Annotated in this window: 302 protein-coding genes, 2 rRNA genes and 16 pseudogenes (2 of these 320 cut by a window edge); 186 read left to right on the forward strand and 134 right to left on the reverse strand. The window is 50.6% G+C overall.

All coding sequences use genetic code 11. The annotated features are described in order from the left end of the window. A protein-coding gene (locus KDW_RS20680) for a hypothetical protein (RefSeq protein ID WP_151757854.1) crosses the window boundary here: on the reverse strand, positions 1-452 show its beginning. It extends 463 nt beyond the left edge of the window; the window shows 452 of its 915 coding nt (coding positions 1-452); its start codon is at positions 450-452; the stop codon falls past the left edge of the window. Positions 453-1,065: 613 nt separating this feature from the next. Here KDW_RS20680 and KDW_RS20685 point away from each other — a divergent pair. From KDW_RS20685 to KDW_RS20695, 3 genes are all read left to right on the forward strand, one after another. Continuing rightward, on the forward strand, positions 1,066-3,012 hold the full coding sequence (locus tag KDW_RS20685) for an AfsR/SARP family transcriptional regulator (RefSeq protein ID WP_151757855.1): 1,947 nt from the start codon (positions 1,066-1,068) through the stop codon (positions 3,010-3,012). Further along, a complete protein-coding gene (locus KDW_RS20690) occupies positions 3,009-4,136 on the forward strand; it encodes a hypothetical protein (protein WP_162005455.1) in 1,128 nt (375 codons plus the stop codon). The genes KDW_RS20685 and KDW_RS20690 overlap by 4 nt, the downstream gene beginning before the upstream one ends. 182 nt (positions 4,137-4,318) lie before the next feature. Further along, positions 4,319-4,549: a hypothetical protein gene (locus KDW_RS20695; protein WP_151757857.1), complete on the forward strand. Its 231-nt coding sequence runs from the start codon at positions 4,319-4,321 to the stop codon at positions 4,547-4,549. Positions 4,550-4,560: 11 nt separating this feature from the next. Here the strand turns inward: KDW_RS20695 and KDW_RS20700 are convergent, their stop codons facing one another. The 4 genes from KDW_RS20700 to KDW_RS20715 all read right to left on the reverse strand — a co-directional run bounded on the left by KDW_RS20700 (position 4,561) and on the right by KDW_RS20715 (position 7,331). Further along, positions 4,561-5,091, reverse strand: a complete 531-nt coding sequence (locus tag KDW_RS20700; RefSeq protein WP_151757858.1) for a P-loop nucleotide/nucleoside kinase family protein — start codon at positions 5,089-5,091, stop codon at positions 4,561-4,563. A gap of 53 nt (positions 5,092-5,144) precedes the next feature. After that, positions 5,145-5,783, reverse strand: coding sequence for a hypothetical protein (locus KDW_RS20705; protein ID WP_151757859.1), 639 nt, complete (start codon positions 5,781-5,783; stop codon positions 5,145-5,147). Positions 5,784-5,858: 75 nt separating this feature from the next. Continuing rightward, positions 5,859-6,779 (reverse strand): hypothetical protein, encoded by a 921-nt coding sequence (locus tag KDW_RS20710; protein WP_151757860.1) that lies wholly within the window; start codon positions 6,777-6,779, stop codon positions 5,859-5,861. A gap of 282 nt (positions 6,780-7,061) precedes the next feature. Continuing rightward, positions 7,062-7,331: a hypothetical protein gene (locus KDW_RS20715; protein ID WP_151757861.1), complete on the reverse strand. Its 270-nt coding sequence runs from the start codon at positions 7,329-7,331 to the stop codon at positions 7,062-7,064. 29 nt (positions 7,332-7,360) lie between these two features. Here KDW_RS20715 and tnpA (KDW_RS20720) point away from each other — a divergent pair, with 29 nt between their 5' ends. Further along, complete coding sequence (gene tnpA, locus KDW_RS20720; protein WP_151755659.1) at positions 7,361-7,771, forward strand: IS200/IS605 family transposase; 411 nt, start codon at positions 7,361-7,363, stop codon at positions 7,769-7,771. Between the two features lie 26 nt (positions 7,772-7,797). After that, positions 7,798-9,311 (forward strand): annotated as a pseudogene (locus tag KDW_RS20725) (zinc ribbon domain-containing protein). Between the two features lie 57 nt (positions 9,312-9,368). Here KDW_RS20725 and KDW_RS20730 read toward each other — a convergent pair. Continuing rightward, positions 9,369-9,968: a YccF domain-containing protein gene (locus KDW_RS20730; RefSeq protein ID WP_151757862.1), complete on the reverse strand. Its 600-nt coding sequence runs from the start codon at positions 9,966-9,968 to the stop codon at positions 9,369-9,371. 233 nt (positions 9,969-10,201) lie between these two features. Continuing rightward, on the reverse strand, positions 10,202-11,029 hold the full coding sequence (locus tag KDW_RS20735; protein ID WP_162005456.1) for an LLM class flavin-dependent oxidoreductase: 828 nt from the start codon (positions 11,027-11,029) through the stop codon (positions 10,202-10,204). A 548-nt stretch (positions 11,030-11,577) separates the two neighbouring features. On the opposite strand from KDW_RS20735, the gene KDW_RS20740 reads away from it, so the two are divergent. Continuing rightward, entirely contained in the window at positions 11,578-12,252 is a 675-nt protein-coding gene (locus tag KDW_RS20740) for a TetR/AcrR family transcriptional regulator (RefSeq protein ID WP_151757864.1), read from the forward strand. A gap of 102 nt (positions 12,253-12,354) precedes the next feature. Here KDW_RS20740 and KDW_RS20745 read toward each other — a convergent pair whose 3' ends face one another. Next, positions 12,355-14,295 (reverse strand): pectate lyase-like domain-containing protein, encoded by a 1,941-nt coding sequence (locus KDW_RS20745; RefSeq protein WP_151757865.1) that lies wholly within the window; start codon positions 14,293-14,295, stop codon positions 12,355-12,357. A gap of 258 nt (positions 14,296-14,553) precedes the next feature. Then, positions 14,554-15,180, reverse strand: a complete 627-nt coding sequence (locus KDW_RS20750) for a hypothetical protein (RefSeq protein ID WP_151757866.1) — start codon at positions 15,178-15,180, stop codon at positions 14,554-14,556. A 708-nt stretch (positions 15,181-15,888) separates the two neighbouring features. On the opposite strand from KDW_RS20750, the gene KDW_RS20755 reads away from it, so the two are divergent. The 8 genes from KDW_RS20755 (at position 15,889) to KDW_RS20790 (ending at position 25,144) form a co-directional block, all read left to right on the forward strand. Continuing rightward, positions 15,889-16,719 carry an MFS transporter gene (locus KDW_RS20755; RefSeq protein ID WP_151757867.1) on the forward strand — a complete coding sequence of 277 codons (831 nt, stop codon included), beginning with the start codon at positions 15,889-15,891 and terminating at the stop codon, positions 16,717-16,719. Between the two features lie 15 nt (positions 16,720-16,734). Next, positions 16,735-17,160 (forward strand): MFS transporter, encoded by a 426-nt coding sequence (locus tag KDW_RS20760; protein WP_151757868.1) that lies wholly within the window; start codon positions 16,735-16,737, stop codon positions 17,158-17,160. A gap of 152 nt (positions 17,161-17,312) precedes the next feature. Beyond that, a complete protein-coding gene (locus tag KDW_RS20765; RefSeq protein WP_151757869.1) occupies positions 17,313-18,041 on the forward strand; it encodes a TetR/AcrR family transcriptional regulator in 729 nt (242 codons plus the stop codon). A 155-nt stretch (positions 18,042-18,196) separates the two neighbouring features. Next, a complete protein-coding gene (locus KDW_RS20770) occupies positions 18,197-18,952 on the forward strand; it encodes a DUF2071 domain-containing protein (protein ID WP_151757870.1) in 756 nt (251 codons plus the stop codon). Positions 18,953-18,954: 2 nt separating this feature from the next. Then, a complete protein-coding gene (locus KDW_RS20775; protein WP_151757871.1) occupies positions 18,955-19,410 on the forward strand; it encodes a hypothetical protein in 456 nt (151 codons plus the stop codon). A 605-nt stretch (positions 19,411-20,015) separates the two neighbouring features. Further along, positions 20,016-21,248, forward strand: coding sequence for an ROK family protein (locus KDW_RS20780; protein WP_151757872.1), 1,233 nt, complete (start codon positions 20,016-20,018; stop codon positions 21,246-21,248). Positions 21,249-21,361: 113 nt separating this feature from the next. Continuing rightward, on the forward strand, positions 21,362-22,993 hold the full coding sequence (locus KDW_RS20785) for an AAA family ATPase (RefSeq protein ID WP_151757873.1): 1,632 nt from the start codon (positions 21,362-21,364) through the stop codon (positions 22,991-22,993). A gap of 234 nt (positions 22,994-23,227) precedes the next feature. Beyond that, a complete protein-coding gene (locus KDW_RS20790) occupies positions 23,228-25,144 on the forward strand; it encodes a glycoside hydrolase family 30 beta sandwich domain-containing protein (protein ID WP_151757874.1) in 1,917 nt (638 codons plus the stop codon). 171 nt (positions 25,145-25,315) lie between these two features. Here the strand turns inward: KDW_RS20790 and KDW_RS20795 are convergent, their stop codons facing one another. Beyond that, positions 25,316-26,005, reverse strand: coding sequence for a hypothetical protein (locus tag KDW_RS20795; protein WP_151757875.1), 690 nt, complete (start codon positions 26,003-26,005; stop codon positions 25,316-25,318). A 157-nt stretch (positions 26,006-26,162) separates the two neighbouring features. Continuing rightward, a complete protein-coding gene (locus KDW_RS20800; protein WP_151757876.1) occupies positions 26,163-27,914 on the reverse strand; it encodes an ArnT family glycosyltransferase in 1,752 nt (583 codons plus the stop codon). Positions 27,915-28,457: 543 nt separating this feature from the next. On the opposite strand from KDW_RS20800, the gene KDW_RS20805 reads away from it, so the two are divergent. Together KDW_RS20805 and KDW_RS20810 are read left to right on the forward strand one after the other, a co-directional pair. After that, a complete protein-coding gene (locus tag KDW_RS20805; RefSeq protein ID WP_151757877.1) occupies positions 28,458-28,673 on the forward strand; it encodes a hypothetical protein in 216 nt (71 codons plus the stop codon). Positions 28,674-29,035: 362 nt separating this feature from the next. Next, positions 29,036-30,532 (forward strand): helix-turn-helix domain-containing protein, encoded by a 1,497-nt coding sequence (locus KDW_RS20810; RefSeq protein WP_151757878.1) that lies wholly within the window; start codon positions 29,036-29,038, stop codon positions 30,530-30,532. Here the strand turns inward: KDW_RS20810 and KDW_RS20815 are convergent. Together KDW_RS20815 and KDW_RS20820 are read right to left on the reverse strand one after the other, a co-directional pair. Beyond that, the gene (locus tag KDW_RS20815) at positions 30,529-31,026 is read right to left on the reverse strand and encodes a hypothetical protein (protein WP_151757879.1); all 498 of its coding nucleotides are present in this window, start codon (positions 31,024-31,026) and stop codon (positions 30,529-30,531) included. The genes KDW_RS20810 and KDW_RS20815 overlap by 4 nt on opposite strands. Positions 31,027-31,353: 327 nt before the next feature. Further along, on the reverse strand, positions 31,354-32,268 hold the full coding sequence (locus KDW_RS20820; RefSeq protein ID WP_151757880.1) for a glycosyltransferase family 2 protein: 915 nt from the start codon (positions 32,266-32,268) through the stop codon (positions 31,354-31,356). A 290-nt stretch (positions 32,269-32,558) separates the two neighbouring features. Here KDW_RS20820 and KDW_RS20825 point away from each other — a divergent pair, with 290 nt between their 5' ends. Then, positions 32,559-32,951 (forward strand): response regulator, encoded by a 393-nt coding sequence (locus tag KDW_RS20825; RefSeq protein ID WP_151757881.1) that lies wholly within the window; start codon positions 32,559-32,561, stop codon positions 32,949-32,951. A 67-nt stretch (positions 32,952-33,018) separates the two neighbouring features. Here KDW_RS20825 and KDW_RS34095 read toward each other — a convergent pair whose 3' ends face one another. After that, positions 33,019-34,020, reverse strand: a complete 1,002-nt coding sequence (locus KDW_RS34095) for an alpha/beta hydrolase family protein (protein WP_151757882.1) — start codon at positions 34,018-34,020, stop codon at positions 33,019-33,021. Positions 34,021-34,166: 146 nt separating this feature from the next. Beyond that, a complete protein-coding gene (locus tag KDW_RS20835; RefSeq protein WP_151757883.1) occupies positions 34,167-34,991 on the reverse strand; it encodes a TolB family protein in 825 nt (274 codons plus the stop codon). 513 nt (positions 34,992-35,504) lie between these two features. On the opposite strand from KDW_RS20835, the gene thiO reads away from it, so the two are divergent. From thiO to KDW_RS20850, 3 genes are all read left to right on the forward strand, one after another. Beyond that, a complete protein-coding gene (gene thiO / locus KDW_RS20840) occupies positions 35,505-37,154 on the forward strand; it encodes a glycine oxidase ThiO (RefSeq protein WP_162005458.1) in 1,650 nt (549 codons plus the stop codon). Positions 37,155-37,806: 652 nt separating this feature from the next. Beyond that, a 16S ribosomal RNA gene (locus KDW_RS20845) occupies positions 37,807-39,285 on the forward strand. A 305-nt stretch (positions 39,286-39,590) separates the two neighbouring features. Then, a 23S ribosomal RNA gene (locus KDW_RS20850) occupies positions 39,591-42,550 on the forward strand. The 16S and 23S rRNA genes sit together here, the layout of an rRNA operon. Before the next feature lie 167 nt (positions 42,551-42,717). Here the strand turns inward: KDW_RS20850 and KDW_RS20855 are convergent. From KDW_RS20855 to ureC, 3 genes are read right to left on the reverse strand one after another with little or no spacing between them, the layout of a single operon-like run. Next, on the reverse strand, positions 42,718-43,215 hold the full coding sequence (locus KDW_RS20855; RefSeq protein ID WP_151757885.1) for a hypothetical protein: 498 nt from the start codon (positions 43,213-43,215) through the stop codon (positions 42,718-42,720). 52 nt (positions 43,216-43,267) lie between these two features. Next, on the reverse strand, positions 43,268-43,975 hold the full coding sequence (gene ureG / locus KDW_RS20860) for an urease accessory protein UreG (RefSeq protein ID WP_151757886.1): 708 nt from the start codon (positions 43,973-43,975) through the stop codon (positions 43,268-43,270). Between the two features lie 43 nt (positions 43,976-44,018). Further along, positions 44,019-45,743, reverse strand: coding sequence for an urease subunit alpha (gene ureC / locus KDW_RS20865; RefSeq protein WP_151757887.1), 1,725 nt, complete (start codon positions 45,741-45,743; stop codon positions 44,019-44,021). A gap of 339 nt (positions 45,744-46,082) precedes the next feature. Here ureC and KDW_RS20870 point away from each other — a divergent pair, with 339 nt between their 5' ends. The 3 genes from KDW_RS20870 (at position 46,083) to KDW_RS20880 (ending at position 50,901) form a co-directional block, all read left to right on the forward strand. Further along, positions 46,083-47,195, forward strand: a complete 1,113-nt coding sequence (locus KDW_RS20870; protein WP_151757888.1) for a LacI family DNA-binding transcriptional regulator — start codon at positions 46,083-46,085, stop codon at positions 47,193-47,195. Positions 47,196-47,735: 540 nt separating this feature from the next. Next, positions 47,736-49,595, forward strand: a complete 1,860-nt coding sequence (locus tag KDW_RS20875) for a GH39 family glycosyl hydrolase (protein ID WP_151757889.1) — start codon at positions 47,736-47,738, stop codon at positions 49,593-49,595. A gap of 487 nt (positions 49,596-50,082) precedes the next feature. Then, complete coding sequence (locus KDW_RS20880) at positions 50,083-50,901, forward strand: alpha/beta fold hydrolase (protein ID WP_151757890.1); 819 nt, start codon at positions 50,083-50,085, stop codon at positions 50,899-50,901. A gap of 78 nt (positions 50,902-50,979) precedes the next feature. Here the strand turns inward: KDW_RS20880 and KDW_RS20885 are convergent, their stop codons facing one another. The 4 genes from KDW_RS20885 to KDW_RS20900 form a co-directional block, all read right to left on the reverse strand. Further along, on the reverse strand, positions 50,980-51,312 hold the full coding sequence (locus KDW_RS20885) for an urease subunit beta (RefSeq protein ID WP_151757891.1): 333 nt from the start codon (positions 51,310-51,312) through the stop codon (positions 50,980-50,982). A gap of 20 nt (positions 51,313-51,332) precedes the next feature. After that, complete coding sequence (locus KDW_RS20890; protein ID WP_151757892.1) at positions 51,333-51,635, reverse strand: urease subunit gamma; 303 nt, start codon at positions 51,633-51,635, stop codon at positions 51,333-51,335. A gap of 31 nt (positions 51,636-51,666) precedes the next feature. Next, on the reverse strand, positions 51,667-52,515 hold the full coding sequence (locus KDW_RS20895; RefSeq protein WP_151757893.1) for an urease accessory protein UreD: 849 nt from the start codon (positions 52,513-52,515) through the stop codon (positions 51,667-51,669). Between the two features lie 242 nt (positions 52,516-52,757). Then, a complete protein-coding gene (locus tag KDW_RS20900; protein ID WP_162005459.1) occupies positions 52,758-53,429 on the reverse strand; it encodes an urease accessory protein UreF in 672 nt (223 codons plus the stop codon). A gap of 363 nt (positions 53,430-53,792) precedes the next feature. Between KDW_RS20900 and KDW_RS20905 the strand changes: the two genes are divergently transcribed. Next, positions 53,793-54,362 (forward strand): TetR/AcrR family transcriptional regulator, encoded by a 570-nt coding sequence (locus tag KDW_RS20905; RefSeq protein WP_151757895.1) that lies wholly within the window; start codon positions 53,793-53,795, stop codon positions 54,360-54,362. 208 nt (positions 54,363-54,570) lie between these two features. Then, positions 54,571-55,263 (forward strand): class I SAM-dependent methyltransferase, encoded by a 693-nt coding sequence (locus KDW_RS20910; protein ID WP_151758491.1) that lies wholly within the window; start codon positions 54,571-54,573, stop codon positions 55,261-55,263. A gap of 152 nt (positions 55,264-55,415) precedes the next feature. Here the strand turns inward: KDW_RS20910 and KDW_RS20915 are convergent, their stop codons facing one another. Both KDW_RS20915 and KDW_RS20920 read right to left on the reverse strand, forming a co-directional pair. Then, the gene (locus KDW_RS20915) at positions 55,416-55,679 is read right to left on the reverse strand and encodes a 4Fe-4S dicluster domain-containing protein (RefSeq protein WP_151757896.1); all 264 of its coding nucleotides are present in this window, start codon (positions 55,677-55,679) and stop codon (positions 55,416-55,418) included. Positions 55,680-55,851: 172 nt separating this feature from the next. After that, positions 55,852-57,114 (reverse strand): MFS transporter, encoded by a 1,263-nt coding sequence (locus KDW_RS20920; RefSeq protein WP_151757897.1) that lies wholly within the window; start codon positions 57,112-57,114, stop codon positions 55,852-55,854. Between the two features lie 953 nt (positions 57,115-58,067). Between KDW_RS20920 and KDW_RS20930 the strand changes: the two genes are divergently transcribed. The 4 genes from KDW_RS20930 to KDW_RS20950 all read left to right on the forward strand — a co-directional run bounded on the left by KDW_RS20930 (position 58,068) and on the right by KDW_RS20950 (position 63,239). Next, a complete protein-coding gene (locus KDW_RS20930) occupies positions 58,068-59,000 on the forward strand; it encodes an ABC transporter ATP-binding protein (RefSeq protein WP_151757899.1) in 933 nt (310 codons plus the stop codon). 20 nt (positions 59,001-59,020) lie between these two features. Continuing rightward, positions 59,021-60,451 (forward strand): ABC transporter permease, encoded by a 1,431-nt coding sequence (locus tag KDW_RS20935; RefSeq protein WP_151757900.1) that lies wholly within the window; start codon positions 59,021-59,023, stop codon positions 60,449-60,451. Positions 60,452-60,937: 486 nt separating this feature from the next. After that, positions 60,938-61,888: an aldo/keto reductase gene (locus KDW_RS20945; RefSeq protein WP_151757902.1), complete on the forward strand. Its 951-nt coding sequence runs from the start codon at positions 60,938-60,940 to the stop codon at positions 61,886-61,888. A 229-nt stretch (positions 61,889-62,117) separates the two neighbouring features. Beyond that, entirely contained in the window at positions 62,118-63,239 is a 1,122-nt protein-coding gene (locus tag KDW_RS20950) for a dipeptidase (RefSeq protein ID WP_151757903.1), read from the forward strand. A gap of 70 nt (positions 63,240-63,309) precedes the next feature. Here KDW_RS20950 and KDW_RS20955 read toward each other — a convergent pair whose 3' ends face one another. Further along, positions 63,310-63,954 carry a DUF4388 domain-containing protein gene (locus tag KDW_RS20955; protein WP_151757904.1) on the reverse strand — a complete coding sequence of 215 codons (645 nt, stop codon included), beginning with the start codon at positions 63,952-63,954 and terminating at the stop codon, positions 63,310-63,312. 631 nt (positions 63,955-64,585) lie between these two features. On the opposite strand from KDW_RS20955, the gene KDW_RS20960 reads away from it, so the two are divergent. Then, the gene (locus tag KDW_RS20960) at positions 64,586-64,876 is read left to right on the forward strand and encodes a hypothetical protein (protein ID WP_151757905.1); all 291 of its coding nucleotides are present in this window, start codon (positions 64,586-64,588) and stop codon (positions 64,874-64,876) included. On the opposite strand, the gene KDW_RS20965 is transcribed toward KDW_RS20960, so the two are convergent. The 4 genes from KDW_RS20965 to KDW_RS20980 all read right to left on the reverse strand — a co-directional run bounded on the left by KDW_RS20965 (position 64,859) and on the right by KDW_RS20980 (position 73,581). Further along, on the reverse strand, positions 64,859-65,845 hold the full coding sequence (locus tag KDW_RS20965; protein ID WP_151757906.1) for an NAD-dependent epimerase/dehydratase family protein: 987 nt from the start codon (positions 65,843-65,845) through the stop codon (positions 64,859-64,861). The genes KDW_RS20960 and KDW_RS20965 overlap by 18 nt on opposite strands. Before the next feature lie 66 nt (positions 65,846-65,911). Then, positions 65,912-66,562, reverse strand: a complete 651-nt coding sequence (locus tag KDW_RS20970; protein ID WP_162005460.1) for a TetR/AcrR family transcriptional regulator — start codon at positions 66,560-66,562, stop codon at positions 65,912-65,914. A gap of 286 nt (positions 66,563-66,848) precedes the next feature. Then, entirely contained in the window at positions 66,849-70,148 is a 3,300-nt protein-coding gene (locus KDW_RS20975) for a non-ribosomal peptide synthetase (protein ID WP_151757908.1), read from the reverse strand. Positions 70,149-70,221: 73 nt separating this feature from the next. Then, positions 70,222-73,581, reverse strand: coding sequence for a non-ribosomal peptide synthetase (locus tag KDW_RS20980; RefSeq protein ID WP_151757909.1), 3,360 nt, complete (start codon positions 73,579-73,581; stop codon positions 70,222-70,224). Between the two features lie 554 nt (positions 73,582-74,135). On the opposite strand from KDW_RS20980, the gene KDW_RS20985 reads away from it, so the two are divergent. Beyond that, positions 74,136-76,781: a lantibiotic dehydratase gene (locus tag KDW_RS20985; protein ID WP_151757910.1), complete on the forward strand. Its 2,646-nt coding sequence runs from the start codon at positions 74,136-74,138 to the stop codon at positions 76,779-76,781. 34 nt (positions 76,782-76,815) lie between these two features. Here the strand turns inward: KDW_RS20985 and KDW_RS20990 are convergent, their stop codons facing one another. Further along, positions 76,816-85,173, reverse strand: coding sequence for a non-ribosomal peptide synthetase (locus KDW_RS20990; protein WP_151757911.1), 8,358 nt, complete (start codon positions 85,171-85,173; stop codon positions 76,816-76,818). Positions 85,174-85,752: 579 nt separating this feature from the next. Between KDW_RS20990 and KDW_RS20995 the strand changes: the two genes are divergently transcribed. The 5 genes from KDW_RS20995 (at position 85,753) to KDW_RS21015 (ending at position 104,714) form a co-directional block, all read left to right on the forward strand. Next, positions 85,753-86,487: a GNAT family N-acetyltransferase gene (locus KDW_RS20995; RefSeq protein ID WP_151757912.1), complete on the forward strand. Its 735-nt coding sequence runs from the start codon at positions 85,753-85,755 to the stop codon at positions 86,485-86,487. Positions 86,488-86,542: 55 nt separating this feature from the next. Beyond that, a complete protein-coding gene (locus KDW_RS21000; protein WP_162005461.1) occupies positions 86,543-88,738 on the forward strand; it encodes an MFS transporter in 2,196 nt (731 codons plus the stop codon). 330 nt (positions 88,739-89,068) lie between these two features. Next, entirely contained in the window at positions 89,069-95,635 is a 6,567-nt protein-coding gene (locus tag KDW_RS21005) for a non-ribosomal peptide synthetase (protein WP_151757914.1), read from the forward strand. Beyond that, positions 95,616-98,795 carry a non-ribosomal peptide synthetase gene (locus KDW_RS21010; RefSeq protein WP_162005462.1) on the forward strand — a complete coding sequence of 1,060 codons (3,180 nt, stop codon included), beginning with the start codon at positions 95,616-95,618 and terminating at the stop codon, positions 98,793-98,795. Before KDW_RS21005 ends, KDW_RS21010 begins: the two co-directional genes overlap by 20 nt. Before the next feature lie 48 nt (positions 98,796-98,843). Continuing rightward, on the forward strand, positions 98,844-104,714 hold the full coding sequence (locus tag KDW_RS21015; protein WP_151757916.1) for a non-ribosomal peptide synthetase: 5,871 nt from the start codon (positions 98,844-98,846) through the stop codon (positions 104,712-104,714). A 20-nt stretch (positions 104,715-104,734) separates the two neighbouring features. Here KDW_RS21015 and KDW_RS21020 read toward each other — a convergent pair whose 3' ends face one another. Next, complete coding sequence (locus tag KDW_RS21020; protein WP_162005463.1) at positions 104,735-105,757, reverse strand: CE1 family esterase; 1,023 nt, start codon at positions 105,755-105,757, stop codon at positions 104,735-104,737. A gap of 639 nt (positions 105,758-106,396) precedes the next feature. On the opposite strand from KDW_RS21020, the gene KDW_RS21025 reads away from it, so the two are divergent. Then, positions 106,397-109,714: a non-ribosomal peptide synthetase gene (locus tag KDW_RS21025; RefSeq protein WP_151757918.1), complete on the forward strand. Its 3,318-nt coding sequence runs from the start codon at positions 106,397-106,399 to the stop codon at positions 109,712-109,714. Positions 109,715-109,739: 25 nt separating this feature from the next. Then, positions 109,740-109,949, forward strand: a complete 210-nt coding sequence (locus tag KDW_RS21030; RefSeq protein WP_151757919.1) for a hypothetical protein — start codon at positions 109,740-109,742, stop codon at positions 109,947-109,949. 19 nt (positions 109,950-109,968) lie between these two features. Here the strand turns inward: KDW_RS21030 and KDW_RS21035 are convergent, their stop codons facing one another. Beyond that, positions 109,969-110,544: a P-loop nucleotide/nucleoside kinase family protein gene (locus KDW_RS21035; RefSeq protein WP_151757920.1), complete on the reverse strand. Its 576-nt coding sequence runs from the start codon at positions 110,542-110,544 to the stop codon at positions 109,969-109,971. A 77-nt stretch (positions 110,545-110,621) separates the two neighbouring features. Beyond that, the gene (locus KDW_RS21040) at positions 110,622-111,479 is read right to left on the reverse strand and encodes an AlkZ-related protein (protein ID WP_151757921.1); all 858 of its coding nucleotides are present in this window, start codon (positions 111,477-111,479) and stop codon (positions 110,622-110,624) included. Positions 111,480-112,114: 635 nt separating this feature from the next. Between KDW_RS21040 and KDW_RS21045 the strand changes: the two genes are divergently transcribed. From KDW_RS21045 to yqeK, 7 genes are all read left to right on the forward strand, one after another. After that, entirely contained in the window at positions 112,115-112,921 is an 807-nt protein-coding gene (locus tag KDW_RS21045) for an ABC transporter ATP-binding protein (protein WP_269822514.1), read from the forward strand. Between the two features lie 12 nt (positions 112,922-112,933). After that, positions 112,934-114,496, forward strand: coding sequence for a hypothetical protein (locus KDW_RS21050; protein ID WP_151757923.1), 1,563 nt, complete (start codon positions 112,934-112,936; stop codon positions 114,494-114,496). 99 nt (positions 114,497-114,595) lie between these two features. Further along, positions 114,596-115,531 (forward strand): FtsX-like permease family protein, encoded by a 936-nt coding sequence (locus KDW_RS21055; protein WP_151757924.1) that lies wholly within the window; start codon positions 114,596-114,598, stop codon positions 115,529-115,531. Between the two features lie 198 nt (positions 115,532-115,729). Beyond that, the gene (locus tag KDW_RS21060; protein ID WP_198925389.1) at positions 115,730-116,434 is read left to right on the forward strand and encodes an ABC transporter ATP-binding protein; all 705 of its coding nucleotides are present in this window, start codon (positions 115,730-115,732) and stop codon (positions 116,432-116,434) included. A 205-nt stretch (positions 116,435-116,639) separates the two neighbouring features. Next, a complete protein-coding gene (locus tag KDW_RS21065) occupies positions 116,640-117,434 on the forward strand; it encodes an SDR family NAD(P)-dependent oxidoreductase (RefSeq protein ID WP_151757926.1) in 795 nt (264 codons plus the stop codon). 989 nt (positions 117,435-118,423) lie between these two features. Next, complete coding sequence (locus tag KDW_RS35160) at positions 118,424-118,558, forward strand: hypothetical protein (protein ID WP_269822494.1); 135 nt, start codon at positions 118,424-118,426, stop codon at positions 118,556-118,558. A gap of 28 nt (positions 118,559-118,586) precedes the next feature. Next, positions 118,587-119,195, forward strand: coding sequence for a bis(5'-nucleosyl)-tetraphosphatase (symmetrical) YqeK (yqeK, locus tag KDW_RS21070; protein ID WP_198925391.1), 609 nt, complete (start codon positions 118,587-118,589; stop codon positions 119,193-119,195). A 4-nt stretch (positions 119,196-119,199) separates the two neighbouring features. Here the strand turns inward: yqeK and KDW_RS21075 are convergent, their stop codons facing one another. After that, a complete protein-coding gene (locus KDW_RS21075; protein ID WP_151757927.1) occupies positions 119,200-119,748 on the reverse strand; it encodes a non-canonical purine NTP pyrophosphatase in 549 nt (182 codons plus the stop codon). Between the two features lie 32 nt (positions 119,749-119,780). Beyond that, positions 119,781-120,347, reverse strand: coding sequence for a DUF1003 domain-containing protein (locus KDW_RS21080; RefSeq protein WP_151757928.1), 567 nt, complete (start codon positions 120,345-120,347; stop codon positions 119,781-119,783). A 297-nt stretch (positions 120,348-120,644) separates the two neighbouring features. Here KDW_RS21080 and KDW_RS31910 point away from each other — a divergent pair, with 297 nt between their 5' ends. From KDW_RS31910 to KDW_RS33020, 9 genes and pseudogenes are all read left to right on the forward strand, one after another. Continuing rightward, entirely contained in the window at positions 120,645-120,791 is a 147-nt protein-coding gene (locus KDW_RS31910) for a hypothetical protein (RefSeq protein ID WP_162005465.1), read from the forward strand. 9 nt (positions 120,792-120,800) lie between these two features. Next, a complete protein-coding gene (locus tag KDW_RS21085) occupies positions 120,801-121,097 on the forward strand; it encodes a phosphopantetheine-binding protein (protein ID WP_151757929.1) in 297 nt (98 codons plus the stop codon). Positions 121,098-121,352: 255 nt separating this feature from the next. Further along, positions 121,353-122,074 (forward strand): annotated as a pseudogene (gene aroF / locus KDW_RS21090) (3-deoxy-7-phosphoheptulonate synthase). A 723-nt stretch (positions 122,075-122,797) separates the two neighbouring features. Further along, positions 122,798-123,010 carry a hypothetical protein gene (locus tag KDW_RS21095; RefSeq protein ID WP_151757930.1) on the forward strand — a complete coding sequence of 71 codons (213 nt, stop codon included), beginning with the start codon at positions 122,798-122,800 and terminating at the stop codon, positions 123,008-123,010. A gap of 220 nt (positions 123,011-123,230) precedes the next feature. After that, positions 123,231-123,965 (forward strand): response regulator transcription factor, encoded by a 735-nt coding sequence (locus KDW_RS21100; RefSeq protein WP_151757931.1) that lies wholly within the window; start codon positions 123,231-123,233, stop codon positions 123,963-123,965. Positions 123,966-124,059: 94 nt separating this feature from the next. Beyond that, complete coding sequence (locus tag KDW_RS21105; protein WP_151757932.1) at positions 124,060-124,284, forward strand: MbtH family protein; 225 nt, start codon at positions 124,060-124,062, stop codon at positions 124,282-124,284. Between the two features lie 45 nt (positions 124,285-124,329). After that, complete coding sequence (gene menB, locus KDW_RS21110) at positions 124,330-125,172, forward strand: 1,4-dihydroxy-2-naphthoyl-CoA synthase (protein ID WP_151757933.1); 843 nt, start codon at positions 124,330-124,332, stop codon at positions 125,170-125,172. Between the two features lie 479 nt (positions 125,173-125,651). Further along, positions 125,652-127,700 (forward strand): alpha-mannosidase, encoded by a 2,049-nt coding sequence (locus KDW_RS33015; protein WP_198925399.1) that lies wholly within the window; start codon positions 125,652-125,654, stop codon positions 127,698-127,700. After that, positions 127,640-128,809: an alpha-mannosidase gene (locus tag KDW_RS33020; RefSeq protein ID WP_198925401.1), complete on the forward strand. Its 1,170-nt coding sequence runs from the start codon at positions 127,640-127,642 to the stop codon at positions 128,807-128,809. Before KDW_RS33015 ends, KDW_RS33020 begins: the two co-directional genes overlap by 61 nt. A gap of 128 nt (positions 128,810-128,937) precedes the next feature. Here the strand turns inward: KDW_RS33020 and KDW_RS21120 are convergent, their stop codons facing one another. The 8 genes and pseudogenes from KDW_RS21120 to KDW_RS35170 all read right to left on the reverse strand — a co-directional run bounded on the left by KDW_RS21120 (position 128,938) and on the right by KDW_RS35170 (position 136,495). Further along, the gene (locus tag KDW_RS21120; RefSeq protein WP_151757934.1) at positions 128,938-129,348 is read right to left on the reverse strand and encodes a cupredoxin domain-containing protein; all 411 of its coding nucleotides are present in this window, start codon (positions 129,346-129,348) and stop codon (positions 128,938-128,940) included. Between the two features lie 530 nt (positions 129,349-129,878). Next, complete coding sequence (locus KDW_RS33025; RefSeq protein WP_198925403.1) at positions 129,879-130,385, reverse strand: thiamine pyrophosphate-dependent enzyme; 507 nt, start codon at positions 130,383-130,385, stop codon at positions 129,879-129,881. Beyond that, positions 130,295-131,752: a 2-succinyl-5-enolpyruvyl-6-hydroxy-3-cyclohexene-1-carboxylic-acid synthase gene (gene menD / locus KDW_RS21125; RefSeq protein ID WP_371876264.1), complete on the reverse strand. Its 1,458-nt coding sequence runs from the start codon at positions 131,750-131,752 to the stop codon at positions 130,295-130,297. Before menD ends, KDW_RS33025 begins: the two co-directional genes overlap by 91 nt. A 45-nt stretch (positions 131,753-131,797) precedes the next feature. Further along, a pseudogene (locus KDW_RS35590) lies at positions 131,798-133,191 on the reverse strand (isochorismate synthase); the annotation flags it as partial. Positions 133,192-133,193: 2 nt separating this feature from the next. Continuing rightward, positions 133,194-134,618 (reverse strand): ABC transporter permease, encoded by a 1,425-nt coding sequence (locus KDW_RS21140; RefSeq protein ID WP_151757936.1) that lies wholly within the window; start codon positions 134,616-134,618, stop codon positions 133,194-133,196. A gap of 143 nt (positions 134,619-134,761) precedes the next feature. Then, positions 134,762-135,694: an ABC transporter ATP-binding protein gene (locus KDW_RS21145; RefSeq protein ID WP_151757937.1), complete on the reverse strand. Its 933-nt coding sequence runs from the start codon at positions 135,692-135,694 to the stop codon at positions 134,762-134,764. Further along, positions 135,684-136,076 carry a thioesterase II family protein gene (locus tag KDW_RS35165; protein ID WP_269822495.1) on the reverse strand — a complete coding sequence of 131 codons (393 nt, stop codon included), beginning with the start codon at positions 136,074-136,076 and terminating at the stop codon, positions 135,684-135,686. Before KDW_RS35165 ends, KDW_RS21145 begins: the two co-directional genes overlap by 11 nt. Beyond that, positions 136,073-136,495: a thioesterase II family protein gene (locus KDW_RS35170; protein ID WP_269822496.1), complete on the reverse strand. Its 423-nt coding sequence runs from the start codon at positions 136,493-136,495 to the stop codon at positions 136,073-136,075. Before KDW_RS35170 ends, KDW_RS35165 begins: the two co-directional genes overlap by 4 nt. A 1,130-nt stretch (positions 136,496-137,625) precedes the next feature. On the opposite strand from KDW_RS35170, the gene KDW_RS31915 reads away from it, so the two are divergent. The 31 genes and pseudogenes from KDW_RS31915 (at position 137,626) to KDW_RS21305 (ending at position 260,837) form a co-directional block, all read left to right on the forward strand. Further along, on the forward strand, positions 137,626-138,093 hold the full coding sequence (locus KDW_RS31915) for a response regulator transcription factor (protein WP_162005467.1): 468 nt from the start codon (positions 137,626-137,628) through the stop codon (positions 138,091-138,093). 730 nt (positions 138,094-138,823) lie between these two features. Beyond that, positions 138,824-139,318: a YceI family protein gene (locus KDW_RS21160; RefSeq protein ID WP_151757939.1), complete on the forward strand. Its 495-nt coding sequence runs from the start codon at positions 138,824-138,826 to the stop codon at positions 139,316-139,318. A gap of 124 nt (positions 139,319-139,442) precedes the next feature. Next, on the forward strand, positions 139,443-143,870 hold the full coding sequence (locus KDW_RS21165) for a condensation domain-containing protein (RefSeq protein WP_151757940.1): 4,428 nt from the start codon (positions 139,443-139,445) through the stop codon (positions 143,868-143,870). A 335-nt stretch (positions 143,871-144,205) separates the two neighbouring features. Next, positions 144,206-148,893: pseudogene (locus KDW_RS21170) on the forward strand (SDR family NAD(P)-dependent oxidoreductase); the annotation flags it as partial. A gap of 60 nt (positions 148,894-148,953) precedes the next feature. After that, on the forward strand, positions 148,954-159,981 hold the full coding sequence (locus tag KDW_RS21175) for a non-ribosomal peptide synthetase (RefSeq protein WP_371876265.1): 11,028 nt from the start codon (positions 148,954-148,956) through the stop codon (positions 159,979-159,981). A gap of 211 nt (positions 159,982-160,192) precedes the next feature. Further along, complete coding sequence (locus KDW_RS33030; protein ID WP_162005468.1) at positions 160,193-174,997, forward strand: non-ribosomal peptide synthetase; 14,805 nt, start codon at positions 160,193-160,195, stop codon at positions 174,995-174,997. A gap of 65 nt (positions 174,998-175,062) precedes the next feature. Continuing rightward, a complete protein-coding gene (locus KDW_RS21185; RefSeq protein ID WP_233097880.1) occupies positions 175,063-178,950 on the forward strand; it encodes a type I polyketide synthase in 3,888 nt (1,295 codons plus the stop codon). Between the two features lie 252 nt (positions 178,951-179,202). Beyond that, a complete protein-coding gene (locus KDW_RS21190; RefSeq protein WP_151757945.1) occupies positions 179,203-180,732 on the forward strand; it encodes a condensation domain-containing protein in 1,530 nt (509 codons plus the stop codon). Continuing rightward, a pseudogene (locus tag KDW_RS36470) lies at positions 180,666-185,210 on the forward strand (amino acid adenylation domain-containing protein); the annotation flags it as partial. The gene KDW_RS21190 and the pseudogene KDW_RS36470, both read left to right, overlap by 67 nt. Positions 185,211-185,263: 53 nt before the next feature. Then, positions 185,264-194,329: pseudogene (locus KDW_RS36475) on the forward strand (condensation domain-containing protein). Between the two features lie 448 nt (positions 194,330-194,777). Further along, positions 194,778-194,993, forward strand: coding sequence for a hypothetical protein (locus tag KDW_RS21205; protein ID WP_151757948.1), 216 nt, complete (start codon positions 194,778-194,780; stop codon positions 194,991-194,993). Between the two features lie 1,004 nt (positions 194,994-195,997). Further along, on the forward strand, positions 195,998-196,153 hold the full coding sequence (locus KDW_RS31920; RefSeq protein WP_162005470.1) for a hypothetical protein: 156 nt from the start codon (positions 195,998-196,000) through the stop codon (positions 196,151-196,153). A gap of 1,566 nt (positions 196,154-197,719) precedes the next feature. After that, positions 197,720-198,094 (forward strand): condensation domain-containing protein, encoded by a 375-nt coding sequence (locus KDW_RS21215; RefSeq protein WP_151757950.1) that lies wholly within the window; start codon positions 197,720-197,722, stop codon positions 198,092-198,094. 294 nt (positions 198,095-198,388) lie between these two features. Continuing rightward, positions 198,389-199,773: pseudogene (locus tag KDW_RS36070) on the forward strand (condensation domain-containing protein); the annotation flags it as partial. A gap of 27 nt (positions 199,774-199,800) precedes the next feature. Beyond that, on the forward strand, positions 199,801-200,319 hold the full coding sequence (locus KDW_RS35180) for an AMP-binding protein (protein WP_269822516.1): 519 nt from the start codon (positions 199,801-199,803) through the stop codon (positions 200,317-200,319). Beyond that, positions 200,307-201,323: an amino acid adenylation domain-containing protein gene (locus KDW_RS21230; protein WP_269822517.1), complete on the forward strand. Its 1,017-nt coding sequence runs from the start codon at positions 200,307-200,309 to the stop codon at positions 201,321-201,323. Before KDW_RS35180 ends, KDW_RS21230 begins: the two co-directional genes overlap by 13 nt. Continuing rightward, positions 201,320-201,724, forward strand: coding sequence for a phosphopantetheine-binding protein (locus KDW_RS21235; RefSeq protein WP_162005471.1), 405 nt, complete (start codon positions 201,320-201,322; stop codon positions 201,722-201,724). Before KDW_RS21230 ends, KDW_RS21235 begins: the two co-directional genes overlap by 4 nt. An 84-nt stretch (positions 201,725-201,808) precedes the next feature. Continuing rightward, a pseudogene (locus KDW_RS35185) lies at positions 201,809-202,849 on the forward strand (condensation domain-containing protein). Beyond that, positions 202,774-203,430, forward strand: coding sequence for a condensation domain-containing protein (locus KDW_RS35190; RefSeq protein ID WP_162005474.1), 657 nt, complete (start codon positions 202,774-202,776; stop codon positions 203,428-203,430). Before KDW_RS35185 ends, KDW_RS35190 begins: the two are co-directional and overlap by 76 nt. After that, the gene (locus tag KDW_RS21255; RefSeq protein ID WP_162005475.1) at positions 203,355-204,713 is read left to right on the forward strand and encodes a non-ribosomal peptide synthetase; all 1,359 of its coding nucleotides are present in this window, start codon (positions 203,355-203,357) and stop codon (positions 204,711-204,713) included. Before KDW_RS35190 ends, KDW_RS21255 begins: the two co-directional genes overlap by 76 nt. Continuing rightward, positions 204,710-205,387: a condensation domain-containing protein gene (locus tag KDW_RS35195; RefSeq protein WP_151757959.1), complete on the forward strand. Its 678-nt coding sequence runs from the start codon at positions 204,710-204,712 to the stop codon at positions 205,385-205,387. Before KDW_RS21255 ends, KDW_RS35195 begins: the two co-directional genes overlap by 4 nt. A 2-nt stretch (positions 205,388-205,389) precedes the next feature. Continuing rightward, the gene (locus tag KDW_RS35200; RefSeq protein WP_269822518.1) at positions 205,390-207,879 is read left to right on the forward strand and encodes a condensation domain-containing protein; all 2,490 of its coding nucleotides are present in this window, start codon (positions 205,390-205,392) and stop codon (positions 207,877-207,879) included. After that, a pseudogene (locus KDW_RS35205) lies at positions 207,876-209,485 on the forward strand (non-ribosomal peptide synthetase); the annotation flags it as partial. The gene KDW_RS35200 and the pseudogene KDW_RS35205, both read left to right, overlap by 4 nt. 21 nt (positions 209,486-209,506) lie before the next feature. Beyond that, positions 209,507-211,699: a condensation domain-containing protein gene (locus tag KDW_RS35210; RefSeq protein ID WP_269822519.1), complete on the forward strand. Its 2,193-nt coding sequence runs from the start codon at positions 209,507-209,509 to the stop codon at positions 211,697-211,699. Then, positions 211,678-214,194, forward strand: a complete 2,517-nt coding sequence (locus KDW_RS35215) for a non-ribosomal peptide synthetase (RefSeq protein WP_151757963.1) — start codon at positions 211,678-211,680, stop codon at positions 214,192-214,194. Before KDW_RS35210 ends, KDW_RS35215 begins: the two co-directional genes overlap by 22 nt. Before the next feature lie 265 nt (positions 214,195-214,459). Further along, positions 214,460-217,897: a non-ribosomal peptide synthetase gene (locus KDW_RS34140; protein WP_151757964.1), complete on the forward strand. Its 3,438-nt coding sequence runs from the start codon at positions 214,460-214,462 to the stop codon at positions 217,895-217,897. Then, the gene (locus KDW_RS21290) at positions 217,822-232,911 is read left to right on the forward strand and encodes a non-ribosomal peptide synthase/polyketide synthase (protein WP_233097884.1); all 15,090 of its coding nucleotides are present in this window, start codon (positions 217,822-217,824) and stop codon (positions 232,909-232,911) included. Before KDW_RS34140 ends, KDW_RS21290 begins: the two co-directional genes overlap by 76 nt. A 55-nt stretch (positions 232,912-232,966) precedes the next feature. Then, a pseudogene (locus KDW_RS36480) lies at positions 232,967-253,302 on the forward strand (condensation domain-containing protein); the annotation flags it as partial. 57 nt (positions 253,303-253,359) lie between these two features. Then, positions 253,360-258,672, forward strand: a pseudogene (locus KDW_RS36485) (amino acid adenylation domain-containing protein); the annotation flags it as partial. Further along, positions 258,667-259,518, forward strand: a complete 852-nt coding sequence (locus KDW_RS36490; RefSeq protein ID WP_443092589.1) for a thioesterase domain-containing protein — start codon at positions 258,667-258,669, stop codon at positions 259,516-259,518. The pseudogene KDW_RS36485 and the gene KDW_RS36490, both read left to right, overlap by 6 nt. Positions 259,519-259,607: 89 nt before the next feature. Beyond that, positions 259,608-260,837, forward strand: coding sequence for a YidC/Oxa1 family membrane protein insertase (locus tag KDW_RS21305; RefSeq protein ID WP_151757968.1), 1,230 nt, complete (start codon positions 259,608-259,610; stop codon positions 260,835-260,837). A gap of 213 nt (positions 260,838-261,050) precedes the next feature. On the opposite strand, the gene KDW_RS21310 is transcribed toward KDW_RS21305, so the two are convergent. Then, a complete protein-coding gene (locus KDW_RS21310; protein ID WP_151757969.1) occupies positions 261,051-261,971 on the reverse strand; it encodes an NADP-dependent oxidoreductase in 921 nt (306 codons plus the stop codon). Between the two features lie 646 nt (positions 261,972-262,617). Here KDW_RS21310 and KDW_RS21315 point away from each other — a divergent pair. Both KDW_RS21315 and KDW_RS21320 read left to right on the forward strand, forming a co-directional pair. Continuing rightward, entirely contained in the window at positions 262,618-262,812 is a 195-nt protein-coding gene (locus tag KDW_RS21315; RefSeq protein ID WP_151757970.1) for a hypothetical protein, read from the forward strand. A gap of 240 nt (positions 262,813-263,052) precedes the next feature. Next, on the forward strand, positions 263,053-263,472 hold the full coding sequence (locus KDW_RS21320; protein WP_151757971.1) for a winged helix-turn-helix transcriptional regulator: 420 nt from the start codon (positions 263,053-263,055) through the stop codon (positions 263,470-263,472). A 190-nt stretch (positions 263,473-263,662) separates the two neighbouring features. Here the strand turns inward: KDW_RS21320 and KDW_RS32380 are convergent, their stop codons facing one another. After that, the gene (locus KDW_RS32380) at positions 263,663-265,798 is read right to left on the reverse strand and encodes a tetratricopeptide repeat protein (RefSeq protein ID WP_151757972.1); all 2,136 of its coding nucleotides are present in this window, start codon (positions 265,796-265,798) and stop codon (positions 263,663-263,665) included. Between the two features lie 699 nt (positions 265,799-266,497). Here KDW_RS32380 and KDW_RS21330 point away from each other — a divergent pair. Then, complete coding sequence (locus tag KDW_RS21330; RefSeq protein ID WP_151757973.1) at positions 266,498-267,502, forward strand: hypothetical protein; 1,005 nt, start codon at positions 266,498-266,500, stop codon at positions 267,500-267,502. A 15-nt stretch (positions 267,503-267,517) separates the two neighbouring features. On the opposite strand, the gene KDW_RS21335 is transcribed toward KDW_RS21330, so the two are convergent. Further along, positions 267,518-269,194, reverse strand: coding sequence for an MDR family MFS transporter (locus KDW_RS21335; RefSeq protein ID WP_151757974.1), 1,677 nt, complete (start codon positions 269,192-269,194; stop codon positions 267,518-267,520). A 218-nt stretch (positions 269,195-269,412) separates the two neighbouring features. On the opposite strand from KDW_RS21335, the gene KDW_RS35230 reads away from it, so the two are divergent. Then, positions 269,413-269,538, forward strand: a complete 126-nt coding sequence (locus tag KDW_RS35230) for a hypothetical protein (protein ID WP_269822497.1) — start codon at positions 269,413-269,415, stop codon at positions 269,536-269,538. Continuing rightward, entirely contained in the window at positions 269,529-270,350 is an 822-nt protein-coding gene (locus KDW_RS21340; protein ID WP_162005477.1) for an MBL fold metallo-hydrolase, read from the forward strand. The genes KDW_RS35230 and KDW_RS21340 overlap by 10 nt, the downstream gene beginning before the upstream one ends. 54 nt (positions 270,351-270,404) lie before the next feature. Here the strand turns inward: KDW_RS21340 and KDW_RS21345 are convergent, their stop codons facing one another. Both KDW_RS21345 and KDW_RS21350 read right to left on the reverse strand, forming a co-directional pair. Then, entirely contained in the window at positions 270,405-270,830 is a 426-nt protein-coding gene (locus KDW_RS21345) for an ACT domain-containing protein (protein ID WP_151757976.1), read from the reverse strand. 180 nt (positions 270,831-271,010) lie between these two features. Continuing rightward, positions 271,011-272,006 carry a helix-turn-helix transcriptional regulator gene (locus KDW_RS21350; RefSeq protein ID WP_151757977.1) on the reverse strand — a complete coding sequence of 332 codons (996 nt, stop codon included), beginning with the start codon at positions 272,004-272,006 and terminating at the stop codon, positions 271,011-271,013. 578 nt (positions 272,007-272,584) lie between these two features. On the opposite strand from KDW_RS21350, the gene KDW_RS21355 reads away from it, so the two are divergent. The 9 genes from KDW_RS21355 (at position 272,585) to KDW_RS21395 (ending at position 285,257) form a co-directional block, all read left to right on the forward strand. Beyond that, a complete protein-coding gene (locus KDW_RS21355) occupies positions 272,585-274,438 on the forward strand; it encodes an ABC transporter ATP-binding protein (protein ID WP_151757978.1) in 1,854 nt (617 codons plus the stop codon). Next, a complete protein-coding gene (locus tag KDW_RS21360; RefSeq protein ID WP_151757979.1) occupies positions 274,435-275,991 on the forward strand; it encodes an ABC transporter ATP-binding protein in 1,557 nt (518 codons plus the stop codon). The genes KDW_RS21355 and KDW_RS21360 overlap by 4 nt, the downstream gene beginning before the upstream one ends. Positions 275,992-276,092: 101 nt before the next feature. Beyond that, the gene (locus KDW_RS21365; RefSeq protein WP_233097832.1) at positions 276,093-276,293 is read left to right on the forward strand and encodes a hypothetical protein; all 201 of its coding nucleotides are present in this window, start codon (positions 276,093-276,095) and stop codon (positions 276,291-276,293) included. Between the two features lie 373 nt (positions 276,294-276,666). Next, entirely contained in the window at positions 276,667-278,400 is a 1,734-nt protein-coding gene (locus KDW_RS21370; protein ID WP_151757980.1) for a peptide ABC transporter substrate-binding protein, read from the forward strand. 117 nt (positions 278,401-278,517) lie between these two features. Then, positions 278,518-279,480: an ABC transporter permease gene (locus tag KDW_RS21375; protein WP_151757981.1), complete on the forward strand. Its 963-nt coding sequence runs from the start codon at positions 278,518-278,520 to the stop codon at positions 279,478-279,480. Positions 279,481-279,492: 12 nt separating this feature from the next. Continuing rightward, positions 279,493-280,629 (forward strand): ABC transporter permease, encoded by a 1,137-nt coding sequence (locus KDW_RS21380; protein WP_233097833.1) that lies wholly within the window; start codon positions 279,493-279,495, stop codon positions 280,627-280,629. A 295-nt stretch (positions 280,630-280,924) separates the two neighbouring features. Further along, complete coding sequence (locus KDW_RS21385; protein WP_162005479.1) at positions 280,925-283,468, forward strand: AAA family ATPase; 2,544 nt, start codon at positions 280,925-280,927, stop codon at positions 283,466-283,468. A 464-nt stretch (positions 283,469-283,932) separates the two neighbouring features. Beyond that, positions 283,933-284,787, forward strand: coding sequence for a sensor histidine kinase (locus KDW_RS21390; protein ID WP_151757983.1), 855 nt, complete (start codon positions 283,933-283,935; stop codon positions 284,785-284,787). Further along, on the forward strand, positions 284,784-285,257 hold the full coding sequence (locus tag KDW_RS21395; protein ID WP_151757984.1) for an SRPBCC family protein: 474 nt from the start codon (positions 284,784-284,786) through the stop codon (positions 285,255-285,257). The genes KDW_RS21390 and KDW_RS21395 overlap by 4 nt, the downstream gene beginning before the upstream one ends. A gap of 8 nt (positions 285,258-285,265) precedes the next feature. On the opposite strand, the pseudogene KDW_RS21400 reads toward KDW_RS21395, so the two are convergent. After that, positions 285,266-285,747: pseudogene (locus tag KDW_RS21400) on the reverse strand (NUDIX hydrolase). Positions 285,748-286,192: 445 nt separating this feature from the next. Here KDW_RS21400 and KDW_RS21405 point away from each other — a divergent pair. The 3 genes from KDW_RS21405 to KDW_RS21415 all read left to right on the forward strand — a co-directional run bounded on the left by KDW_RS21405 (position 286,193) and on the right by KDW_RS21415 (position 288,767). Further along, positions 286,193-287,005, forward strand: a complete 813-nt coding sequence (locus tag KDW_RS21405; protein WP_151757985.1) for a PP2C family protein-serine/threonine phosphatase — start codon at positions 286,193-286,195, stop codon at positions 287,003-287,005. A 182-nt stretch (positions 287,006-287,187) separates the two neighbouring features. Further along, complete coding sequence (locus KDW_RS21410) at positions 287,188-288,258, forward strand: phosphotransferase enzyme family protein (protein WP_162005480.1); 1,071 nt, start codon at positions 287,188-287,190, stop codon at positions 288,256-288,258. A gap of 35 nt (positions 288,259-288,293) precedes the next feature. Then, the gene (locus KDW_RS21415) at positions 288,294-288,767 is read left to right on the forward strand and encodes a HEAT repeat domain-containing protein (protein WP_162005481.1); all 474 of its coding nucleotides are present in this window, start codon (positions 288,294-288,296) and stop codon (positions 288,765-288,767) included. Positions 288,768-288,950: 183 nt separating this feature from the next. Here the strand turns inward: KDW_RS21415 and KDW_RS21420 are convergent, their stop codons facing one another. The 4 genes from KDW_RS21420 to KDW_RS21430 are packed head-to-tail and all read right to left on the reverse strand — an operon-like array spanning position 288,951 to position 291,730. After that, positions 288,951-289,931: a hypothetical protein gene (locus KDW_RS21420; protein WP_151757988.1), complete on the reverse strand. Its 981-nt coding sequence runs from the start codon at positions 289,929-289,931 to the stop codon at positions 288,951-288,953. Positions 289,932-289,965: 34 nt separating this feature from the next. After that, positions 289,966-290,577 (reverse strand): hypothetical protein, encoded by a 612-nt coding sequence (locus KDW_RS21425; protein ID WP_151757989.1) that lies wholly within the window; start codon positions 290,575-290,577, stop codon positions 289,966-289,968. A gap of 14 nt (positions 290,578-290,591) precedes the next feature. Further along, positions 290,592-290,744, reverse strand: a complete 153-nt coding sequence (locus tag KDW_RS31925; RefSeq protein WP_162005482.1) for a hypothetical protein — start codon at positions 290,742-290,744, stop codon at positions 290,592-290,594. A gap of 17 nt (positions 290,745-290,761) precedes the next feature. After that, positions 290,762-291,730: a GAF domain-containing protein gene (locus KDW_RS21430; protein WP_151757990.1), complete on the reverse strand. Its 969-nt coding sequence runs from the start codon at positions 291,728-291,730 to the stop codon at positions 290,762-290,764. A gap of 495 nt (positions 291,731-292,225) precedes the next feature. Here KDW_RS21430 and KDW_RS21435 point away from each other — a divergent pair, with 495 nt between their 5' ends. After that, entirely contained in the window at positions 292,226-293,062 is an 837-nt protein-coding gene (locus tag KDW_RS21435; protein WP_151757991.1) for an SDR family oxidoreductase, read from the forward strand. 88 nt (positions 293,063-293,150) lie between these two features. Here KDW_RS21435 and KDW_RS21440 read toward each other — a convergent pair whose 3' ends face one another. Beyond that, positions 293,151-293,627: a GNAT family N-acetyltransferase gene (locus KDW_RS21440; RefSeq protein WP_151757992.1), complete on the reverse strand. Its 477-nt coding sequence runs from the start codon at positions 293,625-293,627 to the stop codon at positions 293,151-293,153. Positions 293,628-293,809: 182 nt separating this feature from the next. Further along, positions 293,810-294,166 carry a sugar phosphate isomerase/epimerase family protein gene (locus KDW_RS21445; protein ID WP_151757993.1) on the reverse strand — a complete coding sequence of 119 codons (357 nt, stop codon included), beginning with the start codon at positions 294,164-294,166 and terminating at the stop codon, positions 293,810-293,812. A 2,712-nt stretch (positions 294,167-296,878) separates the two neighbouring features. Between KDW_RS21445 and KDW_RS21450 the strand changes: the two genes are divergently transcribed. The 3 genes from KDW_RS21450 to KDW_RS21460 all read left to right on the forward strand — a co-directional run bounded on the left by KDW_RS21450 (position 296,879) and on the right by KDW_RS21460 (position 298,847). Next, complete coding sequence (locus KDW_RS21450; RefSeq protein WP_151757994.1) at positions 296,879-297,436, forward strand: ferredoxin reductase domain-containing protein; 558 nt, start codon at positions 296,879-296,881, stop codon at positions 297,434-297,436. Positions 297,437-297,604: 168 nt separating this feature from the next. After that, positions 297,605-298,183 carry an NUDIX domain-containing protein gene (locus tag KDW_RS21455; RefSeq protein ID WP_151757995.1) on the forward strand — a complete coding sequence of 193 codons (579 nt, stop codon included), beginning with the start codon at positions 297,605-297,607 and terminating at the stop codon, positions 298,181-298,183. Between the two features lie 319 nt (positions 298,184-298,502). Further along, complete coding sequence (locus KDW_RS21460; protein ID WP_151757996.1) at positions 298,503-298,847, forward strand: hypothetical protein; 345 nt, start codon at positions 298,503-298,505, stop codon at positions 298,845-298,847. A gap of 86 nt (positions 298,848-298,933) precedes the next feature. Here KDW_RS21460 and KDW_RS21465 read toward each other — a convergent pair whose 3' ends face one another. Further along, on the reverse strand, positions 298,934-300,208 hold the full coding sequence (locus tag KDW_RS21465) for an adenylosuccinate synthase (RefSeq protein ID WP_151757997.1): 1,275 nt from the start codon (positions 300,206-300,208) through the stop codon (positions 298,934-298,936). Between the two features lie 5 nt (positions 300,209-300,213). Next, complete coding sequence (locus KDW_RS21470) at positions 300,214-301,104, reverse strand: TrmB family transcriptional regulator (RefSeq protein WP_162005483.1); 891 nt, start codon at positions 301,102-301,104, stop codon at positions 300,214-300,216. Positions 301,105-301,285: 181 nt separating this feature from the next. Between KDW_RS21470 and KDW_RS21475 the strand changes: the two genes are divergently transcribed. Beyond that, a complete protein-coding gene (locus KDW_RS21475; RefSeq protein WP_151757999.1) occupies positions 301,286-302,092 on the forward strand; it encodes an AAC(3) family N-acetyltransferase in 807 nt (268 codons plus the stop codon). A 111-nt stretch (positions 302,093-302,203) separates the two neighbouring features. Here KDW_RS21475 and tnpC read toward each other — a convergent pair whose 3' ends face one another. From tnpC to atpD, 4 genes are all read right to left on the reverse strand, one after another. After that, positions 302,204-303,595: an IS66 family transposase gene (tnpC, locus tag KDW_RS21480; protein ID WP_233097834.1), complete on the reverse strand. Its 1,392-nt coding sequence runs from the start codon at positions 303,593-303,595 to the stop codon at positions 302,204-302,206. A 239-nt stretch (positions 303,596-303,834) separates the two neighbouring features. Then, positions 303,835-305,484 carry an efflux permease Rv1217c-related protein gene (locus KDW_RS21485; RefSeq protein ID WP_162005484.1) on the reverse strand — a complete coding sequence of 550 codons (1,650 nt, stop codon included), beginning with the start codon at positions 305,482-305,484 and terminating at the stop codon, positions 303,835-303,837. Then, positions 305,471-306,400, reverse strand: coding sequence for an ABC transporter ATP-binding protein (locus KDW_RS21490; RefSeq protein ID WP_151758001.1), 930 nt, complete (start codon positions 306,398-306,400; stop codon positions 305,471-305,473). The genes KDW_RS21485 and KDW_RS21490 overlap by 14 nt, the downstream gene beginning before the upstream one ends. A gap of 288 nt (positions 306,401-306,688) precedes the next feature. After that, entirely contained in the window at positions 306,689-308,104 is a 1,416-nt protein-coding gene (gene atpD, locus KDW_RS21495) for a F0F1 ATP synthase subunit beta (protein ID WP_151758002.1), read from the reverse strand. Positions 308,105-308,824: 720 nt separating this feature from the next. Between atpD and KDW_RS21500 the strand changes: the two genes are divergently transcribed. Both KDW_RS21500 and KDW_RS21505 read left to right on the forward strand, forming a co-directional pair. Next, entirely contained in the window at positions 308,825-309,169 is a 345-nt protein-coding gene (locus tag KDW_RS21500) for a hypothetical protein (protein WP_151758003.1), read from the forward strand. A gap of 63 nt (positions 309,170-309,232) precedes the next feature. Next, entirely contained in the window at positions 309,233-309,703 is a 471-nt protein-coding gene (locus KDW_RS21505) for a GNAT family N-acetyltransferase (RefSeq protein ID WP_151758004.1), read from the forward strand. Between the two features lie 43 nt (positions 309,704-309,746). Here the strand turns inward: KDW_RS21505 and KDW_RS34150 are convergent, their stop codons facing one another. The 4 genes from KDW_RS34150 to KDW_RS21525 all read right to left on the reverse strand — a co-directional run bounded on the left by KDW_RS34150 (position 309,747) and on the right by KDW_RS21525 (position 314,127). Then, the gene (locus tag KDW_RS34150) at positions 309,747-309,932 is read right to left on the reverse strand and encodes a response regulator transcription factor (protein ID WP_233097835.1); all 186 of its coding nucleotides are present in this window, start codon (positions 309,930-309,932) and stop codon (positions 309,747-309,749) included. Positions 309,933-309,985: 53 nt separating this feature from the next. After that, the gene (locus KDW_RS21515; RefSeq protein WP_151758006.1) at positions 309,986-312,571 is read right to left on the reverse strand and encodes an ATP-binding protein; all 2,586 of its coding nucleotides are present in this window, start codon (positions 312,569-312,571) and stop codon (positions 309,986-309,988) included. A 597-nt stretch (positions 312,572-313,168) separates the two neighbouring features. Next, the gene (locus KDW_RS21520) at positions 313,169-313,735 is read right to left on the reverse strand and encodes a GNAT family N-acetyltransferase (RefSeq protein WP_151758007.1); all 567 of its coding nucleotides are present in this window, start codon (positions 313,733-313,735) and stop codon (positions 313,169-313,171) included. Between the two features lie 206 nt (positions 313,736-313,941). After that, positions 313,942-314,127, reverse strand: a complete 186-nt coding sequence (locus KDW_RS21525; RefSeq protein WP_151758008.1) for a hypothetical protein — start codon at positions 314,125-314,127, stop codon at positions 313,942-313,944. A 775-nt stretch (positions 314,128-314,902) separates the two neighbouring features. Here KDW_RS21525 and KDW_RS21530 point away from each other — a divergent pair. Beyond that, positions 314,903-316,057: a sensor histidine kinase gene (locus KDW_RS21530; protein ID WP_151758009.1), complete on the forward strand. Its 1,155-nt coding sequence runs from the start codon at positions 314,903-314,905 to the stop codon at positions 316,055-316,057. A gap of 174 nt (positions 316,058-316,231) precedes the next feature. Here KDW_RS21530 and KDW_RS21535 read toward each other — a convergent pair whose 3' ends face one another. Further along, the gene (locus KDW_RS21535) at positions 316,232-316,426 is read right to left on the reverse strand and encodes a winged helix-turn-helix transcriptional regulator (RefSeq protein WP_151758010.1); all 195 of its coding nucleotides are present in this window, start codon (positions 316,424-316,426) and stop codon (positions 316,232-316,234) included. A 383-nt stretch (positions 316,427-316,809) separates the two neighbouring features. After that, complete coding sequence (locus tag KDW_RS21540; RefSeq protein WP_151758011.1) at positions 316,810-317,541, reverse strand: HAD family hydrolase; 732 nt, start codon at positions 317,539-317,541, stop codon at positions 316,810-316,812. A 453-nt stretch (positions 317,542-317,994) separates the two neighbouring features. On the opposite strand from KDW_RS21540, the gene KDW_RS21545 reads away from it, so the two are divergent. The 10 genes from KDW_RS21545 (at position 317,995) to KDW_RS21590 (ending at position 324,282) form a co-directional block, all read left to right on the forward strand. Next, entirely contained in the window at positions 317,995-318,231 is a 237-nt protein-coding gene (locus tag KDW_RS21545) for a hypothetical protein (RefSeq protein ID WP_151758012.1), read from the forward strand. 336 nt (positions 318,232-318,567) lie between these two features. Beyond that, positions 318,568-318,807 (forward strand): hypothetical protein, encoded by a 240-nt coding sequence (locus KDW_RS21550; RefSeq protein ID WP_151758013.1) that lies wholly within the window; start codon positions 318,568-318,570, stop codon positions 318,805-318,807. A 196-nt stretch (positions 318,808-319,003) separates the two neighbouring features. Then, complete coding sequence (locus tag KDW_RS21555) at positions 319,004-319,333, forward strand: hypothetical protein (RefSeq protein WP_162005485.1); 330 nt, start codon at positions 319,004-319,006, stop codon at positions 319,331-319,333. 43 nt (positions 319,334-319,376) lie between these two features. Next, a complete protein-coding gene (locus tag KDW_RS21560; protein WP_162005486.1) occupies positions 319,377-319,841 on the forward strand; it encodes an ABC transporter substrate-binding protein in 465 nt (154 codons plus the stop codon). Then, positions 319,838-320,299: an extracellular solute-binding protein gene (locus KDW_RS21565; RefSeq protein ID WP_151758016.1), complete on the forward strand. Its 462-nt coding sequence runs from the start codon at positions 319,838-319,840 to the stop codon at positions 320,297-320,299. The genes KDW_RS21560 and KDW_RS21565 overlap by 4 nt, the downstream gene beginning before the upstream one ends. Before the next feature lie 15 nt (positions 320,300-320,314). Beyond that, positions 320,315-321,277, forward strand: coding sequence for a carbohydrate ABC transporter permease (locus KDW_RS21570; RefSeq protein ID WP_151758017.1), 963 nt, complete (start codon positions 320,315-320,317; stop codon positions 321,275-321,277). A gap of 60 nt (positions 321,278-321,337) precedes the next feature. Next, entirely contained in the window at positions 321,338-322,156 is an 819-nt protein-coding gene (locus KDW_RS21575; RefSeq protein WP_151758495.1) for a carbohydrate ABC transporter permease, read from the forward strand. Between the two features lie 41 nt (positions 322,157-322,197). Next, entirely contained in the window at positions 322,198-322,716 is a 519-nt protein-coding gene (locus tag KDW_RS21580) for a GNAT family N-acetyltransferase (protein WP_151758018.1), read from the forward strand. A 229-nt stretch (positions 322,717-322,945) separates the two neighbouring features. Continuing rightward, positions 322,946-323,158 (forward strand): hypothetical protein, encoded by a 213-nt coding sequence (locus KDW_RS21585; RefSeq protein WP_151758019.1) that lies wholly within the window; start codon positions 322,946-322,948, stop codon positions 323,156-323,158. A gap of 290 nt (positions 323,159-323,448) precedes the next feature. Further along, positions 323,449-324,282, forward strand: a complete 834-nt coding sequence (locus KDW_RS21590) for a hypothetical protein (RefSeq protein ID WP_151758020.1) — start codon at positions 323,449-323,451, stop codon at positions 324,280-324,282. Between the two features lie 59 nt (positions 324,283-324,341). On the opposite strand, the gene KDW_RS21595 is transcribed toward KDW_RS21590, so the two are convergent. The 8 genes from KDW_RS21595 to KDW_RS21630 form a co-directional block, all read right to left on the reverse strand. Beyond that, a complete protein-coding gene (locus KDW_RS21595; protein WP_151758021.1) occupies positions 324,342-325,928 on the reverse strand; it encodes a hybrid sensor histidine kinase/response regulator in 1,587 nt (528 codons plus the stop codon). Positions 325,929-325,930: 2 nt separating this feature from the next. Further along, a complete protein-coding gene (locus KDW_RS21600) occupies positions 325,931-326,980 on the reverse strand; it encodes a sensor histidine kinase (RefSeq protein ID WP_151758022.1) in 1,050 nt (349 codons plus the stop codon). A 6-nt stretch (positions 326,981-326,986) separates the two neighbouring features. Beyond that, positions 326,987-327,355 (reverse strand): PleD family two-component system response regulator, encoded by a 369-nt coding sequence (locus KDW_RS21605; protein WP_151758023.1) that lies wholly within the window; start codon positions 327,353-327,355, stop codon positions 326,987-326,989. A gap of 2 nt (positions 327,356-327,357) precedes the next feature. Next, positions 327,358-328,782: an ATPase domain-containing protein gene (locus KDW_RS21610; protein WP_371876267.1), complete on the reverse strand. Its 1,425-nt coding sequence runs from the start codon at positions 328,780-328,782 to the stop codon at positions 327,358-327,360. A gap of 164 nt (positions 328,783-328,946) precedes the next feature. Further along, the gene (locus tag KDW_RS21615) at positions 328,947-329,345 is read right to left on the reverse strand and encodes a hypothetical protein (RefSeq protein WP_151758025.1); all 399 of its coding nucleotides are present in this window, start codon (positions 329,343-329,345) and stop codon (positions 328,947-328,949) included. A gap of 246 nt (positions 329,346-329,591) precedes the next feature. Beyond that, entirely contained in the window at positions 329,592-330,104 is a 513-nt protein-coding gene (locus KDW_RS21620) for a universal stress protein (protein WP_162005487.1), read from the reverse strand. Positions 330,105-330,284: 180 nt separating this feature from the next. After that, positions 330,285-331,592 carry an SLC13 family permease gene (locus KDW_RS21625; RefSeq protein WP_151758027.1) on the reverse strand — a complete coding sequence of 436 codons (1,308 nt, stop codon included), beginning with the start codon at positions 331,590-331,592 and terminating at the stop codon, positions 330,285-330,287. A 318-nt stretch (positions 331,593-331,910) separates the two neighbouring features. After that, a complete protein-coding gene (locus KDW_RS21630) occupies positions 331,911-332,837 on the reverse strand; it encodes a TIGR03621 family F420-dependent LLM class oxidoreductase (protein ID WP_151758028.1) in 927 nt (308 codons plus the stop codon). Positions 332,838-333,344: 507 nt separating this feature from the next. Between KDW_RS21630 and KDW_RS21635 the strand changes: the two genes are divergently transcribed. After that, positions 333,345-333,806, forward strand: coding sequence for a pentapeptide repeat-containing protein (locus KDW_RS21635; RefSeq protein WP_162005488.1), 462 nt, complete (start codon positions 333,345-333,347; stop codon positions 333,804-333,806). A 137-nt stretch (positions 333,807-333,943) separates the two neighbouring features. Here the strand turns inward: KDW_RS21635 and KDW_RS21640 are convergent, their stop codons facing one another. Together KDW_RS21640 and KDW_RS21645 are read right to left on the reverse strand one after the other, a co-directional pair. Then, positions 333,944-335,074, reverse strand: coding sequence for a hypothetical protein (locus KDW_RS21640; protein ID WP_151758030.1), 1,131 nt, complete (start codon positions 335,072-335,074; stop codon positions 333,944-333,946). A gap of 625 nt (positions 335,075-335,699) precedes the next feature. Beyond that, positions 335,700-335,936: a hypothetical protein gene (locus KDW_RS21645; protein WP_151758031.1), complete on the reverse strand. Its 237-nt coding sequence runs from the start codon at positions 335,934-335,936 to the stop codon at positions 335,700-335,702. A gap of 88 nt (positions 335,937-336,024) precedes the next feature. Between KDW_RS21645 and KDW_RS21650 the strand changes: the two genes are divergently transcribed. From KDW_RS21650 to thiD, 11 genes are all read left to right on the forward strand, one after another. After that, a complete protein-coding gene (locus KDW_RS21650; RefSeq protein ID WP_151758032.1) occupies positions 336,025-337,062 on the forward strand; it encodes a class I SAM-dependent methyltransferase in 1,038 nt (345 codons plus the stop codon). Further along, positions 337,062-338,339, forward strand: coding sequence for a beta-ketoacyl-[acyl-carrier-protein] synthase family protein (locus tag KDW_RS21655; protein WP_151758033.1), 1,278 nt, complete (start codon positions 337,062-337,064; stop codon positions 338,337-338,339). The genes KDW_RS21650 and KDW_RS21655 overlap by 1 nt, the downstream gene beginning before the upstream one ends. Then, positions 338,339-339,214: a beta-ketoacyl-[acyl-carrier-protein] synthase family protein gene (locus tag KDW_RS21660; protein WP_151758034.1), complete on the forward strand. Its 876-nt coding sequence runs from the start codon at positions 338,339-338,341 to the stop codon at positions 339,212-339,214. Before KDW_RS21655 ends, KDW_RS21660 begins: the two co-directional genes overlap by 1 nt. Beyond that, positions 339,211-339,603: a beta-ketoacyl-[acyl-carrier-protein] synthase family protein gene (locus KDW_RS21665; RefSeq protein WP_151758035.1), complete on the forward strand. Its 393-nt coding sequence runs from the start codon at positions 339,211-339,213 to the stop codon at positions 339,601-339,603. The genes KDW_RS21660 and KDW_RS21665 overlap by 4 nt, the downstream gene beginning before the upstream one ends. Before the next feature lie 87 nt (positions 339,604-339,690). After that, positions 339,691-339,963 (forward strand): acyl carrier protein, encoded by a 273-nt coding sequence (locus tag KDW_RS21670; RefSeq protein ID WP_151758036.1) that lies wholly within the window; start codon positions 339,691-339,693, stop codon positions 339,961-339,963. Beyond that, positions 339,960-340,835 carry an MBL fold metallo-hydrolase gene (locus KDW_RS21675; RefSeq protein WP_151758037.1) on the forward strand — a complete coding sequence of 292 codons (876 nt, stop codon included), beginning with the start codon at positions 339,960-339,962 and terminating at the stop codon, positions 340,833-340,835. Before KDW_RS21670 ends, KDW_RS21675 begins: the two co-directional genes overlap by 4 nt. Before the next feature lie 111 nt (positions 340,836-340,946). After that, on the forward strand, positions 340,947-341,405 hold the full coding sequence (locus KDW_RS21680) for an SRPBCC family protein (protein ID WP_233097837.1): 459 nt from the start codon (positions 340,947-340,949) through the stop codon (positions 341,403-341,405). Between the two features lie 85 nt (positions 341,406-341,490). Then, positions 341,491-341,865, forward strand: a complete 375-nt coding sequence (locus KDW_RS21685) for an antibiotic biosynthesis monooxygenase family protein (RefSeq protein ID WP_198925409.1) — start codon at positions 341,491-341,493, stop codon at positions 341,863-341,865. 365 nt (positions 341,866-342,230) lie between these two features. Next, entirely contained in the window at positions 342,231-344,042 is a 1,812-nt protein-coding gene (locus KDW_RS21690; protein ID WP_151758038.1) for a CocE/NonD family hydrolase, read from the forward strand. Positions 344,043-344,168: 126 nt separating this feature from the next. Continuing rightward, positions 344,169-344,372: a hypothetical protein gene (locus tag KDW_RS21695; protein WP_151758039.1), complete on the forward strand. Its 204-nt coding sequence runs from the start codon at positions 344,169-344,171 to the stop codon at positions 344,370-344,372. A 123-nt stretch (positions 344,373-344,495) separates the two neighbouring features. After that, on the forward strand, positions 344,496-345,350 hold the full coding sequence (gene thiD / locus KDW_RS21700; RefSeq protein ID WP_151758040.1) for a bifunctional hydroxymethylpyrimidine kinase/phosphomethylpyrimidine kinase: 855 nt from the start codon (positions 344,496-344,498) through the stop codon (positions 345,348-345,350). Positions 345,351-345,460: 110 nt separating this feature from the next. On the opposite strand, the gene KDW_RS21705 is transcribed toward thiD, so the two are convergent. The 3 genes from KDW_RS21705 to tnpA (KDW_RS21715) all read right to left on the reverse strand — a co-directional run bounded on the left by KDW_RS21705 (position 345,461) and on the right by tnpA (KDW_RS21715) (position 347,981). Then, a complete protein-coding gene (locus KDW_RS21705; protein WP_151758041.1) occupies positions 345,461-345,931 on the reverse strand; it encodes a hypothetical protein in 471 nt (156 codons plus the stop codon). 116 nt (positions 345,932-346,047) lie between these two features. Further along, entirely contained in the window at positions 346,048-347,562 is a 1,515-nt protein-coding gene (locus KDW_RS21710; RefSeq protein ID WP_233097838.1) for a zinc ribbon domain-containing protein, read from the reverse strand. 26 nt (positions 347,563-347,588) lie between these two features. Continuing rightward, a complete protein-coding gene (gene tnpA / locus KDW_RS21715) occupies positions 347,589-347,981 on the reverse strand; it encodes an IS200/IS605 family transposase (protein ID WP_233097839.1) in 393 nt (130 codons plus the stop codon). Positions 347,982-348,401: 420 nt separating this feature from the next. Between tnpA (KDW_RS21715) and KDW_RS21720 the strand changes: the two genes are divergently transcribed. From KDW_RS21720 to KDW_RS21730, 3 genes are all read left to right on the forward strand, one after another. Then, positions 348,402-349,067 (forward strand): RNA polymerase sigma factor, encoded by a 666-nt coding sequence (locus KDW_RS21720; RefSeq protein WP_233097840.1) that lies wholly within the window; start codon positions 348,402-348,404, stop codon positions 349,065-349,067. A 116-nt stretch (positions 349,068-349,183) separates the two neighbouring features. Next, on the forward strand, positions 349,184-349,402 hold the full coding sequence (locus KDW_RS21725) for a hypothetical protein (protein ID WP_151758043.1): 219 nt from the start codon (positions 349,184-349,186) through the stop codon (positions 349,400-349,402). Positions 349,403-350,310: 908 nt separating this feature from the next. Next, on the forward strand, positions 350,311-351,591 hold the full coding sequence (locus KDW_RS21730; RefSeq protein ID WP_151758044.1) for a lipid II:glycine glycyltransferase FemX: 1,281 nt from the start codon (positions 350,311-350,313) through the stop codon (positions 351,589-351,591). Positions 351,592-351,760: 169 nt separating this feature from the next. On the opposite strand, the gene KDW_RS33045 is transcribed toward KDW_RS21730, so the two are convergent. The 3 genes from KDW_RS33045 to KDW_RS21745 form a co-directional block, all read right to left on the reverse strand. Beyond that, complete coding sequence (locus tag KDW_RS33045; protein ID WP_151758045.1) at positions 351,761-352,576, reverse strand: LysM peptidoglycan-binding domain-containing protein; 816 nt, start codon at positions 352,574-352,576, stop codon at positions 351,761-351,763. A gap of 296 nt (positions 352,577-352,872) precedes the next feature. Beyond that, complete coding sequence (locus KDW_RS21740) at positions 352,873-353,739, reverse strand: alpha/beta hydrolase family protein (RefSeq protein WP_162005490.1); 867 nt, start codon at positions 353,737-353,739, stop codon at positions 352,873-352,875. A 279-nt stretch (positions 353,740-354,018) separates the two neighbouring features. Further along, complete coding sequence (locus tag KDW_RS21745; protein ID WP_151758047.1) at positions 354,019-354,624, reverse strand: PadR family transcriptional regulator; 606 nt, start codon at positions 354,622-354,624, stop codon at positions 354,019-354,021. A gap of 386 nt (positions 354,625-355,010) precedes the next feature. Between KDW_RS21745 and KDW_RS21750 the strand changes: the two genes are divergently transcribed. The 4 genes from KDW_RS21750 (at position 355,011) to KDW_RS21765 (ending at position 358,452) form a co-directional block, all read left to right on the forward strand. Next, on the forward strand, positions 355,011-355,406 hold the full coding sequence (locus KDW_RS21750) for a hypothetical protein (protein ID WP_198925412.1): 396 nt from the start codon (positions 355,011-355,013) through the stop codon (positions 355,404-355,406). 150 nt (positions 355,407-355,556) lie between these two features. Beyond that, entirely contained in the window at positions 355,557-355,961 is a 405-nt protein-coding gene (locus tag KDW_RS21755) for a response regulator (protein WP_151758048.1), read from the forward strand. Between the two features lie 350 nt (positions 355,962-356,311). Next, positions 356,312-356,950 (forward strand): uridine kinase family protein, encoded by a 639-nt coding sequence (locus tag KDW_RS21760; RefSeq protein ID WP_162005491.1) that lies wholly within the window; start codon positions 356,312-356,314, stop codon positions 356,948-356,950. A gap of 221 nt (positions 356,951-357,171) precedes the next feature. Beyond that, positions 357,172-358,452, forward strand: coding sequence for an MFS transporter (locus KDW_RS21765; RefSeq protein WP_151758050.1), 1,281 nt, complete (start codon positions 357,172-357,174; stop codon positions 358,450-358,452). Positions 358,453-359,014: 562 nt separating this feature from the next. On the opposite strand, the gene KDW_RS21780 is transcribed toward KDW_RS21765, so the two are convergent. Together KDW_RS21780 and KDW_RS21785 are read right to left on the reverse strand one after the other, a co-directional pair. Further along, positions 359,015-359,569 (reverse strand): cupin domain-containing protein, encoded by a 555-nt coding sequence (locus KDW_RS21780; RefSeq protein WP_198925414.1) that lies wholly within the window; start codon positions 359,567-359,569, stop codon positions 359,015-359,017. Between the two features lie 67 nt (positions 359,570-359,636). Beyond that, positions 359,637-360,890 (reverse strand): Tm-1-like ATP-binding domain-containing protein, encoded by a 1,254-nt coding sequence (locus KDW_RS21785; RefSeq protein ID WP_151758053.1) that lies wholly within the window; start codon positions 360,888-360,890, stop codon positions 359,637-359,639. Positions 360,891-361,178: 288 nt separating this feature from the next. Here KDW_RS21785 and KDW_RS21790 point away from each other — a divergent pair, with 288 nt between their 5' ends. The 4 genes from KDW_RS21790 to KDW_RS21805 all read left to right on the forward strand — a co-directional run bounded on the left by KDW_RS21790 (position 361,179) and on the right by KDW_RS21805 (position 364,289). Then, positions 361,179-361,625: a response regulator gene (locus tag KDW_RS21790; protein WP_162005492.1), complete on the forward strand. Its 447-nt coding sequence runs from the start codon at positions 361,179-361,181 to the stop codon at positions 361,623-361,625. Positions 361,626-362,021: 396 nt separating this feature from the next. Further along, positions 362,022-363,368, forward strand: a complete 1,347-nt coding sequence (locus KDW_RS21795) for an FUSC family membrane protein (protein WP_151758055.1) — start codon at positions 362,022-362,024, stop codon at positions 363,366-363,368. A 196-nt stretch (positions 363,369-363,564) separates the two neighbouring features. After that, entirely contained in the window at positions 363,565-363,696 is a 132-nt protein-coding gene (locus tag KDW_RS35235; protein ID WP_269822498.1) for a hypothetical protein, read from the forward strand. Between the two features lie 395 nt (positions 363,697-364,091). Further along, positions 364,092-364,289: a hypothetical protein gene (locus tag KDW_RS21805; protein WP_151758057.1), complete on the forward strand. Its 198-nt coding sequence runs from the start codon at positions 364,092-364,094 to the stop codon at positions 364,287-364,289. Positions 364,290-364,425: 136 nt separating this feature from the next. Here the strand turns inward: KDW_RS21805 and KDW_RS35595 are convergent, their stop codons facing one another. The 5 genes from KDW_RS35595 to KDW_RS21830 all read right to left on the reverse strand — a co-directional run bounded on the left by KDW_RS35595 (position 364,426) and on the right by KDW_RS21830 (position 368,513). After that, positions 364,426-364,812, reverse strand: coding sequence for a DUF6585 family protein (locus tag KDW_RS35595; protein ID WP_307767761.1), 387 nt, complete (start codon positions 364,810-364,812; stop codon positions 364,426-364,428). After that, positions 364,799-365,077, reverse strand: a complete 279-nt coding sequence (locus tag KDW_RS21815) for a hypothetical protein (RefSeq protein WP_151758059.1) — start codon at positions 365,075-365,077, stop codon at positions 364,799-364,801. The genes KDW_RS35595 and KDW_RS21815 overlap by 14 nt, the downstream gene beginning before the upstream one ends. 309 nt (positions 365,078-365,386) lie before the next feature. Beyond that, the gene (locus tag KDW_RS34155) at positions 365,387-366,097 is read right to left on the reverse strand and encodes an alpha/beta hydrolase (RefSeq protein ID WP_233097841.1); all 711 of its coding nucleotides are present in this window, start codon (positions 366,095-366,097) and stop codon (positions 365,387-365,389) included. 110 nt (positions 366,098-366,207) lie between these two features. Next, entirely contained in the window at positions 366,208-366,633 is a 426-nt protein-coding gene (locus tag KDW_RS34160) for an enterochelin esterase domain-containing protein (RefSeq protein ID WP_233097842.1), read from the reverse strand. A 581-nt stretch (positions 366,634-367,214) separates the two neighbouring features. After that, on the reverse strand, positions 367,215-368,513 hold the full coding sequence (locus KDW_RS21830; RefSeq protein ID WP_151758061.1) for an NCS2 family permease: 1,299 nt from the start codon (positions 368,511-368,513) through the stop codon (positions 367,215-367,217). 1,076 nt (positions 368,514-369,589) lie between these two features. On the opposite strand from KDW_RS21830, the gene KDW_RS21835 reads away from it, so the two are divergent. The 3 genes from KDW_RS21835 to ybiA all read left to right on the forward strand — a co-directional run bounded on the left by KDW_RS21835 (position 369,590) and on the right by ybiA (position 373,125). Further along, positions 369,590-370,174 carry a hypothetical protein gene (locus KDW_RS21835; protein WP_162005493.1) on the forward strand — a complete coding sequence of 195 codons (585 nt, stop codon included), beginning with the start codon at positions 369,590-369,592 and terminating at the stop codon, positions 370,172-370,174. Further along, positions 370,175-372,496: a peptidase domain-containing ABC transporter gene (locus KDW_RS21840; RefSeq protein ID WP_151758063.1), complete on the forward strand. Its 2,322-nt coding sequence runs from the start codon at positions 370,175-370,177 to the stop codon at positions 372,494-372,496. 185 nt (positions 372,497-372,681) lie between these two features. Beyond that, positions 372,682-373,125 carry a riboflavin biosynthesis intermediates N-glycosidase gene (ybiA, locus tag KDW_RS21845; RefSeq protein ID WP_151758500.1) on the forward strand — a complete coding sequence of 148 codons (444 nt, stop codon included), beginning with the start codon at positions 372,682-372,684 and terminating at the stop codon, positions 373,123-373,125. 77 nt (positions 373,126-373,202) lie between these two features. Here ybiA and KDW_RS21850 read toward each other — a convergent pair whose 3' ends face one another. After that, positions 373,203-376,496, reverse strand: coding sequence for an efflux RND transporter permease subunit (locus KDW_RS21850; protein ID WP_151758064.1), 3,294 nt, complete (start codon positions 376,494-376,496; stop codon positions 373,203-373,205). A 137-nt stretch (positions 376,497-376,633) separates the two neighbouring features. Continuing rightward, complete coding sequence (locus tag KDW_RS21855) at positions 376,634-377,281, reverse strand: TetR/AcrR family transcriptional regulator (protein ID WP_151758065.1); 648 nt, start codon at positions 377,279-377,281, stop codon at positions 376,634-376,636. A 388-nt stretch (positions 377,282-377,669) separates the two neighbouring features. On the opposite strand from KDW_RS21855, the gene KDW_RS21860 reads away from it, so the two are divergent. Together KDW_RS21860 and KDW_RS31930 are read left to right on the forward strand one after the other, a co-directional pair. After that, on the forward strand, positions 377,670-377,924 hold the full coding sequence (locus tag KDW_RS21860; protein ID WP_151758066.1) for a hypothetical protein: 255 nt from the start codon (positions 377,670-377,672) through the stop codon (positions 377,922-377,924). Positions 377,925-378,703: 779 nt separating this feature from the next. Further along, the gene (locus KDW_RS31930; protein WP_162005494.1) at positions 378,704-378,865 is read left to right on the forward strand and encodes a hypothetical protein; all 162 of its coding nucleotides are present in this window, start codon (positions 378,704-378,706) and stop codon (positions 378,863-378,865) included. A gap of 22 nt (positions 378,866-378,887) precedes the next feature. Here the strand turns inward: KDW_RS31930 and KDW_RS21865 are convergent, their stop codons facing one another. Further along, entirely contained in the window at positions 378,888-379,367 is a 480-nt protein-coding gene (locus tag KDW_RS21865; RefSeq protein ID WP_162005495.1) for a GNAT family N-acetyltransferase, read from the reverse strand. Between the two features lie 119 nt (positions 379,368-379,486). Further along, positions 379,487-380,500 (reverse strand): glucose-6-phosphate dehydrogenase (coenzyme-F420), encoded by a 1,014-nt coding sequence (gene fgd, locus KDW_RS21870; RefSeq protein ID WP_151758068.1) that lies wholly within the window; start codon positions 380,498-380,500, stop codon positions 379,487-379,489. A 448-nt stretch (positions 380,501-380,948) separates the two neighbouring features. On the opposite strand from fgd, the gene KDW_RS21875 reads away from it, so the two are divergent. Together KDW_RS21875 and KDW_RS31935 are read left to right on the forward strand one after the other, a co-directional pair. Continuing rightward, positions 380,949-381,830, forward strand: a complete 882-nt coding sequence (locus KDW_RS21875) for an aquaporin (protein WP_151758069.1) — start codon at positions 380,949-380,951, stop codon at positions 381,828-381,830. 35 nt (positions 381,831-381,865) lie between these two features. Continuing rightward, positions 381,866-382,003: a hypothetical protein gene (locus tag KDW_RS31935; RefSeq protein ID WP_162005496.1), complete on the forward strand. Its 138-nt coding sequence runs from the start codon at positions 381,866-381,868 to the stop codon at positions 382,001-382,003. Here the strand turns inward: KDW_RS31935 and KDW_RS21880 are convergent. Then, on the reverse strand, positions 382,000-382,221 hold the full coding sequence (locus KDW_RS21880; RefSeq protein ID WP_151758070.1) for an ATP synthase F0 subunit C: 222 nt from the start codon (positions 382,219-382,221) through the stop codon (positions 382,000-382,002). The two genes, KDW_RS31935 and KDW_RS21880, sit on opposite strands and share 4 nt — an antisense overlap. 278 nt (positions 382,222-382,499) lie before the next feature. On the opposite strand from KDW_RS21880, the gene KDW_RS21885 reads away from it, so the two are divergent. The 3 genes from KDW_RS21885 to KDW_RS21895 all read left to right on the forward strand — a co-directional run bounded on the left by KDW_RS21885 (position 382,500) and on the right by KDW_RS21895 (position 383,589). Beyond that, positions 382,500-382,790: a response regulator gene (locus KDW_RS21885; RefSeq protein WP_151758071.1), complete on the forward strand. Its 291-nt coding sequence runs from the start codon at positions 382,500-382,502 to the stop codon at positions 382,788-382,790. A gap of 20 nt (positions 382,791-382,810) precedes the next feature. Continuing rightward, a complete protein-coding gene (locus KDW_RS21890) occupies positions 382,811-383,206 on the forward strand; it encodes a response regulator transcription factor (RefSeq protein WP_162005497.1) in 396 nt (131 codons plus the stop codon). A gap of 116 nt (positions 383,207-383,322) precedes the next feature. Further along, the gene (locus KDW_RS21895) at positions 383,323-383,589 is read left to right on the forward strand and encodes a hypothetical protein (protein WP_151758073.1); all 267 of its coding nucleotides are present in this window, start codon (positions 383,323-383,325) and stop codon (positions 383,587-383,589) included. 256 nt (positions 383,590-383,845) lie between these two features. Here the strand turns inward: KDW_RS21895 and KDW_RS21900 are convergent, their stop codons facing one another. Continuing rightward, on the reverse strand, positions 383,846-384,910 hold the full coding sequence (locus tag KDW_RS21900; protein WP_151758074.1) for a lactonase family protein: 1,065 nt from the start codon (positions 384,908-384,910) through the stop codon (positions 383,846-383,848). A gap of 274 nt (positions 384,911-385,184) precedes the next feature. On the opposite strand from KDW_RS21900, the gene KDW_RS21905 reads away from it, so the two are divergent. From KDW_RS21905 to KDW_RS21920, 4 genes are all read left to right on the forward strand, one after another. Next, on the forward strand, positions 385,185-386,456 hold the full coding sequence (locus tag KDW_RS21905) for an ArgE/DapE family deacylase (protein WP_151758075.1): 1,272 nt from the start codon (positions 385,185-385,187) through the stop codon (positions 386,454-386,456). A gap of 200 nt (positions 386,457-386,656) precedes the next feature. Further along, positions 386,657-387,901, forward strand: coding sequence for an acyl-CoA dehydrogenase family protein (locus KDW_RS21910; protein WP_151758501.1), 1,245 nt, complete (start codon positions 386,657-386,659; stop codon positions 387,899-387,901). A 1-nt stretch (position 387,902) separates the two neighbouring features. Further along, the gene (locus tag KDW_RS21915; RefSeq protein ID WP_151758076.1) at positions 387,903-388,964 is read left to right on the forward strand and encodes a phosphotransferase family protein; all 1,062 of its coding nucleotides are present in this window, start codon (positions 387,903-387,905) and stop codon (positions 388,962-388,964) included. A 110-nt stretch (positions 388,965-389,074) separates the two neighbouring features. After that, a complete protein-coding gene (locus KDW_RS21920; protein WP_151758077.1) occupies positions 389,075-389,788 on the forward strand; it encodes a hypothetical protein in 714 nt (237 codons plus the stop codon). Positions 389,789-389,843: 55 nt separating this feature from the next. On the opposite strand, the pseudogene KDW_RS21925 reads toward KDW_RS21920, so the two are convergent. After that, positions 389,844-390,814: pseudogene (locus KDW_RS21925) on the reverse strand (aldo/keto reductase). Positions 390,815-391,047: 233 nt separating this feature from the next. Here KDW_RS21925 and KDW_RS21930 point away from each other — a divergent pair. Beyond that, entirely contained in the window at positions 391,048-391,959 is a 912-nt protein-coding gene (locus KDW_RS21930; RefSeq protein WP_162005498.1) for an LLM class flavin-dependent oxidoreductase, read from the forward strand. A 42-nt stretch (positions 391,960-392,001) separates the two neighbouring features. Here KDW_RS21930 and KDW_RS35600 read toward each other — a convergent pair whose 3' ends face one another. Then, positions 392,002-392,430, reverse strand: a complete 429-nt coding sequence (locus tag KDW_RS35600; protein ID WP_307767762.1) for a Chromate resistance protein ChrB — start codon at positions 392,428-392,430, stop codon at positions 392,002-392,004. A 172-nt stretch (positions 392,431-392,602) separates the two neighbouring features. Further along, positions 392,603-393,985, reverse strand: a complete 1,383-nt coding sequence (locus KDW_RS21945) for an amidohydrolase (protein ID WP_151758081.1) — start codon at positions 393,983-393,985, stop codon at positions 392,603-392,605. Positions 393,986-394,402: 417 nt separating this feature from the next. Here KDW_RS21945 and uraD point away from each other — a divergent pair, with 417 nt between their 5' ends. The 8 genes from uraD (at position 394,403) to KDW_RS21985 (ending at position 403,129) form a co-directional block, all read left to right on the forward strand. Beyond that, positions 394,403-394,927 carry a 2-oxo-4-hydroxy-4-carboxy-5-ureidoimidazoline decarboxylase gene (gene uraD / locus KDW_RS21950; protein WP_233097845.1) on the forward strand — a complete coding sequence of 175 codons (525 nt, stop codon included), beginning with the start codon at positions 394,403-394,405 and terminating at the stop codon, positions 394,925-394,927. 66 nt (positions 394,928-394,993) lie between these two features. Beyond that, positions 394,994-395,938, forward strand: coding sequence for a factor-independent urate hydroxylase (gene pucL / locus KDW_RS21955; protein ID WP_151758082.1), 945 nt, complete (start codon positions 394,994-394,996; stop codon positions 395,936-395,938). A gap of 19 nt (positions 395,939-395,957) precedes the next feature. Then, positions 395,958-396,320, forward strand: a complete 363-nt coding sequence (uraH, locus tag KDW_RS21960) for a hydroxyisourate hydrolase (protein WP_151758083.1) — start codon at positions 395,958-395,960, stop codon at positions 396,318-396,320. 2 nt (positions 396,321-396,322) lie between these two features. Continuing rightward, positions 396,323-397,570 (forward strand): allantoate amidohydrolase, encoded by a 1,248-nt coding sequence (locus KDW_RS21965; RefSeq protein ID WP_151758084.1) that lies wholly within the window; start codon positions 396,323-396,325, stop codon positions 397,568-397,570. Between the two features lie 5 nt (positions 397,571-397,575). After that, positions 397,576-398,955: an allantoinase gene (locus tag KDW_RS21970; protein WP_198925418.1), complete on the forward strand. Its 1,380-nt coding sequence runs from the start codon at positions 397,576-397,578 to the stop codon at positions 398,953-398,955. A 52-nt stretch (positions 398,956-399,007) separates the two neighbouring features. Then, on the forward strand, positions 399,008-400,423 hold the full coding sequence (locus tag KDW_RS21975) for an FAD binding domain-containing protein (RefSeq protein ID WP_151758085.1): 1,416 nt from the start codon (positions 399,008-399,010) through the stop codon (positions 400,421-400,423). After that, positions 400,420-402,600 (forward strand): xanthine dehydrogenase family protein molybdopterin-binding subunit, encoded by a 2,181-nt coding sequence (locus KDW_RS21980; RefSeq protein ID WP_151758086.1) that lies wholly within the window; start codon positions 400,420-400,422, stop codon positions 402,598-402,600. Before KDW_RS21975 ends, KDW_RS21980 begins: the two co-directional genes overlap by 4 nt. Before the next feature lie 70 nt (positions 402,601-402,670). Continuing rightward, positions 402,671-403,129, forward strand: a complete 459-nt coding sequence (locus KDW_RS21985) for a DUF3830 family protein (RefSeq protein ID WP_151758087.1) — start codon at positions 402,671-402,673, stop codon at positions 403,127-403,129. A 2-nt stretch (positions 403,130-403,131) separates the two neighbouring features. Here KDW_RS21985 and KDW_RS21990 read toward each other — a convergent pair whose 3' ends face one another. The 9 genes from KDW_RS21990 to KDW_RS22030 form a co-directional block, all read right to left on the reverse strand. Beyond that, complete coding sequence (locus KDW_RS21990) at positions 403,132-403,986, reverse strand: ATP-grasp domain-containing protein (RefSeq protein ID WP_151758088.1); 855 nt, start codon at positions 403,984-403,986, stop codon at positions 403,132-403,134. A 255-nt stretch (positions 403,987-404,241) separates the two neighbouring features. Then, on the reverse strand, positions 404,242-405,918 hold the full coding sequence (locus tag KDW_RS21995) for an FAD-dependent monooxygenase (RefSeq protein WP_151758089.1): 1,677 nt from the start codon (positions 405,916-405,918) through the stop codon (positions 404,242-404,244). Continuing rightward, positions 405,915-406,583 carry a TetR/AcrR family transcriptional regulator gene (locus KDW_RS22000; RefSeq protein ID WP_151758090.1) on the reverse strand — a complete coding sequence of 223 codons (669 nt, stop codon included), beginning with the start codon at positions 406,581-406,583 and terminating at the stop codon, positions 405,915-405,917. The genes KDW_RS21995 and KDW_RS22000 overlap by 4 nt, the downstream gene beginning before the upstream one ends. Before the next feature lie 218 nt (positions 406,584-406,801). Next, positions 406,802-407,401: a DeoR/GlpR family DNA-binding transcription regulator gene (locus tag KDW_RS22005; protein ID WP_151758091.1), complete on the reverse strand. Its 600-nt coding sequence runs from the start codon at positions 407,399-407,401 to the stop codon at positions 406,802-406,804. Between the two features lie 49 nt (positions 407,402-407,450). Continuing rightward, the gene (locus KDW_RS22010) at positions 407,451-408,803 is read right to left on the reverse strand and encodes a transposase (RefSeq protein WP_151756115.1); all 1,353 of its coding nucleotides are present in this window, start codon (positions 408,801-408,803) and stop codon (positions 407,451-407,453) included. Between the two features lie 78 nt (positions 408,804-408,881). Continuing rightward, positions 408,882-409,088 carry a DeoR family transcriptional regulator gene (locus tag KDW_RS22015; RefSeq protein WP_151758092.1) on the reverse strand — a complete coding sequence of 69 codons (207 nt, stop codon included), beginning with the start codon at positions 409,086-409,088 and terminating at the stop codon, positions 408,882-408,884. 127 nt (positions 409,089-409,215) lie between these two features. After that, positions 409,216-410,025 carry a gamma-glutamyltransferase family protein gene (locus KDW_RS36535; RefSeq protein ID WP_151758093.1) on the reverse strand — a complete coding sequence of 270 codons (810 nt, stop codon included), beginning with the start codon at positions 410,023-410,025 and terminating at the stop codon, positions 409,216-409,218. Further along, the gene (locus tag KDW_RS36540; protein WP_162005499.1) at positions 409,911-410,831 is read right to left on the reverse strand and encodes a gamma-glutamyltransferase; all 921 of its coding nucleotides are present in this window, start codon (positions 410,829-410,831) and stop codon (positions 409,911-409,913) included. Before KDW_RS36540 ends, KDW_RS36535 begins: the two co-directional genes overlap by 115 nt. 99 nt (positions 410,832-410,930) lie before the next feature. Continuing rightward, the gene (locus KDW_RS22030; protein WP_151758095.1) at positions 410,931-412,268 is read right to left on the reverse strand and encodes an ATP-binding cassette domain-containing protein; all 1,338 of its coding nucleotides are present in this window, start codon (positions 412,266-412,268) and stop codon (positions 410,931-410,933) included. 457 nt (positions 412,269-412,725) lie between these two features. Here KDW_RS22030 and KDW_RS22035 point away from each other — a divergent pair, with 457 nt between their 5' ends. From KDW_RS22035 to KDW_RS22060, 6 genes are all read left to right on the forward strand, one after another. Next, positions 412,726-413,868, forward strand: coding sequence for an aspartyl protease family protein (locus tag KDW_RS22035; RefSeq protein WP_151758096.1), 1,143 nt, complete (start codon positions 412,726-412,728; stop codon positions 413,866-413,868). 180 nt (positions 413,869-414,048) lie between these two features. Next, the gene (locus KDW_RS22040; protein WP_151758097.1) at positions 414,049-414,936 is read left to right on the forward strand and encodes an RDD family protein; all 888 of its coding nucleotides are present in this window, start codon (positions 414,049-414,051) and stop codon (positions 414,934-414,936) included. 139 nt (positions 414,937-415,075) lie between these two features. Then, complete coding sequence (locus KDW_RS22045) at positions 415,076-415,618, forward strand: TetR/AcrR family transcriptional regulator (protein ID WP_162005500.1); 543 nt, start codon at positions 415,076-415,078, stop codon at positions 415,616-415,618. 76 nt (positions 415,619-415,694) lie between these two features. Then, complete coding sequence (locus KDW_RS22050) at positions 415,695-416,246, forward strand: DUF6036 family nucleotidyltransferase (protein WP_151758099.1); 552 nt, start codon at positions 415,695-415,697, stop codon at positions 416,244-416,246. Between the two features lie 128 nt (positions 416,247-416,374). Beyond that, positions 416,375-416,824: a hypothetical protein gene (locus KDW_RS22055; RefSeq protein WP_151758100.1), complete on the forward strand. Its 450-nt coding sequence runs from the start codon at positions 416,375-416,377 to the stop codon at positions 416,822-416,824. Positions 416,825-417,113: 289 nt separating this feature from the next. Beyond that, complete coding sequence (locus tag KDW_RS22060) at positions 417,114-418,508, forward strand: glycosyltransferase family protein (RefSeq protein WP_151758101.1); 1,395 nt, start codon at positions 417,114-417,116, stop codon at positions 418,506-418,508. A gap of 507 nt (positions 418,509-419,015) precedes the next feature. On the opposite strand, the gene KDW_RS22065 is transcribed toward KDW_RS22060, so the two are convergent. The 5 genes and pseudogenes from KDW_RS22065 to KDW_RS22090 all read right to left on the reverse strand — a co-directional run bounded on the left by KDW_RS22065 (position 419,016) and on the right by KDW_RS22090 (position 424,289). Beyond that, positions 419,016-419,819 carry an alpha/beta hydrolase family protein gene (locus KDW_RS22065; protein WP_151758102.1) on the reverse strand — a complete coding sequence of 268 codons (804 nt, stop codon included), beginning with the start codon at positions 419,817-419,819 and terminating at the stop codon, positions 419,016-419,018. Positions 419,820-420,000: 181 nt separating this feature from the next. After that, the gene (locus KDW_RS22070; protein WP_151758103.1) at positions 420,001-420,885 is read right to left on the reverse strand and encodes a glucoamylase family protein; all 885 of its coding nucleotides are present in this window, start codon (positions 420,883-420,885) and stop codon (positions 420,001-420,003) included. A gap of 5 nt (positions 420,886-420,890) precedes the next feature. Continuing rightward, the gene (locus tag KDW_RS22075) at positions 420,891-421,238 is read right to left on the reverse strand and encodes a hypothetical protein (RefSeq protein ID WP_233097846.1); all 348 of its coding nucleotides are present in this window, start codon (positions 421,236-421,238) and stop codon (positions 420,891-420,893) included. A gap of 433 nt (positions 421,239-421,671) precedes the next feature. Further along, a pseudogene (locus tag KDW_RS36085) lies at positions 421,672-422,193 on the reverse strand (DUF4385 domain-containing protein). A 458-nt stretch (positions 422,194-422,651) separates the two neighbouring features. Further along, on the reverse strand, positions 422,652-424,289 hold the full coding sequence (locus tag KDW_RS22090; protein WP_151758106.1) for an FAD-binding oxidoreductase: 1,638 nt from the start codon (positions 424,287-424,289) through the stop codon (positions 422,652-422,654). A gap of 402 nt (positions 424,290-424,691) precedes the next feature. Here KDW_RS22090 and KDW_RS22095 point away from each other — a divergent pair, with 402 nt between their 5' ends. Together KDW_RS22095 and KDW_RS22100 are read left to right on the forward strand one after the other, a co-directional pair. Continuing rightward, entirely contained in the window at positions 424,692-425,021 is a 330-nt protein-coding gene (locus KDW_RS22095) for a hypothetical protein (RefSeq protein WP_151758107.1), read from the forward strand. Between the two features lie 227 nt (positions 425,022-425,248). Then, positions 425,249-426,196: a zinc-dependent alcohol dehydrogenase family protein gene (locus tag KDW_RS22100; protein ID WP_151758108.1), complete on the forward strand. Its 948-nt coding sequence runs from the start codon at positions 425,249-425,251 to the stop codon at positions 426,194-426,196. Positions 426,197-426,255: 59 nt separating this feature from the next. Here the strand turns inward: KDW_RS22100 and KDW_RS22105 are convergent, their stop codons facing one another. Further along, complete coding sequence (locus tag KDW_RS22105) at positions 426,256-426,465, reverse strand: hypothetical protein (protein WP_151758109.1); 210 nt, start codon at positions 426,463-426,465, stop codon at positions 426,256-426,258. Positions 426,466-426,667: 202 nt separating this feature from the next. Here KDW_RS22105 and KDW_RS22110 point away from each other — a divergent pair, with 202 nt between their 5' ends. Together KDW_RS22110 and KDW_RS22115 are read left to right on the forward strand one after the other, a co-directional pair. Then, positions 426,668-428,578 carry a type 1 periplasmic-binding domain-containing protein gene (locus KDW_RS22110; RefSeq protein WP_151758110.1) on the forward strand — a complete coding sequence of 637 codons (1,911 nt, stop codon included), beginning with the start codon at positions 426,668-426,670 and terminating at the stop codon, positions 428,576-428,578. A gap of 63 nt (positions 428,579-428,641) precedes the next feature. Then, positions 428,642-430,567 (forward strand): glycoside hydrolase family 127 protein, encoded by a 1,926-nt coding sequence (locus tag KDW_RS22115; protein WP_151758111.1) that lies wholly within the window; start codon positions 428,642-428,644, stop codon positions 430,565-430,567. 192 nt (positions 430,568-430,759) lie between these two features. Here KDW_RS22115 and KDW_RS22120 read toward each other — a convergent pair whose 3' ends face one another. Continuing rightward, a complete protein-coding gene (locus KDW_RS22120) occupies positions 430,760-431,617 on the reverse strand; it encodes a helix-turn-helix transcriptional regulator (RefSeq protein WP_151758112.1) in 858 nt (285 codons plus the stop codon). 141 nt (positions 431,618-431,758) lie between these two features. On the opposite strand from KDW_RS22120, the gene KDW_RS22125 reads away from it, so the two are divergent. After that, positions 431,759-432,652: an aldo/keto reductase family oxidoreductase gene (locus KDW_RS22125; RefSeq protein ID WP_151758113.1), complete on the forward strand. Its 894-nt coding sequence runs from the start codon at positions 431,759-431,761 to the stop codon at positions 432,650-432,652. A gap of 236 nt (positions 432,653-432,888) precedes the next feature. Continuing rightward, the gene (locus KDW_RS22130) at positions 432,889-433,224 is read left to right on the forward strand and encodes a hypothetical protein (protein WP_151758114.1); all 336 of its coding nucleotides are present in this window, start codon (positions 432,889-432,891) and stop codon (positions 433,222-433,224) included. Here KDW_RS22130 and KDW_RS34170 read toward each other — a convergent pair. After that, positions 433,189-434,190: a L,D-transpeptidase family protein gene (locus tag KDW_RS34170; RefSeq protein ID WP_233097848.1), complete on the reverse strand. Its 1,002-nt coding sequence runs from the start codon at positions 434,188-434,190 to the stop codon at positions 433,189-433,191. The genes KDW_RS22130 and KDW_RS34170 overlap by 36 nt on opposite strands. A gap of 609 nt (positions 434,191-434,799) precedes the next feature. On the opposite strand from KDW_RS34170, the pseudogene KDW_RS22140 reads away from it, so the two are divergent. Next, positions 434,800-435,608: pseudogene (locus KDW_RS22140) on the forward strand (cytochrome P450); the annotation flags it as partial. Between the two features lie 455 nt (positions 435,609-436,063). Then, positions 436,064-436,786, forward strand: a complete 723-nt coding sequence (locus KDW_RS22150; protein ID WP_151758117.1) for a phosphotransferase enzyme family protein — start codon at positions 436,064-436,066, stop codon at positions 436,784-436,786. Between the two features lie 346 nt (positions 436,787-437,132). Here KDW_RS22150 and KDW_RS22155 read toward each other — a convergent pair whose 3' ends face one another. Next, positions 437,133-437,696, reverse strand: a complete 564-nt coding sequence (locus KDW_RS22155) for a DnaJ family domain-containing protein (protein ID WP_151758118.1) — start codon at positions 437,694-437,696, stop codon at positions 437,133-437,135. A 141-nt stretch (positions 437,697-437,837) separates the two neighbouring features. On the opposite strand from KDW_RS22155, the gene KDW_RS22160 reads away from it, so the two are divergent. Together KDW_RS22160 and KDW_RS22165 are read left to right on the forward strand one after the other, a co-directional pair. Continuing rightward, positions 437,838-438,812: a GNAT family N-acetyltransferase gene (locus tag KDW_RS22160; RefSeq protein ID WP_151758119.1), complete on the forward strand. Its 975-nt coding sequence runs from the start codon at positions 437,838-437,840 to the stop codon at positions 438,810-438,812. A gap of 60 nt (positions 438,813-438,872) precedes the next feature. Continuing rightward, positions 438,873-439,844, forward strand: a complete 972-nt coding sequence (locus tag KDW_RS22165) for a GNAT family N-acetyltransferase (protein WP_151758120.1) — start codon at positions 438,873-438,875, stop codon at positions 439,842-439,844. Between the two features lie 203 nt (positions 439,845-440,047). On the opposite strand, the gene KDW_RS22170 is transcribed toward KDW_RS22165, so the two are convergent. The 5 genes from KDW_RS22170 to KDW_RS22190 form a co-directional block, all read right to left on the reverse strand. Beyond that, positions 440,048-440,683 carry an NADPH-dependent F420 reductase gene (locus tag KDW_RS22170; RefSeq protein ID WP_151758121.1) on the reverse strand — a complete coding sequence of 212 codons (636 nt, stop codon included), beginning with the start codon at positions 440,681-440,683 and terminating at the stop codon, positions 440,048-440,050. 304 nt (positions 440,684-440,987) lie between these two features. Continuing rightward, positions 440,988-441,983 (reverse strand): small ribosomal subunit Rsm22 family protein, encoded by a 996-nt coding sequence (locus tag KDW_RS22175; RefSeq protein WP_151758122.1) that lies wholly within the window; start codon positions 441,981-441,983, stop codon positions 440,988-440,990. 280 nt (positions 441,984-442,263) lie between these two features. Next, positions 442,264-443,109, reverse strand: coding sequence for an MBL fold metallo-hydrolase (locus tag KDW_RS22180; RefSeq protein ID WP_151758123.1), 846 nt, complete (start codon positions 443,107-443,109; stop codon positions 442,264-442,266). A gap of 386 nt (positions 443,110-443,495) precedes the next feature. Continuing rightward, entirely contained in the window at positions 443,496-444,044 is a 549-nt protein-coding gene (locus KDW_RS22185) for a hypothetical protein (protein WP_162005502.1), read from the reverse strand. Positions 444,045-444,245: 201 nt separating this feature from the next. After that, on the reverse strand, positions 444,246-445,289 hold the full coding sequence (locus tag KDW_RS22190; protein WP_151758125.1) for a class I SAM-dependent methyltransferase: 1,044 nt from the start codon (positions 445,287-445,289) through the stop codon (positions 444,246-444,248). A 297-nt stretch (positions 445,290-445,586) separates the two neighbouring features. Here KDW_RS22190 and KDW_RS22195 point away from each other — a divergent pair, with 297 nt between their 5' ends. The 3 genes and pseudogenes from KDW_RS22195 to KDW_RS22205 all read left to right on the forward strand — a co-directional run bounded on the left by KDW_RS22195 (position 445,587) and on the right by KDW_RS22205 (position 448,558). Then, positions 445,587-445,901 (forward strand): GIY-YIG nuclease family protein, encoded by a 315-nt coding sequence (locus KDW_RS22195; RefSeq protein ID WP_151758126.1) that lies wholly within the window; start codon positions 445,587-445,589, stop codon positions 445,899-445,901. Positions 445,902-446,105: 204 nt separating this feature from the next. Next, positions 446,106-447,320 (forward strand): cytochrome P450, encoded by a 1,215-nt coding sequence (locus tag KDW_RS22200; RefSeq protein ID WP_151758127.1) that lies wholly within the window; start codon positions 446,106-446,108, stop codon positions 447,318-447,320. Between the two features lie 27 nt (positions 447,321-447,347). Beyond that, positions 447,348-448,558, forward strand: a pseudogene (locus KDW_RS22205) (threonine synthase). A 103-nt stretch (positions 448,559-448,661) separates the two neighbouring features. Here KDW_RS22205 and KDW_RS22210 read toward each other — a convergent pair. From KDW_RS22210 to KDW_RS22255, 10 genes are all read right to left on the reverse strand, one after another. Further along, positions 448,662-449,624, reverse strand: coding sequence for a carbohydrate kinase family protein (locus tag KDW_RS22210; protein ID WP_151758128.1), 963 nt, complete (start codon positions 449,622-449,624; stop codon positions 448,662-448,664). A gap of 196 nt (positions 449,625-449,820) precedes the next feature. Then, entirely contained in the window at positions 449,821-451,209 is a 1,389-nt protein-coding gene (locus KDW_RS22215) for an aminoglycoside phosphotransferase family protein (RefSeq protein WP_151758129.1), read from the reverse strand. Between the two features lie 162 nt (positions 451,210-451,371). Beyond that, on the reverse strand, positions 451,372-452,460 hold the full coding sequence (locus KDW_RS22220) for a beta-sandwich domain-containing protein (protein WP_151758130.1): 1,089 nt from the start codon (positions 452,458-452,460) through the stop codon (positions 451,372-451,374). Between the two features lie 20 nt (positions 452,461-452,480). Next, complete coding sequence (locus tag KDW_RS22225) at positions 452,481-453,092, reverse strand: hypothetical protein (protein WP_162005503.1); 612 nt, start codon at positions 453,090-453,092, stop codon at positions 452,481-452,483. 2 nt (positions 453,093-453,094) lie between these two features. Further along, a complete protein-coding gene (locus KDW_RS22230; protein WP_151758132.1) occupies positions 453,095-453,847 on the reverse strand; it encodes a hypothetical protein in 753 nt (250 codons plus the stop codon). A gap of 161 nt (positions 453,848-454,008) precedes the next feature. Continuing rightward, entirely contained in the window at positions 454,009-455,454 is a 1,446-nt protein-coding gene (locus tag KDW_RS22235; protein WP_151758133.1) for a hypothetical protein, read from the reverse strand. A gap of 120 nt (positions 455,455-455,574) precedes the next feature. Continuing rightward, entirely contained in the window at positions 455,575-456,540 is a 966-nt protein-coding gene (locus KDW_RS22240; RefSeq protein ID WP_162005504.1) for a nucleoside hydrolase, read from the reverse strand. Positions 456,541-456,837: 297 nt separating this feature from the next. After that, on the reverse strand, positions 456,838-457,812 hold the full coding sequence (locus KDW_RS22245; protein ID WP_151758135.1) for a tetratricopeptide repeat protein: 975 nt from the start codon (positions 457,810-457,812) through the stop codon (positions 456,838-456,840). An 11-nt stretch (positions 457,813-457,823) separates the two neighbouring features. Next, the gene (locus tag KDW_RS22250) at positions 457,824-458,075 is read right to left on the reverse strand and encodes a hypothetical protein (protein WP_151758136.1); all 252 of its coding nucleotides are present in this window, start codon (positions 458,073-458,075) and stop codon (positions 457,824-457,826) included. Between the two features lie 179 nt (positions 458,076-458,254). Then, positions 458,255-460,408 carry a serine/threonine protein kinase gene (locus KDW_RS22255; protein WP_151758137.1) on the reverse strand — a complete coding sequence of 718 codons (2,154 nt, stop codon included), beginning with the start codon at positions 460,406-460,408 and terminating at the stop codon, positions 458,255-458,257. Between the two features lie 271 nt (positions 460,409-460,679). On the opposite strand from KDW_RS22255, the gene KDW_RS22260 reads away from it, so the two are divergent. Then, on the forward strand, positions 460,680-460,934 hold the full coding sequence (locus KDW_RS22260; RefSeq protein WP_151758505.1) for a YkgJ family cysteine cluster protein: 255 nt from the start codon (positions 460,680-460,682) through the stop codon (positions 460,932-460,934). A gap of 38 nt (positions 460,935-460,972) precedes the next feature. On the opposite strand, the gene KDW_RS22265 is transcribed toward KDW_RS22260, so the two are convergent. Further along, positions 460,973-461,242, reverse strand: coding sequence for a ubiquitin carboxyl-terminal hydrolase 14 (locus KDW_RS22265; protein WP_198925512.1), 270 nt, complete (start codon positions 461,240-461,242; stop codon positions 460,973-460,975). A 103-nt stretch (positions 461,243-461,345) separates the two neighbouring features. Next, positions 461,346-461,373: the end of a macrolide family glycosyltransferase gene (locus KDW_RS22270; RefSeq protein WP_151758139.1), read on the reverse strand. The gene runs 1,241 nt beyond the window's last position; only the last 28 of its 1,269 coding nucleotides appear in the window; its start codon lies off the right edge, out of view; the stop codon is at positions 461,346-461,348.

Below are 461,373 nucleotides of genomic sequence, written 5' to 3' on the forward strand. Positions count from 1 at the left end.
TTCTGGATATCGCTATCCAGCAACGGGCTTTCAGGATACGGACTGTTGTCAGTCCAGGAACCCGCGAACTGGGTGTTGCTGGGTACATTACCCGATGAGTCAGTATACTGGGTGTTGATGTTGTACAACCCTGTCCCACCGACATCACCGAAATAGCGCTGGATCAGTCCGTGGTAGGTGGAAGAGACGTTGCCGGTGGGCTCCCAGAAAATAGCGTAGACATTGGTAGTTCCCCCCATGACGGGACCCCCACCATAGTTCAGATCGTTGCTTCCGGCAAGTTGGCTCGCTCCCTTGTGCTGACTGCCGTGTTTAAAGAAATGCACCCTGTGATGTTTTGTCAGTTGGGATGTGCTTGAAGTTGTTGCTGCAGATGCGCTCAGTGGCGCGGCGGCCAGGAATGCTAATAGAAGCATTGGCAATACGAGGATCGGAAGAACTCGTTTCTTCATACAAAAACTCCTTTGTGTGACTGAACGAAGGGTTCCAACGGTTCTTTGAGCGGATTATCTCTCAATATTCTCTTTCCGTTGTTGAGGAGAGTATAGTCCACGAAGCTTGTAACTTACTTATTCCGTGCTTCATTTCGCATAACTGATAGAAGGAGTGCTTCGATATCCCGGGCTAGCATATATAAATAGCCTTGTAGCTTGACTTGATCGTGCTGAGAGCAGGGAAGCGGTAGTAAGTGTTTATTACATAAGATATTTAATTTTGTTATATAAGCTATAGCATTTTATAGAAGAAAACATAAAAAATGTAAATAACTACCTGGCCAAGAATGGTAAAGTTGTGGGCGAAGTTCAAATACATTCTGAGGTCGCAAGTGGAAAAATGGCACCGTTGCCTCAGCCTGGTTAAACAATGGCGCTTTGTATGTTTATGAGCATATGACGGAGGAGCAAGGGAGGAGTGCGTCCGCTATTTTCCTGGATTGAGAGGAGTGGTGGAGGAAAAGAGAAGAGTAGTATTTCTGGATAGGATATATCCCTGCAGAGCTTCTAAACTGCTATAATACGGGAGAAACGCTTTAGAGCGAAATATATCTTTCTGAGGGAGAAGGCCATGGATGATGGAAGAAGTGGGGGACATGAGTGGAGTGAGCCACGCTCTCCAATAGCTCGTATCTGGTTATGTGGTGCCTTTGTGGTCGAATGGATTGATCCTGGGACGGGTCAGGCCTGTTCGACGCTTGAGATGTCTGGTGCTGGAAGAGATTATACATCCGCGCTCTCGTTGCTCAAGCTCTTGCTGTCTCAGCCGCAGCGACGAGCCCATCGAGACTGGATTATGGAACAGTTCTGGCCCGCGAGTGGACGACATACCGCTGCTCATCGATTAGAAAATATTTTTTCGGTGTTGCGCAAGTTGATGTGTCATCCGCTGACTGGTGAATGTTTGTTGCGTTCTTTTCGGGCGGGCAAAGAGAATGGCATGATGTATCAACTAGAAGCTTCTCCACTGGTGTGGCTGGATGTCGATGCACAGGTGTGGAATGTGGAGCAGGCTGCTCGTATGGAACGCTTTGGAGATGACGCGCAGCCATTCTGGGAACGTGCCTACGAACTTGGCAAACGTGGTCCTTTTCTGAGTGATGAGCGCTATGTTGATTGGGCTACACAGCGACGAAACGAGGTCGAGGGGTATTATCGTCAGACGATCCATGCCCTGGCGAGCCTTTACCTTGCCCGCTATGGTTCAGCAGGGGCTTCTGAAGCGCTCCTGCTGCTGCGCACATACTGGCAGCAATATCCAAAGGATGAAGATGCGCTACGCTTATTAATGGACGTGCTCAGTGCGCAAGAACGCTACCAGGAAGCGCTAGAGTATTATGATCACCTTTGCCAACTCTTACAAGAGGAACAGACGCAGCCAGATGAACGCACAAAAGATAGTGCAGAATATTGCAAGGCCAAACAGATCCAGCGCAGTCGCCCAGGCGCGCTGTGGCTCACTCCGAGAGACCGTGAGCCAGAATGCACATTACTAGAAGGACCGTCTCAGAATATGGATAACACACGTCGAGAAACGATTGCGGGGTTAATTGGACTCGTAGGCATGAGTGCTCTTTCCACTCAAAGGAAAGAAGTCCTGACCCAGGCACATGCTGCATCCCTTAAGCAAGAGGATTTAGCATATTTTCATGAGCTTATCGAAGGTGGATGGGAACTTTGTAACGTTGGTGAATGGCAGGTGGCAGAACATGTACTCGATAGTTTCTTGAGTGATGCGATCAGACGTGCTCCTAAACAGCGTGATTTTGCATACCTGGCTACTAAAGGACTTGTCCTGAAAAGTATTCTACAGGCTCATCAGCTGAATATCACGGTGATGCCCGCTCTCTGCAGGCAAGCAGTTCTGTATGCCAGGCAGACCAGAGACCACACGGCATTAGGGATGGCATTGAATGGATTGGCGGTGGCCTTTAAATATAATCATGATTATAAAGCATCTCTGAACACCTACCAGGAAGCCCTGTCTTTTTGTGACGAGCAGGCGTCCCCGCTGATACGATCCCGGATCTATGCCGGTGCAGCCGCGGCTTTTGCCCGTATAGGAAAGGGACAGGAGGCGGATCGCTGTATCAATCAGGCTTATGAGTGTTTTCCGAATGATCCAATGCAGGAGGCCTATCCTTTATCTGCAGATCATGGAAGATACATGCTCTCCTACTATCATGGATTGATGTATCTCGCACTTCAGCAGCCAGCGAAAGCATATCCTGTGTTTGAGCAATATCAATATGTGCGGTCCTCATCTGTCGTTCCTGGCAGGAATCGGCTGGAAATTCTCAATCAACAGGGAAAAGCGGCCGTCCTTTCCAACCATCTTGATGAGTATGTGGTATGTTTGCAGCAGGGCATCGAAGGAGCACAACAGTTAGGAAGCAAAAAACGGCTTGACGAAGTCGTGGAAATTTACCAGAAAGAGGTCCCTGGTGCATGGAAGCAACATCAGAAAATCAAACAGATTACCGAACAGCATCCCTTTCTGCTCGTAGGGGCAAAGTGAGTTCAAAGCGCATCTTGTTTATCGGTCTGGGCGACCTTGGTTCTCATATCCTGGATGTGCTTGTGCGTACACCTGGACAGCATACGTTTCTGGTGGGAGGAAGGCATCCCGGCTATCTGCAGCAAAGAGCGAATCTCTCGCTCTTTGCTGCTGTACAATTGGGATATATGCCAGATGTGACCTGTGTGAGGCTTGACCTGGAGCAGGTAGAGCAGACCGCGGCAACGATTGCAGCTTTTCAACCCGATGTCATTGTGTGTGCTGCAACCCTGCAGAAAAAAGATGCGTTCCGTGATCTCCCACTCTCTCTTGCTGAACGCTTACTATCAGCCCAACTGGGTCCTCGACTCCCCTGGCATCTTGCGTTGACCTATAAACTGATGCAAGCAGTGAAACTGTCCGGGCAGAAGGTACAGGTGCTCAATGCCATTTATCCCGATGTCGTCAATCCCATTCTAGCCAGGGCCGGTCTGGCACCGACAACAGGAATTGGTGATCTGGCGAACAATGTGCCAGCCCTCCGGCACGCCGCGGCAACCATCTGCAATGTATCACGGGACCGGGTAGACGTGCGCCTGATTATGGCACGCTATGTCAGTTATTGGATGTCACGTATCCCCCTGAAAAATGTCCCGTTTTCATTCTCCGTTTTCATCGACGGTATTGATCAAACCTCCACCATTGATCCGGAAAGAGTGTTCCAATGCCTGTCATCAACACTCAAACGGATGGGTGGGAGCATTGGAAATATTATGACCGCAGCCTCAGCCGGCGTTGTGTTTGATGGCATCATCAATGACACTGGTACCATCACGCATGCACCTGGTCCTGGTGGCTTGCCGGGTGGCTATCCAGTTCGTGTGGATGCGCAAGGCGTCACTGTTGTTCTCCCGGAGAAGATCTCACTGCAATCCGCCATCCACATCAACGAAGCCGGACTTGCCCTTGATGGTATTGAACGTATTGAAGCGGATGGAACAGCTGTGTTCACAGAGCAGGCAATGTCCATTTTTCGTGAGATTCTGGGATATGACTGTCGACGGATGCCACTCGGTGAGGTCGATGATTGGGCCAAAGAGCTACAAAGCAGATATCAGATGTTGCTGGATAATTATCAATCATAAGACAGGGTTGGTTTCTTTCACTCAATATTCACATGGTAGGAGTTACTCAGGAGCATACAGGGCAAATTATATGTGTGTGATGGAGTCTGGTAGGAGTTCTATTTGTTATGCTCAAGATAGAAGTGAGTTATTTGTAATGCGCCTGATATTGTGTGTAGCCCTGAGTGTAGAGAGGAAACAAGATGAGTGCATTTCCCGCTTCTGGAAGTGAAGTAGCAAGGATACTTGATCAAATTAAAGTCGAATATGAAGCTGCCCAGAGTGGCTTGTATGGTCTGTCTTCTGGGACTTCACAGCATGCTTTTATTACGGCCAAAATGGAGCATATGAGCCTGCTTCATTCAGAACTTCAATCACTGGTTGGAGATTCCGCCACTGCTTTAGTCGTCGAGCAATTGAATGCATCTCCGTAACAGTGTTGATTTCAGACTGCTTGTTCCTTGAGCTGGATATACGCTAACGCCTGTTGCATATTTTGTTCGTGAGGATTCGTGGTATCTAACACGAATCTCTCTTCTTTCCATGGGGCATATTCTTTACGGCGGTTTTCGACGTCTTCCCAGGTCACTTCAGGAATGCCATGCATATTTCTGACGCGGGCTTCGAGCCTTTCCCGATGAAGCTCTCTGTCTATCACACACTCAATAATAATCAGTGGCACAGTCTGTTTACGAGCCAGATTATTCCACATATCCCTGGCTTCTTGCACTGGATTGACGGCGTCAATAATGACAGACAGGCCGCACTTGAGTTGTTCACTGGCAAGAGCTTCAGCCACTTCATAGGCGGCTAAGCCCGTTTCAAAGCTTCTCTTGATACCGCTCAGGAGGATCGCTGATTCAATTGGATCAACTGAAAGTACTGGGATGGATAGATTTTTTGCGAGACCTTCTGCAACAGTACTTTTACCCGAACCTGGTAAGCCAGAAACAATAATTAACTTTGGTGTATTCATTTGTCTATTATATCATGCTCAATCTATATTGTCGACATTAAAGTATTTATGGTTTATTTTCGTTCTCGATGACGAATATCCCTGAGCTGTTGTTCGATACATTTTTTGTGTGCCTCGGCTAATTGATAGCTTGAACTCCCGGGATTCAGTTCTCTGAGCGCTTTTTCTGCTTGAGCTAAAGCCATCAGCAATTGTAACAATTCCCTGGATTGAGGAGCCACGCGGCTCTCGGGCCAGTGTTCGGTGTATCTCCATCGTCCCAGACCGACCATCATAAATTCGTCCAGGATATCCGGGTTGTTTGCCTGAACGCCAAAACAGCGCAAGGCCTGATTGATGGCTCCGAAATCGTACATCGTTGTGGCCAGAATAACCTTGCCTTCTTGCCAGACAATGGCCTGCTGGCTACCGATACCACCCAGGAAACCAGCCTCTACATAGGCCACATAGTCCTGTTTGGAGAGCTGTTGTGCGAGCTCGACAATGCATGTACTAATGCTGATTGCTCCTATGTGCTCATAACGACGAGGTGATCCTGCGTCGTGGCGGTCACCCAGTTCATTCCAGAAGGCAATCGTGAGCGGTATCATCTGTAAATTATGCCTGAGCGGAATCACGCAAGCGTTAGAATATTCAAGGGGGACAGATGCAAGGTTCTCTCTTCCAATCAAAGCCGTCAATTCGTAACCCATAACTCCTCCACTCTGTTGATTTATACTCTTTATAACTATAAGTGATCCTTTTAGCTGTATATGTAAGTATGCTGCTTAGTGTGTATCTTGAATGATGCTAAGGATGTGATTGCTGAGGGAACCACGATGGGAATTGGGGTGGATCCATTGGTGTTTTTGTTCGTCATACTGAAGCTGTTTCTTCAGAGTGTATGCGAGTTTTTGCTTCTGGATGTCGTTCAGGTGATGGGCGTTGTCGCGCATAAAGGTGAGTGCCTGATTTTGTTCAAATGCAGATTTTGGATCGTCTATCATGGGTTGAAGTTCTTCGAAAAAAGGTGGCCGGACGGTTGTTCTGATAATGGAGAGCCCAAGGATGCGTTGTCCTCCATTCTCGGAACGAAGGTAGTTACTGACTTCATTATCTTTGAAGTCAGCAAAAGGTGCCAGTGTGCGCATACGACCAAAAATGGAGCGAAATTGGAGTGTGCGTTCGTCCCCTGAAGGCATTTCTTCACGAATAGTATTGTATTCCTGGACTAAACTGATAAGTTCCTGCCGTGCTTCTTGAGGTGAGAAGCGTGAACTATAGGTTTCCTGGGCCTCATTTTTAATGTATGTGAGTTCTGCCTTGTTGGTGCTCGAAGAATCTTCTCCGGCGGTTTCTGCATCATCAATGATGAGACCTAATGTATCAGAGTTAAGCGTTTTCAGAAACTCTCCGATACCAGGACTGGAAAGTTCTCCCGCTGGAGTTTTGAGTCCTCCACCTAAGAGGGTAAAGATTCTGAGAAGCGCGGGTAACCAGAGTAATGCAAAAAAGAGGGCCGTGGTACTGGTGATCTGGAACGTCACAGCCAATACTCTGGACGTATTATTCCAGGTGATATTGAACATACTGGCTATGATAACCAGGACAGTGATAACGCACCAGATAACGGGCAGGCGTAAGGCGGTTCTTAGTAGTTCATCGAGTTGCTGCTTATCTATCTTTTGACTTGTAGGTGTTTCTTCCATACATTTCCTCAGTAATATTTTTCTCGTCTTTAATTGAAACGTTTGAATGTATGAAAAGTAGCATATGAAATTGCTATATTTAACGTATTTCTTGTGTGATTTTTGATTGGGGATTAGGGCATGGTTCACATCCATGTGAGCTTTCTATGAACCACGCCTAACTTCCCATACAGAAACTATGATTGCTACTGGCGGGAACGATGAAGCTGTTTATATCTGGGGTGTGCGTTAGTTATTGAACCGCCTGTACCCAACTCGAACAGGCGGTTCTTTGCCTGTAGGCTAATTCTTACGCAGCGTTAGCACTGCTGGCAGGCGGTTGAGCATCATCAGGCCAATTGGCATCAATATAATAGAGCAGACCAGACCATAGCCAACACAAGCCCAGAAGTAACCTGCCCACCAGCCAATCGCACAAAAGTAAAGTACGCGAACGAGAAAATTGGTTTGATTATTGGTATTGACATAAGCGTAACCCGCCGCAAGCCGCTGTGGTTTGAACCCAGGCGGATAGGCGGGTTTCTCGTGGGCTTTAGCCCTCGCTTGTTGCAATATCGTCTTTTCTCCTGTATACTGCAACAATGGAAAAGACGAGTACATTGCAGTATCAGCGTGACGAGCACCGCGTCCATCTTATTGTGTATCATCTCATCTGGTGTCCTCGTCGTCGCAAAGCCATTCTTACGGGTCCCATCAAAGAACGGTGTCAACAGATACTCGAAGAGAAATGTCTGGAAAAAGGGTGGAGTATTCTCACCCTGGCGATTCAACCTGACCATATTCATCTTTTTATCCGCGTCTGGCCTTCTGAAAGTGCCGCTGATGTGGTGAAAGAACTTAAGGGCATCACGTCCTTTCATTTACGAAGGGAGTTCGCCCCTATCATGAAGAAAATGCCTTCGACCTGGACCCGTTCCTATTTTGCCAGCACGGCTGGTGCAGTGAGTGCTGAGACCATTCAACACTATATCAATGCGCAAAAAGGAATCTAGCGGGGAGGAAGGGAGGGAGTCATCGCATGGCAAAGGCAACGAAAACCATCACACAAGCAATGCAGTATCCATCCCGGTATGCTGCCTGGTTTACGACCACCCAGGCATTGTTCAACACAGTGGCTTCCTTCTACTTTGAGGTCATCACAGCTCACGAGCAGGTGCTGTTGCTTTCCTCACACAAAGCCTTGCATGCCCTTGAGACATTGACCCATGCGACGGAAGAAACCCCGATCCGGTGATGCCGCTCGGTGCCATTGCTCCTCAGGTTCCTGCCCTCTTTCGCCGTGCCGCTATTCACGCAGCTCTTGGCTCCGCCCACGCCTTTGAGACGAGCTTGCAGAAGTGGCGTGCGCGCAAAGAGAAAGCGGCCCTCAAAAAGAAGCGTTTCACCGAGCACCCACCGGTTCCCCCGCGGACCTGGAATCGGTCGCCGACGTTCTACAAGGGCCAGTGGAAAGGGCGAACTGCGTCCTCCATTCTTCTCAAGCTCTGGACAGGGGCGAGGTGGATCTGGGTCAACGTTCGGCTCTTGAGCCGTGACCTGCCCGATGGCTATGAGCCGGGGAGTCCGTCGCTGGTTCGCCATGGCTCACATTGGCGGTTGCATACCCCGGTCGAAAAGACCTTCACCAGTCCGGGGAAGGTGGCTGTGCAACTGGCTCATGCCCAGACACGCATCTGTGCCATTGATCTCAATCTCGACCATCATCTGGCGGTCTGTACCATCCAAACAGCCGACGGCTCGACCGTTGCCACCACCTTTCTCAGTGGCGGCAAACGCGTAAATGGCCGTAGGAAATGGCTGCTTGGTCGTATCGCCCGCAACCGTCGTAAGACGGGTATCCTGGCCGAAAACGAACCCGATAATGTGGCATTATGGGAGAAAATCCGTCATGTGGATGAGCAGGTGGCACACCTGATCAGTGCGCGCATTGTGCACTTTGCTCGTCAGCATCAGGCGAGTGTGCTGGTATTTGAACACCTGGGCAACCTGAAACCCCAAAAAGGCCGCTACAGTCGCCGAGGGAACAGCAAACGAGCCTTCTGGATGAAGGGGCGTATATTCACCAATGCCAAATATAAAGCGTGGAACGAGGGCATGATCACGAGTCGGGTGAACCCGCGCAACACGAGCCGCGAATGCGCCCGTTGTCATGGCCTGATTGTACGTTACCATGCCAAGCAGGGGCCCGAGCCAGCAGGCTACACACCTGGGGCACCGTTGGCCTGGTGTCCTGCGTGTGGCATGAAGGGTCATGCCGATCGCAATGCGAGCCTGGTCATTGGTCAGCGCTTGCGTACACGTGCTCACCATCAGGAAAAGCCTCGCGCTCCTCTCCTGGGTCCAGGAGAGAGGGATGAGAAATCATCAGGTGTTGTCCGTTCCCAAGACGCCAACAGCAAAGGTGGCCCATCGCGCCGCCGAGCACGGAGGCACGGAACGGGCAAGGGGCATGGCACCGCCCATGAGGATCACGCCAGGATGGTGGCGCCCTCAGCTATTCCTCGCCCATTACCTCTGTTCAGTGAGTCATAGCAACGCTATCTATCTCGAACAGTGGCGTACGCAGGAGTGGAAGAAGCCGCCGCCCCTTCAGGGCGTGCGGAGTGTCACATTAATATTAATTGAATTTTGCATAACACCAGGAGCACCCATACCTGGTTGTACCATGGTTGTCGAAACATTGATATTCGTGCTCGTTCCGGACGATGAACGCAAGGTCATCACCTGTGGTAAGCGATTCAACATAACCAGGCCAAGGGGAAGCAAGACCACTGAGAGCACACAGAAATAGCCGACATTGAGCCATGCAAAGCCCAACCACCAGCCAATAAAACAAAAGTACAAGGCACGTATAAAAAAGCCGTGCTGTTTCCCATTATTAATCGTGACATTCACATTTTGAGCCATCCTTGGAGGCTGCTGGAACATAGGTTGAGGTGCATACGGTTGGGGATAAGGTTGCTGAGGCATCATGTGCTGTTGGGGATAAGGTTGCTGAGGCATCATGTGCTGTTGAGGTATCATTGGTAGCTGCGCATAAGGTTGCTGAGACATCATTTGCTGTTGAGGATAAGGTTGTTCTGGAATATACGATCCCTGTTCCTGTGATGGATGGGGCGGATAGATTGCTTGAGGTTGATAGGGGTGATTATAATTTTGATTATAAGGCTGATCAGGTGATTGCTGCATTACGGTACGTCCCTTTCCTTCCATAAACCACACACATATTTTTATGCTCTTCAAGAATAAAGCATAGGAATGTACAAATGCAATAGCCAATTAATCATGTTTGTGTAACATAGCATCATTAATGGACATATAAAAGGATATAGAAATGTTACATGATGTATCAAGGTGCTTCATCATAAGCAAAAAAATCATATAATATATGGAATTGAATCAGGGGAAGATTGACGCAACAGTTATCGGCATGGTGGTCCATGGTGGATACGATCGCGAAATTCTTCTAAGGGCCAGCCAAGCCCTTCTTCAACCCACCACGTGGCTCCTGCCTCTTGAAATGGCGTCACAATATCGATTCCCTGTTGGCGGTCAGAGGGTGTCTCACCGCTCATGATGACTTCAAACGGAGTATTTAGTGAGCGATGAGCATGTACATATGCAAGGCAGGCGCGAAAATCCTCTGGTGAGAGCCACTGCTTTTGCTCAACATTGATAGATTTGAGACTGACGCCATCCCATTGGGCAGCACGCCGGAATGGCGCACGACGGGGCCAGCCACCAGCCACCCAAAGAGGAATGCGGGGCGATTGTACCGGTTTGGGTTGCAAGCTTACCTGATGCAAGTGGTAATGCTCACCAGTAAAGGAAAACTGATCCTCGGTCCACAATCCTGCAAGAATGGCTAATCCTTCATCCAGTTGGCTGGCTCGAACTGCCGGATTTCTCTCCTCACCAAAGGCGGCGAACGTTTCGTCAGAGTCACCTAACCCTACGGTACAGATGACCCGACCTCCAGAAAGTTGATCCAGGTTAGCGAGTCGTTGAGCCACGAGATAGGGACGATGACGGGCCAGTGGAGACACAAGTAAGCCAATCTTGATGTGTGATGTTTGAAGAGCAATCGCGGTCAGAGCAATCCAGGGATCAATGACAGAAGAGTTTTTTGATAGCACATCCCAGATAAAGAACCCATCCCATCCAGCGGCCTCAGCTTCCAGCGCAAGTTGTGCCAGGACACGAGCATCTGCATAGGCTTCTGTCGTGGGAACATCCAGTCCAAATCGCATGTTCTTCTCCATAATGTAGATATTTAGTGTAAAATAAAGTCTGGCTTGTCGTAATATACCACCGTATTCCTGTCATCTCCTGTCATATTGAATGCTTATGACGCAATTTTACAAAGATTATCTGTATCGCTTACTCGCCATAAGACCATTGGCAGCCGGACCCACGGTGATCACTTTATCTGGTGTAAAGAGCATCCAGCTATCCATCGCTTTGGCAGAGGCGCTGAAAAGGTGGAGTATGATGTCGCCATCAAAGGAGATAACAGCATCCAGTGCAGGTGTCATCAGATCAAAAGATTGAATAGTGTGTGTCCTTTTATAAATGCTTCATGCAAGATCTGCTTTGAATACTCGCTTCCAGTCTACCATTGATCAGCTTGCTCGTCGAGAGGCATAAAAATCTGATTACAGCAATACTTCTTATAGTTTTTTATGTGAATGGTTACCGTTGTACTTGTGAAGAAGGTTGCTTGAAACTGGCGCGTTTTTGAGCTATAGTTCGCTGTATCATAAACCGGCAGTTGGTATTGAATAGAGGAGGAATTCTAATGGTACGCACGGTCAACGAGCAAGAATATGCGGAGAGGCGTAATGCGATCCTGGATGTGACGCAACAGTTGGTGGATACTAAAGGGTATGAGCAGATGGCGATCCAGGATATTCTGGATACGCTTCAGATTTCCAAAGGCGCTTTCTACCACTATTTTAATTCTAAAGCGGATCTGCTCTTTGCGCTGGTCGAACGCTGGGGAGATCGAATTGAACAGATTGTGCTCCCCATTGTCCAGGATCCCAATCTTTCAGCGCTGGACAAATTCGCGCGTTACTTTAGTCAGGTCAACCAGTTCAAACTCGAGCATAAGCAGATGGCGTTTGCTCTCATGCGTGTCTGGTATGCTGATGAGAATGCTATTGTCCGCCACAAAATTTACATGATCCAGGTTAAGCGCCTTGTTCCCTTGCTTACACAGATCATCAGCCAGGGTGTCGAAGAAGGCATCTTCAAAACTCCTTATCCTGAGCAGGCTGCCAGAATGATGATCACGTTGATGAATGATCTTGGGTATGCCTTTGCCGCGTTCCACTTTGAGGAAGGTATGATCTCTGAATCACCCCAGATTGCTCGGATTGCTGCGGCAACCGTGGATGGGCTGGAGCGGGTACTGGGAGCGCAATCTGGCTGCTTACAGGAAAGCTGGCGTGAAGCGCTCTCGCAATGGTAGGTTCTATTCACATAAATATTTTGAAAAAGAGGAAAGGGCCATCAAACTCCATTCATATGAACGCTGTTTGATGGCCCTTGATTTATCGATTACCAGATAAGGTTACGGGTAGCTGACCACGGTCACCGGGGTATCCGGATTGGCGATGGTTGCCGAGCCGCCGGTGTTGTTGATGACATGCTGGGTACCACCTGATCCGCTGGTGGACAGGAAGATCGTGAGCAGATCGTGGAAGCTTGAAGCTGGCAAGGTCTCAGGCGCTTCAAACGCGTGTGCGGCATAGATATCCACACCCTGGTTAAAGAAGTTATAGCTGCCCATGCCATAACCACTGAAGCTGGTTACATGGTTGCCAACTTTGAAGGCAGCCCAACCATCGACACCAGGAGCTTCCATCCAGGCGGCCTGAGTGGGTGGATCGTAAGGCATCTCGTTTTGGAAGAAAATGTTGGTGCCGGCATTTCCATTCCAGATCACCTCATACTTCTGGTAATGCTCGACGAAAAGACCATAGGCAGTCACGTTGTTACCATTGACGATAACACCGGTATCAGCAGTATTGCTGGTCCAGCCCACGCCGTTACCATGGTCCGCGCGCCATGCCCAGATATCATCCAGGATGACGTTGTTGCTATTAACGATCAGACTGTTCGTAGCACTGCCAGCCTGTGCTCCGCCGATCCGGAAGAACACATCCGAGAGAGTTGTTGGATCAGAGGCAATCTGGTCACCGCTCTCATGATCATCCCGCTCATGCTCGTGATCGCTTCCGACTTGCAACAGTACTCGAGAGTTTTTCGCACCTGCGTCAATGATCATTCCCGAGAGGATAACACCCTTAGCGCTCTCAACGGTCATGGCTGTATTACCCTTGTCAGGGATCAAAGTTGGGAAACCGAGGCCAAGTACCACGCTATCTGGACGTGTGACTTTGATGCTTTGCTTCAGGTGATAGACACCTGGCGTCAGAATGAGGCTGCGACCGGACTCCAAAGCATCATTGATCCTCTCTACCGAGTCGGTTGGACTGGCAATAAAGAACTTGTTGATTGAGATGGAGGTTCCGGGTGTTGCGCCGTTGGACCAGGTTGTGCCTGATGAATTGTGCTGTACTGAAGGCACAAACACATTGTAGTGCTTATTGGCATCCATATACATATATGGAGCCTCGCGAGTCACCGGACTGGTCGCGACGGTGGTGTAGGGTCCACCACAGGATGATTGCGCAGGAAAACACTGAGCAGGTGCATTCACAACACCTGAAAACACCTGGTTCCAGACGCCGTTAGTCCAGCCATCGAGATTGCTGTTCCTGACCATCCACTGCTGCTGCGAGCCATTGATGACGGTGCCGCCTTCAAACGCTGAATCAGAGATGAAGCCGCCACTGGCATACGATGGGCCAGAACAGTAGTCCATCAGGGTGGTGTTTCCATTGATGTGGACGCGACGCATCGGGGCCGCCTGTGATACAGCCCAGAATTCACCAGCATAGCAGCCAGCATTCGGGGTGGTCACGTTGATGCTCAGGTTCGACAACGAGCGCCAGAAGTTGTCGAGCGCGATACAGTTGTTGGAACCGAAACACTGGTTACGGACATCGACTGACCCGTTGATAACGACATCATTCGGAGAGAGACCGAGGCCCGCCACCGAGGTATAGTAGCCGACCTGAAAATTGAGGGGAGTAGTACTGGATCCGTAGGTACCAGGTTCGAACAGGAGCGCATAGCGCTGCGTGCCAAACTGGTTGGAGATTTGTTGGTTGGCGATTGAGTCGACCGTTGCCTGAATCTGGCTCAGCGGCATGCTAGGATTAAATATGTAGACGTTTGAGCCAAAGTTTGGTTGGCTTGGTGACACTGTCGACGCAGCCTGGGCGGTACCAACGCCACTGGTAGTCATCACGCATGCAAAGGCCACGAGGGCACATGCGGCGAGAATTGAATGACGACGCAATCGTGCGCCGCCGGTCTGGACGCGCTGTGACTTCCATGCATCTGGCTGCCAGTGCCAGCGGGAAAGGAATGTGCGTAAGCTCATCTCCTCATCTCCTCGTTTGTAGTGTGCCGCATCTATGCGGCTCCCATATCTGGTCATCCGATCGTGTTACCATGCCGGACGCATGCGCCTACCTCATCGTAGCACTATCCGGATGTGCACTCTGAATCCCGTAAAAATACATCGGAATTCTTCGATCAAAAAAGGTTTTTTGAACTATTTGTTCTACATAACTCATAGTGTAACATGAGAAACCGGTTTATTCAATAAGCGTCTGTACGAAGAGAAATAGTAATAGGACTATGATTGGATTGGCTGGGGCCATGGCACATGAGGATATCCTAATTGCAAGGTACAAAATGGGTTAATTGGATTTGGATCTGTGTTCGAGACTACCACAAACATGCCCCATTGAATGCCCATTGAGGCACCTTGCCAATCATCCGAAAAAGCCTGATGTGAAAATACTTTTGCCAGGGTATCACTTTGATAAACAGAACCCCCAACATTCTCCGGGTTTATTTCTTCGCCTGTACTGTTTCGCTGATAGGGGCCCAAACCTTGAGCATCTTGAGGGAAAAATTTATGGCAGATGGACTGTATATCTGGCCTCTCTGCGGTTGAAGAACTGGTCATCAGAATGGTAATGGCAGCGATCCGTTGTTCGCGTATTTTTATCTGGTATTGGATAGTGGAATTAGCATGGCTTGTATCATTAAACACATATACCCCATAGTTTTGTTCATGAACATTACTAGCAAAGTCCGCCAGGCCGATAGATTGTTCAAAATCAGCAAGTGTACTCCCTAATGGAATTGGTTGTGTTTGCAGGTGTTGTTGATAGATATTCCAACCTAACCAACTTCCCCCAAATAATAAGATCGATAAAACAATCATCGTAATATATAAATAATGTTTGGGTTTCACACATCTATCCTTTCCTGGATACATCATGATCAATATATCTTATTTTGAGTACGATTATACTTAAATCGCTTCATTATGCCAACTATGCATTTTTAGTACTACTAAGGCGAGCAATTTTTATGCCTGGCGTATGCTTTTCTTCGCACATCTTTCGGACAGGCTCAAAGATGCAATTTGACAGGGAAAAGCTGCTTCTGTATACTTTATTATAATGTTGATTCTCTTGAGTAAGGAATGAGATTGCTTGAATATGAAGCATAGCAGCAAGGGCCCAAAGGCAATTTAGCAAACACCACTGTTTTTGGGCTGCTTCTCTGGTAACACCATGAATAGCTGACCGCTTACTCTGCTCTACTACATTGTCAAACTTCGTGTGATGAGTTGTGCGCCCGCTACGCGGGCGGGATGGGGGAGATGCCGGGGGCACAGCCCCCGAGCCCCCAGTCAAGGGGCTCGCTGCTTGATCATGCCCCCGGCATGCTCGCTTGCATCCCCGCCTCCCCATCACATGATGTCTGACAGAGTACTACTTACAGCAGAGCGTATCTCTGCGTTTGTTCATTGTGACAAACGTGCTGAAACCCTTTTGACAGTGTGTATTGCTGTCAGAGGGTTCTTTTTTTGCTGTGGATTTCATTTTCCCTGGTGGAACTCCTTCTGACAGCATGCATACATGTATTTGATGTAGTGTATGAAGGAGTTAAAATTTTGAGTACCATCAGACATCTACGTTTGACACGAGCCCTGCAATCGAGAGCCTTTGCGATGCTGTGGTTGGGGCAGACCATCTCTGCGCTGGGGAATGCTGTTTTTCTGCTGGCGATTGGTTGGCAGACGTTGCAGTTAACCCACTCGGCCATGGCTACTGCCATTGTCGAGACGGCTGGTATGTTGCCTGGAGTTGTCCTGCTCCTCCTGGGTGGTGTGGCGGCAGATCGTTTACCGCGTCGCCTGATCATGTTTCTCTCAGATATGGGGCGTGGGCTGGCTGTGCTGTTCGTCGCCTTCCTGACCTGGACGCACAATTTGCAGTACTGGCACCTGGTTGTACTGGTAGGTTTCTTTGGCATCACCAGCTCTTTTTTTGGTCCCGCCTATGCCTCTATCAGTCCACAATTAGTAGAGAAGGAAGCCCTGACTTCCGCGAATGCATTACGCGGACTGAGTCGCCAGGTGAGTGGATTATTCGGGCCGTTATTGAGCGTGAGTATGATTGCCTTCGGTGGCTTCGCCAGTGTCTATGCATTTGACAGTTTTACTTTTCTTATCTCGGCTGCCTGTCTGTATCTGATGCAACTACCACTTGCTGATCCGCATGCGATCGATAAGCGGACATCGAAGATGAGTCTACGGTTTATACGAGAGCATGCGCCGGGCGCGATCATTGCTGACGTGCGTGAAGGCTTGCAGTATATGTTGCAGGTGCGCTGGTTGTGGATCTCTATCGTCGTTTTTAATGTCGCGAGTATGGGGATAGCCGCGCCTGTGATTGTGGCTTTACCCAAATTGATGGCGAATCATTATCATGCAGATATCTGACTGCTGGGAGCGTATGTGACTGCCCAGGCAATTGGTTCGATGCTTGCTATGCTCTTGATCGGCCAGGCTACGCATATACGTCATCGAGGTATGCTGGTCTATCTAACCTCTATCTTGAGTAGTATGGGTGTAGTGGGATTGGGGATTTTCAGTGTTCCTCTGGCTGCTATTCTCATCGGTGTATTCATGGGCTTCTCTGGTGGGCTCGCTGATACCTGGTGGCCGGTGCTGCTCCAGGAGTATGTTCCGGCGGATAAACTGGGACGTGTCAGTAGCATTGATCAGATCGGTGAAGCATTGCTCTGGCCGTTAAGTTTTGTGCTGGTGGGTAAACTCTCGGATACGCTTGGTCCCGCCTGGATATTCATTGTGGCCGGCCTCTTTAGCGCGTTTTTGCGTATCTGGGCTTTAAGCGTAAAGGATATTCGCGACCTCGATTAACCACGTAACCTCACGCTTTATCAGCGCTGGCAGTCGTCAATGCAAAGGTCATGCCAGCGCATCCATTGACAGGTCAGGTTTGATAGATTATACTTGAAAAGTAAACATGTTTACTTTTATGTGCTGAAACGAGGAAGCAGAAGAGAGTCATCATGAGTGAAGAATTAGATAGTAAGAGGACGCCGAAAGGAGAGCAAACACGTCAGCGTATTCTACAGTGTGCTTTGGGTTTGTTTAGTTCCAGAGGATATGAAGAAACGACGATGCGTGAGATTGCGGCTGAGGCTGGATATTCGCCGGGACTGACCTACAAGTACTTTGCCAGCAAAGAAGAATTGGTGCTGGAACTTTATCAAACGCTCTGTAAGGACCTGGATGCGTTTAGTCGTGGCTTACCTTCTGGTCCGCTGGCTGAACGCTTTCATCTCAATGTCGCCACAGGTCTGGAGATGATGGCTCCCTATCGTGAAGCCCTCAGTGCGCTGTTTCGGACGGCGCTCAATCCTCGTTCGCGTGTCGGTGTATTTAGTAAGGAGACGGCTGATATTCGTCTGCATGCCAGAGAAACCTATCTGCGTGTCGTGCGAGGTGCTAAAGATGCTCCAAAGGAATCTCAGAGCGAGGATCTCGCTACTATACTCTATGGTGTTCATCTGGCCATGGTGCTCTTCTGGCTTATCGATGAGAGCCCTCAAACGTGGCGTGCCGGACTATTGCTCGCTTTTCTGCGCGATATGCTGAAACTGCTGCAACCAATTCTCTGGCTTCCGCCCGTCGCACAGGCGCTGAGTAAACTGGCAGCCATCCTGGGTCCATTACTTGGGGATGAGAGAAAGACAGCACTTTCTCAAAAACCAGATCAAGATGATAAGCCCATGTAGTGTGTTCTATAAAGAGAAAAAAAGAATGAGTGATTCCTTCACTATTCCAATTGTGGAATAGCTAATTTTCTGCTGGACTGCAAGATGAGTAAAAGTAGAAAAAAACTAGCCAGACGTGAAGGAAACCATTAGATTGCATTGGAGGATCCATCGCTATGCTCATTCCCCGTTCAGTTCATGCTCACCTGGTTGAGCGCTTCATCTTTAATTTTCGGATGCGACCCGAAGTACTCAAATCACATCTGCCCGTTTGTTCTTTGCAGCCTCAAGTTATTCAGGGGTGGAGTGTCGTCTCATTTTGTCTCTTGAAGCTTGACCATGTAATGCTCTCACCACTACCAGCATGGCCTGGCTTAAAAACCATCTCCTGTGCGTACCGTTGTGGGGTTATTGATACTTCTGGCGCAGTACCAGAGCCAGCCGTCTATGTCCTTGAGCGATATACAGATTGTATGTTGATCTCTCATCTCGATCCGTGGATCTTTTTAGATTCTATGCCCCAGGTTCGCTCAACGCTCAGACTGGAAGGCGCTGCCAGGACCATGCACGTCTATCACCGAGAGCTTGGACCTGTGTTTGCGGCGTCCGTTGAGCCATCCGTGAATCCTCAGAAACTGGATTCCCAGGTCTTTGATTCGCTCGCCGCTTTTACGCATTTTATGCAGCAAGGCGTGATAAGCTATACTCCCGCGACCTCGGAAAACAGGTTGTCTCGGGTTGATCTACAGAAAAAAGATACCCACTATGAAGTACTAAATGCTACTGTATTGCATAATTCCCTGAATGCTTGCTGGCCCGAAGCCGGACTGATTTTTGACAGTGCCATCCGGGCAACAGGAGGAGTGTACAAGTGGACATACCGAGGTCTGGTTGAAAGAGGTTGCAGCCATGTCTGGGCAGGAGAAAAATGATCATGAAAACAAGCGAAATGTTTACAGCCGAGGAGTTACTTATACGGCGTATCTGGTTGCTGATCGTCGGACTCGTGGGATTACTGCTTGCGACCCCAGTGACACTGCTGATTCCCTTTCATGGATGGTTTGAAATTTTTCTACTGAGTTTATTCTTATTAGGAAGTCCCACCAGCGCACTTTTATCCTGGTGGTTGATTGTGCATAGGACAAAGGATCTTGATGTCGTTCATGGCTTAAAGGCAGGTCTGCTAGCCAGTTTGATCGGCTTTGTTATAGTAATTGTTGGACTGACTCTGATCTTACCAGTGCTTATTATAGTTGTATTCTTCTACGCGTTGGCTATCTGCATTTTTGTAGTTGCTCCTGTTGGATTAGCGCTCGGGGCTACTTTCGTTGCATTGGAGAAATGGTCATTGGCTCGTCTTGAGCGGAAGAAGGTGGGCACTACTGACTGATAAGGGTGATATCGGTCGGGACGTGATTTGCGTTGCCTGGTTCGACGCGGAGAGGTTGCAGTGGCGAGCGCCAATACGTTTCGCTTAAGCCCAGGGACGGTTTGATCCTTAGAGGAGATGAACGAAAGTAGGTTCGACCCTTTGGGTCGATTGGTTCCCTGCATACTATCCTTGCTTGACCATAAGCAAGCTATGACATGTGAGGCAATGCATTCGTGTGGGGGGAGACAATCGACCCAAAGGGTCGAACCTACCATTTGTATCTCTCTTGATCATTTTTGCATGCGTTGCTTCATGATCATGCCACCATTGTAGCCATTCCATCCATAACCGAAATGTATTGGCGGCAAGTGCTGCCGGTACAGTTGGTCATACGCGAACAGGTTGCAGAGACGAGCGCTGCCGGTACGATGGGATTTTACCTTGACAGGACTTATTTTACTCCTTATAATAAGGGTAAGATTATCCCGTCAGGGTATTTGATTATCCTCTATTTGTCTCATTACTTATGATGATTGTAAGGCAAGATCTCTTTTTATCAGCTGTAAAGTGGTAACCGGTTTCACGTGTATTTCACTTCGGATCAGGATGAGGAGTAAGAAAACTTGCTGACTACTACTCTTACCTCGCGTGATGTCAGACGCATCAATCGTTCCACTGTTTTGCAGGCTATCTATCGCGCTGGTGCGATTAGCCGTTTGCAGTTGAGTCAATGTTGCGGTTTAAGTGTGGCTACAATTACGAATGTGGTGGCGGAACTTCTGGCCGAAGGTATTCTACTGGAGGCGGGGCTTGAAGCTTCGGATGGTGGTAGACCACGCAGGCTGCTAGAACTCAATCGCGAGTATGGCTACTTCTTTGGTGTGGAGATTGGTGAGACGGATATTGCGGTTGAGCTTTTTGATCTTACTCTCCAGAATATACAAACCGCTCACTATAGTTTGCATGGTGAAGAGAATCATCCTATGAAGGCCGTGCAATGCGTTATTGAAGGCGTTACTACTCTGCTTGCCGCTCTCAATATTCCCCGTGAAAAAATCTTAGGTATGGGACTGGGCGTACTGGGTCTGGTCGATCATACTGACAATGATGCCGTGCTGGCACCATCCTGGCAATGGCAACGGGTACCGCTCAAGGAACTGATCAACCAATCTCTGCACATACCATTGTATCTGGATAATGGGGCCAAAACCATGGCCTTAGTCGAATTGCATATGAGGAAGACAAGCGCGACAAATGAAACAATGATCGTGGCTAATCTGGGGACTGGCGTTGGTGCAGGTATCGTCTACGAGGGTAAACTGTATTGCGGTAAAACCAATAGCGCTGGTGAGTGGGGACATACAGTGATGGCTCTGGATGGTGCCCTCTGCCGCTGTGGACGTCGAGGTTGTCTTGAAGCATATGTTGGTGCTCCCGCTATTATTACGCGCTTCCGTCAACGAGTATCTGATCGATCGGAAGCTTGTGATGAGGACGAGACACATGCCCTGATAGCTATCCTCGAAGCAGCGCAGCACAATGATGAAGTCGCTATCCAGGTCCTGCAGGAGACTGCCCATTATCTTGGAGCAGGTCTGGCAAACCTGGTCAACCTGTTCAATCCACAATCCATCATGCTTGGTGGCTGGGTTGGTACTTTACTTGGCCCATATCTTTTGCCAGAGGTGCGGAGATTCGTTGAGCGGTATGCCCTCAAACTACCATTTGATGCCACGCAAATACTTGTCAGCCAATCAGGGAAGGATGCTGGCAGCATTGGTGCGGCTCTACTCGCTCGCGAAAACTTCTTACAGAAAATATGGCGAGAAAGCCCCGTCCATTCATGGCGGGGATGAATCGCCACATCGGCTGACGATAGGGAACACACGGTGTAAGAACTTGCGTTCCTCCTTTCTTTCTGCTAGAATAGCACCGTGTAGATTGAAAACACGTAGAGGGAGCGAGCAGCGTGAAGCAGACGAAGAAACAGCAGGAACCTCGAAAGCCGCGAAAAGGGCCAGCAACGCCGACCTTTCTGCTTGAACTGCCATTGATGGTCGATGCCGGGCAAGCCGTCCGCTTGCGTGCCCACCTGGAAGCCGCCCGTCAGCTCTACAATGCCATCCTCTCCGAGGGCCAAAAACGTCTGCGACGTCTGCGGACAGACCCTGCGTGGCAGCACGCTCGTGTCCTGCCTCCTTCCCATACGAGCGAGCGAGCCGCCGCCTTTGCGGCGTTGCGCAAGGCACATGGTTTCACGGAGGCTGGTCTGCATGAGGCGGTCAAAGGGCTGCGCGTGGGCTGGATTGCCGAGCACATCGAGGCCGTGCTGGCTCAAACGCTGGCCACCCGCGCCTACCGCGCCCTCAACCGTGTCTGCCTGGGTCAGGCCAGGCGGGTGCGCTTCAAGAGCCGGGGACGTGGTTTCTCCAGCATCGAGAACAAGCGCAATGATACCGGCCTGCGCTTTGTCCTGCAGCCGCCCGAGGAGGGCAATGGCGGGCTGCTGCTCTGGAACGGGGACCAGGTGCCTGCTCGCATCGATTGGCAGGATGCGGTGGTGGCGCATGGGCTCAGGCACCGCATCAAGTACGCCCGCCTCGTCCAACGTGCCGCCAGTAGCCCCCGAGCAGCCGGAGCCGATGCGTACGGGAACCGCTATGTGGTCCAACTGGCCCTGGAGGGGACGCCGCTCCACAAGCCAAAGCACGCCATAGGGCAGGGCATCGTGGGAGGAGACCTGGGACCCTCGACCCTGGCGCTGGTTCCGCAGCAGGGAGAGGCAAGCGTGCAGGTCTTCTGTGCCGAACTGGTCCCCGATGGCCGTGGCCTCCGTCGTCTGCAGCGGCAGATGGAGCGGCAACGGCGTGCGGGCAATCCCGAGCACTATGACGAGCAGGGACGCATCAAGAAGCAAGGCAGCAGGAAACGGCAATGGAAGCAAAGTCACCGGTACCAGGCCACGCGTCGGCGCAAAGCAACGAGAGAACGGAAGCTAGCGGCCCACCGCAAGAGCCTGCACGGGTGCCTGGTGCACCAGGTGTGCGCGCAGGGCAGCACCATCATCATCGAAAAAATCTCGTACAAAGCGTGGCAACGTCAGTATGGTAAGAGCGTGGGACTGCGAGCCCCGGGGATGTTTGTGGATCAGCTGAGACGCACCGTTGCAAGCACGGGCGGCATCCTTGTTGAGGTTCCCACACGCAGCACCGCGCTGAGCCAATGGTGCCACGGCTGCGGTCGTAAGGTCAAGAAGCCCCTCTCGCAGCGCTGGCATCACTGTGCCTGCGGGGTGGGACCGGTCCAACGCGACCTGTATTCGGCCTTTCTGGCCGCCTATCTCGATCCAGCAGATCCCACTCCCTCGTGTGCCCACTACCAACCGTATTGGGAGGGTGCGGAAGCGCGCCTACGGGCAGCACACGAGCGTCTCATTCAACGTGCGAAAGAGGGGCAGGATCTGCCCCGAAGCTTGGGCATCACCCGAGCCAGAGCGCGTCTGCCCGAAAGTCCAGAGGAACCCCTACAAGAGTCAGCCCTGTCTGCCGCAGCAACAGGGCTGAAAGCGTGGGACGAACCTCTGGAACCCCCACCGCTTTAGCGCGGGAGCTTCAGTTCAGGTATACGTACAACTACTACGCGCCATATACCTGTGTCACTGGCACCTTTGTAAGGCAACAGGCACAGCTTTCTGTGTGTTTTTTGTAGACTCTGCTGTCTGCATACCCTTATAACAGGTTGTCCAGTTATCTATAGGATGGCTATTCATGATAGCCATGGACCATCTTTTATTCCATATTTGTGTACGGCCGACATTCGTTTCAAGGAGGATTCTATGTATTGGTCGACCCCTGTTCGCGCGAGATCTTTGCGCGCACTCAACATCGCAGTAATTTGTACGGTCCTGTTGTATAGCATTGTCGCTCTCTTCTTTAGTTCCCCTCAGGTACATGCGGCTGGCGAGACCGTCAATGTCTGGCTGACGAGCGGTGATCTGAGCACCCATCTGGCTCCCCAGGCCAACCTTACCTTTGCTAATGGCAATGGTAGCGGCAACGTGATTAACGTCAATGAGAACCAGACCTATCAGCAGATGGATGGTTTTGGGGCTTCTCTGACTGACTCCAGTGCATGGTTGGTGTATAACAAAATGAGTAGTAGCCAGCGCTCGACCTTGATGAACAATCTTTTTAATTCCAGTAGTGGTATTGGTCTGAATTTCCTGCGACAGCCAATTGGTGCTTCAGATCTAACCCGACCAGCCCCGGCCGTTGGTGAGTATTCCTATGATGATATGCCCGCCGGACAGACTGATCCCTCGCTGGCTAATTTTTCGATCAGTCATGATAACGCCTACATTATTCCTGTACTCAAGCAGGCATTACAGATTAATCCCTCCATTAAGATTATGGGTACGCCCTGGAGTCCCCCTGGTTGGATGAAATCGAGTGGTTCTATGGAAGGTGGTACCCTGAACGCCAGCGCCTATAGTGCTTATGCCAACTACTTTGTGAAGTATGTGCAAGCTTATCAAGCACAGGGCTTGCCTATCTATGCCATCACACCGCAGAATGAGCCGCTATATGTACCTAATGGCTACCCTGGTATGTCTTTTCCGGCGGATCAGCAGACCAACTTTATCAAAAACAATCTGGGGCCTGCTTTTGCCCAGAATGGCATTACGACCAAAATTCTGGGTTATGACCACAACTGGGATCAGACAGGCTATCCCACAACGATCCTGAGTGACTCGACGGCTAATTCTTATACTGCCGGGACGGCCTGGCATTGCTATGGTGGTAGTGTTGATGCCCAGACAACGGTCCATAACTCATACCCCAACAAAGATACCTGGGAAACTGAATGTTCAGGAGGAGCGTGGGAAAACAGCAACGGCTTCCCCAATACCATGTCCCTTCTTATCGGTGTCGTCCGCAACTGGGGAAAATCGGTTGTTCGCTGGGGCATGGTGCTTGATCCTAATGGTCAGCCTAATCTCGGGACCGGTGCAGCCTGTTCTACCTGCCGTGGTGTGGTGAGCGTGGATCAAAACAACGGTAACGTCACCTATAACGGAGACTATTATGGTCTGGGTCAGGCCAGCAAGTTTGTTACTCCAGGTGCATACCATATCGACTCCAGCGCTGGCAGCAATGGTATTCAGGATGTCGCATTTAAGAATCCTGATGGTACGAAAGTGCTTGTCGCCTACAATTCCGGGTCCAGCAGCCAGAGCTTTAGCGTGCAATGGGGTGGAGAATCTTTTGCCTATACGCTGCCAGCAGGAGCGGCCGCAACCTTTAAATGGAGTGGCACCCAATCTGGTGGTGGTTCTGGCGCACCTGTTGGCAAGACTATCTGGCTGCGAGCCACCAATAATAATAACTATGTGAGTACCAGAATCGACCAGACCAACTCTCCTCTGAACGCCAGTGCGACACAGGTCCAGGCCTGGGAAGAGTTTGATGTGATTGACGCTGGTAATGGACAGATCGCCTTACTTGCGCATGCGAATAACGATTACGTCAGTGCGCGTACGGATCAGAGTAATACTCCCCTGGATGCAATGGTGAATCAGCTACAAGGCTGGGAGAAATTCACCTGGCTTCCTCAAAGCGATGGCACGGTCGCGCTCCAGTCGCAGGCCAATGGCAATTATGTCAGTGCGCGCACCGACCAGAGTAATACCCCGCTCGATGCCAATGTAACCCAGATCCAGGGCTGGGAGAAATTTACCTGGGGACAGGTGTAGTATGTTCCAATAAGGCGCCAACAACCAATAAGGCGCCAACAACCAATAAGGCGCCAACAACCAATAAGGCGAAAACAACTAACCGAAAAAGCTGACCCGATGTATCTATACAATACATCGGGTCGGTTTGTATTTATGGTGAGCGATATCAGATGCGCCCCGTGCCGTGGTTTAGCTGTGTGGATGGTGGACGTCACCTGTGTAAGGATGATGCTGTACATCATTCGTCGGTTGGTGATGCTGAACGTGATCAGGGTGAGGATGCTGAACGTGACCGGCTTGCGGATAATATGCATCATTCGTCTGTGGATAACCAGGCTGTTGATAAGGCTCATTGTTTGTCTGAGGACGGTACATATTATCAGGCTGCGATTGCTGCAAGTTACTTGCCTGTGGCGAATATATATTACCGCCCTGATGAGCAGAGAAATGTTTCACGCTCATGCTTGCTCCCACGAGAGAGACAAGGATACCAATCCCGTAGAGCCAGAAGCCGGTGGAATAAAAAGAAGCAGTTGAACCGAATATACTTTGCTCCTGGGATTGGGATATGTAAGTAAAGAGTATGATCAAGAGCGTAATGGCACTGATTGGAATGACAAGCAACAAACACAATCTGGCTTTAAGGGGAGCAAGAATAGCACCGGCGGCCAGGGCCAGAATAAGGAAACCCACCAGAGCCTCTAGCCATAATGCCGGTTTAGCAGAAGAAGATCCAAGGAGTCCGCCTGCAACTTGTGGCGCAGTATAAGTCCCTAAAAAGCCAAGCGAGATATATGGGACAGCAAAAAAAGCTAGAAGAGCAACGGCAGCACCAATGATAACAGTAATGATTTCAACACGTGCTGTTTTTAAGTTCATGGGTGTTTTTCGATCCTTCCATGATAATAAATCTCTAACAGGAACGATATTTGTTTATACAGTATATATTATCATGTCGGGCTGAATACTTCTATAGTATCTCTAATAAGTTAAGTAAGAATAATGTTCTTTGACTTATTAGAGATGCACATTTCGCTCATGTTTTTGGTTCGGCTCGGTACATGACATAGCCATCTAGATCATGTCGTACGAAATATGGCCCTATTTTATGGTTTGTTGCCTTTGCCAGCGCTTCTATGGTGGGGAGACAGTTATAGACATCTCTGGTGGTCAGGCTAAGGTCTTTTGCGCACATCAGAGGAGGTCTTTTGGATGTATCTACCGCTTTTTGATAGCTCTTGATACGATTATGTCTGTTACTTAGTTTATCGTCAATGACGGCACAGATAATTGGATGTTGCGTATTCATGGTGGCAACGATCAGGTTATAACATGTCCAGTAATCTGTATAGAGATAGGACACATGGAGCGCGGTCAATTGTTCAATCAGGTGTTGCCGACGACTACTGGCTGCCCGGGCTCCAGGAACTTCCGTAAAAGCTATGTATGTGCCAGCAATCAAGCTTATGGTGATAGCTGCAAGGATGATACGGCTCCCATACAATCGTGTCCTGGCCCAGGAGAGTTCAGGGCGCAGGCGTCGGGCGGCATACCATAGAGGGGCCAGAATAACTGGTGTAATCGCGACCAGACTGACAATATAGCGTGCGTGATAGCCTGGCTGATTGATTGGACCCGAACTGTTGATATACACGATAATTGCCAGTAGTGCGGCACCAGACATGCACAGTCTTGTGATGAAAATCACGCGTAGTTTATGCTGTTCGCTCACCGTGCTTTCCGTTTTATTCCTGCCAAGTTGTTTGAGTGCCAGGATCGTAATGGTTATGGAGGTAATCATCAAGAGCAGGTAGCCGATACTCCAACTGGATTGGATGATGCCACAACTCAAAGAGCGACGCGTATTATCGCCCATAAAAGGATACTCGATGACCGGACAAAAAGGAGAACTGGTGGCGGTCGGCAGACTTACCTGAAATGTTTCAACAATCTTATGCCAGAGACTTAATTGCTCAGGGGGCGCATTCATTGGTGTACTTGCAGCCATCCCAAACAAAATACCCAGTGGATTTTTTCCCTCAGGAATATTGGTTGTCGCCGCATAGATAATGGTTGGCAATAGACCAATGGCACCTCCCAGCAAACCTGCAAACCATCCACCCCAGATCAAAATATCCCGCCAGCAGTTGATCAGTAACAGCAGGGTTGCCATCGCATAAAGAGGGAGTCCGACCATATCACTCCAGAGGCCAAGCCCCACCACAATCCCAAAACAGGCATATCCCAGCATGCGCAACAGTTTACTGCGCACGCTGGCCTGACGATCATATGAGAGTGAGAGCAGCATTGCAATGAGAAACGCGAGCGAACCAAACAATAATGTCTCCGTGGAACCGCCAGTAGCCAGTGTCTGACGACTCAGATAAGGGATGGAACCGATACTCATCATGGCGAGTGTGAACAATGCCATTCCCTTTGAATAGATAATGCTGGTGAGCCGATACATCACAAAAAAGAAAAGTCCGATCAGTACAATTACCCCGAGTCTCAATGCCACAATAGATGGACCGCCAGTGAGATGATAAAAAAGAGCACCCAGATAGCCTTCCAGGATACCCATATAATGTTGACCATAAAACATCAGGGGAAATTTTCCATGGTACGCAATATCATCGGCAATAATAGCCATGATGCCTTCATCGCTATTGGTCGGAGGCCATTGTAATAGCACAAGGACCGTACGTATACCTACCGCAAATGCGATCAACACGGCTGCCATCAGGCCATAGGATTTGAATTCTCTCTGTTTAACAGCACCACCTGGCAATTGTGCCTCCCCTGATCCATATCTCTATGAACACAACTAAAAATATTTATTCATCATTATTATACGTAGCATGAATCTCAAACAGCCAAAAAACAAGCTATGCTAAATAGACGCACAATCCCTGAATTATCTTTCCCCACTTTTTTATAGCTCTGAACCTGCGGACTAATTGGAGGTCTTAGCTGCGTTATATAGAAGGATATTAGTTTAGAGAATTGGCTTGTACGTTGTATAAGATATCAGTGAAAACCATCATGAATGCCGCTTACTTGCGGCTCTTGCAAGCACCGCTGCTCAGCACCTGTATGCTGATCCTTTATGTGTAACGGTGGCAGCTTATCAGACGCTTTTGCTTACACGATTGAATGGCATATCAATAAGCCTATTCTGCCAGGTGCTATATCAGATGTAGGGTTTTTGATCAAGCCAGCAAACACATTGAGTTGTTGCTAACGAGTACACAAAATAAACCCCGATCGACAATGATCACAAAAGACATAATCGGTGGGCTGGAGCCTTATTTCCAGCAAAGGATGGTAGCCAATGAAACTTTTCCATACATGCCAGAATGAAAAAGCATCAGATGAAGTATATGAAGGTAAAAATGAAGATTACCAGGCGAATCTGGAAGCGGATATTATGCACATTCATCGACACCGTGGTAATGTCGATATTCGTCAGTTGCATCCTGAAATGACCGAGCAGGAGGCAGTTGATTATCTCTCCAACTTGATTAACAACCATATGCGCCGCGATTAGGTGGTATCCCTGGCGGACAATCACAACGCCTGGCGGATTTTGACCTGAAAGGAAAATCAACCGGGCATTGTCGCATGCGATTGAATAGTAATCGTGAATACCGCTGTATTGTTAGAGGATAAAGTGGTGCATTGTAGTTGAGATCACCTGCGTCTTATACCAATCTTGTATTTCACTTTGTAAGACATTGCATGAAGAATTTTATATAAATTTTATGTGTTTTGGGATGGACAGGGTATACAAAATGTGCTAAGCTGAGAATGATTTCAACTTCCATTTATAGAATATTGCTATCTGATAACTTTGTAAAAAAACATAAGTACCTATAAAATGTTGCGTGTAGAAGAAATGGAAGCGCCGCAATGAAGATGCATAGTCTGGCACAAGAAGAGATTTTTGAAACTCTCCCTTTTATAAACACAGCTCATACGCTGGTTCCACAACGTGCTTCTGTAACCACTGAGAAGAAGCAACCAGACTTGCATGAGGTACTTTTTCAGCTTGTTAATACGATTACCTTACCCCTACGTTTGCCAGAAATGCTCCATCTTTTAACAGAAATGGTTGTGCAGTCATTACATGTCGATCTCTGTCTGATTATGCTCCAGGGGCAAGCCAATGACATGCTGCGGCCATGTGCAAGCCATCCTGATATCCTTAATAGTGATACTCAGTTACAAAATCTCCACATTAGTCCTGCATTGTGGGAACATCTGCGTACATTTACATTGCAAGGACAACTACCAATGCTGACGACAAAGGAAATATCCCTGCTAAATCCTTTGCACGAAAATGCATATCAGACCTTTATCAGTATTCCTTTATGCGTAGGGAATGAATGCCTGGGTTTACTGAATTGTTACGCTCAAAGAGAACTCTATTACGATCGCGATGAGCAGCTTCTTCTGAATACTATTGCCAACCAGACCGCCTTAGCAATCAAACATCGGCGCTATGTTGAAGAAGATATGATTAGCCAGAATAACCTGATCAGCTCATTTGTAGAAGATCTGCTAGCTGGTAAGGCCGAAGCAGAAACCATCCTGCAAAGGCATGCCTATATCTTAGGATTTGATCTGGCGAAATCCCATGTGGTGGCATTAGTTGAATTGTCAGAGGCCACAGAAGCGCTTGACGATAGCAACGCGGCAACCGCCCATCGACAGGACAGAGCGCTACGCCATGCTACTGCGCTCACACGCATCAAGCAGAGTCTACAAACCCTCTATCCAGGTGTCTTAATAGATGAGCGGGAGACCGGGCTTGTCTGTTTGTTACCATGTGATAGTGATCTTACTATCGAGTATTTAGATAAGCAGTTGGAGCCATTGCTTAAAAATAGTCGACAAGAAAGCCATGTTTCTATCTCAATAGGTATTGGCACATGTTGTCAGGCAATCCATGATTATCCCCGTAGCTATGCTGAAGCCAGCGAAGCTTTACAGATCGGCTCCTGTTTCAAGACCGACCTTCATTGCACCCACTTTACCGAACTAGGTGCCTATCGCTATCTCTATCCATTTACCCAGACGCATACCCTGAGTGACCAGTATCAAGAGTGTATACTCGCCTTAGCCAGACACGATCTGCGCAAAAAAACAAATCTGCTAGACACACTAGAGATCTATCTGGAATGTGGCGGAAATATTGCTAAAACCGCCTGTACTTTAGATGTGCACCGTAATACGCTACTCCAACGTATTGGTCGGATTCAGAAGCTTTGTCCATTGGATATAGACCACATGCCATCCAGGCTACCGCTCCTGATGGCACTAAAAGTCTATCGCCTGCGCGCCCATCAACTACACAGCGACGAAATCACTGAGACGAATAGTTCCCATCTAATGGATCACGGTTAAACCTCTGGATGTTTATGCCGGGGCAATTGCATCAAGATATAGCCAGTCTCTAGAATTGAAGAAATCTCAATACCAAAGGAGCGAGTCTTCAAGCGTGCCCTGGAGAGGACATTGCGGACCGGACGCATCTCTTGATCCCACACACCAGCTTCCTGGGCCTCCTGTAAGCGTTTGCGGCTCCGGGCAACAGCGGTATCATTTACACGACCACTATTGAAACTCGCCAGCAAGACTTCGTAAGGACAATAATAGGGATATGCATCGAGAAGAGGGAGGAGTACACAAATTTCACTCGTGGTAAACTGCTGTTCCATGAGCATATGTGGACGATCATCCTTACAAACAAGATGCGAAAGCGTACCAAGTGTGGTATTAAGGGCAAGGGTATGGCCTGAAGGTAGTAAGCCTTGCAAAGAAAAATGTAAGACTTCCTCACTGTTTTCCTGCAAAAAACTAACAGGTGTTTTCACCTTCCGCAGGGAAACTTTTTGCATAGTGGCGCTCCTTGTCTGGTTAACGCAATAGCTGTGGATGGATTAAAATACACGCTAAGAGAACCTTATTTTCCTTTTGCCATCGTCTGGCATTGGAACGATCACAAGCGTTACTAAAAAATAAGCTTACCGCATATTGAACGTGACCTGATAAGGATTTTCTCCTAAAAAATCTGGCATTTGTAGATCCACAAAATACTTTATATGATAAACATACACGGAATATATATAAAAATCAATGCTTTATCAGAGATGTTTTGCTGGAGCCACTCAAGAGTAAGAAAGGCTCAAAGATAGGAATAATTTGTTTTTCTTTTAATGGCTTTTTTACTTGGTCGTTTCAACACGCCGCCAGATATCTTGATGAGAGCGATGCTTTAAATGGAGCTCTACCCAGACACAGAGCCAGAGATGAATACGAGCCATAAACAGGCACCAGGTCCACCATTGTTCATGGCTGGATTGAGCATAGGCCAGGGATGAGCGAAAACCATTCACTGCCTCACGTTTTAACGAACGCATCTGTTCGGGTGGACGCACATAGTTTTTATCCCCGGGAGAGAGTGGCTGAGGAGTCTGCGCCGCCCCGGCGCTGCTACGCACTTTTTGTAATAACCAGTCCCGATACGTGGTTGGATAGCGTACCGCCACGCGCGCCCCGGGGGCATAGGCGATGGTATAACCCTGTTGCCAGATCAATTGTGAAATGTAGGCATCATCCGCCAGACTCTCCACTGGAAGCGGCTTCAGGAGCGTGCTGAGGGTCGCATATAAATAGCCTGAACAATCAAGGTAGCGCTGTTGCTGTGCGTAGCGTGAACGAATATAATGGGCACCTGCATCGGTAAGCAAATGTGACCAATAATCCAGCATTGAAGTGCGTGTGTTGGCTGAAACAGGGCGGCCCGTAACCGCGCCGCACAGAGGATTGGCAAAGGGGGTCAGCAGTTCTGCAATCGTCTCCTCCTGAACCACAACATCACCATCGGTAAAGACACAGATACGCCCTTTGATTTGCGTCAAGGCCAGATTGAGTGCCGCAGGTTTTCCTTCGCCCCGGTCAACCAGATGCTGTACCTGAGGGTAGCATTCAGTAAAAATGCGTACAACCCTGGCCGTTTCTTGATCCGGACATACCACCAGAATCTCATATTCCTCGGGCCAATCCTGTTCTATTAATGCTTTAATAGCAACCCCAACAGTCCTTGGTTCTTTGTAAGCGGTGATGATACAACTAATCATGATTCCCCCAGACGATGTGGCATAGCTAGAACAGAGATAGGCGAATAACTAAATACGCGCTTTACTCTACTTGAGTCTTTTGACACGGTCAAGGCAATAGGACTTCCTTCCGCTCACGCATCTTTTTAGGACGTTGGTCATATCTATGCTTGAAATGTATTTACGTAGAATCACTCTGTGTGTTACGATAAGCATATTCTATATCAGTGTTTTTCAAGCTTTTCGAGTTATATAAGCGGATTGACTCTAGTGTATTCCTGTATTTTTACTAAGGGGGGGGAATTACAACAATGAACATTGGAGTTCTGGATGATAACCCTGCCATTCTTGCCTTTTTATCAACTACGTTAAAGCTGGATGGGCATACCGTTACTACGCATAGCAGTGGCTTAGCTATACTAGAAGCTATCTTTCCACCTACCGCATCTCCTCAACAGGCACAGCCCTATGATCTGGTCGTCTTAGATCTCCTCCTTCCAGGCACAATGACAGGAGCTGACGTTTTTTTCGCGATCCGGAAAGAATTCGCGTCCTGGCAACTACCTGTCATTATCATTACCGCAGTCAGCGGACCCACCCTGGAGCAGTTTCGCTATATCCTGCCCGATGACGTGCCCCTGCTACGCAAGCCGTTTGCACCACGTGCACTGCGGCATTTAATTAGCGAGCTTACCACTAAATAAACTGGCAGAACTTCGTCGATATCACAAACGTGGCACATACATTACTGATGAGATATACACTTATAGTTCAGGACAGGAAGCGATTGAACCAGTTAAGCGTTCTCTGCATATAATCGAGCGTATGTTTTCTTTCCGTGAGCCCATGTCCTTCACGAGGGTACGTAATCAGTTCTACTGGTATGCCCTGTTCCAGCAAGGCGCGATAGAAAGCCCAGGCTTGATTGACCGGGACACAGAGATCTTTTTCCCCATGGACAATCAGGGTTGGCGTGGTGGCCTGGCTGGCATAGGTAAGCGGTGAATGATCGCGATAGATCGCGATATCGGTAAGTGGGTTGGCTGGCTCGTTGACTGTACCCAGAAAGCGCATGTCCCAATCCTGGATATTGGTCTGGGCATGAAAACTATGGAAGTCACTGATACCGGCCCCCATAATCGCCGCTTTGAAACGGTTCGTTTGCGTTACCGCCCAGGCCGTCATAAAGCCACCATAGCTCCAACCCATGATACCAACGCGCTCACCATCGACCAGTTTGCGTTCAACCAGATAGTCAACCCCTTTGAGGACATCCTGTAAATCCTTGCCACCCATATCTCCAATGACGGCATCCGCAAAGGCGACACCACGGCCTATACTACCGCGAATATTAGGACATAAAACCGCATATCCGGCCGCAGCCAGAGTCTGAGTGCGATAGAAGTCCCAATCATCCTGCCAGGCTCCCGAGGGACCGCCATGAACGTTAACAATCAGCGGAGGTGGAGAAGCAGTCGCTGATTTTTTCGGCCAGGTAATCAGAGCCTCAATATTCCAGCCATCAACACTTTCATAGCGGATACGCTCAGTGGAGGCCAGGGACAGCGTTTCTTCTGCCAGGGGATTGAGGTGGGTACAGCGGTGCCAGGTAATTGTTGCAGGCTGATTGTCCTGGTTGGTGAGCTCTCCTAACCAGACATCATAAGGATGCTGCTCAGAGTGTGTGACAGCAATCTGGCTTAGATCGGAAGTTGCGGAAAAATGTGCCCAGCCGCGATCACCCAGTAGGAAGTTATCGGAGAGCGTTGTCATATTTCCCGTTGGCTCATCCAGCAACGCAATACGTGTGCTGAGGCCATGCCAGCCAGCACATAAGATCTGTTGATTATCAGGACTCCACTGCAGCCAGGAAGGGCTCCACTCAATCCTGGGTGTTACATTGCGGGTTTGTCCATCCGTCAGTGAGTGTATATAGATATCGCTACCGCCGCGATCGGGATCGCTCCACTCACCTGAAACATACGCCAGTCGTGTTCCATCTGGCGCCCAGGCAAGCGCGAACGCCTGACGCGTAAGTTGACTGATCTGATGAATCGCCCCCCATGAGCCGCCACCAATCCAATCTGACCACGATACCAATCTGTTTCCTCCGGACCGGTCGTATAATAGACCGCAAAGCGGCTACTATCGGGCGACCAGGTATAATGCCAGACCGTCAGTCCATTGGGAGTAACGGGTTCAGCAATATCATAATCCCGTCGCACTGTCCAGAGACGTGTATGGCGTCCTATGCCATAATATTGAACCTGTGGATCCTGGAGTGGAGGTTCACCTTCTACAGAGCAAAACGCAATTCGCTTGCCATCTGGTGACCATGAGACATTGCTAATACCATTTGGTAAAGTACAGATTAGATGTTCATCGCCAGTTTGTACGTCTTTCACAAAGAGTTGAAAATGACTACCGCCCTTTTCTCCCTCAAGCTTGGATGCGAAGGCAATCGTGTGACCATCTGGCGACCAGGCCGCGACACCATCCTGTCGTATGCCTCTGGTGAATGGTTCCGGTTCATTACTGCTGGCATCCGTAATCCACAGACGCTTACGATATTTCTCCTCACCAGGTAGCCATTCACCAACCTGAAACGCAATTTTTTTGCCATCAGGAGATATCCTGGCATTAGAGGCTGTGCGCACACTAAAAACTGTCTCAGGTGTAATGGCCTGTGTTTGAAGTGATGTATGCATACCAGATTGAGCGTGATTGCGGGAAAATATACTCAAGTTTCTACTCTTTTCTAGCCCTCGGATAATTCAACTTACGCCGGCCAGGGCTTGTGAAACTACGCAAAAAGGGTTACCAGATATAGCAGGCCTTTCCATAGATAGTGTCCATATCCTCTAGTATATCTTTTTCTGGCGCGCATTGTGGATTTTTAGTGGCAGTTGTGAAAATATTTTATAGTTTTTTGATCTTTCCCTGACAAATTCCACATAACTATACCCTATACTAGAGTTAATACTGCAGAGGAATTTGATAATACCAATAAGGGTAGATTACAGATTGGTGAATAGCTGTATGATACTCTGCTCTCTGCCAGAGTATGGCATCCGTATAGCAGAACCTGCATGAATTTTTCCTTATTGGTATATTGTATTCTCTTGTTCTGTAAACCTGACTCTCTGCCATCCCTGCAGTATTCCTCTTTTCTCCTCGCATTTCTACCTTGCTAAGTGCATTCTTTCTACGCTATAATGGTACGCAACTTATAGTGTATGATTTTTGAGAATTGGAAGATGATGCTCAGTACACAAACCACGGATGTGCTTATTATTGGTGGTGGGGTCATTGGCTGCTCCTGTGCTTATTTTTTAAGTAAAGCAGGCATGAATGTGACGATCCTGGAGCAAGGTGAGTTGGGTGGACAGGCCTCAGGAGCTGCGGCAGGATTGCTGGCTCCGCTTGGTCCTATTCCCGCGCCGGGAACATTCGCTGATCTCATCCTCGCTAGCTTTCGTCAATTTCCAGCATTTGTAGCAGAGCTTGAAGCGAGCAGTGGGATCGATGTGGGCTATGAGCGGACGGGCGCTTTACGTGTGGTACGGAGCGGTAAACGCCTCACTCGCCTCAAACAACGTTTTGAGCTATGGCAATCGTTGGGAGTACGTGTGGAGTGGATGGAGGGTACCGAGGCTTTAAAACGAGAGCCTCTCCTGGCTTCTGATGTATGTGGAGCAGTATATTCGCCTGAAGAGTCGCAGGTCAACGCAGTACAACTTGTACGAGCGCTGGCATTATCTGCTCAGCAAGCAGGTGCGCATATTTATCCACATGCTGCCGTGAATGAGATTATGTATAGCGGGACAAACGTCACGGGTGTACGGACAACAGCGGGAGATCTCTATGCCTGTAAGCAACTCATTGTTACTGCTGGTGCCTGGTCTGCCAGGTTACTCCATCCCCTCAATGATATTCTGCTCCCTCTGCGTCCTATCGTTGGTCAAATGCTGGCCTTATCCCAGCCGGAACCAGCGTTACAGCATATTATCTTTGGCGACACAAAGTATCTGCTTCCAAGAAAGAGGGAAGTGTTGGTAGGTGCCACTAAAGAAGATAACGGTTTTGCGATCCAGGTCACTCCGCAAGGTATTGATAAGCTCCATACCACAGCCCTGCGCCTTATGCCATCGCTATCCTCTCAATCTATCATTCGCAGCTGGGCTGGCGTACGTCCGGGCACACCGGATAAACGCCCGATTATCGGACCAATCCCGGGTTGGGAAAATCTGCTCGTGGCAACTGGACATAATAGTTCGGGCATTATCTTAAGTCCCATAACTGGCCAGGGCATTACAGAGTATGTGACCACCGGCCATCTGCCTGATGTTCTGCAAACATTTGGGTACGAGCGCTTTAATACGCCTGAGTTTCTTTCGCCATCGACACCGCGCCCTCAATTACTCATGCCAGACCTTCAGTTGATTCGCCTCGACCACGCGCCCGCCCTGCTTGCGTTCGAGCTGGAGAATCGAGCCTACTTTGCGGCGTCGGTTCCCGATCGTGGGGATGAGTTTTTCGCCGAGTTCGACACGCGGTATGCGCAATTGCTTAAGTATCAGGCTGCCGGAACGGATTTCCTCCATGTACTGGTGGCCGAGCGCGGCGAGGTGGTGGGACGGGTGAACTTGATCGAAGTGGCAGACGGGTCGGCAGAGCTAGGGTACCGGATCGCGCAGAAGGCCGCCGGGCAGGGACTGGCCACAGCGGCGGTGCGCAAGGTGTGTGAGCTAGCCGCTACAGAGTACGGACTCACCAGGCTGCGCGCGAGGGTCAAGCGGGACAATCCGGCCTCGCGCAAGGTGCTTGAACACAACGGATTTGTCGCCGTCGGTGAGCTAACGCTCAACGGCAAGCCAGCCATGTCCTACATCTGCGAACTCCGGTGACGCTCGGAGGCGAGCTCTGAACCTACGATGACGTACTTTTGGGTTGGTGGTGGAAAATGCTTGACAGGATCGTGAGGCTATGGCATAATCATCGAGCTGCAGAAAGACGACAATCACCAGGCTCGACGAGCCGGGGTGCTCCTGTCCCTTCGCATCCGTTGTGCCACGCTAAGGTGGCTCTCCCCGAGATCGCTGATCTCCTGCGTCTTCCCAATGAAGTATTGAGAAAAGGAAGGCTGTGCCCTTTTTCGCAGGATAGTGCATGTCTTCTGACTCTGACGAGTCAGAAACACGAGATTTCGGCGGACCTGAAAAAGTGGTCCGGAAAACGCTTGACAAAACACAACAGATCTGCGATACTACAGCTACACGAGACAAGCAAACGAAAAAGACACAGACGCTTGTTGAATGACGAAACACACGTTTCGTCTGGTACCTTGACAACTGAAGAGTGGAAAGCAGAACAGTAACTGGAACAACATGAATCGTTTCTAGTTTCCTGTCAATTCGATCCCGGACTCTTAGGGGTTCGGTGATCACAACAATAATCTGCGAACAATGACAGCCAATGTTGTAAGACTTGGCCTTGATCGCAATTCACATGCAATTGACATATACTTGTTTGAGTATATGTTTGTATAAACGCAACAATTGGATGGCGAGTTTGATCCTGGCTCAGGATAAACGCTGGCGGCGTGCCTAACACATGCAAGTCGAACGCTCTGCGCAAGCAGGGAGTGGCGGACGGGTGAGTAACACGTGGGCAATCTACCATCAGGTGAGGAATACCGGCGAGAAATCGCCGACAATACCGCATAGGCTCGCAAGAGCAAAGCTCGCAAGGGCGCCTGAGGATGAGCCTGCGCTCGATTAGTTAGTTGGTGAGGTAATGGCTTACCAAGACGACGATCGATAGCTGGTCTGAGAGGACGATCAGCCACACTGGGATTGAGAACGGCCCAGACTCCTACGGGGGGCAGCAGTGAGGAATTTTCGTCAATGGGGGCAACCCTGAACGAGCAACGCCGCGTGCAGGATGAAGGTTTTCGGATCGTAAACTGCTTTTCTCTGGGACGAGAACGGACGGTACCAGAGGAATCAGCCCCGGCTAACTACGTGCCAGCAGCCGCGGTAATACGTAGGGGGCAAGCGTTGTCCGGATTTATTGGGCGTAAAGCGCACGCAGGCGGTCAGATCAGTCTGGAGTGACAGTCGTTGGCTCAACCAACGAAGTACTTCGGATACTGTCTGACTTGAGGGCTTCAGAGGGACACGGAATTCCGGGTGGAGTGGTGAAATGCGTAGATATCCGGAGGAACACCGATGGCGAAGGCAGTGTCCTGGGAAGCATCTGACGCTCAGGTGCGAAAGCTAGGGGAGCGAACAGGATTAGATACCCTGGTAGTCCTAGCCGTAAACGATGACCACTAGACGTTGGGGGTATCGACCCCCTCAGTGTCGCAGTTAACACAAGAAGTGGTCCGCCTGGGGAGTACGGTCGCAAGATTAAAACTCAAAGGAATTGACGGGGACCCGCACAAGCAGCGGAGCGTGTGGTTTAATTCGATGCAACGCGAAGAACCTTACCAAGGCTTGACATGGATTTGCACCAGCCGTAACTGGCTGTCCCTTCGGGGCGGATCCACAGGTGCTGCATGGCTGTCGTCAGCTCGTGTCGTGAGATGTTGGGTTAAGTCCCGCAACGAGCGCAACCCCTGTCGTTAGTTGAATTTCTCTAGCGAAACTGCCATTTTAAAATGGAGGAAGGCGGGGATGACGTCAAGTCAGCACGGCCCTTACGCTTTGGGCGACACACACGCTACAATGGTCAGGACAAAGAGTCGCGAACCCGCGAGGGGGAGCCAATCTCGTCAAACCTGGCCTCAGTTCAGATTGGAGGCTGCAACCCGCCTCCATGAAGTTGGAGTTGCTAGTAACCGTAGGTCAGCACACTACGGTGAATACGTTCCCGGGTCTTGTACACACCGCCCGTCACACCACGAAAGTTGGCAACACTTGAAGCCGCTGGGCTAACTCGCAAGAGAGGCAAGCGTCGAGGGTGGGGTCAGTGATTGGGGTGAAGTCGTAACAAGGTAGCCGTACCGGAAGGTGCGGCTGGATCACCTCCTTTCTAGGGAGCTTGGATATCCGTCAGGAGATTTTCTGACACATATGATATCCCACTTCCAGGTCGAACAGGACAAGAATGTATTTGTGCCAGCCGTTGGACTGGTTTCCACTCTCCAGATGTTGGGGTGAACAGACACACGCTCCGGTGTGTGGCCTGCCAGCATCGCACCTTGACAACTGAATACTGTTTATCTTCAATTTTGCTGAGCGATTTATGTCAGCCAGAGTTGAAGCAGAGGATCGCAATTTTTTGCGAAAAAAATCAAGAGATCAAGCATTCACAGACACACATGATGAAGAATCAGAGAACAAGCTACACAGAGTACGAGGTGGATGCCTTGGCGCTAAAGACCGAAGAAGGACGCGGAGACCGGCGAAACGTTCGGGGGAGCTGCATGCAAGCGATGAACCCCGAGATTCCGAATGAGGCAACTCCTCCAGAGTGATGTCTGGAGACCGCCTGCTGAACACATAGGCAGTGACGGGGGCAGCGGGTGAACTGAAACATCTCAGTAACTCGACGAAAAGAAATCAACCGAGATTCCCGTAGTAGTGGCGAGCGAACCGGGAGGAGCCCAAACCGATGATCTTTCGAGATGATCGGGGTTGTAGGACCGACAACAAACAATGACGAACTACTTGAATGCGTTGGAAAGCGCAACCAGAGCGGGTGACAGTCCCGTAGAGGACGGTTTGTTAACGTGGGTCGGTATCCTGAGTACCACGAGGCACGTGAAACCTTGTGGGAAGCTGGGGGACCACCCTCCAAGGCTACACATCTTTAGCGACCGATAGCGAACAAGTACCGTGAGGGAAAGGTGAAAAGCACCCCGAGAGGGGGATGAAAGAGACCCTGAAACCACGTACTCACCAGCAGTCAGAGGCCACTGTTCCGTTGCGGAACTAAGGGCTGATGGCGTGCCTTTTGTAGAATGATCCGGCGAGTGCATCGTCGTAGCCTGGTTAACCAGTGGTAAAGCTGGGGAGCCCCAGGGCAACCGAGTCTGAACAAGGCGAGCGGTTGCGGCGATGCGACCCGAAACCGTGTGAGCTATCCATGAGCAGAGTGAAGCGGATGTGACAGTCCGTCGAGGCTCGAACCCACCAGTGTTGCAAAACTGGGGGATGACTTGTGGATAGGGGAGAAATTCCAATCGAACACGGAGATAGCTGGTTCTCCCCGAAATGTATTGAGGTACAGCTGTATGAAACACTATCCTGGAGGTAGAGCACTGAATGAGCTAGGGGCCACGTGCTGGTTACCAAACTCAACCAAACTCCGAATGCCAGGACAGCATGCATGCAAGTGAGACGGCGGGGGCTAAGCTTCGTCGTCAAAAGGGAAACAGCCCAGACCATCGGCTAAGGTCTCCAAATTGATGCTTAGTGTAAAAGGGAGTCAGTACGCCCAAACAGCCAGGATGTTGGCTTAGAAGCAGCCATCATTTAAAGAGTGCGTAATAGCTCACTGGTCGAGTGTAGTGGCACCGACAACGTACCGAGGCTCAAGCATCATACCGAAGCCATGGAATCCTGTTTTTACAGGATTGGTAGGGGAGCGTTCTCAAGCAGAGAAGCCAGACCGTGAGGACTGGTGGAGCGAAGAGAAGTGAGAATGCCGGAATGAGTAGCGTCATGTCTGTGATAACCAGACACACCGAATGCCTGAGGGTTCCTGGGCACCGTCAATCGTCCCAGGGTGAGTCGGGTCCTAAGCCGAGGACGTTATAGTCGTAGGCGATGGCAAGCAGGTTGGACATTCCTGCACCGGAGACATTTGTTATGAGCAATGGGGGGACGCGGTAAGGAAGGTGAGCCCATCGATTGGACAGGATGGGTCTGTACGGCGAAGTGCGAAACCGAGGAAAATCCCGGTTTCCTGTGCATGACACGTGCAGCGAGCGGACGTCAGTTCGCGGAAGTCATTGGCCCCTACGCCGCCGAGAAAAGCCTCTCGCCAGAATGCTTCTCCGCCCGTACCGCAAACCGACACTGGTAGGCAGGGGGAAATCTCCCCAGGTGATCGAGCGACCCTCTGTTAAGGAACTCGGCAAATTAACCCCGTACCTTCGGAAGAAGGGGTGCCCTAGTAGCGAGGCTCTTCGGAGCGGCGTGAGGGGGTTGCAAGAAATTGGCTCAACCGACTGTTTACCAAAAACACAGGTCTCTGCGAACGCGAAAGCGGAAGTATAGGGGCTGACTCCTGCCCAGTGCCGGAAGGTTACGAGGAGCGGTGATCGTAGCTGCGAATCTAAGCCCCGGTGAACGGCGGCCGTAACTATAACGGTCCTAAGGTAGCGAAATTCCTTGTCGGGTAAGTTCCGACCCGCACGAAAGGAGTAACGAGTTGAGCGCTGTCTCGACAGAGGACTCGGCGAAATTGAAGTACCCGTGAAGATACGGGTTACCCACGACAGGACAAAAAGACCCCGTGGAGCTTTACTACACCTTGACCTGGAAACGAGTTGAAGCGTGCGTAGCATAGGTGGGAGTCGGAGAACCTATCCCTGTGGGGGTAGGGGAGACAACAGTGAAATACCACTCTCGTTGCGGTTTGTTTCTCATACGTCACCGTGAGCCGGGACGTAGACAAGATCAGGCGGGTAGTTTGACTGGGGCGGTCGCCTCCCAAAGAGTAACGGAGGCGCCCAAAGGTTCCCTCAGGGTGGATGGACATCACCCGTAAGAGTGCAAAGGCAGAAGGGAGCTTGACTGCAAGACGGACAGGTCGAGCAGGGACGAAAGTCGGGCTTAGTGATCCCACATTCCCGAGTGGAAGGAGTGTGGCTCAACGGATAAAAGCTACCCCGGGGATAACAGGCTTATCTTGCCCAAGAGTTCATATCGACGGCAAGGTTTGGCACCTCGATGTCGGCTCGTCGCATCCTGGGGCTGGAGTAGGTCCCAAGGGTTGGGCTGTTCGCCCATGAAAGCGGCACGCGAGCTGGGTTCAGAACGTCGCGAGACAGTTCGGTCTCTATCCGTCGTGGGCGTAGGAAAATTGAGGGGCGTCATCTCCAGTACGAGAGGACCGAGATGGCTCGACCGCTGGTGTGCCAGTTGGCCTGCCCGGGCCAGAGCTGGATAGCTATGTCGAGAAAGGATAAGCGCTGAAGGCATCTAAGCGCGAAGCCGCACCCAAGACGAGTTTTCCCATCACTTCGTGTGATCAAGATCCCAGGAAGACGACCTGGTAAATAGACGACACGTGGACACCTGGTAACAGGCGCAGCGAAGTCGCCCTAATGATCGTACGGCTTGTTTCACATCAGTATCTTCATCGTGGACACTCGCGTGAGTGCACTCGGCTTCAGCTCATCGGCTGGCAGAGGCGCTCGGCAAAATTGAGGATATACGTTATTGCAGTTGTTGAAAAACATTATGAGGCTTTCCCTTTGCGGGGAAGGTCTTTTTTGTTTGTGCGCTTCTCGACTTATTTACCGGAACCACTGCGCGTAATACCCTGGCGATAGCGCTGTTGTAACACTTTTGATTTTATTTGACCCCTTGGAATACAGCCCGGACAATTAAAGAAGGATTTACCATGGGCGAAAGGCATATAGCGCCAGCCAATGATTTGTGACAATGCCCGTACCTTTACGATCTCTTTTTTGGTAATTGTTCTGGATATAATAATTTCATACCCCTGCGCATCATCGATATTTCGAATAATTTCGATTGCTTTGCCCAGCGGCACCTGTTGATGCTGCTGATTATAATGACCCACTGACACAATTTCCTCGGCACTCACACGAAAATAGACTGCCATATAGGTGCGTTGTCCCCGACGCTTGAGTTCACGTAGCCATTGGTGCGAAATATAATGATTCTGTAGCATTGGCATACTATACACTCCACATGAACTTTTAATACCTCCTCGTAAGATTGGCTTAACATTTTTTTCGGCGGTCAGGTGAACAAGCATTGGCATTGAAATCACTCCTGATCAGCCGCCCACCTGGGGGCGAGCGGTAGTTACATTTTTAATGTTTATGACTATGATCATGCTCATGGCTATGAGGATGTCCCACATAGGGTGCATGAGCGTCAATGATATTGCGGCGCTCCCTGGCTGGTACTGTAAGATGTTGTTCAAGCCAGGCAATAACAGCTTCCAATCCTACCTCATCTTTAAGATTGGTGAAGACAAATGGGCGCTCACCACGTTTGATTCGTGCATCGTGCTCCATTACTTCTAACGAAGCACCGACATAAGGTGCCAGATCAATTTTATTGATGATCAGTAGATCTGAGCGCATGATGCCCGGACCGCCCTTACGAGGAATCTTGTCGCCGCCTGAAACATCAATGACATAGATCGCGACATCAACAAGCTCTGGACTAAAAGCGGCGGCCAGATTATCACCGCCGCTTTCGACAAAGATTAACTCCAATCCAGGCAAACTCTCCTCCAGGTCAGCGATCGCTTCGAGATTCATGGAAGCATCTTCACGAATCGCCGCATGAGGACAACCACCGGTTTCCACGCCGCGCACACGTTCCTGTGGGAGCGTGCCCTGACGGAGCAGGAACTCTGCATCCTCTTTCGTATAGATATCATTAGTAACGACCGCCAGATTATAGCGCGGCCATAGTTTTTTGCTCAAGCGATCTACCAGCGCTGTCTTGCCACATCCGACTGGACCAGCAATACCAACGCGGAAAGCGCGTGTAAAGCCTGTATCTGTCATATAGTTTTTCCCTTTTTGAAACGTTATCTTGAAACGCTATCTATTAGAATAAGAAATAGCGTTGTGCCATTGGTAGAACTTCGGCAGGTTCACACGTCAGCAGTTCACCATCGGCACGTACTTCGTAGGTTTCTGGATCAACTTCTATCCCGGGGGTAGCAGTATTATGGATCATATTTTCTTTTCCTATAGATCGGCAATTTTCTACTGCCACCACCTGTTTACGCAATCCAATCTGTTCAGGCAACTGAGCTTCCAGAGCTGCCTTAGATACAAATGTTAAACTGGTAGCCGCTGTAGCGCCACCGAAAGAACCAAACATCGGCCGGTAGAGTACTGGTTGCGGCGTTGGAATGGAAGCATTTGCATCGCCCATCGCGCTCCACGAGATGAATCCGCCCTTCACAATCATTTCTGGCTTGACTCCAAAGAGTGCAGGTTTCCAGAGTACAATGTCTGCTAGTTTTCCCGCTTCGATGGAACCAACATGTTGACCAATTCCATGAGTGATAGCAGGATTAATCGTATACTTGGCAATATAACGCTTGACTCGGAAATTATCATTGCGACTAGAATCCGGCTTCAATGGTCCGCGTTGGACTTTCATTTTATGTGCAGTTTGCCAGGTGCGTGTAACCACTTCACCTACACGCCCCATCGCCTGTGAGTCGCTAGAGAGCATACTGAAGACACCCAGATCGTGCAAGATGTCTTCAGCAGCAATTGTCTCAGGCCGAATACGACTTTCGGCAAAAGCTACATCCTCTGGAACCTGGGGATTAAGGTGGTGACAAACCATTAACATGTCTAAGTGTTCGGCAATGGTATTAATTGTAAAAGGCCGTGTAGGATTTGTAGATGAAGGGAGAATATTTGGGTATGAAGCAATACGGATAATGTCTGGCGCATGGCCACCACCTGCACCTTCGGTATGGTAGGTGTGGATCGTGCGGTTGCCAATCGCGGCAATGGTATCCTCTACAAACCCTGCCTCATTGATGGTATCTGTGTGGATCGCGACCTGCACATCATATTTGTCCGCCACTTGCAAACACATATCGATCGCCGCTGGTGTGGTTCCCCAGTCCTCATGGAGTTTGAGACCGCAGGCGCCCGCACGCAACTGTTCTTCCAGCGGCTCCTTCGTTGAGGTATTGCCCTTACCCAGCAAGCCAAAATTAACGGGCCAGTGCTCTACAGCCTGTAACATACGTGCGAGGTTCCAGGCGCCTGGTGTACAGGTCGTCGCATTCGTTCCCGTAGCAGGTCCGGTGCCCCCTCCAAGCATCGTCGTGATGCCGTTGGACATAGCCTCATAGATCTGCTGGGGTGAAATAAAGTGAATGTGCGAATCGACCCCACCAGCTGTGACAATCATGTTCTCGCCAGCGATTACCTCGGTGCCCGAACCAACGACGAGATCGGGATCAACGCCGTCCATGGTATCAGGATTGCCTGCCTTGCCCACTTTGACGATACGTCCATCGCGAATGCCGATATCACCTTTAACGATACCCCAGTGATCGATAATGATGGCGTTCGTGATCACCAGATCCAGCGTGCCATGAGCGCTTTCCCGGGTGGCGCGGCTGCTCTGGCCCATGCCATCGCGAATCACTTTACCGCCGCCAAAGGTGATCTCATCGCCATAAACGGTATAATCCTTCTCAATCTCAATCATGAGCTCAGTATCAGCCAGCCGTACACGGTCACCTGTAGTCGGACCATAGAGATCCGCGTACATCTGGCGAGGGATGCGTAAACTCATACGTGTTGCCCTCTCGTCACTATCTGTAGACAAAGGATGTCTCTGTTGTCATGCTCATCTTGTGTCGTAGAAACCTCTCTCTAGTATACCGTGAAAACGGAATGCCTGGTATCTGGCAGGAGGCAGCACATGGTTGTTTTATACATATGTAAGCATCTCTCTCAATTAGGATTTCTTCTCTTCAGGGGACCCTTTGGGGGAAATTTAAATAGCCCCGAGCTCCATCTATGTACCTTGACAAAAACACAAGCAGGCAATTATAATGAAAACACTGCTTCTGGGAACGGTCCCGGGAACGGGGCCGGAACATCTAACCATCTATAGCGAGGAGGGGCATTGATGCCCAGGAAGCTCACGATACGAGACATCGCGGAACTGGCCGGCGTCTCAAAGTCTACTGTTTCACGAGTCTTGAACGCGAAACAGGATGTTGATCCAGCAACGCGTGCGCACATCCTGAAAGTGATTGAAGAGCATACCTTCGTGCTCGATATGGCGGCTTCGAGGCTGGCAGGAGGGCGCAGTCGGCTGATTGGATCGCTCATTCCGTCACTGGCATGGCCTTTAATGCCAGAGATCATGCGCGGTATATCTGAAGTGGTTGCCCAATCTCCATACGAACTTATCCTCTATAGTATTACCCATGAACAGGTCCACAATGACAGGGAGCAACGTGATGTTATCTCACGTATCCTGCATTCGAATCTGGCTTCGGGTGTACTCGCTGTTTTCCCAGGCCCTTCAATACCCTATCTGACCAAACTCTATGAGGAAGGCTTTCCAGTGGTTATCATCGATGACCGCTCCGAGCCGACCAGCGTACCCTGGGTCAGCGCGGATAATCGGGTAGGAGCACATGCAGCCACAAAGTACCTGTTACAACTGAGTCATTGCCGTATTGCGCACATTCAAGGGCCAGCTGACTATAAAGCCTCGCAGGAACGCTATCTTGGGTATTGCGATGCTTTACAAGAAGTTGGTCTGGTACCAGATCCTGATCTGGTACGTCAGGGTGGTTTCACACCTACAGATGGGCGTTCAGCGGCCAACCATTTTATGACCATGCCTGATCGTCCAACTGCCATCTTTGCCAGTAACGATCATGTTGCCTATGACGTATTGGTCGCTGCCGATGAGCATGGTATCTGCGTACCTGAACAACTCTCAGTCGTAGGTTTCGATGATATTGCACCATCGTCTTATTCACGGCCACCGTTGACAACGGTACGACAACCATTCTATGAAATGGGAAAACAAGCCACTGAAACGTTACTCGCTCTGTTAGAAAAGTCCTCTACACAGAAGAGAGTTCAGACCGCAGATTCACTCTATGCGTCGGAAATCCATCACAAAATGTCGCTCCAAAACCAGATTAATAACCCTGTCCGGGTAAGACTGGCTACTAATCTGGTAGAGCGCTCGTCATGCAGTCCTTATAAAAACTACATGTAATGTGACACTCCGCACGCCCTGAAGGGCGGCGGCTTCTTGTACTCCTACGTAGTCGGCCCCCTGAGTCGGTGCCTCGTTGAGGCAACTCGTTGAAGACCGTAGTGGGTGAGGAATACACTCAAGCACAGATCCACACATCTGCTCGCTTGAAGGGCGGTGCCATGCCTGTTCACCGTTTCATGCCGTACCCGACGGGTGTGCAGCCAACGTCGGGTGTTTGGCGACCTGGAAAGGGTGAACACCTTTCTCTTTCGAAAACTGATGCATGCATCAGTGGGAGGCTTTTCTTGAACGATTTTGCCTGGCAACACTTCCTAAGGCCGTACAGCCTGTGCTGTCGTGCCTTCGTTGCACCTATGCAGTATAATCCAACAATGCATTATATGCAACAAGCAAGGGCTAAAGCCCAGGAGAAACCCGCCTATCCGCCTGACGCAGGGTATTGCGGTGACTGGCTTAAAGGGTTGATATAGAGACGAAAAAAGATCTCATACAAATTAATGGATATGTTAGATATAGAAATGTATTTGAGGATTAAAGATGGAAAAAGATTTACCACAAAACATAGATGCGCGTGAAGATTGGGAAACACGTATTGGGCAGCGTAACGATGATGATGCCCAGATTATAGAGCCCCAAATACAGGAACCGCAAACATTACCCGCACCATCGGGACTAGTCGCTGAATCGGGTGCGGGCCAGGTGACGCTACGCTGGCAGCCGGTAGCGGGGGCAGTTGGTTATCTGGTGCATCGTGCGGATGGACCAGAGGGGCCATTCACGCCGATTGATCATGGTGGACGTGATGTGCTGGTAACTCCTGGTCCCAGCTATGCGGATACCACTGGCAAACCAGGCACAACCTACTGGTATGCTATCACGGCTCTCCCCGATCCTAAATATGCTTCCAGCGCATTGACATCACCAGTTGAGGGAACCCTTCTCGACACAACGGCTAAACCAGTTCAGGTAACCGTGAAGACCCAGACCAGCGCAGGTACCCTTAACCGCGTCTGGCATATGATGGGTTCTGAGCATTTATCACAACTCTTTTATGGAGAAGGCTCTGGTGGCAGTAACATTGGCGAAGAGTTCGCACAAGCATTACAAAACACACGTGATGAACTGGGCGCTACCCATATTCGTGCACACGCTATCTTGCATGATGAGAACCATGTCTATACCGAAGTCAATGGTGAGGCTCACTATGATTTCTCGACTGTGGATCGCATCTATGATCGTCTGCTTGAGTTAAAATTACGTCCAATTGTCGAGCTGTCATTCATGCCGCACGACCTTGCGCGTGATCCTGAGACATCGGTTTTTATGTATCGCGCTCTGAACTCGCCGCCTAAAGACTGGGACCGCTGGGCTGAGCTCTGCCAGCGCCTCGCCGCGCATCTCGTCGAGCGCTATGGGCTGGAAGAGGTTTTACAATGGGGCTTTGAGGTCTGGAACGAGCCGAACCTGCAAGTCTTCTGGACTGGTACCCAGGAAGAATATTTTCAGCTCTATGACATAACTGCCCGAGCGATTAAAGCGGTTGATAAGCGCCTGCTCGTTGGTGGTCCCGCGACGGCCGCCGCAGAGTGGATTGCGGACTTCTTGCAGTATGTTCGCGAGCATAATTCACCCCTCGATTTTATCGCCACACATACGTATGGTAACCTGCCACTGGATTTCACGCAGGCCCTGTCTACCTATGGTTTCCCTGAAGTCAAAATCTGGTGGACTGAATGGGGTGTCACACCAACCCACTTCTATCCAGTGAACGATACGGTCTTCTCCGCCACCTTTACCTTGCATGGCATGAAGAGCGTGCAGGGACGCGTGGATGCTCTGGCTTATTGGGTACTAAGTGACCACTTTGAAGAACTGGGTCGAGCGCCACGCCTGCTCCATGGCGGCTTTGGTCTACAAACCATTGGCAACCTGCGCAAACCACGGTACTGGGCTCTGGCACTGGCTGAAAGTCTGGGCTCGAACCTGGTGCAGCTTGAACTGCGCGGTGATGGTGCCGGATCCCTGCTCGACGGCTGGGCTGCACGCAAGGAAGATGGTACTATCGATCTGCTCGTCTGGAATGGCACGCTAGATCAATCCAAACTGGATGGCAGCGCCCTTCTTAATCGTCAGCTCGACATCCATCTTGAGCAACTGCCACAGCAGCACTACACGGTTAGTATCGCACGCGTTGATGGCACGCATTCAAATATCGCCCAATACTGGCAGGGTGAACAGGACTGGCCAACTGCTGATCAATGGAGCATGTTACGCAATGCCGACAAGCTGCATGAGACCATACAACCCGTTCTGGTAACAGAAGAAGGCAATGCGTCCCTCACGCTAGATCTTCCTATGCCTGGCATCGTCCGCGTCAGACTGGTACCACAAAAATAGGTAGATTGACATCCTGGTAGAGGTTCCCTGATGCAGTATATATAAAAAAATACAAAAGCCTTCTAACGTCTCAACTGCTTCTTGATTTTTCATGAGCTATGAATACTCTCACTGGATAAAGAGTAGTTGTTAGAGAGATTACTAATTTTATAGCGGTATAGTTTTGATGCTATATCGCTATTTACTTTTTTTTCTCAATAGCGTATACTCATCAGGTAACCGTCGTTATCCTCTAGTAATAGAAAGGAGCACTCCAATGGATCAGAGAATTATTACATGTGGGGCAGTCTTTCTTAATAGCATCACTCTGCCTCATTTATAGAACCTCACCACACGCTTATACAGAGAAAATGTTTTCATAAAACACCACCTCTATGCTACTTTATGCCTCTGTGGGTGCAGGTTCTCCTCATTCTCCTTTTGTGAGAATAGATGCTTTATATGTTCATAACAGATAGCTATCTGTATACTGTGCTGGAGATTTTTTGTGAAAACATTACAGAAAGAAACTGGTTTCCTCGGTAACGAGGGAGAGCGTTTATATTACGAAGTGGCCGGACATGGCCATCCTCTGCTTTTGATTCATGCTGGCATCGCTGACAGCCGGATGTGGGACGCGCAATTTGCTGCTTTTGCTCAGCAGTATCGGGTGATTAGCTATGATTTGCGCGGTTATGGCAGGACAGAAGTGCCCGCGGGCCAGATCTCTTATCCTGCTGATGCAGCTAACTTGTTGCGACATCTGGGTGTTGATAAGGCCTATGTGCTGGGTATTTCGTTTGGTGGCCAGGTGGCACTGGATTTTACGCTGACCTATCCAGAAATGGTGTCTGCGCTGGTTCTGGGTGCTCCCAGTGTCAGTGGTCATCAACCTTCGGAAGCGGTGCAGCAATTTGGGGCTGAAGAGAATGCTTATCTTGGACGTGGTGATCTGGCAGGAGCAACCGAGCTCAACTTGCGGATGTGGGTTGATGGTCCATACCGCACGCCTGAACAGGTTTCTCCTGAGGTCAGAGAACTCGTCGGTCAGATGCAATTGCATGCCTTCACTATTGAGGTTCCAGAGGGGGCTGAAATAGCTCCTCTGACGCCACCCGCACTTCACAGGCTTGATGAGATTCACGTTCCCACTCTGTTGCTGGTTGGCGACTTAGATCTGCCTGATCGGCTGACGCTGGTCGATCAACTGACCGCCGCTATTGCAGGAGCACAACAGGTAATCATTCCACAGGTTGCTCATATGCTCAGTCTGGAGAAACCGACTGAATTTAATCAACTCGTGCTCGATTTTCTACGTCAGCACTAATTGATAACCTCCTGAAAAGAGTATTCATCACTCTTTTCAGGAGGTTTGTTTCGGTGAAGGTGGAGCATGTTGCGTTGTTCAGGACTTATTGTTTTTTGCGTCTAGTTTGCCATTGACGTGTCCTCGATGGCCATGCACGATGCGATCACCGCCCAGGGCGACCAGGGACACTTCTTTTTCTTCTCCTGGTTCAAAACGCACTGCGGTTCCGGCGGCAATATTTAAGCGCATGCCATAAGCTTGCTGCCGCTCAAAATCCAGTGCTTTGTTGACTTCAAAAAAGTGATAGTGGCTGCCTACTTGAACCGGGCGATCGCCCAGATTGCGTACGAGTAGGGTGGTGGTTGCTCGACCAGCATTGAGTTCGATATCGCCTGCTGCGTCGTCAAGCAGGTATTCGCCTGGTTTCATGGCTTTCCTCCTGCGTTTTGCTAATGAATTGGATCATGGATGGTGACGAGCTTGGTACCATCGGGGAACGTCGCTTCAACCTGGACCTCTGGAATCATTTCAGCAATACCATCCATGACGTCTTCACGCTTCAGGATGGTTGTCCCGAAGGTCATAACTTCGGCCACGCTTTTGCCATCGCGGGCCGCTTCCATAATCTCTGCACTGATAATGGCGATTGCTTCTGGATAGTTCAACTTTAACCCTCTGGCCTGTCGCTTGCGGGCCAGTTCGGCGGCGACAAAAATCAGCAATTTCTCTTGTTCACGCTGTGTAAGTAACACTACTCTCTGCTCCTTTTCTTATCCTGCACTCCTAGTAAATCTTTCGTGGTAGGATGGTGTCCCGCCCGTAGAGCGCTTGCGTGGCCATGCGCCAGAAGGCGAACAGGTCTGCTGTAATGGTGGTTCCGCGTTTACTCAGTCCGCGGATCACTATTCCATGTGCTGTGAGTGTGCTGACGCCCCAGCGAGTTTCGTCAGGACGCGTTAGTTGTTGGGCGAGAATGCTCAGCTCATGTTCGAGCTGTAACCAGCGCTGAGCATCCAGGCCGACCTTGCAAATATAGCAGCTACAAAAATAGGCATAAGGCCCGAGTCTGGCCAGGGAAGAAAAATCGTGTTGCCGTGGCTCCAGTTTGATCTGTTCGATGGCGATGGGACGGTTAGCGGCCGAGATACGACTGCTGATGTGCAACAGATCATAGTCAAATAGTTCACCGCGGGCAGTCCGACCCGGAGCCACGGTTTCCCACCAGAAGAGTCCTGCCCCTGGTGCTAACTTGATGAGCGTTTGTTGCTGATAGCTGGAACCAGCAAAAGGAATCAGTGGATCGGGAACGTACTCCAGGAGTCCGTTTTCGGCGATCTGGATCTGTGTTTTCTGTCGGGCCGGAGGGACATCTGGCTGGCTGCGATAGAGGCGGGTGGCGCTGGTCGTGGTGAGTTGGGCATAAGCGCCAGTACCAATCTCTACTTTTAGTTCTAGCTGATCCCCACCCAGCACACCCCCAGAGATATTGTGGAGATGGACCAGTGCGCCACCCGCAGGCAGTGGAAACGCGCGAACCACTTTGAGCGGTGGACTCTGCTCAAGTACCTGTAGCCGGGTGGGATTACAGGTAAAGTTGAGATGTAATTTCCCCTGGACAGATTTTTTTGTCATGAGCGTTGTTTGAATTTTGCTGCACTCAACTTTCTAGCTGCAGAGAACACGAGAGTAATACTACTAATCAAATTGTATCAGTGGCTTACATAGAGCTATAGCACGGCTTGCTATAGTTGCATGTCTGTTGAGCGTTGGCTGAAATCTGCAGGCGCGGCATAGCGTTTGCACACGTATTTATAGTGGCAGGTCATTCTGATCCGGGGGCTCGGCAGTGAGCAGTGTTTGTGCCTCTATCTTATTTAACTGATAAAGAGGCGGGTGGTAACCAATGGATGGCGCATACTTCCTATATCCATGAGCGGCGTAAAAATAGTGAGCTCCTCAAGGTCTGCGGACATGCTTTTATGGGCGACCTCGATCAATATAGGTTTTAAGCGCCATAAGATACTGCTGGCTTGACTTTGCCCCAGGGGGAGAAGGCGTTGGCAGGCTGAGACGAAGCCGGTCAGAGTTTGCTGTAGATAGGCCAGGACAGTGGTGGTTTCATCAAGATCTGAAGTTGCTCCCACCAGACCAAAGGCCGTACTATAATGAACATCTACCTGTTGGGCTCTGGCTGCTTGCAGGGCCTGGCGTAAGAGTGAATTCTCTTCCAGTGACAGTAGCAGTTGTAAGAAACGCCGTCCTAAGGTCGCACTGGCAACCCTGCTTTCACGGGCAGTTTTAAATGCGCTCAACTGCATGTTGAGCATACACCATTGGTGCTCTACCTGTTCAGGATCAGGTAGGTGCGCCAGTCGATGACTGAGTCGACAAAAACAGCTTTCTAACTGACCGGTTTCCAACAAAAAGTGTTGAAAAAAAGCTTCCAGCTGATCAACACGTAAATTATCTTCAACAGTTAAGGTTTCCAGGCCAAATGAATGGGCAGTTGAACCGATAGGTAGCGCACTATCAGCCAGTTGTAACAACTTTAGAAATGCTAACGTGTCAATATGCCTACTCCTTCATTGAAGTGGTGATGAATTCTTTTGTTTTATACTGAAATCTTACAGACGATTGAACCGTGAGTAGTGTACCTCAGAGCAGCAAAAAAAACAATTTATCAGCGTAAATTATTTATAAGATCTGATATTCTTCTACCTGGTAGTTGAGATCGATGAATTACAGTTACCTCAGCCTCCAGACAAAAAAATAGCGAGGAAAAAGTTGCATATGGCGTTGAATATATTAGCCTGCCATTGTTGTGTTGTGGTGACTTCGCGAGCCGCGAGTGAGCGGCGTTCACGATTGCTTTTTTATAACATGCAATAATAATAGAAGGAGCATAAGATATGGCATCTACCCGAGAGCGTATTCTTCAAACCACTTGTAGCCTGCTTGAAGCACAGGGTTATCATGCCACAGGTTTAAATCAGATTCTGATTAAAAGTTGCACTCCCAAAGGTTCGCTGTATTACTATTTTCCGAATGGGAAGGAAGAACTGGCATCAGAAGCTATTCGCACTACTTCTCGGACGGTTGCGGAGCACATTGAATGCCAGCTGGCCGTGAGTCCTGATCCTGTGGAGGCTATCAGGCTCTTTATCCAGCATATTGCTCAGTATATTGAGTTATCTGGTTTTCAAGCTGGTGGCCCGCTGATGATGGTGGCATTAGAGACGGTGAATTCGAGCGAGCCATTGAATGCGGTCTGTCGGGAAGCCTATCAATTATTGCAGGCAGCTTTTGCCCGCAAGTTGATTTCCAGTGGCTATTCTCTTGAAAAAGCTACCAGCCTGGCCGAGTTTACGGTGGCTTCGATTGAAGGTGGGACGATTTTAAGTCGTATCCAGCATTCAAGCGCGCCTCTACATCGTATCTCCGAAGAATTAGGCGTGCTTCTACGTGCAGCAACCGAGTAAGCCAAAATTCTCCTTAGCCATTGGGCTTGAGGATAATTTTGATACCATTCTCTTCTTTGTGTTTAAAGATGTCATACACATGGGAAGCTTCAAGATAACAGTGATGCTATCAAGGCATCATCGTGATCTTGAAGAGATATTGGACAGGATAGCAATCGTGGTTTAGACTTTTAGTAGTAAATTTGGTGCAAAGGATTGGATGAAAACTATGAAGGATCAGGCTCGTGCTAAAGCACGTCAGCTTGCGCAAGATTTTTTGCAGCGGGATGATAGAACAGGGTGGTTTGAGTTGCTGTATGCTGATGCTGAGGAAAACGAGGAGCATATACCCTGGGGGGATATGATGAGTAATCCTGGCCTGGTTGACTGGCTGGAACAAAAAAATATGCAGGGCAATGGTCGGCGAGCACTGGTGGTTGGATGTGGGCTTGGAGATGATGCTGAGGAGTTGTCACGCCGGGGTTTTTCTGTACTAGCGTTTGATATTGCTCCTTCTGCCGTTGCCTGGTGTAAGCAGCGCTTTCCAACTTCGTCAGTTGAGTATGTGGTCGCGGATGTCTTGCAAACGCCTGTGGAGTGGCAGCATAGTTTTGATTTCATTTTTGAAGCCTATACATTGCAGGTTTTACCGCCCGGCCTGCGCGCTAAAGCCATGGCAAATATTGCCAATTTACTGGGTGCGGACGGCACACTCCTTGTTATTTGCCGTGGCCGTGCTCCCGAGGATCATCCTGGACTGATGCCGTGGCCGCTGACCAGGGATGAGCTGAATACATTTTTAGCGACGGGATTGCACCAGATCCAATTTGAAGATTATCAGGATCAAGAGCAGCCACCAACCCGTCGATTCCGCATTCAGTATACACGTCATTCAGACCAACATACTGAAGCGCCTTTGTAATCAACAGACGCTAGCAAAAAAAATGATATCTCTTGCATCCCGGTTTTGACAATCCTGTTTTCCCGGAAGAGGCCTTGCAAGAGATATCACTCTATTTAATACCCTATTTTTCGCGAATCCTCAACTTTTGGTTGAGGTACTAAATAGCGTAGTTATGCGCCCTGGAAGAAATCCGCATTGATTTTGATCCATTGCTTCCACTCAGCAGGTACCGCAGACTCTTCAAAAATTGCGGTTACCGGACAGGCTGGCTCGCATGCACCGCAGTCGATGCATTCATCCGGATTTATGTAGAGCTGCTCATGCTCATCATAACCCGCTTCGCCAGGTCCGGGATGGATGCAGTCAACTGGACAAACATCCACGCATGAAGCATCTTTCGTGCCGATACAAGGCTGGGTGATTACGTAGGCCATAGTCAAAAATCCTTTCAAGATTAACAATTAGGGAACAATGAACCCTTCCCCATATTATTGTACAATTCATGGCTGGTGTAAATGTTATTGGCGGTTTTTTTTAGCAACCTCCATTTTGTCTACTATTTAAAGTATAAGTCTTGCGACTGGTTGTTTTCCATGTTTAATAAACCTACTTTTTTTGTAGTGTAATAGGATGCTTTGCCGCCCGTATTTGTGGCGCCAGACTGAATACTGTTGCAACCAGCATGAGCCCTAACCACCCGATAATGATGGCTGGTCTGACCCCATACTTTTCCAGTAATAATCCCATCAAGAGTTGTCCGATTGGATTGCTAGCTGCTGTATACATGCGACAGGCGCTGATGACGCGTCCACGTAATTCGTCTGGAATGATGGCCAGCCGGTAGCTAAAATAGGCGACATCTTCAAATGGATCCACGAAGTTCAGGCTGGCTTCTATCAAGCCTAAAAAGAAAGGATTGCCAGCCAGCAGATAGCAGGGCCAGATTATGGCAAAGAGACAGCGTACCAGGATCATTAACTGCCCCACTTTGAGGAATTTTTGTCCCAATGGCGCTAACAGCGAGCCTGTAATCGCGCCTATCCCGCCAATCACAAAAATGGTACTGATCATTGTATCTGAGACATGCTGTTGTTTGGCCAGTACAATAACAATCAAGGCACTACTAGGATTGACCATCGCTGACAGCATATTCATAGTATTGGCGATACGTAACACTGGCTGTCGCCACGTCCACAGCAATCCTTCCTGTATCTCGCGCAGCAGATGGCGCCGTGCTTTGGTGCGCTGTGCCTGAAATGGTGTGCGAATCGCACATAGCGTGCCAATAGAAATGAAGTAAGAAAGCGCATCAGCAATAAAAGGCAAGACGGGTCTCAGCGCAAACAGTGGTCCAGCAATGGCTGGACCCAGCAAGATCGTGGTGCCTTCGACTACTTCTTGTTGCGCCATTGCCGCTGATAGCTGCTCCTCGGACGCTACCTGACTTAAACTGGATGCCTGTGCCATCCCGAAAAAGGTCAGCAGGGTACCTTCAATAAAGGCGGTAATATAGAGTTGCCAGATTGTCAGGCTATGGAAATACAAAGCGATAGGAATGCTGATCAAGCTACAGGCGCGACCAATGTCGCAGAAAATCATCACATATTTGCGGTTATAACGATCCACCCAGGCACCTGCCAGCAGGGAAAAAAGCAGGCGGGGTAATGCGCGCAAGGTACCCGCGGTGGCCGCCGCCAGTGGTGAGTGTGTCATATAAAGCACAAGTAACGGAAAGGCCAGCTGAGAAACACCCCCTCCAATTTCTGAGATCGTTTGGCCGCTCCAGAGCAAGAGATAATCCCTGTTCCTCCAGAGCGAACGAGGCTTTTGCGCTGGCGGGCGTGTTGCTTCAGTTCTGGTTGCAGACATATCTTTGTCCCTTTCATGTCCCGGTCAGCAAGCATACTTACTGAAGGGAAAGGCTTGTCTGGGACATATGAAAAGCGTTGCGCCTGCTGCTACCGCATTGCATATAGCACTATTCCTGGCTGAAAACAGCCTTATGAATAAGAGCTATCGCCATGGTGGAATCTCTGTGAACCGGTTGCATAAAAAGATTGCGCGATCACAATCATATGCCCGGCTACAAGCGGCATTACTATAAAGAAGTGAAGTTGTTGGTGGAAAAGGCAGGGGAGTATGACTATAAAGCCTGAGCAGGCCTTATAGTAGCGCAATAGGAATCTCGCACCTCCCCTGACGGCCACGTAAACCAGGTGCCGGGCTTACGTGGCGGAGGTGCTTGTTGCGCGATTCCTATTGCGATGGATGAGCCATCCCAGAGTATGCATACTCTGGTTCAGGGAGTAGATAAAAGAGTTGCTCATCTGCACATAATACCAGATAGCAATGAGATAAGTCAATCTAATACTTGCTAATGTTTTTATTTTTATTTTTTATATTCTCTTCCCTAAAGATTTTTTACAGCATCTGCATCAATTTTATTAGAGTGTGTCTGAGGTTCACACTGATTGGATGCGTCGCGCCTGGGCGCACGCGGGCACTAAAGTGCCCATGCTTCTTTTCTGTGGTGGTGGAAAATGATGCGCATTGCGCATCATTTTCCACCACCACAGAACCAATGTGTTCGCGCCGCAGGCGCGAAAGCGCAACGGGACTGATCCTGGAACTCATAGTGATCAGGCACACTCTTAGTGGTAAATATTTAACAAGAAAAAATAGCAGGATAATTTAGCGATGTATTATAGGCTTTATTTTATGGTTCTGCTTACGTCTATATGTGATGTATACATTGTCTCTGCTGTTTGAGCATGCTAGACTAGATCTGGCAAGAATCTGTGACAAGGTATGAGGAGTAATATATGGCACTTGTAGTAGATGCTATTAATAAATCATTTGGGCAATTTCAGGCTGTGAAGAATTTGTCCATGGAAGTCAAAGAAGGCTCGCTGTTTGGCTTACTTGGTTCAAATGGTGCGGGTAAGACGACCACAATGCGTATGATCCTGGATATCTTTCGTCCTGATAGTGGACACATCAGTTGGAATGGCAAAGATGTGCGCGAGATCCCCCGGCGCGAACTGGGCTATCTTCCCGAGGAACGTGGTCTTTATTCCAAGATGGTCGTTGAGGAGCAGTTACTTTTCCTGGCCCAACTCAATGGCCTGTCCAAACATGATGCAAAAATCGAATTAGATGAATGGCTTGACCGTTTTCAAATAAACGCGAATCGTAAAAAAAAGATCGAGGATCTGTCAAAAGGTAATCAGCAAAAAGTGCAATTCCTGGCCACCATCCTGCATAATCCTTCTATTCTTATTATGGATGAGCCTTTTAGCGGACTGGATCCTGTGAATGCGATTGTCTTGAAAGATGCTTTTCTGGAGATGCACCGCAGAGGGAAGACGATTATTTTTTCGACCCACCAATTGGATCAGGTTGAAGAGATGTGTGAAGATATTGTGATTATTAATAAAGGCGAAGCCATCGTAAAGGGTAGCGTGCGTGATGTCCGCAGGCAGCATGGACGTAATGTGGTGCGCCTGAAACTAGAAAATGATTCCGAGGTGCTCTGGCTGGATACACTGGATGGCGTCCAGGTTACGAAGAGACGCCAGGATTATATCGAGATGCAGATGCGCTCAGATCTCAATCCTAATGTGATTATTGCGGAAGCTTTACGTCACAATGGCATTATTAATCGTTTTGAGCTAGCCGAGCCTTCACTTACGGACATCTTTATCGAGACTGTGGGAAAAATTGCTCTACCGGATGCTCCTGCTACTGTTTCCTGATCAGGTAAAAAAGAGGATTTATGTCAAACAAGACTGAGTTAAAACCTACGACAGAGGTTGCATCATCTCATCACAATGCTGAAGCTGTCAGATCCAGTGGCGATACGCGCAGTAATACGATTCGCAATATCGGTCTTATTTTGCGCCGCGAGTATAAAAATCGTGTTTTTCAGCGCAGCTATATTATTACGACCATTTTATTTGTTGTGTTTGCCTTATTGGGATCCTGTGTGCCAACCGTGATCCAGTTTTTCGCTGCCCGTTCAAACTCTCAATCCCATGTCACACTGGTGAATAATGCCGGAACGGTTGCAGGCCTGAATGATGAGGCTTTAACAACATACTTTAGCCAGCGTCTCAATGGAAACAGCAATCAAAGCACGGCGTCTGGACAGTCCAATACAAAGTCTCACTTTGTTCTTAACACAAGTACTGTGGATCAAGTAAAGCCGTTGCAAAAAAATATTACTGATGGCAAGCTTGAAGTGCTGCTGGTTTTGGATCGTGCTGCTGGCAACGATGTGCATTTTACGTACTACACGGCTGCCGCAAGCCTCGCTGACACTGATCTGACCCAGATCCAAACGGTGGCTGGACAGTTGAGCGTACTGGACAAATCTTCTCATCTTGGTCTTACTGCGGCCCAGACCCAGCATCTGCTAACGCCTCCGGACTTTAAGGTGGTGTATACGCAACCGGGTAAAGGTGGCGACTCTGCGTTGACGCTGGCTGGTGGTTACTTCCTGGGTGTGATTGGTACGGTCTTGATCTTTATGTCTGTGTATCTCTATGGCATGTGGGTTGCCAGTGGGGTGGCCGATGAAAAGGGTAGCCGGGTGATGGAGATCCTGGTCAATGCGGCGACGCCTTTTCAGTTGCTGTGGGGAAAAATTATCGGTATCGGGGCGGCGGGTCTGACGCAGATGCTCTGTCTGATCGTTACCGGTCTGGTTGGTTTGTGGCTGCAAAAGCCATTGAGTATGGCCTTAAACACGAATAGTTCAGGTTTCGATTTCAGTTATATCAATACTTCGACCAACCTGCTGATTCTCTTATTAATTTACTTCATTTTAGGCTTTTTACTCTACTCAACCCTGTTTGCTGCCCTGGGTGCCCTGGTCAAACGCCAGGATGAGGTACAGAATGCCGTTGGACCCCTGACCGCTGTCTGTATGGTTGGCTATATGGCTAGCTTTATTGGCGGCTCGCTTGGTGCGGGTGCAACCTGGTTTAAAGTGATGTCATTTGTGCCTTTCTGGACACCGATGATGATGTTGATGCGTGTTGCCACTGGAAGCGTTAGCGGACTGGAAATCGGAGTAAGTATCGTTATTCTGATCGTCTCCATTTTGATCTGTAGCTGGATTTCGTCCCGCATCTACCGAATGGGCATTTTGATGTATGGACAAAAACCTGGACTTGGCCAACTGGTGAAAATCTTACGTCAATAAGTAACCACGTAACATTTTCCTGCTCACCTGTCTGGTGGCGATTGCTGAATAATCGCCACCAGACAGGTTTTTTTAACTGACTTTATGTATATTTTCAGCCTTCTCGTGTCCGCTAGCTTCAAGTTCACTGTATGTCTCGAAGCCGCACTTGGAACAGCGGTAAGGCCGCCTATCCAGGGGACCACTTAGAAGTAGATAGAGACAGTACACCAACACCATAAAGCCAATTGTATAGATAGTAACCTGTTCCACGATCAACTCCTTATGCATGTTGCAATATTGATGGATCCGGGCAATGGATGCGCTGTATTTTTATTGTATGCCGGGCTAAAAATAAGCTTTCTCTACTCTTTTATTACCAGTATTAAGCGTTATTTTGAGCTATAGTTCCAAAAATGGAATTTAAATATTTGTGATGATAATTATTTTCTTATGTCGTATAATGGATAAAATAAGATAGTATAGTGCGCAAACAAGGAGTGCTTTATGATAAATCGTCAACCTACCTCGGCCTTGCCTGTTCGAACATTAGGGAAATCAGGCTTAGAAGTTGCAAATCTCTGTATTGGTTGTGCACCACTGGGAGATATGCCCGATACATTTGCCTACTCTGTTCCAGAAGAGCGCGCCTTGGAGACTATCCGCGCGGTTTTTAGTAGTCCAATTACTTTTATTGATACGGCGGCTTCTTATGGAGATGGTGAGAGCGAACGTCGCATTGGGATGGTGCTCAAAGAATTAGGTGGTGTGCCGGCTGGTTATACGCTGGCTACAAAAGCGGATCGGGATTTAAAGACCAATGAGTTTAGCGGTGATCAGATGCGCCGCAGTGTTGAGCGCAGCCTGAAGTTGTTGGGGTTAAGCAAGCTTCCGCTGCTCTATTTGCATGATCCTGAGCATATTACCTTTGAGGAAGCCATGGCACCCCGTGGACCAGTAGAGGTGCTGCTGCGTTGTCAGGAAGAGGGTCTGATTGAACATCTGGGTGTCGCTGGCGGCCCGATTGATCTGATGACACGCTTTGTCGAGACCGATATGTTTGAGGTAGCCATTTCACATAATCGCTATACCCTGCTCAATATTGAGGCAGATCCTTTCTGGGATGTTTGTCAGCGCCATGGAGTCGGGACTGTTAATGCGGCTCCTTATGGCAGTGGTATCCTGGCTAAAGGCCCACGCTCCTATCCCCGTTATCAATATGCGGACGCCTCCAAAATATATCTGTACAATGCCTTTCAATTCGAAACGCTCGCCTGGCGCTATGGTGTTCCTCTGGCTGCTATCGCCCTACAATTCTCGTTACGGGACCCACGTATTCACTCCACCATCGTCGGCATGTCGCGACCAGAGCGGCTAGAGGAAACCCTTAAACTGGCCTCCACCGAAATACCCGCTGAAGTATGGACCGAGATCGACGCCATCCGCCGCGGACAATAGCGACCTTGCCTGTTTTATCTCCCCAGCAGAGCAGACAGGGATACAGCGGGGTGCAGGGGTGGCAACCCCTGACTGGGGTTTGGGGCTGTGCCCCAATTCCTCCTTCCCCTACCCCGCCGCCCCAGGAAGCAAAGACGCATATCCCTCATCCAGGCTCACTGCTGGATGAGGGATACATGGTATAATGCTAGAGATATTTACGTCTTTTGCTCTAGAAAGAAAAAATAGCATGACCTCCACATCATCCAGCTATCCAACCCTGATTGGCCATATGGATACCCTGCTGCGTTTTTATGAAATGAAGCAAGGACAGCAGCCAGGCGTCGCAATCCCTGCTGAAGAGCTTGAATTTGTGCAGACTTTTTTCTCAGGTAGCGCTGAAGGAGATATTGATTATCCGCGGGCGCAAGAAGGAGGAATGCTTGGAGCATTCTTCGCGGTCTACGTGCCGACGCCAAAAAATGTTGACTGTTGCACCACGCGGACCGTGACCGATACAACTGATGAGCGCTGGTTCGAGCGCTATATCCGACCCGCGATCGAGTTTGAATATGCGCAACAGGTAGCCATGCAGGTCATCTCTTCTCTATTTCGTCTGGAAGCAGGTTCGCAGGGCCGATTGAAGATTGTCCGCACTGTTGCTGATCTTGAAGCCTGTCAACATCAGGACACCATGGCCGCCATCCTGCATATTGAAGGGGCCGAGATGATCGACGCGCAACTCAATATGCTCGATGTTCTCTATCAGGCAGGCCTGCGCTCCCTCGGTCCTGTCTGGAGTCGCCCCAATATTTTCGGCTCGGGTGTACCACTGGTGGTGGGCCATGGACCTGATACAGGACCTGGCTTGACCGATGCTGGTAAGGCGCTGGTCAAGGCCTGTAACCGCCTGGGCATCATGCTAGACTTATCGCATTTAAACGAACAAGGCTTCTGGGATGTCACCCGGCTTTCCAATGCTCCTCTGGTTGCTACCCATTCAAATGCGTACGCTATCTGCCCTTCGGCGCGTAATCTGACAGACAGGCAATTAGCGGCAATCAAGGAATCAGATGGCCTGGTCGGCCTGAATTTCAATGTTTATGATATTCGTCCTGATGGAAAAGGGAATGTCGAGACGCCTCTGGAGGATTTGATCAGGCATATCGATTATCTGGTAGAGCACCTGGGTATCGAGCGTGTGGCGATTGGTACCGACTATGATGGTGCCACCATGCCGCAAGAGCTCAGTGATATAACCGGATTGCCCCGCTTGTATGCAGCCCTGGCTGCCCGTGGTTATGATCAGCAATCCTTACGCTTCATTGCTATCGAAAACTGGTTGCGAGTCTTGCGCAAAACCTGGCACTAAAACAGGCAATCCAGGAGTGATCAGGGTTTGGTGGGATGCTCTTCTCCTGATCACTCTTTGAATAGATTACCTATCGATAGTCTATCAACCTTGTTCTCTCCAGGTTGGATAAAAGCTCTAATATTTTATCTGGACCTTTTCCCATCAAGTTGATCAGTTCATGGGTTGAGCGTTGACCGTCGACCAACATATATAAACGTCGATGTTCTCGTGTCAATCCTACCTGTTCCATATAAGCAAGGACGTTGCCATTGGTTTGTGTGCGATAGGGGATCTGCAAAATCGATGGAGAGCTCGCGTTAGGTGAGAGCATATTCGCTCTGGGTATAGGCGTATTGCCTCTGGGTATAGGCGTATTGCCTGGAGGTGGAAAATTGCCTGTGTCAGCAGGATAGGTCGGATATGAAGGCGAACTCGGACGACTGGTCCTGGGAGTTGGTAACTGCGGTCCAGTCCCCTGTGTTTGTGGGTTATCTCCCACGATGAATGAGAAGCGGCAGGTAGTCCAGGAGGATAACCAACGTAGAGCATTTGATCCAGTCTGAGCGCTCGCTTGCGCCTCTGTAACCTGCCCATTCACAAAGACAATCAGGCCTTCCTCAAACGCTCTACCTTCCCCACGCTCTACCGATAGAACCCCACTCCTGTGCCCCATTTTGATAAGCTCGATAATATCGGAGAGATTATTTGTTGCTGTCTCACGCTGTTGGGCCATAGCTGCACCACTCTACTCGTCAATGAGTTTTTTTATTTTTAGTACGCGACATAGAAATTGCCGAAATTTTGTACCCATCATTGCTGTGCGCACCGAATGAAAGGCTGCGAAAATAATAGCAGAATTATTATACCTATATTCTCATCTTTTTACAATACATTTATATAGAATGTTTTTTTGTTACACTTGCCCTCATAGTATTTTTTTAATGCCAATATAATGGCTTGCCTTTTGCCTTTGGTTGGCGGATTAATATTAAGCAATAACACATAATAAAATACTCTGGTATATAATGTGCTATGTGCAAAGGATAGGTGTTTATGAACTATTTGTTTTATATGTATGTATATTTAGTCGTCGTGTTTATCAATAAAGCACACAGATTATATTCCACTCGTATCGTATCGTGGCTGCGGCCCTCGTCCATGGACGTGAACTGGCCGCAGCCACGAGGCCCAATATTTTTCGTTTAACGAGTTTTGTGGCGGCGAAAGACGTTGTGGAGAAAAGCAGCGAATCGTACGTGGAGAGGGCGCCACACGCGGAGGCCGGCATGCGGCGTTCTCGTGGAGCGAGGGACTCAAAGAGCATCGCATGCCTGTGGCGCCTACACCGAGACGGATCCTGTTTCGTGATCCTCTTCGAGAAGGTACGGGGAGGATCCACGCGCTCACCCACCACGTTGCTGTGCGAGCAGGCCACGGCCACGGCACACACGATCCCTGTAGGCGCCACAGCACTGCGCGTCGTGCTTGCACGCTGGCCTGCGCAAACGCAGCAGTGCGGCCTCCGCGTGTGGCGCCCTCTCGACGTACACAGTGCTTGCTGGTCACGTCGAACCATCTCTCAACGTAGCGCTAAACGAAAAGTATTAGCCACGAGGCCTGCCGCTACGGTGTGTTGCTTATTTCATTCCCAATAACTGCATCTCATGCTTGAGTGTCTGGGTCAATCCTTCTTTGAGGGGGCGTGGCTCGTAGCCAAGTTCGCGTCTGGCTCTGGCATTGCTACCAATGTAGGTTGTTCCAGCATTGACACGTAGATATTCGGCGCTGTATTCATCGGGTACAGAAACGATCTTTGCGACGGCACCCATGACCACGGCGAGAGCTTTCATGACCCCGGCCGGAACAATCATTCGGGGCGTAGGAACGCCGGTGATTTCTTTGGCGACCTGCATAGCTTCGACCAGCGAGTGGGTTGGTCCGGCGATAATATAGCTCTCGCCAACTTTCCCTTTTTCCATGGCGAGAATATGGCCACGGGCGATATCTTCAACATGTGCCCAGGAAAAAGTTGTTCCACCTGGCAGCATGGGTAGCTTGCGTTGTAGGTACTGGATAAAGGTTGTGCGCACGCTACTGGTATCTTCTGGACCATAGATGACGCCGGGCATCACGATGACCAGTGGTAATCCGGCGGCAATCATCGGATCAGCAACTTCGTAGTGCGCTACCCACTTGGTACGGTCGTACTCGCTCAGGTGTTTGCCGGTAAAATGGTAGTTTTCGTCGACCTCTTTGCCATTGGTATCTGAATTAACGGCCAGCGTGCTGGTGTAGACACCCTTTGGGATACCGAGCTCCTTCATCAGCTCCAGGACATTGCGCGTACCCTGGATGTTGATTTTCTCGCCACCACTCTTGTCCTTGACGCCAACTTTATACCAGCCGGCGATATGAAAAACACCATCCGTATTGCGCATAGGTTCGCGCATACTTTCTTTATCGGTGACATCGCCTTGAAAAAAAATGGTGACCCCCAGCTTCACCAGGTCCTGGGCTCTGGCTGGATTGCGTACCACTGCAACGACCTGATGCCCACCCTCTATCAGCTGGCGTGCAATGTGACTGCCCACAAAACCGGTTGCTCCGGTGATAAAGTATCTCATATGTTTTCTCCTTGCGTGAAATGTTTTTTTATAAAAATCTATATGATTACAACTAATGCCCATACTTTACGGCTGAGACGGAAGCTGCGCGCTCTTTTCCAGTCCGTATAGTAATGCTTGCATGGCTATGGATAATTCGGTGACAAAATGGATCTCAAATAGATGCAGCTCGGGTTGCTGGAAAGCCTGTTGGACAACGGGAGCCGTATCGGAGAGATGCCAGAAACCAATGACCAGAGCATCACACTGCAATAGTGCGTGTGCTCCTTGTCCTGACTTCAGAAAAGGTAGGCATCGCTCGAGCAAGTGACCTGTCTGTTCAAAATGCTCTTTAAGTAGATACTTGAAACGTATTGCCTCATCCAGATGAATGTTACGTTCTAAAATTGTGTGCAGGATGGCGAGAAGGCGCGTCAGGCCTGGACGTGACGCGAGTTGCTCGCATAGTAATGTGGTGATTTTTAGAATATCACCTGTACCTTCCAGCGCAAGTAAGCCAGCGTCAATCGAGGCAAACCAGGATCCAAGTTGCTGTTCTAACAACGCCAGGAAGAGCGCTTCTTTCGTCTTGAAATAGAGAAAAATGGTGCCCTTTGCCAATCCAGCAGCTTCGGCTACGCCGGCAATGGTTACCGTTTCATAGGATGTGGTCTGAAACAATTGCCAGACAGTCGTAAGAATATCTTGCCTGCGCTCTTCTTTCTGCTGATCATGCACCGCACGCTTTCCTATGTTCTGCTTTTTCATCCCTCGTACTTTCATCAATCAAAATCTATGACTTTTATGCTTAATGACCATGGGTCAATTATAAAATGACCATGGGTCATTTGTCAAGGGTTGTGATGAGATCTTTTCAATTTTTGAAATCAGGAGGAGGAAAGAAGGAAGAGAAGTGATTTGACCGGGTAAGTTACTCGGTCAAATCACTTCTCTTAGAAAGAGAGGGAATTACCCCAACTGCATATTTAGTGGCGCATGCTCATGCGTGAAGAGGCAGCCGCCGCTACGGTTTTTTCTTGTTGATTGAGCCCAGGCGTTGCGCTGTGCGTGTCAGGCGTACGGGACTGGCTTTTTTCTGTTTGCTTTCTTGTCCAATCTGTTGCTCGATTGCTTGAGCGAGACCGCTAATGGTGGGATCTTCAAAAAGCGCCCGCAGTGGGAGCTCAACTTTCAGGGCTTCGGTGATACGGATCATGAGTTGGGTTCCTAGCAAGGAATGTCCACCGAGCTGAAAGAAGTTCCAATTGGTACTTACCTGTTCCAGTCCGAGAAGTTGGGCCCACAGTTTTACCAGTACTTCTTCGACCTGGTTGACGGGTAAAACAATTTCGGGTTGGTCATCCTGTTCGATTTCAGGAGCAGGCAGGGCGCGGCGATCAATTTTGCCATTAGGCGTGAGTGGCCAGGCATCCAGGATCACAAAGGCTGAGGGTATCATGTAGGCTGGCAGGTCTTTTTGGAGATAGCTTCTGATCTCAGCTGTACTCAGGGTGGCTGTCGTTCGTAGATAGGCAACAATGCGCTGGTCGTTGCTTTGATCTTCGCGGACAGTCACAATGGCCTGTTTAATCTCGGAATGACGTTCTAAGCAGGCTTCGATCTCGCCCAACTCGATCCGATGGCCTCTGACCTTTACCTGAAAATCTGAGCGTCCCAGATACTCTAACACCTGGTCGTTGCTATAGCGCACGATATCGCCAGTCTTATAGATACGCGCTCCTGGTTGCTTACTAAAGGGATCCGGGCGGAAGGTGGTGGCGGTGAGGTCTGGACGATTGAGATAGCCATGCGCGAGCCCTTCACCTCCAATATAGAGTTCTCCCGGTATGCCAGCAGGCACGAGTTGTAATTGCTTGTCCAGGATATAGATTTGTACGTTGTCCATGGGCTGGCCTAACGAGATATGGCGTGCATCTTTCTTGACGTGATAGAGCGTTGCCCATACGGTTGCCTCAGTTGGACCATACACGTTCCATAGCGCTTTTCCACGTGCAGTAAGTTTTTGGGCTAAATCCAGGGGCAGCGCTTCGCCACCACACAGTAAGGTTGCGTTCGGTTTGCCTTGCCAGCCAGACGAGATGAGCATCTGCCAGGTTGAGGCGGTGGCCTGGATAAGCGTAATGTTATTTTGCTTGAGCACTTTGATCAGTAAGCGTCCATCTGTGGCTTCCTGGCGTCCAACCAGTTCAATACACGCGCCTGAGATGAGTGGCAGGAAAAGTTCCAGTGCGGAGATATCAAAAGAGAGACTACTGATCGCCAGGACTGAATCCTGTTCCGTGATCTGGAATGTAGCCTGCATGTAGTGGAGAAAATTGTTCAAGGCTGCATGTGGAACAGATACACCTTTGGGGTTGCCTGTTGAGCCGGAGGTATAGATGAGATAGGCGGGCTGTTCAGCGGCGATGCTGGTATTGAGATTAGCACTGGACTCCTGTTCGATTGCTGTCTGCTCGGTATCCAGACGTAGGTGGTGTGTTTCCTTCAATTGCAAACGTTCCAGTATACTCTGCTGGGTAATTAACAGCGCGATGTTTGAGTCCTGGATGATAAACTCCAGGCGGTGCACCGGATAGTCTGGATCGAGCGGAACATAGGCTCCTCCTATTTTGAGGATGGCGAGTATACTGACCAGCATCTCAGCCGAACGTTCGACGCAGATACCAACAAATGCTCCTGCCCCGATCCCCTCACGCTGTAGTCGGTGCGCAACCTGATTGGCCCGTTGATTTAGTTCCTGATAGGTGATGCGTTTCTCGCCATGATGAATAGCCAGCGATTGAGGGACGCGTTCAGCCTGCTCCTCAAAGCGTTGATGCATATGTTTTTCACGTGGATACGCGACGGTTGGAGCGGTAAAGGTAGCGATCAACTGTTGCTGCTCTTCGAGACTCAATAGTGCCAGGCGTGAGATTGGCACCTGATCATCGGAGACAATACTCTCAAGCAGGGTCTGTAGTTGCTGGGCCATGCGCTGGATGGTGCTTTCGTCAAACAGATCGGTGTTGTATTCCAGAGACGCTTGCAAGTTATCATTCTCCTGCCAGCAGGTCAGGGTCAGATCAAACTTGGCTGTGTCTGACGGCAGTTTTACTACTGTCAGTGTAAGATCTGCTAGCTTGAAAGCATCAGATGGCGTGTTTTGCAGAATAAACATGACCTGAAACAGAGGATTATAGCTCAGATTGCGTTCGGGCTGCAGCTCTTCGACCAGACGCTCAAGAGGAATTTCCTGATTACTATAAGCGTCCAGTGTGCTTTGCCGTACGCGGGCAAGTAACTCCTGAAAGGTTGGATCGCCTGACAGGTCGCCACGGAGCGCCAGTGTATTCGTGAAGAGACCAATAATTCCTTCCAGATCCATGCGTGTTCGACCAGCAATCGGGGTACCTATTACCATATCATCTTGCCCGCTATAGCGGAATAACAAGACCTGAAAGGCGGCCATGAGTGTCATGTAGAGGGTGGTACGATTGCGATGACCCAACGCCTCGATCTTTTTTGTTAACTCACGTGGCAGCGAGAACCGGTAGCTGTTTCCATGAAAGGTCTGGCTGGCCGGACGTAGACGATCTGTCGGTAATTGCAGGAGCGCAGGGGAGCCGGCCAGTGTTTCCTTCCAATAGCTTAACTGTTCGTCAAGCTCACCACTGGCTAGCCATTCTCGTTGCCAGACGGCATAGTCTGCATATTGGATGGTCAATTCGGGCAGATTATCCGGTTGGCCTGTGACTATAGCATTATAATACGCACTTAATTCCTGGAATATGATTGGCAGTGACCAGCCATCGGCGATACTATGATGAATGGCCAGGAAAAAAACTGCGCTGGTCGGCTGGAATTGGAGGAGCGTGGCGTGAAAGAGTGGCCCCTGATCAAGCTTAAACTTTCTGTTGCTGATTTTCTTGATCCAGCGTTGCATTTCTGCATCGCGTTGCTCTGCGGCGATAGATTGTCGATCTATCTGCTCGATTGGGACAGCTAGTTCAGCGGCAATCGATTGCATCAATTGTCCATCCTGCATGACCAGCGAGGTACGTAAGGTTTCATGACGCTGCACCAATGCATTCAGACTTTGATTGAGTGCTGAAATATCTAAAGGACCCTTTAATTTGAGCGTTACCAGCAGATTATAGGCCGTGTTTTCCGGTTCCAGTTGATTCAGTAACCAGAGCCGTTCCTGACCAAAGGATGCCGGGAAAAGATAGGTCTGTTCCTCATTGTCTGACTGTTCTAGTTGCTCATCTTCCATTGCCATATCCTGTTCTAATGTAGCCTTCGGATCATTTTGTGCATTCAACATGGTTCTATCCTTGCCAAATAGTAGAGAACTTTTTATATTTAAAGATGTGAAAAATTATGACTTGACATCTTTCTTACGACTCTGGGCGACACGAGCTAAAGGTTTTAATACCCGGAATTGCTGAAGTGATCTTTTTTTGCTGTGCCTGTTCAATGGCACGAGCCAGGCCAGCGAGGGTGGGTGTTTCAAACAGCGTGCGCAGAGTCACCGTGACCTGGAAGTTTCTTTGTACTCTTGCTAGCAGCCGGGTTGCCAGGATCGAATGGCCGCCAAGCTCGAAAAAATTTGCGTCTCGATCGATCTGTGGAATATGCAGAATCTCTAACCAGAGTGGGGCGAGCTCTTTTTCAAGGGCCGTTTGTGGCTCCTGTTCAGGTGCTGCGTCTGGCCGGTCGGGTACCGGTAGGGCATGCAGATCAATTTTCGCATTTGGCGTACGTGGCAGGCGTGCGAGCAGTACAAATGCTGAGGGAACCATATAGGTGGGTAGGTGTTGAGCCAGGAATGCACGTAGTTCTGCGTGAGAAATATATCCATCTTCAACGCCTGTACCCAGATAGGCAACGAGTTGTTTATGGTCAGGTGTATCTTCGCGTAGCAGGACTTTGACCTCAGTGATTGCAGGAAATTGTAGTAGTGTGGCCTCGATTTCTCCTGGCTCAATTCTGAAGCCTCGTAACTTGATTTGCTCATCCCGGCGACCAGCAAATTCTACATTCCCGTCAGGAAGATAGCGACCGAGATCACCACTGCGATAACTGCGACCACTATTTGTGCCTGTGACAATATCCTGCTGGAAGCGTTGTTCTGTCAGCTCTGGCTGATCAAGATAGCCTGCGGCAAGGTGGGGACTCTGAAAGACGATTTCGCTCAATTCACCGATACCCGCCAGTTGATTGACTCGATTCAGCAGTAGGAGCTGGACATCGGGTATGCCTTTTCCCAGTGGTATCACTTCTTTCCCTGAGACGGTCAGTGGATCTGCCTGGTCTGACTGAACGGCCGGGATAGTGAAATATCCCAGGGACCGCTGTGTCTCCGTTGAGCCATAGAAATTTACCACTGTAGCGGCCGGTGCAAAGGCGCGCAGTTGTGCAACGTGGCGTTTGCTGAGCACGTCCCCGACAAAGAAGGTATAGCGTACTACCGCTGGTTCTTCAGTGTGTCCGGTTTCCTGTTCGCTGTCAGCCGTCGGGACCAGTAGTTGTAATGTTGATGGCGTCAGACTGGTAATGGTGATGTGTTGCGTTTTCATCCAGTTTGCCAACCAACCTGGTTCGCCAACGCGCTCCGGAGCGGCGATATATAAAGTTGCGCCTGTTCCCAGGGCGGTAAAAATTTCTCGTTGCAAGGGATCATGTGCCACACCCGAGAGCATACTATGGTGATCATCTTGACTGAGCCCAAAGTGTTGTTGTTGCCAGGGAAGAAAATGTGAGAGTGGTCCATGGCGTTGCATGACTCCCTTGGGTTGACCGGTTGATCCCGAGGTGAAGGTAATAAAAGCGATATCATCGGCGGTAATTGCTGTTGTGGATTGCCAACCGAGCGACTCTTCGGCCGCCAGCCAGTCTTGATCCAGTTGCGGTGATAGACGCTGCTGCTGCACTCCTGCTGGCAAGGTCAGGAGATTTTCCTCCTCATCGTCACGCTCGGTAATGGAGATTGCATAGCGTATATGCGCAAGTTGTGCATAGAGCGCCAGGCGTTCGGCAGGATAGGCAGGATCCAGCAGGAGTACTGTTGCGCCGGCTTTTAAGATACCCAACAGCGCGCAGACAAGGGCTGCGCTACGTGTGCCCATCAGTCCAACCACGTCTCCCTGGACAATTTTTTGTCGCTGTAAATAATAACCCAGGCGATTGCTATATGTTTCCAGTTCCTGGTAGCTTACCTGCTGCGTTTCATCCACGAGCGCGAGCTGTACAGGATGGGATTGGGCGTGGCGCGAGATCAACTGATATATTGGACCTTCCCAGTGTGATGAGAGTGGCGTGGCTGGATCTGGCAATAGGGAGCGTGCATGCTCGGTCACGAGTGAGTAGGAGTAGATATTCTCATCACGCTGCATGACTTGCCAGGCGAGTCGCTCATATTGCCGCAAGAACTCTTGCATGCGCTCGCGCTCAAACAGATCCATATTATAAACAAGATCGAGCTGGATGGTATCAGTTGTATCATTGACGAACAGCGTCAGGTCAAATTTTGAACCTATATCCTGCGGCCAGGCTGTACTTACCTTCAGGCCTGACCAGGAGTTTTCCTGGGTTGGCAGGTTGGTCATATTAAATAAGACTTGAAACAGTGGTGAATAGCTCAGACTCCGCTGGGGATTCAGCTCTTCGAGTAGCCGATCAAAGGATATATCCTGATGGGTATATGCGCCCAGGAGGGTTTCGCGTACCTGTTGCAGAAACTCGCTGAATGTGGGTTGCCGGGAGAGATCAGCGCGGATCACCAGGGTATTCACAAAAAATCCAATCAAGGACTCTAGCTCGGCCCGGTTACGATTCGCGATGGGGGTGCCGATGGCCAGCTTTTCCTGTCCCGCATAACGTGCAAGGATGATCTGGAACAAGGCCAGCAATGTCATAAATAACGTGACGCCTTCTTGCTGGCTACGCTGACGCAGTTGTTGCGAGAGCTCTCTGGATAGATGAGTGTGAATGTTTGCGCCTCGATAGCTCTGGATCGCTGGTCGTGGTCGATCGGTTGGTAGTTCGAGCAAGGTCGGAATATCGTGTAACGTGCGTTTCCAATACGCGAGTTGGTCCTGGCCAGCTTGTTCTGCCAGCCATTTACGTTGCCAGACGGCATAATCAGCATATTGAAGCGGCAATTGCGGTAAGGATACGGCGGTTCCTGCCATGTGGGCTGTATAAAATTGAGCGAGCTCGGTCATAAAAATATTGAGTGACCAGCCATCAAAAACAATATGGTGGACATTGAGCAGGAGTACAAACTCTTGTTGGGAGACACAGAGGAGGGTGCAGCGGATCAATGGACCCTGGCTCAGGTCAAAAGAATAATTGGCCTCTGCATTCGCCAGATGCTGGCTAATGTGCATGCGTTCAGCTTCTGGTAGATGGCGTAGATCAACTAATGGTAGCGTCAGGTGCAGGTTGGGTATAATGACCTGCACAGGTTCGTCGCGTATTACTCTAAATGTTGTACGGAGATCTTCATGTCGCGAGACGATGAATTGTAGACCTTCGCGCAATGTCGCTAAGTGTAATGCCCCCTGGAAAGAAATACTGGCGACAATATTATAGCTGGGATTCCCCGGTTCCAGTTGATCCAGTAACCAGAGTCTTTGTTGAGCAAAAGAAAGGGGGAACGTATGAATGTGTTTCCCTTTTTCTTTCAGTTGCCGGGTCAATAAAGCGCGTTTTTCCGGTGAGAGTCCTGCCAGTCGTTGAGAAAGATCTGTCATCGATTATTCCAACCTTCTCTCCATCCTGGTAGCCCGGAAAGATAAACCATCTGCATACAGTGAAGATAGCATGAAACGGGCTTCATAGATAAAAATAACCTTTCGTCATGTATTTTCCTGGCATCATTGCCCAGGAAAAACTGAATATCAAGTGACACTATGCGTAGAGGAACGAAACGATTTGTAAGAGGAGTGATCGCTTTCATCTGCAAGGCATAGTGTTTCCTTGTATTATATACATAAAATGAAAATAATGTACTCCTTTTCTGAAGAGGATATCGGCTTTGTTTGAAAGGTGTATATATAAGTATAGCAGTGATATATATAAAACGCAAGTATAGTTATAGACTTTATAGATCGTGAAAAATTTATCTACTGCTTATGATCTAAATAATAACTTTTTAAGATAAATGATTACAGTTTGTTATTGCTGATTTTTTACCATAATTGTAAGGTTATAGTCAAGATAGATATATGTTACAATGTGATTTCGTTGTTAAATTTGCAAAAAATGTAAATAACTTACTTTCAAAGAAGGAGAAATATTACAATACATGGATCAGCAACACTCTTCTGATATACTTGTCTCCAATGAAGCTGTAACAAGGGCAGGTAGTAGTTGCGGGAAAAATTCTACCAATGACACTGGTGATCCCTTATCATTATCTCCATATCTTGTGCCACTGGCTGACAATCAATGGGCCTTCTGGCGTTGGTCCTGTTTGCGCGGAGCGGGTTTTCCTGTTTCCCAGGTGTTGCAACTGGCGGACCTTGATTGTGTGGCTGGCATCGAGTTGTTTTTTCAGTGTGAGGAGGAACTTGATCAGATCGAGCAAACTCTCCAGGCCCAGTATGACGACCTCAGAAAAGAGGCGGACCGCGAGCAGCGCAACTATTTGTATGCCTGCTGGAATTTGCTGAGTAAGTATCGGTTTGAGCAGATCGCGCAAGAGCAATTGCCTGTAACCTTTCGAGCGCTGATCCAGCGTTATCAGGCGAGCTATGAACGTCTGATAGCACAATGGACGCAGGTGCAGCAGCTTTTCGAGGCTGCTCTGGCACGTAGTCTTGCTGCTCTCAGTCAGGCTGCTCGTGATCCACGCTTGCGAGAAGCGGTGCTGTGGCAAAATGCTGATGCTGTTGTTAATAGCTTTGAGCCTTTTCTGCGGAATTATCCGGCCAAACCTTTTAATAATCGCCAGCGTAAAAATGCTTATTTAATTACCAAATATCTCACGCGTTACTGTACCAAAAACGATTCGATCGGTTTCTTTGGTCCCGTTGGCTGGGCGCAGTGGCAGGCAGATGCTTCAACTCCTATCAGTGTCGAGCCTGGACCACAACTCCTGTCTCAACGCAATGTATTTTTTGAAACCTGGGGCATCGATATGCTGGGTGAGCTACTGGCACGTGATCCTGCATTGCGTCCCTGGGCCAGACCACGGCCAATGCCTGCTCTTTGTCTGGATGGAAACAACTTGTTGTTGCCCTTTGGCAGCCCGGTGACTTTATCTCCACTTGAAGCGACCGTTTTTGCGGCCTGTAACGGTCAGCGGAGCGCGCGTGAGATTGTACAGCAGGTCGTAGAGGCGGATAGTCAGGTTACCCCGGACGCTATTTATACGATCTTAGAAACTTTCCATAACCAGCAACGTCTTTGCTGGTCTTTTGAAGTATCGATGGAAGGTCGTTATCCTGAACAGGCATTGCGCCATCTGCTCCAGGATGTTCAACCGGTAGAACTCCGGCAACGAGCTTGTGAGAGCCTGGACCTCTTAGAGCAGAAGCGTGCGGCAGTGAGTGCTGCTGCGGGCAATCAAGAACTGCTCGCTGTGGCACTGGCTGACCTCAATCAAGCTTTTTCTGCCTGCACGCAGCAGTCCGCGACTCGTCTGGCTGGTGAAATGTATGCGGCTCGCACGCTTGCCTATGAGGATTGTCAGCGGGATATTCAGGTGACGCTAGGACCATCGCTACAGCACGAGCTTGAGCAGCCGCTCCTGTTATTGGTCAAAAGTGCGCGCTGGTTCACCGCAGAGGCGGCCAGAAGATATGCCCATGCGTATTTCGCCATCTACCGTGATCTGGTGCAGAAGACTGGTTCCGCGCGGGTCAATTTCGTGGCGTTCTGGTCATGGATGCAGCCTTTGATGGATGCAAGCTCTCCTCAAGCTCCAATTCATGAAGTTATCCTGGAATTTCAGCAACGCTGGGCGCATATTTTGCAACTTCCAGATGGACAGAGCCATGTGAATTATAGCTGTGCTGAATTACGATCGCGTGTCGAACAGGCTTTTGCCGCTTCCGCTCCTGGTTGGCGAGGCGCTTGCTATCATAGTCCAGATATTTTGATTTCGGCCAGTGATCCGGCCGCGATTGCCAATGGAGAATATTCGCTGGTGCTGGGCGAATTTCATCAGGCGATCAATACGATGGATGGGAGCGCCCTGGTTGGACAACATCCTGATCCGGATGCGCTGATCCAGGCGTTTTGTCATGATCTCCCAGATCCATTGATTATACCGCTGGCTCCCAGACATTTTATGCGTGGCAATCGTACCCAACAGGTCTTCATGTCGGAGAAAGACTGGCGTTTTGTGTATGGAACTGATACTGCTGGCTATGATCCACAAAAAACGCTGCTCTATGGCAATCTTGTACTGGAGGAGCAGGCGGGAGAGTTAGTGGTGAGTACGCGGGATGGGCAGCAGCAGTTTCCCCTTTTGCATGTGCTGGAAGGTTTTCTCTCGCCACTGGTGTGTGATCACTGGCAACTATTGCCGGTGGCACAGCATACACCGCGAATTTCGTTTGATCGCCTGGTGATTTGCCGCGAAGCATGGCGTTTCTTGCCAGAAGAACTCCCATTTCTTTCCAGTCAAAATCTGCTTGAGGAATATACAGAGCTAAGAAGATGGATCAGGGAGAATTCCCTGCCACGCTTCCTGTTTGTGCGTATTTCAGGAGAGCGTAAACCATTTTATGTGGATACGGCCAGTCCGATCAGTGTTCAGATCCTGATTAAGGCTCTGCGTCAGGTTCAGACAGGGTACAAGCAGGAGCACCCGGTCGTGTTTTCTGAGATGCTTCCAGATCCTGAGCATGCATGGCTTATGGATGCGCAGAACAATCACTATACATCAGAGTTGCGCGTAGTGATTGTCGATCGGGCTGGCAGGACACCGACCGACAATCTATAGCGCTCGCTTTGCTGAAACGCTACCTGTCGGAAGATTACTCCTCTATCTCGGAGTCTTCTTCCGATAGGAATTGTTCTAGCTCCTCTGGTGAGAGACCTTCTAAGAGCGCGAGGAGGTCTTGCGTGTCGTCGGTTTCACGTGGCTGGATAGGAATCTCCGCCACCTGTGGGGCTATGTCTGTCTGCTCTTGCTGCATCTTTTGTTCTATCTCCCGAGCAAGCTCTGCCAGCGTTGCATACTCAAAGAGTACGCGTATCGGAATATCAACCTGGAAGGTGGTACGGATGCGGGAAACCATCTGCATCAGCAGGAGCGAATGGCCACCGGAGGCAAAGAAATTAGCCTGTGCGCTGACATGCTGGATATGCAAAAGCTCTTGCCAGATGATGGCCAGTTGCTGTTCGATGACTGTTTCTGGTTCTCTTTCAGTTTGCTCGGACTGCCCCCATTCTGGTAGTGGTAGTTGTGTACGATCAATTTTGCCATTTTTGTTGGCGACAAACGCAGGTACCAGAATCAGCAGTGGTAGCATATAGTCAGGTAAACGGGCCTGCATCCATTCATGTACTGTCTGGGTTGAAAGGCTATTTTGTGTCTGAGGCACAATATAGGCAACCAGACGTATGTTGCCACCAGGATCCTTATGTGTGATTACCAGCGACTTTTGGACGCCTGGATGTTGCTGGAGCACGGCCTCAATTTCTTGTAGCTCAATGCGGAAACCACGGATTTTTACCTGTTCATCGGTTCGCCCGACAAAATCTAGCTCCCCATGTTCAAGCCAGCGGACCAGATCGCCTGATTTATATAATCTGGCTCCAGGTTTCTGGCTGAAAGGATGTGGTAAGAAACTGGCGGCAGTAATGTCCGCACGCTGCACATACCCTCGCGCCAGGCCCGCGCCGCCCAGGTATAACTCACCTACACAACCTGGTGGTACTGGCTGCATGTTGTTATCCAGTACATACACAGTTGTATTTGTGATAGGTGGGCCGATAGGGATATTCCGGGCTGGATCGCTGAGGGTTTCTATGTGATACACGGTTGAAAAGGTCGCGTTTTCGGTTGGCCCATACACATTGATCAGGTGCTCCGGTTTATGCTCAAACATACTCTGGATTGCATGTGGATCTGCGCGCTCACCACCGAAGAGGACGACACGCATATGTTCATAGATGTCTGGATGGAGATATGCCAGTTGATTAAAGAACATTGTGGTTGCGAGCATGATAGTTGCTCTATGCTCAGAGAGACGCTGATAGAAATTTTTGGGTACCAGCATAAGCTCACGGGGCATGACGACCAGTTTGGCTCCGTTCAGCAAAGCTCCCCAGATTTCAAAGGTGGCAGCATCAAATGAAACGTTGGAGAGATGGAGCATGACATCCGCTGTCTTGATTTGAATATAGTCTGTCTCTCTCACCAGTCGAATAATGCCCTGGTGGGTAACTGCTACACCTTTCGGTTGGCCTGTGGAACCAGAGGTGTACAGCACATAGGCAAGATTCTGGCCGCAGGTTTCACGCTGCGGATTTGTGCTTGCATACTGAAGCAGATTACTTTCATCCCGATCAAGGCAATGGACTGGCCCGCTCCACTCAGCGACCTTCTCCAGGAATTGTTGCTGGACCAATAGTAGTTGAATGCTGGCATCTTTGAGTAGAAAATTCAGGCGCGCTGGTGGGAGTTTCGGATCGATTGGCACGTAGACTTCTCCTGCTTTGAGCACCGCCAGAATTCCAATAATCAGGTTGAGCGAACGTTCAGCACACAGGCCAACACAGATTTCTGGTCCGATGCCCTGTGCCTGGAGATAATGGGCGAGCTGATTGGCCCGTTGATTTAATGCAGCATAGCTCAGGACTTCGTCTGTCTCACTGACGATGGCCAGTGCATCTGGATCCCGTGTTACCTGCTCTTCAAAGAGCGCCGCTACCTCTGTCGGGCCTGGGATAGAGCGCTGTTGTGTTTCATTCAACTGATACAGCAGCTTGTCTTCTTCCTGTGGCGAGAGCAATGCCAGCCGTGCTAGCGGGCGCTGAGGATGCTCCACCATCTGCTCAAGGATAGTCTCCAGCGTACGGGCGAATTGTTTAATGCTATGGGGAGCAAACAGGTCGGTGGCATATTCAAAAGTCGCTTGCAGACTGCTTGATGTATCTTCCCAGGTCAGACTCAGATCAAACTTGGAGGTTGCGGTATGGCTGGGAAGTTTTCCTACGAGCAGATCCCCGAGTTGTACCTGTACCGGTTCCTGCTCGATGACGCAGGTGGCCTGGATGATGGGTTGATAGCTTGAATTGCGTTCCGGTTGAAGTGCTTCGACGATACGATCAAATGGCACATCTTGATGGGCATAGGCATCCAGTGCGACCTGCTGAACGTGTTGAAGTAACTCACTGCACGATAGCGAGCCTGAGACCTTGTAGCGCAAAGGCAATGTATTTACGAAGAAGCCAACGATCTCTTCTAATTCGATCTGTGTGCGACCTGCAACTGGCAAGCCAAGCACCAGGTCCGTTTGTCCTGTATAGCGTGATAAGAGAATCAGGTAGGCACTGACCAATGTCACAAATAATGTCACGCCCTGTTGCTGACTGGTTGCGCGCAGGCGTGCCGAAAGCTCGGCTGACAGACCGAACTGATAGGCATCGCCACGATAGCTTAGCAGTGCAGGCCGAGGATAATCGGTCGGTAGTTCAAGCAGGTTGGGGGCCCCATCCAGATGCTGTTTCCAATATTGAAGTTGTTGCTGGAACTGCTCATGCTGTAACCATTGTCTTTGCCAGACGGCGTAATCAGCATACTGAAATGTACGTTCAGGCAATGTCGGGGCTGTGCCCTGTGAATAAGCATTATAGAAAGCATGGAGATCATCGAGCAAGACACCCATTGACCAGCCATCGGTCGCCATATGATGGATGGTGAATAGGAAGATATGTGCTTGATCCTGTATTTTGAGCAGTGTGCAGCGTAACAGTGGTCCGTTGCTCAGATCAAATGGAGCTTCGGCGTCCTGCCTGCGTAAGCGTTGTTGTTCTCTCTGCCGTACCACTGGCGGTAGCGAACTTACATCTACCAGTGGAAATTGTTCTTCTGCCGAGTCGTTAATATGTTGCCAGGAGACACGTGGCTGCCCATCGGTGATGTGTAGCGTTGTGCGCAGGGCTTCGTGGCGCTGTACCAGGTCCTTCAGGCTGCGTTGCAACGCCCGGACCTGAAGGTCACCCTGTATCTGAAAGTGTAGCGCGACATTATAGAGCGCACTGTTAGTATCCAGTTGATAAAGGAACCAGAGCCGCTCTTGTGCCAGGGAGAGAGGAAAATCTGTTTGCTCCGGTTGGTGGGCGACGATTTTGTGCTCGGTGGCTAATGATGCCTGTGGGGATCCAGATTGTGAAGCTGTAATGACCTCAGCTATCTCTGCAATGGTTGGCATACTGAAGAGTACACGTAGTGGAACGTTTACGTTGAACGCTTTATTGGTGCGGGCGATCAGCCGCGTTGCCAGTAATGAATGGCCGCCCAGGGCAAAAAAGTTATCGTAAATGCCCACGTGTTCCAATTGCAGAACATCCATCCAGATGTGCGCCAGCGTTTCCTCCGTGGGAGTTCGGGGTCCCGTTAATTGTGATGGACTGGAGAGCCCATAGTCGGGATGTGGTAAGCGCTTCCGATCGATCTTACCATTTGGTGTCAGTGGTAATGCTGGCAAGAATAGATAGCTGGCTGGTAGCATATAGGCAGGCAGGCGTTCTTGCAAATAGCTCTGTAACTGGTTTTCGCTCAGGGTTGTATCGGACACAGGAACCAGATACGCCACCAATCGTTGGATAGCAGGTTGCTCTGCCTGGAGGAGCACGACACATTCCGCAACATCAGGATGATGCTGTAAGAGCGCCTCAATCTCACCAATCTCAATGCGGAAGCCGCGAATCTTAACCTGTTGATCGCGACGACCAATGAACTCGAGCGAGTGATCAGTCCGATAGCGCACCAGATCGCCGGTCCTGTACAATCGACTTCCCTCACTGCTACCAAAAGGATCCGGGATAAAGCGCTCGGCTGTCATTGCGGGCTGATTGATGTAGCCATACCCGACACTTGCGCCACCGATACACAACTCCCCGATGGCTCCCTGCGGCGTGAGTTGCAGAAATTCATCCAGGATATAGAGTTGGACTCCGCTGATTGGATACCCAATGTCGGGAAGTTGTCCAGCGGTAGTTGTGCTCACCTGACCAGAGGTGGCGACGATTGTGCATTCAGTAGGACCATAGTTGTTGATGACCTGAAAAGGAAGTCCTGCTGTCGAGAAGGAATGTAGTACGTCACCACCAACCAATAACAGGCGCAACGCGCACGTTTTCGGCCACTCAAGGATGAGGAGTTGTTCGGCCAGCGGGGTTGGCGCAAAGCAGATGGTGATCTGTTGCTGGATCAAGAATTGTTGGAGCTTGAGCGCATCCATACGAACATCGTCCGCAACCAGAAAGATCCGCGATCCCATTAATACATAGGGCCATAATTCCCAGACGCTGGCATCAAAGCCGAGTCCTGCCAGATGGGTGCTGCGCTCATGCGAGGAGAGCGCAAACGCCTGCTGGTGCCACTGGACCATATTGTGGAGATTGCGATGGGTAATCCCCACACCCTTGGGCCGTCCGGTCGAACCTGATGTATAAATACTATAAGCTAATTGTTCTGGCGAAGACGGGACTGCAATCCTGTGCGTGGGATATGTGCTGAGTATTTCCTGGCTGTGTTCCAGGCACAGCAACTGCGCTTCTGCCTGGATATGGACAAGATGATTCACCAATGTCTGTTGCGTAATCACCAATGCGCAGTGTGCATCCTGGATGATAAAGGCCACGCGTTCGGGTGGTGTTGAAGGATCAAGTGGGACATACACGCCGCCGACTTTCAGGATTGCCAGCATGGCGACCACCATCCATGGCGTACGTTCCAGACAGATGGCTACACTCGTTCCTGTGGTTACATTCAGGCTGTGGAGATAATGTGCCAGTTGATTGGCCTGTTGCTCTAATTGTTGATAGGTTATATCTGTATCGGCTTGCGTGAGCGCGATATTTGTCGGCACCCGTTGCGCCTGACGTTCAAAGTATTCATGGATACACAGTATCGTTGATGCCGGGGTAGCAGGTGGATTATATGTAGAGATAAGATCATACTGTTCTTTGCGGCTCAACAAGGATAGCTGATGGATATTGCGGTCCGGAGTAGCCACGCAGGCTTCTAGCAGAGTGTGAAAATTGCTGGCCCAACGCGCCATGGTCTCGGCCTCAAAAAGATCTGTATTGTACTCAAAATAGCCTGCTAGCTGTGCATCTTCCTCCCAGAGATACAGGGTCAGGTCGAATTTTGCCATGCCTGTATCAAAGTGCACCTGCTCAATATCGCGTTGCGTACTGCTATTTTCGCTAAAGAGCACATTTTCCCAGGCAAAGGAGGTCTGGAATAATGAATGATAGCTCAGACTGCGTTCAGGCTGCACTATTTCGACGACCCGCTCAAAAGGTGCTTCTTGATGGGTATATGCTAGCTGCATCGTCTTTTTGGTGCGTTGCAACACTTCTTTGAATGATGGTTGGCCGCCCAGGTGAATCCGAATTGCCAGGGTGTTGGCAAAAAAACCGATTAATTGTTCGACACTGCTATGGTTGCGGCCCGCGACCGGCGTACCCAGCACAATATCATCCTGACCACTATAGCGGGCCAGTAAGACCTGAAAGGCCGCCAGGAGCGTCATATACAGTGTTACATTTTCCTGACGGCTTACCTGCTGGAGTTGTGTGCGCAGGAGCGATGGCAGCTTGAAGAAGTGTTGGGCTCCTCGATAGCTTAGCACTGGTGGTCGGGGATGATCATAGGGGAGTTCCAGTAAAGCTGGCGCGTCAGCTAACTCCTGTTGCCAGTAGGCCAGATGCGACTCCAGGTAGGCCTCATTAAGATAACCACGTTCCCAGAGCGCGAAATCTTTATATTGCAAGGTCAGTGCAGGTAGGACTGGTGTCTGACCTGCCAGGAGCGCTTCATAGGTATTCAACAGTTCGTGGATAAAGATAGCCATTGACCAGCCATCAGCCACAATGTGATGGATGGCAAGTGCCAGCACAAAGTCGTCATTGGCTTGCTGAAAGAGTACGGCTCGCAGGAGTGGGGGCTGCGTGAGCTGGAATGGTAACTGGATCAATTCCAGGCAGCATTGTTGAAAGGCCTTTTCAGGATCCTTTAGATGACGTATATCAATCAGGGGAAGCGGCAGATTGAGCATGGGTGCGATGACTTGCCGTGGCTGACCATTCAGTGCCTGAAAGGAGGTGCGTAATATTTCATGGCGTTCTATGATGGCCTGGAAACTCTGATAGAACAATGGGAGATTGAGTATGCGCCGCAAGCGTACCGCCAGGGGTATGGTGTAAAAATCACTTCCCTCCGCCAACTGATCCAAAAACCAGAGCCGTTCCTGGGCGAAGGATAAGGGGAGATGGGTCTGATCTCCCACAGGAAGCGCGACAATCTCGGTCGTCTGCGACGCAACAGGTGTCTGGTCGATCCTTGCCGCCAGCGTGGCGATGGTGGGATATTCAAAAAGTGTCTGTAAGGGAAGATCAATCTGAAACGCTTCACGGATCCTGGTCAGGACGCGAATGGTCAGCAGCGAGTGTCCACCAATGGCAAAGAAATCATCATTGATACCGATTGGTTGTGTCTGCAGTACATCACTCCAGATTGTTGCTACCCGTTCCTGAACCTGTGTCTGGGGCGCGACATACGGGTTTGTGCTACGAAGATCAGCACTGGAAGGCACTGGTAAAGCCGCACGATCAATTTTGCCATTATGGTTTAAGGGTAAATGCTCCAGGTGTATAAACGTTGCTGGCAGCATATACTCTGGCAAGCGTTGCTGTAGATAGTGACGTAGCGCGATCGTGCTTAACGATTCACCAGGTGCTGCGACCACATAGGCTGCCAGTTGTTGCTCGTCGCGTTGATTGCGAAAGACTTTGACCACGCCCTGCTGGACCGCTGGATGACTCTGGAGGTGCGCTTCAATTTCTCCAGGTTCGATCCGGTGACCACGAATCTTCACCTGGTCATCGCTACGCCCGATGTATTCAAGCTCACCATTTGCATAGCGGCGCACAATATCTCCGGTGCGATAGATGCGGCGACCCGGTTGGTCACTAAAAGGATCTGGCAGGAAGCGTTCCGCGGTCAGGTCTGGACGGTTCTTGTAGCCCCAGGCCAGGCATTCTCCACCAATATACAGTTCTCCCTGTACACCCGTCGGCACCTGTTGTTGCTGTTGATCGAGCAGATACACATAGGTATTAGTGATAGGATCTCCCAGTGGAATAAACGTGCGCTGCTCGCCAGGCTGGATAAGCGAAGAGGTCATACTGATCGCGGCCTCAGTGGGACCATACAATTGCTGGACCGCTATCGGCAGTATGCGCGCGAAGCGTTGGAGTAACTGGGCACTGACGGCTTCACCACCGCTCATCACGCAGCGCAGGCTTGTGCACTGAGCCAGTGTTGGTTCCTGGACAAGAAGAGAGAGGAGCGAAGGTACCACATGGATGACTGTGATCTGTTCACTTTGTAGTGCAGCGATGAATTGGCGAGGATCAAGTACACGTTCAACCGGAAAAATAACAGTGCTTGCACCCACCAGCCAGGGGGCGCATATTTCCCATACCGCAATATCAAAGCTCCAACTGGCTACCTGTGCTAAACGATCACCGGCCTGCAAGTCACAATCCTCAATACCCCACCAGAGCCGATTGAGGATGGCTCGATGCGATATCATAACACCTTTAGGCATGCCAGTTGAACCGGAGGTATAAAAAATATAGGCCACATCATCCGCTATCAGCGTGGAGACTGGCCGTGTGATGGGTTGTTGCTGAATCTGCTCCCATTGCTGATCCAGGCAAAGGACCTGTAATCCTGTTGACGTCACCGTCTCTTCGAGTGCAGCCACAGTCACAATCAATTGTATATTTGCCTGTGTGGCGAGCCATGCCAGACGTTCCCGGGGAAGCCGCGAGTCTAACGGAACATAGATACAGCCAGCTTTCAAGATACCGAGCAGTCCGAGGGAGGCAATCAGGGAGGGGGGGACACAGAGTCCCACCGGTTGTCGAGGAGTTTGGCCAAGCGCATGGAGCATATGTGCAATTTGATTGGCCTGCTGATCCATATCTCTATAGTTCAGTGTACCTTCAGGAGCTACTAACGCCAGGCCGTCTGGGGTTCGATCAACCTGAGCTTCAATCATTTGAGCCAATGTATGCTGATTCGGAGAGTTATGATATCGTCCCCATCTTGACTGGAATATATGAGTCTGTGCCTCTTCTTCGAGCATGTTTATTCCATCCTCTATAACTCAGGTGTCATATTTCAGTGTGGAAAGATCGTGGAAAGCATAGGAAGCAAACATTCATGCAGGACAGGATTTTTCAGGGAAAATACAGACATCTTACCTCTTATATAGTTAAATAGTATTGTGCTTTTCTATCTAAGTGGTGAGCTGATAAATATTTTTACATGCGTGCACACATGAAGATTGCAGCATTACTTACAATCAGATCTATGCTAATAAATTGTGGCATCCAACTATATTCTGTAAGTAAATATACTGCTGCTCGCACTCCTACGCTAAGAGTATAGCAGTGAGTATTATGAATTGCAATAGCGGCATAATGCCTCTAGCTATCATCATTAATAAAAGAAGTTACTTGCTAAATCAAATCTCTGGTGCTATATTAATAGCCACGTACGTTACTTGTTATAACTACGTATTTAAGGCATAGCTAATTATTTTACCTCTTTAAATGATGCAATTTTTATTTGTGTCTGATAAAGAGGCGTCTATCATTTACCCTTGTGTTTACTCTATAGTCACTTCAAACTAAGCTGTTTGCCTGTAAAGGAACGTAAGCAAATGGGGTACACTGTCGTGACGCTTGCCGAGCGTCCTGAATTGGAAGCGGATTTGCCGCGTCTTCACAGCGCGAACTGGCCAGAGTTTGTGATGGAAGATGCGATAGCTCTACAATACTGGGGATCGTTATTCTCAACATTTCCAGAATTCCAATATTTCCTCTGCGACGAAGAGGATGAAGTATGTGCAGCCGGCCATGCTATTCCATTGGCCTGGGATGGAACGACTACTGGACTATTAGCTGGTTGGGATGAGGCGTTAGAATATGGTGTGTTGCACCGTGAGCAGGCGCCGAACGCGCTCTGTGGTTTATCCATCGTGGTGGATCCAGAGATTAAAAGCCAGGGACTCAGCACACGCATGGTGCAGGCTATGAAAGATATTGCGCTCCAACATGCTTTGCATACTTTAATTATTCCTCTACGCCCTGCTCAAAAACATCAATATCCTTTAATTCCCATGGAAGATTATATCCAATGGACCCGTGCCGATGGCGCGCCCTTTGATGGTTGGTTACGTACCCACCTGCGTCAGGGGGCACGCATATTGTCTGTTGTACCACGATCAATGGTGACCCGTGGTTCTGTCTCGCAATGGGAAACCTGGACAGGACAGACTTTTCCTGGAAGTGGTCTCTATGTGGTCGAAGGGGCGCTATCCCCTATTGCCATCGATCGTGTCCAGGATCAAGGGCTCTATGAAGAGCCAAACGTGTGGATTAGCTACACGTTCTAACTGTTATCATGTCTCACCTCCTAAATATTTGCAGCCCATTAAAGAAAGGACTCTAATGAGCGTAACTGTTGCAGTTGACTCACCGAAGAAGCCCCCTACGTTGCCTCAGCGCCTGCTTATCAATAGAAATTATGCTTTTATGTGGGTTGGTATGGCGACTTCGCGTCTGGGTAACGTTGTTTTTGATATCGCTTTGCTGCTCTGGGTCGCGACGACCCTGGCGCGTAATGCTCCCTGGGCCGCCTTTGCGGTTGGTGCCTTAACCTTTATCCCACAGGTCGTGGCTTTACTGATGGGAACCGTTGCCGGTGTCTTTGTTGATCGCTGGGATAAACGTCGCACCCTCCTCTGGATGGACGGGATTCGTATTTTTATTGTCCTGGCGCTGGTCTTCGCGTCTGGTATTTTTCCCTTACCCTTTCCATCTGGGAGTGATGCTGCCACCTTTTTTCAATTAGGCTGTGCCTTCCTGATCCTGGTGTTCCTGAGTTGCTGTGATCCTTTTGTCAATCCCGCCCTCCTGATTCTTTTGTATGATATTGTGGCTGAAACAGAGCTCCCACGGGCGTTTGGACGCGGCCAGGTGCTGAATAACCTGGGTGTTATCGTTGGACCCCCGCTGGCTGCGGGCATCTTTTTCACCCTGGGTATCCAGTGGTGTATCCTGATCAATGCCGTTTCCTTCCTTATTTCATTCATTTGTTTCTATATGATTCGACCAGAAAAAAGCGAGCAGGAGCAAAAAGAGGAGAAGGCTCAAGAGAAGACCAAAGAAAAGTCGGCTGGCTTTTTGCGCGAGATGATTGATGGACTCCGCTTTGTTGGAGGCAACGGCGTTTTGATCGCTGTTGGTGTTTCGCTCTCATTCATCGCTCTGGGTGCCGGTGGCCTGAATGCGCTTAACCTCTTTTTTGCCACCAATAACTTGCATGTCGTACCGAATATCTACGTGTATATCGATGTACTCTATGGCGTAGGCGCGATCCTTGGAGCGCTCTTTGTTGGTCCCTGGATCCAAAAGCGGCTGGGCATTTTGCGTGGCTTCTGGCTTCCTGGTATTGTCACCGGTACCCTGTTGCTGATCTATTCACGCCTGGATAATGTCTATGCGGCCTTTGTGGTCCTCTTCTTTGTCGGTATGTCGCAGGCCACCTTTTATATTTCCTTTGGACCCTTACTACTGAAAGTGACGCCGCGCAAATTGATCGGTCGTGCCAACGCCGTCATCGGACAGTTATCAACCTTCTCAGGCATGATCTCGATTGGTTTAGCTTCTCTGCTGGTCACGGCACCTCTGCATAACAAACACCTTGAGGTGCTCGGAACCACCTTTGGACCAATCGACACCATCTTCCTGATTGTCGGTCTCCTGGCGCTCACCAGCGGCCTTCAGGCCATGGTCACGCTTAATGATTATAAGCTGGTTGAACAGAAATCCGCCGAGCCTGTCGCTACGGAAGCTACCGAGACAAAGATAGAAGAGCCGATTGCCCTGAATGTAGAGCAAGAGGCCGAGGAGCTAGCCGCGTTAGCTATTGTCGAGGAAGAGAAAGCCACGGAAAAGCCCGCGACTGAGCAAACAGAAGAAGCCAATCAACCGCTGGTAGAGCATATCGGAGGGACCGGCTGGTTTAGTTCTGGTCGTAAGCAAGCCCTTGTCTGTGTCCTTGGCCTGCTGGTCTGTCTCCTCTTCCTGGTGCCAGTAGCCATCTGGGCACCAAGCTCAACTGCTGCCTCGGTCACCATCACCGGTGGTCAGCCAGCGAATGGACAGCCAATCAGCAACATGAAATGTGCTCCCGACGTAGCAACGAAGCAGCAAATACGTACCCATCTGACCCTCTATGTGGATGGTAAGCTAGCGGCTATACCGCGTGGTATCGGCATCGTCTCACCCAGCCAACCAGGCGTATCCGCCCTCGCCAGCAATGGAAAGCTCTACTGCTTATATCCGTTGCACGTCTTTGAAGATGACAACATCATCCATGCCGACCTGCCAGACACCCGAACCTATACGCTTGGCCAGTTCTTTAGTGTCTGGGGCCAACCCTTAAGCCAGACCCAGGTCACCAGCTACCATGCAGACACCAATCGTCCGATAAGCTTCGTCATCTTTGATGGCAACGGCCAGAAAAGCACCTATACTGGTGACCCTGCAACCATACCCTTAAAAGAACACCAAACCATTGTCATCCTATACAACAGCCCTGACATTCACCCAACCGCCTTCACCGACTGGAACGGACTCTAAACCAGGCAATCGAGTGCAAACCTCGAACCCACGGGGTACGTATCGCGAGGTCCGGGGCCAATCGAGTGCAAACCTCGAGCCCACGGGTACGTATCGCGAGGCCCGGGGCCAATCGAGTGCAAACCTCGAACCCACGGGGCGCGACCCTGTGCATTGTCGTAAGGCCGGGCGGGATTGTTAAGGGCAGCCGCCCTTAACCTGGGGTCCGGGGCTGCGCCCCGGTTCTCCCCCCTCCCTCCCCGCCGCCGGCGGCGGCGGGGAGGGAGCAACCATTAACTATAGCGTATTAGAGATATTCATAACCAAAAGCGCAGGCTAGGAGACACCGGGATGATCGCTGAATCAATCGATGACATCTACGAACTTTCACCAATGCAACGAGGCATGCTTTTTCATACCCTTTACACTCCTCATTCTGGCGTCTATATAGAACAAGCCATCTATCACTTGCAGGGAGCTTTACAGCCGGATCTGCTGCGACAGGCGTGGCAGTCTATCCAACAACGCCATCCAGTATTGCGTACACTATTTATCTGGGAAGGTATCGATGAACCGGTACAGGTGGTACAACAAATAGCCGAACTGCCCTGGCAAGAATTAGACTGGCGTGGCTATTCAACCTCCGTCCAACAGAGTAGCCTGGATGAATTGCTGGCGAACGACCGCCAGCGTGGCTTCGATATGAAGCAGGCTCCTTTGCTGCGTATTTCGCTATTACGGCTTGCACATCAGGAATATTATTTGCTATTTACCTATCATCATCTACTACTGGATGGCTGGTCGCTGGCCGAGACATTGCGCGAAGTGCTGATCACATATGAGGCGTATGTGCAGGGGAAAGAGCCCGCCTTGCAGATCACGCGGCGACCATATCATGATTATTTGCTCTGGTTGCAAGAGCAGGATCAGAGTGCCGCCGAGCAGTTCTGGCGTACGTATCTGGCTGGCTTTGTGGCGCCAACTCCACTTGTACTGCAATCAGCAGCGGAGACGGCTGATACGACGAGTGTCGCTCCCCAATTGCTTGATCAGGACGCTGCAGCGAATGCTGAACAGACTTCGGCGCATGCACGCTTGCATCTCAGCGGTGGCCGCTCGGTAACCTTACAGGGTCTGGCGCTCTCGATGGAGAAAACAGAGGCGTTACGGCAATTCGCCAGACAACACCGCCTGACCATCAATACGCTGGTACAAGGTGCCTGGTCGCTGCTCCTGAGCCGCTATAGCGGACAGGATGATATTCTCTTTGGCGCGACGGTCAATGGTCGGCCATTAAGTCTTCCCGGCGCGGAGGATATGATTGGTCTCTTTATCAATACCTTGCCTGTACGTGTCCCCATACCAGCACAGGAATCGCTCCTGACCTGGCTGACCCAACTTCAGATGCAGCAGGCCGACATGCGCCAGTATGATTATAGCCCGCTGGTGCAGATTCAAGGCTGGAGCGATGTGCCGCGTGAGTTGCCGCTGTTCGAAAGTCTGATGGTGTTTGAGAATTATCCCCTTAATAGCGCCGAGGAGCCGGGAACCGTGAGCACGCTTGAAGTGCGTGCAGTACAGATGTTGGAACAAACGAATTATCCACTGGTCCTGGCGGTGGGAGCCTGGCGACGGCTCGAATTACATCTGGGATATGCAACGACACAGTTCGCGGGATCCGCGATTGCTCGCATGCTTGAACATCTGGCTATGTTGTTAGATGAATTTCTGGCGCATCCTGAGCAGCGGCTCCTGAACTATTCTTTGCTTACGGAGCGCGAAAAACAGTCTATCCTGACGACCTGGAATCAGACGGCTGAACCCTATCCGTCTTATCACAACTGGACCGAGCTGTTTGCGCAGCAGGTGCAACGTACACCCGAGTCGTCTGCGCTTTGTTATGGATCTGAAGTCTACAGTTATCAGGACCTGGAGCAGCGGGCGAATCAGCTTGCGCATTATCTCCAGCAGCAAGGAGCTGGACCCGAGGTACGGATTGCCGTTTGTCTGGAACGTTCTCCCGATCTCTGTGTAAGCCTGTTAAGTTGTCTGAAGGCAGGCGCAGCCTATTTTCCCATCGATCCCCATTATCCACCTGAGCGCATTGAATTTCTGCTGGCAGATGCTGGTGTAGCAATTGTGCTCACCAGAAGCGACTTTCAAGCTGCCTGTAGCTATCCAGCCGCCAGAACGATAGTGCTTGATAAGGAGCAGGCAGTCATTGCGGAGCAGTCAATAGAGTCTCCGGCAACCTCAATCTATCCAGACAATGCCGCTTATCTTATCTATACCTCTGGTTCTACCGGTACCCCCAAGGGCGTCATCGGTACCCATCGCGCCCTGGTCAACCATAGCCAGGCTACTATTCAGCGTTATCAACTGGATTCCAATGATCGTGTGTTGCAGTTTGCTTCGTTGAACTTTGATGTCTTTCTGGAAGAATGCTTGCCCACCTGGTCAATAGGTGCGGCCGTGGTCATGTGGCCCGAGGCTTATCCAGCAGCACCGTCTGACTTTAATCGCTATCTTGAGCAAGAACGACTGACTATCATTAATATTCCTTCGTCCTACTGGCACGCATGGGTGGCGGAAATGATGCACGCGCAGGCGCATCCGTCACAGATGCTGAAAGCGGTGATTATTGGAAGCGAGCGAGCATTGCCAGCTCAGCTACAGAACTGGTATCGCTGTGCCACCGAGAAGGTCGCTCTGTATAATGCCTATGGATTGACCGAGACCACGATTACCGCTCTGACCTATCAGGCCCATGCAGAAGAGGCTGTAGGACAACTGGTTCCGGTTGGACAGGCGATCGGGAACGTACAGGCGTATATTCTGGATCCACAATTGCAGCTGGTGGCGATTGGCTTGCCGGGCGAACTGTATATTGGTGGTCTGGCTCTGGCGCGTGGTTATTTCCAGCGTCCCGAGCTGACTGCCGAACGTTTTGTCCCGCATCCTTTCAGCCAGCAGGAGGGCGCACGACTCTATCGGACTGGTGATCTGGCGCGCTATCTGCCGAGCGGGGCGATCGAAGTGATGGGACGCCTGGATACGCAGATTAAGATCCGTGGCTTCCGCATTGAGCCGGGCGAAATCGAGTCAGTTCTCGCGCAGGATCCGGCGGTACAGGAATGCGTGGTGGTTGTGCGTGAAGATGTTCCTGGTGAGTCGCGGCTGGTAGCCTATGTGGTGGCCAGAACCCAGATCCAGGCGCTGGCGGCCAGACTCCAATTGCGCATCCAGGAAAAGCTGCCACCCTATATGCTTCCCACTATCTGTATCCTGTCTGACCAGTTGCCCCGGACCAGTACCGGCAAAATAGATCCGCGTCAGTTGCCAGCGCCCGAGCAGCAGGGGACCACCAATAAAAAGAATTATGCCGCGCCCGAGACGCCACTTGAAGAGATACTGGCCAGTATCTGGGCCTCTGTTTTACAGGTAGAGAGTGTCGGACGGACCGAGCATTTTTTTCGGTTGGGTGGACATTCGTTGCAGGCTACTCAGGTTGTGGCGCGGCTACGCGATATCCTGCAGCTTGAGTTACCAGTGCGCGCGATTTATGATAAACCGACTATCGCTAAGCTTGCCACGCATATCGAAGCGCTACGCAAGCCAGAAAAGGGCCTGTCGATTCCAGCTATCACGCGTATGGAACGCCATGGACAGGTTCCCTTGTCGTTTGCGCAGGAGCGCTTCTGGTTTCTGAATCAATGGCAGCCAGATAATCCTTTCTATAATATTTCGCTGGCCCTGCAACTACATGGACTGCTTGACCAGCAGGCCCTGGAGCGCGCCTGGAAGTTGATGGTTGCGCGTCACGAGCCGTTGCGCACGACCATTCTCTCCCAGGATGGCGTGGCAAGCCAGCATATCAGCGCTGAGGATCCGAGTGCTCTGACGACAGTGGATCTGACTGGCAGGCCAGCCTCTGAGCGTGCTCAGGTGGTTCGCAGTTTGATCCAGCAAGAGGCGCAGCGACCCTTTCAATTGGATCAGGAGTTAGTCAGGCTGATCCTGTTTCAGCTTGATCCCAATGAACATGTGTTACTGCTAATCTTTCATCATATCATTGTCGATGGCTGGTCAATTGATCTCTTGCTGAACGAACTTCAGACGTTCTATCGTCAGCAGCAAGTGGAACCGGCGGCGACCGAGCCAGAACCATTGCCTTTGCAATATGCTGATTATGCGCTCTGGCAGCGTACCTGGTTGCAGGGAGAGATCCTGGAGACCCAGTTGAGCTACTGGCAGGAGCAATTAGCTGGCGCGCCTCCGACCCTGGATCTGCCGACCGATCGGCCGCGTCCAGCGGTCCAGACTTTTCGCGGTGCGATCTATCCTTTCAGCTTGAATCCAGCCGTCAGCCAGGGGCTGCAGGCGGTCAATCGTGAAGAAGGCGTGACCAATTTTATGGCCTTGCTGGCTGGCTTCTATCTGGTCTTTGTGCGTTACGCCGGTCAGTATGATCTGGTGGTAGGTACTCCGACCGCCGGTAGAACGCAGCGCGAGACCGAGCAGATGGTCGGACTCTTCCTGAATACCTTGCCTTTGCGTATTCATGGTGATGCGACCTTAACCTGGCGCGAATTGCTGGGCGTGGTGCGGGACGTGGCTTTAGATGCCTATACCCATCAAGATCTGCCTTTTGAGAAACTCGTTGAGGCGTTGCAGCCCGAACGCAGCCAGAGCCATTCACCGCTCTTCCAGGTACTCTTTGTCTTCCAGAATACGCCGCACAAAGAACTGTCCTGGCCAGGTTTGCAGGCTGAATTAATTGAGATTGGCAGTCGCACAGCCAAGCAAGATCTGACAATTGAGCTGCGCGAAACGGCTGAAGGTATACGCGGCGTGGTGGAATACAACATTGATCTGTTTGATGAAAACACGATCATACGCATGATCACGCATTTTCAGACCTTGTTGGGCAACGCCATCGAAGAACCTGATCTCCCGATTGGCGATCTGCCATTGCTGACGGCTGGCGAGCGTCAGCAGATGCTTGGTGAATGGAATGCGACCGCCCATGATTCCCTGCCTGATCTCTGCCTGCATACGTTGTTTGAGCAACAGGTCCAGCGCACCCCCACGGCTGTCGCTGTCCTGACCGAAGCGGGACAGCTGACCTATCAGGAACTTGATGAGCGGGCCAATCAACTGGCGCATTATCTGCGCTCACGTGGCGTCAGGCCAGAGCAGCGAGTTGGAGTATGCCTGGAACGCAAGCCGGAATTGATTATGAGTCTGCTGGCGATCCTGAAAGCTGGCGCGGCGTATGTACCATTTGATGTGCGCCTGCCACAGGAGCGCATCCGCTTCTGTCTTGAGGATGCTGATATCCAGTTAATGCTCACCCACACCGCGCTTGTACAGCAACTCGAATTATCCGAGGAGCAGGCTGTATGTCTGGATGCGTTGCAGGAACAGATTGCACAGCAGCCCAGGAGTGCCGTCCAGAGCAATGTCAGCGTGGCGAATCTGGCGTACCTGATCTATACTTCGGGCTCTACCGGAACCCCCAAAGCGGTGGCTATTACCCATCAAAGTCCGGCGGTGCTGGTCAAATGGGCGCAGAGCGTATTCGCGCCCGAGGATCTGGCGGGTGTGCTGGCGGCCACTTCAATCACCTTTGATCTCTCTATCTTCGAGATCTTTGTGCCCTTGAGTAGTGGTGGCACGGTCATCCTTGCCAATGATGCCTTGCATCTACCAACTCTGAAAACGGTGCAGCAGGTTACCCTGATCAATACTGTTCCCTCTGCGGCGGTCGAATTAGCGAATTTGCAGGCCATCCCGGAGACGGTGCGCGTGATAAATCTGGCCGGTGAACCACTGACCCTGCCGCTGGTGCAACAACTGTATCAGCAGACCATGGTCCAGCGTGTCTTCAATCTGTATGGACCTTCAGAGGATACAACCTACTCAACCTTTGGTCTTCAGACGCGTGACATCAGTGCTGCGCCGACGATTGGCCGGCCGCTGGCGCATACGCAGGTCTATCTGCTCGATGCCGCCTATCAACCTGTACCGGTCGGTGTGATTGGTGAAGTCTATCTGGGTGGCGCTGGACTGGCCCGTGGCTATCTGCATCGGCCGGAGCTTACCGCCGAGCGTTTTATTCCAGATCTCTTTAGCACTGAGCCGGGGATGCGCCTGTATCGAACTGGCGATCTGGCGCGCTATCGTCCGAATGGTGAGATTGAGTTTATTGGCCGTAATGATAATCAGGTCAAGATCCGTGGGTATCGTATTGAGTTGGGCGAGATTGAGCAGGCGCTACTCCAGCATCCAGATATTCAGCAATGCGTCGTGGTGGTCCGCGAGGATGCCGCCGGCGAGAAGTATCTGGTGGCCTATAGTGAGCTGAAAGCTGCTGTATCTTCCTCGGTTAGTAGTGAGTTTGAGCTACGACACTTTTTACGCGCACGCCTGCCCGAATATATGTTGCCCACTCGTTTTGAGGTGCTGGATGCCCTGCCGTTAAACGCCAATGGTAAAGTTGATCGGCGTGCGCTCCCAGAGCCGACGGAACGTGTAAGCAGTTTATTTGAGACGGCCATTATTACCGATGCCGCGCTATCTCAGGTAGAGGAATTGATCCAGAGCATCTGGTCGCAGTTGCTGCAGCGTGAGTCGATTGGCTTGCACGATAACTTTTTTGAACTTGGTGGCCACTCCTTATTGGCCATCCGCATTATCTCACGCATCCGGGAGCTGTTTCAGCTGGATGTGAAATTGCGGCTCCTGTTTGAAGCTCCGACTATTGCTGAACTTGCGCGCCATATTGAAGAATTGTTGCAGGTGAGCAGCCTGGAAACCAGCAGTGTGCCTGCGCTTCGTCCGCAGGAACGTCCCGCAGTCATTCCACTCTCGTTTGCGCAAGAAGCGGCTCTGGTTCTTGAGTCAGCTGGAGCCTGAAAGTCCGGCGTATACGTTACCATTTGCGCTGAAATTATCCGGTCACCTGCAAGTGGATCACCTGGAAAAATGCTTGAATGCGCTGATCCAGCGCCATGAAAGCTTACGTACAGCACTACTGATGCAGGATGATCGCTTGCAGCAAGTGATTATTCCCGAGCTTTCCATCAGCCTGCCAGACATACAGGTGATCGCCGCTACTGCCGAGGCGCAATCGCAAGAAATCCAGACTCTGGTGATGGAAGAAGCGATGACACCCTTCGATTTCGCGCAGCCATCATTGCTGCGACTCAAATTGCTGAAGGTCACCGCTGATGAACATATCCTCCTGCTCTCACTGCATCACTGTATCGCGGATGCCTGGTCAATTGGTATCCTGGTGAACGAGCTCAGCCTGCTCTATACTGCTTCGCTCTTACATGAAGAGGCACAATTGCCAGACCTGCCCATCCAGTACGCGGACTATGCGCTCTGGCAGCGGGAATGGTTGCAGGGTGCTGTGCTGGAGCAACAGCTGGGCTACTGGCGTACAGCCTTACGGGGAGCCCCCGAGGTGTTAGCGCTGCCACTTGATTATACGCGTCCCGCTGTTCAGATGCAGGAAGGTAAAGGCCATTCTCTGCATATTTCCCAGCACCTGACAGAGCAACTACACGCTTTGAGTCTGCAGGAAGGTGTGACCCTGTTTATGACCTTGCTGGCAGCTTTCCAGGTGCTGCTGCTACGCTACACGGGTCAGGATGATCTGGTCATTGGCACGCCGGTAGCGGGCAGGACGCAGAGTGAAACTGAAGGCTTGATTGGTTGTTTTATTAATACGCTGCCCCTGCGCACGCAGTTGTCCGGCAATCCTACATTCCAGGAACTGTTGGTGCGGGTCCGCGAAAGCTGTCTGGAAGCCTTCCGCCATCAGGAGTTGCCGTTTGAGCGCATCGTGGATGCCGTCCAGCCCGAACGCAGCTTGAGCCACCATCCATTGTTCCAGGTTATGTTCATCTTGCAGAACGCGCCGCAAGGTGATCTGAATCTGCCCGGCCTGGAATTAGAATCCTTGCCGATCAATAATCCGACCACTAAATTTGATATCACCCTGGCCTTGACGGAATTGCCAGAAGGTATCAGTGTCTTGTTTGAATATAATATTCATCTCTTTGATGCATCGACTATCATCGATCTTGCGCACCATTTTATGTCTCTGCTGGAAGAGATCGTGCGGGCTCCTGAGAAACAGTTGTTGAGCTATGAGTTGATGACGAGTGAGGAGCGGCAACGTTTCCTGACCATCACCAGTGGACCACTCGTCCCAGACTACCGTACCCGGACCGTGCTGCACATGATTGCCGAGCAAGCCACGCGTACTCCTCAGGTGGTGGCGATTGTAGCGGGTGAGCAACAGTTGACCTATGCCGAGCTGGATGCGCAATCCAATCAACTGGCCCGACTGCTGCGTCAACATGGCATCCACACCGAGACACGGGTCGGTATCTGTCTGGAACGCTCATTAGTGCTGCCGCTGGCCCTATTGAGTGTGCTCAAGGCCGGAGGAGTCTACGTTCCTCTGGATCCTAAGAGTCCACTTGAGCGGCTGGCCTTCCAACTGCGGAATGCGCAGATAGAGCTACTACTTACCCAGAGTCAGTTATTACAAACGCTGGATGCACTACCGTGCGCGTCGCTGTGCCTGGATCAGTTAGAGCAATCCTGGCAGCCCCTGCCTGCTGATCCTTTAGAAGAGACGGTCGTGCCTGAGCAACTGGCATATATCATCTATACTTCAGGCTCGACTGGTGAGCCAAAGGGCGTGATGGTGACCCATGAAGGCTTGAGCAACTATCTGGCCTGGGCCGTAGCTACCTATCCCATGCATGAAGGAAAAGGTGCGCCAGTCCACTCTGCGATCAATTTTGATCTGACGGTGACCAGCTTATTTGCTCCCTTGCTGACCGGCCAGGCCGTGGTGCTGTTGCCGGAGAAGCAGGCCGAGGAGCAGAGTCTTGAGGTATTACAGGCTGCCTTCTCCTCTGGACAGGAGTGGAGCTTTATCAAGTTGACCCCGGCCCATCTGGCTGGCTTGAGCCATCTGCTCGTCGAGGAACAGGTTGTGCAAGCCAGTAAGGCTTTGATTATTGGTGGTGAAGCGTTGGGCATGGAGCAGGTTAAATTCTGGCAAAAAGCCGCTCCTGAACTGCGCCTCTTCAATGAGTATGGTCCAACCGAAACGGTGGTTGGCTGTTGTGTGTATGAGCTTCAGTCGCAGGATACCCACACTGGCGCTATTCCCATCGGTCGCCCCATTGCTAATACACAGCTCTATATCCTGGATACGCAGATGAATCTGGTGCCGGCTGGTGGTATCGGTGAACTCTATATTGGTGGCGCGGGTGTGGCCCGTGGCTATCAGGGCAGAGCTGACCTGACGGCCGAGCGTTTTGTGCCTGATCCATTCAGTCAGATTCCAGGTAGCCGCCTGTATAAAACCGGGGATCTGGCGCACATGTTGCCCGGCGGCGATCTGGTCTATCGCGGCCGCAATGACCAGCAGATAAAGATCCATGGTTTCAGAATTGAGCCGGAGGAAATCGCGGTTGTGCTGTTGCGTCATTCGGCTATCCGTGATGCTTTGATCATGGCGCGTGCGAACCAGGCTGGCATGCCACAACTGGTCGCATATCTGCTCGCTGAGCCGGATCAGGCGGTGACCCGTGAGGAGATCCAGCGCTATCTACAGAAAGCTCTGCCTGCCTATCTGGTCCCCTCTGTTTATATATTCCTGGATGCCTTCCCGCTGGCGGCTACCGGTAAAGTGGACCGGCAGGCCTTGCCTGATCCAGAGTTCACGTTACCGGACGCAACCTATGAGGCTCCTTTGACCCCTATCGAAGAGACGCTGGCGACGATCTGGATGCACGTCCTGCATGTTGAACGCGTTGGACGGCACGATAACTTTTTCGCTTTAGGTGGTCAATCGCTGCTGGCGACCCAGATTATCTTCCACGTGCGCCGTGATCTACAGACTGAAATGCCTCTGCGTACCCTGTTTGCCGCACCGACTATTGCCAGTTTTGCGGAAGCGATTATTCAGCAGGAACTGGCTGAAGCTGAAAATGAGGACCTGCTGCAGATCCTGGCCCAACTCGGCGAGTTGCCGCATGAGAACTGATCGTTACCTGCTTATTTTCACTGTTCAAGGATAAAGGAAGGATACAACGTGAGTATTGATCCACGCAAGAAGCAACTCGCAGACCTGACTCCGCAGCAGCGTGCGCTTCTTTTTCAGCGTTTGAAAGAAAAACAACAACAGGAACAAAAAGGAGCGCGGGAAACGATTCCTCTGCGTGCGCCTGGCGAAAAGACGTTTCCACTTTCCTTTGCTCAGCAGCGGCTCTGGTTTTTAGATCTTTTTGAACCCGGGAGCCCACTCTATAATATTCCGCTGGCTCTGTGGCTGGATGGTCAATTTTCACTTGCCAGTTTGCAAAAAGCGCTGAATGCCCTTGTCATGCGCCATGAAACGCTGCGTACGATCTTTCTCTCACGTGAGGGCGAACCACGGCAAGTCGTGGCGGCCCAGAGTACCGTGCCGCTGACAGTGATTGATTTCGCATCTTTCTCAGGAAGAGAGCGAGACAAAGAAGTATACACCCTCATCAAGCAGGAGGCCCATCTGGCCTTCAATCTGACGATTGGTCCACTGCTGCGTGTGCGCCTGTTGCGCCTGAGCGAGCAGGAAGCGATCCTGCTGTTAACCACGCACCACATTATCTCTGATGGCTGGTCTGGCAGTATTCTCCAGCGTGAATTTTTTCAGTTCCTCAATGCTTTCCACAACCAGACAACCCCAGACCTACCAGCGTTGCCCATACAGTACATCGATTTCGCCCTCTGGCAACGGGAATGGTTACAGTCTACGCGGCTGGATACCCTGCTGAACTACTGGCAGAAGCAGCTAAGCGACCTACCGGTGTTACAATTGCCTTTTGATCGTGCGCGTGGGGTAGAGCAGACCTTTGCTGGCACCGCCCTTTCCGCGATGCTCTCTGAACAGAGTGTGGCAGCGCTTCAAGCCCTGGCCCAGCAAGAAGGCGCGACGCTTTTCATGGTCTTGCTGGCCGCCTTCTATGTCTTGCTTTTTGCCTATACCAGGCAAGAGAGCATCCCGATAGGCTCGTTAATTGCTAACCGCACGCGTGAAGAGACCGAGAATCTGATTGGCTTTTTTGTGAATACGCTGGTCTTACGGGGCGATGTGAGCGGTGAACCGACGTTCCGCGAGCTTGTCAGGCGGGTGCGCGAAATGTGCTTCGATGCGTATGCCCACCAGGATCTACCGTTCGAGAAACTGGTCGAGGTCCTGCATCCAGAACGGAACCTGAGTCATTCACCACTCTTTCAGGTTTTATTTACCTTACAAAATACCGGGGGGACGACGTTAGCGAAGACAGACCTGCAAGTGCATGCGCTGGAAACCGGGACCACGACCTCCAAGTTTGATCTGGCTCTCTTTATTTCTGAGCAAGCCCAGGGACTGAGAGCAGAGTTTGAATATAATACCGATCTCTTCGATGCAGCAACTGTGCAGAGTATGCTGGACCATTTTCAATCCCTGCTTGACAGTATCGCGGCCAATCCTGAGCTCTCGGTGAAAACGCTGCAATTGCTGACGGCAAAAGAACGTCAGCAGATCCTGGCCTGGAATCGTACGCAGCAGGATTATCCAGCAACTGCCACACTGCATCTGCTTTTCGAGGAGCGCGTGGTCCGAACTCCGACCGCGGTCGCCGTATGTTTCGAGGATCAGCGTTTAACTTATCAGCAACTGGATACGCGTGCCAATCAACTGGCACACTACTTACATAAGCAGCCAGGTATCCAGGCTGAAAGCTGCGTGGGCCTATGTGTCGAGCGTTCGCTGGATATGGTGATTGGACTGCTGGCGATCCTGAAAGCGGGCTGTGCCTATATTCCGCTTGATCCCAATTATCCCCAGGCGCGCATCGCCTATGTGCTTGAACATGCCCAGATCTCTGTTTTGTTGACACAGGAACCCCTGCTTGCACGCTTGCCAGCGTTTGCGGGTACTGCGTTGTGTGTGGATCAACTGGCGGCCAGCATTGAGGCCGAACCGGCGACGGCTCTGAATCTGCCGGTGCTGGCGGATAGTCTGGCCTATGTCATCTATACCTCTGGCTCGACCGGACTTCCCAAAGGTGTGCAGATTGTGCATCAGAATGTGGTGAACTTTTTGCATGCGATGCGCCAGCAGCCGGGACTCACGGACCAGGATGTACTGCTGGCGGTGACCAGTCTCTCATTTGATATTGCGGGCCTGGAAATGTTTCTGCCTTTGACGACAGGTGCGCGCCTGGTGATTGCCAGCCAGAGCGCCACGCGTGATGCCGAGGAACTGATGGCGCTGCTGAGCCGGGAAACGGTGACGGTGATGCAGGCCACGCCCTCGACCTGGCGTTTATTGATTGATAGTGGCTGGCAGGGTGATGCTGGACTAAAGATACTTTGTGGTGGTGAGGCCTTGCCACAGGATCTGGCGAGTCAGCTCCTTGAGCGTTGCCAGAGTCTGTGGAACATGTATGGTCCAACTGAAACAACGATCTGGTCCGCGCTGCAGCCGGTTGAAGCTGTCCATGGAGCAATTCCGATCGGGCAGCCAATTGCCAATACCCAGATATATATCCTCAACGAGCAACTGGAGCTGGTTCCCCTGGATATGCCTGGTGAACTGTATATTGGTGGTGATGGATTGAGTCGGGGCTATCTTGGTAAACCAGAGCTGACCGCCGAGCGTTTTTTGCCGGATGCCTTGAGTTCTGAGCCAGGACGACGCATCTACCGGACTGGAGATGTGGCGCGTTATCAGCGCGATGGAACACTGGTGTTCCTGGGACGTGTCGATCAGCAGGTCAAGGTGCGCGGGTATCGCATCGAGTTGCATGAAATTGAAGCGGTGCTGGCGCAACATCCTGGCGTCAAAGAAAATGTTGTGATTGTTCGTGAGGATATACCCGGTGAGAGCCAGTTAGTAGCTTACATGGTGGCGCAAGAAGATTATCAGGGGGAGAATGTCGGCGGTGGCTGGCAGGCGGAACAGGTTTCGCAGTGGCAGGAGGTCTGGGATAGTACCTATCATGAAGATGAGAGCAATTTTGATCCTGATTTGAATCTCAGTGGCTGGAAGAGCAGCTATACGCAGGAAGCTATTCCTGTGGCTGAGATGCAGGCCTGGGTCACTGCTACTGTGCGGCGCATCCTGGCTTTGAATCCTCAGCGTGTACTGGAGATCGGCTGTGGAACAGGTTTGTTGCTCTATCGGGTTGCTCCTCATTGTGACTACTACTGTGGTGTCGATTTTTCTCCGAGTGCGCTGGCCAGCATTCAGCGCCAGCTGGATAAATGGGGCTGGTCGCAGGTCAAATTGCTCCAGCGTGCGGCCGATCAACTGATGGATCTGGAAACGGGCTCATTTGATACCATTATCCTGAACTCGGTGGCCCAGTATTTTCCAGGGGCCGCGTACTTTGTGCAGGTCCTGGAAGAGCTGACACGACTGGTCTCAACTGATGGACGCATCTTCCTGGGTGATCTGCGCAGCCTGCCCTTATTAGAAACATTCCAGACCGCCATCCAGCTCTATCAAGCCGATGAGAGCATGACACGCAGCGAATTACAGCGCCTGATTACCACGCATCTGGAGCAGGAAGAGGAACTCCTGTTTGATCCTACTATCTTCAGTTTGTTACAGCGCGCTCTTCCAGGTATCAGCTCGATCGAGATTCACTTGAAACGTGGTGAGGCTGTGAATGAAATTACGCAGTTCCGTTACGATGTGATTATCCAGATGGGCGAGCCGCAAGCCGATACCGTACCCATACAGTATATTAACTGGCCAGAGCGTAATCTTATGCCTGAAGAACTGCCAGCTTATCTGGCCGAGACAGATATTCCAGCGCTGGCTCTGCTGGATGTGCCCAATACGCGCTTACAGCAGGCCGTTCAGTCTGTCGCTCGTTTGCACACTGGGGATGATGCTGCGACGGTACAGGATGTGCGGACGGAGCTCCTGGCTCCGCTTGCTCCAGAGCACACATCTATTGATCCTGAACGCTTCTGGATTTTAGCGGATACACATCCTTACCAGGTAGACCTGACCTGGGCGCAGTCTGGCAGGCTGGATGCCTACGATGTGTTGATCCAGAAAAAACAGTTGGGAACAGCGCTGGCATGGCCCAGACCAGTCCAACGGTCAGGGCACGAAACGATGAACTGGCAGGCTTATACAAATAATCCTTTGCAAAAGTCCAGATCGCGCAAGCTTATTCCAGAGGTACGCAGCCATCTGAAAGGACACCTGCCTGATTATATGCTGCCGGCCGCGTATGTCTTGCTGCCAGCGCTGCCCCTGACCCCGAATGGCAAGATTGATCGCCGAGCTTTACCGGTTCCCGGCCAGGATCGCCCGGAACTGACTGCCAGCTATACAGCTCCCCGGACGGTGGTAGAGCAGGAACTGGCGCTGATCTGGCAACAGGTGCTTGGTCTTGAGCGTGTTGGTATCCATGATAATTTCTTTGAACTTGGCGGTAACTCGTTGCTGATTATTCGTATCGTTGCCAGAGCCAATAAAGCGCATTTACCCATGACCGCCAAACAGGTCTTCAAGCATCAGACTATTGCCGAACTGGCGGCTACCGTCGGTTCGACGCAGATTATCGCGGAGCAAGGAGCCGTAACTGGTCCGACTCTGGCCGCGCCCGGACAACGCTATGTGCTGGATCCAGCCGTCTATCATCCCGAATATTATACGCTGGCCTATGCGATCTCTACTGAGAAACCGATGCAGGCGGACTATGTTCAAGAGGTGGTGCGCACGCTCTATGCCTATCATGATGCGCTACGCCTGCGCCGCTCATTCACCGATGTGCGCTTCGCCTTAGAGAGCATGGAAAGTACAGGGAATACACCATTCTGGCATATAGACCTTGCAGGTCTGTCCGAAGAAGAAGTCCAGACGCAGCAGCGTGCCCACTTGCAGGAGCAGCAATTGTCCTTTGATCTGGAGCATGGACCGCTCTTCAAAGTATTGCACTTTGATCGCGGGGACCAACAGGAAAGTATGGTCCTGTTGCTGGCCCATTACCTTGTCGCTGATATTGAGTCCTGGCAGGTGTTGATTGGTGATTTTCTGGCTGGCTATCAACTGGCCTCGCAGGACCAACCGATTCAATATCCACCTAAGCCGACCTCTTTTCAGCAATGGACGCAGCGTTTACAGACCTATGCTCAGAGCGAGGAGGCGGAGAAAGAATATCCGTACTGGCTGGCTGCCCAGAGTCGCCAGGTGGCTCGTCTGCCCCGTGACTATCCAGCCGGAGAGAATACGATAGCTTCTTCGCGGATCCTGGAGGTTCAGCTTTCAGCCGCCGAGACCGCTATCCTGTTGCACGAAGTTGTCCCGACCTATACCGCGCAGATGGACGCTATTTTGATGACGGCTCTGGCCTGGGCCTGCCAACAATGGACGGATCAGGATGCGATTATGGTTCGTCTGTTCAGCCATGGCCGGGAAGCCTTTTTTGATGATATGGATGTCTCACGGACAGTTGGAGCTTTCGGCACGGATTTTCCGGTGGCAATCAGTCTGACAGGCACAGCGACGATAGAGACGGTGTTGCAACATGTTAAAACACAGTTGCAGTCGATCCCCAGACACGGCGTGGGCTATGGTATTTTACGCACCTATGGGCAGAGTCCAGATGCAGAGGTTCTGCGGAATTTACCTGGACCTGAAATAGTGGTGAATTATATCGGCAGCAACTTTTCCGATCCATCCCAACCCACCTTTCAGGTGCAGGGTCCCTTATCCGGACACTACCGGGATAGCCAGTCTGATCGCACGTATACCTTCCAGGTTACTGGCCGGGTTACCGCGGATCAGTTGATTATGCAATGGGACTATAGTGAAAACCTGCATGCCCGTGAGACTGTGGAGCGGGTTGCTCAGGCGACCATGGATGTCTTGGCGTTTCTGATCGCGTCGTGTGAGCGCTACCATAAAAAGAAATAGTGTGGGCATGCCTGATAACGCTATTTCGGGCCAGCTAAAGTATGGAGCTTAAAGAAGTTCCAGATGACCTGTTCTGTGGGCAGATTGCCAATCTTTGCCGGGACCGTATGTCCCTCGCCTTCCATGCGATAGTGCATGATGGTTGCATTCTGATGGCAATCAGTCCAGCGGAATCCGGTGGCGTTCTTATCCTGGAAAAATTGTTCCGGCCCTTTGGTACAACCATTGCGTTTGGCCCACTCGCCAAGCCAGTCCTGTACCGCTGGTAATGGCCATTGGGGATTGACTTTGGCCGAGATGCCATTATATGGCACGATCGGATCAGCGCTCCCATGGATTTCCAGCATCGGGACCGCCCTTTGTGGATGGCAGCCCGCCTGCAAGGGATAATAATTACCGGAGATAGGGGCGACCGCGGCGATGCGGGTGGAGAGCTGGCAGGCAACAAAGCCGCTCATGCCACCTCCATTGGAAAAGCCGGTAGCATAGATACGCTGTGTGTCGACACAGAAATCTTTAGTGAGCTTGTCCAGCATATCGTTCATAAATACTGTTTCGTCGATATTGTAATCCAGGGGGCCGATGCTGGCCCACATTGGCATCTGACCATCATCTGGTAAACCCTGTGGATAGACCGCGATGAACTGTTCTTTATCGGCCAATTGCGAGAAGCCGGTGTCCTGTTCGGCTTCCTGTGCCGTGCCGCCATGGCCGTGAAAGATGATCACCATCGGGACAGCTGTTTTGGCGCTATATTGTGCTGGCACATGGACCAGATAGGTGCGTGTATGTTGTCCACGTGAGGCGGCTGGATGGGCTGCTACGGCCTGATTCTCGGTTGTCCCAGCCTTGATCGGTGAAGGTTTTGCGCAGGTGTTTTTGTTGGATTGAGAAGCAGGTGTCGCTGTCATATTTGCTGTATCCTGTGAATTATTGTTTGTTGAAGGTTGCGTAACCTGTGTGGTACCTCCCGTGCAAGCCGTTGCCAGCAGACAACACAGACAAAGCGCGGCAACGAGCCAGGAGGATTGGTTTTTTTGCATCCAAAGCATAAAAATCCTTTTCTTGTATACATCATTGCAATAAAACATCTTTGTGTATCCAGAGCTTCTAAAGCTTATTGATATTATAGCATGGAACTTTACAGAAATAATATCCTGAACTATAAAGATATATATTTTTAAGATATAGCACTTTCTAAAAATTTTGCTTACTATCATATTTGAAATATAATTAACACATAGCTAGAATTATCTATGTTGATATCATAAATGGATACTCGGTTGTAAAATTTTTTAGCGCTAAAAAGTAAAAATATTGTTAGCTGCTAAATATCGTGCTATTCTTAGCATGAAAAGTATTTTCGGGTCAGGTGTATGTATTTCATGCTATGTGCAGCTTATGTTTCTGGATTCTCGTGCCAGGAGAGCTCTAAGCCTTTGTCGAGTTGGCTAGTACATTGTCAAATTTCGTTTGGTGGGTTGTGCGCCCGCTACGCGAGCGGATGGGGGGAGATGTCGGGGGCACGGCCCCCGATCCCCCATTCAAGGGATTTTCCGTCCCTTGCATTCCCGCCTCGCCATCAAATGATATCTGACAGACTTATTAATCCACACGCAGGCACTGAGAAAAAAGCTTGTATATAATGTTGTCTAGCAGCAGAGTAAAGGGTATGTGTACGCATGCAAGGTCAAATAGAGGATAAACCAACAGAGATGGTCGAGGATGCTGAGCAATATTTTTTTCCGCCCTCCTTTATGCAGGAAAGTCTCTGGGTTCTGAATCAGGTTGATGAAGCTAAATCAACCTATCATATATTAGGTGGATTCATTCTGCGTGGACCTGTAGATATGCAGGCCCTGCACCAGACGCTGGCGTTGATTGTTGAGCGCCATGAAATCTTGCGTACTTCATTCGTAGTTGCCGATGATCAACTTATGCAGGCAATTGCACTTGAGCTGTCGATCCCGTTGCCGTTGATTGATATCTCTAGACTGAGCGAGCAAGCACAACAACAAGAAATACAGCAGTTGCAACAGGATTTATCACAGGAAATACTGGAACTTGATCAGGCTCCCTTGTTTAAAATGATTGTGCTTAACATACGTGATGACGAGCATCTCTTCCTTTTTGTGATCCACCATATTATTATTGATGGTGTCTCTTATCAGGTTTTCTATGATGAATTTATGGAGATTTATGCTGCTCTGCGCTCGGGCCGAGAGCCAGTGCTTCCAACGTTAACGTTGCAATATGCTGACTATGCCGTCTGGCAGCGCGAAATGCTCCAGGGTGAGGATGCGCAATCCTTGCTCGATTACTGGCAACAACAACTGGCCGCTATGCCAGCCTTATTAGAGTTACCAACCGACTATCCCCGGCCTGCTGTCCAGACGCATAAAGGAGCAGAGCAAACCTTCCAGGTGTCTGATGAATTGCTTGGGCGCCTACAAGAACTTGCGCGCATAACAGGTACGACCCTGTTCATGGTACTCCTGAGTGGCTTTGCTGTTCTGCTCAACTATTACAGTGGGCAGGACGATATTGTGATTGGGACCCCGGCTTCGCTGCGTACCCGCAGCGAATTTGAAGCCTTAATTGGACCCTTTCTAACGACCTTGCTCTTACGGGCGGATCTCGCGCAAGATCCAACTTTTCATGATCTGCTCATGCGGATGCGCACCGTCTGTATTGAGGCCTATAGTCATCAGGATATGCCATTTGAATACCTGATAGAGGCTTTAAAACCTGAAAGAAGCACGAGTTATAATCCCCTTTTCCAGGTCTTTTTCGCCTTTAACAATTTTATTCATACTTCCCCATCTACCGGACATTCTACTCATAAATATACAGATATTGGGTCTCAGACGGCTCGTTTTGATCTTTCCTGTGATTTTGTGTTGTTTGCTCAGAAACTCAGCTATATCCTGGAATATAATACCAGCCTCTTTAGCAACGAAACTATTCTGCGCATCGGCCAGCATTTCCTGAACTTACTCACATGCATTGCGACTGATCATGAGCAGCGACTCTCACAGCTTGTACTCCTCAGTGAGCAGGAACGTAGCACGCTGATGGTAGATTTCAATTCAACGTATGCGGTTTATGATCAGAATATCTGCTTGCATGAACTGTTTGAAGCTCAGGTAGCTCGTGTCCCACATGTCAAAGCGCTAAGTTGCGATGGTCGATCCCTTACCTATGCCGAGCTTGATGAGCGTGCGAACCGCGTGGCGGCATACTTACGCCGCCAGGACATCAAGCCGGAAGCGTTGATTGGCGTCTGTCTGGCGCGTTCAGAAGCGTTTGTGATTAGTATCCTGGGTATCCTGAAAGCCGGAGCTGCGTATATTCCGCTTGATCCAGAGTATCCTGCTGAACGGCTTGGTTTTATCATTCAGGATGCACACGTGCAGGCACTATTGACCGGTGCTGATGAGCAGCAGGTTTTGCCGACTTTTGCAGGACCAGTCTTTCTGCTGGCAGATGTGCTGGCTGGACTTGATTATGATCCAATGGCAGCCCGCCAACGTGTCTCTGCCGATAATCTGGCCTATGTGCTGTATACTTCTGGTTCCACGGGCCGTCCAAAGGGGATTCAGATCAGCCATCGGGCTGTGAGCAACTTTATCATGTCTATGCAGAGGCAACCTGGCTATACCGAGCAGGATATCTTGCTTGCCGTGACCAGTTTTTCTTTTGATATTTCGGGACTCGAACTATTCCTGCCGTTGCTGACAGGTGGGCGGTTGGAATTGGCTACCCGTGAAGTGATACTGGATAGCCAGTTACTGTGGCAACTACTTCAGCAGAGCGGCGCGACCGTCATGCAGGCCACCCCGGTTACCTGGCGCATGTTGCTCTTGAATGAAGAGGTACAGCTTTCCGGCTTAAAGGTGCTGTGTGGAGGAGAAGCTCTCTCGCTTGATCTGGCTCAGTCTCTTCTGGCTCGCGGTGCCGATCTCTGGAATATGTATGGACCAACCGAAACCACCATCTGGTCCCTGCTCCAACATGTGCAACTCCCACTTGACGACCGTGCGGTTGTCTCTATCGGTGCGCCGATCGCCAATACGCAGATCTATATCCTGGATGCCCATGATCACATGTTGCCAGTAGGAATTTCAGGTGAACTCGTGATCGGAGGGGATGGCCTGGCGCGTGGCTACTTCCAACGTCCAGATCTGACCTCCGAACGTTTTATCCCGGATCCCTTTAGTCAGCGGCCCGGTGCGCGCCTCTATCGGACCGGTGATCGTGCCCGCTGGCTCAATAACGGTACTATCGAGTTTCTTGGACGCCTGGATACCCAGATCAAATTGCGTGGCTTCCGGATCGAGTTAGGTGAGATCGAAGCCCTTCTGGATCAGCATGCCGCCATACGTTCCAGCATTGTCCTTTTACGGGAGAACAAACAAGGCCAGCCACAACTGGTTGCATATGTGATACCACACCAGGAGCCGCCTCGTGTAGAAGAACTCAGAGTGTATCTACAGACCTCTTTACCTGACTACATGGTTCCAACAATATTTACATTCATCGATACATTTCCCTTAACCCCGAATGGTAAAATAGATCGCAAGCAACTTCCGCTTCCTGAAGATGTAGTCAATACGCAGCGCGAGATCGTAGCGCCAACCACTGACTTCGAGAAAGCCCTGGCTGCCATCTGGTCCGATGTATTAGGACAGGAGCAGATCGGCATCCAGGATAATTTCTTTACCCTTGGCGGTGATTCGATCCAGGTCGTGCAGGTCTGTACCCGTGCCAGGCAGGTACAGATGCCCTTAATGCCCGGACAACTCTTCCGCTATCAAACCATTGCCGCGCTCGCGCAAGTGCTTGATCAGCCGCAGCCGCAGCCCCAACCCGTTGAGACTTCCCAGCCAACGCAGCCCGAGCAAAAAAACAAGTCAACCGACCATTCATCAACATCCCTGACACCAAACAAACTCAATAAAATCATGGCCCAGATCCAAAAAGGCAAGAAAAAGAAGTAGCGGCAGCCTTCACGGCTGCGACCTGTTGGCGTACCGACAAGCAACCGCCACGCAACGGCATGCGCTTGCCGCTGCCCCCGTTGCACGTACGGACAAGCCACGTCATCACCCACGTGACCGGGGCCATCGCCATGATGTGCGGCGTGTGCCGATCGGACGTCGAGAAGGGGCAGCGGCAAGCGCATGCCGTTGCGAACAGGGAGTTGTTTATACGCAGAACAGATCGCAGCCGTGAAGGCTGCCGCTACATCAGTTTATTTAATTGTAGGTGTGAGCGCGGTTTGAACGTGTTGGAGCAGGTTGGGATAGTCAAGGCTTTGTGGTGTGGTGGTATCGATTTCGATGAGCTGTCCATCTAGAGGGAGCGGCGTGAGTTTTCCCTTTAAGAGGCGCTCTTTATTTTCTTCGATCCATGCCTGATCGCTGTGCCCGGAATGGCGCTCTATTGATTGCATGCGTGCCATGAAGCGTTCCAGCAAGACTGTTCCGTCTGCCTGGCAGAGAATCTGGAATGGTTCAAAGTTGTGCTGTTGTTGCAGTTGGCGAAACTCGGCGCCACGCAGGTCGGGGCGACCAAAGAAGCCTTCAACCACCAGTGGCTTGCCGACCGCCAATAAAGAGCCAGCAATAGAGTAGAGAAGTTTAAATGAGATGAGACCCAGTAAAGGTGGCTCGCCATTACTTGTACATTCAAGCGCATCATGGAGGAATTCATATAAGCCATCTCGAGCGAAAACGGGCAGTTGTAGGTCGGTGGCAAGTCGTCTGGCCAGCGTTGTCTTGCCTGAACCAGGTAAACCATTCACAATAATCAGTAGCGGTTTTTCCATAATGAACCGTTTCACCTTCCTATTGAATGCTTTTCACGATCAGAACTATATTATTGCATACCTACTCAATGTCCATCCTACCTGGATGCTATATGTTGCGTAGTTGTGCTGGCAGAATCACTCCAGTCATAGCCACTGGTATTTCCGCTTAGTGGGATCTTGTTCACCTGGTGTGTATCCAGCAAGCGCTCAAACGCGGCTGTTAACGCGGCAACGGGAATTTTCAGATCTTTGGCCAGTCGCGTAGGATTGGCATAGACAGCCTGGGGAAGATAGGCCTGCAAGAATTGATCGAGGGCGGCCTCAAATGATAGTGTTTCGGCTATGGCCACCAGGTCAGGATACCGGGTGCTTATCAATGTATGATGCATCGTATCGCCATCCGCGAGAAAGACTTTGGCTAACAGCAGATGGGTTTCCAGTTCTTCAACCCCTTTCAAATAAGCTGAACGGGCACCAGAGCCGCGTGGAAATCCTGCCTGCTCGCGTAATTCCGGGGTTGCCAGCGCTCCAGATGAGGCTTCCAAAGTTTGATAGATACGGTGGGCATCGGTAGAAAGATGTCCAGACTGATAAAGCTCTTCCGCTGATTGCTGCGTACCACAGAGCCGCAGGACTGCTGGCAGTAGTGACCAGCGGATCCACGTAGGGCGTTTGCGAATGAGGGTAGTATAGAATGCAGTGGATTGTCGGCCTAGCGTCCACCGCCAGGTATACACTTCTCCGCTGGGCGTCTTCCAGCCAGAATCCGTTTTCGCATCCGGATCTCCCACATAGGCTGAATAAAGATTCGGGAACTCCGGGGAAGCAGGATAAAGGGTCGCGATCCCCACACGCTCGATAAAGGCAGGCGCTTCATTCACACCATCCAGATGCGTCTCTGGAGTCTGTCCCCAACGCTGTAGCCGCTGCTGTACTAATAATGCATCAAACATAGTGTAATCCCCCTTTTTAGATAGAAATGTTATAGATGAACTGAACGATCCAGTTTATTACCCCCAGTATAAAGCAGGAATAGTGACAACACTATGTCACTATTCCTGTTCAATTCATGACGTTTTTTTCTTCAAGCGTGATAAACATTCAGCCAATGAGATTATTTCCTTATAAATCTTTATCTGTATGGATAATAAGAAAATGTTGGTCCAGTTGCTCTGGGGTTAATCGTGACTATTTGCTATATATATGAGCTCAAATAAGTAGAACATATATGCTGAATTGTAGTATTTACTGCTGTAAAGATGATATTCAGCAGCATTCAATTCTCGATACAGTCGTAAGTATCGTACTTTTATCGTATCTAGTTATTATTCTTTATGGATTTATATACATTATTATCCATTATTAGCCTTGAATAAATCATTAAATTTACGTTATTCTCTATATTGTAAATCCAATAATTTGAATCTGTTGCAGGATGTATTTGAAATAATACAGCATGCCTATATCATAAAAAGAATAGGTGTGAAGAATCGTATTCATGAGAATCAGGTAACGGTGGTAAACATGTTTTTAGGGACAGTTGCACCATATTTGCTAGCTTTTTGCAGAGTTGTAGTTGGTCTTGTATTTGCGTTCTCTGCCATTAGTAAAGTCCGGCAGATTCGATCTTTCATTCCGTTATAGCGACCAACACCCATGGGTCTTACGGCATATCAACTTATTTATTCCAGCTGGAAAATGTTTGGCCCTGGTAGGACTCAATGGCGCTGGCAAGACAACGCTTGTGAAATTGTTGACGCGCTTATACAATCCAACAGAAGGGCAGATTTTATGGGATGGCATTGATATAAGCGAGTTTGATCCACGTGAGCTTCGGCAACATATGGGAACTATTTTTCAGGACTTCGCTCACTACGATCTTACTGTCTACCAAAATATTGGGCTTGGGAACGTTGCTCATATTGAACATCCTGATAGTATTCAACAAGCTGCTATTCAAGCAGGTATCCATGAACATATCACAAAGTTACCTCATAGCTACCAAACCTTTCTCGGACGATGGTTAGCCGATGATGCTGTTGGGGTTGACTTATCCGGGGGCGAATGGCAAAAGATTGCCCTGGCTCGTATGTTTATGCGTAAGGTTGATATGCTGATACTGGATGAACCTACTGCAGCTCTCGATGCCCAGGCTGAATACGATTTGTACCACCAGTTCCATACATTCATTCAAGGACGTACAAGCCTCCTGATTACCCATCGTTTTAGCACTGTCTCTATGGCAGATAAAATTGCTGTACTCGAAGAGGGCCAGATTATAGCTTGTGGAAGCCATCAAGAACTGCTGGCCCAGGGTGGTACTTATGCAACACTGTATAGGATGCAGGCCGCTAATTATCTCAAGAATGAACATGGTTCTCTTGAAACATGCTGAAAGGATTAAGCAATGTGGCGTTTTGCCTTATATCGTTCCTGGCGTCAGCCGCTAAAAAGTCTGTTTGCTATCAGTGGCTTTCTGCTGGCTTCGTGTGCGCTCGTTCTCTTGAGCGCAACGACGCAAACAGCGGCTGTGCAAGCAAACCAGAGTATTGATCAGAACTGGCGACCCGCCTACGACCTGGTGGTGCTTCCGCCCGGAACCAAGCTTCCTACCAATCAGCCAATTCCTCCGGACTACATGGAGCGTTTTGCCGGGGGGATCTCGTTTGCCCAGTATGAAACTATCAAACGGATCAGTGGTATTGATGTTGCGGCTCCTGTTGCCTATGTTGGTTATATGTCTCTGCCCCAACCCAATATCTATTTTGGTCAGCAAGATCCTCGACCCGGGTACTATCAACTGGATTGGACAACGACTGCATCCAATGGACAACACACTATTGTCGAGGCTCAGCAGCATCAGGTCATCTTTCTGGGACCAGAACTGTGTGAAGCAGAGCAAAAAGTGGTGGATCAATTACGCCAGAGTGGTGTGATTGGCATGGCGTGTCTTCATGCGGGTGATGTTGTTTATTTCTATCCACCACAAACAGGACATTATTTGCTGGCGGCGATAGATCCGGATGCTGAAGATCGTTTGATGCACCTGGGCAAAAGCATTACCCAGGGTCGTATGTTTACTGCACAGGATACATTACAGGATGACCAACGGCTCAAACAATGGAAAAATTATAGTCGTGACGGAACCTATTTACCAACCCAGGCGATCCCGTTGCTCGTGCATGAGCAACTTCCAGGTCAGATTCAGATCCAGGCTCATTTTACCTATCTTGCCTCGGATGATCTTTCCTTCCAGCAGGTGCTTAAGCATGGTGGGGCTCACTATCTACAACAGCAGCCCCACCAGAAAACGGAGTATGTAGGCCTGGTTCCCGCCATCTACAATAACCCACAGAATCTGGCTGGCGCTAGCATGCGATGGGATGGTCAGCACTGGCAAACAGCACTTGCTGACCCAAAGAACCCCTATCAGATGGGTCAACTCATGGTCAATTTTTCTCAACCACTCGCACCCGGCAATCTCTCTTATCAACCTACAACAGGTCCCAATGGTCAAGCAGCCTATTCGCTGGTTCCGACTGGCACGTTGGGACCAGAAGCCACCTTTCGCAAACTGCAACCACTCAAGACCACACATACCCAGATGACAGATATTCTGTATTCATACAATGTTGTAGGGGCTTTTAGCGATAGCGCGGTGACGCCGCAGTTCAGTAACCCCCTCAACTGGTTGCCGGAAAACACCTATACCGTTGCTCCGACGACTGTGCGCTATGATGCACATGGTCGCCCGGTTGCTCCAACCAAACTTATTCCCACCACCAATAGCCTGGGCAGCCTTATCCAACCTCCACTCGCCTTAACCACGCTGGATGCTGCCCGACAGCTGCGTCCGGGCAATACCATCAGCGCGATACGGATTCGTGTGGCTGGAGTTGAGAATGCATCGGACGCCAGCTGGCAACGTGTGCAACAGGTGGCAACGCAGATCCAACAACGCACGCACTGACCGATTCTGGTCACGCTGGGTTCCTCACCAAAGCCGACGCTAGTCTCGATTCCAGGCATCAAGCAAGGTCAATTTGGTGCTACTCAGGATATTGCTCCTGTGGGTTGGGTTGAGGAACGTTGGATCACCACCGGGGCTTCACTGCGCTATCTGCATCAATCACGGCAAACACAAACCCTACTTCTCTGGTCCGTCCTGGTGGTCTCACTCGGATACCTGCTAGTGACGCTCAGCTCTCTGGCCTCCTCTCAAAAACGCGATTTTGCCATTTTGAGCGCAGTTGGGTGGCGTCCCTGGCATCCTTCACTCATGTTCATCCAACAAGTATTCGTCTATGCCCTGGTGGGAGGATTTGTAGGTATTGGCTCTGCATTGCTTATTGTGCGCATGATTGGAGCCTTTCCGGATTGGCCAATTGTTTTTTTGACGTTGCCTGGCATACTTCTGCTCGCCCTGCTTTGTACCCTCGCGCCGTTGTGGATGATCTGGCGTCTCCAGCCAGCGAATTTGCTAAAAGGGGGCATGACTCTCTCTCGCTCTCTACCCTCGTCGCGTCGCGTCTGGCTTGCACGTCATCTCTTGTTCATATCGGAGGACACACTGTTCACGCTGCGCACTGTATTGCGCTCATGGGGTCGCACCAGCATCGCCCTGGGGAGCCTTTTTCTTTCGGCATGTTTACTTATTCTTATGATTGATGCTATTCTGGTCTTCCAGCAGAGTTTGCAAGGTACCTTATTAGGTACGTATTTGCTTGCTCAAACAGCTGTCCCTCTGCTGGCAGGGGTGATTTTTGCCATCCTTTTTACCTTTTTAAATGTGACCGACCTTTTCTTGCTCCAAATGAGGGAACGATGGCAAGAAATCGGGTTGCTACAAGCCATCGGGTGGCGGCCCTGGCTCGTACAACGCCGGTTTATCCGAGAAGGACTCCTGCTGGCGTGTATGGGAACCATTCCAGGTGTGCTGTTTGCTCGCTGGATACTGATGCAGCAACACGAGACGCAACACGTGCTGCCTCTTTCCTGGCTATGAGCTGGAGCTGTGCTTATCCTGATGGTTGTGGTTGGCCTGGCCACCATCCCCGCGATGCGAGCCACCAGCCGCATGCACTTAAGCGAACTACTAAAAGCAGAATGATCCTGCTCCTACCGTAACACGAGTAGCAAGAGCACATGTCTGCTCGTGTGCGGAAGGAGATTCAAAAATGAGCACATGAAAGGGAATTTATTGGTGCATAAGCAGCAAAATAGTGTGAGCGAAGCAGCGCAGCAGAGGGCTTTCCTTCAAGTGACGAACCTGAGAAAAGCGTATGCGCTCCCCCATGGAAAGATTGATATACTGGATGATATCAATCTCCAGGTACAGCAAGGCGAATTCATTACGATCCTTGGACCATCAGGATCTGGTAAAACGACTTTGTTGGCGTTATTAGGAGCGCTAGACACGCCCGATGGCGGAGAGATCTGGTTGGATACCACACCTGTTCATCAATTGAAAGCCGTGGCAGCAGCCGATTTCAGAAGGCGGCAGATAGGATTTGTCTTTCAGATGTTTTACCTGCTCCCGAACCTGACTGCGCTAGAGAATGTAATGTCTCCTTTGCTACCCTATCGCCGCGAAATTGATTTTAATCTTCGCGAGCGGGCCAATAACTTACTAGAGAGGGTTGGATTAGGACATCGCACCGGGCATACACCTGGACGGCTTTCTGGCGGGGAGCAGCAGCGCGTAGCAATTGCGCGGGCGTTGATCAATCAACCTCGGGTAATCCTTGCTGATGAACCAACTGGCAACCTGGACCCAACCACCGGAGAAGCGGTGCTTGATATCCTACGCGAATTACAACAAACAGGCAAACAAACCTTGATTATGGTTACCCATAATCCCCAGCTGGCGTCAGGCTCTGATCAACAGATTCACCTGGGCAAACAATAATTCAGGGATTTTTTGCTGTTTGGCAGTGTATCAAAAATAATTGATTTGGAACTTTACTTGATCAGGCCGCCCGCCGCAAGGTTGGGGGGCCTTTCTTAGCATTGTCATAAGTTCTTCTTTCTGACCAATTTTCAAAAAGCCTGGATAAACTCTTGACCTGGAGCACTCCAGGTATTGCATAATGCTGCTATGGCAAATGAGATTGATGCAAAAAAATCTGCTTACTTTACGCTTCAGGAAGTGGTTCAAAGGAGTGGCTTGTATTACTGGTGGCAGCCGAGGGCTTGGGAGGTCCATGGCGCTGAGTATCGCCGCTAACGGACAGGATGTGATTCTGACCTACAATAGCAAAAAAGCAGAGGCCGCAGAGGTGGTGGCGTTGATCGAGAAGCAAGGCCGTAAAGCCGTCGCTTTGCAACTCGATGCATCTGATACGAAGTCTTTCGCCGCTTTTGCAGAAACGGTCAAGCAGACACTCAAACAAACGTGGAACAGGGATAACTTTGACTTCCTGGTCAATAATGCAGGCTTTGGTATTTACGCACCATTTACCGAGACGACCGAAGAGCAATTTGATCAACTGGTCAACGTTCATCTCAAAGGGGTCTTCTTCCTGACGCAGACACTGCTTCCCTTGATGGCTGATGGCGGACGTATCATCAACGTGTCATCAGGACTTGCCCGTTTCTCGCTGCCAGGCTATATGGCCTATGGTGCGATGAAAGGTGCCGTCGAAGTACTGACTCGCTATATGGCCGTCGAACTGGGTTCGCGCCGCATTTCCGTCAATGCGGTCGCTCCCGGTGCCATCGCCACGGACTTTGGTGGTGGTGTGGTGCGTGATAACAAAGCCATCAACCAGCAAACAGTCTCACAGACGGCCCTGGGTCGCGTTGGCGAGGCCGATGATATTGGTGGAGTCGTCGCATCTTTACTTTCTGATGAGACCCGTTGGATCAATGGACAGAGGATCGAAGTTTCCGGCGGTATTCACCTTTAGCCGTAGCATATAAGCAATAGAAAAGAGAGATTCTTGTATCAATAGATACCAAGAATCTCTCTTTTCTATGCCTGCTATATTGCGGTCCAGCCAACAATTTGTGTTAGCATGCTGTCTGAGATTGCAGTGGTTGTGGGTGATCCTCCAGCCATATTGCCAATAACGAGTGAATTTGCGTTGTTTGTACTCTCAATAATCGCATACTGCTGACCGTCGTGAGACACATTTTTCCATGGTAAGTAACTATTGTATCCAGTGCCTCCGTAACTATCAAAGGAATATTTTACATTTTTTGCGCTCGCGAGCAGTTTTAGCGCTGTGCCATTTGTATTGATGCGATAGAGTTGTGCAACCTGAGTCTGAACATTGTTGACGGTGAACAGGAGCGACTGGTCCTGGGGTGCGCGGGCAAGTACCTGACTGTTGAATGGCGCAGTGTAGATAGTATGTAATACCCCTCCACTAACCGGTGCTACCTTGACGGAAGTCCCTGTGCCGGACAGTTTTGTTGTATTGGTATCTGAGTAACATGTAGCCTTGCTACAGGCGTTGGCTGATAATCACAGGCGGTTACCAGTAGAGACGTAAGGATCAGTAAAAAGCTGAAAAAAGATACCTGCCCAACTTTAGCGTGCATAATTTCTTCCTTTTTAGTTACCTGTTTGGGCATCCGTCCAGGTGTTTCTGCTAGACCTTCAGGTACGTCCATTTAACGGATTATCACAGGTAACATGGAGCAGCAGTGACACTCATAAGGAAACATAAATGTATATGCCTTGAGTATGAACTATCCAGTGCGCTATTTCTACACCATCTACGCATCATTTGCTCATCATCTACTGGCCGTCTGCGGTGGCGAGTTGGGAGTTTTCTATTACTGACATTGACCATGACAATAGATTTATGCTATTCTCTACATTGCATTATAATAATTTTAATACTATTACAAGTGATGTTTCTTATAAAATTTATTGTAAAAGGGAAGCTAGATGAAGGATCATCTGGAGCATGTCGGACAGGTTATAGGTGACTATCGTCTGTTGCGCTGGCTAGGTGGTGGTGGCTTTGGCAATGTCTATCTGGCCGAGGATATGCGTGATGGCCAGCGTCACCAGGCCCTTTGATTATAACCTTGCAAGAAAGCGGGCAGGCATGTCAGTTCTATCCTATGAACTTCTGGGCAATTTCTTGTTGACCGGTGAGATAGCGCAGGATATGCCGGCCTTTTTACAGCGTCACAATCATGCCATGACTGCTCATCATTGTCAGCAAGTAGCGGCTGAATGTCGGCAGGTTGCTGCATCCACTGGCGTGAGTCTTGTCCAGGCTGAGATAGCGGGCTGGCTCCATGATGTGAGCGCGATCTTTCCCGCGTCCGAACGAGCACAGATTGCTCATGCGCTTGGACTGGAGGTACTGGCCGAAGAAGAACGCTGTCCGATGATTGTTCACCAGAAACTTTCTCGTCTCATGGCTCAGGAGATCTTTGGTGTCACTGACCTCTTGATCCTGGACGCCATTGGCTGTCACACGACGCTGCGTGCGCAAGCTACTCTACTCGATAAAGTTCTCTTCGTGGCTGACAAACTGGCCTGGGATCAGCCTGGTATTCCTCCCTATGACCGGGAATTGCGGGCAGCATTGGCGCAGTCGCTGGACGCTGCCACCAGTTTTTTTGTCAGATATCTCTGGGATCGCCGTGAGGCTTTACTGGTAATTCATCCCTGGCTGCGCGCTGCCGCACTTGAAAGAGGCTACTGAGCAATTAACCAGTCTTTAGATATGCTTCAAGTTTTTTCAGTGCGATGATCCGCATCGATGTTGCTCGTGCTTCATCCGCGTCCATCTCAGCCCACGTCTGGTCATATCCGGTGGGAATAAAAACGGAATCCCAGCCAAAGCCATTCTTTCCTCGTGGACTGAGCGCAATAGAGCCTTCTCTTGTTCCAGTAAAGATTCGGAAGAATTGACCATCATACAGACCAAATTGGACCGTAGCCAGAGCCGATCGGTCCATGGCTTCGTCGAGGAGTTCACACAGACCATCGGTACCTAACTCTGTGAAAAACCATTTAATGAAAGGACCAGGTAATTTTCCCAGGGCCAGGAATTGCAGTGAGGCATCCTCTACGAGTACTGGTGATTGAACATGCGTATATGCTTCTCTGGCTTTATACTCTATGATGGCCTCTAAATCCAGCGATTGGATCTCGATGAGATCAAGGTTTTTATAGCGCACTGGAAAATCTAAGAAATGACCGAGCTGCTCCGCTTTTCCAGGATTACTGGTAACAAATGTTAAAGATTCAAGCATAGGTGTCCTTTGTGGTGAATTTCTTTGCTGTTTCAGGCTTTGTTAGACGGTATCGCGTTCGTTGTAACGGTCTCTTTTTGGGGAACGAGCGTAGATAAGTGCTCGGATGACATGCCAGAAGCCCGGCAGAGTTCAACAATCAGGCGCGTCTGACGCAGGATTTCCTCATCCTGGGCGGACATATGCGCCATGATCTGCTCAATATCGTGATAGGTGTTCATTGTTGTTTTATATTGCTCTTCTGCCTGTATCTCTTGTTTCCTGCCTAACAATCCCTGTCCAACCATAATGACGATCATCAATGGGAGTTGTGGTACTGAGGCGAGGCAGAGCAGTAAAGGCCAGGGGAGGGGATCGAAATGGGCGATGGTCGCATTGGCCAATATCCAGAGAATAATCCAGGCGGCAATGAGCCAGAAGGTAGGCATGGCTGAGAATAATTTTGTCATTCTCACGGCGACCCGCTGGTTAAAGTTGGCGGCGGCTTTTTCAGCTTCGAAGATCACATTGGCATTTTGTATCCGATGCGGATGTGGCTCATGTTTAAACAGAGCATTTGACGGATGCTGTGGTGCGAGTGCAGTTTTTTCTTCTGACATTGTATTTCTCCACGTGCATTCACTGATGGGATTGTTGAAAACGATTACACTATACGCTCATTCCCACCTTTTGGCTAGCGTGTGTCGGATTCTCATGCTTTCCATGGTCTTTCTTCTCCTGAACGTTCGTGCCTACTGCGCTTAAATCCTCCAATGGTATCCAGGCTCCCATGATTGGGAGCCAATGGTCATACTGAAAAAACAGTACATATCCTCCAAAGAAATACTCTTTGCTTTCATTGTACCGGGTGGGTGATTGGGGTATATTGGATCTGTCTTATCAGGTGCCAGCAATGTATGTGTAGCTGGACAAGTATTCCATTGCCTGTGAACGGAAAAATCGATTATCGATCTTTGCCGCAACCCGAAAAATCGCGTGATATGCTCAAACACCGACTGATCCTGCCGTGCGATCCACTGGAGAGCCAGCTGATCAGAATCTGAGAAGAAGTCATGGATGTGGGTATTATGGATAACTTCTTTGAACTGGGAGGTCACTCACTCCTGGCTGTCCGACTGATGAACCGCATACAGGATCTGGCATTGACACTCCTCTTCCAGAAACCCATCATTGAACAACTGACCAACATGCTTCGCCAGCAATCCATGCCAGCTCGTTACTCCTCTCGGACGAGAATACGGCCCAATGGTACTAAACGTCCACTATTCTGTGTGCATCAGGCTGGAGGCTATGTCTTCTGTGGTATACCCCTGTGTTGCCGGGTGACAATCTGGGTATTGGTCGCATGACCGCGGGTACAAACCTTAGTTGCGAATGTAAAGGTGATTCTCAATGAAGAGAATTCAAACGCGTAACTCAAATATTGGTGATTAATTGATTGTTTTTTCGTTGATTTGGCGTCTGAATAAATAGGGGGTAACAACATGGCAAATATTATCATAAAAACGAACCATCCATATATGTTAGCGAGTAGGACATATCGAGCAGAGAATACCGTTGTTGAGATTGGAAATGTTCAGATAGGCGGTAACAAAGTCGTAGTGATGGCCGGCCCATGCTCAGTTGAGTCATCACAACAAATTCTCAATATCGCCGAAGAAGTGAAAAAGGCCCGCGCTACTGTCTTGCGTGGGGTGTTTTTAAGCCGCGTAGCTCGCCATATAGTTTCCGTGGTTTGGGTGAGGATGGTTTGAAGTTGCTGGCGGCAGCCCGTGAAATGACTGGTTTGCCCATTGTGACCGAAATAATGAGCATTGACCAGTTACCAATTATGGCGGCCTATGCAGATATACTGCAAATCGGTGCACGTAATATGCAAAATTTCTCTTTACTGACAGCGGTTAGTAGCTTGCAAAAACCAATTCTTTTGAAAAGAGGTATGGGGAATAAAATCGATGAATTGTTGATGGCCGCAGAATATATTCTTGATGGAGGAAATCAGAATGTGATTTTGTGTGAACGTGGAATCAGAACATTTGAGACGGCTGCGCGCAATACATTTGATCTGAATGCCATTCCCATTTTAAAAGATCTTACCCATTTACCCGTGATTGCTGATCCCAGCCATGCGATCGGTAACGCAAAGTACGTACCAGCTATCGCTCGGAGCGCGATTGCAGCCGGTAGTGATGGATTGCTGGTGGAAGTACACGATGATCCGCAGCATGCCTTGTCTGATGGTGACCAATCAATTACGCCTGCCGTATTCACAGAATTGATGCAACACATCACTGCGATCGCTCTTTGTTTAGGCAGATATGTATAGCATGTTTGTTTCAGCATGCATGCATAGAGAAACATGATCTTTCCTCATGGGGATTATGCTTCAGCATTCTATAAACGTATGAGTCATGAATAAAGATATAGATAGTAATCACTATCTATATGTAAGTGACTAATATATTTGCTGTAATTGTTGTGGATGATGTATCCTATAGCTATAATGTGTATGATTCAATAATAAAGTTTGACATGATATATCTTTTGTGATTATAATAAAAATAGTTATTTAATCTACGTGTATGAGCTTATTGTATTAAGAGATGCACACATGGTTTATAGCTAAAAATTTTTAACATTTTGTTAAAAAACGCATATTTTTGTATTTAATGCGCTCAGGAACAAATAGCACTATTTTTCGATACTCATCAAGCTCATGTCGGTCAGATGACAGGATCAGAGCGAACCTGACCGGGTAGTGAATGATATGTGCAATCTATATTGATTATTTTGCACATATATGGGCTATTGTTCCTATTTGTAGATATTTCATCTGGAAGATGGGAGAACATTACCGACAGAGATCCAATTATTTTTTTCTATCCATACTGCGTAAGAGTGGTTGAACGGTCATTCGGTGAACTGTACTGCTGTACTGGTTTATGTGTGGATAGACACCAGAAACGGTTACTGTACAAACGTTGTCTGGTTGTTATGATTAACGAACTCCAGCCAGCCCGTGTACAAATTTTGCCAGGGGAGGGCTTTTATGAAAGATTCAGGTTTATTGCTTGCTGAAGAGAATGGTACCCGTGTGCTACTGCGAAAAGTATCACGATGTGGTCATATTTGCTATCATGGACAACTTTATTTTGTCACAAAAGCTCTTGCAGGGCAGCACCTGCAAATTCATGTGACTTCTCAACAGCTTGTTATCAAAGCTGAAATTCCGGTTTACAAGGCATATCCATTGAGAAAGTGAATGAGATCTGATCGCTAGAAGCTTCCTTGAGACATGATTATCCATTTAGCTATGTGACTGCTCATTACACGAAGCGTTGTATCAATGGAGATTATTCGTACAGGACCATCAGGAAAACTCTGTAGAATATCATGGAAGATGAAGATCCAAGTTGTATGGCGTCGTTGCATAGTACATCTTACGTACTTCATCGTACATTGCGCCTTTTAGGAGGATTTGTATGGCCGTCAAGAGAAACAGTCAACCTGATATGCATCAGTCGCCTTTTTCCTCGCGATTTAATTCCGATCCTATTTATTTTTCGCAGGAGACAGTTCAATGGAGTTTTGTGCGATCCTTGCTGCACCTGTTCTGGATTGGTCAAAATTTATGCAAGCAACAGGGTGATGTCGTAGAGAGTTTATGTCGTGAAGTAGCCGATATCACGCAGCAAAAAGCGCAACTCGTATTGAAGCATCGAGATAACCTCGAGGCTACGCAAGAGATAGAGCCGTTTGTTGATCGAGCGCTCATCAGTTTTTCAGTGCAATTTTGTGAAGTAAATTACGGCATATTGTACATTGCGCCAGATGACGAACGGTCTACTATCCCTGCGATGCCCTTTGTGGCGGCCCAATTATTGGCGCAAGTATGTAGCTGGCTGTTATATACCTTTGAGCAGGCTCTTTTTTTGCAGGGCCAGTGCCAGCGTCTTGATAGCCAGGTCGGTGGTTCGCTGACGAAAAGGGAGCGAGAAGTATTAACGCTCATGTGCCGTGGTTATACGCAACACTGTATTGCTGAAAAGCTCAGCATCTCGCCGACGACCGTTGGAAAACATCGGCAGCATATTTATGAGCAGTTGGGAGTACATTGTGAGCGTGACGCCTTATTTGCAGCCTATCAATCTGGTCTCTTTTCGATACTGGATTTCATCGGCACCGAGGCACCGACTCCTCAAATGTGTCATAAATGATATTTTCCCTATTTTTGTCGTAATTTTAATGTTGGAAGTTATGTCAGTAACTATCCTTAGTTACATTTACTCGTTACAGTGAAAGGGGACAGTGATGAATACAGACGATAGAGAAGACACAACCATGTACAAAGTCGTGGTGAACCATGAAGAACAATATTCTATTTTTCCAATGTATCTGGAGAATCCACTGGGTTGGAGAGACGCAGGTAAAAGTGGTCCTAAGCCCGAATGTCTGGCCTTTGTGAAGGAAGTCTGGACGGATATGCGTCCTCTGAGTTTACGCAAGAAGATGGAAGAGTCCGCTGCCCAAAAGTAAGATAAGGTAGCGAAAGAAAGAATAGCTATAAAAGGAAGAGGAAAAATGACGACTCAAGAAGAGCGCAAGGCAGTCTTGCAATGGCAAAATGTCGGTGACTATCAGGATATTATTTTTGAAAAAGCTGACGGGATCGCAAAGGTCACCATTAATCGGCCCGAGGTGCGTAATGCCTTCCGACCACAAACGGTCGATGAACTGATAAAAGCCTTCACCATCTGTCGGGATGATGCCGAGGTAGGAGTCGTGATTCTCACAGGCATGGGCGATAAAGCCTTTTGTTCTGGTGGTGATCAGCGTATTCGTGGTGAAGGTGGTTATGTTGGTAGCGACGGCGTTCCCCGGCTCAATGTCCTTGAATTGCAGAAATTGATCAAATATATTCCCAAGCCAGTAATTGCCATGGTTGCGGGCTATGCTATTGGTGGTGGTCATGTGTTGCATTTGATTTGTGATCTGACGATTGCGGCAGAGAATGCACGCTTCGGGCAAACCGGGCCGCGTGTGGGAAGCTTTGACGCTGGCTGGGGAGCGACCTACCTGGCACGCGTGGTGGGCCACAAAAAAGCTCGTGAAATCTGGTATCTCTGCCGTCAATACGACGCGCAGGAGGCACTGGATATGGGACTGGTCAATACGGTGGTACCTCTGGAGCTCTTAGAGGAAGAAACCGTTCGGTGGTGTCAGGAAATACTTGAAAAGAGTCCGATCGCTCTCCGCTTCCTGAAAGCCGCCTTCAATGCAGATACTGATGGTCTGGCAGGCATTCAAGCGCTGGCAGGCGATGCTACGATGCTTTATTACATGACTGAAGAAGGCAAAGAAGGAAAAAATGCCTTCTTAGAGAAACGGAAACCAGACTTCTCCAAATTCCCGCGCCTTCCCTAAGGGAAAGTCATACCAACCAGATTCCCCGTATTTCATATGTAAAGTGTGGCTGAAGCTCACATCTCAAGATTAGAAGCTTCAGCCACACTTGGGCACTAAAGCGCCCATGCTTCTTCTATCCTGCCACGTTCACAGTTGATGAGTGGCTTGCCACCAGCCTGTTTGCCCCCACGCTCATCGGAGGTGTGTTGCTTGCCGCACTCGGGCGCTAAAGCACCCTACTTCTTTTATTATGTGGTATCAAAAAATGTGCTTTGCGCATTTTTTGATACCACATAATAAAACCTTTGTCCGCACCGCAGGTGCGAAAAATCATGTAGAGAAATGATGGAGTATACGAGAATCAAACACTATACAAACACTATATAAGAACGGCATTGATGGTTAACGTTGAAGAATGTCATGAAATTGGATAGCAACAGTATCTTGCTATGTTACAATGAGGATCATATCTGGCTAGTTCCACAAAGGAGTGTTTTGTGTCACATCAGATTCGTTGGACTATTCAAAAAATCGCACAGCGCTTGAATTTAATTGAGCCGCTTGTCTATCGTCGCCGTCAGACTATTCCATCTTTCCGCTTTTTGCCTCTGATCGGTCCACGGGAGCAGCCACCAGTCGGGGTTGATGTGGATGATAGCGCCTGGACCGTGATCGAGCCCTATGACTACTGGGGCGAGTGGCGCCAGAATTTTGTTCTACGGAGTAGCTTCCAGATTCCTGATGAGTGGGAAAAAGGACTTCCTTTCGCGCTTTCGTTGCCTATCGGTACGACGGGCGATTTTAGCCATCCTGAGGCTTTAGCCTATATTGATGGTGTTTCCTATGCGGCCTGTGACCGTCATCACCATGAGTTTGCTTTGCGCGCGGACTGGCAGGATGCTCAGGTGCATACGCTGGCTTTGCATGGCTGGACTGCCGCCCATGGCGAACATGGCGCGCAGTTGTTGATGAAGCCCTGTGAGGTGGTGCAGATCGATCAACCGACCCGTGATTTTATCGCTACTGCCCGGGTGGCTCTTGGTGCGGCCGAGTCACTCGCCGAAGCGGTTCCCGCGCGTGGTAAATTACTCTATGCTCTTGATCGTGCCTTTATTTTGCTGGATACTCGTGAGCCGTTTGGCGAGGACTTCTATGCCAGTGTGGCCGAGGCTCATTCCGTCTTGAAGGAAGGTATCGCTCAGGCTGGCGCTCCATTGGATGTTGAAGTTGTAGCGACCGGCCATGCACATATTGATGTGGCCTGGCTCTGGACGCTGGGCCAGACACGGCGCAAAGCCTCGCGTACCTTCCATACCGTCGACCGCCTGATGGAGCAGTTCCCTGATTATCACTTTACCCAGAGCCAGCCGCAACTCTATGAGTTTATGCGCCAGGATCATCCTGATCTCTTTGAGGCGATCAAACAGCGTGTGGCCGAGGGGCGTTGGGAACTCACTGGCGGCATGTGGGTTGAGGCCGATTGTAATCTGAGTGGACCCGAGTCGCTGGCGCGTCAGTTCCTGTTGGGACGTTCCTTTTTTGCCGAGCACTTTGGCAAGGATATTGAGACGCCTGTTCTCTGGCTGCCGGATGTCTTTGGCTATGCCTGGGCTTTACCGCAATTGATCAAGCAGGCTGGCCTGGAGTATTTCTTCACTATTAAGATCGGTTGGAGCCAGTATAATCGCCTGCCGTTCGATAGCTTCTGGTGGCAGGGAATTGATGGAACACGTGTGCTGACCCACTTCAGTCCCACGCCCGAGAAGGGCAGCGCCTATGCCAGTACCTATAATGCCATGGCCACCCCGGATGATATTCTTGGCACCTGGACCAATTTCCGGCAGAAAGATCTGGGCCATGACAATGTGGTGCCACCGGTCCTGACCGCCTTTGGCTTTGGCGATGGTGGTGGTGGTCCGACCCGCGAGATGCTGGAAAACCTGCGCGAGATGAAGGAATTTCCGGCCTTCCCGCGCACGCGTCAGGGCGACGTGGGTTCCTTCTTCCGTCAGCTTGAGGAGACATCTGGTTCCCAACTTCCAACCTGGAATGGTGAACTCTATCTGGAATACCACCGTGGTACCTATACCACACAGAGTCGCAACAAGCGTTGGAACCGCAAGAGCGAGTTCTTGCTCCACGATGCTGAGTTCCTGGCCGCCCAGGCAAGCCTGCTGAATAATGACTATCGCTATCCCGACAAAGAGATCACGCAGGCGTGGCAGCTCATTTGTCTGAACCAGTTCCACGATATCATTCCTGGCAGCAGTATCCATGATGTCTATGTAGAATCGGAGCAGCAATATGCTGAGATTGCTAAACTGGGAAACAGTGTTCGTGAGGGGGCGTTGCAGGCGATTGCCAGACAGGTTGCGGGTGATGTCCTGATCGCCAATCCGATCTCCTTTGAGCGTAACGACCTGGCTTTCTGGCCTGAGTCACTGCCTGCTGGACGGCACCTGCAGAACAGTCATACCGGGAGCCCGTGTATGTACAGAGCACAAACAGCGGCACCTGGATCGATGCCGGGGCACTGCATCAATTGAGCATTACTGGCTTGCAGATCGTCGAGGGTGAGCAGAAGCAGCCGAGCACCGAGCTGATCGTTACCCCGGAGCTCCTGGAGAACACCTCTACCCGCATCGAGCTCAATAGTGCCGGCGATATCGTGCGTATCTATGACAAAGTACGCGAGCGTGAAGTCCTGCCAGAGGGAGCCATCGCCAACCAGTTCCAGGCCTTCGAGGATCGTCCGATGAACTGGGATGCCTGGGATGTCGATATCTTCTATGATGACAAACAGTGGCTGGCTGATCCTGCCACTTCCATCCGCGTGGTTGAAAGTGGTCCCTTGCGTGCAACTATTGAAGTCCAGCGTCAGATCTTGCATAGCAAGTATACCCAGCTGATCTCATTAAACTATAATAGTCCGCAGTTAGATATTACGACTGATATCGACTGGCGCGAACGCCACATTCTGCTCAAAGTCGCCTTCCCGGTTGATATCTTGAGTCCCGTGGCGACCTATGAAATCCAGTGGGGGAATGTGCAACGTCCAACCCACCGCAACACCTCGTGGGATTGGGCCAGATTTGAAACGTGCGCGCAAAAATTCGTGGATTTGAGCGAAGGTGACTATGGCGTCAGTGTACTCAACGACTGTAAATATGGCCATGACATCAAGGAGAATGTGATCCGTATCAGCCTCTTGCGCAGTCCAACCATGCCGGATCCTGAGGCGGACCAGGGGGCACAGCGTTTTACTTATAGTCTTTTACCGCACGCTGGTAATTGGGGTGAGGAGACCATTCGCGCTGCCTATGCGCTCAATGATCCTTTGATTGTCTATACTCCAGAGCAGAAAGCAGACACAGCTGCAGAACAGCAGTTGCCGGCTTTTGTGCGTGTGGACAAGCCGAATGTGATCATTGAAACGATCAAGCGTGCTGAAGATGGCAATGGGATTATCGTGCGTCTGTACGAGAGCCAGCGCCGTCGCGGGCGGGTGACGCTGACCACGGGCTTCAATCTGGCCGAAGTCTGGCATACTAATCTGCTTGAAGAAAATGGCGAACAGGTACAGTGCCAGGGTAATGAGCTCACCTTCTCGATCAAGCCCTACGAGATTGTTACCCTGCGATTGGTGCAGGCATAAATCTCGTCTGACCTTGTTCACGCGAAACGCTACGACGGCGCTCCTCCCAGTTTATAGGAGGAGTGCCGTCGTAGCGTTTCACCCTCTACTCAAAATCTTTCTTTGCTCAAAGAAGGATCAATCTGCAATTATTGCACGACGATCGTCATCTCTAATTCCGGATGTTCTTTGCTTTTGATTGTCCATGTGCCAGTTCTTGTGAACTGGAAGGAGGTCTGACCTTTCGCACCGACCTTTCCACCATCGGGTGGGCCCCCGGCAGGCGTGGTCACAAAAGTAAACGTTTGATCGGTGGAATTACTGATTGTAACCGTATCATTCATAACGATAGTCAGATTATGCTGATTCACAAAATTGGTTTGATCAAAGGTATAGGTGCCAGCAGATGCTGGTTTAATTGTGATGGTATAGGTTTTTCCCTGATAAGTGATAGAGCTCGAACTGCAGGCAACCAGTACAATGCTTAAAAGGATGCCAACTATGAGCGTCAGTCCCGGGAAGAGGATCTTTGTATTCTCTGGTGGTGTATGTAGATTCATCAGTGTTTTACCCCTTTTCATTTTTTACACTTCTTGCTTAAGTATATAGTATGATATATCTGTTAAGTTTGTCAAAATTTGTGATATATCATTGTGGTTATTTCATTTTTTTCTCTCTCTGATGCTTGATGATCTTTTGCATTTTGGATAGTGTTTGTTTCCCGAGCGTCCAACCAGCCACACTCTATGAGTTATCCCGAACTTTTGAAAAAGTTCCCAAAACTGGGGGGTGCAGGGTCCTCCCTGCCGGGGTGCGGGGTGTCCCCGCCATTCTTTCTTCCTCTCGCGCCGCCTGCGGCGGCGCGTAAAAAGAGAAAAAGAGGTTTGGCGGGGACACCCCGCACCCCGGCAGGAGGGCTGGCCGCCCTCCTGCACCTCCCGCATTGGGAGCGCGGGACCCATTTTTCGGATTTTTCAAAAATCCGGGATGACTCACAATACCTTTAAAACCTTTGAAGCGCCAGAGTTAAGAAAACAAATCATGCATAAAACGTATTTCATGGAAAACAAGCACTATCTTATATAAGAGATTAGTAAGCAGGAACAAAAATCTGCTTGTGTATTTCCTGATCTAACAAATTCCAGAGGCGTCGATGCATGTGTACATTGCTTGAGCGTTCTGTTCGTACCTGTACAATGTGCAGTCCACCGTTATGGATGCTCTGGAGTACATCAGCTCGAAACAGTTCCCAGCTATCTACGCTATGAAACTGCCCACCATACAGTTGACTTGCATGCTGAAAGTCCAGTCCAATCGGCACCCCAAAGAGTTGTTCAAAGTGTTCCGGATACTGAGCCTGTGGTAGGAATGAGAAAATGCCGCCACCATCATTATTGATGAGCACGATGGTCAGGTTTAAATGATGTAATGAGGCGGCCAGCAAACCATTGAGATCATGATACAATGACAGGTCACCAATCACCAGAACCGTTGGTTTTCCTGCTGCTACTGCACTTGCGCCCAGAGCACTGGAGACCAGGCCATCAATGCCATTGGCCCCCGATTGGCAAGAATATGTATGTCCCGATCCCGGCACCAGAAAAAAGTATCCATATCTCGAATGGGCATACTATTGCCGACAAAGAGCGTGGTAGCCTCAGGGAGCAGGGAGGATAACTCCGTGAAGACACGTCCCTCGAAGGGTTCTGTGAAATCCGCTATCGCGGTCTCTAGCGTCTTTTGCGTGCATTGATCCAGCCGTTGCCAGAGCGTGGGCCAGGCTGTCTCTGAGGATGTCTGATTGACGTTCAGGCTTTCCAGACAGGATTGTAGTTGTTGGCAGAAAGCTGTTGGGTCGGTGTGGATAAGTTCGGAGACCAGTTGCGTTGGCTCTTCCCAGCCCATTTGCCCATCAATAACTATCTGTGGACAGGCAGCATAGTGTTGCAGATACAGTAACACTGGCTTGGATACAGGCATCGCCCCAATACGTAGAATGAAATCTGGTTCGGTGGCATGGACTACCTGTGGGAAGCGCAGGAATGCATCATAGCTGGAAAGAATCCACTCATTTTTGCTACCGCGCAATTGAGATAAAGGATCTGCCAGAATAGGAAAATTGAGCCTTTGGGCCAGCGCAAGTAGCGGACCAATCAGCGTAGACTGGTTCTGTGGACCAACAATAATCAGACCACGTCTGGCCTGACACATCATCTGCAGTAATTGTAGTATTCTGGCAGGAGATGGGAGGCCGGGCAATGGATCACTGATGGCGACATATGGTTGATTATTGGCTCGTCCCTGCCATGCCTGTGCGTTGCGCGCTTCAGGAGCGGGAAAGGCGTGCTCTGTAGAGGGTTGTGGTACCAATGGTTCACGGAATGGCATATTGAGATGAACAGGACCAGCAGGAACCGCCTGCGCCATCCCTACAGCCCTCTGTGCGATCGTACGTACATACCGGAGCATAGCGTCAGTTGCTTCTGGAAGCGCAAGTTCGCTGAACCATTTGACAAAGCTCCCATAGAGGCGGTTCTGGTCAATGGCCTGTGGGGCACCGCAATCACGTAACTCGGGTGGCCGATCCGCGGTGATAACCAGCAGTGGAATGTGCGAGAGCCTGGCCTCGACAATGGCGGGAAGAAAATTGGCGGCCGCTGTACCTGACGTACAGATGAGCGCGACAGGCTGCTGCAGTTTTTTGGCTATGCCTAGCGCGAAGAAGGCGGCTGAACGCTCATCTACATGCATCCAACTATGGATAGTGGTGACAGATGCAAATGCAATTGCCAGTGGTGTCGAGCGTGAACCGGGACAAATCACCACATTATGGACATTCGCACGTTGCAGTTCATCGACAAAGGCTTGCACATACGCATAGGTGGCATTAACTGGATTTTTCACTACCGGTGATACATCATGTATTTCCATCAATGTGTTATTTTTGCTTAGACTGCGTTGCATAACTTCCAATTTTAAGCAGGACTCTTTATATTCAGCCTGTGGATCAGAGTCAGCGACAATGCCACAACCCGCAAAAAGGGTCGCTTCACGCTTCTGCACAAGTGCGGAACGTAGCGCCACCACAAATTCCCCATTGCCCTGAGCATCGATCCAGCCGATCGGGCCTGCGTACCAGCCACGATCTAATTGTTCTTGATCTCGGATAACCTGCAGTGCTGGTTGGTGCGGTAGACCGCCGACAGCGGGCGTGGGATGGAGACTGGCAACAATATCCAGTACATGATGATCAGGGAGGAGTTCGCCAGTGATAGGTGTGATTAGATGTTGGACATTCTTGAGTTTAAGGAGATGTGGCTCCTCAGAAATCCAAATATTCCGGCAGAGCTTATTGAGGACCTGTTTGAGGCTGGCAACGACGATATGGTGTTCACCCTGATTTTTTCTACTCTCCAGCAGTTCATGCCCGATGTTGAAATCTTCCTCTTCATTGGCCCCCGTGGCGCTGAACCTGCCAGCGCCATGGTCTGAAACCTACCACCCTGAATACTGACCAGTTGCTCTGGTGTGGCACCGACAAAGCAACGTTCGCCTCTTTGCAGGGCAAAGATAGAAGCGTTTGCATAATTCTGCTTTAACTGTGTGAGAACATTGCTGACATCGATCGTGCCATTTTTTACTGTCGCATTGACTGCTCGTGCAAGAACCACCTTTTCATAGACGCCATGCTGTATCTGTCGCGTTGTACGGGCGATCAGCGCCTTCCAATCATCTGCTGGGCGTACATTCTGAAAGGTCAGTTGCGTAGATGTCGTGTCCTCAATGTGTCTATTCTCGACAGGTTCCTGTTCCAACAACACATAGAGCTGCTGCAAACGCCTGGTCATCGTTTTCGCACAGCGTTTCACATCATCTTCAGGTTTAATAATGGCATTGATGCTGCAAATCGCATGATGGACATCTTGCCGGAGAAGAAGTTGTGGCAAGATGAGCAAGCCATCCGGGAAACCCTCCCAGAGGGACGTATGTGGCGTATGGGTATCAAAGGAAAACCCGCCAAAGAGGAGAGGGGAGGAGAGCTCATCGTTGGGCTCATCAGGAGGCGTCACCATGATTGCATGTTCTTGCAACCGCCGCCAGATGACATGTGCGGAAGTGAAGCGTTCCTCGCCCTGCGTTTGAATACTCTCTGTTATACCACTGCCAACGATCGCTGTATGTTTGGCTGGTTGTTCCCAGAAGAAATATTCTTCAGTCCTATAGTGCTGAAGAGTACGCAAGATATGAATAGCATCAAATGGTTTGACGCGTTGAGAGAAACTTACCAGAATGCCTCGGCCAAGTTGTGACGCCTTTTTCGAAGCTTCAGAGACAGCCTCCAACAAAGATTTTTCGATAGAGAGAATGGAGAGATCGCTTGCCTGTGTGTTGATCGTGACCATGTTTATGCGGCTCCTTTGGGTCGTGAACGCATATATTGAAAGAAGGCACTAAAACCAGGCTTTTGTCCATACATCAAAATACCTATGCGATAGATTCGCGCGGCCCCCCAGGTACAGACGAAAATAGCAACAATCATCACAACGGTGCTAATCGTGATTTCCCACCAGGGGAGCGGTGTCACTCCTTCGCGGGCCAGCATCATCATAGGCGTAAAGAATGGGATGTATGAAACAGGAATGACCCAATCCGCGCTTGGATTTAGTGATGCATAGAAACTGATCAGGTAGCCTGCCATCACCAGAAACGTTAAGGGACCTGTTGAATTCGCTACCTCTTCCTGGCGGCTCACCAGAGCGCCAGCGGCGGCATAAAGTGCAGCATAGAGTAAGAATCCAAGCACAAAGTAGAGCACGAGCAGCCCCAGCATTCCCAGTGACACTGACGTAATGTCCAGATTGAAGCTGCTATTATGACTACCCAGTAAGGCATTTTTGAGCGGATTCTGGGCCAGGACTGCCGCACCTCCAATGAGGGTGACGATACCAAGCTGAGTGATACCAACCAGGCCTACACCGACGATTTTTCCCAGTAGAAGCTGGAATGGCGTGGTGGCATTCACCAGGATTTCCATAATGCGGGAACCCTTTTCCTCCGCCACTCCTGTCGCGATCATCGTACTGTATTGTTGAATAAACATGAGCAGCAGCACAATCGCCAGTAACGCGATGATGGCGGCAGCCGCATTTTCCTCATTGGTACGTCCGCTTTGCTCATTAATTGAACTTTTCGCTGTAAATTGCGGGGGAGTAAGCACCGAACCGGTCTGGGTTTGGGAGAGACCGAGGCCAGCTAGCTTATCCTGTATATTGAGTTGTGTTGTAAGGGCCTGTACTTGAGCTAGATTATTATTTTGTGCCAGTGATTCATTGGTATAGAAGTCAAAGGTGAGATCTTTCGTTGCTGTACGCGCTATCGTCAGTACAATAGCAATTTTTTTATCACGTACCTGTTGCTGGCTGGCTGCACTATCGCCTGCCGTGAGTAGTTTGACCGCGAACGGAGGCGTTTTTCTGTCCGATGTACTGGCAGTTGTGTTATAAGAAGCATTCAAATGAGTATCAACATACTTGAGCAACGCTTGATCATCTAAGTTTGAGATGGTGCCTGCCGTATTGATAATAGCTATCTGGGTTTGTGACCTGGAATTGAGGGCACTGAGTATGGTTGGAAAGGTAGCTCCAATCACGACAATAAGTGTCAAAATCAATGTGATGATCTTAAAACTGCGCTGCTGAACACGTGTGATATATTCGCGTTCGATAATCAATGGCCAGTTACTATATTGTGTGGTTGCTTCCATCGATTCAGTATTTTCACTGTCCGGCATGGTTGGTTCAGCAATTTCTGTAATGTTCGTGGGTGACATATACTCTTTACACTCCTTTAGCCATCTGCACCTGCTAGGTAATGGACGTTTTTTCGCTCACCAACGAGCATATTTCATCCCAGTGGATGAGCGTAGAAGCTGTCTTTTGTATTTGTGTCTGGTCATCTGGATGCCAGGACGTATTAGCTAACAGGGACAGGAGTATCTGGCATGGCAATATCGGAGACCTGTGCTACAAAGATATCATTCAACGAGGGTTCAACCAGTTCAAAACGCGTAACATGTCCTCCCTTGTTGAGCGCCGCCTGGAGAATATCATCTGGATTGACATGTGTTTGTATGCGTAACTCGATATAATCTTGCCGCCGATGCACGTCACTGATACCAGGCATCGCATCCAGCCAATCGGTCTGCGTATCATCCGCAACGGTGAGACGCACCAGTTGCCGTCCACTCTGACGCTTGATATCTTTCACATTGCCCTGGATCACAATCTGACCTTTATTCATGATGACAATGTTCTCACAAAGCTCTTCAACCTGATGCATCTGGTGTGTTGAAAATATAATCGTTTTGTGGCGTCGATGCATCTCGAGAAACGCATCCTTCAGCATCAACATATTGACAGGATCCAGGCCGCTGAATGGTTCGTCCATAATCAGAATATCTGGATTATGCAAAATCGTCGCAATAAATTGAATTTTTTGTTGATTGCCTTTTGATAAGGTGCTAACAACTTTTTTGCGATACGATGTAATCTGGAAGCGTTCCAGCCATTCATCTAACTCGGTCTGGATCTGTTTGCGGGGCAGGCCATACATGCGAGCAAGAAAGAGCAACTGATCTTCCACGGTCATTTTGGGATAGAGTCCACGTTCCTCAGGGAGATAGCCCCAGTAGCGGCGTGGGACGGCCCGGACACTACGACCATTCCAGGTGATCGTACCATTATCTGGACGTGTAATATCCAGAATCATGCGCATCGTCGTTGTTTTGCCGGCACCATTGGGTCCGAGGAAACCAAAGATGCTGCCCTGCTGAACATCCATCGAGAGATTACGTATGATGGGTATGTTGGAGTAAGATTTATTAACATTGCTGACTTTAAGACCCAATGCGACCTCCTCTTTTCTGATATAAATACGGTACTCGACTAAGATGATTGAGGATAGGGGTCAGATCTTGCGCGATATGCTGTAGGAGTGCATCGCGTTGAGTATGTAAGTAGAAATGATCACCCTCAAACATGGTTCGTTTAAATAGCCTGCGCGTCTGTTGTTTCCAGCCCTGCAACTGTTCCTGACTGATATCTGGATCCTGTAAGCCTCCAAAGGCAGATATCGGGCATTGCAGAGGTGGCTCGTCCTGATAGGAATAGGTTTCGCACACACTGAAATCCGCACGTACAATCGGCTCCATGAGGTGCATTAGCTCAGTATTTTCCAGTACCGATGAAGGTGTTCCATTCAGTCTATGTAGCTCTTCTCTAAACTTCAAGCTGGGAAGATCGTGTATGGGGGATCTGGATCAGGAAGTTGGGGGGCTCGATGGGCTGATACAAAGAGATGGAGTGGGAGTTCCGCTTGCTCTCTGCGTAATTGTCGGGTGAGCTCAAAGCTAACCAGTGCACCCATGCTATGTCCGAAAAAGACAAATGGTATATCAAGATACGGGCGAATCGCGCTGGCCAGACTCGTTATCAATGGCGTCATATGTGTGAACAACGGATCCATCAAGCGATTTTCTCGGCCGGGAAGTTGTACTGCACATATCTCTATCTCGGCAGGAAATTTACCCTGCCAGACACGATAGTTTGACGCGGCCCCTCCTGCATAGGAAAAGCAAAATAGCCGTAGCCGGGCCTGGTGGTTGGGTTGAGTCATAATTATCCACGGATTATGTGCTGTAGAGGTCATATCTTTTATCCTCTGGCTTTTTTCATATGCCCTTTTTCGATCGACAGTCACGCTGAAAAGAGCGCGTGCATTATCGTCAGCTCATGCAATCTGTATTTTCCAGCTAGAGCTCAGTCAAAGTTGATGAGAAAGGCAGGGGTGCAGGGGATGCAATCCCCTGACTGGGTTCCAGGGCTGTGCCCTGGTCTTCCCTCCCCTCTCCCGCCCGCTACGCGGGCGAACCTTTCCCATGGAGCCTGACAGAGTACTAGAAAAATACGTCAACTTTTCATAGTGCAAAACGAGCTATCCATACGTTAGTCACATAGCTAAAGTGATAAGAATACAAAAAATAGCTGCGAAATGATGCGAATTCATGTGATCGCTAACCCATCGCTAAAATGAAATATCTATCAGTATGATTGTACTTTGACGAAAACAGATAAAAGTTCTCAATTCTGGGGCGAGGAACCTGATTCAATGAATTTTTGATGAATCATCCTAAATTGCCAGTATAGAGCGTCAATCTTTATAGCAGGTAAATGCGATAATAAAAATGTTCACTTATTGTGAAGGAGGACTTTTATGAAGGGTTCAAGTCTCTGTTTTGCCGAAGAAAATGGCACACGTGTTTTGCTACGAAAAGTATCACGATGTGGCCATATTTGTTATCATGGGCAACTCTATTTTGTTACCAAGGCTCTTGCAGGTCAGCATCTTCAGATTCAGGTCTCTTCTCAACAGCTGGTTGTGAAAGCTGTGATACCTGTATACAAAGCATACGAATTGAGAAAATAATTTTCTGTGATATGTATGCAGAGAATATGCCCTTGTGCATCTGAAGCAAAACGTTGTGCCCAGAGAGATGATCTCATAAGCTTTTTCGGAGGATTTGTATGGCCGTCAAGAGAAACCGTCAACCTGATATGCACCCGTCGTCCTTCTCCTCACGCTTTCACACCGATTCTATGTATTTTCCGCAGGAGACAGTGCAATGGAGTTTTGTACGCTCTCTTCTGCATCTGCTATGGATCGGCCAAAACCTATGTAAGCAACAGGTTGGAGTGGCAGAGTGTTTATGCCGGGAAGTAACAGATATTACGCAGGGAAAAGCTCGGCTTGTCTTGAAGAGTCGAGAGAACACGGAGAACATGCAAAAAATAAATCCTTTTATCGAGCGCTCGCTGATTAGTTTTTCGGTTCAATTTTGTGAGGTGAGCTACGGAACCTTATGTATTGCTCCTGATGATGAACGGTCAACTATTCCTGCCATGCCCTTTGTGGCTGCCCAATTATTAGCACAGGTATGTAGCTGGCTTTTATATACCTTTGAGCAGGCTATATTTTTGCAGGGACAGTGTCAGCGCCTCGATAGTCAGTTATGTGGTTCGCTAACAAAAAGGGAGCGTGAAGTGTTGACACTTATGTGCCTTGGTTATACGCAACACTGTATTGCTGAAAAGCTCAGTATCTCGCCAACCACCGTTGGAAAACATCGCCAGCATATTTACGAGCAGCTCGGCGTTCACTGTGAGCGGGACGCCTTGTTTGCGGCCTATCAGTCTGGCATCTTTTCTATTCTGGATTTCATTGAGACAGAGACGATGTGTCAGAAGTGATGCGCATGCACTACTAAGGCAGGTGTACACGCTCAATTTTTAGGGATGGACTTATTGACATATATTTTGAACGGCCCGATGTTTTCAGCCTCCTCTGTGGATGATACTGAAGACATGCGACATTATTGTTCCATTTCGTTATTCCTGCGCCTTCTCTGATCAGCTCCAGGTAGTCAAAAAGGGATGTATTTTATTGCTGATCAATGGATAGTACAGGTCGTACGCCTGAAAAACATTCTGTAGCAGCAGGCGTACGACTCCTGGCTAATGATCATCTATCTTGCGAGAGTCTGGCAGCATCCTCTAATCCTGAGAGGCGTGAACTTTAGTCACGCTCTTGAGAAGAGCAAAAAAAACGCCCCATCTACTGACAAATGAGGCTATAGAACCGGATAGACTACTAAAAAAAGAGTAGAAAAAATACGTGCTGGTACGTACAAAAAGTTCCTTGTACCAGGGTATAATCTGATTATGCTATGACAAGTGTTATGAAAGCGCTGTATTGCATGTTTTCATAGCGTGAAACGGTTTGACCCGATAACTCACAGTTCATCCAGACGCTGCCAGAGTCCACAAAGATGTCCAGGGAGCCCTTACACCGCAGCAATTCCAAACGTTGATACCCACAAGGTGGACAATGCAACGTTCTCTCGCCGGAGCCTATCTGCAAGTAGCCCAATCCCGCTAGCCCGGACTGATTTAAGGAAGCAAGGAAAGGTGATAAAGATAGATGAAATTGAATATAGATAGTGCAAGTTCCAGTGTTGAATTTGCCATAAAAAATCTGTTTGTCTCGACCGTAAAAGGACATTTCGCGGATGTGAGTGGCCTGCTGGATTTAGATCATGGGCAGCCAGAGAAATCAAGTATACATGCAGAGATTCGCACTGCAAGCGTTGATACCCATGATAAGAAACGCAATGCGCATTTAAGAAACGCAGACTTCTTCGATGTTGATACATATCCCATTGCGGTTTTTGACAGCAAACACATCAAGCAAATCAACGAGCAAGCCTACCAGGTCACTGGGGACTTAACGTTGCATGGAATCACGAAAGAAGTAGCTTTAGATGTAAAAAAATTGTCTGCTCAGAATGGCAACAGTAAACAGACATTTGAAGCCAATACGGTGCTTGATCGCAATGAATTTGGGATCAAGTGGGGTTCGATTATGATCGGACGAGATGCAAACCTCAAAATCATCATCAACGCTATCCCGCAATAAGGGTCTGCCGACGAAACACCTGCAAGTTTTACCTGGATAACCATGGTAAAACTTTATTTCTATTTGCAGAAGAAGGCATTAGAGCACAATAGTACGCATGGTTCTAATTAAAGAGGAATAAGCAATGAGTCTGAAAAATCTGTCATCCGAGCAGAAGCGAGCGATGTTATCCCAACTCTTGAAAAAGAAAGCGAGTGAAAAGAAGAAAACTTTTCCGTTGTCATTCGCCCAGCAGCGGCTCTGGTTTTTAGATCAATTGGAACCTGGCAATGCCTTCTATAATGTTCCGGCAGTCTTGAGCATGGTCGGTTCAGTAGATAGAGAGGCGCTGGAAAAGAGCTTGAACGCCATTGTTGAGCGCCATGAAGTGTTGCGGTCAATTATTACCATGGTGGATGATCAACCGATTCAACGTATTGAAGACAGTGTGCATGTTCCCTTACCGCTGATTGATTTAGGTGACCAGCCTTATGAGCAGCGCAAGGCGGCGGCTATACGTCAGGCACATGAAGAAGTGTTGCGGCCTTTTGATCTCTCCAGTGGACAACTGCTTCGTGCCAAACTCTTAAAACTGCAGGAGCAAGAACATGTGCTCCTGCTCACGATGCATCATATTGTCTCTGATGGCTGGTCAATGGACGTGTTCCTCCGTGAATTGACGGTCCTGTATCAGGCGTTTGTGCAGGGCGAACCATCGCCCTTGCCTGAATTACCTGTTCAGTACGTCGACTTTGCGGTCTGGCAACGTGATGACCAACGCAAGGAAGATCAGAAGAAAGACCTCGACTATTGGCGGCAGCAACTGGCCGACCTTCCGGACCTGGAACTGCCAACGGATCATGTTCGTCCCGCCGTGCAAAGTTATCGTGGAGCAACTCAACGTTTTACTATTTCCAGGGAGATAACAGAGCAGCTTAAAGCATTGAGCCAGCAAGAAGGCGTCTCCATGTTTATGACGCTGCTGACTGTGTTTAACATCCTGCTTTATCGCTATACCGGGCAAAAAGATATTGGTATTGGCTCAGCCATTGCCAATCGTAATCGCAAAGAGCTTGAAGACCTGATTGGTTTTTTTGTGAATACGCTTGTGCTACGAACAAAGCTAGAGGGCGATCCAGCGTTTCGGCAACTGTTGCAAGATGTACGTGAAACGGTTCTGGCCGCCTATGCTCATCCGGATTTACCCTTTGAGAAGCTCGTAGAAGAGATCCAACCGGAGCGCAGCCTGAGCCGCCAACCCCTGTTTCAAGTGATGTTTATTTTTCACAACTTTCCTCCACCGAGCCTCAAACTGCCCGACCTGACCTTAGATCCGATTAATATCGAAACCGGCACAGCCAAATTTGATCTTCAACTCGCCATCATTGATGTCGAAGATGGACTGAGTTGCTGGTTAGAATACAGCACTGACCTTTTTGAGCCCGCTATGATTCAACAGATGCAAGATCATCTGGTGAATCTATTGACTGCGGTCGTGCGTAATCCAGAGCAATCTATCAATCAGTTGCCCCTGCTCTCTCAGACAGAAAGTGAACAACTCGCTCGGGCAACTGCTCTTCCTGTCCAGCCTGCTGACCAACCGGAAGACTTTTTTCAGCAGTTCATCCAACATTGTACTGACCAGCCATCCGCACCTGCGCTTGTCTCATCTGCGGGGCAACTCAGTGCCGAGCAACTTTTGCAGCATACAAATCAGGTCACCCATTACTTGCACGGACAGGGCATCACGGCTGGCATGCCTGTCGCTCTGGCTATGCCACGGTCGATGGACCGGGTGGTGGCTCAGTTAGCGTTGCTACAACTTGGTGCGACATGTCTGGTACTGCCCCCAGATGCGCCAGAGGCATATATCAGCAGACAGTTGGCCGCCGGGAACGCACAGTATATTCTGACCTATCCAGGCGCCAGCACTCATTTTTCCACCGCCGCCATCCCAATGCTGGTGATAGATTTGAGTAACGCACAGATTACCGCCCGGGCTACTACCTCCTGGCAAGAGGAGACTCATCCTGGTGATTGTGTTGCGCTCCTGCCTTCGGCCGGGAGTCTGGTCGCGCTTGAGCGAAGCACCCTCAACCGTCAGGTGCATTGGCTGCAGCAGCAATTCCCACTGACTGCTACCGACACGGTGTTACATACAGCTTTACCAGAAGCCGAGCATGATTTGTGGACCCTCTGCTGGTCATTAGCACATGGTGCGTCGGTCGTCATACCAACCGACGCAGAGTTGCACTCCCCGGAACAACTTCAACAGATACTGCCAGTCCAGCACGTAAGTATTGTTGTGGGCACCCCTACGATTTTAGCGACACTCAGCACCCACTCGCTCTTAGAGCCTCAAGTGGTACGCTTCTTGCTCTCAAGTGGTGGCATTCTCCCACCGCCCGTCATCCAGACCTGCCTGGAGCAGTTTCCGAGCAGACTCTACTCCCTCTATAATCTTCCTGCTACCGGTACCTTTTTCTGTGCCCGCATGGATGCTGCAGGGGGTCCCGAACATATGCAAGGATCCGCAACTCATGCTGCATTATATTTACTGGATGAATATCAACACATGGTACCGGCAGGCGTGTATGCGGACCTCTATGTACAATCCAGTGGGAATGGTCAAGAACACTTACAGCGAACAGGATATCGTGGACGTTACCGCCATCAGTCTGGCTATACCTTGCTGGCACAACCTGAGCGTATCCTTCAGCGAGAAGGTCAGGCGATCGCCTTAGATGAAGTACAAGCGGCTTTGCTTGCTCATCCTGCCATTGACGACGCTATTGTACTGCCTCGTGAGCGCCGTGACCAGCGTTATGAGTTGTGCGCTTATCTTGTGCCCACGGGTCCTTTCATCGAGAAGCGCATTCAAGATGACCTGGCCCAAAGTCTAACCGCCAACATGCTTCCAGATCATTTGATCCCTTTGATGGCATTCCCACTGACAAAAGCTGGCAAGATTGATCACGCACGCTTACTGAACCTGGACTCCACTGATCCTCTTGTTCTGACCGACTGGCAGGAGCGCATCACGGCCTTAGATATCGTTGAACGGGCCGCAATAGTGCCACAGGAATACGCGGAGCCGCTACCAGTCCAGCATCTCTCAGACCTGATTCATGGATGGAAAGCCACGATGCACAATGAGCAATTGCTCTCGTTGGATGTCTCATCTGCGGCTGAAGTAAAGGAAGATGAGGATGAACATGAGGTTATTGCCCAGGCCTGGAGTGATGGCGGTCCACTGATCATATCTGAATTTGCCCCCAAAACGCTCACTGAAGCCCTCTTCCGTACCGCTACCTTTTTCAAGGATAAAGGTATTACATATATTCAGCCTGATGGCTCGATCCTTTTTCAATCCTATGGTGTGCTCTTAGAGGAGGCCAGATGTATCCTGACTGGTCTGCACAAACTTGGCTTCAAACAGGGCGACACCGCAATCCTGCAAAGTGATAATTTGCGCTATCACTTCTCAACCTTCTGGGCCTGTGTGCTGGCTGGTATTACCCCGGTGACAGTGGCGGTTGCCCAGACCTATGCTGAAAAAAATAGTGTCGTCAACAAACTCTATAATATCTGGGAACTGCTCGACCATCCACCAATTATCTCTAACGAACATCTGGTAACTCCACTGAAAGGCTTGAAGCAGTTCTGGCCAATGGAGGGACTAGAGGTGCTTGCCGTTGAGTCCTTACTCAAGAACGAGCCCAGTGATGATATCTATCAATGTCAGCCTGAAGACCGCGTATTCTTTCAATTAACTTCAGGTAGTACCGGTGTCCCCAAGTGTATTCAGGAAACGCATCGTGGTATCATTGCCCATATTCACGGCTCGCAACAATTCAATGCCTATAGTTCAGAAGATATCACTCTGAACTGGTTGCCAATGGATCACGTTGTGCCGATCCTGACCTGTCACCTTAAAGATATCTACCTGGGTATTTCGCAGATCGAAGTAAAGACAGACATCATTCTGATGGATCCCTTACGCTGGCTCGATTTGCTTGAAGAATATAAGGTGACATTGACCTGGGCACCAAACTTTGGCTTTAAACTTGTTAGCGACTGGCTCACCAAAAATGTCCAGGATCGAAGCTGGGATCTTTCTTCACTCCGCTATTGTATGAATGCTGGTGAGCAAGTCACGCTACCAGTTGTCAGCGACTTTTTACGCTTAACAGCCCCTTTTGGTCTGCGTCCTCAGGTGATGCAGCCGTCCTTTGGTATGGCCGAGGCCTGCACCTGTATGACCTATCAAAATGACTTTACAGTGGAGACAGGCACCTATCGCTTTGAAAAGAGCTCACTCTCCAGGCGTTTGAAGTTTGCTCAGCGTGAAGACGCCAGGGCGGTAAACTTTATTGATCTGGGTCCTCCTGTCCCGGGAGTTGAGATTCGTATCACGAACGAACATAACCAGCTGGTACCAGAAGGTGTTATTGGCCGCTTCCAGATCAAAGGAGCCGTTATTACCCCGGGTATTACAAGAATCCTGCCGCTAATGCGGAAGCTTTTGTCGGTGATGGTTGGTTTAATAGTGGCGACCTTGGTTTCATTTTAAACGGACGTTTGACCCTGACCGGACGTGAAAAAGAAGTCATCATCATTAATGGAGCCAACTACTACTGCTATGAGATTGAAGATGTCGTCAATACTATTCCGGGGGTTGAACCAACCTTTGCTGGAGCTAGCTCGATTGAAGACTCAACCACAGGGACTGGCGGGCTCGCCGTCTTCTTTACTCCCATCTCCCAGGATCTGGCAGATATTGTACCGCTACTGAGCACGATCCGGTCTGAGGTTGTCACAAATATTGGTATTAATCCAGCCTATATCATTCCCCTTGCCCGATCCGCCTTTGCCAAGACCACCAGTGGAAAAATCCAGCGTACACAAATGAAGAAATCACTGCTGGCCGGCGAATATGATCATATTTTAAAGCAGCTAGATCTTCACCTCAGGAATCAGAACACACTGCCAGATTGGTTTTTCTACAAGCGCTGGCAGCCGCGTCAGATTGAATATCAGGTGCCTGTCCAGACAGGTGGAACTACCATTATTTTCATGGATACAACTGGATTGGGGGCCCAACTGGCAAACGCTCTGCGGCAGCAGGACCAGGAAGTCGTTTGTGTTGAAGCCGCTACAAGCTATCGCCGTCTGGCTCCTGACCATTACAGCCTTGACGTGCAAACGCGGCAGCACTACCACGACCTCTTTAGCGAGCTCCAGAGCACAGGTAAGGCCGTGAGGTGTATGGTCCACCTCTGGAATTATGGTTTTGTTCCGGATGTGATTGAAAGTAGCGCACAACTGGAGGCCGCGCACCACGCCAGCCTGTATAGCCTGTTGCTCTTGACGCAAGCCTTTACTGAAATTTATGGGAAGCAGCCAGCAGGACTTTCTGTTGTCGCGAGCCAGAGTCAATATGTCCAGGCCGATGATGAACTGGCCTTTATACGCGGGACGGTTGCGGGTTTCCTGAAGACGGTCGCCCAGGAAATGCCGTGGTTGCATTGCCAGCATCTCGATCTACCTGCATTCCAACATGCGCAAAATGTGCGCCATCTCATCCAGGAATTGAGTGTCGCGCAGGGAGATAGTGAAGTCGCGTACCGCGATGGTAGGCGGCTGGTGCCGCGTTTAGCCATGCTGGATTGGGCCCATGAGCCGAACCAGCCATTGCCATTTGTACAGGGTGGGTGTTATATCCTGAGCGGTGGATTGGGTGGCGCTGGCATCGAAATTGCGCGCTATCTGTTACAGAACTATCAGGCGCGTATCCTCCTGCTGGGCCGTTCAGTCCTGCCAGAGAGAAGCCTCTGGACTACTCATATCGCCCTCAATGATGAATATGCACAGCGCCTGAAGGCTCTGCGTATGTTGGAACAACTCGAGGGTGAGATCTCGTATGTGACGCTGGACATTGGACATCAAGCGGACCTTAATGCGGCTGTAGCGCAAGCTGAGCAGCGTTGGCAGCAGGCAGTTGATGGCATTTTCCACCTGGCAGGTGTCTATAAGGAGAATTTGCTTGAAGCGGAGAGTGCTACTACACTGGCTGAGGAAATTCGTGCCAAGGTTTCGGGTGCCTGGAGCCTGCATCGCCTGGTCCTGCAACGCCCACATTGTCTCTTTGTTTCATTCTCCTCGGTGAATGGTTTCTTCGGGGGCGTCAGTGTCGGAGCCTATGCCGCCGCCAATAGTTTCCTGGATAGTTTTGTTCACTATCAACGCAGTCAGGGCGTCAATAGCTATTGTTTTGCCTGGAGCACCTGGGATGAGACTGGTATGAGTGCAGGCTCACAGATCAAAGAACTCTCGCAGGCCCGTGGCTACTATGCCTTGAAACCGCGTCAGGCCCTGGAAGCCCTACAAGTAGGGCTGACCCATACGCAGCCGTACGTTTTGATCGGCCTGGATGCGACCAACCAGAATATTCGGCGCTATAGCCAGCGTGAAGGCACCATCGCTTTACAGCAAGCCAGCGTTTTTGTACAACTGCAAACAGGGCAAAAATTTCAGGAGCAGTTGATCCCGGCGAATTATCACCTCGTACAACTGCAGGAGCTACCGGTCACCCCTGCCGGAGAGATTGATCTGGCGCGCCTGATGCAGATCGATGGAAGCGTGGTTACAGAACGGGTAGCGGCTCGTACTGAAATGGAAGTGCAGCTCACAAAGATCTGGCAAGCGGTCTTAGGTGTGGCTGACATTAGCATTCATGATAATTTCTTTGCGCTCGGTGGTGATTCTATCCTGAGCCTCCAGATTGTCTCACGCGCCAACCAGGCCGGACTCGCTATTACGCCACGCATGCTTTTCCAGTATCAGACCATCGCGCATTTAGCCGCTGCTATGCAGCAATCCGCTCCAGGAACACAGATCAACGCCCAGCAGGAGCCCGTCACTGGTCTGATTCCACTCACACCTATTCAACACTGGTTTTTTGAGCAGCAATTTGCAGAAGCGCAGCACTGGAATCAATCCTTCTTGCTTAAAGCGCAACGTCCTCTTGATCCGGCCTTACTCAAACAGGCGTTGGCCCAGCTTCTCATTCAGCATGATGCACTGCGTATGCGTTTTATGCAAGAAGAAGGTAGCTGGCAGCAGTTCAATCAGGAGCCAGCCGAGCTCTTCCATTTCCGCAGCATTGATCTGGCCCACCTTGACGTAACAGCACAAGCAACTGCCATCGAGCAAGAGGCCGCACAGGAGCAAGCAAGCTTAGATCTGGTGAAAGGACCACTGGTGCGGGCCACCTATTTTGATCCTGGTCAGCAGCAGCCAGCCCGTTTCCTGCTGGTTATCCATCATCTGATCGTGGATGGGCTTTCCTGGCGTATCCTCTTAGAAGACTTACAGACAGTATATGAGCAATTGGAGAAGCAGCAGCCAATCGTGCTGCCTGCGAAAACGACCTCCTTCCAGTACTGGTCACGAGAACTCTACAAATATGCTCAGAGTGACGTATGTCGAGCAGAGCTGTCGTACTGGTTGCAGCAGTTGCACGTGCCACAGGTCGCACTTCCTGTTGATTATCGCTCTGGTGCGAATAATGTTGGTTCCACCAGGACCATTACTCTTTCATTAACTGAAGCCGAGACACGCGCCCTTTTAACTGATGTTCCGGCCATCTATCATACGCAGATGGATGATATCCTGCTTACCGCGCTGGCGCAAGCAATGAGAGAATGGACTGGTGAGAACCATCTGCTCGTAAATCTGGAAGGCCATGGTCGAGAGGATATCATTGATAGTGCTGATATTTCGCGGACCATTGGTTGGTTTACCAGCCTCTACCCAGTGCAACTGGACCTGAAGAATGTATCGCGTCCTGGTCCGATGCTCAAGCAGATCAAAGAGCAGCTCCGCAGTATTCCCCAGCACGGTATTGGTTATGGACTGTTGCGTTACCTGACTGAGGATAGTCAGATCGCCGCACAGCTGCGCCAGCTTCCTCAGCCTGAAGTCAGCTTTAATTATCTTGGTCAGTTTGATCAAGCCTTTTCCCAGACCGCCCTCTTTGGTCCAGCGCCTGAATCAGGTGGTGCCCTGACCAGTCCAGCGGGCCAGCGTCCACATTTGCTGGACATCTTTGGCCTCATCGGTGCCGGTCAGCTGCATATGAGCTGGACCTATAGCCAGCATATTCATCAGGCTTCCACGATCGAGCGTTTCGCCTCTGCCTATATGCAGGCGTTACGGAGCTTGATTGCGCATTGCCAGCAAGCCAGACCTGATAGTTATACCCTCTCTGACTTCCCATTGGCCAGGCTGAGCGAGGAGCAACTTGATAGCTTGACCGAGCGCAACCCAGGCATCGAGTCTCTATATCCGCTCTCACCTTTACAACAAGGTCTCTTGTTCCACACGCTCTATGAATCTCATACTGGCGATTATGTGAACCAGATTTATTGTACGCTTCAAGGCTCTTTCGACAAAACAGCCTTCGTGCAAGCCTGGCAAATTGTCGTCAACCATCATCCGGCATTACGTACAGCATTAATCTGGGAAGACCTGGCCGATGCCCATCAGATTGTCTATCGAAATATCCAGGTTCAGTTCAACGAGTATGATTGGCGTTACCGCTCGGGGAGGAGCAAGAGGAGCAATTTGAACGCCATCTCCATGAAGACAGTATCCAGGGTTTTGATCTGACGCAGGCACCACTGATGCGCTTCTATTTATTCAGATTACAGGATAATGTCTATCGTTTCCTCTGGAGTCATCATCATATTATTCTGGATGGTTGGAGTGTGCCGATCATCTTCCGTGATGTCTTTGCAAGTTATGAGTCACTCTACCATCAGCAACCGGTCCAGATAGTGCCGGCGCGTCCCTATCAAGAATATATCCAGTGGTTGCAGCAGCAGGATCCACACAAGGCAGAAATCTTCTGGCGTCGTACCCTCAATGCATTTACGCAACCAGTTGTACCTGGCCTTGAGCGTCCAGCAGATCCGCAGCCACAACAAGGTGAAGTGGTGCTGCAGCTCTCAGAAGAACTCACACAAGAGCTCCAGCATGTGGCGCGTCAGTTGCAAGTGACCCTGAACACCATTGTGCAAGGCATGTGGGGTGTGCTTTTGAGCCGTTACAGTGGTCAGGATGATATTGTCTTTGGCATCACTGTCGCGGGACGTCCGGCAACCGTACCTGGTATTGAAGCGATTGTGGGCATGTTTATCAATACCATTCCACTGCGTATGCGTTTGCAAAGCGATCTATCGGTCCACAACTGGCTCAAGAGCTTGCAAGATCAGCAGAGCGACCTGTTGCAGTACGAGCATAGCTCGCTGGCACAGATCCAAAACTGGAGCGATATTCCGCGTGGAACAGCACTGTTCAATAGCATCTTTGTCTTTGAAAACTATCCATTTAGTCGTGAGGAACTGGCATCATCGACGGGCCTGAGCGTCAACTCGGTGCGTTCACACGAGCAAACGCACTATCCATTGTCCATCATCGTTATTCCTGAACACGCCCTGACCTTAAAGATCATTTATAACCAGGACACCTATACCCAGGCCCAGATGGAACAGGTGCTTGCTCACATGCAAGTGGCCCTGACCAATGTCATTCATGATCCTGAGCAGCGCCTGGATCAGTTATCGCTCTTAACGACGCATGAGCAGGATCTCATGCAAACCTGGAACGCGACCGAGGTTGCCTATCCAGCACACCTGCCTCTCTATCAGTTCTTTGCAGAGCAGGCGCAGCGAACACCGGACGTGTGTGCGGTGATCTCTGGCAGTGAAGAGATCAGTTATGCGCAACTCGACCAGCGCACGAACGTGCTGGCTGCATATCTCCAGGAGCGCGGTATTGGTCCTGATGTGCTGGTTGGTCTCTGTATGGAGCGTTCGCTAGAGATGATCATTGCCATTCTGGGCATCCTTAAAGCCGGCGGAGCCTATGTGCCACTGGATCCGGATTATCCACAAGAGCGCCTGACCTTTATCCTGCGAGATGCGCAGGTGGCATTACTACTGACACAAGAAAGCTGTCAGCAGCCATTTGTGGAGAGTGGCGTTGAGATCCTGTGCCTGGATACCGTCTGGCCGACATTGACACAGCAGCGTGTGCTGCGTGAGGTTACGCTTCATGAGGATAATCTGGCCTATGTGATCTACACGTCGGGTTCAACTGGCCGACCCAAAGGTGTTTGTATCACACATCGTAGCGCCGCCGCCTTTGTGCAGTGGGCCCGACAACGTTTCACACCTGAACAGTTAGCAGGCGTTCTGGCATCAACCTCTATCTGTTTTGACCTCTCGATTTTTGAAATTTTTGTACCCTTGAGTTGTGGTGGATCCGTGATTCTGGCGCAAAACGCCCTGCATCTGCCAGAACTGCCCGCCGCCCATCACGTTACGTTAATCAACACCGTTCCCTCTGCCATTGCTGCCCTCTACCGTTCAGATGGTATTCCAGCCTCTGTCAGGTGTATTAACCTGGCTGGCGAACCACTGCAACATAGTCTGGTGCAGCAGCTTTATACGCTGGAGCACATCGAGCAGATTTATAACCTCTATGGTCCAACCGAAGACACCACCTATTCAACCTGGGCATTGATTGAGAGAGGGCAGACCGGGGCGGTGCCCATTGGTCGTCCGATCGCGAATACACAGGCCTATCTGCTTGATCAGCATCTGCGTCCGGTACCGTTAGGCGTTCCTGGTGAGCTCTATCTGGGTGGGGCAGGACTGGCCCAGGGCTATTTCCAACGTCCCGATCTCACTGCTGAACGTTTCATGCCGAATCCGTTTGGCGCCGCTGGCACGCATCTCTACCGTACCGGTGACCTGGCGCGCTATACCGAGGCTGGAATGATCGAGTACCTGGGACGTATTGACCAGCAGATCAAGTTGCGTGGTTTCCGGATTGAGTTAGGTGAAATCGAGCATGTATTGATGCAGCATAGTGCGGTCCAGGAGGCTGTGGTGATCATGCACCAGAGCGCATCTGAGACACAGCAACTGGTTGCGTATGTTGTGCTCGCGGAAAAGCTCTCTCCTGACGAACTGCGGGAACATGTCCAGCAACGCGTGCCCGAATATATGGTACCAACCTTGCTGATCTTCCTGGATGCCCTACCACTCACACCAAACGGGAAGCTTGATCGTCAGGCTTTACACGTACCTGAGCACCATCGGGATGGCCGCCTTATTGCGGCCGAGCCCGTATCGCCAATGGAAAAGCGCCTGTTGGAAATATGGCAGCGGGTATTAGGTGAGCAGGATATACGGCTCCATGATAACTTCTTTGCGCTGGGTGGAGACTCCATCGTAAGTATTCACATTGTTACGCAAGCGAAACGCGTTGGCATACAGTTTACACCAAAGCAACTCTTTAGTTTCCCAACTATAGCAGAGCTGGCAAAAGTGATCGTCGAGCAAAACCTGAGTACGGTGATTGAGACTGAGCAAGGCCTGGTTTCTGGTCCAGTTGCCTTAACGCCAATTCAGCACTGGTTCTTCGATCTGCAGTTGCAGCAGCAGCAACACTGGAATCAAGCTATTCTGCTGACCGTTCAGCAGCCACTGGACACACTCCTCTTGAAACAGGCAGTGTCATCCTTGCTTAAGCAGCATGATGTTTTACGTATGACCTTTCAGCAGACCGAGCATGGTTGGTTGCAAACCAGTTCAGACACTGTATCAACGGCAGTTTTTACCGTCGTAGATTATTCCAGGATGGATAAAGGGGAGCAGCAAGCCAGACTTGACGCCATCATTGGGGAAGTACAAAGCGGCCTGGATCTATTGACTGGCCCGCTTCTACGCATTGTCTATATCGATTCAGGCGCAGAGCAGACAGCCCGTCTACTCCTGGTGGCACACCATCTGGTCGTAGACGCATTCTCATGGAGTATTTTGCTGGAAGATCTTCAGCAAGCCTATCAACAACTTGCTGCCGGTCAGACGGTCGCGTTATCCAGCAAAACAACCTCCTTCCAATCCTGGGCAGCCAGACTGGGGGCTTATAGTCAGAGCGAACAGGTACGACAAGAGCTATCCTACTGGTTAGAGATGCTGGCCTCTCATGATGCGCTTTCAACGCAGGATACATTACCGACAGATCTTGTGGCTGGTCCAGATAGTGTTGAGTATGCCAGAACAGTGACCATTGTACTGAGTGCGGAAGAGACACAGGCGCTCTTATCTGCGGTTCCCTCTGCATACCATACCCACATTGATGATGTCTTACTCACAGCACTCGCACAGGCGTTGACGGATTGGACAGGAGCATCATCTATCCTGATTAACCGCGAAGGTCATGGTCGGGAAGAACTCTTTGCTGACGTTGATCTCTCACGGACCGTGGGCTGGTTTACCAGCTTGATGCCAGTGCGTTTGCAGATACCTGAAACCGGCGATGTGATCGCGATCCTCAAAGCTGTGAAAGAACAACTACACCAGATGCCGCAGCACGGCATTGGCTACGGGCTGTTACGCTATCTATGCCAGGATTCAAGTGTGCGTGAGCGGTTACAAGCATTACCCGTTCCAGAAATGGTCTTTAACTACCTTGGTCAACTGGACCAGACCCTGCCTGGCGGCTCATTGTTTGCTCCGGCACCAGAAACACCAGGCTCCATGCTGAGTCCACAGGGACAGCGCCCACATCTGTTAGAGCTCAATAGCTATATTGCCGACAAGCGCCTGCACATGAGCTGGACCTATAGCCAGAAGCGCCACTTTGAAAGCACTATTGAGGCCCTGGGGACGGCCATGCTCCAGGCATTACAGAGCATTATTCAGCATTGTCAATTGCCGGATTCAGGTGGCTATACGCCCTCCGATTTTGCGCTGGTGCATATTACGCAGGAGCAGATTGATACCCAGTTGAGCCAGTATGGTGAGATCGATGCCGCTTATCCACTCTCACCATTACAGCAAGGTATGCTTTTCCACACCATGTTTGCCCCTGAAGATGGCAATTATGTCACGCAGATTGGCTCGACATTACAGGGAGCGCTGAACATCGAGGCATTTATCCAGGCCTGGCAACAGGTATTCCAGCGGCATCCAGTTTTGCGTACCGCCTTTATCTGGTTTGGACTCGACGATCCGATACAAATTGTGCAAGCGCATGTTCAGGTTCCATGTGTGCAGCTCGATTGGAGTGATCTCTCTGAATATGAGCAGCAAGAGCGCCTGACGAGCCAGCTCGAAGAAGATCGCTTACAGAACTTTGACCTTACCCGGGCACCATTGATGCGTTTATACCTGGTCAAGCTCAGTGAGGACCGTTACCAGTTTTTATGGAGCCATCATCATCTGCTGCTGGACGGCTGGAGTATCCCTATCGTCTTGAAAGATGTTTTCATGACCTATGAGGCGCTGTGTCAGGGACAGACATTGAAAGCAGCGCAACCGGTTCAGTCCTATCAACAGTATATTCGCTGGCTACAGACGCAAAAACTGGCAAGCGCTGAAAATTTCTGGCGGCAAGCATTGCAGGGTATTTATGAGCCAACACCATTGCAGATTGGTGGACCCGTCAGCAAGAGTAGCGGCAGCAGTCATCGCTATGCGGAACACGAGCTGCAATTTTCGCGTGACCTGACACACAATATGCAAAGCCTGGTTCGTCAGGAGCGTATCACCTTGAATACCCTCCTGCAGGGCGTCTGGGCATTGGCGTTGAGTCGTTATAGCGGGCAGGACGCGATTATCTTTGGCAACGTTGTTTCTGGCCGCGCAGCCGATGTCAAAGATATCGAAGAGATGGTCGGACTCTTCATCAACACCCTTCCGGTACCGGTACGACTGAAGCCCGCACAAGATATCCGTTCCTGGTTGCTGGCTTTACAGCAGCAGCAAACTGAGATGCGGCAGTATGAATATAGTCCACTGGCACACGTTCAGAACTGGAGTGAATTTTCGAACTCGACCCCCATGTTTGAGAGCTTATTCGCCTTTGAGAACTATCCGTTGAGCGATGCTGCACGTGAGACCGAAGCCAGCCTTGCGGTGCGGGATGTGTATTCAGTTGAACAAACAAACTATCCATTAAATATTGTTGTACTGCCCGGTGAGCAGTTGACGCTTAAAGTGATCTACGAACAGAATCGCTTTGAGGCGGCAGCGATCACCCGACTACTGGCACATTTGGAACTGTTATGTGCGGGAATCGTTGCTGATCCGACCCAAAAGATTGCCAGTGTCTCTATGCTCACCAGTGAGGAACAACAGCTCATCCTCAATGAATGGACGGACACGAAGCGTCCTTACGCGGTTCATACATGTGTGTATCAGTTGTTTGAAGAGCAAGCACATAATCACGGCAGGTCCCTGGCACTTGCCACGAATACGCAAGAAATCAGTTATGCGGAACTCAATCAGCGCACAAATCAGCTGGCGCATTATCTGGTTGCCGCAGGTGTAGGACCGGATAGCCTGGTTGGCATCTGTATGGAACGCTCTATCGAGATGATTATTGCGATGGTAGCTGTGCATAAAGCCGGCGGTGCCTATGTGCCGCTGGACCCTGCCTATCCGACTGAACGTCTGGCCTATATGCTTGAAGATTCACAGGTGGAGATCTTGCTGACCCAGCAGCAATTTGCGAGCATCCTGCCGGAATGCCAGATACCGTATCTTTTCCTCAATCGTGAGTGGGAGCGCCTGGCCGCCTATCCAACCGAGAATCTTGACCGCGAGCTTGATAGTCAGAATCTGGCATATATGATCTATACCTCCGGGTCAACCGGATTGCCCAAAGGGGTCCAGATTACGCATGCTGGATTACTCAATCTTGTTTTCTGGCACGTGCAGACCTATGCGCTGTCCGCGCAAGATCGCGCAACCCAACTGGCTGGCGTGGCCTTTGATGCCAGTGTCTGGGAAATCTGGCCCTATCTCGCGGCAGGAGCAAGCCTGCATATACCGGATGAGAAGACGCGTCTCTCACCGCAGGAGTTGCGTGATTGGATGTTGAAAAAGGCCATCACCATCAGTTTCTTACCGACCCCGCTGGCCGAACGCATCCTGACGCTTCCGTGGCCCCAGGAATGTGCGTTACGAGCCATGTTGACAGGTGGCGATAAACTGCATAGCGCGCCTGAAGCCGCTTTGCCATTCCGCCTGATCAATCATTATGGTCCGACAGAATCGACCGTGGTAGCGACTGCCGGTGACGTAGGAACTGGTTTCATTGAGCGAGCGCCAGCAATTGGTAAGGCGATCAGTAACACCCGGATATATATCTTAAACAGTCATTTACAGCCCGTTCCACTTGGAACTCCTGGGGAGCTCTACATCGGTGGAGTAAGCCTGGCTCGTGGCTACTGGCAGCAGCCAGACCTGACGGCCGAGCGCTTCATTGCCGATCCATTTAGTCAGGAGGAAGGTGCACGGCTCTACCGCACTGGTGACCTGGTCAATTATCTTCCCAATGGCTCGATTGACTTTTTGAGTCGTCTGGATGATCAGGTAAAGGTACTGGGATATCGGATCGAGCTGGGCGAGATCGAAAGTGTCTTGAGCCTGCATGCCACGATCCATGAATGTGTCGTCATCGCTCATGAGGAAGCCGGTGTGAAGTATCTGGTTGCCTATGTGGTCGCCGCGCCGCAGCAACAACTGATCATTGAGAATCTGCGTCATTATCTTGAAGCACGTTTGCTGAATTATATGGTTCCGTCTACCTTTATTGAGTTAGAAGCGTTGCCATTGACGGCAAATGGCAAAGTTGATCGTCGAGCGCTCCAGGCTTTGGCGTCCACGGCTGAGCAGAAAGAGCGTACACTGGTCAAACCGCGTACAGATGTAGAGGCGAAACTGGCAGCGTTATGGCAACAAGTTCTCGGTGTAGAAGTGCCCGGTATTCACGATAACTTCTTTGCACTCGGTGGAGATTCGATTGTCAGCATTCAGATTGTGGCCCGTGCCAGCCAGATTGGCCTGCAGATTACGCCGAAGATGCTCTTCCAGCATCCAACCATTGCTGAATTAGCCATGGTCGTGATAAGCACAACCCATGAAACCATCATTGAAGCTGACCAGGGTATTGTGACGGGCGAGGTGCCATTGACGCCGATTCAACACTGGTTCTTTGAGCAACAGCAGCCTGAGTCCTGGCACTGGAATCAGGCATTGCTATTAGAAGTCTCTCCGGACACGGATACGCAGTTGCTGAAAGAGGTTGCCGCGTGTATCTTGCAGCAACATGATGCTCTGCGTTTACGCTATGCACAGACTGAGCATGGGTGGCAACAATACCTGGCGCCGGACGACGCACCTGTCCCATTTTTTGTCGTTGATCTTTCAACCAGCGCAACCGAAGAACAGCCAGCCGCCATTGAACGCGTCGCGAATGAAGTCCAGGCCAGCCTGGATTTGCAGCGCGGACCAATCGTGCGTTTTGTCTATCTTGATCTTGGTACCAACGTACCTGCTCGCCTGCTTATTGTCGTACACCATCTCGCCATTGATGGCGTCTCCTGGCGTATTCTCTTAGAAGATGTGCGCAACATCTATGATCGGTTGAGCAAGCGGTTAGCGGTACAGTTGCCCGAGAAGACAACTTCAGTACAGCAGTGGGCCCAGAAACTGGTCACCTACGCGCAAAGTGCAGCGTTACGCGCCGAACTGGCCTACTGGACGAAACTGGAGCATCTCTCTAATAGCGCGCTCCCGGTTGATTATGAGCGCACAGAGAATAGCGTGGCTTCCGCCCGGCATGTGGAAGTGGCCCTGTCTGTCGACGAAACACGTGCTCTGTTACATGAGGTGCCGCAATCCTATCGCACACACATAAATGATGTCCTGCTCACTGCTCTTGCTCAGACGATTTCCGGCTGGACACAACAAAGCACGCTGCTGTTGGATCTGGAAGGTCATGGCCGTGAAGAGATTGTCGAGCATACCGATCTTTCAAGGACCATTGGTTGGTTTACCAGCATGTATCCCGTACAACTTGAACTTACAGCCAATGAGCAACCCGGTGCGGCAGTGAAACATATTAAAGAGCAATTGCGCGGCATTCCTCACAATGGTATTGGTTATGGGCTCCTGCGGTACCTGTGCGCGGATGAAGAAGTGCGCGTGCGCATGCGCCATGTGCCTGAAGCTGATCTTAGCTTTAACTACCTTGGTCAGTTTGATCAATCGCGTGCGAGCGAGACACACTTTGCGCTTGCGCATGAAGCCAGTGGGCAGCCACTGAGTCCTGCCGGCAAGCGTCAGCATTTGATTGATATTGTTAGTAGTATTCGCGGTGGGCAGTTACAAATCGACTGGTCCTATAGCATGAACATTCATGCCGAAGAGACAATCAGGCAACTGGCGCAGAACTATGTACAGGCACTCAGAGACTTGATCGCCCATTGTCAGTTACCGGAGGTGGGTGGCTATACATCATCTGACTTCCCATTGACGAAGCTAACCCAGGAACAGATTGATACGTTGCTGGGGACAGATCGCCAGGTTGAGGCCGTCTATCCATTATCCCCCTTACAGCAAGGTCTGCTCTTCCACACTCTCTATGTTCCCGATGGTGGCGACTATGTTGTGCAGGCTCGCTATACCTTCAAAGGTACGATCCAGGTCAAGAACTTTATGCGTGCCTGGCAACAAGCCATCCAGCATCACCCGGTCCTACGCACTCATTTTCTGTGGGAAGGGCTCGACCAGCCTTTACAGGTCGTGCGTCAGCATGCGGAGATGCCACTGCTACAACACGATTGGCGTCACCTCTCAACTGAGCAGCGGCAAAAGAAGCTGAGCGAATACATGCAAGCGGACCGTCGCCAGGGCTTTGACCTGAGCAGGAGTCCTTTGATGCGTGTGGCACTCCTGCAAACGCACAACGACCAATACGAATGTATCTGGTCACATCACCACCTGTTACTGGATGGCTGGAGTTTGCCATTAGTTCTCAAAGATGTCTTTGATAGTTATGAAGCATTCCAGCAAGGCAGAGAGATCCAGTTACAGCGGTCACGTGCATACCAGGATTATATTGCCTGGGTGAGTGCGCAACCACTACAGCAGGCAGAAAGCTTCTGGAAGCACCTTCTGGCTGACTTTATTGAACCCACACACTTGAGCTTTTCGCACCGTGTAAGCCCGACAAATGAAGAAAAGAACGCCAGCTATGCTGTGCAGACATTGGAACTCTCAACGGATGTCACGCAGGCGTTACAACGGTTGGTACGCGAGCAAGGTCTGACGCTGAACACCCTGGTCCAGGGAGCCTGGGTCATGCTCCTGAGCCATTTCAGCGGTCAGCAAGATGTGGTCTTTGGCTCGGTTGTCTCGGGTCGCCCATCCGAGATAGCCTCGGTAGAATCCATGGTTGGCCTCTTCATTAATACTCTTCCTGTACGTGTACGAATCAGGCCAGAGCAAACATTGCTGAACTGGCTGCAAGCCATCCAGGCGCAAGTAACGGAGATGCGCCAATATGAATATACGCCACTTGTGCATATCCAGGGATGGAGTGAGATCGAGCGGGGCATGAACCTTTTTGAGAGTCTCTTCATTTTTGAGAACTATCCCTTGGAAACCAGTGAGCAGCAACAGAGTACCGATTTGCAGATACTTGATGTCCAGGCATACGAGCAGACGAATTATCCTTTAACCGTCTTTGTCTTACCAGGTGAAAGCCTCAAATTCAAGCTTGTGTTTGAGCAGCAGCAATTTGCAGTAGAGCAGGTACAGCATCTACTCCAGCATCTGCAGCAGGTGTTGGAACAGATGCTGGCCAGACCTGACCAACACCTGGGCCAGCTACCTCTGCTGTCAGCGTCCGAGCAGCAACACATTGTGCGGGAATGGAACACCACCCGGGCTCCATATGCAGTGTCATGTATTCATCAGCTGATTGAGGCACAAGTTGAGCGTACACCGACTGCACAAGCCATCCTTTTTGAGGAGCAGGCATTAACCTATCGAGAGTTGAATGAGCGTGCCAACCAGTTTGCGCATCATCTTCAGTCACTTGGTGTGGGACCTGACATACGTGTGGGCCTGTATCTGGAACGCTCACTGGAGATGATGGTTGCAGTCCTTGGTGTGTTGAAGGTTGGCGGGGCCTATGTGCCGCTAGACCTGGCCTATCCTCAAGAGCGTATTGCCTACATGATGGTGGATAGTGGCATGAAAGTAATCGTCACGCAAGAGCATTTGCGTACAGTGTTGCCGACATCCACGATCCACATGTGTTGTCTTGATACTGAATGGGAGACCATCGCACAGAACCCTGTCACTTTGATAGACACGGTGCTGGATCCGCAGAATGCAGCCTATGCCATTTATACCTCTGGTTCAACGGGTCAACCAAAGGGTGTGCTGGTCCCTCATCAGACGGTTGCCAACTTTGCCGCAGCCATGCTTCAGCAACCTGGTATAAGCGACCAGGATGTTTGTCTGGCGATGACGACCTTATCCTTTGACATCTCTGTACTAGAGTTGCTCGTGCCGCTGATGGTAGGCGCAAAAGTTATTGTGACTGCTCAGGGGGCGGCCGTGGATGGTGACTATATCGCTGAAATCCTTGAGACTGCGCATGTCACGCTGATGCAAGCGACGCCAGCTACCTGGCGTGTCTTGCAGAATAGCAACTGGACAGGCAAAAAGGATGTGAAACTCCTCAGCGGTGGTGAAGGCTTACCACAAGACCTGGCCAATTTCTTATTGGAGCGTAGTGCGGAGCTATGGAACATGTATGGTCCAACCGAGACCACTATCTGGTCCAGTATCTGCAAGGTAGAGAAGGCAGCCAACAATGCACTTGTGTCGATTGGACGCCCGATTAGTAATACACAGCTCTATGTGCTGGATAGTGCCCTTCGGCCTGTGCCGATTGGCGTTGCCGGTGAATTGTATATTGCCGGTGATGGTGTTGTTGATGGTTACATTGATCGTCCTGAACTAACGGCTGAACGCTTTATCGCCAATCCCTTTGGCGAGCAGGGCACACGTATGTATCGTACTGGTGATGTGGCCAGCTATCAGCCGAATGGCTCGCTGCTCTTTCTGGGTCGTAGCGATTATCAGGTGAAAGTGCGTGGCCGACGTATTGAACTGGGTGAGATTGAGAGCGCCCTGAAGCGCTATCCAATGATACGCGAGAGTGTCGTCATTGTGCGCGAGGATCTACCCGGGAACCAGCGACTCGTGGCCTATATCGTGTGTGATGGTGCTCACCCAACCCTGGATGCGTTACGTCAGCACCTGGTCAGCTCGCTACCCGAGTATATGCTTCCGGCTAGCTTTATGTTTATGGATGCCCTGCCCCTGACTGCCAATGGAAAATTAAATCGTCGTGCCTTGCCTATTCCTGATGTCAGTCGCCCTGAGTTAGGTGAAGCCTTTGTCGCTCCTCGTAATGCATTGGAGAAAGTTTTGGTTCAGCAGTGGAGCGAGATCCTGCAAGTTGAGCATATCGGCATCCATGACAACTTCTTTGCCCTGGGTGGTCACTCATTGCTGGCAACCCAGTTAACCTCACGGCTCTCAAAAATATTCCAGATGAAACTGCCCCTGCGCAGTATCTTTGAAGCCGCCACGATTGCTGAGATGGCAACGGTGCTTGTTAAACACGAGAAAGTACCGGGTCAGGTCATGCGCGTGGCTGAATTCCGCCAGAAGATTGCGAGTATGTCACCTGAAGAAGTGCGAGCCGCTTTGCAATCTCAAGGCCGGAAAAGAAAATAATATTGGCGCCTTGCTACTGAAAAAACAGTAGATATTCTGCCCGGAAATACTATCTGCTTTCATTGTACCTGTTAGCTAACTGAGTTATATTCATCAGAGCAATAGAGTATGAGCGCTACGGCAAGATAGCATCCGGGTAGCTATTGTTTACTGCTTTCTATTTTTCATGCATTACATCGGAGATACAGCTGCGGAAAAACGAGGTATCATTTTGTTAAAACGATTGTTAAAGCAGGCCTTAGAAAACTACTCTGAGCACACAGCTCTAATTTATAATGAGACGCGTGTAAGTTATCAAGAATTATACGCGCAGATACATGGTTTCAGTCATGGTTTACGCTCCCTTGGCGTAGAGGCTGGTAGCCGTGTTGTGCTGGTTCTTCCTAACATGCCTGAGTTTGTGATTAGCTATTATGCTGCGGCAAACTTGCAGGCGATATTTGTGCCGCTTAGCCCATCGTTGCAAGATGATGAGTTGAATTTTTACCTTGAAGACAGCCAACCGCAGATTATTATTACCGATCTACGCCATGCTGAAACGTGCCAGCGCGTGATCGCGCACCTGGGTCGCGACATCAAATTGGTGGTGGTCGATGGCGTGTATGAGAGTAGTCTAACCTTTCAGGAACTCATCCAGGAGAATGCCCCTGAATGGGAGACCACGGATGATGTCTTCGCAGGCGACATGGTCTACCATTACTCCTCAGGTTCGACTGGTAGACCGAAGCGTGTTGGTCGCACCCAGAAAAACCTGGTGCTTGACGCCGACAACATGGCTGAAATCCTGCAGGTGCAGAGCTCTGATGTCATACTTTGTACCGTGCCGCTTTTCCACTCTTACGGACAATTGCTCTTTGTCTTAACCCCTATATGTGCCGGTGCGACGCTGGTTTTATTGGAGCAGGTCTACCAGGATGGTATGATCGTCGATGTTCCGATTGTTGCGCGCGTTGAGCGTATTCTGGAGTTGATCAAAAAAGAGCATGTCACGCTTTTCCCGGCGGTTCCCTATGTATTTGGTGCTCTTGCCGAAACCCCTCTTGAAACAGCTACTGATCTGACCAGTGTGCGAGCCTGTTTTTCGGCTGGCAGTTTCCTGGCGCGTGAAGTTTTCGATCGTTTTCTGGCGCGTTTTCAACTCCCCATTCGTCAGACCTATGGTACGACCGAGGGTGGTTTGATTGCTGCGAATGTCGAGCCCGGTCCCACGATTCGTTATGATTCACTGGGCACAACTCCGGCGAATGTAGAAGTCAAGATTCTCAATGAAGATCTCAGTGAAGTCGCGCCTGGTGAGATCGGTGAGGTGGTTGTTCGCAGCCCAACCTTGACCAGCGGTTATGCAAATATGCCAGCCTTAAACCGCGAAGCTTTCCAGGATGGCTATTATTTTACCGGCGACCTGGGACGTAAAGATGAGGATGGCAATCTGTATTTAACGGGCCGCAAGAAACTCTTGATCGAGACAGGGGGCTATAAAGTTGATCCCCTGGAAGTTGAGGATGTGCTGGCGGCTCATCCAAAGGTAGCGGAAGTCGCAATTGTTGGTCTGGATGGACAGCACGAAGAAAAGACTATCGCGGCCTTTATCATTCCGCGTGAGGCATGCAGCGCTGATGAGCTGATTGCCTATGCGCAGGAACATGTCGCGCACTATAAAGTGCCACGTGAGATCTTCTTTCGTGAATCTCTCCCTAAGAGTTCCCTCGGCAAAATTATGCGTGGTGAACTCACACAATCAATAAGCCGAGAGAGGCGTGCAGCCGAACTACAAGCTGAAGCGCAGCAACTGCCGCTCCGTCAGGCGATCACCAGCGCGAATGCCAGTGAGCGACAACGCCTGATGGAAGATTTTCTCTGCCAGCAGATGGCACAACTCCTGCATATACCAGCCACTGAGATCAATACCACCGAGCACATGACCGTACTCGGTATTGATTCAATTATGGTTGTGGAGTTACGCCACCGGTTGGAAATGGCCTTTGGGTTAAATGTCTCGCTGGTAAAGTTGCTACAAGGCTTTACCATTAAGCAGATCGCGGCCCTCTTAATTGAGCAATTGGCGGCTAACGATGCCTCGCCGCTGGACCTGGTTGCGTATACAAAACAACGCGCTGGTGAGTATGCTCTCTCCTATGGGCAGCAAGCATTATGGTATATGTATCAACTGGCCCCTGAGAGTTCTGCCTATAATACGTTTTTTGCGATGCGCATTACCTCAGAGGTAGACATTGCTATCCTGCGCAACTCTTTCCAGCGCATTGTTGATCGACATGCTTCTTTGCGCACACTCTATACAACTCGTGATGGCAAGCCTGTGCAGGTCGTTTTAGCATCCATTCCGGTGAACCTGTCAATACAGGAAGCGGCTGGATTAGATATCGCGGATCTTAATAATCTACTCGTCAACTTATCGCACCAACCCTTTGATCTGGCCCACGAGTCCGCATTACGGGTCAACCTGTTAACAGACACCGTCCAGGGCAATATTTTGTTGCTAACGGCCCATCATATAGCGACCGATTTCTGGTCCATGGTCGTGTTGATGGACGAGTTCCGCGTGCTGTACAAAGCCGCACTGGCTGGTGAGGAAGCAGACTTACCACCGCTGGCATTGCAGTATACCGATTATGCGGCCTGGGAAGCGCAACTCCTGGAGAGTCCTGCTGGTCAGCGTTCCCAGGCATACTGGCAGAAACTCTTATCAGACGAACTGCCAGTCCTGAATTTACCGATAGATCGCCCGCGTCCACTCTTTCCGGCCTACCGGGGCACACGGCGCTTCTTTGATTTAGGTGCAGAGTTGACGCAGCGGGTGCGCCAGTTATCACGCGCTGAAGGTGTTACCCTCTACACCACTATGCTGTCGGCGTTCTACCTCCTGTTGCAGCGTTATACCGGTCAGGATGATTTGCTGGTCGGCTCACCGATGACGAATCGCAGCAAAGCCGAATTGCAGAATATGGTCGGTTATCTGGTGAACCCGGCCGTCCTGCGCGCGAAAATAAGCGGCAACCCACGCTTTAGTGATTTCTTGCAGCAGACCTCAGCTACCGTTCTTGAAGCGCTAAGTAATCAAGAATACTCATTCATGCAACTCGTAGAGCGCATCCAGCCAGATCGAGATGCCAGCCGCTCACCCATTTTTGATGTGATGTTTGTGCTTGATCGCCCACATCGCCTGGAAATGCAGCAAATGCCGGAAGTTGCTATCGGCAAGCCAGGATCCAGTCTTGACCTGGGTGGCCTCAGTGTAGAATCCTTTCCGCTCCAACAGCAGGCAGCGCAATTTGATATCACCTTGCTGGTCATCGATGCAGAAAAATCGATTTCTTTAATCTGGGAATACAATACGGATTTATTTGACGAAGCCACCATCATGCGGATGGTCAACCATTTCCAGTTACTGCTGACCAGCATTGTTGAGCATCCTGAGCAGCGTTTCTCACAACTCCCGGCTATGCTACCTGATGAGCAAGAGAAGATCTTAACTCACTGGTATACCACCAGAACCAGTTATCCTGCCCAGACTATTCATGAACTCTTTGAAGAGCAGGTGGCCAAAACTCCGCTGGCTCCGGCTGTGAGTATGGGTAAACTCAGCCTGACCTATCATGAACTGAATCAACGCGCCAACCACCTGGCCCGATACTTGCGAGCAGCAGGCGTGGATGCTGATTCGCTGGTGGCTATTTGCCTTGAGCGTTCTTTTGATCTGATCATCAGTATCCTGGCCATCTTGAAGGCTGGCGGGGCCTATGTGCCGCTGGATGCCTCCTATCCCAAAGAGCGCTTGAGCTTTATGTTACAGGATACGCGGCTTTCTCTTTTGCTGACCCAGCAACGCATAGCTGAAAGTTTGCCCACGCACGACATACAGATGGTGTGTATAGATACTGAATGGGTCTATACCCCACAGGGAGACGTGGTGCTGGCTGGTCCCGCTAACCATACGGTGCAGGATAACCTGGCGTATGTGATGTATACCTCGGGCTCGACCGGAACCCCCAAGGGCGTCAGTGTCAGTCATAAGAACGTGGTGCGACTGGTGAAAGAGACGACCTTTGCGCAGATGGATGAGCACGATACCTTCTTGCAACTGGCTCCGGTCTCCTTTGACGCCTCAACCCTGGAAATCTGGGGGAGCCTGCTCAACGGTGGCCACCTGGTCCTCTTTCCCACCGCACGTCCTTCCCTGGAGGAACTGGGACGGGTCCTGCGCGAGCAGCAGATTAGCGTCCTGTGGCTGACCGCTGGCCTCTTCCATCAAATGGTCGAGCAACAACTGGATGCGCTGGGAGGTGTACGACAATTGCTGGCCGGCGGTGATGCTCTGGATCCCGGCCATGTCCAGCGTGTCCTGAGCACCTGTCCAGACGCCACCCTGATCAACGGCTATGGTCCGACCGAGAATACCACCTTTACCTGCTGCTATCCCATGCATGCCGGACAGGAACTGAACAGCTCGGTGCCGATCGGCTTCCCGATTGCCAATACCAGTGTCTATCTGCTGGACCAGCGTATGCAGCCGGTGCCGGTGGGTGTTCCTGGTGAGCTATATACCGGCGGGGATGGACTGGCACGTGGCTATGCCAACCGCCCTGGCCTAACGGCCGAGCGCTTTGTGCCTGACCCCTTCAGTCAGGAGCCAGGAGCTCGCCTCTATCGCACCGGTGACCTGGCCCGCTATCGTGCCGATGGCGCGCTGGAGTTCTTAGGCCGTGTGGATACACAGGTCAAAGTACGCGGCTATCGCATTGAACTGGGCGAGATCGAGAGTGTGTTGCGTCAGTATGCCGGCGTACGCGAGGCGGTGGTGCAGGCGCGGGAAGATGTGCCGGGTGATAAGCGGCTGGTGGCCTATGTGGTGGCTGATCCAGAGCAGCAAGTCAGCGCGCAGGAGAGTGCGCAGCAGCAACAAGAATATATCGAGAGCTGGCACACGCTCTACGAACAGACCTATGAGCAGGATGATCCGCAGGCTAACGATACAATGTTTAACATTGTTGGCTGGAATAGTAGCTATACCGGCGCTCCCATTGCCGCCGAGGAGATGCGCGAACAGGTCGATCAGACCGTCGAGCGTATCCTGGCCCTCAAGCCCCGGCGGGTGCTGGAGATTGGTTGTGGTACCGGCCTGCTGCTCTTCCGCATCGCCCCACAGACCGAATACTATCTGGGCACCGACTTTTCCGAGACGGTCCTGGCTGGAGTGCAGGTGGAGATTGAGCAGCAAGGTCTCACCCAGGTCAAACTCTTGCAGCGGCTGGGCCATGATTTTCGTGGCATCTCCGAGCAACGCTTTGACTGTGTGGTCATTAACTCGACCGCCCAGTACTTCCCCGGTATGAACTACCTGGTCGAGGTTCTGGAGCAAGCGGTACGTGTGGTCGAGCCTGGTGGCACGATTATCCTGGGTGACCTGCGTAACGCGGCCCTCTTGCATGCCTACCATAGTTCAGTGCAATTGTTCCAGGCGTCCGAGCAACTGAGTAGCCAGCAGGCGCGCCAGCGCATCGAGCGACAGCAACGCAAAGAGGAAGAGCTGCTGATTGATCCTGCCTTCTTCGTGGCCTTTGCGCAACAGGTGCCCGCGATCGGTGTGGTAAGAAACCAGCTGCGACGTGGACAGGCGCAGAATGAATTGACGCGCTTTCGCTATGATGTCTGGTTGCGCATTGGTGAGCGTGAAGAGACGCTGGTTGCCGAGCAGTGGAACTGGGAAGAGGAGCAGTTAAGCCTGGCGCAGGTACGAGCGCGGTTGGAGCAGGGCGAGCCCGAACTGGTCGAGATCACACGCGTGCCCAATGCGCGTATCCAGGACGAGGTGGTGAGTATCGCTCTGTTACAGGAAGAGGCTGGACCCGCCACGGTGGGTGAGCTACGAGCGCGGGTGGCCGAGCGTCGGGTGGCTGGTGTCGATCCCGAAGCGCTCTGGTGTTTAGGGGAAGAGCTGGGCTACGCGGTCGAGGTCAGTTGGTCGGTTGACGCATCGGGGGCCGACGGCTACTGTCAGGTCCGCTTGCAGCGTCATGTGGGTCGCTATGTTGCGCTTGGGCAGGAGCCAGTGGCGCAACGTGCGCAACGTGAGGAGCCAAACTGGTCGCGTTACGGCAATAATCCTTTACTGAGTAAAATGGTGCGCAGTCTGGTGCCGCAGTTACGCCGTTATATGGAACAGTTGTTGCCGGAGTATATGTTACCGTCCGCGTATATGGTGCTGGAGGAACTGCCACTGACCGTCAATGGGAAACTGGACCGCAAAGCCCTGCCAGCGCCTGATCATCAGCGTCCAGAGCTCCTGGGAGCCTTTGTCCCGCCTCGCACCCCGGTCGAAGAAGTACTCTGTAGCGTCTGGGCTGAGATCGTTGGTGTGGATCAAGTGGGTATCTTTGACAACTTTTTCGAGATTGGCGGGCATTCGTTGCTGGCGACACAGGTCGTCTCGCGGATTCGCACGCTCTTCGAGGTCGAAGTGCCGCTGTATGCCTTCTTTGAAAGCCCAACCATTGCCGGAGTCGCAGAACGCATCGAGCGTGAGCGTCGTGGTGGACAGAATCGGGATGAGATTCCGCTGGAGCGCGTCGAGCGTGACGGAGCCCTTCCCGTTTCCTTTGCGCAGGAGCGGCTCTGGTTCTTAGACCAGCTGGCACCGGGAAATCCTTTCTACAATCTGCCCCTGGTCATGAAATTGCAGGGGCAGCTGGATCCAACCATATTAGCCCGGAGCTTACAGAAGATCGTCAGGCGACACGAGGCGCTGCGCACAAATTTTACCATCGTTAATGGGCAACCTGTGCAGATCATCACGCCTGTGCGCGAGTTAGTCCTGGAGACGATGGACCTGCACATGCTACCAGTCGAAGAACGCAGCAGTGCAATCCAGACACAGGCCTTTGAAGAGATGCAACATCCTTTTAATCTGACCTCGGACCTCTTGATACGCGCCAAACTATTGCGGCTCGCCAGAGAAGAACACGTCCTGCTGCTGATTATCCACCATATTGTCTCTGATGGCTGGTCTACCGGTATCATTATTCGCGAGCTAGCGGCTCTCTACGATGCCTATAGCAGTGGTCGTCCTTCACCCCTGCCTGAGCTACCAATCCAATACGTCGATTTCTCACAGTGGCAGCGCCAATGGTTACAGGGTGAAACCTTAGAGAAACAATTTGATTACTGGCATCAGCAACTTATTGATCTGCCCGTGCTGCAATTGCCAACTGATTATCTGCGTCCGGCGCAACAAAGCTATCGGGGTATTCACTATCCTTTCCGCTTTTCGCGCTCGGTAACAGAGAAACTCAAGGCGCTCAGCCAGCGCGAAGGCGTCACGCTCTTCATGACCTTGCTGGCCGCGTTCCAGATCTTGCTCTATCGCTATACCGGGCAAGAAGATATTGGTATCGGTTCAGGTATCGCCAATCGTAATCGGCGTGAGATCGAAGATTTGATTGGTTTCTTTGTCAACACTCTGGTCCTGCGCACCGACCTCTCTGGCAATCCGAGTGTGCGTGAAGTCATCCAGCGAGTGCGCAAGATTACCCTTGGCGCCTACGCCCACCAGGATCTGCCCTTTGAAAAGGTCGTGGGTGAGTTACAGCCTGAACGTGATCTGAGTCGTCAGCCACTATTCCAGATCCTCTTTGTCTTCCAGAACTTTCCGATGCCCGCATTGGAATTAGCCGACCTTAGCCTGAGCTCAGTGATGATTGAGAGCGGTACCGCGAAATTTGACCTGACCCTGTCTTTAGAGGATACCGCACAGGGCATTCAAGGCTGGTTCGAGTATGCAACGGACCTGTTTAGCGAAACCACCATCGAGCGCATGTATCAGCATTTGCAGCTCTTATTAGAAGATATAGTCGAGCATCCCGACCGAACTATTGAGGAATTGTCGATTATGTCAGATTCTGAGCGTACGCTGGTGCTAGAAAAATGGCATACCATCTGGACTGGCTTTCCACATCTCACCATACAAGAGCTTTTTGAGCGGCAAGTGGAACAGACTCCGCACGCGACTGCCCTCATTTTTAACCAGGAGCGTATGACCTACCAGGAACTGAATGCGCGCGCGAACCAGTTTGCGCACCATTTACGCCAGCTTGGCGTCGTGCCAGAAGTGCATGTGGGATTATGTGTAGAGCGATCGTTTGAGATGGTGATCAGTATCTTAGGTATTCTCAAGGCCGGTGGTGTGTATGTTCCGCTTGACTGGAGCTATCCGAAAGATCGTCTGAGTTTTATGCTCCAGGATGCACAAGTAGCAGTCCTGGTGACGCAAGAACGTTTACTGGCAGACTTACCGGTAGATACAGACAACGTTGCGCTGGTGCGTATCGAGAGTGACCGAGCCAGCATCGCGCAACAGAGTGAAGAGAACCTTGCCCATACTGCGCGTACCGACAATCTGGCGTATGTGATGTATACCTCGGGCTCGACTGGAACCCCCAAGGGCGTCAGTGTCAGTCATAAGAACGTGGTGCGACTGGTGAAAGAGACGACCTTTGCACAGATGGATGAGCGTGATACCTTCTTGCAACTGGCTCCGGTCTCCTTTGACGCCTCAACCCTGGAAATCTGGGGGAGCCTGCTCAACGGTGCCCGCCTGGTTCTCTTTCCCACCGCACGTCCTTCCCTGGAAGAACTGGGACGCGTACTGCGTGAGCAGCAGATCAGCGTCCTGTGGCTGACGGCTGGCCTCTTCCATCAAATGGTCGAGCAACAACTGGATGCGCTGGGAGGTGTGCGACAACTGCTGGCCGGTGGTGATGCCCTTGATCCCGGCCATGTCCAGCGTGTCCTGAGCCACTGTCCAGATACCACACTGATCAATGGCTATGGTCCGACCGAGAATACCACCTTTACCTGTTGCTATCCCATGCATGCCGGACAGGAACTGAACAGCTCGGTGCCGATCGGTTTCCCGATTGCCAATACCAGTGTCTATCTGCTGGACCAGCGTATGCAGCCGGTGCCGGTGGGTGTTCCTGGTGAGCTGTATACCGGCGGGGATGGACTGGCACGTGGCTATGCCAACCGCCCTGGCTTGACGGCCGAGCGCTTTGTGCCCAATCCCTTCAGTCAGGAAGCGGGAGCACGCCTCTATCGCACCGGCGACCTGGCCCGCTACCGCGCCGATGGTGCGCTGGAGTTCTTAGGCCGTGTGGATACCCAGGTCAAAGTACGCGGCTATCGGATTGAACTGGGCGAGATCGAGAGCGTGTTGCGTCAGTATGCCGGCGTCCGCGAGGTGGTGGTGCAGGCGCGGGAAGATGTGCCGGGCGATAAGCGGCTGGTGGCCTATGTGGTGGCTGATCCAGAGCAGCAAGTCAGCGCGCAGGAGAGTGCGCAGCAGCAGCAGGAATACATCGAGAGCTGGCACACGCTCTACGAACAGACCTATGAGCAGGATGATCCGCAGGCCAACGATACAATGTTTAACATTGTTGGCTGGAATAGTAGCTATACCGGCGCTCCCATTGCCGCCGAGGAGATGCGCGAACAGGTCGATCAGACCGTCGAGCGCATCCTGGCCCTCAAGCCCCGGCGGGTGCTGGAGATTGGTTGTGGTACTGGCCTGCTACTCTTCCGTATCGCTCCACAGACCGAGTACTATCTGGGCACCGACTTTTCCGAGACGGTCCTGGCTGGAGTGCAGGTGGAGATTGAGCAGCAAGGTCTCACCCAGGTCAAACTCTTGCAGCGGCTGGGTCATGATTTCCGTGGCATCTCCGAGCAACGCTTTGACTGTGTGGTCATTAACTCGACCGCCCAGTACTTCCCCGGTATGAACTACCTGGTCGAGGTTCTGGAGCAAGCGGTACGCGTGGTCGAGCCTGGTGGCACGATTATCCTGGGTGACCTGCGTAACGCGGCCCTCTTGCATGCCTACCATAGTTCAGTGCAATTGTTCCAGGCGTCCGAGCAACTGAGTAGCCAGCAGGCGCGCCAGCGCATCGAGCGGCAGCAACGGAAAGAGGAAGAGCTGCTGATTGATCCCGCCTTCTTCGTGGCCTTTGCACAGCAGGAGCCAGCGATCGGCGTGGTGAGAAACCAGTTGCGACGTGGACAGGCGCAGAACGAGTTGACGCGCTTCCGTTATGATGTCTGGTTGCGCATTGGCGAGCGCGAAGAGACGCTGCTCGCCGAGCAGTGGAACTGGGAAGAGGAGCAGTTGAGCCTGGAGCAGGTGCGAGCGCGGTTGGAGCAGGGAGAGCCCGAACTGGTTGAGATCACACGCGTGCCCAATGCGCGTATCCAGGACGAGGTGGTGAGCATTGCTCTGTTACAGGAAGAGGCTGGACCCGCCACGGTGGATGAGCTACGAGCGCGGGTGGCCGAGCGTCGGGTGGCCGGTGTCGATCCCGAAGCACTCTGGCGTTTAGGGGAAGAGCTGGGCTACGCAGTCGAGGTCAGTTGGTCGGTTGACGCATCGGGTGCCGATGGCTACTGTCAGGTCCGCTTGCAGCACCATGCGGGCCGCTATGTTGCGCTCGATCCAGTGCCGGAGCAACTGGATGGACACACACGACCGAACTGGCTGCGCTACGGCAATAATCCTGTGCAGAGTAAACTGGTGCGCAGTCTGGTGCCGCAGTTACGCCGTTATATGGAACAGCTGTTGCCGGAGTATATGTTACCGTCCGCGTATATGGTGCTGGAGGAATTGCCACTCACCGTCAATGGGAAACTGGACCGCAAAGCCCTGCCAGCGCCTGATCACCTGCGACCAGAGCTGCTGGGAGCCTTTGTCCCGCCTCGTACCCCGGTTGAAGAAGTACTCTGTAGCGTCTGGGCTGAGATCATCGGTGTGGATCAAGTAGGTATCTTCGACAACTTTTTCGAGATTGGCGGACATTCGTTGCTGGCGACACAGGTCGTCTCGCGGATTCGCACGCTTTTCGAGGTCGAAGTACCGCTGTACGCCTTCTTTGAAAGCCCAACCATTGCCGGCGTCGCCGAACGCATCGAGCGCGAGCGCCGTGGTGGGCAGAACCGGGACGAGATTCCTCTGGAGCGCGTCGAGCGCGACGGAGCCCTGCCCGTTTCCTTTGCGCAGGAGCGGCTCTGGTTCTTAGACCAGCTGGCACCGGGAAATCCTTTCTACAATCTGCCCCTGGTCATGAAATTGCAAGGGCAACTGGATCAAAGCGCCTTAACGCAGAGTTTACAGGAGATCGTCAAGCGTCACGAAGCATTGCGTACGACCTTCAGGATCATCAATGACCAACTCGTCCAGGTCATTGACCCGGATCTCCAGCTCACCATAGAAAGCCTTGATTTGCGCGACTTGCCGGTTGAGGCGCGCCAGCAAGAGGCTGATCGTTTGATCTTACAGGGTGTACAGCATCAATTTGATCTGGCCCATGGTCCGCTTGTCTGGGCTAACCTGCTCCGGGTCAGTAAAACAGAATATATACTCATCTTTATCCTCCATCACGTCGTTTCAGATGGTTGGTCCACCGGCATCATTATCCGCGAGCTAGCGGTGCTCTATGATGCCTATAGCAGTGGTCGACCTTCGCCCCTGCCTGAGCTAGCAATTCAATATGCGGACTTCTCACAATGGCAGCGCCGCTGGTTGAGTGGTGAAGTCTTTGACAAGCAGCTTGAATACTGGCGCCAGCAGTTGGCTGGATTGCCGGTGCTCCAATTGCCAACCGATCGACCACGACCGGTGTTACAAAGCTTTAGCGGCTCCATGTATCCAGTGGTCTTACCGCGAAAACTGAGCGAGGCCCTCAAAACTGTCAGCCAGCGCGAAGGCGTCACGCTCTTCATGACCCTGCTGGCCGCCTTCCAGATCTTGCTCTATCGCTATACCGGGCAAGAAGATATCGGCATCGGTTCAGGTATCGCCAATCGTAATCGGCGTGAGATCGAAGATTTGATCGGCTTCTTCGTCAACACCCTGGTCCTGCGCACCGACCTCTCCGGCAATCCAAGTGTGCGTGAAGTCATCCATCGGGTGCGTAAGATTACCCTTGGCGCCTACGCCCACCAGGATCTGCCATTTGAGAAGATCGTTGAAAAATTACAGCCCGAACGTGATCTGAGCCGTCAACCATTATTCCAGGTGATGTTTATCTTCCAGAACTTTCCGATGCCCGCCCTGGAACTTTCCGACATCAGCCTCAGCCCGATGTTGATGGAGAACGGCACCGCGAAATTCGACCTGACCCTTTCGTTAGAGGATACCGCACAAGGTTTGAATGGTTGGTTTGAGTATAATACCGACCTCTTCGATCGTGCGACGATTGAGCGCATGTATCAGCACTGGATCTTGTTACTTGAGCACATAGCTTTGAATGTAGAGGAACAGATTGCCAATGTTCCTCTGCTGCCAGCGGCAGAACGGCATGAACTGCTCGTCCAATGGAACGCAACGCAGGCCGATTATCCACAGCTTTGTGCTCACGAACTCTTTGAGCAACAGGTCGAGCGAACGCCCGATCTGCCAGCAGTGGTGTTCGGCCCTGAGCAATTAAGCTATCGCCAGCTTAACCAGCGTGCGAATCGGTTGGCGCGCCGTTTATGCGCCCAGGGGGTTGGACCTGATAGCCTGGTTGGCCTCTGTGTCGAGCGCTCACCAGAGATGATCATTGGCTTACTGGGTATCCTCAAAGCCGGAGCCGCGTATGTCCCATTGGATCAGAGCTATCCACAGGAACGTCTGGCCTTTATGTTGCAGGATGCCAGGGTCACTGTCTTACTGACCCAAACCAGCCTGTTAGACGCTCTGCCGGTGAGCGATAACGTACTGGTAATGTGTCTGGATACGATCAGGGAATCCCTGGCCCAGGAGGACAGTGAAGGGAATCTGGCCCATAGAGCCGAGCCTGATAACCTGGCGTATGTGATTTACACCTCAGGATCGACCGGCCAGCCAAAGGGCGTCGCTATGGCGCATCGGCCATTAGTGAACCTGCTCAACTGGCAAAGCCAGACATCATCCCTGGGTGTAGGATCACGAGCGTTGCAATTTACATCATTGAGCTTTGATGTGGCCTTCCAGGAGATCTTCTCCACCTTAAATGGCGGTGGCACATTATACCTGGTGACCGAGCAGCAGAGACGCAATGTGTTGCAACTGGCCCAACTGATCCGTGAACACAACATCGAACGCCTGTTTTTACCGTTTGTGGCCCTGGAGCAACTGGCAGAAGTTTTTGCCGCAGATATGCAGGGAGCAGCATTACATCTCAAGGAAATCAATACCGCCGGTGAGCAATTACGGGTCACCCCGAGCCTGACAACATTCTTTGAGCACATGCCCAACTGTGTCCTGCAAAACCAGTATGGTCCTGCAGAGTGTCATGTGGTCACGGCCTATACCCTATCTGAGACGCCAGAACAGTGGATGGCATTACCACCAATCGGGACACCAATCGCCAATGCGCATATGTACATTCTGGAGCGTAGCCTGCAAGCCGCCCCTATCGGTGTCGTTGGCGAGCTCTATATTGGTGGTTTAAGCGTGGCCCGTGGGTACTTAGAGCGTCCTGATATGACGGCGGACAAGTTCATACCGGATCCATACAGCACCGAACCGGGCGCACGTATGTATCGGACAGGAGATCTGGCCCGCTACCTGGCCGATGGAAACATCGAGTTCCTGGGACGTGCGGATACACAGGTAAAAATACGTGGCTTCCGCATTGAAGTTGGCGAAGTTGAAAACACGCTTTCACAGCATCCAGAGGTGAGTGCCTGCGCAGTCGTGGTCAAGGAGAGTGCGGCTGGCGACAAACGCCTGGTCGCATATATTGTAAGCAATAACCAGACACCAGAGATAGCGACCCTGCGGACATTTTTACAGCAAAAGCTACCAGATTATATGGTCCCGACGCTGTTCGTTTTCCTTGAGCAACTGCCGCTCACACCAAGTGGCAAAATCGACCGTCGCCTGTTACCGGCACCAGAGCAACTGCACAGCAACTCAGGAGAGGCCGAGGCGATGCCATCAACAGAGATTGAGCGCATCATTGCCGCGATCTGGAAAGATCTGTTGCAAGTAACGAACGTCGGCTTACACGATAACTTCTTTGATCTTGGTGGTCACTCACTCTTAGTGGCTCGCGTCTTCAATCGCCTGCAAGAGGCACTGAAGCGCGAGATCACCATGATAGACCTGTTCAAGTATCCAACCGTAAGCTCCCTGGCCCACTATCTCAGTCCAGAAGCCTATGTGGAGGCGGCGCATAAGCCACTGCCCGATACCGCCGATCGCGTCCGACAGCGTGCAGATACCAGCAACGAGGCCATCGCCATTATTGGTATGGCAGGCCGTTTCCCCGGTGCCAGAGATATCGATGAATTCTGGGAAAACCTGCGCGCAGGCAAAGAGACCATCACCCATTTTTCACGCGAGGAACTATTAGCAGCAGGCATCCCGGCAGAAATGCTCGATAATCCCAATTACGTCAAAGCAGGATCGATCCTGGATGACATTGAGATGTTTGATGCCCAGTTCTTTGGCTACAATCCGCGTGAAGCAGAAGTGATTGATCCACAGCAGCGCCTCTTCCTCGAAACTGCCTGGCAGTCATTAGAGCATGCAGGCTATGATCCTCAGTCCTACCAGGGATCGATTGGTGTCTATGCTGGCATGAGCCAGAACAGCTATATGCTGTCGAATATCTACACTAACGCCGACTATCGCGAGAACCTGGACGACTTCCAGGTGCTGATTAGCAACGATAAAGACTTCTTAACCACGCGCGTGGCCTATAAGCTCAATCTGCGCGGACCAAGTTTCAGCGTGCAGACAGCCTGTTCGACCTCACTGGTCGCTGTACATCTGGCCTGTGAGAGCCTGCTAAATAACAACGCCGATATCGTCCTGGCTGGTGGTGTCGCGGTACGTGTGCCACAGAAGACCGGCTACATGTATCAGCAAGGCGGTATCCTCTCACCGGATGGGCACTGCCGCACATTTGATACAGACGCCCAGGGAACCGTAGGCGGCAACGGTGTCGGGGTCGTCGTCTTGAAACGTCTCTCCAGGCCTTAGCCGACGGGGATACTATTCACGCCGTCATTCGTGGATCGGCCATCAATAACGATGGCTCATTAAAAATCGGCTATACCGCACCGAGCATTCAGGGTCAGGCCGAAGTGATTAACACAGCCTTGAAAAACGCCGGCTTGAGCGCAGAGGAAATAAGCTATGTAGAAGCCCATGGCACCGCAACCCCGCTGGGCGATCCGATTGAGATAACCGCCTTGACGCAGGTCTATAGCACCTATACCGACAAGAAAAATTATTGCGCCATCGGCTCTGTTAAATCCAATCTTGGCCATCTCGATGCAGCGGCCGGAGTCGCTGGCTTGATCAAAACTGTCCAGGCTCTGAAGCATAGAGAACTGCCACCAACGCTACATTTTGTCGCAGCAAACGCAAAGATCGATTTTGCGCAGAGCCCATTCCATGTCAATACACAGCTAACTCCCTGGGAAACGCAGAGTGGCTTGCGCCGTGCTGGTGTCAGCTCGTTTGGTATCGGCGGTACCAACGCCCATGTCATTGTTGAGGAAGCGCCAGTGGTCACAGCTGCAGTCACCGAGACGGTTGAACCTTCCTTGCAAGCGCTGATCCTCTCAGCCCGGACCGCAAGCGCCCTGGAGACAGCGACAGAAAATATGAGTACCTATCTGCAACAACATGCAGAATTAAGCCTGGCCGACGTCGCCTATACTCTGCAGGTAGGACGACGAGCCTTTAAAAATCGCCGGGTGATTATCTGTCAGGACTTGCCAGATGCCCTGGAAGTTTTGCGCACGAGAGATGCCGCACGCATCTTCAACATGGAAGCAGGCGTAAGCAATCGTCCGGTAGCCTTTATGTTCCCGGGCCAGGGGACCCAGTATATAAACATGGCGGCGGAACTCTATCAACATGAGCCAGTATTCCGAGCACAGCTTGACGAGTGTGCCGAAATACTCAAGCCATTGCTCGACTTAGACCTGCGCTCTATCCTGTATCCGCAGGAGCAGCAGGAGCAAGAGGCGACGACGCAATTAGCGCAGACACGCTTCACACAGCCGGCCCTGTTTGTCATCGAATATGCCCTGGCGCAGTTATGGATAGCGCGGGGCGTGCAGCCCACGGCAATGATCGGGCATAGTATTGGTGAATATGTCGCGGCATGTCTGGCTGGTGTCTTCTCGCTGCAGGATGCATTAGCCCTGGTCGCCACTCGTGGACGCTTGATGCAACTGCTACCAGCGGGCGCTATGTTAGCGGTATCGCTGGCAGAGCTTGAACTACGTCCATTGCTGGGTGCATCGCTCTCGCTAGCCGCGATCAATGCACCGGAACAATGTGTGGTTTCTGGTACGAAAGCAGATATCGAGCAACTCATAGAACAACTCAACGCCAGAGGCATTGATAACCGCCGCCTGCACACCTCACACGCCTTCCATTCACAGATGATGGATCCGATTCTCGGTGTGTTTGGTTCAGAAGTAGCGCGCATCCAACTGCATGCGCCTCAAATACGCTACATCTCGAACCTGAGTGGAACCTGGATCAGCGCCGCACAGGCCACCGATCCTGGTTACTGGGTCCAGCACCTGCGGCAAGCGGTCCGCTTTGCGGATGGCATACAGGCATTATTGCAAGAAGCCGACCTGGGCTTCCTGGAAGTTGGTCCTGGTCAGACCTTAAGTCGGCTATTGAAGCAGCAAGCAGTCACACCGCCGGCTCGACCAGTCATTGCCACACTGCGTGCCGCCAACGAGTCGCAGTCGGATCGTCAGATGTTACTGCAAGCCTCTAGCCGCCTGTGGTTGAGTGGAGTTTCCATTGATTGGTCCGCCACCCATCATACAAACCAGTTTTCGCGCATACCATTGCCCACCTATCCATTTGAGCGTCAGCGTTTCTGGATCGAGGCAGGAGCAAACTCGCTACTGCACTTCAATCCTATCCAGCGTCCAGTCGAGAGCCGCAAAGGACTTGATGACTGGTACTATGTACTGCTCTGGAAGCAGACCGTGCTGCCAACAGTACCAGCAGCCACTGTCTTAAGCGGACAAAAATCTAACTGGTTACTCTTTGTTGATACCTTTGGCGTTGGAACGGGCCTGGTTGCTCGTCTGAAGCAGGTTGAGCAGGAAGTCGTCAGCGTGACGTTTGGCACTGACTTCACCCAGATCAGCGCCTATGAATATGTCATCAACCCACAACGCAGCGAAGATTTCGACGCATTACTGACAGCCCTGTGGACCCACAATCTTCTGCCTGACCAGATAATTCATACGGGCCTGATCACCGTGGATGAGCAGACCTTGCCGCTGGAAAAAAGGCTAGAGAGCAGCCTGGATACAGGACTCTACAGCTTATTATTCCTGGCCCAGGCTCTGGAGCGACAGAACACCACGAAGCCGCTGCGTTTGTATGTCGTCACCAATAACGTGTGTAGCGTGAGTGGAACCGAAGAACTGGCACCCGAAAAAGTGACCGTGTTAGGTCCCTGTAAAGTCATGCCGCTGGAATACGCTTTTATCACCTGCCAGCATATTGACCTGGTGCTCACCGAAACATGGAAACATCAAAGAAAGAACGCGCTGGAACTGCTCTTTAACGAAATCGTGCAGCCGATCCAGGAGAAGAACACAAGTATCGCCTATCGAGGCGCACGGCGTTGGATCCAAAGCTTTGAGGCAGCAGACCTCAAAGCATATAGAGAGAGCTCACCATTACGTCCTGACGGCGTCTACTTGATTACCGGAGGTATGGGCGGTATTGGTTTAAGTCTGGCCGAATATCTGGCGCAAGAAGTGCAGGCGCGCCTGATCCTGGTTGGGCGCAGCACCTTCCCCGCCCGTCAGGAATGGGCCGGCTGGCTCAGCGAGCACGAAGAGCATGATGCCACCAGCCAGAAGATCCATACCTTGCAGTCGATTGAAGCAGCAGGCGGGCAGGTACAGATCTACCAGGCAGATATTACCGATCAACAGCAAATGCAAGCTGTGATCGAGCAAGCCACAGCCCACTTTGGAACCATCAATGGCGTGCTGCATGCCGCTGGTGTTCCTGCCGGTGGATTAATGCAACTCAAGACGCGGGAAGCCGTTGAAGAGATTCTGGCCCCGAAAGTGAAAGGCGCCCTGGTCCTCAATGAGCTCTTTAAAGCAGGGGACCTCGACTTCCTGGCACTCTTCTCCTCGCTAACCGCTATTCTGGGAAGCCTGGGTCAGGTCGACTACTGTGCCGCCAATGCATTCATGGATGCACTGGCCTACCACAACAATAAATATACAGCGATAAAAACCATCGCCCTGAACTGGGATGTCTGGCAAGAAGTCGGTATGGCCGTCAACAGCGCAAAGGCAGCCATCGTCGACGAACGCGCTGAAGAGCGACTGAGCCAGGGCATTCGACCGACGGAAGGATACCAGGCGCTACGCCAGGCTCTCTGTACAGGATTTGAGCAGATCTTAATCTCCACGCGCGAGATTGCAGCGCAGTTTGAGCGTGTGCAAGCGTATACAGCTGACAACCTGCTCACGCAGGAGTCAGCCAGTACAGGCCTCTCGCTCCACCTGCGACCAGATCTGGTCACAAGCTATGTCGCGCCGCAGACAGAAAGCGAACAAAAATTAGCGGCAATCTGGCAAAACCTGTTAGGTATTGACGCGATCGGAATACATGACAACTTCTTCGACCTGGGAGGACATTCACTGCTCGCGACAAAAGTGATGTCACGGGTAAGAGAAACCTTCAACGTCGAATTGACAGTACGCGCCTTATTTGGAGCCTCTACCATCGCCGAACTGGCGCAAACCATTGTACAAAGCCAGAGTGAAGCATTGGAGCCAGCGGTCTCAGCTATTCGCAAAGTTGAGCGTGTGCAAGAGAATGAATATGACCACATGTTAACCGATATGGACCAGCTTTCAGACGCAGAAATTGAAGCCATGCTCAACATGGTCCTGACCGAAGATGACGCAAGCGAGTGAGCATGAATCGCGCAGCATGCCATGTTCCAGACACCCTATTAGTCTGTCAGACACCATTTGATGGGAAGGCGGGATGCTAGCGAGCATGCCGGGGGCATGATCAAGCGGCCAGCCCCTTGACTGGGGATCGGGGGCTGTGCCCCCGGCATCTCCCCCATACCGCCCGCGTAGCGGGCGAAAAACCCATCAAACGAAGTTTGACAAAGTAATATATATGTCGAGCACTATAAAGAGAGATGAGTACTGTTGACTATGAAGCGAGACGAGATAGCTTTTTCAGATGATCAAGAGGAACTGTTACAACTCTTGCTTGAGCAAGAGGAGCTTCTCTTTCCTGAGGAATCAACCATTGTCCCCAGGAAGGAAAGCGAAAATGTAGCTCTTTCTTTTGCTCAACAGAGACTATGGTTTCTTGATCAACTTGAGCCAGGCAACGCCTCCTACAATATTGCTAGCGCCTTAAAACTAGTTGGAGTTCTTCACGTAGAGGCATTAAAGCAAAGCATTCAAGAAATCGCCAATCGTCACGAGCTTTTGCGCACTCACTTTCATGTATTCAATGGAGAAGTCACCCATAGTATTGAGCCCGCGTGGCAGGCGCCAGTCAATGAGCAGGACCTGCAACATCTAGCGGCCGCTGAGAAGGAGGCTGAGGCGCTACGCCTGGTAACGCTCGAAGCGCAGCAGCCGTTCAACTTGCTCACCGGACCCCTGCTACGCGTGACTTTACTGAAATTGAGCTCGGAAGAGCATATATTGGTGCTCGTGCTCCACCATATTATCGCTGATGGCTGGTCGCTTGGTGTTTTCACACACGAGTTAACCCAACTCTATGCGGCGTTTGTCGAGAACAAGCCAGCGCCACTGCCGGAACTGCCGGTACAATATTTAGACTATGTGCTCTGGCAACGTGAGCAACTTCAGGGAGAGCATCTGGATAGCTTGCTGGCCTATTGGCATGAGCAGTTGAAAGGTTCGCCTGGCAGTATCGACCTGCCGACTGACCATCCGCGTCCACCCGTTCAGACCTTCAATGGTGATGCAGAGAAATTTGCTTTCTCAGCCGAATTGACGCACCGTATCAAGCAGTTTTGTCAGCAAGAAGACGCAACGCTCTTTATGGTCCTGCTGGCAGCTTTCCAGGCATTGCTGTTCCGCTATAGTGCCCAGGACGACATCGCAGTTGGAACGCCAATTGCTAACCGTGAGCTACCCGAGATTGAAGGTTTAATCGGGCTCTTTATCAATACGCTGGTGATGCGCACAGATTTAGCGGGCGATCCCAGTTTTAGTCTACTGGTCAAACGTGTGCGTGAAGTTGCCTTGAATGCCTACGCTGCGCAGGATTTACCATTTGAGCAGATCGTAGACAACCTGCAGGCAGAGCGTGATCCTAGTCGCACCCCGATCTTTCAAGTCATGTTCGTCTTACAAAACATGCCCATGCCCAGGATGGATCTGGCCAATCTCACGCTCTATCCCCTACAGCTTGAGAATAAAAGCGCCAAATTTGATCTGACGTTAGTGATGATAGAATCCGAACAGGGATTGAGCGGTGTCCTGGAGTATAATACTGATTTATATGAGCAGGCAACTATCCAGCGTATGCTCACGCATTTTCAGTTGTTACTGGAAAATATGCTGGCCCGGCCGCATGAGCCAATTGCAGCGCTAGCGATGACGACCCGGGCTGAGCAGGACCTGTTACTGACGCAATGGAATGCGACCTGGACCCCCTATCCCGGCAAGCTACTATTCATGAGCTTTTTGCGGAACAGGTAACGCGGGACCCGCAGGCGACGGCGCTGGTTTTTGACGCTCAAAGCTTAAGCTACGCCGAATTAAACCGTCGCGCTAACCAGGTTGCGCACTATCTACGCAGCCTTGGGGTAGGTCCTGACACACTGGTGGCCCTATGTATCGAGCGCTCGCTAGAGATGGTGGTGAGCTTACTGGGTATCCTCAAAGCCGGCGGAGCCTACGTGCCCCTTGATCCTACATATCCTAAAGACCGGCTGGCCTTTATGCTGCAGGACGCCGATGTAGCAGTCCTGCTGACATTGCGGCCTTTTGTCCAGGAGCTACCAGCATATAGTGGGCAGCTACTCTGCCTTGACGAACTGACAGAGACGCTGGCAACGCAAAGTGAGCAGAATCCAGACAATCTAACGGCAGCCGGAAACCTGGCATACGTCATGTATACATCCGGTTCGACTGGTATCCCCAAAGGCACGAGTGTACCCCATCGTGCCGTTGTGCGACTGGTCAAAGAAACAAACTTTGCCGAATTTAGCGACCAGGACATCTTTCTACAATTCGCACCAATCTCCTTTGACGCCTCAACGCTGGAACTATGGGGCAGCTTGTTAAATGGAGCGCAGCTGGTCATCTTTCCACCCTATATCCCATCCCTGGAAGAACTGGGCCAGGTCTTACAGCAGCACCAGGTCAGCATACTCTGGTTGACCGCCGGCCTGTTTCACCAGATGGTTGAGCATCAGCTAACAGCTCTTCAGAGTGTACGCCAGTTGTTAGCAGGCGGTGATGTGCTGGCAGTGCAGCAGGTACGCAAGTTATTGGAGCAAGGTTGGCAAACCTGCTTGATCAATGGCTATGGACCAACCGAGAACACGACCTTTACCTGCTGCTATCGCATGCATACGGTTGAGCAAGTACAGGGAACCGTGCCGATAGGCGTACCGATTAACAATAGTAGTGTCTATATCCTCGATGCCTATTTGCAACCAGTGCCGATAGGTGTCGCCGGCACCCTCTATACCGGTGGCGCCGGCCTGGCGCGTGGCTATCTCAAGCGTCCAGAGCTGACGGCAGAATATTTTATCCCCCATCCGTTCAGTGATCAGCCTGGTGAGCGGCTCTATAATACAGGTGACCTGGTCCGCTATTTGCCAGACGGGAACATTGAATTCATTGGGCGCCGTGATCAACAGGTAAAAGTGCGTGGTTTCCGTATCGAACTGAGCGAAATAGAAAACGTCCTCCTACAACATCCTGCTATTCAGGACGCGACTGTGGTCCTGAATGAAGAACAAAGCAGTAAACGGCTGGTGGCTTATCTGGTAGCCAGCGCTGACGAGCAGGTCGCTGCCAGTGCCTTACGCCAATTTTTGCAAGAGCGACTACCGGATTACATGCTCCCAGCAGCATTTGTCTACCTGGCAGCATTGCCGTTAACGCCAAACGGCAAAGTTGATCGCCGAGCGCTGCCATCACCAGACTACACCCAATCTGAGCAAGAGTATATCGCGCCGCGCACACCGACAGAGCGTATTTTATCTGACATCTGGTGTCAGGTATTAGGCCTGGAAAAAGTCAGCGTGCATGATAATTTCTTTGCTCTGGGTGGTGACTCGATTTTAAGCCTGCAAATCATTGCCCGAGCCAATCAAGCCGGTTTGCGGCTCGCGCCACGGCAACTCTTCCAGTATCCTACCGTTGCTGGCTTAGCCGCGATTGTCGAGATTAGCGACACAGGAACTGGCCTGGACGTGGAGCAGCGCACCATACTTGGCGACGTTGTCTTAACCCCGGTGCAACGCTGGTTCTTTGACCAGAAGATTATGTCTCCTCACCATTGGAACCAGGCCCTGCTGCTAAGTACCACGCAGGCGTTAAAGCCTGAAATTTTGCAAGCCGCAGTGGATGCGCTCTGCGTACATCACGATGCTCTGCGTCTCCGTTTTGTCTATGAAAAAGCAGGCTGGCGTCAATATAACGCTGATAGCGAGGAGAGCACCACGATTACAGTGGTTCATCTTGCGCATATGCCGGTTGCTGAACGTACAGCCGCGATTGAAGAGTTAGCGCAGGAAGCTCAGGCCTCGCTGGATTTGACCGCAGGGCCATTGTTGCGTGTGCTGTATTTTGATCAGGGTGAAGATGAGGAAGGCCGATTACTGCTCATCCTGCATCACCTGATCGTTGACGGCGTTTCCTGGCGTATCTTGCTTACCGACCTGAATACCCTCTACGAGCAGTTGTCTCAGGGGCGGGATATACAATTGCCATTGAAGACCACCTCTTTTCAAGAGTGGGCGCAGCGCCTGGCGGCCTATGCGCAAACCGCTGAATTACAGGCCGAGGTGCCTTTCTGGCTGGCTCAGCTAGAGCAAAATAATGCAAAAATGCCGCTGGATTATGCGGGTGGAGAGAATAGCGTTATTTCCAGCCATACGCATACCGTTACACTGGATGCCGAGGCTACCACCGCGCTGCTCCACGACGTGCCATCGGCATACCGTACACAGATCAATGATGTCCTCCTGGCGGCGCTGGCACAGGTACTAACAGCATGGTGTGGAACTGACTCAATCTTGCTTGATCTTGAAGGCCATGGCCGTGAAGATATTCTGGCAGGAGTAGACCTCTCGCGGACCGTGGGCTGGTTTACCAGCATTTATCCAGTCGCATTAAGCGTGAATGGGCAGTGGGGAGCGGAGCACTTACTGAAGAGTATTAAAGAGCAGTTGCGGCAGGTACCGCAGCGCGGCATTGGTTATGGCCTGTTACGCTATCTGTGTGAAGACGAGACGGTGGCCGAACAGATGCGTAGCGTGCCAACCCCCGAAATTAGCTTCAATTACCTGGGTCAGTTTGACAGCGCAGCCAGAGAGAGTGGCCTGTTTGGACCAGCCTCAGAAGCCAGTGGCAACCCGCATCATCCGCTTGGAGCACGCGCGCACCTGCTAGGAATCAACGGCAGCATTGCAGGTGGACAGCTACAGATGAGTTGGTCCTATAGTGAAAATTTCCACGCCAGTGAAACAGTCATTGCGCTGGCCAATAATTACATCAAGGTGTTAAGCGAACTGATCAACCATTGTCGTCGAGCCGATAGTGGTGGCTACACACCCTCAGACTTTGCACTGGCCCACCTGACCCAGAGCCAGATTGATCATATGCTGGGCAGCGATCGACGCGTAGAAAACATCTATCCCCTTGTCCCGATGCAGCAAGGCCTGCTCTTCCAATCAATCTATGCAGGCGGGCAGGGCGATTATATTGTGCAGATCGGCTATAGCTTTAAAGGTCAGCTAGACATAGCAGCCTTACTGCAGTCCTGGCAGCATGTCGTCAATCAACATCCAATCCTGCGTACAGCGTTTCTATGGGATGGACTGGATGAACCTGTGCAGATGGTGCGTCAGCAGATAAGCTTACCAGTCACGCAGCTTGATTGGCATAACCTTTCCAGCGCGGAGCAGCAAGAGCGCTTAAAGACCCTGCTACAAGAGGATCGATTGCAAGGCTTTGATCCCTCACAAGCCCCGTTGATGCGCTTTACAGTCATTCAACTGGCTGAGGACCGCTATGAATTTTTCTGGACACATCACCATATTCTGCTGGATGGCTGGAGCCTACCACTGATCCTGAAGCAAGTCTTTGACAGTTACAGAGCCCTGAGCCAGAAGCGTACGCCACAACTGGAGCGGGTGCGAGCATACGAGGATTATATTTCGTGGTGGCTGCGCCAGGATATGCAGCAAGCCGAGGCTTTCTGGCGGCAGTTGTTGCACGGCTTTAGTACGCCAACCCTGCTTGGATCTGCTCTGGTCAAAAAAGAGCAGGCCGAGCAGAGCCAGCAAGCCGAGCAACAAGTAGCGCTCTCAGAAGAGATGACGCACACGCTGCAACAAGTGGCACGCCAGCACGAATTGACGCTGAACACACTGGTACAAGGCGCCTGGGCGATCCTGTTGAGTCGCTATACCGGGCAAGATGACATTGTCTTCGGCACCACCGTCTCCGGTCGACCGGCAGAAATCATCGGCATCGAAGCGATGATTGGTCTGTTCATCAACACCTTACCCGTGCGCATACAGGTGTCACCCGAAAAGACACTGTTTTCCTGGCTACAGAGTCTACAGGAACTACAGAGTAAGATGCGCCAGTATGAGTATAGCTCACTGGCAAAGATCCAAAACTGGAGTGAGCTTGCCGGTGGTACCGCGCTTTTCGACACCTTATTCGTCTTTGAGAACTATCCACTGAGCGCCAGTGAGCAGAGCTCAGAGCAGCAAGAATTGAGCATCGAAGCGGTGCAGTCCAAAGAGCAGACCGAGTATCCACTCACACTCTACGCCCTACCCGGTCAAGCATTGACCTTCGACGCCCACTACGATCCAGCGATCTTTGATGCCGCGTCCATTAACCGCCTGCTCAAGCACTTTGTCACATTGCTGACAGGCATCGCCAATAACATTGAGCAAACCATCGTGTCGCTCCCCATGCTGTCAGCACTTGAGCTTCAACAGTCTATGGAGTCAGGGCCGGTTAGCCAGAACAGTGCGTTATGTATCCACGACCTTTTCGCGGCACAGGCGCAGCGCACACCACTGGCGACGGCCTTAATTGTGGGGACCGAGCGCGTAAGCTATGAGCAGCTTAATCGTCGAGCCAATCAAGTCGCGCAGTATCTATGCAAGCAAGGCGTTGGACCCGATGTATTGGTCGGCGTGTGTATGGAGCGCTCAGTTGACATGATCGTGGGTATACTGGGTATCCTCAAAGCCGGCGGAGCCTATGTTCCGCTTGATCCAAACTATCCGCAGGAGCGCCTGACCTTCTCGCTGCAGGATACTCAGGCACCGATACTGTTGACGCAGGCCGCGCTGACGCAGCGTCTACCAGCCTATGGCGGACACATCATCTGTCTGGATACGGATTGGCCGACGATTGAGCAGGAACGCATTGAGGCACCCACGACCACGGTGAGCGCAGAGCACCTGGCCTATGTGATCTATACCTCGGGCTCGACAGGAGTTCCCAAAGGCGTCGCGATCGCGCATCGCAGTACCCTCGGCTTACTGTACTGGGCACGTGACCAATACACAGCCACGGACCTGGCCGGGGTCTTAGCGGCGACCTCGATCTGTTTTGACTTATCGATCTATGAAATATTTGTGCCCCTAAGCTGGGGCGGAACGGTGATTGTCGCGGATAACGCCCTGCAATTGCCGCAGCTGGCAGCCGCGCAGGAAGTCACCCTGATCAATACCGTGCCCTCGGCTATGAATGAGCTGGTGCGGGTCGGACAGGTGCCGAGCTCAGTGCGTGTCGTCAACCTGGCCGGTGAGCCACTGCCACGGCGACTGGTGCAGCAACTCTACGCATTAGAGCACATTCAGCATGTCTATAACCTGTATGGTCCGACCGAAGACACCACCTATTCAACGGGCATCAGGTTAGCGTCAGCCGAGGGTGCGATTGTACCGATTGGCTATCCACTCCCCAACAAGCAAGCGTATGTACTGGATCAGCATCTGCGGCTGGTCCCGTTGGGCGTGGCCGGTGAATTATATCTGGCAGGTCCAGGATTGGCCCGTGGCTATTTGCAGCGTGGAGACCTGGTCGCGGAACGCTTTATTGCGCATCCTTTTAGCACCGAGCCAGGGGCACGCCTCTACAAGACCGGAGACCTGGTACGCTACCAGGAAGATGGTGTCCTGGAGTACATAGGGCGCATCGATCATCAGGTCAAAGTGCGCGGTTTCCGGATCGAACTGGGTGAAGTCGAACACAAACTATTGAGCCATCCAGCGCTGCAAGAGACCGTTGTGGTCGTACGTGAGGATACGCCAGGCATCAAGCAACTGGTAGCCTATATCGTAGCGGCACACAAAGACCTGACGGCGGCCGAGCTACGCAGCTATCTGCAGGAGCACCTGCCAGAGCATATGATCCCGGTCGTCTTTGTGTTCATGGCAGCCTTGCCGCTCACGCCAAATGGGAAAGTTGACCGTAAGGCACTACCTGCGCCCAATACCGTGTTAGCAGAGCGTAAAGATGTAGCGAGCGGACCACGTACAGAGACCGAACGCTTACTCACAGCAATCTGGGAGCAAGTGTTAGGTGTTCAGCCGATAGGACTGCACGATAACTTTTTCACCCTTGGCGGCGACTCTATTCTCAGTTTACAGATCGTTTCACGGGCCAGGCAGGCAGGTATGCAGCTTTCACCACGGCATATCTTCCAACATCCAACGCTGGCCGAGCAAGCAAGTGTCGTAGCGATTGACACCACATCCACAGTGATCGATGCGGAACAAGAAATGGTCAGCGGCCAGGTGCCGTTAACCCCCATCCAGCACTGGTTCTTCGAGCAAGAAATTGCTGAGAACCATCATTGGAACCAGGCCGTACTGCTGAGTGTAGCAGAGAACCTGAGTCCGAGCGTGCTTGAAAACACGGTCGCACAGCTCTTGCAGCATCATGACGCTTTACGCATGCGCTTTACACTTGAAGAGACAGGTTGGCATCAAGACAATGCGGCCTGGGATAGCAGCGTGCCATTTGCTTTTATTGATCTGGCGGCCAACACGGAAGATGAGCAGCGGGCGGCAATTGAGAAGCAGGCACGTGAGGTACAGGCCAGCCTTAAGCTCGCGACTGGACCCCTGCTACGGGTCGTCTATTTTGATCTGGGTGCCGGTAAAGCTGGACGTTTGCTGATCGTCATTCATCATCTGGTCGTCGACGGAGTTTCCTGGCGCATCTTACTGGCAGACCTGCAGGCCAGCTATCAACAATTGTTTGCCGGCCAGGTGGCCAGCCTGTCTGCTAAAACAACCTCATTTCAGCATTGGTCATACCTGCTACAGGAATACGCCCAATCAGAAGAGCCGCGCGCAGAGATCGCCTACTGGCAGAGCCTGGCCGACAAACCACAGGCGCAGATGCCAGTTGACGATCTAGCGGGCGAGAACACAGTAGCCTCGGCCAGACTGGTTACCCTGGCACTGAGCGCAGAAGAGACACAGGCGTTACTCCACGTAGTTCCACAGGCCTATCGTACCCAGATCAACGACCTCCTATTGGCGGCCGTCCTACTTGGCTATGCTAGTTGGAGCGGTCAGAATACACTGCTGATAAACCTGGAAGGGCATGGACGTGAAGACCTGTTTGCTGATGTTGACCTATCGCGCAGCGTTGGTTGGTTTACCACGCTCTTCCCACTCTTTTTACAGCTAGAGCAGCCGAGCAGACTGGATGAGATGCTGAAAGCCGTGAAAGAACAACTGCGGCAGGTGCCACAGCATGGTATTGGCTATGGACTCTTGCGCTATCTGCACCTGGATCCAGAGGTTGTTGAGAGTATGCGTGCTCTGCCTACCGCCCAGATCAGCTTCAACTACCTGGGACAATTTGACCAGGACAGCAATGAGAGCACCTTCTTTGCTCCGGCCTCTGAAGCGAGTGGCGCGGTCATAAGTGCGCAGGCAAAGCGAGCACACCTGCTAGATATTAATGGCAGCGTGAGTGGTGGCCAGCTACAAATGACCTGGACCTATAGCCAGAATGTGCATAAAGTCGAGAGCATGCAGGCATTGGCGGAAAACGTCATGCAGGCACTGAGAGACCTGATCGCCCATTGTCAATTACCAGAGGTTGGTGGCTACACGCCATCTGACTTCCCATTGGCGCCCCTCTCGCAAGAGCAGCTTGATACACTGCTTGGGACAGATCGCCTGGTCGAGAGCCTCTATCCACTCTCACCATTACAAAAAGGACTGCTTTTTCATACGCTGTACGCTCCTGATAGTGGTGACTACATCGTGCAAAGCGAGTTTACCTTCAAAGGCCACTGTGATGTAGCCGCGCTGGAACAGGCCTGGCAACTGGTCGTCAACCATCATCCCATCTTACGCACAGCCTTCTTAATGGACAACGTGGCCGAGCCATTACAAGTCGTGCGTCGCCAGGTCAGGGTGCCATTTGTCGAGCTTGATTGGTGTGATGTCGCGCCAGGCGAACAAGAGGAGCGGCTCAGCGCCTATCTGCAGACTGATCGTAGCACAGGCTTTGTACTCTCGCAGGCTCCCCTGCTCCGTCTGGCCTTGATCCGTTTCAGCGACGACAGCTACAAATTCATCTGGAGCTATCATCACATCCTGTTGGATGGCTGGAGCTTACCGATCGTGCTCAAAGACGTATTTGAGAGCTATGAAGCCCTCTGTCAGAAGAACGCACCGCGTCTGGCCTCCATCCGTCCATATGAAGAGTACATAAAGTGGTGGTTGCAACAAGATATGCAGCAGGCCGAGACCTGCTGGCGCAAGACATTACAGGGCTTCAGCACACCGACACAACTGGGCATTGATCGGGTGGCCGTCTCAGAGCAGCCACGGATGTATCGTGAGCGAGCCAGAGAGGTTGGCGCAGAAACCGTCCACCTGCTCAACACGCTGGCTCGCCAACATCAACTCACGCTCAATACCCTCATTCAAGGAGCCTGGGCCCTGGTCTTAAGCCAGTATAGCGGTCAGGACGATATCGTCTTTGGCGCCACCGTTTCCGGACGCCCGGCGGATGTCCAGAATATCGAGACGATGGTCGGCCTGTTTATCAATACCTTACCAGTACGTATGCAGATCGCCCCGGATGTTTCGTTGTTGAACTGGATGCAGGCCATTCAGGAACAGCAGAGCGAACTGCGCCAGTATGAGTATACTCCTCTGGCTCAGGTGCAGGCGTGGAGCGATATTCCACAAGGGACCGCGCTGTTTGACAGTTTGCTGGTCTTTGAGAATTATCCGATTGATGCCAGTACCCGGAGTACTGAGAGTAGCCTGCAACTGGCAGGGCTCAAATCACATGAGCAGACCAACTATCCACTGACGTTGCTGGCCCAACCAGGACAAACCCTATCACTGCGGATCCTCTTTGATCAAAGCCGCTTCGAGGCCAGCGCCATCGAACACCTGCTCCAGCATTTGCATACGCTGTTAGAGCAGATGGTAACGAAGGTAAACATGCCCCTGGCGCGTATGAGTATGTTGCATGAGGCCGAGCAACACGAACTCATCGTGAACTGGAATGATACACAACGTGATTATCCAGCTGAGAGCAGCATACAGCAATTGTTTGAGGCACAAGTAAAGCAGCAACCCGCCCGGACCGCCCTGGTTTTTGAGCAGCAGCGTCTGAGCTATGCAGAATTGAATAGTCGAGCCAATCAGGTTGCCCACTATCTCAAAAAGCTTGGTGTCGGGCCAGAAACACTGGTGGGCCTGTGCATGGAGCGCTGCGTTGAAATGATCGTGGGCATGCTGGGTATCCTCAAAGCCGGTGGAGCCTACATCCCACTTGATCCGAACTATCCTCAGGAGCGCTTACTGTTCTCCTTAGAGGATACGCAGGCGCCGGTGGTACTCACGCAGGCCCACCTGATCGAGCCTATGCAGGAGCATCCAGCCACCTTTGTCTGCCTGGATACCGACTGGTCGCAGATCGCGCAAGAAAGCCCGCACAATCTGCCGGTGAGCGCCTGTGCCGATAATCTGGCCTATGTGATCTATACTTCAGGCTCGACCGGCAAACCCAAAGGCGTGGGTATCGCGCATCGCAGTGCCCTGACATTGTTGCACTGGGCCCATGAGCACTTTGATCAGCAGGCGCTGGCAGGTGTGCTGGCCTCAACCTCCATTTGCTTTGACCTCTCAGTGTTTGAGATCTTTGTGCCGCTCAGTTGGGGGGCAGCGTGATCCTGGCCGCCAACGCGCTGCAATTGTCAGAGCTTGACGCCAGAGAAGAAGTGACCCTGATCAATACCGTGCCTTCTGCGATAGCCGAACTGGTGCGTAGCAATGGCTTACCCGCCTCGATCCAGATCGTGAATCTGGCCGGTGAGCCACTGCAACGGCACCTTGTCCAGCAGATCTACCAGCAGGAAACGGTCAAGCAGGTACGCAATCTGTATGGTCCGACCGAAGATACCACCTACTCGACCTGGACTACGGTCGCGCAAGATGATCCCACCGTCGTCACCATTGGGCGGCCAGTCGCCAATACCCAGGTCTATCTCTTGAATCGCTATCTGCAACCAGTCCCACAGGGGATCGCCGGAGAACTATATCTGAGTGGGAGCGGACTGGCGCGTGGCTACTTGCAGCGGCCAGAGCTGACCGCCGAGCGCTTTGTGGCCGATCCTTTCAGTAGCGAGCCTGGTGCGCGTATGTATCGCACCGGTGACCTGGCCCGCTACCGTCCGGATCGCAGCATCGAATACCTTGGGCGTATTGACCAGCAGGTCAAGGTTCGTGGCTTCCGCATTGAACTCGGTGAGATTGAAAGTGTCTTGCAGCAACACGCCGCCATCCAACATGCCGTGGTTATGGTGCACGAAGCAGAAAGCCTGAAAAGACTGCTGGTCTATCTCGTCGTAGCGCCAGGACATGAGCTACCCGATGTGCAAGTCCTGCGTGAATATATGCTCACACACGTGCCTGAATATATGGTGCCAGCACTCTTTGTGACCATTGACGCACTGCCATTAACACCAAACGGAAAAATTGACCGCAAGGCATTGCCAACGCCAGAGCAGCAGATGCTGCGGAGCCATAAGAGCTTTGTCGAGCCACAGACAGCGCTTGAGCATACATTGGCCGCGATCTGGAGGCAGGTATTGCGCGTGGAACAGGTGAGTATCCACGACAACTTCTTTGCCCTGGGTGGCGACTCGATTGTGAGTTTGCAAATCGTGGCCCGTGCCAAACAGGCCGGTCTGCATGTAACGCCAAAACAACTCTTCCAATATCCAACTATTGCCGGGTTGGCAATGGTCGTACGTGCTGAAACCGCAGCACCACTGGTTGATGCAGATGCAGACGCCCTGGTTGGTCCAGTCATGTTGTTACCGATCCAGCACTGGTTCTTTGAACAACAGCTAGAGCGGCCAGAGCACTGGAATCAAGCTGTACTGTTAAACGTTAAGCGCACGTTAGAACCAGCGCTGCTCAAAGAGGCCATTGCTCATTTGTTCTCCCACCACGCGACCCTGCGTCTACGTTTCATTCAAGAAGCTGTGGGCTGGCAACAGCAAGTGGCTGAACTGGACGAGAGCCAGCTTTTGACGGTGGTTGACTGTTCAACGACGGCAGTCACTGAACTGAGCACTACTATCGAGCGTACCGCAGCCGAAGTGCAGGCGAGCCTGGATCTCAGTAATGGTCCACTGGTACGGATGGTATATTTTGACCCGGGTCAGGAACAGCCAGCGCGTTTATTGATCGTCATTCACCACCTCGTCATTGACGGAGTCTCCTGGCGCATCCTGTTGGAGCAACTACAGCTCATCTGTGAGCAGTTGATGACAGGCGTACCCGTAAGCTTGCCAGCTAAAACAACTGCATACCAGACCTGGACAAAGTTATTGAGCGAGTATGCGCGACGCCCGCAAGTGCTGGAACAAGCAGCATACTGGCTTGCCGAGGAGCGTCAGGGACTCAAAGCCTTGCCGCGTGATAAAGCAACAGGAGAAAATACCGTTGCCTCCACGCGGAATATAGAGGTGAGCTTAAGCCGTGAAGAAACGCAGTCCTTACTCTACGCAGTCCCGCAAGCGTATCACACCCAGATCAACGATGTCCTGTTGACAGCGCTGGCACAGACACTGGCTGCCTGGAGCCATGAAAGCGCGGTCCTGATCAACCTTGAAGGTCATGGTCGTGAAGATATTCTGGAGGGCGTCGATCTTTCAGCAACCGTTGGCTGGTTCACCAGTATGTACCCGGTACTCCTGCAGGTTGCAGATGCTGAGCGACCAGATACCCTGCTCAAAAGCGTGAAAGAACAACTGTTTAAGCTTCCACAGCGTGGCATCGGCTATGGTCTCTTGCGCTACCTGAGTGATGACGTATCCCTGATGACACAGATGCAAGCCTTGCCGCACGCAGAGATCAGCTTCAACTACCTGGGACAATTTGAGCAGCCCCGGCTAGAAGACGCCCTGTTCTGGCCTGCATCCGAGTCCAGCGGACCTAATTCCAGTGCACTCAATAGCCGGCAGCATCTCTTAGATATCAATGGTGGCATCACCAACGGACAACTAAACTTGAGTTGGACCTATAGCCAGAACATCCATGAAGACGCAACCATCCAACGGCTGGCCCAGGAATTTATTCAGCAGCTACGGACGCTCATTGCCTACTGTACCTCGGATGAGGCTGGTGGCTATACACCTTCAGACTTTCCGCTGGCCCACCTGACACAGGAGCAGATTGACCGTGTGCTGGTTGATCAGCAGCAGATTGCCGCCGTCTATCCACTGACACCTTTGCAGCAAGGCATGCTTTTCCATGCACTCTACGCACCCAATAGTGGTGACTATATTGTACAGATTGGCTACCGCTTCAAAGGCAACCTGAATGTAGCAGCCTTCACCGCCGCCTGGCAACAGATCATCAAGCGCCATGACATTCTGAGGACAGTGTTAGTCTGGGATGGCCTGGACGAGCCTATGCAGGTGGTCCATAAACAAGTTGCCTTGCCATTCACCTTGCTCGATTGGCGGGATACGCCTGCGGTCGTCCAGCAAGCGCAACTCGCCGCCTTGCAGGCATCTGATCGCGCGCAAGGCTTTGATCTTGCGCACGGGCCGCTGATGCGCCTGACGCTGATACGCTGTGAGGATGACTGCTATGAATTTTTATGGAGCCACCATCACACATTATTAGATGGCTGGAGCCTGCCACTCGTGCTCAAAGAAGTTTTTGACTGCTACGAAGCATATATACATCAGCAGGACATACAGCTACCAGCCTTACGTCCCTATCAGGATTACATCCAGTGGTTGCAACAGCAAGACACGGGAAAGGTAGAGGCCTACTGGCGTCAAGCGCTGCAGGGGTTCAGTACGCCAACACAGTTAAGTATTGATGCTGGCAGCAACGCGGCCACGAACCACTATGCGGACCAGATCCATGAAGTAGCGCCAGAAATGACCCGGGCTCTCCAGGATCTGGCCAGACAACAGCAACTGACCCTGAATAATCTTTTGCAAGGAGCCTGGGCACTCCTACTCGCCAGCTATAGCCGACAGCAAGATGTTGTTTTCGGCATCACAGCCTCTGGTCGCTCTGCAGACGTAGCAGGAATTGAGTCCATGGTGGGACTCTTCATTAATACCTTACCCGCGCGTTTCAAGATCGAGCCAGAACAGGACGTTGCCACATGGCTACGCACCCAGCGCGACCAGCAAACCGAACTCCTGCAATATGAATATAGTCCGCTGTCCCAGGTACAGAATTGGAGCGAGTTACCTCGTGGGACAGCCCTGTTTGAGCACCTGTTCGTCTTTGAGAACTATCCCATTACTGGCAGTGGCAATAGCGGAGAGGCCAGCCTGGAAATACAAGCCGCTACCTCGCGTGAGCAGACCACGTATCCACTGACATTGATTGCCTATCCAGGTCAGCGTCTCGCCTTGAAAGTACTGTATGATCAAGGGCGTTTTAGCGCCCATGCAATAGCGCACATGCTCAAGCACCTGCAGGTCTTGTTAGAGAACATCGTAGCCGCTCCGCAGCGTAAAATCGCGGAGTTAGCATACTCAGGAGAGGCCAGCCTGGAAATCAGCTAGGCTGGCTACGGGGTGTTTGGTGTTGCGTTGAGAGACCGGTATCCACTAATTGATGCTTATCGGCGGGTGCAGCGTTCGCCTTGAAGAGGCTACTGTATGAGGGTCAGAGGGGTTTTATGCGGGCCCATGGGAGTGCAATAGGGCGCAATATTGCTGGGAAGTCGACCCTGGGGTCCCCTTTTTTGTTGAGAGGGAAAGTGCTGTATGCCTTGCTCCGCAGCGTAAAATCGCGGAGTTAGCGAAGTATTTCTTTTTGGCCGGGACGTTAGTCAGCAGTCTTGTGGCTGCATTGGAACTGTCATCGGATAGGGATCGCCTCTATGGCGGAGGAAGATTCCTTGTTTATCGTCGACGCGGCTTTTGATATGCTTGGCAAGTGGGTTTGTCAGCGACGTCGAATAGGCGGCCATCGTCGCGCGGGTCTCTGGGACAGTGGATGTGCCGTCCTATGAGTGAATTAAATCGTGAGCCATCGAGGGCTTGCTGCGTACGTTTGCGAACACTGTGTGACGTCGGGGGTGCCAGAAGTGAACTTGGTTGGACCTGTTTGTCGAACGTCCTCACCGGTTGGGATGATCAGGGCATGCCTGGCGGCGAATTCGGTGGAAAGCGGTGGGGGGGCTTGGCTGTATATGCCTCGGGGGCTTTTGAGGTTGAAGGCTAGATTCCAACTGGGATCGCTCGATACAGCGTAGAACGTGATCGGAGGATTGGTCGGCGGTCGTTTTGCTGGTGGAATTTAAGCAGAGTTCATTTGGGTCGGCAATTGCCGCGCAATAGCGTCTGGCGGTGGTCAATGCTGGTTTGATTATCGATGCGGAATTTTGGGATGCGGTTTGTTAGCAAGGGCATACAGTGGTAGTGTGGTATGACATGCTGTTAGAACCTTGGCCATCCGTGATTGGTTTACTCTGATCCACGGTCGTCCAATGGGGTGTAAGTGACCTCAAGTCTGGTAAGGGTATGGTTTTTTATCTGCCGCTGGTCCGTGTCGACGGTACACAGACTTTGTGGCAGATCCGGCCGCCCGATGACGTATTCCTGCCATTCTGGCCCCGGTATTCGGTCTTTGAGTGCTTTTCAACCTTTGATATATATGTGTGCAGCCTGCTCAATGGGGTGGAGCGGCGCCTGAGTCCGTTTTCGAGTCACTCGACGCCAGCCTTGGAGAAGATATCGCCGATGGTGGTCGGTTTTGTTGCGGTGAGCTAAGGCAGAGTAAGGTATTCTGTGGGTCTGGGCTGAGCATGGTTTGTTTTCACACAGGTTGTCTTTTTTGCTGTGGGATTGGTCGATTTGCTGTCAACTCGGCATGGTCGCTGGTATCAGGTACCGTTTCATTTGGCTGCTTCTGGTGTGAGTGCTCTGGCGGGTTTCCTGATGTTGGTGAATGGTACTACGGAGAAATTGTGTACTATTAGCAGTATGCCCGGATGATTACGCTATGGTCCCCATCCGAAATATACTTACTCACCTGTTGTTATTACTGTACATGCAATTGGCTCGGGCTGTGGCAAGTAGGGTGTAACGTGTGGTGTCTTGGGATTCTGGATCTGCCCGGAATCGCGCGAACGCTGAGCGACTTGCCGGTATCTCCGTGGCGATGAGCCACTGCGACCGTGTTACCCGTAGCTTTGGGGCTATGGGTAGAGAATCGTAGTTCCAGCTGTGATTGGACTGGCCGGGTTGGTTATCTCCGAGAGGGCACGCTGGAACTCGCTCGAGCCGCTTCGTGCCGCAGTTCCAGTTGATCCAGTGCCTGGAGCGACGCTCTATCGTACCGGTGCACATGGCTTCCGCTTATCGACTCTGGGATTGGTCTGATTGATGTTTTGTCGAGTCGTCATGTTATTTCCAGGTGTAAATTGAGGGCTGGTTACCGTATTCGTTAGGATCTGAGCGGAGGGATGTCATGTCTCGGCCAGTATGCTCGAGGGCATCGCACCGTGTGTGGTGACAGTGGCGGGGCGGCATGGACTTGTTGGGGCACGACAAGATACGGGCTTTGATCGTGTGCTTCCGTTTGTCAGCGATACGGGACAACTGATGGCATCGCGAGGTCCGCCAGCATATAGCACATACGCGGCAACCGCACGTACCGGACTATATGCTGCCCGGTGTTTGTTTCCGCTGGGAGCATAGGGGTTCTTGTTGCGACTTGGATAGTATGTGGCTTTGTATGAATTGCAATTGCGTTTAAGATGAGGGCGCTAAGGCACTGCCCTGGCTGCCCCGAGTGTGCTAGCTAACGCGCAACAGAGGATAGCTATAGGTTCCCTCGGGAGATGAGTGAATTGAAGCCCAACTGCGAGCGATCTGGTCACACGGTATTTGTGTGGAATTGCATGGTTTGGTGATTATTTGGGCTGGGACTAACTTTCTTTATGCTACGGCGGCGACTCGATTTAAGCATCCAGATCGTCTCGCGGGCCAGACGGCGGATTGCACTAGGTCACACTGTTGCGCGGGGTCGGCTCTTTCCCAGGTCGAGCTGTTGTCGCTGAATATGCAGCTGTGGTTGTACTTACAGAACAGCGAAAGTGCATTTGCTCGGTATAATGCATTGCTGAGTAGGGCATCGGTGGCGAGCGGAGTAGTTCCGGTCTTTGACACATGGTGATGCGTGATAGCTTGGCTGGTGTTTTGCGAGAAGCGCGGCTCAAGGGAGCTGATTACTTTTGAAAGCCATTTTTCGTTTTGCTCAATTGGACTGTGTATTGTCGGCTGTGTATTTCGGATTGCTTGTAGGTTCTGCATCACGACAATTTGCAGCACCATGCTTCAAGACACGAGTTTATTTGCGTCCTGGGCTTTCGGTCGACGGTTTGAACAACATGGCACATCGCCGATGTTGCAGTCCGTGGTTCCGATCTGATGAGTGTGGCGCACGTAGGCGATATTGATTGTGCCGCACCTGATGCGGACGAGCAGCGCGAGACCATCGAGAGGACGCGCAAGAGTATCAGCAGGGGCTGAACCTGCCAGCATGGTCATTGTGGGTTGTCGAGCCGTCTAATTTTCGATGTGGGTGTCCATGATAAAGCGCGGACGCTCTTGCTGATGAGTGGGATCACCTCTGGCGTCGAGGCGGGTATTTGGCGCGCGGCTATTCCGCTCACAGCTGATCGGAGGAGCTAGCTATCGGCCGATTATGGGCGACAGCACAGCATAGTGTCAGTACTTACCCGAGAAAGAAACCTCATTCAGGGGTCAGGTCACGGGCGTTCTGATGGCATGCGACGCTACCGAGGTTGGGTGTGCGAACAGGAAGCAGACAGTACGGTGGGGGTCTGTTCAAGTGAAGCGGTCGTCGGAGGTTAGCCTCTTAGCCAATAACTCCAGGGATACGGTGGGCGCAAATAGCGTCGGGGCGACCGTCGCAGGGTTTCTTTGTTAGTTATTACTAAAGGTCTGAAGGGACGACTGGCGACGGTTAATGTGGCAGAGGAATTTTTACAGGGATGTGCCGACAGGGCCTATGGGGACACGAAATTAAATGATTTTGCTCGCGCGCTGGTCCAGAGCTTGGCCGACTGGTCAGGTGAGCGAACATCGCTGATCAAACTCGAAGGTCACGGTCGCGAAGAAATGAGCGAGCAGATTGACCTGTCACGGACCGTAGGTTGGTTTACCAGTCTGTATCCAGTGCTGCTCCAACTTGATGAGGGTGCAGCATTAGATGGAGTACTCAAGGCTGTGAAAGAGCAGTTGCGAGCGATCCCTGACAAAGGTATGGGGCTATGGACTGCTGCGCTATCTCTGTAAAGACGAGCAGATGGCACAGCAACTGCGAGCCATGCCGCAGCCCAGATTAGCTTCAACTACCTGGGACGCTTCGACCAGATCCTGGCAGAGGACACCTTATTCAGTCAGGCCTCTGAGGCGAGCGCTCACCGGTCAGTCCACAAAGCAAGCGCGCCCATTTAATTGACGTCAATGGCAGTATCAGCAACGGGCAACTGCATCTGATATGGACCTATAGCAGAATCATTACCGCGAGGAAACGCTGCAAGCCCTGGGTGAGAACTTTATCCAGACGCTACGGAACCTGATCATCCATTGTCAGGCACCAGACAGCAGAGGCTATACGCCATCAGATTTTCCATTAGCGCGGCTAACGCAAGAGCAATTGGATCACCTGTTTGGGTCGGGACCACGCATCGAGGATGTCTATCCTCTTTCTCCCATGCAGGAAGGCCTGCTATTCCAGACGCTCTATGCACCCGAAAAGGCGACTACATTGTACAGAGCGGCTATCGATTCACCGGTGAATTTAATCCGATCGTCTTTATGCAAGCCTGGCAGCAAACAGTCAACCACCATCCTATTTTGCGCACAGGCCTGGTCTGGGAAGATGTAGAAGAGCCCTTGCAGATTGTCTATCGGCAGGTCGATATTCCCTGTGAGCACCTGGACTGGCGTGGCTGTTCAGTGGAAGAGCAACAGACAAAGCTACGGGCCTATTTACAGCAGGACCGTATGCAAGGTTTTGACCTATCACAGATACCATTGATGCGCTTTGCCATTATCCGCATGTCCGATGACAGCTATGAATTTTTATGGACCTATCACCATATATTGTTAGATGGTTGGAGCCTGCCGATCCTCCTCAAGGACGTGTTTATCTGTTACGATGCCCTGAGTCGAAAAACGGCGGTCCAACTGGAGCACATCGGCCATTCCAGGACTACATTCGCTGGTTAGCCCGGCAGGATAAAGCGCAGGCAGAAACATTCTGGCGCGACCTGCTCAAGGATTTTACTGCGCCAACCACCTTCGCCGTTGATCAGCAAACGGTAGGCGATGTCAGCGGCGAACGTAAATATGCCGAAAACTCGCTGACACTATCAAGCGCATTCACCGAGCAGTTGCAGCACTTTACACGCAGCCAGCAATTGACCATGAATACCCTGATTCAAGGAGCCTGGTCACTGCTGCTGAGCCATTATAGTGGTCAGCCAGACGTGATCTTTGGCAACATCGTCTCCGGTCGTCCGGCAGACGTGCAAGGGATAGAGTCAATGGTCGGACTCTTTATTAACACCCTGCCCGTACGCATCCATGTAGCAGCGCACGAGCGTGTGCAGGATTGGCTACAGGCTTTACAGTCCCAGCAGAGCGAAATTCGCCAGTATGAATATAGTTCGCTGGCTCAGGTACAAAGTTGGAGCGAGGTGCCCACTGGTCAATCGCTTTTTGAAAGCCTGTTTGTCTTTGAAAACTATCCAGTGTCACTGGATGTGAAGGACACAGACGACATGCCACCGCTCGCGGTGCATGCGACACGTTCCGTAGAGCAGACCAACTATCCACTCACCATTGCCGCGCTACCCGGACAACAATTAAGCCTGAAATTACTCTACGACTGCTCACGCTTCGATGAGGAAACGATTGTGCGTATGCTGGGACACCTGCAAACACTGCTGGAAAGTTTCCTGCAGGATCCTGAGCAGCCAGTTGCCAGCGTGGCCATGCTGACAGCACAAGAATATCAGCAGATAGTCTATGAGTGGAATACAACGGCGACCGAATATCCAGATCAGGCCAACATTCCCGGCCTATTTGAGGAACAGGTTGCCCGTACACCAGAAGCAACCGCGATCATCTATGCTGACGAGCGTATCAGCTATGCGGAACTGAATCGTCGAGCCAATCAGATCGCGCACTATCTGCAGCAGCAAGGCGTGCAACCAGACACGCTGGTGGCGCTCTGCCTGGAGCGCTCAGTCGCAATGCTGGTAGCGATTCTAGGCATCCTGAAAGCCGGGGCCGCTTATCTGCCACTGGATCCCACCTATCCAAAGGAGCGCCTGGCCCTCATCCTGGAGAATTCGCAGGCCCAGATTTTACTGGCTCAGGCGGCCTTGAGTGAGAGCCTACCGGCATTTTCCGGACACTGCTCTACCTTGAAAATGAGACCGAGACCATTGCAAAGCAGTCGCCCGAGAATCCGTCGCGTCGCGTCCGCAGCGATAACCTGCTCTATGTGATGTACACATCCGGTTCAACCGGTGTACCCAAAGGAGTCGCCATTACCCATCAAGCGGTCGCCCGTCTGGTACGTAACAGCAATTATATCCAGTTTGAGCCGGAAGACCGGATCGTCCAGGCGGCTAATGTGGCCTTTGATGCCTCAACCTTTGAGATCTGGGGAGCCTGGCTCAACGGTGCCAGCGTGGTGATGATGATGAAAGAAGACGTCCTGTCCCTGCAGCGCTTCGCCCGGGTCTTGCAGGAACAGAAGATCACGACCCTGTTTTTGACGACCGCCTTATTCAACCAGATCACCCGTGAGATTCCAGATGCGTTTCGCTCATTGCGGCACCTGCTCTTTGGTGGAGAAGCCGTCGATGTGCGCCGGGTACGTGAGGTCCTCAAACATGGAGCGCCTGAGCGATTACTGCATGTCTATGGTCCCACGGAAAGTACCACCTATGCCACCTGGCACCTGGTGAAGGAGATCGAAGAAGACGCCACGAATCTACCAATCGGCCAGGCGCTGTCCAACACCACGCTTTATGCGCTGGACGCATATCACCAACCGAGCCCGATTGGCGTGCCAGGTGAATTATACATCGGCGGTGATGGTCTGGCGCGCGGCTATCTGCATCATCTAGATTTAACCGCCGAGCGTTTTGTGCCACATCCTTTCACTAGCAAAGCAGGGGAAAGGCTCTATAAGACCGGTGACGTCGTTAAACGCAATGCGGATGGCTCGATCCTCTTTATTGGTCGTGTGGACCACCAGGTCAAGGTACGTGGTCACCGCATTGAACTGGGAGAAATTGAGAACAAGTTAGAGCAGCATCCACAAATCTCCGATGCGTTGGTGCTGGTGCACGAAGACAAGTCAGGCGATAAACGCCTGGCCGCCTATATAGAAGCAGCCGACGCGGCAGGTTTGAATAACCAGACATTGCGTGAATATCTGCAAGCAGGCCTCCCGGATTATATGATCCGACGATCTTTATCCAACTGGCCGCCTTCCCGGTGACGCCAAATGGCAAGATCGATCGCAAAGCCCTGCCTGCGGTCGAAGAGGCCAATCTGGTGCTTGGAACCACATATGTTGCGCCCGAGACCGATACTGAGCAAAAAGTAGCGGAGATCTGGAAGCAGGTATTAGGAACTGAACAGGTCAGCATCCATGACAATTTCTTTGCGCTGGGTGGGCATTCGCTCCTGGCGACGCAGGTAGTTTCGCAACTGCGTGTGATCTTTCAGATCGAACTGCCGCTACGCAAATTTTTTGAAACACCAACAATCCATGAACTGGCGAAATATCTAGAGGAGCAATCCCAGATGGCGCCAACGTCATCTCAGGCACCGGCAATGAAACGAGTCTCGCGAGACAAGCATCGCGTCAAAGGCAAAAACATCACGAAAGGGAACTAACCCTTCCCAACGTCAATGATAGAAGGAAATGTGCTATGTCGACATATTCTACTGATCAAATGGACTCTATGGAAGAAGAGGTCTATGCATTTGCTGCCTCATTCGCGCAGCAACGCCTCTGGGTTTTTGGATCAGTTGGAACCGGGCAAACCATTTTATACTATTCCAACGGCTGTACGTTTTCGTGGGCCTCTGCATATTGCTGCGTTGGAAGCGGGCTTGAATGAGATCGTGCAGCGTCACGAGACGTTGCGCACAACATTCGCCATGCTGGACGGCGAACTCATGCAGATGGTAACGGACGCCAGCCAGGCAGAGCACTTTGTCCTGAAACGCGTTGATTTGCGGGCTTGCATACCGGCCGAACTGGATGCAACCATCAGGCAGTATGCGGAGTCAGAGGCATTGCAGCCATTTGACCTGGCACGGGGTCCATTGGTTACGTGGCACCTTGCTGGATCTCGGTGAAAATGATCATGTCTTGCTGTTAACCATGCACCATATTATTTAGATGGCTGGTCGATGGCGTGCTGGTAAAGAACTTGCATCCTCTATCAGAGGGGCGTGCGCGAATTATCGGGCTTTCTGCACGATCAACCATCTCCATTACCCGAGTTGACCTTTCAATATGCCGACTACGCGCTCTGGCAACGTGAGTGGCTACAGGGTGAGGAGCTAGAGCGGCAGTTGAGCTATTGGAAGCAGCAACTGCAAGGGGCACCTGAGACCGTGGCATTATTTACGGACCACCCGCGTACGCCTGTACAGACATTCAATGGTGCATATCAAGTCCGTGTTTTACCAGCAGCATTATGCAGGCAGCTAAAAGAGTTGACCCGGCAGGAAGATAGCACCTTATTTATGACCCTGCTGGCAGCCTTTAAGATCTTGATTGCGCGCTATAGTGGTCAAGATGACATTGTGCTGGGTACCCCCATCGCCAACCGTAATCGCGCCGAGATCGAGCAGATTATCGGTTTTTTCGTCAACACGCTGGTCTTGCGCACCGACCTCTCGGGTAATCCTCGTTCCGCCAGGTCCTGCAGCGCGTGCGTGATGTTTCCCTGGGAGCCTATACACACCAGGACCTGCCATTTGAGCAGATTGTGGAAGCGCTGCAAATAAGCCGAGATCTCAGCCGCTCGCCCCTATTCCAGATCATGTTTGCTTTACAAAACACACCAACAGCGGCCGTTGAATTTCCAGAGCTGAGTGTGCAGCCTATCGCGGTTGACAGTAAGAGTGCCAAGTTTGATTTGACGTTGCAGGTCGTTGATGCGGACGAGAGTACCGCGATCTCGCTTGAGTATAATACAGACCTTTATGAATCACAGACGATCACACGGATGCTCGAACATTTCCAGACCCTCCTCGAAAGCATCGTGCTGGCGCCAGAGCAACCCATAGCTACGCTGAACATAATGACGCCAGCGGAGCGGAAACACCTGCTGACACTCTCAAGTCCCGCGACCAATGCCTATCCGAGTGGGGTCTATGTGCATCAACTCTTCGAGCAATGGGCCGCGAGCCAGCCAAGCTTAGAGGCAGTCGTGTATAAGGATGTGCGCTGGTCGTATGGAGAAGTAAACAGTCGCGCAAACCGACTGGCCACTATCTGCGTCAGCTACAAGTGGGACCGGATACGCTGGTCGGCGTCTGTGTTGAGCGCTCAGCGGAGATTCTCGTGGCCCTCCTGGCTATATTGAAGGCAGGCGGAGCCTATGTGCCATTGGATCCGGACTATCCAACTGATCGACTGGCCTATATGCTCGCAGATGCCCGGGTCACCACGCTATTAACGCAGAGCAGCCTGCTTGAACGCCTACCCGCAGCAAAGACCTCCCATTTCTGTCTGGATAGCGACTGGTCCAGGCTTGAGGCATATGCCGACGACAATCTGGAGCTAGAGATCCAGGCAGAGAATCTGGCCTACATGATCTATACCTCCGGCTCAACTGGCAGGCCAAAAGGTGTACAGATCTCGCATGCCAATCTGCTAAATCTGGTGTACTGGCACCGACGAACATACAACGTGCAGCCAGAGGATCGCGCCACCCAACTGGCAGGCATCGCCTTCGACGCCTGCGTCTGGGAAATCTGGCCCTACCTGACCGCCGGCGCCAGCCTGTATCTTCCCGATGCCAGTACGCGCCTGGATCCAGAGCAGTTGCGTGACTGGCTTGTCAATGAACACATTACCTTGAGTTTTATGCCGACCCCCATGGCCGAAGGCGTATTAACCTTAGCATGGCCCGAGACGACCGCCTTACGAGCCTTATTGACCGGTGGCGATAAACTGCACTACTATCCAAGCGACAAATTGCCATTTCGCTTAATTAACCATTATGGTCCGACCGAATTCACAGTCGTTACAAGTGCCGGTGACGTGCCAGTGGGGGCGCAGGAAGAGCGAGCACCCTCGATCGGCAAGCCCATCGCCAATACCCAGATCTATGTGCTTGACAAGCATCTGCAACTTGTGCCCCAGGGAGTACCTGGAGAACTCTTTGTGGGCGGAGCCAGTCTGGCGCGTGGCTATTTGCAGCGTGCGGATCTGACAGCAGAGCTTTTTGTCACCCACCCTTTTAGTACCGAGCCAGGAGCACGGCTTTACCGTACCGGTGACCTGGTACGCTATTTGCCTGATGGGTCGCTAGAATTTCTGGGCCGTATCGATGCTCAAGTCAAGATTCGTGGTTATCGGATTGAGCCAGGAGAGATAGAAGCAATATTGTTGCAACACCAGGCGATACGTGACTGTAGCGTCATTTTACATGAAGATAAAGTTGGCAATCGACGACTGGTGGCCTATCTCGTCGCGCAAGAAAACGCGAGCCTCGACCGGGAAGACATTCGAGCTTATCTGCAAGAGCAGGTTCCTGATTATATGGTGCCAGCTGTAATGGTCATTCTTGAAGCATTACCATTAACCCGAATGGCAAAGTTGATCGGCGCGCACTACCGGAGCCAGAGCTGCAGCACCTGGTGAGCAACGCTACCTATAGCGCCCCGCGGACACCATTTGAGCAGCAACTATCCGAGATCTGGTCGCAGGTGTTAGGCCTGCCCCAGGTCGGCATCCATGAGAATTTTTTCGCGCTGGGCGGCGATTCTATTCTTAGTATTCAGATTGTGGCACGTGCCAATCAGACAGGCTTGAATCTCACCCCCAAAATGCTGTTTCAGCACCAGACGATTGCCGACCTGGCACGCGTGATGGCCAAAGAGGAAGCTGAGAGCGCGATTGAAGCGGAGCAAGGCATTATATCCGGACCAGTCGTATTGACTCCCATCGGACACTGGTTTATTGAGCAGCAACAGCCGCAACCCAATCATTGGAATCAAGCCATCCTGGTCAGTGTACGCCAGCGTTTAGAGCAGACCCTGCTAGAGCAGGTCGTGAAGCAGATGTTGGAGCACCACGATGCCTTACGCTTACGCCTACTCCAAACAGAAGCTAATAGCTGGCAACTGACACAGGCGCTGCCCGATGAAGAGGTACCATTAACTGTATTGGATCTGTCAGAGATGCCCATGGCTGAACAGCAAACAGTCTTTGAAGAGGCCGTCAATACAGTACAAACACAGCTAGATATTGTTAACGGACCCCTCCTGCGTATCGTGTACTTTGATCTGGGGCACAGCAGGCTGGCCGTTTGCTGATTGTGGTCCATCACCTGGCGATTGATGGTGTTTCCTGGCGTATCCTATTGGAAGATATGCAGACAGCCTATGCGCAACTGGCGGCTGATAAAGCGCTGGCGCTACCACGCAAAACAACGTCTTTCCAGCAGTGGACCGCGAAACTCCAGGCCTATGCCCAGCAGCCAGAGGTACAGAACGAAGTAGCATACTGGTTGAAGCAATCTCAAGCACATATCCAGCCACTACCGATCGATCAAAACAATGGAGAAAACAGCATTGCGTCGGCGCACACCGTAACGGTTTCACTGAGTGTAGAAGAGACCCAGGCATTACTGCACGCTGTGCCGCCGGTTTACCATACACAGATGAACGACGTCTTATTGACGGCTCTGGTGCAGACCATCACGCAATGGACAGGGCAGGACGCCGTTTTGCTGCATATGGAAGGCCACGGCCGCGAAGAACTGTTTGATGGCGTCGATATCTCGCGAACCGTTGGTTGGTTTACCAGCATGTATCCGACCTTGCTTGAAGCCACGACGCCCTCTCAACCTGGTCCCCTGCTTAAAGCAATTAAAGAGCAGTTGCGAGCCTTACCCTATCACGGTATCCACTATGGATTGTTACGCTACTTGAGTAATGATGAGCAGGTAAGAGAGCAATTGCGAGCCTTACCACAGGCCGAACTCAGCTTTAACTACCTGGGTCAATTTGACCAGATGCTCGCCACTGAAGGACTGTTTGGACCCGCTGGAGAATCAACGGGCCTGCCAATGAGTCCACAGAGTAAGCGTGCGCACCTGTTAGATATAACCTGCAGTATTAGTGGTGGTCAACTAAGCATCAGCTTGATGTATAGTCGCAACTTTCACCGTGTCCAGACCATCAATATGCTGGTGCAGGATTTTGCGCGCAACCTGCGTGAATTGATCGCACACTGCGCCACTGAGGATGCGGGCGGCTATACGCCTTCAGACTTTTCGCTGGCAACGTTAACGCAAGAACAAATCGACCAGTTAGCAGGCAACAATCGTGAGATCGAGGCTATCTATCCACTCTCATCACTGCAGCAAGGTCTCCTGTTCCATACGCTCTACTCACCAGGTGATGGTGACTATGTGGTGCAGATTGGAGCAACCCTGCAAGGCACATTGCACTGCGCAGCCTTCAAAGCAGCCTGGCAGCAAGTCATGGATCACCACAGCATATTACGAACCGCATTCGAACTGAATATAGTAGAAGAACCGCAGCAAATTGTCTATCGTCATCGTCAAGCGCCATTCTTCGAGCATGACTGGCGTCATCTAATGGTAGATGAGCAGCAAGCACGTCTGGCTACATACTGGCAAGAAGATCGAATGCAAGGCTTTGACATAGACGTAGCGCCATTGATGCGCTTTGCGCTGATCCGACTGGCCGATGACAGTTATGAATTTATCTGGAGCCATCACCATGTCCTGTTAGATGGATGGAGCATGCCAACGCTGCTACGCGACGTATTCATGGCCTATGAGGCGCTCTGCCAGCACAAGAAGTTACAACTGGCCTATGTACGCCCGTACCAGGACTACATTCAGTGGCTGTCCCAGCAAGATATGGGGCAGGCCGAGCGTTTCTGGCGGCAGATGCTAGAGGGCTTTACTGATCCTACGCAACTACGCATCAAGCGTGCGCCGGCTATAGATGAAGCACCGCACTACGATGAAGAATTGCTTCTGTGTTCAGAAGAGTTAACACAGCAATTACAGCAATTTGCCAGGCAACAGCAACTCACCATCAATACACTGGTCCAGGGAGCCTGGTCGCTTGTGCTTAGCCATTATAGTGGTCGGCCTGATATTGTCTTTGGCACCACCGTCTCTGGTCGCCCTGCTGACTTAGCCGGTGTTGAAGCCATGATTGGCCTGTTTATTAATACACTCCCTATGCGTGTCCAGATCCGGCCTGGTCAGAGTATCCTGTCCTGGTTGCATAGTTTACAGGCACAGCAGCTTGAGATGCGGCAGTATGAATATAGTCCACTGGCACAGGTGCAGAATTGGAGCGCTATACCCCGTGGCAGTGCACTGTTCGAGACCCTCTTCGTCTTTGAGAATTATCCAGTCACGACACAGAATGTCCAGGTGCAAGAAAAGAGCGAATTAGAACTACTCTCATTCCAGGCCCAGGAACAAACCAACTACCCGCTTACGCTGGTGGCTCATGCAGCCCAACAGCTATCATTAAAATTTATTTACGATAGCCATCGCGTTGCTTCAGAAGACATCAAAAGCTTTCTGTGGCATATGCAGATGCTGTTGCATGCTTTCATCCATACACCAGAGCAGCAGGTTGCAACAGTATCATTGTTGACGCCAGGCGAGCAACAGCAATTACAGCAATGGAATATGACTGGCACTGATTATGCATGTGATGCCAATATTCTCGATCTTTTTGAAGCTCATGTGCAGCATGCGCCCGAAGCGACCGCGGTAATCTATGGTGAGCAGCGCCTCAGCTATGCGAGTTGAACTGCCGTGCCAACCAACTGGCTCATTATCTCCGTAGCCTGGATGTAGGGCCGGAAGATCTGGTGGGACTCTATTTTGAGCGTTCCATTGAAATGATAATAAGTATGCTGGGTATTCTTAAAGCAGGGGGGGCTATGTACCGTTGGATCCTGCCTATCCGACTGAGCGCATCGCCTTTATGCTAGAAGATGCGCAAATGAAGACTGTGCTGACCCGGCAGCAATTTGCGAGCAGCCTGCCTGAAAGTGCCGAACCGTACTTTTTGCTTGATCGTGAATGGGAGCGGCTGGCGGCCTATCCAACCGCGAATCTTGACCGAGCGATTGATCGTCAGCATCTGGCGTATATGATCTATACATCGGGATCGACCGGTTTTCCCAAAGGCGTCCAGATCACGCATGCCGGATTACTCAATCTAGTGTTCTGGCACCTGCAGGCCTATGAAATCTCTTCGCACGATCGTGCGACCCAACTGGCGGGTGTGGCCTTTGATGCCAGTGTGTGGGAGATCTGGCCGTATCTCGCAGCAGGAGCCAGCCTGCATATACCCGATGAGCAGACGCGTCTCTCGCCGCCTGAGTTGCGTGATTGGATGGTGCAACAGGAGATCAGTATCAGTTTCTTACCGACCCCGCTGGCTGAACGGATCATAGCGCTGCCCTGGCCACAGGAGTGCGCGTTGCGTGCCCTGTTGACCGGAGGTGATAAGTTGCATAGCGCACCTGAAGCAGCATTACCTTTCCGCCTGATCAATCACTATGGTCCGACGGAATCGACCGTGGTGGCCACGGCCGGAGACGTTCCTGCTGGTTTTTCCGAGCGAGCACCATCCATTGGCAAGGCGATCAGCAATACCCAGGTGTATATTTTAAATCGTCATTTACTGCCAGTACCGGTGGGAACTCCTGGTGAACTCTACATCGGTGGTTTAAGTCTGGCTCGTGGTTACTGGCAGCAGCCTGCCATGACCGCTGAGCGCTTCATTGCCGATCCCTTCAGTCAGGAAGCAGGCGCACGACTCTACAGAACCGGAGACCTGGTCACGTATCTTCCCGATGGCTCGATTGAGTTCTTGAGTCGCCTGGATGATCAGGTCAAGGTGCTGGGGTATCGGATCGAACTGGGCGAGATCGAAAGCGTCTTGAGCCAGCATGCCACGATCCAGGCATGTACCGTCATCGCTCGTGAAGAAGCCGGCGTTACGCACCTGGTCGCTTACGTGGTTACCGCGCCGCAGCAAGGACTGCACATTGAAGATCTGCGCCAGTATCTTGCAGCGCGTCTGCTGAATTATATGGTTCCGTCCACCTTTATTGAGCTAGAAACCCTGCCTTTGACGGCGAATGGAAAAGTTGACCGTCGAGCGCTGCAAGCGCTAGACCACAGCGCTGAGCAGAAAGAGCGTACGCTGATCAAACCGCGTACGGAGGTAGAGGCGAAACTGGTTGAATTATGGCAACGAGTCATGGGTGTTGAAGCGTTGAGTATTCACGATAACTTCTTTGCGCTCGGTGGAGATTCGATTGTCAGTATTCAGATTGTCGCCCGCGCCAAACAGGTTGGCCTGCAGATTACGCCGAAGATGCTCTTCCAGCATCCAACCATTGCTGAATTAGCCATGGTCGTGATGAGCACGACAGCCGAAACAATCATCGAGTCCGAACAAGGCATTGTCACTGGTGAATTGCCATTGACGCCAATACAACACTGGTTCTTTGCGCAACAACTGCCGCAGGCGCAGCATTATAATCAGGCGCTGATCCTGAGTACGCGTGAACGGCTTGATCCTGAACTGTTAGAGCAGACAGTCAGCCATATTGTGCAGCATCATGACGCGTTACGCATGCGCTATAGCGAGCAAGCCACTGGCTGGCAGCAGGTAAATAGCGCTGGCGAAACGCATGAAATCGTTGTGATAAAAGATATCGCCGCCCTCTCGCCAGACGAGCAAAAAGTAGCCATTGGAGCAACCGCGAATGAAGCCCAGATGAGCCTGAATTTACAGGATGGTCCATTGCTACGCATTGTCTACTTTACGTTAAGGTCAGAGCAGCGGGATCGCATCCTGATTATTATCCATCATCTCGTAATCGATGGTGTCTCCTGGCGTATCTTCCTGGAAGATTTTGCCAATGTTTACGAGAAGCTACGTAACCAGCACGCGGTGGTGCTACCCGCCAAGACAACCTCGTTCCGACAGTGGGCGCAGAAACTGGTCGAATATGCTCAGACGCCAGACGCTAAGCAAGAGCTAGCCTACTGGCTAAGCGCAGCGCAGCAAGACATATTGCCATTACCTGTCGATTATGCACAGGCAGAAAATACGGTTGCCTCAGTGCAAACGATCAGTGTTTCCCTGAGTACTGAAGAGACCCAGGCCTTATTGCAGCAAGTACCACAGGCGTATCATACACAGATTAACGATATTCTCCTGACCACGCTGCTGGCCACGCTAACACAATGGACCGGGCAAAGCAAGCTTCTGATCGATCTGGAAGGACATGGGCGTGAAGATATCCTGGAGCACACCGACATCTCGCGTACCATTGGTTGGTTTACCAGCATCTATCCGCTCTTACTGGATGCGCAGGGAAAAACAGAACTGATCGAGATGCTGAAAGTAGTCAAAGAGCAACTACGCGTGTTACCTCAGCACGGTATTGGCTTTGGGCTCTTGCGTTACTTATGCCAGGATCAACAGATAAGCGAGCAGTTGCAAGCATTACCGCAGGCTGAGATCAGCTTCAACTACCTGGGCCAGTTTGACCAGGAATTCTCCGAGGAAGCACTATTGGCTCCCGCCTATGAAGATAGTGGTATGCCAGTCAGTCCGCAGGGAAGCAGGGTGCACCAACTGGATATCAGTGGGAGCGTGGGTGGTGGACAACTACACCTGAACTGGACATACAGCACCAACATCCATCGTCCAGAAACCATTACGACCCTGGCGCATAACTACCTGCAGATCCTCCAGAACCTGATTGCATGCTGTATAGAAGAGCATGCAGGTGGCTTTACACCATCAGATTTGCCACTGGCAAAGCTGAGCCAGGAACAGATTGATCGTGTATTAGGCTCAGAGCGGGCAATCGAGACCGTCTATCCATTATCGCCCTTACAGCAAGGTCTGCTCTTCCACTCGCTTTATACGCTGGAAGAAGGAGACTATCTTGTCCAGACGAACTTCACATTTCGTGGTGACCTGCAGATAGAGGCCTTCCAGCGAGCCTGGCAGCAAGTCATTGAGCGCTACGCCATCCTGCGCACAGCCTTTGTCTGGGATGGGCTGGACCAACCCCAACAGATCGTGCATACGCAGATCGAACTACCCTTTGTCATGCATGACTGGCGTGGCTACAGTCCAGCTGAGCAGCAGCAACGTCTCACGGAACTCCGGCAACAGGATCGGAGACAAGGCTTTATCTTATCGCAAGCGCCATTGTTGCGTTTAACCCTCATGCGCATAACCGATACGGACTATGAGTTCCTGTGGAGCCATCATCATATGCTGCTCGATGGCTGGAGCATGCCAATCCTGCTCAAGGACGTCTTTATCTGCTATGAAGCATTTACGCAGCAGCAGCTGCCGCAGCTAGAACGGGTCTATCCTTATCAAAACTATATTGCCTGGCTGGTACAACAGGATTTGCAGCAGGCGGAAACCTTCTGGCGTCAGCAACTGAAAGGTTTTGAGACACCGCTTGTTTTAGGGGTAGAACGTAGAAAACAAGCACAGGCCCCGATTATCAAGAATGTAAACAAAGCGTTCCAGCCGAACTCACCGCCGCTCTACAAGAGTTGGCGCGTACCCGCCAGTTGACATTAAACACACTCATGCAAGGAGCCTGGTCGCTGCTATTAAGCCATTATAGCGCCCAGGATGATATCGTCTTTGGCGTCACCCTTTCCGGTCGCTCCGCGGACGTGCAGGGCGTAGAGTCAATGGTCGGCCTGTTTATCAACACCCTGCCAGTACGTATTCAGATTCGTCCTGAGATGGCGTTTGAAGACTGGCTGCAGGAAATCCAGGAGCAGCAGAGCGAGCTACGCCAGTACGAATATACCCCACTGGTGCAGGTACAGGGATGGAGCGAACTGGCGCATGGAGTCGCACTTTTTGACACGCTCTTTGTCTTTGAGAATTATCCCATCAGTGGTAGCGCTATGCAAAACGTGCAAGCGAGCCTGCAACTAGAGGCCGTGAACTCGCAAGAGCAGACCCATTATCCACTGACCCTCTATATTATTCCCGGTGAGCGCATGACCCTCAAGCTCCTGTATGATGGCCAGCGTTTTGATAGCGTGGTGATAGAGCAGATGTTGCAGCATCTACAAAACCTGCTGAAAGGGCTGGCCGAGCAACCATCCCAGGCTGTTGGTAGCTTGCCCCTGTTAGGGGACAGCGAGCAGCGGAAACTGCTGGTTGAGTGGAACAACACACAAGCCCCGTATCCAGCCGACCTGTGCCTGCACCAACTCTTTGAGCAACAGGTTGAGCGCACGCCAGAAGCGCTTGCCGTCATTTTCGAACAGGACAAATTGACCTACCGGGCTCTAGACCAGAAGGCGAACCAGCTCGCTTGCTATCTACGCTCACTTGGTGTGGGACCAGAGGTACCCGTTGGTGTAAGCGTGGAGCCATGCAGCGAGTTATTGATCGGCATCCTGGCGATCCTCAAAGCTGGCGGTGTTTATGTGCCATTAGATCCAGCCTATCCAGCGGCGCGGCTGGCCTATATGCTGAATGATAGCGCGCTTGACATTATCTTAACCCAAAAACATCTGACGGCCCATTTGCCGGTACAGCCCAGGCATGTAGTCGAGCTAGATAGCATCTGGGAGCAGATTGCACAGTTGCCGGATGGTCGCATACAGAGTGGCGTCACACCAGATAACCTGGCATATATCATCTATACATCGGGTTCAACCGGCAAGCCAAAGGGTGTACTTGCGAATCATCGCGCCTCGGTCAACCGCTTCAACTGGATGTGGCAAGCATATCCATTCACGGCTCAGGAGCAGTGTTGTCAGAAGACCGCCCTGAATTTTGTCGACTCAATCTGGGAGCTACTTGGACCGGTATTGCAAGGAGTGCCATTAACCATATTCTCCAAAGATGTCCGGCAAGATCCTGTGCTGATGGTGAGTGCACTCGCGGCCAGCGAATGTACACGTATCGTGCTCGTGCCATCTTTGCTGCGTGCCATCTTAACAAGCGTCCCGGACGTGCAAAAGCGGTTGCCAAAACTCAAATTATGGGTATGCAGTGGCGAAATCCTCTCGTTAGAGCTCGCACAGCTCTTTAAAGAGCGTTGCCCGCAAGGTCGCTTACTGAACCTCTATGGTTCATCCGAAGTAACCGCCGATGTCACGTACTACGCTACAGACCATCTATCCCAGGATATGCTCGCGGTTCCCATCGGAGTGCCAATTGCCAATATGCATGTATACATACTGGACCACCATCAGCGGCTGGCCCCGATGGGTGTTCCAGGAGAGCTTTGTGTTGGAGGTATAGGCCTGGCACGTGGATACCTGAACCAACCAGACATGACCGCCGCAGCATTTATACCCGATCCCTTTGCTGGAATACCAGGAGCGCGCCTCTATCGGACTGGTGACCTGGCCCGCTACTTAGCGGATGGTACACTTGAATACCTGGGACGCGTTGATCAGCAAATCAAAATACGCGGTTTTCGGATTGAGCCAGGCGAGATTGAAAACGCTCTGCGTCAGCATACAGCCGTCCAGGACAGCCTGGTCCTGGCGCAAGCAGATCAATCCGGAGAAGCCAGCTTAGTTGCCTATATCGTAACCGCGGACCAGGACGAGCAACTCTTTAGCCAGTTGCGTGAAAGCCTGCAACAACAATTGCCAGCCTATATGCTCCCGGCAGCCTTTGTACGACTCGCTGCATGGCCATTGCTTCCTGGCGGCAAAGTGAATCGCCACGCGCTAACTGTACTGGATACCGAGCAGGCTTACATTACCAGCACCTATCTGGCTCCGCGCACCCCGATGGAGGAACTTCTGGTAGAGATCTGGGCAGATGTGCTCAGAAGAGAGCGCGAGCAGATCGGCGTACAGGACAACTTCTTTGAGATTGGCGGACATTCACTCCTGGCCACCCAGGTCATCTCACGTATACGTATGACCTTCCAGGTGGATTTACCCGTTCGCAGTATGTTTGAGGCACCAAGTGTTGAAACTATGATCGTTGCCATTGCGCGTGAGCAGGTCGAGCACACAGATGATGACGAACTGGCGCGCCTGCTCGCAGAGCTAGATGAAGAGGATGAAGAAGAGGATGAATAAATAATGCAGAGAAAAACAGTGATAGATCGAGATAAGCCAGCACAGACAACATAGTTTGAGCAATAGTAGTGGACCCATGGCACGCTATTAAAAAGCAATCGTGAACGCCGCTCACTCGCGGCTAGTGAAGTCGCCACAACGCAAGCATGGAAACCTGATCTCTTCTACCGAAGCGATCCAGCCTGTCAGGCGACTTCACTCACACGATTGAATGGCACTACATTTAATTGACATCCTGGATGCAAAGGAATAGAAGGAGATACAAGTGAGTAGTCTGGACAAACGTATTTCAGAGCTTTCTCCCAAAAAACTTGCGCGCTTAATGCAAAAGTTGAATAAGACGCAGGAGAAAGAGGTAGTGAGACCCCCCATTCGTGCACAGGAGCGTTCAGATGCAAGCCTCCCTCTGTCCTTTGCACAACAACGCCTGTGGTTTCTGAATGAGCTTGAGCCTGAAAATACAATTTATAACCTGCCAGCCGCTGTACATTTGCAAGGAAAGCTGCATGTAGAAGCATTGGAGCAAAGCCTGCAAGAAATTGTGCGTCGCCATGAATCCCTGCGCACCACCTTTGCGAGCTTGCAGGGACAGGCCACGCAAGTGATTGCACCCACGTCCTCAGTTGTCTTACCAATAGAGGACATACAACACCTGGCCACGGAAGCACAAGCAGAACGAACCTATCAAGTTATAGTGCAAGAACAGCAACGCGCCTTTGATCTGGAGCATGGACCATTAATTCGAGCCCTATTAATTCGTCAGGGTCCGGAAGACCATATCCTGGTACTAACCATCCACCACATTGTCTCTGATGGCTGGTCAATGGGAGTTTTGACCCGTGAACTGGCTGAACTGTATACAGCCTACTCGGCCGGAAAGCCCAGCCCCTTAAAAGACCTGGTTTTACAATATGCCGACTACGCCCTCTGGCAGCGCCAATGGTTGCAAGGCGAGGTACTTGAGCAGCACATGGCTTACTGGAAGCGTCAACTGGGACAGAATCTGTTGCCGCTTGAACTACCCACCGATCATCCGCGTCCTGCAACACAATCCTATCATGGCCTACACCAGCCAATCGAGATTCCAGCCGCGCTCATCGAGAAATTAAAAATCGTCGGGCAACAACAAGGCGCAACCTTATTTATGACCTTATTGAGCGCCTTCAAAATTTTGCTCTATCGCTATAGCCAGCAAGAAGATATCGTGATAGGAACCCCGATCGCGAACCGTACGCAGGCAGAAATTGAAGACCTGATAGGTTTCTTTGTGAATACGCTGGTCTTACGTACCGACCTGGGAGGGAATCCATCCTTCCGTGAGCTCGTAAAGCGGGTGCGTGAAGTAACCCTGGAAGCCTACACGCATCAAGACATACCATTTGAACACATCGTTGAAATGCTGCAACCAGAGCGTGATTTGAGCCGTTCCCCACTGTTCCAGGTCATGTTTGTGTTGCAGAACACACCGGGACAAGACTTCACCCTGGGCGACCTCAAGCTAGCACCCATGATCGTCGAGAACGATAGCACCAAATTTGATTTGATGCTGCAACTGGTCGAAACCGAGCAGGGTGTATTTGGTAATTTCGAATACAGCACAGACCTGTTTGACGTTGCCACTATAGAGCGCATGGTGGGACACTTTCAACAACTCTTAGAGAGCATCGCGGCCAACCCGGATCAATCTATTGCCACGCTGGCATTGATAACGCCACCAGAGCGGCAGCAACTTCTTGGCTGGAACACGATCCAGACAGAGTATGCGCCGGATCTCTGCCTGCATCAGCGCTTTGAGCAGCAAGTTGTTGCGCATGGAGATGCTGAGGCCATCCTCTTTGAGGAGCAGCGTCTAACCTATACAGAACTGAACCAACGCGCGAACCAGGTCGCACACTATTTACGGCAGCAAGGAATTGGTGCAGAGACGCTGGTAGGTTTAAGCGTCGAACGCTCACCCGAAATGCTCATCGGCATCCTGGGTATTTTAAAGGCCGGCGGCGCATACGTACCGCTAGACCCGGCGATCCCGGAGGATCGTCTGACATTTATCTTAGCCGATGCCCAGGTCGCGGTCATCCTGACCCAGCAGCATATCCAGGCACGCTTCGCCCAATTTGAAGGAGAGATCATCTGCCTGGATGAGCAAGAGCGCTTTACGCCATCCAGTACAGAGAATCCACCTACGGAAATAAAGCCAGAGAGCCTGGCCTATGTCATTTATACCTCGGGCTCCACAGGTAAACCCAAGGGTGTCTTAGTCACCCATAACAATATCATGCGCCTGTTTAAAGCCACGCAGCACTGGTACAATTTTACCGCTGATGATGTCTGGACCCTATTCCATTCCTATGCCTTTGACTTCTCCGTATGGGAAATCTGGGGTCCATTACTCTATGGCGGTAAGCTGGTTGTTGTCCCCTACTGGATGAGCCGTTCGCCACAAGACCTGCATGCTGAAATGCTCCGTACTGGTGTAACCATCCTTAACCAGACTCCATCAGCCTTCCGTCTGCTACAGCAAACCATCTTAGCCAGTGACCGGCAAGAAAAGCTCGCCTTGCGCCTGATCTTTTTCGGTGGAGAAGCGCTAGAGTTTCAGAGCCTGGGACCCTGGTTTGAGCGCTTTGGCGATCAGCAGCCCCAACTGGTGAACATGTATGGCATCACTGAAACATCCGTGCATACAACATACCGTCCTGTAATTCGGCAAGACCTGAAAGCTGGCCTGATCAGCAATATTGGTTGTGCCTTTCCCGATCTTTGTTTGCTTGTGCTTGACCAGTATAAGCAGCCTGTACCGATCGGAGTTATAGGTGAACTCTATGTGGGAGGAGCAGGCGTAGCGCGTGGTTATCTGCGCCGGGATGAACTGACCGCCGAACGTTTTATGGCGGATCCATTGAATATGCAGCCTGAGATCATGTTCTATAGATCCGGAGACCTGGTACGTTACCAGCAGAATGGGGATCTGGAATACATCGGCCGTATTGATACACAGGTGAAAATTCGTGGTCATCGTATTGAATTAGGCGAGATTGAGAGCATCCTGATAAAACATGTATCAATCCAGGATTGTGTGGTAGTCGCCAGAGAAATTGGAGCAGAGCAGCAACGGCTGGTTGCGTATATCGTCGTTAGCCACGAAGACCTTGAAAATGCCACATTGCAGGAATACCTCCAGAGTTACCTGCCAGAGTATATGGTACCGGCGCTATTTGTGCGCATGGACAGTCTGCCCCTCACTGCCAATGGCAAAGTTGACCGGCGCGCACTGCCGGCGCCCGATAAAAATACCCTGGTTGATGCACGTCGCTATGTAGAGCCACGCACACCTGTAGAAAAAATCATCGCCAGCATCTGGGAGCAGGTATTAGGTGTAGAGCGTGTCGGTTTGAATGATAACTTTTTTGCCCTGGGTGGTGATTCAATTCTCAGCATCCAGATCGTGGCGCTGATTAATCAAAACAGCTTACATGTCACGGCCAAACAACTCTTTCAGTACCAGACGGTTGCAACGCTGGCAGCAGTGGCGCAGGTCGTCGAGGCCGGAACCGTGCGTGAAGCCGAGCAAGGCCGGTGGTTGGTCGCGTACCCCTCACACCGATCCAACAGCGCTTTTTTGAGCATATGCCAGTGCAACCGCATCATTGGAACCAGGCAATATTCCTGCGTGTGCAACAGGCGCTCGACACCGATCTATTAAGGAAAACTATCAGCGCCCTCTTACAGCATCACGATGCGCTACGGCTGCGTTTTGAGTATGTTGAGAGCACCTGGCAGCAACGCGACGCCGCATTTGAAGACGACGTTCCACTGACAATCGTTGACCTGGCTAGCGTAGCAGAAGACAAGCAGGCAGCAGCGATAGAGAGCGCAGCCAATCAACTCCAGGCCAGTTTGCATATCTCGGATGGACCCTTGCTGCGCGTGGCCTATTTTGAGTTAGGAGCAGCCGGCCAACGCCTGCTGATCATACTCCATCACCTGGCCGTCGATGGCATCTCCTGGCGTATCCTGTTGGAAGACCTGCAGAGCGTATATACACAGCTACAACATGCCCAGAGCTACCTGCTTCCGCCCAAGACCACCTCATTCCAGGAATGGTCCAGAAAATTGAGCCTGGCTGCGCAGGCTGCGACCTTTCGACAGGAGTTGGACTACTGGACAGCGCTGGCCGCCCATAGCGTAGTTGGAATGCCGCGAGATTACAGTGAAGGCGTCAATACAGTTGCCTCGATCAGAATGGTGGCCATCTCGTTAAGTCCTGAAGAGACCAGTGCCCTCTTACATGAAGTGCCCCAGGCCTATCGCACGCAGATCAACGATATACTCTTAACCGCGTTAGCCCAGGGCTATGCAGCCTGGACAGGACAGCACAGCCTCTGGGTAGATATGGAAGGGCATGGGCGTGAAGATATTCTCGAAGGTGTCGACCTCTCACGGACCGTAGGCTGGTTTACCACGCTCTATCCCGTCTTTATAGAGGATAGAGAGCATAACGAACCAGGAACATTGCTCAAGCAGATCAAAGAGCGTTTGCGTACCATTCCACACAACGGCATTGGCTACGGCCTGCTGCGTTACCTGAGCGAAGATGCATCTGTCACGGATCGCATCCGAAAAATATCGCCAGCGGAGATCAGCTTCAACTATCTGGGACAGTTTGATCAGGTATTGGGAACGGACGCCTTGTTTCAATTTGCGCAAGAAGCCAGCGGCATACCACGCAATCCTGACGCGAACCGTGAACATGTGCTGGAGGTAAGTGGCAACATCAGTGGTGGACAACTTCATCTGAGTTGGATGTATAGCGCGAATCTGCATAAAGACGAGACGATTACAAACTTTGCTGAATATTGTGTCGAGGCATTACGTGCCTTGATTGCCCACTGTCGTGAGGAACAGCATGGTGGTTACACACCCTCTGACTTCCCATTAGCGCAATTAACGCAGGAACAAATCGATACATTTTTGCCGGCGGATCAACCGATCGAAGCCATCTATCCACTATCTCCTCTACAGGAAGGCATGCTTTTCCATACACTCTATCAACCTGATGGAGGAGATTATATTACTCAACTGGCGTGTACTTTTGAGGGAAAATTAGCAATCGACGTATTTATCCGCGCCTGGCGGCAAGTGATGGAGCAGCATGCCATCTTACGTACAGCGCTCCTCTGGGAAGGATTCGACCAGCCTTTACAGGTAGTACGCAAGCAGGTGGACGTACCCTTTGTGGCGCTGGATTGGCGTGAGTTCACTGAGCAAGAGCAGCAAGAGAAATTAGCCAGCTATCAGCAAGAAGATCGAGCCAGCGGCTTTGATCTTGAGCAGGCGCCCCTGGCCCGTTTGACGCTCGTGCGTATGGCCGATGAAACCTTTGTGTTTCTGTGGAGTCACCACCATATCCTGCTAGATGGCTGGAGTATCCCCCTGGTCCTACGCGATGTCTTTGTTTGCTATGAGGCCCTGCATAAGGGTCATGACATCCAACTGCCGCATATCCGACCGTATCAGGATTATATCGCCTGGCTAGAAGAACAAGATCTGGGTAAGGCGCAAGCGTTCTGGCAAGACTTGCTACAGGACTTCACCGTACCCACGCCGCTGATTGGAGAGCAAGCCTCGGATCTGGCAGATGATACAGACATGCTTACCTATGACGAGCAGGTGATGAAATTATCTGCCACCGAAACCAGGATTCTACAGCAAGAGGCGCGTCAGCACCAATTGACCCTGAACACGTTGATTCAAGGAGCCTGGGCTCTGCTATTGAGTCGCTACAGTGGTCAGGATGATGTGGTCTTCGGAGCCACTCTTTCCGGTCGTTCTGCCAGCGTCGCGGGTATTGAGTCGATGGTCGGCCTGTTTATTAATACCCTACCTGTGCGGGTGCGTATCCCTGGCGAGATCAGCGTACAGAACTGGTTGCAACAACTGCAAGAGCAGCAGAGTGAAGCGCGCCAGTATGAATATAGCCCGTTGGCCCAGGTCCAAAGTTGGAGCGAGATAGCGCGTGGTACATCCCTGTTTGAAAGCCTGCTGGTCTTTGAGAATTATCCAGTCAGCACCAGTGGTACGCAAGGAGAAGAGATGAGCTTGCGCGTGCAAGCCATCAAATCTGTTGAGCAGGCGAATTATCCACTGTCCTTCATTGCCATTCCGGGACAAGAGCTCACACTCAAACTCATGTATCTACGTGGCCGTTTCGGGAACGCAGTCATCGCACGCATGCTGCAGCATCTACACATAGTGCTGCAAAGCTTTGCGACCTCGCTGCAACAGCCCGTGGCCAGCGTTTCAGTGCTTACAGCATCTGAGAAAATCCAGCTTATCGAGGGCTGGAATGCCACAGACACTGCATATCCACGCACGGCTGTGCTGCCAATCCTGTTTGAAGAGCAGGTCAGCAGGACACCAGAGGCCGAGGCCATTATTTGTGGTGAGCAGCGCATCAGCTATGCAGAACTGAATCGCCAGGCTAATCGGCTTGCGCACTACTTGCGGTCCCTGGGAGTAGGACCGGAGATCCGGGTTGGTCTGTGTCTGGAACGTTCAGTAGAGATGCTTGTTGCCCTGCTGGGTATCATCAAAGCTGGCGGCGCCTACGTACCCCTTGATCCAGGCTATCCACAAGAGCGCCTGAGCCTGATGATCGAAGATGCGCAGATCACCATCCTGCTGACGCACTCAGCCCTGCTCGAAAAGCTACCGCCCAGTTCGGTCCAGACAATGCTGCTTGATCAAGAAACAAAAGCGTTGCACGCACAATCGAGCGAGAATCCAGAGCATACCGTCCTGGCGGATAACCTTTTATACGTGATGTATACATCGGGCTCAACCGGCAAGCCCAAAGGCGTCTGTATCACACACCAACCAGTCGTGCGGCTGGTACGCAACAGCAACTATATCCAATTTGAGCCAGAAGATCGGATTGTCCAGGCGGCCAATGTGGCCTTTGACGCCTCTACCTTTGAGCTCTGGGGTGCCTGGCTCAATGGAGCCTGCCTGGTCATGGTGATGAAGGAAGATATTCTGTCGCTGCCACGGTTCGCGCAAGTATTGCAGGAGCAGCGCATCAACACGCTCTTCCTGACCACTGCCCTCTTTAACCAGCTGGCCCGTGAGATCCCGGATGTCTTCCGCTCATTAAAGCACCTGCTCTTTGGTGGAGAAGCCGTCGATGTGCGCTGGGTGCATCAGGTACTGGCAAAAGGAGCCCCTGAGCGCCTGCTGCATGTCTATGGTCCAACCGAAAGTACCACTTATGCATCCTGGCACGAGATCCAGTCATTGGCAGCCGACGCCACGACCATTGCAATCGGACAGCCGTTATCCAATACCACGCTCTATGTCCTCGATGCACATATGCAGCCAGTTCCTGTAGGCGTAGCGGGTGAATTATACATTGGTGGAGATGGATTGGCACGCGGATATCTGCAGCAGCCAGAGCTTACCGCGGAACGCTTTGTGCCCCATCCATTGAGTACTCAACCCGGTGCCCGTCTCTATAAGACTGGTGACATGGTAAAGCGTGACGAGCAAGGCGAGATCATCTTTGTGGGGCGCGCAGACCAGCAGGTCAAGATTCGTGGCCATCGGATTGAACTGGGCGAAATCGAATACCAGTTAGAGCAGCATCCCCAGATTACGGAAGCCTTGATCCTGGTACGGGAAGGAGCCCAGGGCGACAAGCGGCTGGTGGCCTATGTAGAGGCGCCAGGGGCATCCACCTTAGATGGAACCAGCTTACGTGCCTACTTGCAGGAAACCTTACCTGATTATATGCTGCCTGCGATGTTTGTCTGTCTGGATGCTTTTCCCATCACCCCGAATGGCAAGATTGACCGCCGCGCCCTCCCGGATCCTGATGAGAGCCATGTCAGCCGTGGCAGCGATTATGTGGCTCCGCAGACCAGCGTACAGGAGACCCTGGCAGAGATCTGGTGTCAGGTATTGGGCATTGAAAGGATCGGCATCCACGACAATTTCTTTATGCTTGGTGGTGACTCGATCCTGAGTATCCAGATTGTTTCCCGTGCCAATCGCGCCGGCATACAGGTCAGTCCCAAATTATTATTCCAGTACCAGACAATTGCCGCCCTGAGCGCGGTGGTCGCTGATGCTGCGCTACAGACGGACATTGTGGCTGAGCAAGGAATCATCAGCGGTGATGTGATCTTGACCCCGATTCAGCGCTGGTTCTTTGAGCAAGCTGTGCCGCAGGCGCAGCACTACAATCAGGCGATGCTGCTCCAGGTGCGAAGAGCACTGGATGTTGAGCTGCTGAAGCAAACATTTGATTTGATCTTGAGTCATCACGACGCTTTACGGATGCGTTATCAGCAGACGCAAGGTGAGTGGCGGCAATTCAATCTTGCTCAGGAAGACCAGGCCATCTGTCAGGTTGTGGATCTTGCGTACCTGCCAGCCGAAGAACGCAAGCAACGCATTGAAGCGGTAGCAGAAGAAGCACAGCGCAGCCTGAAGCTGCAAGACGGTCCATTACTACGGGTCGTCTACTTCAATCCGGGGCAGGATGAGGACGCTCGGCTGCTTATAGTTGTGCATCACCTGGTGATTGATGGTATTTCCTGGCGTATCTTGCTCGAAGATATCACGACCGCATATACGCAGTTGAGCTCAGGCAGCGTCGCTCAATTACCTGCCAAGACCACATCATTCCAACATTGGGCCATGCGTCTGCATGAATATGCACAGAGTGAGAGCGCACGTAGTGATTACAACTACTGGTTAGCCCTGCAAGACATGGAAGTCAGCGATCTCTGTGATCATCATACAGGAGAGAACACTGTTGCATCGACGCACTATGTGACGGTCTCCCTGAGTATTGAAGAGACACGAGCATTACTGCAAGACGTGCCCCAGGCCTATCGCACCCAGATCAATGACGTGTTACTGACCGCGTTTGTGCAAGCCATGGCCGACTGGACAGGAAATTCCGCGCTGCTCATTGACATGGAGGGACATGGGCGCGAAGACATCATCGATGGGATCGACCTTTCGCGCACGATTGGCTGGTTCACCAGTATGTATCCAGTCTATCTGGAATTGCCTGCTGCAACAAATGATCCCGGTCAGGCGTTGAAAGCGATCAAAGAGCAACTGCGTCGTATTCCGCATAATGGCATTGGCTATGGCCTGATTCGCTATCTGACCACAGCGATCGAGCAGCGTCCACTGCCCGAGGCTCAGATCAGTTTCAACTACCTGGGCCAGTTTGACCAGTCATTTGCGCAGGAAGGCCTCTTCGCGGTCGCCCCAGAATTCGCGGGTACGACCGCCAGTGAGCAGGGGAAACGTCAGCATGTGCTGGATGTCAGTTGTAGTATTGGTGGTGAGCGGCTGCATTTTAACTGGGCCTATAGTGAGCATTTGCATCGTTCTGAGAGCATTGAGCGGGTCGCGCTCAGCGTCATTGCGAAACTGCAAGCCCTCATCGCGCACTGCCAGCGTCCGGAGGCAGGTGGCTATACACCATCTGATTTCCCACTGGCGAGTCTGACGCAAGCGCAACTGGATGCTCTATTGCCAGACAAGCGCCCGATAGAATCTATCTATCCACTCTCACCGTTGCAGCAAGGCTTACTTTTCCAGACGCTATATACGCCTGAGAGCGGCGACTACGTTGTCCAATCCAGTCTGACCTTCCGTGGTAACTTTAATGTGGATGCCTTCCTGCAGGCCTGGCGGCAAGTCGTGGACCAGCATGCCATATTGCGCACCAGTTTTGTCTGGGAAGGACTCGAAGAAGCACAGCAAATTGTGCACCAGCACGTTGACCTACCCGTTGAGCAGCAAGATTGGCGTGCGCTGACGAGCGAGCAACAACAACAAAAGCGCACTACATACTGGCAGGAAGACCGGGCACTCGGTTTTGATTTAACGCATGCCCCCTTACTACGCCTCAGCATATTGCGGCTAGAAGACGACTGTTACGAATTCTTCTGGAGCCATCACCATCTCTTATTAGATGGCTGGAGCCTCCCAATTGTCCTGAACGATGTCTTTGCCTGTTATACAGCGCTAGCGCAAGGTGAGACAGTGCAGTTGGAGCGTAGCCGCCCATATCAGGACTATATCGGCTGGCTGCAAAAGCAGAATATGGCAGAGGCAGAGACGCACTGGCGTCAGAATCTGGCAGATTTTACTACACCCACCGCACTGAACATCGTACCAGTGTGGATGCCAGAGCCAGGCTATGGAGAACATGTCTTTCATCTTTCAAGTGAGACGACGCTCGCCCTGCAAACGCTTGCACGTGAGCAGCATATGACACTCAATACCATCGTCCAGGGTGTATGGGCCCTGTTATTAAGCCAGTATAGCCGGCAGGACGATGTGATCTTTGGCACAACTGTTTCTGGTCGTCCGACTGAACTGGCTGATATTGAGCGCATGGTTGGTCTCTTCATCAATACCCTCCCGGTGCGTGTACGTCTCCAGGCGCAACAAGATGTCCTTTCCTGGTTACAGGAGCTGCATCAACAGCAGAATGATTTGCGTCACTATCAATATAGCTCATTAGCCCAGATTCAGGGTTGGAGTGAAGTACCACGAGGTGTCGCGCTCTTTGAAACCTTACTGGTCTTTGAAAACTATCCCATCAATACCAGTGAGCAAGCAACTTCAGCCGCGATTGAGCTGATAGATGGAAAAGCGCGTGAGCAAACGAATTATCCGCTGACGATCTATGCAATTCCGGGTGAGCGTCTGACGTTCAATCTGCTCTTTGCACATGCGCGCTTTGATCGCGCCGCCATTGAACGCCTGGTCCACCATTTGCAAAACCTGTTTCAGCATATCGTTGAGCAGCCAACGCAACAGGTAGGTGCTATCTCACTGCTCTCAGCTGCCGACTATCAGCAGTTGGTAACGTCCTGGCACGATGAGTCATTTGTCTATCCCCAGGACGTGTGTATGCAGCAGCTCTTCGAGCAGCAAGCGCTAAAAACTCCAGGCGCAACTGCGCTGGTGGTCGGTGAAGAGCGCCTGACCTATGCGGAACTGGATAGACGAGCCAACCAGCTCGCCAGCTATCTGCAGCAGCAAGGCGTCGGACCTGACGTGCTGGTCGGCGTGTGTATGGAGCGCTCGGTCGAACTGATCGTAGCCCTGCTGGGTGTACTCAAAGCCGGCGGAGCCTATGTGCCGTTGGATCCTGCCTATCCCAAAGAACGCCTGGCCTTCTCGCTGGAAGACACACAGGCACCTTTCCTGCTCACGCAAGAGCGCCTGTTAGCGAGCTTACCGGAGCAGCGTGCCCGGATCATCTGCCTGGACCGTGATTGGCAGGAGATCGCGCAAGAACGTCCAGAGCCTGTGCAGACAGAGACCACCCAGCAGGATCTGGCCTATGTGATCTACACTTCTGGCTCGACCGGCAAACCCAAAGGCGTGGCGATTGAGCACCGCAGTGTGATCGCGCTGTTAACCTGGGCCCGGAAAAGCTTTACAGCGGAAGAGCTGCAGGGTGTGTTAGCCGCTACCTCGGTCTGCTTTGACCTCTCGATCTTTGAGATCTTCGTGCCCCTGAGCTGTGGTGGCAGCGTCATCCTGGCCGAAAACGCCCTGCAATTGCCACAGTTGCCAGCCGCGCAGGAAGTGACCCTGGTCAATACCGTGCCATCCGCGATGAACGAACTGGTACGAGCCGGCCAACTGCCCGCTAGTGTCCGTACCGTCAATCTGGCGGGAGAGCCATTGCAACGTGCGTTGATCGATCAACTCTATCAGTTGCCGCAGATCCAGCAGGTCTACAATCTGTATGGACCGACCGAAGACACCACCTATTCGATCTGGGCGCGTATGGAAGAGCAGCAGTCCAGAGCAGTCCCGATTGGTCGTCCGCTGCCAGGAACGCAGGCCTATATATTGGACCAGCACCAGCAGCCAGTGCCGGTCGGCGTGGCCGGAGAGCTCTATCTGGGTGGAGCCGGTTTAGCGCGAGGCTACCTCAATCGAGCCGAACTCACGGCCGAGCGCTTCATCAAGGATCCTTTTAGCCAGCAGCCAGCGGCCCGACTCTACCGTACCGGCGACCTGGTACGCTCTCAACCCGACGGCAACCTCATCTATCTAAATCGGCTGGATGAGCAGGTCAAGCTGCGTGGCTTCCGCATCGAACTGGGAGAAGTCGAAAGTGTATTGCGACGCTATCCCGGTTTACACGATGTCGTAGTGATCGTGCGTGAAGACCAGCCCGGCGTAAAACGGCTGGTCGCCTATATGGTCATGGAAAATACAGAGGTGCTGGTACCCGATATGGTGCGCAGCTTTATGCTCGAACATGTTCCTGAGTACATGGTACCAACGGTCTTTGTGGTCTTAGAGCAACTCCCGTTAACGCCAAATGGGAAGATTGATCGTAAAGCCTTGCCTGCCCCTGAAATCCAGGGATCAGACTATGCGGCCCCGGAAGGCGCAACGGAGCGTCTATTGGTCGAGATCTGGCAGCAAGTTCTGGGAGTGAAGCAGGTTGGTATTCATGATAACTTCTTTACCCTGGGCGGTGACTCAATTTTAAGCCTGCAGATTGTTTCGCGCTTGCATCAGGTTGGTTTACATCTGACACCTAAACAACTCTTCCAGTCACCAACCATTGCGGAACTGGCCACACTGATCGCCACTACCGACCTGACCGCAAGCAGTGCTGAGCAGGGTCTCGTCACCGGTGAGACACCGCTCACCCCGATCCAACACTGGTTTTTTGCCCAGCAGCAACCAGAAGCCCATTACTGGAACCAGGCGGTCCTGGTGAGTGTTGATGAGCGATTGGATCTAGAGGCACTGACGCAAACTGTTAAGCACCTGCTGCAGCACCATGACGCGCTGAGATTCCGCTACACGCTACACGAGGGTGAGTGGCAGCAGAGCAACGCAGCCCCAGACGACACCGTGCCGCTGGAGATTTATGAGCTTGCGCACCAGACGGCCGAAGAGCGACACATCACAATAGAGCAGAAAGCCCTGGTCGCCCAGGCCAGTCTGGATCTGCAAAACGGCCCACTGATGCGTGTCGTCTATTTTGACGCAGGAGAAGATATCGCGGGCCGACTACTGATTATTATTCACCATTTAGCCGTCGACGGTGTGTCCTGGCGGATCTTATTAGAAGATCTGGTCACCCTGTACATGCAACTCAGTCAGCAGCAAACGGTGCAGTTACCAGCCAAGACGACCTCATTCCAGCAATGGGCGCAACAACTGGTACAGTATGCGCAGCAGCCAGAAGTCAAAGCCCAACTGGATTATTGGTTGGCCGCGGACCTGAATACTGTCAGCGCACTGCCCGTCGACTACAGGAGAGGCGAGAACACCGTGGCATCCACGCAAAGTGTGGTCGTCTCCTTGAGTCGTGAAGAGACCCAGATCTTGCTGCGCGAGGTCCCGCAGGCCTATCGCACCCAGATCAACGATGTATTACTGACCGCGTTAGCCCAGGGACTGGCTCAATGGACGGGACAGCGTAAGGTCTTGATTGATCTTGAAGGTCATGGCCGTGAAGATATTCTGGCGGGTATCGATCTCTCGCGGACCGTCGGGTGGTTTACCAGCCTCTATCCATTGCTGCTTGACCGGGGAGAGCAGACGGACGACGGCCAGATGCTCAAAAGTATTAAAGAGCAATTACGTGCCGTGCCACAGAATGGGCTGAGTTACGGACTGTTACGCTACCTGCTAGAAGATAGCCAGATTCGTGAACGTCTGGCGGCTCAGCCGAAAGCCGAGATTATCTTCAATTATCTGGGTCAGTTTGACCAGGCCATGTCCCAATCGGGCTTGATTGGTCCGGCCTCCGAGTCAAGTGGATCAGCAATCAGCCTGCAGGGACAGCGACACTATCTGTTTGAGATCAACAGTAGCATTAGTAGTGGACAACTGAACCTTGCCTGGGCTTACAGCGCTAACCTGCATCAGCACGAGACCGTTCAAGGGCTAGCCAATGCTGTGTTAGCAGCACTGCGGCGTTTGATCGAGCATTGCCAACAGCCGGAAGCAGGCGGCTATACACCATCTGATTTCCCATTAGCCCACCTGACCCAGACGCAGATAGAGCGTGTCCTGGATCAAGACAGGTCAGTCGAAGCTGTATATCCACTATCCCCAATGCAGCAAGGCCTACTCTTCCATACGCTCTATGCGCCTGAAGCCGGTGATTACATCATTCAGTTCCGCAGTACATTTAAGGGTCACCTGGACGTTGAAGCCTTCTCACAGGCCTGGCAACATGTCGTCAGCCACCATACAATCCTGCGTACCTCCTTCCAGTGGGAGGAACTGAGTGATCCAGTGCAGATCGTCCATCAACATCTGCAGGTGCCATTTGTCTTGCTCGATTGGCAGCACTATGACGCTGAAGAGCAACAAAAGCATCTGGCCACTTACCTGAGCTCTGACCGTGAGCAAGGATTTGAGCTTTCCAGAGCGCCATTGATGCGACTCACGCTCCTGCGTCTATCCGACGACAGCTATGAATTCATCTGGAGTCACCATCATATTCTTTTGGATGGTTGGAGTTTACCAATCGTCCTTAATGACGTCTTTATATGTTATGAGGCATTAAGGCTCGGCAAGCCACTGCAGTTAGCAGCGATTCGTCCCTATCAAGACTATATTGCCTGGTTACAGCAACAAGACCTTGAGCAAGCCGAGCGTTTCTGGAAGCATACACTGGCAGGCTTTAGCGTGCCGACGCCATTAACCGTTGATCGTCCACTACAGAATAGTGAGCAGGGATATGAGGAACATGTGCTGAGTATACCGGAGACCATGACACAGTCACTGCAGCAACTGGCGCGCCAGCATCAGCTCACCCTGAACACCATAGCACAAGGGGCCTGGGCCTTTGTGTTGATCCGATATAGTGGTCAAAGTGATATCGTCTTTGGAGCAGTTGTCTCGGGTCGTCCGGCCGAAGTGAGCAGTATTGAAGCCATGGTCGGCCTGTTTATCAATACCCTGCCAGTGCGCGTCAATATCGCAGAAGACGAGAGCGTGATCGACTGGCTGCAGGAGCTACAACGCCAGCAAAGCGAAATGCGCCAGTATGAATATAGTCCACTGGTCCAGGTTCAGAACTGGAGCGAGATCCCGCGTGGTAGCGCCCTGTTTGAGAGCCTGTTTATCTTCGAAAATTACCCTATCAGTAGTAGTGTAGAGGGAGGAGAAGAGAGCCTACAAATACTCAAAGTTGATTCCCAGGAGCAAACAAATTATCCGCTCACCCTGGTGGTATTGCCTGGAGCCCAACTTTCCGTACGTATCCAGTATGATCGCCAGCGCTTCGATGCCAGAACTATCCAGCGTCTGGCAGGGCACATCCAGACCGTGTTAGAAAGCTTTGTCAGACAAAGTGAGCAACAACTGGCGCACCTGTCGATGCTTACCACGGCCGAACAGCAGCATCTGACCGCTGCCTGGAACGCCATCGAAATGATCAGTGCTCCTCAGTACTGCCTCCATCAACTCTTTGAGCAACAGGTAGCGCAGCAACCGACAGCCACTGCGGTACGCTATGAAAATCAGAGCTTGACCTATGAACAACTGAATAACCGCGCCAACCAGTTAGCGCACTACCTGCGCTCCCTGGGTATAGGGCCTGATATCTTAGTGGGTCTGGCCCTTGAGCGTTCACTGGAGATGGTCATTGGCATTCTAGGCATCCTCAAAGCAGGTGGAGCCTACGTGCCAATTGATCCGATGTATCCAAAAGAACGCCTGGCATTCCTGCTCGAAGATGCTAGCGTGCCGGTATTAGTGACACAGCAAAACTTACTGGAGCGCTTACCAGCATATGCCGGTCACGTGGTCTGCTTTGATACGGATCAGCAGCTATTGGAGCAGCAGGTTCAGACTAATCCGGACTGGGAAGCCAGCCTACAGCAATTAGCCTATGTCATTTATACCTCGGGCTCGACCGGCAAACCCAAAGGCGTGCTGGTTGAGCATAAGCATGTGGCCCGCCTGTTTTCCGCGACTCAGCCCTGGTATAACTTTGGCCCCGACGACGTCTGGACCTTATTCCACTCCTACGCCTTCGACTTCTCCGTGTGGGAATTATGGGGCTCGCTACTGTATGGCGGCACGCTGGTTGTTGTTCCTTACTGGATGAGCCGCTCGCCACAAGATTTTTATACGCTCCTGCAAAAAGAAAAGGTGACGGTCCTGAACCAGACTCCCTCAGCCTTCCGCCAATTGCAGCAGGTGGCCCTGACCACCGCGCACGAGCAGTCCTTAACTGAACTGCGTTACGTGATCTTTGGTGGTGAGGCCCTGGAACTGCAGAGTTTGCATCCCTGGTTTGAGCGCTTTGGGGATCAGCAGCCGCAACTGGTGAATATGTATGGTATCACCGAGACCACGGTGCATGTCACCTATCGACCAATCACGATGGTCGATGTAGAGGCTGGAACCGGCAGTGTAATTGGGCGTGCGATCCCTGATCTGAGTGTGTATGTACTCGACCAGCGGCAGCGGCCCGTCCCGATTGGCGTGGCTGGCGAGCTCTACGTGGGAGGTGCCGGTGTTGCCCGTGGCTATCTCAACCGACCAGCCCTGACCGACGAGCGTTTCATCCGCGACCCCTTCAGTCAGCAGCCAGCAGCCCGGCTCTATCGCACCGGTGACCTGGCCCGCTACCACGAGAATGGGGACCTGGAATATATGGGGCGCATCGACGAACAGGTCAAGATCCGTGGGTTCCGTATCGAGTTAGGAGAGATAGAAGGGCAGATTACGCAACATCCCGACATCCAGGAATGTATTGTTATCGCCCGTGAAGACACTCCGGGCAACAAGCGCCTGGTGGCCTATGTCGTACTCCAGCCGGAGGTTTCCACCACCGGTAGCGATATTCGTGCCTATTTGCAAGAGCGCTTGCCCGAATATATGGTCCCGGTCGCTTTCATCCTGCTTGAGAAGTTGCCATTGAACGCCAACGGTAAAATTGACCGCCGCGCCCTCCCGGCACCCGATCAATCCCACCTGGCCCTGGATCGAGCAGAGAGGATCAGCCCTCAGAACGAAAAAGAGCGCGTCCTGGCCCAAATCTGGCAGCACGTATTGGGTGTTGAGCAGATCGGTATCCATGATGACTTCTTCGCATTGGGAGGTGACTCCATTTTGAGTATCCAGATTGTGGCCCGTTCCCAGCAAGCAGGTCTAAAATTAACACCGAAACTCTTATTCCAGCATCCAACGCTGGCAGACCTTGCCGCCCATGTAGAAACGGCGCCGCAGATAGAGCGCGAGCAAGGCATCGTCAGTGGGGATGTGCAGATTACGCCGATCCAACGCTGGTTCTTCGAGCAGCAGCAGCCCGATCCCCATTATTGGAATCAGGCAGTGCTCCTGAGCGTGCGTACAGCTTTGCAGGTAGAGTTGCTAGAGCACGTTGCCCGGGCAGTACTTCAACAACATGATGCCTTACGCCTGCGCTATACCCGGCAGCCAGATGGTAGCTGGCAAGCATTTAATCAGGTTGACGAGCCTGCGCAGGTGTTTGCCTATCATGATCTTTCAGCGCTTGCGCCAGCTGACCAGCCACTAGCCGTTGAAGCCAGCGCCTTAGCGGTCCAGGCCAGTCTGAACATCGAGACCGGACCGATCATACGCATGGTGTACTTTAAACTGGGCGAAGACGTACCAGGCAGACTGCTCGTGGTCATTCACCATCTCGCGGTCGATGGCGTCTCCTGGCGTATTCTCTTAGAAGATGTGCAGACCGCCTATGAGCACCTGAGTCAGAACAAAGAAATCGTGTTTCCGGCCAAGACGACCTCATTCCGTCAATGGTCACAACAACTGTATGACCACGCACAAAGTACAGCTATGCGCCACGAATTACAGTACTGGCTGGCACAGGGGCGTCAACAGCTCGCCGCGCTACCAGTTGATCAGCGCACAGGATCTAATAGCATACGTTCCTCACGCACCTATGCGATCTCATTGACCCATGAAGAGACCCATCAGCTCCTGCATGAAGTGCCGCAGCGCTACCATACCCAGATCAATGACGTACTCCTGACCGCACTGGCCCATGCCCTGACAAAGTGGACAGGGCAGTCTGCGGTACGCGTACATCTAGAAGGACACGGAAGAGAAGAAATTATCGAAGGATTGGATCTATCACGAACCGTCGGCTGGTTTACCAGCCTGTATCCAGTTATTTTAGCGGTCGCTGATGCTCAGCAACCAGTAGAAACGCTAAAAAGTATGAAGGAATATCTGCGTGGTATCCCACAACGAGGTATTGGTTATGGTTTATTACGCTACCTTTGTACTGACAGCACAACTATTGAGCAACTGAAAAGCTTACCGGAGGCTGAAGTGAGCTTTAACTATCTGGGCCAGTTTGACCAGACAGTCTCCCAGGAAACACTTTTCGGACCCGCTCATGAGTCAAGTGGCTTACCAGTGAGTATAGATAATCAGCGCCAGCACCTCCTCGATATCAACGGCAGTATCGTTGGTGGCCAACTGCAATTAGCCTGGAGCTATAGCAGTAATTTCCATCTTGATGGGACCATTGCCACTGTCGCGCAAGATTATCTGCACACATTGCGCCAGATAATCGCACAAATTCACAACAAAGAAACCATTGAATTTACCCCTTCTGATTTCCCTGAAGCCGAATTAAATCAGAAGGAACTTGATAAAATTGTGACCAAACTGCGTAGAAAAAAGGGTAAGTAACGTGCAAACATCATCAATTCAAGATATATTTCCGCTTTCATCGATGCAGCAAGGCATGTTGTTCCATAGCCTTTATACCCCTGGTCAGGGAATGTATGTGGAGCAAATGAGTTTTGTGTTGCGCGGCAACCTCAATCGAAATGCGTTAGAGCAAGCTTTTCAACAGATCCTTGATCGTCATGCTGCGCTCCGTACCTCATTTATGTGGGATGACGTGGAGAAACCACTTCAGGTGGTCTATAATCATGTGCCCTTGAACATGATGCAGTATGATTGGCGTGCCTATGCACCAGCGCAACAGCAAGAGCAGTTGGAAGCATATTTGCAAGCAGACCGTGTGCTGGGTTTTGATCTTTCCGAGGCACCCCTGATGCGATTGGCCTGTCTGCACCTGGAAGATAACACCTATCAGATCGTGTGGAGCTACCACCATATTTTAATGGATGGTTGGAGCATGCCGATCGTGCTGGGCGATCTCTTCCTCTTCTACGAGGCCGCCTGTCGCAATGAAGCTGTGAGCTTAAAGCCACTGCGCCCATACCGTGAGTATATATCCTGGGTGAAACAGCAGGATATGGAAAAAGCAGAAGCCTTCTGGCGTCAGATGTTGCGTGGCTTTGAAGCGCCTGTATCCGTGGGAGTAGAGCGGCCAGCCAGAGAAGCCGAAAAAGCCGGGCAGCAAGAGCAGGTTGTGCGGCTCACGGCTGAAACAACGCAGCGTCTCCAACAACTGGCTCGTCAGCATAAGCTGACCTTAAATTCAATTATGCAGAGTGCCTGGGCGCTGCTCCTGAGCCATTATAGCGGACAAGACGACATCGTCTTTGGCATCACGGTCTCCGGCCGGCCTGCTGAAGTCGCCGGTGTTGAAACGATGGTTGGACTTTTCATCAACTCGCTGCCGCTCCGCATCCAGATTGAGCCACAGATGCCAGTGTTAGACTGGCTAAAAAGCGTCCAGAACTTGCAGACCGAGGTGCGCCAATACGAGTATAGTCCTCTGGCCCAGATACAGGGTTGGAGCGACGTGGCGCGTGGCACGTCCCTCTTTGAGAGTTTACTGGTCTTTGAGAACTATCCGATTGCCAGCAGTACTTCGAGTCAGGCCAGCGAGGCCAGCCTGGAAGTTCAATCCGTCAACATGGTTGAGCAAACCAACTATCCACTGACTATTTTTGCCTTTCCTGGCCATCAGGTAATGCTCAAACTTGTGTATGATAGTGCCCACTTTGCGCCAGACACCATCGAGCGCATGCTGACGCATCTACAGCACATCCTGGAAAATATTGCCAGCAACGTTGAGCAACCCCTGGCAGCCGTCTCACTGCTCTCTACTGCGGAGCGGCAGCTTGTCCTGGAACAGTGGAACGCTACTCCTGCTGAGGGACCACTGGATATCTGCGTGCATGACCTGCTGGCAGCGCAGGTTACTCGCACGCCAACCGCGACCGCTCTGATTGCAGGCGAAGAGCGGCTCAGCTATGCGGAGTTGGATAGACGGGCCAACCAGCTTGCTCACTATTTGCAGCAGCAAGGCGTCGGACCCGATGTGCTGGTTGGCGTGTGTATGGAACGCTCGGTGGAACTGATCGTGGGCCTGCTGGGTGTACTCAAAGCCGGGGAGCCTATGTGCCGCTGGACCCTGCCTATCCTAAAGAACGGCTGGCCTTCTCGCTGGAAGACACGCAGGCACCTTTCCTGCTCACCCAGGAGCGTCTGGTGGCGAGCTTGCCGGAGCAGCGTGCCCGGATCATCTGCCTGGACCGTGACTGGCAGGAGATCGCGCAACAACGTTCGGAGCCGGTGCAGACCGCGACCACCCAGCAGGATCTGGCCTATGTGATCTACACCTCGGGCTCGACCGGCAAACCCAAAGGCGTGGCGATTGAGCATCGCAGCGTTGTGGCTTTCCTCTCCTGGGCCCAGCAGAGCTTTACGCTTGCTGAGTTACAGGGTGTGTTAGCCGCCACCTCAGTCTGCTTTGACCTCTCGATCTTTGAGATCTTCGTGCCGCTGAGCTGTGGTGGTAGCGTGATCCTGGCCGAAAACGCCCTGCAATTGCCGCAGCTGGCAGCCGCTCAGGAAGTGACCCTGATCAACACCGTGCCATCCGCGATGAACGAACTGGTACGAGCCGGACAGGTTCCCAGCAGTGTACGCACCGTCAATCTAGCCGGAGAGCCATTGCAACGCTCACTGATCGAGCAACTCTACCAGTTGCCGCAGATCCAGCGAGTCAACAATCTGTATGGACCGACCGAAGACACCACCTATTCAATCTGGGCGCACATGGAAGCGCAGCAGAGCGGAGCGGTCCCGATTGGTCGTCCGCTGCCAGGAACGCAGGCCTATGTGCTGGACCAGCACCAGCAGCCAGTGCCAGTCGGCGTGGCTGGCGAACTCTATCTGGGTGGAGCCGGATTAGCGCGAGGCTACCTCAATCGAGCCGAACTCACAGCCGAGCGCTTCATCAAGGATCCCTTCAGCCAGCAGCCAGCGGCCCGGCTCTACCGTACCGGAGACCTGGTACGCTCTCAAGCTGACGGCAACCTCATCTATCTGAATCGACTGGACCAGCAAGTCAAAATCCGTGGCTTCCGCATCGAACTGGGTGAAGTCGAAAGCGTACTGCAGAGCTATCCAGGCCTGAAAGAGGCCGTGCTGCTGGCTCGTGAAGACCAACCAGGCGTGAAGCGCTTAGTCGCTTACATCGTAGCGGATAACGCCAGCATAAAATCGGCCGAGCTGCGTCGCTTTATGCAAGCGCACCTGCCAGAATATATGGTGCCAGCAGTCTTTGTGACGTTAGAGAAACTGCCCTTAACCCCAAATGGCAAGGTCGACCGGAAAGCATTACCTGCTCCTGATGAAGTCACGCTGGACTATGATCAGGCGTATACTGCCCCCCAGAATGCAACGGAAGAAGCGCTGGTTGAGATCTGGCAGGAAACATTAGGCAATGCACAGATCGGCATCCATGACAACTTCTTTTCCCTGGGCGGTGACTCTATCCTGAGCTTGAAAATAATTTCCCAGGCCAATCAAGCAGGACTCTATTTGACGCCGCGCCAGCTCTTCCAACATCCAACCATTGCCGAGCTTGCGACCGTTGTTGGTACCATTGAGGCAGTGAAGGCCGAGCAAGGTATGGTTATCGGCCGTGTCTTGCAGACGCCCATTCAGCAGTGGTTCTTTGAGCAAGAACTGAGCCATCCAGAACACTGGAATCAGGCAGTGATGCTGAGTGTACGCGACCAGCTGCAAAGCTCAGTCCTGGTAGATGCCGTTGAGCGTTTGCTGCTCCACCATGACTCACTCCGACTGCGTTTTGTGAAAGACGAAGAAGGCTACTGGTCACAGAAGAGTGTGCCTGTCGGGGGTAGTCCACCGGTTGAAATAATAGATGTGTCATCCCTCACGCCTGATGAGCAGCAGAGGAAGCTGGCGTCAACATTACAAGAAGCCCATAGCAGCCTCAATCTGACTACTGGCCCCTTGTTACGCGTGGTGTATTTTAACCCGGGTGCCAACCAACCAGGACGGTTATTGTTTGTTATTCACCATCTCGCGGTCGACGGCGTCTCCTGGCGTATCTTATTAGAAGACTTACAGACCGCCTATGAGCAGTTGCTGGCAAACAAGGCTGTGCAGCTACCCGCCAAAACACTCTCCTTCCAGCAATGGGCACACAGCCTGAACGACTACGCGCAGACCCGTGAAGTGCGCGAACAGGTTGCCTATTGGGCTGATGAGGCGCATCAACAGGAATATGCACTGCCCGTAGACAATGAAGGTCCTAACACCGTCGCATCCGCGCGCAGTGTGGTAGTAGCGCTGAATGCAGACGAGACACAGGCATTATTACATGAAGTGCCAGCCGTGTATCGCACCCAGATGAACGACATCTTACTGACCGCGCTCGCTATCGCGCTGGCCAGATGGAGTGGTAACAAAGCACATCTCATTAACATAGAGGGCCATGGTCGCGAAGACATCCTCGAAGGTGTCGACCTCTCACGAACTGTTGGTTGGTTTACCAGTCTGTATCCAATACTGCTGGATCTGGGAACCGCACATGACGTGGGTGAAATGATCAAGACCATCAAGGAACAACTGCGGGCCATTCCCCAGCGTGGTATTGGCTATGGTTTGCTGCGCTACCTCTGTGATGATGAAGAGATTGCAGACCAGATGCAATCATTACCCACAGGAGAGATCCTCTTCAATTATCTGGGACAATTTGATCAAGCTTTGAGTGGGGATGCCCTCTTTACCGTTGCCGCCGAATCCAGCGGCCCTCCGGTCCATCAGGATGATAAACGTCAACACCTGCTTGATATCAATGGAAGTGTCAGTGGAAGTCAGTTGATCTTCAACTGGACATACAGCCAGAACCTTCACGCCGATGCGACGATTACCGCCGTGGCACAGGATTTCATGCAGGCCCTGCGTGATATTCTCCAGCATTGTAAAGCCAGCGGCGCTGGTGGTTATACACCGGCAGATTTCCCATTAGCACATCTGACGCAGCAACAGATCACGGCATTTCTAGATCCTATGCGTGACCTGGAAACAGTCTACCCGCTATCACCCTTGCAGCAAGGCCTGCTTTTCCACGCGCTCTACACTCCGACCGGCGCGGAATATGTCACCCAGATCGGCTGTACCTTTCAGGGAGCCATGCAGGTTGAGTCTTTTATGCAAGCCTGGCAGCAGGTAGTGAATCGCTATGCCATTCTGCGCACCTCTTTTATCTGGGAAGGGCTGGATCAGCCACAGCAAATCGTCCATCAAAACACTCAGATTCCCTTTGTATTGAAAGACTGGCGTACGATCCCGCAATCCGAGCAACAGGAACGGCTTGAGGTCTATCTGCAAGCGGACCGCCAGCAGGGCTTTAACCTGCAAGAAGCCCCTTTGATGCGACTCTCGTTAATCCAACTTGCCGAGCAGACCTATGAATTCGTGTGGACGCATCATCACATCTTGCTGGACGGCTGGAGCTTGCCAGTCATCCTCAAAGATGTTTTCATCTATTATGAAGGCTTGCGACATGGCATAAAACCACAACTGGCGCATGTACGTCCCTACCAGGACTACATTCAATGGTTTGTAAAGCAGGACCTGAGTAAAGCCGAGTCATTCTGGCGTGAAACGCTGAGTGGTTTTGAGTCACCGACCCCGCTAGGAATTGAGCGCGTGCAGAGCCTGCCAGATGCGCAAACGCCAGCCGAGAAGTCAGAAATACAACTGCAACTCTCTGTTGAGACCACACAGGCGCTCCAACGCTTCTCGCGTCAGCAGCAGGTTACCCTCAATACCCTGATCCAGGGAGCCTGGTCATTATTGCTCAGCCACTATAGCGGTCAGAACGACATCGTCTTTGGTACCACACTTTCAGGCCGTCCAACGGAAGTCGTTGGCATCGAGTCGATGGTTGGACTCTTCATCAACACGCTACCAGTGCGCATCAAGCTCTCTCCCGCTGAGCCAGTATCCGCCTGGTTAAAAGCCATTCAAGAGCAGCAAAGTATCCTGCGCCAATATGAATATAGTCCATTGGCCCAGGTCCAGGGTTGGAGTGACGTTCCCAGGGGAGTTTCGCTCTTTGAGAGTCTCCTGGTCTTTGAAAATTATCCGATCAGTAGTGAGAGCGTAGAAACTGATAGCGAAGCCCATGTGCAGATCGTCGGGTCACGTTCCGTCGAGCAATCAAATTATCCACTCAGCATTATCGTGCTGCCTGGTCAGCAACTGGCGCTACGTTTCATTTTTGATACAAGCCTGTTTGAAGCAGCCGCTATGCAGCGTTTGCTTGAACACATGCGTCATGTGTTAGTGTCTATGAGTCAGGCACATGACCAGCCACTGTCCGCCCTTACCCTGTTGAGCAGCGCTGAGCGTCAGACCCAGGTCGTAGAGTGGAATCAGACCGCAACCGAGCAGGAGCACGACAGTACTATCTGTACCCAGTTTGCTGCCTGGGTCAGTGCTGATCCCAACGCGTCAGCCGTTATGTACGCCGGACAGAGCATGAGCTATGCAGAACTCAACGCACGTGCCAATCAGCTCGCGCACTACTTACAGCAGCAGGGAGTGCAGCCTGATACACTGGTTGGTTTAAGCGTTGAGCGCTCGATTGACATGCTGGTAGGCATCCTGGGAATTTTGAAGGCTGGTGGCGCCTATGTGCCACTCGACCCGAAATATCCGCAGGAACGCCTGGCATATATGTTAGCTGATTCGCAGGTCTCACTCTTATTAACCCAGGAGCGCCTGGTCGCAAGCCTGCCAGCGTATCAGGGCAGAATGATCGTGCTTGATCGCGAGTGGGAAACAATTGCGCGTGAGAGCGAAGCCGATCCTGAAAACGACCTTGATGCCAATAACCTGGCCTACGTCATCTATACATCCGGGTCTACAGGTAGGCCGAAGGGAGTGCTGGTCAGCCATCGTAACCTTGTGCACTCGACGCAGGCACGCATGACCTATTATCCCGAGCCGGTGACAGCCTTCCTGTTGCTCTCGCCATTTGCCTTTGACAGTTCCGTGGCCGGAATCTTCTGGACGCTCTGTCAGGGAGGGATGCTCGTTATTCCACAGGAAGGAGCACAGCAAGATCCTGCACAATTGCTTGCATGGATCGAGCAGTACCACATCTCGCACCTGCTCAGTCTGCCCTCCCTCTATAGCCTGTTGCTGGAGCAAGCGCAGAGCGACCAGATTGGCTCATTGCGTACAGTGATCGTCGCCGGTGAAGCCTGTCCAGGAGCGCTCCCCCGGCGTCATCAGCAGATGTTACCACAGACCCTCTTCTACAACGAGTATGGTCCAACCGAAGGGACCGTCTGGTCAACCGTGTTCCAAGCCAATGGACAGGCGACGCGGAAGCAGGTACCGATTGGGCGTCCAATACCGAACATGCAGAGCTACATCCTGGATCAATATCTGCAACCTGTGCCTGTTGGGGTCGTGGGAGAAATATATATAGGCGGCGTCGGCATTACGCGTGGGTATTTGAACCGTGCGGACCTTACGGCCGAGCGCTTCATTGTCGATCCATTCAGTACAGAGCCTGGTGCGCGCCTCTACCGTACCGGCGACCTGGCTCAGTATTTAGCGGACGGAAACATCGAGTTTCTCAGTCGTATTGACCATCAGGTCAAGGTACGTGGTTATCGGATTGAACTGGGCGAAATCGAGCATGCGCTTCTCCAGCATGCAGCGATCCATGAGTGCGTGGTCATCGCGCAGGATGGACCTTCGGGCTCGAAGCGCCTGGTTGCCTATCTGGTACCAATGGAGCAGGCAGCAGCGCCAGACCCTGAGGAACTGCGCCAATTCTTAGCCGAGCGCCTCCCTGAATATATGGTGCCCGCATTCTTTATTGAGTTAGAGCGCTTGCCACTTACCCCGAATGGAAAACTGGATCGTCAGGCACTGCCGCGGCCAGAGCAAGAGCGTCTGGGAAGCGTTGCGCTGGTAGGGGCTCGTAATGAACTGGAAGCAGTGCTCACAGGTATCTGGCGACAGGTCCTGGGAATCAAAGAAATAAGTATTCACGATAACTTCTTCTCGCTGGGCGGTGACTCGATCCTGAGTATCCAGATCGTCTCGCGAGCTGCCATCGCGGGTTTACGACTGACACCGCGTCAGATTTTCGAGCATCCGACCATTGCGGAACTGGGATTAGTTGTGGATAGTACATCCCAGGTGATGGCCACACAGGACATAGTAACTGGCCCTGTGCCCTTGACCCCTATTCAGCGCTGGTTCTTTGAGCAGCAACTACCCGAGCAGCAGCATTGGAACCAGGCCCTTTTATTCTCAGTACAATCCCAACTCGATCCACAATTACTCAAAGAAGCCGTGGGTGTATTGCTCAAGCAGCATGATGCGCTGCGTTTACGCTATAGCCAGGAAAATGGCGTCTGGCAGCAGACCAATGTCGCACTGGATAACGCCATCCCTTTCTCCGTCGCCGACTATAGCATGCTTTCCGAGGATGAGCAGAAGCAAGCCATTGAAAGCGCCTGTGCCCAGGCCCAGGCCAGCCTGAACCTGCAAGAGGGTCCGTTGTTGCGGGTCATCTACTTTGATCGTGGCGAGACCAAAGAAGCCCGCCTATTATTTGTCATTCACCACCTGGCAATTGATGGTGTCTCCTGGCGTATCCTGCTGGAAGATCTCCAGGCAGCCTGTGAACAACTGGTGAAACAGCAAGAAGTGCAGTTACCAGCCAAGACAACCTCATTCCAGCAGTGGGCCGGGCGTTTACAAGAATATGCACAGGGAACAGAGATACAGCAAGAGCTTGCATACTGGTTGTCGCTGGAGCAAGCGCCGATCCAGAAATTGCCCGTTGACTTTAGCACTGGTGAGAATACAGTCGCCTCTGCGCGGACAGTGGTCGTCTCTCTGACAGCAGAAGAAACGCACGCGCTACTCTATACGGCCCCGAAGGCCTATCGCACGCAGATCAATGATCTCTTGCTGGCGGCCCTCTCCCTGGGAATTTCCAGTTGGGTAGGCTCACAGAAGTTCTTGATCGAACTGGAAGGGCATGGTCGTGAAGATATCTGGGATGACATAGACATCTCACGGACCGTGGGCTGGTTTACCAGTGTCTATCCATTATTGCTTAAGTCCGAGTCAGCGGACGATCCCGGTGCAACCATTAAAGCCATAAAAGAGCATCTGAGAGCGTTGCCACAGCATGGATTTAGCTATGGTCTGCTGCGCTATCTGTGTCAGGCACCAGATGTGGCTGAGCGCTTGCGTGCGCTCCCAGAAGCCGAAATCGGGTTCAATTACCTGGGTCAGTTCGATCAGACCATGGCCGAGGCCGCCCTTTTTGCGGCTGCGCCAGAGTTTAGCGGCCAGCCTGTAAGTGGGGCTGGTAAACGACAGCACCTCTTAGACATTAACGGCAGTATCGGCGCAGGTCAGTTGCAGCTTAGCTGGACCTTTAGTGCGAATCGGCACACAGACGAGACCGTCCTGCAACTGGCGCATAGCGTGAATGATGCCTTGCGCACACTGATCGCCCACTGTGTCTCCATCGAGAGTAGTATATCCACGCCATCCGATTTCCCATTGGTCACGTTGACACAAGAGCAGATCGATGCCGTACAGAGCCAAAAGAATCAGCTCCAGGATATCTATCCGCTCTCCCCATTGCAACAAGGTCTCTTATTCCATAATCTGTATGCGCCAGAAGGCGGAGATTATGTCATTCAAATTGTCTGTGACTTTAAAGGCGACCTGCAGGTTGACGCATTTCAGCAGGCATGGCAACAGATCATGGATCGGCATGATATCTTGAGAACCGCCATGTTGTGGGTGGGAGTCGATGAGCCAGCGCAGGTTGTCTATGAGCATATTGATGTACCATTCATGCTGCATGACTGGCGTCATCTCTCCCAGGAAGAACAGAGAACGAGTTGGGAGACATTTGAGCAAGAGGATCGTGTCCAGGGTTTTGACCTGGCCAGCGTCCCCCTGATGCGTCTGATCCTTATCCGCCTGGCAGATGACACCTATCGATTTTTATGGAGCCATCACCACATCCTGCTGGACGGTTGGAGCATGCCAATCGTGCTGCGTGAAGTCTTTGTGATCTACGAGGCATTGAGCCATAAGCAGAATGTACAACTGGAGCACATTCGTCCCTATCAAGACTATATTCGCTGGTTAAATCGCCAAAACCTGGAGCTGGCAGAAGTTTTCTGGCGCCGGGAGTTACAAGGTTTTACTGAAACCACGCCACTTGGTATTGAGCGTACTGCCAGCACAGCCCATGCGGGAGTACCTGAATATAGCGAACGAGATTTCTACTTCAGTCTTGAAAGCACCCGGGCTATTCAGCAACTGGCTCGTCAGCATCAGCTCACGCTGAACACCATCATGCAGGGAGCCTGGGGTCTGCTGCTCAGCCACTATAGTGGACAGTCGGATGTAGTTTTCGGTGCCGTGGTCTCCGGGCGACCTGCGGAAGTACAGGGCATCGAATCCATGGTAGGACTCTTCATTAATACCTTGCCCGTGCGCGTGAACATTCCTGAGCAGCAAGCGGTCCTCGCCTGGTTACAGGAATTACAACAAGCCCAGATAGAATTGCGCCAGTACGAATACAGTCCACTGGCCCAGGTGCAGGGCTGGAGTGACGTGCCGCGTGGCATGCAACTCTTCGAGAGTATCCTGGTCTTTGAAAATTATCCTATTAGCGGTGAAAATACCCAGGCGACCGAAGCGAGCTTACAGGTAGAGTCGATGCAGACCCGTGAGCAGACCAGTTATCCATTAACCCTCATCGCTTTTCCTGGCCAGCAACTTGCCCTGAGAATGCAATATGATCATGAGCGTTTCGAGGCCAGCGCTATTGAGCGCTTATTCAGCCACTTGCAAACGTTGCTTGAGCATATTGTCGCCCGGCCTGAGCAGGCAGTATCAACACTGCCCTACCTGCCAGCCGCAGAACGCCAGCAATTGCTCACAGAGTGGAACCATGTTGAGCAGGTCTATCCACAGCAGGCCACGCTGCAACACACCTTTGAGCAACAGGTGGCACAGACACCAGGCGCAACGGCCGTCAAATATGAGCAGGAGTCGCTGACCTATGCTGAATTGAATGCCCGGGCGAATCAAGTTGCGCATTATCTACGTTCGCTGGGTCTGCATACCGGTGATCTGGTTGGCCTGGCCGTAGAACGGTCACTCTCTATGGTCGTGGGTCTACTGGGTATTCTCAAGGCCGGTGGGGCTTACGTACCCCTTGATCCAACCTATCCAAAAGAGCGCCTGGCCTTTATGCTTGAGGATGCTGGCATTGCTGTACTACTCACGCAAAGGCATCTTTTGGAGCAGTTGCCTGCATATACCGGTCCAACGGCCTTCCTTGATAGCGATAACGCACAGCTCAGCCAGCAAAGCCGCGAAAACATCGTGGATGTCACGCAGACGAGCGAGAATCTGGCCTACATCATCTACACCTCAGGCTCGACCGGCAAACCCAAAGGTGTGATGGTCAATCACGGCCATGTGTTACGCCTCTTTGCCTCAACGCAGGACTGGTATCACTTTACCGAGAACGACGTGTGGACATGGTTCCATTCCTATGCCTTTGACTTTTCTGTCTGGGAAATGTGGGGAGCCTTGCTGTATGGCGGCACATTAGTTGTGGTACCATTCTGGATGAGTCGCTCGCCGCAGGATTTCTATGAACTGCTCCTGAACGAGCGTGTCACTGTCCTGAATCAGACCCCCTCGGCCTTCCGTCAATTGCAGCAAGTCGCATTGAAGTCTGAGCAGCCAGCAGACAATGCCCTGCGCTATGTGATCTTCGGTGGAGAGGCGCTGGAACTGCAGAGTATACGCCCCTGGTTTGAGCGCTTTGGCGATCAGCAACCGCAACTGGTGAACATGTATGGTATCACCGAAACGACCGTGCATGTCACCTATCGTCCGCTGAGCTGGGAAGATATCGAGCGTAACCGTGGCAGCGTGATTGGTCGAGCGCTCCCAGATCTGAGCCTCTACGTGCTGGATACCCACCTGCAGCCGGTACCAATCGGAGTGACTGGCGAGCTTTACGTTGGCGGAGCAGGCGTGGCTCGTGGTTATCTGCAGCGTCCAGAACTTACCGCAGAACGCTTTATTCGGGATCCATTCAGCACAGCCGCAGATGCACGTCTCTATCGTACCGGTGACCTGGCCCGCTACCAGGCTAATGGCGACCTGGAATACCTGGGTCGTAGTGACGAGCAAGTCAAGATCCGTGGTTTCCGCATTGAACTGGGAGAAATCGAAGCTGTGCTCAACCGCGTGGCAGGAGTCTTTGAATGCCAGGTCATCGTACGTGAAGATATCCCAGGAAGTAAACGTCTGGTTGCCTATATTGTAGCGGAGCCACAGGTTATGCTGGCCCAGCAAGATGTACGCAGTGGATTACTGGAGCACCTGCCAGAATATATGGTGCCGAGCGCCTATGTCTTCTTAGAGAGCATGCCATTGACCTCAAACGGCAAAATTAATCGTCGAGCGCTACCTGCTCCGGACCAGCAAACACAGGGAGACGCGCCAGATTTTGTCATGGCCCGTTCACAGGTCGAAGAGAGCCTGGTTGAGATCTGGCAACACGTTCTGGGTGTGAAGAAGATCAGCATCCATGATAACTTTTTTGCCCTGGGTGGTGACTCAATTCTGAGCATTCAAATTGTCGCGCGCGCAACCCAGAAAGGCTACCACGTCACGCCGAAATTGCTCTTTGAGCATCCAACCATCGCGGAACTGGCAGCCGTTGTGGAGAGCGTGCATGAAAGTACTGCGGAGCAGGGAATAGTCACAGGTGAACTCCCATTAACACCAATTCAACACTGGTTCTTTGCGCAAGAGCAACCAGAGCTGCAGCATTGGAATCAGGCCGTGCTCCTCAATGTGCAGCAGCAACTTGATCCTGATCTGTTGCGACAAACCATTCGACACCTGCTGGCCCACCATGATGCGCTACGCCTCAGTTTTATGTCCGAGCAGGATGGCTGGCGACAAACCAACGAGGACCTTCCAACGGACGTACCGCTTGACATCGTTATGCTGACAGAAACCGAGCAGGCAGGGATCCAGGCATTCATTGACCAGAAAGCCAATCAAGCGCAGGCCAGCTTGCAGCTTGAGCACGGACCCCTGTTGCGTATCGTCTATTTCGATGCAGGTGCCGAGCTGCCTGGACGTCTATTATTCGTCATTCACCATCTCGCGGTTGACGGCGTCTCCTGGCGTATCTTGCTGGAAGACCTGGAAAGTATTTACAACCAGCTACAGAGAGGCAGGAACGCGCAGACAGTACAACTGCCAGCCAAAACGACATCTTACCTGGATTGGGCTCGCAGGTTGCAGGCATATGCGCAGACCGCTGAAGCGCAAAAAGAATACTCCTGCTGGCTGGCACACCATGAACATGCGCCAGTAGCTATACCAGTAGACCATGAGAATGGGAGCAATAGCGTTGCCTCAGCGCGCACAATTGTCGTCTCACTCTCCGAGGCCGAGACACAAGCCCTGCTGCATGAAGTCCCTCAGGTCTATCATACCCAAATCAACGATACCCTCCTGACCGCACTGGCGCAGGCCCTGAGTGCATGGACCGGCCAGCAAACTGTCCTGGTCAATATGGAAGGTCATGGCCGAGAAGAAATTTTCGTGGATAGCGATCTCTCACGCACCGTTGGTTGGTTTACCAGCATCTATCCCGTGTTCCTACACGTAGCGCAAACAGCTTCACCAGGAGACGCAGTAAAAGCAATCAAAGAGCAGTTGCGTCAGATACCACAGCGCGGCATTGGGTATGGCATATTGCGCTATCTGACTACAGACAAGCAGATCAGTGAGAGCATGAGGGCCTTACCAGAAGCTGAAATCAGCTTTAACTACCTGGGCCAATTTGACCAGGTTCTCGGCCAGGAATCACTCTTTAGCCCGGCTGTGGAGTCCAGTGGTGCGCCTGTAAGCTCCCTGGGACATCGTGCGCATCTCCTCGACATTAACTGTAGTATCGGTGGTGGTCAACTCCATATTACCTGGACATTCAGCCAGAACCTCCACCAGGATGAAACCATTATGGCCCTGGCCAAAAATTTCATCCACTGCTTGAGCACCTTGATTGTCCACTGTCAGTCAGCGGACGCCGGTGGCTATACACCATCCGATTTCCCACTGGCAAAGCTCACACAAAAGCAGTTAGATGGTGTCTTAAGCCATAACCGTGGCATCGAAGCCATCTATCCACTTTCACCCTTACAGCAAGGACTCCTGTTCCATTCTCTCTATGCGCCCGGAGATGGTGATTACATTGTGCAGATCGGGTATACATTCAGAGAAAACATCAACGTCGAGTCCTTCAAACAGGCCTGGCGAGAGACTATGCAGCGCCATGCGATCCTGCGTACCGCGATGCTGTGGGAAAATGTCGATAAGCCGCAACAGATTGTGCAGGAGCGCGTGGAATTGCCATTTATGCTCTATGACTGGCGTGAGTATCCCACGCTTGAACAGGAGGCCCGGATTACCGCCTTCCTGAGTGAAGACCGGGCGCGTGGTTTTGATCTTGCCGAGGCCCCATTAATGCGCCTGACGCTGATCCGTCTGGCCGATGATGTATACGAATTCCTCTGGAGCCACCACCACGTTCTGCTCGATGGTTGGAGCGTCCCCATTATCTTGAATGATGTATTCATTCATTATGAAGTGGCCTGTCGAGGGTTAGAGCTCCAACTGGAGCGTGTACGTCCCTATCAGGATTATATTCGCTGGTTTACCCAACAGGACGAGCAGCAGGCAGAAATGTTCTGGCGTCAACAGATGGCAGGATTTACCGAGCCAACCGACCTGCGTCTAGAAAATGGGAGCCAGACCCAGGAACACGATTACCAGGAGCTGGCGTTACAACTCGCCCCGGAAATCTCGCAGAAGTTGCAGCACATGACGCGGCAACAGCAACTCACCTTAAATACCGTGGTCCAGGGAGCATGGGCCATTGTCATGAGCCATTATAGTGGTCAATCCGACGTCCTGTTTGGTGCGGTGGTCTCTGGACGTCCGGCCGAAGTTGCAGGGATTGAGTCAATGGCTGGCCTCTTCATCAATACCTTGCCGGTGCGTATTCGTCTGGAACAAGAGCAGGATATCATCTCCTGGCTGCATACCCTGCACAGACAGCAAGTAGAGATGCTGCAATTCGAGTATAGCCCACTGGCACAAATTCAAGGTTGGAGCGAGATACCGCGTGGCACAACCCTGTTTGACAGTCTGTTTGTGTTTGAGAATTACCCGATTGCCAGCAGTAGCGCGGAAGCTGGCGAAGCCAGCCTGCAGGTTACCGGCAGTCGTTCATTAGAGCAAACAAACTATCCATTGACCGTCATTGTGATGCCTGGCAAACAAATGACCCTCAAGCTATTGTTTGACCGGAAGCGTTTTGCCACGGAGCGTTTACAGCGTTTGCTTGGACACTTGCAGCAACTTCTGGTCGACTTCGTGGAGACACCGGCTAAGAAGGTAGCTGACCTTTATCCTCTCACCCCTGCCGAAGAGCAACTGGTGACGCGTCGCTGGAATGAGACACAGAGAGAGTATCCACGTCAGGCCAGTGTGATAGAGCTTTTTGAGCAGCAAGTCAAGAGCACCCCGGAGGCTCCGGCCCTCATTTGTGAGCAAAAAACAGTCTCATATGCAGAACTGAATTATCGCGCTAACCAGCTCGCAACCTACTTGCGCACTCAGGGGATCGGACCGGAAGTACTCGTTGGATTGTGTCTGGAGCGTTCTGTCGACCTGTTAGTTGGTATTCTAGGAATTCTCAAAGCGGGTGGAGCCTATCTCCCACTGGATCCATCCTATCCGACTGAGCGCCTCAACTTCATGATACATGATGGGCAATGTCCACTCATTATCACGCAGACAAGCTTGAGAGAGCAGTTACCAATGAGTGAAACGGCCATCCTCTGCCTGGATCAACTGCAGACAGAACTTGGACAGTTGCCTGGACACAACCTGGAGCAGGCCATCTCGTCACAAAATCTGGCCTATGTGATGTATACCTCGGGCTCAACCGGACGTCCAAAAGGTGTCGGCGTGACCCATCGCAGCATCGTGCGCCTGGTACGTAATAATACCTTTGCGCAGATGCAGTCCGACGACATATTCCTGCAACTGGCACCGATCTCCTTTGATGCCTCGACGTTAGAGATCTGGGGAGCATTGCTCAATGGTGCTCGTCTCGTACTGTATCCACCACAGACCCCAACTCTGGAAGACCTGGCGGCAGTCCTCAAAGAGCAGCAGATAAGTATCTTGTGGTTGACCGCTGGCCTCTTCCACCAGATGGCCGAGAGCCAGCTAGAGGCACTCAGTGGGGTGAAGCAGTTACTGGCCGGTGGTGATGTCCTGGCCTCAGGTCAGGTCAAAAAAGTGCTAACGCAGGGTGCAGGCAATACCTTAATCAATGGCTATGGACCCACCGAGAACACCACCTTTACTTGCTGCTATCCTATGAATGATACCGAGCAGATCGAACTATCCGTGCCCATTGGTCGTCCCATCGCCAACACCACTGTCTATCTGCTGGATGCCTATCAGCGTCCAGCCGCAGTAGGTGTGGTTGGTGAGCTGTATACTGGTGGAGACGGCCTGGCGCGTGGATATTTTAACCAGCCAGAGTTAACCGCTGAACGTTTCATTCCAGACATCTTTAGCACCGAACCTGGTGGCCGTTTGTACAGAACAGGCGACCTGGCGCGTTATCGCGAGGATGGCTCGATCGAGTTTGTGGGACGCGCTGACCAGCAGGTGAAAGTACGTGGTTTCCGGATTGAGTTAGGGGAGATTGAAAGCGTCCTCAATCAACATCCACAGATCAAGGCCAGCGTAGTTGTGACGCGAGACGAACTGGGTACCAGGCGTCTGATCGCATATATTGTCCCGAGCAGCGGAACAGAGCTTTTGAGCAAAGACTTGCGTGCCTACCTCCAGGAGCGTGTACCAGACTATATGCTGCCGGCGCTCTTTGTGCAGATGCAGGAACTTCCGCTGGGGGCGAATGGAAAGGTAGATAGACGTGCCTTACCTGCGCCAGACGCAGCTCAGCACACGAATGCAGAAACATATGTGGCAGCGCACAGCCAGAGTGAGCGTCACCTGGTCGAAATTTGGGAGCAAGTGCTCGGGGTGGAACGTGTAGGTATCAATGATAATTTCTTTATGCTCGGTGGTGACTCGATCCTGAGTATCCAGATCGTTTCCAGAGCCAGGCAGGCAGGTATCCAGATAACACCGAAGCTGCTCTTCCAGCATCCAACGATTGCAGCGCTGGCGCGGGTGGGTACGGAGGTCAGCGCCCGAATTGCCATAGAGGCTGAGCAAGGCATCGTCAGCGGTGATGTCGCATTAACACCCATCCAGCACTGGTTTTTTGAACAGCAGCAGCCTGATCCACAACACTGGAACATGGCCGTGCTCCTGAAAGTGCATGAGCAGCTGGATCCTCAACTGCTCCGAGATGTATGCAAGTATCTGCTCATGCAGCACGACGCCCTGCGCATGCGTTATACACGCACCGCCGATGGCTGGCAGCAATATAACGCACCGTTTAGCGACACAGGCGACGTGCCAGTCGCTATCCATGATCTTAGCCAGCTGGAAGTGGCTAAACAGCAGCAGCAGATTGAGCAGATAGCGACTGAGACACAAAGCCAGCTGAATCTAGAAACCGGACCACTGATGCGCATGGCGTACTTCGACCTGGGTACGAAAGCACCAGGCCGTCTCCTCATCGTGGTTCATCACCTGGTCTTTGATGGCGTTTCCTGGCGTATCTTCCTGGAAGATGTGCAACACGCCTATGAGCAGCGGAGCAAAGGCCAGCAGATACAACTGCTGGCCAAAACCAGCTCATTCCAGCAGTGGTCAAACAACATCCAGGCATATGCACAATCAACCGAGCTGGCCAGAGCGGCCGAGTACTGGTTGCATACAGCCTATCTTAAAGCCGCGGCCTTACCGGTTGATCACAACACTGGCCTGAACACCATGGCCTCAGCCAGCAACATTGTCCTGTCATTGAGCGTTGAAGAGACCCGGGCACTCCTGCATGAAGTTCCTCTGGCCTATCATACCCAGATCAACGACATCCTCCTGACCGCGCTGGCGCAAGGACTGGCACAATGGACGGGCAAACGTACGTTCCTGGTGAACCTTGAAGGACATGGCCGTGAAGATATTCTGGACTCCATGGATCTCTCGCGCACCATTGGCTGGTTTACCAGCATCTATCCGCTGATCCTGGAAGTTGAAGCCAACAAGCAGCCAGCTGATACCTTGAAGAAGATCAAAGAGCAGCTGCGAACCATCCCCTTGAATGGACTGGCCTATGGACTGTTGCGGTATATGAGCCACGATGAAGAGTTGAGCGCGCGCTTGAGCGCTCTCTCTGAGGCGCAGATCAGCTTCAACTACCTGGGTCAATTTGATCAAGGAACCTCTGCTGAGAAAACCCTCTTCTCACCGGCTGCGGAGGCAAGTGGTTTAACGACCAGCGTCAACGCCTTACGCCAGCATCTGCTGGATGTCAACGGAAGTATTAGCAATGGCCAACTCATTTTAAATTGGACCTATAGCCAGAATTACCATCAAGCTGAGACTATCGCTACCCTGGCAAAGAGTGTCTTGCAAGCATTGCGCGACCTGATTGCCCATTGTAGCTCGCCAGAAGCTGGTGGCTACACACCATCAGACTTCCCACTGGCAACCCTGACACAGGAGCAAATCGATCACATTCCTGCTCAGAAGCGCATGCTTGAAGCTATCTATCCGCTTTCACCCTTGCAGCAAGGACTGCTTTTCCACAATCTATATACGCCTGGCAACGGTGATTACATTATCCAGATCGGCTACACCTTCAACGGTGATTTAAACCTGGCAGCCTTCAAGCAGGCCTGGCAGCGAACTATTGAGCGGCACGCAATTATGCGTACAGCCTTTATCTGGGAGGATTTAGACGAGGCACAACAGATTGTATACCGCACCTGTGACCTCCCATTTGAAGTGCAAGACTGGCGTGAGCTATCCGTGCAGGAGCAGCAGGAGCGGCTCAAGACCTACTGGCAGGAAGATCGCACGCGTGGATTTGAACTGTCGCAAGTACCACTCATGCGTTTTGCGCTCCTGCATATCGCGGATGACACGTACGAATTTGTCTGGAGCTACCATCATATTCTGTTGGATGGTTGGAGTATGCCAATTGTGTTGAGTGATGTCTTCGTCTACTACGAGGCGCTGTCACGCGGACAAAATATCCAATTGGCCCATATCCGTCCATATCAGAACTATATCGAGTGGTTGCAGCAACAAGACTTACAGGAGGCAGAGCGCTTCTGGCGCAGCAACCTGCAAGGATTTGAAGCTCCGACACCATTAAGTGGAGACCAGAGCATTACCAGTCTTTCAGAGCAAGAAGATGGCTATGGAGAGCATATCGTTGTCCTGCCACCCGAGCTGAATCAAGCCTTGCAACAACTGACCCGTCACCATCAACTGACCCTCAACACTATTGTTCAGGGAGCCTGGGCATTACTGCTCAGTCACTATAGTGGTCAGGACGATGTCCTCTTTGGAGCCACGGTTTCCGGGCGGCCAACGGATGTTGAGGGGATTGAGTCAATGGTCGGTCTCTTCATCAATACCCTGCCAGTGCGTATCCAACTTGAGTATAGCGAGACCTTACTCACCTGGCTCCACACTGTCCAGACGCAGCAGATGGAAATGCGTCAGTATGAATACAGTCCTCTGGCTCAAGTGCTGGGATGGAGTGAGGTCCCGCGTGGAGTTAACCTGTTTGAAAGCCTGCTGGTCTTTGAAAACTATCCAGTGACAACAGCGGACGCCCAGGAAGGTGAAGCCAGCTTGCAGATATTGGGGACCCATTCGCAAGAGCAAACCAACTATCCCTTAACGCTGTATGCGATTCCGGGGCAACAATTTATCTTCAAGTTGCTCTATGATCGAACGCGCTTTAGCGCAGCCACTGTCCAACGTATGCTCGAACACCTGGTAAACCTGCTTGGCTATGTCGTGGCGGATCCGGAAGCGCAACTGGTAAGCCTGCCGCTGGTAACAGACGCCGAATACCACCAGATTGTCACTGAATGGAACGCGACCGAGAGCACTTATGAACAGTTGTGTGTGCATCAGTTGTTTGAAGCCAGAGTCAAACAAAAAGCGCAGGATATTGCAGTGACCTGTGAAGCCGAAAGCCTGACCTATGCAGAATTGAACAGGCGTGCCAATCAACTGGCCCGGCATTTACAATCCCTGGGTATTGGTCCGGATATACGAGTCGGGCTGTATATAGAGCGCTCACTAGAAATGATGGTTGGATTGCTCGGTATCCTGAAAGCAGGCGGAGCTTATGTGCCCATTGATCCAACCTATCCAGCCGAGCGCGTTACCTATATGCTGCAGGACGCCCAACTAGACGTATTGCTCACGCAGGAACACTTACTCACGAGCCTGCCAGATACGGATGCACAGGTCATCTGCCTGGATCGCGATTGGAGTATGCTCGCACGGGCAAGCGTGGAGGATCTGCAGAGCAACGTAACACCTGAGAACCTCATGTATATGATCTACACCTCTGGTTCAACTGGCCAACCAAAGGGAGTCATGATTGAGCATCGGAACGTTGCGAATTTCTTCACAGGCATGGACAAAGCGCTTGGTGTGCCTGAGTCAGGTGTCTGGTTGGCCGTCACCAGTATCTCATTCGACATTTCAGTACTAGAACTTTTCTGGACCTTAACACGCGGCTTCCAGGTCGTCATTCAAACGCAACATGACGTGAATCCGGAGTTGATCAGGAAGAGAAAATATGCGCAAAAGCACATTGATTTCGGCCTGTTCTACTTCGCCAATAGCGACGAAAGCGTCCTGGGAGAGGATAAATATCGGCTCCTCCTTGAAGGTGCGAAATTCGCCGATCAGCATGGCTTCTCAGCCGTCTGGACGCCGGAGCGCCATTTCCACTCCTTTGGAGGACTCTATCCCAACCCGGCGGTAACCAGTGCAGCCATTGCAGCGATCACAAAACATATCAGTATTCGTTCAGGTAGTGTCGTTTTGCCATTGCACCATCCAGTGCGGGTCGCCGAAGAGTGGGCCGTCGTTGACAACATTTCCAGAGGGCGCGTTGGTCTTTCCTTTGCCTCTGGTTGGCACGCCAACGACTTCATTCTGGCCCCTGAAAACTATAAAGACCGTAAAGATTTTATGGTGCGAGAAATTGAAACCATTCGCAAGCTCTGGCGTGGAGAAACGGTTTCTTATATCAATCCGGTTGGCAAAGAGACCGCCATAAAGATCTATCCAAGCCCGATCCAGGCAGAGTTACCAATCTGGATGACGGCCGCAGGGAATCCAGAGACGTTCCGTCAGGCGGGTGCGATGGGCATGAATCTCTTGACGCACCTGCTTGGTCAAAGTGTCGAAGAACTCCAGATGAAGATAGGAATTTATCGTCAGGCCTGGCGTGAGGGAGGGTATCCAGGTAAGGGTAAAGTATCGCTCATGGTGCATACCTTTGTTGACGATAACGAAGCGAAAGTGCGTGAAATGGTGCATAAGCCATTTATCAGCTATCTGGCTGGTTCGCTCAGCTTAATTCGTGACCTGGGTAAGACCATTGGTTATGACATGGAAGCCCAGGATTTCACCAAAGAAGATATGGACACACTGCTGGAGCATGCCTTCAATCGATATTTCCATACCAGTGCGCTGTTCGGAACAGTTGAAAACTGTGTCGCAGCGGTTGAGCGCTTTAAAGCGATCGACATCGACGAACTGGCCTGTTTAATTGACTTTGGTGTGGACGTTGACGCAGTCCTCCAGAGCCTGGACAAACTGCACCTGGTCCTGGAGGCAAGTAATAAAGAGCAGGAAGAGAGCAGTGCTGATTATACGATACCGGCGCAGATCAAGCGTTACGGTGTGACGCATATGCAAGGGACGCCATCGCTGGTCAACATGCTTATGCTTGATCCTGAGTCTGCTGAAGCACTGGGAACATTACAGAAGTTACTGCTCGGAGGTGAGGCGTTACCACAGGTCTTTGCAGATCAATTGCATAGTATGCTCCCAGCGAAGATGCATAATATGTATGGCCCAACCGAAACCACCATCTGGTCATCGGTCCAGGCATTGCAGCCGGGCCAGAAAGTGAGCCTGGGCCAGCCAATTGCCAACACGCAGATCTATATTGTGGATAAACACATGCATCTCTTGCCAGCAGGTATTCCAGGCGAGCTATGTATTGGTGGTGAAGGCGTTGTACGTGGCTACCTGCATCGAGCGGACCTGACCATCGACAAATTTATGCCCGATCCATTCAGCACAATCGCGGGTGCGCGCCTCTATCGCACCGGTGACCTGGCCCGTTATCTGCCAGATGGCTCAATTGAATTCCTGGGTCGCCTGGACCACCAGGTAAAGGTGCGTGGCCATCGTATCGAACTGGGCGAGATCGAAGCAGTCCTGGCTCAGCACGCCTCAATACAGAATCCAGTCGTTATTGTCCGTGAGGATGTGCCAGGTGACAAACGTATTGTGGCCTACTTCACCTCCAGTGCCAGACCGGTAACGCCAGGTGAAGAGTTGCGGCAATTTGTGAGTGAGCGGGTGCCAGAATACATGGTGCCATCAGTGTTTGTCGTGCTGGAAACTCTGCCACTGACGCCAAATGGTAAGATTAATCGCAATGCATTGCCTGCTCCTGATCAAGCCAGTTTCACCGTAGCCAGTGCCTATGTTGCGCCACGTACAGAGACCGAGCAGATTCTCGCCGCGATCTGGTCACAAGTGTTGGGCGTCGAGAAAGTTGGTATTCACGACAACTTCCTGATGCTCGGAGGTCATTCACTGCTGGCAACCCAGTTGATTTCACGGTTGCGTAAGGCATTGCAGGTAGAGCTACCACTGCATGTCCTGTTTGAATCCCCTACGATTAAGATGCTGGCAGAACGTATTGCTCAGGCGCAACTGGATAGCGAAGGATTGGCGATCCCGCCATTGTTGCCAGTGGCGCGTGATGGTGTCCTGCCACTTTCATTTGCGCAACAGCGTTTATGGTTCTTAGAGCAGTTAGAGCCTGGGACAGCGCTCTACAATACGCCAGCCGCGTATCTCTTGAAGGGGGCACTGCATAAAGATGCCTTAGAACAAAGCTTGTGCGAGATCGTGGCTCGTCACGAAGCGTTACGCACCACCTTTGATAGCATCGACGGCGAGCCGATCCAGGTAATTGTGCCTGTTTCAGAGGCGGTGATCAGCCTACCACTGCAAGACCTGTCGCATTTGCGGGAAGAGGAACGTGAGACGAAGGTAAAAAACCTTGCCCATGAGGAGGCCCAGCAGCCATTTGACTTGAAAACTGGTCCGTTGTTACGCACAAAATTGGTGCGTTTGAGTGAGGACGAGCATGTATTATTGATCACCATCCATCACGTGATTTCCGATGCCTGGTCCCTGGGTATCTTCACAAGCGAGTTGACGCACCTGTATGCCGCCTTCTCCAAAGGTGATCCAGGGCCGCTACCAGCGGTCCCACTGCAATATGCGGACTTCTCTGTATGGCAGCGAGGCTGGCTCCAGGGAGACATGCTAGAGAAGCAATTGTCCTTCTGGAAAGAACATCTGCAGGGAGCGCCTGGAATAATTGAACTGCCAACAGATCATCCACGGCCAGCGGTACAAACGTTCCGTGGGGCCAAGCAGGCGATGCTACTGCCTGTTACCATCACTGAAGGATTGCAAGTCTTGAGTCGGCGCGAAGGTGTAACCATGTTTATGACCTTGCTCGCCGCTTTCAATGTTCTGCTGTATCGCTATAGCGGGCAGGATAACATCGTGATTGGCTCACCAATCGCCAATCGCACGCGTACCGAGACCGAAAACATCTTTGGTTTCTTCCTGAACACCCTGGTACTACGCACTGACCTATCAGGAACACCAACGTTCCGGGACCTGTTACAGCGCGTGCGCTCCTTCGCATTAAAAGCCTATGCGCATCAAGATCTGCCATTTGAATACCTGGTGGAAGCATTGCAGCCAGTCCGTGACATGAGTCGTTCGCCACTCTTCCAGGTCGTATTTGTGCTACAAAACGCGCCCAACGTTGACATCGAGTTAACGGATCTGAGCCTGCGGCCACTGATCCTGGAGAGTGAAACAGCGAAATTCGACCTGACACTTTCCATGATGGAAACAGAGCAGGGCCTGTACGGGACCCTGGAATATAGCACCGATCTGTTTGAAGCCGAGACGATTGGGCGTATGCTTGAACATTTCCAGGTATTGTTAGAAGGCATCGCCACTGACGCAGAGCGCAGCATTGAGTCCTTGCCGCTTATGTCATCAGACGAGCAGAACCGGCTGGTGCATGAATGGAATGCGCCTCAGCAGCAGCCCGAACACGCTATGACGACGTTACAGCAGATGTTTGAGGAACAGGTGGTTCTGTCTGGCGAAAAGGTAGCGTTAACCTCTGGCGAGACCCAGATGACCTATCAGGAATTAAACGCTCGCGCCAATCAAGTGGCGTCCTATCTGCGTACATGCGGTGTGCAACCTGGTCTGTTTGTGGGGATCTGCGTCGACCGATCCTTCGATATGATTGCAGGTATCCTGGGCATAGTAAAAGCCGGTGGGGCCTACGTCCCGCTCGATCCCAACTATCCAATCGAGCGCCTGGCCTTTATGCTCGAAGATGCGCAGGTATCCGTGTTATTGACGCAGCAGCATCTGCTGGGACAACTGCCCGAGTATGCGGGACGTATTATCTGTCTTGATACAGAGGTGGCGCTAGATCGTGAACCGACCGACAATCTCAGCATCGAGATGTCCGATCACAACCTGGCCTACATCATTTACACCTCTGGCTCAACCGGCACCCCCAAAGGTGTCAGCATCGCGCATCATAGTGCCACAGCATTTGTCCAGTGGGCCAAACACCACTTCTCATCAGAGCAGTTAGCTGGCGTCCTGGCATCGACATCCATGTGTTTTGACCTCTCAATTTTTGAGATCTTTGTGCCCTTGAGTTGTGGTGGAAAGGTCATTCTGGCGCAAAATGCCCTGCACCTGCTTGAATTGCCCGCAGCCAATCAAGTGACATTAATTAACACCGTTCCTTCTGCCATTGTCGCCCTCTATCGTTCAGGAGGTATTCCAGACTCAGTCAGGTGCATTAACCTGGCTGGTGAAGCCCTGCAGGATAGTGTGGTGCAGCAACTTTACACCCTGGAGCACATCGAGCAGATCTACAACCTCTATGGTCCAACCGAAGACACCACCTATTCAACCTGGGCCTTGATTGAACGAGGGCACGTGGGATCTGTGCCTATTGGTCGTCCGGTTGCTAATACGCAGGCCTATCTGCTTGATCAGCACCTTCATCCAGTTCCTGTCGGCGTGCCGGGTGAACTGTATCTGGGAGGTGAAGGTCTGGCGCAGGGATATCTACGGCGTCCAGAGCTCACTGCTGACCGTTTTATTCCACATCCATTTGGCAAGCCTGGTGCGCGGCTCTATCGCACAGGAGATCTGGCCCGCTACCTGGCGACTGGTACGATTGAGTATCTGGGACGTATAGACCAGCAGGTGAAACTCCGAGGTTTCCGTATTGAGCCTGGTGAAATAGCGAATAGACTGATGCAACATCCGCAGGTGCGCGACTGCGTGGTGATCGTCCGTCAGGATCATCAAGATCTGCAACAGTTAGTTGCCTACGTGGTTTCAGTGACACAGGAAAAACCAACCAATAGTGAGTTACGTGCCTATTTGCAGTCACGCTTGCCAGAGTATATGGTACCCGCAATTTTTGTGGACCTTGAAGAGATACCATTGACGGTGAATGGTAAAGTGGACCGCCGTGCCTTGCCGAGCGCTGATCACACCCGGACGGATCAGGAGAAGCAGTTTGCCATGCCACGTGATGCCATTGAAAGTCGTCTGGTCCATATCTGGGAAGACATTCTGGATGTTGCAGGTATCGGGATTACTGATAATTTCTTCATGCTGGGTGGTCACTCACTGCTGGCAGTGCGCGTAATGAACCGTATCCAGCAGGAGTTTGAACAAGATCTGGCCCTGGCTCTGCTTTTCCAAAAGCCCACGATTGGTCAATTAGCTGATGTCTTGCGTCAGCAGGACACAACAATGAACACATCGTCATTAGTAAGCATTCAGCCAGTTGGTACAAAGCGGCCGTTGTTCCTGGTGCATCCAGCAGGTGGTAACGTCTTCAGCTACCTGCCGTTAGCGCATCAACTGGGACAGGATCAGCCGGTGTACGGCCTGCAAGCAGTTGGTTTGTATAGCGAACAAACGCCCCATACGACCATTGAAGAGATGGCTGCCCACTATATTGAAGAGATGCGAGCCCTGCAGCCGGAGGGACCATATCAGATTGGTGGCTGGTCACTGGGTGGTGTCATTGCCTTTGAAATGGCGCAGCAACTGCGACAACTGGACCAGGAGGTTTCCTTGCTGGCCCTGATTGATAGTGGTGCGCCAGACAGCAATGATGAGCCACTGGACATTGATCGGGAAGTGCTAGAACTGGTTGATTGGATTGTGCGCGAAGCTGGCAGCGTCCTGGATATTCATGACGATACATTACGAAGTTTGATGCCGGAGGAACGTTTAAGCTATGTGCTGGAGCAGGTCCGGCTCACAGATAGGAGCAGATTATCTACCTCGTTGAGCGAGGTGGCATTACCCCAGACGGAACGGCTGTTGCGTATTCAGAGAAGTAACAATCAGGCCCTGGCTGGTTATATCCCACAAAAGTATCCTGGCAAAGTCACATTTTTCCGGGCCAGTGAAATGTTGGGTGATGCTGAACCCAGCGCGGCTTATAAGTACGCGCCAGCACGCTGGCAGCGCCTGGCAGATGACTTTGTATTGCAAATGGTCTCTGGTAATCACCAGAGCATCATGACTGAGCCACTGGTTCAGTTGCTGGCGGAGCAGCTTAAAGCGGATATGGATGATGTAAAACGGATGTAAATTTCCTATGCCGACAGATGGTGCCAGCGCTCACTGAGTGCTTGTATCATCTGTCGGATTGACACATAGGCAAGAGAAGAGAGTATTATATGTTTCAATTTTTTGGCCATCTTTTTGATCTACTGTTGACTATTCCTTGTTTGAATGTACTGATCTTCATCTATCGTGGGGTTGGTGATATAGGATTTGCGCTCCTGCTCTTTGCTATTCTCATACAACTGATCTTTTTTCCTATAACACTGTACGGTATGCGTTCGCAGAAGGATATGGAAGTGACCATGAAAAGCCTGCAGCCGCAACTGGAGGCTTTGAAAGTAAAGTATGGTGACGACAAACAGAAATTACGTATGGAAGGTCAAAAGCTTTATCGAAGCTATAAAATTAATCCAGCCGGTGGATGCCTGTCACTGATTATACCGTTGTTATTTCTCGGCGCGCTCTGGTTTGTTTTTACGAACCATCTGTACAATGATGTCTTTCATGTACAGCCTGGAGTATTAAACCATCTGCTTTATCCTTTTAATCCCAAATTTGTGACTGCGATCAATACACAACCGAACTGGCTGGGTGGCTATCATCTTGATCTGACGCGACCTGAGCCAGGCCCAATCAGCATTTTTGCCATCGTGGCAGGGATACTGGCTTTCATCCAGACCAAAATAACCTTACCCGGCGCGGACCTCCAGGCCATCATAGATAATCCAGACAACACATTGTTCGAGAGCAATCCGAAACAAATGACCGCTATTACGCCATTTTTGATTATGGTCTTGAGCGCCGCTTCATTCTGGGTACTACCTGTTGGTATGACTTTTTACTGGATTGTGACAAGTCTGATTGTGATTGGTGTGCAACTGTACGTAAATCACCGTTATACGCCCGCACTCCTACGTAGTGAGAAGCCGGTTACTATGAAGGAACGGCAGGTAACGGCAGGTAATCGGTTGATAAGCATACGACTGTTCACCGCGTTAGATATGGCCTGGAATCCCAAGCTTATTCTCATTGAGTTTCTGGCGACCATCGTGTTCTGTGCTGGCTTAAGCGGTTTCATTTTCTTCCATGATCCTGGCCATGCGCTCTTCACGATTGTGCTCAGTTGCTTTTTTGTCTGTGTGGCGATTAACTATGTGCCCTTGTTTATGTATGCAGTCAGTATTATGAGACGGGGAAGTTTGAAGAAAGAGATTGTGTGGATAAAGAAACATGGTGATGTTAAAAGAGCCATGTTGCCAGTACAATTGTTATTATTTGTTCCACTTTCAGTTTTTTTGATTTCTGTCTATCAGGAATTACATAAAAAAGCACAGACATCCTGAGATAGTGTCTGAAGCTACCTTCTCGATAGATCCTCCAGAGAGGGGGGGAGCGAATGATGGTTACTGTGCCAGATTTATTCAAACGCTGATGGACAATGGCACCATTACGGCTGGATGATCATCATTGTTGCATTAGCGTATGCTTAAGCACATTCGGTCAGAAGTACAATGCTTCTGACCGAATGTGTCCTTCTACAACAGGCAGGAGAGAATTCAGGGTACGAGCACAATCTTGCCATGGGTATGGCGCTGCTCCAACTCGCGATACGCCTCTTGTACATCAGCGAGAGGATAGGTGCGGGCAATCGGAATTTCCAGCTCTCCCTGGTCGATAAGTTGGGCGAGCTCAGCCAGTACTGCCGCACTCGCGGCCTCATTATTTCCCTCGGCTTTTACGCCATGCTTTTCCACTGCCGCAAAGTTGATAATCGTATCAATACGTTCAGGACGGACGCCTAGCTTGAGGGCAAGTTCGACGTAATCGGCACCATAGGTATCGATGAACGCGTCGAGATGATTGTCGGCGGCTGCGCGAAGACGCTCCTCGACACCCTCACCGTAGGCGACCGGAATAATATGGTGCTCGCTCAGCCACTGATGATGCGTTGGACTGGCCAGGCCGATCACTTTTGCTCCTACTCTTCTTGCCAGTTGAACCACGATTGAGCCCACTCCGCCCGCAGCCCCTGAGACAGCGACGGTATCCTCCTGTTTCAATGCGATAGCGCGAATTGCCGCGTAGGCGGTTGTTCCGGCGACAAATAATGAGCCGGCCTCCTCCCAGGAGACATTGCGCGGACGGCGGGTAAGGTCGCTGGCCTCGACAACAACAAACTCTGCCTGACTGGCTCTGTTGTGCGTGAAACCGATGACCTCATCCCCAACCACAAAACCTTCCACGTCCTCACCGATAGCGGCTATGACACCTGCCAGGTCACTGCCCTGTCCGGATGGAAAGGTGGAGGGCCAGCGATCGGCAAACACGCCCTTACGGATAGATGCTTCACCAGGATTAATGCCTGCTGCTTTGACATTGACAAGCACTTGTCCTGGACCCGGCGCAGGCCGCTCTACATCAACGACCTGTAATACGTCAATCTCGCCATACTGATCAAATCTGACAGCTCTGGTCATTTTTCAACTCCTTATTCTCTTCTCTCATTGGACGCTTCTCGTGTTTTCGTATGGATGGGTAAATAAGATATCTCCCAAAGCAACTATAGCTAAAAAACTAATATTATGTAAGAAGGAACCAAAAAGTGATATAGTTACCATCTGGTAACCATGCATGTGCTATTTAATAGTAACTGTCAGATCAACTCCCCAAACTCAACTCTTCAAAATTGCTCATCCTCCCCTCAGTTCAACTACATACAACCTGCTATGTTCAAGAAGATTTCACAAAAGTGCTTCTCATACGTGACAAATGAGCTCAAGAAACACTGAAACTATGAGCATAAACTCCTTTTTTTGATGCGTTTTTATAATGAATATAGGTACCAGAGATGAAAATAAGAATAGATACGAGAGATATTAAAAAAGCGGTTGGTAAAACATAAAGCTATAGGCGCAAATAGCAGGTGCAGCAATCGTTGATAGGTCTCTCAAAGCGGAAGGAATGGTACCGATAAAGTATAGTCTTTGCCCAAAGCAAAGCGAAAGGACATGTATATGCATAATGAGATTAAAAATGTAAAAGACTCTTTATCCACAGAGGAACTCTCTCAGCTTTCTGAAGCCTCGACTGAAACGCTTGAGATAGCTGATAGCGATTTGAAACATGTCAATGGCGCTGCTGGCAAGTCTGACGGTCCCCATTGGGGCTATGGATATGGGTACGGGTACGGGTATGGCTATGGCGGCGGCTGGAGTGGTGGCAACAGCGGCTGGGGCTATGGCGGCGGCTGGAGTGGCGACCACAGTCACCATCGTCTCCACGGCGGCGGTGTTGACTAATATTCTTGAGCTAGATTAACAAACTTTTAATCGTCAGGTGTTATAAAGCGTTAAAAAAAGTTCTTAAGGGGCTATAAAAATCCCCTTAAGAACATATGAAACCAGCCATCCTTTCGCATACTTCTAAAATATTTAGTGCAATACCCTTAACAAACATGTATTTTTCGGCAGCTTTTCTATGCATCTCTGATGCTGTTCCATCCCTTACAGAACATACGCCGCCCTGGTACTTTGATAATGCGCATGGTATAGTTACCAGATGGAGACTAAGCAGCAAACATCCCCTGATATTTTCCAGGCGAATTGCCTATCGCGGCAGGTGTTACAATTGATTGCCGACCAGTGGACGCCCCTGGTCATCTATGCCTTAGAAGATGGCACGATGCGTTTCAGCCACTTGCTCAAGCGGATCGATGGCATCTCGAAAAAAATGCTAACACAGACATTACGAGCGATGGAACGCAATGGCCTGGTCCAGCGCGTCGTGTATCCTGTCGTGCCTCCCGTTGTAGAGTATTCTCTTACGCCATTGGGGCAGACGCTGTTAGAGCCAGTGAAAGTTTTACAGATCTGGGCATACGATCATTTGCAAGAGGTCGCGCATGCCCAGACGACATATGATCAACGCGATCAAAGGCCGCTCCAGGCAGAAACAGCTTCCCTGGTCCAGCAGCGCTAGCTACGAAAATTTTACTAGTCGCGAGAAATGGCTTGCCGGTGGAACTGTTGAGCGCACAGTTGTAATACGGCGTGCAAGCAGAATGGGTAATGTTCTGTGGGTTGTGATGATGGAGTGGAAATTACCGGGTAGTCAGTAATTTCCACTCCATAAAAGTTGGCCTTAAAAAGTTGTGCAGCGCGTTATCTGATTAGTGGAGTGTTGTGGTGTAGCCAGTAACGTTCGTGACTTTCCCCATGTTGACCGAACATAATGGTCCGACGTTAGCGACATATTTCGGTGATAATGTGAACTGTGTATAAATGAATTCGACATACTCAGCAGTACCATCATTGCCGTACCACATCAGATCATAGCTGCCCTGGGGAATACCCTGGAAGGCAAAGTTCCCGTTAGCCTGAATATCTGTCTTGTAAGGAGCATTGCCCCAGGCATTGAACAATTCACCCTGTGGCATATTGCCATGTAATCCCTGCACCAGCCCCATCTGTGAAAAAGCGTGTGAGGGTTCAGTATTGACGAATTGACCACTGACATTCTGTGGAACATTCAGCTCTTGCTGTGCCTTTTGGCCTTCGGGCGTATCCTTATAATCTTTAGCCAGCTGTTTATAATACGTAACCGAATCTGTACAGGAGCTAGCGCGCGTGGTCTGGCCCTGACCCAGAATAGCTTTGGACAGATCCCCATGGATCTGTTTGGCTTTCGCTGGATATGGATAGGTATTCACAATTTTATTGAACGAGTCTACGGCATCGCTATAATTTTTATTGTGCAGCTGATCCTCACCTTGTCCCAGGAGTGCCTTCGACATATTTGTACGCGTGTCAGCGGCCTCTTTGGCGTCCGGAAATGAGTTGAGGATGGTGTTGAAGCTGGTAATTGCGTCGCTATATTTCTTATCCTGCAATTGACCGCTACCTATCTGGTAATAGGAAGTTGCATCCAGGGGTTGCGCACGCTTTTTGCAGCCGCTATCACAGTACGGTAAATTCAGGGTTGGATCCAGAATATTGGTCGCCTCGTTGTATTTTTTTGCCTGGATACTTTGTTGCGCCATCGTAATACGCGTGTCGATGCTTGCGGTCTGGGCACGCGTTATCTGTGCCTGTAATTCTGGATCTGGTTGATCGTGATTGCTGTCGCTACTTGTATTACTGGTGGAAGTGCCAAAGTGGTCGATAACATAGGTGAACTTCGTCAGGGCATCATTGTAATGAAGGCTCTTCTGGAGGGCCACACCCCATGAGGTTTGCGTGCGTGCCAGGTTAACACTAGTTGGTTCATGCTCGCCCGCGAACGTATATTCATTCATGGCCTGTTGCCATTTTTGTTGGGCCTCCAATGATTGTCCCTGCCATTCGTGAATCGTGCCCTGTGCGGCCCTGGCCCAGCCTGAGAAAATTACCAGGACCAGCAAGAAAACCGTCGAGACGATGCGGCGTATGTTACTGGCCGGCACGATATTGCGCAGGTATGCACGCACCAGCCAGCCGCCAGCAATGAGTGCAGCAATAATCAAGGCAGCAACAGAAGCCAGAGAAGCTCCTTCAGCCCAATCGCTACCCAGCAAATACAATCCGATCAGTACTGCAATGGTCAGGACAATGCCACCGATATACATCCAGAGAGGCAATGCCGCCGCCTGCTTCTTAGGTGGCCTGACTTTTGGTGTGTAGGCAGGCCTGGATTGCGCATTGAGTGGCGGATAGGAAGGCGTGGATTGATAACTGGGTGGAGGCGGATAGCCGGCCCCGGATTGGTAATTAGGCGGAGGCGGATAGCCGGCCCCGGATTGGTAATTGGGTGGAGGAGGATAGCCGGCCCCGGATTGGTAATTGGGTGGAGGAGGATAGCCGGCCCCGGATTGGTAATTGGGTGGAGGAGGATAAGCAGGACCGGATTGATAGTTGCCACCAGTGGTACTGGCTTGCTGGGGATAAGCAGGACCTGATTGATAGGTTGGTGTGTCGCTTATATGAGCTGGATAAACGGGTGGTATTGGCGCATTTGAAATAGTTGGCTCACTGGCTATGGATGGTTGAACACCTTCCGCAGCGTTACTCGTGATGGCAGTCTCCTGTACAGGCGCATTTGTAGCAGGAGACTCTGATTTTTGTGTGGCTTCTTCGTCTAATGATTTTGATGTGGGCTCTATTTTTTGTGTTGCCTGTTCATCAGACGATTTCGATGTGGGATCTACTTTCACCGTTTTGTCATTATCAATGGTATTTGATGGTTTCACCGCCTTCATTGCCGGTTGGGTGTGATCATCTTCCTCTGCATCAGAAGATTGAGCGAAGTGTTCATCATAAGATGAGTCCATGTTTATGCGGAACCTCCATGTATTGCATAATTGCGTCACATTGATTTCATCTACTATCCGCTATTTATGAAAGCCAAAAGAGTCAATTTCTTTGGATTTCATACTTTTTTTTGCGAACTACAGGTGTGTAGATGAAATCCAAATTTATAGAGATAATAATCTTTATTTTAAGGCATTGAACGCAAATTGTAAACATTATGTCGATAGAATATAGGACTTCCCAATTCTAGAAAAGAGATGAAAATAAATAAGTTTTACCTGGAGTATAAAATGACTTGATATCTTATGATACATAGGAAACACCTGTATGAACTATATCGCTAGTAGTCTGTCAGACATCATGTGATGGGGAGGTGGGGATGCTAGCGAGCATGCCGGGGGCATGCTCAAGCGGCGAGCCCCTTGACTGGGGGATCGGGGGCTGTGCCCCCGGCATCTCCCCCATCCCGCCCGCGTAGCGGGCGCACAACTCATCAAACGAAGTTTGACAAAGTGCTAGCAGGATGATCTAAAATATTTGGATATATTGATTTTTATTGTTGTCTGCCATTGAACTTCATGCTCTTTTTTGCTATGTAATTTATTTTTACACTCAAAGTATTTTTGAATTCGTGCCGTTATACGTATTATATATATGATATGAAGTCGTATGTATGGGCATGTAAAAATGTTGTGGCATTTAGCAGAGGGAGGCGCACCATGTCAGGTGACTATCATAATCTACGCAAGGAATCCAGATATAAAAAACTGGTAGGTGTGGCGCTACTTCTCTTACTCTTCTTTGTCGGCAGCTTGCTTGTAGAATTGAGTGTTGGCAACACTATCATCTGGTGGCAGGTATTCTTAATCCTGTTGTCTGCTAGCAGCGGTGTCTACTATCTGTATAGTGGGATACAGTCATTGAGATCGCTTCAGACTACTATGGATGAAAAAATCTGGCATCGCAATCTGGATATAGTAAATGGTCTGATCTGGTTGAATCTGGCTGCCGCGCTGGCGGTTGCCTGGTTTTTAATCCCGCTGGTATCCACGACAGTCCTGGCACTACTGATGGCAACTTTTTTTCTCGGCGCATTTTTGTCCCTGGGCCGAGGTATCCAACTGATTGCTCCCCTATCCCCCCGGACTTTTAACGCACAGGTTTGTTTTGTCAATGCAGGAAGAACTATGCTTCTCCTGCATTTTTTATTTTGTGTTCACATACTCGTTGATAATAGATGTACCCGCCAGAACGCTAAAATGTTTTTCAGGTGTCGATTAAAGAGGATTTATATGCGACCTGAACAAGAGAAGAAGCCACCTACACCATTCTTATCAAGTAATACTCGCTTCACGAATACTCTTTTTACTCTGCTCATTGTTTGTGCTATGGGTATCTGGATGATCAATACCTATGCTGGAGCAGGCAAAACCCTATGGCATCCATTGCTGGGTGCTGTCTTTACCTTGTTTGCCATCGTCTACTTTTTTAGAGGATCGCAGCAACTCAGGACCGAGCAAGAGCGTAGTAGCCTGTACGCCTGGTTGACGAATCGCTATCTGCTGCTCAGTTGTTGCTGGCTCTGCCTGTCCTTCAATGCCTGGCTGCTATGGATTTTTACGCCATCGCTGCCGCTGGCCATTATCCATCTGCTGCTCTCAATGGGCGCTATCGCTTTCCTCCTGGGCAGCATCCTTTTTACCACCAGAAGATCACCCGGCTGATCTGCCTCTGTGGGGCTAGTGCAACATGAGCGGAGGCGTATCGGCCACGCTGGGATCAGTTGCTGAGTTTTTTCTGGTATTGATCTTGCGACCCTGTAATGGTCTGTCTTCGAGGAAGAAGACGAGCACCAGACTGACCAGCATGAAGGCCAGGCTCAGAATAAAGGTATTATAGATACCCTGGGCCAGGCCCATTTTGACGGCATGTAGCAACTGGTCGTATGCTGTCAGTCCGCCTGGTCCCAGCATGGCGAATTGTTTGAAGACCGTCTGCTGCATCTCATGTGACAGGAGAATGTTGGGATTATCAAAGAGGTTGATGATCTTTGCGGGCAGTAGCTGTCGTGTTTGTGCTGGTATCGATTGATGGAAGGTTGGGAGATAACTGGCGGCCATCACGGATCCCATAGCTGCCAGCGCGATCGTACCACCAATCTGGCGAAAGAAGGTCAGCGCCGAGGTTGCCTGTCCAATCTTATCTGGTAGGGCATTCTGCACAATCATCGTGTAAAACGACATCCCGAAGCCGGTACCAAAGCCCATCACAATCATAGCCATCCAGAGATCATTGGCATGCGAGTTGACATTCAGCCGCAGCAACATCGCTGCTCCCAGAACACTGATAAACATGCCTACAATCGCAATGGCTTTATATTTTCCCACCCGCGACACGATCTGTCCCGAGATGACGCTGCTGGCAACCAGGGTTAAGGTCATTGGTGAGAGCAAGAGACCACTGTCAGTTGCTGAGATTCCGAGAATACCCTGCGCAAACAAGGGTAGAAAAAAGACACTTCCCAGCAGTGCCATATTGGCTGCCATGGTAATCAGGACGCTGATAACAAAGATGCGATTGCGAAAGAGACTGGGATCAATAATGGGCTGCTGTTGTTGACGTTCTTTATGGGCTTCAACCAGGATAAAAATGGTCAGGATAGTGCAGGAGCATGCCAGCAGTCCCATAATCTGTGGCGATAACCATGCATATGTGCTTCCAGCCCAGGTAAATCCGAGCAGGAGGGCTATCGTGCCCGCAATGAGTAAGCCAGCACCCAGATAGTCGATTGAGACCGTGGCCACACGCTTTGTTAAGGAGGGCATCAGGAAGATCAAGACCAGCAGGGCCACGAGTCCAACTGGCAGGTTGATATAAAAGACCCAGCGCCAGTTGGCGTTTTCAGTAATCCAGCCGCCGACCGCTGGCCCAATCACCGAGGAGAGCCCAAATACCGCACCGGTCACCCCCTGCCATTTTCCGCGTTCACGTGGCGTAAAGAGATCGCCAACTACCGCGATGGCAATGGGCAGCAGCGCCGCCGCACCCAGTCCTTGAAAGGCGCGAAAGCCGATCAGAGCATTCATGGATGATGACATACCGCAGAGCGCTGAACCACTCAGAAAGAGGAGAATCCCGATCAGGAAAATGGCCTTTCTGCCATAGAGATCTGATAGTTTGCCATAGATAGGTACCATCACGGTGGAGGTTAAGAGGTAAGCTGTCGTGACCCAGGTATAGCGGTCGAAGCCTTTTAACTCGGACACAATATGGGGCATCGCCGTCGAGACAATCGTCTGATCCAATGATGCTAATAACATCACCAGCAGGACCCCGACCATCGTCAATAGCGTTTCACGTTTACTGTAGAGAGGCATATCTATGCCCGATTGTTGTAGTGAATGTATCTTATGCATAAGCCTTCTCGCATGAAACAATAATGTATCTCAATAAGCGAGCGCCGCAGGCGCGAGGCTGCAGGTTAAATTGATCTATAATCTTAAATTTATGGCTACTAAAAACAATCGGCCATGCCAGGCAAATGTGTTGCCTTGTCTTCTCAGAGTAGACATGATACCCTTGAGCTGAAATTGTGTATTGTTACTTTATATTCTGGAAACGAGGCCATCGCTTTATGAGCTATTCTCTTTCCTCTTTTAGTTCACCCTATTTTCAACTTGAGCAGGTCGCAGAGGGGATCTATGCTGCGATTGTGAAGGGAGGATCTGGTGCCTGGGCAATGCCGGCATTGTGGATTTAGGCGAGCAGACGTTGATTTTTGATACGTTTAACACACCGCAGGCCGCCCTCAGTCTGCGTAGCGCTGCTGAACAGTTGACTGGTCGTAAGGTTACCTATGTGATTAATAGCCATCATCATAGTGACCATATCTGGGGCAATCAGGTCTTTGAAGATGCCACCATCTTCGCCACCGATAGCACCTTTGATTTGATGCGTACCAAAGGTGTGGCTCGTTTGGAACGCATGCGTTCACAACCAATGCCACTGGAAAAACTGGAAGAAGCCCTGGAACAGGAACAAGATCCTGTCCAGCGGAAGGACCTGGAACTCTATGTGGATGAAATGCGTCAGGTCAATATGGCGCTCCCCAATCTGACGCTGCGCTTGCCCGACGTTACGTTTGAGCGCCGCCTGGCCTTTGCAGGATCCAAACGGACTGCCGTGCTATTGACCTTTGGTGGTGCGCACAGCCCCAGTGATGCGTTTCTCTATTTTCCTGAAGAAGCGCTGGCCTTTATGAGCGATATCGTACAGATCGGCTTTCATCCATCTATGGGAGATGGTAATCCCGATGAATGGTTACGTATCCTGGCCAAAGTAGAAGCCCTGCAACTATCCACGATTGTCCCTGGACATGGCGTGATAGGAACTGGTGAGGCTGTTGGTATAATGGGTCAATATATCCAGTTGCTACAGCAGATGGCCTATGCCGCGCCCTCCCTGGATGAACTGCTGGCGATAGATGCGCCCGCTTTCTGTGCCTCCTGGCAGGCCAGTCCAGTATTTAAAGAAAACCTGCACTTCCTCTACAACCGCATACATAATCTTTAATCTTTATTTTGAACAACCGTAGCGGCAGGCTTAGGACCTGCCGTTACGTTGGGATTATTGGATGGCATAGGGGACGGTGGCTTTGTTTTCGCTTCGCACGACATGGCCGGTCTGCGTCAGGATCTGGATGGCCCGATTCAAGTTTTCTTCTTTGACCAGCACATGGCCGGTATCAAAGGTGGTAGCGGTAAAGACACTCAGGTGGGCTTCAGCCAGTGGGGCCAGCACTGAGGCCAGGATACCACTGGTATCATGGCTGAAGGGTCCTTCGATGCGCAGGCAGCGCCAGCCCTTCGTATAAATAGCTTCCTCTGGCATATTTTCCTGTGGACAAATAATGGACAGTTCTTCATCGGTTTTGGTGATGGCGACAAAGTTTCCGTTCAGAACGTCGTTGCCAATATAGGCGGTTGGCTCTAAGCGGCAGATGGCCAGCATGTCTGGCTGAAGTGCAAGTACCAGTCGTCTGTGTGTTGTCATAGCCTTGTTCCTCTTCTTCTTCTTCTCATGTAACCATTTCTTCGGCTTTGTACCTCAACACTGAAGCTTATTTTTTTGTCACTCCATTTAGTGTGTCACATTCTTTGAGTTTTCTCAAATATGGAATAGATAGAGTGGAGGAAATGTTTAAATGAGTATAGATGGGAAAAAATAGAGTTTTCAGCTATACATTGCGCTGATCGCAAGTGCCGTCGAAGCCACGGCCGAGCGGACATGGGGAGGGTCGAGCACGGTGGCATCCGCACCCAATCCCAGGGCATAAGAGATGGCGTCATCCACGGATTCCACATTCACCTGGACAATGGCACTGCCATCCTGTTCCTCTTTCATGATCGTGACATCGCCATGCAAAGGACTATAGCGGGCGACTGCGCTCACATGGAGTTTCAGGACGATGGGGGGCTTGAGCTGTTCAAGCTGTTTGCGGGCCTCGCGCCAATACGCACGTAAATCAAAATTGGGGCGGGGCACGATGGTCTCTTCCTGGACATATACTTGCTCAATATCACTGACACGCAAGGTATGAAAAGATTGGCAATCCTGGCAGAATGCCACCAGGTACCAGCGGCCCGTACGCGCATGACGCCGACTGAGTCCTTTAAAGACCAGTCCATAGGGTTCGATACGTCGCCAGAGCATGCCTGTTTCGGGCAGCAACTGGCAACTCGTGCCTGGATAGAGGACATCCAGCTGATAAGAACCCAGCACGGCAGCACGGATGGTTTCCAGATGAGTCGGCTGCCTGGTCGTATTACACCAGGCTGAAGTATCCACCAGGATATGTTCACGAGCCGCCATCACATCCAGCCGGTATTCTTCAGGTAGTACCGCCTCAAGTTTTACCAGGGCACGATGCAGGTCGCTATCTCCGGCAAACAAATTATAGTTGCCAGAGATATCGGCACTCAGAATCAGCGAAATAGCTTCTTCACGCGTAAAAATAGCTGACTCTAAATGATAATCATCCGGCAAATAGTAGCCTCCACCGGGCCCATAGTCCATGGAAACAGGAACATGTGCCAGTGAAAGGGTAATGATGTCCCGATAAATGGTTCGTTGTGAGACTCCCAGTATGTCGGAGAGGCGTTTTGCCGTCATTTTTCCCCTGACCTGTAGCAGGAGAGTAATTGCTACAAGTCTTTCAGTCTTTTGCATATCTTTTATTATGAGCTACTCATCTATAAAAAACAAGAGGAAACGATGATAAATCTTCACATTTTAGTTGTCAGTGAACTATTTCGCACCTGCGAATGAGATGGTGGAGGGAAGCGGGGTGCAGGGGGCGGCGAGCCCTCTGACGGGGGGAACGGGGCTGTGCCCCCGAAATCTTCTCTTTCATCTGCGCCGCCACAGGGGGCAAAGATGGCTCTAGCCACACGACGGGATAAAGATATAAGTACGGGATAATTCCCCGAAAAAAATAAAATTTCTGTGAACAAGCCAAAAACTCAATTGCAGAAATTTCCAAAAAAGAAGTGGAATGACTGACAAGCGTATGTCAGCCATTTCCTTTTAGACTTAACATAGATGATACTAAACCTGTCACATCCGTCGATGTATGTGACTATCGTCGAGTACCTCTACTTGTACGAAAAGTTTTATATATCAGGATAATAATGACAGCGCGATAGGTCATCTTTGCTTTATGGGCATGGCCAGAAATGCCCCGACGTGCGCTGGGTATGTGAACGGGCTCTTTGGTTAAAGCACGTCAAGAAAGGAATAATCTGGATATGCAGGTAACACAGGTCAATCAGCAATCTTCTTCTTCCCCGAATGTATCTCAATGGAAAGAAAATTGGCGCATCTATATGCGCATTATCAAGTTGCTGCGGCCCCATTGGACTCAGGCGGTTGGAACAGTGCTGTGCATTGCTCTGGCGACTGGTTTCTCATTGATGGTGCCATGGCTCTTGCAATGGGTCGTGGATGTTGGTATTCGTTCTGGCCGCTGGCAGGATCTGCTATGGATCGCACTGGCAATTCTCGGTACGAGTGCGTTGCGTGGTCTTTTCTCGTATGGGCAGGGGTATCTTTCGCAGGCGATTTCGTCCCTGGTGGCTTACGATCTACGCAATATGCTTTATGATCATGTACAGAATCTTAGTTTCTCTTTTCATGATGACTCTGAGACTGGTCAATTAATGTCGCGTATGACGGCTGATATCGAAGCTGTGCGTAACTTTTATCCAATGGGCCTGATGCGCGCTGTGGTGGCGATCGCAACTTTTGTCTCGGTGACTGTTCTATTATTGCGACTTGATGTATATTTAGCTCTTATTACGTTAGTTTCTGTTCCTATTATGTTATTGCTCTCCGTACAGGTTGTCAAGCGCTTGCGCCCTTTATGGCTATCAGTCCAGAATGGTGTGGGTGATCTGAGTACGATCATGCAGGAGAGTCTGAGTGGCGTGCGGGTGGTGAAGTCCTTTGCCCGTGAGGAATATGAAATCGAGAAGTATGGCAAGAAGAACCAGGAGTTGCGCGAACTCAATATGAGCGCGATGCGCCTGTCGGCCTGGAACCAGCCTTTGCTGGTCCTCTCGCTGAACGTGGTGACTGTGCTGGTCTTGTGGGTTGGTGGTATCGCAGTGATCAATCGAACCCTGAGTCTGGGAACCCTGGTGGCCGTAACGAACTATATTCTGTTGCTGGGCGCGCCTGTCCGTACCTTTGGTTTTATGATCAACTGGTGGGTGCGTGGTTTGTCGGGTGGCACGCGCATTTTTAGTGTGCTGGATACGCCTTCTGAGATTACCAGTGCGCCCGGGGCTAAAGTTCTGGAAAAAGTGGCTGGCCATGTGCGCTATGAGCATGTGTCCTTTGCCTATGGCAACGGTGTAGAAGTGTTGCATGACATTAGCATCGATGCTGAACCAGGACAGACTATCGCTATTCTGGGTCCGACCGGCAGTGGTAAAAGTTCCTTCTTGCATCTGCTGCCGCGTTTCTATGACACCAAAGATGGACGTGTGCTGGTAGATGGCTCAGATATTCGTGATGTCACGCTGCCCTCGCTGCGTCGTAATATTGGTCTGGTCTTGCAAGATGTGTTCCTCTTTAATGCCACGATCCGTGAAAATATCGCGTATGGTGTGATCGGCGCTACGGAAGAGCAGATTGTGGATGCGGCTAAAGCGGCCCGCATCCACGATTTTATTCTGGCCTTGCCCGATGGCTATGATACCTGGGTGGGTGAGCGTGGTGTCACTCTTTCTGGTGGACAGAAGCAGCGTGTGGCTATCGCGCGTACCTTATTATTAGATCCAGGTATTCTGGTGCTGGATGATTCCACTTCCAGTGTCGATATGGAGACCGAGTATCTGATTCAGCAGGCGCTGGAGGAAGTGATGCGCGGACGTACAACCTTTGTGGTGGCTTCGCGCTTACGGACGATTAAAAACGCCGATCAGATTCTGGTGCTGGAGCGTGGCAGAATCGTTGAGCGCGGTACGCATGCGACGTTATTGAAGGGTAATGGACCCTATGCTCGCCTCTATGACCTGCAACTACGTGAGCAGGAGGAGTTTGAGGCCCAGATGCTTGAGACGCAGCCTGATCAGATGCAGACGGAGGTGTTGCAGTGAGTAAGTTACTAAAGTCAGGTGAGCAAGCAACCTCTTATGCTTCCTATAAACGCTCCCATACCTGGATTGAGAATAGTCTGGCGCATTCCGATGAGGAAGAAGGATCAGGCTTTGACTGGAAGCTTGTCCGCATGTTTTTTCCATACATCGGACAATATAAGACACCGGCCATCTGGAGTATGGTCTTGATGGTCGTCTATACCCTGCTTAACCTGTTGAATCCCTGGTTGATCGGGTTAGCCATCGACAATTTCATTACCCGCAGTGACCTGGTAGGACTGGGCGTGCTCAGCATCATCTTCCTGGTGGTGAATATCGCGATGTGGCAGGCGCAATACTGGCAGGTCTGGACGATGTCCTGGGCTGGTCAGCAGATCTTGTATGTGTTGAGCGCTGATATGTTTACACACTTGCAGCGTCTCTCATTGAGCTTCTATGACCATACCCAGATCGGTCGTGTTATGTCGCGTCTGCAAAGTGACATTGATGTGCTGGAGGCAATGCTGAGTTCAGGACTGCTCTCGATGATCGGTTCGGTGATCTCGCTGATCGGCATTATTATTCTGATGCTGATCATGAATCCAGGACTGGCGTTGTTGACCTTTGTTGTGTTGCCAATTATGTTTGTCATCGCAGCTTTCTGGCAGAAGCATGCGCAAAACTCTTTCCGACGCACGCGTGCCTCGATCTCGCTGGTAAACTCGACCTTGCAGGAGAATATCTCCGGCATGCGTGTGATCCAGAGTCTGGTGCGTGAGGATCGTAACCGGGCTGAGTTTGATGACCTGAACGCCTATAACCGGGATACCAATGTGGAATCCAGCAAGATCGCGGCCCTGGTGCTGCCGCTGGTTGAGGTTGTGGCGGCCCTGGCCATCTGTCTGACGGTCGTCTATGGTGGTATTCTGGTCTCGCAGGGACACCTGCTGGTTGGTACCCTGGTGGCCTTTGTACTCTACATCAACCGCTTCTTTGATCCTATCCGGGATCTGAGTCAGCAATATACCCAGTTGCAGCGTGCTGGTGTGGCGGCCGAGCGTATCTTCCAGATTTTGAATATGAAGGTTGAGATTCAGGATGATCCTCAGGCGATCGAACTGCCAAAGATTAAAGGCGATGTCGAGTTCCGCGATGTGGTCTTTGGCTATAATCCTGAGCGTCCGGTCTTGCGCGGTTTAAACTGGCAGGTGAAATCCGGCCAGACAGTGGCAATTGTGGGACCAACCGGAGCCGGTAAAAGTACGATCATTAGCTTGTTAACGCGCTTCTATGATATTCAGAGCGGCGCGATCACGATCGATGGCTATGACCTGCGCCAGGTCACGCAGAAATCCTTGCGCCGCCAGGTTGGTGTGGTGCCGCAGGAACCATTTCTGTTTACCGGCTCGATCGCGGATAATATTCGTTATGGTCGGCTTGATGCCACAGATGAAGAGGTCATGCGGGCAGCCGAGATCGTTGGCGCGCACGACTTGATCATTCAACTGCCCGATGGTTACCAGACGCCGATCCGTGAACGCGGCCGTAACCTGAGTATGGGCAGCGCCAACTGATCTCGTTCGCGCGTGCGCTGCTGGCCGATCCACACATCCTGATCCTGGATGAGGCCACGGCCAATATTGACACCTTTACCGAGGCTATCGTGCAGCAGGGCTTGAAAAAGCTCTTACACGGGCGGACCGCGTTCGTGATTGCGCACCGTCTCTCAACGATTAAGGACGCGGATTGTATCGTAGTACTGCAAGCCGGTCAGATTGTTGAGCAGGGGACGCATAGCGAACTCCTGCAGAGCGAAGGCGAGTACGCAGCGCTGTACGCGATGGGTTTCCGCCATACTGCTGGTGCCGCTGTATAAGTAGATTGTATTGATGGCGCTGGCTAGCTAACTGCTCATTGCGTAAATAAATGACCCTGTATGCCTGACATGCGGGGTCATTTATTTGTGCAAAAATACCCATTATCGTGCTGGAATTCCGCGACTTTTCCGCGCAAGTAGCGACGTTTGCCGCGAGTTTTATGGCTGGCTTTGTGTATGATGTCTCTGTGTTCTGTGTGGGAGCAACATACATAGATTCTCTTGTGAGCGTAAGACGTGCTCTCTATGATCTAAAACTGGTAGCAGTAAATCTTGACGCGGATGGTTGGGATGCATGTGTGCATATGCTCTCTGGTTTTCCCCGATGCTTCACAGACACGACGCATACTTACATATCAAGGAGTAATCATTTATGCGCTCAGGCAAAAAAATCACAACGATGCTGCTGCCTACTCTCCTTTGTTTGTTTGGTGTGCTGCTATCCGCCTGTGGCGGTGGCGCTGTACCAGGTGGTGCAGGTAGCACAAACACAACAAAGGCTGACGCTAGCCAGCAGGTGTATCGTTGGGCATTTCGCCTACCCGATATCGCTTCGTTCGACCCGGGTATCTCTACCGATAATACCTCAATCCAGGCGATCAATATGGCTTTCACGGGCCTGGTGCAATTAGACGAGCAGCTTAATATTAAGCCGCAGTTGGCCGAATCCTATGATGTCTCAGATAAGGGGTTAACCTATACTTTCCACCTGCGACCAAATCTGAAATTTAGCGATGGCAAAAAGCTGGATGCCAATGACGTTGCCTATACGATTGATCGCGCTCTTTCCCCTGAGATCAACGATCAGTCGGGTGTTGCTCTGACCTATTTAGGATTGATTAAGGATGCTCCTGAGCGCACCACAGGCAAAGTGAAATCAGTGATTGGCACGGGCGTGATCGTGAAAGATCCCAATACCGTGGTGATTAAACTGACCAAAGCTACTGCCTATTTCCTTGGCGCTTTGACCTATCCAACAAGCTATGTTGTTGAGAAAAGTGTTGTTGAGAAGTACGGCAACAAATGGACCGATCATCTGGCTGATAATGGTGGTCAGGGTGGTGATGGCCCATTCAAAGTCAAAGAATATAACCACACCACTGGTATCAAGTTTGTTCCTAACGACAACTACTATGGCAAGAAACCACAACTGAAAGAAGTTGATTACCTGCCATATAAAGATCGCCAGACCAGCTATAATTCTTATCTGGCCGATCAGGTTGATATCACTGACATTCCATTGCCACAGGTTCGCCAGGCGAAAAGCCGTCCTGACTTCAATCAGAACGATTCCCTGACCATCTTCTATATTGGTATGAACTACAAGGTCAAACCTCTGGACAATATCAATATTCGGCAGGCGATGGCGCTGGCACTGGACCGCGATACGATTGTGAAGGCCGCCTGGCAGGGTGCATATACACCAAACTGTCATATCATTCCTAAAGGCCAGTACGGTTACAATCCTGATCTGAAGTGCCCTGGTGGCTCAGATACCCATGGTGACAAGAAGAAAGCTGTTGAGCTGTTTGAAAAAGGTCTGCAAGAAGCGGGTCTGACACGTCAGACATTCCCGCAGATTACGCTGACCTATGCCAATCAGTCACCTGAGGCAGCTAATGAGGCCGCGACCGAAGTGCAGATGTGGAAGAGCGTGTTAGGTATCACGATTAACACAACTTCGATCAGTCAGAATACCATGTATACTCAGCAGGCTCAGACACAAGGTAAAGATGGTCCTTTACAGATGTGGTTAGCTGGTTGGGGCGCTGACTTCCCAGATCCTGAGGACTGGATCTCGCTGCAGTTTGGTGCGGGTGCGCCGAACAACGCTTATAACTATGGTGATAACAATAGTTCTAGCGTTGCCAATCAGAAAGACCTGCAAAAGCAGATGCTGGCCGCTGACGTCATGTCTGATAAAGCTGCCCGCTTGAAAACCTACAACAAAATTGAGCAGCAGTTGGTTGACGATGTTGCCTGGTTGCCAATCTATCAGCGCCCGGACATCCGTCTGGTCAAGCCATATGTCATTGGCCTGAAATTCTCTGCTGCATCGTTTATTCCTCCTGATAGCTGGGCAAATGTTTATATTGCACAGCACTAAACACTGGTTGCCTTACTAAAGAGGTCATCCTCTCAGGCTTGTCAGTAAAAGCAGGGATAGTGATACTTTTCTTGTATCACTATCCCTGCTTGACAAGCGAGAGTCGAGGAGTTTTGTATGATTCAATTTATATTGAAAAGATTAATAGGTCTGCTTTTTGTGGTAATAGGAGTAACCTTTATTACTTTTACCATGGGTTATTTTGCTCCTGATGACCCGATTAAACAATTATTGGGACAACATTATACTCAGGAAGCTTATTTACAATTAAAGCATGCCTATCATCTGGATCTACCTTTCTTTCAGCAATACTATAACTTTTTAACCGGGCTTTTCCGTCTGGATTTTGGTCTTTCTTTCCAATCGAAGGGACGCGCAGTCTGGGATATCCTGAAAGATGGTGTACCAGTCTCGGTTGAACTGGGTCTCTGGGCTCTGGTCGTACAGTTGGCCCTGGGTATTCCTCTGGGTATCTATTCCGCCATCAAGGCCCGCACCTGGATTGATACCACCAATATGCTGGTCATGCTGATTATCTATGCCCTGCCATCCTTTGTACTGGCGACGTTTGCCCAGATTGCTCTGGTGAGCCTGGACACATCCATCCCAGGACTCAACTGGCCAGTCTCCAACTGGGGTACGCCCTGGCATTATACCTGGACGGACATTCAGTATAAGTTAGTGCCGATCCTTATTTATGGTGCCGCAGGTTTTGCCTATTATGCGCGCCTGGCTCGTACGAGCATGCTTGAGGTACTCAGTCAGGACTACATCCGGACTGCACGCGCCAAAGGCTTGTTTGAGAAGGCGATTACCTTCCGTCATGCGTTCCGCAACGCTTTGATCCCGCTGGTTACCGTGATCAGTGTTTCGCTGGGTTTCCTGGTTTCTGGTGCTTTCTTCATTGAGCATGTCTTCAATATTCCTGGTATTGCTGAGACAACCCTGACTTCAGTTGGCGCAAGTGATTACCCGGTTATCCAGGCAACCACTGTTGTGCTCGCGATTGCAGTTGTGTTTGGCAATTTACTTTCTGACATTTTGTATACCGTCGTTGATCCACGCATTAAGTCAGAATAGGAGGATATGTAGATGAAGGATCGTACAGATCGGGGATTACGACCGACTCGCTTCAGGACTGAAGATGCATCGAGTAATAATCCCATTGCTCAACCAGGGGTTATGGCTCCTGACAATGCTGCGAAGCCACTTGAGCCTGAGATGGCACCTATCGCTGCTGCTACGGATGGAGACCCTAAAGGGCCACGCCAGCAGCACTTGACCCCGTTTCAGGAATCTTTTAAGCGCTTCCGCCGCGATAAAAAGGCTATGATTAGCCTGGGTGTGATCATCTTCCTGGTGCTTCTGGCCATCGTGGGTCCACCAATCTATCAGCATATCGGTGGCTCATACAACAGCACGACCAATGGCGTGATTGGACCTGACCAGTACCATAGCTTCGGTCATGCCGAGGTTGATCGCCTGACTGAAGGCCCTTCGGCCCAGTATTGGCTTGGAACTGATGGCCTGGGTCGCGATATCCTGGCTCGCCTGATGCAGGGTGTCTTGATTTCGATCGCGGTAGCGGTCCTGGTTGAGATTGTGGATATTGTGCTGGGTATCATCGTTGGCGTGCTGGCTGGCTACTACGGTGGCTGGATTGATTTCCTGCTGGCCCGCTTTACCGATATCATGTTCGCTTTCCCGGGCCTGCTCTTCTTGATCCTGATTTCGGGTATCATGGGACCATGGGCCGACAAGAATTTGAACCATATTCCGATAATTGGCGCGAATGGTAACGCGCGTTTGCTCCTGGTTTCGCTGGCCCTGGCCTTTACTATCTGGCCATTGATGGCCCGTTATGTACGTGGTCAGACCTTGCAGTTGAAGCAGCAGCAATATGTTGAGGCTGCTAAGACGCTGGGTAGCTCAGACTTCCAGATCATTTTGCGCCACATCATTCCTAACCTGTTCAGTATTGTGGTGATTGCCTCAACCCTGAACATCTCAAATACGATCATTTCCGAGGCTGGTATCAGTTTCCTGGGTCTGGGTGTACAACCTCCTGGTTCCAGTATTGGTTTGATGGTATCTGAAGGTTCACAGTACATTCGCACCAATCTCTGGGTTGCGATTGTTCCCTGTACTATGCTGGCCATCATCGTGCTCGCCTTCTCCTTCCTTGGTGACGGTGTGCGCGACTCCTTTGATCCCCGCGCCAAAGACTGATCAAACATAAAAAAAAGGGGGCTTACCCATCAGGTAAGCCTCCTTTTTTTACTGCTCTCTTCCTTTTTGAGGGTGAAGTGTGGTAAAGTAGATAGGGATAGATGGAACTATGGTTGGCTGATGATTGTGCTGAAGATCTCTTCTCGCAATGTCTGGTGGCGGGGATCGGGTGGAGGGTACCTCCTTTTTCAACTACACCTGAAAATGACAAAGTATGCCTTATTGGGCTTTCTGTATATATATCCTATATATATACTCGCAAAAGTATTTATGCGCGTGGAAACCAGGAATTGCAGTGAAAACATCGATGGATGCTATTCAGTTTGGTAAATGGATGAGTGAGCGGCGGCGCAAGCGTGGCTGGTCCAGTCAGCGTGCGCTGGTGGAGGTGGTACAGCAGGATCCCCTTTTTAAGGATACCCATATCTCAGAGGATTTTTTGGCTCGTCTGGAGGCTGGTCGGCTGGCATATCCTTTCCGGCGCAATGTACGGCAGCAGCTCTTTGTGCTGGCCTGGTTTCTGTGTACGACCCCACGTGAAGTCCAAACCTATTTGCATACGGCCTCATTGCGCGAATTGAGTCCTGAAGAAAACGTGCTGGTGCAACGCCTCTATGCCCATGTTTCTGGCGCGGCGGCTCCGAAGATCGAACTATTGCCGGTACGTCCCCAGCATCTGGTCGGGCGCGAAGCGTTGATTCAACAAATGCTGGACCAACTAGGCTCAATGCCTGCTGGTCTCTATGCCCTGACGGGTATGCCTGGTGTGGGGAAGAGTGCCCTTGCTGCCGAGCTTGTCCATCGTCTTGCCGCAGATAGTCAGCGCCGACTCTTTCAGAACGGTATTATCACTCTTTCCTGTAAGGGACGTCAGGGGACTGCTGGCTTGCTGACGGTCCTGAATGAGTTGATGACAATTCTGTCTTCTCCAGAGGAAAACGGATCGCGATCACGGTCGCAGGCGGCTGTTTTTTCTGATAGAGGAGTGCATGATGATAAGGCATTGATTTCGCTTTTTCAGCAGATGGATAGTAATCTGGCCTACATGGTTGATCGCCTGCGTATGCTTTTGCTCGATAAAAATATGCTCTTCCTGCTGGATGATGTGGACCCACAATTCCCATTGCGCGAAGCCCTGGACGCCTTGCTCGCCAGTACACCTGATAAAGTACAGGTGGGACAACGAATTGTGCTTACTACCAGTCGGTATATTCCAGCACCAGCTCTTGTCTCTTTACATCAACATGTGCAGCCATTATTACATGCTGATGCCTGTATGTTGCTTGAGCTCCTTATTTCTTCCGATACTCATAATTTTGTGGTTCTGTCAGAAGAAGACCGGCAAGAAGCGCTGGGAAAAATTTGTACGGCTCTGGGTTATCTACCGCTGGCAATTGAGCTGGCGGCAAATGCGCTTGCTGTGCGCGGTATCCCTTTAAAGTTGCTGGCTGCGAATATTTGTATTGATCCATTGCATCGGCTCCTTGATGACGCCGGCATCCTGGCAACTCTTTTTGAGCAGGCCTTTAGCAATGTCCAGCAGGAGCAGCGGGAGCGCTTTGCGCTGCTATCACTACTGGGTCCACAGGTTTTTAGCCTGGAGTGTGCAGCTGCTCTTTCAACAACCAGCTGGCGTGAAGAGAAAAATGAGCAGATGGATCCCCTGTCACTCTTCGCTTCTGCGTATGCTACCAGTAGAAGCACTGATACTTCTGAGGGATACATGGTGTCCACTACTCGTCCGCTGGAGCAGCAGAGCGTTGATAGCACCTATGTTGCCTTTGAGACCCTGACTAATACAGCATTAGAGCTGGGCTATTTTGTTAACAGCTCCTTGTTAGAGCGTACCTCTGATACCACGACCGGTGATAATCCACAGTATCTGTTACATCCGTTACTGTATGCCTACGCGCACGTTTATCTGCAGCGTTTAGAGCGGAAAAGGATTGAGCTGGCCTGGTATAATACTCAGGCCTATGCCGAAGCCTATCTGGAACGCTACCAGGGCAATATTGTGATGCTTGAGCGGGAGTGCGGTGTCTTGCTTGAGGTCTTTGCGCGCGCCTGCCAGGAACAGCGGCATGAGCGCGTCATGCATTGGGCGGCCAAATTAGCGATTATTACTGCGCGTATGCATGATGCGGGTATTGCTATCCGGCTCTTGCAAGCGGGAATTCAAGCCAGCAGTCAATTAGAGAATCAATATCAGCAAGCATTCCTCTCTATCCATCTGGGTCACCTCTATTGTAGCCAGGGGAGAATTGATAAGGCGCGATTGTGCTGGGAAGAATGCCTGCAGATTGCGCAAGCCCTGGGTCATCCCGCCTATTTGTGGCGTCCCTATCTCTTTCTGGCCCATCTGGAATACATTCAAGGCAATCTTGCTGCGGCGCGTGCGCATGTGGATACGTTTCTGTTGCGCACACGTGAGAGTGGGGATCTGCGCAGCCTGGCGCTCGCTTATTTTAAGCGCGGCTTATATGGACGTGAGCTGGGCGAGTTAGAGACAGCCTATAACGATGTCTATGCGGCATTAAGTTTGCTTGGTATGTTAAAGAATGATCCCTCTTTTGCTGATCAATTGCTGGAGGCGGAAGCACAGGCCGAACTGGCTCGCATTTCAGGTGATTATGCCAGTTCCCAGGAATGCACCACGCAGGCCTGGAACCTTGGCTTACAGGTGAGCGACGCCTATACGCGGGCAATACTCTTATTTGTCCAGGCCAGATTTGCCTTGCACAGTGGTCATCCCCAGGAAGCTGCAGGACTGGCCAGCCATATTTTGAAGCAGGCGCCAACCGCGATGCACCTGCACAAACAGGTCACGAACCTCACGTAGCGGTTTATCGGGATTGTCAACCTGAGCAGAGTATGGTATATAAAGAAGAAAAACAAGAGCTTGAAAAGAATAGGCGTGGGCATCTACCTCTCCCTTACCTAAAAAGTAACGCGCACTAGACGACTCGTGTCAGCTTTTCTGTGTGAACGGAGCAAGAGTCTTGCAATTATTGTCTACCCTGCCTTTTTCCTTGCGTGATGCACCTTTACGTATACGCATCAGTATTTTTCTTACCAGTTGCCTTGCTGTATTTGTCTTGATGGGTTTTTTTCCTCTATTTTTTCTCAGATGTAGAGATTATTACCAGTTGTGCGATTCCGGTTGCTATTGCTTCCTGGCTCTTTCGCCCCAGAATTGCTGGCCTCTGTACACTTGCTGTCCTGATCGTGTCCGCGTGTTTACTCAGCTGGCATCTACAGACCATATTCTGGCCTTTTCGCCTGTGGGAGGGCTTTCTTTTCGGAGTGCTGGTAATCGCCATTGAACTGGGTTGCTTTACGTTGTTCCAGCGTTTCCTGGATCTTTCAGCAACCGCTAGAAGCCAGACCATGCGGGCCGAGCAGCAGTTGAATCTCGCCTATGAGCATCAGCAGCATCTGGAAGTATTGCGCGATCAGTTTTTGATGAGTGTCAGCCATGAATTGCGCACTCCTTTGACTGAAGTAAAGGGCTATATTAATCTGTTGCTCGAATATGGCAATAAAATTGATGCCGAGACGCAAGCCGCCTTTATGCAGAGTGCCTCATATGGTTGTGATGAGCTTGAATTGATTATCAGTAATGTATTGGATAGCTCGCGGGTAGGACAAGAGATCAAGCCGTTGCGTATGCAGGAACTGTCACTGGCGACGACTATTTCTGAAATTTGCGAGCATATTTATTTGCAGGATCACTTGTTGCAGCTGGAGCTTCCAGCTGATCTACTGGTGTTAGCTGATCGGCAGCAGTTGCGCCAGATTTTACGTAATCTGATCTCAAATGCATGCAAATATTCACCTGTACAAACGCTGATCCAGATCGGTGCGCGGGTGGAGGATGGGCAGGAGCCGATGGTGTGTATCAGCCTGCAGGATGCTGGACCGGGGATCGCTGCTGAGGATATACCGCACCTTTTTCAAAAATTTTCGCGTTTGCAACGTGATATGATTGGACCTGTACGCGGCACTGGTCTTGGTCTGTATATTAGTAAACAGTTTGTTGAGGGCATGGGTGGGCGTATCTGGGTTGAGAGTGAGGGTATTGCTGGCAAAGGGAGTCGTTTTTGTTTTACGTTGCGGCGCAGCCTGCCTGCTACTTTGATGGAGCATGATAGAGAATGAAGCAAACTCATTTTGATATGGTCGCGTTGATTGCGGCCCCACCTGAGGATGTCTATGCGGTGCTGGCGGATTATCGTCATGGACATCCTCATATTCTACCTAAAAAATATATCAGTCAATTCCAGGTTGAATCAGGTGGCCAGGGGGCCGGGACCGTGTTACGTTATCGGGTGCGGATCCTGGGTTTTGAGCGTGCCAGACAGGCTCTGGTGGCCGAGCCTGAACCCGGTCGTTTGCTGGTTGAGCACGAGACACCATCCTCGCTGGTGACCACCTATGCCGTTACGCCGGCCAATAATGGTCTCCAGGCCCATGTCCAGATCGCCGCCCACTGGGAGCCCGCTCGTACGCTGTTGGGCAAGCTAGAGCAGGCTTTTTATCCCTCGCTGTTGCGGCAAATGTTCACCTATGAGTTGGAGACCCTGGCAAAAGTGGTAGGGAAGAAAAAATCGGTGGCCGGCAGTCGCTAGTGCTATGCCTACGAGCGCACATAACTCCAACTGACCATCTCACCATCGCGCCAGGCATGACCCCATGAAACGGGCGTGGATCATCATCAAAGACCATTGGTAAAAATTGATGATCGCTGGGCCAGACTGGTAGTGTCGGAATAGCGCTCCGCTCTACCCATTCCAGGGTGCCCTCTTCATTCCCGCTATGGGCCTCACCATGCCAGCGGTCAATAATAAAGATGAAGCCAAACCAATCCTCGCCATGTTTGCCAAAGCCTGGCCAGAAGATGGTACCGCGTAACGTCATATGATCTACCAGCAGGCCGGACTCTTCTTGGATCTCGCGCTGCATACAACTCGCGATATCCTCAGTGGGTATCAGTTTGCCACCCAGGCCATTATATTTGCCATAGTGTATATCATCCGGCCGCTTGTTGCGGTGGATCATTAAAATCTGTGAGCCATCGGGCGATAAGATATATCCCAGTGTTGCTATCGTCGCTGCCATCCTCTACGTGAACTCCTTTTCTTTCATTCTTATAGTTTTTTTGAGCTTTTTTCTGCTCCAAATCTGACACTTTTTCTCTTCTCCATCAGAGTGTTCTGGCTTGCTGCATAAGAAACATAGGTATTGGATGAGGTCCTATACCCATCATTAGACATCATAGCACACCCATACTTTTCGTATTGGTCCGGCAAAATATCTATAAAGTAGAGGGAAAGTAAAAAAATAAAGAAAAAAGCTTCAAAATGTGTTAAAATAATCCAAATTGATCCTTGATTCGGTTGATGCAGAATTTCTCTCTCATTCTGTATATGCTAGATAGTATTCTCCAAGAAAGAGGGCCCTTAAATGACCGTTTCTGTCAAAGCCTCTTATACATCTGGCGCTACTCAATCAGCGCTGGCTTTTGTCCAGTATAGTGTGCCACACGAGGGACATACTGATTTTAATGATGACCGTATTATTGGATCGACGTCGCGGCCTGGCTGCGGTCTTTGATGGCGTAGGATCTGGTCCCGGTCAACTTGCTTCACAACTTGCTGCACGTGTGATGCGACGCATCTGGAAGCAGCAGCATGCTGAATCTAGTATTATTATTGCTTCGGAGCAACTCACGTTAGCAGATACCTTGCTGCATATGTTTAATGAAGCGCATCGGGTGATTCGCCTGGAAGGAGAGCGACGAGCACGCCGACTGGAATTATATAACGATTATCCTGCTACTACTGCGGCGCTGACACTGTTCTGTTATGATGATACTACCCATGTCTATCACATGTTTTATGCGCATGTAGGTGATAGCCGCATCTATCGCTGGCGGCCTGGCGAGCCTTTACAGCGGCTGACGGAGGATGATGGATATCTCTCATTAAAAATCGCAGATGGATCAGTCACGCCTGAAGACGCTTTACGTATAGATCAGGCTTTCTCTCGTAGTGAATTAACGAGATTAGAAAAAAGTTACTTTGATAATCGTAATGGTATTACGCAGGCGCTGGGACACGAAAAATCCCTGATCGTCCATATTGGTGATATTGATATTCTACCTGGCGACCGTATTCTCATCTGTTCTGATGGCATTCATGATAATTTGACAGATGCAGCCCTGGCTGTGCTGCTTGAGAAAGAGAAGCGCACAACCATAGCAAAGAAAATTGTACAGCAGGCAATTGAGTGTTCACATCAACCAACGAGTGAAAATATGCGGGCAAAAAGTGATGATATGAGTGCAATCGTGGTTACCTGCCATTCCTCTTTTTAAGGATACGCAATATACTTATAGATGTTTATAGACATCGACTATTTGATTGATGTCTATATTTTATTTTTGAGGTATACTTTGCCTGTGCCTCAATTTCTGTCCTGTTATTGACGCTACAACTGCAATGGTGCCTGCTGAGTGGCCTTGAGCTTTGCAATGTAGTACGTGTGGGAGTCAAGCTTTTGAAAAATTCGAGCTACAATAGTCAGATTCGTCAGTTGCGCATCCTGGCTGAAGCCGCACTGACGCAATACGATATTGGAAGCGCTCGCCTGACTCTGGTCTCTCATGGAGACCACGCAGTTTTTCGGGTTACCTCTTATACAAAGGCTGGCCTGATTACCCCTGAAAGTACGCCACAGACTGATAATGGACGTTTTGCTCTACATTTATGGTGGCTGGATGGCTTTGCGCGTTCATTATGGCTCTCTGAACTCCAATGGCTGCAGGCTTTACGACGAGAGACAGAGTTGTTAGTGCCCGAGCCAGTGCTGAATCGTGCAGGCGCTTGGATGCAGACTGTTCAGGTTGAGGATATTGAGCAGGAATGTATCTGTATCCTTTTGCGCTGGGTGCCGGGCCGCAGTATTGATTCTGGCCTGACGCCGACATTATTTGAGCGTGTCGGCACGTTTATGGCTCGCTTGCATCAATGCGCCAGAACGTTTGTGCCACCGAGCGATTTTGTCCGGCCACGCTGGGACTGGCAGCAAGTATTGGGTGAGCAAACGGTGCTCGATCCAGATTTTGCCTCGACCCATTGTGATGGATTGATTGGTGATCGTGAATACCAGATACTTTCAGATGTAGCTGAACTTTCTCGTGATGAGCTAAAGTCTATTCCCACTACTGCTGACTATTATGGATTAATTCATGGAAATTTGCAGCAGAATAACTATTTTTTCTATAAAGGGCATGTTTCCGCTATTGATTTTCACAACTGTAACTGGAATTATTATCTTTTTGATATCGCGATTACACTGAGTGGCATTGCTGGTCGGTCCGATGAAGAACAATTGCGTAAGGCATTTTTTCGCGGATATGGAAGTGTACGCAAATTACCGGAACAGTATGAAAAATGGTGGCGCATCTTTGCTGCCCTGCGTTTAATCGAGCATATCAACATCCTTTTTCTCTCCAATGATCCTGGCAGGCGTGCCAGCGCACCGGACTATCTGGCCTCTTCGCTTGCCTGGTTGAATGAGTATATTGAACTTCCCGCCAGGGAGAGTATCGCGCTCCCAAAAAACTGATGGGCACACATATGCAACCTGAAGGATTATCAATATTGCTGGCTCAATTGCAGCATGAGCAGAGCGCTGTTCGTGTGTCAGCTATCAAGCAACTGGCGCAGCCAGGAAACATCCCTGCCATTGCTCCTTTAGCCACGCTATTAGATGATCCAGAGGATGCAGTGAGGCTCCAGGTGATCCTGGCGCTGCGCCAGATTGGTGGTCCCCACGTTTTTGACGTCCTGGTTGCGGCCCTCCAGAACGAGCGGCCACAGGTACGCCGTGCCGCCATTGTCACCCTGGGCAAGTTAGCTGATCCGCGCAGCCTGACGCCACTCCTTCAGGCCTTACAGGATCCTGATGAACGCGTGCGCAATTCCGCTCTTCTCACCCTTGGCGAACTCGGCGATCCACGTGCCCTGCCAGCCCTCGAACGCCTGCAGTCCCATAATGAGCAAGAACCTGCTCAACTCAAACAAGAATACCTGAACCATGCTATCAAAAATATTCACAAACGCAATCAACTTTAAAATTTCAATAGAGGCAAAACATGTAGGTTCGGCTCTTGCGGCCGATTGGGTTCCCCTTATCTCTCCCCCATCGCGATTACCCGGGTTAGAGCCGATCCAACATGAGCGATGCCACGAATGGCTTGATCATAGCAAAGCAAGGATATCGTAAATGGAGCCAATCGGCCGCAAGAGCCGAACCTACTATTTTGTGCCTGCGGCCTGTGCCATCGATGTTGCGATGTCTGTGTGGAGTTCATCCAGTCCTATAATTGTGGTTGGAAGTTTGATGCGGGCACCGGTGACGAGTAATAGCTGATTTTTCCTGGCGTCTATTTGTATAATTTCATGCCAGAGGACGGGCAGCGATGCGTGTGGCGTTAGTATCAGGATACCATTGGTGTAGAGCTCCACGCTTTTACCGATCGCGCTTACTGCGCGTATGATGTAGGCGATGGCCGCGATGACACAGAGGACCATGATAATGAAGATGGCGGTGCCCTCGACTCCTAAACCGAAGTGTAGCAGGGAAAAGAGGGCAATTGAGCCTACAATGACGATCAGGCCACTTACCACGGACTGACGGACGCTAAGCGCTGGGAATTCGCGCACAGGCGTGCCCAGTTCCTCCTGCCTCTGAGAACTGTCTGCCTGGAGATCTCCGGACTGTTCAGGAGCAACTAATTTCCGGGTCCGTGAAGCTCTATTGGCACCATAATACACGGTATATATTCCCTGATCACTCCGGCACCCGAGCGACGCGCCTAGCCACGCCCCAAACAGACTGATGGAGATAACTGCCAGCAGGTCGATGGCACTGTTCTGCAGGAATGATGGTATGTATGAGCTGAATGAAGACGGTGGCACATCGACTAAGCCAACCCCTAAGCCGACGGCCAGCGAAATAATTGTGTAGCAGAGCGCGGTCCAGCACATCACAATGATAGACGGAACTATACGCCTTGTAAGCCGGGCGACCAATAGTCCGGCGCTAAAGGTTATCAGTAAATTTACCAGCGCATCCAGGGCCACAAAACCATAGGGTTGCGGCAATACAAAGTTTATGCCTGGAAAAACTAAGAAAATAAGCTCATAGATTACTACAATAGCACATGTGATCAAAGACGCAGTAAGAATTATTCTTCGCGCCGACCTCTTTCTGGTCCCGGGCGGATAATCCGACATAAATATTCTCCTTCTCGTGAAATATATAGTAGCACTATAACGTATCTTTTTGCATGTATGTAAGAATCAATTTTTGAATATCTTCATTACTATCATAGAGGCATTCCTCCATCATCCAGATAGGGAATATATCTTGTTCAATTAATAAGTGAATGGCTTTTTTCCGACAATAAGCGCACGGAACGCGTTCATATATTTCGGTCAATGCTTTCAAATTATTTATCGTTGGATGATTTGTAAAGATATCAATAGTACGGATAGCTGCACTGTGTAACTCTTCTTCTGGTGCGTGTCTGATAATTTCCTCAATGAACTGGTAATCTTCTGGATAATAGTTGTTTCCTAGCAAATAGAGTGCATCGGAATCTCCAGGTGAAGCTTCAGTTAATTGATAAGCCAGCGTGCGAATATCAGGATGTTGTAAATGTGCCAGTGCTTGTATGGCGAGATTGACAATCGTTTTGTCGGTACTTTGAGCTAATTGAAGTATTTTTTCATGTCCCAAAGGAAAGCGTCTCATTCTGAAAATGCTAAGATGTCCAGGAATCATTTTAGGATCTTTTTCAGCTAAAAATGCCTGGGCGGCAATAACTAATTCCTCACTTGAAGTTTTCTTACCCCATAGCGACAGCGTAATATTTGGCACTGCAAGCTTTTGTTTTATTTCCTCTGGCAGATAGGTGGTGGTGGCAGTTCACCGGCCTTGATTGCCTGCAAATAGGCCAGGCCACTCAGGTCTTTGCCTTTTTGTAAGGCGATGGTTGGATCTTCCCAGCTAAAGGTACGAGAACGTAATGAATCTTGCTGATCCATGAATTATAGGACTCCTTTTAGTAAATGCTCATTGGTAAAGATGATCGGGCTGCCATCGTCAGAAATTCTTGTTCTAGTTCTTGCCAGAGTTGTTGCTCCGCTTCAGGACGGGTCATGGGCGGTTGTTGATGAGCGGTCTTGATCAGCAACCTGGTGACCCGGCTACTGAATAGATCGAGTATGGGTGCTTGCAGGTCACAGGATGGCATAATGCCCAGGGCGATCTGTTCGAAGTTGTAGAAGTCCGTAGCATCAAAGCCCAGCATGAAAAGATCCAGATAGCTATTAACCAGATTCATGTGTGTATCTGTGAAGTAGTGGGGATGCGCGCTGATAATTGTCAGACAACCTGCAATCTGGTTGGCGCGAATAAGTGGGCATGCGACAATACTTTCCGCTTTCACATCATAATGAGTAGGATAAAAGCGTTTTTTTTGTGTATGCTCATGAATATGAATAGGACGCCTGAATTGAACGACGTGGCCACACAGTGATTCCAGCCCGAAAAAAAGCATATTATTTTCCATCCTATGCCAGGGTGGACTGCCACGACCATCGATGATACGTAAACTACGCACCTTTTGTTCACTCGATCGTGGCGGGGTACAGTGATTGGCGAAGATCACCATCCCTCTCTGTTCAGGGTTGAGGTGCGTCAGCATTTGTTGTAGCACCATTCCACGGATGGCCGTGCTGCGTATGCCTGCTGGCTGTTGATTGTACGCTCCCAACACCCTGGCATAGAATACCGGCGGTATATGTTGCGGCATCTCTTCTTTGACCGCAATGTCGGTGCGGAATTCAGGAAACTCTTCCGCTATGAGTGCAATAAGCTCTTCGCGTTGAGTAGGTAGCGCTTCCAGGAGCGCGTATAAGTGCTTGGGCCGTGGATTAGAAGTTCCACTAGCCCAGCGGGTGAGGCTAATTGGATTGACTCCCAGCAGGTTCGCAATGCGCTGCCGCTCACCCGTATCTGCAATGAGCATTTCTAAGAATGTCCGCCATCTTGGCGGTTCGTGTGTATTACTCAAGTACTACTCGTCTAACTATTACTAGCGAATTCGTAATGACTAGATAGCTATCTTACGCCAAAAAAGTGGCTCACGTCAACAACTGGTGGTACAATTTATAGTTACACTTTTTTTAAATAAATCAATTCAGCCAACTTTTCTTTGGGTCCTGTACCTGTTTTTCCTGTATACATTCCTTACCAGATCTTCTCATTTGTTGGTCTTTAGCTTATGTTACAATGTGTTGTAAGTGGACTATGGTTTACCTTGAGTGCTAGTACATTGTCAAACTTCGGGTGATGGGTTGTGTGTCCGCTACGCGGGCGGGATGGGGGGAGATGCCGGGGCACAGCCCCCGATCCCCCAGTCAAGGGGCTTGCCGCTTGATCATGCCCCGGCATGCTCGCTTGCATCCCCCCTCCCCAGCACATGATGTCTGATAGACTGCTAGTAATGTATGAAAGAATAATTATGAGTTACGAATCACAACTTTCGTCTCTTTTTACGATTAAGGGTCAGACTGCTGTCGTGACTGGTGGTAGTGGTGGACTCGGTAGTGCGATGGCTTCTGCACTGGCACAGGCAGGCGTGAATGTGGTTGTTGTCAGTCGGCATGTGGAGTCAGCGCAGCGCGTTGTGCAGGATATTCAGGCACAGGGTGGTAATGCCCTGGCGCTGGCCTGCGATGTCGTGGATCGGGCGGCGCTGGAGCAGGCGTTGGAACACGTCACCCGGACCTTCGGACCAGTGGATATTCTGGTTAATGGGGCCGGTGGCAATCAGCCAGCCGCGACCACCTCGCCCGAGTTGTCCTTTTTTCAGCTGGATAATGAGGCCATTGACCGTGTGTTTGATCTCAATTTTTCAGGGACCGTCAAGTGTTGTCAGGTCTTTGGCCGTGGCATGGCCGAACGCAAGCAAGGCTGCATTATCAATATCGCTTCCATGAATTCTCTGCGCCCCCTGACGCGTATTCCAGCCTATAGCGCGGCCAAGGCCGCCGTGACGAACTTTACCCAATGGCTGGCCGTGCATATGGCCCAGGAATATAGTCCAGCGATTCGTGTCAATGCGATTGCACCGGGTTTCTTTTTGACGGATCAGAATCGCTTTTTATTAACCGATCAGCAGACCGGCGAGTATACTCCACGTGGACAAACCATCCTGGCCCATACTCCTATGCAGCGTATGGGTAATGCAGAGGATCTGGTTGGAACATTACTGTGGTTGGCCAGTCCGGCTGCTCAATTTGTGACGGGCATTGTCGTGCCTGTGGATGGTGGATTTTCCGCTTTTAGTGGTGTGTAGTTATGGACAGCAGCTTTCCCGTATCAGGAAATAGTGCAGTTGCATGCCTATTCTTTTATCAATGTATACGGGAAAGCTTTTGACGGAACTATAATACTTTACGGAAGAGCACCCTGGTGCCCCCACGGCCATCATAGTTTGTCGTGACCGCCATACCATTGGCCTGTGCGTCACCAGGTTCAACGGTGAATCCCATGTTCTTGTGAAAGGCGATCGAGCGCTCATTTTGAGGCGTTGTAACACTATGCACTTCAGTGCAGCCCCACTCGCGCATTTGTGTAAAGAAACGGAGATAGAGAAGGCGGCCAATACCGTTTTTACGAAAGCGTGGATCGACTCCTACAAAATGGATGTATGCCTGATTTGGATATGTTTGAGAGCGAAATCCTACCAGGAAGCCAATGCGCTTTCCATTATCTTCAACCACAAAACTACTTTTCTGAAAATGCATAAAAAAGAGTTTTGGTAGCATACTTGCCATTGGACGGTTATCCCACCATGCATCAACTACTTGAATAATAGGAGTATAATCATCTGATTCGATCTGACGGATAATATAGCCCATGTATTACTTTTCCTCCTTGCTAATCTGTGCATATCCATTATACACCTTTTTTGGATATGTATCTTGTACTGCGTTATGAATATCGTATAAGTACAGGACTAATTGCATTGTGTGAAGGAAAAAAATTTATATGAGGAAGAGCCCGATTTCATGTGTTCGGGCTCTTGTGATGTTGACCAGCATTATTTATGCATGAGTTGTTTTTCTACCGTTTGGAGCCAGCTAATATGCTGTGGTAGGGCAATTTCAGGCTCCTCAATCTCTGGATGCCAGCGCTTTTCCCATTCTACGGAGACATAGCCATCATAGCCATGTTCGTAGAGGCTCTGGAGCTGTGCCTGGACCGGTACTTCGCCTTCGCCGATGAGCACCAGTTTCCAGCCGGATTTTTCAGTCTGGTCACGGCGCGCATCTTTGACATGTACATGGGCAACGCGTGATCCAAGTACCTGCCCATACTTCCTCGCGTCCTCACATCCATGCGATACGGATGATGCTATCCCATAAGGGCGATAGCTGGAGATTTTACCTGGCGACAAGCACCTGCTTGCGAACGCGTCGCGGTTGCGGGAAGAGATAGAAATGAACCGCCGGACTCGGTTTTTTGCATATCTCAGGGCGATGATGTGTCTTACTTAGGTCTTGATGTAATTACCAGCCTGCATGCATATCAGCCGCAAGGAAGGGATGACTGCTACTCCACATGATGCTGATTATAGCTCGTTCGAATGCTACGCACCCTGGCCTAATCAGACGGAGCGCTGCGCATAGCTAAGACCGGAACGCGCACTGCTTTAATTTAGCGCTGCGCATAACTAGGGATCGATGATTATCCTTCGCGTGCGGGACACAATTGAAATCCCAGGTTAAGCAAGGGCTCTCGAACATTCGGGCATCCGTCTCTAGCGGACGATCTCGTGTGAGAGAGATAGGTGCATCGGAGGATGGTATTCACAGCGCGGCAGCGAATTACGATGAATCTGGCGGGAAGGCATGCAAAAGTGAATCAACGATACTGGGGTTGCCTGCTTGGCTGGATGCATTGGACAGGGATCTAACAATATTATTGTGTGTGAATACTGATCAACCAGGCTAGTGGACGAGTCACTATAGAGCGTTTACATAAGCTATTACCTTAAGAACAGAACTCGCTTGTTGTTGTGCGACATACTGTCGATCCGATTAGTGATGAATCTGTGGCTCCAGGATATCGATGGACATACTCCAGGTTGCTAGCACTGACGGTATTTATTAAGGGTACACTGCCTTTATATCTTTGTTCTAACAAATAGAAATGATTAAGTGACTGGTAGCTGAGTAGGTTTACTAGGCATGAAGCATATAATATTCGGCTCAGTCTATTATTATGTCATCATTCAGTCGAAAAATGATATGTATGGTTTTCTATTGCATCTTAGGGTACTCTATCCTGGACACTGACTACTTCTTTCGGTTAGCAACCTATGCTAACGGATCGTTGGGGTGGTTCCCGCCGAGGCAGGCTGGTAAGGTATTCTGATGATAGATAGCTTGCGGAATTACAACGAGCAGTATTATATCTACGTAGTATATGAGCACGGTGTGTAATTGCGATCAAGCTGAGCAGAATTGAGATGAGATCATTTGACTATGTGCAAGAGGACGCTATGGGCTTTCCTTGGAATTGGCTTATTAAACTTGAGAGCAAGATCTATTGAAGTTAGATCGCAATTTTGAGGAGTGAGTGATGAATGCAGCATGAAAGTGAGTGTTCGTCTCAAAACGTATGATCTCTATTGTTTTGTACACTTGAAGGAAATGGTGTGATCAATATGAGGTAGTAGGAAGCAATTTCGATAGCACGGAGAGAACTGAAAAGGTCTTCTTCGGTCTGGCGATGCAAAGCTCTGTACATCTTAGAAATTTTCGTGTGCTTGTTTTGACGCAGGACTACCAAGAGTCTGGCATCGGCCGGAAGCAGGGCGTCAGATTTTAGTCTCAATTTTCCTATGAGTTTTATTGCTATGTAACTATTACATCAAGGTGGGTATAATTAAGTAGATGTTGGTTATTGGTATGATATGTGATATCTGATTACGGTTGAAGATGCCCGGTCGAGGGGACGGCACGTTGAATTGATGCGCGAGATCCTCTATACATCAAAAGTTCGGATAGTGAATGCGGTGGCATAGATATAATGATATATTGAGTTCTAAAAACCATTGGATATCTCTCCTTATGTGCTTAATTGTTGCTGGTTTGCTTCTTTTAGCGTAAATTATCACAAGAATGCTATGTATTATAATAATGGAGTATACTTTTATTTAGCGGGCGTTATATTTTGCGCAACTTGCCGGGGGTAGAGGCGCCTAGAGAGAGGAGTATAGTATACTGTCATGTAGGTAGATGTAAATGTATGTGTCATATTCAAAATAGTAGATTAATTTAAGGGTAATAAATGGTTTCCGTGCATTGCCGACGTCATTGGGGGCTCAGGAGGATTTTATAGTAACGATGTTTTTAGTGCCAACGTTGAGCAGCTCATCCTGAAATGCTGAAGGTCATCTTTAATCATCTCAAACAACGATTTGGCTTGGGCTCGTCGAGACATTGTACCAGACGATTGAGGGTCAATTGGCGACACTTATTCGGTAATTGTAGGTCATGGCAGACATACGCCCTAGAGGATTTACGTTCGTGACGGGTTATCAGCTAGATAGCTGCGAGTTTGATCGCGTACGACACATCAGGTTATATAGCGTGGTACGCCCTGGGGTTCGAAGTGAACATGATCACCAACACTTGAAGTGGGTAATAGCGTTCTGGTTAGTTATTCAGCGTTATGGCTTAAGAGAGCATTAGAGAATTCAATGGACGCAAATTGGCGCTCGGGGCAAGGAAAAGTTATACTTTGATGGACGGGTGTTAGCGAGCGTCTACTATAATGAAACTTTGAGCAAATCAGACTATAGGTCAAAAGGCGGCATTCTAAATTGGTAGGAGTGACAGGTATGTGGTGTCGCTATTATAAACGTTCACAAAGAACGGCAGGAGGGTGCGGGACGGACATTAACCCTGTCAGCTTAAAAGGTTGCGTGAAGATCTGGCTTAGTTACCGCCGACGACAGTCGCGATGATTGAGAATTTTTACGGCTCGCGTAATTCAGCTGTATAAGGAAAAAAAAGCAGGCGATCTGGTTATTGGGAGGCATGGATCTCTGCGTCAGTATAGCCTTTGTGCAGCACCAGGACATGGTACATATCGTATTGCAGTGAAGCATGAGGATACCAGCAGGGAGTTGCACCAGCCTGGTACAGTCTCGTCATCCTTACATGAGCATGTACAGATTGGTGATACTTTGCTTATTAGCGCACCCGCTGGCATGTTTACCCTGGATACCACACGGACCAATCCTGTAGCTTTTATTGCTGGTGGTATTGGCCTCACTCCGCTTCTCAGTATGTTGCAAACCGTGGTGAAGCAACAACCTGAGCGAAGCGCCCAACTCGTCTATGCCGTCCGTGATCATCATTTCCATGCCTTTGCTGAAGAGCTACAACAACTCGCAGCGCAGAATCCGGCTATATCCCATACCATCTTCTATGAAAATGGAACTGAGGAAGATATTGAGCAAAAACATTGCGATTATGTGGGACGTATCACCGAAGCGTGGCTGCAGCAGCATATTCCCGCAGATGCTGAAGTCTATGTATGTGGTCCGCGTCCCTTCATGCAGGCTATGATCTCTATCTTACTTCGGAAAGGCATCACCATGGAAAATATTCATTATGAAGTCTTTGGGCCTGCCCTGGCTTTTTCTGTCGATTAACCCGAGGAGTGTCTGTTGTAGCTTTGTACTTACAGAGGCGATGGTTGGCGTAGTAACCATCGCCTCTGTAAACTGGTGTGTGCATTGTGAGGCTCAAAAACCAGACAGTGTGCGAACATGATACACTGGTTCTCATTGGTTGTACTCTGCTACAAAGGATGGATCGTAATGGATAAAAAAGTAGAAATTCTACAGAAGCGTATTGTTTATGATGATTTCTTTAAGATCGAAGAGGCGCACCTGCGCTTTCGCCGTTTTGATGGTCAGATGAGTGCTTCTGTGCGCCGACTGGTCTTTGAGCGTGGCGATGCCGTGGCTGCTTTGCTGGTAAATACCGATACACAAAAGGTCTTGATGACCAATCAGTTTCGTTATCCTACCCTGGAAAAAGGGCCAGGTTGGTTGCATGAAGTTGTCGCTGGCATGATCGATGAAAATGAAAAGCCCGAGGATGCAGTCAGGCGTGAAATCCAGGAAGAGGTTGGCTATCAGGTCCACGCCTTAACGCCGATCGCCACCTTTTATGTGTCTCCTGGTGGAAGCTCGGAACGCATCTATCTCTTCTACGCTGAAGTCAATGACGCGGACCGTGTCTCCGATGGTGGCGGGCTGGCCAGTGAACACGAAGATATCGAACTGATCCAGGTCTCCTTTGAAGAACTCTGGGATGTCCTCAAAAAGGGCGAGATCCGCGACGCCAAAACCCTCATCGCAGTCCAGTGGCTGCAACAACGATCCCAACATTAAATCTGGATGCTTGTCGCAGCTCCGAGTCACAACCGACCTCGGCTCGGAGCTTATCCTCTGCCATTTTCATTGATGAGCTGCGCAGCAATAGTACTTTCTTACCTATCTGGCATGTTATATGATACTCTTTTGTGAGTAGCAATATATAATACCAGTAAAGCTTCTACACTATAAAAATAGCCTGTATATGCCTCTGCTTTTCTTTGTTTTGATATGTATAGTAACCCTGTGCCAGTTTACGATTATATGCTTATGGGTTGGATGTGGTTTGGAGTGTCTATCAACGCTATTTGTTGCTTTATTTATTGTAGAAAAGGGCATGAATTTGAGCACTCTCACCTATGAACTGGTGCTGACAACACCGATTTCTCTCTCTACTTCTACAGCTAAGACGCACTATAATCTGGTATCCCTGCAAACGGTTGGTTACCAGTTGCAGGCTACTCCAGTTGCTCAACATAAGCACACAGGCGCGCTCATACATGTGCCTATCGATGTCGTTACTACCGATACGACGGCTCAGGTGAGTCCGACCGGTAGTGCCTTCAATCCGACGCTCTTTGTATCAGGTTTGTTTTTGCTGGCAGTCTCGGTTGTGATGTTCTGGTATCTGTTGAAGCGTTTCCAGTTGAACAAGCCAGATATCCAGAATATGGTTCCCTGATGGCGTGGTGAATGTCCATATATAAAGAAAAGCTCCTTCAATTCGCAGTATTGAAGGAGCTTTAATCTTATCGGCTAATGATGAATTTATGCCATCAAGGTCTGGTCACGATCAGGACCGACGCCGACGCTATGGATACGTACGTTGACCAGTTCGGCCAGGCGGTGCAGGTATTTGCGGGCGTTGAGTGGAAGATCCTCCAGCGTTTTTGCTTTCTCGGTGGATTGTTGCCAGCCGGGGAGTACTTCATAGATGGGTTCGCATTGCTCGTGGATGACTGGATCGGGCAGGTGCTCGATGACTTCGCCTTTGTAGCGGTAGCCGGTGCAGACAGGGATCTCGGCCAGGGTATCCAGGACATCCAGTTTGGTGATATTGAGGTCGGTGCAGCCGTTGATCTCAGTGACATAGCGGGTGACGACGGCATCGAACCAGCCGATGCGGCGTGGACGACCGGTCGTAGCGCCAAATTCTCCACCCAGGGTGCGCAGATGGTTACCCATCTCATCGTGCAGTTCCGTTGGCATTGGACCTGTGCCGACCTGGGTGCTGTACGCTTTGGCGACGCCGATAACCTGATTGATGTAGCGAGGTGGAATGCCTGCGCCTGCGGACGCTCCGGCTGCGGTCGGTGATGAACTGGTGACAAAAGGATATGAACCCCAGTCGATATCTTTCATGGCGCTCAACTGACCTTCGAGCAGGACCGTCTGGTTTTCTTGCAGGGCCTTGCGTACAATCGGCATGGTATCGACAATTCGTGGCTGTAACTGCTTGCCCCATTCCAGGGCGTCGGCGATCAGTTTCTCGATATCAAAGGGCTGCTGGCCATAGACATGCGTCAGGATTGCGTTATGTTTTTTGGCGACTGCGGTTAACTTGACGCGTAAGATGTCTTCGTGCAAAAGATCATGGAAACGGATGCCAATGCGGCCAACTTTATCGGTGTAGGCTGGACCAATACCGCGTCCGGTGGTCTCTACCCGATACGCGCCACGGGCCTCATCTTCGACCTTGTCGAGGAGTTTATGATAAGGCATTACTACATGGGCGCGATCAGAGATATATAAATGATCGACCGAGACGCCCTGTCTGGCAATACCAGCCATCTCATCAATCAAATCCTGAGGATCAATCACGGTGCCGGTTCCCATGACGCAGATACAATTGGGATTAAAGATACCACAGGGTACCAGGTGGAGCTTGAATTCACCATAGCTATTGACCACTGTGTGTCCTGCATTACCACCGCCCTGGAAGCGCATGCAGAGATCGGCCTCCTTGCTTAAAAGATCGACAAGTTTGCCTTTACCCTCATCCCCCCACTGTGTGCCTACAACTACGGTTACTGTTCCAGCCATAACGGCTACTCCTCTCCTAATTGCAATGCTTTTTGCATCGATGTATATAGATTCGATGGCAGGCTGATTGGTTGTGATCCCATAGTTGTGATCGCGACCAGTTGCTCAGCGTCTTCGGTGGGCAGTAAGCCACGGCGCAAATTCACCAGATGCGGACCAAAGGCGGCCTCAAGTTCCGGTGAAAGGTGTTCGTAGATCGCAGCCAGATACGCCTCGTCCCGAATAAACTTTTCTACCACACGTACCATTGTTCGATTCTGGGTGATTACGCCCGTCGCAGGTGCATCCAGGGACGCGACCAGGGCCTCTTCAAAGTCGATCGCCAGCGCAATCACATGGCCGCCCACGACTTTTTCGGGTCCCTCGTGCTGATAGATCCTGGCATAATCAGCACTGGCTTCACCAAAGAGATTTAAAATGACGGTGCAACCGCGCTCACGTGCCGCCCGTAACACATCGGCGAAGCGTTCAAGATCTTCGGCCCACAGGCTGGCTGCGATACGATGTTGCGCCATGGTAATCAACTCACGCAAACGTGCCTCAATGCGTTGATAGTCATTGAGTTCCCAGAAGTGTCCTACCCCGTCAGGACGCTCAAGCGCAGCAAGTTGCTGCTCTACATCCTGACAGCGCTGTATTGTCTCCTCCTGAATGCGCCGTAGCAAGCGAGCAGGAGGGACAGGAGCATAGCGCACCGGATCGGCGCTCACAGCAGTAACACGTTCCTTGGTAGTCATAGTTTCAAGCGCCTGATACGTGTTGGCCCGTGGCAGGCCCGTGCCCTTGCTGATCTCATAGCCCGTAGAGTGCGGATGCTGGAGCATGAAGATATAAATTTGTGCTTCCGCTCCGGTAAATCCCAGATGTTTCAGCTCCTCAATGGTCGCGATACTCACGCGCCTGGCCTCCTTTCTCGATTCTACGATAGTAGTAGTATTTGCTACTACCAATAATAACTATAAGGATCAGGCTGTCATTTGTCAAGGGTAGGCAGTCTATAGTACGTGACCTTCTGGCTTGATTTTGGGTAGAAAGCATGTTAGGCTGATGACGTTATTAGCAGAAAAGGAAGCGTTTATGTCTGAAGAACAAGTCATACAGGAAACTTCTACATTATGTACGCGTGAGAGTCTGGCAGCGGATCTGCGCCGACTGGGATTAAAAGCGGGCATGACCGTGCTTGTGCATACCTCATTACGTTCTCTGGGCTGGGTCTGTGGAAGTCCAGTTGCCGTGGTTGAAGCTTTGATGGATGTCGTAACCGCGTCCGGTACGCTGGTCATGCCAACGCAGACCGGCAATTATTCAGATCCAGCGAACTGGCAGCATCCGCCCGTTCCGCAACCCTGGTGGGATGTAATTTATGAAGCCATGCCAGCCTTCCGTCCTGAAGTCACACCATCACATAAGATGGGTGCCGTAGTTGAAGCTTTCCGGACGCATCCGGGTGTTGTGCGTAGCAATCATCCACAGGTCTCTTTTGCGGCGTGGGGGAAGCATGCAGAACAAATCATTGCCAACCATGCACTCGAAAATGGACTTGGCGAGCAGTCGCCGCTGGCGCGTATGTATGATCTTGACGGCTATGCGCTCCTCCTGGGTGTCGGGTATGACAGCAATACCACCTTTCACCTGGCCGAGTATCGTGCCCCCGGGGCCCAAGAAGTACAGTTAGGGGCACCAATCATCGAAAATGGCACGCGTATCTGGAAACGCTTCAAGGACATCGAGCTTGACGCTGACATTTTTCCCGCCATTGGAGAAGAATTTGAGCACACCGGTCAGGTCTTGATCAATAAAGTTGGACAGGCCGATGCGCGCCTCTTACCACAACGGGCTGGCGTTGATTTCGCCACCGAATGGTTGCGCCGCCACCGACTTTAAAACGAATCGTAACTGCTCAGGACCCAGCTTCCCAAGCAATGGGAAGCGGGGAACCTTGAAAGACAGCAGCAAGGGCGTCGAGCATGGAATGCCCTTGCTTACGCATGGTGCTCAAATAACTGCGAATGGTACAGAAGGCAGTGGCACCCGCATCGCTGCGAAAGGTCCGGAAATCTTTTGCTGCACCTTGATCATGCGTAAGTCGCGCTCCGCTAGATTGTTGGTAAAGGGCACGGTCAAGTCATCCACAAAAGCGAGCACTTGATCGGCGCGGTGGAGGAAGGCATCAAGGAGATTTTTGCCAGGATCTTGTTTGGGACGACCCCGTTTGCGGGCGGCGGTGGGCTCCGGTGGCGGGTGCGCCTCATCCCAGGCACGATAGCCACGCCCAATCACCTCAAAATACGCAGCCAACCAGCGTGTGCGGATCGCTGGATCAAGGGTCTTTTGACCACAGGCGCGCGCCTGCTTGGTCGCCTCACTTAGTTCAAGCAAGACAATGTACATCTCTTGCGCCCATGGTTGTTTTTCTTCTTCTGCAACAAACAAGCAATCACGCAACAGATGGGCTCCACACAGGCTATGCTCACAGCGATACTGATCATAGCTTTTCCAGCGATCGTGCACGAGCCGACCCGTGTAAAGAGGCAGCAGTCCCATCTCATTCATGGCCTCATGCCCTCGCTTGCGATGCCAGTGGTAGATCGTAAGAGCACGTGTGCTCACAACGTGAAACCAATGCAAGATCCCCTCAATACGACCACCCGTCTCGTCCACATGGGCCAGTCGGCTCTGCAGCACGAGTCGTTCAAGGGCTTGCTGCGTCAAGGACAAGTTCTTGGCTGCCTCACGCACCCAATTGACGATGCTCCCTTCACTCACGGTGCCTAAATGCAGATCAGCAAAGAGTTCGGTGATCCTTTCGAGAGGCAAGAGCTGGAATTGGGAAAGATAGACGGCCAACCCTCGCACATTGGGACCATACTGGGCTGCTGCATCCACTCCTGGGGGAAAGTTCCCGCAGGATCGCCCACCACATCTGGGACAGATCTGCTCGATCTGCTGATGTTCCCTCACCTGCAAACGCAGGGGTGGCAACTCATGCACTTGACGACGTTCCTTCAGCACCCCTACTGTCTGCGATAAGGGGTGCTGACAGTGCTGGCAGTCTCTGGCTCGGTGCTCAATCACCTCATCTGGCGTTTCCACCTGAGCCAATTGATGACCGCTGTGACCCTTTTGCCCTCCACTCTTTTTCTGGCTTTTCTCTCGCCGTTTTTGCTGGCGCTTGTACCCATCGCTGGAAGGAGGTTTACTACTATTGCGGCTGTCTTTGGCCAACCGTTTTTCCAGTTCCAGATTGCGCAGACGCTCTTTGAGCAACTGCCCTCGCAGTTCCTCGATGTGCTGATCTTGCTGTTTCACCTTCTCTTGCAGTTCGCTGTATGCGATTTTCAACTCGCGAAATGCGCTTTGTAGCTCCCTAACGTCTTCTTCTCTCATGTTCACATTTTATCAGCTTTTCCCTTTGTGGAAAAGGGGTTCTGAGTAGTTACAACGAATCATTACTTCAAATGACCAATAAAAGCGAAAACGTAGGTTCGACCCTTGAGGTCGATTATTAACCTTGCTCCACGCAACCATCCCTCCAGAGGAGATCACGTAAAGCAAGGCGATCTCCTTCGGGGCGAGGATATCATGATGTAACCAATTGGCCGCAAGAGCCAAACCTACGACGGTTTTTATCGGCCAATATCCTTGCGTACAAAGCGTGCGGACGCCAGGATCAGTGCTACGATGGCTACGGCGAGCACACCGAGGGTATTCCAGAGCGGCAGTCCGTGCAGTAGTGGTGTACCATAGTAATAGAGCGCGGAGAGCCGTAGCGTACTATCCGACATGTTTAGCTCTGGCCCGACAAAGCTGATAAAAAACCAGATGACGAGTAAGAAACTTAAGATGCCAGTGTCCAGCGCGGTACTCAACCAGCCAGAGAACAGGTAGCCGAACGCCGCCATGAGCAGTCCCAGTGGAATAATCGAAAGCGTGGCGGCCGCCAGATTGCCAACGTCAAGTTTGAGTCCGGTGGCTGTCGAAGCCAGCACGGTGGCTGCTAGCGTGAGCAGACTCATAATTACTACGGCGGTGGTGAGCGCGCCAAAGCGTGCCAGCAAGACGGTCAGGCGTGATTGTGGTGTGGCCAGCACCAGTTCCTGCAGTCCATCTTCTTCATCTGCGGACCAGCGACTGGCCTGCGTCACGGCAAAGGCCATCATGAGCAAGGGCAACAGGATGAAGAGGGCGCTGAGAATGGTTGCGTTGGTGTTAATATCGCCGCCGCCAACTTTTGTCAGAAAGCCTTTGAGCAAGGGTGAACTGGTGTAAAGGGTGGCCATCTTCTCCTCAGTTTGTTGGACCACCACTACCATCCAGGCGGCAAATCCAGCGATACCCAGTGTCCACCAGCAGGCGGGCGCAATGATCATGCCCAGACTACGGGTATAGATTGAGCGCAGTGACCAGGCATTGACTGGTAGGGCATATGCTGGCTGGCTGGCTCGTTCAGGGGGGCGTAGCCAGCGCGGTATGGCGACGGTCCCGCCGATATCACGCCGTTCGAATAAGACGAGCGCGACCCCGCTTAGTAGAATGTTCAGGGCCAGTAACACGAGGAGTGCGCCAGGATGGACGCCATATTTAGGGATGATGGCTTTGCTGAGATTGTAGTAATAGATGGGCGAAAGGCGACTGAACCAATCGGTATCGGGAATGATCCGATGGACCATGTCTATGATGATGAAGACCAGCAATAAGCCGCCGGTCAGGCCAGCCGCCGTACTGCGTTCCTGGGTGAACTGAGAGATCAGCAAGGCGAGAGAGCCGAAGACGCCGCAGACGAGTACTATGTTCAGTCCAAAGAGCAGGGAATCGCCCAGACCAAAGTCGGCATTGACATGATTGCCGCCAGCAAATGTCAGGAGTCCAATGATCAGGCCCATGCCAGCGAGTGCCGTCCAGACAGCGGCCAGTTTCTCCAATGCGACGCGTCGGCGTCCACGGGGCAGGGATAGCAAGACATCCAGGGTGCCACGTTCCTCTTCACCACGGAGCAGACGGCTACACGCCAGGAGTGGCCAGAGGGCCACAATTAAGATGGTAAAGCCATATTTAAAGGTGGCGTATCCTCCGGGCGTATCTACCGCAACCGGCTCGGCAAGCCAGGCGAAGGAACTGGATAGGCTGACGAGGGAGGCGCGTGCCTGTGGAGTTTCTACCAGCGCGGGATAGGCCGACAACACAGCATACAGGAGCAGACCCATACCCAGGCCCCAACCCAGAATGGCGATGCGGGCCTCGCGCAGGGTTTTGAGATAGACGCTAGTGAACCACATGAGAAGCCTCCTTGACAGGCTGGCCGTCGTTTTCATAATAGTGCATGAAGATATCTTCCAGGCTGGGTTCGTGACTGTTCAAGGAAACAACGGAATACTGAGCAGCTGCTTTGACGACCGCATCGGCTGGACCTTGCACTGATAGGTGCAACGTGTGTCCATCGGCCAGTGTATCCACTTTCTCCACTCCTGTCAGTCCCTTGAAGGCTTCGCTGGATACCGGCTCGGCAAAGATAATCGTGATCTCGTGGCGTTTGATATCCTTGAGGTCCTCGATCAGCCCCACGCGGACGATCTGGCCTTCGCGGATGATCGCGACGCGATTGCAGGTTTGCTCCACTTCAGTCAGGATATGGGAAGAGAGAAAGACCGTGCAGCCAGCGTTACGCACCTCTTCAAGCATGCGGTCAAATTCCTGCTGATGCAATGGATCCAGTCCGCTGGTTGGCTCATCCAGGATCAACAGGCGTGGACGATGCATAAAAGCTTGAATGATACCGAGCTTGCGTTTGTTGCCACTGGAATACTGACGCGATTTGCGACTGGGATCAAAGTTTAGACGGGCGATCAATTGTTTGAGATAGGCTTGATCGACGCCGCCGCGCAGATGTCCAAAATACTCCAGGATCTGTCCACCAGTCAATCTGGGATCCAATGCGAGCTCGCCCGGTAGGTAGCCAACCAGCCGCTTGATCTCTACGGATTGCTGCCAGACATCCAGTCCGGCAATGCTTGCCGTACCCGAGTTGGCACGTAGCAGCGCCATAAGCAGACGAATCGTTGTTGATTTACCCGCACCATTGGGACCGAGAAAGCCAAAGACCTCGCCCTCTGCCACCTGAAACGATACATCGTTAATGCCGCGCTTGTTGCCGTAGCGCTTGGTCAGGCTGTTTACTTCGATCATCTCCGTCATATCATTTTCCTCTGGGGTCTTAAAACCTCTTTTTATAAATAATAAGTTCACTATTCAAGACAAAACGTGAATGCGTGGGAAAGCAATGCATGGATAAGGCGTGCTCTCGTTTCCCACCATTTTTATAAACAGAGTATCGGTTTATTTATAAAAATAGTATAGGTTATGGATACGTTTTTGTCAATGGAAAGCCATGCAGCAGATGTATTTTTTATAAAAAGAGAGTGTCCCTTTTGACATTTGGCAAAAAGGGACACTCTCTTGCTATAGAGCCAGTGTCTGCACAGATCAAGCATGCTGAGTTGCTTGATAGCGTTGCACGACCTCGTCGATGCCGCCGGCCATGTAGAACATATCCTCGGGAATACTATCGTGCTGACCGGCCAGAATTTCTCTGACACCCCGCAAGGTCTCGGTTAGTGGTACATAGCGTCCTTCGAGTCCGGTGAAGACCTGGGCCGTGCTGAATGGTTGCGTCAGGAAACGCTGCATCTTGCGCGCCCGGGTGACGATAAGTTTGTCCTCATCGGATAGCTCTTCGATGCCCATGATGCTGATGATGTCCTGCAGTTCGCGATAGCGCTGGAGCAACTGCTGGACGCCACGAGTTATCTTGTAATGTTCTTCGCCGATAATATTCGGATCCATGATGCGACTGGTCGATGTCAGCGGATCCATGGCGGGATAGAGTCCCTGCTCAAATATTGTGCGTTCCAGGGCAACCGTGGCATCCAGATGGGCAAAGGTAGTAACTGGTGCAGGATCAGTATAGTCGTCGGCCGGGACAAAGACGGCCTGCAGGGAGGTGATAGAACCATTACTGGTACTGGTAATCCGCTCCTGCAACTCACCCATTTCCTCGGCCAGATTAGGCTGATAGCCGACCGCTGATGGCATCCGTCCGAGTAAGGCTGAAACTTCGGCCCCGGCCTGTGAGAAGCGGAAAATGTTGTCGATAAAAATCAGGACATCTTTGTGCTCTTCATCGCGGAAGTATTCGGCCATCGTCAAGCCGGTCAGGGCGACCCGTAGTCGTGATCCAGGAGGTTCATTCATCTGCCCAAAGACCATCGAGACGCGATCAATTACGCCACGCTCAATCATCTCATGATATAGATCATTGCCCTCACGTGTGCGCTCACCGACGCCGACAAACACACTATTGCCATTGTGCTGACGAGCAATATTATTAATCAGTTCCTGGATGATAATAGTTTTGCCGACGCCCGCCCCACCAAACGCACCAATTTTGCCACCTTTCACAAACGGACTGATCAGATCAATAATCTTGATCCCGGTCTCCAGCATCTCAGCCTGTACCGTCTGATCTTCTAGTGCTGGAGCCTGGCGATGGATTGGCCAGAGGGGGGCATCGGGAATGGCTTCTTTATTATCGATCACCTGACCGAGCACATTGAAGATGCGGCCCTGTGTCAGTGGACCAACCGGTACCGAGATAGGGTGGCCGCGATTGATCACTTCCGCCCCGCGCTGCAGGCCATCGGTGGCACCCAGCGCGATACAGCGCACCCAGTTATTACCCATATGCTGTTCCACCTCAAAGGCCAGCGCCTGCTCCAGATCAGGCTCATTCATACGTAGCTCATCATATATCCTCGGAAGTTGGTCCGCTGGAAACTCTACATCAACCACAGCGCCTAAGATCTGGACAATTTTTCCTGTAGCTAACGAAGTCGTTGTCATATTATGCCTCCTCCGGGCTTTTTTTACTTTTTTTCTTCTGCCCCTACTGTACAAAAGAAAAGGAGGCGGGACCTGACTCATATTACGTAGATTTGTAATTAACTCTTTTTCCGTTTCACAAAATGGGGTAGGCAATTTAACGTACCGGCAGCGACCAGCGCTAATACGTTTCACTTAAGGATTGAATGGCTGAAATGATAGCATGGCGGTGAAGGAACACCTTCTCAAAGGATCAATAGAGGTAAAACGTGTAGGTTCGACCCTTTGGGTCGATTCGGTTGCCTCCACGATACCCTCACCTCCGCAGGATCACGCAAGTGAAAAAGCGGTGAAGCAAGGCGTGAAGAGGCTTGCTCATGGTCAAGCAAGGATATCATGCAGGCACGAATCGACCCAAAGGGTCGAACCTACCTGTTCGCTTTTCTTGATCCTTTGAAGTCACTGGGCCTCTGATCGGCTTAGATGCTTTCGTCAATCTCGTCCAGAAAAAGGCTTACGTGAAACGTATTAGCGCTGGTCGCTGCGATCAGTGCACGTCCAAGCAGGCAACACGAAGAGAAGAAGGGGTCCTCGCCCCCAGGGACAATACTTTTCGGTTAAGCATTTTGTGACCATAAAAAATATTGTGGAGAAAAGCAGCGAATCATACGTGGAGAGGGCGCCACACGCGGAGGCCGGCATGCGGCGTTCTTGTGGAGCGAGGTGCTCAAAGAGCATCGCATGCCTGTGGCGCCTACACCGAGACGGATCGTGTTTCGTGATCCTCTTGGAGAAGGATCCACGCGATCTCCCACCACGTTGCTGCGCGAGCAGGCCACGGCCACAGCACCCACGATCCCTGTAGGCGCCACAGCACTGCGCGTCGTTCGAGCATGCTGGCCTGCGCAAATGCAGCAGTGCGGCCTCCGCGTGTGGCGCCCTCTCCACGTACACCTTGCTTGCTGGTCACGTCGAACCATCTCTCAACGTAGCGCTAAACGAAAAGTATTGGCCCCCAGGGACATGCCCACATTGTACCGACAGGCCGCAGCGAGCAGCGCTGCCGGTACAATGTGGGTGATATAGACAAAATTTCCGGCTATAACATATACTTATAGGTAAAATTAACTAGAAAGGCCAGAAACGTTTATGTCGTTAAGGAAAGTTAAGAGTAGCGATATTCCGGAAATTGTCGATTTAGCCGAGCGGCGTCGGTTGCAGTATCAGGAGTACCAGCCCATATTCTGGCGTAAGGCAGATGATTCACGCGAGAAACACATTCCGTTTTTGACCAGTTTGTTGACACGTGAGGATGTGATCTTTCTGGTGCATGAGAGCGCAGGCCAGATTGATGGCTTTATCATTGCTGATTTTGTGCCAGCGCCACCTGTCTATAATCCTGGTGGACCAACCTGTCGGGTAGACGACTACTGTACTGCTTCCGCCAATCTATGGGAGACGGTGGGGCAGGAGTTGCTGGACGAAGTTATCAGGCTGGCTAAAGCGCGTGGGGCAGCCCAGAATGTGGTCGTCTGCGGTCATCTGGATGAGCCCAAGCGTGCTATGTTGCGCCAGCATGGCTACACCATTGCTTCCGAATGGTATGTGCGTGAGCTCTAGTTTCGTTGTGGAGAAATTTCTATGTGTGCGCTGGATGGTCCGGTTAGACGAGGTGATTTTCTAGTGCGAAGCGGGTGGCGGCGCTGCGTGAGGAGACGCCTAATTTGGCATAGATGGAACGCAGGTGGGTGTTGACGGTACGTGGACTCAGTACCAGTCTGTGGGCGATATTTACATCGGTCAGGCCATCGGCTACCAGACGTAACACGTCGACTTCACGTGCTGTCAAGCCGGCTGGATAACTCCCGGCTGTTTTCTCCGGCTGGCTCTGTGGCTGCTTCTTTAAGGGAGGTTGGCAATCATGCCCAGGGTCTGGGGGAGACTCATATTGTGTCCAACGCTCCAGTTTTCAGCGAAGGCTGTCTCGCCAATGTTTTTCTTATAGCTTTCTATGCGTTTTTGATAGGTGGCCTGATAGACCTGTTCTACCGGGGCGGATACATTCTCACGTAGGTTGGCGGCCGTACCTAGAAATTGTACGGCTCGCTCAGGGAGATCCAGTCGCCCGCAGAGCAGGGAGAAGCCTTCGAGGGCGATGGCCATGCCGAGGGCATCGTTGAGTTGTGAGGCCAGTTGAATGGCTTTGCGCATCTCTACACCGGTCTGCTCATAGTCCTGCTCGGCCAGCGCGATACAGCCCAGCCCATAAAAGAGCGAGACTTTAGCGAGCTGATGACCCATGGTAGACATCAGGCTAAGGCTTTGGGTGTAGTATGCTTTGGCCTCGGCATATTTTTCACGCAGGCGGGCCAGGTCGCCGAGATAGCAGAGGGCGAGGGCTATGCCTGCCTGATAGCTGATTTCGCGTGCCAGCCTTAAACTTTCCTTTATAGATCTCAGCGCCTGTTCGGTTTCGCCACGACTCAGTGCGACGCGACCGAGCCCCAGCAGTGCGTTAGCTCGTTCACGTTTGCTACCCAGACTGGTGGCCAGTTCCATGCCCTCCATTAAGGCTTTGTGGGCTGATGCATAGTCGGCTTGCAGGTATAGCGTATGGCCAATGTTATTCAGGCATAGCACCTCACCCCAGCGGTCCTCGATCTGTTGATAGCGGAGCAGAGCTTTCTGGTAGAGGAAGTGGGCAGTAACAAATTTACTGCGCTGCTGCATGGTATGGCCTATATTGACCATGACATCAGCCTGGCTGCGTACATCGCCAGCCTGGCGTAGCAGGTGCAGGCTCAATTTATAGCGTACCTGGGCGGCGACAAAATCACATTGTTGATTGGCAATATTTCCACAGATACTATAGAGGATGCCGCGACACCAGCGATCCTGCGAACCCTGGAGAGTCTCCAGGCTACCTTCGGCCAGTGCACGTGCGGTTTCATAGTGTCCCTGATGCGATGCCAGCAGTGCCAGTGCTCCCTGGGAGAGGGCCTGCGTTCGTTTATCATGGGTTTGATCAGCCATCTGGTTACTGGTTTCAAGGCGGGAGCGGGCCAGATCTAGATTGCCGTGTAAGTGCGCCATAGTCCCGGCGCTGTAATAGACGCGCGCCAGTAACTGGCCGGGCTGACTATCCTGTGAAATCGCGATGATTTCTTCGAGCCAGTTATGGCCATCGCTTAAGGAGCTACGTAACTGTAAGAAACGGCCCAGGCTACTGGCGAGGCGTTGTCCTGTGTGTATCTCACGTTGCTTGATAACCCAGCGCATCGCAATCCAGAGATTCGCGGCTTCCAGGTCGAGGCGCGCCAGCCAGTGTTGCTGCTCACTGCTATATAAATGTGTTTCGCTCTGTTCCGCGATCCCGGTAAAGTACAGTGCATGGCGTCTCTGGGCGGCCAGAAGCTCACCATGCTCCGTCAGGCATTCCAGGGAATATTCACGAATCGTCTCTAAGAGCAGGAAGCGTGTCTCGGCCCCAGTATCATCCACCACGCGTACCAGACTTTTATCTACCAGGGAAGAGAGCAGACTAAATGCCTCGTCCTGACTGGCAGTATCGATCAGGCCGATAGCGGTTGCTGCGTCCAGGTTCCAGCTGCCGGTGAGAATACCAAGCTGGCGGAAAAACTGTTTTTCTGGCTTGCTGAGCAGATTATAGCTCCAGTCCAATGTATTGCGCAGCGTTTGTTGGCGTGACGGCAGGTTGCGTGCTCCACCAACCAGGGTCCGCAAGCGGGATTGCAAGCGCTCCAGTAATTCCTGGGGCGTCAGGAGTCTACTGCGAGCTGCTGCTAGCTCAATCGCTAGAGGTAAGCCATCTAACTGCGTGCAGATAGTGCTGACGGCCTCAATATTCTCCATATGTAGTGAAAAGCCTGGCTTGACGGCCCGGGCTCGCTCTACAAAGAGTTTGATGGCATCCGATGGTGCGTCCAGAAATACTGTTGAGGATTGAAGTGGATCAGGCAGGGTGAGTGGTTGAACTTCGAGTATCTGTTCGCCATAGATATGCAGTGCTTCGCGGCTGGTTACCAGGATACGTAGTTCAGGCGCTACCACCAGTATTTCTGCAATGGCGATATTCGCAGCCAGCACGTGCTCAAAATTATCCAGGATAAGCAGCATGTGTTTGTCCTGGAGGAAATCCTGCAAGCGTTCTTCCAGGGAGTAAGGTCCAGTTTCTTCGATACCTAGCATTTGAGCCAGCATGGGGAGAACAAATGTGTGTTCGCTTAAAGGTGCCAGCTGTACAAAGACTATCTCTTCGCGAAAAGCCTGGCGTAGTTGATATGCTACTTCGAGGGCCAGCCGGGTTTTGCCAACCCCACCCGGTCCCGTCAGCGTTAACAGACGCACGTGTTTATGGAGCAGGAAATCCGTGGCCGCCGCGATTTCTTGCGTGCGTCCAATCGTGCGGTTCAGCTGTGCAGGCAGTCGTTGTCGTATTTTCAGGGATAGCTTATCATTTTGCCCCATCGCATCATCCTTGCAAGTGTTGATTGTGCTGTGTCGTAACAACACTCTTATGAGCTCTTTTCTTTCTATTTTAACAGAAAGTTTGCTAAATGCCCAAAAAGAAAAACCACCCGGAATAGCTTAATGGGTGGTCTTGTGGATTGATGGATGTGGGAAATTCTGCATAATCTATATATGTAGTAGCCTGGCCTGTTTTTCTGCTATTGCTGCAAATTTGTTATGGTGATTAGAGCACTGCACACAATAGGAACGTAAAACCGAGCTGTGGGCGCGCTTCAATGTGCAGGCGTGGTGGCTACAAATCGTTTTGCCACAATCTATACAAGATTGGGTATTCCACCATTTTAGTTGTGTGTTACAAAGAGCGCATGCCTGGGCATTTCGTACTTGCTTCATCGCCCTTATCTCCTTCGAATACTCTTGATATGCAATCAGATAGCAGCTCTAGAAAATATGCAGTTGCCATCCATAGCGATACATTCACCTTGAATATTAGGGTCTGCTAATATCCGACTGGCCTGATAAGATATTAGCATATACTAATGTCTTTCGTCAAGGTAATTTGTAGGAAAAATCAGGCAAATTTAGCAAATTGCATTATAAACTCTTATTAAAGCGTAAGTGTTGAACTCCATTTCTTGTCTCCAGGCCAGCGGGACTAAAGTTGCAGCGACTGACGACGCCGATCGATCTGGCGTTGTCGGGAGCGATTCTGGCATAGAGATGACGGAAACCAGCTTCTCTGGCGATGTTACAGAGTGCCAGTACAGTGTTGGTCATGATCCCTGTACTCTTTTCGCTGCACCAGTAACCTATCTCAGCGCCCTCAAGTTGATCGGTTTTGATATCGATCGTCGCCACTATCTTCCCCTCTGGGCTCAGAACGGCAAAGACGAACCAGGCATTGTTGCGCCATCCTTCGCGTGCCCAGGACAGAAAATATTCGGCCCGATCCCGATCATAGGGCTTGCCCTGTAAGCGCTCTCGGAAGATCCTGTCATAGAGAAAAGGCTCATTGCAGGCAGCCACGAGATCCTGCTTAGTAGTATCGGTGCTGGGAAAGCTGGCATCAGCGGAGCGCAGCTGGTAGTGCTGATTATCTGGATAGCGGAGTACTGTCTGTTGTATTGGTGGATTAAAATGGGGAGAATTTTGACTATTCATTGTACTGATAAAGCCCCTCTTTCTTCTAACACTGAATTATATGTATCTAACGCAATATGAAATTTTTATGTGATAGAATTTGTAGTATACATCTTCTTATTATATATTTATCTATTGTACTTTTCAAAGCCAAAAATAATTGTTGCCGGAGACATCCGCTCTAAGATGTTTTCCGGCAATCAATGCTCCAGTTTAAACTGGATGATTTAGCGGCGACGACGATCACTGGTGTCGCAGTCACAGTAAGTGAATGTATTCAGGCAAGAAGGGCAATAATATTGCAAATTACCTCGGTCATCAGTCTCTGGTATCACCTCTTCAAGGTCCGTAACTAGAATGCCTTCTTCCTGATCGTAGGGACATGTCTGGTATTTAATGCGCTCTAGATTCATGACTTACTCCCTTTGAGTTGGTTGCCTCGCCACAATATAGATTTTTCCATATGCGCTTCCGCGAGGTGATATTTTTATAACCACATCAGCGATAAGAATCCCTCCATCGCTATTACTGGTGAATGTATAGTGCTTTTTTGTAATCCTCAATTTTTGGCAGCAAGATATCCAGTAAGTACTATTTTGCTTACCAAATTTCGTACCTCTGCTTCTAACCTACGTATATGCAGTGCTGGTTTGGGGTATTAGTGATGCCCATCTTCACCATTTAGCACTACTATCGTATTTTCTTTATAAAATCTTAATGTGAAAAAGCCGAAAAACGGGTTTCGCGCTCCCAAAACCGGGGGTGCAGGGTCCTCCCTGCCGGGGTGCGGGGTGTCCCCGCACCCCGGCAGGGAGGACCCTGCACCCCCGGTTTTGGGAACTTTTTCAAAAGTTCGGGATGACTCATAGAGTGTGTCTGGTACTACTATCCCATCCCGATGGATATGAGCCTCAAATAGAACAGCAGGCACATGACTTTTGTCTGTGCCTGCTGTTCTATTTGAGCTAAAATTCCATATTTGTATTTCTATAACGTCATGATAGCAATCAGTTTATGCTATTTTATCCCTCTCTATAGCCCATAAGTATAGAATGAACGCATTTGCCAATGCTATTGACGTTTATCTGGCTATAAGGAAGAATATGTATAAGGATTCTGGATCATTGTTACGCGAAAGCTGAGAAGCTATCGTCACTATATATATATTTTGCGAAAGGAGTAGAAGGCATGCTTAGAAACTACGCATTGCCTCAACAATTAAAGAAACTATCTCCTAAAATTCCATGGCGTTTATGTACACTGAGCTTTTTGCTCTGTTCATTAATAATCATGACCAGCATTGCTGTGCCAGGCGAGCGCCTGTTAATTGTCTTGCTCTTCATTGTGGTAGCCAGTCTGGCCTGGATTTTTCCGATCAACTTGTTTTATTTATGTATCAGTGGCGTAACACTGACCCTGCTTTTATCTTTATGCTGGATTGGAAATTTCATCTGGCCTTCATCATTATTGCTGCATACTTTATTTGACGGTGAAATTTTACTGGCGGAAGCTTTTGTGGTCAGTTGTATGCGTACCGCTATGCAGGTTGCCGTGGGGGCGCGACACCAGAAAGAACTGGCTGAACAACAGATGATCCTTGCCTATGAGCGCGAACAGCATCTCAATGAGCTGAAGGACCAGTTTTTGCTGAATGTCAGCCATGAGTTGCGGACACCCCTGACAGAAGTAAAGGGGTATCTTGATTTGCTACGTGAAAATCATGCCCGACTGGATTCAGAATCCAGACAGGAATTTCTCTCCCATGCGGCCCATGGTTGTGATGAGCTTGAGGCCCTGGTTGATAATGTGCTTGAGGCTACGCAATTAGATATGATCAGTGCTTCTTATGAGCTATCTTCTGTTTCATTACTGGATATCGTTCAGGAAACATTGGCGCAGATACCACTTGGGGGTCATGAGATTATTATCGACATTCCTCAAGATCTGGCCGCCCTGGCCCATCGGCAGCAGCTAAAACGCATATTATATAATTTACTATCAAATGCTATTAAATACTCCCCCATACATACACCTGTAACTGTGAGTGCTACCTTAATGTCTGGTCAACTGACTGCCTGTCCCGATATCTGCTTCCGTGTACAAGATATGGGACCAGGTGTGTCGGCGGTGGATATGCCGATGCTATTTCAGAAAGTGATGCGGCTCAAGCGCGATTTAACTGGTTCGGTACGAGGGACTGGCCTGGGGCTATTTATTAGTAAGCAACTGGTTGAAGCTATGGGGGTCGCATCTGGGTTGAAAGTACGGGGATTGCGGGCCAGGGAAGTTGCTTTTGCTTTACCCTCTCGGGGGCACCGATTGCCTTATTGCCAGTTGCACTGAAATAGGATTCCTGCCAATCAGCTATGTGTTTGCAGGCAAACAAAAGCCAGCTACCTGTACAAGAGGTAGCTGGCTTCCACATATTGCATAGTATCATTGAGATAGAAGATGTGCTCCTACTCGACACCATTATTTTTCATTTTCAGGAATAATTGAAGCTATGTAAAATGTAAACTAATAGCCCCACTTCCAGCCTTTCAGCGTATCCTCAGCAACTGTTCTCCAGCCACGAGCTGCGGCTTCGGATTTGAGACCAGCCTGTTCGGCTAAATCAGCATCACTGATATTTGGATTTTTCTTTAGAATCTGAATGATTTTGTCTGTGGTTTTGTGCGTTGTTGATGTTGTTTTCTGCTCGGATGTGTTCACTACCAAACCTCCCTTACAATATGTAAAAGCTTAAGAATAACGACGCTTTACCGGAAATACTAACGATACCACGCACGCTTCCTTTTGTTTGACTCTGCTGGTTCCTTGAGTTGTTTATCTGAAAACGCCGATACATTTTGTGTAGTGCATGTATTTTTTTCGTGGTAACACTATTGTACAACTTTTGGTGATTTGTAGCCACTATTTTCTGGCTTTTGCACACCAGATTGAGAATCTCCCGGCAACATCCCAGTTAGAATGTTGTTCTTCGTGTTTAGCACCTCTTTTCTGACAAAGAGAATGACTGATTTTGACCTTTTTAACGCGAGTAAAAGCTCACTAGCACATCTGTACTTTTGGATAAATTGATTAAGCGACCTGGTTTATGTTAATCCTTGGAGCAGATCTGGTAACTCTGCCAGGTTGTTAATCTGAATTGTCTTATTGTCGGTTGCTTTGCTGGCTCCGACCAGCACAGTACGTGCTCCAAGCGAGCTGGCCCAGGAGATGGCACCCGGATTATCATCAACAATCAACGCATCGCCGGGCGCTATCTGTAGTTGAGCAAAAATCTGTGCATAATAGTCAGGACCTGTTTTGAAAGTGTTAAGCAAATCTGGACCATAGAGCTGACCAAAACAGTGACGTACCTGCATGGCTCCCAGATAATGTGTCAGATGGACTGAGGATTCACCAGAGGCCGTATGCAGAACGTAATCCTCGGCATGTAGCTGCTTGATAGCCTCGCATACACCAGGAAATGCCGAATGCACATGAGGGATGATGTATTCCTCAGCTTCTCGGGCCAGTTGAATACATTCCTGTACAGATGGTAGAGGAACCTGTACCAGTTGTGCCATACCCTGTAACCAGTCCAGCCAGTACGTCTGCTCAAAATGGGTATAATCTGCCGCTGCCTCTAACCGTTGCAGCCAGCTTGCCAGATCCATGAAATGTTGGACAACCGTGCGATTCGCCTCTGCCCAGGCCTCAATCGTCCCGCCGAGCCTGGGAGCGAAAAACTCACCAACCAGGGGTGGCCATTGGTCACGACGTAACCGATTATCGTTCATAACCCCACCATCATCCAACAAAATTATTGGCTGTACAGTCATTTTTATGCTCTCCTTGCATGCTCACGTTATATCAACTTTATTGGTGCTACTGTAAAGAAATTCCCGTTAAATTGCAATGATTGTGAGAGTGTGGCTGAAAATTACTGCCCTGGGGCATTTTGTCGATAGGCTTTCGCGCCTGCGGCGCTCAAAAATTTTATGCTGTGGTGGAACTTATTGCGCGTCGCGCAATAAGTTCCACCACAGCATAAAAGAAGTATGGGCACTTTAGTGCCCGAGTGGGGCTGATTGCGATGCTCCCGATTAGCATGAAGCTCCGGTGGAGGCTGGCGCGTTGTTCGCAGAGACAAGCGCCAATACTTTTCGGTGAAGCGCTTTTGTGACCATAAAAACCATGGTGGAGAAAAGCAGCGAATCATCCGTGGAGAGGGCGCCACACGCGGAGGCCGACATGCGGCGTGATCATGGAGCGAGGGGCTCAAAGAGCATCGCATGCCTGTGGCGCCTACACCGAGACGGATCCTGTTTCGTGATCCTCTTCGAGAAGGTACGGGGAGGATCCACGCGCTCACCCCCACGTTGCTGTGCGAGCAGGCGACGGCACACACGATCCCTGTAGGCGCCACAGCACTGCGAGTCGTGCTTGCACGCTGGCCTGCGCAAACGCAGCAGGGCGGCCTCCGCGTGTGGCGCCCTCTCCACGTACACGACGGCACGCCATATCGTTGAGGTTCTCTCCTTCACCGAAACGTATTGGAGACAAGCGCTGCCAGTATGCTGGGTTGGGAATAATGGGGGAGATGGGTAATTCAGTTACCTTTGCAGAAGGTAGATCGTCCAAAACAGCGGGTGAAGAAATATTATAGTTCACCTGGCTTGTTTTGAAGCTATGCCCTATAAATTATCCATGTGTCATAGGACCGGAATGAACCGGTAGAGAAGTGGGGAAGCATCAATGTATAGACATAAAAAAAGTTATATGGTTCGCCAAGTTATGAGATCAATGTAGTTCTTTGAGCAATGTGGTGCTTGGTGTGCCCTTTTTTGTGAAAAGAAGGAATCATCATGAACCTGTTTGGATTTTGGAAACGTCAGTCTTTTGGAGCACCTGTAGAAGTTATTCAGGCCGCCTGTGATTTTTATGGTACTTCACCAGAACGTACGCCAGTTGTGAAGGCTGAAAAGCTGAAAGCGCTGTCGAACAATGTCTGGGTTGTTAAGCTTAACGAGAATGCCAGTGCTGTGGTTGCTTATACTCCGAAAGAGAAGGAGCATACTATTACGGCCGCCTGGTATGGCGAGTGAGCATGTAAAGTGCTTTTGTGTAAAGCGACTTCTACCTGGTCGTCGGATTGTTCCGATGGGCCAGGTTTTTTGTTGCCTTTTTTCTGGTACCATTGGCTGTTTTTCCGCATGTGGTTGGACGACTTGTATTGTATTAGCAGGAACGAAAAAAAAGGTTTCTTTATAGGATGTGAGTGCTGGTAAGGGGATGAGACTTATGCGCCATCGAAAAGATATATACATTTCTATGCCTGTAATTGGCTTGCTCTTATTTTTCCTGTTGGGGTGTGGTGGACCATTCCTGGCTGCTTCTGGTGATTCCAGCGATAAAAAAGTTACGGTGACGCTGTGGTATTGGAATCGTGCGCTGGATGATGTCTTGATTGCGCGGGTGCAACAGCAATTTCCTGCGATCCGTTTCCGTCCCTTAAAGATCGGTGGCGCTATGAAGCTGCGTACGTCGCTGCAGAGCTACGATATGCTGGCAGGCACGCGAATATTCCAGATATTGTGGCCATCAATGCAAATATTGCACGTATTTTCCTGATGCCGATCAATTTGTTGATGTACGCACCCTGGCCGATCCAGCTTTGAAGCAGAGCTATCTGGATTGGAAATGGCGGCAGGCCATGGCTCCAGATGGACGCGTGCTGGCGCTACCGATGGATACTGGTCCTACTGCGCTGTTCTATCGCGCGGACCTCTTTAAGCAAGCCGGCCTGCCCTCGGATCCTGGAGCTGTTTCGGCTCATTTAAAGACGTGGGAGGATTATTTGCGGGCGGGCCAGCAGATGAAGCAGGCGACCGGCGGCAGGGTCTTTATGTTTGATAACATCACTACAGTCTTTAATCAGATGCTGGCCCAGCAGAATCTGCACTATTTTAGTCCCACCAATCAATATACTGGCAATCAGCGCCAGGTGAAGCAAGCCTGGGATTATGCGGCCAGGGTTCATCAGCAGGGCCTGAGTGCCAGGACCACGTCATACTCGACTGATTGGAGCGCGGCGATCAGTAATAATAGCATTGCTCGTTTGTGGGAGCCGTCTGGATGAAGCATCGCTTGAAGGATGCAGGTCCCAGAACCGCAGGCAAATGGCGTATCGCCTATGCTCCGGGCGGGCCTGGCAATGCTGGTGGCTCTTTCCTGGCAGTGACCAGTGCTTCCCGGCATCCACATGAGGCCTTTGCCGTGGCTCGCTGGCTGATGTCCGCGCAGAATCAAGTTACCGCCTATCAAGATACGGGCCTGTATCCTTCCGCGCTGGCCAGCCTGGCCAGTCCAGAACTTTTACAACCAGAGCCTTTTTTTGGCGGCCAGGTTACCACAAAAATCTTCAGTCAGGTGGCAAGGCAGATTAAGGCCAGCGCCAATAATCCTGATAATGACGTGGTACAAAGTGTCCTGCAACGTGAATTGACGCTGATCGAGTTGCAGGATGCGGATCCCAGGGGGCCTGGAAGCAGGCGCAGGAACAGATTCAGCGTGAACTTTCGCATTAGGTGTGGGTAGAAGGGAGCTATGGCTATGAGCGTTATCGATAGCAGTCCAGCACCAGTAGCAACGCCATCCCCGGCACCGGTATCGGCTCGTCCACCGCTACGGCGAAGCAATACGTTCTGGCGTGTGCTTCCTCTCTACCTTTCGGTGGCTCCTTTCTATCTGTTGTTTGCGATCTTTGGCCTGTTTCCGCTCTGTTTTTCGCTCTATCTGGCCTTCCATAAATGGGATGGGATCGGGGCGATGAAGTATGTGGGCTGGAATCAGTTTGCCTATCTGCTGACGGATACATACTTCTGGCAGGCGATTGTCAATACACTGGAGATCTGGCTGCTGGCGACATTGCCAATGATCGGCATATCGGTGGTGCTGGCTTTTTTGCTGGCCTCACCGTTGGTTCAGCGGAAAGGTTTTTATCGCGTGGCCTTTTTCTTGCCACATATTACCTCTGTAGTCGCCATCGCGCTCGTGTTTGGCTCGCTGTTCAGCAATCAGTTTGGCCTCTTAAACGCTCTTCTGACCTCCCTGGGACTATCACGCATTGCCTGGTTGAGTCAGCCGTGGAGTATGAAGATCGCGATTGCGACGATGATTCTCTGGCGCTCGATTGGTTATCATGCCTTGATCTTTATGGCGGGCATCCAGAGTATTCCTGTATCCCTCAATGAGGCGGCCCGCATCGATGGCGCAAAGTCAACGCAGATCTTTTTCCACATCACCTTACCCCTGCTACGTCCGATTATGTTGTTCACCATTGTCACTTCCACTATTAGTGGGATGCAGGTCTTCACCGAGCCACAGGTCCTGCTTGGCAATGATGGCGGACCGGGCCGGGCCGGGATGACGATTGTCCTGTACCTGTATCAGCAGGCGTTTGGCAGTTATCACTTTGGCTATGGCGCGGCCATTGGCTGGGGATTGTTTGTGGTGATTGTCCTCTTCTCTCTCCTTAACTGGTTGCTAGTGCAACGTCCTGGCAGGCGTGCGTAGAAGGGATGTGCGGTTATGGCTGGATTTCAGATGAAGCAGCAGTACCATCGACCATTCAACATGCAGTGTAAAGGCTTCTTGTTACATCTCATCTTATTGGGTGTGACCGCCGCTGCGTTCTTTCCATTTTACTGGTTGGTTGTCATGGCGACGAACGAGACCAGCGACATTTTTAGCTATCCACCTAAACTTACTTTTGGCGTCCACCTGCTGGAGAATATGAATAATGTTTTTAAGAACATCCAATTCTTTGCCGCCTTTGCCAATACCCTGTTTATTGCCAGCGTCGAGACCACATTGATCCTCTTCTTTTGTTCGCTGGCAGGCTTTACCTTCGCTAAATTTACCTTTCCCGGGCGCAATACCCTGTTCGTGATGCTGCTGGTGACCATGATGATACCATCCCAGTTGTCGGCGGTGCCATCCTTTGTCTTGATGGCCTGGCTGGGCTGGGTGGGCAGCTTTAAGGCCCTGATTATTCCAGGTATGGTGACTGCATTTGGAGTATTCTGGCTGCGCCAGTATGCGGAATCCGCGGTGCCTGGAGAGTTAGTGGATGCTGGCCGGATCGATGGCTGTGGCCATCTGCGCCTCTACTGGCATGTTGCTCTGCCAATCATGCGTCCGGCGCTGGCCTTTCTGGGTATCTTCAGCTTTATCCACGCCTGGAACGATTATATGTGGCCATTGATCATCCTGAATGATCCTGCCAAATATACCTTGCAGGTAGCTCTTTCGCAGCTCGATAATGTCTATGGCTCTGATTACGGTATGCTCATGGCAGGCACGCTCATGGCCACCGTTCCGCTGATTATCATCTTCCTGCTTGGTAGCCGTCATTTCATCGCCAATATTGCCGCAGGTGCCATTAAAGAGTAATATAGACGCACAAATCAAAAGCATGGAGGAGAATCTTGCACATGGATGTGAAATTGCATGTGAGGCTAGCATGTGATAGTGATGTTGAGTATATTGTCTCGTTGATTGATCGGGTTCAGGCACAACTTACGGCTGCTGGCAGTTTACAGATAATCGGACCTCTATCCCAGGCGCTGGTAGCTGAATATGTGGCTCAAGAGGCCGCCTTTGTACTGGAGGGAACGCAAGGATTACTGGGAAGTGTCTTTGTGCGGCCCGTCACGCCAGAGAAGTTACCGCATTTGATCACCTGGCAACTGACAGACAGTGAACTCCATCCCTGGTTTTTACAGAAACTGGCGCTTGAACCAGAGCAGCAGGGCCGTGGCCTGGGCTTCTCATTCCTGGCCGGGGTACGCACTCTGATTGCGCAACGAGATCCGCAGGCCCACATTGTCCTGGATTGTTGGGCGGGCAATGATAAGTTGCGCACATTCTATGCCCGTGCAGGCTTTACATTGCACGGAGAATTTCCTGAAAAAGATTATCAGGTGGCTGTTTTTATCCAGCCTGTTTCCTGATAAGAGCTGTGTTTTGCTAGTTTAGATCTTCTAAAATGAAGTATGCCATGGCTATGTCTAACAATGTATTTTTATTTCATTGTGGAACATTTGATCTAATGGTACTTTTGTGATTACATTTGAGAATGCATGTGAGCTATGCGTCTTTATAGGTAGAGCAGGTAGGAAATGGTGTATCGCTTGCAAGCAGAAACTTTTTTAGCGTGTAAGCACAGAAAGAGGCTAGAAGATGCACACACAACCAGCAACACAACATCAATGTAGGCATAATCATGGCATTGGCATGCTATTAGTTGATATTGACAATGGTAAGCCGCAATTAGATAGTCGTGGGAACTGGCAATATTATTGCCTGCAAGAGCACCACCTCTTCACAGTTCGCCCCAATGAAGTCGAAGCAGCACCAGCAGAAGATGCACAAAAAGTCATCAGCCTGGTATAATCATCGAGCTTTCTCTTGAGCTGGATTGATTCATTCAAGATCGCGTATGAAGCTATGGAGCACTTTGACTCTATGGTTATCTTTTAATGCGCTCATATCCACTATTTAGCCTCAAGAACAACGCTGCATACTCGCTACTATAAGCTCCTACAGGGTGAGGGAAAAAATATTTTTCCCTTACATATCACCATGTCCTCACGGCTGCCGATATGACGAGTAAAACTGGTTTGCCACTCTACACTTTTGATGAAAAGCAGAGTTAAATAAAAGTAGACAGTTGGAAGTTTGCTATGTTACAAAAAGATAGAAGTATCTGGTTTCTGCGCCTGGAAACGCTGGCTATAATTGGTGTTTTGTTCTTCTTTCTATTCACTAATTATTTGCAAAACAGGTTGGATCTTTCAGGTAAAGGCGGCGTTGTTTATTTATTTATCGCTGCGGGTTTGGTCGTGATTTCTGTTAATCATGAGCACTACTGGAAGCGTCTTTCACAGCAGCGGCTAGCTGCGGCTGTGCAGAGTGAACAGTATCTGGCGGACGAGCAGCCGGAGCCTGATATTAGCGTATTAGCCGTACCCATCAAAATTTCTATGCGACCGCGCAAGCGGCTATGGCTTTTGTGGAGTGTGGCTGGTGGTATACTCGGTGTGTTGCTAGTAGGATCGATGACTTTTTTTATTCGCCGTGGTCAGATGGATAGTATCAACAGTGGTTTAGAGTTGATTGAAGCACTCGTCGTTGTTGTACTTTTCGGCATTGTGATCAATTCCACGCATGATTTTTGTCCCACCATCCAGTTGAATGCTGAGGGTATAACTGCCCACTCTTTGTTACGTCATACATTTTTAGCCTGGTCAGATGTACGTTTGTTTGCGAAATACTATACACCTGTTAGTGCATTATCTATGCAGCGTCTGCAGGTCTATGAGTTATCTGGTGAGCAAGCCTTTATACATTGGTCCTGGAGTATGTTCTCCAGCTCCTGGTGGTATGTGCAGGTGAATGGGCAGCCTATGGATAGAGGTACGTATCTGGATTTTGTGCAAAACTTTAGCCAGGTAGTGCGGGGGTATACCAATCTGCCTCTTTGTGAATTAACTGTCTCATCAAAGCAGAAACCGTAAGAAAGGTTGCGCAGGATAAGGAGGCGCTTGATGATCAAACGCCTCCTTATCCTGCTGCTTTATCTGCTATTTTTCTGCTCTGTGTTGATGCGGGTGGAAGAACCATCCGTATCGAGTAGTTCACGGATTTTTGTGACCAGTACATCCAGATCAAAGGGCTTTTGGAGGAATGCACTTCTGGTCTCTAACAGCTCGCGCCGCTTCAAATCCATTTCCTGATAGCCACTGACAATCAGGACTTTGATGTCTGGACGTTGTTTGCGCACGTATTCCTGGAATTGTCTGCCTTTCATTTTTGGCATCATAATGTCTGCGATCACAAGCGAGATCGAAGAAGCATGTTCTTCAAAGACAGTTACGCCTTCCTCGCCATCGCTCGCTGTTATGACGTTATAGCCATAATCTTGCAGGCCTTCACAGACCACCAGTTGGATATCAGGATCATCCTCGACGAGGAGCAGGGTTTCACCACCGCTCTCGACCTCTGTACTGACAACTGGCTGCAGTTTCTCAGTCGGCTCTATAACGGGTTCAACCGCCGGGAAATAGAGTGAGAAGGTACTGCCCAGACCGGGTTGGCTTTGTACGCTGATGATGCCCTGGTGTTGTTTCACAATGCCATAAACCACGGCCAATCCCAGGCCTGTTCCCTGTCCCACTTCTTTTGTGGTGAAGAATGGCTCAAACAGACGCGCCTGGACACTTTCATCCATCCCGATGCCCGTATCTTTGACCTGCAATAGCACATAAGAACCAGGTACCATGTAGGGATGAATGGGCTGGAAACCCGGAGTAATCTCAACCTGTTGTGTGACCAGGGTCAGATTTCCTCCCATGGCCATGGCATCGCGGGCATTCAGACAGAGATTGACCAGTACCTGTTCCAACTGCGTGGCATCTGCATAGATTGCCTTCAGGCCTGGATCAGCTTGAAAATCAAGCTGGATGCTCGTTCCTAGCAGCGCATGCAAGAAATCGAGATGGGCTGTGATCTGCTCATTTATGTTGAGATATTGCGGTTCCAGTGGCGTGCCGCGTGCAAAGGCTAGCAGTTGTCGGATCATGCGTGTTCCCTGCTCTGCGCGGTGATGAATATGCTCGAAATATTCGTGAAATAATGGTGCTTTCTGTTGTGTTCCTCTCATACCGAGATCAGAAAAGCCGACAATCGCCGCGAGTAGATTGTTGAAATCATGGGCAATACCACTGACGAGCAGCCCCAGGCTTTCCATCTTTTGTGCTTGCATGATTTGATTCTGTAAATCGCGTCGATCTTTCTCTAATTGGACTCGTTCCAGACACTCTTTGATGGCCAGGGGTAAGCGATACAGATGTGCTTTAAGCACGTAATCGTTGAGCCCCTGTTTCATTGCTTCCGCGGCGACCTCTTCGTTACCAGTATCAGTAACCATAATAATTGGTATTGAAGTAGAACGTTGGCGCACAGCCTTAAGTATATCGATACCGGTGCTCCATTTGAGCTGGTAATCGGTAAACACGATCTGATAGTCGAGTGTTTGGATTGCCTCCTCAAATGCAACCTGATGGATGACCTCTATATAGGTAACATCTGAGAAAATCTTCTTGATCGCTCTTTTAATCAATTCTCGATCTTGTGGATTATCATCAATAAGCAAAAAACGCATGCTCACTCCCCTCCGTGTAGTTCTAGCCAGAAAGTGCTGCCTTTTTCAGGAGTGGAAGTGACGCCAATACGTCCCCCCATTAACTCTACGGCCTTGCGTACTGTGGCCAACCCCAGTCCCACCCCTTCATAGACCTCTATACCATGCAATTGCATGAATGGTTGAAATAGCCGTAGCTGGTCCTCTGAAGAGATGCCAATACCGTTATCTGTGACCTCCAGGCGACACATCTGCTCAGCGGTGGTTGCTCGAATTTCGATAATGGGCCGCCTATCAGGTGGCATGAATTTGAGGGCATTGGATAACAGGTTGGTCACTGTCAGGGTGAGAAGTATTGTGCTTCCTTGTACATCTGGCAGGTTTTCACCGACAATAACCTGAGCATGGCGCTGCCTGATTTCCAGTTGCAACTGCTGCAAACAGGTATGGACGATAGACTCCAGGGAGACCAATTGCATCTGACGGTTACTGCGCTCTACACGCGCAAAAGCCACCAGCCCACTAATGATCTCTTCCATTTGTGCGGAGGCGGATAATATTTGTTCCAGGTCCTGCTGCCCCTGTTCTCCTATTTGAGAGGTTTCATCTTCCTGCAGGAGTTGGGTAAAGCCTTTGATTGCGCGCAACGGTGCGCGCAAATCGTGGGTCATAGCGTGAAAAAAGGACTCCAGATCTTCGTTGCGCAATTTGAGATCCTGGGAAAGCTGTCGCGTACGCAACAGCATTTCCACACGAGCCTGGAGTTCTAATTTCTCGATTGGTATCCTGATTAACTCATCGACGGTTTTCCAGAGATGGCGTGTAAGCAATTCTGCTTCACGATTGGACGTGATAAGCATCACTGGTAAAAACGCAGGATCCTCCACGGTCTTACGCAGGCGGACATCCTTCCAAAGGCGATCCAGGGCTGGTCCATCGATCAGGCAGAGATCAAAAGGAGTCATAGGCACCGTACCTTGCTCTGCGATGATGACATTATAACGCTGCTCCAGCCATCCGGAGAGCAAGGTACGATTTGTTTTATGGTCAAGGAGAAGCAGAATATGGCTCATGTAATGTTAGCCCTCCAGAATGCTCTGGACTACTCCTATTAATTCCTTAACCACAAGCGGCTTGAACATGACGCCTTTGGCACCATGAGAAAGACTGGCTTGTTGGACGGCCGCACTCTGATTGGGCGAAAAAATCAGAAAAGGAATCTTGACTGCACGCAAGTGCTCGCAGCGCGTCCAGATCGCTGAGTCGAAGCCAGCAATATCGATCAGGCTGCCTGAAATTTTTTGTGGTTGCTTCAGGGCTTGATCAAATTCTTCATAGTTGCTCGCCGTAAGCGTCGCATAGCCCTCTTTTGCAAGGAACTCTGCCAGTAGTTGGAGATTGCGTGGCAACCGATTAACAATCAATAAGGTCTGTGGTGAGGTTCCCACAACTACTCCTCCTTGTTTGAATCTTTGATGAACGAAATTCTACCAGTCAGAATACCCTGCAGATTCGTTAATGGGCGACCCACCTTAATCCCATAGCGGGTCATTTCAATTTCGCGTAAGGTGCGTTCAAAATTTGATAGGCGTTTCTTCAGCACACCAATGACCTTACGAATTTCGCCTTTGAGTTCCAGATAGCGCAAAAAGACGATATTATCTGCAAGATAGCTGATCGCGAGATCGCTGACATGGAACTCGCCAGCAATGGATTGTACTTCGTTGACCAGGATGACTGCTGTGCCCATGTTTTGCAGGTATTTGCATAGCGCGTGTAGCTGGGTCGAGACATTGTCCCCACGCAACGAGACGCTATAGCCAGCGATACTATCGATCATGACAATAGCGGCCTGATTTTTTTCCACTTCGGTACGCACCATGAGCGCAAACTCGTCGGGGGTAAAGTGGAGCGGTTCAATCTGCACGACCGAGAGTGTCCCGCGCTCTACCATCGAGCGAACTGGAATATTGACCGATTCACAGCGCTGCATTAACGTCTCTTGCATTTCCTCGAAGGTATAGACAACTGAGCGTTCGCCGCGTCCGGCTGCTTCCTTCATGAACTGTAAGCCCAGCGTGGTTTTGCCGACGCCCGTTGGACCCGTAAAGATGGTAATGGTGCCGCGCTCTAAGCCACCATGGAGCAATTCATCCATTTCTGGTACACCTGAAGCAATGGTTTCCCTGGTGACCTTGCGGTTATGTTGCTCTGGTAAGAGGCGTGGAAAGACGAGCATACCTGTATCCGTCAGGCGGATCGCATGGTCGCCACTACGAAAATCGGACCCACGAAACTTGGTAACACTGATGGTACGGCCTTCTGGCTTGAAATGCAGATGGATGACGCCATCGCTCATGAATTGCAAATCATCATCAGGAACAGCGATTGTGCCTTCGGAGGTAAAGAGAACAGTGGAGTCCTGCTCGACCAGGAAGCGCAAGAAGGAGAGAACCTGTTTGCGGAATTGGAAGGGGTCACTGGCCAGGTAACGGAACTGGGTCATTGCATCCAGAAAAACGCGCTGGGGTTTAATCTTCCCAATCTGATCGAGGATCTGTTGGGTTACTGGTTCGCGCTCGACTTCAGCTGGAGAAAAAATGTCATAGGTTTGCATTTCGGTAAAAAACGCGGCATTAGGTGAGAGATCCAGAAAATGCACCTGATCCATATCAAAGCCAAGGGCTTCCGCATTGGCCCGTAGTTCTGTTTCAGGCTCTCCCATAGTGATAAAAACGCAGCGCTCACCTTTCTCGATGCCCTCGGTGAGGAAGTGCAGTCCCAGGGTTGTTTTACCGCAGCCAGGACCACCACGTAACAGATAAGCACGCTTTTCGATCAGTCCACCATAGAGAATTTCATCAAGGCCCTCGATCCCAGTCGAGACACGCGGCGCGCGAACATGGGTTTCCTCAGTAGTGAGTAAGTTGCGTTGACTCTGGGCGGATTTTCTTCCCTCAACGGAAAGAGCTGTTTTACTGTTAGTCACACCCGATTCTCCTTTATTCCTGGAAATATAGTAGTGGCTGGGGCCACTCTTTACTCTGGATTCTGTGATTCTGCTGATTTTATCTGTTTCTGAGTGATAGCAGGAACGGCAGTTTGTTCCTGATTATAGACATAGCCAGTACCGACAAGAACCATTAACACTTGCTGGATAGCTTCGAGTAATGTGGGAGCAGTTCCTTGATGTTCAAGACATTCCCACTGATAGGTAGATCCATTTGGAGTAATCTGTACCATCTGGGGCAGTTGCGCGAAGAGGGCGATCAACTCCTGCTCCATCTGAGCAGCATCAACTACAGCCTGCACGACAAGTCCACTATTGGTCGCGAAAGGATAACGCTGGCGAAACTGGGCCAGGGATGTATAAAAGACCTGGCGTCGATCCGGAGGAATCGAGACACTCAGGACAGGTTTATATTCGCCATCTGGCACTATGCATCCTCCTTTTTGTTCATGAAGAGAAGTATATCTTTTCTAGAAGAATTTCTCAAGTTGTGAAAAAGCGCAAATTAGGAAAATATGAATACCAGACGAGGAGCGCACAACACGAATATATCCAGAAAAACTGTTATGGTTTCCAGAGCAGCCTGAGAACTACCATTGGCGCACTTCTGTTTGTAATGGACACAAGTTGTTTGTTTGCTCTATCTGATTTATGCTGACAAAAAAAACTCAACATTAGAGTTCATGTAATGGTCGACTCGGTGCGCGTTTGAGAGGAAACATTTCACGGTTTTTCTGCCGTACAAGTAAAACCGGACATGGAGCATGATCAAGGACAAAACGAGCGACATGCCCAACCGATTTAGGTCCGGGCGCTGAACTGGCATGACGAGGATTGCGTGGACAGATTAGTAACAGATCGGCATCCCATTCGGCGGCTGTATTGACAATCTCTCGTTCCGGCCGACCTGTTTTTTGCAGGAGTTCTGCCCCCGCAAAAACCTGTTTACCCTCAAACAGGATATCCTGTGCCACCGCGATTTCTGCCGCCTCTATCCTGGTTTCCCGGGCCGGCGCATGTCGTAGTGGTCGTAAAAGTTGATCACGTTTGCGCGCCATCTCATCGCGGGGTCCATTATCAACCACATAGATCAGGCCTACCGTCAGATCATTAGCCTGGACAAATGGAGTCATAGCAGATTGAATTTGTTGAAGATTATCTCCATCCAGACAACAAAGTACACGCATATGTATCCTCCTTTTAGTCATATCTCGATTTCAGCGAATTGGCGTTTGTTGCTGCGACCCGTACTGGTAGCGCTTGCTGCTGCGATCTCTCGACGTACTCACACGCAACCGCAACAGGGCAATGTTTATTTGTACATGTACCAGAGCTTAAGTGAAACGTATGACCATAAAGGCGTACCGTTACAGTAAAAGCCAGATGGCCAGGGCACCTACGATTAACATGATCGGGGTAGTGATAATACCGATTTTAAAATAATCCCAGCCCGAGACATCCAGGTCACGCTGACGCAAAATAAGCAGCCAGAGCACGGTAGCCAGTGAGCCGACCGTCGTCAAATTGGGTCCCAGATCACAGCCAAAGATGGTTGCGGCGATAAATCCATGTTGGACCGTCACTGGCGTGTGCTGGATGCTTTGCAGCGAGGATGTCAGGACCACGGCCATGGGTACATTATTAATCAGGTTCGTGCCCAGGGCTGAACCCAGGGTACCTACGATCACCGCGCCAAATGGTGTGCCGCCCGATAGATGGAGCAGCAGCGCGCCAAACTGAGTCGTGAGTCCTGTGCTTTCCAGGGACTGCACGACGATAAACATGCCCGCGATAAAGCCAAAGATGCTCCAGGATAGTTGTTTACCCAATGCCGGAACCGTAATTTGTTTCCAGGCCAGCGCCCCGAGCAGTAAAATCAATGCGCCACCCAGCGCGACCAGCGACAAAGGAAACTGACTGGCCGCCGCCATGATATAGGCGATACAGATAACGATCAGCGCGCCACAGACATAGCGGAAATAGGCTTTATGTGTGATCGATTCTTCTGCCGATGGTAGCCGTTTGAGCTCAAACTGACCACTTAATTGTTTGCGATATAGCAAAAAGAAGATCCCAATATTGACCCCAATTACCAGGAGTGAAGGCAGAAAGAGCAGGCGCAGAAATGTCCAGAGGTCCAGTGGAAAGCGTGAGCTCACGATAATATTGATCGGATTACTCACCGGTAATAAGAATGAAGCCGTGTCAGCGATAAACGTGCAGGCAAAGAGGAAAGGCAAAATAGGGAGCCGCAGTCTGGTCACCAGGGTATAGACGATAGGTGTCAGGATCAGGGCCGTGGCGTCATTGGAAAGAAACATGGAGATCAGGGTACCCAGCAAAAACGTATTCAAAAAGAGCCGTCGGGGACTATGACCGGAATACCTGGCGGCCTGAAATGCCAGCCAGTCAAATAATCCCGCTACCTCGGCCAGCGCAGAGATACTCATCATGCCCAGAAAAAAGAAAAAGGTATTCCAGTCATTGAGTAATGTTACCAATGCCTTTTGTGGCGTAATCAGTCCCAGGATCAGGAGCAGTGCCGCTCCAGCCAGGGCAATCTGTGCCTCATTGGTTTTCCATGGACGAAACATAATCCCTAGTAAGGTCACAACCGTAATACCGGCAATCAAGAGCGTCCTGATCTGATCCGGTATGTGAAAGAAAAGCGCCATCCTGGTTTTTCCTTATCATCATCGTTTATATAGTCAGCTTGTTCTTATTACTTACACGTGCGCTCTGATAAAATGGATGGAAGCCAGACGGCATAAGGCACTTCATGAACAAAAAGTGAATAAATGTGTCTGTATGGCTGAATAATAAACAAATATGCTGCCTGTTGTTCACTTCAACAAGGCAGCATATTTGTTCTATATATATTCTTCTCGTATTGAATAGAATTTTTTGCTGGTGCTTTAGACCTTTGGGTGGGTATGATAGCAGATGCCTTTCTCCCCGGGTTTGCCATAGAATTCAGGATGATGGTACATGCCTTATTTTCCAGCCAGGCGGGCGACCACTGGCGCGAGCTTTTCCATGTGTGGTTCCGTAATCTCAATGCAAGAAATGCCAAAGAGCTCACGTCTCTTTTGCAATTCGTTAACGATTTGATCGGTAGTTCCAACGAGTACCTGCATGCAATCAAGCGTTTGTTGCGCGGTCAGGCCGATGCGACTGCCGATCTGCTTAGCGGCAGGTCCAGGATGGTCTGTCGCGGCAGCTATAAAGATGGTTGTGCTGAACTCCAACTGCGAGAAACGCTCTCCGGCTGCCTGGCGTATCCATGCCAGTTTTTCTTTATTGGCATCGGGTAAGGCCGATGTCCAGTCCAGCCCTCGGGTAGTATTGCGCGCCACCAGGCCGACGATGTCTGCCTCACGTGCGGCAATTGAGAGTACCCGTTTGCCGCCGCCTCCAATGTATATGGGGAGGTGCGGTGTTTGCACTGCCTTGATCGTTGTTTTAGCGCCGTTGATGTGGTAGTACTTCCCGGAAAACGTCACCTCTTCCTGGTGAAAATACATTTTGATAATCTGAAGCGCTTCTTCAAAACGCGAGATGCGTATCCCGATCGGATCAAGAGGAATGCCAGCCTGCTGATATTCCTCAGCAAGGTATCCACACCCGAGTCCAAGTTGAAAGCGCCCCTCTGAAAAGAGGTCGAGGTTCGCAGCCTGGCGTGCCAGCAGAAGAGGATGGCGAAAATCATTGCAAAAAACATGGCTTCCGATACGTAAAGAGGTCGCATCTGCAATAGCCATCAAGCTCACTGTGGGATCGACATCAAAGTTCAAATGATCGGGCACCAGTAGCGTTGTATACCCCCAATCTTCAGCGCTTCGGGCCTTGGCAAGCCATTCTTGCCGAGATTGAGCCTTTTCAGCTACGACACTAAAGCGAAATGGACGGATTGTGGCCATAAATAAATATTTCCTTCTACAAAAAATACACAAAAAGACGATTTACTGAACTGATTTCATCGCTCATATGAAGCCCTGAAAAAACAATCTCATACTATTTATAAAATACAGGTGAATAGCCATATATGGTTATTTGATAGGATTCCTTGACAGAAAGAGCCGGACTTTTTTACTATATTGATAGCGGATTAAGGAAAGATAACGATGGTTCAACTCTTTCAACTGCGATATCTTATTTGTGTGTTTTTACATTCATTATCAACTTGTTTCAAACATTCTCTTGTTCACATGATCGCGTTAAGGAATTGCCCTTTTCTATATATGGCCAGCCATTGTATGCCCCGTTAGAGAGAGTTGCAGTGGCGCATATGAGTATTTGGGAGTATCAGAACACTGAATTCATTGTTATCTCTGTAATGGAACAGAGCTAGTATGGCACATCTATTCCTTTCATTCCTTTCTTTTTTTATTTTTCTTTCCATTTATCGGGATAAAGGAGCAACGAGGATGGCACATCAAGACCATCTTTATATTCTCAAAAAGGGAACAACCTACTGGAACCAATGGAGGCAGGCGAACCCGCATATCAAGCCTGATTTGAGTCAGGCAGATCTGCGTGGAGCAGATCTTAAACAGATTAATTTCAGCCAGGTGAACCTACGCTTTGCCAATCTTATATCTGCAACCCTCAACAATGCTATCTTGAAGGGCGCGAATCTCAGCCTTGCCTCACTACATTCTGCCAGTTTACAAATGGCGGACCTCAGTGGGGCAGACCTTTCAGCTGCCGATCTAAGAGAGACTGATTTGAGGCAGGCCAATCTCAGTTTTGCCAATTTAACAGCGGCCGACCTCACCCGCGCTGATATACGGGATGCAAATGTAACGAATGCAAATTTCGATGGCACAATCCTTGAAAACGTCAGGAGGCACAAAGGGCTACGGAACTTCTTTCGGCGTGATGATTAAATATCCTGGAGGCGCTCTGCCGATCAGTGTACGGTTGAAAGCCCGGTCTTTTGTGCCTTTATCTCCTGATACTCTAGTTCTGTAATGTATAAGAAATTTTTCATAATGGGCGCGCACATGCGCGCCCATCACGGGTATTAAGACTCCCCCCGTTCTCTCGTGTTTTTTGTCTGACTGAAGGTCAACCCTTGTGTTGTAACTGGAGCGTTGTTTTTTTCTGGCCCCGCACTGTTTGGGATGCTCATAAGCTCTAAAATAAGTGGATCCAGGTACGTCCCTGTGCGATTAAACTTTACTGGTTGGCCAGCTCTGGCCCTTCGAAGGGTTTCTACCAGGCGCGCTGTTTCGGCTTGTACGCGCTGAAGTTCAACTTCTGCCTGGTTTGAACTTTGAAGACGGGCGAGTAATGTATTAAGTGAATAGCCAATCCTCCAGAGTACGTTTTCTTTTGTTAAAGGTGCGCGTGCAGCAAAGTTGCCATTGGAAACCTCTACATGGGTCTGTAAAATTAATTGAATGCCCTGGTCTAACTGCTGCTTCAGTGTGATTTCTTGTTGTTGTCTTTCGACTTCACGGCGCTCTAATTCTGCCACAACTTCTGCGCGGTCCGCTCGTTTGATTGCTTGATTGGCGTTAGTAACCCACAGGTAGGTTACCACTGCGACAATAGCTGCCAGTGTAATCGGGCGCAGAAAAAGGTCATAGCGATTGGCTGCAAAAACAGCATTGAATTCAGCCGTATGTGGCAGATACAGGATGGAGAGCAAAATAAAAGCAATGTTAAAGAAAAATACCACAAAAACCGATCGCGGAGGCAACAACGTGACTGCCACGAACTCTGCCTGTACAAGCAGGTCAAATTGTGGGAGTACATAGGTCGTCAGTCCACCCCCTCCAAGGGCTGGCCCCAGAATAGAGAGAATGAGACCAACTTCAATTCCTACGATAACCAGGATTCCCGCGATCGTGATTTTTCCAAGTTTGTTGAAAATAAGAGCCACAATGTCGATAGCTACCGGGATGAGCAAAATAAAGACCAATGACTTATTTTGTCCAAAAATAGCGGTTGGTTCGGCGGCAAGAACCAGAAGAATAATAATCAGCAAGGTTGCACTGGTCAGTCGACCTCGGCGCGAGAGATCCCGTTGCTGGAGTGTTGCAGTTGCGGAAGCGGGAAGAGGAGCCGTAAGTCGGTACCACCAACGCAAAGGGCTTGTGTCTTTTTCCGGTTCCTGATTAATCACAGAAACAGTTGACTGATTACCCATGTTGCTTTGACTTCTCGAAGGAAACTGTTCCTTACGAGGGCCTGAGAAGTCTTTATTCACAAGAAATATCCTCCTTACCAGGGATACTGTTGAGATTATGGAAACTCATTAACGATAATTATAAGCACATAGCTAAGATGATAGCAATGTTTATGAATTGATATTCATCTACCTACTCATGATGTAAGTATATAGTGTATGTGCTATTAACCTGTATAGACGTTCTACACTGCTGTGTAGGGTCAGTGTTATACGTAGTTACCATAAGGCAATTACGGCTATCATCGGGAACGCCTCCTATTTGAGCGTTCGTGTGTTCAAATAGTGCGTAAGTGAATGCCCATGGCAGGATCAGCTTTCTGATGGCAATCTCCACTATGAGCAGAGGTTCTTTTGGGATGAAGATCCACACAAAGAAGGCAACGAGGGCGAGTGTTTGACTGGCAAATAAGGTTTTTTGCCTATTTACCCAATTGCTTATTCCTTAAGCTGCCAACTTTACTATCGCCTCTTTGGTAGAAAAGATAGCCTCTGATGGATCACAAGTCAATCAATTACTTGTTTATAAGTACTATTGATTATATATGTTTATCTCCTTCATCGCAACATTCATGATCTCTCTGCACTAACTGGTTGCTAAAATCGAAGTGGTTTTTCCATATGATCTTTCTGTATTCTCATTTTTTCCGATTTCAAGATTATCACCTATCCCTTTACAGATTTTTGGCATATTTACCGTGTAAACTTGACATATTTCGTGTAAACCTGATACCTTGTATAATATACGTTCTGGAGAAGACAGGCGAATGCGTTTATGGAATTCAGCATGATTTTTTGAACGCATTGAACTGCTTGTTTTCATGTGTGCATTTTTCCTGGGGGAATTGCACGTATCTCGTATTTTAGCATTGACGATTGATGCATTATTTATTTTTCTTAAGGAATCGTAGATGAACTCTTCTGTACCTGGTCAGGGTGAGCAAAAGCTTCTGCCTCAAGTAATCCTTGATATGAATTATGCTTTTGCTCGTACCGCGATATTAGTTGCATCGGTACGCCTGAACCTTTTTACGTATCTTGCCGACAATGCGCTCTCTCCTGACGAACTCGCGACCCTTACTGCTACGCGGCGCGAAGCGATGGAACGGCTCTTGAAGGGCTTAGAAGCGCTCGGGCTTGTGAAAAGTGAAGGCAGCACCTATCGATTGACTCCCATTGCTGATGTATTTCTCGTAGAAGGGAAGACCTCCTATCTTGGTGGAGATACTCTGGCCATGGTCGATTATGTGCCGGCATGGTTCGAACTTGACCAGACCATGCGCACTTCTGTCCCCTATCGCGATCTCGGTGAGGCTACGACGGCAGAGGCCTTTTTTGCCCCACGTGTCGTCGATCTCTTTCCACTGGTTTTTCCAATTGCTCGCCGTACGGCCGCCGAACTTCCGCTGGGGAGGTTGCACGACACAGCGTTACATGTGCTAGACGTCGGAGCGGGGAGCGCACCCTGGAGCGCTGGTTTCGCTCAGCAGTATCCCGCTGCCCGTGTAACCGCCCTCGATCTCCCTACCGTTGTGAAACAGGGGCAGAAACACATTGCGACGCAAGGCCTGGAAGATCGATATACGTGGATTGAGGCAGATATGGAAACATTCGCGTATCCCCCTCTCTCGTATGATCTCATTCTTTGTGGCCATGTTTGCCGTTTCATCAGTGACGAACGCACGAAGGTTCTGTTCGCGAAACTAGTGCAGAGCTTGCGTCCTGGGGGAACGCTACTAATCTCGGACGTCTTTTATGCAGATGATCGTACCAGTCCGCCTCCAGCGATTACATTGGATCTTTCTATGCTCGTCAATACTCAGCAGGGGCGTATACGGACCGCAGAAGAGATCATCCACTGGTTGACTGAAGCAGGCTTGCAAGATGCACGGCGCTTTCACGTTGCGGGGCCGTTCCCGGTGGTAGTTGCACAGAGAGAGGAGATGTAATGCGTCGAGTTGTTATTTCGGGCCTGGGAGTTGTTTCCCCGGTAGGGATCGGGAAAGAGGCATTCTGGCAGAATTTGCTGAATGGGGTCTCTGGGGCTGTCGCCCTTGAACGTGTGACCTGTTCCCCTCTCTTCGGGCATCATCAGTTTGGCGCACAAGTAGCTTGTGAAGTGTCAGATTTTGAGCCCGAGCGCCACCATGTACCTGCAGCCTATCATACTGCAGATCGCTTTATCCAATTCGCCTTTGAGGGGGCGCATCAGGCATTCCTGGATGCTCAGCTTGATCAGGCCGTATTGGATCACACGCGCGTTGGTGTGACGCTGGCAACCGCCATCTGTGGTACACAGACCCTTGATCTCGAGTTTACCAAAGTGACGAACGATGTCGACGATACCTATGCTACCGATAATGTCTCGCCATTTCTCTATGCTGGGGCGATGGGAAATTCCGCCGCGCTCGCGCTAGGTGCCCACTATGGGTTTCAAGGAGAGTGCGCGACGCTGTCAACAGGGTGTATCGGTGGACTCGACGCGATTGCCTATGCCTATGAGAGCATTGCCTATGGAGATCATGATGTAATGTTCGCCGGGGCTTCTGAAGCCCCGATTACCCCGATTACTATCGCAGCATTTGATATCATTAATTGCCTCTCTCACCACCCGGAGCCGGAAACCGCATCTCGCCCGTTCAGCGTTGATCGAGATGGTTTTGTGCTCTCCGAAGGGTGCGGTATTGTCGTCCTTGAGGAGTTAGAGCACGCCCTGGCGCGCCAGGCACCGATATATGCAGAAATCACGGGATGTGATGTTGTCGAGCATGCGATGCACATGACCGATATGTCGCCGCAGGGGCGCGACCTTGCACGAGCTATTAGCGGTGCACTGCGTCAGGCCCATCTGGAGCCTACTGATATCGACTTTGTCAATGCACACGGAACTTCTACGCCGCAAAATGATCATTTTGAGACGCTAGCGTTGAAAACATCGCTAGGCCCGCAAGCCTTCGCCGTCCCTGTGAACTCGACGAAATCGATGGTGGGCCATGCGTTAGCAGCGGCTAGCGCGGTCGAGGTTGTGGCCTGCGCGCTGAGTCTGCAGGCGCAGCAGATCCATCCCACAATCAATCTGATCAATCCAGATCCTCGGTGTGATCTGGATTATGTTTCCAATCACGCCCGGCCTCACAGCATGACGCATATGCTGACCACGGCAAGCGGCTTTTCTGGTCTCCATGCGGCTATGGTTATCGAAACCTGCCCGACGAAGGATGCATAATGGCAAGAATCGTTATTACTGGTATGGGAGTGATCTCGCCCTTTGGGATTGGTTCCGAGGTTCTGTGGGAAAAGTTGATGGGAGGAGAAAGCGGATTGAAGCCGCTGAAGACCTTTGATACATCACATCTACGCTGCCGGGTTGGAGGACAATTTCTCGATTTTCGATCTGATGCCTATCTCAAATCCCGTGTAACACGGAAGATCGATCGTTTCTCGACCTTTGGGTTGATTAGCGCCCAGCTGGCTCTACAGAATGCAGGCCTGCTGGACGCCGGGAATAAGCCCATCTGGAGTGGGCAGGAGCAGGAAAGCCATCGCATCGGCATTACGGTTGGGAACAACCTGGGTGGATGGGAGTTTGCTGAGCGAGAATTGCGCCACCTGTGGCGTTCGGGTCCACGTGAGGTCAATCCGCATATGGCGATGGCCTGGTTTCCTGCCGCTGTGCAGGGGAATCTCTCTATTTATTTTGGTATCAAAGGTATCGGGCGTACATTCCTCAGTGATCGAGCGAGCGGGGCCCTGGCGCTCATCCACGCTGCTGAGTGCCTCCAGCGTGGGCGAGCTGATATTATGATCGCTGGAGGAACTGAGGCGCCATTTTCTGCCTATGCTGCGCTTTGCTATGAAACCTCCGGGTTGATGTCAACGCAGTCGGAAACACTGTCGACCAGGGCGTATCGACCGTTTGATCGGGAACATAATGGATTGGTCGCGGGTGAAGGATCAGCCTTCTTTGTGCTCGAACGCGCAGATGATGCGCAGAAGCGCGGAGCCCCTGTGCTTGCCGAGATTGCCGGTTGGGCTTCAACCAATGATGGATATGATGCTGTGAAACCTGCCCCGATGGCGAGCGTTATGCGGCAGCAATGACAGGCGCTCTGCAGAAGGCCAACGTACAGGCCGAAGCGTTGGACTGCCTTTTCGCGGCAGGTTCGGCGGTCCCTGACGAAGATGTCTCGGAGACGCGTGCAATTCACCTGGCGCTGGGCGAGGCGGCTATGCAGGTCCCAATCGCGATTCCTAAGGCAGCCTTTGGTAACCTATTTGGCGCAGCTTTTCCCGTAGATATGGCGGTTGCACTGCTCGCGATGCAACAGGGGATGATCCCCTCGACCCCGCATCTCGATCAGCTAGCCCCAGGTTGTGACCTTGATTATGTGTGTCAGCCTCGCCCCACCGATTCGTTTGACCACTGCCTGCTCAACGCACGCGGTATCGGTGGAGCGAATGCCTCCATGGTCCTGCAAAAGTGGGTCTAGCGTGAGCGGGGCAGGCACTATTTCGGTGAGTTTTACCTGGCTATTTGTCTGGTAGGTGATCAGTTGTTTGTAAAGGAGATACCTCATATGGTGAATGATGCTCTTCAAGAAACTATTTATCCTCGCGTGGTAGCGATTCTTCGCTGTCAGGTAGACGAAGACGATGAGATCAGATCAGATACGGATCTGTTGACAGACCTTGGCATTGATTCAATTGGGCAGGTCGAAATATGCCTTGCTCTGGAAAAAGAGTTTGGCCTGCGATTTTCTATTGCCGAACTACGGGTATGTACGACGGTAGATGAGGTTGTTCAGCTGGTCGTACATACGATAGCAGGAAAAGAGGCCGCAAGCAAATGAGTGTGTGGCCTGAACAAAAGACGCATGAAATAGCCGATGGTATCTTTGCCGTTATCCACGGCGATGGTCAGATGGGTGTTTCCAATGCGTCTTTTATCATTGAGCGGGGCAGTGCCCTGGTGGTCGATACGATGACCTTTCCAGAAATGGCCATGCAGATGGCCCAGGAGATTGTCCACAGGGGCGCCTCTGTGGAGAGCGTGATAAACACCCACCACCATGTAGACCACGTAGGAGGGAACATAGTTTTCTCCCATGCCCGTATCCTGGCGCATCCACGCTCAATTCAGGCGGGGCAACAGCTGGGCCTGCCGGTCTCCATCTACGATCATTTGATGCCGCGCTTTAAGGGACGCTTCGCGGAACTGGAACTGGTGCAGCCAGTGCCTCTGCCAGAGCATCAGGCCGTACCACGGGGCGGCCAGATTCTTACCTTTTCGCCAGCGCATACAGCGACTGATCTTGCTGTCTGGTTCCCGGAATCGCGTGTCCTGCTTACAGGAGACATTGGTTTCAAGGGCGTTATTCCACTTGCCCTCAATGGCCTGGTTTCGGGCTGGATCGAGGCCTTGAATGCACTCATTGCCCTTGAACCAGTTGTGGTCGTACCTGGCCATGGTGCTCTCGGTACATGTGACGATCTGATCGTCCTGCGTGATTATTTTCTGTCCGTTGAGCGGTTGGGACGTGAGGCAGTACGCTCTGGTCAATCTTTGCGCGATGCGCTGGCCGCTTTTGATCCCGGTCCCCTGACAGGATGGCTTGAGTCTGAACGCCATGCCATTAATCTGGAGCGGGCCATGAAAGAAGCGCGAGGTGAGATTAATCGCACGAACCTTGCGGCTGCGCTGCTCAGTCGTCCGCTTGGCTGATCTTGTAATATGCCGGTTACTTACTCTCATGGTGGGAATACAGCTGGCATGGACTATGCAGTTGTTTCCTATGGTTTTTGATGAAATATTTTTTTTATAGATTGGAGAAAGATGATGCCTCAAGCACAAGCATCTATTGTCATTGCCCGCGACCCAGATCGAATTTTTGCTATAACCAACGATATTGCACGTTGGCCAGAACTCTTTAAGGAATACCGTGGGGCCAGGGTGCTCTCTTTTGAACGTGATGGTCGTTTTGCCAGGATCGAGTTTGAGCTGACGAATGAAGAGGGTGAAACCTGGCAGTCGTGGCGCATTTTGGATTATGCAAAGCGAGAAGCCATCGCCCAGCGTGGCAATCCCAAGTTTCCTTTTTTCTACATGCATCTGACCTGGACCTATCAGCCGGTTGATGGAGGCGTTCTCATGACCTGGATTCAGGATTTTGAGATGGATCCAAAGGCGCCAGTGAGCAATGAACAGGTGCTCAAGCGAATGACCAACCATATGCAGAGCAATCAGGAACATTTCAAAGCGATTCTTGAAGCGATGCCCGAAACGGCCTTGTAAGCTTTTAGTTGTAAAGAAAAAGAGCTGATTCCTGACCAGGCAAAAACAGGCAAGTTTCCCAATTCCAGCAAAGGAAAAGCAAACGATGAGTGACGAAAAAGATACTGTTCGTGGAACGACGATTCTCGAAAATCAGCCGATCTGTACTATGATCAATACGCTGACGGTCAAGCCTGAAAACCAGCAGGCCCTGATGGATTACCTGAAGGCAATGACAGAAGAAGCTGTGGTAACAGCCCCTGGTTTCATCAGCGCTAACTTCCATGTAAGTAAAGATGGGACACGCATCATTAACTATGCACAATGGCGCAGCCTTGAGGATCTCCAGGCAATGCTGGCGAAGAACCCACATCATGTGAAGCGCTGTAATGAACTCTCCGAGAACATTGAATTTCGCGCGGACCTCGTGGTGGCGTATTGCGCGCACCCGAATGAAGCTCGGGTTCAGGAAAGGGTGTAGTCCCTGTCTTGCAGGTGTCCCGGCTATTCTAGGGTAGCAAAAACCTGTGGAGTACATTGATATTTGAATGAAACCGTCTATGGACAGCAATGGTTCGTAGGCGGTTTCGCCATGTATCTTGCGTACCTTGAGCGTGTCACTAGTACTCTGTCAGATATCATGTGATGGGGAGGCGGGGATGCAAGCGAGCATGCCGGGGGCATGATCAAGCGGCGAGCCCCTTGACTGGGGGATCGGGGGCTGTGTCCCCGACATCTCCTCCCTCCCGCCCGCGTAGCGGGCGCACAACTCATCAAATGAAGTTTGACAAAGTATTAGCTATTTTGTGGGAAGAGTTGTGTGAGCTCTTCCCTTGAGGAGAATATATGGTTAGTACTGAGAAGGGAAAGGCCGCGAAACCTTCCCCATTACGCGTGCCTCCACGTGCCAAACTTACAGGCGAACAATTCGCGGGAAACTGGAGGCCCAGGAAAGTCTCTCAACCGGTGTACAGCATCCTCTTCATCCCTGATATTTCCATCCCTTTACCTGACGGCACTATTTTGAAAGGAGACCTCTACCGACCTGATGCAGATGAGGCTTTTCCTGTCCTGCTGGCCTGGTCAGGTTACACGAAAGAATTGCAGAATACCGGTCTTCCTCTCCCCATCAACGAAGTGGGCCAGGTCAGCTATGTTGTATCTCGAGGCTATTGCCACCTGACGGTGAATGCGCGGGGCACTGGAAAATCGAGTGGTCAGCACATGATGCATTTTTCTCCCCAGGAGCAGAAAGACGTGGCGGATACCATTGAGTGGGCGGCGACGCAATCCTGGTCCAATGGGAATGTGGGTATGATTGGCATGTCCTATTTTGCCGCCATCCAGTACCTGGCGGCGGCCCAGCAACCGCCGCACCTCAAGGCGATTTTTCCCTATCTAGGATTTACTGACCTGTATCGCCATTTTGCCTATCATGGTGGGGCATTTCATTCGGGCTTCTTTGCCCCATACTATACATTTGTGGGATCTACGCAAAAAGTTTCCGTTCCCCCTGTACTCCGCCACCTTGGGAGCTATCTTCTCAACCGAAATTGGATCCAAAAGAAAATTACAGGCTTTTTTTTTAAGAACGAAGAAAAGATGCCGCAGCAGATGCATCCAGATGGTGAATGGATGCGTGATTTCGCGCAACTTGCATTTGATGAGCTGTACGATGGACCATTTTACCGGGAAAAGTCAGCCTGGCCGGTGCTGGATCGCATTCAGGTTCCTGTGTGCATTGGGACCAATTGGGCGAATCCCGGGATCCATGCACGGGGGGCGTTTCAGGCCTGGCACGGTATCGATGCTCCCAAAAAGCTGTTTATCGGGCCTCCTGATCCCAGATGGCCATGGTCGAACTATCATGGTGAATTGCTGGCCTGGTATGATTACTATCTCAAAGGCATAGATACGGGAATCGACGAACAGCCCGCTGTACGCTACTGGCTGCAAGGGGCCGATTGCTGGAAAAGCGCCTCCGATTGGCCAATCCCAGAAACAACTACGCAACGGTTCTACTTACACACACGTGCAGAACGCAGTGAGGATCTCCATGTGTTGCAACGGGAGCTTCCCACACAACCGACATCGCTCCAATTTGCTGCTATTCCACGAGGCATGAATTATCCGAAAGAATTAGAGAAGTATACCGCCCAGCATGTGACCTACCTTAGCGACCCATTCGTTGCGGACACAGAGATCACTGGTCCGATAAAGCTCCAGTTGACTCTCTCTTCTACGGCGCTTGATACACATGTGATTGCGCGCTTGAGTGATGTCTCCCCTGAAGGTAGTGTGCGCTTGCTTTCCTTTGGTTGGCTGCAAGCATCCCACCGTAAGATTGACGAACAACTCTCACGGCTGGATGAAGTTATACATGAGCACCAATACCCAGAGCCGTTGAAGCCGGGGAGTCCCGTTAGCCTTTGTTTCAGCCTGACGCCTACAGCTAACCTTTTCAAGACGAATCATCGTCTGAGACTCGAGATTGGGAGTCGACCCGACCTCCTGAAAGCGACAGTGTTTGACAACTTTATCTACTTCCCATATGAAGCACCTCCATATCTGGCGAGAAACACCATTTTTCATGGTGAAGCATCGGCCTCGTATCTTGAAATCGCAGTTCGGGATATGCAGGAGCACGCTTCTCTCTAGCTTGTGCTGTGCGACTCCAAAAGTCCGCATCAACAAAGATCTGCAATAGGAAATGATTTGTCTTGAGATGCGATCTCTTACGGTACTGGCTGGTGCCGTAAGAGATCGCATCTGTCGTGCTTTTCTTTGTGGCGCTATTCTGATACAGAACTGACCACCAGTTTTCTGGGTTTTTATGCCGATTTTCTGTTGTTGACATACCTCTGGGTTTCCTCCTGGGCGGCGGTCTTGCTGATTGATTTCTTTATTTTGTGTCGTGGCACCTGTGTTGTGGATTACCTGACGAGGGGGCGTGGTGGCCTCTACTGGTATCATAGTGGCTTTTTCTGACGTGCTGTAATTGCATGGTTGCATGGTTGTAATGCACCTGTGAACGCAGTCTGAGCGTGGAAAGCTTCCATAATAGGTGTTGTGTATTGTATAAATAAAGAAGACAGATACAAGGAGCCTGATATGTTAGATGAGCAAAATAGCGATAGCGGTACTCCTCGGGCATTGACGATAGCGGGATCGGATTCGAGTGGTGGTGCGGGTATACAGGCTGATTTAAAGACGTTTGCCGCTCTAGGAGTCTATGGGACGTCAGCGATTACGGCGATCACGGCGCAAAGTACCCTTGGCGTCCGTAGTGCTTACGACCTGCCTGTTGAACAAATTGTAGCGCAGATTGATGCGATCATGGAGGATATCGGCACGGACGCAGCGAAAACAGGAATGTTGTCAAGCTCGGAAATAATAGAGGCTGTAGCTGAACGCGCCAGGTACTGGCAACTGCGCCTGGTGGTGGATCCTGTCATGGTTGCCAAAGGAGGTGCAAGCTTACTACGAACTGAGGCGGTCAAGACCCTTTCTTCAATCCTGCTCCCATTGGCGGAAGTAGTGACGCCTAACCTACTCGAGGCAGAAGTGTTGACGGGCAGGTCGCTCCACACCGAGGATGCTATGCGGGAAGCGGCCCGGGCGATTCATGCGCTGGGTCCACGCTATGTGATTATTAAAGGTGGGCATCGTCCCCAGGCACCGATTGATATTTTTTATAATGGCCAGGATTTTGTCGATTTACGTGCTGAACGTATCCAGACACCGAATACTCACGGCACCGGTTGTACATTTTCCGCGGCGATTGCCGCCTTTCTGGCGCGCGGCTGGTCAATGGATGAAGCCGTGGTGCGGGCCAAGCGCTATATTACCGGCGCGATTGAGCACGCGGCGGCCCTCAATATTGGCCATGGCTATGGTCCAGTCGATCATTTCTGGTTGTTCGATCAATCCACGCAAAATGCTGCCGCCAGTGTCGAGACGACGTAGAGCGTGCCTGGTTGCTATACAGCTGATATGTATTTCTGATTATCTGATCTGCAAAAGGGTAAGCGCGTAGTCGAAAAACGCGCTTACCCTTTTGCAGATCAGATAACATATTACTTATAAAGATCATTGGTGCTTGCGAAGCCAATTGTGTGGCTGAAGAGATCATTAAAAGCTGTGTTGGTGTCTCTGGCATCCTTATGATTGAAAATAGTGTCCGTGTCAATGCTGAGCGCCTGGCAGCCCGTGATCTTTAATTCCATTGTCTTGATTTTTGTATCATGGTCCAAAAATGTCAGTTTATATGCCATGCCATAGTCCGCAGGACAATGACGGAGTGCGGATGAGGCTTCAGGTAGTGCCAGGGCTGCCTGATACAGTTTTTGGACCGCAGCGGCATTGGTGATGCGCTTGTTGATAACAGCCAGTTCTGGCCTGAGTGGATTGTGTGGACGTGTAACCTTTAATATTGTTGGCGTCGGTGGTGGGGTAGCGTGCGCCACAAATACGAAAGCTCCAATTGTGAGCAAGACTATCAGGACTATCAGGTAGAGTATCCGGACTCCTCCGATTTTTTTGACCATGATTTTTCTCCTCTATTATGTTTGCATGCCAGATGAAAGTGACACTCCGCACGCCCTGAAAGGGCGGCGGCTTCTTCCACGCCTGCGTACGCCACTGTTCGAGATAGATAGCGTTGCTACAACTCACTGAACAGAGGTAATGGGCGAGGAATAGCGGAGGGCGCCACCATCCTGGCGTGATCCTCATGGGCGGTGCCATGCCCCTTGCCCGTTCCGTGCCTCCGTGCTCGGCGGCGCGATGGGCCACCTTTGCTGTTGGCGTCTTGGGAACGGACAACACCTGATGATTTCTCATCCCTCTCTCCTGGACCCAGGAGAGGAGCGCGAGGCTTTTCCTGATGATGAACCCGTGTACGCAAGCGCTGACCAATGACCAGGCTGGCATTTCGATCGGCATGACCCTTCATGCCACACGCAGGACACCAGGCCAACGGTGCCCCAGGTGTGTAGCCTTCTGGCTCGGGCCCCTGCTTGGCATGGTAACGTACAATCAGGCCATGACAACGGGCGCATTCGCGGCTCGTGTTGCGCGGGTTCACCCGACTCGTGATCATGCCCTCGTTCCACGCTTTATATTTGGCATTGGTGAATATACGCCCCTTCATCCAGAAGGCTCGTTTGCTGTTCCCTCGGCGACTGTAGCGTCCTTTTTGCGGCTTCAGCTTGCCCAGATGTTCAAATACCAGCACACTCGCCTGATGCTGACGAGCAAAGTGGACAATGCGCGCACTGATCAGGTGTGCCACCTGCTCATCCACATGACGGATTTTCTCCCATAATGCCAGATTATCGGGTTCGTTTTCGGCCAGGATACCCGTCTTACGACGGTTGCGGGCGATACGACCAAGCAGCCACTTCCTACGGCCATTTACGCGTTTGCCGCCACTGAGAAAGGTGGTGGCAACGGTCGAGCCGTCGGCTGTTTGGATGGTACAGACCGCCAGATGATGGTCGAGATTGAGATCAATGGCACAGATGCGTGTCTGGGCATGAGCCAGTTGCACAGCCACCTTCCCCGGACTGGTGAAGGTCTTTTCGACCGGGGTATGCAACCGCCAATGTGAGCCATGGCGAACCAGCGACGGACTCCCCGGCTCATAGCCATCGGGAAGGTCACGGCTCAAGAGCCGAACGTTGACCCAAATCCAACTCGCCCCTGTCCAGAGCTTGAGAAGAATGGAGGACGCAGTTCGCCCTTTCCACTGGCCCTTGTAGAACGTCGGCGACCGATTCCAGGTCCGCGGGGGAACCGGTGGGTGCTCGGTGAAACGCTTCTTTTTGAGGGCCGCTTTCTCTTTGCGCGCACGCCACTTCTGCAAGCTCGTCTCAAAGGCGTGGGCGGAGCCAAGAGCTGCGTGAATAGCGGCACGGCGAAAGAGGGCAGGAACCTGAGGAGCAATGGCATCGAGCGGCATCACCGGATCGGGGTTCTCTTCCGTCGCATGGGTCAATGTCTCAAGGGCATGCAAGGCTTTGTGTGAGGAAAGCAACAGCACCTGCTCGTGAGCTGTGATGACCTCAAAGTAGAAGGAAGCCACTGTGTTGAACAATGCCTGTGTGGTCGTAAACCAGGCAGCATACCGGGATGGATACTGCATTGCTTGTGTGATGGTTTTCGTTGCCTTTGCCATGCGATGACTCCCTCCCTTCCTCCCCACTAGATTCCTTTTTGCGCATTGATATAGTGTTGAATGGTCTCAGCACTCACTGCATCAGCCGTGCTGGCAAAATAGGAACGGGTCCAGGTCGAAGGCATTTTCTTCATGATAGGGGCGAACTCCCTTCGTAAATGAAAGGACGTGATGCCCTTAAGTTCTTTCACCACATCAGCGGCACTTTCAGAAGGCCAGACGCGGATAAAAAGATGAATATGGTCAGGTTGAATCGCCAGGGTGAGAATACTCCAACCTTTTTCCAGACATTTCTCTTCGAGTATCTGTTGACACCGTTCTTTGATGGGACCCGTAAGAATGGCTTTGCGACGACGAGGACACCAGATGAGATGATACACAATAAGATGGACGCGGTGCTCGTCACGCTGATACTGCAATGTACTCGTCTTTTCCATTGTTGCAGTATACAGGAGAAAAGACGATATTGCAACAAGCGAGGGCTAAAGCCCACGAGAAACCCGCCTATCCGCTTGGGTTCAAACCACAGCGGCTTGCGGCGGGTTACGCTTATGTCATATACCACAGCAATCTACAGCTCTGTGATATCTCAAAACGATCTTTATGATTATTAGTGTGTAGCAAATGATAAAAATTATATTATATATAATAGCATGTAAATAGATAAAAATATAGAGAAAAAAAGCCGTAATTTTCATGTTGACTGCCTGATAAGCTTAGAAAGTTCTAAGGTTCGGCTAAGCTGTTCCTAATCTCTTAAATTTATGCTTAGACTGGCTTATGGTAGAGCTTATAGAGCTCAAAAACGCTTGTGTTATCTCAGCAAAGGCACTATGATAATGGAGACAAAAGAAAGTGAGGTTGATGAAATGCAAGTTCGGGAAACCACAAAAACAAATATACAGAATACAGAATTATCAGATGGTACATTGGTAAAACAGACATTGGCAGGCGATCAGAGGTCGTTTGAAGTCCTGGTACGCCGTTATAATACTCCTATCTTTAATTTTGTTTGCCATCTACTCAGTGATTATGATCTCGCCTGTGATATATCTCAACAAGTTTTCACTCAGCTCTATATTTCTATGCCTACTCTACGAACTGGTGAGCCTTTGAAGGCCTGGTTGTTCCAGGTTGCTCGTAACCGCTGTCTGGATGAATTGCGCCGCAAACGAGCGATCCATTTCTCTGAATTAGAATCTTCCCATGATGAAGAAGATCTTTCACCCCTGGCAATTATCCCTGATGGTAGTCCGCTGCCAGACGAAATGGCTGAGCGTAGCGACCTGAAGGAGAAATTGCGTGAGGCCATCGACGCCTTGCCTCCGAAATTCCGCATGGTAGTACTTTTACGTTACACTTCTCAGCTAAGCTTTGCCGAAATTGGTAAAACATTGAGTATGCCTGAAGCTACTGCGAAAACCTACTTCCAGCGCGCTCGCCCCTTGTTGCGTACAGCTATGGCCCAACACTGGCAGCCACGCGTTGCCCGCTCTGCATCTTAAAAATTTTCAATTTTTTAATAATTCTAATCTAAAGCTTGGAAATCTGAAACTTCCCTCTTATGTGCATCGTGTTAAAACCAGATGATTAATACGATGAATGTAAGAGGGATTTGATTATGAACGAAGTATCATTAGATTTCTTAAATAATAATGTAACGTTGGATGAATATGCGTTGGATGAATTGTGCACAGACCTGTTACAGGTAGAACCACCAGCCAATATGGTCTCACATATTATGGTGGCTGTCTCTACACTTCCCCAACCCAAGCCGCTATCCAGGTGGAAAGATTTCGACTTCTTTGTCGCAGACGATACATACGATCAACTTTCTTAGAAACACAGGTAAAACACACCTGTGTTTTTCTTTGTCCATTTTTAGCCTCTATTCATTATCCTTTAGCCTATCTGCACTCCTCATTTGACAAACTTTCCTCAGATCTGTATTCTAAGCAAAATGCACAAAAAGGATATACTGTCTTGCTTATATAAGGTAGTTTTTCTCCTCAATTCTATACTGGCTCGTTAGTGCCAACTTCCTTACTTTCTACCCGAGCCTGTTTCAGGCTTTTTTTTGAGTTTGTAACTATTCAGGTGTACCAGCACCTTGTGAAACGCCGGGAAACGTGTACAGTAGCAACGAAGAAAGGGAAGAATTACGAGGCAAGTCATAAGAAAGCGTCAGCACACTCCTCCAGCAAGCAACCCAGGTCTGAGCAACTATTGCGCACCACGTTTGGGTCAGTGCACATCTGATGGAAGAACCCTGGCTTAACTGCGGCCTCTTCACGTTCGAGCACTTTCCTGGCAACAAAAAAGCTCCCGTACGCAACCGTACAGAAGATGTTGAGCACGGAAAAGCATAAATAGTGTGCAGATGATGAGACGATGGTGTGTAGATGGTGTGTCAATAGAGCACTTTACAGTCCATACTCAAGATAACACTTTTATGTTTATCGAGGCTGAACAAACGCTACAGATACTGACAGCTCCACTTATATAGGCAATATAGGTTGGAGGTTCTGTACATTATAGATGCAGTATGCTATACATTCCTCCTCGAATATCTACCAGGAAAGAGAAACTTGGAGCTACATCTGAAGCATTCTCCTCTTTAAAGCATACATAAAAACCTGGCTGGATAGCATTCAGGGTGCATTTTATATGGAACGGAAAATATTATGAGCAATAAATGCACATAGATTTTTCCTATAATCATAAAAATAGCAGAAAAAGGATAGAAAAATGAAGGCGCAAATCATTACTGATCGCCAACAATGGAATGATTTTGTGGAGACATCTGAATTATGCAATCTGACCCAGACCTATGAGTGGGGCGAGTTGATGAGCAGGGGACGTGAGGCTGCTTTGCATATTGGAGTACTAAATGATGATGGTTCGTTATGCGCGATTATGCTGCTGCTTATCTCTAAGCTACCTGTGCTGCACATTCCTTATTTTTATGCCCCTCGTGGTCCGCTTGTGGATGATCCTGCTTCGCCTGCGATGGCTATTTTGTTAGATTATGTGCAGGCCGAGGCGCATAAGCGCGGTGCCTGTATGTTGAAGATTGAGCCGGGTGTGGCGGATGGTGATCAGACCTGGTTGCAGGCTTTGCGGAATTATGGTTTTCGTACTATTCCCTATGCCCACCATCTACGCCATGAATGGGTTACTAATATTCGTGATGATGAGCAAGTGTTGCTGTCCAGAATGCATAAGAAGACACGCCAGTATATTCGTACATCTGCACGTACGGGGGTAGCTATTCGTGAGAGCCATGCTCAATCCGATATCGATGCCTTCTATCGTATGTATTGTGAGACCGGTGCGCGTAGCGAGTTTCTGGTTTTGCCCAGGGAATACTATGAGAATTTCTTGCGCCTCTATCGAGAGTATGCTGTCCTGCTGGTTGCTGAGTATGAGAATCGGGTGATTGCTGCCGCAATCGTCGCGCGTCTGGGACGTTGGAGCTGGAATATGTATGAGGCTGCCTCTGATGAATCCCGGGAAATGCGCGTGAACTATCTTCTACAATGGCAACGTATTTTGTGGGCGAAAGCGCATGGTTGCTGGTATTTTAATTCGCGCGGTATCCCTGATGTCCTGAAAGAGGGCAATGAACTCTACGGCGTGTATAATTTTAAGCGTGGTTTTGGTGGTTATGCTATTCGTGCCCTGGAAACGCAGGATCTGGTCTATCGGCCGGTCATCTATCACATCTATCGCACCTTGTTAGATGGTAAGTATTGGTTCAAGCAGAGACTGATTGCCAGAAAGAAAGCCAAGGAGCAAAAAAAAGCTGAGGCGAAACGTGCAGCCAGACAGGCTTCTCTTTCAGGCGCTGATAAGAAAAATCAACCGCACCTTCCTGAAACACCACGTCCAGAGGTAGTATCCACAGCCGAGCCATCACATGCTCTGAAAACGTCTGCGGCGACCAAAAGATCCAGACAGGCATCAACATTAAGGAATGCAGAAGTGGCGGTCATGGAAAATACTTCTGATCAACCTGTGGATGCATAGTTGCCAGAAGTGTAAATTGAATAATTTTTAGCAATACAATATAAAAAGAGTGTTTGCAGGACATTTTTCGACAAAAACATCCTGCAGACACTCTTTTTGGGATTTTAGCTAAGCGAAGTTGTCTCTAACTCTATTAGCATCTATCGATATTATTGTTGGGTTTCAACCTTTAGCGGCAAACCCACTCGCGCCAGCTGTAGCCGTCGCGCACAAAAATTTCATGTGCCGCGATGATGTTGGCTCTGGCATTATATGGAGACATCCCGGCCTGTGATGTGGTGTTCCATGTGCTCGGATAGAGAATCTGGAATATACCAGCGGCGTGACTTCCACCGATCGATATTGTATTTGTCGCATTGGGATTCAATCCCGACTCACATACGGCTATTTGCTTGGCACTGCCAGCATATGGTCCGAATATTTCGTCAATCATGCCACTGACATCGCTACTATTTGCTGCGGCAGGAGCGGCAGGTGCTGTTTGTGGCACTGGCGTTGGTGTCGGAGCCACAGGCGCAGGAGCAACTGGAGCCGGAGCCACAGGAGCAGGAGCTGCGGGAGCTGGTGCCACAGGAGCTGGTGTCGGAACAACTTTCTTATGCGGAGCCGGCGTTACTTCCTTGTGTTGTACTGGCGTGATAACCGTCTGGATATTGCCGGTAGCATTGGCTACTTTTGTCGCAGGCAGACAAAGCGTTTGACCCACAAAGATCAAATTCGGATTGGCCAGACCATTGGTTGTGGCCACATTCTGCCAGTTGGCACTATGGTTATCGGCGATCTGACTTAAGGTATCTCCAGATTGGACTGTATATGGATTGGAGCAATTGGCAGCGGCGTGCGCCATGTTTGGGGCGACCACACCAAGTCCCAGACTTGCACTGAGAACTGTCAGGGCTCCAAAGATTGAGACCACATGTTGTTTCCTGGATGCCTTACCAGTATTCTCTTTAATAAAATCCTTAATGTATTGATGTACTTGCAATGTTTCCTCACTTTGAATAGACAACTTCTGGTTCCCGTTGACACGGGAGGTTCCTCATCTACACGGACACGGTGGTATCCATGTAGCCTGTTGTTCAGGTCATCGTAGGAACATGTTCAGGATAGCATGAAACACATTGATATAGATAGGAACCTGGATGAATTTAGCCCTAATTACCTATGTATGGTGATGAAGGTTAAGATTAAGCGAGGGAGGCGTGTGTGGTGAAGTGGGTGGGAGGGGGCGATTGCTGCACATTTGACTCCCACCACACAGATAAGTAAGGGGTCCGGTGATTAGCTAAGTTTTGCTTGTACGCTGGCTGGCAGGGGGCCCAGGTTTAATTCCTGGCAGAGCCAGGTAGCGCGATCGATGCGTGCCTGAGCATTAAGTTCATGGCTACTATCATACCAGCGAAGCTGTTTTGGCTTACTGGCAGTTTCAAAAAACAGCTGTGCCTGTTCTTCTGTGACAAATTCATCTTGATGCGCAAATTGAAACAGGAGACTGGCCGGGGCTGTATTGCCAATATAATAAATGGCATCCAGTGGCTCGATAAGATCGAGATAGCGTTCCCATCCGGCGGGTGGCGTCTTCTTCCGTTGTTCAGCAATCATAGGATGCGTGCTCACACGATAGACCTGGCTGGTGGCGGCGTAGCCAGCCATCAACACATAGGTTTTGATCCGCTTTTCAATACCGGCAACAATTCCCCCATTCGTAGCGCCATAACTATGGCCAACGAAACCAATACGCTGGCTATCGAGGCCTGGCTGTGCCATAAGCACATCAACACCACGACGTACATCGGCCACTATTTGCAAGCCGAGATCGCGGGCCGCTGTTTTGGACGCGATGGGAGCTCTTAATTTTGCAGGTCGTAGAAATGGAGCATCGATACAGAGTGACAGTATCCCGATTTCCGCCAGTGTGATTGCCTCTTCCAGAAACTCGGTGCGATCCCCTTGTCCCCAGTGTACAAAGATGAGGCCCGCAAATGGTCCATCTCCGAAAGGAACAAGCAGGTAGGCAGGAACATAGCCACCTTGTGGGCTTGTATACAGAATATCTTTTACGGTGACATTCCCCCGGCGACGCTGTGAAACGAGCTGGATATCTGGTGTTGATTCGTTATCATACACGAAGAAGGTAGGATCAAGCATGAACATTATCTCCGATCATCCAGGGCGCGCTAAAAAAACAATCGTGATCGCTGCTCAATAGCTAAGCGAGTTAAATTCCTTCTTTTCTTTATATTACACCATGGAGTATAAAAGGGCAAAAGACGATTTTCTGCTCGCTTCATAGAAAAAAGTAAATTTTTGTGTTATCCTCTAGAACACATTATGTTTACCTGTTAACAAAAAGTAATTTCATTCGATAAGTTAATGTTGCTCTGGCTAACATTGCCTGACTGCTGATGGGAGCATGAAGATACTGTCCTACGACTGCGGCTGCTCTCCTTCGATTTCTGCGAGTGCTTCATACAGCCAGCGGATGTATGTTTTCTCAAATTCAATACCAAAGCGAACGAGCAGGCGCATGTAAGGATCTTCTTCGTCTTCAACTGCATAAGGATTTGGGCGTTTGTTGGTAGACGGCAGGGATCCTCGTGCGGGTAGCGCTTGAGCATTCTGGCGATGCGCCAGCAGACTCATCTCATGCGTGGCTATGCTGGCGCGCAGGTTCTGAGCCAGATCACCGGGCGAAGCAAAGGCACCAAAGAGTACTTTGAGCAGCAGTTCATCGCGCAGTTGAAATACTTCCGCTGGCTGTGCCTGCCATTTATTTAAGGCCACCCGGCCCTGCTCTGTAATCGAATAGATCTTACGATCCGGACGCGACTCCTGCTCTTCGCGCTCCATCTCTACCCAACCCAGCTCCTTCATACGGCGCAACTCTTTATAAATCTGGCTCTGAGCTGCTGCCCACATCGCGGAAAGCATATGATCAAAGAGCCGCTTGATATCATAACCGGACAATGGACCCCAAAATGCCAGCAAGCCCAGAATTGTATAGGTGACCGGATAGGCCTCTTGTCGCTCCATAACTCTATCTCTTCCTGTTCCACAACCTCAAACTAGTACTCTGTCAGACATCATGTGATGGGGAGGCGGGGATGCAAGCGAGCATGCCGGGGGCATGATCAAGCGGCAAGCCCCTTGACTGGGGGATCGGGGGCTGTGCCCCCGGCATCTCCCCCCATCCCGCCCGCGTAGCGGGCGCACAACCCATCACACGAATTTTGGCAATATACTAGCGTCCATGAACGCTATGCATACAATATTTTAGTATGTACCATCCTCAAATATTATATAACTTTTCGTCATAGAAACCCTTGTCATAGTGAATATTTCTCGGCTATAATATGAAGTGTCATATGACACTAAGTCATATGACTAAGAGATATAGAATATATGGCAGTAAGGAGGCCATGATGAAATTTGCAAAGATTGTATTTCTCATCGCAGGAATCTATGGTCTGGTGATTGTCGCGCCACTGTTCTTCATGGAGGCGTATACCAGCGCCACCCAGCCGCCGGCTATTACGCATCCGGAATATTACTATGGCTTTGCCGGTGTGACACTCGCATGGCAGGTACTTTTCTTAGTGCTGTCACGTGATCCATTGCGCTATCGACCAATGATGCTGGTCGCTGTCTTAGAAAAGGTATCAGGTCTGGTGTTGATCCTGCTCGTGTTTCTGCATCGTTCGCCACCGACCATGCTGATCGGAATCGTGGATGTGCTCTTAGGCATCCTGTTCCTGATTTCCTATATCAGAACAGCGCCCGCTCGAATTTTGCAGTCGGCAGGCATAGCAAGTTAGTCATTTTTTAGTGATGCCATCGCTCTCAGCAGGGTCAAAAACTAAACTGAGGTGTGCTATACTGAGGTTGTAATAGAGTGTTTCAACCTTATTGATCAGAGCATACTTATACAGTATTTCCCCATACTTCCCGAGAGCGAGGCTGCAGGCATGTCAACCCATATTGTTGTGATTAATGATGACGAATCGATCCTGGACTTATTTCGCATGATTCTTGAAGGTGAGGGGTACAAAGTCTCTACTTCGGTTGAAGCTATGGAAAATGTCGAGGATGTTGAGCGACTCAAGCCAGATGTCGTCATTCTGGATCTTAAACTTGGCCAGCAGGAAGAGGGATGGGTGATGATGCAGAAGTTGCGCATGTATCCACCTACCAGATTTATTCCTCTCATTCTGTGTACCGCCGCCCTCAACGAGGTTCGCCAGCAAGAAGACACCTTACAGGATAAAGGTATCCCGGTCGTTTACAAGCCTTTTGATATCGATGAAATTCTCAAAGCCGTGAGCAGCGTTTTACCTGGTCCCGACAAAAAGAAGACCGCCGAGAAAAAATAAAAATTTATCTATCGATATCTGATACACAAAAGCGCGCATATCTACAAGACAGATATGCGCGCTTTTGTGTATCAGATAGTGTTTTAATACTCATTTTCTTGTCGAGGTGTTTTTTCCTGGACGCACTCGGGTGCTTTAGCGCCCGAGTGTGGCTGCGAATTGTGCAATGTTTGCAGCCAGGCAAGTAAAAGCCAGATGGCTATAACATGGACAAGTGGCGGATTGTTGTATAGAATTATTAAATTAGTAGCAAATCGATAACACTCTCTTAATATAGCAATATAAAACGACCATATATATATGCGGAGAAAAAATCCAGACTCAATTTTGAAGGAGTTATGATGTTAAGCATGCCTGCCCTGATTTCGCGGATCGATGATCTTCCACCTGCGCAAGTGTATCTTGTGGCTGGTCCGGCCGCGTCAGGCAAAACGACCTTTTCTTCCCAACTGGCCAGCCATCTCCACGCTGCGGTTCTGTCTATGGACCATTATTTTGTGGATGAGGAGCATATCACGGTCGAGCATGATGAAAAGTATGGCGCGGCTCCACAATGGGAAAGTCCGGATGCCTATGATATTCAGGCGCTCGGGCAAAATATTCGGGAATTATTGCAGGATGGCGAGACATTGATTCCTCAATATAGCTTTGTTCTCAATCGTCGGGTTGGTTATCAACCTATGCATTTGCGTCCTGAGCAACCACTGGTGATCGAAGGCCTGTATACCATTCGGTGCGAGCAGTTTTTCCGCGATTATGTTCATTCGCTCGTGAAGGTGTTTGTGGTGGCTGACCTGGATATTCGGCGTGCTCGTGCCCGGGTGCGTGATGTTGAGGAGCGTGGGAAGGCTCTGGAGGTTTTTGAATTGCGCCGCTATTTTGTGGAACTTGGTGAGCAGCGCTGGGGTATGATGCAAGAGCGCGACGCCGATTGTGTGCTGGAGATCCACAACGATTTTTCTTATGATATCTTCTTTGGCCGCGCCTGATCCTATCCTTAAAGCCTGCTAGTATTTTTGTGGCCGTTACAGATGCGTTACCAGACTTTTTGCGCAACGCAATCTGTCACGGCCACATGTGTGTTAGATAATGCTCCTGATACAATAGTGCTTGAGTATTATTTTTTTTAGCCTCAAACATCGTCTTCTAATAATAGCTACTCCTTCTTACATAAAATCTTCTCCCTTAGATAAAATTAGAAAGACGGTTTATGAGTATTGACACCCGTAAACGCATCCGCATTTTTCAGGCTTTGCATGAGCGTTCCTTTTTTTTGTTCTGGTTGGGTCAGACGATCTCTGCCATGGGTAATGATGCGTTCGCGATTGCGTTAGCGTGGGAAGTGCTGGTGATTACCGGTTCTGCTGAAATGATGGCATTGGTCCGCATCACTGAGGAACTGCCTCGGATTGTTTTTCTTCTATTGGGTGGTGTGGCTGCGGATAGATTACCAAAGAGGCGGGTTATCCTGCTGGCCGATTGTGGGCGAGCAATACTGGTTATCCTGATCACTGTACTGGCCTACTTTCATCAATTGCAAATCTGGCAAATCTTGCTGACCGGACTGATTTTTGGCTCTGTCCGTGGTTTCTTTGGACCGGCATATCGAGCGTTTTTGCCCCAATTAGTGACTTCAAAAGAATTATTGCCGTCCGTTAATGCCATGAATGGACTGAGCAAGCAGGGGAGCCAGTTGATTGGACCAACTTTGGGTGGGGCTTTATTTGGCGCTTTTGGGGCGGTCAGCGCTTTTTTCTTTGATGCCCTGACCTTTCTATTTTCGGTTGGCTGTATGTTGGGCGTTAAGCCGCCGGTGCGACCGACTGAGCGTGCTAAACTGGAAAATTCAACTGGAGCCAGTAGCGGATTATTTAAGCATGTCGGTCGCGATATTGGCGAAGGCTTGCGTTACGTTGCCAGTGTCCCCTGGATCTGGTTGTCGATTTTGTTAGTCAGTTTAGCGGGTGCTGGCCTGGCCGGACTGGATCAGATTGCCCTGCCTAAATTGCTCAAGGAAAATACACAGCATATGAATGGGATCCTGGTCTTTGGTGGCGTCGGCTCCGCGCTGGCATTGGGTGCGTTGCTGGCTACTGTCTTGATTGGGCAGCTTCAATTTCGGCATCGTGGTATTGTCGCGTATAGCGGATTAATCCTGACCGGTCTGGCCTGCTTTCTCTTTATTATGCCTGCAAGGGCGCTGGTTGCTGTTGGATTGTTTCTGTTGGCTGGTATAGGTATTGGCTTTGGTGATGGTTTATTCGAGATTATGTGGGACATGCAGCTACAATCTCACGTACCTGAAGATAAGCTAGGCCGTGTCTATAGCATCTATTTATTGGGAGCCTATGCGCTGGTTCCGGTTGGTTTATGGCAGGCAGGTTTTATCAGTGATCACTTCGGGGCCGTATGGGCTTTTCTTGGTGGTGGCATCTTGAGCATTACGCTGGCGCTGATTGGTTTATCTCTACGCGTTGTGCGCCAGGCATGAATGCCACAGTGGCAGCGATGATCCGTTTGCGTCCAAAACGCACAAGGGGATGTCGTGTGTGGCGTTGCTTGCTCGGACGCCGACTGGCTGCAGGTTCAAGACCTGCCGTTACGCTGGGGTTCTGCCGTTGTACGCCGAGTGGCCCGGACGCAACCAGGGTGTTGGCTCGTACGTCGAGCGGTGGCAGCGACCAGCGCCAATATTTTTCGTTGAAGCGCTTTTGTGGCCATAAAAATAGGTGGAGAAAAGCAGCGGATCGTCCGTGGAGAGGGCGCCACACGCGGAGGCCGGCATGCGGCGTGATGGTGGAGCGAGAGGCTCAAAGAGCATCGCATGCCTGTGGCGCCTACACCGAGACGGATCCTGTTTCGTGATCCTCTCCGAGAAGGTACGGGGAGGATCCACGCGCTCTCCCACCACGTTTCTGTGCGAGCAGGCGACGGCACACACGATCCCTGTAGGCGCCACAGCACTGCGCGTCGTTCTTGCACGCTGGCCTGCGCAAACGCAGCAGTGCGGCCTCCGCGTGTGGCGCCCTCTCCACGTACACATGGCTTGCTGGTCACGTCGAACCCTCTCTCAACGTCTCGCTAACCGAAAAATATTGGCGACCAGCGCTGCCGGTACGCTGGGGCTCTTCCGTCAGGCGTGTTGGCGTGGCTGCTACTTGCTTATCGGATGCAAGTAGCAGCAAGGGGCGTGGGGGGTTAGCGATGGAGTGTCGGGCGTTCGCCTGCTGGTAGTTCTTTGAAGTCGGGGCGGATTCCAGGGCTCGTTCGGCTCCGGCCGGATTATAGGTGACGAGCAGGCGCAGGGGCTCCCAGCCTGTGTTCAACGTTGAGTGATACATACCAATAGGAACATAGATGGTGTCGCCGGGCTTAATATCGAAGGGGTCATCGTCGTCGATCATCTGCTCTCCTGTCCCAGAGAGAACATAGAGGATTTCCTCGGATTCGATATGGTTGTGGCGCTCGTGCCGTTTGCCGGGCAGGAGAATGACTTCTCCGAAGGTGAGTCCTGTGCCCAGGGTATATTCGGGCTTGACCAGCCATTTGATGATGCCCCAATCAAAGGTCTGGGTTGGGACTCTATTAGGATTAATGGGTTGTGTCATACTTTTTGTCTCCTTACAGGATGCTTTGCAGTGGTGTCCGCAGCTATGCTCATCGCGGTCCAGCGTTTTATGCAGTCGTATGCTGGTTACTGGCAGGTTGTTTGATTTGAGTCTGCACGTATTCATCCAGTCGGCTGGCCATGGCGCGTGCAAAGCGAGGATCATTCAGATCCATTTCGAGTTCGTGGAACTCGATGTCTTTGTTCAGATGATCCTTGAGATTTGAGATCAAGGCCTGGTCCGCTGTGGGATCATAAAATGGTGCTCCTTCGACATCGAGCAGCGAGAAGCCGTGTAACGGAATAAAGACCACGATTGGCCCTTGTGCTTGATTGAGTTTGCGCGCCATCAGGCGTCCTAGCTCGGCATTTTCTTCCTCGGTGGTACGCATCAGGGTAAGCGCTTCATTGTGGTTGTAGAGTTTGCGCCGACGAAATTTATCGGGCACGGTATTCATTGGACCAAAGTTGACCATGTCGAGTGCGCCCAGTGAAACGATCTGAGGAATGCCTTTCGCGCCAGCCGCTTCCAGACGTTGGGGGCCGGCACTCATAATTCCGCCGAGCAATTCATCGGCCAGTTCGGTGGGGGTAATATCCAGAATGCCAGCCAGAAAACCATCCTTGACCAGCGTCTCCATGGATTGTCCGCCGGTTCCGTTGGCGTGGAAGACCAGTACCTCATAACCATGCTCTTCCAGATATGTGCGAGCCTCGTTGACGCAGGGAGCGGTTACGCTGAACATCGTGATGCCGATCAAGGGTTTGCCACTGGAGCGGGCTTTGAAGGTTGCATAGGCTGTAGCCATGCCAGCGATGCCGGCGGCCGCATTGGTCAAAATATGCTCCGAGATCCGGTTGATGCCAGCCATATCTACTACTGAATGCATCATCGTAATGTCAACCGCCCCAACGAAAGGTCGGGTATCGCCGGCTACCATTGTGGCGACCACCAGTTTGGGGAGGCCGATGGGGAGCGCACGCATGACCTGCGTTACCAGCGTCGAACTACCGAAACCTCCCAGTCCAAATATGCCCTGCACGCGTCCATGTTGGAAAAGATCCAATACGACTCTGGTTGCACCGCGCGCCATGGCCTCGATGGCCGTATTGCGATCGCCCGTGGCCACAAGTTGCGCCAGATCAACGTTAGCAGCCTGCGCCACTTGCTCATGGGGGATGTCTGGTTTTATCTGGGGTTGACCTTTAATGCCAACATCAATTAGAATGACATCACATCCTGCCTGTTGGATGCATTGACGTAAGTAATCATATTCCATTCCCTTGGTATCCAATGTACCAAGCAATATAACAGTTGCCATGATCGTCATCCTTTACCTTCACTAAGAAAACACCACATTGTGTCTGGAATACTAAGCACTGTCATTTCATAGTATAACTGATCGCGCACGGCAGATGAACTGGAGTGATGCTGTTTGCTTAGCGATACCCTATCTCTATTGCCGTTGCGTCTCTCATGAATAGAAATCAGTCTGGCGGCTACGAATAGGTTGATGGCAGGAAAACTCTGTAAGTCTCCTTTGCCATTGACGTGTAGATAGTATAGAATGAGAAAAAACACCATCGCGAGAAAGAGAAATGAGCTTCTAATGAATGTAAGCGCTCAGGCTCCTATCCTTTTAGTGGAGGATAGTCAGGAAGATATGGAATTAATTCAATGGGCACTCAAAAAATTGTCCATCTCTGTTCCTGTGGTGTATTGTACTGATGGTGGTGATGCATTAGACTATTTGTATCAACGTAAGGCGTATAGTGATCCTGAACTTTCACCGCGCCCAGCGTTAGTGCTCCTTGATCTGCATCTGGTGGCTGTCGATGGGATTGAGGTACTGCAAGAAATCAAGCATAATCAAGATCTGCGCATGATACCAGTGATTATCTGGAGCTCTTCATCTGATCCCCAGAATATTGAGGTTAGCTTTCGGCAGGGCGCGAGTAGCTATATCTTGAAGCCGATGAGCATCAAACGATTGTTGAGTGTGATTGAGATGCTCAATCAGTATTGGTTTGGTTTTGCGGTCTTACCCGAAGTCTGATCGTCCCTGACAAATAGTAGTCAAATGTGCTATACTCCTATACAGGAATATAGAAAGAATCACGTATCCACAAATTTAGCGCTGGTATGCTATTATTTGTGTGTCTTTTTATCCCTGGAAGCATCCTCTTTTCATTGGCGAAAACTTCTGCTGCTTCTTCCATCAATGCTTCGATGACGCTCACACTGAAGCGTGACTTCATGCTATAAAAAAACAATCGTGAACGCCGCTCATTCGCGGCTAGTGAAGCCGCTACAACACAACTATGGCAAGCTGATCAATATAGTGGAAACGTGACAGCCAGTCAGGCGACTTCACTCACACGATTGAACGGCATGCCTTAAAAGGCCAATTCAACCTGAAATTTCTCATTTGCGGCGGAGGTTTTGCGGATTAATGCATCCTATTTTTACATCTTCTAAAAGTTTTCTCAAACATATTTATACAAATCTTTCCCTGGATCGACCAACCTTCATCAATGGCGTGCGCATAACAGCTATTACGCTCATTCCTGTTCTGCTGGGCATGGTGTTTCATGCCTATAACCTGGGGGTGATGTGTTTCCTGGGTGGTCTTTATGTCGTTCTGGCCGATGTCGGGGGAACCTATCGTTCACGTGCCTTTGCGATGGGCTCGGCCACGTTAGGTGTGGCCCTGGCAGCATTTGTCGCGACCCTGGCAGGTGGGACAATCTGGCTAGCGGTTCCATTGATGTTTCTGGTGGCCTTCTGCATGAGTATGCTAGGCGTCTTTGGCAATACCGGTTCCAAAGTTGGCTTTGTCGTGATCGGTATTCTTATCCTTATCCTGGGACAACCCGGCGATTTTATACAGGCGGTCGAACGTTTTTTTGCCCTTCTCACTGGTGGTCTGTGGGCAATGTTGTTAACACTTTATCTCTGGCCGCTTCAGCCACTGCAACCAGTGCGTGAGGTGCTGGCAGATTATTATCGAGCCTTGAGCACTTTTCTGGTGCGATCTACGGGTCGACCAGATGCAGATACTCTGGAGCATGGTGCTGGTATGACTCATTGGAATCAGGCCGTCAAGCAGGAGCGCGCACGCGTCCTGGCAGTACATGACCAGGCCCATGCCAGTATGGTCTCCTATCGTTCCGCACGCCAGGGATCAACTCCAATTGGACAGCGCTTCCTGTTATTAACCCTGACCGCTGACCGCCTGTTTGATGCCTCGATTGCTCTGGCTGAAGGTATTGAAATAGCATATACTCAGACGCAGGTAACGCATATTCAAGTGTTGCTTAATGAGTGTGTCCAACATGTTTCTGAGGTGCTCGCTTCGCTAGCCTCTACCATCCAGTCTGGTAACGACCTGGAGCCAGCGTTTTTTCAGCAGGAATTAGCTAATCTGGAAGAGCGTGAGGCTGCGTTGCGTGAGACGCTACCGCGCCTGATCGATGATTATAAGACGCTGGTCAGTGTGCGGAATGTAACGCGTTTGTTGCGTACGATGATTGAAGAAGTACGCATCGCTGGTGGGCACTTGCAGGAATCCAATGCGAACACGCCTGGCATGCCCGTTGAAGCACGCCAGCACTATAGGCCCGGAGCATGGCTTAAAGGTATCCAGGCCTATATTTCAAGCCACTGGAGCATCCTAAAGGACAACCTGACTACCCGCTCCCTTGTCTACCGCCATTCTTTCCGCCTGGCCGTATCAGCGCCCTGGCCGTCACGATCTATATGTCCGCTGGCATCCGCTATGGATACTGGATCCCGCTGACCATTCTTTTTATTTCTGAAGCCAGACTTTGGCGGCCTGCGTAAACGAGCCAACCAGCGTGTCTTTGGTACGGTGATGGGGGCGTGTTAGGAATAGTGATTGCGGGTGTGGTTCATAAACGAATTTGCCTTGCTATTCTTGCTGGTCTTTATTGCTTTTATGCTTCTCTCTCCTGAATGGTGATTACGGTTTCTTTGTGGCATTCTTAACCCTGTTTGTGGTCTTGCTGTTTGATGTGCCTCTGCCTGGTAACTGGCTGGTGGCCTGGATCAGGATCTTCAATACAGTATTGGTGTGGCGTCATCTCGGTGGGCTGCTGGATACCTGATCTTTCCGCAATGGGAACGTGAGCGCTTGCCGGTGCAGTTGGCTAAAACTATTGCCGCTAACCGTCAGTACTTTCAGCGTGTGCTGTCGGCTTATCTGGGTGAGCCCGGTGATATGAAAGATTGCCGAGGCCAGTCGAAGGCCCATTTAGAGAATGCGAATGCGGGCGGTTGCTTTTCAGCGCAATGCTGGCTGAACCAAAGAAAAAACAGGGTGACGTTGAACGTTTTATGCACTGGTAACTTATAACCAACACTTAGCGATCGGATTACCACCCTGGCGACCTACCTGCGCTCCCTTAGTGGCAAGCATCGCCTGCCCGGCCTGGATAGTTTTACCGAGCAGACCGATGTCGCTTTACGCACCATCGAGGACGCGGTTCTCTCGGGAACCCACTTGAGTCAGATAGATGGTCTGGATGAAAGTTTGAAGGTCGTGCAGAGTTCCTTGCAGACCCTGATTAACTTGCGCATGAGTGAACTAGCGGCCCAGCAGATCGATACACCAAACCGCGAAGCCATTCGTGATTTTGTGCTGGTTGGTTCCCAACTCGATCGGCTCGCACACGACATCTCTGGCATGTCTCGCGTGTAGGTTTGGTGGCTCGCCCCATGATTGCGTGGAGTGAGACAATCGTGGGCGAGCCACGAATCTACAGGTTTTTTAATGCCAGATGGTTGGTAGCAGTTCCTTGAGGATGAGGGCATTTTCTACATCAGCGGTTAGCTCCTCAAACCAGGCCCGTTCTGTCTGCGTTTTTGGCTGTGATTCTGGTATACGTCTCGCCAATTTCGAACGTGTCAATGTCGTCCCAGTCCAGGTTCTCTTCTTTATCCGAGTTAGCCAGTACATGGCTGACACCATCCTGATGGACAACCAGATCACCAAACTCAAGCTCTTCGCCAAGCCGATAAAGTTCCAGCATGCCGGGACGGCGATAGTCAGTATAGGTTCGCTCGATGGCATCGCATAGCTCTGCGCGCTGCTGTACTTTTGGTTCCAGGAGCAGTACGACATCTTTATCGGTGATAAAGGTCAGATTATCATGCCGTACATGGTGAGGATGTTTGGGATCCAGCGTGCCGCGTAGCAGGCTAGAGATATCATCCAGCGCAATGCGTGGCTCTGCTGACGACCTTGTAGAAAGACAAAGCCATCCTCAAAAATATGGACCTGCTCACGATGGCGATAGTTATACTCCGTAGATTGCGCCACCCCTGTAAAAAGCAGCCAAACAATACAAGCACATCTACGACAGCAATGCCACCAATTGAGCGTAACGTGGGGGGATCCGCGAGCGTTGTGCTGAGGGCAATCTTACGAATTGCATCCACCAGAAAGAAGAGACCGATCGCGCTGACCAAAAAACCAGACAATGGCATTAATCAATAGCCTTCATCCATTACTGGTGGATTGCGTATTACGATGACTGTAATTTACCTAATTTCAATCTATTCGCCAGATCCCGTATTTCGGCATCATAAGGCGAAGATGACTGGCTACCAATATCCTGAGTATCTTGCTGAAACTTCACGTTACCTCTGGCCTCCGTTTGTATGCTTTGCCATATTATAGCATTATACAGATTGCTTTGAGCTACCCATAAAGTAGACAGCATGCAAGCCTTGAACCTGCATGCTGTCTACTTTCTTAGCTGAGATCACATGTTCTGAGTGTAATTAGTGGAAAGCTTATTTACCCATAAGGGCTAGCAAGCCGTCTGCCAATGTGCCACGATGAGAGACGTAATGATGATAGCCATTGAATTCGGCATAATGCACCTCATTGCCTTTGAGGGTCAGTACATCGCGAAAATGGCGGTTGCAGCCAACCATATAGATCCAGCCCATGTCTTCCTTCAGACCAACCTCCAGGTAGAAACGTAGGAGTAAAGGCGGACTGGCGATAAACTGTTGGATCAGCCATTCTTGTTGGATATCCTCCTCCGGCTCCTTGTCCCACCAGAATGATCCAGATTGTGAAAGGACGTTGCCAAAGACATGCGAGGCGCGTAAGCCTGCAAAAGCCGCTGCCAGTCCACCAAAACTGCATCCACCAACGATGGTGTGTGCAGGATCACTGGTGACATTGTAGTGCTCATGCAGCCATGGCATAAGCTCCTGAGTGAGAAAATCCACAAAAGGTTGATGGCAGGTCAACTCACGGTTACGGGCCTCCTGATCTGGACTATCAATCAGCACAGTAACCAGAGGTGGAATTTTATCTTCACAGCGCAGATTATCCAGAATAGTTGGAGTCGGAATGAGATCAAGGTAGGCCCAGCCATCGAACAAAACCAGGAGGCGATAGGGTTCAGCACTCCTGGTGTAGTCAGCGGGTGTATAGACCCAGACGCGACGTTCATTATCCAGGATCGTGCTCCTCAAAGCGATGACACACAAGTTGGCCCTTTGGACTATCCGCATGTGGTACGATCGAGGGCTGTGCCGGAGCATGTGGGAGTTCAAAAATGGAGAACACCACCTCCTGCGAGTCAGGGATCTCCTCATCCTTATGCCCAACAAACGGGTTTTAGATTGAGTGGATCCGGGATGAAGCGTGTGCCAAAGCCATCAGTTGTATTGGAGCCGTCCAGAGGATCATTTACTGAGTAGGTGTAGACACCACGCAAATCCATTTGGACCCGGTAGGTTCTATACCAGAGATCAGTCTCTAACAGACGCAGCATCTGATTATGCTCAGGACGATCCATACCGGCCGGACCACCCCAGATCACGACATTTTTTGTCTCCATCTGATTACGCCAGAGAAATGTCAATAATGCATGGGTGCTACTGCCTTCAATCGCTTCGATCAAAGGTGAGCCGTGTTCTGTAACCTCTTGCCAGAACGTCTCCAGCGCGGTGGTATCCCCGATTTTCAGTGAAGTATATAAAGAGGCAATGCGTGGACTTTCAATTGTTTGTGCGGCTAGCATGCCAAAAAACCTTTCTTAGAAGAGCAGGCAAAAGCTGTTCCTCTCAACTGCAATCAAAGTTGTGTTATAAATGCTGATTGGGAAGCGACATGCCGGTAACATGAACTGAAAAAGTATCTGTGCCGCATTGCTATGATGGGAAACAACTTTCAAGCAGGAGGTTGCACAAACGAGGAAAATTGGAGCCTGGAAAGTACCAACCTGAATTGAGAAGCTGCTAACACCTTGCCATTGTTGTGTCGGGTATACGAATATACCTGTTGCTCTACGGCAACAGTATTACTCTTCACTCACTTTTACTGGCATGGGTTAGCGCTGATCAGGCATATGTCTCTCCTCATCGAAAAATTCTTATTGATCGTTGTAGTATACCCGGGATCGAAGCGGAAATCAAGCCTGTCTATTGGCGGCAGGGCTGCTTGCTCGTACGCCAACAGATTGCAGCGACCAGCGCTGCCGGTACGACGAGTTGCTTGGTCGGACGCCCACAGGTTGCAGCGGCGAGCGCTGCCGCTACGACATATGATGAAGGGGCAGGAAAGTGTTTTCCTACCCCTTTGTTGGTTTGTGTTGGGTTGGAGCTAGTGCTGGAAGAATGCTAGCTGGATCAGGAAGAGTAGGCCGAAGATGTAGATCAGGGGATGCACTTCACGCCATTTGCCGCGAACTACTTTCAGCAGAGGATAGAAAATGAAGCCCAGGGCCAGGCCGGTGGCGATACTTGAGGTTAAGGGCATTGCTAAGATGACCAGGAATGCCGGGAAGGCCTCATCATTATCCCAGATGATATGACGGACATTGCTGATCATCAACGAGCCGACAATAATCAGGGCTGGACCTGTAATGGCCTCGACTCCTGAGATGGCGCTGATGATCGGTGTGAAGAAGGCGGCGATGGCGAAAAGGATCGCGACTACCAGGGCCGTGAGACCGGTGCGACCGCCAGCCGAAATACCAGCGGCTGATTCCAGGTATGCCGAGGTTGGGCTGGTGCCAAAGATTGAGCCGATCAAGGTTGCGGCTGAGTCCGCGAATAGTGCACGCTCAGCGCGTGGCAGTTTCTCACCTTCCATCAATCCAGCCTGTTTGCCCAGACCCAGGATGGTGCCTGTGGTGTCGAACAATGTCACCAGCAAGAATGAAAAAACTGCACCATATAAGCCATAGTGGATGATGTCGCTAACCGCTGTAATTGGATTGTAGGCGACCAGTCCGGCTGGAAGGTTCGGCAGGGAGACGATGCCTTTGGTGAAATGGATCTGACCGGTGAAATAGGCGATGATACCGGTGACCAGCATGCCGATGAAGAGTGCGCCTCGTATATTCAGGACCATAAAGATCAAGGTTACGACCAGGCCGATGATGGCCAGAATCACTGGAAGAGTATGCAGGTCACCCAGGGTTACAATGGTGCTGGGATCAGCCTTGACCAGTCCTGTTAAGCGCAGGCCGATAAAGGCGATGAACAGTCCGATACCCGCGCCGATTGCATGCTTCAAGTTATCGGGGATAATCTCAATCAGTTTTGAGCGCAGGGGAGTGAGGGATAAGATAACAAACAGAATGGCTGAGATAAAGACGGCTGAGAAGGCGACATGGTAGTCCATGCCTTTGTGCGTCAGGGCCAGCGAGTATGTGAAATATGCATTTAAGCCCATGCCTGGTGCGATTGCGATTGGGTAGTTGGCAAAGAATGCCATCAGCAAGGTACCGGCCAGGGTCGCAATGATTGTTGCGGTAAATGCCTGTTCAAATGGAACACCACCCTGCGAAAGAACCAATGGATTTACGACCATCACATAGGCCATCGTCAGGAAGGTTGTGACGCCTGCAATAATTTCTGTTCGGATTACAGGTTGAGTGCCTTTTACGTTGAACATGTAGATTCCCTTGTGCATGAGTAAGTTGGCGCTATAGCGTTGTACAGAACCGTGCGTTATTCTGCGCCGGAGACTGGTGATGCAGGGTTAGCCGTCTTTGCCGCCACATAACTTCATCTTCAGCCATTGAAGAGGTGAATATTATTGCTGTCTCGAACGAAGGAACGATAATTGGTTGCTTTGAAAAATGGTACTAGAGATCATCTCTCGGTCTACGCTGCGAACATGCTCATTGCTGGACTATTCTTTAGTAATAGACCCAGCAAGCGGATGTTCGGCAGATGCGTGTGACAAGCAGGAGGTGCTCTAGAAAAAACTTTTGTGAGGAATGAGGATGTGTCAATTCCACCGAGTATTTTTTCATTTGTAACGCTAAAGCCTGACTGGTTCATAAATGATAGGACGATAAAGATATCAAATCACCACAGTATGGTATCTTGAATTTGACCTATCTGTCAAGAATAGAGTTGTTTTATATTCTATAAATTTACAGTAATAGTGTTTTGGTGTGTTGTAGATCTCGTTAAAATGCTGCCGCCTGCGGCGGCAGGGAGGGGAGAGAGGGAGAACCGGGGCGCAGCCCCGGACCCCAGGTTAAGGGCCGCGGCCCTTAACAATCCCGCTAGTGTGGTGTAAGATGAGGCGATCGAGGCGCAGCCCCGGACCCCAGGTTGAGGGCTGCGGCCCTTAACAATCCCGCTAGTGTGTGGTGTAAGATGAGGCGATCGGGGCGCAGGCCCGGATCCCAGGTTGAGGGCTGCGGCCCTTAACAATCCCGCTAGTGTGGTGTAAGATGAGGCGATCGAGGCGCAGCCCCGGACCCAGGTTGAGGGCTGCGGCCCTTAACAATCCCGCTAGTGTGTGGTGTAAGATGAGGCGATCGGGGCGCAGGTCCGGATCCCAGGTTGAGGGCTGCGGCCCTTAACAATCCCGCTGGTGTTCCAGACCATGGTTGACTATAGTCTGGATTCTTTTATTTGAATATTTTGCATGTTTTTTATGCATAGAATGATGTAGGATAGTATTGAGGTTGTGATTTTTGTGAGCGTTGTCTGGGGGGTGGTTGGTTAAATATTATGGTGCGAGAAAAAAGACGTCCGTTGTTCCGCGAGCATGCTTTACAACAGTATATGCAGAGGCGCGAAAATGATATTCTGCCGCAGTTTGTTTCTCCACCGGTTTTTCTGTTTGCCTGGTTGTTATTTGCTTTGGTGATTGGGAGTGGGGTGGTGGCCTGGTTGGAACGGGTGCCGATATATGTGGATGGTCCAGGTGTGGTGGTGGCAAATGAATATAGTATTCGTGTCAGTCAGAGTACAGTGAATGCGCTGGTATTTGTTCCGGTGCGATCAAGTGATGCGGTACGCGTTGGTGTGTATTCTCTGATACGCTTTGGCTCGTCGGGCCCGTATTTCAGGAGCACGATTATTCGTTTAGAGCCGATGGTGCTGAGTCCCAGGGCGATTCAACTGCGGTATGGGCTGGCTTGTAGCGCGGGTCAGGAGATCCATGAGCCTTCGGTGGCTGTGCATATGCAGGTACCCCTGCCAGCTGGCGCGCATATCTACGATGGTATGCCGTTACAGGCACGCATTCGCATTGGTAGCCAGCGGGTGCTGGGATTGATACCTGTTTTGTCTGGCTGGATTGGAGGCTCCTAGATGCAACGTATGACGCCACCCGATGATGCTTCTCAGGAGTCCCCAGAGCAGTCTGAGGCCAGTAGTAGCGAGCCGCCAGTTAGAACAACTCCCGCTCATGGTGCACGGCCCGTAATTGCTTTTTTTTTAGTGGGCTTACAAAACTTGTGGCTGCGCCTGCCTTTTATAGACAACAAAAAGGTACCTGTGATTCTACAGATGAGCGCAGTCGAGTGTGGCGCCGCCTGTCTGGCGATGATCTTACATTATTATGGTCGTAAGACTGGTGTTGCCGAGATCCGCAATCACTATAATATTGGTCGGGATGGCCTGTCGGCGCGTAGTATTGTGCAGGCGGCTCGTGATTATGGCTTGCGGGTCCGGGCTATCTCGATGCAGCGTAATGACTTTCGCTTTGTGAGTCTACCAGCGATCGTGCATTGGGAATTTAACCATTTTATCGTGGTTGAACATTGGACTCCACAATATGTTGATGTGCTTGATCCTGCTGTGGGCCGTAAGCGTTTAACTGGTGAGCAGTTTAACGATGGCTTTACAGGTATAGTCATGTTAATGGAGCCAGGGAACAACTTTTCACGTGTTGCTGAGCCACGCACTTTGACACTGAAAAGTTATGCACGCCAGTATATCCGGCGTGCCCCCATGATTTTTGTCCAGATGATCATGGCCTCAATCCTGTTGCAATTGTTCGGGCTGGCCGTGCCGCTATTGACCAAAGTTATTGTGGATCAGGTGTTGCCCTTGCATCTGAACAGCGTTATGCCCATTCTCGCCATTGGCATGGTAGTCCTGATCGTAGGCGAAGGCTTGATCCTGTTATTGCGTTCTTTGCTGGGTATTTATCTACAGAATCGCATCGATACCAGGATGTTACCTGACTTCTTTGAACATCTGCTGCACCTGCCCCTGCGCTTCTTTCAGCAACGCTCAAGCGGAGATATCCTTACTCGCATCTCCAGCAATACTGCGGTACGCCAGATGCTCAGCACGCAACTGATCTCCAGCCTGCTCGATGGTGGCCTGGTCATCTTCTATATGTTTATCCTCTTCTGGCAATCCTGGACTTTTGGTCTGCTGGTACTGGTAATCGGTTTTTTTCAGATTGTACTGATGCTGGCCTCCAACAAAACTAACCATATCCTTTCCAAGCAAGAGCTAGAGGCGAGTGGTAAAGCTCAGGGCTATGTGACTGAACTGCTGACCAGTATCGAGACGGTAAAATCAGCTGGCTATGAGCTGCAGGCGTTCCAGCAATGGGCCAATTATTTTTACAATCAGTTGAATATTTCAAATCGACGCAACACCTTCATGTCGATTATTAATACCGGCATGAGCGTCCTGGATATTATTGCTCCATTGTTCTTGCTCTGGTTGGGCGCGTTACAGGTCTTAAATGGCACGATGGAGTTAGGGACCATGCTGGCACTCAACGCGCTGGCAGCCACCTTTCTGGCGCCCTTGACGTCGCTGGTGAATAGCGCCATCCAGCTACAGGTAGTCCAATCGCATATTGATCGCATTGGTGATGTCTATCAGGCAGAGATTGAGCAGGACATTCATACGGTCCAGCCGCCACCGCAACTCACCGGTCTGGTCGAGCTGGATCATGTCAGTTTTCAATATAATCCACAACTGCCCAATGTTTTAACGGACCTCTCGCTGGTAATCGAGCCAGGACAAAAGGTTGCGATCGTTGGTCGCACCGGATCTGGCAAGAGCACGCTTGGAAAATTGTTGCTTGGATTGTATGAGCCGACTGGTGGTGAAATTTTGTATGATGGCATTTCACTGCAAAAGCTGAATTATCAGGCGGTTCGTGAACAACTCGGCGTGGTTATTCAGGAGGCTGGTATCTTCAATGGCACCATTCGCCAGAATATCGCCTTTGCGCATCCAGATGTAGACATGGAACAGATTATTCAGGCCGCTAAATCAGCCTGCCTCCACGAGGATATCGCCGCTATGCCGATGCGCTACGAGACCTATGTGGCCGAGGGCGGCAATGCCCTCTCAGGTGGACAGCGCCAGCGACTGGCCCTGGCGCGAGCACTCGTGCATCATCCCTGCCTCTTGCTGCTTGACGAAGCCACCAGTTCGCTGGATGTCGTTACCGAACGCCGCGTCGAGGAAAATCTCGCTGAACTCTCCTGCACCCAGATCATCATTGCCCACCGCCTCAGTACCGTGCGGAACGCCGATATTATCCTTGTTCTCGATAAAGGCAAGATTGTCGAAAGCGGCAGCCACAGCGAACTGCTAGCCTGTGACGGCTACTATGCCCGCCTGATCTACAACCAGGTCGAACAAAACCAGAGCAACTAAGAAATGGTGCTCTGGTTTGATTTGTGCGGCATCATTGCGCCTAAAATGTAAGATATATTTGCAAATGTCTTAAGCTTCTTATGTCTTAAGTTCTTAAGTTATGGTATGATGTGAACTCAAATGCGACCGAGGTAGGGTCGAACCTACATTTCGTACTTTTATAGAAAATAGAAAGATATATGCAAATGGCTATTTATTTTTATAGTGCGCGGGCAGAGCCTTATGGTTGCTTTTCCAATTTCTCTAAGCATGGTTTTAAAGTGGGTGGTGTCTGGTGGCCAACCAGCGAGCATTACTTTCAGGGGCAAAAGTTTGCTGGTACTGAACATGAGGAGGCGGTGCGTCGGGCATATACGCCTAAGATGGCTGCTGAGATTGGCCGCGATCGCCGCCGTCCTTTACGTTCAGATTGGGAAGCGGTCAAGGATGAGATCATGTTTCAGGGGGTGCTCCATAAATTTGAGACGCATGCGGAACTGCGTGAACTGCTGCTGGCAACTGGTGAAGAAGAGATTCTTGAGGATGCCCCCCACGATTATTACTGGGGGATTGGTCGCGATGGCAGCGGTAAAAATCAACTCGGTATCACTTTGATGCAGGTTCGTTCAATGTTACGCCAGCAAAAATAAGTCTCTAACCTATAAAAAAGGAGAGGCAGATCGTAGTGATCTGCTTCTCCTTTTTTTGTGTTCAGGCGCTTGAATGCCTAGAGCGCGGGAGCGGGCTCTTCAACTTTCGGTATCTCATTGATTGTTTCCGTGGGCGTAGAGCCCGAGCGGCGACGAATACTTTCGACGAATACATACAGGGTTGGCACCAGCAGCAGCGTCAGGATGGTGGAGGTGGTCAGACCACCAATCACGACGATGGCCAGCGGCCGTGAGATGAAACCACCTGAACCACCAAAGCCCAATGCCATTGGCAGCAAGGCCAGGATGGTGGCGATGGCCGTCATCAGAATCGGACGCAAGCGATGGCGTCCGCCTTCGACGACCGCTTCTTGCGCGTTCATACCTTGCATACGATATTGTCGCACCAGGTCAAGCAGTACGATGGCGTTGGTGACGACGATACCGACCAACATCAAGAAGCCAATCAGGGCCGCGGCTCCCAATGGTGTTTTGGTGAGCAGTAGCAGGACAAACGAGCCGGTGGCGGCAAATGGAATAGAGATCAGCAGGATCAATGGCTGTAGCAGGCTGCGGAAGGTGGCAACCATGATACAGTAGACCAGCAGGATCGCGACGGCCATTGCCAGCAGCAGGTTTCTGAAGGTATCCGACTGCTGTGAGGTAACACCACCCAACGAGTAGGTAGCTCCATCTGGCAGACTGAGTTTCGAGAGACGCTGTTGTACTGTGCTACTGACGGCACCAACGTTGGTATCCGTGATTGTTGCATTGATAGTCGCGGTCCGGTTACCATCAATATGCGTAATCTTGGTTGGACCATCAACACTCTGGACCGTGGCCATGTCGCCAACTTTGGCGCTTCCCAGCAGGGTTGGAATACTCAGCTCACGAATCTTATCCACGGTGGTCACAGGCGTACCAACGTAGATGTTGACATCGCGCTGTGTGCCGTCCATGGTGACCTTGGTCACCGCGGCTGTACCGCTATAGATCGAGCGCAGATTCTGAGCGACCTGGGCTGCGGTCATTCCATATTTCGCGGCTTTTTGTGGATCGACATTCACTTCAATCTGTGGTACCGCGTTGGCCAGATTACTGGAAACATCGGTCAGACCAGAGATCTTGGAGACCTCATCTTTTACCTGCTGAGCGGCATCGTTGAGGGTCTTATCATCAGATGCTTTGACATCCACTTCCAGGTTTGAGCCGTTGAAGCCACCGCCACCGGAAGAAAGTGTCAGGGTCGCCACGTCTTTCAAGTCAGCCATGCGACTGCGCAACGCTTTTTCAAAGGCCGCCTGATCAGCATTGTCATCTGTAACCAGTGAGAAGGTAGCCGAATTGGTACCGCCACCGCCAGTAAAGCTGGCAAAAAGACCACCTGAGCCTACAATGGCCTGTGTCGTTTTCAGGTGAGGCAGATCTTTAAATGATTGCTCAACCTGTTTTGCGGCCGCATCAGTTTTATCCAGACTGGTAGCGGGGGGGAGGGTCATGGAGACCGAATAGGTATTTTGTCCCGATGAACCGAACAGATTTGTTTGCAGACGACTGACCAATCCGAATGTGATCACCAGGATGACCAGCGCTATCACCAGTGTGACCGTACGTTTCCAGGCGCGTCCAGTAACCCAGCGTACCAGGACGGTATAGCCGCGTTCCAGGAACGATACTTTCTCGGCTTTGATTTCCTTGCCCGGCTTTGGCGCCTTCAGGAACCAGGAGGCCAGCACTGGAATAATCGTCAGGGCGACAAACAACGAGGCAAGCAGGGCAATCGTCACGGCGACCGAGAACGAGCGGAACAACTCACCCACAATACCACCGGTAAAGGCGATAGGTAAGAAGACAGCAACCGTTGTCAGTGTGGAAGCGGTAACCGCGCCAGAGACCTCGCGTACCGCCAGCGGAATGGCCTTGTTTTTGCTTTCACCCTGTTGCATGTGCCGATAAATATTTTCCAGCACCACAATCGAGTCGTCCACCACACGTCCAATGGCGATAGTCAAACCGCCCAGGGTCAGGATGTTCAGGGTATAGTTACCGACATAGATTCCGATCAATGCGATGACGATTGACAGCGGAATAGAGATAGCGGTAACCAGCGTTGAACGGATCGAGAGTAAGAAGACCAGGATAACGATAATAGCGAAAGCCGCGCCAATCAAACCCTCACGGGTCAGATCCTGAATGGATTTCGTGATCGAAGGAGCCTGGTCCGAAATCACCGAGATCGTAGCATTGTGTCCCAGTTTATTTTTCAGATCCGGTAATTGATCGTGTACCGCATTAGAAATCGAAACAGTATTGCCGTTTGGAGTCTTGACGATGGAAAGTCCAAGGCTGGGCTTACCATTGGTGCGTGTCAATGAGGTTGAAGGAGCCAGCACCTGTTCAACCGTGGCAACATCTTTCAGTTTGACTGGAGTAGGAGCCGCAGTTGGTATACTCGCACCGGCACCTGCACCAGGATAACTACCTGCGCCAGAACCAGTTGCACTGGCACCAGGATAGCTACCAGCACCACCAGCACCAGTTGCACCGGCGCCGCCCGCGCCAGGATAGCTACCAGCGCCACCAGCACCACCAGCGCCCGCGCCAGGAATACTGCCAGCGCCCGCAGCACTTTTTGAGCCCACGATCAAGTTCTTGAGATCATCCAGCGATTTTAATGTATTGCCGACTTTGATTGGAACAGTTTTGCCATCGGTGGTAACATCACCAGCGGGTATGGTCAGGTTATTGGCGATCAGAGCCTGTTGGACCTGAGTGGCGCTGATGCCGCTGCTTTTCAATTTGGCAGGATCAAGGGTGATATTGACGATCTCGTCGCGTACACCTGTTATATTGACGGTGCCAACTCCATCAATGCGCTCCAGGCTCGGCACGATGTCTTGCTTTAACTGGGTACCCAGCGTCTGAGCATCAGCATCTGAGGCGACGGCCAGTTGAATGATTGGCAGGTCACCAATACTGAATGATTGGACCTGTGGGGTGACACTGCTCGGTAGGCTCGACTGAGCCTGCGAGATACGCTGTGACAGGGTCTGGCGCGCTTTATCCAGATCAGTGCCATAGTCAAATGAGACGGAAATGATTGAGGTGCCTTCATTTGAAGATGAGCTCAGGGTCTGGACTCCCGAGATACCTTGAAAGTTTTGCTCAAGTGGATTAGTAACGTCATGTTCCACAATCGAGGGTGAGGCACCCTGATAGATGGTAACAACTGATACTGTCGGAAACGAGATTGAGGGAAATAGCTCTTGCTTGATAGAGGGGATCGTTAAGCCACCAAAGACTAAAATAGCAATGGTGATCAGGGCCACAATACTTTTATTTGCAAGGCTAATCCTCGATAAAAAGGACATACCACGTGCTCCTTCCGGACGATTTAAAAATTAGAAAATTCTTGAAATAGTTCAACTTATTAAACGTTTATTAAGCTACTATTATAAAGATGGGGTTGAGTGGTTAACAGGGCAATATGCAACAAAAATCAACTCTATTACACTGACCTGCGAACGATTCCATCTAATAAACAACTTACTATTGTTTCAGCGGTCATGCTGACAGTTTCGGTGGCGTTGGCTTCTTGTTCGGGCTGGAAGTGGCGCTTGAACTGGGTACCGACCATGATACCTTCGAACATCGCCATATACGTTGATGCCGGCACTTCAGCCCTTAACTCACCAGTATCGATACCTTGTTGAAAGATATCCTGGAGATATTCTCGATGTTTGCGATTCTTGCGAAACAACTCTCCCTTATGTGGTTTATCACGGCAAAACTCTTCCACATCTCGCATCAGCGCAAAGAAGTTGCTAAACCTGCGTGATAAAAAGGACTCGGCCACACTGATCAGCTTGGCACGGGTGCCATCAACCTGCGCCACAGCCTCTTTGGTCTGTTGTGCCCAGTTCTCCATTGACTGCTGAACCATGGTCATAAACAGTTCTTGTTTGCCATGTGGAAAGTAATAATAGAGCGCTGCGGCGGTAACCTGTACCTCATCGGCGATATCCTTCATGGATACGCCCTTGAAGCCCCTGGTAAGGAAGAGTCGCTCAGCGACAGCCAGAATACGGCGCTGGGTTTCTGGATCTCGCTCGGCCTGGCGCTTATCTATATTGGCGCTTTCCTGATCAAAAATCATGACGTTTATTTACCAGTGATGAATTTTACTTAATGAACATTAAATAAGTACAGTCCAACTATACCTTTTCCGCGGAAAAAATGTCAAGGGTTTTGCTTACGAGTACCAGTTTTTTCTCACTCTTCAAGAAGAGAACAAGAGGGCTCTGAAATGGCCATCCTGCATGTTGCAAATGTACGCTAAAAATGGCAAACTAAAGCAAACACAAACCAGATATACTGAAGTTTAGATGAAAAAGTAGCGGAATATTTTTTCGCATATTTGATTAACATACCAATAATGCGTCTATCAAAGAAATAGTAACAAGTGTCCATGAACACCTGTTTGTGTTTATGAATACCTTTAGATTTTTGCTACAACTATCCATTCAAGGAGGAAATAGTTGTTTATGGATAACTGGATATTCTTGCTCGGCGGCTTTATCGCTTTGATTCTCGTGATTCTGGTCAGTAATGCCATTTATGGTCTTTTTGGCGAAGGCAAAAGGAAAAATCAGAGCCGTCATCGTAAACGTGGTCATAATTATCGGGACACGCAGAGAGAACATAGCCAGACGAGAGACTACACGCGGGGACGTGAGAGAGACCGCTATGAAGCGCGTGAACGTGACTATCGGCGTGCCAGCGCCCAGACACGCCGCTAAGCTTACGAGTTGGCGTGGAATTGATTAGTAATCGAAATAGAAAATCTGGCAGCTATTATATTAGCATGTGGCCGGGACTCAGGGGGCGATCAGCCCTCTGAGATGACTCCCGAGGCATCCTCTTCTTTTTTTACCTATCCATTGGATCTCCATGGCAACCAGGCCAGAAAAGTACTTTCATCCTATCTTATAATTCCAAATCCCTCTTTTACTTGAGTTGGCCATCGGCGTCCCGTATAATAGGCGAAACGAAATACGTTGTATTCTCGTGTATTGGTATTCCAAACGTGTAGCAAGCATCTTGCTATTCATTCTGATCGAAAATGTAAAAAGCGTTAAATAGATCTCTATGGGTGATCTGTTATACTGATCTTAGTGGTAGATAAAGCATTTCCCTTGGTCGCAAACCTGGTAAGAAATTGAAATACGATTATAGTAAGAGGCAGGTATATAGCAGTGGGATTGCTATCGATAAATACACTCAATAGTTTTTTTCGGCATACATGGGCGCTAGGTGTCGGCATGCTTGGGATCGCCTGTATGTTTGCGATTGGATTATATGCTGCACGCAAGTTACTACGCCATCGTCAGGAGATGCGTTATTACCGCAGCCTCTTTGAGTCACTCCTACATTTTCAATACACTCCAATGAGCGAGCAGCAGCCATGAATCCTTTTACAGCATCCTGTCGGTATTGTAAACGTCTTACGGCACAATGTTGTCCGGTATGCAGGATTTCCTGTTGTCTAGCCTGTGGGACTAACCTGTGTCCCATTTGTGTGCGGGTAAAACTATTACAAATTGAGCGTGCTTTAACTGCTCGTCTGGTACCCTGGCAATATGTCGAGGTGGCTATGTTGCCCATTCGGCGTCGTTATGCTATGCGCCATGAGCATGTGGATGCCGAGAACAGCGATCAGCCAGGTTGTCTGCCAGTATAAATTTACTTCCATGAAGTCCTCATCAAAGCGTATCCATATCAGCGGTAAGCAGACTGGCAGTCATTGACATAGCATAGTGATGAACCTCGAAGCCAAATTTTTGCCAGAAACACAGGCCCACTGCATTATTTTTTAACACATCCAGGTGGATTTCTTGCGCACCCTGGTGCCGTAATTCCTGGAATACTGCCATGGCTAATTGATGTGCATAGCCCTGTTTGCGAAATTCAGGGATAATGTAAAAATCTTGAATCATACCTGAAGTTTTCAAGGTGAATGGATGGGATGAGGTATAGAAACTGGCAAAGCCTATGATCTGCTCCTGGACGAGCGCTAACCAGAAATAATGTGAGCCTGCTTGCGACCTTTGCACGACATTCGTAATCCAGAGATTAACTACTTCCCGTATAGTCTCTTTATCATCCAATTCTAGATTATATGCATAGCCTAATTGTTGCACGCTAGCTAAATCTGCTGGCCTGACTGGTCGTATTTCAAGCATAATGTGGTCTCCCCATGTATGAAAACGCTGGATAGCCTGCATTTTTAAATATAAGAGGACGCGTCCATATCCTCTTACAGGTCATGGACGCGTCCCTCTGGTGCTCTCTTCGCGAATACTTAGCCCCAGCGGCTACGCAGCCGTGGCAGGATCTGCTTGGAGTACAGTTGCAGGAAGCGGGACTGATCGTCGCCTGGATAATGGAAGATCAGGTGGGTGAAACCGAGTTCGATGTAATGACGAATCTGCTCGACATGTTCCTCTGGATCAGAGGAGACGAGCCAGCGGCGATGCGCCTGATCGGCAACCCCTTCGGCCTTGCGCTCCATTTCACGGGCATCATGGATGTTTACTTTGTCCTCAGCGGGCAGTGCAAGGGCCGCCCAGATGCGTGTATCGGCCAGAGCATGTTCGCGGTCAGTGTCAAATGCGACTTTGATCTCGATGGTGCGCTCGACATCGTCTGGATCTTTATTGGCCGCTTTGGCGCCCTCGGCTACTGCTGGCAGCAGTTTATCACGATACAGCTCATCACCTTTACCAGAGGTGCAGATAAAGCCATCACCGGCGCGACCAGCAAACTTGGCCGCAACAGGTCCGCCAGCACCGATATAGATAGGCACAGGTTGTTTTGGCTTATCATAAATGGTCGCGTTTTTGGTCTTATAATATTGACCATCAAAGTTGACCAGATCTTCAGTCCAGAGTTGTTTGATCAGGGCCACTGATTCGCGCAAGCGTGCCAGGCGCTCTTTAGGCTCCGGGAAATCCGCAGCGGTCACAGCGACCTCGTTCAATGATTCACCAGAACCAATACCGAGGATTACGCGATTGGGATAGAGGACTCCCAGGGTGCCGAAGGCCTGGGCGATAATGGCTGGCTGATAGCGGAACGTAGGTGTCAGAACACTGGTACCCAGCTCGACGCGCTTTGTGCGCTCGCCGACTGCTCCCAACCAGACCAGAGCCTGGGGGGCATGACCATTGGTGTGTCGCCATGGCTGGAAATGATCGCTGATCCAGACACTATCAAAGCCAGCATTTTCAGCCTCAACCGAATAGTCCAACAATGCGCGTGGACCAAACTGTTCCGCTGATGCTTTATATCCAAGTTTTAAGGGATGCTTTCCCATACTATAAATTCCTCTCTACTCTATGCATACTACTGAGGAAACTTTTGTGTCAAAAACTCTTCCACTCGGACTACGAAGGAATAGCTACATCGCGTTTCAAAACTCTTTGTTCTTGAAGCATACCACCTGGAGAAAAATGTCTCAAATTTAGCGTCCTGCTAATTTCAGGGCAAAGATGAGACCCATAAAATCTAGCAACTAGATTACGAGAGAAGTAGCTCTGGATTTATAGTAAAAAAATCTTGAAATTCTCATCGTATCATTTCATTTTTTATATGTATTTTGTAAACGATTTGAACATTTTTTGGTGTTTTTGAATGTTTATTATACTGTAATTATAATGGTATTTTACTCCCTTGCAGGCCGGTTAGATTGGCCTCTGTGGCTCTGTAAGGATAGGTTGAAGTATCTTGTGAACGTAGCAAAAGGAGAAAGAAGGTATTATTTAATGGATGATCGTGTAATTGATAGTTATGTCGAAGATGATTTGGATTCTGTTGAAGATGCACCGGTTGCCGAACGCTTACCTGTATCGAAGCGGCATGGCATCTCACGCAAAGCGATCAGTGCTGTAGTTGCAGAACTTATTGGATGTTTCTTATTTATTTTTATTGGAGCCGGTTCAATTATCGCAAATACCTGGTCGCAAGGCGCTGTAGGGCTGATTGGCATTGCGGCCGCGCATGGATTGGCACTCGGCGTTTTGATTACCATTTTTGGAGTAACCTCTGGTGGCCATTTTAATCCTGCCGTCACAATATCGCTGCTGGTTGCCAGGCGGATTACATTTGTGCTGGCTATCTTCTATGTGCTGGCACAATTGGCTGGCGCCATCCTTGGAGCTTTAATGCTACGGCTCGTGTTTCCTGAACACGTCTGGAAAGCAGCTCTGCTGGGAACTCCGGGTCTTTCAAGTGGAATATCAGTGGGGGCCGGTATCGCGATTGAGGCTCTCTTAGCCTTTTTCTTAATGCTCACTATTTATGGAACGGCCATAGATAGCCGCGCCCCTAAGCTTGGTGGACTGGCCATTGGGCTGGCCCTACTGGCAGATATCCTGGGTGGAGGAGTGCTAACTGGAGGTGCTGTGAATCCTGCCCGCTCCTTTGGTCCCGCCCTGGTCAGTAACATCTGGACGAATCAGTTCATCTATTGGATTGGTCCAATCGTTGGAGCAGTCCTGGCCACCTGTCTCTATGAATACTTGATTTTGCCCCGCTCTGAAGAGGACGCCGACTTCCTTGAGCCAACGGATGATTATGATGATGATGATGATGATGAGAGTGTTGTCCCACAAGAAGTCAAAGAGCGCAACTTTGCTGCCGAATAGACCATAAATCCATTCTTTGTCTCAACGTGATCACGTTGCCCGTAGGTTCGACGCTTGCCGTCGATTGGCTCCTCAATGTGATCACGTTGACGGTAGGTTCGACGCTTGTCGTCGATTGGCTCCTCAACGTGATCACGTTGACGGTAGGTTCGACGCTTGTCGTCGATTATTAATGCAGCAGCAGCAACATGGCGATTAACAGCGAATAGACAGCGATCGTTTCTGCAAAGACCAGTCCGAGCAGGAAATTGGGGCGAATGGCGTTAGCGGCTTCGGGATTACGTCCCAGGGCTTCATAAGCTTTGCCATTGGAGAGTCCCATCGCCAGACCCGCACCGATCGCTCCCAGGCCAATCGCCAGACCAACTGCAAGTGTTTGAAAGTTTAACATAGTGGTTTCCTCCATCTTTCTTTACGAGTCTTTTTCCTCGTTTTGTGTTTTGCGTTTCCTCTATCTATATTCTACTCATGAATAGTTAAAAATCCCATCATCCATCTGGCTGATTTGCCATCCTCCAAACGGACTATGCCTGTTATCATACTTTATTCTATGTTTCCTGCTATATGGCTATCATTCATTTGTCGGATGGTTTTATGCGACTGTTTTTTGTTATAATACTTGTAGAATAATAAAGGATAAAAAGAAGAAAGATCATTTGAGGAAGAGCGATGGAATGTAGCAAGCAAAAAAAGATCCACCTGCTCATTGCGAACAATTCACAGGTTGTGCATGCTGGTGTAAGCAGTATGCTGGCGGGAAATCCAGAGATTGAACTGGTTGCCTTCGCGAACAGTATCCCAGAAACCTTACGCCTGGTTGGTGAGTGCCAGCCAGATGTGTTGTTGATCGATCCGCATATGCCGGGGCAGGACGGATTGCGGGCGATTGAACTAATTCGTGGCGAGTGGCCGCAGGTTGCGATTCTTGTTTTGACTATTCATGAGCCTGGGAGCATCTGAAGCGAATTTTACAGGCCGGAGTGCTGGCTTATCTGACACTTCAGACTGAACGTGCCGTCCTTATTCATGCGATCCATGCGGCGGCCCATGGCTACACGCTGCTCTCGCCTAGTGCCATTGTCCATTTACTGGCCCCCACCAGTCTGCCGCTGAACGAGATACGTCTTCAGGAAGAGACAGCCTCTACTGTGGTGCACGAAGCCGCGGTCTTAACTCAACGGGAGCTAGAAGTACTACATTGTGTGGCCTGTGGCGAGCGCAACAAAGAGATCGCTATCCATCTAGGGATTAGCGAGCCGACCGTGAAATCCCATCTGGCCAGTATCTACTACAAACTGGATGTCGATTCTCGTGCCTCAGCGGTAGCAGTGGCACTGGAACAGGGTTTGCTTTCGCTGCAGAAAAATCCTGCTTAGGTATATGGCTGTGCCTACTTTGCTGGTTCCTCTTGTTGAGAAGGGACTTTTGTAGTATAAGGAGTAAAGAGATTTTATTTTGTTTTAGCCAGATCCTTTTGAAAGAGATATGCATCGTGCAAGATCATCCAAACAGCCAGTTACCTGAAATAGAGCAAGAAGAACTTAGACCAGAGGATGAAGGGGAGGTCGCTGAGGTCTTTCCTACGCGCAAATTAAAACCGCTTACCATGCTCCTCTGGGTGCTTATCGTGCTGGTGGTGATTGGCTTTGCCATCTTTGGCGTCACCACCTTACAACATCATGCGCCTACGCCACCAGACAACACGCAAGGCGCTATCGAACATGCCATTGTTCTGGCTTCCTTGTTGTTTATGCACTAATATTCTATTTTTTACCATAAAAGGCTCGCCTGGCACAATTATGACTGCCAGACGAGCCTTTTATGCGTTTTTCCTATCAGACATGGGATTACACCACCAGGACAACTTTCTCGTGGTGAAGCGAGCATGTCGATAAGGGAACCAATCGGCCGCGAGTGCCGAACTTACCTATATTGGCTATATTTTATGATAGATGATGCAATCTGCGTTTAGTCCTATTTGTGCAGCCATAACGTCTCCTACTAGCATTCTGCTTTTAGTTCAGGACCTTAATACATACTGGATGCTCAATATCAATAACTTCTCCAGTCTCACTCAATTTTCCTGTCTGCTGATCCAGGGCAAACGTCACGAGGTTATTACCATCCTGATTAGCGACCAGCAGGAACTTACCGTCAGGTGTCAGGGTAAAGTTGCGTGGTGTTTTTCCCTGTGTGGAAACATGTTGTAGAGGTGTCAGGAGACCCGTAGAGGAATCCAGAGCAAAGACTGCGATACTATCATGACCGCGATTCGAGCCATACAGGAATTTTCCTGATGGATGGATCAAGATCTCGGCGGCCGTACTCTCGCCCTGATAGCCTTCTGGTAGCGCACTGACGGTTTGAATCTCATTGAGTGTCTGTATTTCTGGCTCATAGCTGAATGCAGTAATTGTTGAGCTCAGTTCGTTAATCACATAAGCATAATTACGCTCAGGATGGAAGACAAAATGTCTGGGACCGGATCCAGCTTTGACGGTGGTTTCTCCCTGGAGTACCAGTTTCTCGGCCTCTAGATCGATTTTATAACTGATAATCTTGTCCTGTCCCAGGTCTGGTACAAAAATGTACTTGCCATCTGGGGCAAGATTGGCCGAATGAGGATGGGCCGCCTCCTGCCTGTCTGGATTGATGCTGTGGCCCTGATGCTGAACATTATAGGTCATTTTTTTGATGCGACCATCTTCATCCAGGGGATAGAGACAGATATTGCCACCTGAATAATTGACCACCACCAGATGGGTGCGCGTGCCATCAAAGGTAAGGTGACAGGGAGCCGTGCCCTCGGTAGATTGCTGATTGAGCAAGGTCAGATCTTTGTTCTGTGGATCAATCGCAAAAGCCGCCACCGCGCCCGGACCCTCCGTAGACTCACTTACCGCATACAGATACTTCTGATTTGGAGTAACGATCAAAAAGGAAGGATTCCCAATGCCAGAGGTGCTACTGATCGGCTTGAGTTTGCCTGTTGTGCGATCAAGTGTATACACATAAATACCTTGATCATCCTTGTCCGCGTAAGAACCGATATACACATACGTAGTATTAGTCGTACTCATCGTAAACTAGTTTCCTCTCCGGTAAAAATACGTCAATAAAAAGTATCTTTTGCGGTCGCCGTGTGAATGAAGAATTGATCGTGTTCGTGTTGCGCTCCAATAAAGTAATCCTTCATGTTTATATTACCATTATGGCATGAAATGCAGGGTGAGCATAACTCAATTTTTCCTTGACGCCTTAAAAAATGAATGCTACTTTATAAACATAAAAATAGCTATATAGGCATTTTGTCATAGTAATGTGCTTGTATTTCTTGTAGAAAGAGGCGCACCAATGGCATTGACAGGCATTGAGCAGAGCGTACTGGCAGCATTGGATGAGCAAGGATTGATCCAGAGTCTTCGTGCTTTTCTGCGTATTCCCAGTATTACGGGCCAGGAAATTGAGGCACAGCGCTGGTTGGGACAGCGGATGCAGGAAATAGATTTAGCCGTAGATCTCTGGACGATAGATGTTCCAGCCCTTCAACAACATCCTGCGTTTCCTGGAATGGAGGTTGAGCGTAGCCAGCAGGAGGCTCTGGGACTGGTTGGGACATGGCAAGGTCGTGGGGAACCTGGTAAGCGCCTGATTTTTAATGGACATCTGGATGTTGTGCCGGTGGGTGATCGCACTCAGTGGTCACATGATCCCTGGGGGGCTGAGTTGGATGATGAGATTATTTATGGACGCGGCGCCTGTGATATGAAGGGTGGTTTGATGGCTGCCTTATATGCCATCAAAGCGATAAAAGATGCCGGTGTTTCACTGCCTGGCTCGCTGGCAATCCAGAGTGTTATTGGTGAGGAGGATGGGGGACTCGGCACCTTTGCCACCCTGTTGCGTGGACATACCGGCGATGCCGCGATTGTGTGTGAGCCGACCAATCTTAAACTGGTGCCAGCCCATGCTGGAGCCCTGACGTTTCTGGTCCACGTCACTGGTAAATCCGCCCACGCCTGCGCACGCCTGGAAGGAGTCAGTGCGATAGAGAAATATGTAGCCATTCATCGTGCGTTGCTCCAACTTGAGCATGAGCGCAATAGTAACGTGACACATCCACTGCTTGGTAAATTAAAACTCCCATATCCATTAAGCATTGGTCGTGTCCAGGCTGGCAACTGGTCATCCTCGGTGCCTGACGAATTAATTTTTGAGGGACGCATCGGTGTAGCCATGGGAGAGCGTTGCCAGGTTGTACGTGAGCAGTTTGAGCAGACCCTGAACAATTTATGTCAGGCCGACGACTGGCTGAAAGATCATCCGCTCGAAATTGTCTGGACTGGTGGACAGTTTGAAAGCGGCGAAATTCCGTTGGACCATCCTCTGGTCCAATGCAGTGGCAAATGTCTCCAGGACCTGACGGGGCAGTTTCCTGCTATTGAAGGATTGACGGCTGGCACCGATTTACGTCAGCTAGTCAACTTTAGCAACATTCCCGCGCTCCTCCTGGGACCTGGCGATGTCCGGGTGGCGCATATGCCTGATGAATCCGTGCGTGTGTCAGATGTTTTGCAGGCGGCCCGCGCGTATATCCTGATAGCCATGCGCTATTTACAGCAGTAAAAAAAAGTGATCAACCGGGCGGAAAAAGAGATTTCGTTTGATATTCTTTGCTGCCAGTCATACAATGAGATGCATGCTGTGTCGATTCAGAGGCCACTGGCGCAACTTGCCGTTTCTTTGTTGAAGCTGCTAGCATACAAATATTCTACTATTTACAAAGGAGTAAAGCTGTGATTGATTTTAGTCTTTCTCCATCACTTATGGACCTGAAGGAGCGTACAGCCGCGTTTGTGCGTGAGTATGTTATTCCTGAGGAGCGTTATCTGGATGAGCATACTGGTTTTCCTGCTGAGAAGTTAAAAGAGCTACGGCGTCAGGCCCGGGCGGCTGGTTTGTTTGCCCCACATGTCGAGGAAGAATGGGGTGGTATGGGCCTGAATATGCGCGAGATGAGCATTGTCTTTGAAGAGGCAGGCCATAGTCTGTTGGGGCCGCTGGCCCTGAACTGCTCTGCTCCTGATGAAGGCAATATGCATCTACTGGAGATGGTCGCGACGCAGGCGCAGAAAGAGCGCTATCTGCGCCCGCTGGTCGAAGGTGAGATCCGTTCCTGCTTTGCGATGACCGAGCCTCCTCCCGGCGCTGGCACTGATCCATCACTCCTGCGTACCTCTGCGGTTCGCCGTGGTTCTGACTGGGTGATCAATGGCGATAAATGGTATATCACGGGTGCCGAAGGGGCAGGCTTTGCGATTTGTATGGCCAGGACAGAGGATGGTCAGGGACAGGATAGTCGTCAGCCGCGCGCCAGTATGTTTTTAGTTGACATGGATAATCCAGGTTTCCAGATCGTCCGGAAGATTCCTTCACTGGATGCTGATTTCGCGGGTGGTCATTGCGAAATTGCGATCCGTGATTGTGTGGTCCCGGAGGAGGCTGTTCTTGGTGCTGTTGGTGAAGGCTTTAAATATGCCCAGGTGCGCCTGGCACCGGCTCGCCTGACCCATTGTATGCGCTGGTTGGGCGTTGCACAGCGTTCTCTTGATATCGCGGCCCAGTATGCCAATACGCGCGAGAGCTTTGGCCAGTCCCTGGGCAAGCATCAGATGGTCGCCGAGATGATTGCAGATTCCGCCACCGAGATCCACGCGGCCCGCCTGATGATCTGGCACGCTGCCTGGGTACTGGATACTGGCGGCAACGCTAAATATGAGACCTCGATGACCAAAACCTATGTGGCAGAGACCGTCAATCGCGTCGTGGATCGCGCGCTACAGATTTGTGGCTCGCACGGTATTTCTATGGATCTGCCGCTGGCCACATTTTATCGCAGTGTGCGGGCCTTCCGTATTTATGATGGTCCCTCTGAAATCCACCGCACAGTGATTGCGCGTCAGGTGTTGAAATCTGCTGCTCAGGTTGCGCAGACCGAAGGCTTTGTGCCCGAAGGTGCGGCCACCAGGCCTGAAACAACTGAAGCGGCGCGGCGTGGGGAGGGCCTGTAAGATGAGTAACGATATGGAACGTCGCCTGGTGGATAGTGTCGCGCTGCAAGCATATCTGGCTCAGCATCTCCCCGCGGTTGATAAAGATACCGCATTGCAGATTGAGCGTATTCGGGGTGGACACTCCAATGAGACCTTTTTTATCACTTCTGGCTCTGAGCAGTTTGTCCTGCGCCGTCCGCCATATGGACCCCTGCTACCAACCGCCCATGACGTGGGACGTGAGTACCGCATCTTGAAGGCGCTGACTGACACTTCTGTTCCAGTGCCGAGTCCTCTGCTGTATTGTGAGGACATCCAGGTCATCGGAGCCCCATTTTACTTGATGGAACGTATCCCCGGCCTTGCGATTCGTGATACCCTGCCGTCAGCTTTTGAGCAGGATATTCAGGCCCGCACGGGTATCGGTGAAGCCTTGATCGATGCCCTGGTAGAACTGCATAAGGTTGATTGGCAGCAAGCAGGCTTAGAGGGATTTGGCAAGCCCCAGGGATACCTGGCGCGCCAGTTGCGACGTTGGACCGGACAATTGGAGGCCTCACGCAGCCGGCCCATTCCGGATTTAGATGCGGTAACTGTCTGGTTGCAGGAACATCTACCGGAGAGCCAGGTGTCTACGATTGTGCATGGCGATTACCGCCTGGACAACGCTTTGCTGGCTCCGGAACCGCCTGCGCGGGTGCTGGCGATTGTCGATTGGGAAATGTCTACCTTAGGGGATCCGCTGGCCGACCTGGGCTATCTGCTCTCCTTCTGGCGCGAAGCCGACGATCCCCCATTTTCCCTGGACGCATCCTGGCAGATCACCGGTCTGCCTGGCTTCTCTAGCCGTGCGGACCTGGTCCAGCGCTACATCGAACGCACCGGGCGTAAAGTAGAGCACCTGGACTTCTATATCGCACTCGCCATCTGGAAGCTAGCTGTCCTGCTCGAAGGTAGTTATAAGCGCTACCTCGCCGGAACCACCGATGACCCCTTCTTTCCCGTCCTGGAAAAAGGTGTCCCTGCCCTTGCCAAACGAGCCCTATCAGTCTGCCACGGCGAAATGAAATTTCTACCTTGAATACTTCAGAGAGATGCATTATATGTATGCTATGCATCTCTCTTTTTGCTTTATTCACACAATGTCTGTCTTTGATTTGTTATGCTAGTTAACATAAAGAGCAATTAAGTATGTATGAAAAAATGCTTGAGCGGATTTTTCAATCGACTGATTGGCCTCCAGATGAAACAATCCTGCAGTTGTTTCGTCAGAAGCCAAATGAAACTGTACCGTTATTGCTAAGAGCTATTGAAGAGAGTGATAAAGTTGATGGCGCAACCGCTATCGATATGCTTGGAATGATTGGTTATCCCGAGAATCAAGCAGCTATCCCTACTATGGTTGGTTTTTTTTGTGCTGATATTAATGACCCTCGCTATCTGAGCACGTGCGATGCCTTATTTCAAATGGAGCCGGATGTGACAGTACCTCATATCATTCGAGCACTTTTAGACAAAGGTGCACCATATCACATTGTGAGGAATATAAATGAAACCAGCTGGGCTGAAGATGTTGCGGGTATTTGTTGGACAATATCTGCTCGGACTGATGTGGTAGATCAAGCATACGCACTCCGATGTTGTCCTGCTGTCAATGCTCTTCTTCTTCAAGCTGATCCTGCCAGGGCTACTGATTTCTTTCTTTCTGCATTGCTCTCTGTGATTGAGCGAGCAGGGGAGACAGTTGATTATGTCATACCATCTTTGATTGAGCTTATCAAACGAGATCCAGAAAATAAGATAAAGAAACGAGCCCGGCAGATCCTTACCACGTTTAAGCCTGAAACTTTAGGAGATTATACACTCCTTATCAATCAGGACAAGTCGGAAAGAACGAACATATGAGCAGATTTCCCAGCGCTGCCGGTACGCCGGTGGGCTGCTGCAATACAATATGGGATCAGGCGTAGAAGTTGCGGATCCAGCGATGGCGTTTGAGTTTTTTGACCTGGTCGGCTGGTAGCCCTTTGCCGTCTCCTATGGTGGTGTTGCGTTCGACGTTGCGTACGGAGCGCATGCCTGGGATGATGGTTGAGACTGCTGGCTGGCTCAGGATGTAGCGCAAAGCTACCTCGGGCAGCTGGTCTGTGGATATGCCGAGGTCTGCGGTTAGCTTGCGTACATGGTTATAGACATCGGTTTTACGTGTGCCATGGAAGTAGTGATCGCGGAAATCGTTGGGATCAAAGGTGCTATCCGGCGTGATTTTGCCAGTCAGGCCGCCTTCATCAAGTGGCACGCGCACGATGACGCCGATATTATGTTTCTGGCAGGCTGGCAGCAGCTTGTCCTCAGGACTTTGATCAAAGACGTTATAAATGACCTGCACTGTATCGACTAAACCTGTTTCAATGAGGCGGAGTGCATTATCAGGTTGATGATCATTGATCGAAATGCCAAAGAAGCGAATCTTGCCCTGTTCTTTTAATTGTTGAATGGCTTCCTGCCAGTCTCCCTGACCTACCCAATCGTCATTCCAGACATGGAATTGCAGGATATCCAGTGTATCTGTGCCCAGGTTGTGCAGGCTTTTCTCGGCGCACTCAATGACATGTGCCTTTGGAAACGTCTCTGACGCGGCTACGTCGGGACGCGCGGGCCACTGTCCATTTTTAGGGGGGACCTTGGTTGAGACATAGATACGATGGTCAGCATTCTTGCGCACAATCTGGCCAACCAGTTCTTCACTATGTCCATCACCATAGCCAGTGCTGTATCGATAAAATTCAAGCCCAGATCGATGGCCTTCTGAAGAGCTTTGAGAGATTCTTCATCATTTGCCCCGACCCATCCGGTCTGGCCGATTCCCCAGGCACCATAGCCGATCTCTGAGACCTGAAGCCCTGTCCTACCTAGTGTTCTATAATGCATAATTCTCTACCTGCTTTCATTCACTCTAGATACATTACCTGATGCCCATTCTACAAATTGCTTAGTGCTGGAAGCAAGCACAGCCATACATCCATATTGACTCTCTATGATGCATTTATTGATCTCTTCCAGGAAGATGAACAAAGTATAAAGAGAGATCGCTATCAAGTATTGTATCCATCGTGATCGTCTCTCCCGTATTGATGAAAGAAGGCAGAGCGAAGGGGGATTTTATGGCTCAGGTTGAATTTGGCTGGTCTATGCCAGCAGGCAATGGCGCGATAGATCGGGAAGCGTATCGGAGGGCAATTACGAAAGGTCTGGAGATTATTCCGGGCGCTTTTGATTCTGCCTGGTTGTCTGATCATTTGCAGTCTGGCAGTGATGATGTGTTAGAAAGCTGGACCGCTTTGACATACCTGGCGGCCAGACATCCCGAACTAAAGTTTGGACATATTGTCCTCTGTCAACTTTTCCGTAATCCGGCTCTGCTGGCCAAAATGGCGGCCACCTTTCAATATATGAGCCGGGGACAGTTGATCCTGGGCATGGGGGCTGGCTGGAATGAGGCAGAATGTCAGGCGTATAATATTGATTTTCCGCCAGCCGGGGCACGTGTTGAGGAGCTGGAAGAGGCGTTGGTGATCATCAAGACGCTCTGGCAGCAGGATGATGTAACCTTTCTTGGTAAACACCATCAAGTAAAGCACGCCTACTGTCGACCCAGGCCCACGCCGGTTCCTCCTGTGATGGTGGCCGGTTCGCGGCCCAAAATGTTACAGCTTACAGCTCGCTATGCCGATTGGTGGAATGTGATGGGCGCGGATCTAGATGCGGTCAAACAGCATATCACCAATTGCGAGCGGGCCTGTGCTGAAGTTGGCCGTAATCCGGCCACCCTACGCCGCACGCTGCATGCGACCTGCCTGTGTGCTCCCAGGGAATCTATTGTGCATGAGTTGACTGCTAGCAGCAAAGCTGGTGCCGTTCACGAATTTATTGGCACGCCTAAACAAGTAATTGATCAGATGCGTCCATTTATTGATATCGGAATCGACTACTTTATACTTTATTGTGAAGGCTTCCCCAATTTAATTACCCTGGAAACACTGGCCAACGATGTGATTCCACACCTGAGTCATTGATAAATATTCTCATCGAGACCAGTGGCTTATATACACACGCATTCAAGCTTCTTTTTCTGATCTGATTTCGGTGCCAGTTAAAGGTGAGGCTGGATCATTATATGTATAGATTGCGATGGCGAATTCGTATAATGCCTGACTGCACTGAGCATAAATAGCCTGGGTCGCTTCTGTCTCTGTCGAAGGAAAAAAGTCGCGCTCCTGAATTTTGGGGAGCCAGGTGGTTAAGCGCTGTAGTGCTCGCTCGCTGGCTTCTAAATCCGCGAACAGCCAGGACTGAGCCAGGATATGTTGTTCAATCTGCATGAGGAAGCCCTGGCATTGTTGCCGGAAAATGTGATACTCCTGGCGCACCTGTGCTTGAAATTGCTCGATGAGCTGTTGGGTCGTATCTCTATTTCCGGCACGCGAAATGAAAAAGTAGGCGTGCCCCCATGGTGCTCGATATCGTGAATTATACTCACAATAAATTGTTCAAATTCCACTGTATAGGGAAGCATCCATAGATTATGTTGTGTTTGTAGCGCTCCTTTGCCGGATAAGCGGCGGATCAGCGACATACGTAGTTTATTGGCGGCCAGTGGTATTTGTACTATAAATACCAGCCACTCTTCTTGTTGACGTTCCATATTGACTTTCTAGTTTAACGGATGGGCCATCTGGATTTGAGCTGAATGCCAGCGCGGCGATAGACTATTTGTGCGTGTTTATTCGCCTGCGCCATGACCTCTTCTTCCTTCATCGTGACCAATTCTCCTTGTCGCACGACAATCTTGCCATCCACGAGCACGGTATCCACTTCACCACCCGTGGCTGCATAGACCAGGGTTGAAACTGGATTCGGTGAGGGCGTGGTGTGCAGGCGTTGAAAGTCGATCAGGACCAGATCGGCCTTTTTTCCAGCTTCTAATGAGCCAATCTCGTGTTCAAGGCCCAATGCTCTGGCGCCATTGATGGTGGCCATCTCCAGCACTGTTTCTGCGGGTACGATCTGTGGATCCAGACTGACGGCTTTGTGGATAATGGCGGCAAGTTTCATTTCCCTGATCATATCATAATCATTGTTGCTGGGACCACCATCGCAGCCGAGGGCCACATTCACTCCTTGAGCGAGCAGTTGCGGAACTTTACAGACGCCGGATGCCAGTTTGCTGTTTGAGGATGGGTTATGAGACACATGTGTTCCAGTCTCAACCAGTTTCGCGATATCATTATCGTTAAGCCAGACCATATGCACCATCACTGACCGTGGCCCGAGCAGTCCGACGCTATCAGCATAGAGAACGGGCGAGAGGCCAAATTTTTCCTGCATAAACACCTTGTCGGCCTCGACTTCGGCCAGATGCATGGTGATGCCCATATTTCTCTGCCGGGCCAGTTCACTCATCTCGCGGTATAATTCCGAACTCACTCCGCCTGGAGTACGTGGTCCAAACCAGACATGGATGCGGTCATTGGCTGCGCCTTCCCACTTACTATGCATGTCCAGTACACCCAGCAGACTGGTTTCACGACTTTCAATCATGCCGGGATGCATAGAATTTTCCTGGGTGGCATATGTTCCTATATCCATGACAATGCCAGCCAGGCAGGCTCGAATACCACTCTCCTGGACCGCGCGTGCGATGCCATCGAAGCCGTAGCGGTGAGCCAGCATGGATTCCAGAAAAGTCGTCGTGCCTGATTTCAGCATCTCACCGATGCACAGACGAGCACTGACATATCCATCATCTTCAGTATAGTTGCCCTGCAATACCCAGACCCGATCGCATAGCCAGTGGATCAATTCCATATCGTCTGCGCACCCACGGATCAAAGCCTGCGCCAGATGCACATGGGTATCAATTAAACCTGGAATAATGAGCTTACCGGTGGCATCGAGTTGTTCTTCTGTTGGATAGCGCGTCGCCAGGACAGCAGTTTTATCTATCTCAACAATGCGATTGTCCCTGATTGCGATGGCGCCATCCTCAATGATCTCGCGCCGGGCGTTCATAGTCAGAATTGTGGCATGTGTGATAAGCATTGTTTACTCCTGTTTAAGCCTGCTAGAAAGACAGTATTCTTAGCCACGCTAAGGCCAGGTGTGTCTGATGAGGGGGACCTGTTCAACATCTACATCTACCCTACCTCCTGGATGTGAAGAGATTGTTACATCTATTCTAACATATGATGATGTTAAAATGCCAGATATGAAAAAATAAATATGTGTATCTTATACACTTGACGGACCTATATTGTCTGGATATACTATACACATTGCTAAATGATTGCAATAAATTAGAAAACATTTTGCATTTTCTACTATAACTCTTCATTGTTCAAATCGCTTATCATCGTGCCGGGCTGCTTTTACCGCTGTCTGGGTCTGTCCCTGCTCATTACAACCTTGTGGTTGTTGCTACCGTCGAAGCCTGCTACACATTTCGTATAAAGGATATTCATGACGACGGGACACAGCTTTACGTTATCAGCAATGAATGCCCTGGATCAGTCTGGCTTTGTTCAGGCCCTGGGCCCGGTGTTTGAAGGGCCTCCCTGGATTGTAGCTGAGGCCTGGTCTGCACGTCCATTTACTTCAGTTGATCAGCTGCATGCCTCCTTGTGTGCTGTCATGTATGCGGCATCTGAGGAGCAGCAAGTCAGCCTGCTTCGATCTCATCCCGACCTGGTTGGACGCGCAGCACTGGCAGGAACCCTCTCACCGTCCTCTACCAGCGAGCAAGCTGCAGCCGGTCTCGACCATCTTACCCCCACGGAAATTGAGCTTTTTACCCGCTTAAACCAGACCTACCGCACGCGTTTTGGTTTTCCATTCGTGATTTGTGCGCGCGAGAATAAAAAGGAAAGTATCCTGACTGGTTTTGAGCAACGCCTGCAAAATTCGCGCAGCCAGGAGATTACCCTTGCTCTGGGTGAGGTGGCGAAAATAGTTGCCTTGCGTCTGCATGATCTGCTGGATGTATAAACTTGCTGCATATTCTGTATGGGCCAGTAACTGGCCTGTGCTGATTAGATAAAAGGTAGAACACTTATGAACGCTGAGTTTTCTTTCTCTACCAGTTACGGGAAACTGCGCATTCCTGTGTACCGTGTCTACGCTTCTCCCCTCCGAGGCGTAACGCCTATTTCTGAGTCCCAGTTTGTACGCCGCGAGAATATTTTGTTTGCCTATGAAGTCGACGTTGAGGTGCTCGGAGAGAATTTTTTGCCTGCTTACACGCATGGGGATAATACGAACGTGGTAGCAACCGATAGTATGAAGAATTTTGTGCTGCGGCAGGCTTTGGCGTTTGAAGGTTCGACCCTGGAAGAGTTCTTGCATGTTCTGGGACAGCGCTTCCTTTCCACGTATGCGCAAATGGAGCGCATCCGCCTGAGCGCGCGCGAACTTGCATTTGCGCAGGTAGCCGTACCCGAACAAGGAGTCGGTATTTTTGTCGAGAGCCATCTGCTCTTTCGCCGCTCCCATAGTGATTATGCGGTTGCGATGCTGTCCTTTGAGCGCGACCAGGATGGCGCTGTGGTGGTGGCCGACCATCGTTGTGGGCATGTTGGCATGGAACTTTTTAAGGTCACAGGCAGCTCCTTCTCACATTTTGTGCGCGATCAATACACAACCTTGCCGGAACGTATAGACCGCCCGTTATTTGTTTTTCTGGATGCCTATTGGAAGTATCAGGATAGCGCCACCCTCCTGGATCCTGAACATACTCAGTATGTGCCAGCCGAGCAGGTCTGCGATCTGTTGCAGGTGGTCTTTCATGAGTTTGTCAGTGAATCGATCCAGCACCTGGTTCATGAGATGGGGAATCGCCTGCTCGCACGTTTTCCGCAACTGGCGGAGGTTTCCTTTGAGGCGCAGAATCGTACCCGTGATCAGATTGCGGCCTCAACAAACGATGAGCGGGTGAAGGTTTATAGTGATCCTTTCTCTGCCTATGGCGTGATCAGACTGACAATCAGCCGGCAAGGCTAGATAGGAAGGGGAAGGGATCATGGCTGGCCGTCTGACAACACATGTATTGGATACCATGCGAGGCTGTCCTGCTGCAGATATTCCTATTCAGTTATGGCGACTGGATACCGAAGGTAGCGGACGTACCCTGCTAAAAGTTACGCGTACCAATAGTGATGGACGTACGCCAGAAGCATTACTGGAAGGACATCAACTGCTAGTGGGACGCTATGAATTACTTTTCGTAGTTGGACCATATTTTATTGCTCAAGGGATTCCCGCACTTGATCCATTATTTCTGGATGAAGTGCCGATTCGTTTTGGCATTGCTGACTCCATGGCCCACTATCATATTCCACTTCTGATCTCTCCCTGGGCATATAGCACCTATCGAGGGAGTTAGTCATGACAACACTTGATGGGCTGGCACGCGCTGTCATGGAGCGCTGTGATACGCTGGCGTGCTATAGCGAAGATACAGACTGTCTGACCCGGCGCTTTGCGAGCTTGCCTATGCGTCAGGTTAATCAAGTTGTGGCGGATTGGATGAGCGCAGCAGGCATGACCGTCACGCATGATTGTGTGGGTAACCTGATCGGTCGCTATGAGGGCGAAAAAGGCGCTGCCAGGACGATGGTTTTTGGCTCGCATCTGGATACCGTGCGGGCGGCGGGCAAATACGATGGTATCCTCGGCGTGCTGGTGCCGCTGGCCTGCATTGAACATTTACATGAGCAGGGGCGCCGCCTGCCCTTCGCCATCGAACTGATCGGTTTTGCGGACGAAGAGGGCTTGCGCTACCACACGGCCTATCTGGGGAGCCGGGCGGTTACCGGCACCTTTGATCCCGCGGTCTTGCAGTTTACCGACGATACTGGCATCTCAATGTCGGAAGCGCTTCGTCTTTTCGGCGGCCAGCCTGATCCAGTATTACTGCAAACCCCACGCTGGCAACGTGATGAACTGCTTGGCTATTGTGAAGTACATATCGAGCAAGGACCAGTACTGGAGGCACAGAATCTTCCTGTCGGTGTGGTCTCTGCTATTTCTGGACAGCGCCGCTATATGGTGAATTTTCTTGGTGAGGCCGGTCACGCCGGGACAGTGCCCATGCCGATGCGCCATGATGCCTTGTGTGCGGTAGCTGAATATATTCTATCTGTAGAGGATTTCGCCCGTGAGACGACCGGTTTAGTGGCAACTATTGGCAAGCTTCAGGTGCATCCAGGCGCCAGTAATGTGATTCCTGGTCAAGTATTGGTGAGTCTGGATGCGCGGCACCAGGAGGATGCAGTTTTGGAGCAAGCCTGTACCGCCCTCTACGATAAAGCGATACGTATCAGTCAGGATCGAGGCGTTGCAGTCGATTGGCAACTGATTCAGGAAGATTCAACGATCTTTTGTGCACCCTGGCTCTCTACACTTCTGGCTCAATCAATTGAAGATGAACAACTTGCGGCCTATTCATTAGCCAGCGGAGCCGGTCATGATGCGGTGGCATTAAGTACTTTGACCGATATTTCGATGCTTTTTGTGCGTTGTAAAGGTGGGATCAGTCATCACGCAGACGAATCTATCAGGTTGGACGACGTGGAGGTTGCTATTCGCGTCATCAATCGTTTCCTGGATCATTTATGTAGTATGGGAAGGTGAGGATCATGAAGATGTACGATCTTGTTATCCGTGGCGGCACAGTAGTGACCGCGAGTGGTACCGAGCAAGCGGATCTGGCGATTGTTGATGATCAGATTGTGGCGATTGCGCCTGAGGTAAGTGGGAGTGCGAAGGCTGTGATTGATGCACATCTATTGCATTTATTGCCAGGTGTGATTGATGCGCATGTCCATTTCAATGAGCCGGGCCGTACCGCCTGGGAAGGTTTTGTCTCGGGCTCACGCGCTCTGGCTGCCGGCGGCACGACAACCTTTTTTGATATGCCCTTAAATGCTCATCCCCCGACACTTGATGCCGCCAGCTTTGCGGCTAAATTAGCGGCAGCCAGGGCGTCCTCATATGTTGATTTTGGCCTGTGGGGTGGCCTGGTTCCTGGTAATCTGCAGCAATTGGATGAACTGGCAGCGTGTGGTGTGGTTGGTTTTAAAGCCTTTATGAGTAATAGCGGCATTGATGATTTCCAGGCTGTGGATGATGCCACGCTTTATTGGGGTATGGAGCGAGCGGCCAACCTGGGCAAGATTGTGGCAGTGCATGCGGAGAATGATCAGTTGACGAGCTCAATGGCGCAACAGGCACAGGCGGCGGGCAGGACGGAGGTGCGAGATTATCTGGCATCCCGACCGGTGGTGGCCGAGTTAGAAGCGATCGAACGAGCAATCTTGTTTGCTCAGGAGACTGGCTGTGCTTTACATATTGTTCATGTCAGTAGCGGACGTGGCGTCAGGCTGGTGGCCGGCGCGCGCGCGCGTGGTGTGGATGTAAGTTGTGAGACCTGTCCTCACTACCTGGTGCTGACCGAGGAAGACATGGAAGATCTGGGTGCCCTGGCCAAATGCGCGCCGCCGCTGCGCTCACAGACCGAGCTGGAAGCGCTCTGGCAGCATCTTTTTGCGGGTACGCTTCCGATGGTGGCTTCAGACCATTCGCCAGCGCCGCCACATATGAAGACAAGTGCCGATTTCTTTCAAATATGGGGTGGTATCTCTGGTTGCCAGTCTTTGTTAGCGTTGTTGTTGACCGAAGGCTATCATCAACGGCACCTATCCCTCCAGACCATCGTCTCAGCCACTTCTGCATATGTTGCGCGGCGTTTTCAGCTTCCTGCTCGTAAAGGACGGTTGGAAGTTGGTGCGGATGCCGATCTGTCACTGGTGGCATTAACCGAGCCCTATCAATTACAGGAAAGCGACCTGTTTTATCAGCATCCTTATAGCCCGTATCTTGGTTTTGAACTGCGCGGCAAAATTGTGCGCACCCTGGTGCGTGGCCGCACGGTTTTCCTGGATGGAGAAATTGTGGGTATGCCTGCAGGTCAATTTTTGCCTTCTTTTCCGCTCACGCCGAGCGGTCAGGTATCTTAGTAAGTAGAGGGGAATGAACGGTGTAATGTTTAGTGTAGAAAGCCGATAGTCTATGTGGCAAACGTATTTCCAGCCGACAACTCTGGATCAAGCCTTACAGTTGCTGAATCAGCATGGCGAGCGTGCGCGTATTATTGCGGGTGGAACGGATGTGCTGGTGGAGCTTCCGCGCGGGGTGAAGCCAACCACGACTTTGATCGATATTAGTAAAGTGGCGGAGCTTAAGTATATCCGTGAGGAGAATGATGAGATAGTCCTTGGGGCGTTGACTACCCATAATGATGTGTTGCTTTCCGAGCTGTGTCGGCAGTATGCCACGCCGCTTGTCCAGGCCTGCTGGGAAGTTGGAGCTCCCCCTATTCGCACCCGGGCAACGATTGCTGGCAATCTGGTTACCGCTTCGCCTGCCAACGATACCATTGCGCCTTTGCTGGCCCTGAACGCCCACTTAGTCCTGGCGCGTTGGCATGAAGGGGGGTATGGAGAACGGATCATACCGCTGCAAGACTTTTATAGCGGACTGAGGAGTACCCTGCTCCAACCCGACGAGCTCATCCGTGAGATTCGAATTCCATCTTTAAGCTCTCAGCAGCGCAGTTTATTCGTAAAATTAGGTCTGCGGCGTGCTCAGGCAATCTCGGTGATTAATATTGCGCTGGTACTTACGTTTGATGAGGATTTTATTCGTGAGGCCAGGATCACGCTGGGTTGCGTCGCCCCTACCGTTGTCCATGCCAGCACGGTCGAAAAATTTTTACAGGGGAAACGGCTGGAGCCTGAAGTCTGTCTGGAAGCCGGTCTGCTGGCTACTCACGATGTGCGCCCCATCCGAGACGTTCGCTCGTCTGCCCAATATCGCCTGGCTATGCTTGCCACATTATTAACCCATAGCCTGGAGCGGCTGGTTAATCCTGAAGCAATGGATCTCTATGAACAACCACCAGTCTCTTTGGAGACCGCCTGGACCCAGGATACGACTACCTGCGCGCCATTTCAGGACTGTATTGAGACCACGATCAATGCACGACCCTATCAGCTATGTCAGGCGCAGCAGAAAACCCTGTTGAATATGTTACGTGAGGATGCTGGTTTGACAGGAACCAAAGAGGGCTGTGCTGAAGGTGAATGTGGAGCCTGTACCGTCTGGCTCAACGGGCAGGCCGTGATGTCTTGTCTGGTGCCAGCCGTCCAGGCCCATGGTGCCACGGTCACTACCATTGAGGGACTGGCCCATGATGACCAGTTGCATCCACTGCAGCAGGCATTTATTGATTGCGCAGCCGTCCAGTGTGGATTTTGTATTCCTGGCATGTTGATGTCGGGGGCGAAATTATTGGATGAATATCCAGCTCCCTCGCTTGACCAGATCCGCACGGCGCTGAGTGGAAACATCTGCCGCTGTACCGGTTACCAGAAGATCTGGGAGGCTGTCCAGAGCGTTGGCGCAAGCCAGGGGAGGCACATATGAGTGATTTGATCGGGGCATCGCTACCCCGTCCTGATGCGCTGAATAAAGTGACAGGAGCAGCCTGTTATCCTGCTGATCTGGTGCGTCCGGGCATGCTACATGTACAGGTCGTCTTTGCCCATCGGCCTCACGCGCGGATCCTCTCAATGAATACCGTGGCAGCTTTACAATATCCAGGCGTAGTAGCTGTCCTGACGGCTAAGGATGTGCCCTACAACGCCTTTGGCTTGATTGATGCTGATCAGCCTGTACTCTGTCAGGATGTTGTGCGCTTTGAAGGGGATAAAGTGGCACTGGTGGTAGCTGAGACAAAAGATGCTGCCCGTATAGCTGCGACACTGGTGGTGGTGGAATATGAGGATCTGCCCCTGGTAACGGACCCTCAGGCCGCCCTGGCCAGTGGGGCTCCTCTGGTCCATGAGCAGCGTGGCACCAATCTGCTCTGCCATTTTCCATTGCGCAAAGGCGATATCGCGCAGGCCTTCGCTGAGGCTGACGCTGTAGTAGAAGATACTTTTACTACGACCTGGCAGGAACATGCTTTCCTGCAGCCAGAAGCAGGTATAGCCTTTGTGGATGAGCAAGGACGGTTGGTGTTGGAGACCGCTGGACAATGGTTGCATGAGGATCGTCGCCAGCTTGCTCAGATGCTACAGGTGCCAGAGTCGCAGGTGGTGATGCGTTACGCCGCGATCGGCGGAGCCTTTGGAGGCCGTGAGGATCTGTCTATGCAGCACGTACTGGCACTGGCCGCCTGGAAATTACAGCGTCCGGTTGCGCTGGTCTGGAGCCGCGAAGAATCGATGATCGGCCATCACAAGCGCCATCCAGTCATCATCCAGTGCCGTTGGGCAGGCAAGCGGGATGGCACGATTACTGCGGTAGAGGCGAGCATGGTCGCGGATGGTGGGGCGTATGCTTCCACCAGTGTAGAGGTGATCAAAGATGTCGCGCTGTTCGCCACCGGTTGTTATGAAATAGCTAATCTGGCTATTGATGGCTATGCTGTCTATACCAATAATATTCCAAGTGGCGCTTTCCGTGGTTTTGGTGCTCCGCAGGCTCATTTTGCCTGTGAGCAGATGGTCGAGCGACTGGCCCGAGCGCTCGACCTTGATCCAGATACTGTGCGTCTGCAGAATATTTATCGCGAAGGTAGCCTGGAACCCACTCAGCAACCCCTACCAGCCGGCGTCAGCGCGTTGCCGGTACTGGAGCGTTGTCTGCAAGAGGCGCGTACTCGCTGGCAGTATGGCGAATCCACGCAGCAGACAGCCGGTCATTTAAAGCAAGGCATCGGTATCGCCTGTGGCATCAAAAATGTCGGCTACTCGTTTGGTTTTCCTGAGCAGGCCACCGCTACCGTCGAGGTGTATGGACAGGCAGATCTAGAGCGGGCGGTGGTGCGCATTGGAGCTGCCGATGTCGGCCAGGGAAGCCATCTTATCCTGCGCCAGATTGCAGCCGAAACGTTGAAATTGCCGCTGGATAAAGTGACGATGATCTGTACAGATAGTAGTGAGGCTCCCAATGCAGGTAGCGCTTCGGCCTCGCGCATGACCTTTATGGGTGGGCGAGCCGTCAACGACGCCGCTCAAAAGGCGCGAGAAAATTGGAGCTATACCGACGACTATCAGGCCCAGGCCACCGTCCAGTATCGCGCTCCAGGCACGACTGTTGTTGATCCTGTAACTTATAGTGGAATCCCGAATTATTGTTATGGTTATGCCGCTCAGGCTGTAAAAGTTGAAGTCAACACCCTCACCGGACAGGTCCAGGTGCTGGGAATTATCAGCGTACATGATGTAGGGAAGGCCATTAACCTCCAGCAGGTCACCGGACAGATTGAGGGTTGTCTGGCGCAGGCTCTGGGCTATAGTTTGCTGGAGAATTTCCTGATCGAAAAAGGGCGTGTGCTCACACCATATTTCAGTACCTATTTATTGCCAACCGTGCTGGATATGCCTGAGGAAATCATCCCGATTGTGCTTGAACTGGCCGATCCACACGGACCCTATGGTGCCCGTGGCGTCGCAGAAATGGCCCTCGTACCCTTTGCGCCAGCCGTTGCCAGTGCTATCCATCATGCCACCGGCATCAATCTCAATCAACTTCCCATGACACCTGAACGCGTCTTGACAGCCCTGCATCAGCAAACAGAAAACTCACAACATTAAAGCTATATCCAGAGGCCAGTACAATGCCCACAACGATAGTAGGAATAAAAATGGTAGGAGATAAATAATAATGCAAAAGATTAGAATAGTCGCAGGCTCCTTTGAATTTATTGCCCGCTTAGAAGAAAAGCTTGCCCCCAACACCTGTGCCGCTTTCAGCAAGCTACTCCCCTTTAAAAACAAAATCATCCAGGCACGCTGGAGCGGCGAATCCGACTGGATCCCACTGGGAGACCTGGATATCGGCCTGAAATTTGAAAACCATACCAGCCATCCCGCTCCAGGACAGATCCTGCTCTATCCCGGCGGCTACAGCGAAACGGAAATCCTTTTCCCTTATGGGAATACCTGCTTTGCCAGCAAAATGGGACAACTCGCAGGCAACCACTTTCTGACCATCATCGAAGGGAACGAGCACCTGCCTGAACTAGGTCGGCAGGTATTATGGGAAGGTGCCCAGGATATCATTTTTGAACACGAAAAAATGCTATCCATGCCCGATTCATTACCCGACGAAGCCTATAGTTGAACTTACTGTAGCTTGCTGGCGATTGCATCTGCAAAACGTTCTACTGCATGAGGGGCGAATTCCAACCATAATCCTGGCTCTACCAGTTCTAATTCCATCAGGTAAAGTCGATTATTTTCATCACGGATGATGTCAATGCGCGCATAGAGTGGTGCTACTGGTAGTTGAGCAAGGATGTTTTGAGCGAAGCGATATTCATCTTCTTGCGCAATGACGAGCGCCTCTTGCAGTATTGATGCATCTTGCTTTGCTGCAAGGGCGGGTTGGCGCCTGACGGCGTGCGTGATTTCACCATCAATGCAAATCAGTGAGCGTTCGCCTGGACTAATGACAGTCGGGAAAAATGGCTGGATAAGCATATCATGGGTGGCGAGCATACGTTCAAGCAGTTGTTGACCCTGTGCCAGTGTCTCTTCCTTCACATGGAGTGTTTCAAAGGCGCTGGCTGATACAGCCGGTTTAATGACGACTTCTGACCAATTCTGTTCTTGCATTAATGTGGCTAGATTAATCGTCGTTCCCTGTGTCTGCAACTGCGTGGGGATAATCGAAATACCCTGATGTTCCAGATCCAGTAGATAGCCTTTGTGCGTATTCCAGGAGAGTAGCTTGAGCGGATTCCATAGTGGATGCAATTGCGAGACACGTTCAGCCCAGTCCAGGAAGGCGTTTCGCTGGTGATGATAATCCCATGGGGAGCGGAGCACGCTCATAACAGGCTGTGACCAGTCCACAGCAGGATCATTCCAGATAAGTGGGCGCGCAGTAATACCTCGTGTAGCTAAGGCTGGCAGTAATAGTGCATCATCCGAACTCAATTGTGGAAACGAGGAACAGGTGATCATCGCGATATCCATGTAGAAAATATCCCCTTTATAGCATCATTGATATGTGGATCTAGAAGATGAAATTTGTCTCTTTATGCTGGATTTAATCTAACATTTTTAATCATAGAGAGTCAAGAACAGGTTAAATAAGGACAGTTACTATCTATGGGTGGCCTGCTCTATTTTGAGGAAATGGCCACCCATATGGTTGTACTGATTTTGCCTTGCGATACCCATATACACTTAAATATGGATAAAAAGATACTAATGAAGATAATGTGTAATTTAGTCGGCTGTAAGCGTGTGTTCATCAGTCAGTGCGGTAGTATCTTCCTGCTTTGTCGCTTGTGCTGGATTTCCTGACAGCTTGAACAGTTTGTTTAAGTATAACTTGAGTTTAGCTAGATCTTCTGGCTGACCACGGTAGGCAATGTGTCCATCGGGCCGGATGAGGAACAGGCTCGGGGTGTCTGCTTCGTAGCTCCGGTGTAAACTCAGGTTTGCCGTGGGTACGGAGTGCAGGTGAATGGGGACTGCATATGCGCTGAGCAGGGAGCGTAGCTTTTCTTCGAGTCCTTGAAGGTCTGTAAGCGTGCTATCAGGCTTGCTGCCAGCGAAGATGAACAGATGATGATCCTGGTTCTTGAGCATTGTAAAGATGCTTTTTCCAGCGTCTGGTCCGGTCTCAAAGAATCCATAGGGAGCACGGTCGCCAGCCCTGAGTTTTTTCTTGTTTGAGCTTGCATCAGTGACGGCCGGGCTTTTGGGATAGCTGGTCCAGAGCTGGGAAAGGATCCAGAAAGCGCGTTGCTTGAGTAACGGCAGGAGTGATATGAGGCGGAAGAATTGAGGTAGCAGAATAAGTTTGAACTGTCGTACGATCACGTTGGATGTGGTCATGATTTGAAAAGCCCAATCCGAGCCTTGAAGGATGGCGCGGGCAAACGGCATACGCTCGGCCTCGTAGGAATCGAGGAGCGTCTCGTTGGCCTGGCCTTTAATGACGAGTGCCAGCTTCCAGGCGAGATTGTAGGCGTCCCCGATGCCGGTATTCATTCCCTGGCCGCCAGCTGGACTGTGGATATGAGCGGCATCACCAACAAGGAAGACGCGTCCGACACGGAACCTTTCAGCCATCCGTTGATGCGTGTGATACACCGAGATCCAGCGATCCTTTAAGATAGTAACATGCAGACCACTTTTTGTGTCGAGTATTTGTCTCACATCATCGAGGGTCAGAGTATCCCTATCTGCCTCTGCCGGGGTGAGTGATCCGAACAGGCGGAAGCGCCTTTTTTGGGGCATTGGAAAGAATAAGAAGAATTCCTGGTGTGTCAGGTTCATGGCTCCTTGATGTGCTTCCTGTTTCCACTCTATATCTAAATCCGCCACGAACAATGTTTGTGTGTAACTCTGGCCTGCGAATCCCAACGACAAGGCATGTCTTACAGGACTGTGAGCACCGTCTGCGCCGATGATCCACTGTGCCTCAATGGTTTCCTCACTGCCATCGGCTGTACGGACATGTGCTTGTGCTCCGTCCTGTGTCTGTTCCAGGCTTAGCAGTTCGGTGTCCCACTCAACCTGGCATCCTACTTCTGTAAGGCTCTGTAGCAACAGATGCTCTGTCTGATCCTGTCCATAGATCAGGGCGAAAGGATAGGGCGTGCGTTTGTCTCCAGTACTATCTTGAAAAGAGAATTTTCCGGCGCGTTTGCCCTGCGTGAGAAATTGTAGACCTCCCAACTGCTCGCCTGTCTCGATAGCCTTATCGGCCAGGCCAAGCTTGTCCAGTAGTTCCAGGGTTTTCGCATGGACCACAATTGCCCGGGACTCCCTCGCAAGCTCGCTTTTCTTATCCATAATCCTGACGCTCACCCCGTTACGAGTCAGCAAATTTGCTATCGTCAGACCTGTCGGCCCCGCGCCAATCACGAGTACATCTGTGGTTATAGTCATCATGCAGGATTCCTTTCTGACTGATGTTTTACTAGAATCGCCTTCATAAACAGATGAATTATCTCTTCAATCTTCTCAATGGCGGGTGGTTGTGGCTGACTCTGGGGGCGAAGCAGGCCATCAAGCAGCGCATAACTGAGAAGAGGGCCAATGAACAGACGCGTCATGATTTCTGTATTGCCTGGCTGGATTGCTACCCCATTCGTGCGGGCCCGTTCAAGCATAAAAGAAACTTCTGTGGCAGCGCGCTCAGGAATAGTTGAGCGCAGTGTCTCAGTTAGCTGAGGAAAGCGGTGGGAATCGGCGATAATCGCGCGCATGAGCGCCAGATCTTCCGGCTGCATCATAGTTGTAATTATCTTTTGTGCCAGTGTGAGCAAAGCCGCGTGTAGCTCTTCTTGATTATGTGGCTTTAGCCCCCGCACAAAATTGATTACCTGTGTCTGTGGATTCTCTACCGTGAGCCTGCGCACAACATGGATAAAGAGCTCTTCTTTGCTGGGATAATAGGAGTATAACGTGCGCTTGGAGATGCCGGCTTCTCGAGCAAGGGCATCTGTGCTTGTTGCCGCGAATCCCTCACGCAAGAATACACGTTTCGCTCCCTCAAGTATCTGCTCTCGTTTGGCCTGCGCTCTTGCTCCATCATCCTCTAATATTATTTCCATACCTCACCTGTAAGTAAACTAAACCGTACCGTACCTATTAAGAGAATAGCATCGCCTACGGGATATTGTCAAGCTATGAAAAAGCAATCGTGAACGCCACTCTATCGCAGCTAGTGAAGTTGCCACAACGCAAGCATGGAAACCTGATCTCTTCTACCGAAGTGACCCGGCCTGTCAGGCGACTTCACTCACACGATTGAACGGCATGAGGATAGATGTTAGCTCTGCGTTTTGATGATTTGAAGTCCTTGCCGGGCGTATGGTGCGAGGGTTTGTTCGTCGAGGCAGTCGTCGGTGATGAGGTAGGTGAGGGCTTTGATGGGACCGACGATGTAGGGGGCGGCAGTACCAATCTTGCTGGCTTCGGTGGCGGCGACAATTTCGGCGGCTTGCTCAAGCATCGTGCGCTTGATGTAGGCTTCTTCTATCTCTGGCAGGCTGATGCCAATTTCTGGATGCAGGCTGCAGATACCCAGGAAGCAGAGGTCGGCGCGGATCTGGCGCAGGGCTTCGACAACGGATACTCCGATAGTGCTCTGAGCGTCTTTTTTGAGTTTGCCACCCAAGACCTGGACTTCGATATGTGGGTGGGTAGCCAGGGTGGCAGCGACCGGGATACTGTTGGTGATGATCGTCGCGTGTAGCATCTCGGGAAGCTGTCTGGCGATTTCATGGACAGTGGTTCCACTATCCATAATCACAACCTGTCCGTCGTGGATCAAGCTGGCTGCTGCTCGGGCGATAGCTATTTTGCTGCTATTTTCTGCCTGTTCACGCTGCTCATAAGGGACAGACAGTGCACGGGGAAGGGCGCCCATAGGTGCGAACGTAAGCAGTACTTGAACAATTGAATCAACGAAAAAGACCTCAAGCCGATGCCAGATAGAGCGTCTGGGCTAGTTGCGTGACCACTTCAGATTCCTGATGCACACGGTTTTGCGGATGATACCGCACGACCGGCTGCATCTGGGAGAGTGACGCTTGGATGTGCGACCAGGTCCAGGTACCCAGGATCATCGTGTGCAGGCTTTGAGCAAAGACGGCACACAGCGCCCAGGTACTCATCGGCCCCGCCACGCGCCCTCTCGCTTGCTCATGCAACTCGCGGCGTGCCTGGCTCACCTGCCGCTCCAAGAGGATCCAGCCGACCAGCATGGCTGCAAGTACCGCTTGATTACTTTGCAAATCATCACTGCGTAAGCGGTGTAAACGCACCAATTGCTTGATGCGCTTGAAGAGCAGTTCGATCTGCCAACGCGCCCGATAGAGCAACAGGATTTGCTCGGCTGACCAATGATCCGCTGACAGCGAGGTAAGTACCACCAACCAATCGGCGATCTGAATCGTCAATGCCTGGTTGGTGCGCCCATTCTTGCGGGCCTTCTCCTTTCGCTTGCTGTGCGCTCGCTTGGCTGCTTCTGGACTCAGATGAACGGCCACTAGACGCATCGGCTGCTGACGGCCACGCACCTGGAACACGACGTTGGCTTCTCCCTTGCCCGTTGGCTCCACGTGGGTCAACCAGCCAGAGAGATCAAACGGCGTCTGAGCATCGGCCTCAAGTAAGGGCATCGAGGACCAATGCAATCGGGTCACGACCTCAACGCCCTCATCGAGTTGATCGAGGATTGCTTGTCGACGACAGTAGGCACAATCCCCGACCACGATGTCTCCGCGTTGTCCATGAAAGTGCTTGAGCCCTTCGCCCACATGGTGATCCGTCAGCACGACCTGGTCGAGCCGTTTGCTCAGCAGTTCATAACTGCAGTGCAATCGGCGACTTTCGCCCGAGCGCTTCCAGGTGCGCAGATGGGTAGCATCCACCAGACGGATGCATCCGGTGAAGCCCGCAGGCAGATCCAGAGCCTTTTCTGGCTCGCTCGATCCCACCAGGGTTTGTACGATCGAGAGCAACCAATCTGAGGACTGATGCGTCCGTTTGGCCCACGAGCGGTCTCCATTGGTGCTCAGTCTCGTGCTCACAGCCCAGGCAGCGAGCTCGCGGAACGAGCGGAAGCAAAAGACGTAGGCAAAGATGCCACGCAGCAAATCGGTTGGGCAACGCAACCCATTGGAGCGTGTAAAGGCTTGATGGGTAAAGGCTTGTTCATTGACATCTGGTGGTAAGAGCGCAAGGATTTCTTGCCATCCAGCATCATTGATCTGGCCCAGGGCTTGCTCTGTGAGACATTTTTGCGTATGATGAGGTCGGCTTGACATGGTGTTTCTCCTTCGTCACGTTTTGGTTTTTTGTAACGATACCAGAGAAAGACCGTGTTTGGCCTCTTTTTTCGTTGTTCAAGTACTATTGTGCTTACGTTCGCACCTATGGGGAAGGGCGCCCCCGTGCACGCGCTGTAAGATGCCTGCTTCTGCTAGCTCATTGAGATCACGGCGCACCGTGTCCTCCGATACTTTGAGCTGGACAACCAGATCCGTGGCCAGGATCTTTCCTTCCTGGTGTAAGCGCTCGACAATGTGGCGTTGCCGCTCTTCTTTTAGCATCTCTTCTCTCCATCCAGCAGAAAGGTGCAGGCTTGCATCTTTTTATGCGTTTTTGTGCCGATAAATGTGCCGTAATAGCGCAATTTTATGCGGGTTGAGCGTTGCTGTCAAGTAGCTTTGCATAAGGCTACCAGCCAGCGGCGATCCCTTCGGCGCGTGGATCTGAGCCTCCGTGCATAACTCCATTTGTAGAATCAAAGATGATGCCCTGCGCATAGCCCATCGTACCGAGCCAGGGCTGTCCTGTCTGGATGTTATGACCTATTTGACGCAATGCCTGGATGGTTGCATCCGGGAAGCGCTCTTCGACCAGTAGGACTTCCTCGTTTCCTCCATAGGGTGCGCCATGAATCCAGCGCGGCATTTCGATGGCTTGCTGGATGTTTAAGCCGAAGTGGGCAGTGGCGCTATAGAACTGCAAATGGGTCTGGGGCTGTCCATCGCCGCCCATGGTACCAAAGACCATAGCCGGCTTGCCATCCCGCAGTGCCAGGGATGGGATCAAGGTATGCAGGGTACGCTTATTGGGAGCCAGGGCATTGGCGGCCTGTGGATCAAGGGAGAAGTAGGCGCCACGATTTTGCAGCACAATGCCGGTACCATCAACGACCAGGCCGCTCCCAAAGCCCATGTAGTTGCTTTGAATCAGCGAGACCACATTGCCTTCGCGATCAGCTGTACAGAGATAGATGGTGTCTCCGGTGAAGCTACCAGCCAAGGGGACCGCGCTGGTGTGCTGCAGATCGATCAGGCTTGAGCGTTGCTTGAGATAAGCAGGATCAATCAGTTTTTCTGGCTGGATGCGCATATGCAGCGGATCTGTCAGGTAGGCGGCACGGTCGGCAAAGGCCAGTTTCTTGGCTTCAACGGCTGGGTGAATGGTCTGCGGAGATAGTGGATCACTACCCAGCGAGAGCTGATCAAGGATGCCGAGCATTTGCAGGGCCGTGACCCTTGTGTATTGGGTGGCATTTCGTATATCCGTAACCCCGCAAAGGGCACACTCAGCGGCGTGACCCACTCCGCATGCTGGGCTGCCAGATCCTGAGAAGTGATCAGGCCTCCTTCACGAGCAAAGAATGCGGAGATTTCTTCAGCGATGCTCCCACGATAAAAGCTGGCCGGTCCTTCTTTAGCGATTGTTCTCAGTGTCCGGGCAAGAGTAGGAAAGTGCATAATCGCGCCAATTTCAGGAATAGTCTTGTCTGGTAGAAAATGTCGATGCCAGGATGGATGGATTTCGGCGCGCGCATTGGTAGCTGTCAGGGCGCTGTGTAAGCCTGGTCCAATCGCGAAGCCTTCTTTGGCATAGGATATTGCAGGATCCAGGATCTGTTCCAGTCCGAGTCGACCAAAGCGCTGGCTGGCGGCGTCCCAGCCGCTGACACAGCCTGGTACTGTCACGGTATGCACACCATGGGTCGGCATCGTTTCGTGACCCAGTTCGCGATAGCGCTCAATGCTGGCGGTTCCTGCCGCTCTGCCGCTCCCATTTAAGCCATAAATCTTTCCACTCCCCGCTTCATAAATCATCATAAATATATCGCCGCCCAGCCCGCAGACGAAGGGATACACGACCTGAATGACGGCATTGGCGGCGATGGCAGCATCAATAGCATTGCCGCCTGCCTTGAGTATATCCAGGCCTGCCTCGGCCGCCAGATAGTGTGGAGCTGCAACCATACCCCGGCGCGCCAGCGTCACTGGCCGATGTTGTGGAAATGAAGCTGTAGAATATGACATATCAGGAACCTCCTTTTTCCTTTGAACGTGATGTAGCTTTCGCACCGATGTTAACGTATACGTATACGTACGCGTGAACATCCTGGATCGCAGTGAGATTTAGACTGTTCCGTGCCAGATACGTTTAAGCTCATCGCTGGTGGTGAGCAGTTCCGGCAATGTACCCATCGCTGTGATTTTGCCAGCCTGTAGCACGATAATCGTATCCGCCAGTTGTAGGACCGCTTTACGGTGTGAAACAACCAGGCAACTACGCTGGCGTTGTTGTAATAGTTGTTGCCAGAGTCGACTCTCGGTTTCAACATCCAACGCGCTGGAGATATCATCGAAGACCAGCAACTCACTCTCCCGAATCAGCATCCGCGCTGCCGCAGTTCGCTGGACCTGACCTCCCGATAATTTTACTCCTCTAGTACCAATTATAGTCTGAAGTCCATCCTCTAGTTTATCCACATCGTCTGCCAGCACTGCCAGTTGTATGGCCTGTTGCATTTCTGCAGGTGCTTTATGGAGTCCCAGGAGAATATTTTCTTCCAGTGTATCACTGAAAAGATGGGGCACCTGGGGTGTATAGGCGCTGTGAGGTGGTATAAAAAAGTGAGCTGGATCTTCGATAAGCCTGTCGTTCCAGTACAGGTTGCCTGCATCTCTAGGCAATAATCCCAATATTGTTTGCAGCAGGGTTGTTTTACCCGCCGCGATACGGCCGGTAATCACTGTCAGCGTGCCGCGCTGCAGTTGGAAGCTGATATTTTCGATGCCGCGACCAGTATCAGGATAGCGATAGGTGAGATTGGCAACCTTGAGGAGTGCCAGCCTGTCTACAGTGGTTTTTACTGCCGTATGAAGTGCGGGCACAGGCTTTTTTAGATAGAGTGGATCATTTTGCAGCAAAATCTCTTGCGATTCTCCCTGGAGCAGGTCTACCAGACGTTGATGTGAGACTTTGGTCTGGGTGTATTGGGCAATCAGGTTGGCGGCAGAGATGATAAATTTGGTGATGGTGCTGAGGTAAGCGATAAAGATAGCCAGATCGCCAGGACTGAGATGGCGGTAGAGCGCTGCCAGTACCAGGATTAAGCCTGTGCCAAGCCCCACAGTATTGCCGAAGATTGATTGTAAGGCGCTGAAGAACACGGTATCGCGCAGGATCTGGCGCTGGCGTATCTGGCTGAGTCGATGAAAGTGTTTGACGGCATAGTCCTCAGCTCCGGCGACCTGGATGGCCTGGACGGAACTGAATATTTCTCCAATGGCACCCGTCAATAAGCCCGTCGCTTCCCGGCTGGCTGCTCGCAGTCGCTGTTGACGTTGCCGCATCGCCTGTGCCAGTCCTACAACACAAAGTAATGGCAGGAAGACACAGACAGTAATCAAGACGTCAATATGCAGTAGAATGATGGCTGCAGGAATGATAAATACGATGAAACCAAACATATTAGTGATTTCTCCGAATACCTAATAAGCTCAGGTAACGTTTGAGCGATTTGTGCATCGACTCCTCCTTGTGAAGGTGATATGCGACAAAAATCTAATGAGTGCACATAACGTGCTGAGCTATTTTATATGAAGTGCGCCAATAAAACACCGCCCAAATGAACGATGCGCAACTATTGACAATTGTAGTACAATAATATTGATAGAGAAGCTGTGTCTTTTTCTTTGTTTGTGATTGCATTTCCATTATTTGTGGAAATACCCCGTGCTGTGACACTACTGCTGCTTGCTCTCCGTGTATAAAGATAGCTGTGTAGAGGATGTGGATGTGCTGAAAACTGTCCGAAACCGTGTATTTCAGTCTGACTTAGCTGATTCTATTTTGAGATATCCGACGCTAATAACGAAAAATATGGAGTGCATATTTCGAGTTGTCCTTTAGTGTAAAGGAGTCAAAATGGCTGTGCAGCAGTATGAGTATGCCTCGCTCTATGTCTCACATAATCGACCATATGTTGATCTTCGTGTTACCACCAACCATGGCTATTCGCGGATGGCTCGTTTTCTGGTTGATACCGCCGGGATGGCGCTGATATTTACTGAAGCACTCGTGCAAGACTTAGACCTGCCCTTACAGGACGCGCCTTTCCTTTTTTCAGGCACCCATGTCTTTCATTGTTTCTCTCCACCCACACTCTCTATTGGGCCTTATAACCTGGATCTAGCGTCTGCGACGGCGCTGATGGCGGTTAATACCTGCTCGCTTTTTTCAGGAGAGGAGGTGGATGGAATTTTGCCCTGCGGTCTGTTATCTGACTATTGTGTGCTTTTGGATTATCCTGCCGGGGTCTTTGCTCTGGCCCCGACCTGCTCCTCCGCTCGCTCTGGTGAGCCTGTGCCGATCTCTATTCATCCCCATAGTCAATTTTTGCGCGTCCAGGCGACTATTGCTGGTGATCAGTATGGATTATTACTGGATACTGGCGCATCGTGCACTATGATCTCGGAGGCGGTGATGCAAAACTGGGAGCAGCAGTTTACCGCCTGGCCACGCGCGCAAGCTGCGGTTGGTAGCGCTAATATGGGCGTTCCAGGGGAAGAATATGCGACGATGATGCGCATTCCACGGGCCACTCTCGGCTCCTTGCTCTTGCGGGAAATCACTGTCGTTTCGCGTCCTGACGGCATCTTTGAGGCTCGTAGCTCCAGCTTTATGACGGCTCCAATTGTGGGTGCTCTGGCTGGCAATGTGTTGAAACAATTTCGTATCGAGATCGATTATCGTCATGAGATGTCGTACTGGGAATGGTGTGGCAATTCCTATCCCTATGATATGGATATGGTGGGACTGACATTATCGTTGAATCTTGATCACACATATTATGTAACGGCTGTCTCAGACTGTAACTATGCCAGTGTCAGGCAATCGGTGCAAGTTGGAGATCGCTTGCTGCAGATTGATGGTCTGGTTGTGACTGGCCTGCCCTTACCAACGGTTGTCACTGCTTTACAGGGGAGCCCGGGACAGCATTATACTCTGTTACTGGAGCGAGAAGGTGAATTGCGCAGTGTATCTGTTGCCACTGCGCGTATAGTGTAAGCTGAGTGGGGGGTGATTGCTCGTCAAGCATATGTGCATTGCTGGTAGCAACAAGCTGCCTGACGATGGACTCTTCTTGCTCTACTTTGAGAACTTGCCTGCTGTTAGTATAATAGAGGAACATTATTATTTGCTAGACGACTATGTCTATCGGTGTTCTTCTCATAGAAGAGAGTATCTATGTTTACTGACAATGCGGTTGGAACAAAACAGGGAATTTCCATCTCCCGAATGCGTATTGGCTGGATGCGCATTGGAGCAGGGATTACTGATTTTATCATTCTTTCATGTTTACAGATCTGGATCAGCAGTATTTTTGGTGTTATTAATCCATCCGGCGATGAACATTTAATTGATTGGAATGGTTTTTCATTTTCGTTGTCTGGCCTGGCCACGCTGAGTTCTCTCTGGTTGTTTGTTATCGTTTTTCTCTATTTTTTCACCCAGGAAGCACTTGTTGGGACTACTCCAGGAAAGTTATTTTTTGGTCTTTACGTGGCAAGTTCTGATGGAGGACGCGTAACTGTTACTGCGGCACTGCTTCGTAATATAGTACGCTTTGTCGATAGCTTACCGATTCTATATATCGTTGGCCTGATTTCTAGTTTGCTGTCACCGACATTTCAACGTCTGGGTGACCGTGTGGCACATACAACTGTTGTTCCCATCAAGGCGGCCAGGGCAGCGGACCAGATACAGCGCACAATCTTCAGGCGCTATGCCTGCTTATGTCTGGGCGTGCTCGTCCTGGTTGGCGTCTGTTTGAATTATTCCTATTATCATCGGCCACCGTTAATCGTACAAAGCTGGGCCAACACCAACAACTCCTACACCTTCCATTCCGCAAATACTGTTCCCTCATGTGGCAACGTCACGCAAAGTTCAGGAGATTTTGTGCTCAATCGTCATATTCAGCTCCTGGGTATCCAGGCTCCTGAATGGCACAACGATACAGTGGTGTACCCTATCGAATATGCCGATCAAGTTCGCTGTTCCGCTACTGTAACTTTACATTGGAATGGTTTCTTGATTGGTTGGTCTGTCTCTCATGTCGAGATTAAGCGTTAATTCATTATCGATCAGTACGTGAGAGCGATTGTTTGCGCCTCGACGTGTATACTTTTGTATAGACGTCGAATTTTTTGTATTGACTTTTGATACAGCTATGTCTAAAATGATACTAAACTGTTCCTTAGAAAGGCATAGGATGATGGAGCGAGACGCTATTCAGGATATTGCGATCAAAACGCTGATTACCAACAATGGGGCATCGATGCATGATATTGCCGTGGCCGCTGGCATCGGCCGTACTACTTTGCATCGTTATTTTGCCAGCCGCGATGATATGTTGCGGGCTTTACTACTGAGTGCCTTTCAAGATATAGAGCAGGCTATGACGGAATGCCAGATTGAAACTGGCACCGCCCTTGAGGCACTGGAACGAATTATTACAGTGTTGATGCCGATTGGACATCGTTTTACTTTCCTGCTCGGTGCCTGGCCATTTGCTGAAGACAACAAAGAATTGAAGTCCCGTGAATTACGTTTGTTGTACCAACTTGAAGGCCTGGTTCAGCGTGGGCAGAAGGAAAAAAGCCTGCGCACCGATCTACCAGTCCGCTGGATTATTGATACCATGACGGCTCTCCTGTTTATGGCCTGGCAGCGTATTTCTGATGGCTATATCGCGCCCCGTGATGCCTCAAAATTAATTATGACCACCCTGTTGACCGGCGTTGGTACACATTAGTCGTGCAATTCGCGCAGCAATATGGTACAGTCATAATTGAAGATCAACGTATGAACAGGAAAGCGCAGTATTTTTTATGCAGCGGCAAGAGATTGAGAAATATCTGCAAGAATTAGGCGACGAATTGGAAGCGCGTGGCTTCCAATCTCCTGTGCGGGTCATGATAGTGGGTGGGGTGGCCATGTTGTTGCTGGCCGCAAATCGTGAGTCCACCGAGGATGTCGATGTGGTTCTGATGGATATTGAGGGAGATACTTCTACGAATCCAACGCCTGAGACCAAGGCTTTTAAGTCGGCAGTCAATGCGGTGGCAAAGAAACATCAGATGAAGCGTACCTGGATTAATGATGACGTGGCCTATTTTATTCGCGATATGGCTCCCAATCCCGAAGCAACTCTCTGGCATGAATATAAAAAACTGCATGTGTACCTGCCTTCTAAAGAATATATTCTGGCCTTGAAGTTGATGGTCTATCGACCAAAAGATATGCTCGATATTGAGGCACTCCTGAAACAACTGCATGTTGAGACGCGCGAACAAGCCCAGGAAATTGCTGATCGTTTTATTCCCGATGTCTCCTGGCAGGAACATTATCAATTTCAGGATACTTTGGATGAACTTTTTTAAGCTGTTGGGCCTACTATGATCCAGTGGATAAGATCTGTAGCGATAGTGTTTTCTGATGCTGCCCACTGCAAATTTTTGTTTCTCGTGTTACAATAGTTGTAGACGATAACACAGGAACAAGGTGGCCAATGAAGACATATATCGAATTGCAGACAATCTCCGTGTCCTATCAAGAAATCTGTTCTGGGGCTGAACCATGGCTTCCCCTGGGTAATTTCATGAACGATTTCTTCGGAAATTTTACCGATCGACGTGTTGAACTATTGCGCGATCCTATTCAAGAGCCGCTGAATCCAACGGAAGAGCAACACCGTTGGGCTGTCTTTTGTGCTGCCTCTGTCGAGTATCTCTGCCAGAAGTATGATCTGCCAGTGCCTACCTGGACCTCTGATCCCGCTTATGCGCCATTACCTGAGCCCTGGTATCATTCTAAAATGGCTCATAAACCTGCCGTGCAGCAACGTCTGCTGCGCGAAACTCCTGAAGCCTTTGCGAAGCGCAATATCTATTGCGGCGGTCGTGTGTTTGCCAATAAATATGAGCTGGCGGAAGAGTTACGTCAACGGCAATCAGCGTAAAATCAAGTATGTTGTCCATGTGGCATTCGCTCCACGGTTGCTTATGATCATATTCGCTGACAGGATCTATGGAAGAAGAGTAGATCCTGTTTTTTATGCTGTTTGCTTGCCTACTGCCTCAGTCATTTTTTATGTGCTCACACAATCGAACACATGAGATAGGATTTTAGTCATGTTTTAAGTTCGCAGGATTGAATTTATCCGACAGCGGGTTATGATTTTCTTATGAATATTGATATTCTTGACGTGTTTAAATTGGCTGATGTATCAAGAGAGGATGGGGTGGGGAATGGGAAAGCAGTCACGTAGTACGATACATTTAAACACACCTGCCAACGAGCGCACCTTTGAGTCGTTGCTACAAACAGATCAAGCCATCACACTGAAACTGTTAGGATCCTGGCGTGCTATACTTCTTATAGTTTTTGTGGCTCTTTTTTATCTTGCCTGTTTTTTTCTGACTCATTTTGTACATCTCCCCTTCACTTTTGAAAAGGCGCATCACTCATCACTGGTTGCCTCCAGTTTTTATATTACCCCTCTTGGTACCACGCAGATTTATTCGGGTGCACATTTTATCTATCTGGCCAATGCCTGGTTAGCAGGGCATCTCTATGTAGCTTCTCCTCCTCCGGGTATGTCAGGAGATTACACCTTCTGGCATGGTCATTGGTATGTGGCCTTTCCGCCATTGCCTGCACTGTTTTTTCTGCCGCTGGTTGCAATCTTCCATTTCAGCCATCAATTTGCGCTTTCGGTGAGTGTCGAGCTCTTTTTTTCGCTGCTAAATGTTGGTTTGATGTTTCTGTTGTTATATCGCATGGTTGAAAAGGGAGTGGTACAGCTGTCTTTCTCCAGTCTGGCCTGGCTCTTCATCTTTTTTGCCTGTGGTACAGAACTGTTCTATGTATCTATGCAGGCCACGGTATGGTTCCTGGCCCATGTGATCGCGACCACTTTCTTGCTGCTTCACGTCCTTGAGTTGATTGGCAAGCGTCGCGCCTGGCTGGCTGCGGTGTGGCTTGGTCTCGCAGCTTTATCTCGTAGCACCGTCCTGCTGGTCTTTCCCTGTTATCTGCTCCTGGTCTTCCTATCAGAGCCAAAGAAATCCTGGCAGCTGTTGAAGCCGTATGTAGTCTTTTGTGGCATCCTGGGCATCTTTGTTGGCGGGATGCTGCTCTACAATCTGGCGCGCTTTGGTTCCTTGCTGGACTTTGGCTACCAGAGCATGAATGTTAGTCCTCGTGTGGCTCCTGGTCTGGCTGAATATGGACAGTTTAATCTGCATTTCCTGCCAACCAATTTTTTCTATATGCTGATCCAGCCACCGCAAATCCTGACGATGTTACCGTATATCCGCTTTGATCCAACTGGTACGGGTATCTTCTGGACCATGCCTGCACTTTATCCTCTTTTCCGTACTTTCTTTGTGCGCTCGCACTCCTATCTCACATGGAGCCTGCTGGCTGGCTGTCTTTTACCCATAGGTGCTCACCTGCTCTACTTTAATACTGGCTGGTATCAGTTTGGCTATCGTTTTTTCCTGGATGTCCTTCCTCTGGCTTTTTTGCTCGCGGTCCTGGGCTTCCATCAGCGCTTACAATGGTATGAAAAGGCCGTGATTATACTTTCAATTGGCCTTAATATCTGGGGATGGTTTGAGTACATCTATTTTTCACCATGACAAAAGCGTAACCCGCCGCAAGCCGCTGTGGTTTAAACCCAGGCGGATAGGCGGGTTTCTCCTGGGCTTTAGCCCTTGCTTGTTGCATAGAATGCATTGTTGGATTATACTGCATAGGTGCAACGAAGGCACGACAGCACAGGCTGTACGGCCTTAGGAAGTGTTGCCAGGCAAAATCGTTCAAGAAAAGCCTCCCACTGATGCATGCATCAGTTTTCGAAAGAGAAAGATGTTCACCCTTTCCAGGTCGCCAAACACCCGACGTTGGCTGCACACCCGTCGGGTACGGCATGAAACGGTGAACAGGCATGGCACCGCCCTTCAAGCGAGCAGATGTGTGGATCTGTGCTTGAGTGTATTCCTCACCCACTACGGTCTTCAACGAGTTGCCTCAACGAGGCACCGACTCAGGGGGCCGACTACGTAGGAGTACAAGAAGCCGCCGCCCCTTCAGGGCGTGCGGAGTGTCACGAGTTTATAGATGCATCAACCATCCTGGCTTTTACACTAGAGTAGCATGAGCAGGCGTTTAATCTCGGCGTATGTTTGCTGCCATGCTTCGGAGTCAGGATCAATCACCACAAAGTGATCGCCTGCGGGGATCTCGATCAGGGTAATGCTATCACCCGCTATCTGTGCTTTCTGCTGATAGGATTGGCTGATGATGAGAGGGACAGTATCGTCATTTGTGCCATGAACCAGCACCTGTGGTACATCTAGTGGTAAGAGAGCTGCGGGTGAGGCCAGGAGATAGCGCTGAGGTTTATCGGCGAAGCTCGCTCCCAGCAATGCCTGGACTGCATCTTTCCCAAGATGGAGGCGGGCGGCCTGTTCCAGATCTACGACACCAGCCTGGCTAATGGCTCCTGTTAGCGGTAAGGGATCGCTGGAGGTGCTTAGCTCGCTGTCCTGTGGTAGATGCTGTCGTGCTGCTAACCAGAGCGCCAGATGACCTCCTGCTGAATGTCCCACAGTTATCACACGTTGTACGTCCAGTTGATATTGAGGAGCCAGTGTTCGCAGATAGTCAGTGGCTCGGGCGACATCTAACAATGTTCCAGGCCATGCGCCACCGGGATTACCTACGCGGCGATACTCAATATTCCAGACCGCAATTTGCTGTGCTACCAGGTGTTGCGCCAGACCGTGCATCAACGTCAGATCATATGCGTCACGCCAGAAACCGCCATGGATCAGTATGACCACTGGATGTGGTCCTGCTCCTGTCGGAACATAGAGTTCTCCATATTGAAACGTATCGTCTCCATAAGACAATGTATGGAAAGAGTCCTGCTTGTTAGCTGAAGACATAGGTGTTTTTCGTCCTTCGCAAATATAGTATCTGTATCATATCAGAAATATCTCTGTTATAGCCTGGAATTGAAGTAGTTCTATGTGTTCTGAGACATTAACCTGCTTAAAATAAGGAGCCGATAACTCGTTTCACTACAAACGAGCTATCGACTCCCTGACACGTGCTACTGGCTCTTTACTATGGTAGCGAGAATTTCTCCTGGGAGAGATAGGGATGGATCGCCATAATGACAGGATCTGCGGCGAAATGGCGTTGCAACTGGTTGTTGCGCAGAGCGTTGTCCAGTGCGGCAAAGATCATGGCTTGATCCAGAACTAGATAGCGGTGTCCGACCTGTCCGGTGGTGGGATTAACGCTATCATAGAAGCCATAAGGCCCATAGATGTCTTTGTAACGTGTGCGTAGTTGCTGGATGTTGGCAAAGGCTGCCTGTGGCGTGACGGTCAGTGCCAGGAATGAAGCGTGTGGTGTGACTGCCGTTTCGCTGTAAGGGCAGCAATTTTTGTTGGAGGCCAGATTATGTGCGCCATAGGCGTCATAGTTGCCTGTGTCATCGGGAGTGCTGGCTGGTGAGAGGCCCCAGACTGGATATTTGAGTGTCTGTGTCGCATAGGCGGCCTGGGCCTGTGCATAGAGCCGATCATTCAGACCAAAGCTTTGTTTTCCCCACGCCGTTTCGGGAATGACCAGATTATTCATCAAGCCCTCAAACATGCTACCACCCCAGCTTGGCACAAAGTTGATGCCATTGCTGCTGTAGTGGCCTTCAAAGACAGTGAAGGGCTTGCCAGATTGCGGGTCGGTATAGGTGGCATTATAGCCCTGAGGCGTCTGTCCCTGCCAGGTAAAATCCGCGGGGAGAGTACGCCAGGTACGCCACCAGACATCGCCGGGCATACGATGGGTACCAATGCCAATGTAGGCTGCGATACGCGTTTCCGCGTTGAGTACCCCATAATGGAAAGTGGCCGGACCCTGATCCGCGTTGTAGCCGCCATACATTTGTCCGGCGGTATTACTTTGACTTTGGTCACCGTTGTCATAAAAGATGCCAAAGTCCATGGCATTCAGCAAGGCCGTTGCGCGCGGTGCCAGCAGCGGAATGCCTGGCGAATGGCAATCAAGCCACTGGCATACCAGCCACTATCTACGGTAGAGATGAACGCTCCCGTTGCTGGTTGCCCTTCCTGATCGGTGCCTCCCGGACCCGAGATGCGGTGTCCATTGGTGGTGTCGTACCAGCTAAAGAGAAATCCATGCCATTTGCTGAGCTTCTCAACCTGGCTTAAAAGATCATTGGTCCGTTTCAATGCATCACTATGCCTGATCAAACCGAGATCTTCGGCGGAAACAATACTCCAGAAGGCGACGCCGATATTGGTTTGAGGTATAAGCGCCTCTGGCCGGGGCGCCATTCAGGCCAATATTATCCATCGGTAGATGTGTGTGCGGATCGGCATCGGCATCAAAGAATTTCCAGGTCTGGCGAGCAATGGCATACAATGTCTGTTTCTGACTGGATGTCAGCTCATCCTTTGAACCGTGACGATTGTTGTCCGTACTGGTGCCTGCTGATGCGGAAAGAGGGGCTATGACAGTACTCAGACAAAAAATACTGCAAAAAAAGAAGCCCACAAGCAAACGTTTTAGCTTCAATGCTATACTCCTCTGGCTATGAGGCTCATCCTGTCAAAAGTCAATGTATTGCTATATATCTACTCAAAATCAAAAGATAGATGTTGACAGGATTGAACGCGTTGCTAGTAATAGTGTGTAACTGGAATTAAAAATAGGTGTAAATAGAGTTACAGAAATTATATGGAAAGATAGCTCTATAAGTCAAGCTCATCAAGTATTATCAACTTTTTTTCGTTCATATTTTTCTACATGTTGTTTTTTTAAGTGCTGATATTCCTCATCATTTCTGGCCAGTAGATACACCCCATAGAAAATACGTGCCGATTCAGCTTTCTCGTTATCTTCTGACCAGGGCAGAAGTTGTTTTCGAGCCTCGTTCATGGCTGCCTGAGTGTCTTCTTTCTGGGGATTGGCTTGATATTTGCGACCACTTTGATGATTGGCGTAGCGGCGTGAGCGTGTATAGCCATCTGCAAAAATTTTCTCGCCATATCCATCCCCACAAAATCACCTTGCTGTTTATAGCTCAGAAATAACTCATAGATCTTATCCGCTGATTTTTGTGCTTCTACAGGAGTTTTGAAGCGCCAGTAGGGCAGAATCTCAGATTTGTATGGCTCAACAGCAAGACACCCTGCTCGCCTCTACAACCTGATACAGCTCAGGATGGGCGCGAAAATCTATCTGCTTGAAATCCTGGGTATAATCAAAACTTTTACTGGATGCTCGCATCTATCCTTCCTCCAAACTGGCTATCGACTCAATCCTATGATCTATTTTGACTAGTACATTGTCAAACTTCGTGTGATGAGTTGTGCGCCCGCTACGCGGGCGGCAGGGGGGAGATGCCGGGGCACAGCCCCCGATCCCCCAGTCAAGGGGCTCGGCGCTTGATCATGCCCCCGGCATGCTCGCTTGCATCCCCGCCTCCCAGCACATGATGTCTGGCAGAGTACTAGATCTATCTGTATAGTGTACGTGAGATCTTTTACGACAGATCCTGATTGCAGAGTTTTCGATCCAGCAAAATTATTTGCTGTGGAAGAATTGCGAAATTCGCCTCTAAAAGGCCTTGATTTTTCGAAAAATATTGGGTATACTTTATAGGTAAGTTTGAGGAGCCCCAAAAAAGGCTCCTCTTTTTTTGTGTCTAAAATTGTGAAAATGAGTAGCAAGCCTGGTGGTTGCTGTTAATGTGCCAGCGGAATGCTCTGCTTGAAGCGGAAGAGATTTTTGGGATCATAGGTAGCTTTGACCTGTTGGAGTCGGGCCAGATTGCTTCCATAGTAGGCCTGTTGCCAGTTGGATAATGTTGGATCAATGTAGTTTTGATAGGCTGCTCCCGAGGCATATGGCCGCATGGCTTGCCAGGTAGTATTGAGCCAGCTCCGGTTCTGACTGATAATGGCATCAGATGAGCCGATGTCCCAGTTGGCGTTATATTGGATCGAGAAGAGCATATTGCGATGCACAAATGCTGTGGTATCTGGTGCGACGCGGTTGATGGCTCCGCCGTATGTGTCGATGCCGATGCCACCGGTATTTGGGAGGGATGATTTCTGGCGCTGGGCAATGGCATTGACCAGCTTATCAATGGCCTGGCGAGGCATGGTTTTGTTAAAGTAGTCTGATTTGGCGGCCGAGGCATTACGTTGTATCTTTCCCTGGGGACTCTGGCCGGGTAGTCGGCATTCGTTCAGGCTTTTATCTGAGCAGCCAGCCTCATAGAGCATAGTATCCAGCAGACCGGCGCTGGAGGCATAGCGGACCGTGGGCGCAATGCCCAGTTTATTGATGAGATTTTGTAGTTGCTGATTGAGTTGATCAGTCCCACCAACATACACACCATTGATGCGTACAATCGGATCACCATTTTTGTCGGTGGTGTTGAGTAGCAGGCAGTTGGACCATAGCTCATCGGGTCCCTGTGGTCCCCAGTTTTGCCAGGCATCAACTACTGCTGCTGCATCGTTCCATGCCCAACCCAACGTAAAGATTGAGAGTGTGTTCACGGGATGGGTCTGGAACGTGAAAGATGTCACGACCCCGAAATTGCCGCCGCCGCCGCCACGCAAGGCCCAGTAGAGTCCAGTGTTCTGGTTGGCATCGCAGGTAACCAGGCGTCCATCCGCCAGCACAACCTGGGCGGAAAGCAGATTATCACAGGTCAGACCAAACTTACGTCCAAGCACGCCAACTCCACCTCCCATGGTCAGCCCTGCCACTCCCACAGTCGGACATGAGCCAGCAGGAATGACACGACCATTGTCGGCCAGACGCGCATACACATCGATAAGTTTCGCCCCACTCCCAATTGTTGTCTGTCCACTCTTCAGATCCAACGTGATAGTATTCATGCGCGAAACGTCCAGGAGGAGTCCTGTGGTGGTTGAATAGCCAGCATACGAGTGACCACCGGAGCGTACCGTCACTGGCAGATTGAAGCGACTGACAAACGCCAGGCAGGTCTGTACATCTTTGGGGGAAGCACAATACGCGACGCCTGCAGGCTTGATGCCATCAAATTGGGGATCAAAGAGTTGATGGGCGGTGGCGTACTGAACATTGTTTGGGCGGATCAAGCTGCCCTTGATGTTTTTAGCCAGAGTTGACCAATCGGCCTCTGTAAGCACAGGTGCTTTAGTTGGTGCTGGTGGTAGTGTGGCTTTAGCCGTGGGTGATGTTTGTCCTGGTGTCGCGCTGGCTGATGGTTGACAGGCACCCAATAAAATAGGCATACTTCCCACCGCGCACAGTGCCAGGAATTCTCTGCGATTTACCTGCATACGTTCCAGGTTTGCCGACGGCTGTATCTCTTTCTCGTCCATGTTACTATCCTTTTTTATTGCTTACACAGTTGGTGTATTTCTTTCATTTATGACGCGCGTGCTATAGTCAGATACTTTTATTACGACTGATTAACTATAGCCGCCACATTTTCATTTTTTATTAGCCACATGCAGTATTATAGGTATGAGAATGTATTTATCATAATCGATTTTTGGTGACAATACTATGAAACGCTTCACATCAGTGCGTGCTGAAAAACTATGTAGGGAAAGGTTGCAACTACATTGTGCAGGTAAGATGAGGAGAGTTGTATTGTGCTATGCTTAGCATAACTCTCAATTTTGGGCGAATGAGAACCTGGAGGAACAGCATTTATAGAGAATTCAGGCTGGTACAACAGGGAAATTTTGTATTTGAGAAGCAATCAGGTAGGGGATGTTATGAGTGATCAGTATTCACAGGAACAATTGGCTGCTTTGCGTGCTAATGAGACGCGCTGTGTTCGTGTTCTGGCTGCTTGCCGCCGTTTTGCAGTTAATGTCAGTGGTGCTGCTGGCAACTATGCGACCTTTGCCCAGAACGAAGAGGTTTTGCTGGAATCCTTTCATGAGGTTGAATTGGCGCATGCCAGTCCTGATGGCCGCTATGAGCAGCTTTTTGCTGAGCGTTGTCAGCGGGCCGGTTTAACGACTGCCGATGTCTCGATGCTACAAACACGCTGGCAGCGCCTTCAGCAGTTGCTGGATGGCGACGAGGAAGATTCCGAGTAATCTGCAGGCCTTTAGGTGACTCAGGACTGCGCCTGGTAAATTGTTTTCCATAGTATTTGTTTGCTTGCTTTTGTCTACGTTAGCAATCGTCTGGCCGTACAAGAGATGAAGACAGGTAGCATAGATAACCATGTCTTTTTTGTCGATAATAGCAATAGCATGAATAAACAAATCTGCTGTGTTTCAGATTGGACACAGTTCTTTTTTTGGGAAAGTGGTGAATGTGTATGAAAGCAATGATTATTACTGGATTTGGTGGTCCTGAAGTTTTCCAGCCACAGGAATTGCCTGAACCTACTCCTCAAGCGGATGAAGTATTAGTAAAGGTCTATGCCAGCTCGATTAATCCAGTGGACTATAAAATTCGTCAGGCAGGTTCGTGGGCAGGCGTGCAGCCTCCTGCGGTCATTGGCTATGATGTCTCGGGCGTCGTTGAGGCGGTCGGTGCGATGGTGAAGGATTTCAAGGTAGGGGATGAGGTCTATTATACACCGGATATTCCTGGACGCGGTGGGAGCTATGCGGAGTATCATGTGGCCCGCGAAGCGATTGTCGCCCATAAGCCGAAGAATTTGTCGCATATAGAGGCGGCCAGTATTCCTCTGGCGGGTGGAACGGCCTGGGATGCTTTGATTACCAGGGCTCAGTTGAAACCTGGTGAGACAGTCTTGATCCATGGTGGTACTGGTGGCGTGGGTTCACTGGCTGTTCAGATCGCTCATGCGGCTGGTGCCTATGTCTTTACCACCTGTAGCGGTAAGAATGCTGAGCTGGCAAAGAAACTGGGTGCGGACCGCGTTATCGATTATAAGACTGAGAACTATGCGGATATCATCTTAAAAGAGACCAATGGTAAGGGTGTGGATGTTGTTTTTGATACCGTGGGTGGTGAGACGATCACGAATAGTATTGCAGCCACTAAAATGTATGGCCGTATGGTTAGTGTGGTGGATATCGCCGGGAATACGTATCCAGCCTTCCTGAAAAACATTACGCTGCATTACCTCTTCCTGCAGCGTGAGCGCTATAAACTGGATTATCTGCGCAACCTTCTTGAGAGTGGCAAGATCAAACCCCTGGTCGCTAAAGTTATGCCATTGGCAGAAGTGGCTCAGGCTCAGAAAGAACTTGAGCAGGGTGGAGTAACTGGTAAGATTGTTCTCCAGGTTGTTTAAGACTAAAAATTTGCAATAAAATGACGGGCTCGTCCGGGCCCGTCATTTTGTTTGCTTGCTTAAAAGCTATTTCGGCCTCGCTCGCGATCATTTACTGCTTCTCGTAGTGAGCGGAGGGAGTAGCGCTGATCACCAACCATGATGAAAACCCCACGACCATCCTGTATATCTGCAATCTGACGATGTAACTCTGCATTTTCCGCCTGGAGCGTCTCCATCGTCTGTTTCTGCCGAAAGATTTCTTGTGCGAGCTGATCAAACGAATTCATGGATTTTTATTTCCTTTCTTGAATGTACTTCTCTACTTCAAAACGTAGCAAACTCTCCGTCCATAACATAGTGGTACCATTACGATCTACAAAATTACCTTATCGAATTATAGCTACCTTATTTATACAACATTGCCATATCTGTAAGCGTATTATATGATAGGCGCTACGCATTATATTCTGAGCTAAAGGAATGATTTGCATGAGTGAGAAGCCATCGACTCCCACTACGAAAAATCTGGCTAGTTCTGATCCTATTGATGCTCAGCCTGAAACCAATGAAGCCGCCTCGGACACATATCCAGGTGATGGTTGGAGCTTGAATATCCTCTGGGCATTGACTATTGGTATTTTTATCTTTTCTTTTTTTACTTCAGCTTATCAGTATACATGGAGTTCAGTGGCCGCCTTCCTGGCGATCGAAGGTTTTAAACGTGTATGGGACGGCATATTCAAATACACTGATCGATTGCTGTATCAACTGTTCAGTCAGGTTCCTGATTTTGTGCAAAAAATATGGCACTGGCTTACACGTGTCTATATTCTATCTACACCATTTGTGATTATCACTCTGGTTTTTATGCTGTTAACTCCTAAAGAATTCAGTTCATTTTTCTCTTACCTTTATCCAAATCAACTCTGTATTGAACATCAAATTGCAGTATTAAATTCTGTGTGCCCTGATGGCGTCGGGACCTCGCAGATGCAGGTAGGCAATGAGCAGGTCACGGTTGGCATTATCGACGAGAATCAAAATGCTCCTTTCGATCAATCTAATGGCAATGCCTCTGAGAAACAGCTGGAAACGATGATCTTTCAGGAAAATAAGAAGGCTATGGCCAGTAAGCCATATGTGACTTTGATGGTGGCAACCATGCTCAGTCGCACCCTGGATGATAATGAACTTTCGATTTCAGTAGGTTTAAAGGATTTGAGTGGGGCCTATCTCGCGCAAAAGGACTATAATGCGAAACATAAGTTGAAGGTACGCCTGGTTATTGCCAATATTGGGACGCGTCTGGCGATTGATCAGACGGTTGCACTGGTTATGAAACAGATTGTCCTTTATGCCAGGAAGGAGCCTTCGTTCCGTGGCATGATAGGTTTGCCTTTTAGCGGGTCTACCCAACGGGCTCTGAGACAACTGGCCGATTTGCATCAGTCGGATATTCCTGTTGTTTCTCCTTCAGCGACCAGTGATCTGCTCTCGGATATGCCTAATTTCTATCGTGTGGTGTCCTCTGATAAGGTACAGAGTAAATTTATGGCGCAGTTTTTTGCGAAGCATATGGTGCCCGCGTATCGATTGCAGATGCATTTAAAACCGAGCGATCCTCTGAATATTGCGGTATTTAGCGATAGTACTGATCCATATAGTACCAGTCTTAATCGTGATTTTCTTGAGCAGGCTCAGGGTCAGATTCCTAATTTACATCCGATTCTAGAGCAATATATAGTCGGACGCATCGATACAATTAATCAGAGTGTACAGGATGCCCTGACTCAGGGTGCACGTATGATTTACTTTTCTGGTTATCAGGATGATCTTCTGCCACTTGAAAGTGTGTTGCAGGAGTTGAAAAGTAGAATGGGGATCAAACAGACGATACCGATTATGGGTGGAGATGGCTTATATGAGATGAATAGTTTCCAGCATAATGATTATGAGTCGGTATTCGCGACTGTTTATGCTTCTCCCATTGATCCTAATAGTGCATTCAAGAAGGAATTCGACCAGACCTTTGGTGAAACTGCGGATGTGCTCCCCAATCAGCCATACGTCTTGCTGGCTCCGCATGCGATCCTATCATATGATGCCACTAATGCGTTTCTACATGCACTCGATAAAAGCATGTCAATTAACGGCAATGGCGAGTTGCCATCTGTAAGTGATTTTAATAGCGCGCTCCAGAATGTTACGTTTGAAGGAGTAAGTGGTCTGCTCTCTTTTGAAGGTGGTAATACCACATCCTTACAGCGCAGTGATCCTTTAAATAAAGGGGTGTATGTGATGTGTGTGGATATAAATCACCATGTCCATACAGCCGCCAGCTATGGTCCTGATCAGTCGGAGCAGTATCTTTTGAAAGATAGCCTGAAATGTTTGCCTTAATCAATTATATAGGGAGGATATATATGTAGTAGCAGTGTAAATATCATTCCTATGGAGGCGATTATGGACAATTATAAGCAACGCAGATTACAGCCAATCGCATTTCAGGCTGTTCAGTTTCGTGATACATTCTGGCAGCCACGTATCGAGTTGGTGCGTGAGCAGACAATTCCATTTGAATATCTTCAGTGTAAAGAGACAGGGCGTATCGACGCGCTGCGTTTGGACTGGGAGCCAGGTCAGGAGCCGACTCCGCACATTTTCTGGGAATCTGATCTCGCGAAGTGGCTGGAGGCCGCCAGTTATAGTCTTGCCACCCATCCTGATGCTGATCTGGATGCGTTGCTGGATCAAGTGATCGCCTTACTGGCGGCTGCCCAGCAGCCCGATGGCTATTTGAATGTGTATTTCACCGTTGTTGAGCCTGGGCGGCGCTGGACAGATCTGCGTGATGCCCATGAGTTGTATTGTGCGGGCCATTTGATTGAGGCGGGGGTTGCGCATTTTGAGGTGACTGGCAAGCGGACTTTGTTAGCGGTTGTACAGCGTTATGCGGATTATATCGCGACGGTCTTTGGTCCCGAGCCAGGACAGAAGCGTGGCTACTGCGGCCATGAGGAGATCGAACTGGCGTTGGTCCGCCTGTATCGTACTACCGGTGATCAGAAATACCTGCGCTTGAGCCAGTATTTTATTGATGAACGTGGTCAGCCGCCCTTGTATTTTGAGCAGGAGGCGACTGAACGCGGTACGCCAGGCTTCTTCGGTGAAACGCTGCCGGAGCGTGCCGAGCAGCTAGCGATGTTCAGACAATACAACCAGTCGCATCAACCGGTGCGAGAACAGCGTGAAGTTGTAGGGCATGCGGTACGGGCAATGTATCTGTATTGCGCCATGGCCGATCTCGCGCTTGAACTGCATGATCCCTCGCTGGTGCAGGCCTGTGAGCGCCTCTGGCAACACCTGACGACAAAGCGCATGTATCTGACCGGCGGCATTGGCCCCTCAAGCGCCAATGAAGGCTTTACGACAGATTACGATTTGCCCAACGAAACGGCTTATGCCGAGACCTGCGCGGCGGTGGGACTGGTCTTCTGGGCGCACCGCATGCTGCATCTGGATTGTGATGGTCGCTACGCCGATGTACTGGAACAAACCCTGTATAATGGTGTGCTCAGCGGCATCTCGCTGGATGGTAAGAAGTTTTTCTATGTTAATCCCCTGGCCAGTACAGGTCAGACGCATCGCCAGGAATGGTTTGGCTGTGCCTGTTGTCCTCCAAACATTGCCCGGCTGCTGAGCTCGCTAGGACAATATATGTACTCGCAGGGAGATGCCGAGGTCGCTGTCCATCTCTATGCTACCAGCGAGGCTCGTTTGCAAGTTGGTGCGCATACTCTGATGATGCGCCAGCAGACGCAATATCCCTGGGACGGTGCGATCCGTCTGGATCTTGAGCTGGCCAGTCCCGCCCGATTTGCCTTGAAGCTGCGTATTCCAGGTTGGTGTACCAGACCAGTGCTGCGCGTGAATGGTGTGGTCGTTGAGGTGGCTTCCTGTCTGGAGAAAGGCTATGCGCGCATCGAGCGTACCTGGCAGAATGGTGATAGTGTTGAATTGCATTTACCAATGCCGGTAACACGCATCTATGCTCATCCCGCTGTAGTAGCAGACACAGGTTGCGTAGCCCTCCAACGTGGACCCCTCGTGTACTGCGTAGAGTCGGCGGATAATCCTGTTCCACTGAATCAGTTACAACTACCCGTTGACCAGCCTTTACATCCTGAATTCAAACCAGACATCCTGAACGGTGTAGTTATGCTGCAAGGATCAGCCTGTGTGCCAGATCTCACGGACTGGAATGATTGTCTCTATCGTACCCGGAAACTAAGGATGCAAGAGACCCGGCTGACCGCCATCCCCTACTTTGCCTGGGATAATCGCCAGCCAGGCGCTATGCGTGTCTGGATCCGTGAATTATCGATCTGATGCCTCAGACAGAGAGAGTATTTTTGGGCTCTCCGGCCATTAGGGGGAAAGCGGGGTGCAGGGGCGGCAGCCCCTGACGGAGCGCGAGGTGTCCTCGCAACCCTCTCCCTCCCCTCTTCCCCCGAAGGACGGAGAGAGTATTTTTGTGAATAGGATGAAGGTATTTATGGATAATCTACCATAAAGCCGAAATCAAGGTGTAGCATTGACAGTTATCTTTATATCCATCAACTGCTGTAATTTCGCTAGCGTATCCGTTTCGGGTAGCGGTGTATAGATCATAACCTTGAGTTCGGGGGCGGTAGGTACCTGTAAGGTTGTATGCTCAAACATCAGGCGTCCTACCAGCGGATGTTCCATGTCTTTTTGTGCATCGTCTCTCCCGCGTACATCGTGACGGGGCCACCATGCGCGAAACTCAGGACTGACTCGTTGTAAGTCGGCTATCAAGCGTTTGAACCATTCTTCATCAGCGTAACGTGCACTATCAGCACGGAATTCTGCGAGCACTTTCTGCGCTACCTGTTCCCATTTAGGGTTGTGTATATAATGGCTCATGGGATCAGCGAAAATACGCCAGACAGCATTATATTCATATGGTGGTACCGACGGCGACCGCAAAAAGATATGCTCAGCAGTGGTGTTCCAGGCCAGATAATTCCAACGACGACCAATGATGTAAGCCGGAATAGGATTAAGCGCGTCAATTACACGGCGTAACGCAGGGCTTATCTGTTCATGAGATGGGTGTGTATCGATGAGGGGTTGCTGATCGGCAAGCAAGAAAAGATGTTGCCGCTCGGCGGGTGTAAGTTGTAATGCATCAGCAATATTATGGAGTACCGCGCTGGAAGGGTGAATATCGCGTCCTTGCTCCAACAGGGTATACCAGGAAACGCCCACATTTGCGAGCTGCGCTACCTCTTCGCGCCGCAATCCTGGCGTGCGCCGTCGCCCACCACGTATCACCCCAACCTGTTCTGGCGAAATGCGCATACGTCGCGTGCGTAGAAAATCCGCGAGATCTTGTCTGCGTTGGTCGTCGCTCACCGTTCTCTTTGCTCCTTATCCTGCTAGTCTCAATCATATGATAAAGAGACTCTGGTCATACTATAACTGTCATGTCATACTTCTGAGTGTATCACACACCGCGATGTTCGTAGTTTCAATGAGAGAAAGAGGAATTTTTCGATGGTATTGCATTCAACGCATGAACATAGTAACCTGCCAGCCGCAGCCGCAGGAACGTTCACCATGGCTGAGGATCTGACAGTCACGCGTATAGGGTACGGTGCGATGCAGTTGGCTGGCCCGCACGTGTTTGGCCCACCAGCCGACCGCGACGCTGCCGTGGCCGTATTGCGCGAGGCGCTGGCGCTGGGGATCACGCACATCGACACCAGCGACTTCTACGGCCCATACGTGACCAACCAGATCATCAAAGAAGCGCTGCACCCCTATCCCGACTCGTTGCACATCGTGACCAAGGTGGGAGCATTACGAGACTCCAGGGGCGGCTGGCCCCAGGCACTCGCCCCTGAGCAGTTGCGTCAGGCCGTACGCGACAATCTCGAACACCTCGGACTAGACGTACTCGATGTCGTCAATCTGCGCGTCGGCGGGGTAGAAAGCCCCACGCCTGGCTCGATTGCCGAACCATTTACGGTGCTCGCGCAACTGCAGCAAGAAGGCCTGATCAAGCACCTCGGTATCAGTAATGTGAACGCTGAGCAGATCGCCGAGGTACAGTCCATCGCGCCGATTGTGTGCGTGCAGAACTTCTACAACCTCGCTCATCGGGCTGATGATGAGCTGATCGACGCCCTTGCCGCACAGGGCATCGCCTACGTGCCCTTCTTCCCACTCGGTGGCTTCTCCCCTCTTCAGTCCGACAAACTGAGAGCAGTCGCCACTCGTAGGAATGCCACACCGATGACCGTCGCGCTGGCGTGGCTGCTACAGCGCTCACCGAACATTTTGCTGATCCCAGGGACCTCATCCATCGCGCACCTTCGCGACAATGTCACCGGTGCTGCTCTGACTCTTTCTGAGGACGATCTGGCCGAACTGAACAGCGTTGCCTGATACGTACCGGCAGCAGTCATGAAGGCTAATACTTTTCACTTAAGGACTCTGTTGGCCAATGGTATTACGGGTAGAAATTCAGCCCGCCATGTTCGATTCTGTGTCATGTGGGTCTTTTGTCTGTTTGTGGAGCACCAAAAAGTGGCTTTTTGGTGCCCGTTTTGCCATTGGCCAACAGAGTCCTTAAGCGCTTTTGTGACCATAAAAATATGGTGGAGAAAAGCAGCGGATCGTACGTGGAGAGGGCGCCACACGCGGAGGCCGGCATGCGGCGTGATCGTGGAGCGAGGGGCTCAACGAGCATCGCATGCCTGTGGCGCCTACACCGAGACGGATTATGGTTCGCGATCCTCTCCGAGAAGGTACGGGGAGGATCCACGCGCTCTCCCACCACGTTGTTGCGCGAGCAGGCCATGGCACACACGATCCCTGTAGGCGCCACAGCACTGCGCGTCGTTCGAGCACGCTGGCCTGCGCAAACGCAGCAGTGCGGCCTCCGCGTGTGGCGCCCTCTCCACGTACACATGGCTTGCTGGTCACGTCGAACCATCTCTCAACGTATCGCTAAGTGAAAAGTATTGGTCATGAAGGCCGCCGCTACTACTCGTGAATGTTGACTGCGGTGCCGATGGGGCCCAACCATACAGCCATTCGGCCTGGGCGGTACTCATGACGACGCAGCCATGGGTTCCGGTCATGTCGCCATATACTGGATCGGTATGGGGTACGTTAGTACCAGGACCATAGGTGCTTCTCCACCAGGCGTCATGGAGGAAGAAGCCACCTTCTTTGAACTCCAGGGCGTAGTTGATGTGGGTTGGCTCATAGTAGTAGGGTGAGCCAACCGGCCATGGTGAGTAGAAGGTGGTTGGACTCTGTTTGCTAAAGACATGATAGACACCAACAGGCGTGGGCAGATCGGGTTGTCCACTGGTGATGGCGAAACTGTTGTCCATTTTGCCGTTGTTGCAGAATGTGGCCCACTGCGCACTCAAGTTGACATCAACTACCTGTCCCTGTGTCCCAGCACAATTAGCATTGCTACCTGCAGGCGCAGGTGCTGGTGCTGGCTTCTCTGAGGTCACCAGACCACTATAGATGTACTCTGGCGCGCTATTTCGATCGGAGATGCGATACCAGACAGGACTGGTAGAGATTGCTTCACCATTGATTGATCCATAAATAGTCACTTCCGCGCCTGTATCCAGGGTTGAAACGATATCTCCACTGGTATAAGGCGTACTGCGCACGTTGGATGGTTTAGTTGCATATTTGGTTGACGGCGCATTATCCCAGTTGACTAATGGGACAGCTGGCGCTGGCGTCGGTGTTGGCTCGACAACCTTTGTCGGTGTCGGTGTCGGTTTGACAACCTTTGTCGGTGTTGGGATTGCTGCCTGCGGGATCTCTTTATTTTTAGGCGTTGCGGTAGCTTTTTGTCCATCAACATAAGGCGATGAGATGGGCGTAGTATTTGCGGTCTGGTTATGCGTATTCGAGGTAGCCAGGGCCGCAAAAGGATTGAAGATTACGAACATTACTGTTCCAACTAAGACCATCACGACTATTAGAGTTATAGAGATAGTTTTTAAATAGTTTTTCATAATTGCACCCCGCTTTTTGATAACTGTTTATTATTGCTCAGTAATAGTATAGCTGAATTTATGAATGAATTAAATGGCCTACTTCACAATTCTTCCGTAATCTACGCAACAACACTGGATACTCTTGCGCTGAATGCGTTGCGTCTCATGTTTGACTTGTGGTATATCTATTCAGGTCAAGTTTGAGTAGCGTGTTATGGGATGATAAGCTTATGGGTGAGCAGTGATAAATGATGCATGGAGGTGTACTGTCTGATGAATGTTGATTACATGGATAACCTCGAACAGTTATTATTACTTGATGAAGAGATGATGCAGCGACGCTATGAAATTTTTCGTCAGGTGCAGAATAATCAGCGTGTATTCTGGAGCGAAAAATTGCAGCGCTGGATCTTTACTGGTTACACTGATACGCGAGAAGCCTTGCGAGATGCACGTTTATCCTCAGAGCAGCTCCCGGCTGTCCTGAAGAAGTTGCCTGCAGAGATACGCGATACGTTGGATACTGATAATCCATTGCTCAGACAGGCTAATAAAATCATGATGTCCCGTGACGATCCCGATCATGCACGTCTGCGCTTGCTGGCCAATAAAGCTTTTACGCCGCGGATGATTGAACACCAGCGCCCCTTACTGCAGCGCCTGACGCAGGAGCTACTTGACCAGATGGAGCAGCAGAAACAGCCTGATTTTATTCGTGATGTTGCTATTCCTTTGCCAATTATGGTGATTGCGGTCATGATTGGTATTCCTTATGAATCGCTGGGCCAGATCAAGCAGTGGAGCGATGCCGGTGCCGACTTCTTAGGCAAACCAACGGACACAATTGAAGTATTCTTCCGCATGGCCGGGGCGGCACTGGAATTTAATGAGTATATCCAGCCCCATCTGGCTGAGAGACGGCGACAACCTAAAGATGATTTATTGAGTGCGTTTATCGCTGCTGAGTCGCAAGGAGATAAATTATCTGAGGATGAATTGATTGCGAATATTTATTTATTGCTCGCCGCAGGCAATGAAACAACGACGGACCTATTAGGGAATGGCTTATATAGTTTACTCAAGCATCCCGAGCAGCTAGCCCTCTTGCGGCAGCGACCCGAACTGTCCGATGCCGCAGTAGAAGAGATCCTGCGTTTTGAGAGTCCCTCACAAATTACCGGCCGCCATACCAAAAGCGACATTGAGATAGCCGGGCAGCATATTCCTGGCGACCAAAGTATCATGCTCCTATTGGGCATGGCGAATCGTGATCCCAACTGTTTAAGGATCCTGATCGCTTTGATATCACACGCAAAGATAACAAACATATCGCCTTTGGTCTTGGTCCACATTATTGTCTGGGTGCGCCGCTGGCCAGATTAGAGGCTCAGGTTGTGTTACCACTGGTGATCGAACGCTTTCCCGCGTTACGCATGCTGCAAGAGCGGCCCGCCTGGCGCAAAAATCCTACATTTCTAGGACTTGAAAGCTTGCCACTCGTATTCGCATAAATAATCAGAAAGATAATGGTTCCACAACATGGATGTTTCAAAAATACTGACGGCCTGGCCCATAAATGGTCCGTGCTCACTGACCCCTCTTACTGGCGGCACAAATAATCATGTCTGGCGTGTTGATACAGCTGATAGACAGGCTTATACCTTGCGCGTGGCACCCGATGCCACACATATCCCAGAATGCGTTATGAGGCATCGGTTTTGCAGGCACTCGCGCTGAAAGATCTGCCATTTCAATTACCTGTACCTATTCCAGCCCTCAATGGGAACATCCTTGTTCCTCTTGTGGAAGGGGATCAGGATAGCCGATGGCCACGCTGGCCCCGTTTTTGCCGGGAAGAACCTCCGAGCGTAGCACACCTGAACGTGCGGCGGATGCCGGTGCAGCCCTGGCCTTACTGGATCAAGCGCTTGCCTCTGTTTCTGGCTATAGCCTACCAAAGGATATTCGCACGCTGCTCCCTTTTGGTGACCTGGCCGGACGGAATCTTCTGGTGCCAGATCTGGCTGTAGCGCTTGGACAGCTGCCTGTGGATCAGGAAGCGATTCGTCAGTTACAGATTACACTCACGCAACATATGGCCCAGGTTGATGCTTTATATGCTACCTTACCTCAACAATTGCTGCATCGAGATTTTGATACAAGTAATCTTTTAATCGATGAGCATGGTGTTACCGCTGTTTTGGATTTTGAGTTTGCCGCTCCCGATATCCGTGTCCTGGATCTAAGCGTGGCCTTGAGCTGGTGGCCGGTGAGCCGGATGGGAACAGGAACCGAATGGGAGATTATTGATTCATTGGGGCGGGCCTATGTTTCTGAGTTTCCTTTAACTGAAGCAGAACTGGTGGCGATCCCAGCCATGATGCGTATACGCCAGTTTGCCTCTCTCCAACACCGCATTGGTCGCTATCTGTCCGGTCTCGAACAAGACAACGCCATTCAGAACGCCATCAAAAGCGCCCAATGGCGTTTCACCTGGCTCACCGCCAACCAGGACACACTGATCGAGCATGCCCTGAAATGGCTGTGACGCGTCTCATATTATACCAGGACAACAAGGAAATATGATGAATTATATTAAAGAGATGTAAAAGCGGTATTTTTGGCCCTTGTGGCCGATTGGTTTCCTTCACGCGAACCTCGCCGCACCACGATCATGCGACGCCATGTCACCACAACCAGGGCGAAAGAGATGTGAAGCGAGGCTTGAAGCGGCTTGACCATGGTCAAGGGAAGGATTGCATGGGGGAGCCAATCGGGTGCAAGCCCCGAACCTACATTTCCGATTTTCTTGATCATTTCATGTAATTAAACCTCTTATCGGCATTGGTAATTTCGCCAACAGGATCCAGGGGCCGATCTACAGTGATAGTTTTTTATTCGTCGAAGACATAGAAGCGTTCCCGGTATTCCTGCAGCAGTTGCTCGGCAGGCAGGGGTTTCATGTGCATCGCACCTGGGGCAAGGATGTTCAAGGAGAGGATGCGGCTGTTGATTTCTTTGAGTAGTTTGTTGTATTGTTTCTCATAGGCATGGACTTCACGCAGATAGGCTTTGATGCGGCGCTGATATCTTGCCCTGGCCAGGGTTTGCACATAGCTGAGGCGGTGCTGTAAATATTCAAGGTGTTTTTCGATCAGGGTTGTCTTTCTGCGTATTTCTTTTTGTAGCGAGATTTCCAGTGGTTCCGCGCCAATTGATTTGAGGATATTGCTGGCCAGTGCATCGAAGCCGTTTGTTTCTAGCGCTTCTGGCTGAAATGGCTTGCCAGCTCCCGCCAGATTGTCGAATTGGCCCGCGTTCTGAGCTTTCTGGATCAGGTAGTCCGCGATGCCATGGAAACGGATAGCTGCATTCTTTTGCTCTTCTTCATCATCCCGTGTACGCTGCGCGCTGGCACGCTCGTTCCGTGGCAACTTGCGCCAATCTACAAAATCCATCCTCAGCTCCTTCTCTAGTTGTGTTTTTTCCTCTTTACTGAGCTGTATACTTATTTCTGTTGTGTATTAACTCTATTTCTTTTATACTATAGAATATACAAAAATAAGGATAGTATTGCAAACGAAAGTGAGCATTCAGAAATGGACTTCCGTACTTTCGACTTACCAGCCGCCCCGCAGATTCCAGGTCTGGTTTTTCGACTCTTCCGTGGCGAGGCCGATTATCCCGCCATTGACCATATTCAGCAGGCGGTGAAGCAGGTAGACGGTGATATCTGGATGAAGACACGCGCTGATTTTAGTGCCCGGGATTGTGCTACTACCAATCCATTTGAAGATTGTTTATTTGTGGAAATTAATGGTGAGGTTATTGGCTATAGCTGGATCGATTGGTGGACGGAATCGAATGGTATTCAACTGTATCTTCTACTGGGATGGATCTTGCCGGAATGGCGGCGTAAAGGGATTGGGCGGACACTCTTACACTGGCAGGAGCAACGTGCGCGCCAGATTGCTGCTACTCAAGCTCCTTCCGAGTGCAGGATGTTTGGTGCGAATGTGGATGAGACCCAACCGGCGGCATTGGCGTTTTTTTTAGGTGAGGACTATCGTCTGGCTTTTACAGTGGTTGATTTGCAGCGCCTGCTGTCTGAACCGCTTCAACTGGCGCCATTGCCCGCTGGTGTCGAGTTGCGACCTGTCACCCCTGAACAGTATCCTGCGATCTATGAGCTTAATGAGGCGACCTTTCGCGAGTCGAATAATGGTTATACAGAGCAATCCTATGAAGAATTTTTGCAGGATGTGATCAAGCCTACAACCGATACCTCGCTCTGGTGTATTGCCTGGGAGGGTGAGCAGGTGGTGGGTCTGGTGATTAATGAGATTGTGGATGGCAGTGGTAAGACGCCCTGGGTGGCGGTGCGCAAGGATTGGCGGCGGCGCGGCCTTGGGCGGGCGTTGATGACCCATAGCCTGCAGCGTTTTCAAGAACGTGAGATCCAGCTAGCCAGCTTAACGACGATCCTCGAAAGTATTAGTAATGCGGTTGGCCTTTATGAGAGGGTCGGCTATCGCATCGTCAAGCGTATGCCTCGCTATCGCAAACCAATGTAACCATGATTGTCATTGTGAGTGATTCATCAAAAGCACATTGGCTGGGGAAAGAGTAAAGTTATGTCCATCCACTATACTTTTCCAGATGGTCTACAAATACGGCATGCAACCATGGCTGATCTTCATGCTGTCACCGAGCTTATTATTGCCTGCGATATCGTGGATTTTGGGAAGCCAGACTATTCTGAAGATGAATTAAGGCAAAACTGGCAGCGAGCGAACTTCCAGCTTGCTACAGATGCCTTTGTCCTTCATTCTGCTGCTGGTGAAATTATCGGATACACAGATATTTGTCCCTCAAGAGGGGGAATTTATATTAACGCATTGACACGTGTCCATCCTGATTATCGCCAGCTCAATCTCGATGAAGCTCTTTTTGAGATGGCAGAGGCATATGCCTGCCAGCGTGTTACTAGTGCTCAAGTAGATGCCACGCTCTCACCTCTTGCCTGGACTATCAGTACGGATGTAAAACGCTTGAGCTTGCTTGAGCAGCGGGGGTATCGGTCTGTCAACACAGAATGGCGCATGGAAATTGATTTTCACGAGCCTCCGCTTGCTCCTACGTGGCCTGAAGGCATCGCTGTTCGCCAGTTCGTGGTTGGACAGGATGAACAGAGCGTTCATCAATTGATACAGGAAGCTTTTCAAGACCTGCGGGATTATGAGTATGAATCATTTGATGATTGGCAAGGCTGGGCATTCAAGCACGGTAACTTCCAGCCCGCGCTCATTCCAATTATTACCAGTGGCGCCGAGATGATCGGGGTGGCCTGGTGTTATGGTTTTTCAGATGGTGGAGCGTGGATTTATCAGCTGGCCATAGCTCAGCCCTGGAGAAAGCAGGGACTGGGCTTACAGCTATTACGTCAGTCTTTTTACATGCTCTACCAGCATGGAATACGCAATGTCGGTCTGACCGTCGATCTCCAAAATGTCACAGGAGCGGCGCGTCTTTACGAACGAGCAGGCATGCATCTTGCTGAACGACATGATACATGCGAAAAGCAGTTAGATTGTAAAAAGAAGTAATTCATCAGAAAAAGTTTTAACGAGACTTTATCTGATGCAAAGGATTTGAGGCTGTCGGCGTAGACCTCGGCGGCTTCGGGGGTGCTGCGCCAGATCTGGAGATATTGGCGGCTCTGGCAGTTCCAGATTCGCAGAAGGTAAGAAAGAGGGCCACACCAGAACAACTTTCCTGGTTCGGCCCTCTCTTTTCTGTTATGGAGGTTTTATGGCAGGGCAGTGAGTCTCTTTTTGGCTTCTTCAACGGTCATGGGAATGTTGTAAATCAGTGAGCCTGGTTGTTGTCTGTGCCCACCTTCTCTTAAGAAGCCGGTGTCTACTGCTGCGAAGCCGATATCTTCAATCAGGCGGGCAACTACTTGTTTGGCCTGGCTGTCATCTCCAGCCATAAAGATAACCAGTTGTTTGCTGGGATCTGTACTACTGCCACTTTTGAGCGTCTCAAAATGCATGGTGTTAAAGGCTTTGACCAGTCGTGCGCCAGGTATCAATTTCAGGATCTCTTCGCTGGAGGTACTATGGCCCAGATCTTCGATTTCGAAGCGACCGGCTTGATCTACTATATAAGGATTTGTTGCATCTATGACGATTTTATTTTCAAACAGAATGTCGTGCGGTAATTTGGTACGCTGGCTCCAGGGTAGAGCAAGGAGAACGACCTCACCGAACCTGACAGCCTCTGGTACGCTGGCAGCGCTGGCATTAGGACCAAGTTGGGAAACCAGCTCAAACAAGGACTCGGGTCCTTTTGAATTACTTATAGCGACCTTGTGACCAGCTTTAGTGAATAATATTGCCGCATTGGTTCCAATATTACCTGCCCCGATAATACCAATATCCATCGACTGCATGCTCCTTTTTGTAGTAAAGACCGACTTTTAAATTTCTCTGATATATACCTCTCACGGCTGGATCGTTCTCTTCGTTACTTATCAATCGGCATTGTCCCGTTTGTGTGGCTTGCTTGCCTGGCCTTTACCAATATCTCTTTTAGCTTAGCATGCGATACCATCGAAGAATGATTATTTATCAGCATGAACAACCTCTCTCATACATAATGGAAGGTGATTTTTCCGCTCCCATGACTTACGATATCACAAAAGAGGCTATCATAGTATGATTCCGGCTGATCATTGGCTCGCTGCTTTATTCCTCGATAGGCTGGCTGAGAGTTTCTCCCCATTTGTAGTCTGTGGCTTGCTTAAATGCTTCGCGCTGACTTTTGAGTATATGTGCAGTGACAATACCACCAGTACTGGAAACGGTCAGGGTCGCGTCCCTTTTTGTCTTATGGGGCTGATGGATCAGGCGACCCCAGATGGGAGTATCTGCCTGGAAACGGGCCATGGCAGCGTATGAGAATTTGCTTTCTTCCCAGCCTGCGGTCCCTTCTTTGGCGCGTCGTTGGAAGGCTGGTCTCTCTAGCCGCTGTGGAAAATGACACCAGTCGTTGACTAGAGGACATGGCTGGTCGTGGGCGCAAGGCGCGACCGTTCGGGCGTCCAGCGTGAGCAGGTATTCGCGCATTGCTTTGACAATCGGGAAGGCGGCTGATGTTCCTGGCTCTACAATCAAAATCATCCCTGAGCACTGTTGCCAGGCCAGGGTAACGATCTCTTTACGTAGCGCCGTTGGCAATTCGTTCAACACATGGCCAAAAACAATCAAATCATATTTTTCGGTCAGCGCAGGTAGCTTGCCGCCAATAGTCGCTCGTTGCCAGTTTGTTTGCTTGAGGGCTGGATGCGTACTTTGTTGGACTAGCTGGCGTCCAAGCTGAATAAAGGCCGGTTCCCGTTCCCATGCGGTCATTTTCTGTAGTGAGGGCCATTGCTCGCAGGCCGCCCAGAGCGCGGTTCCAGGACCACTGCCAATGTCCAGCAGCGATTTCGGTTGCCAGTCAAGCACGCGTTCTTTGACAGCGGCCATCGCGCCACTTAACTGGGCATAAGCGGCAGGAAAAATAATGGCTGCATATCCTAAAACATCTCCGGCACCGCGTGCTAAGGATTGTTCATCGCCTGTGCGCAGCGTGCGATAGCGCTCACTTACCGCCCGGGCGGTACTCTTCCACTTCGAGGCGGGCACATCTTTTAAAGCCGCTTCAATGGCGACCTCTAATTGATCGGGCAAGGATAGCATGCCGTGATTCTCCTGTCATTGCATGAGTATTTTGTCTGGACCTTGCTACTCTACCAGATCAGCCGTACGTTGCGCAACTTTTGCGGATTGCTATGCCATCAAGTGCTTGCTCGCTATGCAAAGAGAGAGATGCTCAATCTTGCTAAAGACCAGGACATCTCTCTGTACTCCATCCAACAAAACGTGAATAGTCGTTCAGTTGTGGGTATGGATTACTTTATCTATTCTTTTTCGCGCCAAAAAAGCGGAAAGTTTTGATCAGGCTCTGCTGATGTGCTACTCATTTCATATAGATCAGACGACGACCATGGGATGGGAGGTAGCAGGTGAGTTCTGGATGATTGGCGCGGATATAATCGACGAAGAAGCCGGGACGGCCGGTGTTGCCGGAGAACATTTCGTAGTGGGTGGGTATCACAGCTTTGATGCTAGCTGCGGCTGCCAGATCGGCGGCTTCGCGCTCATCCATGTTACCGACCAGTTGCTCTTGTTCGCGGAAATGGCTGCGACCGTTAATTGGTAGTAAGGCGAGATCAATCTTGAGGGCTTGCAGTCGTTCTACCAGCCCATCGAATACCAGTGTGTCGCCTGGATGATAGATGCGTACACCAGCCATTTCAATGACATACCCGAGATAGCGATATTGACCATTGCTGATGTCCTGACCAAAGCTATACGTGACGGGCGGAAAGCTGAGTCCGTGTAGAGCAGGTATAGGAAAGATTTTGATTGCTCCATTGGTAACTTCTTCATCTGGCTGTACTCCTTGCACTTGCTCAGGTCGGACGCCAGCTTTAAGTATTTGATCGATGATTGGAGCCGGGGCAATGAAGCGTGGTTGTGATGGATGATTGGCCAGGATCTCTAGTGTGGGTATGTCCAGGTGGTCGATGTGTTCATGCGTATAGAGTACCAGGTTGATTGGTGGACACTGCCCGGCTGTGAAGGGAGGTGGGACGAGACGGCCTGCCATGGGTTGCAAGAATGGATCAATCAAGATGGTGTTCGAGCTAGTTTTTAGCGCGAAGCTGGCTTGCCCTAACCACCAGAGCGCTACTGCTTCCGCTGGAAGTTGTACACTCTCTTGAATTTGTCTGGCGGTATCAATAGATGGTGTTACGACCATGTATCCTATCCTTTTCTACACTCTAGTATTCTGTCAGACATCATGTGATGGGGAGGTGGGGATGCAAGCGAGCATGCCGGGGGCATGATCAAGCGGCGAGCCCCTTGACGGGGGGATCGGGGGTTGTGCCCCGACATCTCCCCCGCCCGCCCGCGTAGCGGGCGCACAACTCATCATACGAAGTTTGACAATGTACTAGTTATACAAAATGGGAAGAGTCAATGTAATTATAAACGCTATCTGCTAAAATGCCAGCTAGTGTGCAACTGAGTAGTATCTTGTAGGGAGGATAGCAGGAAAGCAAATTTGCAGCAAAAAAAAATCTTCAGGATAGTTCTTGCTGCAAATTTGCTCAGGAGAGGCAATAAGAGAAAAATATTGGACTTCTATGCTGCGTAGGTGGGAGGATTGTGTGGATGCTTTATAGGCAGCGTTGGCATTGGGGTGGGGATGCGGTTTATTCGTGCTGGAATAAAGACATTCCCATCCGCGCTACAGTCTCTGATATAGAGGCCATAACGTCCCTCATATAGACTGCTGCAGGTATAATATGTTACATGATCGTTATGTGTTGGAATAGTATATTGTGTGACGACCTCTGAAATCTGGCAGCGACCACCGTGGCGCACAACACTAAACTGACGTTTGGTTCCTGTATCGATGCTGGCCTGCGTATAGGTGAGGGATGCTGGCTGGCACAGGCGATAGGCTTGCGCCAGGCACTGTTCCGAATGATTGGCATTGACCTCCGATGGCATCTGACCGCCCATACGCACGGTGACTGTTCCGCAAGTTGAGGGGGCGCTGGCAGCTGCGACTGGCTTTGCACCGATAATGGAGGCCCATGATAAGACCCCCGCTGTACCTATACAAAAAATTGTCAGGCAGATGGCAAGCATAATACGAGCTGGATTCATTTTTCTGTTACTTTTCATGCACTGTAACCCTTTCGATTCATCTGTATTTCTAAAGCATCACAAGAAGTGCTTATGTATTTATTATACCGGTAAGGCAATATATAAATAAGCATATTTTTTTATCGATATCGGATAGTCACAATCATGTTTGTACGCAAAAACAAAAGCGCCTGTTTTCAGGCGCTTTTGATGCGATGAGGTATACTGTTGTGAACGTGTTTAGCGTGCGCGGGCGATGATGCCGTTATGGGCTTTGATCCGTCCATGTCGCAGGATCTCGAAGCCATTTTCGTACGCATAAAGTCCAAGATGTTTGACGTCCATCAATTCTCGATACGCGAAGTTCATAATATCAGCGAATAGTGTATAGAAGATTTTGGATTGTAGCTGTGCACGTGGAGTTGTCATGATGGCATAGCCACCGGGTTTGAGGAAGCGGCGATGCATGTCCAGTGCCAGTGGTTTGTATTCATCGGGAAAGTGCTCGATGAGTCCAATGCTGACGACGACGTCGAATTCTTTGCCATATTTCAGATCACGAATATCCACGACTTCGAAGTCGATATTCATTTCGTCGCGATACCAGACGCGAGGAGCGCCAGTGGCAGGATCTTCGCCGAGGAACGGATAGGCTTCTGGAAATTCGCCAAAGCGGTTGGTGCGGCAGTAGTCGTCATAGTCGACCAGGACGGCGTGTCCACCGGGATACATGGCCATCAACTGCATGGCTTCATAGCCATCGGCTGCTCCCAGGAAAAGGACTTCAGGTTTTTTGACGTCCAGACCTTCAAAGAGGGCGCGCTTCCCACGTGGATCCCAGACGGCATCCTCGACACGATGAATCTTATTCCAGACGGTTGCCTGGACAATATCTTCTACCGCTTCAAGTGCCTCATGCATTTTTAACGTCCCCAGGCTTTTCCCCAGTGTTCCAAAGGCTTCCTGACGCGTGGCCAGGGCATCCGCATCGAAAAGATTCTGGAATGAGCGGTTAAACATCTCCCACGAGGTTTGCGGGGGGAGTTGCTGATCGTGTTCTTTCTCCCAGCGCAACTTTTCTTTTGACCAGCGCTCTACACGGTAGGGGCGGCCAATTTTGTCCCAGGATACATCTTTCCAGTTGGAGATAGGATTCGCCTGATAGAAAACATCTTTACTATGCGTTGGTCTGAGGTCCATACGGTAAGTTGGGAGTAATCTGGTTGTCCCAATATCCTGTTCCGTATATGGATGGGATGCCTGCGATTTCTGATAAACGTCCATTGTCTGGTCCCTTCAAAAACGGCCTTGTAGTCTGACCCTCCGATGGGCGACATTGCCGGTCATGCGTACAATAAGAGCCAAAGATCCATCAATTTCTGTCTTTCATACCTCTGCGCTACCACTTTACTCACCCTAAAAATAATCTGGATAGCAGTAAATACTCTTGATTTGAAGTATGCTTGACCCTCAATCTATTGTCAAGTGCCACCCTTAGCAGGAGTGCAAGTCAGCGGTGTGCAATGATACAATACATCTACCTGTTTTTCTTTTTGATTAGCCAGAAATGATAATTATGCTATGGTTGCCAGCTTGTATTATGTGTATATAGTGCGCTGTAATGATACTACTCTCTATACGGGCTACACGACTAATGTTGAGCGTCGGGTGGCGCTGCATAACGCCGGGAAGGGCGCCCGCTATACACGGGCACGGCTGCCTGTGGTATTGATGGTAAGCTGGCAGTTTGCTACCAAAGGAGAGGCTCTGCGTACCGAATATGCTCTGAAACGCCTTCCACGTGCTCAAAAACTGCGTCTGCTGGAAAATCCCACACTGCTTGCTCAGTTGGTTACTGTGACAGATCAGGATGGGGATGCGCGTAATATTATGTAATATTATAAGGAACTCAACGTAGCGGCCGCCTGATGGCTGCTACCAGTGACATATCCGAGCAAGCAACGCCAACCACGTTACGGCTGGTGTCCATCAGTTTCTGCTCACCCCCTTTTTTGCGTATCCGGTCAATTGGTGGGTACAATAGTAGCGAGTGGGGTTTGTGTTTATTATTACCCATCTGGAGATAGAAAGGTTGGCTGTATGCAGCTTCCATCTTTTGTAGCTGATTTTACGTTGCCGCCAATGGTCTGGCATGAGCAGATGCTCGAGTGGTGCAGTACGATGCGGGCAACCGAGCCTGTGAGCTATGACGAGCGGAATGGCCAGTGGCGCATTTTTCGCTATGCCGATCATCTGCGTGTGCAGAATGACTATGCTACTTTCTCTTCGGCCCCGGGTGCGCAGGAAAATCAGGAGTCGGGGCGTAGCATCCTTGCTATGGATCCCCCGCGCCATCGGCAATTACGCTCCCTGGTTACGTCGGCTTTTTCTGCCCGCACGATTGCCGGGTTGGCACCACGGATTGAGCAACTGGCTGTAGAACTGGTCACGTCGCATCTGGCGCGTGGTGAGCTGGATGTGGTCACGGATCTGGCGGTACCATTGCCGATTCTGGTGATTGCTGATATGCTGGGTTTTCCTCGTCATAACTGGGCGGCCGTCAAAAAGTGGTCCGATTCGCTGGTGGCGAATTTCTCTGAGGATGAGGCTGAACAGGATGCAAGCACATCTGATCTGGCGATTAGCATGTTTGAAACGATTGCTCGTACGATCGATGCGCGTCGGCGCTCACCCCGGGAAGATATTTTGAGTCTGTTACTGGCGGCTGAGGTAGATGGTAAACATTTAAGTGATGATGATCTCTATATTTTTATTGTGACGCTGCTGGTGGCGGGCAATATTACCACCACTCAGTTAATCGGGAATGCTTTTCTCTGTTTTGAGCGTTATCCCGAAGCCTGGCAGCAACTGCGGCAGGATCCCACGCTGGTTCCGAGCGCGCTTGAAGAGGTCCTGCGTTATCTACCACCCAATCGTGGCACAGGTGGCGACCGTGTGATTATTGGTGGCCGTATCGCAACCAGTGATGTGCTGCTGGGAGATCAGCAGATCCATAAAGGTGATATTGTGCAGGTTACGACAATCTCCGCTAATTTTGATGAGGAGCAATTTCCTGATCCTTTGAAGTTTGATATTCAACGCACACCCAATCGACATCTCTCTTTTGGACATGGCATTCATTTTTGTCTGGGGGCGCCACTGGCCCGTCTGGAGGCAAAGATTGCCATCGAAACCATGTTGCGGTTGATACCTGAATGGCGGCCAGGAGATCAAACGGCTGTGCAGCAAATCAGGAATCACGTTGTCTTTGGGACGAAAAGTTTTCCAATTCAGTTTGAGCGTCGACTACGATAGTTTTTTTATCTAGATAAGGTGTATCCATTGGCTTTTAGCTTTCTTCAACATCTGGAATGTCCTCGTTGTCATGCGATCTACAATGCAGATGAGCAGGCACATTTATGCTCGTGTGGCTCACCGCTACTGGTGCGCTATGATCTGGCGGCCGTCAAGCAATACTTGAATAAAGAGATGCTGCAAAGTCGGCCAGCAGATCTCTGGCGCTATCATGAGCTGTTACCGGTGCGCGCTCCTGAATATGTGGTATCCCTGGGAGAAGGGATGACGCCGTTACTCCCTCTGCGTCGGCTTGGTCAGGCGTTGCAGTTAGAGCAATTGTATGTCAAAGACGAGGGGTTATTCCGACAGGATCCTTCAAGGCGCGTGGCGCGGCTGTTGGTGTTTCGCGGGCCAAAGAACTGGGTGTCAAAGTGCTGGTAATGCCCACCAATGGCAATGGCGGTGGTGCCTGGGCTACCTATGCGGCCCGAGCCGGCCTGGAAGCTTTTGTCGTCATGCCCGAGGGCGCACCAGTGATTACGCGTAACGAGTGCGCGATTAGCGGTGCGCATCTGTACCTGGTCAATGGTTTAATCAGCGATGCGGGCGCGATCGTGGGCCGGGCGGTGAAGTCCCATGGCTGGTATGACGCCTCGACCTTGAAAGAGCCCTATCGCATTGAAGGGAAAAAGACGATGGGCTACGAGATTGCCGAGCAGTTTCAGTGGGAGGTGCCGGATGTGATTATTTATCCAACCGGCGGTGGTGTTGGGATCATCGGCATCTATAAGGCGCTGCTGGAACTCCAACAGCTTGGCTGGATTGGTAAGCGCCTGCCGCGCCTGGTGGCGGTGCAGGCCAGCGGCTGCGCTCCGATTGTAAAGGCCTGGCAGGAAGGGAAAACCGTTTCCGAACACTGGAAGGATTCCCGTACCATCGCTTTTGGGATTAATGTGCCTAAAGCGCTTGGTGATTTCCTGGTACTGGAGGCTGTGCGCAATACTGATGGCTGTGCACTGGCTGTAGACGATGCTGAGCTGTTGCAGGCCCAGACCGAACTTGCCAGTCAGGAAGGACTCTTTGTTTGTCCTGAGGGTGCGGCCACGCTGGTAGCTGCCCGTCAACTGCGTGCGAGTGGCTGGATCAAGTCCAATGAGCGGGTGGTATTGTTGAATACTGGTAGCGGTATCAAATATCCCGACACCGTCCAGGTCTCAGTTCCCCTCCTGCAACCCCAGGACGAACTGCCCGCATAACCAAAATCAACCGTCGCAGTGGCAGCGCTCGTGGCTGCCCCTTCTCCACGTATAAATAAGCCGCCTGTCTACTTGTACGTGGAGCGGGGGCAGCGATGTTTGCTCAGGCTTGAGTGGTCAGGAAATGCTCTACTTCTGTTCGGGTGGGCGGGTCTGCTCCTTCGCGCTGGCAATTGAGCGCGGCAGAGGCGGCGGCGAAGCGTAGCATGCTGTTTACTTTGTCATCGCTGATGCTCGCCAGCTCGGCATGCGTCAGGATCTGCTGGTCGGCCAGATAGGTGAGCAGGCCGGCGCAGAAGGTATCGCCCGCTCCGATCGTATCTACAATATCAACATGGAAGCCTGGAATATGGATGGGTTTGCTACTACCTTTGTGAAGGGCGATGGCTCCTTTATCTCCACGCGTGATCACTACCAGGGCCGGACCCTGCTGAGCGAACTGGCGTAGTGCGTCCGTGACGGATTCACCGGGCCTTAACCACTCCAGGTCGGCGTCGCTGAGCTTTAAGAGATCGGTCTGTGCGATCATATCATGTAGCAGCGTACGATACCTGGACTCATCTTTGACCAGGTGCGGGCGCAGGTTCGGATCAAGTGAGAGCAGGGCCTTTCCTTTCAGTCCTTGAAACGTGCGTTTAATTGTCTCTGGTGTTGTGCCTCGTAGCAGGCTGATGGAGCCCGTGTGTAATATTTTGGTCTCAGTAAATAAGCTGGCGGGAATATCCTGCATCGTCATCAGCGTGTCGGCTGTGCCATCACCATAGAAATCAAATGAGGCCTGTCCTGCCTCCATAGCCACAAAGGCCAGTGTGCTATGGCCTTCGACCGTGCTCAGGAAACGGGTATCAATACCGTTTTGCTCTATATACTTATGCAAAGTGCGGCCAAAATAATCCTTTGCGATCTTACAGGCAAAGGCAGTGGGCTGGCCCAGGCGGGACACGCCAACGGCAACATTCAGGATTGAGCCCGCTGGATACATACGAAACTCATTGCTCTGGCCCCCATTTTTGCCGGGCAGAAAATCGATCAAGCATTCTCCCATGCACGTAATCAGTGTTCTCATCGAAATATCCTTCTAGCGTTAGTGTCATTGCTCTGAATGAAATGAAGAATGTGGCTTCCAGTGCCCATTCTTGTCGAGCAGCTATTTTCTTCTCCTACTATAACATTGCGATCACCTGAAATGATACTTGCCAGCAGTTCGTTACTTCCTGCTTGCTTTCAGATTGCAATTACACATAGATTGTGGTCTCAATTCTTTATACTATTTCGTCACGCATGCGCTCTAATAGTGTCTGCAGATTATAAGGAATCCCATGCCGCATCTCCCATCTGGCCTCTAGTTTTGGGATGATCAGTGATGCATAGAGGGTGGCAAGATAGAGGGGCGCCAGTTTTTGGGCCAGCTCAAAGATTGCAATTAATTGCTCTCTGGGAGCATAGTCTTCCCAGGGTTGCAGATATACATCCCGTAAACGCTGTCTGATTGATGTCTCCCCAGCCCATTGCGCTTCAAGGCCCAGTAGAAAGGGATAGAAACTGAAAAAAGGATGGGTAATACAGCTATCTGTCCAATCGAAGAATAGTGGACCCGTTGCTGTGAGTGCGATATTGCCGGTGTGGAAATCGCCATGCTCAAGAGAGCAGGGAACAGGCCCGTCGGCCAGTTGCAGGCACATTGAACGGAGATGTGGTACCAGTGCGTGCAGGCGGATGACATCTTTTTCGGCTAGACCAGGAAAGGCATTCATCATGAGCGAAGGAGTATCTTCGAGCATATCCTCAAGCTGCTCTGCAAGGGCTTCAGGAGGTAGATAAGGGCAACCGAGCTCGTGTAGACGTTGGTTCTGCTCAACCTGCTCAACCTGAAGTACTGCATAGCGCCGCAGTGCTTCTTCAAGCTCGCCGATGTTCTCACTCTGACTCAGCAACGTGCCACCAAAATCTTGCATCAACATCCAGCGTTGTTCTCTATCAACTGCCATCAGTACTGGCATAGATGATGGATATCCAGGTGCTAAAGTGGCTAAAATCGCCAATTCATGGGCAAAGAATGTCGGTAATGCTTTAAAGTAAATTATTCCTGTTGTTGTTGAAATACGCAATAGATATCCGCGCTCACCTACTCTGAGTTGCTCTGGTGCGGCCACCACGCGAGATCCCCGGTGTTCCAGTTGTTTCTCAATCCAGCTGATGACGCTGGCAAACCAATCAGGATTGTACCAGGGGATAGGTTGTGGGCTGGCAGAAGATGTGTTCAGGTTAGCCAGCCATTGTTCAATATTTGAGTGTTGTTCAGTCGGTACTGTGATGGTATGGAAAAGTTCTCTGGCAGCAATCCAGCGGATTGATTTTGCGATCATACCAGCAGAGGTATGCAGTTGCATGATATAGACTCTGGAAAAGCATCTGTTTTCTCGATTGTAGGTGTCAGAGAGACAACGCATGGTGGTTAGTTCTCCACCTATCTGGTGACTCATGGCTTGATTGACGGTAGTGACATCCGCCCAGTGTACATACTCTGTCGCCTGCCATGCTACGTGCGGAAGCGTGAGGTGTCCCTGCTCTCCGACTAAGAGAATGTGCTTTTCGGTGGGATGTATGATGATGCCTGTCGCATGATAAGAAAAATGGGATGTAGAAGCCATAATATATTCATCTCCATCTGCAAAAATATCTTTCAGAGTATACCATACTCATCTGCTAGAGATGGAATAACTGTGTAGATTAATATGAATAAAAAGAAGGAGAGCTATTTACATATAGCTCCCCTTCTTGCTTTTGACTAATGTAAGGTGAACACAATCACCTTATTTGGTTGAGATGTCGAAGATGTGTATTTGACCGTTGGTGGGCAAGGTGACACTCTTGATGGTTTTGCCACTCTGGAGTGCTACGTCGGTATAATACACGGATGTTTTAATAGTCTGGTTGCCATGTGGTGTACGCCGGTAGGTGGCGGCGGCGGCAACGCGATTATTATATGCAACCGTTGGTGCACACCAGTCGGTTAAACCGAGCGTGAATGTTTGTTGGCTTCCATCGGTATAGGTAATAGTGGCGGTGCCAGAGGCTGCTCCACCGGTTGAAGCACCCAGGAAGGCTAACGTTTTGGCCTGCGCGACAGGCGTGACTGGCACGACTTGTCCACTTGCCTGATAGTTGTCGGCATTCCCATCTGCGGCGCTTCTCCAGTTGAAGTTAACGCCATTGATTGTAACTGAACCCTTTGGCAGTCCTGCAGCACTGAGGGCGTCGTAGGAATACCCATTGTGTTGCCCATCAAAATTCTGTATCTGCTGAAGATCTTCGTCTATAGTGCCACCGATGTTATTGAATGGGCCCACTCGATAGCTAAAATCGAAGATGTGCATTTGACCGCCAGTTGTCTTTGGGAGCGTGATTGACTGCAGAGTTTTGGTCGGATCGATTGCAGCTTCAGCATAATAGATGTTATTTTTGATGCTTTGTTGTCCGAAAGGAGTATTGCGATATGGTAAAGTGAAGATTGGAAGGTTGCCAAACTGTGCTGTGCTGGCGCACCAATCGGTGAAACTCAGAGTATAAGGACTGCTTGTACCATCTGTGTAATAAACAGTTCCAGTACCTGTAGAATTACCATTGATGGCGGATCCCATAAACGTGATATGTGTGGCATTAGTCACATGATAGCCTTGATATGATATTGGCTGGCCATCAGCTATCCAGTTATTGCCATAGTGGTTAGTACTGGACATAAATGTGAAAATTGAGCCATGGAACGAAAAAGCGTTCGCGGTGCCCGTTATCGCACTCAGGTGTATACCTGTTTTTCTGAGCAACGTTTCTGAATAGCTGTGGTTGGTACCATCAATGTTTCCGAAGAGAGATGTGCCATCGTCGGTACTACCTATATTCATACTGATTGTATCTAAGAAGCCTATGGAGAAGATGTGTAACTTTCCCTGGTTAGTAGAGCCTGGCAGGGTGACACTTTGTACGATTTTTCCTGCCTGGATTTTAATATTCGTTTTGAAGATGAAGACAGGAATGTTCTGCGGTCCCCGGGGGTATTACGATAACCAAATGTGCCTACAGGTTGGTTTGAGAATGAGGGTGCCTGGGTGCCACCATTCAATGTCCAGTCACTCAACCCTAAGGTAAATGTTTGCTGTGTGCCATCGGTATAGTTCACCGTGCCCGTTCCATAAGATGGACCGTTGGAGGCGGCACCGGCGAAGCTTATTGATCCAAAGGCCTTCCCCTGTGGGTTGAGGGGAATGGTCTGTCCGGCGGCTACGTAATTATTAGGTGCTCCACCGATAACATCGGGAGCAATTAATTCGCTGGTATAGGGATATGTGCCCATGGGTTGCCCGGGTCCCCAGAAGAGGCTATCGCTTGTATAGCTATTGCCTGAACCATCAAATTGGCCAACCTGTGGGTAGGCATCATCGGTTGAGCCAACGTTATTATACAGGTCTGCGCTATGTGATGTAGTTGTACTCCAGGCGAAGAGGTGCAATTGAGCACTGCCGGTCAACAGGGGCATGGTCAGGCTGATCGCCTTCTTATTGGGCTGTAAAGACACTTTCGTGAAGAAAAGAAATGTCTTGACGTTTTGTTTTCCTTGACGATTGTTGCGATAGAGCTGAGCGGAAACAATTTTATTACCATAGGACGGTGTCTGTGTGCCACCCCGAGTGTCCAGTCGCTAAAACCAAGCTGGAAAACTTGTGTCGTGCCATCATCATATTTGATGGTGGCGTTGCCTGTGACAGCTCCGTTGGTTGCAGAACCAATCAGTCCCAGGGATACATCATTTGTGGTGGCATTAGTGATTGGAAGAACCTGCCCATTTGAAATGCAGTCGGTATAAAGTGGATAGTACCAGTCAAATTGCACGCCATCTTCCACAAACGAAGATGGGATTGATGTTTGTTGTAATGCCGTCTTTGAGTAGCTACGTCCACCGCCATCAATATTGCCCGCTGCCGTGTTACCGTCATCTGTTGCAGCTTGATCCCTGCAAGATTGGGCAATGTCTGTCTGCGGCTTTACTGTCTGTTGACTGACAGGTACTGTCTGTTGATGTGCAGCCATCTGAGTCTGCAATAGTTGTTGCTGGCGTGCGATGTTGGACGCTATAGTGGCCGTATTATTTTGCGCGGAAGTTGGATGGGGTGCAAACGTAAATGCGGCACCAACGAGGAGGAGCGCCACGGCCAGGATAACAATGCCAATCCAGAGGCGTTGCCAGAAGAACTTCTTTGTCTTCGGTTCATTCCCTTGATGAATTTGACTCATTCCTTTGAAAACTCTTTCTATGCTTCTTCATAAAGAATACATATATAAGCCAGATAAAATAGGATAGATCATGATAAGCACAGCTACTATAAGCTCTGCAAAGAAATCTGTCAATTATTTGTTGGAAGTACTACAACAGTACTATGGATTGATTCTGGATATTATGTGGTGAGATGTTGAATGATGCCTGTTAGTTCTTGTTGGGCACGTTCCAGGTCTCCAGCGAAGATAATACCCATGGGTTGTTTGGTCATGCGACAAATGATGCGGGTGCCGCTGGCCTTTAATTGTTCATCTTTTTCAGCAATGCCTTGTCGGAGGATAGCAGGTGGAATGTGGGTGGGAAAATAGTATCTGTCGATGGTCTGGATACGATTCTGGATCGTGTCGCGCATGGCTTGTATACTGGCTGTTTGCCGATTCGCTCCAATCACACTCAAAATAGCATCTGTATAATTAGTCCAGCGCGAATTGCATTCGGCGATATAGAGGACTGGCTGCTGGCCGCGTCGTCGCTGTAATGCCTCTTCCAATGGACCAGGCAGCATGATGTCGATATTGGCTACGCCACGGATGCTCTGGAAATCGATCTCAAGGTGGCGGGCTGTTTGTTTGAGTAATTGTTCAAAACAGGCAATGGTCTGCTCTTCATACGTTTCTTGCATCTGCGCGATGTTGGCATTTTTAGGAATATAGTTGCTGGTACCAATGCAGGCCTTGCTGCCTGCAGCCTGCAACTGTCCATTCCAGCGCAGGCTCTCAACCTGTCCCGCGCTAATTACGGCCGACATGCCAGGAGAATCGATCAAATCCAGATAGCGGCTCATCACGATCCTGGTTTCCTTCTCGCTATCCATAGTTTCCAACAGTATTTGTTGTGCCGCTTCCAGTGCTTCTGGCCAGCTGGTGTAGGTCCGGGTAAGGGTTGGTTCACCATTGGGGATCAGGATGATGTGCTTCTGAGTCGCATAGAGCAGGCAACAGCCATAATTCCCATCTGATTCGGCGGCCCGCAGCATGATACCTGGCGGATAGTCCGGGAGGCCTGCTTCACTGATGATCTCTTCGATAGTTTTGAGGAATTGCAGGGCGTCCTGTGATAGGTTCTCGATGTGGGCTATGCGATAATCTGGTGCCTGGAAGTTTGACAGGTCACAGTTATCCAGCCAGTTATAAAAATCAGCTTTGTTTTTCAGGAGATGGACCATGGCGGCTGGCAGTCCCCAGGCTCTGGCAGCCAGCTCGTTGTGAATAAAGCTTTGTGACTCAGGCGTGTTGATATAGGGAACGACCAGGGTGCTATTGTCGGCGTACTCCTGCTGTTCCTGCCGCAATTCACTGGCTGTGATGGCCCGGATGTCTTTGCCCAGGAGCGCACTGAGATAAGCAATCTGGCTGTTAATATCTTCATTATGGGTCGTGACCAGAATGCGTAAATTTTCCACATTTAGTGGAAGGTGCCCACAGCGTTCCCCATAGTGGGCCTCCACCTTGCGAATCGTGGCAGGATGCGAGGCGCGCAACAAACCACTGCCAATGTTGTGGAAGCCAACCCCGATCCTGGCAGGTGGGTCTAACGCAAAGACTGAAGTATCGAGTATATTCATTGTGTTGCCGCCCCCATTAGTGATAACTCTGTTTGTAGATACGTTAGCGCATACCTCCATGATACATCAGGAACATAACACTATCATGCGACTTTGAATGATCAGTAAATGGTTGAGGATTCAATGGGCGCTGTAGTAGGCTGTGATGGTTTGCATGTACATGGCAAGGAAGCGCTCCTGATCGACATCCATTGAAGCGAGGACATTTGGCTGCTTTGCGTCGATAAGGGTTGTATCCAGGCTTTCTGGCTGCTCAAAATAGGCGATGGTATGGCCCTGGGTATGCAGACCGTTTAGCTCGATGTCCACATAGGCTTTTTTCCAGCTAATCAAATCAGGCTGGATGGCGGCAGCCAGACAGAGAGGATCGTGCATGGCAAGCCCGCTGATTCCACGTTGTTTACCAAAATCGTTGATGTAAGCGGTGGCCATGCTCTGAATACAGTTCGTGACAGGATGGTTGCTGGCCGCGAGGGTCGCAAATTGCGTGCGATCCATCCGGGTTTGATTGGTGACATCGAGTGAGACAAGGCGGATTGGCCAACCGGCATGCATCACGATCTGGGCGGCATGTGGATCGGCATAGATATTGAATTCGGCGTTTGGCGTGACATTACCAGGCACACGCAAGGCTCCACCCATAATCACGACCTCGCGTACCATTTGTGCAATTTGTGGCTCACAACGCACCGCCAGTGCAAGATTGGTGAGTGGACCAAGCGCGATCAACGTAATCTCTCCCGGCGCTTGTAAAATCTTCTGGATAATGGTTGTGACGGCCTGGTTGTGGAGCGGCTCCTGCTGTGGCTCCGGCAACTGGAGTCCACCGAGGCCATTTCCCCCATGCACATGGCCTGCAAACACTGGTTGACGTAACAGCGGGCGATTACTCCCACTGGCGACGGTAAGATCAGTCTTGCCCGCAAGCTCAAGTAAGGCCAGCGCATTGCGCGTAGTCATGGTAATGGGGACATTTCCACTGACCGTGGTAATCCCCTCAATCTGTACTTCAGGTGAAGCTACGGCTAGAAATAGTGCCAGTGCATCATCAATGCCTGGATCAGTATCAATCAATAAGCGATGCATATGGGCTTTCCTTTCCTGGATCTGAATGTATAGTTGAAATACCCCTTTCAGCTGTACCAGCGAGGTAAATTGTACTATAACATACCTATGTGAGGGCTGCTTGCTCGGACGTGGGCGGGTCGCAGCCATGAAGGCTAATACATTTCACTTAGCGAGACGTGGAGAGATGGTTCGACGTGACGAGCAAGCAAGGTGTACGTGGCGCCCTCTCCACGTATGATTCGCTGCTTTTCTCCACCATGTTTTTTAGGGTCACAAAAGCGCTTCACCGAAACGTATTGGTCATGAAGGCTGCCGCTACGTGGGGATTTCTTTTTGGAGTGCTTGCAGGGCGGTCTGGGCAAACAAGAGGTTATGGGTTTGGGCAACGCTTATGGCCTCTTCGATGACGGTGAGGGCTTTATCGGGCTGTTCCTGGGCGAGGTGGAGATAGCTAATGTTGAGTAGGGCAAAGGCATAGGGTTGTGGTAAATCCATTTCCTGGGCCAGCAGGGCGGCTTTTTGATAGTAGAGGGCGGCCTGGTCCAGGTCCGCTAGTTTTTGCACGAGATTGCCAACACTTAGATAACTGAATGGTAGATCGATGCGCAGATTCAAGGCTTCACGCATGGTCATGCCCAGCATCAGCGAGCTTTTGGCCGCTTCCAGATCTCCCTTGGACTGTGCATAAGCTCCCAGATGGAGTAAGATTTCTGCCATCTGGATCTGGTGATTATGCTGTTCGGCCAGCGCCAGTGCTTTTACAAAATATGGATGGGCCTGGTCATCCTGGCCCATATTCTGGTAGACACGCCCGATATTAAAAAGAGTCTCGCAGATCCCGTGGTCATCCTGCAACTGCTGGCGTTGCTCCAGAGCATTCTCAAAATACATTAAAGGCGTGGCGAAATCTGCTGCCTGTTCACTGGTATTTAAGGCCTGATAATACAGGGCCTGACCGGTCCAATCGATGACGCTGGCCAGTAATTTTTGATCACCAGTGGATTCGGCAATTGCCCGCGCCTGTAAAAGTGTCGCCAGGGCAGGGCCAGCCTCCTGGCCTCGATAAATAATGCTCCTGGTTTGCAGGATGCCGGAATGTAGGAGGACATTTCCTTTTGCATCAGGCGAGACTTCTTGATCTTCTGCTAGTTGAATACCTGTATCCAGCAGTTGTTGCGCCTGCTTGAGGTTGCCCAACAAATAATATGAGGTCGCGATATCACAGAGGTTTTGTAGTAGAAAGGTGTATTGTTCTGTGATTGTGGCCAGAGATTGTTTTTGATTAGACATAAGAAGAGCTCCTAATCGTCTAAATTTGAAAAAGGATCCTGGCCATCGAGGTCTCCAAATTGATGCTGTGGCCCATATTCATCATCTTTGTCCAGCCCAAAGGGTTCCTGACGACTTGTATCTTTTACATCCGCACGGAAGGTCTCGCGCTCATCCGCATCGGTATCCTGTACGTAGTTGTGTGAGCCATATGTTTCTTGCTGGCCCTGGATATGTTTTTTGGGCTGTGCGGCACGGGTCTGTTCATCTTCTTGATCAGCCATACTATCCTCCTCTATATGCAGCTTATTGGATGCTCTTTTATGCTCACCAGATTGCTATGGTGATAGAGATAGTACGGACCAGACGGCACAAAAGTGTCTGTATTCGTGAACACGAACATATGTGTCGCACATTGATTGCGTTGTTTTTTGCTTTTAGCAGTTATGTATCCTGGCCAGCTTTAATGTTTAGCCAGGTAGGTATGGACTTCGATGTTGGCGAGGCCCGCGATTTGATTGCAGAGCCGGGCGATGCCTGGCTCTTTGCTCTGGCTCGCAGGATCCGTCCATCCCTGGCTAGAAATGCTAAAATCTCCTAACTGGTCGAGCTGATTGCGTTGCGTATGGGCTGCCACGAGCTGACCTTTGTTCATTTTACTGAGTTGGATGGCCAGGGTATGCATACTGGTGAGCAGGGTATTAAACTTGCTGAGATGGCTGTTGATGTCGTTGGCCAGTTTGATTTGCTGCTCAGTTGCGCCCGGTGCGTTGACGATACCTGTCAGGTGCAGTCCGACATGTTTGACATGACCATTGATGCCATTGAGTTGTGCGCATTGCAACAGGCCTACTTTCGTCTCAGTGATAATCGTCGCCTCCGGAGCCGCAGGCAGGTGACCACTGCTCTGGACTTCATTGGCGGCGCACGGACCATCCAGATAATACAGCATATTCGTCAATTTCTGGCGTATCACAATGGGATCCTGCTGATTCTTAATGTCGGTGGTCTGCTTCTGGATCTGTTCTACATCGTGTTGCAGCCAGAAGTCGATCCCGTTATGCAGTCCGCGCACATCCAGGGTCTGGTCGCTGGCTAACAGGTGACGTAGATGATCTAACTGACTGAACTTTTCAGGATCATTAGGATTAGGCTGGCGAGGCAGGCTGCCAGCGTAGCGCCATTGTTTGGTGTCGAGGATCGGATTAATCGCATGCTGGTTGGCTGGCGCTTCGATGAGCACAAAATCGCTCATTGCCGCCAGGAGATTCTGATGAGCTGGATCGGTGTAGGTTAATGTAGCTGCTCCGTGCTGCACGTTTACGGTTCCCAGCTGCAAAGGATCATTTTCAGATTGTTGATTATAGAGCCATGCTGTATAACTGTTGCCGGCGGCCGGGGGCGCGATGTTGTTGAGCTGTAGCTTGATACCATCATTGATGGTAGGATGATTGAGATCCAGGGCATTACCGGTATTATAAAAAGTGACCTGTCCGACCACCGTATCTTTGGGACTGGCGGCCCCGGATGGGAAGAGCGTAAGGAGCTTGTTGAGTACTGTCGCGCCCAGGACGATCAGAATTAAGGCGGCGATAAAAAAAGGCCAGAGGTTTTTCCAGATACGGTTAGTTTTCGCGGCTGGAACGGGGAGGAGTGTTGTTTGAGCTTCAATTGCGGCTGGCTCGATAGATGGTGGAGTCAGTTCCAGTTCTTTGCTGGCATGTGGGCGGATGCGCTCGGGAACAGGCACGTGGAAGGCCTGGGCGAGGGCGATGGTCATCGAGGTAGCCTTGTTAAAGCGCTGTGCTGGATCCTTGGCCATGGCATGCTGGATGACCTCATCGACTTCGGGTGAAAGCGCGGGATTGATCAGACTGGGCCGTGGTGGCTCATCCATAAGGTGCTGGCGCATAATCGCGTAGGAGTTGTCGCCACGGAACGGTGGTGTTCCAGTACAGACCTCATAGAGGATCACGCCCAGCGAATACAGATCGCTCTTATGGCTCACTTCCTTACCCTGTACTTGCTCTGGCGAAATATAAAGCGGGGTGCCCATCAAGGCTCCCACTTCCGTTTGCCCCTGGGCTCCCATGATCTTGACCAGGCCAAAATCACTTAAAATTGGTTCGCCCATGCTATTATATTCAGTATTGGTGCTATCCAGTAAAATATTGGAGGGTTTGACATCGCGATGTATAATGCCTCTTTTATGTGCATAATCCAGAGCCAGGCTGATCGAAGCAAAGAGTTCGATGATCTCCTGCGGGGTAGGAAACTGACTGGCGCGTGAAGTCCCCTGAATATATTTGCTCAGGGTTGGTCCCTCGATATACTTCATCACCAGGAATGGCTCGCGGCCCTCTTCTGTGGCATCCGGGATATGCAGGTCATAGACATTGACGATATTGGGATGATCGAGTTGCGCGACCGCCTGCCCTTCGGTAATGAAACGTGCGGTCGTGGCTGGTGACATATATTTAAGATCGGCGTGGAGAATTTTAATGGCTACGAAGCGGCGCAGATCTGGATTGAGCGCCTTCCAGACCTGTGCCATACCTCCTGTGCCAATTGGCTCCAGCATCTCATATTTTCCAAAATACCCTGGATTTTTGTTCATGAACCTCTTCCTTGATTGGCAAAGAGAAAAAGAAATTGTGGCTTTGATGTAGCGGTTAACATATGCTATAGAGTTATATTACATGCTTACTGCTTCAATGTCAAAATATGCATCTCATAGCGTAGTGTGTGAATTCTTGATACTATATGTACGTTGATGTTCATCCTTTTTTGTAACTGCCTATTGAGCTATTTGTATTTATCGTGTGAGTGGACAGTATTGAAGAATTTGTATGAGGAATAAGATGAAGCAAGTGTCTTCTCATGAACCTATGGTTTGTCGTGTTGGCTGCGGTGCCTGCTGTATCGCGCCATCGATTTCAAGTCCACTACCTGGTATGCCCGATGGCAAACCAGCAGGCGTCCGCTGTGTTAATTTAACCAGGGATAACCGTTGCCAGCTGTTTGGAAAACCTGAACGGCCCGCTGTCTGTACCTCTTTCCAGGCCGACCGGGAAGTCTGTGGGCAAAGTGCCCACGAAGCCCATCAGCTCATCACCCTCCTGGAACGCTCCACCACCCCGTAGCTTCATGGCTTGCCCACGATTGCTGTGCGTTCCAGGAGTTACTCGCTAAAATCCAGTTCTACCTGATCAACAAAACACCAGCCCCAATCCTCGCCCTTTTCAAAGGATGCCATGATTGGATGGTTAGTGCTATGAAAATGTTTGGTGGCATGCTTGTTTGGTGACGAGTCGCAGCAACCAACGTGTCCGCAGGTCAGGCAGATACGTAGATGGACCCAGCGGCTGCCGCTTTTCAAGCATTCTTCACAACCTGGTGCGCTGGGGGTAACTTCTTGAATTTGATCAAGATGGGTACATTCCTGTGCCATCATTCCCTCTCCAATCGCTGAGCGCTCATGAAGGTGAGCGCAACTATGTGTATTACGTGGTCAACGCTATTAACTATAACATGCATGAGCAGGCCAGCACTAATTAGCTTAAGGTTTCGGACGTGAACTGG

This window comes from Dictyobacter vulcani (genome assembly GCF_008974265.1).
GTDB lineage: Bacteria > Chloroflexota > Ktedonobacteria > Ktedonobacterales > Ktedonobacteraceae > Dictyobacter > Dictyobacter vulcani.

What these genes read in the sequence shown, in the direction of transcription:
- yqeK (WP_198925391.1), top strand. Translation starts at nt 118,587, where the DNA reads ATGTCAGTTCTATCCTATGAACTTCTGGGCAATTTCTTGTTGACCGGT.
- KDW_RS22155 (WP_151758118.1), bottom strand. Translation starts at nt 437,696, where the DNA reads ATGGATTTTGTAGATTGGCGCAAGTTGCCACGGAACGAGCGTGCCAGC.
- KDW_RS21645 (WP_151758031.1), bottom strand. Translation starts at nt 335,936, where the DNA reads ATGAAAACAAGCAGTTCAATGCGTTCAAAAAATCATGCTGAATTCCAT.
- KDW_RS21350 (WP_151757977.1), bottom strand. Translation starts at nt 272,006, where the DNA reads ATGCAAAAGACTGAAAGACTTGTAGCAATTACTCTCCTGCTACAGGTC.
- KDW_RS21490 (WP_151758001.1), bottom strand. Translation starts at nt 306,400, where the DNA reads ATGACGGAGATGATCGAAGTAAACAGCCTGACCAAGCGCTACGGCAAC.
- KDW_RS20820 (WP_151757880.1), bottom strand. Translation starts at nt 32,268, where the DNA reads ATGATTAGTTGTATCATCACCGCTTACAAAGAACCAAGGACTGTTGGG.
- KDW_RS21465 (WP_151757997.1), bottom strand. Translation starts at nt 300,208, where the DNA reads ATGGCTGGAACAGTAACCGTAGTTGTAGGCACACAGTGGGGGGATGAG.
- KDW_RS21595 (WP_151758021.1), bottom strand. Translation starts at nt 325,928, where the DNA reads ATGCGTTTTTTGCTTATTGATGATAATCCACAAGATCGAGAATTGATT.
- KDW_RS21065 (WP_151757926.1), top strand. Translation starts at nt 116,640, where the DNA reads ATGCAAAAAAATCTGCTTACTTTACGCTTCAGGAAGTGGTTCAAAGGA.
- KDW_RS21565 (WP_151758016.1), top strand. Translation starts at nt 319,838, where the DNA reads ATGAAGCATCGCTTGAAGGATGCAGGTCCCAGAACCGCAGGCAAATGG.
- KDW_RS36490 (WP_443092589.1), top strand. Translation starts at nt 258,667, where the DNA reads ATGAACACATCGTCATTAGTAAGCATTCAGCCAGTTGGTACAAAGCGG.
- KDW_RS21900 (WP_151758074.1), bottom strand. Translation starts at nt 384,910, where the DNA reads ATGAGTACGACTAATACTACGTATGTGTATATCGGTTCTTACGCGGAC.
- KDW_RS22150 (WP_151758117.1), top strand. Translation starts at nt 436,064, where the DNA reads ATGGCCACGCTGGCCCCGTTTTTGCCGGGAAGAACCTCCGAGCGTAGC.
- KDW_RS21840 (WP_151758063.1), top strand. Translation starts at nt 370,175, where the DNA reads ATGCAACGTATGACGCCACCCGATGATGCTTCTCAGGAGTCCCCAGAG.
- ureC (WP_151757887.1), bottom strand. Translation starts at nt 45,743, where the DNA reads ATGAGTTTACGCATCCCTCGCCAGATGTACGCGGATCTCTATGGTCCG.
- KDW_RS21850 (WP_151758064.1), bottom strand. Translation starts at nt 376,496, where the DNA reads ATGTCCTTTTTATCGAGGATTAGCCTTGCAAATAAAAGTATTGTGGCC.
- KDW_RS22265 (WP_198925512.1), bottom strand. Translation starts at nt 461,242, where the DNA reads ATGGCACAGGAATGTACCCATCTTGATCAAATTCAAGAAGTTACCCCC.
- KDW_RS21885 (WP_151758071.1), top strand. Translation starts at nt 382,500, where the DNA reads ATGGAATGTAGCAAGCAAAAAAAGATCCACCTGCTCATTGCGAACAAT.
- KDW_RS21550 (WP_151758013.1), top strand. Translation starts at nt 318,568, where the DNA reads ATGAACCTGTTTGGATTTTGGAAACGTCAGTCTTTTGGAGCACCTGTA.
- KDW_RS22100 (WP_151758108.1), top strand. Translation starts at nt 425,249, where the DNA reads ATGAAAGCAATGATTATTACTGGATTTGGTGGTCCTGAAGTTTTCCAG.
- KDW_RS21455 (WP_151757995.1), top strand. Translation starts at nt 297,605, where the DNA reads ATGGATAAAAAAGTAGAAATTCTACAGAAGCGTATTGTTTATGATGAT.
- KDW_RS21600 (WP_151758022.1), bottom strand. Translation starts at nt 326,980, where the DNA reads ATGAGCCATATTCTGCTTCTCCTTGACCATAAAACAAATCGTACCTTG.
- KDW_RS20745 (WP_151757865.1), bottom strand. Translation starts at nt 14,295, where the DNA reads ATGAGCTTACGCACATTCCTTTCCCGCTGGCACTGGCAGCCAGATGCA.
- KDW_RS35160 (WP_269822494.1), top strand. Translation starts at nt 118,424, where the DNA reads ATGAAGGATCATCTGGAGCATGTCGGACAGGTTATAGGTGACTATCGT.
- KDW_RS34095 (WP_151757882.1), bottom strand. Translation starts at nt 34,020, where the DNA reads ATGACAACGCTCTCCGATAACTTCCTACTGGGTGATCGCGGCTGGGCA.
- KDW_RS21525 (WP_151758008.1), bottom strand. Translation starts at nt 314,127, where the DNA reads ATGAATCTAGAGCGCATTAAATACCAGACATGTCCCTACGATCAGGAA.
- KDW_RS21945 (WP_151758081.1), bottom strand. Translation starts at nt 393,985, where the DNA reads ATGCTTATCACACATGCCACAATTCTGACTATGAACGCCCGGCGCGAG.
- tnpC (WP_233097834.1), bottom strand. Translation starts at nt 303,595, where the DNA reads ATGAGAGAAGAAGACGTTAGGGAGCTACAAAGCGCATTTCGCGAGTTG.
- KDW_RS22040 (WP_151758097.1), top strand. Translation starts at nt 414,049, where the DNA reads ATGTTTACTGACAATGCGGTTGGAACAAAACAGGGAATTTCCATCTCC.
- KDW_RS21430 (WP_151757990.1), bottom strand. Translation starts at nt 291,730, where the DNA reads ATGCTCATTGCAGATACGGGTGAGCGGCAGCGCATTGCGAACCTGCTG.
- KDW_RS20985 (WP_151757910.1), top strand. Translation starts at nt 74,136, where the DNA reads ATGGATCAGCAACACTCTTCTGATATACTTGTCTCCAATGAAGCTGTA.
- KDW_RS22065 (WP_151758102.1), bottom strand. Translation starts at nt 419,819, where the DNA reads ATGTCTTCAGCTAACAAGCAGGACTCTTTCCATACATTGTCTTATGGA.
- KDW_RS22005 (WP_151758091.1), bottom strand. Translation starts at nt 407,401, where the DNA reads ATGGGCGCCCTTCCCCGTGCACTGTCTGTCCCTTATGAGCAGCGTGAA.
- KDW_RS22110 (WP_151758110.1), top strand. Translation starts at nt 426,668, where the DNA reads ATGAGTGAGAAGCCATCGACTCCCACTACGAAAAATCTGGCTAGTTCT.
- KDW_RS20695 (WP_151757857.1), top strand. Translation starts at nt 4,319, where the DNA reads ATGAGTGCATTTCCCGCTTCTGGAAGTGAAGTAGCAAGGATACTTGAT.
- KDW_RS21100 (WP_151757931.1), top strand. Translation starts at nt 123,231, where the DNA reads ATGGCCGTCAAGAGAAACAGTCAACCTGATATGCATCAGTCGCCTTTT.
- pucL (WP_151758082.1), top strand. Translation starts at nt 394,994, where the DNA reads ATGAACGCTGAGTTTTCTTTCTCTACCAGTTACGGGAAACTGCGCATT.
- KDW_RS34170 (WP_233097848.1), bottom strand. Translation starts at nt 434,190, where the DNA reads ATGTTCGTAATCTTCAATCCTTTTGCGGCCCTGGCTACCTCGAATACG.
- KDW_RS22235 (WP_151758133.1), bottom strand. Translation starts at nt 455,454, where the DNA reads ATGAATATACTCGATACTTCAGTCTTTGCGTTAGACCCACCTGCCAGG.
- KDW_RS20710 (WP_151757860.1), bottom strand. Translation starts at nt 6,779, where the DNA reads ATGGAAGAAACACCTACAAGTCAAAAGATAGATAAGCAGCAACTCGAT.
- KDW_RS21310 (WP_151757969.1), bottom strand. Translation starts at nt 261,971, where the DNA reads ATGACCAGAGCTGTCAGATTTGATCAGTATGGCGAGATTGACGTATTA.
- KDW_RS21160 (WP_151757939.1), top strand. Translation starts at nt 138,824, where the DNA reads ATGAAATTGAATATAGATAGTGCAAGTTCCAGTGTTGAATTTGCCATA.
- KDW_RS21880 (WP_151758070.1), bottom strand. Translation starts at nt 382,221, where the DNA reads ATGTTAAACTTTCAAACACTTGCAGTTGGTCTGGCGATTGGCCTGGGA.
- KDW_RS21680 (WP_233097837.1), top strand. Translation starts at nt 340,947, where the DNA reads ATGATGCCTCAAGCACAAGCATCTATTGTCATTGCCCGCGACCCAGAT.
- KDW_RS22160 (WP_151758119.1), top strand. Translation starts at nt 437,838, where the DNA reads ATGGACTTCCGTACTTTCGACTTACCAGCCGCCCCGCAGATTCCAGGT.
- KDW_RS22185 (WP_162005502.1), bottom strand. Translation starts at nt 444,044, where the DNA reads ATGAAAAGTAACAGAAAAATGAATCCAGCTCGTATTATGCTTGCCATC.
- KDW_RS22190 (WP_151758125.1), bottom strand. Translation starts at nt 445,289, where the DNA reads ATGGACGTTTATCAGAAATCGCAGGCATCCCATCCATATACGGAACAG.
- KDW_RS21755 (WP_151758048.1), top strand. Translation starts at nt 355,557, where the DNA reads ATGTCAACCCATATTGTTGTGATTAATGATGACGAATCGATCCTGGAC.
- KDW_RS21330 (WP_151757973.1), top strand. Translation starts at nt 266,498, where the DNA reads ATGTCAGGTGACTATCATAATCTACGCAAGGAATCCAGATATAAAAAA.
- KDW_RS21515 (WP_151758006.1), bottom strand. Translation starts at nt 312,571, where the DNA reads ATGGGGCAAAATGATAAGCTATCCCTGAAAATACGACAACGACTGCCT.
- KDW_RS21555 (WP_162005485.1), top strand. Translation starts at nt 319,004, where the DNA reads ATGCGCCATCGAAAAGATATATACATTTCTATGCCTGTAATTGGCTTG.
- KDW_RS20685 (WP_151757855.1), top strand. Translation starts at nt 1,066, where the DNA reads ATGGATGATGGAAGAAGTGGGGGACATGAGTGGAGTGAGCCACGCTCT.
- KDW_RS21630 (WP_151758028.1), bottom strand. Translation starts at nt 332,837, where the DNA reads ATGGCCACAATCCGTCCATTTCGCTTTAGTGTCGTAGCTGAAAAGGCT.
- KDW_RS21835 (WP_162005493.1), top strand. Translation starts at nt 369,590, where the DNA reads ATGGTGCGAGAAAAAAGACGTCCGTTGTTCCGCGAGCATGCTTTACAA.
- KDW_RS21355 (WP_151757978.1), top strand. Translation starts at nt 272,585, where the DNA reads ATGCAGGTAACACAGGTCAATCAGCAATCTTCTTCTTCCCCGAATGTA.
- KDW_RS20740 (WP_151757864.1), top strand. Translation starts at nt 11,578, where the DNA reads ATGGTACGCACGGTCAACGAGCAAGAATATGCGGAGAGGCGTAATGCG.
- KDW_RS21475 (WP_151757999.1), top strand. Translation starts at nt 301,286, where the DNA reads ATGTCTGAAGAACAAGTCATACAGGAAACTTCTACATTATGTACGCGT.
- KDW_RS21320 (WP_151757971.1), top strand. Translation starts at nt 263,053, where the DNA reads ATGGAGACTAAGCAGCAAACATCCCCTGATATTTTCCAGGCGAATTGC.
- KDW_RS20965 (WP_151757906.1), bottom strand. Translation starts at nt 65,845, where the DNA reads ATGAGATACTTTATCACCGGAGCAACCGGTTTTGTGGGCAGTCACATT.
- KDW_RS20810 (WP_151757878.1), top strand. Translation starts at nt 29,036, where the DNA reads ATGAAGATGCATAGTCTGGCACAAGAAGAGATTTTTGAAACTCTCCCT.
- KDW_RS21915 (WP_151758076.1), top strand. Translation starts at nt 387,903, where the DNA reads ATGAGTAACGATATGGAACGTCGCCTGGTGGATAGTGTCGCGCTGCAA.
- KDW_RS20765 (WP_151757869.1), top strand. Translation starts at nt 17,313, where the DNA reads ATGAGTGAAGAATTAGATAGTAAGAGGACGCCGAAAGGAGAGCAAACA.
- KDW_RS20885 (WP_151757891.1), bottom strand. Translation starts at nt 51,312, where the DNA reads ATGAAACCAGGCGAATACCTGCTTGACGACGCAGCAGGCGATATCGAA.
- KDW_RS21290 (WP_233097884.1), top strand. Translation starts at nt 217,822, where the DNA reads ATGCCAGTGCAACCGCATCATTGGAACCAGGCAATATTCCTGCGTGTG.
- KDW_RS20980 (WP_151757909.1), bottom strand. Translation starts at nt 73,581, where the DNA reads ATGACAGATCTTTCTCAACGACTGGCAGGACTCTCACCGGAAAAACGC.
- atpD (WP_151758002.1), bottom strand. Translation starts at nt 308,104, where the DNA reads ATGACAACGACTTCGTTAGCTACAGGAAAAATTGTCCAGATCTTAGGC.
- KDW_RS21865 (WP_162005495.1), bottom strand. Translation starts at nt 379,367, where the DNA reads ATGCTTGAAATACGACCAGTCAGGCCAGCAGATTTAGCTAGCGTGCAA.
- KDW_RS21740 (WP_162005490.1), bottom strand. Translation starts at nt 353,739, where the DNA reads ATGCTTGATCCTACCTTCTTCGTGTATGATAACGAATCAACACCAGAT.
- KDW_RS22170 (WP_151758121.1), bottom strand. Translation starts at nt 440,683, where the DNA reads ATGGATATTGGTATTATCGGGGCAGGTAATATTGGAACCAATGCGGCA.
- KDW_RS21785 (WP_151758053.1), bottom strand. Translation starts at nt 360,890, where the DNA reads ATGGCAACTGTTATATTGCTTGGTACATTGGATACCAAGGGAATGGAA.
- KDW_RS20930 (WP_151757899.1), top strand. Translation starts at nt 58,068, where the DNA reads ATGGCACTTGTAGTAGATGCTATTAATAAATCATTTGGGCAATTTCAG.
- KDW_RS21405 (WP_151757985.1), top strand. Translation starts at nt 286,193, where the DNA reads ATGATGACCGTATTATTGGATCGACGTCGCGGCCTGGCTGCGGTCTTT.
- KDW_RS20875 (WP_151757889.1), top strand. Translation starts at nt 47,736, where the DNA reads ATGGAAAAAGATTTACCACAAAACATAGATGCGCGTGAAGATTGGGAA.
- KDW_RS22115 (WP_151758111.1), top strand. Translation starts at nt 428,642, where the DNA reads ATGGACAATTATAAGCAACGCAGATTACAGCCAATCGCATTTCAGGCT.
- KDW_RS20945 (WP_151757902.1), top strand. Translation starts at nt 60,938, where the DNA reads ATGATAAATCGTCAACCTACCTCGGCCTTGCCTGTTCGAACATTAGGG.
- KDW_RS21500 (WP_151758003.1), top strand. Translation starts at nt 308,825, where the DNA reads ATGCCTGTGGCGCCTACACCGAGACGGATCGTGTTTCGTGATCCTCTT.
- KDW_RS21035 (WP_151757920.1), bottom strand. Translation starts at nt 110,544, where the DNA reads ATGGAAAAACCGCTACTGATTATTGTGAATGGTTTACCTGGTTCAGGC.
- KDW_RS20790 (WP_151757874.1), top strand. Translation starts at nt 23,228, where the DNA reads ATGTATTGGTCGACCCCTGTTCGCGCGAGATCTTTGCGCGCACTCAAC.
- KDW_RS21875 (WP_151758069.1), top strand. Translation starts at nt 380,949, where the DNA reads ATGGATGATCGTGTAATTGATAGTTATGTCGAAGATGATTTGGATTCT.
- KDW_RS21370 (WP_151757980.1), top strand. Translation starts at nt 276,667, where the DNA reads ATGCGCTCAGGCAAAAAAATCACAACGATGCTGCTGCCTACTCTCCTT.
- KDW_RS35230 (WP_269822497.1), top strand. Translation starts at nt 269,413, where the DNA reads ATGAGCTATTCTCTTTCCTCTTTTAGTTCACCCTATTTTCAACTTGAG.
- KDW_RS31910 (WP_162005465.1), top strand. Translation starts at nt 120,645, where the DNA reads ATGTGTAGCTGGACAAGTATTCCATTGCCTGTGAACGGAAAAATCGAT.
- thiO (WP_162005458.1), top strand. Translation starts at nt 35,505, where the DNA reads ATGATGCTCAGTACACAAACCACGGATGTGCTTATTATTGGTGGTGGG.
- KDW_RS21685 (WP_198925409.1), top strand. Translation starts at nt 341,491, where the DNA reads ATGAGTGACGAAAAAGATACTGTTCGTGGAACGACGATTCTCGAAAAT.
- KDW_RS22200 (WP_151758127.1), top strand. Translation starts at nt 446,106, where the DNA reads ATGCAGCTTCCATCTTTTGTAGCTGATTTTACGTTGCCGCCAATGGTC.
- KDW_RS22180 (WP_151758123.1), bottom strand. Translation starts at nt 443,109, where the DNA reads ATGGTCGTAACACCATCTATTGATACCGCCAGACAAATTCAAGAGAGT.
- KDW_RS21730 (WP_151758044.1), top strand. Translation starts at nt 350,311, where the DNA reads ATGAAGGCGCAAATCATTACTGATCGCCAACAATGGAATGATTTTGTG.
- KDW_RS20990 (WP_151757911.1), bottom strand. Translation starts at nt 85,173, where the DNA reads ATGCTCGAAGAAGAGGCACAGACTCATATATTCCAGTCAAGATGGGGA.
- KDW_RS20795 (WP_151757875.1), bottom strand. Translation starts at nt 26,005, where the DNA reads ATGAACTTAAAAACAGCACGTGTTGAAATCATTACTGTTATCATTGGT.
- KDW_RS22255 (WP_151758137.1), bottom strand. Translation starts at nt 460,408, where the DNA reads ATGAACAAAAATCCAGGGTATTTTGGAAAATATGAGATGCTGGAGCCA.
- KDW_RS21395 (WP_151757984.1), top strand. Translation starts at nt 284,784, where the DNA reads ATGAAGCAAACTCATTTTGATATGGTCGCGTTGATTGCGGCCCCACCT.
- KDW_RS20855 (WP_151757885.1), bottom strand. Translation starts at nt 43,215, where the DNA reads ATGCCAATGCTTGTTCACCTGACCGCCGAAAAAAATGTTAAGCCAATC.
- KDW_RS21005 (WP_151757914.1), top strand. Translation starts at nt 89,069, where the DNA reads ATGATCGCTGAATCAATCGATGACATCTACGAACTTTCACCAATGCAA.
- KDW_RS20825 (WP_151757881.1), top strand. Translation starts at nt 32,559, where the DNA reads ATGAACATTGGAGTTCTGGATGATAACCCTGCCATTCTTGCCTTTTTA.
- KDW_RS21780 (WP_198925414.1), bottom strand. Translation starts at nt 359,569, where the DNA reads ATGACACAACCCATTAATCCTAATAGAGTCCCAACCCAGACCTTTGAT.
- KDW_RS21830 (WP_151758061.1), bottom strand. Translation starts at nt 368,513, where the DNA reads ATGTTCAACGTAAAAGGCACTCAACCTGTAATCCGAACAGAAATTATT.
- KDW_RS21790 (WP_162005492.1), top strand. Translation starts at nt 361,179, where the DNA reads ATGAATGTAAGCGCTCAGGCTCCTATCCTTTTAGTGGAGGATAGTCAG.
- KDW_RS21575 (WP_151758495.1), top strand. Translation starts at nt 321,338, where the DNA reads ATGCAGTGTAAAGGCTTCTTGTTACATCTCATCTTATTGGGTGTGACC.
- KDW_RS20770 (WP_151757870.1), top strand. Translation starts at nt 18,197, where the DNA reads ATGCTCATTCCCCGTTCAGTTCATGCTCACCTGGTTGAGCGCTTCATC.
- KDW_RS21975 (WP_151758085.1), top strand. Translation starts at nt 399,008, where the DNA reads ATGTGGCAAACGTATTTCCAGCCGACAACTCTGGATCAAGCCTTACAG.
- KDW_RS22035 (WP_151758096.1), top strand. Translation starts at nt 412,726, where the DNA reads ATGGCTGTGCAGCAGTATGAGTATGCCTCGCTCTATGTCTCACATAAT.
- KDW_RS34160 (WP_233097842.1), bottom strand. Translation starts at nt 366,633, where the DNA reads ATGCTAGCCGCACAAACAATTGAAAGTCCACGCATTGCCTCTTTATAT.
- KDW_RS21675 (WP_151758037.1), top strand. Translation starts at nt 339,960, where the DNA reads ATGAGTGTGTGGCCTGAACAAAAGACGCATGAAATAGCCGATGGTATC.
- KDW_RS21765 (WP_151758050.1), top strand. Translation starts at nt 357,172, where the DNA reads ATGAGTATTGACACCCGTAAACGCATCCGCATTTTTCAGGCTTTGCAT.
- KDW_RS20815 (WP_151757879.1), bottom strand. Translation starts at nt 31,026, where the DNA reads ATGCAAAAAGTTTCCCTGCGGAAGGTGAAAACACCTGTTAGTTTTTTG.
- KDW_RS22075 (WP_233097846.1), bottom strand. Translation starts at nt 421,238, where the DNA reads ATGGCGCCCCGGCCAGAGGCGCTTATACCTCAAACCAATATCGGCGTC.
- KDW_RS20920 (WP_151757897.1), bottom strand. Translation starts at nt 57,114, where the DNA reads ATGTCTGCAACCAGAACTGAAGCAACACGCCCGCCAGCGCAAAAGCCT.
- KDW_RS20995 (WP_151757912.1), top strand. Translation starts at nt 85,753, where the DNA reads ATGGGGTACACTGTCGTGACGCTTGCCGAGCGTCCTGAATTGGAAGCG.
- ureG (WP_151757886.1), bottom strand. Translation starts at nt 43,975, where the DNA reads ATGACAGATACAGGCTTTACACGCGCTTTCCGCGTTGGTATTGCTGGT.
- KDW_RS36540 (WP_162005499.1), bottom strand. Translation starts at nt 410,831, where the DNA reads ATGTCATATTCTACAGCTTCATTTCCACAACATCGGCCAGTGACGCTG.
- KDW_RS20905 (WP_151757895.1), top strand. Translation starts at nt 53,793, where the DNA reads ATGGCATCTACCCGAGAGCGTATTCTTCAAACCACTTGTAGCCTGCTT.
- KDW_RS22220 (WP_151758130.1), bottom strand. Translation starts at nt 452,460, where the DNA reads ATGAATATAGGTAGTACCGACGATGGCACATCTCTCTTCGGAAACATT.
- KDW_RS21120 (WP_151757934.1), bottom strand. Translation starts at nt 129,348, where the DNA reads ATGAATCTACATACACCACCAGAGAATACAAAGATCCTCTTCCCGGGA.
- KDW_RS21485 (WP_162005484.1), bottom strand. Translation starts at nt 305,484, where the DNA reads ATGTGGTTCACTAGCGTCTATCTCAAAACCCTGCGCGAGGCCCGCATC.
- KDW_RS21435 (WP_151757991.1), top strand. Translation starts at nt 292,226, where the DNA reads ATGAGTTACGAATCACAACTTTCGTCTCTTTTTACGATTAAGGGTCAG.
- KDW_RS20705 (WP_151757859.1), bottom strand. Translation starts at nt 5,783, where the DNA reads ATGGGTTACGAATTGACGGCTTTGATTGGAAGAGAGAACCTTGCATCT.
- KDW_RS20895 (WP_151757893.1), bottom strand. Translation starts at nt 52,515, where the DNA reads ATGACAAAAAAATCTGTCCAGGGGAAATTACATCTCAACTTTACCTGT.
- KDW_RS22000 (WP_151758090.1), bottom strand. Translation starts at nt 406,583, where the DNA reads ATGGAAATAATATTAGAGGATGATGGAGCAAGAGCGCAGGCCAAACGA.
- KDW_RS21970 (WP_198925418.1), top strand. Translation starts at nt 397,576, where the DNA reads ATGAAGATGTACGATCTTGTTATCCGTGGCGGCACAGTAGTGACCGCG.
- KDW_RS22240 (WP_162005504.1), bottom strand. Translation starts at nt 456,540, where the DNA reads ATGCATCGCTTATTGATTGATACTGATCCAGGCATTGATGATGCACTG.
- KDW_RS21745 (WP_151758047.1), bottom strand. Translation starts at nt 354,624, where the DNA reads ATGGAGCGACAAGAGGCCTATCCGGTCACCTATACAATTCTGGGCTTG.
- KDW_RS22070 (WP_151758103.1), bottom strand. Translation starts at nt 420,885, where the DNA reads ATGGACTTTGGCATCTTTTATGACAACGGTGACCAAAGTCAAAGTAAT.
- KDW_RS21965 (WP_151758084.1), top strand. Translation starts at nt 396,323, where the DNA reads ATGACAACACTTGATGGGCTGGCACGCGCTGTCATGGAGCGCTGTGAT.
- KDW_RS21635 (WP_162005488.1), top strand. Translation starts at nt 333,345, where the DNA reads ATGGCACATCAAGACCATCTTTATATTCTCAAAAAGGGAACAACCTAC.
- ybiA (WP_151758500.1), top strand. Translation starts at nt 372,682, where the DNA reads ATGGCTATTTATTTTTATAGTGCGCGGGCAGAGCCTTATGGTTGCTTT.
- menD (WP_371876264.1), bottom strand. Translation starts at nt 131,752, where the DNA reads ATGCAACGCAGTCTAAGCAAAAATAACACATTGATGGAAATACATGAT.
- KDW_RS21760 (WP_162005491.1), top strand. Translation starts at nt 356,312, where the DNA reads ATGCCTGCCCTGATTTCGCGGATCGATGATCTTCCACCTGCGCAAGTG.
- KDW_RS21670 (WP_151758036.1), top strand. Translation starts at nt 339,691, where the DNA reads ATGGTGAATGATGCTCTTCAAGAAACTATTTATCCTCGCGTGGTAGCG.
- KDW_RS21520 (WP_151758007.1), bottom strand. Translation starts at nt 313,735, where the DNA reads ATGAATAGTCAAAATTCTCCCCATTTTAATCCACCAATACAACAGACA.
- uraH (WP_151758083.1), top strand. Translation starts at nt 395,958, where the DNA reads ATGGCTGGCCGTCTGACAACACATGTATTGGATACCATGCGAGGCTGT.
- KDW_RS21640 (WP_151758030.1), bottom strand. Translation starts at nt 335,074, where the DNA reads ATGGGTAATCAGTCAACTGTTTCTGTGATTAATCAGGAACCGGAAAAA.
- KDW_RS22260 (WP_151758505.1), top strand. Translation starts at nt 460,680, where the DNA reads ATGGTTTGTCGTGTTGGCTGCGGTGCCTGCTGTATCGCGCCATCGATT.
- KDW_RS22090 (WP_151758106.1), bottom strand. Translation starts at nt 424,289, where the DNA reads ATGGACGAGAAAGAGATACAGCCGTCGGCAAACCTGGAACGTATGCAG.
- KDW_RS21990 (WP_151758088.1), bottom strand. Translation starts at nt 403,986, where the DNA reads ATGGATATCGCGATGATCACCTGTTCCTCGTTTCCACAATTGAGTTCG.
- KDW_RS20730 (WP_151757862.1), bottom strand. Translation starts at nt 9,968, where the DNA reads ATGCAGCAATCACCTGATCAGCCTTATAATCAAAATTATAATCACCCC.
- KDW_RS21995 (WP_151758089.1), bottom strand. Translation starts at nt 405,918, where the DNA reads ATGATGACTATAACCACAGATGTACTCGTGATTGGCGCGGGGCCGACA.
- KDW_RS22010 (WP_151756115.1), bottom strand. Translation starts at nt 408,803, where the DNA reads ATGTCAAGCCGACCTCATCATACGCAAAAATGTCTCACAGAGCAAGCC.
- KDW_RS32380 (WP_151757972.1), bottom strand. Translation starts at nt 265,798, where the DNA reads ATGGACTCATCTTATGATGAACACTTCGCTCAATCTTCTGATGCAGAG.
- KDW_RS31925 (WP_162005482.1), bottom strand. Translation starts at nt 290,744, where the DNA reads ATGGATCAGCAAGATTCATTACGTTCTCGTACCTTTAGCTGGGAAGAT.
- KDW_RS22245 (WP_151758135.1), bottom strand. Translation starts at nt 457,812, where the DNA reads ATGTCTAATCAAAAACAATCTCTGGCCACAATCACAGAACAATACACC.
- KDW_RS31915 (WP_162005467.1), top strand. Translation starts at nt 137,626, where the DNA reads ATGCAAAAAATAAATCCTTTTATCGAGCGCTCGCTGATTAGTTTTTCG.
- menB (WP_151757933.1), top strand. Translation starts at nt 124,330, where the DNA reads ATGACGACTCAAGAAGAGCGCAAGGCAGTCTTGCAATGGCAAAATGTC.
- KDW_RS21930 (WP_162005498.1), top strand. Translation starts at nt 391,048, where the DNA reads ATGGCTCAGGTTGAATTTGGCTGGTCTATGCCAGCAGGCAATGGCGCG.
- KDW_RS21440 (WP_151757992.1), bottom strand. Translation starts at nt 293,627, where the DNA reads ATGGGCTATATTATCCGTCAGATCGAATCAGATGATTATACTCCTATT.
- KDW_RS20870 (WP_151757888.1), top strand. Translation starts at nt 46,083, where the DNA reads ATGCCCAGGAAGCTCACGATACGAGACATCGCGGAACTGGCCGGCGTC.
- KDW_RS20735 (WP_162005456.1), bottom strand. Translation starts at nt 11,029, where the DNA reads ATGCGATTTGGACTGGATGTTCCCACGACAGAAGCCTATGCAGATGCT.
- KDW_RS22250 (WP_151758136.1), bottom strand. Translation starts at nt 458,075, where the DNA reads ATGGCTGATCAAGAAGATGAACAGACCCGTGCCGCACAGCCCAAAAAA.
- KDW_RS21655 (WP_151758033.1), top strand. Translation starts at nt 337,062, where the DNA reads ATGCGTCGAGTTGTTATTTCGGGCCTGGGAGTTGTTTCCCCGGTAGGG.
- KDW_RS21375 (WP_151757981.1), top strand. Translation starts at nt 278,518, where the DNA reads ATGATTCAATTTATATTGAAAAGATTAATAGGTCTGCTTTTTGTGGTA.
- KDW_RS21420 (WP_151757988.1), bottom strand. Translation starts at nt 289,931, where the DNA reads ATGTCGGATTATCCGCCCGGGACCAGAAAGAGGTCGGCGCGAAGAATA.
- KDW_RS21025 (WP_151757918.1), top strand. Translation starts at nt 106,397, where the DNA reads ATGCAAGGTCAAATAGAGGATAAACCAACAGAGATGGTCGAGGATGCT.
- tnpA (WP_151755659.1), top strand. Translation starts at nt 7,361, where the DNA reads ATGGAAAAGACGAGTACATTGCAGTATCAGCGTGACGAGCACCGCGTC.
- KDW_RS22215 (WP_151758129.1), bottom strand. Translation starts at nt 451,209, where the DNA reads ATGGCTTCTACATCCCATTTTTCTTATCATGCGACAGGCATCATCATA.
- KDW_RS21815 (WP_151758059.1), bottom strand. Translation starts at nt 365,077, where the DNA reads ATGCCATTGTCTGGTTTTTTGGTCAGCGCGATCGGTCTCTTCTTTCTG.
- KDW_RS20775 (WP_151757871.1), top strand. Translation starts at nt 18,955, where the DNA reads ATGAAAACAAGCGAAATGTTTACAGCCGAGGAGTTACTTATACGGCGT.
- KDW_RS20975 (WP_151757908.1), bottom strand. Translation starts at nt 70,148, where the DNA reads ATGTTGAATGCACAAAATGATCCGAAGGCTACATTAGAACAGGATATG.
- KDW_RS22060 (WP_151758101.1), top strand. Translation starts at nt 417,114, where the DNA reads ATGGGAAAGCAGTCACGTAGTACGATACATTTAAACACACCTGCCAAC.
- KDW_RS22105 (WP_151758109.1), bottom strand. Translation starts at nt 426,465, where the DNA reads ATGAATTCGTTTGATCAGCTCGCACAAGAAATCTTTCGGCAGAAACAG.
- thiD (WP_151758040.1), top strand. Translation starts at nt 344,496, where the DNA reads ATGTTAGATGAGCAAAATAGCGATAGCGGTACTCCTCGGGCATTGACG.
- KDW_RS21570 (WP_151758017.1), top strand. Translation starts at nt 320,315, where the DNA reads ATGAGCGTTATCGATAGCAGTCCAGCACCAGTAGCAACGCCATCCCCG.
- KDW_RS21020 (WP_162005463.1), bottom strand. Translation starts at nt 105,757, where the DNA reads ATGCAAAAAAACCAATCCTCCTGGCTCGTTGCCGCGCTTTGTCTGTGT.
- uraD (WP_233097845.1), top strand. Translation starts at nt 394,403, where the DNA reads ATGACGACGGGACACAGCTTTACGTTATCAGCAATGAATGCCCTGGAT.
- KDW_RS21665 (WP_151758035.1), top strand. Translation starts at nt 339,211, where the DNA reads ATGACAGGCGCTCTGCAGAAGGCCAACGTACAGGCCGAAGCGTTGGAC.
- KDW_RS35170 (WP_269822496.1), bottom strand. Translation starts at nt 136,495, where the DNA reads ATGACCTCTACAGCACATAATCCGTGGATAATTATGACTCAACCCAAC.
- KDW_RS21985 (WP_151758087.1), top strand. Translation starts at nt 402,671, where the DNA reads ATGCAAAAGATTAGAATAGTCGCAGGCTCCTTTGAATTTATTGCCCGC.
- KDW_RS20910 (WP_151758491.1), top strand. Translation starts at nt 54,571, where the DNA reads ATGAAGGATCAGGCTCGTGCTAAAGCACGTCAGCTTGCGCAAGATTTT.
- KDW_RS21660 (WP_151758034.1), top strand. Translation starts at nt 338,339, where the DNA reads ATGGCAAGAATCGTTATTACTGGTATGGGAGTGATCTCGCCCTTTGGG.
- KDW_RS21380 (WP_233097833.1), top strand. Translation starts at nt 279,493, where the DNA reads ATGAAGGATCGTACAGATCGGGGATTACGACCGACTCGCTTCAGGACT.
- KDW_RS21165 (WP_151757940.1), top strand. Translation starts at nt 139,443, where the DNA reads ATGAGTCTGAAAAATCTGTCATCCGAGCAGAAGCGAGCGATGTTATCC.
- KDW_RS22095 (WP_151758107.1), top strand. Translation starts at nt 424,692, where the DNA reads ATGAGTGATCAGTATTCACAGGAACAATTGGCTGCTTTGCGTGCTAAT.
- KDW_RS35210 (WP_269822519.1), top strand. Translation starts at nt 209,507, where the DNA reads ATGAGCACGACAGCCGAAACAATCATCGAGTCCGAACAAGGCATTGTC.
- KDW_RS20915 (WP_151757896.1), bottom strand. Translation starts at nt 55,679, where the DNA reads ATGGCCTACGTAATCACCCAGCCTTGTATCGGCACGAAAGATGCTTCA.
- KDW_RS22125 (WP_151758113.1), top strand. Translation starts at nt 431,759, where the DNA reads ATGGTATTGCATTCAACGCATGAACATAGTAACCTGCCAGCCGCAGCC.
- KDW_RS21795 (WP_151758055.1), top strand. Translation starts at nt 362,022, where the DNA reads ATGCATCCTATTTTTACATCTTCTAAAAGTTTTCTCAAACATATTTAT.
- KDW_RS21530 (WP_151758009.1), top strand. Translation starts at nt 314,903, where the DNA reads ATGCTTAGAAACTACGCATTGCCTCAACAATTAAAGAAACTATCTCCT.
- KDW_RS20950 (WP_151757903.1), top strand. Translation starts at nt 62,118, where the DNA reads ATGACCTCCACATCATCCAGCTATCCAACCCTGATTGGCCATATGGAT.
- fgd (WP_151758068.1), bottom strand. Translation starts at nt 380,500, where the DNA reads ATGGGAAAGCATCCCTTAAAACTTGGATATAAAGCATCAGCGGAACAG.
- KDW_RS21545 (WP_151758012.1), top strand. Translation starts at nt 317,995, where the DNA reads ATGCCTGTGGCGCCTACACCGAGACGGATCCTGTTTCGTGATCCTCTT.
- KDW_RS20700 (WP_151757858.1), bottom strand. Translation starts at nt 5,091, where the DNA reads ATGAATACACCAAAGTTAATTATTGTTTCTGGCTTACCAGGTTCGGGT.
- KDW_RS21720 (WP_233097840.1), top strand. Translation starts at nt 348,402, where the DNA reads ATGGAGACAAAAGAAAGTGAGGTTGATGAAATGCAAGTTCGGGAAACC.
- KDW_RS21205 (WP_151757948.1), top strand. Translation starts at nt 194,778, where the DNA reads ATGAGTGAATTAAATCGTGAGCCATCGAGGGCTTGCTGCGTACGTTTG.
- KDW_RS21175 (WP_371876265.1), top strand. Translation starts at nt 148,954, where the DNA reads ATGCAAACCTGGAACGCGACCGAGGTTGCCTATCCAGCACACCTGCCT.
- KDW_RS21920 (WP_151758077.1), top strand. Translation starts at nt 389,075, where the DNA reads ATGTATGAAAAAATGCTTGAGCGGATTTTTCAATCGACTGATTGGCCT.
- KDW_RS20805 (WP_151757877.1), top strand. Translation starts at nt 28,458, where the DNA reads ATGAAACTTTTCCATACATGCCAGAATGAAAAAGCATCAGATGAAGTA.
- KDW_RS22230 (WP_151758132.1), bottom strand. Translation starts at nt 453,847, where the DNA reads ATGAGTCAAATTCATCAAGGGAATGAACCGAAGACAAAGAAGTTCTTC.
- KDW_RS21650 (WP_151758032.1), top strand. Translation starts at nt 336,025, where the DNA reads ATGAACTCTTCTGTACCTGGTCAGGGTGAGCAAAAGCTTCTGCCTCAA.
- KDW_RS21750 (WP_198925412.1), top strand. Translation starts at nt 355,011, where the DNA reads ATGATGAAATTTGCAAAGATTGTATTTCTCATCGCAGGAATCTATGGT.
- KDW_RS22225 (WP_162005503.1), bottom strand. Translation starts at nt 453,092, where the DNA reads ATGCCCCTGTTGACCGGCAGTGCTCAATTGCACCTCTTCGCCTGGAGT.
- KDW_RS21085 (WP_151757929.1), top strand. Translation starts at nt 120,801, where the DNA reads ATGGATGTGGGTATTATGGATAACTTCTTTGAACTGGGAGGTCACTCA.
- KDW_RS21315 (WP_151757970.1), top strand. Translation starts at nt 262,618, where the DNA reads ATGTCAATGGCGCTGCTGGCAAGTCTGACGGTCCCCATTGGGGCTATG.
- KDW_RS20955 (WP_151757904.1), bottom strand. Translation starts at nt 63,954, where the DNA reads ATGGCCCAACAGCGTGAGACAGCAACAAATAATCTCTCCGATATTATC.
- KDW_RS22055 (WP_151758100.1), top strand. Translation starts at nt 416,375, where the DNA reads ATGAAGACATATATCGAATTGCAGACAATCTCCGTGTCCTATCAAGAA.
- KDW_RS21705 (WP_151758041.1), bottom strand. Translation starts at nt 345,931, where the DNA reads ATGGTCAAAAAAATCGGAGGAGTCCGGATACTCTACCTGATAGTCCTG.
- KDW_RS21345 (WP_151757976.1), bottom strand. Translation starts at nt 270,830, where the DNA reads ATGACAACACACAGACGACTGGTACTTGCACTTCAGCCAGACATGCTG.
- KDW_RS21000 (WP_162005461.1), top strand. Translation starts at nt 86,543, where the DNA reads ATGAGCGTAACTGTTGCAGTTGACTCACCGAAGAAGCCCCCTACGTTG.
- KDW_RS21710 (WP_233097838.1), bottom strand. Translation starts at nt 347,562, where the DNA reads ATGGCAAAGGCAACGAAAACCATCACACAAGCAATGCAGTATCCATCC.
- KDW_RS21190 (WP_151757945.1), top strand. Translation starts at nt 179,203, where the DNA reads ATGAAGCGAGACGAGATAGCTTTTTCAGATGATCAAGAGGAACTGTTA.
- KDW_RS22045 (WP_162005500.1), top strand. Translation starts at nt 415,076, where the DNA reads ATGATGGAGCGAGACGCTATTCAGGATATTGCGATCAAAACGCTGATT.
- KDW_RS22015 (WP_151758092.1), bottom strand. Translation starts at nt 409,088, where the DNA reads ATGCTAAAAGAAGAGCGGCAACGCCACATTGTCGAGCGCTTACACCAG.
- KDW_RS21580 (WP_151758018.1), top strand. Translation starts at nt 322,198, where the DNA reads ATGGATGTGAAATTGCATGTGAGGCTAGCATGTGATAGTGATGTTGAG.
- KDW_RS21625 (WP_151758027.1), bottom strand. Translation starts at nt 331,592, where the DNA reads ATGGCGCTTTTCTTTCACATACCGGATCAGATCAGGACGCTCTTGATT.
- KDW_RS21460 (WP_151757996.1), top strand. Translation starts at nt 298,503, where the DNA reads ATGAATTTGAGCACTCTCACCTATGAACTGGTGCTGACAACACCGATT.
- KDW_RS21585 (WP_151758019.1), top strand. Translation starts at nt 322,946, where the DNA reads ATGCACACACAACCAGCAACACAACATCAATGTAGGCATAATCATGGC.
- KDW_RS21140 (WP_151757936.1), bottom strand. Translation starts at nt 134,618, where the DNA reads ATGTCACCCACGAACATTACAGAAATTGCTGAACCAACCATGCCGGAC.
- KDW_RS20935 (WP_151757900.1), top strand. Translation starts at nt 59,021, where the DNA reads ATGTCAAACAAGACTGAGTTAAAACCTACGACAGAGGTTGCATCATCT.
- KDW_RS21105 (WP_151757932.1), top strand. Translation starts at nt 124,060, where the DNA reads ATGAATACAGACGATAGAGAAGACACAACCATGTACAAAGTCGTGGTG.
- KDW_RS35180 (WP_269822516.1), top strand. Translation starts at nt 199,801, where the DNA reads ATGCTGACAGCACAAGAATATCAGCAGATAGTCTATGAGTGGAATACA.
- KDW_RS22030 (WP_151758095.1), bottom strand. Translation starts at nt 412,268, where the DNA reads ATGTTTGGTTTCATCGTATTTATCATTCCTGCAGCCATCATTCTACTG.
- KDW_RS22175 (WP_151758122.1), bottom strand. Translation starts at nt 441,983, where the DNA reads ATGCTATCCTTGCCCGATCAATTAGAGGTCGCCATTGAAGCGGCTTTA.
- KDW_RS21080 (WP_151757928.1), bottom strand. Translation starts at nt 120,347, where the DNA reads ATGTCAGAAGAAAAAACTGCACTCGCACCACAGCATCCGTCAAATGCT.
- KDW_RS22165 (WP_151758120.1), top strand. Translation starts at nt 438,873, where the DNA reads ATGTCCATCCACTATACTTTTCCAGATGGTCTACAAATACGGCATGCA.
- KDW_RS21305 (WP_151757968.1), top strand. Translation starts at nt 259,608, where the DNA reads ATGTTTCAATTTTTTGGCCATCTTTTTGATCTACTGTTGACTATTCCT.
- KDW_RS21040 (WP_151757921.1), bottom strand. Translation starts at nt 111,479, where the DNA reads ATGTTTGATGCATTATTAGTACAGCAGCGGCTACAGCGTTGGGGACAG.
- KDW_RS21620 (WP_162005487.1), bottom strand. Translation starts at nt 330,104, where the DNA reads ATGCGTGTACTTTGTTGTCTGGATGGAGATAATCTTCAACAAATTCAA.
- KDW_RS21590 (WP_151758020.1), top strand. Translation starts at nt 323,449, where the DNA reads ATGTTACAAAAAGATAGAAGTATCTGGTTTCTGCGCCTGGAAACGCTG.
- KDW_RS21540 (WP_151758011.1), bottom strand. Translation starts at nt 317,541, where the DNA reads ATGACTGTACAGCCAATAATTTTGTTGGATGATGGTGGGGTTATGAAC.
- KDW_RS21860 (WP_151758066.1), top strand. Translation starts at nt 377,670, where the DNA reads ATGGATAACTGGATATTCTTGCTCGGCGGCTTTATCGCTTTGATTCTC.
- KDW_RS21855 (WP_151758065.1), bottom strand. Translation starts at nt 377,281, where the DNA reads ATGATTTTTGATCAGGAAAGCGCCAATATAGATAAGCGCCAGGCCGAG.
- KDW_RS22210 (WP_151758128.1), bottom strand. Translation starts at nt 449,624, where the DNA reads ATGAGAACACTGATTACGTGCATGGGAGAATGCTTGATCGATTTTCTG.
- KDW_RS21505 (WP_151758004.1), top strand. Translation starts at nt 309,233, where the DNA reads ATGTCGTTAAGGAAAGTTAAGAGTAGCGATATTCCGGAAATTGTCGAT.
- KDW_RS21725 (WP_151758043.1), top strand. Translation starts at nt 349,184, where the DNA reads ATGAACGAAGTATCATTAGATTTCTTAAATAATAATGTAACGTTGGAT.
- KDW_RS22050 (WP_151758099.1), top strand. Translation starts at nt 415,695, where the DNA reads ATGCAGCGGCAAGAGATTGAGAAATATCTGCAAGAATTAGGCGACGAA.
- KDW_RS21335 (WP_151757974.1), bottom strand. Translation starts at nt 269,194, where the DNA reads ATGCATAAGATACATTCACTACAACAATCGGGCATAGATATGCCTCTC.
- KDW_RS21905 (WP_151758075.1), top strand. Translation starts at nt 385,185, where the DNA reads ATGGCATTGACAGGCATTGAGCAGAGCGTACTGGCAGCATTGGATGAG.
- KDW_RS21050 (WP_151757923.1), top strand. Translation starts at nt 112,934, where the DNA reads ATGTGGCGTTTTGCCTTATATCGTTCCTGGCGTCAGCCGCTAAAAAGT.
- KDW_RS21910 (WP_151758501.1), top strand. Translation starts at nt 386,657, where the DNA reads ATGGACCTGAAGGAGCGTACAGCCGCGTTTGTGCGTGAGTATGTTATT.
- KDW_RS21980 (WP_151758086.1), top strand. Translation starts at nt 400,420, where the DNA reads ATGAGTGATTTGATCGGGGCATCGCTACCCCGTCCTGATGCGCTGAAT.
- KDW_RS36535 (WP_151758093.1), bottom strand. Translation starts at nt 410,025, where the DNA reads ATGCTCGGCATCCTTGATCAGCTCTCGCTGGGTAGTGATCCACTATCT.
- KDW_RS21075 (WP_151757927.1), bottom strand. Translation starts at nt 119,748, where the DNA reads ATGCTTGAATCTTTAACATTTGTTACCAGTAATCCTGGAAAAGCGGAG.
- KDW_RS22195 (WP_151758126.1), top strand. Translation starts at nt 445,587, where the DNA reads ATGGTTGCCAGCTTGTATTATGTGTATATAGTGCGCTGTAATGATACT.
- KDW_RS21095 (WP_151757930.1), top strand. Translation starts at nt 122,798, where the DNA reads ATGAAAGATTCAGGTTTATTGCTTGCTGAAGAGAATGGTACCCGTGTG.
- KDW_RS21690 (WP_151758038.1), top strand. Translation starts at nt 342,231, where the DNA reads ATGGTTAGTACTGAGAAGGGAAAGGCCGCGAAACCTTCCCCATTACGC.